Source organism: Candidatus Binataceae bacterium (assembly GCA_035650475.1).
GTDB lineage: Bacteria > Desulfobacterota > Binatia > Binatales > Binataceae > JAKAVN01.
Genome location: DASRHP010000012.1, coordinates 167,906 through 629,278, shown reverse-complemented (window position 1 = coordinate 629,278; position 461,373 = coordinate 167,906). Strand labels below are relative to the sequence as shown.

Below are 461,373 nucleotides of genomic sequence, written 5' to 3'. Positions count from 1 at the left end.
CCCCGAGGGAATCGCGGCGTTTCTGGAGAAGCGCGCGCCGAAGTTCCGCGGCTAATGATCGGCGCGCCGCGCGGAACTTGAAACGTGCGCGGGCCTCGGACGTTGTTGACGTCCGAGGCCCGCCTTTCTGATCAGTCGCTGTGTCTTGGCCGGGCTCGACTGATTTCAGTGGACTTTGACGAAGCGGACTACGTGGTTCGCAACCAGATCGTAAGTCGGATCAACGACGTGCGCCGGGCTGCGCGGCGCGGCGAGCAGCTTGTTGATGTCGATCACCGCCACGTAGGCGCGCGAGAATTCGCCGATTATGCCCATCGGCTTGCCTGTCGCGGGGCTGGTATATGCGGTCAGCCCGTGCGGATCCAGGGTCATCTCCCAGGGGTTGCCAGCCGGGTCGTTGGGCATCTGCGCCGACACCCAGTCTTTGACCGCCGGCGTGCCCGATCCCGAGGTTGCCGGCAGCCGGATTGCACCAAAGTCCGCACCCCCAAACTCGTCTTCGAGAATACCAACATGTCCGCTCGGCGCGATCGCCAGCCCGGTCGTCCCGGCCGAGGGGAAATTGAGCTCGGGCATGTTCTGAAGCTGCGCGGGCGCGGTCCATGAGCCGGGGCTGCCGGGAGTGAAGACCGCCTGCTTGAGGTCCGCGATGAACAGGTTGCCGGTGAATTCGTCGCTGGCAAGCGCGATATCCGTCGTGCAATCGATCGCGGAGCCATCGAGCTCGTCATTGGTGAAGATCTTGCTCCTGTCGGCGTAGCGGTAGACCACAGGCGAGCCGCTGCTGTAGTCAATTATCTGGTAATCGTTGAGTTCGGTGGCGGAAAGCAGCCAGTGCCTGTTCGGCTCGATTGCAGGCGACTCCGAGATGGTGCCGACACTGCTGGCATTCCCCGGCGCTTGCACGATTGGTCCGCCAGCTCCTGAGCCAAGGTCGAACGACTGAAAGCCCGCCCTGCTGCCGCTGCTCAGCGACATTCCGATGATGCCGATGTTCAGCACCGGATCGGCCATCGCGTTGCAATTGGTGCAGGAGCCGCCGGTGAAGCCAACCGATCCGCTCGCAGCGCTGGTGACTGCCCCCGTCAGGCTGGTGCCTTTGATGAAGTAAACGTCGTGGTTGTTGGCACTGCATACGATGGTGCCGGTCGCGCTATTGGCGGAACACGAATTGACGGCCTTGGGCGTGGCGATCGTTGCGCGCCCGACCCCGCCGCCTTCTATCGGCGTCAGGTAGATGCCGGTGGTCGAGCTGTCCCAGTTGCCCTTTGGAAAATAGATGCTGACATCGCCGGTCGTGCTGTTGACGTTGACCGCCATCGCGCCCGATGCGACACAGGCGGCGGCCACGGCTACCGGATTGGGCGGTGCCACGGTCAAAGGCGGCCTGCCCGAGCTACTGCTGTCGCCCCCGCATGCGCCGAGAAACAGCGCCATCCCCGCCAGCGTCGCAGCCAGGGTAAGGCCGCGTCGCAGCTCGCTGCTTTTGACAGACATCAGAGTTTCCCTCCCCCGCGCTCCGTGGAGCGCCTTCTTATTCACGCAAAAACAAGCAAATTGACGTTCTTAGCGGCTCAATTTCTATCGGTGTGCTCGCTTCAGGTTGGCAAAACGTGATTTCCTCCTTCCAAAGCGCTCAAAATTGCGCGCAAGCTACTGGCGTGCGCTAAGCGAAGCAAGCGTGGAGCCCCGCGACCACTGAATTTGACCCCGGCATCCCAAGTTTGCATTGATGGGGTTCGCAGGACCCGCCGTGCCCGCCTCGCGGGCGCGATGCTTCCGACCGCTGCTACCGGAGAGATTGCGCTATGGAATACGTCAAGCTTGGCAAGACGGGCCTCAGCGTCTCGCGCATCTGCCTTGGATGCATGAGTTACGGCGACAAGCGCTGGCGCGAATGGGTGATCACGGGCGACGAAGCACGCGAGCATTTCGCCGCCGCGCTCGAGGCCGGGGTCAACTTCTTTGACACCGCCGACGTTTACTCTGGCGGGGTGAGCGAGGAGATAACTGGGCGATGGCTGGGCGAGATGGCCGCGCGCGACGACGTCGTCATCGCGACCAAGGTCCACGGCCCGATGGGGCCGGGGCCGAACCGGCGCGGGCTAAGCCGCAAGCACATCCTTGAAGCCTGCGACGCCTCGCTGCGCCGCCTGCGCACCGATTTCATCGACCTCTACCAGATCCATCGATGGGACTGGCGGACACCGATAGAGGAGACGCTCGAGGCGCTCGATTCGCTGGTACGCGCGGGCAAGGTCCGCTACCTCGGCGCGAGCAGCATGGCGGCGTGGCAGTTCAGTAAGGCGCTCTATACAGCGCGCGAGCACGGATGGCATCGCTTCGTAGCGATGCAAAACCACTACAACCTGGTCTATCGTGAGGAAGAGCGTGAGATGATCCCGCTGTGCATCGACCAGGGCGTGGGCGTGATCCCGTGGAGCCCGCTGGCTCGCGGCTTCCTTGCCGGCAACCGCAAACCCGGCGGCACCGGCGACACCGTGCGCGCGCAGAGCGATCCGATGGCGCGCAGCATGTACTTCCGCGACTCGGACTTCGCGGTCGCCGACGCCGCCGTCCGCATCGCGCGCGAACGCGGCGTCACGCCCGCGCAGGTCGCCTGCGCCTGGATTCTCCGGGCGCCCGGCGTAACCGCCCCGATCGTCGGCGCGACCAAACTCAACCACGTCAAGGAGCTGATTGCCGCGGTCGATATCAAGTTGACGAAAGAGGAAACCGCGGCGCTCGAAGCACCCTACCAGCCTCATCCCGTGCTCGGCTTCGAGCCACCGACACCCGAACGGATGACGCATTAGCGGCTTGCGCGCCGGCGCCATCCGGGCACGATTCGGCGCGGCGTCGTTTTAGCTCCTCAGTGTCGCGGCGAGGCTTGCGCCCTCGCGCCGACGAAAGGCGACCGCCACCCGCAGCCGTTCGAGGTGTTGCTCGATTATTTTGGCGCCGATCCGCACCTTGTGCGCCTGGAAGAACGCGTGCACTTCAGCCTCGCGGTCGAGCAGCGCCACGATCGCCTCGCACATCCGCGGCAGCGCGGCGTCGGGATACTTGCGCAGCATCTCATCCCAGTGCGCGCGGACGAAATCCCACGCCTCGTAGCGGCAGACCGTGTTGAGCATCAGCGAATGCATCAGGTACGGCGCGTTCTGCGTGCGCACCTCGCCGCTCAGCGTCATCTCCATCGTGTCGCGCAAAAGCCCCGGGCGGCGGAAGCTCGCAAGCGAGAACAGATAGCGCTGCTCCTCCTGCGGCGTCTTCGCAGATTTAAAGTTTCGCTTGAAAGTCTCGAAGCGCGCCTCGTCGCCTGTGCACGCGAGGATATTGATCACCGGCGGCACCAAATCGCGATCGAGCGCGGCCGGGTCCTGAAGATAGCGCTCGTAGGCTTCGGCAGCGCGGCGCTGGACTTCTGTGTCCTCGCCCAGCGTGCCGAGCGCCCCCAACAGCACGCCGCGCAACTGGCGCTGCAATTCGTCCTCGCCCGCCCGCGGTTCCCATCCAAGGCGCCGGGCCGCGGGCCCCACGGTTGCGCGGACCAGGGCGGCGAGCGCGGGGCGCTCGGCCTCGCTCACGATCAGGTCGAGATAGTTGAAAGGCGCAAGGATCGCGCGCCACACGTTGAGGTCGGTCTCCTCGCGCATCAGCTTGAGCGTCGGCAGGAAGTCCACCAGCCGCGTCATCCCGGCCACCGTCGCCGCCCACGAGTCGCTGACCAGCGCGTAGCGCTCAACCGCGCTGAGCTCGCCAAGATTGCGCGTCAGCGCAGCCATCAGCTCGGGCGCGTAGCGCACGCGGTAGAACCCGTGCGCGCCCTCGTTGAGCAGCGCCCATTCGATCCGGCCGCCGAGCTCGATCCGTGCTTCGGGCCCGTCGAGCAGCAGCTTGCGCGTCACCATCCCCTGCTCGGTGCGGGCGCGGATCATCATCGGCACCTGCCAGAGCTGCTTGTGAGCCTCGTTGTTCGCACCCTCTGGCAGGTAGAAGAAGCGCCGCTGGCGCACGATGAGCGAGCGCCCGTCGCCATCCCGCGCCGCTTCGACAATTGGAAAGCCGGGCTGAAAAATCCACGAATCCATCAGCCGGCGCACCGGCTCGCCCGAGGCCTCCTCCAGCGCGTCCCACAAATCGCCGGTCTCGGCGTTGGCGTACTGATGCTTGCGGAGGTAGGCGGTGATGCCTTTGCGGAAGCGCTCGGCGCCGAGGTACTGTTCGAGCATCCGAAGCACCGAGGCGCCCTTCTCGTAGGTCAGGACGTCGAACATCGAGCGCGCGTCCTCGGGGCTCAGCACCGTGTATTCGATCGAGCGCGTGTTGGCGAGCGCGTCGATTCCCATCGCGGCCGAACGGGAGACCGAAAAACTCTCCCAGCGCTTCCACTGCGGCTTCCAGGCATCGACCGCGAGCATCTCCATGAAGGTGGCAAAGGCCTCATTGAGCCAGATCCCGTTCCACCACTTCATCGTGACGAGGTCGCCGAACCACATGTGCGCGTTCTCGTGCGACACCACGTCGGCAACCCGCTCCAGCTCGGCGCGTGAGGCGCTCTTTTCGTCAACCAGCAGCGCGGTTTCGCGAAACGTGATCGCGCCGAGGTTTTCCATCGCGCCCGCGGCAAAGTCGGGAATCGCGATCAGATCCAGCTTGTCGCCCGGGTAAGGCAGCCCGTAGTAGTCAGCGAAGAACCTGAGCGAGTAGGCGCCGATCTCGCGCGCCCACGCGGTCAGCGCGCGCTTGCCCGGCACGTACGCCACACGCAACGGCGTGCCGGCGTCCACCGGCTCGGTCACCTCGAACTCGCCCACGATAAAGGCGACCAGGTAGGTGGACATCTTGATCGTCTCTTTGAAAACGACCTCCTTCTTGCCGCCGCCCAGCCGCCGCTCGCTCTCCACCCCCGCATTGGAGAACGCCGCGAGCTCCTCGTCGATCACGAGGCGCACCTTGAAGCTCGCCTTAAGCGCCGGCTCGTCCCAGCAGGGGAAGGCGCGACGCGCGTCGGTCGCCTCGAACTGAGTGCTCGCGACCAGATGGGTATTGCCCCGAGCATCCTTGTAGGTGCTGCGATAGAAGCCGTGAAGCTTGTCGTTCAGGATGCCGCGAAAGACGATGCGCAGCGTCCATTCGCCGGGCTCCAGTGTGCGTTCGAAGGCAAGCCGCGCGCGCTCGCGCGCCGGCTCCAGCTCGGCCTTGCCGCCGACGGTCGCACCGCCGCGCTCGGCGCTGACTCGGTCAATCTCGAGCTCCAACGCGTTCAACACGATCTCCGCCGTGGGCGAAAGCACGCGCACGGCGACGCTCTCCTCACCGGCGAAGGTGAATGCTTTCAGATCGGGAGTCAGGCTTATCTCGTAGCGCTCCGGCACCACGTTGGTCGGCAGGCGGTATTCGGAAGCCCTGTCGGCCAGCGGTGCGCCTTCCTGGTCTCGCATCGCAGTATCCTTCCTGTGATTAGCGGCCCACCCGCGCGCGCGGATCGCCGCGCCGGCATGGCCGCCCCCGCTTAGAGTACCGCGCGGCGGTGCAAACGGCCAATCCGCGCGCTACGCGCGCGCCATCTCGGCGAAATTCGTCACCCGCGCCCCTGCCGTCTTCAGCGCCGCCCTCAGCGAGCTGCTGGTGAGAATCTCGACCTCGCGCTGCGCCTCGGCTGGCGGCGGCGTGCCGCCGATGTCGGCTGCCGGATGAAAATAAATCTCGGTCGAGCCCGCGCGCAGGCGGGCGATTATGCCGAGCACGTAGCGCTCGCTCAGGTTGCCGCTCTGATGAAGACCGAAAAGACGATCCGTGGATTTGATTCCGCGCGCCGTCATCCGCCGCCGCGCACGCGCCGCAAGCGCGCGGAAAATCACCGCCTCGACCAGCTTGCGCGCGGCGTGGTCGCGCGCGAGGCCGAGCGTGCTCAGCACCGGCTCGCGGGGAAGCCGCAGGCAGGGCACGCGAAATTCGGACGCGAGGTCGAGCAGGATATCGGCGAGCACGGGGTGGACGTGAAAGTTGAGATGGCCGTCGATATGATTGAGGTAGCCGACAAGCCGAAGATGCGTCTCGACCTGGGCGCGGCATTCGTCGGCGAGCAGCTTGCGCAGGCGCCGGTTGAAGAAGTAGCGCATCCCGGCCAGCACCGGGTTCTCAGCAAAGCGCCCCGCGGCATCGACCAGCCCGTCCAGACGCGCCGCCGGCAGGACGCTCAGTCCCTTGCACACCACCAGATGGAGGCCGACGTCAAGCCCTGCAAGCTCGCGCGCGGCCGCGACCGCCGCATCGCGCGCGGGCGCGGCGACCATCAGGCTCGCGCCGCCGAGCACGCCCTCGCGATGGGCGCGGATTACCCCGGCGTTGGCCTCGGGCGACGCGCCGAAGTCGTCGGCGGTGAAAATCACCGATTTCTCCGGCGCGCCCGGCGCGCGCGGCGTGCTCACCGGCGCGCGGCCCGCCGGCCGCAACGCACGGCGTGGATCTTGACGGCTTCGCTCACCGGCGCAATTTTGCTAGCTACTCCGGCGCCGCTCAAGCCGGCATCCGCGTGATCCTGATTTTCTACGCATTCGCGCGCGAGGTGCGCCCGTTCAAGCGCCGCCTCAAGGGGCGCTCCGCACTCGGCATTGCCGGGCTCAATGGTTTTCGCGCATGGCTCGGCTCGACCCAGGTCATCGGCGTCGCCACGGGGATCGGGATGCGCCGCGCGGCGGAAGTTGCCGGGCGCGCGCTTGATACGATCCCGGCGCCGGCGCTGATTATCGCCGTGGGAGTCGCCGGCGCGCTCCGTGAAACTCTGCGGGTCGGCGACATCGTCCTCGCCGACAAGCTGATCGTCGACCCGCCGCACGACGCCGCCATCATCGCACTGCCCAGCGCCGACCTCGCACGTTTCGCCGCGGTGCTCGCGCGCCAGGACGTAAAGTTCGCGACGGGGCCGATTCTCACCGTGCCCCAGGTGCTCGAAACCTCCGCGGCCAAGCGCAGCGCTGCCGCTGCGAGCGGCGCGCTCGCGGTGGACATGGAAAGCGCGGCGGTCGCCGCGGCCGCCCATCGCCGCGGCCTGCGCTTTGCCTGCGTGCGTGCGGTCTTCGACACCCTGGACGAGGAGGTCGTCGGCGCGGGATTGGCGGGGCCCGACGGGGAAGTGAAGCCCCTTGCCGCGGCCGGCTTCATTCTGCGTCATCCGGCGGCCATCCTGCAGTTGCCGGCGATGTTGCGGAGCATGAACCGCGCGGCGGCGGCGCTCGCACCGGCGCTGGAGGCACTGGCGAGCGCCTGGTGAGCGGAGCGCCGGCCGAACCTCAGGCGGCGCCGCGGCGCGCGGGAGGCGCTGATCCAACTTCGACCCCGCCTTTCCAAACGCCGAGCCCGCGCTCGTAAGGGAAGTCCGCAAGGTGGCGTTCGAGCGCGGCGGCGTCGCCCCAGCTCTCCACCCGGGTCACCACGTGCACGCCCAGCGCAACCATCGGCAGAAAAATGAACACGCTCGCCCATCCGATTTGGGCCGCACCGATCCTAAAGAGCATAACGAGCCCGAAACAGACGATTCCCGCGTACAGCGCCGGCCCCCACAGCGCGCGCGCGGGTGCCGCGGGCGCGGCCCCGAAGGGCTTGCGCCGGCCGCGATTGAGGGCGCGGTCAAGCCACTGGAAGATCGCGATTGTCACCGCGCCGACGAAATACCATCCCAGGTAGTTACTGATCGGCACTCCGAAATGCGGGCCGGGCGGGTCGTACCAGAAGATCCTGCCCAAGAACCAGCGCTCGCCCAGCACGCTCAGTGGATCGATCACCATGTCCACCATCACCATGAACAGCGCCGCCATCAGCCACACCCGCGGCGCCCGCCGGAGCTCCCAGGTGTCGAGCACCCGCAGGTCCCATCCGCGCCGGTACAGCGGCGCGCTCAGCAGCAACGCCACGGTGTAGCTGGTGAACGCGAGGAAGGTGAACGAAAGCGAATCCATGAATGGCACGCCAGCGATCCAAATCTCGCGACCGCGCGTCGCCTCAATGTAGTGGTAGAGTCCAAACGGGAAGCCGTTGTGCACCGAGCTGAACTCGCACGCCCAGGCGACGGCGTAAGTCAGCGCCGTAAACAGGACCGTGGTGCGCAGGCCGAAGTTGACGATCGCGATCGCGAGATAAAAGCCCAGGAACACGAATACGTAGGGCCGAAGCGCAATGGTCGAGAGCAGCAGATGCATCGCCGGACCCGCTCGCTTACGCTGAACGGCGGTGCGCTTCGGCGTCCGCCGACGCCCAAGGCGCAACGCCGCTTGCGCGGAAGAATTCGATCGCGCGCGCCAGCGCGGCGTCGATCGGCCGCGCAGTATAACCCAGCGCTGCGCGCGCCTTGGACGAATCGAAGAACATCCGCTTGCGCGCCATCCGCACCTCGGTCAGGCTCGCGCGCGGCGGCCGGCCGGTCACCGTGCGCGCGATCGCCTCGGCCCCGAGCGCGAACGTCCACGCCACCGCATAGGGCACGCGAACCTTGGGCGCCCGCAGTCCCGACCGCGCGGCCAACCGCCCAAGCAACTCCTGTAGCGTGAGATTCTCGCCGCCCAGTATATATCTCTCGCCGACCACGCCGCGCTCGGCGGCAAGCAGATGGCCCGCCGCTACGTCCTCGACGTCAACCAGGTTCAGCCCGGTGTCCATGAAGGCCGGCATCCGGCGGTTGAGGAAATCGACGATGATCCGGCCCGTGGGCGTGGGCTTGAAATCCAACGCGCCGACCGGCGTCGAAGGATTTACAATCACCACCGGCAGGCCTTCGCGCGCTGCGCGCAGAGCCTCCTGCTCGGCGAGAAACTTCGAGCGCTTGTAGTGGCCGACCATATCGGCAAGGGTAACCGGCGTGTCTTCGCGCCCAGGCCCGTCGGCCGGGATGCCGAGCGCGCCGACGGTGCTGGTATGGACGATTCGTCGCACCCCGGCGCGGCGCGCGGCCTCAAGCACGTTCTTGGTACCCTCGACGTTGGCCGCGTACATCGGTGCGGGATCGAGCAGCCACAGGCGGTAATCGGCGGCGACGTGATAGACCTCGTCGCATCCGCGCACCGCATCCTCGATTGCAGCGGCGTCGCGCAGATCGCCCCATCGCAGTTCGCAATCCACACCCTCCAGCGCGCGCAGGTCGGAGCCCTTGCGCACCAGCGCGCGGACCGCGTCGCCGCGCGCGCGCAGCGCGCGCACGACGTGACATCCGACAAAGCCGTTGGCGCCGGTAACCAGCGCGCTCTTCATCGCCATCGCCGGCCTCAATCCGACGCCGCGCCGGCGACGCGCGCGGCGACCGCGGCCGCCGCCGCATGTCCGGAAGCAACCGCGCTTTCGATCGTCGCCGGAAGCCGGGTCTGAATCCAGTCGCCCGCCAGAAAGAGATTACGAACGGGCGTGCTCACCCCCGGACGCAGCCGATCGTATGCCGGCGACGGCGCCATCGTGGCCTGTTTCTCCTTGAGCACCAGGGCTTTGACCACGCGCGCCTGGCGCGCCGCCGGGATCATCGCGTGCAGGTCGCCGATTATCACGTCGAGCAGCTCTTCGTTGCTCTGCTCAACCAGCCGCCGCGCGCCGCTGATGACGAAGCTCAGGTAGCCCGGCGCGCGCTCGCCGCGGCCGGCGAAGATGCGCCGCTTGTTGAACATCCACTGCGTAGCGGTGCCGACGAAGCCGGCGAAGGCGGCGCCGGTGATTTCGCGATCGAACCATGCGTGGACGCAGATTATCGGCGAGGAACCGATCTCGCCCAGATGAGCGAAGAACGGATCGGCGCCGGCGCCCTCGGGCAGCAGCCGCACCAGTTGCCCGGGCGGCACGGCGGCGATGAAATTGGCCGCGTTCAGCCGCTGCCCATCACGCAGGCGGACTCCTGCCACCGCGCCGTCGGCGTCGAATTCCAATCCTTCGACGATCGCGCGTGTGGCGATCACTCCCCCGCCGTACTCGACGAGCCTGGCGGCCGCGGCACAGTAGAGCTCGCTTAGCCCGACGCGCGCATAGACGAAGGCCGAATCGCTCCGGCGCCCGAAGAAGGCGCGCTTGAGCACCTCGGCGAGCAACGCGGCGGAGGCCCGTTCGGGCTCGTCATTGAGCGTCGCGATAGCCAGAGGGTACCAGAAACATCGCCGGGCCTGCTCGCTCTGCTTCAGCACGTCCATCGCGGCGCCGACGGTGGCCGCGCCCAACTGCGCGCGATCGTAGCGAAGCATCCTGAGCAGCCTCAGCCCGGCCACCATCGCGCTCATCCGTTCGCCGCGCGTGAGCAACTCGTAGCGCATGAGCGCGGCGCTCATGTGCAGCGGGCCGGGCAACCGTGCCGTGCGCAGCACGCCGCGGCGCCCGTCGCGCTCAATCATTTCGATCTCGAGGTCGGGATGGAACACGAGATGGCCGCGCGAGCCGATACGGTCGAGGAACTTGAGCGTTTCGGCGTAGCATCCCATCATCACGTGCTGGCCATTGTCCACCGCGTCGCCGCTGTCGGGATCGGCGAAGGAGTAGGCGCGTCCGCCGAGCGCGGGTTTGCCTTCCAGCACGGCGACGCGAAAGCCGCGTTCAGCCAGCGCCGCCGCCGCGCTCAGCCCGGCGAAACCGCCGCCGATGATCACCACGTCGCGCGGCTCGACCATCGCGTTCAGCTCCTTGCGCGCAGGCGGGCGCCGGCCCACGCGCGGCCCACCAGGTAAAGTTTGCGCGGAGTAGACAGGCGATGGCGCCGGCCGAGCACGCCGTAGTTTTTGCGCGCGATCCGCTCAAGCAGCGCACTGTAGATCGAACGCATCGCCTCCGCGCACAGCATCGCGGCGCGGTCCTCGGCCGCCAGCGCGCGCTGCGACTCGGCGTAAAAGCCACGAGCGCGCGCAGTCTCGAACTCCATCAGGCGGCGGAACTTGTAGCTGTCCACGCCGCGCAGGATGTCGTCTTCCGAGACGCCGAAGCGCCTGAGGTCCTCCAGGGGCAGATAAATGCGGCCGCGCGCGGCGTCCTCGCTCACGTCGCGGATGATGTTGGTGAGCTGGAACGCGACACCCAGGTTCTCGGCGTAATCGCGAGTGCGCGGATTGCGGTAGCCGAAGATCTCGATGCAGATGAGGCCGACCGCCGAGGCCACCCGGTAGCAGTACAGGCGCAGCTCCTCGAAGCGCTCGTAGCGCGTGCGCGCGAGATCCATCTCGACGCCGTCGATGATTTCCTCGAAGTAACGGCGCGGAATCGAGTAGCGGCGCACGTTGTGCGCGAGCGCCCGGGAGATCGGATGGGTCGGCGAGCCGTCGTACACGCGGCCCAGTTCGGCGCGCCAGCGTCCGAGCAGGGCGCCGGGGTCGCCGACCGCGACGTCGTCGGCGATATCGTCGATGAAGCGGCAGAAGGCATAGACCGCGTAGAGCGCGCGGCGGCGCTCGCCCGGCAGCAGCATGAATGCGTAGTAGAAGTTCGATGACGCGCGGCGCGTGATCGTCGCGCAGCGCGCGTAGTCCGCCTCCAGCGGCAAGGCCGCCGCCGCGGCGCCCGCCTCAGGCTTCAAGCCGCCCTCGCATCGCCCCCCACCCAAGGCGCAGATAGTCGAGTTTGCCGAGCCTGGGACGGCGGTGGAAAACGTCGTAGCCCACGCGCGCGAGCGCGCGCAGGATCGCAAGTCCGCCGCCGGCGAACATCAGGATGTCGCGCCTGAGCCGCCCATCGACCGTCTCGGCCAGCGCGGCTCCCTTGACCAGCAACCGGCGCGCGTAGTCGGCCTCATGGCGCATCAGGGCGATGAAGCCCTCGCCCGCCCGATGCGCACGGAGGTCGTCCACGCTTACGCCGAAGCGTGCGAGGTCGCGCCGCGGAAGATACACGCGCCCCTTGTCGAGGTCGAGCGCGACGTCCTGCCAGAAGTTCGCGAGTTGGAGCCCGCTGCACACCATGTCGGAAAGCGCCTGGCGTTCAGCGTCGCGGTAGCCGAACAGATAGAGCACAAGGTGGCCGACCGGGTTCGCCGAATAGCGTGCGTACTCCATCAAGTCGTCGATGGTCTCGAAGCCTTGAAAGTTGACGTCGGAGCGGAAGGCGCGGAGCAGGTCGGCGAACGGCTGGCGCGGGATCGCGAAACGGCGCGCGGTATCGGCCAGCGCGACGAACACCGGATGGCGCGGGGCGCCGGCGTAGGCAAGGTCCAGCTCGCGCTCCCACTCGTCGAGGCGGGCGAGGCTCTTCTCCTCGTCGGCGAAGTCGTCGGCAATGCGCGCGTAGGCGTAGATCGCGTGCATGTGCGGGCGCATCGCGCGCGGCATCAGCCACGACGCGATCGTGAAATTTTCGTAATGCGAGCGGGCCAGGCGTCCGCAAAATTCGTACGCCTCGGCGAGCGCGCGCTGCGTCGTCCGCTCTGATGAAGCGTCGGCGGCCGGTCCACCGTGCGCGCCGACTGAATGACCGCCGGCCAGGTTTGCGTCTTCCGCCTTCACGTCAGAGCGGCGCCGCTCGCGGCGCCCCGATAAGCTCGCGCGCCTGCGCCCGCGCCCATCCGTCAACCTCGTAGAGGTCTTCCAGCGTGCGCGCGGAACGGTTGTGATGACGCGCCATTACGGTTTCGACATGGCGCGGAATATCGACGAAGCGCACCCCCCCGGCGAGGAAGCCGGCGACCAGCTCCTCGTTGGCCGCATTGAGGCACGCCGCCATCGTGCCGCCCTCCCGCAACGCCTCATAGGCCAGGCGCAGGCACGGGAAGCGCGCCGGGTCGGGCGCCTCGAAGGTCAGGTGGCCAACCTCGGCGAGCGAAAGCGGCTTGAGATGATCGAGCGGCAGGCGCTCGGGAAATGCGAGCGCGTAAGCGACCGGAATCGCCATATCCGGCACCGCCATCTCGGCGATCACCGAGCCGTCGATGAACTCTACCATCGAATGCACGACGCTCTGCGGATGGATGACGACGGCGATACGCTCGGGCGGCAGGTCGAACAGCCAGTGCGCTTCGATCACCTCGAGCCCCTTGTTCATCAGCGTCGCCGAGTCGATGGTGATCTTGCTGCCCATCCGCCACGTCGGATGGTTGAGCGCCTCGGCGATGGTCACCGAGGCGAAGCGCTCCGGAGCAAGCCGCAGAAACGGGCCGCCCGAGGCGGTCAGGATGATGCGCTTGACGGAATCGCGCGCGCGGCCTTCGAGGCACTGGAAAATCGCGTTGTGCTCGCTGTCCACCGGCAGCAGACGCACGCCGCGCTCACCCACCGCGCGCGTCATCAGCTCGCCCGCGACGACCAGCACCTCCTTGTTGGCGAAGGCGATATCCTTGCCGGCCGCGATCGCGGCCAGCGTCGGGCCCAGGCCCAATGCCCCGACCAGCGCCGAGACCACGATATGCACTTCGGGATGGGTGGCAACGGCTACCGCGCCGTCGGTGCCGTGGGCTATCTCGGCCTTGCAGTCGCAACCGAGGCGCCGGCGCAGCTCGGCGGCCAGCTCGGCCGTGGCGACCGAGACCAGCTCGGGGCGGAAGCGCTCGACCTGCTCGACCAGCAGGTCGAGATTGCGGCCGGCGGCGAGCGCGGCGACCCGGAAGCGATCGCGAAAGCGCGCCACCACGTCGAGCGTGGTGACTCCGACCGAACCGGTAGAGCCGAGAATCGCGATCGTCTTCACGTGTGTCGAATCAGTCTGCGTTTTAACCCCGATGCGTCGCCCCAAAGCGGTTCAGCGCGCGGCAAGCTCGCCGAGCCGCTTGCGCAACCGTCCCAGCGCCATCAGTGGAAAATAATGCGCATACATGTGGTAGCGCAGATAAAAATGGTTCGGAAAGCCGGTGCCGGTGAACTCCGTGTCTTCCCAGTCGCCCGACTCGCGCTGACGCTCGACCAGCCATTGCACGCCCCGCATCACTGCCGGGCTCACTTCGTCCTCGCCGGCGAGCAGCCCGATGATCGCCCACGCGGTCTGCGACGCGGTGCTGTTGCCTCGTCCGCGCCACGCGGGGTCCTTGTCGCTCAGGCAGTTCTCACCCCATCCGCCGTCGGCGTTCTGCACCGATTTCAACCAGGCAACCGCGCGTTTGATCCACGGTTCGTTCACGTCAACGTCGATCGCGCGCAGGCCCGAGAGCGCCGAGAAGGTTCCGTAGATGTAATTGACACCCCAGCGGCCCCACCACGAGCCATCTGCTTCCTGCTCGCGTTTGAGCCACGCGATCGCGCGGCGCGCCACCGGGTGGTCGGCGCGGTATCCCACCGCGGCCATCATCTCGAGCACGCGCCCGGTCAGGTCGGGACAGGTCGGATCGGTCGCCGCTTCGGTGTCGGCGGCGAAGGTCGCATAGTTCAGCCAGGTGGCGTCGTTGTCGACGTCGAAGGCGGCAAAGCCGCCGTCCTTCGACTGCATCCCCATCACCCAGTTCGCGCCCAGGTTGATCGCGCGCTCGCGCGCCGCGGCGTCGTTGGCCGCGCTTCCTGCAAGCACCATCAGGATGACCGCGGAGTCGTCAACGTCGGGGTACCAATCATTGTAGAACTCGAAGGCCCATCCGCCGGGCTCGAGATTTGGCCGCTTCACCGACCAGTCGCCCTTCTTGAAGATCTGATGATCGAGGAGCCATTTGCCGGCGTCGCGCAGCGCGGGATGGTCGGGCGCCAGCCCGGAATCGATCAACGCCTTGGCGGCGAGCGCGGTGTCCCAGTTGGGCGACACGCAAGGCTGGTAGAGGATCGAGTCGCCGTAGTCCCAGATCAGCTCGTGGGTTGCCTCGAGCGCCTTTTTGATAACCGGATGATCGTTGCGGTAGCCGAGCCCCTTGAGCGCCATCGTGCTGAGCAGATAACACGGCTGAATGCCGCCCCACGAACCGTTGGCGTCCTGATGCTCGAGCAGCCACTGTTCGGCGCGCGAGATCGCCCTCGCGCGCAGCCGCTTCAGATGATGGCGGTCGTAGGCACCCAGCAGGCGGTCGGCAAGGTTGAAGAACTTGCGCGGCGACCACCAGGCGGCGCGCGGCAGCTCGAATTTGGTGAAGTGCGGCGGCTGGATGTAAAGCTCCAGCACCCCCTGGCGCCAGTCCACCTCCACCACCGGCTTGCCCGCGCGCAACAGCATCAGCGCGACCACCGTCGCGCGCGCCCACGACGACAGCTCGTAGAGATTGACCGGCAACCATAGCGGCGTGAGTATCCACTCCACCGGCAACGCGGTGGTGCAGTCCCACGGCACCTGATTCATCGCGGCGAGGTAGAAGCGGGCAAGCGTGCCCGCGCGCGCGATGCCGCCGCGCGCGAGGATCCAGCGCCGCGCCTGCATCATCTGCTCGTCGCCCGCACGCATACCGCTCAGCTTGAGCGCGAAGTAGGCCTCGATGGTGGTCGAGAGGTCGCCCTCGCCGCCCGGGAACAGGCTCCAGCTGCCGTCGGCCATCTGAGTGTCGAGCAGGTAGCGCTGGAGCCTGGCCTCCATCGCCGGATCGCTGACGCCCATGAAGCGGTTGAAGATGATGAACTCGGCGTTCATCTCCGCGTTGGCTTCGAGTGCCGCCTGCCAGTAGCCCTCGGGATGCTGGAGTTTGAGCAGGGCGCGCTGCGCACGGTCGATCGCGGAATGAATCTTCGCGGCGAACTCGTCGTGCGGCGAAGGCGCAATAACGGCCGACGCCGCGGCCCCGCCGATAGCGATGTCGAGAGCTTCACTCATAAGTCACAGGTTCCTGCGTGTTTTCGATGCGCCAGATCCCGCCACGCGCGCCAGACCCGCGCTCCCTCAGGGAACGATGGCGCACTTCAACACCTCGCCGCGTTCGAGCATGCCGAACACCCCGGCCAGTTCGGCCAGCGGGCGGCGCGCATTGATGATGCGCCGCAGACCGGGGATGCCCTCGGCGAGCATCTCGCATGCGCGGCGCACGTCGCGCGGGCGGAAATGAAAGGGCGCGATCAGCGTCAGATTGTCGTAATGCATTCGGCGCGTATCGAGCTCGATTTTGGTCCCGGCAGGGCATCCGCCGAAAAACACCACGCGGCCGCCGCGGCGCGCCCGCGCGAGCGCGTCGCTCCATCCGCCGACCTGCCCCGTGCATTCGATCACCAGGTCGGGACCGTATCCGTCGTTGAGCCGCGCCACTTCGGCGGCGGAATCCTGCGTGCCCGCGTCGATGACGCAATCGGCGCCCAGCTCGCCCGCCCATTGCAAGCGCTCGCGGCCGCGCCCGGCGACCGCGATCTCGCGCACGCCAGCCGCGCGCAGCGCCACCATGTGCAGCAGGCCGAAGGCGCCGGCACCGATGACCAGCGCGGTCTCGTGCGGCGCGGGCCTCGCCAGCGCATGCGCATGAACCACGCAGGAGAGCGGCTCGAGCAGCGCGGCTTCCTCGAAACTGAGCGCGGGCGGCTTGATGAACGTGTTGCGCGCGACCACGTGCGCGGGCAGCAGCAGAAAGTCCGCGTACGCGCCCATCACCATTTTTTCCATCGCCTGCGGGCAGAGATTTTCCTGTTCGCGACGGCAGTAAAAGCAAGTTCCGCAGGGCGCGGTCGGCGCCGCCATCACCGCATCGCCGGGCTTGAATTGCGCCACGCCGTCGCCCGCCTCGACGACCACGCCCGCGAACTCGTGCCCAAACGGCGTCGGCAGCCGCCACATCGGATGGCCCCTGCGGTAAGTCTTCAGATCGGTGCCACAGCTCAGCGCGCATTCAATTTTGAGCAGCAGCTCGCCCGGCCCCGGATGAGGCGGGGTAAACTCGCACAACCGCAGATCGCCCGGCGCAAAGAGTACGGCCCGGCGCGCATGCGCTGGGAGGCGCCCGGCGGAGGCGGCGTCCGAACCGGAACGTGCGACGGCGGGCTTCACAACTTGCGCTCCACGGCAAAGCTCGCGAGATGGCGCAGCGGGTCGGCACGATGGTCGAAGCCTGCGAGCGTCTGATGGGCGCGGCCTTCGAGCTCGCGGGCAAGCGAGCGCGAGCGCTCGAGTCCCAGCAATCCGGGATAGGTGTTTTTGCCGTGCGCGGCGTCCTTGCCGGTGCGTTTGCCGAGCTGCTCGGCCGAGGCCTCGACGTCGAGGATGTCGTCGATCACCTGGAAGGCGAGACCCAGCGCGCGTGCGTAACCTTCCAGCGCGAGCAACTGGGCATGGCCGGCTCCGCCCAATCGCGCACCGCCGCGTACCGCGGCGACAAACAACGCGCCGGTCTTGCGGCTGTGGAGATGCTCCAGCTCTTCGATACTCATCGCGCGCCCTTCGCCGAGAAGGTCGATTGTCTGCCCGGCCACCATCCCGGCCGAGCCCGCAGCCTGCGCCAGTTCACCGACAGTGGCGATCAGCGCGGCCTGCGGCGCGGAGGAGCGGGCAAGGACCGCAAAGGCGTCGGTCAGCAGCGCGTCGCCGGCCAGGATCGCGAGCGCCTCGCCGTAAACCTTGTGATTGGTCGGGCGGCCGCGGCGCAGATCATCGTCGTCCATGCATGGCAAGTCGTCATGGATGAGCGAGTAGGTATGAATCATCTCGACTGCGCAGGCGAAGGCCATCGCGACCTCGACCGCCCCACCTACCGCTTCGCACGCCGCGAGCGCGAGGATCGGGCGCAGGCGCTTGCCGCCGGCCAGCAGGCTGTAGCGCATCGCCTCGCGCAGCCGCGCCGCCGGGCCGCAGTCTTCGGCGACCGCGCGCGCCAGCTCCCGCTCAACCATCGCCGCCCGCTCGCTCAGATAACGCTCGATATCGAACGGCCCGACGATGGGCGCGCGCGCGGCGAGATGTCCGTTGCGGGCGCGAACAGCGGCGTGATTCACCGAAACCCGTTCAGGGTCGCGGCGCCGATGTCGCTCTTCGGATTTTGCGTCTGCCATCGGTTTATCGTCGTCTCACCACGCGGGCCCTTGCTGTGGACCCGGCTCCGCCCCCCGTCGTGGCGCGGCGCGCGCGCCGAGCGCTTCGCATGTGATTCTGGTCTGCGCCGCGCTCCCGGCCGGCGCAAAACCGAGGCTGGCCGAGGAGTTGGCCCGTGGCGCGATGGCGCGCGGCTGGCGCACCTGCGCGGTGCTGCCGGCCCATCAGGACATATAGTGGCGCACCATCCGCCACGAGTCCTTCAGATTCTGGCCAAATTGCAGCGCTACCGTGCCTTCGAAACCCGAATGCAGCTTGCAGTCACGGCAGCGGATGTCCTGCTTGGTGCGGTAAAACTCCCAGTCAGTCGCTTCGTGGAGCTGCCGGAAGCTCTTGTAGTGCCCGTTGGTGATCAGGTAGCAGGGGCCCTTCCAGCCCTGCGGATTGCGGGTAACGGTGGTCCATGGGCTGCACAGCAGGTCGCGCTCGCCGGTCAGGTAGTCGAGATAGATGGGCGTGTTGATGATCTTGTAATCGTCGGCCAGCTTGCGCACCCGCTTGAACTTGTATGGCATCTCCTCCTTGCGGAGATAGATCTCGTCATTAGTGAGCACCTGGTAATGGTAGCCGGGCGTCAGCAGCATCCCGTCCACGCGCAGGCTTGCGAGCATCTTTATCAACTCCTCGATTTCCTCGGCGCTGGTCTCGCGGAAGATGGTCGAGTTGGTCTGCACCCGATAGCCCTTTTCCTTGAGCAGCTTGATCATCCGGACACAGGTGTCGAAGACGCCATCGCGGTCCACCACTCGATCGTGGGTCTCGCGCATGCCGTCGATATGGATGTTGAAGCTTAGGTAAGAGCTGGGCTCGACCTGGCGGATAAAGCGCTCGAGCAGGATCGCGTTGGTGCAGATCTGGACGTGACGGCGCTGCTCGATAAGCCCCTTGGTCAGCGGCACGATATGCTTGTACATCAGCGGCTCGCCGCCACAGATCGAAACGATCGGCGCGCCGGCCTCCTCGGCGGCGCCCAGCGCCTCGTCGAGCGGCATCATGTCGCGGATGGTGTCCTTGTACTCGACGATTCGCCCGCAGCCGATGCAGGCGAGATTGCAGGCGTGCAACGGCTCCAGCATCAGCACCAGCGGAAAATACTTGTCACCCGCGCGGCGCTTCTGGCGCATGTAGCGGTTAAGGTCAAGCATCAATCTGAGCGGCATCCGCATTGCGATGTTACCTTCCGAGGAACGTGAAGAACCGGTTCCGGTTCAGGCAACGGCCTTGCCGCCTTCGGCAGGCCGCGTTTGCGCTTCGCCAAACAGCCAGTTGCCAATCATCGCCACCGTTCCATCGATTTCAGCCGACGAGCCTGGGCTGAACAGGAAGCCGATGAGCGAGCCGTTGAGCGCGGAGAGCATGAAGCGGGCGGCCGCCTCGGGCGCGATGTCGCGCGCGCACAAGCCTTTTTCCTGCGCGCGGCGGATTATATCGACCATCAACTCGCGATAGCCCTCGTAGAGCTTCATCACCTGCATGCTCAGCTCCTCGGGCACTTTCTCGCCGTGCAACAGCTGGCCGAGGAAAAAGCGCACCGAGGCAGCGTTATCGCGCACGAAGAGCAGATAAGACTGCACCAGCCTGCGCAGCTGCGACCGCTCATCCAGCGCACCCACTTCCTCGGCAAAATCAATAAAGTAAGGCTCGAGCAGCCGGTTGAGGACGGCCAGAAAAAGCTCTTCCTTGGTCTTGAAGTGCCAGAAAATCAGCGCCTTGCTCACTTGCGCCTCGCGCGCCACCTCGGACATCGAGGTCTCGTGGAAGCCGCGGCGTGCGAACAGGCGGATAGCCGCCTGAAGGATCTCATCCCGCGAATCCTGGGGTTTTTCCTGCGCCGGCGAACGTGACTCAGACGCCATACATTCCGGTGGCCGCATGCCGGCAAAGCCTCCAAACGCACGCGCGACTCGCCGCGCATGACCCGAAGGAAAAGCCTTGTCCGAGCCTCAAGATCTCGCCCGAGACGCCTCGCTAACCTACCGGTCAATGAGCACTCTAACGCCCTAATGTTCAAAGTCAATAGGAGCGCCGCCGTCGGAATCGACGCGAATTCACACGACTTTGGCAATTACGCCTCGGCGATGGGATTCGCGCGCGGCCAACGTCATGGCGAGCGCGGCTCGTGCCTCGGCAAGATTTTCTGCCAGCAGCGCCGAGCCAGCACCCCCGACGATAGCGCGTTCAAAATCTGACGCCACCCCTGCAAACCACGCCGAATGGTAGGAATCGTCGATTTCGTCGGCGATCGACAGATTCTCAGACGCACCGGACCGCGCGGTCAGCACGATACGATTGTCCTCGATCTCGAGCGCGCGCTCGCTCCCGTAGACAAGCGCGCGCGTGCGACGGACCGGTGACTGCCAGCTCAGATGCGCCGACCCCAGGCGCCCGTCAGGGAAAGACACGCGCAGGTCGGCGACGCCTTCAACGCCGCTATTGGGAGCCGCGTCGAGCCAGGCCGAAACGGATACCGGGTCGACCCCGCCCATCAGCCAGCGCATCAGGTAGAAAACGTGCCATCCGTGGTCGATGAGGATGCCGCCGCCTGATGCCGCCCCTGTCCGCCATCGCCCGCCCGTGCCCGCGCTCACACCCGCCGGAGCGGTCCGCAGGCGGTCGAGCGCGACGTAGCGAATCTCGCCCAGACGCCCGTCGCTGATCATCCGCTGCGCCAGACGATATGCCGCTGCATGCTTCCAGTTGTGGACGCACATCAGTACCCGCCCGCGGTTTACGGCGGCGGCGCGCAGTGCGTCGAACTCGACGACGTCCAGGCAAAGCGGCTTCTCGACCAGCACGTGCACCCCGGCTTCCAGCGCCATCCGCGCTGTGGCCGCGTGGAAAGCGGGCGGGCTTGCGACGTCGATGAAGTCGAGCCGTTCGCCGTCGAGCATCAGCTCCAGATCATCGTACGCGCGGACGTTGGGGATGAGGCGAATCGCGTGATGGCGCCGCTCGGCAATCGGATCGTGGATCGCTACGATGTTGACGTCGAGCCGCGTGCGCCATCCGGCCAGATGGGCTTGGGCGGCGACCTCGCCGAAGCCAGAGATTGCGCCGCGCAGGCTCATCGCCCCGTCCGGCGCCATTGCGCCAGGTGCGCGCGGAACGCGTCCGTCATCGCCGCCGCCATCTCAGACGATCCAGTCGCGGGCGAAGCCTTCCAGTTCATGCTGGTAGCGATCCGCATGCAGCGTTGCGTTCATCAGGACCAGGCGATGAGCTCCGGCTTCCTCGTAGCGCTTGAGCGCCTTGCGCGGATCGCCGCCCGCGACCGGGTTGTAGATCGTGATTTCGAGCGAGCCGAAGTCGCGCCCGGCCTCCTCGCACAGCCTGCGCAACCGCACCAGCGCGCTTGCGAGTTGATCCGGGCTGACCGCGATCGGACACCATCCGTCGCCGATCGCGACCGTGTTCTTAAGCGCGCGCTCGCCGCCCGCGCCGACGTGGATCGGCGGATGCGGCTTCTGGAGCGGCTTGGGATTAACGCGAATAGGCTTGAAGCTGACGAACTCGCCGTCGAAGCCGGCCTCGGGCTTTGTCCACAGTTCCTTCATCGCGCGGATGCATTCGCGCGTATGGGCCCATCGCCGGCGGAAATCGACGCCCATGATCTCGCTCTCTTCGCGCAGCCACCCGGCGCCGATGCCGAAGATGAAGCGGCCGCCGCAATAGCGGTCGAGCGTGGCGACCTCCTTGGCCAGGATTTTCGGGTCGCGCTCCGGCACCAGACAGATGCCGGTGCCGAGTTTGATCCGGCGCGTAGCGCCAGCCGCGAGCGCAAGCCCGATGAACGGGTCGGGCATGTGCGCGTAAACCTCGGGAATCTTGCCGTCGCCACGCGGCAGACGCGTGTGAACCTCGGCCGGGAAGATCGGATGCTCGGCGACAAAGAACGATTCGAAGCCAAGTTGTTCGCAGCGCGCGGCGACGGTGGCGAAGTCGGCGGTATGCTCCGCGCACCAGGCCAGGATTCCTATCTTCATCGCGCACCCCCTATATAAGGCTCGCAAGGCCGATTCGTCCCAATAGACTAGGGCACACGCCGCTGGGATCAAGGCGCATGAGCGATCCGCGGCGGTCGCCGCCGATCATAACTGTGAGCTCCGCGGCGAGAGCACACGGGCTCGCCAGGCGGCGGGCGGTTCTCCGACCTGCCGTTTGAAGGCCCGCTTGAAGGCCGCTTCCGAGTCGTAACCCACATGTGCGGCAACCGCGGCGAGGCCGTACACAGCAGCTCCTCGCACTGCAGAAACCCGCAGATGACGCGCGTCCGATGCGGCCCCCGGCCCACGACCAGGCTGTTCAGGCCCGCAGTCGGCTTCAGAACCTGCCTCATCGGAACGGCCGCAAGCGAAAGATCGCTGGCGAGCGTGTGCTCGCCGCCATAGGGCATCAGCACGATGTCTCCGCCGGCCAGCTCGAACGGCGGCGCGCCGTCAAGAGCGATCCAGCAGCGGCCGTGCGCAATGATATGGAACAGAAGGAGCTGTTTCGCCCCGGGCAGCATCAGGCGCGCGAGTTCCGCCGCAGACGCGGTCCGGACCGCCCATGGCGCGGCGAGATCCGCGCGAAAGAAAATCGCACCCGACAGATGAATCACCCGCAACACATCGGACAGCACATCGGCGCGACCCAGCGATTGCGGCCGGCGTTCCGGCGTCTCGGGCAAGGCTTTCGGCGTCGCGGTCATTGTCTCGTTTGCGTCGTGAGAGGAAGATGCGAAAGGAATCGAGAATACAGGCCGAAGATTATTCGGTCAGACGGCTCAAGGAAAACAATTGGCGGCACGGCGCAAGGTCGGCCCGGCTCTTGCCGGCGCGGCCGTCGAGGAGGCGCGCAGATGGCGACGACATGGAGCGCGAAGGGCGATTACTTTGAGACCTGCAACTGCCAGACGCTTTGCCCGTGCATTTTCCTGAGCCCGCCGACCGAGGGAAATTGCACCGTGCTGGTGGGATGGCATATCGAAGCGGGGAAATTCGGCGAGGTATCGCTGGACGGCCTGAATGTGGCGGCGTTGTTCCATTCGCCCGGCCCGATGCATCAGGGAAACTGGAGCGCGGGCTTGTACCTCGATTCGCGCGCTTCAAGTCAACAGAGCGACGCGCTGCTCAAGATTTTTACCGGACAGGCCGGCGGCGTACCCGCAGCGCTCCATCCGCTGATCAGCAAAGTGCTCGGAGTGAAAAACGCCGAAATCGCCTACCACGCAAACGGCCGGACGCGCCGCATGACCATCCGCGATATCGGCGAATCGGAAATCGAGGCTCTCGAAGGCGCCGGCGGCGCCGAGGTGACGATCAGCAACCATCCGCTCGCTATCGCACCCGGCCATCCGAGCGTCGTCTCCCGCTCGAAACGGCTGAAGTTCCGCGACCACGGCTTCGAACTCGACCTCGCGGGCAGGACCGGCCAGTTCTCCCCGTTCACCTATGAAGGCTGACGCAGCAACATCCTCGGCCGCCCGCTGAAGCAATCCAAGCCTGCCTGACGCAGTGCCGTGGTGCTTTTGTTCCTGGGCCGAGGTCAAGCCAGGGGCCGAGCGACTCCCCCGTAGTCTTTTCCCTCCGAGGGCCGGAAACCGCTCAGACGTAAATCTTCGCCAGCCGTTCGAGCTCGGATTGGTACTGCGAGGGGCCGAGCGCGCCGGCAACCAGCGCGATCACAAAGCGGCCCACGCCGAGCGCGGCGTACCTGCCCAGCTCGTCCTGAACCTTGGCGCGTTCGTTTCCCAGTGCGCCCATCACCGTGATGTCGAGCCTGGAGTAGTCGCGCCCGACTTTCTCGCATTCCTCGCGCAGCTCGGGGAGCGCCTTTTTCAGATCGTCAACCGTGACCCGGATCGGGCACCATCCGTCGCCCCATCGGGCGACCCGCTTGAGCGCGTTCTTGTCGCGGCTGCCTAGCAGGACCGGCGGACCGCCGGGCTGCGCCGGCTGCGGATAGCAGCGCACCGGCGGAAACTTGATGTATTTGCCCTCGAACGACGCCTCGCCCTTACTCCACAGCGCGCGCATCGCGCCGACGTACTCGGCGCTCTGTGTCCATCGGCGCGGAAAATCGGCGCCGAGCAGCTCGGCCTCCTCGCGCAGCCATCCGGCGCCGATGCCGAAGATGAAGCGCCCGCCGGAGAAATGATCGAGGCTGCCGATCTGCTTGGCCAGGATCAGCGGGTTGTGCTCCGGCACCAGGCAGATGCCGGTTGCGAGCTTGAGCTTTCGGGTCGCCGCCGCCGCCATCCCGAGCGCGACGAACTGATCGCCCATGTGCGAATAGACCGGCGGAATCGGCCCGCCCTGCGGAAATGGCGTCTTGGGGTTGGAAGGGAGCACCGGATGCTCCGGCACCCACATCGATTCGTAACCCAGATCCTCGGCGGCGCGGCAGAAGTCCGCCGGGTTGGCGGTGTCCTCGGTAAACGGCATCAGTAACCCGATCTTCATGCGGTCCACCTCCGGGATGGGCTGTGCGGATGCTCACTCGCCCAAGGCGAGTTGTCGCAAAAAGCGCCGATGATTTCCAGCCGCGCGAAAGGCGATAACACCCCCACGCCATCCCGGCCTTCGAAACGGTGAGGAAAAACGAGAGCCTACTTCCAGCCGAAGAATTCGCGCGCCCATACGAAGTGGCCGACGCCCGCTGCACGCCCCGCCTGCGCATCGATCTCCTGGTCGCCAACCATCGTCGAAGCCGCCATATCGACGCCGAAGGTCGCACCCAGCTCGGTCAGCATTCCGCCCTTGGGCTTGCGGCAGGCGCATCCAGCCGAATCGTCGTGCGGGCAGATCTGCCAGCCGCTCAGTATCCCGCCCAGCTTGTCGTCAAGCTCGGCGAGCGCGGCCTCGACCTGCTCCGCAGAGAGCCGGCCGCGCGCAATCCCGGCCTGATTGGTGACGACGAAGATCAGATGATCGCGAATTGGCGCGAGCTTCTCGGCCACCCCGGGCAGGAGCTCGACTACGATCCTGCCGTCGCGGCCGAGCGGGAGCTGGCGCGTCTCGTCCATCGCGACGAGCGTCCCCGCGAGGTCGCAAAACAGCGCACGGTTTCCGGCATCCTGCGCCATCGTGGAAACCCGTTACGGAGCAGAGCGCCAGTCCACATGGTCGCGGACGTGGGCGAAGACTTCGTCAAGGATTTCGGCGCCGGCTTCGGCCTGCTCGCGCGTGATCACCAGCGGCGGATTGATCCGCATGCGCGGGAAGTAGCCCATCACCAGAAGCCCGCGCCTGAGCGCTTCCTTGAAGATCATCTCGGTGACCGAGCGCCCGAGCATTTCTCTGGTCTTGCGGTCGCGGACCAGATCGATGCCGATCATCAGGCCCTTGCCGCGCACGTCACCGACGAATTCGTACTTCTCCTTGAGCCGCATCAAACGTTCGAGCAGGAAGGCCCCGACCGTGGCGGAGTTTTCGACCAGCCGCTCGTTTTGAATCGTGCGCAGCGTCTGGGCCACCGCCACCGCCGCCAGCGGATTGCCACCGTAGCTTGACGACGACGCGCTCGGTTTGCCGAACGGCTCGCTTTTGCCGAGTTCGTCGCTCAGCAGCACGCCCGCAACCGGAAAGCCCGAGCCCATCCCCTTGCCGATCGTCATGACGTCGGGCTGGACCCCGCTGTGCTCGACGCCCCACATCTTCCCGGTGCGGCCGAAGCCGGTGATCATTTCATCAGCGATCAGCAGCGCTCGATGCTCGCGCGCGAGCTCCTTGAGCGCGGGCAAGTAGTCGTCGGGGGGTATCACGTTGCCCGCCGTTCCTTGCATCGGCTCGGCTACCACCGCGGCGAGCGCGCCCGCCGAACTGCGCTTGAGCTGCTCGCGCGCGAAATCGACGCAGTACAGCCCGCAGCCCGGGTATTCCATCTTGAACGGGCATCGATAGCAGTCGGCGTACGGGACCAGGTATTGGCCCCCGGCGAGCGGACCGTAACCCTGCTTGGACTCGTCGCCGATAAGCCCCATCACGCCCGCGGTCTTGCCGTGAAAACCACCCCAGAAGCCGAGCACCTCGTGCCGCTTGGTGGCCGAGCGCGCAAGACGCAGCGCCGCTTCAACCGCCTCCGCGCCGCCGCTATAGAGATGCGCGCGCTTGAGTTTGCCGGGCGCGGCTTCGCCCAGCGCCCGGAACGCCTCGGCGCGCTCGGGCGTGGCGAACGTTCCGACGATCAGGCGCGAGGCTTGACGCGCGAGCGCGTCGGCGAGCGCGGGATGCGCATGGCCGAGGCTGGCGACCGCCACACCTGCGAAGAAGTCGAGGTAAACATTGCCATCGACGTCGGTCAGCGTGGCGCCTGCGCCGTGGTCGAAAGCGACACCCGCGAGCTGGGAGATACGCTGGCGGCCGGGCGCGATATGGCGCTGCTCGGTCTCGAATAATGCCCGCGAGCGCGCGCCCGGAATTTCGGTGACGATCTTCGGCAGCGCCGCGGCCAGCGTGCGTCCGTTGGACGCTTCTGCAGCCTGACGTCCGTCGGTCCGCCGGCCATTGGCGGCCGGGACTGCATCAGATGCGGCCGGGCTCTGGGATGCGGTGGTAATGGGCCTCGGCGTATGCGATGTGCTCATCCGCTGTTCTGCTTGAGCTCCCCTCGGGCAATGCGGCGCCAATCTGCGCGCCGCCCGTTCAGACGTCCTGGCGCGGCTGACGCGCCCGGCGCAAAAGCGCCACACATCGGCGCGCGATCGCGCGCGCGGCGGCCTGGCGCACCCTGCTGAAGCTGGGCCAGTCGTTGAAATCCACAATCATGATGCGCTCGCCGTCGATTATCGCGTCGCCACCCCACGCCTCCAGGCCGAGCGCGGCGGCGCCCGCGGCCGCGCTCTGCGCCAGCGCGAGGCTTGTCCGATCCGACAGCTCGCCGGTTTCGGGTAGGGCCGCGAAATACTCGCCGCCGCTTACGCCGTAAAACTTGACCACCCTGCCCTCGACCGCCTGCTGCACGTAGGCCAGCCCCACGCCGCGGCGCGCAAACCCGGCCAGCGCCGTGCGCAGCGCGCTCCGGCTTTCTACCCGTTGCACGTCGTCGGAGGCAAGCGCATGGAGGTCGCCGCGCTTGACGTACATCGGAGCATCAACATCAAGCACGCCGAGCGGCATCAGGTCGGGCGGGCGCGCGTCGGTGCGCACCAGAGCACCCGAGGGCGCCGGCACGCCGGCATGGCTCAATCCGGCATAGAGCAGGTCGCGGTAGCAGTTGCGGATGGCGAGCGCGGAATTGATCGCAAGCGCGCCCTGGCGTTCAAGGGCGGCCAGGCGGGCCAGCGCACGTTCACCCTGGCACATCGCAAGCACGACGTCGGCGGCTGGCGGGGTCCGTTCCACAAACTGCGCGGCGCTGATCGCGCCGACCTCGAAGCCGTTCTCGCGCAGCGCGCCGAGCGCGCTGTCGAGGATCGCCGCGTCGGCCTCGACCTTGCCCGGGGAAAATTCCGCCTCACGATAGATTCCCAGCGCACGCATCGTCATTCACGCTCCGCACCCGGCGCCGCACCAACCAGCGCGCGGGCCGCCGCGAGGTCGGCCGATTCATCAACGTCGATCGCGCCTGAAAGCTCGATCGCCGCCAATCGCATCCCGCTCTCCACCGCCATTCCCAAAAGCCGCCGCATCGCATCCAGGCCCGCCGCGCGCGCTCGCGGCGCGAGGTCGAAAATCGTACCCGGCAGCCAGTAAAACCCCGCCGTAACCATCGCGCTCTGGAACTCGCCGAGCGCAGTGATCGCGCCGTCCGAGCCGACCGCAGCAAATAGCGGACGCCGGTCGCCGCGCCATCGCACGACCGCCAGCGCTCCGTCGAACCGTCCCCCGCGCGGGGCACTGAGCTCGGCGGCCCGGTTTGTGAAAGATCTAAGTTCGCCCGGCGCCGCAACCGAGTCAACCGTGGCGAGCACGAAGTGCGAGGCGGCTTGCAGGTCGTCGCTGAGCGCAAACAACGATTCCATCGAACTCGCCGTGTCGCGCACGCGCAGCCGCAGCCAATCCGGCAATTGGAGCCGACGCGCCTCGAGCAGGCGCGCGGTCTCGGAATTGACCAGCGCCACTACGCTCGCTGCGCCCGCATGGCGCAACATCCGTGCCTGCCGCACGAGCATCGCCTCGCCACCCAGCTCGACCAGCGGCTTGGGAATGTCTCCCACCGCCGCGCGCAGGCGTTCGCCGCGGCCGGCGGCAATTATTGCGCCGCTGACTCCGCCGTCTCCCATTTGAGATCCTTCAAGTCTTCGAGCGAATCGATCGTCTGATGCGCGATCGCCGCGGCCTCGCGCTCGTGGGTGGCGCCCGCATGCGCAGTGCGGCCGGCTCGCAGCCAGATCGCGTGCATGCCCAGCTTGCGGGCCGGCGCACAATCCTTGTGCAGCGAATCTCCTACCACCGCGACGCGGTTGTGCGGCAGATCAAGTGCCTTGAGCGCGGCGACAAAAATCCGCTCGTCGGGTTTGAAAATCCCCAGATGCTTGGAATCGATCGCCACCTGGATAAGCTCGCGGATGCCGGCTTCGACCAGGATCACCTCGAGGTTGCCGTAGAAGTTCGATACAACCCCCAGCTTGAATTCGCGCGATAGCTCACGCATCAGGTCGCGGCTGCGCGCCAGCCCGTGCGCCGACTCTTCGGCGAAGTCGGCCGCAATGCGCTCGGCGACGCGATCGCTCCGCTGGTTGAGGCTGAGCAAGCGCTCGCGCACCTCGGCCGGACCTTGGCTGCGGAGATGGTCAAACTGATGGGCGACCAGAAAACGCAGTAGCTCGTGCAGGCCACGCCGGTGCAGAGGGGCGTCGGCGGCGTAGGCCGTGCGAGTGGCGTGCGCATAGGCCGCGTCGAGGTCGGCCCGACTCAGCTCGATCCCCGCCTGACGATAGTGGCGCAGGAATCGGTCCAGCCAGTGATGCGGATGGTCGAGCGTGCCGCCGAAGTCGAACAGCAAACCCCGGGTCGGACTGGTCACCCAGCAAGCTTAGCAGCCCATCCATCGCGCCTCTACAAATTTTCGCTTGAAGAATAAGCAGACGCTTCGGTTGCGCACAGGTTACCGGCGCAGGAATGTCGGATGTGACAAACCGCACGGTCAGCGCGTTGACTCGAGGCCGCGATTGTTCTAAAAACCTTTGTTCAATAAAGGTTTTCTTTGATTGAGACCGCACTAATCGACGTCCCCAGCCGGAGCGGGAATCTGATCTTCGGGCGACCCCTGCTCGAACGGCTGCTACTTATGTGTCAACGCGCCGGTGTGAAGCGATTCTTCATCGGCGCCCCCGAAGCCGAGCGTCCCTCGCTCCGCGACTCGTTAGGCTCATTTCGCGACAGCCCCGCAGTACGCTTCGTCGGCTCCTTCGCCCAAGTGCTCGAGGAGCTGCCGGCCGACGCGCCCTGTGTGGCAATGCGGGGGAACCTGGTAATGCCGGCCTCGCAGTTGCGGGCGGTCTTCGACCATCAGGCCGCCCGCCCCGGTCGGGTTGTCGCGCTGGCCAGCGCCGACGTGGGTCAGCGCGGAAGCGTCGCTGCCGGCCCGTTGGCGCAGCTTATCAGCGTCGGCACCGCCCCGGCCTCGCAGATACCCACCAGCAATCAACTGCCTTTCGCGCTGGACGGACGGCCGGAGGACCTGCACGAGGCCGAACTGCGGCTGGCGCGCGCTCTGCGCCATGAAACCGCGGCCAAGGACGCACCGATGGCGCGCTGGCTGGACCGCCGGCTCTCCTGGCGGATCAGCTATCGGCTGGCGCACACCGCAATCACACCCAACCAGGTGACGCTCGCCAATAGCATGCTCGGTCTGCTCAGCGCGTGGCTGTTCGCTGTAACCAGCTACGGGACCCACGTAGCCGCCGCAGTACTGTTCCTGATTTCGACGACCTTCGACGGGGTGGATGGCGAGCTGGCACGGCTTAAGATGGCAGAGACGCGCTTTGGCGCGTGGCTCGACATCGTGACCGACAACATCGTGCACGTCGCAGTGTTCAGTGGACTGGTCGCGGGATGCTATCGAGCCAGCGGCAGCCGGGCTTACCTGTATCTCCTGGTCATCCTGTTGCTGGGGTTTGCGCTGACAGCGGTCGCGGTATGGCGCGCCACACAGGTCAGCGGCGCCGAGGCTGAGCACTGGATCGCGCGGGTCGAGCAAATTACCGGGCGCGACTTCGCCTATTTGCTGGTCGTACTGGCTCTGTTCGACCGTCTGTATCTCTTCGTCTGGGGCGCCGCGTTCGGCACTTACGTCTTTACGTTCGTCCTGTGGCGGTTGACGACCCGCCGATGGGGACGAAGCGGGTTTGAGGGGAAGCCGGCCTGAACGGCGGCTACGGAGGAAGCGTGAAAAAACCGCGTATTCTGCTGATCCAGCCGACCACGATCCATCTCGACGGCACTCCGCACAAGACGCGCTGGCGGTTGATCATGGGGCTGATGATTCCGCTGATGGCGGGGCTGACGCCGCCCGATTTCGATGTAACCCTGTGCGACGAGCGGCTGGAGGACCTCGACTTCGACGCCGGATGGGACCTGGTAGGGATGACCACCACCATCGGCGCCTCGCTGCGCGCCTACCAGCTCGGCGACGAGTTTCGCAAACGCGGCGTCCCGGTCGTGATGGGCGGCTTCCATGCCACCCTCCAGACCGAGGAGGCGCTCAAACACGCCGACGCCGTAGTCCAAGGCGAAGCCGACCTGGTGTGGGAGCCGCTGTTGCGCGACTGGCAGGACGGCAAGCTCAAGCAGGTTTACAAGGCCGATAAGCTGCACGACCTCAAGGGGTTGCCGCGCCCGCGCCACGAGCTGCTCAAGCTCAACCGCTACCTGTTCAAGGCGGTGCCGGTGCAGGCGAGCCGCGGATGCCCTTATCGCTGCTCGTTTTGCGAGATTCCGGTCTTCTACAGCGGCAGCTACCGCACCCGCCCGGTCGGCGACATCGTCGAGGAGATCAAACAGGTCATCAATGTCACCGGCTTTCGCCGCTTCCAGTTCATCGACGACCAGATCACCGGCAAGCATAAGTTCGCGCGCGAGCTCTTCCGCGCGCTCATCCCGCTCAACATCCGCTTCTCCTGTCTGTGGACGATCAACTCCAACCACGACGAGGAGCTGCTCGAGCTGGCGGCCAAGGCGGGCGTGTTCCACGTCAACATCGGAGTCGAATCGATAAGCCAGGACAGCCTGCTCTCGATGAGCAAGATTCAGAACCACGTCAAGGAGTATAAGAAGCTGCTCAAGCGGCTCGAGCACTACGGCATTTACTACTCGCTCAACTTCCTCTTCGGCCTCGAGGAGGACCATCCGGGCATCTTCGACGACACCCTGCGTTTCCTCCACGAGGTCAAGGCGCCAGAGGCCTTCTTCAACACCGTCACTCCGCGCAAGGGCACCCCGATGCGCGAGAAGCTGGAACAGGAAGGCCGCGTCATCATCCCCGACGCCGACATGTACACCAACAACTTCCGTTGCATGTTCGTGCCCAACAAGCTCTCGCCGCAGCAGGTCGAGGAAGGGGTCTGGCGCTGCACCAAGGAGTTCTACTCGTTCAAGTCGATGTTCAAGCGGCTGCTGATGCCGCCGGGCAAGTTCACCTGGCAGGGGCTGACCGAGAACATGCTGTTCTGGTACGGCGCCAAGCGCCAGATCGACCCGGTGGACTACTACTGAGCCGCGCGCGGCGCGCGCCTGAAGGTCACGGCGCGACCTTCAGGCGCGCGCGTAGCCGGCGGCCGGCGGGAAGGCGCGGGACGCGAGCGGGCGAGTCGGCAGTTCGCGTTCCGCGTGTTTTTCTGCCTCGCTAGCGCCGCGCGGGCGGCTCGGTCAAACGCCGAGGCGCGTCTTTCGGGTTGAACGGCGCACATACGCCGCGCGTTTCGCTTGATCGCGAAACGCCTTCTCTGCTTTCAAAGGAAGTTGTCCGCTTTCGGTTGGGGGACCGGAAGGATGGCAGGAAATGGTTCAGCTTTGCAGGCTCGTTCTCGCCGCCGCGCTCTGCGCGTTGGTGGCCACGCCGGGCGCCTTCGCCGATGACCCGGCGATCGCGCCGGGCACCGTGATCACCACGCAAAACTGGCGCAGCTACGAGAAGTTCATGCCCGACAGCATGGCCGCGCTGTTCTCGGGCCAGTACTTCTGGAAGATCCCCGACGGCGCGCAGATGGTCGTCGGTCCGACCAACGACCATCCATTGCCCAAACCCTATCTCGAAGCGACCGAGAAGTACGCGGGACAGGTCAGGATGGTCCCGCTGCCCAACGGCAGCTTCAATCTCACAGGCTATGTAGCCGGCATTCCGTTTCCCCATCCCGCCGGCCCCAGCGCCGGATGGCAGGTGCTCGCGGACCTATGGTACCGCTACATGCCGCACCTGATCGTCTCGACGCCTGCCAACATGAGCTCGGACTGCGCGATGAACCAGTTCGGCAACATCTCGTGCAACCGCGAGATCTTCGTTGACCGCACGCTCAAGCATGTCGTCGATCCAGGCTACCCGATGGTCACGCCGGGCGCGGGCGACATGGACTACACCGCGTGGAACATGATCGAGGAGCCCGAGGAGGCCAAATACACCGCGGGCCTGACGATCATCTACAGCGACCTGACCCGCCTGCAGGACGTTTACGAATTCACGCCCGCGCTGCGCCGCGCGATCCAGGTCAGCTCCGCTGCGCGCTGCCTGCAGGGCAAGGGCGACGTGACCCGCGACGACTTCCGCTACGGCTTCAACGGCAACATCACCGAGTTCACCGCCAAGCTGCTCGGCCAGCGGCGCATCCTGGCGCTCAACAACATCAACGGCGACACCGGCAAGTTTCCCGAGCAGTACGAGATGCCGCTCGGATGGCCCAAGCCGTCGTGGGGCAAGTGGGAATTGCGCGACGTTTATGTGATCGACGTGCGCAAGGTGCCGTCGAGAGCCGGCGGCTACTGCTACGGCAAGCGCATCATCTACGTTGACAAGAACAGTTTCGTCCCTCTGTGGGAGGACCTCTACGACGCGCAGCGGAAGCTGTGGAAGGCGTTCGCGATCTTCCCAGTCGCGATGGAAGTGCCTGGGGTGGGCGTGCAGGACTTCGCCGGCACCCAGACCGACGTCTTCTGGGATCTCCAGCGCAACCATGCGACCTTCTTCTACAGCACCGACGCCGACGGTCACGGCGCCTACGTCAACCAGCAGGTCCCCAAGGAATACGACAACCTCAAGAAGTACTCGACCCCCGGCGGTCTCAACCAGATTTTCCGGTAGAGAGAAAAGAATGGCCCAGCTAAACGACAGCCAGATTGCGATCCGCGACATGACCCGCGAGTTCGTGCGTCGCGAGATCGCGCCGTTCGCCGCCCAATGGGATCGCACGGCGACCGTGCCGCTGGATACGGTCCGCAGAATCGGGGCGCTCGGGCTGTTCGGGGTATGTGTGCCTGCGCGATGGGGCGGCGCCGGCGCCGACTTCATCTCCTACGTCCTGGCGACCGAAGAGCTGGCCTATGGCGATGCCGGCATCTGCAACCTCGTTAACGCCACCAACTCGTTCTGCTTCAAGGTCCGCGACTTCGGCACCGACCAGCAGAAAGAGCGCTTCCTTCGTCCGGTCGCAAGCGGCCGGCAGATCGCGTGCATGCTCCTGACCGAACCGCAAGCCGGCTCCGACGCCGCCAACCTGCGCACTCGCGCGGCGCGCCGCGGCGATCGCTGGGTCCTCAACGGCGCTAAGTCGCTGATAACCGGCGGTCGCTCTGCCGACGTCGCGGTCGCGCTCGCGCTGAGCGATCCCGCCGCCGGCAAGCGCGGAATTTCGGCCTTCCTACTGCACACGGCGTCGCCGGGCTACCGCGTGGTGCGCGTCGAGCACAAGCTCGGCCATCGGACCAACGACACCTGCCAGATCGCGCTCGAGGAGCTCGAAGTCGACGCCGACGACATGTTAGGGCCGCCGGGCGCGGGGCTGAAGGTGGCGCTCGAAGCGCTCGACAGCGCACGCATCGGCGTCGCCGCCCAATCGGTGGGCGTGGCGCGCGCCGCCTTCGACGCCGCCCTGGCTTACGCGCGCGAGCGGGAAACCTTCGGCAAAAAGCTGACCGAGCACCAGGCGATCGCGTTCAGGCTCGCCGAGATGGCGACCGAGATCGAGGTCACGCGTCAGATGTATCTGCATGCGGCCGCGCTCAAGGAGCGGCGCGCGCGCTGTATCAAGGAAGCCTCGATGGCGAAGCTGTTCGGCGCGCAGATGTGCGAGCGGGTGTGCTCGGCGGCGATCCAGATCCACGGCGGCTACGGCTTCATCAACGACTACCCGGTCGAAAAACTCTACCGCGACGCCCGCGTCTTCCAGATCTACGACGGCACCAACGAGGTGCAAAAGATGCTGATTTCCCGCGAGCTCATCGCCGGCCACTGAGCCCGGTCGCGGCGCAGGCCGGGGCCTGTAACCCCTGCGCATATCGCTTCTTTGCCCCGTCCCTGTGCTAAAAGCGCTGTGTCGGCGGCATCGCGCCCTCGCGCGGCCCTCGCCGCGCGGCCCGCCCGCCGCCGACGCGGAGGTCTGCGATGGCCAAGCTCATCCGGGCGATCGAAACCAAGCTTATCCATGCGGGCGAGCCCGAGCCGCTGCTTGGCGGCGCAGTCGCGATGCCGATCTTCCAATCGGCGACCTTCGCCTACCGCGGCGAGCGCAGTTACCACGACCTGCGCTATATCAGGCTCAGCAACACCCCCAATCACGAAGCGCTCCATGAGAAGCTCGCCGCGCTGGAGAACGCCGAGGCGGCGCTGGTGACGGCGAGCGGGATGGCGGCGATCTCGGCCACGCTGCTCGCGCTGCTCGCAAGCGGCGACCGCCTGCTCGCGCAGGACTGCCTCTATGGCGGCACCCACGACCTCCTGACCGCCGACCTTCCCGCGCTCGGCATCGCAACCGACTTCATCGATCCCAACGATCCCGCCTCGTGGCGCGAGCGCCTTACCCCGCGCACGCGCGCGATTTACGTCGAGACGATCTCGAATCCGCTGATGGGCGTAGCGGACCTGCGCGCGGCGGTCGAGTTTGCGGCCGAGCATTCGCTGGTGTCGATCATCGACAACACTTTCGCAAGCCCGATCAATTTCCGGCCTGCCGAGCTTGGCTTCGACCTTTCAATCCACAGCGGCACCAAGTATCTCAACGGCCATTCCGACATCGTGGCCGGCGCGGTGATCGGACGCGCCGACCTCGTACGCTCGGTCACCCATCGCTTGAACCATCTGGGCGGCGTGCTCGACCCGCACGCCTGCTTCCTGCTCCATCGCGGGCTTAAGACACTGGCCGTGCGCGTGCGCTATCAGAACGAAAGCGCGCTCAAGATCGCGCGCTTCCTGGAATCCCATCCCAAGGTGCGCAGGGTCAATTATCCGGGGCTGGAAGGCAACCCCGACCATCTGCGCGCCTGCGAGCTGCTCGACGGCTTCGGCGGAATGCTGAGCTTCGAGCTGAGCGGCGGAGTCGCCGCCGCCGACCGTTTTATCGAGACGGTCACGCTGCCGATTTCGGCGCCCAGCCTGGGCGGGGTTGAAAGCCTAATCACGCGCCCGGCCACAACCTCGCACTCCGGAATGTCGCCGCAGGAACGGGCGCAGGCCGGCATCGCAGAGGGCCTTATCCGGCTCTCGGTCGGATTGGAAGCCACGGACGATCTGGTCGAGGACTTCGCGCGCGCCCTGGACGCCTGCTGAAGCGCGGGTCGGGCGCCAACCTTGGCGCCAAAAAAAAAGCGTCGCGCGTATTTGCGCAAATTGGTAGGATATAACGGTTTTTCGCCTAAGCTCTGAGACCCGTCGCTCGTCGCGCCAGCAGCACCATGGCCGTCAGCGCAACCGAACCTGCCGCCTCGACAGCCACAACCGAACCGTCGGCCACGACCGCGATGCGGCCGCCGCCGGCGGCGGAAGCTCGCGACTTTTCGGAAAGCGATTGGATTGTGCGGCTGCGCTTGATGCGCACGGCCTTCGTACTGTTCGTCTGCTTCGAGCTTATCTACTTCTTGGTTGACATCGGTCCGACGCCCGCCCTCGGGTTGCACTCGGTTACGCTGCTTATCGCCGCGCTCGTCCTCGCGGCCACGACTATGCGGTGGTTCGCGCGCCGCTGGCGCCCGATCGCGTTTGCAGCCCTGTCCCTGGCCTTCGCGCTGACAGCCGCGCTGACCCTGATGACCGGCAAAACCGAACCATTGCTGATCACTGTCGCGTTGGGCCTGGTTGGCACCGCGGCGACGATGCCATGGAGTACGATCTGCCAGGCAGCACTGACGATAACCGGTGCCGGGGCGATGGCGGTGCCGATGCTGGCGAGCCAGGTTCCGGCGGACCAAGCGGCCTATAGCTGGTTCGGGCTGCTGATCGCTGCCGCCCTCGGTCATTTCATCGTGGCCGCCGCCGAGCATCATCGCGCGGAGATTGCGCGCTGGGCGAAAAGCGTCCAAACGGGCCATGAGCAGCTTCGCCAGAGCGAATCGAAGCTGCGCAGGGTGCTCGAGGCCAGCGGCGACGCGATCTCGATCAACCGGCTGAGCGACGGCCGCTACCTCGACTTCAACCAGTGCTTCTGCGAGATCAGCGGCTACAAGCGGGAGGAAGCCCTCGGCCGCACCGCACTCGAGCTGGGCCTGTGGCTGGACCGCGATCAGCTCAGAACCTTTATGCGCCGCCTGCGTGCCGAGCGCCAGGTGCGCAACATGGAATGCATCTTTCACATGAAGGACGGCAGGGCCGTACCATACCTGCTCTCGGCTGCGCTGATGGAGCTGGACGGCGAGGAGTGCATCGTCGCTGCCGCGCGCAACATCAGCCAGCTCAAGCAGAGCGAGCAGGACCTGCGCAGCGCCTACCAAACGCTCGCGGCCCAGATCGAAACGCTCAACCATAGCCGCGAGCTGCTGCGCGCAGAAATCGCGCAGCGCGAAGCCGCTCAGCGCCGGATGGCCGAGAGCGAGGCCAGGTTCCGCCGCGTCTTCGAGAGCAGCCTCGACGCAATCTGCATCATCGACCTCGCCGGCTGGCGCATCCTTGACTGCAACAGCGACTTCTTCCGTATGGTCGAGCGCCGGCGCAAAGACGTCGTCGGCCACACGATAGCCGAGCTCGATGTCTGGATTTCGGAGCGCAGGCTGCGGGAAGTGACCGAGCTGGTGCTTTCGATGGGCGTCGTGCGCAACCTGGAAGTCGAGTTCCGCCGCCCCGGCGGCGGGACTACCCCCTGCCTGCTCTCGGCCGTGATTAGCGAGATCGACGGACGCCCGTGCCTGCTGGCCTTCTCACGCGACATCAGCCATCTCAAGCGCACCCAGCGCGAACTCATCGCCGCGCGCGAGGCCGCGCTGGCAGCCTCACAGGCCAAATCCGAGTTCCTCTCGAGCATGTCGCACGAGATCCGCACTCCGATGAATGCGATTCTGGGGATGGCGGACCTGCTGTGGGAAACCCCGCTCTCCGCCGAACAGCGCCGCTACCTGCACACGATGCGCGCCAACGGTGCGACCTTGCTCGCTCTGGTCGACGACGTTCTCGATCTCGCCAAGATCGAAAGCGGGCGGCTGGGCCTGGAGCGCTCGGAATTCAGCCTCGTCGAGCTCGCCGAGAGCGTGATGGAAACGCTCGGCATCCGCGCCCACGAAAAAGGGCTCGAGCTCGCACTGCACATTCGTCCCGGCGTTCCCACTGCGCTCGTCGGCGATCCACTGCGCCTGCGGCAGATCCTCGTCAACCTGGTGGGCAACGCGATCAAGTTCACCGAGCGCGGCGAAGTTGTCATCGCCATCGAAGTGGCCGCGCCGCCCGCAATAGCCGAGGCGACCGAGGCGGCCACCGTCGACGCGGACAACCGCGGCCCAAACGGTGCCGAGCCGGCCGCCAACCGCGTGCTCCTGCGCTTTGCGGTGCGCGACACCGGCATCGGAATACCCGCCGAGAAGCTGGAAACGATCTTCAGCAGCTTCACCCAGGGCGACTCGACGACCACCCGCAAGTACGGCGGCAGCGGCCTGGGCCTGGCGATCGTAAAGCGGCTGGTCGAGCTGAAGGGCGGACGGATAAGGGTCGAAAGTCGCCCTGGCGTCGGCAGCACCTTCAGCTTCATCGTGCCGTTCGACGTGCGGCCCGGGGCTCCCGCGGTTGAGCAGCTCGGCGCCGCGCACAGCCTCGCCGGTGCCCGTCTACTGATCGCGGACGGCACGCCGGCGGGCCGCGCAGTCGCCGCCGAGATGCTCGAGCTGGCGGGCGCCGCCGTCGATCAGGCGCCTGACGGCGCCGCGGCGATCGGGCAAATCGATCGGGCGCGCGCCGCCGGCCGCCCCTACGACGTCGTGCTGGCGGATTGCCGGATACCTGCCTCCGACGCGCTCGGCCATCACGTGCGCGCCGACGACGGCGAAGCACTGGTTGTGATGCTGACCGCCGATGATTTGCCGGCGCGGTTTGCGCGCCTGCGTGCCGCGGGATTCGGCGAAAGTCACCGCTGCCGGCACCTGTTCAAGCCGATCCGACGTGCCGAACTGCTGGCGGTGGTTGCCGCCGCCCGCGCGGGCGGACTATCCGAAGCGGCCTCACTCGGGTATCACGACGGCGGCGCCAACGGCGGCGGCGACTCATCCGAGGCACCGGCCCCGTCCGCGCCGCTGCCGGCGTCTGAAGGGGCTATGGCGCAAACCTGCGCGGTGCCGCTTCGGCGCCCGCGCCGGATTTTGCTGGCGGAGGATTCGTTCGACAACCGGCTTGTCATAGAGGGTTACCTGAGGAACACTCCCTATTCGCTGGATTACGCGGCCGACGGCAAGGCGGCGGTCCGCAAGGCAACCTCGGAGAGCTACGACGCGATCCTGATGGACCTCCAGATGCCGGTGATGGACGGGTACGCAGCGGTCTCCGAGATTCGCCGATGGGAGCGCGAGAATCATCGCTCGCCCACCCCGATCATCGCGCTGACCGCGTCGACCCATGAGGAGGCCGCGCGCAGGAGTCTGGAGATGGGATGCAACTCGCGTGTAACCAAGCCGGTCAAACGACCCACGCTGCTCAAAGCGCTCGACGATGCCCTCGAACCGCACGGCGCAGAGAAGGCCGCCACGCAGCCGGAAGCGCCCGCACAGCCCGGGCGCATCGCGCCCGGCTCGTCGTCGATCGGCGCGCCTTCATCCTTCGGCGGCGGCGACTGCGCCGACAGCGGCGAAATCCGGGGTCGGATCGTCGTACACGTCGACGACGACCTGCGCGACCTCGTCCCAGGTTTTCTCGCGCGCAAGCGCGATGACGCTGCGGCGGTGGTGGCCGCCGCCGAGCGCGGCGCGCGCGAAGCCGTCGCGCGCCTGGGGCACAAGCTCAAGGGCGAAGGCGGCGGCTTCGGACTCGAGGCAATAAGCGAAATCGGGCGCGGCCTCGAACGGGCCGCCGCCGGCGGCGACTTCGACGGCGCGCGCCGCCTGGCAGGTGAGCTTGTGGACTTCCTCGACCGCCTCCAAATCGTCTATCAGCCGATGGAGGAGTAGAGGCGGCGGCCCACTGCCCGCCGCGCCAGAACTCCCGCCGGGCCGCGCGCTCGGCGTCAGGCGGCGCTCAGAACTTCGCGTACCAGGGCGAGCGATGCGGGTTCTGAAGCTCGAAGTTTATCTGGAAGGCGCGCAACAACGTTCCCTCTTCGTGCTCGAGCGCGAGCTTGGCATCCTCGAGATCGACCTCGGCCTGGACCTGGTTGCCCTGCGCTGAGACCAGCTGTGACTGGAACTGCAAAAGGTCGTGTGTCGTCGCCATCCCGACTCGAAAACGCACTTCCTCGTCGTGCAGCGAGCGGGCGGCGAAGTAGGTTGCCGCGCGGGTGGCCCGCACGCGCTCGAGGTCGGCCTGCAGGTTGGCAAGCGCGGTCTGCACGGCGACCACGGCTTGCGAGATGTCGGCGCGGTATTGCATCCGGAGCTGCTCGTACTGCACGCGGGTCTGCGCCAGCACCGCGCGCGCGGCGGCGTTGTCCAGCGGGTACTCGAAATTCATCACTGCCGCGTAATTGTAGAAGCCGAAGCCGAACAGCCGGTTGAGCGCGTCGCCGTAGATTCCGCCGAAGGACAGCTTGTTGCCGGGCAGGCCCGAGGGCGAGATACAGTTGGTCTTGGCCGCGCCGCTGAAGCTCGTGATGCAATGGGCACTGCCGGCGGTTGAGTTGAGGCCGAACTGCGCGCCGAGGTTGAGCTGCGGCAGAGTCTGGTTCTCGGCAAACTTGACCTGCAAAAGCGCGCCGCGGATGGCCTCGCGCATCGCCTCCAGCGAGGGACGGTACTCGATCGCGGTTTCCAGCGCGACTTCCTGGTTAGGATTGAAATTGAGCGTGGTCGTCGGCTTGTCGATCGGCTCGATCTCCTGCGGTACGAAGGTCGCGGACGGATTCATCATCACGTCCTGGCGCAGAGTCGCACGTGCGGCGCGCAGCGCCGCCTGGGCGGTATAGACGTTGGCCTCGGCGGTCGCCTCGGCCGACTGCGCCTCCTGCAAATCGATCGGCGCCAGCGTCCCGACCTGGACCGAGATCCTGTTCTGGCGCACCAGGTCGCTGTTCAGACGCAGTCCGTACTCGGCAACCTGCAGGTTCTCCTCGGCTTGCACCACATTCCAGTAGTCGGTGCCGACCCGGAGCACGAAATCCTCCAGGCTCTGCGCCATCGTCCACTGCGATTGTTTCTGCGAGGACTCGGCGATGCGCACGTTGATGGTGGCGAATTTCCATCCGAAGTTGCGCAGCAGCGGCTGCGCCACCGACAGCGCCAGCTGCGGATTGTAGGATGGATTGACCGAGGCGAAGGTCGAATTGGAGTAGGTGCGGTTGTTATTGAAGGTGATGCTGAAGGTGCCGTTGGTGAGCGAGGAAACCTTGTCGAGGCCGAAATTCCAATCGTAGAACTTGCTGGTGAAGGCGCGGCTGCCGACCACCTGGAAGGGCGAGGTTACCGGCACTACGCTCTTGATGATGTCGCTCTCGGCTGTCAGCGCGGGGTCGAAGGCGCCATTGGCGACTGCGACCGCCTCCTGACTCCCCACCGGATTGAGCTCAAAGACTTTGACGTTGGGATTATTCTCCAGCGCAATGTAGATCGCCTGCTTGAGCGTCAGCCCGCGCACGGTGTCGTCGCGCGTGTGGAGATAAGACTGGCTGATGATACTCTCGGGCGGTATCAGCTCGGTGGGCGAGAGCTGGCGCGCGTAGACGTCGGGCAGCGAGAGCACCGAGGCGCCCTGTTCGAACGGCGCGGTCTGGCTGGCCGGCGCGTTGACGTTGGGCGCGGGCTGCGGCGGAACCGGAATCACCGCCTGATTGCGCGGAGTCGGGCTCGGCGGCAGCTTGGGCGCGCCGGCCGCCAGGCCGCTGGGCGGCACCGTCGGCGCCGCCGCGCCGAAGGTAGGAACTGCCGGCGGCGCGCTCTGCGCGCGCGCGGCGGCGACCGTCCCGGCCAGCATCGCCAGAATCCCTATCACGAGCACGACATAAGTCTTGCGCAGCATTTTGCTCCGGGACCTCCTTGACCACCCCGAGGGCTCGCACACAGGCGGAATCGAATTGTGATTGGCGCGCTTGGCAATTCGCGCGAACGTGTAGAGGGCACTTTGGCCCAAACGCGCCATGCTTGCAACGCGCGCCCGCCTCCTTGATCATAGCCGCGCGTAACTCGGCTTCGCCGGGCGCGCCCGCGCGAACCAGACGCCTCAGCCGCTGATGAAGGTTCCTCTGTTGATCGGGAAAATACGCCGCTTGCGCGCGCTGGTTGCGGCGCTCGTGGGGATCGGATCATTTACCTGGTGCGGACTGGTCCGCGCGCAGACCGCGCCGCCCCCGCCCGCACCCCCATCGCTGACTCGTCCGTCAGTGCCGCTTCTGCCAGGCGCGCCGCAACCGCTGGTGAGCGTGCCGTTCGCGCAGCCCACCCCGCTGGCCACGCCAGTGCCGATCCCAACGCCGCTGCCCGCTCCGGTAGCGCGCATCTTCAATTGCAGTTGCTTTACCACCGCGTCGGGCACGCAATGGGCGGGCACCGTGCAGGCGCCTGATTTCGCCACCGCTCGGCAGGCCGCCAGCGGCGCCTGCGTCGCCTACGTCACCTCGCGCACGCCTGCTTCGGAGCAGATCCAGCCGCCGCAGACCACACAGCCCGCGACCGGGGCGACCGGCGCACTGCTCGTGGGGCCGCTCGGTCAGGCGCAGCCCAAGCCGCCGCTGCAACAACTGGAGGCCCTGCCGGCGCTGACCGGTCAGACCATCTGCAACGTCTGCGCGTGCGATTGAGGCCCGAAGACGTCGCGCGCGGCGCCGCGGATGAACCGGCGTGCATCGACGGCCGCCTCATTCGTCGTACTGCGCCTGACCCTGCGACTGCTGCGAACTGGACCGCGCTTTGTTCTGACCGCTCTGGTTGGCGGGCTGTTCCGCCTTGTAGCCCTGGTAGGCGAGGCTTGGCACCGCAAGCCAGAAACACCCGCTGCACGCCGTCGTCGCAAACAGCGCCGCGGCCACGATTGCCGCAACGCCGATCGCACCGCTGACCCGCGCACGGCGCCGCCCTCTCTGTCCCACCGGCTGATCCTTCCTCATCGCCCGTCCTCCTCCGCCTCGATGCCAAGGCGCCTTTCGAGCGCGCGCAGCCGCCGCACCATCGCGGGCAACCGCGGCGTCGCCGCCGACACGCGCCGCCACGTGCGCACGTCAACCGCCGGCGTGCCACCCACCGTCGCATCGTCGGCGACGTCGTGCGGGATTCCCGATTGCGCCACCACCCGCACGCGGTCGCCGATCCGCGCGTGATCGGCGAAACCCGACTGGCCGCCGAACTGGCACCAGCGACCGACCTTCACCGAGCCCGCCAGGCCCACCTGCGCTGCCATCCGCGAGTACTCGCCGACCTCGCAGTTGTGGCCGATGTGCACGAGGTTGTCGAGCTTGGCGCCGCGCGCGATTCGGGTGGCGCCGATCGTGGCGCGATCGATTGTCACGTTGGCGCCGATTTCCACGTCGTCCTCGATTACCACCGTGCCGACCTGCGGAATCTTCACCAGGCCGCCGGCGTGCTCGACGAAGCCGAAGCCGTCGGCGCCAATCACGGCGCCGTTGAGAATCGTCACGCGCTCGCCGATCACCACGTTCTCGCGAATCGACACGCCGCTGTGGCATACGGTGTCGTCGCCAACGCGCGCACCGGGATAGATCGTCACATGGGGATGGAGAACCGCGCGCCGGCCGATCACCGCGCCGGCGCCGACTACGCAATATGCGCCAATCGACGCCTCGGCCCCGACGCTCGCGTCGGACGCGATGCGCGCGCTGGGGTCGATTCCCGGCGCGGGCCGGTACGGCGGGAAGAACAGCTCCAGCACCCGCGCAAAGTCGGCGTACGGGTTCGCGCTGATCAGCACGGGGCACGGCGCCTCGGCGGCAAACTCTGCGGGCACGATCGCGCACCCGGCGGTGGTCGTGCGCAAGGCGCCGAGATATTTGGCCGAGGCGACGAAGATGATCGTGCCGGGGGCGGCCGCCTCGAGCGGCGCGGGTGTGCTGATCTCCGCCTCGCCGCTGCCGCGCAGCTCAAGGCCCAGCCGGGCCGCGAGTTCCTTTACTTTCATGCATACGCTCCCATCGCAGCCGCGCAGGTCCTCCGCGGGTGTCTCACGTAATGGATTTCGGTTCGCCGCAGCGCGCGCATAACAGATTCCACAAACGGTTCAGGCAAAGGCGCCGAACTCCTCGAGCGCGGCTGCGACTTCCTCGGCGCCGATCCCGCGCAGGCAGTTGTAATGGCCAAAACGGCAGGTGCGTTCGAGGCAGGGGCTGCATTCCAGCGCGCGATAGATGACCCGCGTCCGCGGCCCCATCGGACCGGTCCGGGCCGGATTGGTCGAGCCGAAAACCGCCACCGTGGGCAGGCCGAGCGCACCCGCCAGATGCATGCATCCGGAGTCGTTGCCGGCAAAGCCCTGGCACAGCGCGAGCAGCGCGATGAGCTCGCCGACGCTGGTTTCTCCCGCCGCGACCAGCGCCGCGGTTCTGCACCGCGCCACGATTTCCATGCACCGCGCGCGGTCGCTCGCGGCTCCCACCAGGACGCATTCCGCGCCGTGGCGCGCGGCCAGGAGGTCGACGAGCGCCGCGTAACGCTCGGCGGGCCATTCCTTGGCCGGGCCGTAGGCCGCAGCCGGCGCGAGCGCGACCAGCGGCCGCCCCCCCCGTGTGCGGTGCGCGGAAAGCCAGGCGCGCATTTTGTCCCTGCTCTGCGCGTCAACGTCGAGGCGGTAATTATCGGCCGCGCCCTCGGCGCCGATCGTCTCGGCGACCATCACGAGCCAGTGATGGGCCTGGTGGACCTGCTCGACCTCGGTGCGCATCTCGGCCCGATGCGTGAGCATGAAGCCGCGGCGGTCGGCGACGTAGCCGGCGCGGCGTGGCACCCCGGCCAAGGTCGTCCACAGCGCCGACTGGAAGCTCTTGGGAAAGAGCACCGCGAGATCGAAATGGCGGGCGCGGATCGCGTTGACGATAAGCGCGCGGTCGAGCACGCCGGCCGCTCCCGCACGCAGCCGGTACGGGATGACCTCGTCGATCCAAAGCGCGCCATCGAAGAAGCCCGCCAGTTCGCGGCGTACCAGGACGCCGAGCTCGGCGTGCGGAAACGAATCGCGCACCGCGCGCAGCGCGGGCAGGCTCATCACGAGGTCGCCCAGCCAATTGACCGCCTTGACCAGGATGCGCGCGGGCGCAGGCGACGGCTTGCGCACCAGCCGCGGCAGCGGCATACCGACCGGCGCCCATTGCGCGCGCAGCGCGCCGGGCGGCGGCTCAGGCTCGCTAATGCGGACGAAGTGCGGCTCGCGCGGCGCCATCGCGGAAATCAGTAAATGCGAGGCGGATGCGGCGCGCAAGCCGCCATGGGCACCGGCTAGTTGCTGAGCGCGTCGACCAGCCTATCGATGATCGCGTCGGCCTTCGCGCGCATCTCGTCATCGGTCGCGTCCTGGATGGGATGGGGCACGAAGACGCGGCGCACCTCGGGCAGTCCGAGCGCGCGCGCCTGCGCCTCGGCCGCATCCACAAAGGTGGACGACGCCACCATCACCGCGGGCTTGCCGTTTACTTCAAACCATACGGAGTCGTGCACACTGCACGTCGTGCACGACCCTCAATCGGCGAGCGCCTCGATCACGAAGTCGCTCTCCCCGGCGATTTTGCGCAGGAGCTCGTCGGGCGCCGGCTTGGCGAAGGTCGGTTTGCGGTAGCGCCTGAGCGTCACGCCCGGCAGGCGCGCGCTCAGCCGCTGCTCGATGCGGCTGAGCAGGACGTCGCCGCGCGGCTTGGCGATGTCGAGCAGGGCGACCGTGCCGCTGAGACGGCCCGGGCGCGCCGCGAGCGCGCGCCTAAGCGGCTCGCGCTCGTCGGTGGGGTCAACGATTCGCATCATGCCACCTCCTCGATTTTGCGGCTCACGCTCAGCGAGCCCATCGGCCCGCTGAACCATCCGCCGAACACGCTGGAGAACTTTCCGGCCTCGCCGCCGGCAACCACGATATTGATATTCTCGGGCTTGCGGAACTTCGGGATACGCTGGGCGAGCTGCGCCGCGCTCGGATTGCTGAGCCCAAGCTGGCGCAGCGCCATCCCCTCGCCCGCCTCGTCGTCCGGCAGCAGCTCGCGGATCGGACGCGCGCTGGCGTCCTGGATTCGCTCGCGCACCCGCGCCTTGGTCCAGCCGTCGCGCGCGAAAGTGTCGGCGTGCTCGGGCGAGATCACCAGCAGCACCTCGCCGTAGTTGTGGAGCTTCGGATGCCAACAGGCCTCCAGCGCCATCCCGAGGCTGCCGGCGAGCGCGCGCCCCGTGCGCGAGAGCTGATCGACGATCAGGCGCGGGCCCGGCTCAAGGCCGAAGACAGTGACCACGTCGTCCTCGCGCTGAAAGCCGCGCTCAACGTGCAGCGGTTCCCACGGGCTGCGCTCCTCCCACTCGGGGAAGCACGCTGTGTACTTGGCCGGGCCGCCGAGCGCGGTGCGCTCGATCTCGCCCGGGCGCGCGCCGCCGACGTTGCGCAGCGCAAGCTTGACCGCGCGTCCGATCGTCGCGTTGGCGCGATTGCCCGACCCGAGCACGCCGATCTTCATGTTCATCCCCAGGCGATGACGGATCGGGCCGTTGACCACGATTATCGGTGTCGCGCCCGCCGTCGTCGCCATCACGCCGTGGATGTTGAACTCGTCGGTGCATACCGCTTCGAGCACTGCGGTCACTACCGGCAGGTACTCCGGCCTGCACCCGGCCATCACGGCGTTGGCCGCGACCTTTTCGATCGTAAGCGGCGCCATGTTCGGCGGCACGGTCGCGATCACTTCCTGCGGATCGCGCCGCGTTCCGGCGAGCATCCGCATCACGCGCTCGGGAGTGGGCGGAATCACCGGCAAGCCGTCGCTCAGCCCGCGTTCGAACATGAACTCGAAAGGATCCTCCGCCGCGCCGAGTTCGATCTGGCGCGCGCGCAGCGGCGAGCCTGACGCCTCGGCCGCGAGCCGCTCGGCGATTGCCGGCTCGACCGACTTCGAGCCGCATCCGGGGCGCGCGGCGGGGTAAGCGCCCCAGTCAATCCGCGGCGCGCCGCCGCCGGCCATCCGCGCGAGCCGGGCGCACAAGTTCTGCCAGTCAAACTTGTCGAAGCCCTCGAAGCGGAGCAACTCGGCCCCCGTGGCGTCGGCCAGCACTACTGTCGGGACGATCTCGATGTTGTAGGCGTACGAAACCCTGAGTGCCGAGTCGTCGAGCATCGGGAGGGTGAGTCCGTGCCGTTCGATCAGCGCTGCGTTGCCCTGCACGTCCTGGCCAATCGCGGCCACGTCGATCGCTTCGCCAAAGCTGCGCCATACCGCTTCGAGCAGCGGCATCGTCAGGTTGCAGGTCGGGCAATCCTCCTTGACGAAACAGAGCAACGCCGGATGTTTCACGGGAAACATGTGAACGCGGCGATGCTGATCGGAAAGCGAAAAGCCCGGCAGCGAATTCGCCATCCCGCTCCCTCCTTGTGCGCCCGCGCCTGCGCGTGTAGGACGCTCGCCGACTCTTACGTACGCCGCGCGCCGTGTCCTAGCGCTTGCCGACGACAAAGGCGCAGCTTGTGGTGCCGCTGCCCCCGATATTGAGCATCGCGAAGCGCTCGGCGCCCTCGACCTGGTACTCGTTGGCCTGCCCGGTAACCTGCTTGTAGCAATCGAGCATCTGGCGCACACCCGTCCCGCCCACGGGATGGCCAACGCCGATAAGCCCGCCGCTCGGATTGATCGGCGTCTTGCCGCCCATCTCGATCACGCCCTCCTCGATCGCCTTCCACGACTCCCCGGGTTTGGTCAGGCCGAAATGGTCGATCGCCATGTACTCGGAGGTCGTGAAGCAGTCGTGGGTCTCGATGCCGGAGACCTGCTCCACGCCCGCGATGCCGGCGCGGCGGAAGGCGTCGAGAATCGCCTGGCGCGTATGCGGCAGGACGTAGGGGTTGTCGCGGCTCTCGGCGATCTTCTTGTCGAACTCGAGCGGCGCGGTGTGATGACCCCAGCCGAGGATGCGCGGGAGGTCTGCGAGCTTGAGGTTGCGCCGCCGGGCGTACTCGGCCGCGTATTGTTCCGAGGCCAGAAAGATCACCGCGGCGCCGTCGGTGACCTGCGAGCAGTCGCGCACCTTGATCCGCCCAGCGATCGGCTGGTTGAACTTGGCCGCCTGCTGGGGGTCGGACTCGGTGCGTGGCCAGTTGCGGGTCTGGGCGAGCGGATTGCGCCGGGCGTTGGAGAAATTCACCGCCGAGATGTGCGCGAGATGCTCGTCCTTGAGCCCGTAGCGCTTGTCGTATTCGTCGCCGAGGCGGCCGAACAGCGCAGGGAACGGATACGGCACCCCCTTGCACTCGCGCTCGTACCATCCGGCGGTGCCCAGAAAGTCGCCGCCGGTCGCCGAATCGACCGTCTTCATCTGCTCCGTCCCGACCACGGCGGCGAGCCCGTAGCGGCCGGCCTCGATCTCGGCTGCCGCGGCGAGGATCGCAATCGAACCCGAGGCGCAGGCGGCCTCGTGGCGCGCGGTCGGGATTCCGGAAAACGCCGGGTCCACCTCGAGGAAAAAGGCGTTGAGCTGGCCCTGCTTGGCGTATAGCTCGGCGGCGAAGTTGCCGACGTGGGCGGTTTCGATCTCGCGCGGCTCGATCCGCGCCTGCTCCATCGCCATGCTCACCGTCTCGCGCAGCACGGCGGAGAAGTGCTTGCCCTCCTTCATCCAGTTGCGGGCGAAGTCGCTCTGCGCGCCGCCGAGAATATAGACCGGGCCTGGGTTAGCCATGATGCTCCTCCTCGAAAGACCGGGCGGGGAAGACCCGTTGCCTAGGTTAGCGCACCGTGCGCCGGATGCGCGAGGGCTGGGGCGCGTTTGCAATTGGGCGGCGTGATGCGATAATCCGCAAATCTGGGCCGCAGCATCTCGCACAGTCGCGGGAGGGACGCCATGAAACGGATAGCGCTGAAGGCAGTCGCGGGAATACTACTGGCGGGCGTGATCGGGACCGGCGGCTATGTACTCGCCAGCGGACGCGCGGATGTCCCGCAGTGTTGCCAGACCAAGCAGGCGTGCTGCCCGTCGCAGCCCTGCTGCTCGGGCGGCAGCCACAGCGCGCAGTGCCGGCTGATGCATCGTCGCGCGTAGGACGCGGCGCGCAATTCAGAGACAAGCTTCCTGCGGCGCCACTCGCCGCTTTACGGCGCGAACCATTCGCGGCCGTCTGCACGGATCAGATCGTCGGCCGCCTGCGGACCCCAGGTACCCGCCGGGTACGGGTAGAGCGGAACTGACGGGTCGTGCTCCCACTGGTCGAGGATCGCCTGCACAAACTCCCACGAGCGATGCACGAAGCGGCTGCTGAGGAACAGCGTATGGTCGCCCGCCATCACGTCGAGCAGCAGCCGCTCGTAGGCGTCGGGTGAGTCGCCTTCGAATTCGGTCGCGTAATGGAGGTCCATCCGCACCGGCTGGATCGTGATATCCAGACCGGGCCGCTTGGTCAGCACCTCCAGTGAGAAGCCCTCGTCGGGCTGGATCCGGATCGCCATCACGTCCGGCGGCAGCGTAACGCGCCGGTTAAACAGGATCGCCGGCACCCGCTTGAACTGCACGAAGATTGCGCTCGCCCGCCGCGGCATCCGTTTCCCCGTGCGCAGGTAGAACGGTACGCCCGCCCATCGCCAGTTGTCGACGTGGGTCCTCAGCGCGACGAAGGTTTCCGTGCGCGAGGACTCGCGGACGCCCTCCTCCTGGAGATAGCCGGGCGCGCGCTTGCCGTTCACGGCGCCCTGCGCGTATTGGCCGCGCACGACGAAATCGCTTACCGCGCCCGGCGGGATCGGCCTGAGGCAGCGCAGCACGTTGACCTTGGCCTCGCGCACGGCGTCGGCCGCCAGCGATACCGGCGGCTCCATCGCGGTCAGCGCGAGTACCTGCAAGATGTGGTTCTGCACCATGTCGCGCAGGGCGCCGGCGCCGTCGTAGTACATCGCGCGGGTGCCCAGCCCTTCCTCCTCGGCGACGGTTATCTGGACGTGATCGACGCGGCGGTTGTTCCAGAAGTCCTCGAAGATGCTGTTGGCGAAGCGCAGCACCATCATGTTCTGCAGGGTCTCTTTGCCGAGGTAGTGGTCGATGCGGAAGATCTGGGTCTCGTCGAAGAAGCGGCGCAAGGTGGCCGTGATCTCGAGCGCGCTGCGCAGATCGGTGCCGATCGGTTTCTCCACGACGACGCGGCTGAAATGCGGCGCCTCGGGCGGCGCGATGAGCCCCGCGCCGTACAGCCGCTCGACGCTTTCGCGGATCGCCTCGGGCGGCAGCGACAGGTAGAAGACGCGGTTGGGCGGCAGCCCGCGTTGCGCCTCGATCTCCTCCAGTCGCTGCTTGAGCCGGGCGAAGCCGTCGGGGCGATCCAGCCCCGAGAGGTAGTCGAGACTGTTCGCAAATCCCTGCCAGCATTGCTCGTCGAGCTCCAGGCGCGAGAATCGCTCGACCGCCTCGCGCGCGCGCCTCTGGAACGCCTCGACCGACATCGGGCGTCGCGCGAAGCCAAGGATCGCGCTTTTCTCGGGCACCAGCCCGTGTCCGCACCGGTGAAGATTGTAGAGCGCAGGGATGAGCTTGCGCGCGGCGAGATCGCCCGAGGCGCCGAGGATGACGATCGTGCACGGCGGCGCGGGATGCGCGCCGGCGATGGTCCACGCCCGATCCATAACGCTGGCCGTCCTTTCCGGGTGGCGCGCCTGCCCTGGTTTAACGCGTCGGCGCGGGTTTCGCGCCCCGTGCTACCCATGCTAGCGTCGATTTGTTATCCGGCAAACCGCGCGAAGAGCTGCGGCAGCACCGACGCCCGGCGCAAGCTGTCCGGTGGATGGTTCAGATGACGGGGAGCAGTGAATGAACGGCGCTGTGCTGGCCGGCGAATCGATCGAACGCACGATAGTCAAATGGCTGCCGGCCCTGGTCTGGGCGACGGTCATCTTCGTCCTATCGACCTCGTACTTTTCGGCCGCCGCGACCTCGCGGATAATCGACCCGATCCTGCGCTGGCTGATGCCCTCGGCGTCGGCCGCGACGGTCGCGCTCGGCCACGACCTGGTGCGCAAGAGCGCGCACTTCGCCAACTACGCGATCCTGTTCTGGCTCCTGATCCGCGGCCCGATGGCCGGGCGGCCGTATACCGCCTTCGTCCTCTGCGTGCTCTACGCGCTGCTCGACGAAGGCCATCAGGTGCTGGTGCCGGGCCGCACGCCATCGCTCTATGACGTCGCGCTGGACTCCACCGGCGCGCTGTTTAGCCGCTTCCTGCACGCCGCGACCTGCGAATTCGCCTGAGGGGTCGGGCAGCGGCGAGTCGAAAGCCGCGCGCCCAACTGTTCACGCACCGTCGCTTTCGAGCGCTGAGGAGATGCGGTCGATACGCGCGTAGAACTCGCGCAGCGCGGCAAACTCGTGCGGGATTTTCGACACCCCGCTCAGCGCCAGCAGATGGAGCTGGCCGTAGAGCGCGAAGTCGGCGAGCCCCGGCCGGCCGAGCAGAAAGGCGCCGTGCTCGAGCGCGTGCTCGAACGGCGCCAGGACCTCGCGCACGCGCGCGAAGTTAGCCTCGCGCTCGCGCTCCATCCGCTCGCAGAACCCCGCACCGTATTTCCGCTCGCGGATATAGCGGAACAGCGCCAGCCGGTCCGCGCCTTGGCGCGCGAAGCGCGCCGCCTCGTCGGGCACCGCGTAGCGGAACAGCGCGTCCTCGACCTCGGTATCGACGTAGCGCGCGAGCGCGACGTGCAGGCCGCGCCATCGCGGCGGCAGAATCGTGGGCTCCGGGCGCAGTTCCTCCAGGCGCATCGCGATCCGATCCGAATCGACCACCACCTCCGGCGCCTCTGCGCCGGCGACCTCCTCCAGGCGCAGCGCGGGAACCACGACGTGGCCCGAGACCGCAACCAGTTCCTTGCGCTCGACGTAATCGACCTCGACGACCTCGTAATCGACGCCCTTGTAGTCGAGAATCTTGCGCACCTTGGCGCAAAATGGACTGGTCGCGAACTGGTAGAGCGTGGCCCTCATCGCCGGTCCTCCAAGGCTCAGTGGCTCAGCATCTGCGCCATCGTCGCCGCGTTCATCACGCCGAAATTGCGATAGCAGTTATTGAAGATCACGCTGGCGCGGCGCACCCCTTCAAGCGCCTTCAGCCGTTCCGCCCACGGCGCCAGCTCGGCCTCTGAGTAGAGGTACTTGTAGCGCTCGGCCGGCCCGCCGGTGCGCTTGTACCAGTTCTCGCGGTTGCGCCCATGGAAACGCACGTAGGCCTCGGGTCCAGTGACCTCGAGGAACGACTCGACCGTGCCCGGCGGCGCATCCACCGAGACGAAAGTCAGCGCATGCTCGCGCAGGAAGCGCATCGTCTGGCGCCGCTGGGCGCCCTGAAGCCAGCTGTTGTGGCGAAACTCGATCGCGATCGCCGCACCCGGCATCCGCGCGCCCAACCCCGCGATATAGTCGAAGTTCTGCGTGCGCGCGGTAAAGTACGGCGGGAACTGGAAGAGCAGATGGCCGAGCTTGCCCGCCTCGCGCAGCGGATTGAGTGCGCCCCAGAACATCCCGAAGGCCGCTTCGAGCACCTGCGGCGGCGGATCGCGCAGGCGCGCCTGCGCGCGCTGCGCCGGCGTCAGCATCGACTTGATCGCGGCCGGCAGCCGCGCGGTGTCGACCGGATGCTGCGTGAGCATCGCAAACGCCTTGATATGAAAGACGAAGCCGGCCGGCGTGCGCGCGACCCACAACTCGGCGTTGCGCTCGGCGATGAGCGCGTAGTAGCTGGCATCCACCTCGACGGTGTTGAACTGGCTCGCGTAAAAGCGCAGCCGCTCCTCGGCCGTCTTCAGCGCGGCCGGGTAGAACTCGCCCGAGCGGATCAGCGTCGGGTCGGTCCACGAGGCGGTGCCGACCAGGAATTGCGGCGCCGAGCCCATCTCCACCGCAGCTTAGCGCACGGCGGCGGGCCGCGCGCCGCGCCGCATCACGCGCGCGCTCAGGCGAACATGTTGACCGGCTCCATCCCCTGCCCCAGCGTGGCCTTGAAGATCTCGAACAGGCGATCGATGTCCCATGGGCCTTCGCTGAAGATCGTCCGGTCAGCCTTCATATGGGTGTAGCGCGAAATCCGGTAGCCCGAGGCGCCGAAGCATTGCCCGGTGACCTCGGCCGCCTCGTCACTGGCCAGATAGATGATGATCGGAGCGACGTTGGCCGGATCGCGCGGCGTGCCTTCGGCGCTCTGGCTCGCCGCGATGCCGGTCGCGCCAGGCATGCGGCCCGCTGGGATCGAATCGGTCATGCGGGTCGCCGCGCCGGGCATGATCGCGTTGACCGTGATCCCGTATTTCTGGAGTGCGACGGCGCAGCTGTAGGTCAGGCCCAGGATTCCGGCCTTGGCCGCGGCGTAGTTGGGCTGGCCCGGACTGCCGAGCGCCGAGTTGGAGGAAAAGTTGATAATCCGTCCGGCCTTGCGCTCGCGCATATGCGCGCTGGCGGGCCGGATAGTGCAGTAATGCCCCTTGAGATGGACGCGGATTACGTCGTCCCACTCCTGCTCACTCATGTTGAAGATCATCCGGTCGCGCAGAATGCCCGCGATATTGACCAGGATGTCGAGCTTGCCGAATTCCTTGATCGCCTGGTTGATCAGCCCCTCGCCGCCAGCGACCGTCGCGATATCCAGATGGTTGGAAACCGCAGTGCCACCGGCCGCCTTGATCTCCTTGACTACGTCGTCGGCGGGCGAAACCGTCTCCTTCTGCCCAGCCAGCGTCACGCCGAGGTCGTTGACCACGACCGCCGCGCCCTGCGCAGCGAGCGCCTTGGACACCGCGCGGCCAATCCCGCGTCCGCCACCGGTGACGGCGGCAACCTTACCGTCGAGCTTGCCCATCGCTCTCGTACTCCTTCGCTTTGTCGGAAACTGTCCGCTTATAGCGCAAACTTTGCGCGCCGCAACAGTCCCGCGCGTCAGCGCGGAGCAGCCGATGAGATTTTGATTCGCGCCTCAGCGCGCGGAAGCGTTCTCCCCGCCCGAAGTCTCGATCTCGGTGAGCATCCCGGCCGGCGTGAAGCGCCCGATTTTGCCGCTCGGCTCGGTAAAGTAGAGATTGCCGTCGGCGCCGGCAGTGATAAAGGCGGGCGTGGCCGTCTGCGGCAGGAAGAAGGCGCGGACTGGCGCGCCCGGACGATAGCGGCACAACGCATGCGCCTTCGGCACCGTCATCCAGACCGCGCCGTCGGGGCCGGCTGCGATGTCGAGCGCGGGAGCGTTGACCGGCATCACCAGCTCCTCGATCCGGCCTTGCGGAGTGACCCGTCCGATGCGATTCGCGGCGAGTTCAGTGAAGTACACGCTGCCGTCGGCGGCGGCGGCGACGCCGTTGGGATGGCTGTCCGGAACGGGGAGCAGAAATTCGGCGATCCGCGGCTTCGCCGCGTCGGCGGGAAAGGTCAGCCTGCCAATCTTGTTGCTGGAATTTTCAGCGAACCACACGCTGTCACCCACGGCGACGATTCCCGCGGGTCCGCCGCCGTTGGGCAGGACGAACTCCTTAAAGCCGTGAGCGCCCGGCGCACGGCGGTCCGCGCCGGGCGGAACGAACATCCCGATGCGCTCGGCGGCGTGCTCGGTAAACCAGATCGCGCCGTCGTGCGCCGCGGCGATCCCGGCCGGTCCGGCCTCCGGCGTCGGCAGCGGATAATAGTCGGCGCGCTGTCCGCCGGAAAAGATACGCCCGATCCGGTTGCCGCGCGGATCGGTAAACCAGAGCGCGCCGTCGCGCGCGACCGTCAGCCGCTCGGGGAAGCCGTCGCGATCGAGCTCGACCAGCTTGACCGTTCCGTCCCGCGCCAGCTCGCCGATAGCCGCCACGCTGTACTCGGTGAACCAGACTCCGTCGGCGCCCGCGGCGATCGCGTAGGGCGAGCTGATAGTGCTTCGCACGACCGGCGGCGGCGGCTTCGGCCCCGGGATATGCTCGGTCGGATGGGTATCGCGCCCGGCGGCGACGCGGGCGCCGAGCTCGTTCACTTGGGCGCTTTGCGGCCCCGCCCCGCATCCGGCTGCAACGAGTGCGATCGTAAGAATCAGCCTGCGGACCAAATCAGGTTTAGCACCCAGCAGCGGCCTGCTGCCCGCTGGCGAGGATCGTACCTTGGACATCTCCACCGGCCCGACCACAATCTAACGTCGCCGAAGCGCAATCGACAGCCCCCGAGGAGGTTCAGTTTAGCGGCTGAATCTTATGACTTCCAGTTTGATGCCAAAACTGATAAAAACATGCGTTGAACGAAGCGGGCAAGCCCGGCTTACCTTGCTTTGAGCGACTACTGCCGAGGAGCAGGACGATGGCGGTCGGCGCAGCCAAATTCGCACGGCTAACGCTCGAGTCCCCAGCGGAGCGCGACGGCCGCTCGCCGGCCGCGGCCGAGGTCGAGCTGAGCGTCGTCATACCCTGCCTCAACGAGGCGGACACTCTGGCCGGCTGTATCGAGCGGGCGCAACGCGGCCTGCGAAAGGCGCGCGTCGACGGTGAGATCATCATCGCCGACAACGGCAGCACCGACGGCTCGGTCGAAATCGCACGCGCGATGGGTGTGCGGGTGGTTCCCGTCGCCGAGCGAGGATATGGCAACGCCCTGATGGGCGGTATCGCGGCGGCGCGCGGCAAGTTCATCGTGATGGGCGACGCCGACGGCAGCTACGACTTCGAGGAAATCCCCGCCTTTCTCGACAAGCTGCGCGAGGGCTACGAGCTGGTCCAGGGATGCCGGCTGCCGGCGGGCGGTGGCAAGGTGATGCCGGGGGCGATGCCTGTTCTGCATCGCTGGATTGGCAACCCGTTCTTTTCCGCGATCGCGCGCCGCTGGTTCAAGTCGACCATCCACGACATCTATTGCGGGATGCGCGGCTTTACCAAGGAACTCTACCTGCGGCTGGCGCAGCGCTGCACCGGGATGGAATTTGCGACCGAAATGATTATCAAGTCGTCGCTGCTCGGTGCGCGGGCCGCCGAGGTTCCAATCACGCTCCACAAGGACGGCCGCCAGGCGCATGCGCCCCATCTGAAGACGTTTCGTGATGGATGGCGCACGCTGCGCTTTTTCCTGGTCTCCAACCCTCGCCGGCTTTTTCTGCTTCCCGGTGCGGCCCTTATGGTTTTCGGTCTCATCGCCTATGGGCTGGCGATGCCCGGCATGGAGCTCCACGGCGTCAGGTTCGACGCTCACACGCTGCTGTTCGGCACGCTGGCGCTGCTGTGCGGCTATCAGTCGATTTTCTTCGGGGTCTTCGCCAAGGCCCTGGCGATCAAGGAAGGGATGCTGCCCGACGACCCGCGTCTGCGGCGTTTCCTGAGCCGGTTCAATGTGGAGTTGGGACTGGTAATCGCGGCCTGTGCGCTGGTTAGCGGCCTGGCGCTGCTCGCGATGGCAGTAAATCAGTGGCGGCTGGTTGACTTCGGCCTTCTCGATTACGCCCACACGATGCGCTTCGTCGTGCCCGGCGCGACGCTGACCGCGCTCGGCTTCCAGACCATCCTTTCCGCCTTCCTCGTCAGCTTCCTCGATTTCCCGACGCGCTAAGCCCGGTTTTTTGCGATCTTCGGTCCGGCGCGTTCGGCAAAAAAATGCTTAACCTGCCTTCAGACTCCTGGCTACCTGCGACCCTACGCGTCTGGCGTTGGCCATCAGCGTAAACGTCAGGCCTTTGGCGGGCAGACAGCGAAACGCCGCGCCGTCCGCGACATAAACCGAATTGGTGCCGTGGAGAAGGCCGGACCGATGGGTCGTCAGCGGCCGCGGCTGGTCGCTGAACGGCAGCGTGCTTGCGTAATGGGCGCTGGAGCCGTGAATCGCGTATGTCCGCCGCAGCGGCCAGCATCCCAAACGGCGCATCAGCCGCAGCATAACCGCTTCGTCCCTTCTCTGACGCCTCTGCTGGTCCTCGGGCAGCGCGAAGTTCACCTCCATCACGTCGCGTCCCTCGCCCCGCGGCCGCAGCCTGGCAAACTTGCCCGGGCTCTGGCCGTCCTCATGCTGAATCAGCCAGATGCCGAAGGCGGGCGCCAGCAGACGAAGTATGCGCAGCGACTCGCGGTGCGCGAGCGGCGACTCCTTCAGCAGGCGGTAGACGAGCAGCGAGCCGTAGGGATAGTACTGCGCCTGAACGAACCGCTGCGGCTCGCCGGCCGGGCCGTAGATCATCGTGAGCTGCGCCAGGCTGTGGCGCCGCCGGCTTGACCGGTGCCCCAGTCGTGCGGGTATCAGGCACGGCACGTAAACGTGACTGTTGCAGGTGAGCGGCACCGGTTTTTCGAACTCTGCCAGCGAACGCAAGACGATACGCGCGCTGCCCAGCGCGCCCGCCGCCAGGACCAGCGCCCGCGCGCGAAAAGTTGCCGGCTGGTTGTCCTCGACGAGCCCCGCGCGAACCTCGATCTCTCCAGAGGGCGTTTCGACAAAGCGTTCGACCAGCGCGCGCTCATAGCGGAAGTGCGGCTTCTCGCGCAGCTCGCGCACATCCAACTCCGGCCGGTACACACTGTCGCCCGGATTCGACCAGTACTCCATGTCGTGGTACGGATTCGGCTTTCGGTTGCCGAGCGACCGGCTCAGCACCGCGAGCAGCGAGCGTCCGACGCGCGCGCCGGCCCGGTGAAACTGCGCGCGCCGGCGCTCATAGCGGCGGAAGATCGCCTGCGCGTTGTCATCGAGATCGAGCGGCGGCTGCAAAGCCTTCAATCCTCCGCGCACCGGCGCGAGGTCGTCGTTCATGCAGCCGCTGATACCTATATGGGCGGCGACCGCTTCGTAGTGCGGACGCATCTCGGCGGCCGCCAATCCGCACTCCTGCAATTCGAAATCGGTGAAAGGGAAACTGACTGCCCCCCACGTCCCGGCCAGACCGCCCAGCGCGAGACTCTGGAGCGCGGCGAAGTTCGGCGAATCGACGCGCGCCCGCCCTTCGCGGTCGCGCAACACGTACTGGCGCGGCGCAGTTACCTGCGAGGTCGCCCCTACCGGCGCCAGGTCGACACCTTCGAACTCATCGCCGAGGAAGTAGCGATGCTGTCGCGGGTCCTCGCGGCGAATCCGCTCGAACGGCCACTCCGGGATCAGCCCGGCGTAGGTTTCGTCGCGATCGCCGACGTCGAGCATCAGCACGCTGCGCCCCGCCTCCACCAGCGCCCGCGCGGCGTGCACCGCGCTCGCGCCTGAGCCGACCACGACCGCGTCACTTACGGCCGCTCCCGTCATCGCCGGCGGATCACAAACAACAGCGGCATGCCCAGAGTCAACATGATTGCGCCGCGGGCCCCTTGCCACAAAAGCGCGAGCACCGCCGCGGCGCGGCCGTCAACCTCGGCGAGAAAGAAATCAGCGTATGCGGGGCTCGCCTCCAGCACGGCGGCTGCAAGCAGAATCTTTCGGCGCAGCAGCGAGCGGCGCGCGAGTACGCCTGCCGCCGCGTCGAGATACGGTAGCAGTCGCGGATGGCGCCGCACGGCCTCCCACTCCGGCGATGCCTCGCCGCCCAGCAGCTTGCGCTCCGCGGCGACGTACCGTTCGACCAGCTCGGGCGGCGGCTCAACATCCAGCAGGTAGCGGGCGATCAACCTGAAATCGTCGGCCGCGCTGCCGCTGGCGCCTCCGACGTGGTTTGTGCGCGCGTCCAGCACCAGTTCGAGCCCGCGCTCCAGCGGCAGGGGGTCGAAGCCGAAATCGCGCCGCGCGGGTTCAATGTCCAGCTCAACGTTCTGATTCGAGCCCAGGACGTTGCTGACGGTGATCGGGCATCCGGGCCAGATCGCCCTCATCGTCCGCGCAACCCACAACGAAAGCACGAACGGAATATGCACCTTGCGCCGGCGCACGCCGAGGGCGGCGCATATTCGATCGATCAGCTCGTCAAAGCTGATGATCTCGGGACCGCCGATCAGGTAAGTCTTGCCGATAGTGGCATCGTGCTCGATACAGGCGATGATCGCTCTGGAAACGTCGCCGACGTAAATCGGGGCGCTCAGCCAGCGTCCGTCGCCGAGAACCGGCACCATCGGCAGCCGCCGTACGAACTTGACGACGGTGCCGAACACCCCGCCTTGCTCTTCGCCGTAAACCAGGCTGGGACGCAGATTGGTTACCTGGAGTCCGGAACCAATGAAGACTCTCTCGGCGGCGAGTTTGGTCCGCGCATACAGACCCTTTCGCGCAATTCCCGCGGACTGCGTGCTGACATTGATGAGCCGTGCGCAGCCGCTGGCGCGGCAGGCCCGCACCAGGCGCTCCGCACCCCTGACGTTTACGTCCTCGCTGTCGGCCTCGTCGGCCTTGGCGGCCGCCAGATGGACCACCACCGCCGCTCCCTCGACCGCGCGCCGCAGCGACTCCTCGTCGCGCATGTCGGCGCGGACCACTTCGAGCCCGCCGACGCCTTGCAGCGCCGCGGCCCCGCCGCGCACCATCGCCCTCACCCGCCAGCCGGCCTCACCCAGCCTGCGCACGAGGTCCCTGCCGATGAACCCCCCGGCGCCGGTGACCAGCACATGCCGTCCTCCCTCGCTCATCGCACTCGCGTCCTTAGCCTGACATGCCAACCGCCTGCCGCACCGCACGCACCCCTGACTCTCCTCCGGTCACTCTTTGCCGCTCATAAAGCAACGCGCTCAGCTTTCTGCCGCGACCACGTTGAAAGCGTCCGAACTGCCCTACCTCCCGATAATTATTTTGAATCCAGCGCCACGTCTCCTTGGCATAATCAATGCCAAAATATGCATAGCCCAGCCGTCCCGTATACAAATTCGTGACGATAATGTAATCGGGTCTGCGCGATTTCAAGTCTCGAATATATTCCGACTCAGCTTTTGGCGACAGGTACCCAGGCAAAATCGTATACCACCGGCTTGGAGCCTCAGTTCTCGCCAATGCATACACCATGGGAAATTCCGGAAGCACAGTTACCTGCTTGCCACTTTTCTTTTGCGTTTGAACAAACTCCAATATCTCGCGCGCAACTGTCGCTTCCGGCGCCTTCAGGTGAAAGGTTCCCCAACTGGTCTCCAAGCTCGTCGTACGCCCATCTTTTCCGGGAAAAAGGACCACCATCATCACGAGCAATTCCATCGCAAGTGCTGCGCGCGCGGCGGCCCGTCCGTCGGACTTTCCAAGAGACGCAAACGTTGCATCTATCGATCTAGCGATAATCATCAAAAACATAAGCACAAGCGGGCCGTCGTAGAAAATGCTATAACCATACGGTAACACCTGCGCGAACACTCGACTCCCCGTCACTGTCGCGAATAGCGCAAATGAGGCGTCGAGCAACACGCTCGGCTGCCAAGTCTTGAACATTCGCGCGACACTGTAGGCGAACACCCCACAGCCTATAAACAACATACCGGGTGGAAAGGCCAGCAGCAGAACCAACAGCATTGGATATGGATGGCCGGGCGCCGAATAGATTCGCGCCGCTCCGGCAGCGATCGCTAGGGCCAGGCTCAGCATCAGAACACCGAAGGCGCCCAGTGTCCGACGAAGCCACATTGCCCCTCGCGCTATCCAAAGCCACGCCATCGCGCTGCCCACCGCGCTAATGATCAAAAAGATCACTTCTGCCCTATTCCAACGTAGCCCAATGCCGGCATATAATTCGGGCCCGCCCACATGTGCGAAGTAAGTCCCCGGAAGCCCTATCCAGTTATCTTGCAGCATGAAGCGTGGTGTCAGTGTCCAGAAGAACCACGCGTACACAGCCAACGCGGGAGCCAAGCCGAGCAAAGACGCACAAGCGCGTTTCGCGAAACCCAGATGTGAGCCTTCGGCCACCGACTCCGCGACCACGATGAATCCCAGCATCGCGTAGCAGGCTACGCCAAATTCCTGCTTGCAGAGCAGCGCAAGCGCCCCGAACATCGATGCAAGGCCGAGACTCCTGAGGTTCGGCGCGCGGACCTGGCGCAGAGCCAGCCATGCGCTCACTAGGCTCAGGGGCATTGCGAGGACACCCGCGTAGCTCCACGGGAATGGATAGTTGAAGACGGTCGGAGCGAAGCCCTGCATAAGCAAAGCACAACCAGCAGCGAACCCCACCGCTCGACCTTCAAGGATTGTTCCTATTTCCAGCAGCAGCAACGCGGAACTAATCGCACTTAACAGCCCGAAGCTATACAGCACGAACAGATGCCGCCCAAACACTTTAATCAGAAGGGCAGCAAAGTATGGTTCGAGCGGGCCGAAATCGTACCAAAAGTCCCGGTAGATCAATCTGCCACGCAGAATCTCCAGTGGAACGTAAAGTTCGCGACCGCAGTCTACTTGAAAGTCGCCCCAATGCCCCCACGTCCAGAGGGCAAGTACTAGAGCAAGGCCGACAAGCGCAAGGCGCGCTGGAGCATTCGACGAGCTGGAAAGCCACGGAACAAGTGTCAGCCCCTGACTCTCGCCGCGCTGATTCGAGAGGCCAGTAACCGGCTTGCGACCACAGAGTAGACCGACGAGCCCCCTACCCCGCATGAAACCGCCCGTGCCCGGTCGCGGCGACTACCCCGAGACATCGGCAGATCGCAGTGAAGCCCGTACTACGACCCCTAAAGGATTCCCGCTCGGAGTTTCACTCACCACCGGGATATCGGGGGAATGCTCGTGCGCGAGCGTTCTAGCTTCGCAGATGCCGTTGCTGGTCAAGCGTGTAACGACGTGAATCACCAACTCTGGCCGGATGCGCTGCATGCACACGTTTTCCCCACGGCACGGCGGCTGGTCCGCCTCGTACAAGCAGGGACTGCAAAATACCGGCATGTAAAGCGTTTCAACATTCGGCAGCTTCTGGCCGTAATGATCGGGGTCAGCCGGGCCGAACAAGCACACAGTCGGTCTGCCCAACGCGAACGCCATATGCATCGGGCCACTGTCGTTGGTAAGCACGCATGCCGCCCCATCGAGCAGCGCCAGCAGTTCTCCCAGCGTAAGCTTGCCGGCCGTGTTGGCCACGCCCAGCCGTGTCTCGGCGGGCAGCCGCTCAACCAGACCCTGCACGTAGGGCTGCTCGTCGCGCGCGCCGATCAAGACCACCCGCTGGTCTGAAGCAACCAGCCGCCTGATGGTTTCCACCACGTAATCCCCCGGCCAGCGCCGCTCCAGCAACAAATCTGAGGCGTTGGGGTTTATCACTATATACGGCCGACCCATCTGCCAGTGCGGCAACTGCGACAGGACGCGCTGCGCACCTGCGCGGTCCGCCTCATCGACTCGAATCGGGCCAATCGTATCCGGCTCGCCCGCCGGCAAGCCGGCCACCCTCCCGAGCTGCAAATACAGGCGGCGCACTGGCATCCGAGTGTTGAAAAACACCAGGTGCGTATAAATCCCGTTCTTGAAGGCCGTGCTGTGTCGATAGAACCCGATGCGGTTGCGCGTCGCCGCCCACAGCGCCAGTAGCGATGCGAAGGCCGAGTACACCTCGAGATCGAAGTACAGGTCCGCGCGCAGCCGAATCAGCCTTGCAACCGCCCTCAATGTCGTAATTGCCATCGCCAGGACGTTTCGGTCGTCGAGCGTCACCACTTCGTCCACCCACTCCAGACGTTTCACCAACTCCTGGTTCGATCGCATTGTGACAAATGTCAGCCGCGCATTCGGATAACGTCTTTTGAGCGCCCTCAGCAGCGGCGTCGCCTGCAGGATGCTCCCCATGCCGAGCAGCTTGGCTACAATAACCCGCCGAACGTTGTTCGCGGTCATCGAGTGGTCGCGACGCATCAGCGCGCCCAACGCCCGCGCCAGGCCGTTGAACATGAACGCCGCGGGCACCCCGAGTAGACGATCGGCCACAATCCGGTTCCTGTGCGTCATGGCCTTCCTCGGAAGCTTGCGCAAGCCGCCCTAATCGCTCGCGCGCCCCGCTGCCCCGGGGCGCCTTTGGTAAATCAGCGCCGCCAGAAAGCCGTTTCCGTTGCGCTCGAACTCTCCGAACTGCCCTGCGACCCGATAGTTCGCCGTAATCCACCGATAGATCCTGCGGTCGTAATCGATTCCGAAGTAATCCGCGCCAAACTCTCGAGTGTAGCGATTCGTGAGCATAATATATTCGGCGTTTGACCGTGCGAGCTCGCGAATGTACTCACTCTCATCGGAAAGTGCCACGACTCCGGGCATCAAACTATACCACCTTCCCGGAGCTTCGGTTCCCGTGACTGCGTAAATAAAGGGCAGCTCCGGCAGGAGCACCACTCGTCGACCTTGGCGCTTCTGATCCTTCACGAATTGCAGAATCTGCGCGGCAACCTTGGCCTGCGCCGGCTGCAGATATATCGCCCCCCATCCGGTCTCGAAACTCACTGTGCGATTGGCAGACGTCGGAAAGAGCGCGGTGGCGAGGAGCAGCGCCTCGGCTAATAACGCCGCCTCGGCCGCTCTCGCCGCCGAGCCCGGCAACAGTCCCTGGTTAGCCCTGCTCACGCAGCGCCTTATGCTAATCAAAAAAATGAGCAGCAGGGGCCCGTTGTAGAAAATGCCATAACCATAGGGAAAGACCTGCGCGAACACCCGTACGGCGGAGGCCAGCGCGAACAAGCCGAACGCGAGCTCCGCAAGTGAGAGACACTCTTGCCGGCCCTTGGAATACAATCGATGCAGCGCGGCCGCGCAGTAGCCCGCGCCGATCGCCGCCATGCCGACGGGAAATATCATTACTACCAAAAGAGAGTACATTGCAACCGGAGCGGCCCAGCGTAGCGCTACTACCGAGAGACACATCAAGACCAATGTCCCCGCAAACCACCGCCAGCTGATCAACACTCGTAGGCGTCCCACCGCCGTCCAGATGAACAGGGCGGCAAGGGCGTCGACCGCAAGACCGGGCAGGGTCAGCAGATTCAATTGTGTGCCGCCCAGCATGACATGCATCTTACTTCCGTACGTTGACATGAAGTAGGAGCCCGGTACGAACTGCCAGTTGTCAAAGAGAATGAAGTGGAATCCCAGGTGCCAGAAGAACCATCCATATATGACGCCACAGACAAGCACGCCCGGAAGACACGCGACAACTCCCCACATCAGTCTTCTTACCGAACGCTGACGCAGGCCCTCTGCGAGGACCACAAAGCCGAGCATCACATAGGAGGCGGCTCCGTATTCTTGCTTGGAGAGCATAGCCAGCCCAGCAGCCATGCCGGCAAGCAAAAGAGCGCTCCATCTTTGGCTGAGTACGTGTTGCACGAGGAGCCATGCGCACAGCAGGCTCAGAAAGAATCCGAGCATTGCCGCATAGGAGTACGGAAAGATGTAATTGAACATGGTCGGCCTGAATCCCTGAAGAATCAGCGCCAGACCGGCAATCATGCCGACGGTACGACTCTCCAGAGTCGCACCGATCTCGCCCAGCGTAAGAGCCGAGCCGATCGCGAGTGTCAAGCCAAACAAATAGAAAACGTAGAGATGCCTGCCGAACGTCCTCAGCAACCCAGCCGCCAGGTACGGCTCAAGCGGGCCGTAGTAGTAAGAGATTTCACGGTAGAGCAGCTTGCCGCGCAGGATTTCGCTCGGTACATATAGCTCGCGGCCGCAATCCATCTGAATATCACCCCACCGGCCCCACGTGTGCCACGCGAGGATGAGGGCGACCGCCACGATGAGGATCCGCGCGCCGGCGTCGGGCCACTGCAGGACGAGCGCAGCCAGCGCTGAACGCGGGTCCCTGCGCGGGTCAGCTATCGATTCCCGCACCTCTACAGTCCCCTGCGCGAAGTCGCCCACAGTTTTCTCTCAGCTCGGTTTGCCCTCACATCTCTCGATTTACGCTGACATAAAGGCCTGCGCCGATTCAAGGCGGGCTTTAGCGCGGCCTTTAGTGTCCATTCGTCTGACGAAAGCTTTCGACCATCCGCCGTCTTGCGCTACCGACCTGCGGTACCAAGTGGTTGTGCCGTGGGATTTTCCGCTGCCGCCGTTCGAAAGACGTCCGCCGCCTCTTCCAACTGGTCGCGCGTGAACTCAGCCAGCAGCCATCCCTTGGCCCGCGCAACGGCAAGCGGCCCTACGGTCGAGACCCTCGCCGGATGCGGAAAGTAAACTTCGTTGGTGATTCCGCGTACCTTCTCCAGCAGCGCGTCCGGACTCCATGCCAAAACTCCAATAGCAATGCGTCCGTCGCGGCCCTCGCCAAGATAGACGCCATAGGCATTGCGCGGGTCAGTTATCGCGTTAGGCACAGCCACGGCGCCGAGCTGGATAGGCGGCTGCGGGCCGATCAGTTCGCTCTCGGGCAGCAAACCCAGCTTTTCGGCCTCCAGCACCGAAAGCGACGCAGGGCTGTTTCCTTCGGCGAGATACTCTCGCGCCACCATCAGCAGTGCGGCAAAGCGTTGAAGATTGAACCGTGAACTCATCTCGGCCATCCTGCCCACTCTGTCACGGTCCAAGCCCCCCGATAGCCGATACAATTTCACGTCCATAACGCTCATTGGCTCGACGCCAAGCGCCGATAGGAGGCCGCGCCATTCGCTTAACCCCGCGTCGGGCACAACGATAGCTCTGACGTCATTGGCCCTCAAAAACGCACGCAGCTGTTTCACAGCATCGGGAATAAACCAACGATGAAGAAGCGCGTCCACGATAGGCCAGACCTTGTAGTCCTGCGGACGTCCAGCCCCATAGCCCTCGGCCATATTGAAATACATGCCGCTCTCGGCCTGCCACAACATGCAGTCCCCCGAATACCCATAAGGTAAGGTGATGATAATCTCGCCTTTGTGCAGGTATTGGGTATATGTGCCGCTGCGAAAGAACTCCGGAATGAATGCCGGCCTTGCCCAGGCCTTTGCCGATAAACCTGGCATGTTCAAAAGGACCACCGCAAGCGCCAGGCTGATTTTAGCCATTCGCGTGGTCCGCGTGCTCGCCAGCCACGTTGCCGCAATGATCGCGATCAGTAGAAATGCATAAAGGCTGAACCGAGACGGGAGTGCGTTGTCAAGCAATGGAAGGCGGCCAAGCAGAAGCCATGGCAGCCCGGCGGGCAACTCGAAGCCGGCGACATGCAGAACCGGCCCAAGGGCTAATACGCATACGATCAACAGGCTATACGCGCACGTTTTGGCTACGTGATCGTACCGCTCCGTTTTGAGCTGCAGCGCAGCCATCAGGATTAGCGCCGGACCAATATATCCTACACTTTCTGCCGACCATCCGCCCGCGAATCTATCCGACAGCCTTTCGAACAGTCCAACACAGCCGAGTTCGTTCAGACGAGTTGGCACCAGAAAATTGACGAGGTCGATGGAGAATTGCGATCCAGGGAAGATCGCTCCACGTTCGAAGTGAACAAAGAAATAGTAACAGTAAAGACTTGTCGCCAGCGCTGTCAAAGTATAAGAGAGCAAAATCGGCTTGAGCAATGCTAGTATATGTTGTCGCTTTTGAACAGGGTTGAGCCACCACCCGACTGCCAAGGTGATTGCCCCGAACATGGTCAGGGTCGCAAAGATTTCAGTAGACAACAGAAACTGCGCGAGGAGCAGACCGCTCAGGGAAGTGACAAATGCACGTTCGCCGATCTCGCCCAGGAGCCTCCGCGCGACGACATACGCAATCAACGGCACACAGACTGTCAGCAACAAGTGCAGATGCCCGAACCGTAACGCCGCGAGGGTAAAAGCGGAAAATCCGAAGACATATCCTCCGAAGAGCCCAGCCCACCGGTTGCCGCTCAGATAACGGCACAGAATGAAAGCGCCCCACGCGTCGAGCGCGGGGCCAAGCAAGCATAGAACATTGAACGCGACCACGGGGCCCGTGGTGAACGTCAGCGGGGCTGCCACGAGGCTCGCCAACGGGACGCTCGTCTGCCAGGCGAGGTTGAAGCCGGCCGGGGTCCACACCGCGTGAGTGATGAAAGGATTGAGGCCGTTGGCGATGGCGTGGGGCCACCACACGAGAAACCACATCATCAGCCCCGGGTCGGGGCCCACGCCCAGGTGCGCCTGAGAGAAATGGCCGACCAGCGAGCGACCAAAAAAAAGCACCGATAGGCCGAGATAAGTCGCGAATGCAGCGAGGCTGGGCAGGTCGCACACCCGTTGATCACGCTGCTCGCCGACCGCAGGCATGGCAGGCGCCCCCGCAACTGTCGTTGACGAATCCGGCCGCGCTCCCATCATCCGCGCAATCGCCATTCACCCACTCTCCCTACGGCCGACGGATGAATCCCCAATTACTCAGGCTCAGATAAAACCGAGCCTTCAGGCCGGCATAACGCATGAGGTTGAACGAAACCCCTGGCGCCTACCGCGACGTTCATGAATTGGCGGCCTGCACTTGCAGTTCTTCCAGCGTAGGCGTTGGTTCCGCGCGAGCCGCTGCGCTCACGGGCTGGTCAACCGCGAACCAGTAGAGCGAAAGATAGGCCAGCAGCGCGACTGGCGCCGCTCCCAGCCGCCAGATCACGCTCCCCTCGAACCAGCCGAAATTGCTGGGATGAGCGTCAATGATCACATAGTAGGGCCATGCCAGCAGAAAGACGGCACATCCGGAGTATAGCGCGCGTTTGCTAAGCGTTCCGGCGAGCACCGCCGCGCTCATCTCGACCATCGGGATCGCCAGCAGGACGAGATAGTAGAACCACGAGGTCGGGGAAAGCAGAATTGCCGTCATGATCCACAGCGAGAGCAGCCGCCAGTCGCGGTCGGCATCGTTTCGCCGATGCAGGGTGGCTTTGAGCGTGAAGCCGAGCACAGCGGCCTCAGCCGCGAGCGAGATAGCGTGCGCGAGCAATCTGGTCGCCGGAGTCAAATCATCGCCCAGGAGATACCAGCATGCCCGCCAGATGGTTGGCCCAAGGGCGATATTCCCGGGCAAACTCTGCCAACGACTTTGAGTAAGAAGATCGAGCGCAAAGAGAAAACTGAAGCTCCGGCCCACGCCCAGCAACGCCAGGGTCGCCACGCCTCCGACCGCCAGCCCGACCATCGTGTACCACACCACCCGCCAGCGCCCGAGCAGGACCAGATAGGCGACGAGCAGCAAAGGAAACGCGCGCAACAGGCTGCCCAGGGCCAGGATCAATCCGGCAGCGGCGTCCTTCCCCTGCTCCATCCAGCGCATCATCAGCACCAGCATCAGCAGGAGCAGCATCTTGTTCTGGCCCCACACCAGATGGTCAACCACGGGTGGAAAGAGCAGCACTATCCCCGCGACCACCCACGCATTGTCGCCATTGAGCGCCGGCGTCCAGCGCAGCAGGAGAACCAGGGCGAGCAGAAACGCCAGCGCATTGATCCCGGTCCAGATCCAGAAGCCGATGTGCGGGGAGAACAGGGTCAGCGGCTCGAAGCAGAGGACGAAGGTCGGTGGATCGGTAGCATGATTGATCTTGCCGAGGTCGAAACCGAGGCTGCGCGCGAGCGGAGTGAGGTCCTGCGTGTAGGCATTCATCCCCTGGCGCATCGCAAGCGCCGAGGTGTAGTAGATGGTGTAATCCCAGCGCGTGGCGCGTGCCGGCAGCGCCTTCGCGAGCATCAGCATCCACAGCCCGACAGCCGACCACAGGCCGATCAGCAAGAGCCGTCGCCGCATCGAGCGGCGCGGCACCGGCGGCTCGGCAGCGCTCGCATCGGCTGGCTTGACCATCAGAAAATCTCGGCTCGGCTGATTAGGGGCGTACGTTGCCTGCGAGAATGGGCTAAAGGCTCGTTCGAAGATCATTACGCGTCGCCGCCAAGAGGTGCAATAAGGTGGCCACGCATGGTCAAAGATGGTATGAGGCTGCTTATCTGCCTGAACCCGCGATCATTTGACGAAGCCGAGCTATACGCGGCGCAAACGTCGAAGTGCCCATCTCCTCCGCGGCCACCGGCATCCGCCACGACCAGTTCGACGGGCTGACCGTGCCGGGAAGGTTTATCCGATCGCGCCAGCCGAAGAGGTCCTGCATCGGCAGAATCACCAGCCGCGACGGCGCCGCGTAAAGCGCCGCGAGGATGGCGTCGTGGACGTCGGTGAACGGAACCGTCGCTGCACTCCCGCCGTCCACCCTCCGCCCGAGCATCCGCAGCATCTGCGCGCGTTCGTCGGCCGACGCGTCCTCCCACCAGACCGCGAGCGTCTCGGTGTCATGGGTACCCGTTGTCGCCAGCGATAACTCCGGGTATTCGGCGGGCGGGACGAACGCCTCCTCGGGCGTTGAGAGGCCGCTCTTTTCCCAGCGCATCACTTTGTAACCGGGCACGCCGAGCGCGGCCAGTGAGGCGCGCACGAAGGGCGGAATCACGCCGAGGTCCTCGGCGACCACAATCGCGCCGTCGGCCTCGTCGAGGACCGCGCGCATGATCGTCTCGCCCTGGGCGCGCTGCTCGGGCTCTTGCGCGGGCGAGAACCTCCCGTCGCCGCCGCCGTCAGCGTCGAAGGAAAACGTGCGGTACAGCCCGACGACGTGGTCGATACGAAGGAAATCGTAAAGCTCGCGCGCGTGGTGCACGCGCTCGCGCAGCAGGGCGAAGCCGCCCGCGCGCATGCGCTCCCACCGCGGCGCCGGCAGTCCCCATCGCTGGCCCTTGGGGTTGAAGGCGTCGGGCGGGGCGCCAACCGTGCGCTCGAGATCGAACAGCTCGGCGCGCGCCCACACCTCGGCGCTGTCGCGCGCGGGCGAGAAGGCAAGGTCGCCGCCGAGCATCACGCCGTGCCCATTGGCATACGCTCGCGCCTCGGCCCATTGGCGATGAGCGAGGTATTGCCAGTAGACAAACCTGGCGACCGGGCGCGCCATCGCGCGCCGCGCGGCATCGAGCGCTTGCGGTTCCCGCTCGCGCAGCTCGGCGGGCCATTCTTCCCAGGGGACGAAATTGAAGCGCTCCTTGAGCGCGCGGAACAGCGCGTAATCATCGAGCCATCGGCGGTTGCGCTCGGCAAATTCCTCGACCGCCGCGCGCTCGCGCGCTTCGCCCCGCTGCTCGAAGTGACGAAAGGCGGCCTCGACAAGCTCCAGCCGCGCGCCCCGGATCGACACGCGCTCGCTGAGCGGCACGCCGCTGAGCCTTGCGCGCACCTCGGCAACTCCTTCCGCGGCGACACCGGGCAGCCGCTCGATACCGATGTAGATCGGGTCGATCGCAAACAGGCTGAGCGCGCTGTACGGGCTCGCCATCCCGGGCGCGGTCTCGTCGAGCGGCAGCAGCAGGATCGCGCGGTTCCCCATCGCCACCGCCAGATCGACCATCGGGCCGAGCGCCGCGATATCGCCGATTCCCGCGTCGTTGCGGCTTCGGATTGAAAACAGCGGAATCAGAATCCCGGCTACACGTGGGATCGTCATCGGATCATCCGGCTGCGTAAGACTCGCCGCGCGCCCCATGTCGACGCCGGACGGTCCCTGGCGAGGGACGGCGACGGCGCGACCACCGGCAGCTCAGAGCTGCACGACGGCGTCGAGGCGATGCACCCGCGCGTTGGCGATCGACGCCTCCTCGTCTTTGACCAACTCCTCGCCCACCGGCGAGCGGTACGCGGCGCGCCAGGCCTCGACGCTGTCGAACACCAGCAGCGCAGCGCGCAGCCGGTCAGCCTTGCCGCCGGGCGCGCTCCGATCCACGAGCCGCCCGACCATGTAGTAGCGCAACCCGGGCAGGCGGCGCGCGACGCCGGTGTGATAGTCGAGATAGCGGTGCTCGGCAGCGGCAAGCTCCTCCCCCGGACGCCGGTTGAGGTCGAACTCGGCCGCGAACAGGAAGCATCGTTGCCCCGAGCGGCGGCCGTCGAAGCGGACGATCTCTTCGCCATCCATCGCCATCGGCCGCAGGTCGGCCAGATGCGCGGCGCCATGCGCGCGCATCCGCGCGCCGGCCTGCGACTCCAGCGCCGCCATCGACGCCGCAGCGCTGTCGAAGCCGAAGAAAGCCGCGCGATGGTGCGCGGGCACGCTGCCCTTGTTCGCGCGGTAAACACCGGTCAAATAGATATGCAGGCCGGGCAGCGCGCGCGCCAGCGCGACGTGCTCACCGAGATAGGCGCGCTCCTCGGCGGCGAGATCGGCACCGGGCTTGTAATTGAAGCTGGTGAAATTGATCCGCATCGCACTGTCCTCGGCGCTCGCGGCCGTTCAGATCACGTAGCCGCCGTTGGGGCTCAGCACCTGGCCGACCATGTAGGCGGAATCCTCGCAGGCCAGGAACAGGGCGGCATTGGCGATATCGCGTGGCTCGCCGAAGCGGCCCGCGGGCGTGCGCGCGATCGCCATCTGGCGCACCTCGGGCGGCAGCGGCGCGGTCATCGGCGTGTCGATAAACCCCGGCGCAATACAGTTGACCAGGATCCCCTCACCCACGACCTCGCGCGCAACGCACTTGGTGAAAGAAATTATCGCGCCCTTGGCCGCACCGTAATCGGAGGCCATCTCGATCCCTGTCAGCCCGACGATCGAGCCCAAATTGATGATCCGGCCGGAGCGCTTCGGCAGCATCACCTTGAGCGCCTCGCGCGTGCAGTAGAAGGTGGAATCGAGATGCGCGGCGAGCATCCGGTGCCACTCCTCGTCGGTCTTGTCCACGGTGCCGACGAACCCGCCGCCGCGCCGGGAGCTGGCGATACCGGCGTTGTTGACCAGCACATCGATTGTGCCGAAAGCGGCGAGGAATTCGGCAAACATTTTCTTGACCGCCGCGCTGTCGGAAACGTCGGCGACCAGGCGCACGGCACGCCCGCCTGCGCGTTCGACCTCGGTCACCACATTCGACGCGGCTTCCGGTCGTATGTCGTTGACGCCGACGCGCGCGCCTTCGCGCGTGAACGTCAACGCCATCTCGCGCCCCAAGCCCGAGCCCGCGCCGGTTATCAGAACGGCCCTGTCCTTGAGCTTCATCGTGGAAATGCCCTTTCATCGTTGAGCTGCCGCGCCGCGCCAAACGCGTCCGGCCGCAGCTCCTCGCATCGCTATTGCTTCGCGGTCTTACCCTCCTTGAGCTGGCGCTTCCAGTCGAGCCTGCGCGCCTCTGCGCCCGCCGCCTCCGCTTCCTTTATCATTCCCTTCTTCTGGTAGAACATGCTCAGGTTGGTGAAGGCGAGGATGTCCTCGGGCTCCTGTTCGATATGTTTACGGGTCAGCTCGATCGCGGCGTCGAGGTCGCCCTTGGCCTGGTAGCACATCACCATCCCGTGCAGCGCGTCGGTATAGCGCGGGTCGATTTCGAGCGCTCGCTTATAGGTTTCGATCGCCTCGTCGTATTTCTCATCGGCGAAAAGATCGACCGCCTCGTCGTAAAGTTCTTCCTTGTCGGGCATTGCGAACCTCCGTCTTCGGATTCGCGCGGCGCCGCCGGGCGCAGGCCGTATCCGGCCCGCGCGGCGGCGGCTGTTGCAGCCGCGGCGCCGCTTATATACTACAGGCGCGGGCGGCGGCACGGTAACCGCTACACCGCAGCGTCGACCCGCGGGTTTGTACGGATGGTCACCGAAGAGCAGGTTTACGAGGTTCTGCGCGAGTGCTACGACCCGGAAATTCCGGTCAACGTCGTTGACCTCGGCCTGGTCTATCGCGTCGCGGTGGACGGCGGCGCGGTGACGGTCGAGATGACGCTCACCGCGCCGGGATGCTCGATGGGCGCGATGATCGCGGCGCAGATCGAGGACAAGCTGCTGGGCATCCCCGAGTGCGAGCGGGCCAACATCGAGATCGTATGGGATCCGCCGTGGACGCCGCACATGATGAGCGCCGAAGCGCGCAAGACGCTCGGCATCAGCGACGAGTAAGACGGTCGCGCGGGCAAGGCCGGTGCGTCGGATGACGGGCATCGCGGAGGCCCGCCGCCCCACTGAGACATGACGAAACCGGTTACGCCGGCAGATAGCCCTCGCGCAGGAGCGACTTGGCGATAATCATGCGCTGGACCTCGCTGGTCCCCTCGCCGATCTCGGAGAGCTTGGCGTCGCGCATGTAGCGCTCGACCGGAAAGTCCGCCATATAGCCGTAGCCGCCGTGGATCTGGACCGCCTTGGTCGTCGTCCACATCGCGGTTTCCGAGGCATACAGCTTCGCCATCGCGGCCGCGCGCGCAAAGGGCCGGCCGGCGTCCCTGAGCGCGGCGGCGCGGCAGGTCAGCACCCACGAGGCGTCGATCCGCGTCGCCATGTCGGCCAGCATCCAGCGGATCGCTTGGAAGTCGGCAATTCGCTGGCCAAACTGGCGGCGCTCGCTCGCATAGGCGGTCGCCTCCTCGAAGGCGCCACGCGCGATGCCGGCGGCAAAGCCGGCGATCCCGATCCGTCCGCCCTCCAGCACTTTGAGCGTCTGACGATATCCTTCACCCGGCTCGCCGATAAGGTTGCGCGCGGGCACGGTGACGTTGTCGAAGATCACCTCGGCCGTGTCGGAGGCGCGCAGGCCAAGCTTCTCGATCCGCCGCCCATTTGAAAGCCCGGGCGTGCCGCGCTCGACGATAAAGGCCGAAACGCCCGCGCGCCCGCCCGCCGCGTCTGTCACCGCCATCACAACGTACACGTCGGCGACCGAGCCGTTGGTGATGAACATCTTCGAGCCGTTGAGCGTGAAGTTGTCGCCGCCGCGCTCCGCGCGCGTCTTCATCGCGGCGGCGTCCGAACCCGAGCCGGGTTCGGTGAGGCACCACGCGCCCAGCTTCTTCGCGGCGACCATGTCGGGCAGGTAGCGCGCGCGATGCTCTTCGGCGGCGAACAGGTTGATGTGGCCGCTGGAGAGCGACATGTGCGCGGCGCAGGTAAGCCCGACCGAGGCGTCGTAGCGCGAGAGCCCCTCGACCACCAGGACCTGGCTCAGCGTGTCTGCGCCGCCACCGCCGAAGCGTTCGGGAAAGGAGACGCCGATGAAGCCGAGCTCGCCGAGTTTGCGGATGACCTCGCGGGGGAAGATTTCCTGCCTGTCCCACTCGGCCGCGTGGGGCTTGATTTCCTTCTCGGCGAACTGGCGCAGCGTGTCGCGGATCGTGCGCTGCTCGTCGCTAAGCTCGAAGTTCATCGCGGACTCCGCACTCCGACCGGCGCGCGCCGGCGGCGCTATTGGCGCGGCTGGACGTTCTCGCGCACCCACTTGACGATGTCCTCGGTGGAGGCGCCGGGAGTGAAGATCTCGCGCACGCCGATCTCGCGCAACTTGCGCGCGTCTTCGTCCGGGATGATCCCGCCGCCGAAGACGGCGACGTCGGGCGCGCCGCGCTCCTTTAAAAGCCGCATCACCTCAGGAAAGAGCGTCATGTGCGCGCCGGACAGGATACTGAGCCCGACCGCGTCGACGTCCTCCTGCACCGCGGCCTCGGCGATCATCTCGGGGGTCTGATGCAGCCCGGTGTAGATCACCTCGAAGCCGCCGTCGCGCAGCGCGCGCGCGATAATCTTCGCGCCGCGGTCATGCCCGTCGAGGCCGGGCTTCGCCACCAGAATTCTGAGCCGTTTTTCCGCCATCGCTTGTCTTTAGATCCAGCCTGGGTCGGTATAGATCCCGAACTCGGCGCGGTAAACGTCGCAAATCTCGCCGACCGTGGCCTCGCGCCGCACCGCCTCGCAGACCGGCTCCATCAGATTCTCGCCCGAGCGGCAAGCCTCGGCGACGCGCGCCAGCGCCTCGCGCACGGCGGCTGAATTGCGCTCGCGCTTGAGCTTGCGCACGCGCTGGACCTGCATCTCTTCCAGCGCCGGGTCGATCTTAAGAACTTCGATCGGGATCTCCTCAGGGATCGAGTACTTGTTGACGCCGACCACGGTCTTGACCCCCTGCTCGAGCTGACGCTGGTAGTGGAAGGCGGCCTCGGCGATTTCGCGCTGCGGATAGCCGCGCTCGATCGCGTTGAGCATTCCGCCCATCTCGTCGATCTTGCGGATATACTCCATCGCCTCGCGTTCCATTCGGTCGGTCAGCGCCTCGATCGCGTAGCTGCCGCCGAGCGGATCGACCGTGTTGATGACGCCGGTCTCCTCAGCGATTATCTGCTGCGTGCGCAGCGCCACCATCACCGCCTGCTCGGTCGGCAGCGCCAGCGTTTCGTCCATCGAATTGGTATGCAGCGACTGCACGCCGCCGAGCACGCCGGCGAGCGCCTGAATCGCCACCCGCACGATGTTGTTCATCGGCTGCTGGGCGGTGAGCGACACTCCAGCCGTCTGCGCATGCGTGCGCAGCATCATCGAGCGCGGGTTCTTCGCGCCGAAGCGCTCCTTCATCAGCCGCGCCCACATCCGCCGCCCGGCGCGCAGCTTGGCGATCTCTTCGAGGAAGTCGCTATGGATGTCCCAGAAGAAGGACAGCCGGGGCGCGAAGTCGTCAACGTTGAGCCCGCGATCGACCGCGTCCTGCACGTAGCAAAGGCCGTCGGCGATGGTGAAGGCCAGCTCCTGGACCGCGGTCGAGCCGGCCTCGCGGATGTGGTAGCCGGAGATCGACACCGGATGCCAGCGCGGGGCCCGCCGGGCGCAGAACTCGATCATGTCGGTGACGATCCGCAGCGAGGGACGCGGCGGACAGATCCATTCCTTTTGCGCGATGAACTCCTTGAGCATGTCGTTCTGGATCGTTCCGCTGACCGCGCTCCAGGGCACGCCCTGGCGCTCGGCGACCACCAGGTACATCGCCAGCAGCACCGACGCCGAGCAGTTGATCGTCATCGAGGTGGACACCTTGTCGAGCGGGATCCCCTCGAACAGCCGCGCCATGTCGTGGATCGAAGTCACCGAGACGCCTTCGCGGCCGACCTCGCCCTTGGAGCGCTCGTGGTCGGCGTCGTAGCCCATCAGCGCCGGCATGTCGAAGGCAGTCGAGAGCCCGGTCTGCCCCTGCGAGAGCAGGAAACGGAAGCGCCGATTGGTGTCCTCGGCAAGCCCAAAGCCCGCGAATTGGCGCATCGTCCAGAGCTTGCCGCGGTACATCGACTCGTACACGCCGCGGGTGTATGGATACTCGCCCGGGTAGCCGAGCGCGCTCTGGTAGTCGCCCGCAACGTCTTCGGGGGTGTAGAGTGGCTCGACCTCCATGTCCGAGAGGGTGGAGAAGCGCGCCGGGCGCTCCTTGCCCTGCTTATAGGTCGTCTCCAGCCATTGCCGTTTGCTAGTGCTCACGCCGTCCTCATCGCTGTTCAAGCACGTGGTTTGAAATCACCAGCCGCTGGATTTCCGAGGTGCCCTCGTAAATCTCCGTGATCTTGGCGTCGCGAAAATAGCGCTCGACCTTGAACTCCTTGGTATAGCCGTAGCCGCCGTGAACCTGGACGGCCTCGGTCGCCGCTTTCATCGCGGCCTCGGCCGCAAACAGCTTTGCCATCGCCGATTGCGTCGTGCAAGGCTGGCCGGCGTCCTTGAGCGTCGCCGCGCGCAGGGTGAGCAGGCGCGCCGCATCGATCTCGACCGCCATATCGGCGAGCTTCCACTGGATCGCCTGGTTGGCCGCGATCGGGCGGCCGAAGGCCTGGCGCTCCTGCGCATAGCGCAGCGAGGCTTCCAGCGAGGCGCGCGCGATCCCGACCGCCTGCGCGGCAATTCCGATCCGTCCGCCGTCGAGCGTCTTCATCGCGACCTTGAAACCCTCGCCCTCGGCACCGATCAGATTGGTGCGCGGCACCCGCAGGTCGCTGAAGCCGAGCTGTGCGCTATGCGAGCCGCGGATGCCCATCTTCTCCTCGACCCGCACCACCTGCCATCCGGGCGCAGAAGTCTCGACGATAAAGGCGCTGATCCCGCGATGGCCCTGATTGGGGTCGGTCATCGCAAACACGATGGCGACCGAGGCTTGGGGGCCGTTGGTGATGAAGTTTTTGCTCCCGTTGAGGATATAGCTGTCGCCGTCGGGCACCGCGCGGGTGCGCTGGCCGGCAGCGTCGGAGCCGGCCTGCGGCTCGGTCAACGCGAAGCATCCGATCCACTCGCCTGCCGCCATCTTCGGAAGATAGCGCGCGCGCTGCTCGTCGCTGCCCAGGCCGAGGATCGGCCATGAGGCGAGCGACGAATGCGCGGAGACGATCACCGCGGTCGAGGCGCACTCGACGGCGAGTTCCTCGATCACGAGCGCGTAGCTGACGTGATCCAGGCCCGCGCCGCCGTATTGCTGCGGGATAAAGACGCCCATCATGCCGAGCCGTCCGAGCTCGGCGATCGCCTCGGCGGGGAAGCGATGGGTGCGATCGGTCTCGACGCTGGCCGTGCTGAGGCGCTCGCGGGCGAAGCGGCGCGCGGTCTCGCGCGCGGAGCGTTGGGTATCGTTGAGTTCCAGGTCCATCGCAATTACGTCGGCGCTCCGCAGGAACTGACGGATGCCCGCGTGCGGGCGCATCGCACCGGCGGTCCGCCGGCCGACGGCGAGGCGCGCCGCCGGTCGGCGACCTTTAATATCCTAACCGACCGGCGCGGTCGATAGAAACCCTTGCCGATCCGCGGCTTTCCGGCGCACCCGCGGTGCTTGCGCAAAGCTTGCCGCCCAGCGTGCGCTACTTATGCTGCCACTTGGGCTCGCGCTTCTGCACGAACGCGCGTGTGCCCTCGACCCGATCCGCGCTGGCGAAGACCAGTCCGAAGGCCTCCTGCTCGAAGCGCAGCCCGGCGTCCTCTTCCATCGTGAACGACGCGCGCAGCGCAGCCTTGGCCTGGCGCAGCGCCGCCCCCGACTTGGAGGCGAGCTTCTCGGCGAGCTTACGCGTCGCAGGCATCAGCTCCTCGGGCGCGACGACCTGGTTGACGAGGCCGAGCGCGAGCGCCGTTTTGGCGTCAAACATCTCGCCGGTCAGGACGTACTCGCGCGCGCGGGCGTGTCCGATCCGATGGGGCAGGCGTTGGGTGCCGCCGAAGCCGGGAATCAGAGCGAGATTGATCTCGGGTTGACCAAAGCGCGCCTTCTCACTCGCGATTATCAGGTCGCACGCCATCGCAAGCTCCAGACCGCCGCCGAGCGCAAACCCGTTGACCGCGGCGATCACGGGAATCGGCAGGTCCTCGAAAGACTGCATCACGCGATGCCCGAGGCGGGAAAACTCCAGCCCCTCGGTCGCCGACATCTCAGCCATCGCGGCGATATCGGCGCCGGCGACGAAAGCGCGGTCGCCCGCGCCGGTGACGATCAGCACGCGCACGCGGGGGTCGTGCCGGACCTCGCGCAGCACGCGCGCGATATCCTCGAGCACGGCGCGGTTGAGCGCGTTGAGGGCGGCGGGCCGGTTGACGGTCAGCGTCGCGATCGGCGCCTGGTCGAAAGTGATGTCCCTCAGTTCCACCGGTTTCCTCCCTAATCTGCGCGCGGCGCGGGCTAGCGGGGGGCCGGCGCGCCGAGCTTCTCGCGGACCATCCACAGCCGGTCGCCGCCCCAGAACAGCTCGCCGTCAACCACGAAGGTCGGCACGCCGAAGACGCCCGTCTCTTCGGCCTGGCGGCAAATGCGCTCGAGCTCGCGGCGTCCCTCGCCGTCAAGGAAGTCGTAGAAAGCGCTCACCGGCGCGCGGGCTTCTGAGAGCACGGCGCGGAGCGCGCCGCGGTCCTCGATATCCAGCTCGCGCTTCCAGAAACGCTCGAACGTGATGTCGTTATAGGCGCGAAAGACGTCGTGGCGCTGCGCGTAGAGCATCCCGATCGCGGCGAGCGAAGAGTCGAAAATCTTCTGCGGGCCGCGCACAACAAGCCCGCGCCGATTCGCCAGCCGGCGCGCGTCCATATAGCTGTAGCGGACGCGGCGCCATTGATGGGGGTTGCGGCCCTCGACGGTGCCGAGGAACTCGGGGATGTTGAGGATGTAAGGCAACCATTCGAGGCGGAGATCGAACTCGCGCTCCAACTCGTAGGCCGGGTCTTTGGCGAGATAAGCGTAGGGGCTCTTGTAATCGATGTAAACCGTGACCGTGCGCGGCGCCATGCGCCGAGCTTAGGGCCTGGCCGCCGGCCGCGCAATCGCCCCGGTTGCTGCCGCGGCGCGCGCGAGCCCCGCCGGCGTAAATTCCATCACCATCAGCGGCGCCTCGCCAAAGCCGCCTGCCGGCGGCGAGCCCAGCGTTTGCGGAAAGGGAAAGTAGATCGCGCTTGAATCGCGGCCGTAGCGGTCGATCAAGGGCTTCACCGCCTCGTACGCGCCCTGCACGCCCACCGCAATCCTGCCCTTATGCCATTGTCCCAGCGCCCACGCGACTTGAAAGGCGCGATTGGGGCTGAGCGCGGGAAAGGCAGGACCGCCAAACCAATCCACTGGTTCGAGCCGAAGCGCCCGCTCGGGTTGCGATTGAAGCCCGTCAAGGTCTCCGCCCGCCGCGAGGTATTCGTGCGCGGCGCGCAACAGCAACTCGAACCTGGCTCGGATGTAACGCCGCTGCATCTCGAGCGCAGTGACGCCGGCGTAGGGCGCGAGCACCGCGGGCGGTATCCGGTAAAGCTCGACGCCGCCAACTTCCAGCGGGCGCACTCCCAGCGCGTCCGACAGTAGACCGTCCAAACGCGACCTCTCCTGCGCGGTGAGTCGAGGATGAATCCAGGTCGCCGCAGTCCAGTCGCCGTTGACCCGGTCAACCATCCTGTACCTGGAAGGGCCAACGATGATGGCCGAGGTTTTTTGGTGCGCGAGCATCGCCTTCAACTGTTCGCCGGCATCGGGGATTCCCGCGGTGTCATAGAATGCAGCCATGATGGGCCAGCGCGCGTATTCCGGCGGCGCGAGCGGCGACAGCCCGATGTATCCGCCGGCGAGCCGAAAGTACATCCCACTGGCTACCTGCCACTGCATACCGTCTCCGTAAATCAAGGCAGGTACGACCATCACGTTTTCGCCCGGCTCGAGATATTGTCGATACGCACCACTCGAAAAGAACTCCGGAATCTCAAATGCCGAGCTCCAATATGAGGTGGACAGGTTCGGCATCATGAATGGCAACAACCCTATCGCTAAACTCGCCCTCAGCAGCGCACTTCGGCGAGTAGTGGAAAGCCACATTGCCGCGATTACCGCCAGTCCAAGGAACACATACATCATCAGTCGGACGGGCAATGCCTTCCGAAGCAGCGGCAGCCTGGTGAGCAAATACCACGGCGCACCGAAGGTCGGATGGCCGCCGATAACAAAGCGCGCGCCCATCGCCAGAACGCACGTCGCTATGATCGAGTAGATAAGGGCGCGCGCTGTCGGTTCAGCCCAGCGCTCTCTGCCAAACAACAACGCGATCACTACCAGCGGGAGCGGCAGATACGAACCGCTCTCAGTCAGCGTTGCGCGGTAAGTGCGCGAAATCGCCGCAAGCGCGCCAAGCTTCCCCAGCTCGTTGACGCCGGTGGGTACCAGCAGGTTAAGTAAATCAGCTCCATGATATTCGGGATTGAGCACGACGCCGCCGGGATGACCGAAAGCAAACATGAAGTAGAGGTAAGGCGATAGAAAAACAGCGGCGATTCCACAAGCCGCGGCAAGCGGCGCGGGCAGCCGCATCAGGCTGTGTCGCGTCGTCTCACTGCCCAGCGCATACACGACCGTGAAGAAAAGCGCACCTACCAATGCAGCCGTCGCAACGATCTCCGCGCAGAACATAAACTGCGCAAATATCAGCAGCGCGACCGTCGCCACCAAGCGCCGCCTATGTAGCTCGCCGGCCGCGTATCGCAGCGACAACCATACAATCAGCGGGATGGGGAATACTAAAAGCGTGTGGAGATGCGTGGTTATCGCGGATACGGTGTATGCAGAAAACCCAAACACCCACCCCGCCGCCAATGAAGACCAGTAGCCACGGCTGAGCCACCGGCACAGCACAAAGGCAGCCCATCCAGCCATTGTCGGCGCGATCAGACAGAGAGCGTTGTACGCAGCCACCGGGCCGAACCAGAGCGTGATCGGCACCGCCGTTAACGCCGCCAGCGGCGCCATCGTCGACCACGACAGGTTGGCCCCGGCGGGCGCGAATAGCAGTCTGGTGAAGAACGGGTTCAATCGATGGGTGAACGCATAGGCCCACCATGCGATGAACCAGATCGATTGCGGCGGATCCGGGCCGCGCCCGACGTAGGAGGTCGAAAAATGCCCCACCAGCCCGCGGCCGAAAAAGAAAAATGAAAGACCAAAATAGATGCCGAGCGCGGCCATCGCCGCTCGGTCAAACGGGGAGGGAGCCCGGGCGCCGTCAGCCATGCCACTGCCGCCCGGGCTTCATTCCGTGTTGGTGGCTGCCCGCGAGCGGCGCCATGCCCCAGCCGCACGGAACAGGCGCCGACATCCCGACCCGCGCGCGATCAGTATTCGGGCTTGAAGTCGAAGTGATGGAAGGCCTCGATGTAGCGCACGGTGCGGGTCTTCGAGCGCATCATCACGCTGTTGGTGTGCGCGCCGCCCGAGAAGAAGCGCACGCCGGCGAGGTAGTCGCCGGTGGTGACGCCGGTGGCAGCGAACATTACATTGTCCGCCGCCAGTTCCTCGAGCAGGTAGCGGCGCTTGAGGTCGAGGATACCGCAGCTTAAACAGGCCTCCGCCTCTTCCTGGTTGCGCGGCGCGAAGCGCGCCTGCATTTCGCCGCCAGCCGAGCGGATCGCCGCCGCCGCGAGCACGCCCTGATGTGCTCCGCCGGTGCCGATCAGCAGGTCGATCTCGCTCTCCGGACGAATCGTGGCGACCGCCGCCGCCAGGTCGCCGGCGGTGAGCAGCTTGATCCCGGCGCCCGCGCGGCGCAGCTCGCCGATCAGCTTTTCATGGCGGGGGCGGTCGAGCACCGCGACTCGCAGGTCCTCGACGTACACCTTCTTGGCTTCGGCCAGCGCCTTGAGATTATCGGTGGGCGAGCGGTCCAGATCGATCACGCCGCGGCCGGCCGGCCCGCAGGCGATCTTGTCCATATAAGTATCAGGGCAGCGCAGGATTTTACCGCGCTCGGCGAGCGCGATACACGACATCGCGTTGGGGCCGCCCGAGGCGCAGATGTGCGGGCCCTCGAGCGCGTCGAGCGCCAGGTCAACCTCCGGACCCACGCCGGTCCCGACGATCTCGCCGGCGTACAGAATGTCCGCCTCGCCCTGCTCGCCCTCGCCGATAATGATCTTGCCGTCGAAGGCGATCGAGTTGAGCGCCTTGCGCATCGCTTCAGCGGCGGCGTGGTCGGCGGCCCGTTCGTCGCCGCGGCCGATAAAGCGCGCCGCGGCGAGGGCCGCCGCCTCGGTGGCGCGAACGACTTCGAGCGCGAGATTTCGCTCCATCGGGCGGGCCTCCAACCCCAAGCGCCGCCGCTGCGGCGTCAGCCTGCCGCGAACAGCGACTCAATCAACCGATGACCGTCCTTGACGGAGACTCCCGTGCTTGCGGCCTCGGCCTCCGTGTAACGCCGCGCGGGCGCGCGGCCGGTCCTTGCGCCGCCGAGCATAGCAAAGGGCACCGGCTCGTTCGAGTGCGTCTTGAGTTTGCACGGGGTTGCATGATCGGGCATCAGCAGGATGCGGAAATCGCCCAGCGCCGGCAGCCCGCGCAGCATCGGGCCGACGATCAGCTCGTCGATACGTTCAATCGCATCGCGCTTGAGATCGGCGCGGCCCATATGGCCGGCCTCGTCGGGCGCTTCGATATGCAGGAGCAGGAAGTCGCGCCGCTTGAGCGATTCCAGGCCGTAGCGTCCCTTGGCGGCATAGTCGGTATCGAGAAAGCCGGTCGCACCGGGCACCTTGATTACCTCAAGGCCTGCGAGTCGCCCGAGCCCGTTGACCAGATCGACCGCCGAGATCACCGAACCCTCGACGCCGAAGCGCGTCTTGAGCGTCGGAACGGCCGGGCGTCTGCCCTGCCCCCAAAACCACACCGAGCTTGCCGCGGGCTTGCCCGCGCTGAGTCGAGCGCGGTTCACCGGATGCTCGCGAAGGATCGCCGCCGCGCCTTCCATGATCGCGCGCAAGCGCTCGGCGCCTTCGCCCGCGGGCAGATAGGGCGCGGCGGGCTTGCCCGTGATGTCGTGGGGCGGGGTCAGGCGCGTTGTGACCGGGCCGCCGTGCCACACCATCAGGTGGCGGTAGCTGACGCCGTTGTGGAATTCGACGCCGTCGCGGCCAAGTGCCGCCTGGAGGTCAGCCACGATCGCCGCCGCCTCCTCGCTGCTGATGTGGCCGGCGGTAAAGTCTTCCATCACCGGCGCGCCCTCGGCTCCGGGCTTGAGCGACACCAGGTTCATCCTGAAGACGGCGTCGTCGGGAGCGAGCTGGATGCCCTGGCTGGCGGCTTCGATCGGCGCGCGACCGGTATGATAGCGGGCGGCATCGTAGCCGAGCATCGTCATCGTGCCGACGTCGCTGCCCGGCGGCATCCCGGCCGGGATGGTCGCGACCAGGCCGAGCTCGCCGCGGCTGGCGATGAGGTCCATGTTGGGCTTGTTGGCGGCCTCAAGCGGCGTGCGTCCGTCCAACTCGTCGCACGGCCAGTCGGCCATCCCATCGCCGTGAATGATCACGTATTTCATCGATTTTCCGCTCTCGAGCCGTTGGCGCGCGGCAGCCGACGGCGCGCCGGCCCGTCATCCGCGCTGAAGAATCTTGAGCACTTTGTTCACGTCTGGCTCGACAACAATCGTATTGCTGAGATTCTTGAGCGCGGTGTCGGGGTCCTTCAAGCCATGGCCGGTGAGCGTGCATACGACCACCGAACCCGGCGGCAACCCGCGGCTCGACGCGTACTTAAGCGCACCCGCCACCGACGCCGCCGACGCCGGCTCGGCGAAAATTCCGAGGCTCGCGATCAGCCGGTAGGCGGCCAGAATCTCGGCGTCGCTGACCATGTCGATCACCCCGCCTGATTCGTCACGCGCGGCTTCAGCGCCCTTCCAACTCGCGGGGTTTCCGATCTTGATCGCGGTCGCCACCGTATGCGGATCGTCGATCGCATGCCCGAGCACGATCGGCGCCGCGCCCTCGGCCTGATAGCCCATCATCTTCGGCAACCGGCTCACCAGCCCTTCGGCCTTGTACTCCTTGTAGCCGGCCCAGTAGGCGGTGATATTGCCGGCGTTGCCGACCGGCAGGAACTGATGCGTCGGGGCGTCGCCGAGCTGGTCGCAGATCTCGAAGGCGGCGGTCTTCTGGCCCGCGATCCGGTCGGGGTTGACGCTGTTGACCAGCCGGATACTGACCGGATCGCTCTCGGCAACGTCGCGCACGACCTTCAGGCAGATGTCGAAGTTGCCGATGATCTCGATCACACCCGCGCCGTGCATCACACTCTGCGACAGCTTGCCCAGCGCGACCGCGCCCTTGGGAATCAGCACGAACGCGCGCATGCCAGCGCGCCCGGCGTAGGCCGCCGCCGAGGCCGCGGTGTTGCCGGTCGAGGCGCAGATCGCGATGCGTGCGCTCTCTCCGCGCGCTTTACTCATCGCGACGGTCATCCCGCGGTCCTTGAACGAGCCGGTCGGGTTGGCACCCTCAAACTTCAAGTAACACTTTACGTCGGGACCGAGCCGGCTCGCGATCTCCGGGCTGTCGATAAGCGGGGTATTGCCCTCGTTGAGCGTGACCACCGGCGTGCGTTCGTCGACCGGCAGGAAACGGCGGTAATGCTCGATCAGCCCCGGCCATCGTTCGAGGCGCCCTAACGGGCGCGCGGGCGCGCTATGTTTGTGGCGCGTCATCGCCGCTACAGGCGCTCCTCGATCCGGATGAAGGCGGGCGCGCCGCTGACCGTGTGGAGGCGGGCGATGCGGGCGAGCGCGCGCTTAAGGTTGCGCTCGCGCGCCTCGTGGGTGCGCATGATTACAGGCACCGTACTTTCCACCTTGCGGCCCTGCTGGATCACCGAGGCGATCGAAATTCCGTTGCGCCCGAGCACCGAGGCGATGGTGCCGAGCACACCGGGCTTATCGCGCGCCTGAAAGCGCAGATAGTACTCGCATAGCACGTCGTCCATCGGCTTGACACGGGCGCGCGTCACCGCGCCCATCGGGTAGCCCAGCGCGTGGCCGCGCGCGCCGGCGCCCGCGATTCGCGCGCGCGCAATCTCCAGCACGTCGGCCATCACCGCGGTCGCGGTTGGCATCTGCCCCGCCCCCAGCCCCACGTACATCGTCGGCCCGAGCGCCTCGCCGTGAATATAGATCGCGTTGAACGCGCCGCCGACGCTGGCCAGCAGGTGGCGCGTCGGAATCATCGTGGGATGCACACGCGCCTCGACCGCGCCGTTGTCGTCGCGCGCGATCGCGAGCAGCTTTATCGTGTATCCGAGTTCACGCGCATAAGCGATATCGGCCTGGGTGACCCGGCTGATGCCCTCGGTATAAACCTGCGCGGGTTTGAGCAGCGCGCCGAAGGCCAGGGTGACCAGCAGGCAAAGCTTGTGCGCGGCGTCATGGCCGTCGATATCGAGCGCCGGATTGGCCTCGGCCAAGCCCATCCGCTGCGCTTCGGCCAGCGCCTCGGAGAATTCCGTGCCGCGCTCGGTCATCGTGGTCAGGATCGAATTGCAGGTCCCATTGACGATTCCATAGACCGCGCGCTGGCGATCGCCGGCCAGCGCCTCGCGCAGCGTGCGGATGATCGGCACACCGCCGCCGACGCTCGCCTCGAAACCGACCGCCATCCCGGCCCGCGAGGCCGCGGCGAAGATCGGCTCGCCGTGCTCGGCGAGCAGCGCCTTGTTGGCGGTGACGACGTCCTTGCCCGCGGCAAGCGCGGTCAAGAGCAGCGAGCGCGCGGGCTCGATTCCGCCGAACAGCTCGACCACGATGTCGATGTCGGGACGAACGACCAGGGCGGCCGGATCGCGCGTAATCAGTTTTGCGGTGAGGCCAAGCGAGGGAATCGGCCTGAGACTGCGATCGGCAACGCCTGCCAGCTCCAGCGGCGCGCCGAGCTTGCGCGCGAGCATCGCGGCGTTGCGCCTGAGCAGGCGCACGACGCCCTCGCCGACCGTCCCGCAGCCGAGCAGGGCTATCCTCACCGGCTTCAGCCGAACACCGGGTTGCGCCATCGGGAGGATGGATCAGGAGCCCGCCGCCGCAACGCGCGGACGCGTCCCGCGCATCGCAAGGCGCAGCGCGTGGCGGATGCCGCGGAGCGCCTGGCGCGTGCGATGTTCGTTCTCGATCAGCGCGAAGCGCACGAAGCCGTCGCCGTCGGCGCCAAAGCCGACGCCCGGCGATACCGCGACCTTGGCTTCGGCAAGCAGGAACTTGGCGAAGTCGAGCGAGCCCATCTGACGCAGCGGCTCGGGAATCGGCGCCCATACGAACATCGTGGCGCGCGGCTTCTCAACCGGCCATCCGGCGCGGTTGAGCCCGTCCACCAGGACGTCGCGCCGCCGGCGGTAGGTGCTGGCGATCTCGCCGACACACTCCTGGGGCCCGTTGAGCGCGGCGATCGCCGCGACCTGCACCGGCGCGAACATCCCGTAGTCAAAATACGACTTCAGCCGCGCCAGCGCCGCGATCATCTCGCGATTGCCGACCGCGAAACCGACCCGCCATCCCGGCATGTTGTAGCTCTTGGAGAGCGTGAAGAACTCGACCCCGACCTCACGCGCCCCCGCCACCTGCATCATCGACGGCGCCCGGTAGCCGTCGAAGCACAGGTCAGCGTAGGCGAAGTCGTGCACCACCATGATCCCGTGCTCGCGCGCGAACTCGACCACCCGCTTCATGAAGGCGAGATCGACCGTCGCCGTGGTCGGGTTGTGCGGGAAGTTCATCACCAAAAGCTTGGGCCGCGGCCAGCAGCGGTTGAGCGTCTCGATCATGGCGTCGAAGAAATCGGCGCCCTGGCTTATCGGCACCCCCTGCACCTGGGCGCCCGCGATCACGCATCCGTACTGATGGATCGGATAGGTCGGCGTGGGCGCCAGCACGACGTCGCCCTGGTCGAGCACCGCGAGCATCAGGTGCGCGATTCCCTCCTTGGAGCCGATCGTCACAATCGCCTCGCTGTCGGGGTCGAGCTCGACGCCGTAGCGGCGGCGGTACCAGTCGGTGATCGCCAGGCGCAGCTTGTACACCCCGCGCGAGACCGAGTAGCGATGGTTGGGCGGCTTGGTCGCGGCCTCGACCAGCTTGGCGACGATGTGCGCCGGCGTGGGCTCGTCGGGGTTGCCCATGCCGAAGTCGATGATGTCCTCGCCGGCGCGCCGCGCCTTGAGGCAGAGCTCGCCGATCGCGTTGAACACGTAAGGGGGGAGCCGCTTTATCCTGGGGAAGTCCATCGTCCGCCGTGCGCGCCCGAGAGCGCGGCCCGTCCGCGCTCGTGAGCCTTAATTTCTAACCGACGGCGCGCCCCGCCGCTAGTGGCTGCCGAGCGCGAACGCGTTGACGCAGTTCTCCAACGGCTCGCCGGCGAGCAGGCGCCGGACGTTGGCCGCTACGCGCTCGGCAATCCCGCGATATGAAACGTCGGTGACCCCGGCGATATGGGCGGTCGCCACGACATCGGGCCGGCCGAGTAGCGGGGAATCAGAGGGCAGCGGCTCCTGCTCGAAGACGTCGAGCCCGGCGCCGACGAGCCGACCCCGATCTAGCGCCCGCAGCAGCGCGGCCTGGCTCATCAGGCCGCCGCGCGCGGCGTTGACGACACAGGCCTGCGGCGGCAGCAGCGCGAGCGCGGCCTCGTCGATCAGCGCGCGCGTCTCGTCGCGCAGCGGCACGCAGAGGAAGAGGTAATCGCTCAGCCGCAGCAGCTCGGGCAGCCGCTCCGGGCCGCCGATCCATTCCATCCCCAGCCGCTCGGCCAGTCCCTGCTCCGGGCAACGCTTTATCCCCACCATCCGCATCCCGAACGGCCTCAGCCGTGCCGCCAGCGCCCGTCCGATGCCGCCCATCCCCACGATCCCCGCCGTTCGCCCGAGCAGCGCACGGCCCATCGGCCCGCCCCATACCTTGCCCCCGCGAAGCGTCTGCTCGGCGACCGGGAGGCGGCGGCTGACCGCAATCGCGGCCATCACGCACCACTCGGCGACCGACTCGGCGTTGCCGGTGCCGGCGCTGGGCACGTTGGCGACAGCGATGCAGCGCGCGGTCGCGGCGGGGATATCCACCCCCTCCAGCCCCGCGCCCCACTGCTGGATCAGGCGCAGGCCGCCGATATGGTCCATCAGCTCGCCGTCGATGCGCGACATGGCCGGGATCAGGACGTCGGCCGCGGCGCCGTCGCGGCGCAGCGTTGCCACGTCGATCATGTCGAAGCGCACGCCAGGCAACGCTTCCAGCAGGTGCTGACGCACGGCGGTGAATCCGGTTCCGGCAACGACGACGGTGGCTGAGGGCATGGTGGCTGTCCGAGCTCGCGATGCGAGTTGCGGCCATTTGAGCAGCACTCACCACCGCCTGCAACGGCGCGACTTTACGATGCCGCTGGAACGATCGCGACACCCGCGCTTGCCCGGCGGACCGCCCAGTAGCACGGCGCCGCGGCGAGCAGGATGAGCGCGCCCAGCTTCCACGCCGCTGGAATTCCGTACGCGTCGGCAACCCGCCCGCCCACCAGCAGGCCGAGCGAGCCGCCGAGTGTGCCAAAGGTGCTGCTGAAGCTCAGCAGCGTAGCCCGCTCCTCGGAATCGATCTGCTCGTTGAACCAGGTCTGGCCAAGCGGCTGCATCGCCCCAGCGCACAGGTTCATCACCAGCAGGCTCACCAGTGCGAGGTTGGGCCGGCCGGCAAGCGCGCCGCCGCCAAAGAGCAGCGCGCCGGCAACCAGCGTCAAGCCGACCAGCCGTGCGCCGCGCTTGCTCGCCGTTACGCCGAAGCGCACCACCGCCTCCGCGCCGGCCATCCGCGCCAGCGTGAACAACGCGTACAGCCAGCCGACGATCCAAATACCCACCCCGTAGCGGTCGTTGAAGAGCTGCGGCCACTCCAACCAGTACGGCGCCCACGCGGCGAAGGTCAGCGCGCTCGCGCTGCTCAGCAGCAGCACCGGGCGGCTGCGGAAGCCGCGGCGCAATCCGAGCATCACGCGCAACGCCACCAGCCCGGGCAGCGCCCGCAGATTGACCCCAGCCGACCGTTCCCGCTCCCCGCGCATCAGGGACGCCGCCGCCATCCCCGCGAACAGGTAGCCCGCCGCACCGAGCAGCCACGGATAGGCGATGTCGATGTCGGCGACGTAGGCGCCGATTATCGCCGAGCCGACGAAGCCGAGATTGGTCAGTTGCGAGATGCGCGAGAACAGGCGGTCCTTGAGACCGACGAAGCCCGCGGCATCGAGCGCGTCAACCCCCCAGGCGTCGATTGCGCCGTTGCAGAAAGTCGTTCCCACGCCGTCGATCGATTCGGCCAGCAGGAAGGCGGCGTAGCGATGGGCGCAGAAGTACAGGAGGAAGGCGGCGACGCGCAACGCGCATCCGAGAACGAACGAGCGCCGCCGCCCCATCGCGTCGGCGAACGCGCCGGTCGGCACGTCGGTCAGGAACATCACGACGAAGTACACCGCCAACACGCTGTTGATCTGGAACTGGTCCAACCCGCGCGAGCGCAGGAAGAGCGGATAGACGCCGTAGAGGAAGCCGCCGGCGAACGAATAGCCCAGCCACATCGAGTAGTAGCGGCGCGTGACCTCGCCAAGGGTGCCGTTGGCAGGCGTGCGGGCGACGGGCGCGCCGCCCGCGGCGTTTCTCTGTCCCTCCAACATCCTTTAGACTCTCTTCGAGGCCCCGCGTCGCGGGCGACCCTGCCGCTGCGCGCAACCGGCGCGTGAACCCTTCATTGTACGCTCGCCCCATCCCAACACCTACAGCCGAGCCGCAACCGGCGAGCGCCGCGCCGGTGCGCGCGCTTCCTTCGCGTCGCATGGGTCGCCGCCCGCATCTATGCCGGCTACAAATCGATTGCGCTCTGGTCGCCGCGCCGACTGAACCGCCTTTACCGGCTCCGCGTGCTGGGTTAGCCTCATCGCTTCGCGCGGCGCGCCCGGGCGCGAAGATGCCGAAATCGAAGCGGGCGCGTGGATTTAGCGATGTCTCAACGGCAGACGGAACTGGTCGCCCTCGCGCGCGAGTTGGCCGCGGATTTTGCCACCCGCGCGGAGGAGCACGACCGCGCCAATAGCTTTCCGCTCGAAAACGTCCGGCGCATGAAGGAGACCGGCTACACCGCGCTGGTCGTGCCCGAACGCCACGGCGGCCTGGGCGCCGACCTCGTCGATTTCGTGCTGTGCCAGGAAGCGCTGGCCCAGGGATGCGCGCCGACCGCACTCGCCATCAACATGCACCTCTTCGGCATCGGCAGCATGGTCGAACGGCTGCGCGGCACGCCCGACGAGGCGGTGTTCCTCGAGATGCTCGGGCGCGGGCGCGCGATCCTGGGCGGCGGAATCAGCGAGCCCGAAACCGGCGGCGACTGGGGCTACTTCGCCACCCGCGCGCGCCACGACGCGGCGGGCTATGTGCTCAACGGGCGCAAGATTTTCACCAGCCTCGCGCCGGTGATCGACATGTTCATGGTGATGGCGACGGTCGAGGACAGCACGCCGCCGACCGCGGCCACTTTCGTGATCGCGCGAGGCACGCCCGGCGCCGAGATCGTCGAGACGTGGGACGCGCTGGGGATGCGCGCGACGTCGAGCCACGACCTTGTTCTCAAGGACGTGCGGGTGCCGGAGACCGCCAAGGCGGATGAGCGCCCGGTGGGGCCGATCGATGAAAACGGAATCTCGCTGTTCGCCTGGTTCAGCCTATCGATCGCGGCGATCTACACGGGGCTGGCAACAACGGCCTACAGGTGGACGCGCGAGTTCGCCGGCCGCTTCAAGCCGCTGGTCCTGCCGCGCCCCATAAAGTATCTCCCCGGCGTGCAGTTCGCCGCCGCCGAGGCCGAGGCGCTGCTCGCGCAGTCGCGCGCGCTGTACCTCGGCGTGGCGCGCGAGTACGCCGCCGACCGCGACGGGTTCAAGGGCGAGCGGGGGCTCGCGCGCGTGGTGCTGCCCAAGTATGTGGCAACCAACAACGCGATTCGCGTGGTTGACCAGTGCATGGAGATCGCCGGGGCGCATGGCTTCGTCAAGCGCAACCCGCTCGAACGCTACTTTCGCGACGTGCGCGCTGGCGTGAACCATCCGCTCTCCAACGCCCGCGCGCGCGAGTTGATCGGCAAGGTCGCGCTCGACATCGAGCTCGCCGAGATTCCGCGCTGGTGAGTGCTCGATGAGCCCGGCCGTTGTGGATTTCCGCCCCTGGCGCGCGCCGCGCGCGCTGGCTAAAGCGACTCGCCTCGCATAACTTCCGTGGCCGTGCAAAGCGAGATCGAGCACGTGGCGCTGGCCGCCGCGCGCGCCGCCGGCCGCGTCCATCTGCGCCGGCTCAGCCGCATCAGCGTCAGCCGCAAGAGCAGTTCGATCGACCTGGTCACCGAAGCCGACCGCGAGGCCGAGGCCGCCGTGATCGCCATCATCAGCCGCGCCTTCCCGGACCATGCGATCCTCGCCGAAGAAAGCGGTGCCAACGCGCAGCGGAGCGCCCAGCGCTGGATAATTGATCCGCTCGACGGCACCACCAACTTCGCCCACGGGTTCCCGCAGTTCTGCGTGTCGATCGCCTACGAGCGGCGCGGACGCGTCGAGCTCGGCGTGGTGTTCGACGCGCTCAAGCGCGAGCTGTTCGTCGCCGCCCGCGGACGCGGCGCGCGGCTCAATGGCAAGCGCATCCGGGTCAGCCGGACGCCGGCGCTCGAATTCGCCCTGCTCGCGACCGGCTTCCCCTACGACCGGCGCGAGCGGCGTCACTTCTACCTGACCTTCTGGGAGGCCTTCATGATGCGCACGCAGGGGGTGCGGCGCACCGGCTCCGCGGCGCTCGACCTGTGCTACGTCGCCTGCGGGCGGGTGGACGCCTTCTGGGAATTCGGGCTCCATCCGTGGGACGTCGCCGCCGGCGCGCTTGTCGTGACCGAGGCGGGCGGGCGCGTGACCAACGCGGACGGCTCGCGCCTGGATCTGGGCGGACGCCAGATCCTCGCGAGCAACGGCCGGCTGCATCGCGCGATGCGCGCGACGATCCTCAAGGCGTGGCCGGAAGCCGAGCGGCGTCTGGCTGAGGCTCGCCCCACTCCCTAATTGGTGCACTGCGGCGCCGTCAGGTTGACTGCCCGCCGGCCCTGGTCAGCGCCTGCGGTCCGCGAAGCTCAAGGCCCCACGGCGCGAGCAGCAGGCAGAGCGAGCCGATAATGGCCGGCGCCAGCGAGAACGCCGCGACTCCTGTGCGGTCCCACGCCGCGCCGCCGATCAGCGGCATCAGAAACGCCATCCCGTAACCGATCGTGAACATCCCGGCCGAGACCCGATGGACGTCGGCCGGGCGCTCGGCCAGCAGCGGCGGAAAGACCAGGTTGAGCACGAAGCACATGGCGGACGAAAAGCCGAGGAGCGCCGCCCCAGCGATGCGCGCCCAATCGTGCGGGATAAAGAACACGCCCAGCCCGGCCGCGGTGACCACCGCCATCGTTTGAATCGGCACCGTCCGTCCGACGAATCGCTCCGGAAACAGCGCCACGATAATCGAGGCGGGAAACTGCGCGCCGTTAAGCCAGACAAGCGACGACGCGATCAGATGGGTGGCCCCCACGCTGTGCAGGTAATCAGGAAAGAACGCGTTGGCGCCGTAGTAGATGACCGAGCTGCCGGCTTGGATGAAACCCAGCCGCCAGGTCAGGCCGTGCCTGAAGTCGGGCCACCATTGCGTCCGTTCGCCCTGCTCGTCCACCGCGCCCAACCGCGGCGTCAGCAGCCAGAGCATCGCCGCCACGATGATCGGAAACACTCCCCACACCGCCAGCGCGGCGCGCCAGTTCCCGGCAAGCGGCACGATTGCCTGCGTCGTCGCGCCCGCGCCGACCAGTTCGCCGACGAGCAATCCGTTGGTGTAAACCGCAGTGGCCAGTCCGACGTGGGCGGGTGTCCAATGGTAAACCAGCGCCGGCAGCGCAGGCTGCACCACCGCGATACTGGCGCCCATCAGCAGCGTCATCCCGAACAGCATCGCAAGCGACGGTCCCACGCCGCGCAGCGCCGAGCTCGCACCGACCAGCGCGGTGCCGACGATCACCGCGCGGCGCGCGTCGAAGCGCGAAATCAGCATCGAGCCCGCCGTCGCTGCGCTTGCGAGCAGCAGCACTGGCAGTCCGAGCAGTGCGGCAACCGCGGTTTCGTCGAGCGGGAGGTCGCGATGGATGAGCGGGAGGAGCGGCGGGATGGCGAGCAGCGTCAGGCGCAAGCTGATGCCCGAGAGCCAGAGCAGGAGCAGCTTGAGCCAGGGAATTCGCGTCATGGGCCGCGCGTCAGATGGGCATCGCCAAAGTGCGCAAGGATAGCCGAAAAGCCGCGCGCGCAAAACGCGCCGCGGCTTCACGCTCAGTTCGAACGCGCTTCTGCCGCCGCACCAGGCGCTGCTCTCGATGACGTCGGGGCCGGCGCTAGGTCAGCTACTGGCATCGCGGCCGCGTCGTCCTCGACATCGAGGACATGACCCGCCTGCGGACAGCAGTCTCGTGTTCGCCGCTTGCGCGATCAGAGGCTCCTGCCGCCGCGTAGGTGAGCTGTGCAAGCGGCTCGTTGATCGGGCTGCGATCGCCGCCGGGGACCTGGCCGTCGGGAGTGCCGGGATATGGCGGATGGTTGCGCGGCACGCATCCCCCGGGCGTTTGGAGTAATCCAACTTCATTCGCGAACCGTCAAGGCGCGAAGCAGACTCCCTTGGCGGGCGATCACCGGATTCCGGGGCGGCGTTACCGCTCGGCGCAAGCTTCGCACTATGATGAGGCCCGTTATGGGCAAGCTTCCACTGTCGCGCTTCAAGGTAATCGACCTCACCCGCGCGCGCGCCGGCCCGACCGCTGTGCGCCAGCTCGCCGACTGGGGTGCCGACGTGCTCAAGGTCGAACAGCCGGGAGACGACGCGACCGAAGTCGGCGCGCGCCACAGCCCCGACTTCCAGAACCTCCATCGCAACAAACGCAGCATGACGCTCGACCTCAAGCGCCCCGAGGGCCTGGAGATCCTCAGGCGGCTTGTCGCCCAGTCCGACGTGCTGGTCGAGAATTACCGCCCCGACGTAAAGCACCGCCTCGGCATCGACTACGAGAGCATGCGCGCGGTCAATCGGCGGCTGGTTTACGCCAGCGTCTCGGGCTTCGGCCAGGATGGCCCGTATCGCAGCCGTCCAGGGCTTGATCAGATCGCGCAGGGCATGGGCGGTTTGATGTCAATCACGGGGCTGCCCGGCCAGGGGCCGGTGCGAGTGGGAATCGCGATCGCCGACGTCAGCGCCGGCGTGTTCTGCGCGATGGGCGTGCTGATCGCGCTGCTTGAGCGCGAGCAATCCGGCGAGGGTCAGTGGGTACAGACATCGCTGCTGGCAGCGCAGATCGCAATGCTCGACTTCCAGGCCGCGCGCTGGCTCGTGGCAAAGGAAATTCCGGAGCAGGCTGGCAACAACCATCCGACCGCGATCCCGACCGGCGTGTTCAGAACCGCCGACGGGCACATCAATATTGCTGCCTCGGGCGGCGAGCTTTTCGGCCGGCTGTGCAAGGCGCTCGGCGCCGAGCATCTCGCCGCGGATCCGCGCTACTCCAGCGGCAGGGCCCGGCTTGGCAACCGCGACGAGCTAAACGCGGCAATCGAGGAAATCACGCGCACGCGGCCATCGGCGGAGTGGATCGAGATTCTCAATCGCGCGGGCGTCCCGTGCGGCCCAATTTACCGAATGGACGAGGTGTTTGCGGACCCGCAGGTGCGGCACATCGGCATCGCGCGCGCCGTCGAGCATCCCAGACGCGGACGCCAGGAACTGGTCGGCCAGGCGGTGGACATGAACCGCACGCCGTGGGCGCTGCGCTCAGCCGCGCCCGAAAAGGGTGAGCACACGGACGCCGTGCTCGCCGCGCTTGGCTACGATCCGGCGGCAATCGCCGATCTGCGCGCGCGCGGCGTGGTGTGAAAGGCTATGCGCTGAGCTGACAAAGCCGCTGGCGCTGCCGCTCGTTTGCGCCGCCGCCGCGCAGTGATTGGAGGAGGATGGGTATTAAATTCATGCTCCATATCGTCCCCACCGTGCCGGCTTCGCCGGAACGCGAGCGGCTCGCCGCGATCGCTCATCGCACTGGTTGAGCGACAAATAAGAGTGGGCCGGCACCGGGGCCCGCCACGCTGACATCAACGCACGTACAGGAAAATGCCTTCGTAGGTCAGCGCGGGCCGCTCCTGGCCGACCACGGCCACCTGGGTCTCCTGCGTGACTTGCGTCCCTTGCGGACGCTCTTCGACCGCAATCACGCGGCGGCGCGCGTGCACTTTCGATCCGGCCGGTACCGGCGAGATGAAGCGCAGCTTGTTGCCGCCGTAGTTCACCACGTTGCGATAGCCGACAACCTTCCATCCCTCGTCGATCTCGAAGGCCGGCAGCAGGCTGAGCGTCAGAAAGCCGTGCGCGACCGGCGCCTTGAATGGGCTCTCGCGCTTGGCACGCTCAACGTCGATGTGGATCCACTGATGGTCGCCGGTCACCTCGGCGAACTGGTTAATCTTCTCTTGGGTCACCTCGATCGGCTTGCTCCAGGGGCCGAACTGGTCGCTGATCTTCGAGCGCAGCTTTTCAATATCGTCGAATCGAATCGTCTCCATCAGGGGCCTCCCGTGTTCAGGCGCTCCGTGTCGGCGCGCCTGCCTGCGGCCAGCCTTCCACGGACGCCAACGTTAGTCCATCGCGGCACAGTGCCGACGCATGAGCGCAAACCGCAATCGACCCGGCGTATCGCGAGCGCGCGCCGCCAGACGGCCGCCGATTACCGTTCAGCTCAGGGACGCGAAAAACGCGATCGTGCGCACCTCGATGCTCTCGCGCGGCGCGGCGTCTGGCGGCGCGCTCGGATCGTCGAAGGCGCAATGCGCGGTCCAGCGCGCGCGCCCGTCGGTCGCCGAGTCGAAGCACTTGAGGAACAGCGCCTCGTCGGAGCGCATCCGCGGGAAGTAATACCACCGATGGGCCGGGCTGTAAGCGACCGAAAACACCTCGCCGGTGCGGTCGCGATACTTGAGATCGGTCGCGATGAAGTCGCTCACCTTGATGCTCTGCGCGTGGCATACGGCGAGCGGCGATTCCTCGACCGGCCCGCGGATCGGCCGCCATACGTTGATAAAGGCAAAGCGATGCTTGAGCAACTCCTCGGCCTCGGCGCCGAGCAGATCGCGCACGCGCTGCGGCGCCGACTTGGGCGTGTAGTCGTTGTGCGCGAAACGCACCGGCTCGCGCGCGGCGTTCAGTCCCTGCTTCGCCATCGGCGCGCAGCGCACGTTATGGTCGAACACCAAGACCCGCCAGGCGCCACTGACCTGCTTAACCAGCCGCTCGACCTCGGGGTAATAGACCGCCTTGACCTCGGCGTCGTCGTAGAAATTGGCGGTCGCGCTGCGATGGGGCACCAGCGCGAAGCCTGCGCCGTCGAGCGTCAGTTCGCCGGCGACCGCGCGGCCGTCCTCCACCCGCATCGTGTGGCGCTCAGGCTCCCAGTTGCGCAGCGGCGCGTCCGGCGTCGGCTTGTACAGCCAGGTTGCCGGCTTCTCCGCCATCGGCCTGACGTAGTTGAAACTGCCCTCGACGTAGCCGGGGTTCCGGATGGTTTCCGCGTCCATGGCTCTCCTTTTACAACGCCCCCGCCGCGCGCGCCAATCGCCGCGAACGCCGCTTCCGCAGACGCCGTCAGCGCTCGGTGCCGAGGCCTTACAATTCGCGTGCCGCGCAGGAGTGCGTCTAAAACCGGAATACTTTGCGAGCGGGCTGGAGAGCAAACCTTCGCATTTCGCCCTTTGCCACGGCTTGCGAGGGCGTACAAGCCGGCGCGCCCGCTCTCTGTCCTGGGGCGGCGCGGCATCTAGAACAGAAACCCCACCTGCGAATGGCCAGGACAAACCGGCAATCGAATCTGGTGCCGAGGAACGAGGGCTGGCACGGAGGCCCCCCTGGTACAAGATCACGGCAACGCTTTGCGTTACCGCGGTCGCCTGTCGTCGCAGTATCGCGCTAAGCGGCCGAACCTATCAGTTCGAGCGCGCGGCGCAGGCGGAGCACCGTGCGGGCGCGGCCGAGCACCGCGATCACTTCGTAGATTCCCGGGCTCACCGTGCCGCCCGTCAGCGCGACGCGCACCGGCTGCGCAAGCTGCCCGAGTTTCATCGCGAAGCGTCCGAGCACGCGCTCGAAGGCGGCCTGGATTGCCGCCTCGTTGAAGTCGCCCTCAAGCGTCTCCAGCTCGGAGGCCAGCGCGGCCAGCGGCTCGGCCATCTCGGGCTTGAGAAATTTCGCCGCCGCCTTGGGCTCGATCACAATCTCGTCGCTCAGGTAGAACTTCGCGAAATCGACCAGTTCGACCAGGGTCTTGGCGCGCTCGCGCAGGGTCGCGATCATTTTCTGAAGCCACGCCTCGTCGCCGGGAATCTTCGTATATCCGGCGCGCTCGATGAACGGTCGGACCTCGCGCGCAAGTTGCGCCAGCGGGCGCTGCTTGAGGTAGTGGAAATTCAGCCACAGCAGCTTCTCGGCGTTGAAAATCCCCGCTGACTTGCCGCAGGCGGCGAAGTCGAAATACTCGATCAGCTCCTGCTTCGAGAAGATTTCCTGGTCGCCGTGCGACCATCCCAGCCGCGCCAAATAGTTGAGCAGCGCCTCGGGAAAATAACCGAGGTCGCGGTAGGCGAAGACCGAGATCGCGCCATGGCGCTTGGAGAGCTTCTGCCCGTCCGGCCCCATCACCATCGGCAGATGCGCGTAGGCGGGCGGCGTCAGGCCGAGCGCATAGAAAATCTGCATCTGGCGCGGCGTGTTCGGCAGATGGTCGTCGCCGCGGACGACGTGCGTAATGCCGAAGTCGGCGTCGTCGAGGACGGTCGCAAAATTGTAGGTCGGCACGCCGTCCGAGCGAAAGATGATCAGATCATCCAGCTCCGCGTTGTCGAACACCGCGCGCCCCTTGATCAGGTCATCGACGACGGTCTCGCCGACCCGCGGCGCGCGAAAGCGGATGGTGTAGTTGCGGCCGGCGGTGCGGTCGGGCAATGCGAGGTCGGCGGCGAACGGCAGGTCGCGGCACTTGCCGTCGTAGCCGGGCTTGCGATGCTCGCGCTCGGCCTGCTTGCGCCTGGCCTCCAGCTCCTCGGCGGTGCAGTAGCACGGATAGGCCTTCTTCGCCCGCAGCAGTTCGAGCGCGCCCTGGCGGTAGCGCTCGAAGCGGTTGGACTGGAAGTATCTGGGATCGGGCGGCCCCTCGTCCCATTCGATTCCGAGCCAGCGCAGGCTTTCCAAAATCTCGTTTAGCGACTCCTGGGTGGAGCGCTCGCGGTCGGTATCGTCGATGCGCAGGATGAACTGGCCGCGGTTGTGGCGCGCGAAGAGGTAGGCGAACAGCCCCGAGCGCACGTTGCCGATGTGAAGCGCGCCGGTGGGGCTCGGCGCGTAGCGGCTGCGGACGGTCACGATGCGGCTACTCCCATTCGATGGTCGCGGGCGGCTTGGAGGTGATGTCGTATACGACGCGGTTGACCCCGCGCGCCTCGTTAGTGATCCGGCTGGAAAGCCGCGCCAGCAGTGCCGGGTCCAGCCGCGCCCAGTCGGCGGTCATCCCGTCGGACGACTCGACCGCACGGATCGCGATCACGCTCTCATAGCTGCGCCCATCGCCCATCACGCCGACCGTCTTGAGCGGCAGCAGCACGGCGAAGGCCTGCCATAGCTGCGTGCCCAGCCGCTGCGCTTCGATCTCCTCCATCACAATCCTGTCGGCGCGGCGCAGAAGCTCCAGCCGCTCGCGCGTGACCTCGCCGACGATGCGCACCGCCAGACCGGGGCCCGGGAACGGCTCGCGATCGACGACGTCGGCGCCCAGGCCGAGCTCGCGGCCGACCGCGCGGACTTCGTCCTTGAACAACTCGCGCAACGGCTCGATCAGCTCCAGGCGCATGCGCTCCGGCAGCCCGCCGACGTTGTGATGGGTCTTGATCGTGGCCGAGGGCCCCTTGAACGAGACCGACTCGATAACGTCGGGGTAGAGCGTTCCCTGGCCAAGAAACCGCGCGCCGCCCATCGCGCGCGCCTCGTTCTCGAATACCTCGATGAAAGTATGGCCGATAATCCGGCGCTTGTGCTCGGGGTCGAGCACGCCTTCGAGGCGTTTGATGAAAAGTTCGGACGCGTCGACCACGCGCAGCGCTATCCCGAGCCGGCCGCCGAATACGCTCTCCATCCGCTCGCGCTCGCCCGCGCGCAAAAGTCCCGTGTCCACGAACACGCATCGCAGGCGATCGCCGATCGCGCGATGGATCAGCACCGCAGCGACCGATGAATCGACGCCGCCTGACAGCCCCATGATCACGCGGTCGTCGGGCCCGACGCGCGCGCGGATCTCGCCGAGCTTGGTCTCGACGAAGGCGGCGGGCGTCCAGTCGCCCGGCTCGCCGCAAATCCCAAGCACGAAGTTGCGCAGGACCCGCGCCCCGCACGGAGTGTGCGCAACTTCCGGATGGAACTGGATGCCGCGCATCCTCCCGTCGCGCGTGCGCACGGCGGCGTAGGGCGAATTGTCGCTGTGCGCGATCGGCTCAAGCTCGGCGGGAATCGCCTCGACGCGGTCGCCGTGGCTCATCCAGACTCGCTGCTCGCGCTCGTCGATTCCCTCGAACAGCGGATCGCGCCGGTCGATAATCAGCGTGGCCGGGCCGTACTCGCGAGCGCGCGCGCCGGCGCTGCGGGCGCCCAGATGCTGCGCGATCACGTAAAGCCCGTAGCAGATGCCGAGCACGGGGCATCCGACGTGCAGCACCTCGGGCGAAATATCCGGCGCGCCGGTCTCGTAGAGGCTCGCCGGACCACCCGACAGAATGATCCCGCGCGGGCGCATCGCGCGGATCTTCTCGGGCGCGAGATTGTATGGATGAATCTCGCAATAGGCGCGCGCCTCGCGCACGCGGCGAGCGATGAGCTGCGTGTACTGGCTGCCGAAATCCAGAATCAGGATCACGAAATCGACCTTCGCTTAACTATACCGGCGCGCCGCCCGCGGCGCATCACGAGCCGCCCGGGCTTTTCCACAACACGCGCGCAGGTCGAATCTCCCGCACCGCCCGCCGCTTCGCTGCGCGCGCGGCTTTTAATTGCGGCCGTTGGCGGCCTCCTTGGGAGGCGCAAGGCCCGCCGCGCGCGCCTCGGCCCAAGTGCGTCCGGTGCGGCGGAACTCGAAGACCAGCGGCGTGCCGACCAGCCCGAGCGCCGCGCGGAAGCGGGTCTGAAGAAACCGCAGGTAGTGCGGCGGGATGCCGCTTGCGACGTTGGCAAAAAAGGCGAGCCGCGGCGGTGAATGGCCGACCTGCGTGACGTACATCAGCCTGAGCCGCCGCCGTCCGACCATCGGCGGGTCCATCGCCGCACTCGCCTCGGCAAGGACGCGGTTGAGCCGCGCGGTCTGGAACGTCGTGCGCCACGAATCGCCGGCCCTGAGCGCCGCCGGGATCAGCTTGTCCACGCCGTCGCCGGTCAGCGCCGAGGTGAACAGCATCTCGGCATAGGCCAGGAACGGCACTCGCGCCTGTGCTTCGCGCACGAAGGCCGGGATGCGCTGGCCGGCCCTGGCCGCAGCGTCCCATTTGTTGCACACGACGACGAGCGCGCGCCCCTCCTTCTCGACCAGCCGCGCCAGCCGCGCGTCCTGGTCGGTGATTCCCTCGGTGGCGTCCACGACCAGCGCCAGAACCTCGGCGCGCCGGATCGTCTGGATCGCACGGCCCACGGAGTAATGCTCGAGCTCGCCCTCGACCCGGGTCGGGCGGCGGATTCCCGCGGTGTCGATCAGCAGGACGTCGCGCCCGGCAGCGTGTATTCGCAAATCGACCGTGTCGCGCGTCGTGCCGGGCGTCGCATCAACGATCGCGCGCTCGAATCCCGCAAGCCGATTTAGCAGCGACGACTTGCCGACGTTGGGGCGGCCGATTAGCGCCAGGCGCAGATCGGGCGCCTTTTCCTCGCGTGCTTGCGCAGCCGGCAGACGCGCGACGACCTCGTCCAGCAGCTCGCCGACGCCGAGGCCGTGCGCGGCCGAGATCGTCATCAGCGGGCTGACGCCGAGCGCGTAGTACTCGGCCGCCGCCGGCTCCATCGCCGGCCGATCGATCTTGTTGACCACCGCCACCAGCGGGCGGCCGGTTGCGCGAATCAGCGCCAGCGCCTCGCGGTCGCCCGGGCCAAGCCCTGCGCGGCCGTCGAACATAAAGACGACGACGTCGGCCAAGGCCACCGCGCGCAGCGCCATTTCGACCACCCGCTCGCCGAGCCGCTCGCGCCCACCGAGCTCCAGACCGCCGGTATCGACGACGAAGAAGCGGCGCCCCAGATGCTCGGCCTCGCCGAAGTTGAGGTCGCGCGTGGTACCGGCGACGGGGCTGACGATCGCGCGCTGGCGGCGGGCGATGCGATTGAACAGGGTCGATTTGCCGGCGTTGGCGCGTCCGACCAGAACCACCACCGCCACGCCCTCGGGCAGCGCGGCGAGCGCGTCGCGGCGCGCCGCGCCGGCGCCGCTGTTGATGCGCCTGGCCACTACAGTCCGAGCTCCCCGATCTTGCGCGGGTTGCGCGTCCAGTCCTTTTCGAGCTTGACCAGCAGTTCGAGAAAGACGCGTGCGCCGAAGAGCTCCTCGAGTTCCAGCCGCGCGGCGGTCCCAATCTCCTTGAGCCTGCGCCCGCCCGCCCCGATCAGCATTCCCTTGTGCGACTCGCGCCCGACCACGATCAGCGCGGCAATCCGGATCAGTCGCCGCTGGGGCTCCTCGACGAAATTTTCCACCACCACCGCGGTTGAAAACGGGACCTCCTGGCGCATCGCGAGGAAAACCTTCTCGCGCACGATCTCCGCCGCCAGCACGCGCTCGCTCTGATCGGTGTACTCGTCCTCAGGCATCAGCGAAGGGCCCTCGGGCAGGATCGCCTTGATGACCTTGAGCAGCTCGCCGACGTTTTCGCCCTTGAGCGCGCTCACCGGCACGATCTCCGCCTCGGGCAGCTCGCGCGAGCATTGCTCCGCGCAGGCGATCAGATCGGCGCGCGACACCAGGTCAAGCTTGTTGATCGCTATGATGCGCGGCGCCTTTAGCTCGCGCAGCTCGGCCAGAAATTCGCGGTCGCCGGGGTCGAGCTGCCCGCGCGCCTCGACCACTCCCACCACAACCTCGCCCTCGCGCAGGCATCGGCGCGCGACCTCGACCATCCGCTGATCGAGCGCGGTGCGCGGGCGATGGAGCCCCGGCGTGTCGATGAAGATCAGCTGGGCGTCGGGGTCGGAGCGGATGCCGAGGATGCGCCGGCGGGTGGTTTGCGGGCGCGGCGTGACGATCGCGACCTTCTGCCCGACCAGGCAATTGAGCAGAGTGGACTTGCCGACATTGGGGCGGCCGCCCAGAGCAACGAAGCCCGCGCGATGGCTTTCAGTGCCGCCCATGGCGCTCGTGCCGCTCGCCGCCGATACGGTCCAGGGCCGCGCGCGCCGCGGCCTGCTCGCTCTGCTTCTTGCTCCCGCCTTCGCCGATGCCGAGCTCGCGCCCGGCGATGCGGATGCGAGTGGTGAACATCTTGGCATGGTCCGGCCCGCGCGAGCCGATCAGCTCGTACACCGGCTGGGTCCGGAAACGGCGATAGGCGATCTCCTGCAACTCGGTCTTATAGTCGCGCTCGGCGGCCGGACCGCCGATGTCGTCGGCGAACAGCGCTTCGATTACGCGCTGCGCGGCGGCCAGACCGCCGTCGGTATAAATCGCGCCAATCACCGCCTCGAACGACGCCGCCAGGATCGAAACCTTCTCGCGCCCGCCGCTTTTCTCCTCTCCCTTGCCCAGCCGCAGCGCGCGCCCGATTCCGATCGCCTGCGCCTTGGCTGCTAGGGTGCGGCCGTTGACGATCGAGGCGCGCTCCTTGGAAAGCACGCCTTCCTTGGCTTCCGGCAATTGGCGCATCAGCAGGTCGGCGATCGCGAGGTCAAGTACCGCGTCACCGAGAAACTCGAGCCGCTCGTAATGGGCATCGGCGCCGACAGCGGCGCTCGGATGGGTGAGCGCGATGCGCAGCAGCTCGGGGCGCGCAAAAGTATAGTTCAGCCGATGTTCGAGCTCGGCGCGCTCCTCGTCAGTGCGCAGGCGCGCCGGTCGTGGCCGTCGTCCCGCGCGCAACCACAGTGCCAGCGAGCGCAGCGCCCTCGACGCGCGATATCGCCACCTCGACTTCGTCGTTCGCAAGTGAGTCGGGGCCCTCCACCAGGACGCGGACGTAGTTGCGGCTATAACCCCCCAGCCGGCCGTCTCTTCCGCGCTCCTCAAGTAATACTTTAAGTGCGGTCCCGCAAAACCGCTGCGCAAAACGCCGCCGCTTCTCCTCGCCCAGCGCGCGCAGTATCGCCGCCCGGCGTGTGACCTCGGCCGCCGACACCCTGCCCGGCAGCTTGGCCGCCGTGGTTCCCGCCCTCACCGAGTACGGGAAGACGTGGAAGTAGGCAAGCGGCAGTTCTTCAACGAATCTAACGTAGTTCTCGAAGTCGCGCACGCTTTCGCCGGGGAAGCCGGCGATAAGGTCGGTCCCGACCGCGGCCGTGGGCATCGCATCGAGCACTCTTTCGACGCGCCCGCGAAAATGGGCAAGGTCGTAGCGCCGGCGCATCCGCCCCAGCGTTTCGTCGGTTCCGGCCTGCAGCGGCAGATGAAGATGCGGGCAGAACTTGTCGCTGCCGGCGAGGATTTCGATTGCGCGGTCGCTCAGCTCCTCGGGATCGAGCGAGCTGATACGGACGCGCCCCACCGGTGAGCGCTCGGCTATCATTTCGAGCAGCGCCTCCAGGCTGACCGGCGGTTCGAGGTCGCGCCCGTAGCCGCCCAGATGGACGCCGCTTAGAATCGCCTCGCGGAAACCGGCGGCGGCGAGGCCGTCAAGGGCGACGAAGATGCGTCGCGGCTCGACGCTGCGGGAGGTTCCACGCGAGGTCGGCACGATACAAAAGCTGCAGAACTGATCGCATCCCTCCTGCACCTTGAGAAAGGCGCGCGTATGGCCGGTGAGCGCCACCGCCCCCAGCTCAATCGGGGCGCGCTCCTTGCGCAGGTTGGATACCATCACGCGCGCGCCCGCTTCGCCCATCACCGCACGCTCCAGGTCGCCCGGCCGCCCGAGCCCGACCACCGCATCGACCTCCGGTGCGCCCGCGAGCGCCTCGGGGCTCGCCTGCGCGAGGCACCCGGTCATCACCACGCGCGCCCGCGGATTGAGCCGGCGCGCCCGGCGCGCAAGCCTGAGGCTCTCAGCGTCGGCGCGATCGGTCACGGTGCAGGTGTTGACGATATAGACGTCGGCAACCTCGTCGAACCCGCACTGCTCCATCCCGCGCGCGCCGAGCCGCGACTCAATCATCGCCGAGTCGTACTGGTTGACCTTGCATCCAAGCGTCGCCACCGCAAAGCGCATCGCACCGCCCCTCACAGCGCGCACTCGATAAAGCCGCCGCCCACGACTTCATCGCCGCGGTAAAAGACGCAGGCTTGTCCCGGCGTCACCGCCGGTCCGGTGGCTCCGGCAAATCGAACACGCGCGCGGTTGTCCGCCGCGGTCTCCAGATAGGCGGGCAGCGCGGGATGCCGGTAGCGAATCTGCGCTTGAATCTCCAAGACTGCGGCGCCGCTCACGGCATCGGGATCGACCAGCGACAGGTCGCGCGCGATCAGCCCCGCGGCGCCCAGCGACTCGCGCCGGCCAACCACGACCTCGCCGCGCGCGGCGCGGATCTCGCGCACGTAAAGTGGCGCCGGCGCACTCACGCCAAGACCGCGGCGCTGGCCGACGGTGAAACGGTGGACCCCGGCATGAGAGGCGAGCCGTCGGCCCTCATCGTCAACGATCGCACCCGGGCGCAGCTGCCGCGCGCCCGCCGCGCGCTCGACGAACCCGGCGTAGTCGCCGTCGGGCACGAAGCAAATCTCCTGGCTCTCCGGCTTGTCGGCGTTGGCGAGACCCAGCGCTCGCGCCCGCTCGCGAACCTCCACCTTGGTCATCGAACCCAGCGGAAACAGCGTGCGGGCGAGCTGCTGCTGGCCGAGCGCGAACAGGAAGTAGGACTGATCCTTGGCGCGGTCGGCGGCGCGCAGCAGATGGAAGCGGCCGCGCGAATCGCGCTCGATCCGCGCGTAGTGGCCGGTCGCGATGAACTCGGCGCCGATGGCCGCCGCCCGCTCCCAGAGCCGATCAAACTTGATCTCGCGGTTGCACATCACGCACGGATTGGGAGTGCGTCCGGCGAGGTATTCGGTGACGAAATTTCCGATCACGCGCGCGCCGAACTCGGCCCGCAGGTCAGCCACGTAGAACGGAAAATCCATCCGCTCCGCGACCCGGCGCGCGTCCTCGAAATCCTCATGCGAACAGCACGTCGCGCGCCGGCGCGCAGCCGGCGTCGGCGCCTCCGGCGCAAGCCGCATCGCGACGCCGACGACGTCGTAGCCGGCCTCGCGCAGCGATGCGGCCGCGACCGAGCTATCGACGCCCCCCGACATCGCGACCAGCACCCGCACACTCACGAACGCACCTCGCCGCCGCACGCGCGCTCCGGTTCGGCCGCCATCACCCGCCTCCACACGCGTGGGATAATCCCGGCGGCGCACGCGACCTCAGTCTCGCTCGTGTTCCATCCGAGACTCAGTCGAAGCGAGCTGCGCGCGGCGTCGCGGCCCAGGCCCATCGCGAGCAGCACATGCGAAGGCTCGACCGCGCCGGCCGCGCACGCAGAGCCCATCGAGACCTCGACGCCCTCCAGATCGAGCGCAATGAGCAGGCTCTCGCCGAGCACGCCGGGAAAGCTCAAATTGAGCGTGTTGGCGAGGCGGCGCGATGCGTCCGCAGGCCCGTTGAGGCGCAATCCGGAAATTGCGACGACTAGCCGCTCCAGGAGGCGCTCCGCTAAACCGGCGAGGCGCGTTGACTCTTCACCAAAATGTGCCTGCGCCGCCTCGGCGGCGGCGCCGAAGGCGACCGCGCCGAGCAGATTCGGCGTGCCCGCACGCAGCCCGGCCTCCTGCGGCCCGCCGAGCGTCGCCGGCGCAAACGCGACCCCTTGGCGCACATAGAGCGCGCCGATTCCGGCCGGCGCGCCGAGCTTATGGCCGCTGAGCGTAAGCAGGTCGCATCCAAGCTCCGCGACCCGCACCGCAATCCGACCGGCGGCCTGCGCGGCGTCAATATGGAACAGCGCGCCCGCGCGCTCGGCGGCGGGGGCGACCGCCGCCAAATCCTGGATCGTGCCGACCTCGGCGTTGGCAAGGCCGAGCGTCACCAGCGCCGTGTCGGCGCCCACGGCGGCGACGACGGCGGCGGTGTCGATGCGTCCCTCGCGGTCACAGCCGACCCGGACGACGTCGAAGCCGCGGCAGGCCAGGTATTCCAGCGGCGCCAGGATCGACGAATGCTCGATTGCCGAAGTAACGATCCGACGGCGCGCCGGCCTCGCCTCGATCGCGCCGCGAATCGCGAGGTTGTTCGACTCGGTACCGCCGCTGGTAAAAACAATCTCGCGCGGCGCCGCAGCGACGAGCGCGGCGACTTGGGCCCGCGCCTGCTCGAGCGCGCGCCGAGCGCGCTGGCCGCTCCGATGCACTGAGCCCGGGTTGCCTTCGTCCGCCTCGAGGAAGCGGCCGATTGCGGCGCGCACCTCGGGACGCAGCGGCGCGCCGGCATTATGGTCGAGGTAAATACGCATCCGGTTTGATAGCCCCGGGACGAAAGATTAACTTACCCTAGCGAAACGACCGGCAAAAGCCGCCGCGCGCGGGCGCTACGTCAAAAGGGAACCGCGCCGGGCGAACAACCATGGCGAACGAAGACGTAATTGTCGTAGGGGCGGGGGTGGTCGGATGTTCCCTCGCCTTTCATCTCGCCCGCGCCGGGGCCCGAGTCACCGTTCTCGACCAAGGCGCTGAGGTGTGCGCCGGGATGTCGGCGCGCTCCGGGGCGCTGGTGCGGATGCATTACACGTTCGCGCCCGAAGCCGAGCTGGCGTGGAAGAGTCTTGCCTATTTCGCCAACTGGGACCAGACGGTCGGGCGCGACCGCGAGGGGCGCGGATGCGGCTTCGTGCGCACCGGATTCGCGGTCGTGGTGGGTGCGCCGAATGCCGACGGACTGCGCGCCAACATCGCGATGCTGCGCGGGGTCGGCGTCGATACCTACGTGGTCGAACCAGCAGACCTGCGCGAGCTCGAGCCGGCGATAAACGTCGATGACGTCGTCCTGGCCGCCTACGAGCCGCAAAGCGGCTATGCCGACCCGGTTGCCACGACGCGTTCGCTGGCGCAAGCGGCCGAGCGCCGCGGCGCAAGGTTCATGCTCAATGCACCGGTGGCGTCGATCGATACCGCCGGCGGGCGCGCGCGCGGCGTGATCGAGTTGTCGGGCAAGCGCCACGCGGCGGACGCCGTATGCGTGGCGGCGGGACCGTGGACCGACCGCCTGCTCGCGCCGCTGGGCGCCGCGATCGGGATTCGCGCCGAGCGCGCACAGATCGCATTCTTCAAGCGAGCGCCCACGGTGCGCCATTGCGGATGTATCGACACGATTTCCGGCAGCTACTTTCGCCCGCAAGGCGCCGATCTGACGCTGATCGGCCTGGGCGACGTAAAGGCCGAGTACGAGCCCGACCCCGACGGCTTTCGCGAGGACAACGACGCCGACTTCGTCGCCGAGGTGGCCGAGCGCCTGGCCCATCGCGTGCCCGCGATGGCCGGCGCGAGCTACGCGCGGGGCCACGCCGGGATCTACGACGTGAGCCCCGACTCGCGCGCCGTGCTGGGCCCGATAGCCGGCACGGGCGGACTGTACGTTGCCGCCGGCTTCAGCGGCACCGGATTCAAGACCGCTCCGGCGGTGGGCGCTGCGATGGCGGAGCTTATCCTCGAAGGGCGCGCGCGCACCGTCGATCTGACGCCATTCGGCTTCGAACGTCTTCGCCAGCGGCGGCTGATCCGTGGTGAGCACGAATACGTGATGGGCGCAAATTTCGGCCATAAGCTCTGAGCGAGCGGCTTCGCGCAGACCGCGATGCGCGCAGCTTCGACCGCTCTGAATAGCTGCATCGGGATAACGGCTGATCCACATGACCTACTCAATTGTGGCGCGCGACCCCAACACTGGGGAGCTCGGCATCGGCGTCCAATCGCGCTTTTTTGCGGTCGGGCGGCTCGTTCCATGGATCGAAGGGGGCGTCGGCGCTATCGCCTCGCAGGCGTTCGTCAACCCCGCGTATGGCTACCAGGGGCTGAGCCTGCTGCGCGCTGGGGTTGCGCCCCAGGAGGCGCTCCAGAGGCTACTGAGCGCGGACTCCGGCGCCGCCATCCGCCAGGTCGCGATGATCGACGCACACGGAGGGACGGCCGTGCATACCGGCGCTTCCTGTCTGCCCACCGCGGGGCATGCGCTCGGCGCGTCCTGCGCGGCGCAGGCGAATCTGATGGCGCGGGAAACCGTGTGGCGCGCGATGGTGGACGCCTTCGAACGCGCCTCGGGCGATCTCGCCGAACGGCTGCTGGCTGCGATGGAGGCGGCCGAGCGTGAAGGCGGAGACCTGCGGGGCAAGCAGGCGGCGGCGCTGATCGTGGTTTCCGGGCAGCGCAGCGAAAATCCGCGGGCGAGAACCTTTGAGCTCCGCGTTGATGATCATCCCGACCCGGTGGGCGAGATAAAGCGCCTGCTGTCGTATGCCCGCGCCCATAACCGAGCCGCTCAGGCGGGCGAGCGAGCGTTCGCGGGCGATGTCGAAGGTGCGCTGGCAGATCTCGAAACATGCTGCACGGCCTATCCCGACGAGCCGGAATTTGTGGCGCGGATGGCGCTGACCCTCCTGGCGAGCGGGCGTACGGACGAAGCACGCGCTCGGTTTGGACAAATCCGCGCGATCGATCCCGGCTGGGCGGAGTTCCTGTTGCGCTTTGCGCGCAGCGGAGTCATTCCGATCGCGCCGCAGGCGGTGGAGTCGTGGGCAGCCGCTTTAGAGCGCGACCGGTGAGACCGCCGCTGCGCGCCCGCGGCGCTCGCCCGCGTTACGGTTCGACTCTGACGCGATGGTTGTACGCGTGCCTGCTTGCCGTGCTCGCCGCCGGGTGCGTGCCGGAAAATCCGCCGCCGCCTCCCCCACCTCCGGCGCAGCCTACGCTGCCGGCGGGGATGGTCGTTCAGCCTTCGTCGCTGGCCGAGGATGCTCAGGGAGACGTGTGGTTCACGCTGCTTGGAGTTCCGAAAATCGGCCGGCTCGATCGCAACGGCAAGCTCACCGAGTTCCCTCTACCGCCGGTCAGCTTCGGCGCCAATCTGGTCTGCGGCGCCGACGGCAACCTGTGGATGATCGGGATCATGGCGGCGGGCGCGCAGATCACCGCCAACATCATCAAGCGCACGCCCGAGGGCGCGGCGGTGATCTACGAGTTGCCCGGCGGCTTCGTGCCGGAAGGCCTGACGTTCGGTCCCGACGGCAACCTCTGGTTCACGGCATGGGAGCGCGCACAGCCCGAAGCAGCAGTGGCTATCGGGCGGATGACGCTGCAGGGCACGGTCACGATCTTTCCGCTGCCCGAACGCGGCAGCGGCCCAGTGTCGATCGTCAGCGGCCCCGAGAGCAACCTGTGGTTCACCGAAGCGCCGGTGGGAAGGATCGGACGGGTCGCGATGGACGGCAAGGTGACCGAATACCGGCTGCCGCGCAAAGGTGCGCTGCCCGCCCAAATCGCCGCCGGTCCCGACGGCAACCTCTGGTTCACCGAGAATTTCAGCGATCGTGTCGGCCGCTTCACACCTGCCGCGATGGTCAGCGAGTTCACCCTGCCGGTCAGCGGCCAGTACCAAGCGATCGTCGTCGGCCCTGACCACAATCTCTGGATCGCGATCAACCGCGGAGGCTCGGCGGGCAGCGTCGGCGCCGCAGGCGCTATCGTGCGATTGACGACGGCCGGCGTGGCGGCGGTCTTTCCGCTTCCCGGCGGCGCCCTTGTCACAAGCCTGCTTTCACGGCGCGACGGCACGCTGTGGTTCACCGAACGATGGAGCATCGGCGGGCCGACCAACATCGGCCGGATCACTACGGCAGGTCAGATCACCGAGATGCCGCTGAAGCTCGGTGAATGAGGCACACGCCGCAGGTGCGCCGTTACTGGCGGTTCTTGGTCAGATCGTGGTCGCCGACAGGCGCCGGCGCGGGGGCGTGCGGCACGACTTTGTCCTCGAGGCAGTCCTGGCGCTCTTCGAGCTCCTCGACTCGCACGTCGAGGCGGTTGAGCTTCTCCACCAGCGCTTGGATCGCGCGCGCCACCGGGTCAGGCAAGCGCGCATGGTCGAGTTCGGCGATGTCCTGACGTGCGCTCTCGCCCTCGATGATCTTGCCCGGGATGCCGACGATGGTCGAATAGGGGGGCGCCGAGGAGACCACTACGGCGCCGGCGCCGATGCGGCTGCCGCGTCCGATCCGCACCGGACCTATCACCGCCGCGCCCGCGCTGATCATCACGTGGTCCTCGATCGTCGGGTGGCGCTTTTCCTTCTTGAGGCTGGTGCCGCCCAGCGTGACCCCTTGATAGATAAGCACGTCATCGCCGATTGCGGTGGTCTCGCCGATCACCACGCCCATCCCGTGATCGATGAAAAGGCGGCGGCCGATGGTGGCGCCCGGATGGATCTCAATACCGGTCAGAAAGCGGGCGATCTCGCTGAGCAGGCGGCCGAGAAGCCTGAGATGATGCTCCCACAGCCAGTGCGCGATGCGGTACATCCAGATCGCATGCAGCCCGGGATAGGCCAGCACGACCTCCAGCGTCGTGCGCGCCGCCGGGTCACGCTCGAAGACCGCCTGGATGTCCTCGCGCATTCGACTGATTACGCCCATCGCACTTCTCCTTCGGCCCGGCGCGGCCGGCCCCCGCGCTGCTAGGTCGGCTCGAGCGCGCTGCCGTCGCCGCGACCGTTGCCCGGTGGATGCTTGACGGTGCGCGGACGGGCGGCGTCCTTGTGCAGCTTGAACTCGACTGAATCGACCAGCGCCTGCCAGCTCGCCTCGACCACGTTGCTCGACAACCCGACGGTGCCCCAGCGGCGTTTGCCATCGGTCGATTCGATCAGCACGCGCACGCGCGCGGCCGTTCCGGCGCCGTTGTCCAGCACACGCACCTTGTAATCGACCAGTTGCATCGCCTCCAGCGCCGGGTAATAGGGCACCAGCGCGCGGCGCAGCGCCGAGTCGAGCGCGTTGACCGGGCCGTTGCCGGTCGCCGAGTTGCGCGTGCGCACGCCGTCGGGTCCCTCGATCACCACCACCGCCTCGCTGAACGGCGTGTGATCCTCGTGCCACTTGTCATCGAAGACGCGGAAACTGACAAAGCGGAAATGATCGCGCGCGAGGCCCAGCGTGCGCAGCATCAGCAATTCGAACGAGGCGTCGGCGCCGTCGAACGTGTAGCCCAGCGCCTCCAGGCGCTTGAGTTCGTCGAGCAGCACGCCGATCTTCTCGTTGCTCGGTTCGATGTCGAGGCCGAATTCCTTGCTCTTGTACAGAATGTTGGCGCGGCCCGAGAGCTCGGAGAGCACCACGTGGCGGTCGTTGCCGACGATCGCGGGGTCGATGTGCTCGTAGGTATGCACGTCGCGCTGGATGCCCGAGACGTGGAGCCCCGCCTTGTGGGTGAAAGCGCTGTGGCCGACGTAGGGCTGGCGCAGCGGCGGCGTGATGTTGGCCAGCTCGTACACCAGCATCGCGGTTTCGCGCAGCGCCTTGAGCTTGTCGGGCGGTACGCACCGGTAGCCGAGCTTGAGCTGGAGGTCAGGGATGATCGAAACCAGGTTGGCGTTGCCGCAGCGCTCGCCGAACCCGTTGATCGTGCCCTGCACCTGCACCGCACCCGCGCGCACCGCCGCTATCGCGTTGGCCACCGCGACCTCGGAGTCGTTGTGCGGATGGATCCCGAGCGGGCAGCGCACGGCTTGCTGTGCCGCGCGTACGCCGGCTTCAATCTCGTGCGGCAGACGGCCGCCGTTGGTGTCGCACAGCGCGATCAGGTCGACGCCGGCGTCCTGGGCCGCGCTCAGACAGGCGAGCGCAAACTCGGGATTGGCGTCGTAGCCGTCGAAGAAATGCTCGGCGTCGAAGATCACTTCGTCCACGTGGCGCTTGAGGTAGGCGATCGTGTCGTGGAGGATTTCGAGATTGGCCTGGTTGGAGATGCGCAATGCTTCGCGCACGTGGAGATCCCAGGTTTTGCCAACCACGGTGGCGACCGGCGCCTCGGCGCGCAGGATCAGCGCCAGGTTGCGGTCGGCCGAGGCGCGCACGTTGGCGCGGCGGGTCGAGCCGAAAGCCGCGATTCTGGCATGGCGCAGCCGCAACTTCTTTACCTCGCGGAAAAACGCCGCGTCGCGCTCGTTGGAGCCCGGCCATCCGCCCTCGATATAGTCGATTCCAAGGTCGTCGAGGCGCTGGGCGATCTCAAGCTTGTCCCCGACCGTGAGCGACACGTCTTCGGACTGACATCCGTCACGCAGCGTGGTGTCGTAGATCTGGATCTTCGTTGCCCCGCCCTCGTCGCGCTCGCCGCTGTTGCGCCCGGCGCCGTTGACCGCGCCGATCGAGGCCGCGCTCCTGCGTGCGGCCGAGTTCCGCTCCCTGTGCGTCGTAGCCATTGGATTATACCGACTCCGGCGACCCCGCGCCGGAGCCTTCGCCGAGGAAGGCATCGTGCAAAGCGCGCATCGCGAGTTCCCCGTACTTGGCGTTGACCACCACCGAAATCTTGATCTCCGAGGTCCCGATCATCTCGATGTTAACGCCCTCGTCGGCGAGCACGCGGAACATCCGCGCCGCCACGCCCGCGTGGGTGCGCATTCCAAGCCCCACGATCGAGACCTTGGCGACCTGCTCCTCGTGGCGTACGCCGCCCGCGCCGATCTCGTTCGCCACCATCCGGCAAAGCTCCAGCGCACGGCGCAGATCGTCGCGGCCCACAGTGAAGGTTACGTCGGTGCGGCCGTCGGCGCTGGCATTCTGAATAATCATGTCAACGACGATCCCAGCCCCGGCGATGGGCCCGAAGATGCGCGCCGCAAGTCCTGGCCGGTCGGCAACGCCCGCGATCGTTATCTTGCTCTGGTTCTGGTCGAGCGTTACACCCGACACCATTACCTCTTCCATCGACCTGTCCTCCTGGCCGACCCAGGTGCCCTCGGCCTCGCTGAAGCTGGAGCGCACGACCAGCGGCACGTTGTAGCGCCGCGCCAGCTCAACCGAGCGCAATTGCAGCACCTTCGCTCCCAGTCCCGCCATCTCCAGCATCTCGTCGTAGGAGACGCGCCGCAGCCTGCGCGCGCGCGGGCAGATATTGGGATCGGCGGTGAATACGCCCTCGACGTCAGTGTAGATCTCGCAGGCGTCGGCTTTCAGCGCCGCCGCCAGCGCGACCGCCGTCAGGTCCGAGGCGCCGCGGCCAAGCGTGGTGATATCGCCCTTGGGATCCACCCCCTGATATCCCGCGACCACCGCAATACAGCCGTCTGCGAGCACCCGGGTCACGCGCTCGGCCTCGACCGAGCGAATCCTGGCGTTGCCGTGATGGGAGTCGGTGGTGAGGCGTAGCTGGTGGGCAAGGAACGACACGGTCGGATAGCCCAGCGCCTGGAGCCGAATCGCGAGCAAGGCCGCCGAGACCTGCTCGCCTGTGGCAACCAGAACGTCGGTTTCGCGCGTATTGGGAGCGTCGCTGAGTTGCGCAGCCAGCTTGAAGAGACGATTGGTTTCGCCCGCCATCGCGGAGACAACGACGACGAGCTGGTGGCCGCGCGCCCGTGCGCGTGTGACGCGTTCGGCTACCGCCTTGATGCGGTCGATCGAGCCGACCGAGGTTCCACCGTACTTTTGAACGATAAGCGCCACAGTGATTGCCGCCGCAGCTCAAGATGCGGCGTAAACGCCTATTATGCTTTCATTTTGCCGCGCGGGCCAGAGCCCGGGCCGGCTACAGGAAGCGCCGGCGGAGCTGGTCGATCAATCGGGCGTAGCGGCCTGAGCCGGCAAACTGAATTCGCCGCTCGTTGGCGCCGGAGTACGCCATACGGACGGACAGGGCCTCGAGCTCGTCGCCCTCGCGCAGTCGCTCGAACCATTCCACCGCGGCCACGCCGCTGGAAAACAAATATTCGCGCAGGCCGAGGTCGTCGAGGCCGGCTTCCTCGAGCCGATAAAGGTCGATATGGAAGAGCGGCAGGCGTCCGCGATGCTCCTGGATCATCGTGAAGGTGGGGCTGAGGATATTTTCCTCGCGCAGGTTGAGTCCGCGCGCCAGCCCCTTGATAAAGCAGGTCTTGCCCGCGCCCAGTTCGCCGATAAGCGCGAGCAGCTCGCCGCCTTCGAGCAGCGCGCCGAGCCGCCGCCCCCATAGCTTGGTCTCGTGCGCCGAGCGGCTGTCGATAACAAGGGTTACTCCGTGCTCCATAACCAAACCGGACCGTGAAATTAGTCGCGGACTCCACAGTCAGCCTGCGCCCGCACGAGAGCCGGTTCAAGCGGCGGCCAGCGCCGCCACAGCCGCGGGCAGCTCGTCGGCAAGCTCGCCGGCAAGATAGCCGACCGCTCCGATGCTTGCCGCGAGCCGGTCGGCGGCCCATCCGTGGACGAACGCGCCAAGGGCGAGCGCGGCCAGCGGCGTCATCCGCTGCCCCAGCAGCGCGCCGACAATCCCCGATAGCACGTCACCCATTCCCGGCGTCGCCATCCCGGGGTTCCCGCTTCCATTGACGTAAATCTCGCCGTCCGTCCCTGCGATAACGGTGCGCGCGCCCTTGAGCAGGACGCCCGCGCCCGTCAGCTCCGAGAGCCGGCGTGCGGCGCTAATCCGGTCGGCGTTGACCACGGCGGTGGAAGTGCCGAGCAGGCGCGCGGCCTCCCCCGGATGCGGCGTGATAACGACGGGGCCGCGCGCGCGCTTAACCGTCGCCGCGCCCCGCTGCGCCACGACGTTCAGCCCGTCGGCGTCGATCAGGATCGGGCGGTTCGGCGCGGCGCCCTCGGCAACGAGCCATTCCAGCAGCGCGCGCGTGTCGTCGCTCTGCCCGATTCCCGGGCCGACGATCAGCGCGTCCTTGCCCTCGATAAGATTGGCCAGGACACCCGGCGCGTGCGCGCCGTCGAAATGGCCGTCGCGCTCGGCGATCGGCTCGGTCATCATCTCGGCCTGCCCCCCAGCGACGATCGCGGCGATCGATTCTGGGATCGCGGCGGTGACCAGCCCGGCGCCCATCCTGAGTGCACCGCGGGCGGCGAGAATCGCCGCGCCCGACTTGCCGCGGCTGCCCGCGATCACCATCACGTGGCCGTAGTTTCCCTTGTGCGAGTCGGGCCGCCGCGGCGCCAGCCACACCCGCATCTCGGCCGCTTCGAGCAGCATCCCGCGCGGCGCGATCTCGCCAATCGCGGCGGGCGCAAAGCCGATTTCCACAATCTCGAGCTCGCCGCAGAAGCCGGCGCCCGGATAGGAGACATGCCCAAACTTGGCGAACCCGAAGGTCACGGTCAACGCCGCTCGCACCGCCGCGCCCATCACCGCGCCTGTATCCGAATTGATGCCCGACGCGATATCGACCGCGACGACGCGCGCACCGCCGTCCGCCGCGCGATTAATCGCTTCGATTGCAAGGCGCGGCAGACCACGCACTTCGGCATTGAGCCCGGTGCCGAAAATCGCGTCGACGATGACGCCGGCGGCCGTCGCTGCGCTGAGTTCCGCCGCATCGGCGGCTTCGGTCACACTGCCACCGGCCTTTACGAACTCCGAGTGCGCACGCGCCGCGTCGCCCTTGAGTTCCGAGGCCCTCGCGAGCAACACGGCCCGCACCGGCACACCCTCGGCGGCCAGGGCGCGCGCCGCGACCATCCCGTCGCCGCCGTTGTTCCCCTTGCCCGCGACGATCAACACACCGTCGCGGCGCGCCTGCGGCCATCGCCGCAGCACCGCCGCCGCAACGGCCTCGCCCGCGCGCGTCATCAGCGCGTACGAAGCAACGCCGTATTTTTCCTGGCTCAGCCGGTCGAGTTCGCGGCTCTGAGCGGCGCTGAGCAGCTTCACGCGCGCATCCCTTCAGCGCCGCGCCGACCCCGCGGCGCGCACGCGCGCGGCGGCCCGGGGCGCCCCGACGCGCCGCGGCTGTACCAGCACGAGCATCTCGCGCACCGCGCGGACCATCCCGACCGCGATCGCGCGCGCGACGATCGCATGGCCGATATGGAGCCATTGAATTCCGGGAATCGCGGCGATCGGGCTGACGTTACGATAGTTGAGCCCATGGCCCGCATTCGGTTTGAGGCCCGCGGCGCGCGCCGCCTTCACCGCCTCGCGGATCTTCCGCAACTCACTCGCAGCCGCCTCGTCCGGCTGGGGTTGTGGGCCGCCGCTCAGTGTGCGCGCGAGTTCGGCATCGGCATGGTTGGCGTAAGTGCCGGTGTGAATCTCGACGTACTCCGCGCCCAGCTCAGCGGCAGCCTCGATCTGGCGGCGCACCGGATCGATGAACAGCGACACCGCGATCCCTGCCTCCTTGAGCCGGCGAATCATCGGCCTAAGCCGCTCTGCAAGCCCGACGACGTCAAGGCCGCCCTCGGTGGTCACTTCGAGCCGACGCTCCGGCACCAGGCAGACCTCGTGCGGGCGCAGCCGCAGCGCGAGCTCGACCATCTCGTCCACCGGCGCGAGTTCCTGGTTCAGATGAGCGCGCACCGCCTGGCGTAGACGGAACAGGTCGTGATCCTGGATATGGCGGCGATCTTCGCGCAGATGGAACGTGATCGCGTCGGCGCCGGCGCGCTCGGCGGCGAGCGCCGCCTCGACCGGATCGGGATAGTCAACGCGGCGCGCCTCGCGCAGCGTCGCCACGTGATCGATATTCACTCCGAGTCTGGGCATTGCCTATGCCTCTGCCGTGTTGGCATGGCGTGCGATCGCGGCGCCGATTTCGCGCGCGAGCGCGCCTATCTCGGCCGGGTCCTCGCCCTCGATCATCACCCGCGCGAGCATCTCGGTGCCCGAGTAGCGCACCAGCAGCCGGCCGGCGCGACCCAGGCGGCGCTCGGCGTCCGCGATCAGGCGCTGGACGTCGGGCATCTCGCCGAACGGGACGCGGCGCGCGACCCGCACGTTCTCCATCACCTGCGGCACGCGGCGCATCGCGCGCAGGGCGCTGAGCGGCCTCTGCGTTTCGACCATCAGGGTCAGGATCATCAGGGCGGTAATGATGCCGTCGCCGGTGGTCGAGTGATCCATGAAAATCACGTGCCCGGACTGCTCACCGCCGAGGTTGTAGGCGCCCGCGCGCATCTCGCGCACCACCGCCGGGTCGCCGACCTCGGTGCGGATAAGGCGCACGCCTGTTTCCCTCAGCGCCAGCTCGAGCCCGAGATTGCTCATCACAGTGGCCACCAGCGCGCCGCCCTTAAGCCTCCCCTCCGACGCCATTCGCCGCCCCATCGCGGCCATCACGTCGTCGCCGTCGAACAGCGCGCCGGTCTCGTCGATAAACATCGCGCGGTCGCCGTCGCCGTCCAGCGCGATCCCCACGTGTGCGCGCTCGCGCAGCACCGCCTCGCGCAGGCGTTCGGGATGGAGCGCGCCGCAGCCGAGATTGATGTTCTTGCCGTCGGGATCGACGCCGAGCGCGACGACCTCGGCGCCCAGCTCGACCAGCGCGTCCGGCGCTACTTTGTAGGCGGCGCCGTTGGCGCAGTCGATCACGACCTTGAGCCCGTCGAAGGCCACCGTACGCGGCACGCAGCCCTTGAGAAAGACCAGGTAGCGGCCGATCGCGTCGTCGATGCGGGCGGCCTTGCCGATATCCTCGGCCCGCGCGCTCATCGCGGCGAGCGCATCATCGTTGCACACCAGCTCCTCGATCCAGCGCTCGGTTTCGTCGTCGAGCTTGAAGCCCTCGCGCGAAAAGAACTTGATCCCGTTGTCCTGGTAGGGATTGTGCGAGGCCGAAATCACCACGCCGGCGTCGGCGCGCATGCTGCGGGTGAGAAAGGCGATGCCGGGGGTCGGCAGCGGCCCGACCAGCCAGACGTCCGCGCCCATCGCGCAGATCCCCGAGGCCATCGCGGTTTCCAGCATGTAGCCGGACAGCCGGGTGTCCTTGCCAATCAGGATGCGGCGGTGACGCCCGGGCTGGCCCCTCAGAACCAGGGCAAGCGCGCGCCCCAGCTTGAGCGCGGTTTCGGAGGTTATCGGTTCGGCGTTGGCGACGCCGCGCACGCCGTCAGTGCCAAAGAGCCTGTTTGCCATTTTCATCCGCTCGTCGCGCGCCGGGCGCGATAGATCAGGACCTTGACGTTCTCGGGGCTGGCGCGCACCAGTTCGATTCCGTCGGGCAGCGCGACCTGCACCGCGAGCCGGTGCGCTCCGGGCTGCGCACCGTCGGCGGAGACGTACACCGCGCCGTGCAGATCGAGCTTCGAGAGCTGATTCAGCGGGCCGCGCACAGTCACGCTCACCCGCTGCGGATCGACCTTCACCTTGTGGTCAGTGTCGCGCACGCCAACCGTAAGGCCGTGGAATTCACGGTTGGCGATCACGGCGCCGATCGCGACCAGCGCTTCGATGGTGGTCGGCCCTTCGATTTTGACCCCTTCACGGGGCGCGCGCAGATCGACCATCTGCATGACGTCGCTCTTCGCATCGGTCAGGTCCACCGGCGCGCTTTGCACGCGATCGATCTGCGCCAGATAGCGGCTGGGGCCGCGCAGGGTGACCTCGGAAGGAATCGCCTTGACCGAAGTGATGCGGTAGCCGGCGGCGGGCTTGCCGCGCAGGTTGAGATGGATCGGGCTCTGGCGCTCGGCGATGCGGTCAATGTCGAGCACGATCTCGCTGGGCGAGACGCGGGTCACGTCGGTCTGGCGCGGAACGTTGAACATGTCGGGGCCGATCTTGAAGACCGCCTGTCCGACGCCGACTCCGGCGAGATCGAGCCGCAGCATCAGGCGATCGGGATCGAGCAGCGAAAGCAGCGTGCGCGGCCCGCGCACTTCGATCTGGACGAAGTCGGGATGTTGATTGACGATTACCATCCCCGCCGGCAGCAAACGATAGCCGACCGGGACCCGCAGCGTGACCAACGCCCCGCGCTGCCCGGCGTTGACGAAGGCCCACAATCCGATCGCGAGGAGCAAGGCGATCACGCGCAGGCCGAAATCGCGGCGCGCGCGCTGCACCAGCAGAGCGCTCAAGCGGCTGACGACCTGCCGCTCGCGCACGAACAGGCCGCGCATGTCCGTTGCGAGCGACCGGGGCGCGGCGGCTTCGGCTCGCTCCGGACGTGGCGCATCCTGAGCCGCCGCCCCGTGCGGCGGATGGTCGGGGCCGTCCTGCGGGCGCTGCGGGCTTTCGGCTGTCACGTCGTGTTCCGCGCTCTCCGCCATCGCCACACCTACGCCATCGTACCAAGAATCCCCAGGAGCTCGTCGGGGCTGAGCCCGCGCTGCAATTCGCCGTTGCGGGCGAGCGAGATCGTGCCGTCCTCCTCAGAGACGACGATTACCACCGCGTCGCTCTCCTCGGTCAGCCCGATCGCCGCGCGATGGCGCGTGCCGAGAGCGAGGCTGACGTTGGGGTTGGTTGACAGCGGCAGCAGGCAGGCCGCGGCGAGGACCTGGTCGCCCTTGATGACTGCCGCGCCGTCATGCAGCGGAGAGCCGCGCATGAAGATGGTCTCCAGCAGTTCGGGCGACAGCCGCGCCTCCACGATCCGCCCGGTTTCGACGTAGTCGTTGAGTCCGACCTCGCGCTCGAGCACGATGAGCGCGCCGATGCGCCGCGCGGCGAGCCAGGCCGCCGCGGTCGCCAACTCCTGGGCGACGCTCGCCACCGAACCACGCGCGGCGAAGAACGACGGCGTGCCGACCCGGGTAAGCGCGCGGCGGATGTCGGACTGGAAAATCACCACCAGGATGACGAACAGCGAGCCGAGGAAGTTATTCAGCAGCCAGTTGAGCGTGAACAGGCCGAGCAGTTGCGAGGCGACGAAGGCGCCCGCCACCACCAGCAGCCCGACCACCATCTGTACGGTGCGCGTGCCGCGGATGAGCTGCGCGATGCGGTAGATGACGTAGGCGACGATCAGGATGTCGAGCACATCCTGCCAGCGCAGCCTGGGTATCAACCCGAAGTAGTGCCCCATCGCGATTGACTAACCGCCACCGGCCTTAATCGCCGCCGCCATCCGCACCGCCGCGCTCGCCGCCGCCACGTCGTGCACGCGCACGATCGCCGCGCCGCCGAGCACCGCGATCGCGCTCGCCGCCGCGCTTGCGAATGCCACCGCCGCCGGCTCGGCGCCCGCGCTCAAGCGCACGAAACCCTTGCGCGAGGCGCCTATCAGTATGGGATAGCCGAGCGCGCACAGCCGCGGCAAGGCACCCATCAGGCGCAAGCTGTGGCGCGGCTGCTTGGAAAAACCGAGGCCGGGGTCGAGGATGATACGCGAGCGGGCAACTCCGGCGGCGCGCGCGGCCGCAGCGCGTGCCGCCAGATAGGCCGCCACTTCGTGCACGACATCGCGATAGCGGGCGAACTGCATGTGATTGGCAGGGCCGCCCCGCATATGCATCAGGACCACTGCGCATCCCCGCTCGGCGGCGAGCGGCGCCATCGCCGGGTCGGCCGTCAGCGCGCTCACGTCGTTGATTATCGCACCGCCCGCGTCGAGCGCGGCGCGCGCCACCGCGGCCTTGCGCGTGTCGATTGACAGCGGCGCCTTAAGCTTCCCCTTCAGGCGTTCGAGCACCGGAACGATTCGCGCCAGTTCCTCGTCGACTGGAACTTCACGCGCGCCCACCGGCCGGGTCGATTCACCGCCTAAGTCGATGATGTCGGCGCCCTGCGCCTGGAGCTCCAGTGCATGCTCCGCCGCGCGCCGGGGCTCGAGATAGAGCCCGCCGTCGGAGAATGAATCAGGGGTGACGTTGACCACGCCCATCACGGCGGGGAAGCGGATTACCCTCCCGTCGCGCAGCCGCAGCGAGCGGCGCCGGCGCTGTGCGCTGAGCTCCAAGCCCGTGCCCTCGCTATGAGGATACACGCGCGCAAGCGCCAACGGGACGGCCCGCGGCCCGAGAATGGCGCGCCGATGCCGGAATCAGCGGATCGCGGGCCTTCGGTCAGCGGTTGCCCGAGCCGGGGTCAGGCCAGAACTGGCTTGGGCGGGATTCCGGGAATCGCGGGGGCGCCTTCGTCGGCCGGCTTGGGCTTCTCGGAGGCGGTGCTGGCACCTGGCTTGGGTCCGTCGCCGGACGCGGCGGGCGCCTCGGTCGGGAACGGACGGCCGTCGCGATAGGCCTTGACCATCTCGGCCACCTCGCTGCCGTCCAGCACTTCCTTTTCGAGCAGCCGCTCGGAGACGGCGTGCAGCAGCGGGAGATTATCGCTCAGCAGCTTGCGCGCTCGCTGATAGGCGTCGTCCACGATTCGCCGCACCTCGCGGTCAATTTCGATCGCGGTGTGCTCGGAGTAGTCCTTGTGATGAGCGATGTCGCGGCCGAGGAAGACCTGCTCCTCGCGCCGACCGAACGTCATCGGCCCCAGCTCCTGGCTCATCCCCCACTGGCAAACCATCTTGCGCGCCAGCTCAGTCGCCTTTTCGATATCGTCGCCGGCGCCGGTGGTCATCTGGCCGAAGATCAGTTCCTCGGCGACCCTGCCGCCGAACATGGTCGCGAGTTGGGTCATCAGGTAGTCGCGGGAGTAGGTATAGCGGTCGTCGAGCGGGAGCTGCTGGGTGACGCCCAGCGCCATCCCGCGCGGAATAATCGTGACCTTGTGCACGGGGTCGGCGCCCGGCTGCAACATCGCGACCAGTGCGTGTCCAGACTCGTGGTAAGCCGTGTTGCGCCGTTCGGCCAGCGACATCACCATCGAGCGCCGTTCGGCGCCCATCAGAACCTTGTCCTTCGCGAGCTCGAAATCGACCATCTCGACACGCTCCTTGCTACGCCGGGCGGCGAGCAGAGCGGCCTCGTTGACAAGGTTTTCGAGGTCGGCGCCGGCGAAGCCGGGCGTCGAGCGCGCAATTTTTTGGATATCGACGTCGTCGGCGAGCGGCACCCTGCGGGTATGGACCTTAAGGATTCCCTCACGGCCCTTTACGTCGGGCCGCGGCACCACCACGCGCCGATCGAAACGTCCCGGACGCAGGAGGGCAGGATCGAGCACGTCGGGCCGGTTGGTCGCGGCCACCAGGATGACACCCTCGTTGGCCTCGAAGCCGTCCATCTCGACCAGCAACTGGTTGAGCGTCTGCTCACGCTCGTCGTGACCGCCGCCCAATCCGGCACCGCGATGGCGTCCGACGGCGTCGATCTCGTCGATGAAGATTATGCAGGGCGCATGTTTCTTGCCCTGGACGAACAGGTCGCGCACGCGCGAGGCGCCCACTCCGACGAACATCTCGACGAAGTCCGAGCCCGAGATCGAAAAGAACGGCACCCCGGCCTCGCCCGCGATCGCGCGCGCGAGCAGCGTCTTGCCGGTGCCTGGCGGCCCGACTAGGAGCACGCCCTTCGGGATGCGTCCGCCCAGCCGTGTGAAGCGCTTGGGATCCTTGAGGAACTGGATGATCTCTTCGAGCTCGTCCTTGGCCTCGTCGATTCCCGAGACGTCGGCAAAGGTGACCTTATGGGTATTCTCAGTGAGCAGTTTGGCGCGGCTCTTGCCGAACGACATCGCCTTGCCGCCGCCAATCTGCATCTGGCGCATGAAAAAGATCCACACCGCCACCAGCAGCAGCATCGGGAACCACTGCACCAGCATCACCATCCACCACGGATCGCCCTCCGAGGGCTTGGCCTCGATCCGGACGTCCTTGGCGCGCAGCATCTTGATCAGATCAGGATCCTGCGGCGCGTAGGTCTTGTAATGCTCGCCGTTGGCGATGACGTGGATGGTGTTGCCCTGGATCGTGACTTTGGAGACCTGCCCCTTTTCGACCTGGTTGAGGAAGTCAGAGAAGATCTCTTCGGGCTCCCTGACCTGCTGCCTGCTGAACATGTTGAACAGCAAGAGAAACATCAGGCCCAGCGCGAGCCAGAGCGCGATACTGCGGGAAAACTGGTTCATTCGCTCCCTGTGAAGCGTACCACGCGCCTTCCTAGACAAGCAACGTAGCTTCGGCCGCGGTCAGAAGCGGTCCTTATGCGCCTGCTTCAATATTCCGCGCGCGCACGCGCAAAACCTGGCGCGTTAACGGGCCGATTAGCGCAACGCGTCCGCGCGCCAGTCCCGGCAGCCACGCCACCTCGCCCGCGAGCGTGACGACCGGGTAATTGCGCCGGCGCGCGCGTGCCAGCTTGCGGTCAACGAAGACGTCCTGGAGCTTGCGCGTACCCGCGATCCCCAAGGGCGCGATCCGGTCGCCCGGGGTGAAAGCCCGCGCGACGAGTCCAGCCTCCGCGGCGTCGGCGTCAAAACAGGCCTCGAACAGATCAGTAGGCAACGGTGCGACGTCGGCTGGTGTTACCGTCGAATGGAACGTGAATCGCGCCGGCGCAACCTCGGTGATGCCTTCGCGCGCAAGCGGAACCGAAAAGCTTGACGGGCCTGGCCGCTCCCCGTTCGACGCACGCTCAATCGCAAGCGTTCGGTAGCGCCGCCCGGCGCGCCATCGGCCGGGCAGATCGATCGCCGCGCTCGGCGACTCGCCCAGGCAGAGCCGGCGCAAGGCCTCGAGGTGGCGGCGCGAGATTCCCCGCAGGTTTCCCATGTGGATCGCAAGATATGCGCGCAAGAGCGCGGCGGCGAGCGTCGGAGCGAGTCCGGCGAAGCCGTCCAGCAGCAGCACTCCGGCGCGCATCCGGCGCTCAAGTTCGGCCGCCGCCGTTTGCGCCACAAAGTCGTCGAGGTCGCGCATCTCATCCGCGAGCGCGGCGAGCCTGCCGCGCAGGCTGGGCGCGTAGTCGCGCTCCAAAGCGGGCAGCAGTTCGCCGCGCACGCGATTGCGCAGGAAGTCGGGATACTGGTTGCTACTGTCGCTGACGAAGCGCGCGCCGACGGATTCGAGGTAATGCTCGATCTCCTGCCGCTGGATTCGCAGCATCGGCCGGACGAGAGTCAGTGGGCGAGGCTCGCCATCTTCGATAAACCGCAGCGAATCGACCGGCGCCATCGCGCCCAATCCGCTCGCGCCTGCGCCGCGCAACAGGCGCAGCATCACGGTTTCGGCCTGATCGTCGGCATGATGCGCGGTCGCAACGTGCCCGGCGCCGAGCCGGCGCGCGGCGCGCACCAAAAACTCGTAGCGCAACCGGCGCGCGCGCTCCTCGAGATTCGAGGCCGCCGGGTCGAGGCCGCGCGCCCGCTCAACCACCAACTCGACGCCCATCTCCGCGCACAACTTGCGCACAAAGGCCTCGTCACGATCGGATTCGGCGCCGCGCAGGCGATGGTTAAGATGAGCGGCGGCGAGGCGGAAATCCAGCCGCGGCCGAAGCTCGCGCAGCGCGTGCAGCAGCGCCACGGAGTCGGGCCCACCCGACAGTGCGAGCAGGATCAGATCATCCGCGCGCAGCCCCGCCTGCTCCAATGCCTGCCCGATCTTGCGCAGTAGAGTCGATTTCGCCGCAGAGTCCATTCGACGACGCCGGCCCGATCGCCCCGGATACCGACGCCAACCATTATCGCAGAAGGCCGGCACTCCTGCGCGGAGGCCCCGGCGCTCGCGCACGTCACCAGACCACAGCTTCGCGCTCAGCCGCTCATCTGGTCGAGCAGGTTGAGGATGATCCCGATGCCCGGCAAGTTAACTTCGAGTTCGTCGGCGAGCGTGCGGATGAGGCGCGCGCGGCGGAGCGCCTCGCGGCCATAGAGTGACTCGCGCCGCCCGTCACGCTCGACGACACGGGCCGGAACGATCAGGTCTTCGTGCTCCCACAATGCCAGCTCGCGCGAGCTGACCCCGGTGAGCACGCAGAAGGCCTCGCGGCTGACCAGCGTCGCGCCGGCGGATGCGCGGCGCACGCTGCTGCTGCGACTGCTCTTCGCTCGTCGCACCATTGCACTACTCGCGCAGCAGTTCGGCCCGCGGATCGGGCAGGGCGCGCGCCCTGCGCCGCTCGGCGAAGTCCCGCATCAGCCGGCGCTCCTCGTCGGTGAGGTTGGTCGGTGCAAGCACCTTAATCTCGTAGAGCAGGTCGCCGGCCGGTTCGCCGCCGCGCCCGGGCAACCCGCGCCCGCGCAGGCGCATCACCCGTCCGCTCTGGCTCTCGGGCGGAATCTTGAGCGAGATCCTCCCGTCGAGCGTCGGCACGGTGACCTCGGCGCCCAGCGCCGCCTCGTAGTCCCACACTGGCAGCTCGCATCGGACGTCGCGGCCGCTGACGCTGAAGACGCGGTCGGGCTTGAGCCGCACGGTCAGATAGAGGTCGCCCGGACGCGGCCCCCTGCCGCCCTGCCCCCGCAGCCTTATCCGGGTGCCGTCCACGACACCAGGCGGAATCGTCACCTCGAGCGAGCGGCGCGTCGGAATCGTGCCGCGCCCGTCGCAAGCCGGGCACGGCTCGGCCGAGCGGATGATGCGGGTCTTGCCGCTGCGCTCCTCACGCGCGACCAACCCGCTGCCGCCGCATTGCGCACAGCCGTCCTCTGTGTCGAGCGTGATCCGCCTCCTGGTTCCGTGCGCGGCCTCGCGCAGCGTAACCTCGACCTCGGCCTCGGCGTCGTTGCCGCGCGGCGGGGTCTCAGTGAACTCGTAGCCTGCAAATCCGCGCCGAGCGCGCGCGCCGCCGAAGCCGCGACCGGCGCCGAATCCGCCGAAAAACTGCTCGAAGAAGTCGCTGAAGCCGCCGCCACGCGCCCCCGCACCGCGCCCGGCCCCCACGCCACCCGCCCATCCGTATTGCCGGCGCATCTCTTCTTCACTGATCCCGCGCTCCCAGTCAGCGCCTAGCTCGTCGTACTTCTTGCGCTTGGCCGGATCACCGAGCACCTGGTAGGCCTCGTTGATCTCCTTGAAGCGCTGCTCGGCCTCCTTGTTGCCGGGATTTAGGTCGGGATGGTACTTGCGGGCGAGCTTGCGGTAGGCGGACTTGATTTCGGCGTCAGAGGCGCTGCGTTCGACGCCCAGCGTCTTGTAGTAGTCGCGAAATTCCATCTAGGCCGCTTTCTTCGGTGCCGCAAGCGGCACGTCAACAAGATGCGCACGATCGCGCGGGGCGGCAAGCCGCCGCCGCGCGGTCAGCCGGCGGAGCGCGCCTGCCCGGAGGCCGGCACCGCGCCGGAGTGGACAGCGGTTTGAGTATCGACGCAGCGCTCAGCGGTTTCGCCGAGCGCGCGCAGGCGCGCCTCCATCGCACGCAACTCAGCCTCGAGCGCGGCCTGGCGGCGCCAGAGGAAGAGGACGTAGAGAAAGATCACCACGAAGATGATCGCGTAGGCGGCAGCGAGGTATCCGAGGTTTTCCATCGGGCCTTCAGGCTAATCCTGGGCGGCGGCTTCGGCCAGCGCCACGCGATAGGTCAGCTCGCTCAGCCGCGTACGCATCCTGAGCGTCATGAAGCGTAGGCAGAGAATCCATATAAAGAGCGCAGTGAAGGCGGCGAGTGAGACCAGTAGCGTCATCACCATCCGCGGGTCCTCCAGTCCGTGCCCGCCCTGGCGCGTGACCAGCACCGCGGGATGAATCGTGCGCCACAGACGCACCGAAACGATCACGATCGGCACGTCAAGCGCGGCGACGATTCCGACCACCGCGCCGAAACGCGCGCCGGCCGGCGCGTCGCCTGCCATCGCGCGCAGCATCAGATAACCGCCGTAGAGCAGCCACAGAATAAGCGTCGTGGTCAGACGCGAGTCCCACGTCCACCACGCGCCCCAGATCGGCTTGGCCCAGATCGAGCCGGTCACCAGCACCAGCGTGCAGAAGACCATCCCTATCTCGGCTGCCGCATAGCCGAGGTCATCCCATATCTGCTGACCCAGCCAGAGGTAGAACACACCGGCGATCGCAACCAGGCCGAAGGAGACGAAGGCGACCCACGCGCACGGCACGTGGAAGTAGAAAATTCGCTGGACGATCCCCTGCTCGGCTTCGGTCGGCACATAGACGAAGACCATGTAAAGCGCGGCGAGCATCAGCGCGAGCGCCGTCAGCCCCGGCCACAGCCTGAACGCGCGCCCCGTCATCGCAGCTCACTCCTGCGCGGCAACATACTCGAAGAGCATGCAGCCGGCAGCGATGAAGAGGACGTCGAACGCGCCAAGGAGCTTGAACCAGATCGCGGCCTGGGCAAGCGGCGCGCCACCGAGCACGAGCGCGCTCGCCTTGACGCCAGCGATCAGCGCCGGGACGAACATCGGCACCGCGAGCAGCGGCAGGACCAGGTCGCCCGCGCGCAGGCGCGAGGAAATTGCGGCCAGCAGCGTCGCCAGCGCGGCGAAGCCCAGCGCGCCGAGCAAGACCGCCGGAACCAGACGCGCCAGCCGCGCGTCAAATTCGAGATTAAAGAACAGCACCATCAGGATCACCGAGGCGGCTTCGGCCGCCGTCATGAAGATGAGGGCGGCGGCGAGTTTGGCCGCGTATAGCGCCGCGCGATCGAGCGGACTTATCAGCAACGCGCGCATACATCCGTTTTCGTGCTCGGCGGCCACCGCGCGTGTCGCGCCGAGCATTCCGGAAAACACCAGCGCCACCCACAGCGCACCGGCCGCAGCTGCGCTCCCCTGCTCGCCGCCGCCGGGGTCGAAGGCGAACACCAGCACGACCAGCACCAGCAGCGAGAGTGCGCCCAAGGCCACCGTGCTCTGGCCGCCGCGCACTTCGAGCAGCAAATCCTTGCGCAGGACGGCGGCGAACGAGCCCATCGTGGCGCTCCTCAACCCATCGCCACCGGCCGCGACACGGCCTGGGTCGGCGCGCGCGGCGCCTGCGGGCGGACCAGGCGCCCGCGCACGAGCGCGAGGCTTTCGAAGCCCAGTTCCTCCAGGGGGCGCGACTGATGCGCGCTGACCAGCACCGCGGCACCGCGCGCCATCGCCTCGCGCATGAACGCAAGCGCCAACGCCGCGCCGTCGGCGTCGAGTGCGCTCAGCGGCTCGTCGAGCAGCAGCACATCGGGTGCCGCGAGCATCGTGCGCGCAAGCGCCAGCCGCTGTTCCATCCCGCGCGAGAAGCCGCGCACGCGCCCGTCGCCCGCGCCGGCCAGCCCCACCCGCTCCAGCCATCGGTCGACCGCGCCGCGCCGGTCGTCGAGGCCGTAGAGGGTGGCGTAGAAATCGAGGTTCTCGCGCGCGGTGAGGTTGGGATAGAGGAAGCTCTGATGCGTCAGCAGGCCGATGCGCCGGCGCAACGCTGGCGCAAGCGAGCACGCAGGCTCGCCGAAAAGAAGCGCGCTGCCCGAGGTCGGCGCCGCGAGGCCGGCGAGGAGGCGAATCAGAGTGGATTTGCCCGCGCCGTTAGCGCCCGTGATCGCCACGCCGCGCCCGGCTTCGATCGCAAGGTTGATCCCGCGCAGGACCGGAGTGGGACCGAAGCTCCTAGCCAGCGCGCGCGCCTCGATAAGCGCGGCGCTCATCGCTGCGCCCACGCCGCGGCCTGCGGCGCGCTGGCGAGCGGCGCGCCGCATTCGCAGCAGAAATTTCCCGGCACGGCCTCGGCGCCACACCGGGCGCAGAAGCGCACCCGCGCCGGACGCGCCGACTCCGCCTGCGATGCGCCTGCGCGGCGCCCGAGCGCGGCGTCGCTGCCGTTGCACGGCGCGTGGGCAACAGCGCGCAGACGCGCGAGCGCGGCACTCGCCTCAAGCGCGCGCGCCATCAGGTTCTCATGCAGCGCGGCGTAGTCGGCCTCGCTCAACTTGCCCATCTCGCGGTCGAATTCGAGCTCGCGCAGCCCCTGCATCGCAAGCCCGCGCTCGTGCTTAAGCCGCTCGACCTCGGTCGCCGCGCCGGCGGCGCGTCTGCGCCCGAGCACGCCGTCGCCCAGAGGAGCAGCGACGAAAAGCGCCACGCCGGCGACGATAAGCATCGCGGCGAGATAAATCACGTCAAATCCGCTCCCGAAGCTCGCGCTCAAGCCGCTCGCGCAGCGCGGGCGAGAATTGCGACTGGTCCGGATTCGCCCCGGCCGGCGGTTCGGGCGAGGCCGGCGATGGCGCGCCGCGCCAGCGGCCCATCACCACCACCACGATCGCTCCGCCTACAAGCAGCGCGACGAAGGGCATCGTCCACGCCAGCAGGTTGAAGCCCTGGAGGGTCGGCGCGGAAAGAATCTTCTCGCCGTACCGGGTGCGGAAGTAGGCGATTATCTGGGCCCGGCCCATCCCGCGCCCGAGCATCTCTTCGATCTTCTGGCGGGTCGGCACCGAGAACTCGCAATTGGGATGGTTACAGTTGGCGACTGTCAAGCCGCATCCGCACTGGCAGGTCAGCGCCTCGGCGACCTCCTGCCCGGTGGCGGTGGAAGTGGCGGCGCGCGCCGCAGGCATGAAGGGCACCGCGGCACCGCCGAATAACAGGGCCAGGGCGAACGCACCGATCGCCAGGCTCGCGCGTGCCTTCAAGGAACCAACCCGCGATGTTGGTGCGTGCCGCGCCACGGCTTACTCGCCTCCTGGCACCGGCTCCGGTTCGGGCAGCGCCTCCTCACCGGCGAGCGCGGCCGCGAACGCCGCGCGCTCGCGCACGTTGGGCCACATCGCGATCACCGTGCCGATCGCCATCAGGAACCCGCCCGCCCACAGCCAGAAGACCAGCGGCGTCAGGAAGACCTCGAACGTCACCAGCCCGCTCTTGTCGTCCACGCCGGCGAGCACGATGTAAAGGTCGTTGAGCGGCGTCGAGCGAATCGCTACCCGCGTGGCGGGCTGCTGCTGGCGCTTGTAAAAGAGCTTTGCCGGCTCCATCGTGGCGATCTCGCGCCCGCCGCTGCGCACGCGTATGCGCGCGCGCAGGTCTTCCATGTGCGAATTCTCCAATCCCTTGAGTCCGAGATAGGTCAGTTCATAGGAGCCGACGTTGAAGCTCTGGCCTTCGCGTAGGCTGCGCTTGACCTCGGTGCGGAAGAACGAGGAGGCGACGATCCCGACGAAGGCGAGCACGACGCCGAGATGAATCACGTAGCCGCCGTAGCGGCGGTTGTTTTTGGCGATCAGGTTGACCAGCGCGCGGGCGGGTGTTTCGCGCACCAGATGGCGCCGTGCGCCGACCCCGCGGCGGAACTCAGCGATCACGGTGCCGACCACGAACGCCGCCAGCGACATCGCGGCCAGCACGTACCATTCGCGCAGCCCTTCGACGAAGACCGCGGCGCCCGCCGCCAAGCCCATCACGATCGGCCCCGCAAACATCCGCATCAGCGCCCGCGGCGTGGCCCGCCGCCACGCGATCAGCGGACCGACTCCCATCAGGAAGACGAGCGCCAGCGCGAGCGGCGCGTTGACCTTGTCGAAGAACGGCGGGCCGACCGTGATCTTAACCCCGCGCACCGCCTCCGAGAGCACCGGGAACACCGTGCCCCAGAAGACCGCGAACGCGATCCCGACCAGCACCAGGTTGTTGAACAGGAAAGCGGCCTCGCGCGAGAGGTAGGACTCGAATTCGGCCGGACTTCTCAGCTCCTTAACCCGGCTGACGAGCAGCGCCGAGTACGCGAATGCGACCACGATGAGGAAGCTTAAGAAATACGGCCCAAGCCCGGACTGGGTGAATGAGTGAACCGACGAGATCACGCCGCTGCGCGTGAGGAAGGTGCCGAACAGGGTGAGCAGGAAGGCCAGCCCGACCAGCGCAAGGTTCCACACCTTCAGCATGTCCTTGCGCTCCTGGATCATCACCGAGTGCAGGTAGGCGGTCATCACCAACCACGGCATGAAGGCCGCGTTCTCGACCGGGTCCCACGCCCAGTAACCACCCCATCCCAACACCTCGTAGGCCCATCGCGCCCCGAACAGATTGCCCAGCGTGAGAAAGAACCACGAGAAGATCGCCCAGCGGCGGGTCGTCCTGATCCAACCGTCGTCGAGCCGACACGCAAGCAGGGCGCCGCAGGCGAAGGCGAACGGGACCGCGGCGCTGACGTATCCTGTGTAAAGCGAGGGCGGATGGATCGCCATCCAGTAGTTCTGGAGCAGCGGGTTAAGGTCGGAACCGTCGGCGGGGACGCTCGCGAGCAGGTCGAACGGACGGGTGACGAAATTGAGCATCCCGAGAAAGAAGATCGCGACCCCGGCCAGCACGGCCAGCGCATAGGGCGTGATCTCTGGGTTGCGCCGGCGATTCTGGAAGGCGACGATCGCGGTAAAAATCGAGAGCAGCCACGTCCACAGCAACAGCGAGCCCTGCTGTCCGCCCCATAGGGCGGTCAGCTTATAGAAGGTCGGCAAAGTGAGGCTGGAGTAGGAGGCGACGTACTCCAGCGAGAAGTCGCTGCTTAAAAGCCCGTTCCACAGTGCGGCGATCGCGATCGTCACCATCGCGCACATCGCCCACAGCGCGTGCCGCGCACTCATCAGCAGCTCGGGCGAATCGCGCCGCGCGCCGAGCAAGTTGGCGCCGATCGAATAGATCGCCACCAGCAGCGCGAGCGCCAGCGCGATCTGGCCTATGAATGGCATCTCACTTGGCCCCGGCCTGCCTGGGCACGTACTTCGACGGGCACGAGGTCAGCACCTGGCGCGCCTGAAGGGTGCCGTCGCCCGCAAGGCGGCCCTCGACGATCACGTCGCGCCCGGCGGCGAACATGTCGGGCTTCGGTTCGCCGCGCGCGATCACGCGAAACTGGGGCGGATCGGCGGCAGCGACCGGAGTGACAGCCGAGCCGCCGGGATTGGGCGGCGCGACTATCGTGAAGGCGAGCGTCAGGCTGGCAGGATCCCAACTTATCGAGCCCGCCTTGACCCGCCCGGCCACGCGCAGCATCTGCCCCGTAAGCTCGGCTTTTTTGGCCGCGACCTCACCTACGGTCAGGTAGTACTCGGCGGTGTTGCGCACGGCCGCAGTTATCAGGTAGCCGACGGCGAGCACGATAACCCCCGCGCCGACCACGAAACGCCACCTCGAAGGCATAAACCGTTCTTATCTATCAGATGCGGCCACCGCAAGGCAGCCTTGTGCGCCGCGCTGCTCGGCAAGCGACCCGCAACCGCATGCAGCCGTGAAACCCCAATTTGGCCCGCGCGTCAATTGTTGCCAAGGGCCGCCGCTTCGAGCAAGTCAGAATAACGGTCGCCCGCGGGCGTCCGGATAGGGGCAAAGCGCATGACTGGCGCCGAGTGCACCGTACTGACGTTCAACATTTACCACAACCTGCCCGAGCATCGACACCTCGACCGCCGGCTCGAGCTCATCGCGCAGGGGATTGCGGAGCGCCGGCCGCACGTCGCTGCGCTCCAGGAGCTCCTGCGCGCGAGCGCGTGCGGTGATCTCGGCGCGCGTCTGCGCGACCGCGTCAACCAGCTGTGCGGCCGCGACCTCTACCGGCTCGACTACTGCCCCGCCGACGGCGCGGGCGACGGCGAGTTCGCCTTCGACGAAGGGGTCGGGATGCTGAGCCGGCTGGACGCCGACGGCGCGCCGGCGGCCTACAAGTACCGCGCGCAGGTTGACCTGTCGGCGATGGTCGGCGGGCAGTTGTATCGTTTGCCCGACGATCGCGTCGTCCTGCATCGGCGCTTCCGGTTCGACGGTGGCGCGCGGATGGAGGTTTTCGTCACCCATCTGACCGACCGGCCGGAGTCACGCGATGGCGTGGTGGTCCGCTCGGCGCAGGCGCGCGAACTCGTGCAACTGGTAGCCTCGCACAGCCATCCCGAAGCGACTGTGATCGTTGCCGGCGACTTCAACGACGTCCCCGAATCCGAGACGATGGCGGCACTGCTCGGCGGAAAAGGGTTTATCGATCTGCACGGCGCTTTCGGCAGCGGCTGCGGGTACACTAACGACCGCGACGACCTCGACCTTACGGCCGAGCACGGCACGCACAACCAGCGAATCGACTACCTGCTGATGCGGCCCGGGCGCGGGCGTACGCCCGAGGTGGTCGAGGTCGGTCTGTTCGCCGACCGCCCCCATCGCCAGCCCGACGGCACATGGCTCTGGCCGTCGGACCATGTTGGGGTGATCGCTACGCTGAGGCTGTAATGGCTGGTGGGAGGCCGCCTAATCGGCGTCGGCCTCCGATTCGCCGGCTGCGCGCGGGCCGAAGGCGACCCCGCGTTTTGACGCCCGGATGAACTCCACCATCTCGGCGACCTCGGGCATCATCGGACCCGCCGCGGCCAGCTCCTCCAGCGCGAGCTTGAGGTTACGCCGGGCGCCGAAGAGGGTCGCAAACGCATCGCGCAGCGCGCGGATCGCGCGCGCATCGAAGCCCGCGCGCCGGAGCCCGATTACGTTTATTCCGCGCAGCGTATGGGTGAGGTCGGCGATGCAGAAGGGCGGAATATCGCGGCTGGTCCGGCTCATCCCGCGCATCATCGCAAATCGCCCGATCCGGACGAACTGATGCACGACGCAGTTGCCGGACACCAGCGCGCGGTCGCCGACCTCGACCCATCCGGCGAGCAGCGCGCCGCCCGCGATGATGGCAGCATTGCCGACCCGGCAGTCGTGCGCAATGTGCGCGTTCTGCATCAGGAAGTTGTCGTCGCCGAGGATCGTGATTTCGCCGCGTTCGCTGCCGCGATGGACCGTCACGCCCTCGCGAAAGACGTTGCGATTACCGATCCGCACGCGACGCGGGCCGCCGCGATAGGCCAGGTCTTGCGGTTCGTCGCCGATAACCGCGGTGGGATGGAACACGTTGGCCTCGCCGATTTCGACTTCGCCGAGGATCGTGACGTGGCCGATTAGCCGGGTGCGCGCGCCGATTCGGATTCGCCCGTCGAGCAGGCAGAAGGGACCGATTTCAACGCCGGGCCCAAGTTCAACCTCGACGCCGACGACGGCGCTGGGATGGATGCGCGGCGGGGACGCGTCGGGTTCTGCCATCTCGCCGCGCCCGCGGGCTAGTGGAGGAGCTTCCTCTTGGGATGGAGGTCGTCGGGATGCTCGCGGTCCTCGACCGCGCCGCCGGGCACGCGATAGCCTTCGCCGGCCCAGGTCCCGAGATCGATAGAGCGGCAACGCTCCGAGCAGAACGGGCGGAACCGGTTGGCGGGCGACATATCGACCGGCCGTTTGCAGATCGGACAGTTCATCGCGGCTTGCCCAAGTCGAAAACTGCCAGATGCATGCGGCGCGCGCAAATCGCCTTAGGGGATCGGTGGCGGGGCGGAATCGCATCGCGTCGAGCCGCCGGCGATCTCGAAGGTGCCCGAGTCAGGCATATAGGCAAAGCGCTCGCGGTAGCAGAAGGTGCGTGCCCCGGAGCCGGCGTACCAGGCGCTGACTTGCGCCAGCAGCTTGGCGCGCCCGGCAAGAATATCGGGCGCGCTCTGCGGCGGGACGTGTAGATAGATATGATGCGGAACGTCGGGCGAGAGCACGCCGACACTGCGCGTCACGCCCTCGTCGGCGAGCTGCCTGCCGCCGAGGAACACCGCTGCCTGAAGGCGGACGTTATCGGCGGGCACGTGGCCGAAGTTGCGATAATCGACGTAGATTCGCGGTTCGTCGGGGTGGCTGCGGTCCAACGTCACGTCGCGCACGCCGAAGTAAGGGCGCTCCGAGCTCGTCAGCAGTTCGTAGGCGATGGTGGCGGTGCGCCAGGTGGCAAAGGCGCTGAAGCCGGTCGCCAGCACCATCAGCACCGCCATCAGATCGGCGAAGCCCAGGTAGCCAGCGATCTTGCGCAGCGCCGAGCGGCGCAGCTCCTGCTCGGCGCGGCGCTCCTCGCGCTCTTCCCGCCGTTCCTCGCGCTTGCGGCGTGCGCGTTCTTCGGCATTCTCCTCGCTCATCTTCCCCTCCCCTGCGCACCCGGACGCGTGGAGCCGGAGCCCGATTCCTCAGAAGATATCGGTATTTCTGCAGCGGTCGCTGCCGCCGGCGGGCCGGAAACCCGCCGAGCGGTAGTCGTACACCACGCGTTCGCTGTAGCAGAAGGGCTCTTCGGCGGCGCCCTTGTACTCGGCGCGGACATGCAGCATCAACTTCGACTTGCCCTCCACCACCGCCTTGTAAACCGCAACCGGCAGGTAGCGATAGAAAAAGTGTGGGACGCCCGGCGAGAGCACGCCGGCCGAGATCGATGACATTTCGTTGGGTAGGTCGGCAACGCGTTTGCCGTCGGTCATCGCCACCACCGTGACGATAGCGTCCACCGCCGGGATCTTGCCGAAGTTGCGGTAATCGATCACCACGCGGGGATTGGCCGTGTCGCCCTGTTCGAAGGTCACCCGCTCGACGCCGATGAACGGGCGTTCCTCGATCGCAAAGACGTGCGAGGTGACCTGAGCAGTGCGCCAGGTCGCGTAGGCGCTGAACGCCGTCGCCGCCACCATCAGCACCGCCATGAAGTCGGCAAACCGCAAGACCTCGGTCAAGCGGCGGATGAGCGAGGTCTCGCCGCGGGAGAGCCCTCCGCGACGAGACGGATGGCGTGGCTCGTCGGGGTCATGCTGACGTGCGCGGCCCTCGTGCTCGCTCATTGAAGGCATGATCGGCTAAAGGCTGGCGGCTGGCAACGCGCGTGCCGGATAGCGCGCTGCCCTTGGCGACTCAGCCAGGATTCCAGCGGCGCGGGTTATTTGACATAAGCGCTATTCGTTGCTACCAAAAGCAAGCAATAGCAATAAATCGAGTGTTTCTCGTCGCTGTTGGCGAGTTCAGTGGAACTCCGACGAGCGCAGCAATGTTTGTTGGCCAGAGTGCGACTCGCACTACATCGGAGGTTCAAACATGCGAGCTTCCATCCGGCTCGGAGCGATCGTTTTCGGATTCGCGCTCGCCGCGGCAGCCTTGACAACCGGCGCGGTCAGCGCCGCGACCCTGAGCTGCGTTACGGCAACGCTGCAAGGAGTCGCGCCCAGCGCAACCACGGTCGTCGCGGCAACCTCGGTGCCCGCAGGAACAGTACCGCTGCCCCATCCCGCCTTCTGCGATGTAGTGGGCTTCGTCACGACGACGAATCCGGGGCCCAACCAGGTCAACTTCGAGTTGGCCTTGCCCGACCCCCCCGCGTGGAACGGCAAGTTTCTCTTTTTCGGCAATGGTGGTTTCGCCGGCAGCATCCAGATTCCACCGGTCATCGGGACCGCGTTCGGCTTCGCGACCGCGGCGACCGACACCGGCCACCAAGGCTCCGACCTCGACGGCAGTTGGGCGCTCAACGATCCGGCCAAGCAGGCTGACTTCGGCTTCCGTGGCGTGCATGTCACCACGCTGGCCTCGGAAGCGCTAACCGCCGCCTACTATGAGACATCGATAATGCATCGCTACTTCAACGGATGCTCCGACGGCGGACGCGAGGCGATGGTCGAGGCCGAGGTCTATCCCGACGACTTCGACGGCATCGTCGCCGGCGATCCGGCGTTGGGCGATCTGATCGCGGGTTTCAACTGGAACGACAAGGCGCTGTTCAAGACTGCGAAGTCGTGGTTGCCGCCGAGCAAGCTGCCACTCATCGATCAGGCGGTGCTCAACGAGTGCGATTCGCTTGACGGCGTGAGCGACGGGCTGATCCAGGATCCGCGTCTGTGCACGTTCGACCCCGCCAGCCTCCAGTGCCCCGACAGCGAGAGCGCGGAAGAGGCGTTCAAGGATCCGAACTGTCTGAGCAAGCAGCAAGTCGTGGCAGTGCGCAAGATTTACCGCGGAGCCACAACCAACACGGGAGTCCAGATCTATCCGGGTTTTACCAGGAGCGACCCGGCGGGCGGGGCAACCCACGACGGATGGGACGCATGGATCAGTGGTTTCGTCACGCCTAAGCTTCCGGCGCCGGCCGATGGCGAGCCGTGGGGCGTTCCTCCGGGGTCGTTTGCGACCGCGCCGGCGCAGTGGACCTTCCAGGATCAATACATGAAATATTTTGTTTTCAGCGATCCGACCTACAATACGCTGACCTTCAACATCAATAATCCTGTGAAGCTCAAGGCGCTCCAGAGCTCGACCCACATGGGCGGCGGCAACGGGGTTAATCCTGACCTGTCGAGATTCCTGATTGACGACGGCGGCAAACTCATCATGTATCACGGCTGGAGCGATCCCGCGCTGACGCCGCTGGAGACCGTGCAGTACTACGGCAACATGGTGGGCGAAACTTTCGGCGGCGACCAGGGCACGGCGAAGGATTCTGCGCGACTGTTCATGGTGCCCGGGATGCATCATTGCGGCGGCGGGCCGGGCCCGCAGGTCAATTTCTTCCAGTGGATCTTCGAACTCGACGGCTGGGTAGCCTTCGGCGTGGCGCCCGACTCGATCGTCGGGACCAACCTGGCCGGCACGCGCACGATGCCGCTGTGCGCGTACCCGGAGACCGCGCACTTCAACGGCGGCAGCGTGAACGACGCGTCGAGCTGGTCGTGCCAATAGCCGTATAACGCGGACACCAATGGGCGAGTGCGAGGCTCGCCCGCGAGAATCACCGGCAGACCGGGGCGGGAGCGCGGATGCGCTCCCGCCCCGGCGCGTTTTTCGGCCCCCGCACGCGTCGTTTCAGCGGAACTCTTCGGAGCGGCCAGGTGTTTACCGGGTGCTCAATTTTCCGCACTGGGAGGTATTGGATGAAAACGCTACTGAAGTATGGATTGGCCGCGGCGATGGTTGTGGCCACCGCGATGCCCGCGATGGCGCGCAGCTGGGTGGTCTGCGTCGATACCGCCAAGGACGCGCGCTTTTCGAGCGAAACGGTTGCCCCCAGTTCGACGCCGCTCTTCTTCACGGCGGCGGCGCCCATCTATCCCGGCGGCACGGACGTCTCGGCCGCGATGAATTGTGCGTCCAGCGGGGCCGGCAGCGTAAATGCCACCCAGGTCGGCACGTTTTTCACTCTGGGCTCTTTCGTCAACGGCTTGCCTGGGTCCACGGCCGCTGATTTGATGGACCAATTCTTCGTACTCTGGCACTTCCGCATCGATGGTAAGGGGGCGTTCGATACCACCGGGCCGACGCGCAGTTCAGCCACTTATCCGCAGACCATCATCGGCTCGACCAACCCGGGCCTGGTGCCTACGCATGGCAAGGCCACAGTGACCAACCTCAGCAACGGCACCACCGGAACGACCAACACCCTGATTACCTTCAAGATCAGAACGCCAGAGGGGATGTAGTCGCTGAGCGGATTGCGCCGTCAATGACGGCGCAATCCGCTCAGCCTGCGCCGTGCGGCCCCCGGTCTAACCCGGCGCGCCTTTTCGGCGTGGACATCGGAACCGCCGGCGGTATCCCAGTCAGACCGCGTTGCCGAGCAATCCAGGTTTTAACAATCTTTGGATCGCAGCCTCTGGATCGCGGCCGGAGGCGTGCTCACCGTCGATCCGGACCACCACTGAGAGATGAGTTGCAGGCCGCTTGGGTTGTCGCGCGGCGTGTGCTGAACTCTGCGGGATGATTTCCCGCGCAACACTCGCGCAGCACAATCCATCACAGGCTCCGCCCGTGGCCGCCCGGCCGCGGGCGGAGCTTTGTGCAACAGAGGCGCGGGGCTGAGATGGCGCGCGTCGCAATCGTCGGCGCGGGACCGGCGGGCGCCGCCCTGGCCTACCTGCTCGCGCGCCGCGGTCTCGCGGTAACTCTGCTCGAGCGCCAGACTGACTTCGCGCGCGAGTTCCGCGGCGAGGGGCTGATGCCGAGCGGCGCCGAGGTCTTCCATCAGATGGGCCTCGGCGCGGCGCTCGACGCCCTGCCTCAGGCGCGGCTGGAACGCTTCGAGGTATTCCTGAACGCGCGCTCGGTGGGCGCTCTCGCGCTGGCGACGGACGGGCCGGGCGCGTTCAGCGCGCGCATCGTGTCGCAGCCCGCGATGCTCGAGATGCTGGTCGGCGAGGCGGCCCGCTTCCCCGGCTTTCGCCTGGAGCGGGGAGCGACCGTGCGCGACGTTGTCCGCGAGGGCGGCGACGGCGGCCGCGTCGCCGGCGTACTCGCCGACGGCGCGCACGGCACGCTCGAAGTTCGCGCCGACCTGGTAGTCGGATGCGACGGGCGCAATTCGGTGCTGCGCAGACGGACGGCACTCGAGGAATTACGCTACCCGCAGGCCTTCGACGTCATCTGGGCGAAGCTGCCAATGCCGGCGGCGCTAGCCGGAGTGCCCGCCGGACGGCTCTACGTCGGTCGCGGCCACTTCGCCCTGATGTTCCCGAGCTACGACGGGCGGCTGCAAATCGGATGGATTATCGACAAGGGGCTGTTCGGCGACCTGCGCAAGCGCGGAGTGGAGGCATGGCTGCTGGAGATGGCGGCCCATCTTTCGGCGGACCTGGCGGCGCATCTGTGCGCCCATCTGGAGAACGTCACCCATCCCTTCCTGCTTGACGTCGCGTGCGAGCGGATTATGCGATGGTCCGTACCGGGGATGCTGTTGCTAGGCGACGCGGCCCATACGATGTCGCCGGTGGGGGCGCAGGGAATTAACCTGGCGCTGCGCGACGCCGCGGTTGCCGCTAACCACCTGTGCGAGGCGGTTGAGGCCGGCGGTCAGGAGCCGGGAGCGCTCGCCGAGCGACTCGACACCGCTGGGCGCGCGATCGAGGCTGAACGAACCCCCGAGATCGTGACCATCCAGGAGATGCAGCAGCGGCCGCCGCGGGTGCTGCTGGGGCGCTCGATCTTCGGCCGGCTGTTGCTGACCCGGCTCGGTCTGCGAATCGTCGGCGGCGCGCTGGGACGCACAATGACGCGCCGTTTCGCTACCGGTGTAAGCCCGGTGCGCCTGCGCGTCTAGCCCGGCGCGCGGCCGCCCAACGCCAGCGTACTGACGAACTGGCGCGCAGCGGTATTGTAAAGCTCCGCCGTGTCGAGCACGAAGAACGGCACCGCCGCAGAACCCATCCCGAGCGCCGCGCCCGGCGAGTAGGAGGGCCGGTTATTGTAGCCGCCCGCGATAAAAACCTCGCCGTTGTGTAGCAGAACCGCACCCGCCGCCATCCGGTAGTCCAGCATATTGGCCGTCGCGTGGAAGGTGTTGGTATGCGGATCGAAAATCTCGGCCAGCGCGAGCACGCCCTGGTTGCTCGCCCCGCCGGCCAAAAGCACGCTGCCATCGGCCAGCAGGGTCGCCGTCTGCCGGTAGCGCGCATGTACCATCGGGCCCGCCGCGAGACCGAATTTGCCGGTCGTGGGGTCGTAGATCTCGCCGGTTGCGAGCGCCTGGTCGGAGGCGTCAGTGCCGCCGGCCATCAGGACCCGGCCGTCGCGCAGCTCGGTCGCGGTCTGAGATGCGCGCGCAACGGTCATATTGGCGGTGGGCGTAAACGAGTTGGTCTTTGGATCGTAGATCTCCGCGCTCGCGATCGGCTTTTGCTTGTCGCCGATTCCGCCCGCGATCAGCACCTTGCCGGCAAGCGGGCCAGCCGTGAACAGAGTCGCGGTATGCTCGCGGCGCGCCGTGATCATGCTCGCGCGCTGGAGGAACTTGCCGCTGTTAAGGTCAAAGACGCGCTCCATCTTGCCGGCGGGCGAGAACCTGCCGGTTGCCGGATCGTAAAGCTCGGCCGTGTCGAGCGAGACCTCCTCGTGCCGCTCCTGGCCCGCGCCCGCGTAGCCTTCGGGCGTTGACGAGCCGCCTGCGAGAAGCACACGCCCGTCGGGCAGCAGTGTGGCGGTAGCGTTGTAGCGACCATCGGCCATGCTGCCGGTGGGCGTCCATTCGCCGGACTTGGGGTCGAACAGTTCAGCGCTCTTGAGCGCGGAGCCCAGGCGGTTCATCCCGCCGGCGACGAGAACCCGGCCATCCTTAAGCGAGGTCGCAGTATGGTAGGTTCGGGGCGTGGACATTAGACCGCTGCCCGCGGGTTCGAAGCGGTCGGTGGAAGGATCGTAGATCTCGGCCAGGTTGGTCGCCGACGCATGCATGTCACCGCCGCCGGCGATCATCACGCGGCCGTCGGCGAGCAGGGTAACGGTCGCCGCGAAATGGCCGTCGATCATCTTGTACGGCGACGGCGTCGGCGTAGCTTGCGCGAAGGCCGACGCGGCCAATACGAAGCTCGCCGTTGCGGAGAGCAGGATTCTCCGGACGCGCCCCAAGGGTTGGATCATCGCGGACGTCCCCGGGCGGCGATGCGCCGCTTAAGAGGACACCTTAACGCATCGATGCGCGAGCGCCCAAGCGAACGCCCACAGTGAAGCGTTACTTGACCTGGACCCAGTCGCCATCGGGCCCGGCGTCGTCGCTGTCGGTGTGCCTGGCGTGACGGCGCCTCCTTGGCCGTGCGGCCTCGTCAGAATCGTCCTCACGAACCTCGACGGTCTGAGTCGGGCCGGAACTTCCGGCGCTTTCGGTACTGACCTTGAAGCCCACGTCGGGTGCGATTGAGGGCGCCGCGCCGGTCGATACCGCAGCGTTACCGACCGCTCCGCCGTACTCGCCCATCGCCTGCGCTGCGGCCTTCGGCACAAAGGCAAAGGCCATAATCGCAAAGGTGAACCCGGCGGTTGCCGCGAACTTCATTGTCGATCGAAGGTCGAGCATGGGCTTTCCCCCGAAGCCGAAATTTCGCCGCTAGTCGCGGTCTTGCTTGCACTGATACTAGCGCGCACGCAACAACAGGTATAGATGGGTCAGAACACGCCTTGGCGTTGCTGGATTAGTCGGACGCCCGCATGCCCGTTCTACTCAAAAGCGATCCCGAAGCGTCCAAACCTCAGTGGAATGGGCGTCCCTGCCTGCCGTACTGCGGAAGGCGGGGAAAATCAGGAATCGCGCAGCGGAAGACCATGTTCGCCGAGAGCGGCCAATGTCATGCCCGCGAAGGCGGGCTCTGCCGCCGCCATCGCGGCGAATGCAGCGTCGGCAGATTTCGGACAAACGTCGGCCGCCGCGCCCGAGAGCATCGACGCGCGCTCGAGCCGCTCTGCGAGTGCGCCGATTATTTCCAGCGCGGGCCGCGCCTGGCCCGGCGGGTCGAAGGCCCTTGTAAGGCGCTGCACCTGGCCCTTGAAGTTGGTGAAGCTGCCGTCGAGTTCAGGGTAGGCGGCGACTGGCAGCAGCAGGTTGGACATCTCGCCGGTTTCGTTGGCGTCGGTATCGAGCACGAGCAAATAGCCGAGCGCGCCAAAGTGGCGGACAAACTCGCCCTCGCCCATCGCGCGCACCAGATCGACGCGCATCGCGACAAGCATCTTCAACTTGCCCGCCGCAACCGCCTCGGCAAACCGCCCCGCCCCGTCCGCGCCGATTCCCATCGCGGCAAGGCCGCGCGTATTGGGATTGCGATTGGCGCGAATGAGTAGGTCGTCGTCGGCCGGCGCGTCGGGCGGCGACCAGCTCAGTCCGGCGAGGCGCTCCGAGCCCAGCGCCGCCATCAGGCGCTTGAGCGCGAAGGCCTCCTCGTTGGTCGAATGCGCGCCAATGATCGCGCCGATCGCATTCGCGCCGTGCGCGCGCCTGTATTCGGCGATCTTAGCCGCCGCTTCGTCCAGCGCCGCGTCCCATCCGACCGGCGCCATTCGCTCGCCTGCCGGTTTGAGCGGCACGCTGAGTCGGCGCTCGCCCTGGAGCGCGGGAAAGCTGTGCCGCCCCGCGTCGCACATCCAGTAGCCGTTGACCGCCGGGTTGTAGCGCGGCTTGAAGCGATAGATGCGCCCGCGATGGTGGTGAATGTCGATCGCGCAGCCGCGCTCGCACTCGCCGCATACCGAGGGCGTGCGATGCAGGTACCACACGCGCATCCTGAAACGGAAATCTTGCTCGGTCAGCGCGCCGACCGGACAGATATCTACCACGTTGAGCGCGTAGGCATTATCCACCTTGCGCCCGGGATAGGTGTCAATCACGTTATGGTCGCCGCGGCCGAAGATCGCGAGCTCGCTGGTATGCGTTACCTCGTCGAAAAAGCGCGTACAGCGCGCGCACAGGATGCAGCGTTCCTGGTCGAGCATCAGGCCGGCGCCGATGTCGATCGCCTTGCCCTTGTGGTTCTTGCGCCCCAGTTCGAAGCGCGAGGGCTGGCGATCGTAATCCATGTAGTAGTCCTGAAGCTTGCACTCGCCGGCCTGGTCGCATACGGGGCAGTCGATCGGATGGTTGATCAACAAGAACTCGAGCACCGCGCGCTGCGCCGCCTTGGTCCGCTCGCTCCTCGTGCGCACGACCATCCCGTCGGCAACGCGTGTGTTGCAGGCGATCTGAAGCTTGGGCGCCTTCTCGACCTCGACCAGGCACATCCGACAGTTGCCGACCACTGCGAGCGCCGGATGGTAGCAGTAGTGCGGAATCTCGATCCCGGCCAGGCGCGCGGCCTCGATCAGGTTGAGGCCGTCGGGGACTTCGATCTCGCGCTCGTCGATGGTCAGCTTGGGCATCGGTCGTCGGCTTTGCTTTCGTACGGCAGCGGGTTGGCTGAGCTAGTCGGCGACGCCCGCGTCACGCCGCTCGGCTGACGGCTCGTGCGCGCCGGCGCCGGCCGCGGCGCCGTCGGCAGCGGCCGTGAGGTTGAGCGGCGCGCCCTCGCTAAACGGGCACCGCCCCAGGCGCACGTGCTCTTCGAACTCGGCGCGGTACTTCGGGATGAAGCTCTTGACCGGCATCGAGAGGCTGTCAGCGAGCACGCAGATCGTGTTGCCTTCCATATTGGTGGCGACGCTGAGCAAGGTTTCGAGGTCCTGCATCCGGCCGCGTCCCGCCTCGATCTCGATGAGCAGCTTTTCGATCCAGCCGGTCCCCTCGCGGCACGGCGTGCACTGGCCGCACGACTCGTGATGGTAAAAGTGGGCGATGGTCTTGAGCACGTCCACCATGCAGGTGCCGTCGTGCATCACGATCACCCCCGCCGTACCCATCAGCGAGCCCGCCGCGCGCACCGAGTCAAAGTCCATGTTGACCCTCATCGCCTCCTCGGCGGTGAAGACCGGGAACGACGAACCACCGGGGATCACGCCCTTGAGCCGGCGGCCGTCGAGGATGCCACCGCCGATCTCGTAGATCAGATCGCGCAGCGCAAAGCCCATCGGCAGTTCGTACAGCCCCGGCTTGTTGACGTGACCTGAGAGGCAGAACAGCTTGTTGCCCGGGCTCTTCTCGGGGCCGATCGAGCGGTACCAGTCGGCGCCGCGCGCGATGATGTGCGGGATGTTGGAAAGCGTCTCGATATTGTTGACCACGGTCGGGCAGCCAAAGGCGCCCTGGATCGCCGGGAACGGCGGACGATTGCGCGGATAGGCGCGCTTGCCTTCCAGCGACTCCAGCAGCCCGGTCTCTTCGCCGCAGATGTAGGCGCCGGCGCCGCGATGGACGTAGATCTCAGCGCCAAAACCCGAACCCATCACGTCCGGCCCGACGTAGCCGCGGGCGCGCGCCTCGGCGAGCGCGGTCTCGAAGATCTGCTTCTGGTTGAAGAATTCTCCACGCATATACACGAAGCAGGTATGAGCGCCGACCGCACGGCAGGCGATCAGGATGCCCTCGATGATCGTATGCGGATCGTTCTCCAGCTCGTAGCGGTTGGCGAAGGTGCCCGGCTCGCTCTCGTCGGCGTTGCAGCAGACGTAGACCGGCTTCTTCGAATCCTTGGGGATGAAGCTCCACTTCATCCCGGTCGGAAACGCCGCGCCGCCGCGCCCGCGCAGGTTGGAGTTCTTGACCTCGTTGATGATCTGCTCCGGGGTCATCTCGAACAGCGCCTTGCGCAGGGCGCGGTAGCCGCCGTGCGCCTCGAAGACCTCGATGCGGCGCAGGTCAGGGATATCCAGCCAGCGGGTAAGGTAGCGTTCCATCACAGGGCCCTGGTGGGAAGAGCCGATACGGCAGCGTCAGGCCGCTTTGCCGTTGATCGGCGCGGCGCCGAGCTTCTGCTTCTGCCCCTGGATCTTGCGCTGCAGTGCCATCAGGGCGTCGAGCACGGCCTCCGGCCGCGGCGGGCATCCGGGCACGTAGACGTCAACCGGGACGATTCGATCGATCCCGGGCAGCGTCGCGTAATTGTCGTAAAAGCCGCCCGTCGAGGCGCAGGCGCCGAACGCCATCACCCACTTCGGCTCCGCCATCTGGTCATACACCCGGCGTAGAATCGGCGCCTGACGCATCGTGACCGTCCCGATAACCATCAGCAGGTCGGCCTGGCGCGGGGTGAAGCGCGGCAGGAGTGCGCCGAAGCGGTCGATGTCGTAGGGGGTCATCGACAGCGACATGTACTCCATCGCGCAGCAGGCGGTCGCGAACGGATAGGGGAAAATCGAAAACTTGCGCGCCCATGCGATCGCTTTGTCTACCCGGGTCAGGACCGCGGCGTCGCCGAGCGCATTGGCCTCTCCCTTATCAAGCTCGCTCTTGAGCGTGGGCATTCTTACCTCGAGGCGTCGAAAAAGCCGTGAATAATCATCGCAACGCTATCAGCCGTCTGACCAAGAGGTCAATGAAAGACGCCAAGCGGCGAAAGGCGCAAACCGCCCCGCGGGCCGGGACGCTCGCTCCACTAAAAGCGGTACGCCCGCAGCGCAAAACAAAAAGAGAGGCTCAGGTGGCGTGGAGCACGGCGGCGCCCTTGAGTTCGTCGTGCTTGAGCATGTTGAGCGCGCGGTTGGCCTCGCCCAGCGCCATCCCCAACGTATGCGTGCGCACGGGGATCTCGCCCGCGAGCCGGAGGAACTCCTCGGCGTCGGCGCGCGTGTTGGCAGTCACGCTGCGCAGCTCGCGCTCGTAAAACAGGTGGCGCTCGTAGTCGAGCGCCGGCACCGGGCTCAGATAAATTCCGGCGACCGCCAGCACGCCACCGCGATCGAGCGCCTCCAGCGCCGGCGGCACCAGCTCTCCGGCGGGAGCAAACAGGATCGCCGCCTCGAGCCGGGCCGGCGGGGCCGCGGCGGCCGGGCCGACCCAGTCGGCGCCGAGCGTTTCGGCTAGCTCCTGATGGCGGCCGCCGCGGCTCATCACAAACACGCGGCATTTCCAATGCTTGAGCACCTGGATCGCGATATGGGCCGAGCCGCCGAAGCCGTAGAGCCCGACAGTTGCGCCCGGACGGACGTCGGCGCGGCGGATCGCGCGATAGCCGATTATCCCGGCGCACATCAGCGGCGCCGCCGCCTCGTCGCCGAGCGCGTCGGGAATCGCGTAAGCGAAGTCCTCGCGGACGACGGCATACTCCGCGTAGCCGCCGTCGTGATCGTAGCCGGTGAAGCGCGCGTTGGGGCAGAGATTCTCGCGGCCGCGCCGGCAATATGCGCACGCGCCGCAGGTTTCGCGCAGCCAGGCCACCCCGACGCGCGCGCCCGGCGCGAAGCGCGTGCAGCCCTCGCCGCGTCGCGCGACCGTCCCGACGATCTCATGGCCGGGAATTATGCGTGGATGGCGCGGCGGCAGGTCGCCCTCGGCGACGTGCAGGTCGGTGCGACATACCCCGCAGGTGCGGATCCGCACGCAGATTTCACGCGGCCCGGGCTCGGGCTCGGCAATTTCGATCGCGCGCAGCGGGTTGGTCTCGATCGCCGCTGGCGCATACACCGCCATCGCTTTCATCGCGCGTCACCCCCGCGAGCTGGTGGATTTCATGACAGCCGCGGCCGGCCGTCGCCGACGCGGCGCGAACGTCGAGTTTCATTGAACGCTTCCGTCACCACGTCATCTACGTCACCATGGAAGGCATGGTGACCGCCGATGTTGGGCCCGGCGCCGCCGCGATTCATCTTTCCTTCAGGAGTACAGCATGGACCAAGCCAAGGATGCGAGCGGCGCTCACACGCGCGCCGCACGCCCGTTGCGGATCGCGCAAATCGCGCCGCTTTACGAACGGGTTCCACCCAAGCTCTACGGCGGAACTGAGCGCGTGGTGTCTTACATTACCGAGGAACTGGTGCGCCGGGGACACGACGTTACGCTGTTTGCCTCGGGCGATTCGATCACCAAGGCGCGCCTCGCGCCGGGGTGTCCGCAGGCGCTACGGCTGATGGGCAAACCCGAGCTCGGCGCTTTTCTCCAGCTCCCGATGCTGAGCGACGTGTACGAAGGCGCGGCCGAACGCTTCGACGTTATCCATTCGCATATCGACTACTGGACGTTCCCCTTCGCGCGGCTGACGCCGCAGGTGCCGACGGTGGCGACGATGCACGGGCGGCTCGATATCGAAGAGCTGCGTCCGGTCTACCAGCGTTACCGCACGATGCCGCTGGTCTCGATCAGCGACGCGCAGCGCGCGCCGCTGGCGTTCATGAACTGGGTGGCAACAGTTTACCACGGGCTGCCGCGCGAGCTCTTGCGCTTCAACCCGCGGCCCGGCAAGTACCTCGCCTTCCTCGGCCGCATCTCGCCGGAAAAGCGGCCCGACATCGCGATCGACGTCGCGCGACGCGCCGGGATCCCGTTCAAGATCGCGGCCAAGGTTGACGTGGTGGATCGCGAATACTTCGAGACTGTGATCAAGCCGCGCCTTGCGCCGCCGGAGATCGAGTATATCGGCGAGATCAGCGAAGGCGAGAAGAGCGAGTTCCTCGGCAATGCGCTCGCCCTGCTGTTCACCATCGATTGGCCCGAGCCGTTCGGGCTCGCGATGATCGAAGCGATGGCGTGCGGGACGCCGGTTATCGCGCGCCCCTGCGGTTCGGTGCCGGAAATCATCACGCCGGGGGTCACCGGGCTTATCGCCGGCGGCGCCGACGAACTGGTCGCAGCGATCAAGCGCGTGGACACGATCCCGCGCGAAGGATGCCGGCGCGAGTTTGAAAAGCGCTTCGCGGTGGAGGCGATGGTTGACCGCTACGAGCACGTCTATCGCCGATTGATCGAGCAGGCGCACACGGGAGTTAGGGCGCTGGCGATGGCTGCGCGCCAGTAGAACTCGCGGCCGCCGACGCGGACGGCTTAGCCGTTGGCTTCGCCCGCCGGTGCGTCGGCCGACGGGTGGTCGGCGCGACCGCAGGCGTCGCGTGCGGTGTCGGAGTACTCCCGGCTGTCGACCTCGCGGTCGGGCTACGGGTCGACTTTGGGGTCGGTGTCGGGCTTGACGTAGCGGTCGGGCGCGGCGTGGGAGTTGGGCTCGGCGTCGGAGTTGGTGTTGGTCTGACCCAGCGCACCGGCCATTGCACGTGGATGAGGGTGGCGGTATGGCCCTCGCGTGGCTGCGTCATGTCGCCGGTGGGAACGAAGCCGCGGACCGAAGGGTCGTACAGCTCGGCGCTGGCTTGGGGCCGGTAGTTCTGATTCCATCCGCCTGCGATCAGCACCCGACCGTCGGGCAGCAGAGTTGCGCTATGGCCGTAGCGTGCCGCGGTCATCCGCAGCGTCGCGACGAAGGCGTCCTCGGCGGGGTCGTAAAGCTCGGCTGAGGCGTCGGGATTGCCGCCGGCGATCAATACGCGGCCGTCCTTGAGCAACGTCGTGGTATGCCCGGCGCGCGGCTCGCTCATCCTGGGACCGGCGGTAAACAGGCCGGTGCGGGGATCGTAGATTTCCGTGGTGTCGAGCGCGGCGCTGCGCGAATACTGGCTGCCGCCAGCGATCAGAACGCGGCCGTCGGGCAGCAACGTGGCGCTATGGTAGATGCGGTTGTTCTCCATCTTGCCCGTCGCGTTGAATTGGCCGGTTGCCGGGTCGTAGATCTCGGCCTGCTCCGAACCGCCGCCGACTATCAGGACCTTGCCGTCACTCAGGCGGGTCGCGGTTTGTCCGTATCGGCCCCCGAGGACCAGCGCGCCAGTCGGGGCAAACTTGCCCGTTGCGGGAACGTAGAGTTCCGCCTCGCTTTCGCCGCCGCCGACGACCAGCACGTCGCCGTTGTTGAGCACCGTGGCAGTCGGCTCATCGCGGGCAGCCGCCATGTTGGCCGCGGCGGTGAAGCGGCCGTCCGACGGATCGAAGATTTCGGTCGAGCGCAGAATCCACGGCATCGCGGGGCCCGGAAACGATGCGAGCGGGACCAGCACCGTATCGACGCCGCCAACGATAAACACCCTGCCGTCGGGCAGCGCTGTCGCGCTGTGGCGGTCGCGTTGGGTCGTCATCGGCGAGATCGGCAGAAACTCACCGCCCACGGGGTCGTAAATCTCGGCCGTGTTGAGCACGGCGGGGCTTTCGCCGGTCGGCGCGACGTCGACGATTCCGGTTCCACCGGTGATCAGGACGACCGGCACCGGCGTCGGCGTGGGAGTCGGAGACCGAGTGGGCGACGGCGTCGGCGACGGGGTGGTGAGCCGGCCATGCCGGCGATGGTGCGACGCGTCATGGCGAGCCGCAGCGCTCGTGCTCCGCCCGGCCAGGGTCCCAAAGATGGCAAGCGCAACCAGCGCTGCCAGCCGAAGCCCACCCGTTGTCTTCGGCCTCTGCGCCATCTCTAGTCAGACGCTCCACGCTCAGCGGCGCGGTCGCTGTTGACCAGCCCGCCAGCCTGCGCGCCGGCCCACTCAGCTTCCTTGGCCGCGACCTCGAGCGGCAACCCGCGCGTCTCATCGATAAACAGGCCGAAGAGCGCGGCGCTGGGAAAGCCAAGGAGCGCGAAGTATCCGACCACGCGAGTCAGGCCTCCCAAGGGAGCGATCAGCGCCGCGATCAGGACCTGTGCAAACATGGAGAACACCGCTCCGGTAATCCCCTGCCATCCAATCATCGTCGTGCGCAATGTCGCCGGGAAAAGCTCCGTCGCGGCGGAATTCGCTCCGACCGTCATCACGCTCGATGCGAGTTTGAACCAGCAATAGGCGACCAGCAGCCATGTCAGCGGCCACGTCACCAGGTTTGGCGGGCCCCAATAGAAAGCCAATGCGCCGAGCCACGCCGCACCGCCCACGTAGGTGACGGTCGGCACGCGGCCGAAACGGTTGGAGGTCCATGCGCCCACCGGAAAGCCTGCCATCCCCACCAGCATCCCGACGACCACCAGGGTGCTGGCCTGCTGGGGCGAAAGACCAATTACCGAGACCGCCTCGAAATACAGCCAGCCATTGACCGCAGTCCCCGCCATCGAATCGAGCGCGGCACACCCGAGCAACGTCAGCGCCCTGCGCCGATAGAGGTGACCGAAAACGTCGTAGATATGGCTCGCGCCCGCCTGACGCGCGGCAGCCAGGCGCGCCCAGCGGCCGTCCACCGGCAGCATCCGCGCCACCGGAAGCACCAACGCCAACCCCGCCACACACGGCGCCAGCAGCCATCGCCACGAGTATCCCCACTGGAGCAGGAAAGGAATCACGATATAGCTGAGAACGCCTCCTAGCGCACTCGCGAAGGCGGCAAAAGCCTGGCCCGCCGCCCGGCGCTCGCCCGGCAGCTCCTCTGCCAGCAGGGCTATCGCCGAGGACACCGAACCCCCCAAGAGGGCGGAAATCAGGATCTCGAAGACGGCGAAGGGCTTGGGGCTGCGCGCCAGCGCTGCGCCCAGCGCAAACAGCGGAGTCAGGGCGAGACTTGCAAGGATGATTAGCCGCCGGCCCACGCGGTCTGCCAGGCGAGCAAGCCCAAGTGCGCCGAGCGCCGAAATCGAAATCCAGGCAAATAGTTCAGCGAGCTGCGCCTCGTTGAGCGAGAAGCTCTTGGCGATCCAAGGCGCTGCGACACCGACGATCGACAAGCTGTATCCTTGGTAGATGAGGAGCAGGACAATTGCAGCGATAATCGCCGTGCCCGAGGACGCGCCGCCCTCATCTCTGCCATTGGCGCTGGCGGCGCCCCGGTCTGCGCAGCCGCGCGCCCCGCGGGCGGTCGCGGATTCTCGGTTCGCCGATCGCCGAAGGGCGAGCGCCGGCGAGGCAGGCAAGGCAAGCATCCGTTTTCCGATATAGGTTAGGGGCTAGACGTTATCGTGCATTGCTCCGCGCGATCTGCATAACAAAAGCAACGAAGACGCGGATTGAACCGGTTCGACGTGAGGCATGCGGCTTGCGTCAGTCCCCGTCGCAGGCTCCCGCATAAACCATTCTGGCATTTCATCGCATGGATCCGGGGGGTTTGAGGTCTTCATGGACTCCAAGGCAGCTACCCATTCTTCACCCCTGATCCGTTTCTTGTCCTTCGTCAAACCCCATCTGCGGTTGGTGGTGGGTGCAGCGCTGATGGGGGTGGGCAAATTCACCTTGCCGTTGGCCTTTCCGCTCGCCTTCAAGTACGTCGTTGACGTCTTGCTTGCCGCCCCGCCGAAGCTGGACGGTATCAATCTCGCGATCGACCACGGATGCGCGGCGCTGGCAGCGATGGCAGGGCTCGGCGCCGGCGCCGAAGACAAGCTGGCCGCGCTCAGCATCGCGATGCTTGTTCTCTACGCGATCCAGTCGGTGGCAAGCTACTACCGCAACTACTGGGCGGGAGTGGCCGGCAACCGGCTCATCTACGAGCTCCAGTGTCGGCTGTTTGCGCATCTCCAGGCATTGCCGCATTCGTTTTTCGATCGCAACCCTTCCGGCGCGATCGTCTCGCGCGTCCTCAACGACGTCTCCCAAGCCCACGAGCTGGTCAATTCGGCGCTGATCGACGTCTGGATGGATGGGATCTCGCTCAGCCTGGTGGTGGGCGTGCTGTTTGCGCTTGACTGGCGCCTGGCAGTGGTGGCGCTCTGCATCGCCCCGGTCTGGGTGACCTTCATGCGCTACTTCTCGCCGCGGATCAAAGCGGTGAGTCATCGGATGCAGCAGGCGGCCGAGGTTATCTCGGGCGAGGTTCACGAGCGGGTCGCCGGAGCGGCCACGATCAAGGCGTTCTCGCGCGAGGAGTACGAAGTCGGCCAGTTTCGTGAGCGCAACCGCGAGCTCTTTGCGCGCACCATCGACAAGGTCAGACTCGCCGCGCGTCAGGAGATGCTCATCCAGCTGTTCACCCGCAGCATGCCTACGGTGGTGATTTGGGTGGGGGCGGTGATGGTGATGCACGGCACGATGACGCTGGGCACCATGATCGCCTTTTTCTCCTACCTCGGCTTCCTCTACCTGCCGCTGGAGCGCTTCGCGCAACTCTCGGTCGTGGTCTCCGCTTCGCTGGCCGCGATCGAGCGCATCTTCGGCTTCCTCGACCTCAAGCCCGAAATCACCGACCATCCGCTCAGCCGCCCGTTCGTGGTGCGCAAGGGCGCGGTGCGGTTCGAGCACGTATGCTTCGGCTACCCGGCGCGCAACGGCGAACCCGGGGACCAAGTGCTCAAAGCAATTAACCTCAATGTCGCGGGCGGATCGAAGGTCGCGCTGGTGGGGCGCTCGGGCGCGGGCAAGACCACGCTGGCCAACCTGATCCCGCGCTTTTACGACGTCAGTGCTGGCCGCGTGCTGATCGACGGCAAGGACGTGCGCCACTACACGGTTAAGGCGCTGCGCCAGAGCGTAAGCCTGGTCGCGCAGGACGCGCTGCTGTTCAGCGCCAGCGTGCGTGACAACCTGCTCTACGCGCGGCCCGATGCGACGGACGAGATGCTGTGGCAGGCGCTGGAGTCGGCCAACCTCAGCGACTTCGTCGAGCAACTGCCCGACGGGCTGGACACCGTGATTGGCGAGCGCGGCGTGAAGATCTCAGGCGGTCAGCGCCAGCGGCTCGCTCTGGCGCGCGCGTTCCTCAAGGACTCGAAGATCGTGATCCTCGACGAGCCGACCTCGGCGGTGGATTCCGAGTCGGAGAACTTGATCCACGAGGCGATGGAGCGCCTGATGGAGGGGCGGACGGTCTTTCTGATTGCCCATCGCCTGCGCAGCGCGATCAGCGCGGACATGATCGTGGTGGTGGACAAGGGTCGCGTAGTGGAAACCGGCACTCATGCCGATCTGCTGCGGCGCAACGGAACCTACGCGCAATTGTTCTACGAACAGGCCCGCGGGCTCGCGCTGGAGGGGGCGTCGCCCAGAAGAACCCTGCCCTCTAGTTCAGTGGAACGGGCGTCCCTGCGACCGTCGTGACGCGCGGGCGCTTCGCCCGCGCCTTCCTTTACAGCTCGAAGTCGGCTTCCTCGAGGATGCGCGCGACGCGGTAGAGGAAACGGTTGCCGAGCACGCCGTCGATCACGCGATGGTCGTACGATAGCGCGAGGTACATCATCGTGCGGATCGCGAGCGCGTCGGCGCCATCGGTCTCGACGACCACCGGCCGCTTCTTGACCTCGCCCATCCTGAGAATCCCGACCTGAGGCTGGTTGATAATCGCAAAGCCGAACAGGTTCCCCTCGCGCCCGGGATTGGAGAGCGTGAAGCTGCCGCCGGCAAGGTCGTCGGCGGTGATTTTGCGTTCGGCGACCTTGCGCCGCAGTCGCTCGATCTCGCGCGCCAGGCCGACCACCGACATCCCCTCCGCCGCCTTGATCACGGGCACCAGCAGCCCTTCCTCGGTGTCCATGGCGATGCCCAGATTGATCTGGCGGCGGACGATGAGCGAGTCGCCGACAACCGAAGCGTTCATCCGGGGAAATTCCTTGAGCGCGCGCACGGTAGCGGCGGCAGCCAGCGGCAGCAGCGTCAGCGCGAAGCCCTCGCGCTGCGCAAACGACGCCCTGTGCTGCTCGCGCAGCGCCATCGCGCGGGTCAGGTCAACCTCTGCGAGCGTGCCCACGTGCGGGGCGTGGGTCTTGGAGTAAACCATGTGCTCGGCGATGAGCTTGCGCCGGCGGGTAAACGGCTCGACCACGTCGCCTTCGCGCGGCTCATACACCGGGGGCCGGAAAGCCGGTCCCGCCGGAGCGGGCGCTGCCACGGGACGTGCGCCCGCCGCTGCCGGCGCCGACGCCGCCGCCGCGGCAGCGGGCCCGCCGGTTGCGGTTGCCGACCGCGCCCCCTCAGGCGCGGCCGGCGGCGCCTTGCCCGCCTGCAGCGCGTCGAGGTAGGCCAGCACGTCGCGCTTGCTGACGCGCCCGCCGATACCGGTGCCCAGCACGCGGCTCAGGTCGATTCCGTGCTCCTCGGCGATCCGCATCACAACCGGCGAATAGCGGCGCGGCGCGCCGGCCGGCGCCGCGGCCGGCCCTGCTGGAGGCGGCGGCGCAGGTGCGGCCTGAGCCGGCGCGGCCTGCGGCCGCGCCGGCTCGGGCCGCACCGCGCGCAGCCGGGGCGCCGCAGGTTCGGGCTTGGCCGCAGGTTCGGGCTTGGCCGCCGCCACCTGCTGGGGGGCGGGCGCAGCCTTCGGCTCCGCCCGCCCCCCAGCAGCGCCCTCGATCACCGCGATCAGCGCACCGACCGGCAGCGTCTGCCCCTCGGCGGCAACCAGCCTGGCAATCACTCCCGCGCCGGGCGACGGAATTTCCGTGTCAACCTTGTCGGTCGAGATCTCGCACAGCGGCTGGTCTTCTTCGACCCGGTCGCCCTCGTGCACCAGCCACTTGGTAACCGTGCCTTCGACCACGCTCTCGCCCATCTGGGGCATCGTCACTTCAAGCGCCATCGCAAACCCGTTCTTCGGCGATCCATGCTCGTGCTGCGCAAGCAGCGCGGATTAAACGGCCCGTCATCTGAGCTAAGCGAGTCCACGCGCGCCCAGTGACGACAGGTTGCGCTTCGCAAATCATTTGCCAGCGCGTCCTTAGTAGGCTGCCAACTCGCGGACCGCCTCGACGATCTTGTTGGTGTTGGGCAGGATGTACTCCTCCAGCGGCGGACTGAAGGCGGTATGCGCGTCCAGCGCGGCCACCCGCCGAATCGGCCCGTCGAGATATTCGAAAGCGTGCTCGGCGATGATCGCGGCGACCTCGCCGCCGATCCCTCCGGTCAGCCGGTCCTCGTGCGCGATCAGCACCTTGCCAGTCTTGCGCGCGGTAGCGATGATCGCGTCGCGGTCGAGCGGCAGCAGCGTCCGCAGATCGAGCACCTCGACCTTAAGCCCGTCTTCCTTCTCAACGATCCGCGCTGCGTCGAGCGCCTGATGGAGCGTCCCACCGTAGGTGATGATCGACAGGTCGCGCCCCTCCAGCCGCACCTCGGCCGGCCCGATCGGGACCAGGAAATCCGCCTCCGGCAGATCCTCCTTGATACTGCGGTACAACCGCTTGTGCTCGAAGTAGATAACCGGGTTGTCGTCGCGAATCGCGCTTTTGAGCAGGCCCTTGGCGTCGTAGGGCGTTGCCGGGGCGACTACCTTGAGTCCCGGCACGCGAGTGAACCACGCTTCGGGGTTCTGCGAATGGAAGAGCGCGCCGTGGACGCCCGCGCCCGACGGTGCCCGCACCACCATCGGGCAGGCGACCTTACCGCCGTGGCGATAGCGCAGGGTGGCGGCGGTATTGACGATCTGGTCGAAGGCGCACGAGATGAAATCAGCGAACTGCATCTCCAGCACCGGGCGCATCCCGAGGACCGCCGCGCCCACGCCAGCGCCGACGATCAACGCCTCCGAGATCGGCGTGTCGATCACGCGGTCCTCGCCGTAGGCTTCGAGCAGCCCCTCGGTGACCTTGAATGCGCCACCCAGCTCACCCACGTCCTCGCCCATCACGAAGACGTTCTCGTCGCGCCGCATCTCTTCGTGCAGCGCCTGGTTGATAGCCTTGAGGTAAGTCGTTTCCATCCTGGCTCGACGCCCAAGCTAAGGGGTTGTGGAACCGGGCGCGGACCTAGGAGCCGCGATGGTTGCCGCCGGCCATGTTTGTGGCGCCGGCGCCTGAGGGCGCGTAGAGGTCCTCGAGCGCCTCCTCGGGCTTGGGCAATGGACTCTGCTCAGCAAAATCAACCGCTTCCTGCACCACCCGCTGCACCCGCTCATCAATCTCCTCGCGGATCCGTTTGAGGTCGTGGCCCTTCTTCTGGAGGTAAAATTCGTACTGCGGAATCGGGTCGCGGCTCTCCCATTCGAGCAGCTCTTCCTTGTCGCGGTAGAGCGCGGGGTCATGCTCGCTATGTCCGCGGTAGCGGTAGGTCTTGCACTCGATCAGCGCCGGGCCCTCGCCCTCGCGCACCCGGTTCATGACGCGCTCGCTGAGCTCGACCACCGCGAGCAGGTCGTTGCCCGAGACCACATGACCCTTGAAGCCGTAGGCCGTCGCGCGTGCGGCGACGTCCTCGATCGCCATCTGCCGCTCGAGCGGCGTCGAATAGGCGTAGCGGTTATTTTCGCACACAAAGACCACCGGCAGCTTGCGCACGCCCGCAAAGTTCATCGCCTCGTGGACGTCGCCGCGCGAGCTCGCGCCCTCGCCGAAAAAGGCAACCGCAATGTGTTTTTCCTTCTTGATCTGAAACTTGAGCGCGGCGCCGACCGCCACCGGCAGCGACGATCCCAGCATCGAGGTGGAACCGAAAACCCCGTGCTCCATGTCGCCGCCGTGCAGAAACGAGTCTTTACCGCGCGACAGCCCGGTCTCCTTGCCCATCAGCTGCGCCATCAGCCGCCCCGGCTCGACTCCGCGCATCAGAAAGACGCCGAGGTCGCGATGGAGCGGCGCGACGAAGTCGCCCTCGCGCAGCGGTGCGCAAATCCCGGTGACAATTGCCTCCTGGCCCGCGCCCGAGTAAACCCCACCGAGGATTTTGTTCTGGCGATGAAGCCGCGAAACGCGCTCCTCGAAGGCGCGGATCAGCTTGACCCAGTAATACAGCTGGAGCTCGTACTCGACGCGCGCGGCGCCGTTGGGCAGGACGGCGCTTGCGCCTTCGACATCAGCCATCATGTACCTCGCACAGCCGGCGCAAGGCATGCCGCCAGCGTCGGGCGTCAAACAAACTCAACATTATCGCAGGCGCAGGCCAAGACAAAACCGCCCGGGCGCGCGGCAGGCGCGATTTGCCCTTTCCAACTTGATGGCCTATAAGGGGCGATGGCATGACGACGGCGCAGTCCTTATCCGTGCTGGAGCGCCCCCCGGCCCCGCAAATCCGCGAAATTCTGGATCGCGCCCTGGCCGGCGCGCGCCTGTCCGAAGGCGACGCGATCGCGCTCATCACCTGCCCCGACGCCGAGCTTCCCGCGATGCTGGCGGCGGCGGGCGAACTGCGCGAGCGCGCCAAGGGACGCGTCGTCACCTACTCGCGCAAGGTCTTCCTACCGGTCACCAATCTGTGCCGCGACCGCTGCACTTACTGCACGTTCCGCAGGGACCCGGGCGAGCCGGGGGCGTGGACGATGGCGCCGGCCGAGATCGCGCAATGGTCGCGCCGCGGGCGCCGGCTCGGATGCCGCGAGGCGCTGATGTGCTTGGGCGACAAGCCCGAGCTGGCCTTCAAGGAATACCGCGAAACGCTTGTACGGCTGGGCGCCCGCAGCACAATCGAATACGTTGCGCGCGCCTGCGAGATCGCGCTGGGCGAAGGGCTCCTGCCGCACACCAACGCCGGGATCATGACGCGCGAGGAGATGGCAATGCTGCGGCCGCTCAACGTCAGCATGGGCCTGATGCTCGAGAGCATCTCGCCCCGCCTGCGCGCGCGCGGCGGCGTCCATCAGTGGGCCCCCGACAAGGATCCCGCGCTGCGGATGCGCATGATCGCGGAGGCGGGCGAACTGCGCATCCCGTTCACCACCGGCATCCTGCTCGGCATCGGCGAGACCGCGGCTGAGCGCGCGCAGAGCTTGCTCGCGATCCGCGACCTTCACGAGCGCTTCGGCCATGTCCAGGAAGTGATCGTCCAGAACTTCCGTGCCAAGCCGGAGATCGCGATGGCCGAGGCGCCGGAGCCGGAAGCGATGGAGACGGCGCGGGCGATCGCGACCGCGCGCCTGGTGCTGGGCGCCGGAATGAACGTGCAGGCGCCGCCTAACCTGTCGCCCAACGAGATCGAACTGTTCCTCGCCGCTGGCATCAACGACTGGGGCGGGATTTCGCCGCTCAGCCGCGATTACGTCAACCCCGAGGCGCCTTGGCCGCATACCGAGCGGCTGGCCGAACGCTGCGCGCGCGCCGGCTTTGAGCTGCGCCAGCGGCTCGCAATTTACCCCGAATACGTCAATGATGACTGGGTCGATCCGAGGCTGCGCCCGGCGCTCGCGCGCCATCAGGCGGAGCTCGGCGGAGGTGCGTCGTGAACGAGAACCTGGACGAGCTGCGCAACTACATCGACGCGATCGAGGCGGCGCCGCTCGGCACGCTGATGGACAACGCTTCGCCCGACGTGCGGGCGGCGCTCAAGCGCGCGCTGACGCGCCGGGAACTGACGCCTGACGAAGCGCTCCTGCTGTACACCGCCGAGGGTGACGATCTCCGCGCGACGATCAAATGCGCGGACGTGGTGCGCGCCGAGGACGTCGGCGACGAGGTCACCTACGTCGTCAACCGCAATATCAACTTCACCAACATCTGTTTCGTCGGATGCCAGTTCTGCGGCTTCAAGCGCCAGCGCTGGGAGTCCGACGCCTACGACCACTCCGACGAGACCATCCTGGCCAAAGTCGCCGACGCGGTCGCGCGCGGGGCGACCGAGGTCTGCATGCAGGGCGGCATCAACCCCGACATGCCCGCGTTCAAGTACCGCGACTTGCTGGCCACTATCAAAAGCCGCTTCCCCGAGATCCACATCCACGCGTTTTCGCCGATGGAGATCATGTACGGCGCGCGGCGCGTGCGGATGGACTACCCGGAGTACATCGGGATGCTGCGCGACGCCGGGCTGGGCTCGATTCCCGGCACCGCGGCCGAAATCCTCGACGACAGCGTGCGCGAGATTCTCAGTCACAAGAAGGTGGACGTCGCGACCTGGGTCGAGATTATCACCACCGCCCACGCGCTCGGCGTGCCGACCACTTCGACCATCATGTACGGCCACGTCGAGAGCCCGCGCCAAGTGGTCAACCATCTCGCGCTAATCCGCGACATCCAGAAGCGCACTCACGGCTTCACCGAGTTCGTGCCCCTGCGCTTCATCCACGACAACACGGTGCTCTTCCGCAAGGGACTGGTCGGCGAGCCGCCGCCCAAGGGCAAGCGCGACTTCCAGATGTACGCGTGCTCGCGCCTGTTCCTGCGCGGGCAGATCGACAACCTGCAAACCTCCTGGGTCAAGCTCGGCGTCGAGCTCGCCGCACTGACCCTCAAGGGCGGATGCAACGATTTCTCGGGCACCCTGATGGAGGAGAGCATCACCGCCCAGGCCGGCGGCGACGCCGGCGAGTTCATCCCGGTTGACCTGATCGAGAACAAGGCGCGCGCAATGGGCCGGGTTGCGGTCGAGCGCTCGACCACCTACAAGAAGCTCTACGGCAAAAGAGCCCCCAATGGCGCGCGCCCGCTCAGTGAAGCTTCCGCCCCCGCCCCGCTCGATCACCACGCTTGCGGGGGGAGTGGGTGCGGCTAAGTTCCTGCGCGGGCTGGCGCGCGTCGCCGGCCAGCAGCGGCTCTGCGCGATCGTCAACACCGGCGACGACGAGCAGTTCTACGGGCTGCACGTCTCGCCGGACCTCGACACCGTAGTGTACACGCTTGGGGGTGTGGTCAATCCGGCCACCGGATGGGGACTGGCGGGCGAGAGCTTCAACGCGCTCGGCGCGCTCGAGCGCTTCTATGGACGCGCCTGGTTCAATCTTGGCGACCGCGACCTTGCCACTCATCTGTTCCGCAGCGAGCGGATGCGCGCGGGATGGCCGCTCAGCCGGATCACCGCCGAGATCGCGCGCCGGCTCGGCGTGCGCGCGCGCGTGATGCCGATGAGCAACGAGCGCGTGCGCACGTTTGTCAAGCTGCGCGGGCGGGCGGCGATACCATTCCAGGAATATTTCGTGCGCCGACGCTTTCGCGGCGTCGTCGAACGAATCGAGCTGCGCGGCGCCGCGCGCGCCCGCCCGCTCGGCGCGGCGCTGATGGCGATCCGCCGCTCAAGGGCGCTTATCATCGCGCCGTCCAACCCGTTCGTCTCGATCGGGCCGATTCTCGCCCTGCGCGGGATGCGCGCGGCGATGCGCCGGGCGCGCGCACGGGTCGCCGCGATAAGCCCGATCGTCGGAGGCAAGGCGATAAAGGGGCCGGCCGACCGAATGCTGCGATACCTCGGCCACCAGCCCTCCGCGCTCGGCGTGGCGCGGCTTTATCGCGATATCTGCGCGACCTTCGTGCTCGACAACGCGGACCGGCGGATGGCGGACGAAGTCGAGCGGCTCGGGATGCGCCCGGTGGTCACTGACACCGTCATGGCCGACGAGCGGCGCGCAGCGCGCCTTGCGGACGTGGTTCTGCGCGCGCTCGAAGTGTAGGCTGAATGCCCGATGCGCTCGGTCACCTTCACCGCGATCGAAGGGATTCCGCTGGTCGCCAGGGGCGACAGGCTGGGCGAGCTGATCTGCGCCGCCGCGATGAGCGGCGGGCTCCGATTCGAGTCCGGCGATATCCTCGTGGTGTGCCAGAAGGTAGTCTCGAAGTCCGAGGGCCGCACCGTCGATCTCAGGGAGATCGAGCCGTCGACGCTGGCGCTGGCTTTCGCCGCGCGCTGGGAGAAGGACCCGCGCGCGGTCGAGCTGGTGCTGCGCCAGACCAGCCGGATCGTGCGGATGGACCGCGGCGTGCTGATCGTGGAAACCGGCCCCGGATGGGTGTGCGCAAATGCCGGCATCGACGAGTCCAACAGCCTCGGCGACAACCGCGCGATTCTGCTCCCGGAGGACCCTGACCGCTCCGCCGCGCGCATCCGCCAGGAGGTCCGCGCGATCACCGGAGTCGAACTGGCGGTGCTGGTGACCGATACCTTCGGCCGCCCATGGCGCGACGGCCTGACCGAGGTATGCCTGGGAATCGCGGGGATGAACCCGATGCTCGACCTGCGCGGCACTGCCGACCTCGGCGGCCGCGAGCTCCATCACACGGTCGTCGCGATCGCCGACGAAATCGCGGCGGGCGCGGGGCTGCTGATGCCCAAGGCGGGCGCTATCCCGGCCGTGCTCGTGCGCGGCTATCCGTACGAGCCGTGCGAGGCGAGCGCGCGCGTCCTGATCCGTCCGGCCGAGGCTGACCTCTTCCGCTGATCCGATTGCGATGACCCGAAAGGCGTAAACCCTATCGTGAATCGTTCCAAAACCGCCGCCGCGCTGGAGGCGACCGCGCCGCACGGCGCGCCCTACCCCGCGCGCGCCGTCGAGGCCGACCTCTGCGCCGCCGAGGAGAAGCTCGGCCGTCTGCTCGACTCCAATGAGGCGCTGATCGCGGAGATCTGCCATTACCTGGTCGACGGCGCCGGCAAGCGGCTGCGCCCGGCCTTTGTCCTGCTCGTCCATCGCGCCTGCGGCGGCACCGACCGCACCGCGCCCGACGCGATCGACGCCGCAATCGCGATCGAGCTCATTCACTCGGCGACGCTCCTGCATGACGACATCATCGACGGCGGGATGCTACGGCGGGGCAAGCCGTCGGCGCTCGCGCGCTACGGCCCGGCGGCGACCCTGGTCGCCGGCGACTACCTCTTCTGCCGCGCCTTCGAGCTCTGCGGTCGCTTCGAGGAGCATCTCGTGCGCACGGCGGCGCAGGCCTGTATCCAGCTCACCGAGGGCGAGGTGATGGAGGGGCGGCTGCGCCATAACGCCGCCGCCAGCCTCGAGGAGTATCGCGCCGTGATCACGCGCAAGACCGCCTCGCTGTTCGCCGCCGGCGGCAAGGTCGCATCGGATTTGGCGGGCGCCGACGCGCGCGCGATCGACGCGATGGAACGGCTGGGCAAAGCGGTCGGACTCGCCTTCCAGATGATCGACGACCTGCTCGACATCCTCGGACCCGAGGAAAAGATCGGCAAGCCGGTGGGCTCGGATTTGCGCGCCGGGATTCCGTCGTTGCCGGTGGTGCTGGGCGCCGCCGCCAATCCACAAATCGCCGCGCTGTTTGCCAACGGCGCGATGCTCGACCGGGCAACGCTCGAGCGCGCGCTCAAGCTGCTTCGCGATCCGACGCTGGTCGCGCGGGCGCGCGCGATGGCGGCGGCGGAGGCGGAAGCGGCGATGGCCGCGCTCGGTGTGCTTGCGCCGTCGATCTATCGCGACAGCCTGGCCCGGCTAATCGACGAACAACTGCGCCGCGAAGTCTGAGACTCCGGCAGCTCGCGCCGCTGTCGCCGGCCGGCTCGCAGCCGGCGATTCATCGGTCGCCAACGATCTCGGCCGAGGCCGGCCGATCCCGCGAGGCCGCGGCTGCCGCTTGTGGATTCGCATCACGGCTGCGCAGCGGGCCTCGTTGACCCTGCGGTGTCCGCAATGCTACGCACACGAGTCTGCTCTGGCATTTCGGGGGAGGACCGGTTCGATGTCAGGGTGTGTTCCACAAACCGCCGTGGCCACGCGCGCCCGTGGCGTCCATCCGAGCCGCGTCCGGCAATGCGGCTTTTCGAGGAAATCGATGACTCGCAGGCTGCTCGAGATGCTCGCGGTGGTAATGGGCGGGCTCGCTCTTGGCAGCGGCGCGTTCGCCCAGGTCAGCGGCAAGGAGGCGGCCTCGCAGCTCAATCTGCCGCCGCCCACCGGGGTCAAGGTCGCCACGCTGCCCGCGATGAGCCCGCATTGGGTGTTCGTCGAAGACCCGATCAGCAACGTCACGATCAACAGCGTAAGCCTCATCGACGGCGACTCGCTGCGGACGCTGGGGATGATCTCGGGCGGGCTGGAGAGCGACTTCGCGCTGGCGCCCGACCGCAAGCGCGTTTTCATGGCCGACACCTACTGGTCGCGCGGCACCCGCGGCACGCGCACCGATGTCGTCACCATCTATGACGCGCGCACGCTCAATGTCACCGGCGAGATCGCGATCCCGCCGCGCCAGCTCTCTATCCCCGACCATACCCAGGCCGACGTCACGCCTGACGGCCGCTTTCTGCTGGTCACCAACATGACGCCGGCGACCTCGGTCACCGTGGTTGACCTCAGGAGCAACAAGTTCCTCGGCACCATCGCGACCCCCTCCTGCACCGAGATATTCGTCACCGCGCCGCGTCAGTTCTCGTCGATCTGCGGCGACGGCTCGATGCTGACCGTGACGATGGACGAGGCCGGCAAGGCCGCCAGCACCAAGCGCGCGGGGCCCTTCTTCGATCCGGAAAAGGACCCGGTGTTCGGCTACCCGGCGATGGTCGGCAAGGTCGGCTACTTCGTCAGCTACCACGGCGTGGTGCATCCGGTGGATCTCTCCGGGCCGCAGGCGCAGTTTCAGCCGACCTGGTCGTTGCTCGACGCCGCTGACAAGGCGCAGCACTGGCTGCCGGGCGGATGGCAGGTGTACTGGGCTTATCAGAAGCGCGGACTGCTCTATGTCCTGATGCATCAGGGCGGCGAGTGGTCGCATCGCCAGGTCGGAACCGAGGCCTGGGTCTTCGACGTCCACCAGAAGCGACGCGTCGATCGGATCGCCCTGGCCGAGCCCGCCGATTCAATGATAACCACCCAGGATGGCAACCCGCTGCTGTTCACGGTCACCACCCATACCGGCAGGCTCCAGGTCTATTCGGCGCTCAGCGGCCGCTATCGCGGCACTACCGATTTGCCCGCGCCGCTGCCCTGGACGATGTGGGTGCCGTAGCGGCGTGACTGCAATGAAACTCGCCGACACAATCGGCGTGAGAGGAAGAATCGAGATGGACGCGCTGGTTGAACGCTGGTCACGCAGGGTGGCGCAACGCACCTCGCGCCGCGGCTTCCTCGCCAGCCTCGGCCGGGTCTTGGTGGGCGGGATGGTGATTCCGTTGCTGCCGGTCGAACGCGTGATTCGCAGCGCGCAAGCGTTCAGCTTCGGCGACAATCTGCCGGCCAGCGACCCCGACAGCTGCAACTACTGGCGCCACTGCGCGCTGGACGGGATCCCGTGCGGGCAATGCGGCGGCAGCAACAGCGAATGCCCGCCGGGTACGATCATGTCGCCTACCTCGTGGGTCGGGACCTGCATGGATCCCGCCGACCACAAGGAATACATCATCGGCTACCGCGACTGCTGCGGCAAAGAAGGCTGCTACCGCACGCTCTGCTACAACAATAAGGAATCGCTCCCGACCTACCGCATCACCGCCGACAACGCCGTCTTCTGGTGCTTCGGCACGAACAGCGGATGGCAGGTCAACTGTACGACCTCGGTAAAGCTCGGGCTCAAGACCTGAAGCCGCGCTTGCCCTCGGCGGACGTCAGCGTGCACGGCGCGGCCGCTCGGCTGCAAAGCCACCGTCGCGGGCTGCGCTAGCCTGCCCAGCGCTCGACGTCGAAGCCTTCGGGCAACTGAATGAACGCGACCAGCGCGGGGCCTTCGAGCACGCGCGTCGTATGGCCCTTGCCACTCACGTCGTAGGGCATGAAGGCGGCGCCGGGACCCCATCGGCGGGCCTCGCCGTCGGTGGTACCAACCTCCAGCACTCCGGAAAGCACGAACACGATCTGGCGCGCCGGCGCGTTGTGCCAGCTCTGATCGAGACCGCGAGGGAGTTCGACGAAGCGCACGCCCGGCGAGGCGAAGGCGGCTGACTGGCGCAGCGTATTGCCGAAGCTGTCAACGCGCGGCTGGTCGATCGGAATCTCGATTTCCTGGAAGCGCGAACCGCCGTCGGCGGTGGCATGGAAGCGGATGATCTTCATGGACGCCATCAATACCACGGACGGGCGGCGAGCGGTTACGGCGACGACGCGTCGGATCGGGCCCGAAAAATATGGCCCGGCTGCGCGACGACATTGTGCCGACGTGCAGCCGGGCGCTTTAACGCACGCTCTCAGCGCGCGGAACCGATGTTGATAAGAAGCTAAAATAAACGAAATAGAAATGCAATAAAAATTTAATAACTTGTCTTAAACAAATTATGCCTCCATTCCGAGTTGACATATACGAAAAAAAAGCGAAAATCCGATCGTGGCCGTCGCACTTGCACCCTTCCTTGCCAACATCGCACGTCACTCCCAACCGGAGCGGCTCGCCCAACTTCCGCGGCATTCCCTCACCGCCAGCATGGAATGCCGCCGGCGCCTGAGCTCTGGTATTACCGCGCTCGACGCGATCATTGGCGGCGGAATCGCCCGCGGGCGCGTGAGCGAAATCGTCGGACGCTACGGCACCGGCCGGACCTCGCTCGCTGCGGCCTTTGTCGCGGCCGCCACGTGCGGCGGCGAAGCCACAGCCTGGATCGATTCGGCCAACGCCTTCGCTCCGCACAACCTTACCGCCGCTGGCGCCGATCTCTCGCGGATCCTGTGGGTCGGCGCCGAAGGCGTATCCAGTTCGCGCGATCACCGGAGCGCCGTCAACGCGTTCAAGGCCGCGGAGATGGTCTTGAGCGCTGGCGGTTTCGGCCTTGTCGTACTCGACCTTCCGCCGGAGACAGTCGGGCTGGAATGCCGGGTGCTGCGGTTGGCGCGCGCGGCCGAGCGCAGCGGCGCAGCGGTGCTCGTGACAGCGACGCGTCGGACGTGCGGAACGTTCGCCGCGCTTAGCCTTGTGCTTGGCCATGCGCAGCCCACGTTCAGCCGTACGGCGCCGGGGGCACCAATGCTGTTCGACGGAATCCGGGTCGAGGCGTATGTCGCGCGCAACAAGCTCGGCGGCTCGGGCCATCGGGCAGCGTGGCTGATACCGGTGGATCCGATGTGCGCTGCGGCACCCGTTCCTGCCGCGCAAAAGACTCGACGCGCGCGCAGCACCGGGCGCAAAGGCTTGGCGGTGAATGCCGCATGATTGAATGCCGTGATCGAGCATCGCATATCGCCGAAGCCGCTCGTCGGCTGGGCAACGCCTCCACGACCGATAGAAGGTCCTGCGGTGAAGCCGCGTGACCTAACCCCCGACCCCTTCCCTGAAGGGACGGGGGGAAAAGATTCTTCGGACGCCGGTTGGCAAAAACAGACTTCATCTGAGCGCGGCGCGGCGGCGCGTATCGCCTGTATCCTGGTGCCCGACTTTCCACTGGCCGCAGCCGTGCGGCAGAACCCCGAGCTGCGCGATCGGGCGCTGGTGCTGGTCGAATCCGCGGGACGGCGCGACCCGACGGGCGTCGCCAACCTGGAGTGCCGCTATGTATCGGCGCGCGCATACGCGATGGGTGTGAGAGCCGGGATGACGGTGGCCAAGGCGCGCGCGGCCGCTCCCGGACTGGCCGTGGTAAATCGCGCGCCGGCCGCCGAGGCGTCCGCCGCCGAGGCGCTTGCCGATCTCGCCTGCTCGCTCTCGCCGCTAGTCGAGGCGGGCGCCGGCGGCGAGGTCTATCTCGACCTCGGCGGGCTTAGATGGCTGTACAAGGAGCCTGACGCCGAAACGGCGCTTGCGCAGGAGGCGCTCGGGCGCGCGGCGCGGCTCGGGATGGACGCGGCGGTGGGAATCGCTTCGAGCAAGGAGGTCGCACGGCTGGCGGCGCGATGCGGCGGGGCACGGGTGATTGCAGTCGAGCACGAAGCGGAGTTCCTCAACTGGGTGCCGCTCGACCTGCTCGGGCTGGGCGCCTCCGACGCTACACGCGAGGAGGCCGAGCTGGCGCAGACGCTGGCGCGCCTGGGCATCCGGCGGCTTGGCGAGCTGGCGCGGCTCGACCTTCGCGCGGTCGGCAGCCGGCTCGGCCCGCGCGCAGTCGAGCTGGTCAGGATCGCGCGTGGCACCAGCCATGCGCCGCTCGTCGCGCGCCGGCCGGTCGAGAGCTTCACCGAGACGGTCGAGCTGGAATGGGGCGTGGACAATCTCGAAGCGCTGGGCTTCGCGATGCGCCCGATGTTCGAGCGGATGGCCGCGCGGCTCGGGATGCGCGGGATGGCAGCCGGCGAGCTTGCGCTTGTGCTCGAACTCGACGATCGCCGCCGCGACATCCGGCGTATCGTGCTGCCCGCGCCCACCGTCGAGGCGCGCACGCTGCTTGCGCTGGTGCTGCTCAACCTAGAGGCGTCGCCGCTGCCCGCCGCGATCGTCGCGCTCCATCTGAGCGTCACGCCGCGCCTGTCGCGCGCGATACAGGCCGACATGTTTGCTCCGCCCTGTCCTGCGCCCGAGCGATTGCACGTTGTGCTCGCGCGGCTGGCCGCGATGTGCGGTCCCGAGCGGGTCGGCACACTCGCACCGCGCAACTCGCATCTCCCGGACGCGATTCAGCTCGGGCCCTTCAATCCGGCGCCGGCCGCTGCGCGAAACGGCGGCGGCACGGCGCAATACGCGCAGCTTGCGATTCGGGCGATGCGGCCGCCCCGCGCGGCCGAGGTGCTGTGGGTGCGCGGCGCGCCGCAGTTCGTGCGCGGCGACGGCTTCGGCGGGCGCGTGGTGTCGTGCGCCGGGCCGTGGCGAATCATCGATGCGGCGGCATTCGACCGGACCGTCGGCATATCCGGCGGCGAGCGCAACGCGCCCGGCGGAGCGCGCGATTACTACGACGCCGCGCTCGAGGACGGCGGCGTGTACCGGCTGTTTTGCGACCTGAGCTCGGGCGAATGGTACGTCGATGGAATTTACGACTGATGTATTCAAGAGACGCCCGCCCCACTGAAGAAAACCGATGAGCTCCGACTACATCGAGTTGCGCGCGCGCAGCGCGTTCAGCTTCCTCGAAGGCTCGGCCTTGCCCGAAGACCTCGCCGAGCGCGCCGCTGAGCTCGGCTATCCGGCGCTCGCGATGGGCGATCGCGACGGGCTTTACGGCGCGCCGCGCTTCTACCATGGCGCCGCACGCGCCGGCATCCGCGCGATCGTCGGCGCCGAGCTGACGCTCGACCTCTCGGGCGCAACGGACGCCTCAGACGCCGCATCGCGCGACGAGCGACTCTATGTGCTGGCGCCGGATCGCGAGCGCTACCGCAATCTGTGCCGAATGATCACCGCATCCAAGCTGCGACCGCTTGCGGCTTCGCGTGATTCCACTTCTCCTTCGTCCACTCGCCATTCAGGCATAGCGCACGACCTAACCCCCGGCCCCTTTCCTGAAAGGACGGGGAGCAAGTCTGTTTTGAGAACGACCGAACTCGACGAAGGGCGTGCGCCGAAGTATCCGGCCAAGGGCCAGAGCCGGGTGACGCTGGAAGACCTCGAGCGCTATGGCGCGGGCCTGATCTGCCTTGCCGGCGGCGCGCGCAGCCCGCTTGCGCGCGCGCTGCTGGCGGGCGAGGACCCGCGCCCGCTGTGCGATCGGATGGGCGCGATCTTCGGCCGCGGCAATCTCTATCTCGACCTCGGACGCCATCTCGACCCCGCCGAGGAGCGGCTCAACCGCAGGCTCGTCGCGCTCGCCGAAGCGTGCCGGATCCCGCTGGTCGCGACCAACGACGTCTGCCATCTCGGCGAAGACCGCACGCTGCTCGACGTCCTCACCTGTATCCGGCTCGGGCTTACGCTGGAGGAGGCCGGACGCGCGCTATGGGCCAACGCCGAGCGCCGGCTCAAATCGCCGGCCGAGATGGCGGCGCTGTTCCGCGACCTCCCGCGCGCGCTCGGCGCGACGCGCGCGATCGCCGAGCGCTGCGTCTTCCAGTTGCGCGACCTCGGCTACCGCTTCCCGAGCTATCCGCTGCCGCCGGGCGAGACGCCCGACAGCTACCTGCGCCTGCTGGTCGAGGCCGGGGCGCGCGAGCGATGGGGCCCCACGCCGGAAGCCCGCGTGCGTCGCCAGCTCGAGCACGAGCTCGGCGTGATCGCACGGCTTAAGCTTGCCGGCTACTTTCTCATCGTATGGGACATCGTGCAGTTCTGCCGCGAGCGCCGGATCATGGTGCAGGGGCGCGGCTCGGCGGCCAACAGCGCGGTGTGCTACGCGCTCGGCATCACCGCAGTTGACGCGGTCCGGATGGAGCTTTTGTTCGAGCGCTTCCTCTCCGAGGAGCGCGGCGAGTGGCCGGATATCGATCTCGACCTGCCCAGCGGCGATCAGCGCGAGGAGGTTATCCAGTACGTCTATCGGCGCTACGGCGAGCGCGGCGCCGCGATGACCGCCAACGTGATTACCTACCGCACGCGCAGCGCCGTGCGCGAGGTCGGCAAAACGCTCGGCTTCACCCCGGACCAGATCGAGCGGCTGGCGCGGCTCAACTACGTCTATGAGTTCCGCGACAGCCACGACGACCTCGCCGTGCTGCTGCGCCGCGGCGGCGTGGACGTCGAGGCGCCGCGCCTTGCCCGGCTGGTCGCGTTGGTGCGGCGGATCCAGGACCTGCCGCGCCATCTCGGCCAGCATAGCGGCGGGATGGTGATCGGCGCGGGGCCGCTCGACGAGATCGTGCCGCTGGAGCCGGCGACGATGCCGGGCCGGGTCGTCATCCAGTGGGACAAGGAGGATTGCGCCGACCTCGGGATCATCAAAATCGACCTGCTCGGGCTGGGGATGCTGGCAGTGCTCGAACAGGCGATCCCGATGGTGCGCCGCAGCGAGGGCGTCGAGGTGGACCTGGCCCGTCTGCCGGCCGACGACCCCGCGGTTTACGCGATGCTCTCGCGGGCCGACACGATCGGCGTCTTCCAGGTCGAGAGCCGGGCGCAGATGGCGACGCTGCCGCGGATGAAGCCGCGCACGTTCTACGACCTGGTGGTCGAGGTCGCGATCATCCGGCCCGGACCGATCGTCGGCAAGATGGTCCATCCCTACCTCGACCGCCGCGCCGGCCGTGCCCCGGTGACGTACGACCATCCAGCGCTCGAGCCAATCCTGCGCCGCACGCTCGGCGTGCCGCTTTTCCAGGAGCAGCTGCTGCGGATGGCGATGGCGGTGGCGGGCTTCAGCGCCGGCGAGGCCGAGGAGCTGCGCCGCGCGATGGGGTTCAAGCGCTCGGCGGCGCGGATGGAAAAGATCGAGCGGCGGCTGCGCGAAGGGATGGCGCGCAACGGGATCGCCGGCGCGATCGCCGACCGCATCGTGCGCTCGATCACCTCGTTTGCGCTCTACGGCTTTCCCGAATCGCACGCCGCCAGCTTCGCGCTCATCGCCTACGCCTCGGCCTATCTGAAATGCCATCATCCGGCGGCGTTCTTCGCCGCGATGCTCAACTGCTATCCGTTGGGCTTCTACCATCCCTCGACCCTGGTCAAGGACGCGCAACGCCACGGCGTCGCGGTGCTGCCAATCGACGTCACCCGCGCGGATTGGCAATGCACGCTGGAAGTAATCGCGCCGCGCCGTCCTGCCGCGTCATCGCTCGTTGATGCAAAGCCTTCCTCGGAGGAGATGAGCGTCCCGCAATCACAGCAACCCTCCGGCGCACTCGCGCTGCGCCTCGGCCTTCGCTACGTCGCCGGGCTGCGCGCCGAGACCGGCGCGCGCGTCGAGCGCGCCCGCGCCGAGCGCCCGTTCGCCTCACTTGCCGACTTCACCGCGCGCGCCGCGCCCAATCGCCGCGAACTCGACGCGCTCGCCTACGCCGGCGCGTTCGCGGGCCTGGGAATGGGCCGGCGGGAGGCGCTATGGCAGGCGGCCGCGGTCGAGCGCGATCCGCAGGGGCTGTTCGCCGGCGTCGAGCCGGCGGCAAGCGCCACGGGGATCGAAGAGCTGGACGTGCTTGGCGAGACCCACGCCGATTACGCCGCAACCGGCCTCACCGCCGGACCGCATCTGATGGCACACATGCGCGAGCACCTGCGCGCGCGCGGCGTGCTCGCCGCCGCTGAGCTCGACGCCGCCGCCCACGGCGCGCTGGTTAAGACCGCGGGCGTCGTGATCGTGCGCCAGCGTCCGGGCACGGCCAAGGGCTTTTTCTTCCTCACGCTCGAGGACGAAACCGGAATTTCCAACGCGATCGTCGCACCCGACCTGTTCCAGGCCAATCGCGCGCTGCTGCACAACGCGGCACTGCTGATAGTCGAAGGCGCGCTCCAGAAGCAGGACGGGGTCGTCGCGATCCGCGCGCGGCGCTTCGTCAAACTGCATCCGCGCGCCGCCCTGCCCCCTTCCCACGACTTTCACTGAAGCGGGCCAATTTCTAACCGATATGCCGGTTGACTCGAGCCGCGACTTCACGCTATCTAACCGACATATCGGTTAGACAAACCCGCGGCGCCGCGCGCCGCCCCGCAAAGGAGAAATCAAACGATGGCTCGCACCGGTGGATGCGCGTGCGGAAGTATCCGCTATCAACTGACCGCCGATCCGCTTATCGTTCATGCCTGCCACTGCCGCGATTGCCAGCGCATCACGGGCAGCGCATTCGTGATTAACATCTGGATCGAGAAGAAATTCGTCGAGGCGAGCGGCGCCGCTCCGCGATCATTCATGCTCAAGGGCGGCAGCGGCAAAAATCACGAGGTTTTCTTCTGCGGCGGGTGCGGCACCTATCTCTGGAGCCATTACTACGGCGCGCCCGGCGAGGCCCTGTTCGTCCGCGCCGGCACCCTGGACGCGCCGGAGGCGGTGAAACCCGACGTGCACATTTTCACAAGGAGCAGGTTGCCGTGGTTAAAGCTTCCGGAGGATGCGCCCGCGTTCGAATCGTTCTATAAGATCGACGACGTCTGGTCTGTTCCGAGCAAGGAGCGCCTGCGCCTCCTGAAAGCCGGCCGGTAAAGAGGAGCGGCGATGGAACCGAACACTCAGCGGCAGAAAGCCGAAGCGCTGCGCGCGATGCACGACCGCTCGCGTATCCTGGTACTCGTCAACGTGTGGGACGCGATGAGCGCGCGCGCGACCGAAGAGGCCGGCGCGCGCGCAATCGCCACCAGCAGCGCCACGATGGCCAACGCGCTCGGCTATCCCGACGGCGAGGTCGCCCCGCGCGAGGAGATCGCCGCTGCGATCGCGCGGATCGCGCGCGTGGTCGAGGCGCCGGTCACGGCTGATATCGAGTCCGGCTTCGGACGCACGCCGGCCGACGTCGCGGACACGATCCGGATGGTAATCGAGGCGGGCGCCGTCGGAGTGAATCTCGAGGATTCGATCCAGGAACGCCGCGGCGAGTTGTACGAAGTGCCGCAGGCGCTCGAACGGCTGGCTGCCGCGCGCGAGGCCTCCACCAAAGCCGGCGTGCCGCTGGTGATCAACGCGCGCACCGACGTCTTCCTACTCGGCGTCGGCCCCAGAGAAAGCCGCCTCGACCATGCGGTAAGACGCGCCACCGCCTACCGCAAAGCGGGCGCCGATTGCCTGTTTGTGCCCGGCGTGCGTGACGCGCAGACGATCGCCGAGCTCGCCCGTCGTATCAACGGCCCGCTCAACGTCCTCGCCGGTCCGGGAACGCCGCCGGTCGCCGAACTGGAGCGGATGGGGGTGGCTCGCGTGAGCGTCGGCTCGTGGCCCGGACTTGCCGCGATGACAGTGGCGCGCAAGGCCGCGCAGGAGCTGCTCGGCGCTGGAACCTACGGGTTCATCGCGGCCGACACGATAACCTATCCGGAAGCCAACGCGATGATGAAGCGGCGCGGCGCCGCCGCGCGCGCTTAGAGGCATTGCAGTTGCGCACGACGCTCGACGCCGCTGCCGTCGCACAAGCCCCGGTTTCACGGCCGCGGCTGGCGCCAGCCGCCCTGCGGCGCGAGCTGACGCTCGACGTCGAACTGGCCGGCGTGCTCGACCCGGCGCCGTCGCTCGAGATGTTCCGCCGTTCCGGCGACGACCTGCTCGACCGCTGGGACGGCACGACGTTCCTGCGGACGGCCGCCGCGGGCGGCCGTCGCATCGCGTTCGCCACGACTTTCACTGGCACCCCGAATCGACCGATTCTGCGGATAACGGTCGAAGATGGCGAATATGCCGCGCCGGTTGCGGCGGCCGCGCGCGCGGCGTTCCTCGCACCACCGCGCGAGTTTGCAGCGCTGTGCCGCGCTGATCCCGTCGTCGCGCGTCTTGCCGCGCGTTACCCGGGACTTCGGCCCGTGCTGCAACTCGACCTGCTCGGCGCGCTCATCCGATGTATCAGCGCGCAGCAGGTTAACCTGCGATGGGCGGCCGAGACGCGCCGGCGCCTGGCCGAGCGCTTCGGCGACCGCCATACAGTAGCCGGCGTGGTAGTGTACAGTCTCAGCGCCGAGCGCCTCGCCGGCGCAAGCCTCGCCGAGATCCGCGCGCTCCAGTTCACCAACCGCAAGGCCGAATACATAATCGCGGCGGCGCAGGCGATCGCAACGGGGGCAATCGACCGCGAACGGCTCTCCGCGCTCGACGACGAGCGGGTGATCGCGGAGTTGGTTGCGCTGCGCGGAATCGGTGTCTGGACGGCCGAATGGATCCTGGCGCGCACGATGGGGCGGCCGCGCGTGGTGGCGGGCGATCTCGGCGTGCGCAAGGCGGTCGGAATCGCCTACCGGCGGCGCGCGATGCCTGCCGAGGACCAGGTTCGCCGCCTGACCGTGCACTGGGGACGCGCCGCCGCCCACGCCCAGGCGCTGCTGCTCCATGCGCTGGGCGAAAAACAGCTCGAAGCCGTCGTCGCGGGTATTCGCCGACGACCCGCCCCCCGGTCTCTTCGCTGAAGCGAGAGGTGTGCGGTTCTTTGCAGCAGGCGGCGCTCCTTGCAATGTTTCAACGCGCCCACACACACTAACCTCGCGCGCGCGGAATGCGCTACTGTGCGGAGCGGATTCGCGGACAACCGACGGGAGAAACAACCTCTATGGCGGCTGAGATCGACAGGGAAAAGGCCAAGCAGGTCGCGGTTCAGGTCGTGGCAGACGTGGCGACCGCGATGCACGGCGCGATGATTTTCATCGGCGACCGGCTCGGGCTGTTCAAGGCCATGAAGGACGCCGGTCCGCTGACCGTCGAACAGCTCGCGGCGCATACCGGACTCAGCCCACGCTACCTGCGCGAGTGGCTGAACTCGATGGCGGCCGCACGCTATCTCGAATACGACCCCGGCGCGCAGACCTACCTGCTCACGCCCGAGTACGCGGTCGCGCTGGCCGAGGAAGACTCGCCCTACTTCGTCGGCTCCTACTTCCAGATCGTGCAGGCCACGATGAGCGTGGCGCCCAAGGTCGCCGAAGCATTCCGTACCGGCAAGGGGCTGACCCAGGCCGAGTATCCGCCGTGGATGTTCGAGGCGACCGAGCGCAATTCGTTGCCGCGCTACAAGTTCAAGCTCGTGCGCAAGTGGATCCCGGCGATGCCGCAGGTGGTGGAGCGGCTCAACGCCGGCGGCGTCGCGGCGGACGTCGGATGTGGCGGCGGACGCGCGGCGATCCTGATGGCGAAGGCGTTTCCGCGCGCGCGAGTCTTCGGCTTTGACCTCCATGCGGATTCCATCGAGCGCGCACGGCGCAACGCGCAGGAGGCCGGAGTCGCCGAGCGGGTGACCTTCGAGGTCGCCAACGGCACCCAGCTGCCGCCCGGCAAATTCGACTTCGTCACCACCTTCGACGTCGTCCACGACTCGGTCGATCCGGTCGCCCTGATGAGCTCGATACGGCGCGCGCTCGCGCCCGGCGGCACCTACCTGGTGCAGGAGATCAACATCTCCGACAAGCCCGAGGACAACATCAAGCCGATGGGCAAGCTGGTGTACTCGGTCAGCACGCTGTATTGCATGACGACCTCGCTCGCGCACGGCGGCGCGGGAATCGGCGCGGCGATGGGCGAGCCCAAAGCGCGCGAGCTGGCAACAGCGGCCGGTTTCAGCCACTTCCGCCGACTGCCGATCGAAGACGACTTCGCGGTCCTGTACGAACTGATGGCGTAGCGACTTCGGAGGGCGAACGATGGCGCGCAAGGTGAAGTTCGGACTTACGCTTCCCAATCGCGGTGTTGTGATCGGCGCGACCACGGTCGCCGAAATGATCGAGATGGCCGAATGGGCCGACGGCGATGCGCGCTGGGACTCGGTGTGGGTGGGCGATTCGATCTTCGCCAAGCCGCGGCTTGACGCGATCGCGCTTTTGGGCGCGCTCGCCGCGCGCACCCGCCGCGTCCGGCTTGGGCCGGCGTGCTTCGCCAGCACCCCGCTGCGCAACGCGCTCGTGCTCGCCTACCAGTGGGCCAGCCTCGACCTGATGTCCAACGGGCGGATGATCTTCGTCGCCTGTCAGGGGCAGCCCGAGCCCGGCGGCGGCGCCTTCGACAAGGAATTCCAGGCGATGGGCGTCGAGCCGCAGAGCCGGATGCGTCGGATGGAAGAGGCGATCGAGATCATGCGCCTGACCTCGTCGCGCGAGAACGTCGACTACGAGGGCCAGTACTATCGCTTCCGCAACCTGACCGTGCTGCCGCGCCCGGTGCAGCAGCCGCTGCCAATCTGGGTGGTCTCGAACCCCAACTTGAGCAGGAGGCGCAACGTCGAGAGCGGCTTCCGCCGCGTCGCGCGCCTGGGCGACGGCTGGATGACGACCTTCTTCCAGCCGCCCGACGTGCGCCGCTCGCTCGAAATGATCCGCGGCTATGCGAAGGAGTTCGGGCGCACGCTCGGCGACGACTTCGAGGTATCCGTCTATTACAACATCAACGTCAACGAGAACCGCGAGGCCGCGCTCGGCGAATCCAAGCGCTTCCTCGACGCCTACTACAGCGTGGACTACCATCGCGACGCGCTGATGTCGTGGGTCGCGATGGGCTCGCCCAAGGAGTGCATCGAGGCGATCCGCGCCTACGCTGACGCGGGCGCGACCACGATCACGCTGCGCCTGGTCGGTTACGACCAGCGCGCGCAGTTCAAGCGCGTCAGCGAGGAAGTTCTGCCCGCCTTCGCGTAGGCAGCTTCTTCTTTGGTGCGGCGGGCACGCACGCGCGCCCCGCCGAAGAGAGAATCACCCGCCGTTTGCCCTCGTCCATTGCGAGCGGCAGACTGATCTTTCGAAGCGAAAGGAGACCCCCGTGAGCACCGGCAAGTATTCCAGCCGCTCAGCCGAGGTTCGCGCCAAGGTCGGCCATCCGATTGTCGATTCGGACGGCCACGTGGTCGAGTTCGAGCCCGCCCTGCTCGACTACATCCGCGACGCCGGCGGCAGCGCGATTCTCGAGCGCTACAAGAAGGCGCACGACACCGCCTTCTATTTTCCCTGGCATCACATGAGCCGCGCCGAGCGGCGCGAATTCCGCGTCCCGCGCCCGGTATGGTGGCCCTATCCGACGCGCAACACGCTCGACCGCGCGACCGCGGCACTGCCGCGCCTGCTGTACGAGCGGATGGAGGAGATGGGACTCGACTTCGCGGTGCTCAATCCCAGTCAGGGGCTGTTCGCGCCGCACATCGGCGACGACGAGTTGCGCCGCGTCATCTGCCGCGCGTTCAACAACTACCACGCCGACATTTTTCGCGAATTCGCCGACCGGATGACGCCCGCCGCGTGCATCCCGATGCATACGCCGGCCGAGGCGATCGACGAACTCGACCACGCTGTCGGGCGGCTCGGGTTCAAGGTCGTGATGATGGCGGCGTTCGTACGCCGGCCGATTCCAGGTCTCGCCAAGCAGGCGCCCCATCTCGCGCGCCATCTCACTTGGTTCGACAACCTCTGCCTCGACAGCGAGTACGACTACGATCCCGTATGGGCCAGGTGCGTCGAGCTCGGCGTCGCGCCGAGTTTCCATTCCTTCGGCCTGAGCTGGGGCAACCGCACGTCGATCTCGAACTTCATCTACAACCAGATTGGCCATTTCGCGGCCGCCGCCGAGGGAATCTGCAAAGCGCTCTTCCTGGGCGGCGTGACGCGCCGCTTCCCCACGCTGAAGTTCGCTTTCAAGGAAGGCGGCGTGGGATGGGGCTGCGCGCTTTACGCGAGCCTGGTCGAGCGCTGGCGCAAGCGCAACGTCAAAATGGTCGCCAACATCGACCCCGCCAACCTCGACCGCGCGCTCTTTCGCGAGCTGTGCCGCAAGTACGGCGGCACGATCGCCGAGGGCCGGCTCGACGCTGAGCCGTTCCAATCCGAACTCGAGGCCGGCGCGCCGATCGCGCCCGACGAACTCGACGAATGGGCCGCCTGCGGGATCGAACGTGCCTCAGACATCCGCGACCTCTTCGTTCCCCATTTCTATTTCGGATGCGAGGGCGACGACCGGATGAACGCGTGTGCGTTCGATGCCCGGCGCAATCCGTTCGGCGCGCGCCTGGGCGCGATCTACGGCTCAGACCTCGGCCATTATGATCTCGTCGATATGCGCGACGCCGCCCATGAAGCGTGGGAAAGCGTCGAGCGCGGGATGCTCACCGAGGAGGACTTCCGCGACTTCGTCTTTGCCAACCCGGTGCGTTTGCACGCCGGGATGAACCCGAACTTCTTCAAGGGGACTGTGCTCGAAGCCGCGGCGGCGAAAATCCTCGCCGCAGACGCCGCCCAGGCTGCAAGCGCGGCGGCCGACTGACGGTGCGGCGCTTGCGCCTGTTGCGCGCGCGATCGCGTCCGCCGCTCAAGCGGGCGCGATCGCGCCCATCCGGCCCGCCTGGTAGTCCTCAATTGCCGCGATGACCTCTTCCTTGGTGCTCATCACGAACGGGCCGTAGCGCGCGACCGGCTCGCGTAGCGGCACGCCGGCGATCAGCAGCGCTTCGAGCGGCGCCGACGCCGGCGCGGCGATCGACACCGCGTCGCCGTCGCCCGCGAAGATTACCATCTGCCGCTCGGTTGCCGCGCTCTCCTCGCGGCCGAACCGACCCTCGCCTCCGAAGACGTACGCGAAGGCGTTGTACTCGACCGGCATCGGCTGCACGACGCGCGCGGCGGGCTTGAGCGTCCAGTGCAGGTAGACGATCGGCGTGCGCGTCGCGATTACCGCCCGCTCTCCCATCGCCTCGCCCGCGATCACTCTGACCGCAACACCGCCGTCGGCGCTGGCGGCGGCCGGGATCTTCGCCGCGGGAAGCTCCTGGTAGTGCGGGCGGATCATCTTGTCGCGCCGCGGCAGGTTGACCCACAACTGAAAGCCATGCATACGGCCGCCGCGCCGCGCGAAGTCGGCCTCGGGCATCTCCGAATGCACGACGCCCGCACCCGCGGTCATCCATTGCACGTCGCCCGGCGTGAGCCGCCCCGCGTTGCCGTGGGAGTCACGATGCTCCATTTTGCCGGCAATCATGTAGGTAACGGTTTCGAAGCCGCGATGGGGATGGTCGGGCGCGCCCTTGGCCTCACCGGGCCCAAGCTCGACCGGCCCCATCTCGTCCAGCAGCAGGAAGGGGTCGAAGAGCGCGAGCGCGTTGGTCGGAAACGGGCGATTGACGACGAAGCCGGCGCCCTCCAGCGTGCGGGTCGCGGTGATAATCTTCGCAACCGAACGGACCGTGCCGTTTGTGTCTGACATCCCAGAGTCTCCTTGCCCATCAACATAACCATCGTGTCAAGCGCAAGAAAAAGGCTCCACGGGCAGAAGCCCTTTGCGCGATCATCATTCTCGCGCGTGGCTGGTCACAGACGCGGGCCTGGCGAACTCCGGCATGATCTTCGTCGCGAACAGGTCGAAGGAGCGGCGGGCCTGGGCGGCCGTCAGGTTGCCCCATGCAAACGCCAGCACCAGGTAGTCGCATCCCGAGCCTTCGACGAATTTCCCGATCTGCTCGCGTACCGTGCCAACCGATCCACAATACGCAGCGCCGACCTTGTGGAAAATGTCAAAGTCGGGCGGAAAGGCAGCGGCAGTCGTGCCGAAGTCGCGCCAGAGCTTCTGGATATTGTCGTAGAAAACTCTGTAGGCCCCGCGCCCGACTTCGAGCGCCTCGCGATCGCTCTCGGCGATGTAGATGTGACGGATCGCGCCGGTGACGGGACGAATCAAATGCGGGTTGACGTTGAGCGGGCTGCCGACAGCCTCAGCGTGGTGCTCACGGTAAGCGTCAACCACCCGGCGCACCATCTCCAGCGGCCCGAGCGAGACGATGTTCATCCCGCGCCGCGCAGCGTAGATCGCGGTGTCGGTCGAGATAACGCCGTACCAGAAGCCCGGATGCGGCTGCTGGAGCGGCCGCAGCTCCATCGCGACGTTGTCGTAGCGGAAGTGCGGCCCCTGATGGGTCAGGCGCTCGCTGGTGAACCCCTTGACCAGCACCGCGAGCGCATCCTCGTAGATGTTCCGTGACTCGTAGTAGGGAATGCGATGGGCGCCGAGCTCGAAGGGCGACACGCCGCGCCCGACGCCTATCTCGAGCCGCCCGTTCGACAGATGGTCGAGCATGCACAGCTCTTCGAGCAGCCGAAGCGGGCTGTAAAACGGCAGCAGGTATACCAGCGCGCCGAGCCGGAGGTGGCGGGTGCGCGGCGCGGCAGCGCTGAGGAAAAGGTTGGGCGACGGCGCCATCCCCAGCGGCGTCGCGTGATGTTGCGCGACGTGGTAGCCCCACATCCCCGCCTGGTCGTACGCCTCGACCAGCCGCAGCCGCTCCTCGTAGAGCCGATGGAGCGGCCCCTCGCCGGTGCTGCGTTCGACATGGTCGAAGACGCCGAAGTTGATGCGTTCCATAAGGCCTCCGTCGCAAACGGTCAGGCCGCACGCGCGGCGGCGGCGCCCAGCCGCGCCTCCTCGACACTCAACGGCAGGCAGGCGAGCGCCGCCGCCGCGCCGATGATGAAAATCGCGATGAACAGCTCGAAGGCCTTCGTGTAGCTGCCGGTGAGATCGAACATGCGTCCCGCAAGCAGCGGACCGAGCGCCGCACCCGCCGTCTGCGCGAGCCCGGTCAGTCCGCCGAGCGTCCCGAAGCGCTTAAGCCCCAGCGATTCCGCCATCACCAGCGGCAGCAGAGCGAGCGGCGCGCCGACTGCAAGCCCATACACGATCACGAAACCGATGAGCATGCCGACCCGCGCCGCGCCCAGCAGCATCACCATCCCCGCCGCGCCAATTACGAAGTCGGCGCCGAGCGCGATCCGCCCGCCGATCCGGTCGGCGAACAGGCCCATCACGATCTTCCCGATAAGCGCGCATCCGAACACCATGCTCATCGCGAACGCCGCGGAAGAAGCCGCGTAACCGATACCGATCAGGTAGGTTATGAAGTGGACGACGCCCCCAGCCGCGCTGAAGGCGAAGCAGAAGTTCGCCAGCGAGATCGTCCAGAATGAACGTGAGCGCAGCGCGGCGCCGACCTCCAGTCCGGGCAGGCGCGCCGCCGCCGCGGCGACACTGACGCCGGCCGCGCCGGCTGGACGGGTGCGCACGAGCAGCCAGATGAGCGGCGCCGCGATCAGCACCATCGGCCCAGCCAGCACCTCGTAGCCGGCGCGCCATCCGCCGCGCGCGATCGCTTGGCTGGCGACCAGCGTCATCAGCATCCCGCCCGCGGTCGTCCCACTCATCGTTATGCCCATCGCGATCCCGCGCCGTGCGCCGAACCAGTTCGCGATCACCATCGAGGCCGGTAACAGCGTCGCCGCCGACAGGCCCACGCCCAGCGCCAGGTACGCCGCGAGCATCGGCGGATACGAGTTGGCGCGGCTCGCGATCAGAAACGAGGCGGTCGAGATGATCGCCCCCGCCGCCATCACCACGCGCGTCTCGATGCGGTCGAGCAACCATCCGATGAGTGGCGCGCTGAACCCGGCCGATACCGCGAGCAATGCGGGCAGGCCCGAGACCTTCGCCCGGCTCCATCCGAAATACTTGATGAGCGGGGTGACGAAGACGCCGGAGGTGTTGTAGCCGGAGCCGAAGACCAGCAGCAGCGTGGCGAACAGACCGGCGACGATAATCCACCCTTGGCGTTCCTGCGCGGTCATGCGGCCTCCCAAAACCGACGCGCGCCAGGCGCGCCGGCGTAAATGCACGGGCGCCGGCGGTGAATGCGTTGCCGGAGTTACTCGAGGGCCGTGGTCGGGATGAAGCCCTCCAGCCCGCTGCGCATCCGGATTTTCATATAGTTGAGCGCGACGCCGACCACATGGACGGCGTGGGCCTGGTGCACCTCGGAGAGCTTCTTACCCCATCGGTTCGGCGCGTCAAGCACCGGCGCGTCATGAGTAAGCATGAAAATCTTGTCGGCCGGCGCGACCAGGTCGGCTGCGCTTGCCGTCACATAGCCCTCGCGTCCGTCCTTGAGCTTGATGCGCAGAAAATAGCGGGTGGTGCCGGTGACGACGATGTACTTGCCGCTCTGGCCTTCTGCGAGACGGCGGCTCTTGTTGCTCGGTTCGGCGTAGATGGGAGCGTTCTGCTTGAGCTTGAGCCGCGCCTTTGCCGGCTCAACCTCGACCTTCATCGACGCAGCCGCCTTGGCGACCTTGGTGGGTTTGGCGGCGATGCGGTGACGCGGCGCGGTCGTCGCGCTCTTGCGGCGCGGCGCGGGAGTCGGGGTCGCCTCGGGCGCCTCCGCCGGCGCGATCGAAGTCGCGGGCAATCCGCCCTCGGGCGAGCCGCTGAGCGGCGTCTCGGTCAGCTTGGACGGCGCGCCAGCCCCAGCCTGAGCCGACAGGGGCATTGGCTTGACCAGCCATAACCCGACCGCGGCCAACGCCGCAACGCCCGCCCGTGACAACGCGCGATCCGTTCGCGACCTCATCTTGCCTTTCTCCCCCTCCGCCACTGGCCACGCCTCAGCAGGCGCCGCACACGGTGCAGCGCGTGACGTCACACGGCTTGGTCTGATGTTCGTAATGCGCTTTCTTGCGTTCGGAAAGCAGGAACCACTTCTCAAGGTGATGGTCGATGAAATCCCACGGCAGGATTTCCTCGGGCGTGTAACGGCGCGTTACGAAAAAATCCGGATCGACGGCGCCGTCGGCGCCGAGGGCTGCCTCACGCTTTATCGCGCGCAGGCCGTGCCAGATCGCGCCCGGTTCCTCGCGATGCTCGTCGTTGAGCCGGCGCAGGATCGCGCCCACGCGGCGGTCGCCGCGCGACACCAAGGTCTGGAAGTACGCCTCGCGCGGCGACTCGGCGTCGAGCTCGACGCTGCCCTCCAGGCGCATCAAATGCTGGCGCAGCAAAGCGATCTTGCGCTTCAGTTCCGACGCTTTTTCCATCGCATCCCATTGGAAAGGCGTCCACGGCTTGGGCACGAACGGATTGAGCGAGACGCTCACGCGCCGAACACGCTGGCGCCGGCCGCTTGTGCGCTCGATGATTTTGCCCACGAGATCGGCGATCGCGACCACGTCGTCGTCGCGTTCCTCGGGCAGGCCGATCATGAAGTAGCACTTGAGATTCTCGACGCCCTCCCCCACCATCAGCTCGGCCGCGCGAAGGATCTCCGGCTCGCGCAGGTTCTTATTGATCACCTTGCGCATCCGCTCGCTGCCCGCCTCAGGCGCGATCGTCACGCTGTGATTGCCGTTGCGCCCCAGCGCCGCCGCTAGCGCGGGCGAGATACAATCGGCCTTTAGCGAAGACGGCGAGAGTCGGCCACCCCGCTCGGCGACCGCCTCCGCGACGCCTGCGACGCCCGGCACACTCGCCATTTCGGCGCCGACCAGCCCGATCACGCGGCGCTGTTCCAGTCCGCGCTCAGCTTCGGCGATGAGCCTCTCAGGGCGGCGATAGCGGATCGGGCGATACATGAAGCCCGCCGCGCAGAAACGGCATCCCCACTGGCATCCGCGGCTCGCCTCCACCAGGTACATGTCGCCGAAGACGGACTCTTCAGTGAGGATCAAAGAGGCGGTGGTGAAGCGGTTGAGGTCGCGGATAAGCCGGCGGCTTACGCGCGGGCGCCCCGGCCCGCTGTACTCAAGGCGCGCGATACGGCCGTCGGTGTCATGGACCGGCGTGAAATAGTCGGGAAGATAGGCGCCCTCGACGCGCGCGAGCTCGCGCAGGCGGTCGCCAGCCGCCATTCCCTCGCACTCGCGATAGCGCGAAAGGAACTCGGGCACCATCTCCTCGCCCTCGCCGATCAGAAAGAGGTCGATGAAGTCGGCGATCGGCTCGGGGTTGAGAAAGACAGCCGAGCCGCCTGCCATGATCAGCGGATAGTTGCGTCCGCAGCGTTCGGTGCGGCTGAGCGGAATCCCCGCCATCCGCAGGATGCTCAGGACGTTGAGATAATCGGTCTCGAAGGAGATCGAGAATGCGATCAGGTCGAAGTCGCCCAACGGCGTCCCGCGCTCGAACGAGAGCAGGTGCTCGCCGCTGGCGCGGATCTGTTCGCGCTCGTCGGGGTCGGGCAGAAAGGCGCGGTCGGCGGCGACGCGCGGGTCGGACTCGAAGATGTGATAGACGGCCTGGAAGCCCAGGTTTGCCATCCCCAAGCGATAGATGTTGGGATAGACGACGCAGAGCCGGATATCGCCGCCGCGATGGCGCTCGAAGAGCACCTTTTCGCGGGCGAGGCGGTCAAGCGCGCGCTTTCTAAGGAACATCGATAAGGCCCTGCGGCCTCATAGAGTTAACGCCTAAGCACCCACCGGCTCAAGGGGGCGTGAGGAACTCGGCATCCCGGCAGCCTCATTCGACAAGGACCGGCTTACCATCCTGCAACCTGATGTTTGGCAACCAAGAGGTCGAGAAACGTCTGCTGGGCGACGTCACGACGCGCGTGTGCCGCTTGTGCCGCTGCGACCTGCCATCGTGCTTCCGCCACCGGCCAGGATAGCGCGATCGCCGTTCGCATGCTTACGTTGTGACCCGCTCGGTGTCGCAGTACAGGTTGAAGCCGCCGGGGCGCAAGAAGCCGACCAGCGTTATCCCGACTTCCTCGGCCAGCTCGACCGCGAGCGACGACGGCGCCGAAACCGCCGCCAGAATCGGAATCCCGGCGGCGGCCGCCTTCTGCACGATCTCGAAGCTCAACCGCCCGCTGACCATCATCAGCCCGCGCCTCAGCGGCAGCATTCCGTTAAACAGCGCCCAGCCAACGACCTTGTCCACCGCATTGTGGCGGCCGACGTCCTCGCGCAATGCGGCCAGCTCGAAGCGGTTCACCGGACCGGACACGCCGCCTCTCAGCGGGACGAACAGCGCCGCGGCATGCAGACCGCCGGTGGCGGCAAAGACCTCCTGCGCCTGGCGCATCATCGGCGCGAGTTCCAGCAGCGCCGCAGGCGTAACCGTCAGATCGGACTCGATCGGCGCAATCCGGCGCTGGATTGCCTCGATGCTGGTCTTGCCGCACACGCCGCAGCTCGACGAAATCGTGAAGTTGCGCCGCAGCCGCTCGCGCAAGCTCGCCGCGGGAACGTTCAGGATCACGTCGAGCGCGTTGGGATCGGGCTCGCCCTTGCGGTCCCGCAGGCGACGGATTTCGGCGAGGTCCGAGCGCGATTCGACGAAGCCCTCGGCGAGCAGGAAACCGGCGACGAGCTCCTCGTCGTTGCCCGGCGTGCGCATCGTGAGCGTGAAGCGCTGGCCGGCGAGCCGAATTTCCAACGGCTCCTCGACCGCCAGCGCCTCGTTGACAGGGGCGCCGAGGCGTCCGTCGCGGAACTTGCGCGCGGGACGGCGCAGGACGCTCCCTGCGGACGGGGCGCGTTGCCGGTCGTCGGCCATCTGCGAGCGCGCCCCGGCGCTCAACCGGCGGCCTTCGCCCCGCCCTCGCTCTCGAGCATCCGAACTGCGTCGCGCGCGACCTCGCCCAGGCCTTCGCCGCCGGTCTTTGCGAGATGCGCGACGATCTCGCGGCGCATCCGCGGCTCCCAGAAGTTGCGCAGATGCTGCGCGGTCGCTTTCACCGCCTCGGTGCGATCCGGATTCGAGGTGCGAAAGAAATCGGCGATCTGATTCGCCATCGTGACCAGGTGATGGATGTCCATCCGGAGCGTTCCTCCGCGCGCTTCAGCGCCCGGCCGCAGCATGCGCGGCGGAATCCCCGGACGCGCGGCGCGGCGGGGCGAATTCGTCCGGCATCACCTGCACCGCGGTGACCTTGTATTCGGGGCAATTGGTCGCCCAGTCGGAGTTCTCGGTGGTCACGATATTGGTGCCGGAGACCGGATGATGGAACGTCGTGTAGACCACGCCCGGGGGCACGCGGTCGGTGATTTGCGCGCGCAGCGTGGTTTCTCCAGCGCGGCTGGTGAGGCGCACGTAAGCGCCGTCGCGGATGCCGCGCTGCTCGGCGTCGTGCGGATGGATCTCCAGCACGTCCTCGTGATGCCAGACGGTGTTGGCAGTGCGCCGGGTCTGGGTGCCGACGTTGTACTGGGTCAGGATGCGCCCGGTGGTAAGGATGAGCGGGAAGCGCGCGCTGGTCTTCTCCTCGGTCGGAATGTACTCGGTGATGAAGAACTTGCCCTTGCCGCGGACGAACTGCCCGACGTGCATCACCGGTGTGCCCTCGGGCGCCTTGTCATTGCACGGCCATTGCACCGAGCCCAGGCGGTCGAGCTTTTCATAGCTGACGCCGGCGAAGGTCGGGGTCAGGCGCGCTATCTCGTCCATGATCTCCGACGGATGCGAATATTTCATCGGGTAGCCGAGCGCGGCGGAAAGCTCGCACGTAACTTCCCAGTCGGCCTTGCCCGCCAGCGGTGGCAGCACCTTGCGCACGCGCGAGACGCGCCGCTCGGAGTTGGTGAATGTGCCGTCCTTCTCCAGGAACGACGAGCCGGGCAGAAGGACGTGAGCGTACCTGGCGGTCTCATTCAGGAAGATGTCGTGGACCACCACGCACTCCATCGCTGCCAGCGCGGCGGCCACATGACGGCTGTTGGGATCGGATTGCGCAATGTCCTCGCCCTGCACGTAAAGCCCCTTGAAGCTGCCATCGAGCGCGGCGTCGAACATGTTGGGGATGCGCAGGCCGGGCTCCGGATCGAGGGTGACGCCCCACGCGCGCTCGAAGCTCGCGCGCACCGCGTCGTCGGCGATGTGGCGGTAGCCGGTGAGCTCGTGCGGAAAGGAGCCCATGTCGCACGAGCCCTGGACGTTGTTCTGCCCGCGCAGCGGATTGAGGCCGACGCCCTCGCGCCCGAGGTTGCCCGTCGCCATCGCCAGGTTCGCCATCCCGATAACCATCGTGCTGCCCTGGCTATGCTCGGTGACACCCAATCCATAGTAGATGATGGCGTTGCGCGCGGTGGCGTACAGGCGCGCGGCGGCGCGAATCTTTTCGGCCGGCACCCCGGTGACTTCCGCCATCGCCTCGGGCGAGTTGCGTTCCTCGAGGATAAATTTCTTCCACAGCTCGTAGGCCGGCCATTCGCAGCGCTCGCGCACGAAGTCTTCCTTGGCGAGTCCTTCGCTGAGCACAACGTGGGCGATCGCGTTGATCAGCGCGACGTTGGTCCCCGGACGGAGCTGAAGATGGTAGGCCGCCTTGACATGCGGTGTGCGCACCAGATCGATCGTGCGCGGATCGGCGACGATCAGCTTGGCGCCCTGACGCAGACGGCGTTTCATCATCGAGCCGAATACCGGATGGCCGTCGGTCGGGTTGCAGCCGATCACCATGATCACGTCGGCATGCATCACCGAAGCGAAGTCTTGCGTGCCGGCTGAGGTGCCGAGCGTGCTCTTGAGCCCGTAGCCGGTCGGCGAATGGCACACGCGGGCGCAGGTGTCGATGTTGTTGTTGCCGAACGCCGCACGGACCATCTTCTGCACCAGGTAGGTTTCCTCGTTGGTGCAGCGCGACGAGGTTATCGCGCCGACTGCGCCGCGCCCGTACTTGTGCTGGATCTGTCTGAAGCGTGCCGCCGCGTAGCCGATCGCCTCCTCCCATGAGACCTCGCGCCACGGGTCGCTGGTCTTCTCGCGCAGCATGGGCTTTAGCACGCGGTCGGGATGGGTCGCGTAGTCCCAGGCGAAACGCCCCTTGACGCAGGCGTGTCCCTGGTTCGGCATCCCGTCCTTGTTCGGCACCATCCGCACGACCTCGTCGCCCCTGACTTCGGCTTTGAACGAGCAGCCGACGCCGCAATAGCCGCAAGTGGTGACGACCGAGCGTTCGGCGACGCCCTTTTCCAGCAGGGACTTTTCAACCAGCGCGTCGGTTGGACAAGCCATCACGCACGCGCCGCACGAAACGCACTCGGATTCCAAGAACGGCTGATGCTGGCTGGGCGAGACCACCGAATCGAACCCGCGGCCATCGATGGTCAGGGCGAAGGTGCCCTGGACCTCCTCGCACGCGCGCACGCATCGCGAGCACACGATGCAGCGCGCCGGATCGAAACGGAAATACGGGTTAGACTCGTCGCGCACGGCATCGAGATGGTTCCTGCCTTCGAAACCGTAGCGCACCTCGCCGAGCTCCAGCTCATCGGCCAGCGCGTGGAGCTCGCACGTCCCGTCGCCGGCGCAACTCGCGCGGCCCGCCGGATGGTCCGACATGTAGAGCTCCATTACGCCGTGGCGCAGGCGCTTGAGCATCTCGGACTTCGTGCGCACGTTCATCCCGGGTTCGACCGGTGTGGTGCAGGAGGCGGGATAGCCGTTGCGGCCTTCGATCTCGACCAGGCACATGCGGCAGGAGCCAAACGGTTCGAGCGCGTCGGTCGCGCACAGCTTGGGAATTGCGATATCGGCGAGCGCCGCCGCACGCAAGATCGACGTTCCCTCAGGCACCGTGACCCGGCGGCCGTCGACTTCGAGCGTGATCTGATTTTGCGAGGCTCGCGGCGGAGTTCCGTAATTCCTGTCGGTTTTCGATAACACGGCTCTATCTCCTGCGCTGCTTCACCGCTCACGCCGTCCAGGCGACGTCGGCCCGCGTAAGGCCGAAATCTTCGGGAAAATGGCGCAGCGCGCTCAGCACCGGCAGCGGCGTGAGCCCGCCAAGCGCACACAGCGATCCATAGGTCATCGTATCGCACAAGTCGCGCAGCAAGCCGAGCGCGGCGGTGCGGTCGCGGCCGCGGATAATTCGCTCGATCACCTCGGCGCCGCGGATCGAGCCAATCCGGCACGGCGTGCACTTGCCGCACGACTCGATGGAGCAAAACTCAAACGCCCAGCGCGCTTGGCGCGCCAGATCCACAGTGTCGTCGAAGACCACGATTCCGCCGTGGCCGACGATGCCCTTCTTCGCCGCCAGCGCCTCATAATCTATCGGCAACTCGAGCATGCTCTCGGGAAAGTACGCGCCCAGCGGGCCGCCGACCTGCACAGCACGTAACCGACGGCCGCTCGCGGTGCCACCACCGTAGTCGTAAACCAGCTCGCGCAGGGTGACGCCAAACGCTTTCTCGACCAACCCCGGATGCTTTACGTTGCCCGCAAGCTGAACCGGCATCGTGCCGCGCGAGCGGCCCATCCCGTAGTCTTTGTAGAAAGCGCCGCCGCGCTCGAGGATTATCGGCACCGTGGCCAGCGACACGACGTTGTTGACCACCGTCGGCCGGCCGAACAGCCCCGAGACCGCCGGCACCGGCGGCTTGTAACGTACCATCCCGCGCTTGCCCTCGAGGCTCTCCAGCATCGCGGTTTCCTCGCCGCAGACGTAGGCGCCCGCGCCGAGCCGCACCTCGAGGTTGAAGGTGTGCGGGCTGCCGAGGATCTTTTCGCCCAGGTAGCCGTGTCGGCGCGCCGTCTCGATCGCCGCGTTTAACGTGCGCAGCGCGTGTGGATACTCCGAACGCAGGTAGATATAACCCTCGGTTGCGCCGACGCACACCGCTGCGATCGTCATCCCCTCGATCAGAACGAAGGGGTCGCCCTCCATGATCATGCGGTCGGAGAAGGTGCCCGAGTCGCCCTCGTCGGCGTTGCACACGACGTACTTCTGCGGCGCCGGCGTCTGGAGCGTGGTGCGCCATTTGATGCCGGCGGGGAAGCCCGCGCCGCCGCGTCCGCGCAGCCCGGACTCTATCACTTCGTCAACGACTTTCGCCGCCGGCATCTCGAGCGCGCGCCCAAGCCCGCGGTAGCCGCCGTGTGCGAGGTAGTCGTCGAGCGAGAGCGGATCGATTACCCCGAGCCGCGCGAAGGTCAGACGTTCCTGGCGCTTGAGATACGGGATCTCATCGGTCGAGCCGAGGCTGAGGCGATGCTGCCCGCCATCAAGGAAGCCCGCATCGAAGAGCGACGCGACGTCGGCGGGCGTAACCGGCCCGTAAGCCAGGCGTCCGCGCACGGTTTCCACTTCGACCAACGGCTCGAGCCAGAACATCCCGCGCGAGCCGTTGCGCACGACGCGGAGATCGACCGCGCGCCGGCGCGCTTCGCCGGCAACCGCCTCGGCAACCTGCTCTGCGCCGAGCGAAAGCGCGGCGGAATCGCGCGGGACGTATACCGTCGCGCTCATCGCAGGCTCTCCCTGAGCGCGGCGAGTATCTCGTCGAAGCGCGCCGCGTTGACCCGCCCGTGGGGATCGTGATTTACCATCATCGCCGGCGAGCATCCGCAGTTGCCCAGGCAATAGACCGCCTCGAGCGTGAAAGCGCCGTCGGGCGTGGTTTCGCCAAAGTCAACGCCCAGGCGATCGCGCACGTGATCAGCGAGCGCCGCCGCGCCCATCGCCTGGCACGACTCAGCGCGGCAGAGCCGAATCACGTTGCGGCCCGGCGGCTGACGGCGGAAATCGTGGTAGAAGGAGGCGACGCCGTGGGTCTCGGCGCGCGTGATATTGAGCGCGCGCGCGATTATCGGAATGCTGTCGTGCGGGATATAGCCGAAACGATCCTGCACCTCGTGCAGAATGAGCATCAACGCACCGGGGCGCTGCCGCAGGCGCGAAACGATTGCCTCAACCGTCGCGGGATCGAAAGCCTCGTAGTGCCGGTCCATAAATCAACTCCGCCCCGCCGAGCAGGCATCCCCCGGCCCCCACGTTTAGCGTCCACCCTAAGCGCCGCCCTCGTCAAGGGCTGGCCTGAAGGTTCCTGGGGAAAGAGTCTGGCCCGCCGCGCGCCGCTCCTTCTTGCACCCGACGGTGCTATGATTCGGAGCGGAGGGAAGGCTCCGCGATGATGCGCCGGTTCAAGTTCGAGGACGAGATCTATACGACGCTGGCGTGCGTGCCGATGGCGGTGCGCCGCAAGCTGGACCGGGTCGGCATCAAGATCGCGCTGGAGCAATGGCAGGCGCTCGGCCGCGGCGAGCGGCTGGCCGTGTGCCATCTGCCTGACACGTCCGCCGAGGAGCGCGAAGCGCTGCGGCTGTTCATCAGCGAGGCAGTTCGCCGCGCCAGGGGCGAGGAGCCGCGGGAGCTCAGTGAAGCGCAGCGCGCGGTTGCTGATCCGCCGCGCGAACTGCCGTCGCAACTCGCCGAACGCGCACGCATGGCAGGCGTCAAGCTCGACCAGGCGGTTTGGGAGCGGTTCGACGCCGATGAGCGCTATGCGCTGGTCAAGCTTGGCACCGGCAACGAGCCGAGCCACAACCTCGCCGCCGCGCTGGCGGAATTCCTGGCGCGCTGAACTTCGAGCGGATGGCGGCCTCGATTGTGCGCTACCTGTCGGGCGCCTATCTGCGTACAAAGTGGTCGAGCAGGGGGCGGGCGCTGGCGCCGAGCTTGAAGCTCGCGCGCAGCGCCGCGCTCACGTACTGCTTGGCACCGCGCACCGCCTCGGCCAACTCCATCCCGAGCGCCAGGTAGGCGGCGATCGCCGCCGACAGCGCGCATCCCAGACCGTGCGCCCCGCCGCCCGCGATCCGTTCCGCGCGCAGGACCGTAAATCCACGCCCGTCGTAGAGCAGGTCGGTTGCCTCGGAGGGTGAATTGAGATGCCCGCCCTTGATCAGCACCGCGCGCGCGCCCGCGGCGCGCAGCACGCGCGCCATCTCGCGGATCGCGGCGGCGTTGGATTCGCGGATGCCGCACAGCGCCTGCGCCTCGGCGAGGTTCGGAGTAACAATCCGCGCCAGCGGAAAGACCCGCTCGCGCAGGACGCGTTCGCCGGCGCGATCGAGCAGGCGAGCCCCGCTGGTCGAGATCAGCACCGGATCGACGACCGGAGCGGCAAGCTGCAGGCGGGCAAGCGTGTCGGCGACGGCCTCGACGATCGCTGCGGTGCCCAGCGCGCCGGTCTTGATCGCGTCCGGCGGGCGCTCGGCGGCCAACGTCTCGACCTGTGCCGCCACCATCGCGGGATCGACCGGGAGGCAGCGGCTGACCGTCGCGCTGTTCTGCGCGATGACCGCGGTAATTGTCGAGTAGCCATAAACGCCGAGCGCGGCGAAGGTCTTGAGGTCGGCCTGGAAGCCGGCGCCGCCGCCAGGGTCGCTGCCCGCGATCGTGAGCGCGACCTTTCTCTCCACCGTGCGCTTCACGCCGCTTTGCGGACCCCCTTCGCCGTTTCCTGAATGAAATCAGTTTAACACGACGACGCACCGACGCGGTAGAAGCCGATTTGCGCAGGCTTGCTGGCCCGCGCGCGGCGCGCATGGTACTCAAGGAAGGGAGCGTTAGTCAGGCGCCCGAGCGCACGCATTCTGTTCAATGTCGGCGACGCGAGAGAAGGAGTTTCTCAGCCTCCCCTTCAAGGAGAAGCTCGAATTCCTGTACGGGCTGCCTGCGCGCCAGAAGCGCGACCTCATCCTGTCGGCGCCCGAGGCCGAGCGGCTGGTGCAATCGTTCTCGCCCGAGACGCTTTTCTACACGCTCAAGGAAATCGGCAGCGCGGACTCGGGCGACCTGCTGAGCCTGGCGATTCCCGAACAGGTCAAGGGCCTGTTCGACCTCGACTGCTGGACGCGCGACCGGCCCAATCTGGAGCGGATGCGCGAGTGGATCGAGGCGCTGGCCGAAGCCGGGCGCAAGCGGATGGCGGACGCGCTGATGGCGCTCGACCGCGAAATGATGGCGCTGTTGCTGCGCCAGTACTTCCGCGTCCACCGGCTCGACGACCCGGCCTCCGCCGCTGACGTCCCTTCTGACCGTTTCGTCCAGTTCGACGAGCACTATCTCATCGAGTTCCAGCGCCACGATTCGATCCTTCAGCTGCTGGTCGATTTCCTCGAGGAGGTCTTCGAGCGCGACTACACCTACTTCACCGCGCTGATGGAGGAAATTTACTGGGGAGTGCAGGCCGAGCTGGAGGAGCAGGCCTACCAGTTCCGGCGCGCGCGGCTAAGCGATCGTGGCTTTCCCGACTACTTCGAAGCGCAGGACGTCTTCGCCTATCTCGACCCGCGCAACTTCGTCAACATCCGCGCCACTTACACAACGCCCAGCCGCGCCGACCTCCTGCGCGACGACGAACTGGTACCCCACGCGATGGCGCCGGTCGCGCTCGGCGCCGACCAGTCGCTGTTCAACACCGCGCTTACGGCCGGTTTCGCCGCCCAGGGCCAGCGCCAATTGCGCGCCGAGATGGCGCTGGTCAGCAACCAGGTTTTGGTCGCGCTGGCGGTCGATTTCGGCGATCTCGAGGCCGTGCGCGCGGCGGTCGAAATGACCCACAACTACCTCAACCTCGCGCTGGAGAATCTCGCCGGCGGCGACCTTCAAACCGCGATCGAGCATCTGCGCGACACCCATCTCAAGCTGCTCCTGCGGCTTGGCGTCAGCCTGACGGTCGACCTGCGCAAGCGCGCCGAGCGCACGATGGCGGCGCTTGGCCTCGACCCTGCGCGCACGCGCGAAGTCCCCTACCTCGATTCGCCCTATCGCGAGGCGCTGGCCGGCTTTGTACGCCACCGTCCCCAGTTTTACGGCGGACTCGACGGCCAGGGCGCGGTTGCAATGCGCGAGTTTCGGGCGATGCGCGACCTCCATCTGGCCCACTCTGTGCTGGAAGAAATCGAAACCATGCGCGAGCTGTTCCGCGCACTGCTCGGAATCGACATCGCAACGCCCGCCTTCCGCGCCGAAACCGCCGGCCGCGAAATCCGGCTCGGCCAGATTCTGATAACCGCCTTCGCGCGCCACGCCCTGGAGCACAGGCTCGTGCCCGCGCCGATAGAGGCGAGCCGGCTGGGCGAGGCGTACGCCGCGATGATGACGGCCGGCGGACGTCCGGCCCGACTCAAGGAAAGCTTCCGCGAGCAGATCGAAGCCGAGATGGCAGCGCGGATGGACGAGACAATGCGCCGGCGGAGCGGAGCCTTCGTCGGCTCCTGCCTCAACATGCTCGAAGACGACCTCGCCGAGCTCGACCCGCGCGCGATCGACCCGCGTTTTATCCGTAGCCTGCTCGTCCGCCGCGGCTAACGGCCGGAACGCGCAATTTTCTCGCGCGCGATCCGGATCAGATGGGTGCGGCCGGCGCGCAGCACGCTGAGCGTGACCGACGCAGAGCCCTTGACCGCGGCGAACGCCGCGATGAAATCGGTCGGCGAGCGCACCGCGTGCCCCTCGACCGCGGTCACGATATCGCCCCGCTTAAGCCCGGCGCGCGCGCCCGGGCCCGAAACCTCGGCCACCAGCACGCCGCTTTGCGGAGCAACGCCGAAGTAGCCCGCAATCGGCGCGCTCAGCTCCTGCACCGAGATACCTTCGGCCGCGAAGGTCGGCGGCAGGCTCGCGCGCGCGGGTCCACGCCGCCCCAACGCGGCGGCGGGCTGAAAGAGATGATCGTTCACGAAGATCGGCGCGCCCAGTCCCATCGCTAGCGCGATCGCGTCGCTCGGCCGGCTGTCCACCCGCAACCGCCCGTGATCAAGAACGATGTCGGCGTAGTAGACCTGATCGTGCAGGCCGGTGATCACCACCCGATCGACATGGTTGCCGGTACGCTCGATGACGTTGCGCAGGAGATCGTGGGTGAGCGGGCGCTCAGGCTTGATCCCGCGCATCTCGCGCATGATCGCGCGCGCTTCTTCGTCGCCGATCAGGATTTGCAGGCCCCGCTTGCCGGACAGATCCTCGAGCAGCACATAATGCGCCCCGCTCTGATCGTCGAAGCCGACGTTGGCAACCTCGACCCGCACCTGGTCGGGCGCCGGGCCGACGTCGTGCCTTCCGGCGCACGCGGCAAAGAGCACCGACCCGAGCGCGGCGGCCAGCAGGGCGACGAACCGCGGCGCTGTTCGCCGATGCATCATGCCCTAACCTATCCCTCCGTTTCGGGATTTTCCAAGACCCCCGCCAAGCCGCGGACGCCAGCGCTTTTGACGCGGCGACCGGCCGCGCCGGGACGAAATCCGCGTGCGATTACATACAATTCAGACGAGCCGGGGCGGCTTGCGCGCGGGCGGGTGAGCTCGACGCGCTCAAAGTCGCGCTCAAACCCGCGCACGACGCTTTGAAAGTCGCCGCCCATGAACAGCTTGACCACCATCGCGCCGCCCGGCCTGAGCAGCCTGCGTGCGCATGCAAGCGCCGCCTCTGCCAACTCGGCCATCCGGGCCTGGTCGCGCTCGGCGATGCCGCTGAGCTTTGGCGCAAGGTCGCTGGTCACCAGATCGGCGCCGCCGCCCAGCGCCGCGCCGACCGCCTTGACCGTGGCGGCTTCGCGGATGTCGCCGACCAGGGTGGCGACATTGGGAACCGGCGGCGGGCACGCGGAGAGATCGACGCCGACCACCTTGCCCTCGGGTCCGGCCGCTTCGGCGAGCAGCGTGAGCCATCCGCCCGGCGCACATCCGAGATCGACAATGCGCGCGCCCGCGCGCACAAGACGAAAGCGCGCGAGCAGCTCCTCGATCTTGAACGCCGCGCGCGAGGGCAATCCACGCTCGCGCGCCTTGCGATAGAACGTGTCATGCGGCTGATACCTGGCCATCGCCTCATCCGGCGGTGCGCCGCGCGGCACCAATCCGCGTGCCGGCGCGCCGCTGCTGTGCGCTCAGTGCGATCGGATCCTATCAGAGAGGCGCGCGCGATTCGTGAATTGTCCACAGCATCGCGTGCCGACGTTCGCCCTGCCGGTTTTCTGCGCCGCCCGAAGTGGTTATCTTCTTCGGGCGGGCTTGCGCGCATCGTCGTGCCGTGCCGCCGTTCCGTCAAACATGATTAACCTCGACGATCTCAATCCGGCCCAGCGCGACGCCGTGCTCGCGCCGGACGGCCCGATCCTGATCCTCGCCGGCGCCGGCTCGGGCAAGACCCGCGTGCTGACCCACCGCATCGCCTATCTGATTGCCGAAGGCCGCGCAGCACCCGCGCACACGCTGGCGGTGACCTTCACCAACAAGGCGGCGGCCGAGATGCGCGAGCGGATCGCGGCGCTGCTCGGCGGCGCTGCGGGATGGCCGTGGGTGAGCACTTTTCACTCGGCCTGCGCGCGCATCCTGCGCCATGAAGCCGGCGCGCTCGGCTACCGGCCGAACTTCTCGATCCTCGACGAGGGCGATGCGATGGCGGTGCTCCGGCGCGTGATCGAGGAGGCCGCAATCGCCGGAGCTCCAACCGCCGAGGCCGCGCGCGCACGCATCGAGCAGCTCAAGAACGAAGGCTGCGCGCCCCAGGCGTTCACCGCCGAGGCCGGCGGCGACGGGCGCGACGCCGCGCTGGCCGCGATCTACCGGCTGTACCAGGAGCGGCTGCGCGCGATGAATGCGATGGACTTCAGCGACCTGCTGCTTGGTGTCCATCAACTCTTCGAGCGCGATCCGGCGGCGCTGCTCAGATGGCAAGGGCGCGCGGAGCATCTGCTGGTTGACGAATACCAGGACACCAACCGCGTGCAGTACCTGCTGGTGCGCGCGCTCTCCGCGCGCACCGGAAATCTGTGCGTGGTCGGCGACGAAGACCAGTCGATCTACCGATGGCGCGGCGCTGACATCCGCAACATCCTCGACTTCGAGCGCGACTTTCCGCACGCCCGGATCTTCAAGCTCGAACAGAACTACCGCTCGACCAAGACGATCCTGGCCGCCGCCGATGCGGTCATCCGCAACAACCGCGAGCGCAAAGCCAAGCGGCTGTGGACCGAAAACGAAGCGGGCGAACCGGTCACCTACCTGACCGCCGTCACCGAGCGCGACGAGGCCGAATTCATCGCACGCGAAATAGGCCGCCTGTGCGCCGAGGGCGGTGTCAGCCCCTCGGACATCGTGGTCTTCTACCGCGTCAACGCGCAGGCGCGCGTGCTCGAAGAGGCGCTGGTGCGCCGGCGGGTCCCCTATTACGTCGTCGGCGGATTGCGCTTTTACGAGCATCGCGAGGTCAAGGATTTGCTCGCCTATCTGCGCGCGCTGGCCAATCCGGCCGACGCAATAAGCGTCGAGCGGATGGTGGGGGCACCGCCGCGCGGCGTGGGCGCCAAGACCCTGGAGGCCGCCGCGGAAACCGCCGCGCAAGACGCCATCACGCTGTTCGAGGCGCTAGGGCGGCTGGAAACCAACTCGCGCGTCGCGCTGCGCGCGGCCAAGCAGGCCGGCGAGCTCTACGGCTGGATGCATGAGCTGGCGGTCCGCGCGCCGACGATGAAGGTGCGGGCGATCCTCGACGAAGTGATCACGCGCGCGGGCTTCGCCGCCTACCTCGACGGGATGCAGGACGCGGCGACGCGCCGGCAGAACGTCGCCGAGATGCTGTCGGCGGCCGACGCATTCGACGCCGAGGAGCACAACGGCGGGCTCGCCGACTTTCTCGAACGCGTGGCCTTGGTCAGCGACGCCGACCAGGTCGGGGAGCGCGGCGGGCGCGTCGCCCTGATGACGCTGCATACGTCCAAGGGGCTGGAGTACCCGGTCGTGTTCATCGCCGGGATGGAGGAAGGGCTGTTCCCGCATTTTCGGTCGCAGGACGAAACTGGCGAGGTCGAGGAGGAGCGCCGACTGTGCTACGTCGGGATGACCCGGGCACGCCGGCTCTTGTACCTGACCAACACGCTGAGCCGCGAGTTGTACGGCCAGCGCAGCGAGTCGCGCCCCTCGCGCTTCCTCGGCGAGATCGACCCTGCGCTTGTCAACCGAATTGCGCCCGAACGTGCGGGCGCGCCACTGCGCCGTCCGGGCGTGGGCACTTATATCGACTACAGCACAAGTCAGCTAGGAGAGGACGAGGAAACTGCGGCCGACGGAACCGACGGCTTTCCGATCGGCGCCCGTGTCGTCCATCAGACCTTCGGGCGCGGCGTGGTGCGCCGGCGCGAAGGACGTGGCGCGGCGGCCAAGGCGTGGGTGCATTTCGAACGCAGCGGGACGAAGCTGCTGGTGCTTAAGTTCGCCAATTTGAGGCCGGTTGCCGAGTGATCGGCCTTGCCATATCATTTTTGGGCAGCCGCACGACGCGGGCTGGGGGAGTGACGGCGGGCCGGGGCGGAGCAATCCATGCATCAGGCAGTAGCACGGTTTCTGGGGTGGAGTGCGGCGCTGGGCTTGGTTGCCGCCCTCGTTGCGGCGCCGCAAATCGCGCGCGGCTGGAGCGAAGATGATTTCGCACGCCGGCCAGTAGTCGCCTACCCGATTCCGACCGGGCGCGACGAAATGATCGGCGCGCTCCAGAGCTACACGATTCGCAAGGGCGACACGCTGCTCGACATCGGGCGTTGGTTCGGCGTCAGCGCGCGTGAGATCTCCGACGCCAACGACCATATCGACTGGTGGACGCCACCCGCCGGCAAAACCATCGTCCTGCCGACCGAGCACATCCTGCCCAGCGGGCCGCGGGCCGGAATCGTGATCAACGTGCCTGAGCTGCGGCTATACTACTACTACCCGCCGGCAGTGGCGCATTCGCGCGGCCGGGCCAAACTGACGCGCGCAAAGCTCGAGGGCGCTCGCAGCAAACACGCGCATGCCAAAAATCATGTGCTGAACGCGAGCTACAGCGGCGCTCGCGTGGTCTATACCTTCCCGGTGGGCCTGGGACGCTACGACTGGCGGACACCGGTCGGAAAGAGCTTCCGCGTAACCGCAAAGGAGCACGACCCGCCATGGATCGTGCCGCAGGACATCTACGAGGAACACCTCGAACGCGACGGCTACGCCGAGCACATGATTCCGGGCGGCGACCCTGACAACCCCGAAGGCCATTGGCGGCTCGACCTCAACCTGCCCGAGTACGCGATTCACGGCACCAACAATCCGTGGGGCGTCGGGATGGAGGTCAGCCATGGATGCATCCGGCTGTCGCCCGAAGCGATCGACCGCCTGTGGCACATGGTGCCGGTGGGGACGACCGGCCGCATCGTCTACCAGCCGGTCAAGTTCGGATGGCACGGTGGGGTGTTGTACGTCGAGGTCCACGAAGATCTCTACGGGATGTATCCCGGGCTGTGGCGCTACGCAGTCAGCGAAGCGCGCCGTCAGAACCTGCTCGGCTACATCGACACGCTCAAGCTGGAGAAGGCGATCGAAGAAAAAACGGGCGTCCCGACCTACGTGATGCCCGGTCCGGAACCTCCGATAGCTCCGGTACCGGCAACGGTCGCCAGTTCAATCCCGCTGCCGCCGCCGGGCAGCGTAGCCAGTGCGCCTGACGCGGATTCTGGCGTGGACGCGGGCGAATCGGGCACGGCAGCCGATACGGCGAGCGACGGCGCCAGGCCTGACGAAAATGTACCGGCCAAAAGCACGGCGCGTGCGGCCGCGGCATCGAGTGCGAGCGGGGCAGTCGTTGCGCCCAAGGCTGAGCACGCCGTGATTCCGCCTACGTCGATTGCGCCTGCGCACGAAGCCGCCGCGGCTGACAGCGGAAGGGTCGCGCGCTTCGGCGACGTTGACGCCGACGGTGCTGACGCCCAGCCCGGTAACGGGTTCGGCCGTGCGATCGGCAACGCCCCCGACGTGAACCCGCCCGCACCGTCAGCCGCTAAGCCGCCCGCCGAGGACGAAACTCGCGGATGGGTCCAGGTACCCTCAGGCGCGCTGCCAATCGAGTAGCGCCCGCGCGCCGCTTCGTCCCGACAGACATCAGTGTGACGGCGCCTTCGCGGCCGTGCTGTCCGAACCCGTATGCGACGTTCGCAGGCGCAGCACGTAGAGTGGGCGCGCGCCGAAACCCAACGAGCCCGGCCACGAAAGGCGGCGGACGATCTCGGTGCCGGCGCCCGGCACGGCGGCTATCGTGTACGGCGAGAGCTTCGTCGTGGTGACCATCGGGATACCGCGCTCGTCGGCGAGCGTGTCGGGCCTGTCGCGCGGGTAGCGATAGAGATCCTGGCCGTTTAGCGAGTAGCCGGCGTCAATCCCGGCGCGCGGGACTCCGCTTGCGAGCAGCGCGTCGCGCGCTGCGAGCACAGCCTGCGCGCCGCGCTGATAGGCGTATAGGCCGCCGAGCGACAGCAGACCCATCATTGCGGTCATGATCGCCGCCGTTGCGACGGGAGAACGCCCGCGCGGCAGCGGCGCCAACGCGAGCAGCACACATCCCGCGGGCACCATCACGAGATAGTAGCGATCGGCGAAGAACCACAGCGGCAGCGTGGCCAGCCAATACACCGCGGCGGTCAGCATGAGCGCCGCCGCGCCGCGACTCATCCGCGGTATCGCTTCGGCGGCGCTGACGCACAGCCCCGACGCGCCAAGGCTCGCCAGCACGGCGACGGTCCATCCGGCGCCGGTGCCGAAATCATCCCAACGCAGCCGCCGCGGCATCCCGTGCAGCGTCAGCGCCCCCGGCCATCCCCCAAAGCATCGGCAATCCGGCGTGCTCCACACGAAATGGTCCTCGAACGCCGTTATCACGATGGCCGCGGCGAGCACCGCCGAAGCGATCACGAGCGCGCGCCGCCAGCGCAGCGCTGCCTGCACCAGCGCGAGCGGCGCCAGCACGAGCCCGAGGTAGAGCAGCGGCCACAACAGCCACAACTTGAGGTAACGCGGCGCCGGTACGAGGAAAAACGCGTTCAGCGAGCGCGCCTCACTGTCGGCCAAGTTCCACGGGCGCATCGCGTGGACGAGACCAATCCAGAACGCTGCGCAGGCGATCGACGCAAACGCGAACGGCGCCAACCGCCTGACAAGGCGCGGCAGCGCGCGGTGCGCCCGGCGCCACAGCTCGCGCTCGTAGAGCACGAGCGCGGCCGCGCATCCTATCAGAGCCGCGCCGCCGAATGGCCGAACGGCGAAGGCCACGATGGCGAGCGTCGCGGCCAGCCACAGCCATCGCTGCTCGTGTCGACTTCCCTCGGCGCAGGCGAACGCAAGATGGCATCCGAGCAGCGGCGCCAGAAACGGCACCTCGGTCATGAACGAAAAGCTGAGAAACAGGTAGCAGGGATTGCAGATCAGAAGGCCGGTTGCGAGCAGCGCGGTCTCCGGCCGAGCGCCGCAGCGCCGCGCAAGCACGTAAAGCATCAGCGCGCCGGCGATCCCGAGAAGCGCGACCGACAGATCCAGCGACGGTGCGCTTGGGCCGAACAGCCTGCTCCACGCCAGGCCGTAAAGCGTCTGCCCGACTGGCATCGCCTGCGTGTATCCGCCAAAGCGCAGGCGTCCGGTTTCCGCAAGTGCGCGGACCGCATGCTGGTAAATCCAACTATCGACCACCGGCGCGTCGCTCAGCGGACGCGCTACCATCCAAACGAAGGCGTACCATCCCGCGACCAGCGCCACTGCCGCGCACACACCCCGCCGCCGATCGCCAAAGTCCATCAGCTTGCCGCGCTCGGAAACGATTCTATATACTGCGCCCGAAACGCGCTCGCCATGATCGCTCTTCAGTCCCGCGACTTTCCGCTGCATGGCCCGCGCGCCGCCGTGGCGGCCGCGATGGGGCGGCGCGAATGAGCCAGCCGGTGCGCCAAGTGCCCTTTCATCGCCCTTCGATCGGCGAGGCCGAGGAGCGCGAGGTGCTCGACGCGTTGCGCTCGGGATGGATCACCACCGGGCCCAAAGCCAAGCGCTTCGAGCGCGAGTTCGCGGCCTACGTTGGCGCGCGCCACGCGCTGGCCGTCGCCCATTGCACCGGCGCGCTGCACCTTGCGCTGTTCGCGCTCGGCATCGGTCCCGGCGACGAGGTCATCACGACGCCCTTTACCTTCACCGCGACCGCCGAGGTGATCGGCTATCTGGGAGCGCGGCCGGTGTTCGTCGATATCGACCCCGGCACTTTCAACATCAGCCCGGCGCGCATCGAAGAGGCGCTGGAAAGCGGGCGTTACGGCCGCGTGCGCGCGATCCTGCCGGTACATTTCGCCGGCCAGGCCTGCGAGATGGACCGCCTGCTTGCGATCGCGCGCCGCCACGGCCTCAAGATCGTCGAGGACGCGGCGCACGCGGTGGGCTCGGCGCGCCATCTCGAGGGCCGCGGGATGGCGCGGATCGGAACCATCGGCGAGCTGACCTGCTTCAGCTTCTACGCGACCAAGAACATCACCAGCGCCGAGGGCGGGATGATCACGACCGAGGACGACGCCCTCGCCGAGCGAATCGCGGTCGCCAGCCTGCACGGGATGAACCGCGACGCGTGGAAGCGCTACGACCGCAGCGGCTCGTGGTACTACGAAATTCACGACACCGGCTTCAAGTACAATCTTTCCGACGTGCACGCCGCGATAGGGCTTGCTCAGCTCGCCCGCGCCGATGAATTCATGCGCCGGCGCGCCGCGATAGCGCGCGCCTACAGCGAGGCGTTCCGCGCCGAGCCCGCGCTCCAGACACCTTACGCGGAGCCGGGAATCCAGCACGCGTGGCATCTCTACGTGCTGCGCCTGCGCCCCGAGCAGCTCAAGGTCGGGCGAGCGCAGTTTGTCGAGATGCTGCGCGAGCGCGGCATCGGCACTTCGGTCCACTGCATCCCGCTCAACACGATGCACTTCTACCAGCAGCGCTATGGCTACCGGACCGGCGATTTCCCGATCGCCGAGGACGTGTACAGCCGATGCCTGTCGCTGCCGATTTTTCCCGCAATGAGCGACGAGGACGTCGCTTACGTGATCGAAAGCGTACTCGCGCTGGCGCGCGAGAACCGTCGCTAGGCGGGCTGCACCTTAACCCAAGGCGGCGAAGGCCGCCTTCCGCGGGTGCGCCTAATCCCTGTAAAATCTCCATCCAAGGAGAACCAACGTGCGAGCACTGGTGACGGGCGGCGCGGGATTTCTGGGATCGCATCTGTGCGAGCGGCTGCTGCGCGACGGGCACGAGGTCATCTGCCTGGACAATCTTTTCAGCGGCAAACGCGCCAACATCCAGCATCTCAAGAGCAACCCCGCCTTCGAGGTCATCCGCCACGACGTGGTCGAGCCGATCCTGCTCGAGGTCGATCGCATCTTCCACCTTGCCTGCCCCGCCTCGCCGGTCCATTACCAGTACAATCCGGTCAAGACGCTGAAGACCAGCGTGATGGGCACGATCAACATGCTGGGGCTGGCCAAGCGCGTGCGCGCGCGTATCCTGCTGACCTCGACCAGCGAGGTTTACGGCGATCCCGAGCAGCATCCGCAGACCGAGAGCTACTGGGGCCACGTCAATCCGATCGGCGTGCGCTCGTGCTACGACGAAGGCAAGCGCGCGGCCGAGTGCCTGATGATGGACTACCATCGCCAGAACAACGTCGACATCCGCATCGTGCGCATCTTCAACACCTACGGGCCGCGGATGGCGGTCAATGACGGGCGGGTGGTGTCGAACCTGTGCGTGGCGGCCCTGCGCGGCGAGGACCTGCCGATCTACGGCGACGGCAAACAGACGCGCTCGTTCGCCTACGTCGATGACATCATCGAGGCGATTGTGCGGATGATGGACACCGAGGGCTTTATCGGCCCGGTCAATATCGGCAACCCCGACGAGTTCACGATCCTTGAACTCGCCTCGCTGGTTATCGAACTGGCGCGCAGCCGCTCGCGCCTGACGTTCCATCCCGCGCCACCCGACGATCCCACCCGCCGCCGTCCGGACATCTCGCTGGCCAAGGCGCGCCTTGGATGGGCTCCCGAGACGCCGCTGCGCGAGGGGCTGCGGCTGACCATCGAACACTTTCGCAAGGAACTCGGCCTCGCTTCAGCCTAGACTCGGGCTCGCCGCAGCCCCAAAGTCGCGGGCGCGGCCCGGCGGCTCGACAGCGCAACGCGCGCGCAATACTATCGCGCCGGGGAGCGTCATTTCAGGGGAGACGGAGGGAAGACGTTGCCAACCGCGCTCGTTACCGGAGCCTCGAGCGGCCTCGGCGAGCAATTCGCCTACGCGCTCGGCCGCGAGCATTACGACCTGGTGCTGGTGGCGCGGCGCGAGGATCGCCTGGCGGCGGTCGCCGGCCACGCGCGCAGCCTCGGCGCCGGCTCCGTGCATACGGTCCGCGCGGATCTTGCCGAGCGCCAGGCGCCGGGCGCGATTCACGGGCGCCTCAAAAGCGACGGCGTGCAGGTCGATTACCTGGTTAACAACGCCGGCTTCGGCACCACCGGCAGATTCCATCGCCTCGACTTCACGCGCGAGCTCGAGGAGATCGACCTCAACGTGACCGCCGTGGTCGCGATGACGCGGCTGTTCGTGCCCGCGATGGTCGAACGGCGGCGCGGCACGATTATCAACGTCGCCTCGACCGCGGCTTTCCAGGCGACGCCGTACATGGCGACCTACGGAGCAACCAAGGCCTTCGTGCTCAGCTTCAGCGAGGCGCTGGCGGCGGAGCTGGCCGGAACCGGCGTGACCGTGATGGCGCTCTGCCCGGGGCCAGTGCGCACGGAGTTCCAAAAGGTGGCCAACAACGAGCGCGCGCGCTTCCCGTCTTTTCTGTGGACCGATGCCAGACGGGTGGTGGAGCAGGCGATCGCGGCCGCGGCCGGCGGGCAGTCGATATGCGTCGCGGGAGCGTTCAACAGCGCGCTTGCGATCGCGAGCAAGCTCGCGCCGCGCGGCCTGTCGGCGCGGATCGGCCGCGCGCTGCTGCGGCCGGCAGCCGCCGACGGCGACTGAGATCGCTGCCGCACGAACGGCCGGCGCTCGGCGCTACTCCTTGAGCAGATGGCGCGAGATCACCACGCGCTGGATCTGCGAGGTGCCCTCGTAGATTTGCAGCAGCTTGGCGTCGCGCATCAGCTTCTGCACCGGGTATTCGTTCATGTAGCCGTAGCCGCCGAAGAGCTGCACCGCGTCGGTGGTAACCTTCATGCAGGCGTCGGCGCTGAACAGCTTGGCGTAGCTCGAAACCACGTTGGGGCTCTCCCCGCGATCGACCAGCCACGCGGCCTTGTAAGTCAGCAGCCGCATCGCTTCGACCGCCACCGCCATGTCGGCCATCATGAACTGGATCGCCTGGAACTTCGCGATCGGCTGGCCGAACGCCTGGCGCTGCTGCGAGTACCTGACGCACTCGTCGAGCGCGCGCTGAGCGATGCCGGTCGCGATCGCGCCGATCTCGGGTCGGCTGCGATCGAAAGTCGCCATCGCGTACTTGAAGCCCTCCCCCTCTCGGCCGACCAGCGCACTGGCCGGGATGCGCACCTCGTCATAGACGATCTCGCCGGTGTCGGCGGCGCGCTGGCCGAGCTTGCCGTGCATCCGCCGCCGCGTGATCCCGGGCAAATCGGCGGGAAACACGAAGCACGAAATGCCCTTGTGGCGTAGCCGTTTGTCCGAGGTCGCGAACGTCACGTACCAGTCCGCCACCGAGCCGTTTGAGATGAAGTGCTTGGTGCCGTTGAGCACGAAGGCGTCGCCCTCGCGGCGATACGTCGTGCTCATCGAGGCCACGTCGGAGCCCGCACCGGGCTCGGTAATCGCGAACGCGCAGAAGGTCAGTTCCTTGACCAGACGGCCGAGGTAGGTCTGCTTCTGTTCGGTGTTGGCGGCAACGACCAGTGGCAGCGTCGCCAGTTCGTTGGCGCCGACCGCGTTGGCCATCCCGGCGCATCCGTAGTTGAGCTCTTCGATGATGACGCAGCCGTCGAGGATCCCGAGGCCGGGGCCGCCGTTCTCGCGCGGCACCGCGAGGTTCATCAGGCCGGCCCTAAAGGCGGCCTCGCATACGTCGTGCGGAAAGATTTCCTTTTCGTCGTACTCGCGAGCGCGCGGGATCATTTCGCGCTCGGCGAATTGGCGCGCCAGCCGGCGCAGGTCGCGCTGCTCGTCGGTAAGCTCGAACCCGATCATCGTCGTTGGCTCCGCCGGCCAAGCGAAGCCGGCCATCCGATTTTGCGCGAAGCCGCGGCCGAGCGCAAAGTGCTTGGCGCTCGGCGCAGCGCCGCTTCGGCTTGAAAAAGCGTCGGTCCCCAACTATGACGGGCATGGAGCGGTTCCCGGCGTGCCGAGCGCTGTTTCGCCGCGAGTGCGTCGCTTTATTCTCGAATCAAGGAGAAAACGATGTCGGTTTCACTGATTGCCAAGATCAAGGCCAAAGCCGGATGCGAAGGCGAACTCGAAGCGGCCTTCCGCGACATGATCAAGAAGGTGCGCGCGGCGGAGCCGGGATGCCAGGCCTATATCTTGCACAGGTCCAACCAGGACCCAACCATGTTCGTGTGGTTCGAGACCTACGCCGACCAAGCCGCCTTCGACGCCCATCGCAAAACCGATCACATGAAGGAGATGGGCGCGCGGATCGCCAACCTGCTCGACGGGCGTCCGCAGATCGAGTTGCTGACTGAGATCGATCGCAAATAGAAGCCGCCGCCTTGATTCGTGAGCGCGTGATCCGTCGCTAACCCACTCCTTGGACAAGGGGAGGGAACTGCTTCGGTCCAGAGAGGAGCCCGAGGCGATGCCGAGAACCATCCTGATGGGCGACCCGACCTTTTTCTCGGTCCTCGGCGGCGCTAACCCTCATACGCGCAATGCGCTTGGTCTGAAAAAGTCGGTCAACCCTGACCTGGCACGCCGGCAATGGCACGGCTTGGCTCGCGCGCTAATCGGACGCGGAACCGAAGTCTGCGTGATCGAGCCGCACGAGGGGCTGAGCGGCCTCGTCTATCCCGCTAACGCGGGCTTTCTCTATCCGCTGAGCGGCGCACCGTCCGAGGCCAAGACGTTCCATCTCGCCCACCTCCTGCCGACGCGGGCGCGCGAGCGCGAGGTCTATCGCCGGTTCCTTGAGCGGATGGGCTATCGATGCGCCAACGTGGCGGCGCGCTTCGAAGGCGAAGCCGACTTTTTCCCTGCTGGCCGCTTCATGCTCTTCACCTACGGGCGGATCGAGCGCCAGCGCTTCGTCCCGCGCATCGGCATCCCGCCCTGGCGGCGCATCTACGGCTTCCGTTCCGAATACGCCGCGCTGGACGAGCTCAGCCAGATCGCGGGCGAACGGCCGATACTCGCGCTGGAGCTATGTCGCGAGGCGCATTACCACGGCGATACCGTGCTGTGCTCGTTCGGCCCTCAGCGCGAGTTCCTGCTCGCCTACATAGAGGGGCTCGCGCCAGCGTCGCGGGAGCGGCTGCGCGCCGAATTCAGCGCCAACCTGATCGAGCTGTCGCAGCGCGATGCTGAACTATACGCGGCCAACTCCTTCCAGGTCGACTACGAGGGCAGGCTGTACCTGTTCATGCCGCAAGGGGTGAGCGAGGCGCTGGCCGCGCGCGTAAGGGAACGCGGCGTCGAGCCAATCATGGTTGACGTAAGCGAGTTCCTGGCCAAGGGCGGCGGCTCAGTCAAATGCATGATTCTCGACCTCGGGCCGAGCGAGGAGCAGCCGAACGACCCGGCCGCGGTCGAGTTCCGCTCCGAGCGTTCCTACGAGCGGCTGTTTGCTGATTGACGGGCGGGCGCATTCAGCGCTCGATCACGCCGTCGCGCGAGATATCGAGGCGCAACACCGCGAGACGGGCGAGCGCCTGGGGACAAGCGTCGAAATAGGCGGCGACGGCGGTGCCGGCGAGCTCGTCGAGCATGTCACTCGACGCCGTTCGCTCGAAGCCGAACCGCAGCAGGTAACTGACGGCGTTGTGGCCAGCGACGGCGTAGAGGCGGCGCGCGCCCCGCGTATGAGCGGCCTTGCGCGCGGCGCCGACCAGCGCCGCGCCTATTGCCCGCCCGCGCATCGTCTCGACCACCGCGAGCGAATGAAGCACCGCCGCATCGACCATCGTTTCTATTCCGGCCACGCCCACCATCCGCGCGTCCAGCCACGCGCCTAACCAACACATCCCGGGCCCATCGCAGCCGTTGGCGATAATCTCGCCACGCTCGCCGACGGCGGAGACCAAGGCGGCCACTGATTCGAGGTCCTCGGTCTGCGCGACGTAAAGCTCGCCGGGAGCGCGGCGGCGGCGCGCACCTACTTTTTTGGCGGCGGGAATAGCTGCGTCCCCGTTTCTTCGTCGACCACGGTTATCGCCTTGGCCGGGCACCCACGGGCCGCCGCCACGATCACACCGTCGGACGCGCCGGTCTGGTTGTAAACCTCGGATTTGCCCTCTTCATCGAGGCGGAAGACGCCGGGCGCGGTCTCGACGCAGTCGCCGCTCGCGATACATCGCGACTTGTTCACGCTGGTTTTGAGTTTCGCCATCGAGGCTTTTCTCCTGGAAACACGAAAGCTGCCTGACAATAGAACCGCGCGTTCAGGCGCCGCAAGCTGCCGAGGAGTGCTCGCAAATCCCGCCATTTTGCGCTCTTATCGAGTCGTCGCTGCTAAAGCGCGCTCCGCGCTGCCACTTCTCTTGCGCGCGAGGAGGGTCCCCGATGAAGTCGCGGGTATCGCCGGCCTCCGTGCGCGCCGCCCTCGCGGCGCTTGTGCTGACCATGATCGTCGGATCGTCCCAGCCCCCCTGGGCCGCCAACTCAGGCTGGCAAGGCGTCGGCGACTCGCTCGTCTCGGACTTCAAATACGTCGCCAACAACCTTGAGGCCGATGGCGAAGACATTGTGACCGCGCCGCTCGATCTCGACGCCGCCGCTGCGCTGCTTGCCAATCCGCGCTTCTACCTGGTGCTCGGCGGCGCTGGCGCAGCCTTCGGGGGCTCGTTTGCGCTGGACCAGACGATGCGCCGCCATCTGCACAACATGTCGTCGAGCACCGCCAGCACGCTGGAAAATATCAGCTACGGCTCGGTCGGCGCGGCAACCGCCCTGCTCTACGGCTACGGGCTTTACGCCGGCGAAGCGCGGGCGCGCCAGTACGCGCTGACCGCGGGCGAAGGCGCGGGCATCGCTGTCCTGCTCGACATCGGAATCAAGGCCGCCTTCGGCCGTCTGCGCCCCTCGCAGGACCATCACGACCACGACGCCTTCTTCCATGGAGGACAGACGTTCGTCTCGGGCGACGTTGCCCCGCTGTTTGCGCTGGCGTGCGGAGTCAGCGAGTACTACGACAATCGCTGGTACGTTGCCCTACCCGCCTACTCACTCGCGCTGCTAGACGGCTTCGGCCGGATGGGCCACGACGCACACTGGTTCTCCGACGTCGTCGGCGCGGCGCTGCTCGGCGTCGGCACAACCGAGCTGTTTCTCCATCTCCATCGCCGGCACGAGGAGCATCCGTGGCGCTTTCGAATCTTCCCGATGCCGCAGCCGGCTGTACCCGCCGCCAAGGGTGTGTTTCCCGTGACGGCCGCAGGCGCGCGGCGTGCGCGCCGCGACCCAATGCCTGCCGGCTTGGTAGTCGCCTTTTGGTGGTGAGCCGCCGTGCGCTTTTGCGCTGCGCGCTTTTAGGCTATCCACTTAGGGCGGTGACTCCCATGGCCGAAGTGCTCGAAACAATCAAGCTCTATTACGATTTCAAAAGCCCGTTCACGTACCTCGCGATGGAGCCCACGTACGGGCTCGAACAGACCCATCGCGTGCGCCTGCGTTTCATCCCGCACGAGCTCGCGGTGCAGGACGCCTACGGCGGCGAACTTGACCGGCGCAAGCAGCGCGACTGGAACAAGGTGCGTTATCTCTACGCCGACGTCCGCCGCTTCGCCAACGAGCGCGGAATGATCATCCGCGGCCCGCAGAAGATCTTCGACTCCCGGCTCGCGCTCCAAAGCGGCCTCTACGCCGACCGTCACGGGCGCTTCCGCCCATATGCCGAGCGCGTGTTCGAGCGCTTCTTCAAGCGCGAGCTCGACATCGAAAACCTCGACGCGCTGTGCGCGGTCGCCGCCGAGGCGGGGCTCGACCCCGCGGGGCTTCGCGGTTACGTCGCTGGCGAGGGTCCCGCCGAGCTCAAGGCCGCGGCGGACGAAGCCGAGCGCGACGGCGTCTTCGGCGTGCCGACCTTCGTCGTCGCAAGCGAGCTGTTCTGGGGCAACGATCGCGTGGAATGGGTGATAAAAAAGCTCGACGCGATGAAGCTTCGGCGCACGCGCGCCGCCTAACATACGGGAGTCCGCAATGCGAGCGATTCCGGTGGGAACCAAGGGCAGTTACACGATGACCGTAAGCCGCAAGGACCTGGCGGGCACGATGGAACCGTCGCTGCCGCCAGTGCTCGCGACCTGCATGATGAGCCTGATGATGGAGCTGGCCGCGATGGACGCGATGCGCCCGTACATGGAGCCGGGTGAAATGTCGGTCGGCATCGTGGTCAACGTCCAGCACCTTGCCGCCACTCCCGACGGGCACAAGGTCACCGCGTACGCCGAGGTCACCAGATGCGACGGGCGGCGCGTCGAGTTCAACGTCCGCGCGGTGGACGAGATGGACGAAATCGGCACCGGCACCCACAGCCGCGCGGTGGTCGAACGGGCCAAGTTCGATGAGCGGCTTAAGAGGAAGATCAAACAGGCTTGAGCCGCAGTCAGATCCGGAGTGCATCGTGATGGAGACGCCGAGCGTATTCGAAAGCGATGAGATTTACGTTGGCCGCGACTTCGGCGGCGCCGAATATGAGATCACGCCCGACCTGGTCGAGCGCTATATCGCGGGCACCGGCGACGACAATCCGTGGTACCGCGGGCGCTCGCCGCTCGGCGGACCGGTCGCGCCGGCGCTGATCCTGCATTCGGCTGTTTTCCGCACTCACGACTGGTACCTGCCCAACATCTACGGCAACCTGCACGCGCGCCAGGAGTGCGACCTACTGGCGCCGGTGATGGTCGGCGAGCGGCTGCATACGCGCTCGGTAATCGTCGATCGCTACGTAAAGCGCGACCGCGAGTACGTGGTCAACGAAACGATGATCTTTAACGCCGCGGGCCGGCTCGTCACCCGCAGCCGCACCCATCAGAGCTTCCTGCTGCCCGAGCGCGCGGCCCACAGCGCGCTGGCGGTTGACAAGTCGCGCGAGCGCGATCCCGCGCGCAGCTTCAGAGTCGGTGAGCGTGGCGGCGAGCCGATCGAGTCGCCGATGATCCACGTGAGCGAGGCGATGTGCATGGCGTTCTCGGGGCCGGCGCTCAACTACCACACCGACCGCGAGGCGGCGCGCAAGCTCGGCTTTCCGGAGATCGTCGTGCAGGGGATGCTGTCCGTGTGCCTGGTCGGGGCGATGATGACCCAGCGCTTCGGGATGGGCTTCTTGTGCGGCGGACGCTGCGATCTGCGGCTCGTCAACGTACTGTGGGCCAACGAGACGACCGCTGCCCGCGGCCGGATTCTCGAAGGCCGTCCGGAAGGCAAGCGCACGCGCGCCGAGGTCGAGGCGTGGTGCGAAAAGTCCGACGGCACCAAGACCGTGGTCGGCATTGCCAGCGCGCTGGAGCTGTAGAGGCGACGTCCCCCTTTCGTACGGGGGGAAACAAAGGCTGGCCGCTCGCGATCCGGGCGAGCTCCCTCGACTCATCTTGGCGACGCAGCCCGCGCGCGCCAATCGGCGCGCGCGCCGTTTGTGCAAGCGGCGGTGGGATTGCTATTGCAGGGGTGAGCGGAGGTATACGCACGATGCCATCCAAATACGATCGGATTCGCAAGCTTCGCTACCCGGGCGCGGTCGACGCCGACGGACACATCCTCGAGGCGCCCGACCTCTGGGAAACCTACCTCGAAGAAAAGTACAAGCCGCGCGCGCTGCGTATCGGGCGCGACGAGCGCGGCACCCAGTACCTCGAAATCGGCGGGCGGCCGTCGAAGGTGACGCGCGGGCCGATCCTGGCGCGGATGTGTTCGATGGGCACGCCGCGCGACAAGCACGGCGAGATCGAGGCGCTCGGCTATGGACAGGACGCGCCGCTCGGCGCACTCGACCCGCGCGACCGGATCACCCGGCTCGACCTCGAAGGGCTGAGGGCTGCGTTCATCTATCCCACCCTCGCGCTTTGCTGGGAGACCGAATGCGACGACATCGAACTGGCGCAGGCCTATACGCGCGCCTACAACCGATGGATCGTCGATTTCTGCGCCGACAGCGGTGGCCGCCTGATCCCGATCGCACACCTGTCGCTCGGCGACCCCGAGGCCGCGGCCCAGGAACTCGAGCGCGCAGTGCGCGCGGGATGCAAGGGGGCGTGGGTCGCGCAGTTTACGATGACGCGCAAGCCGCACGCTCATCCCGATCACGACGTCGTCTTCGCCAAAGCGCAGGAGCTCGGCGTCCCGTTCGGGCTCCATCCCACGCTCGAGCCGGTATGGGCGCTGCCCGGCCGCTACGACTTCAAGTACGTCCGCGACGGGCTGATGTTCCTCAACGTCACCGCCTCCGACGCGATCCGCCACGCGCTGACGAGCTTCTTCCAGTTCGGCACCTTCGACAAGTTCCCGCGCCTCAAGCTGGTGATCCTCGAAGTCGGCGGCGGATGGGTAAGTTACTGGCTCGACCGGCTCGACGCGGTTTACGCCACACTGGTCGGCCGCGACGTGCCGCTGCGCGAGAAGCCGAGCTTCTACTTCCAGCGCCAGTGCTGGATCTCGGCCGACCCCGATGAGCATTCGCTGCCCGCGATGGTCGAGTTGTGCGGCGAGGATAAGTTCTTCTGGGCCTCCGACTTCCCGCATCCCGACCATACCGGCGATTACATCGAGGAGCTGGAGAAGATGGCGGGCAGGCTCGGAGAGCGGGCGCGCGCCAAGGTGCTGGGCGACAACGTGATGCGCGTGTACGGCTGCGCCGCGTAGCGCGTGTGCACAGCCGCGTGGCGCCTCGCCCGACTCTCGGCTGGGACCGCCTCGGGCGAATCCAGCGAAAACAAAAAGGCCCGGAGCCGTGAGGCGCCCGGGCCTTCGATTTGGCGATTTGCGCCCGCTCAGTTGACCGTCCAGGTATCGCCCGCGCGCAGCAGCTTCTGCGGATCGCCCGCGCCGAGCTTGGCGCGCTGCTCTTCGAGCTGCTTGTTCATCGCGGCGTCGTAGGTCGGGCGCGCGACGCTGTAGAACACGCCGATCGGCGTGGGCATCGGAGGCTCGAAATTGCCCAGCATGAAGGCCAGCGCGAGGTTGCTCTCGTCGTGCACGACGAGGTCCTTCTCGGTGATCCCGTTGCCGAGCATGACCACCTCGGGCCGCATCCCGTTCATCCGGATCCCCTTGTCGCGGTTCTTGCCGAAGATAAGCGGCTTGCCGTGCTCGAGGACCAGCTGATGCTCGGCCTTGATCGTCTTGTCGCTGACTTCCTTGAAGGCGTCGTCGTTGAAGATGTTGCAGTTCTGGAGGATTTCGAGGAACGACGCGCCGCGGTGCTCGTGCGCGCGCTTGAGCATCTCGCCCAGATGTTTCTGCTCGACGTCGATCGAGCGCGCAACGAAAGTGGCGTGCGCGCCGAGCGCGACCGTGATCGGGTTGAACGGAAAGTCCACCGAGCCGGCGGGCGTGGACTTGGTCACCTTGCCGACTTCGGAGGTCGGCGAGTACTGCCCCTTGGTCAGGCCGTAGATGCGGTTGTTGAAGAGCAGGATCTTCAAATCGACGTTGCGCCGCAGCACGTGGATGAGATGGTTGCCGCCGATCGACAGCCCGTCGCCGTCGCCGGTGACTACCCATACGTCAAGCTCGGGCCGGGTGACCTTGAGCCCGGTCGCGATTGCGGGCGCGCGCCCGTGGATCGTATGGAAGCCGTAGGTGTTCATGTAATAGGGGAAGCGGCTGGAGCAGCCGATGCCCGAGATGAACACCGTGTTCTCGCGCGGCACGCCGAGCTCGGGCATTACCTTCTGCACCTGGGCCAGGATCGCATAGTCGCCGCATCCTGGGCACCAGCGCACCTCCTGGTCGGAGATGAAATCCTTGCGGGTCAAAGCAGTAGCCATGATTTCTCCTCAGTCTTCCAGCGCGCGGACGATGCGGTTGGTCAGCTCATTGACCTTGAACGGCCGCCCCTGCACCTTGTTGCAGCCGATGGCGTCGATCAGGTAGTCGGCGCGCACGATCTTGAGCAACTGCCCCATGTTCATCTCGGCGACCATCACCTTGCGGAACATCCGCAGCTTGTCTTCGAGATCGCTGGGCAGCGGATTGAGATAGCGCAGATGGATGTGCGAGACGCTGCGCCCTTTGGCGCGCATCTGCTTGACCGCCTCCCGGATCGGCCCGTAGGTCGAGCCCCATCCGAGCACCACCAGCTCGCCGCCCTTCGCGTCGCCGAAGATCTCGACGGGCGGAATCTCGCGCGCGATCCCCGCAATCTTGCGCGCGCGTGTGCGCACCATCAGCTCGTTGTTGGCCGGCGAGTAGCTGACGTTGCCGGTCAGATCCTCGCTCGAAAGCCCGCCGATACGATGCTCCAGGCCGGGCGTTCCCGGAATCGCCCACGGCCGCGCCAGCGTCTCAGGATCGCGGATATATGGCATGAAACCATTGGGCTCGGTGCGAAACTCGACCTTTATCTCGGGCAGCTTGTTGACGTCGGGCACCAGCCACGGCTCGGCGCCATTGGCAAGCTGGCCGTCGGTGAGCAGGATGACCGGGGTCATGTACTTGACCGCGATTCGCACCGCCTCGTAGGCGGTGTCGAAGCAGTCGCTCGGTGTGGCCGCGGCAATGATCGGGATCGGCGATTCGCCATGCCGCCCGTACATCGCCATCAGCAGGTCGGCCTGCTCGGGCTTGGTCGGCATCCCGGTGGACGGCCCGGCGCGCTGGATGTCGGTGATCACCAGCGGCAGCTCGACCTTGACCGCGAGCCCGATCGCCTCGGCCTTGAGGTTCATCCCCGGGCCGGAGGTGGTGGTGATGCCGATCGCGCCGCCGAAGGCCGCGCCGATCGCCGAGGCCACGCCGGCGATTTCGTCCTCGGCCTGGAAAGTGTAAACTGAAAAATTTTTGTAGCTGGCCAGATCGTGCAACACGTCGCTGGCGGGCGTGATCGGATAGGAGCCGAGGAACAGCGGACGCCCGGCGCGGTGGGCCGCCACCACGAAGCCGAGCGCCGTCGCGGCGTTGCCGGTGATGTTGCGGTAGAAGCCGGGAGCGATGCGCGCCGGCTCGACCACATAGGAGCTGGCGAACATCTCGGTCGATTCGCCGTAGTTGTAGCCGGCCCTGAGTGCCTTGACGTTGGCGTCGAGTAGCTCGGGCGATTTGCGGAAGCGTCCCTCCAGCCATCGCACCGTGCTATCGATCGGCCGCTGGTACAGCCACGACACCATCCCAAGCACGAACAGGTTGCGGCAGCGCATCACGGCCCGGTTGTTCAGCCCCGAGTCGTGCAGCGCCGCGGTCGTCAGCTTGGTCACGTCGACCTGGAAGACCTGGTACTTGTCGAGCGAGTGGTCGCTGAGCGGATTGGAGGTGAAGCCGGCACGCTTGAGGTTGGCCTCGGAGAAGGCCTCTTTATCGACGATGATCACGCCGTTAGGCGGGACGTCATCGAGGTTGGCCTTGAGCGCGGCCGGATTCATCGCGACCAGCACGGTGGGCTCGTCGCCGGCAGTGAAGACCTCGCTGCTCGAGAAGTTGACCTGGAAGCCGCTGACGCCGGCCAGGGTGCCCGCAGGGGCGCGGATCTCGGCCGGGAAGTCTGGCAGGGTCGCGATATCGTTGCCGGCCAGGGCCGACTCGGTCGTGAACTGCATGCCCGCAAGCTGCATCCCGTCGCCGGAGTCGCCCGCAAAGCGGATAACGACGTGGTCGACTTTCTCGCGCCGCTTGTGCGCCGCGCCGCCGCCGGCGAGGCTATGCGACTCCGCAGCTTGTCCGGCTGCCTCGGGTGGTAGGGCCATTTTCGCTTAACGCTCCTTGCGCGCTAAAGGGCCCGCGGCGCGCACCATCGCTGGCTGCGTCCGGGGCCACCATCCTTATGCTGTCCAGAACTATAGCTAATAACAGAAAACTGTGAAAGGGTCCCGAACTTAACGCCAACGGCTTAGCGGATGGTGAAGCCGGCACTTTCTCCATGCGGCTGCGACCACTGCTCCTCGACGCTCTCGACACGCGCCAGCCGCGGCCCCTGATGGGCCCAGGCGGCAAGGATTTTCAGCTCGCGCCGCGGCCCCTCCGCCACAATTTCGACATCACCGTCGGGGAGGTTGCGCACCCACCCCGCAAGCCCCAGCGCGTGCGCCTGCTCGGCCGTCGAATGCCGGAAAAACACGCCCTGGACGCGCCCGTGAACGAGCATCCTGAGCCGCGCAAGGTCCGGCTGCGCCATCAGCGCCCGTCCTCGCCGCCGACGAGGGCGAAAAATTCGCGCTCGTCGAGCGTCTTGACCCCGAGCTCGCGGGCCTTGCGCAGCTTGGAACCTGCATCGGCACCGACCACCACGAAGTCGGTCTTGCGGCTGACCGAGGAGCTGACCCGCCCGCCGGCGGCGCGGATCTTCTGCTCCGCTTCTTCGCGCGTCAGCTTCTCCAGCGTGCCGGTCAGCACGAAGGTCTTGTCGCGCAGGGCGCCGCGGCCGTCGCCGCGCGGCACTTCGAGCGGGGCCAGCTCGAGCTCCTTGAGCAGCCGTTGGACGACCTTGCGGTTGCGCGGCTCGTCGAAGTACTCGCGGATGCTGCGGGCGACCTCAGGGCCGATGTCGCGCACGGCGCGCAGCTCGTTCTCGTCGGCCTTCATCAGTTCGCTCATCGACCGAAAGCGAAGCGCAAGCGCGCGCGCCGTGCTCTCGCCGACGTGGCGGATGCCGAGCGCGTTGATGAAGCGGTCGAGCGTGCGGCGGCGCGAGCGATTGATCGCATCGAGCACGTTCTGCGCGCTCTTGTCGGCCATCCGCTCGAGCCCAGCGAGCTGCTCCTTCGTGAGGCGGTAAAGGTCGTCGAGTTCCTTGACCAGGCCCTTTTCGACGAGCTGAGCCACCAACTTGTCGCCCAGCCCATCGATATCCATCGCGTTCTTCGAGGCGAAATGGCGGATCGACTCGCGCATCCGCGCCGGGCAGTTGGCGTTGACGCAGAAGTAGGCGACCTCGCCCTGTTCATGCACGATCGCGCCGCCGCACTCGGGGCAACGCGCCGGCATGTGAAACTCTTTCTTTCGCGGCCTGCCCTTCGCGGTCACACGCACGACGTAGGGGATCACATCGCCCGCGCGCTCGATCAGCACGGTGTCGCCCTCGCGCACGTCTTTGCGCCGGATCTCGTCGAGGTTGTGGAGCGAGGCGTTGGAGATCGTCACTCCGGCGAGCTGCACCGGCTCGAGCTGGGCGACCGGGGTGAGCGACCCGGTGCGCCCGACGTACACCGCGATCCTGTTGACCCGGGTTTCGGCCTGCTGGGCCTTGAACTTGTACGCGACCGCCCATCGCGGCGACCGCGAGACCTCACCGAGCTGCTCCTGGAGCGCGAACGAGTTGACCTTGGCGACCACGCCGTCGGCTTCGTAGTCGAGAGTGTGGCGCCGCTCGGCCATCTCGGCGTGATATTCGAGTACCTGCTGCACGCCACGGCAGACTTTCGACAGCGGATTGACCTTGAGCCCGAACGCCTTGATTCCCTGGAGAAACTCCCACTGGCTCTGGAAGCGGACTCCCTCGATCACGCCCGGCGTATGGCAGAAGATATCGAGCGGGCGCGAGGCGGTGATGCGGGGATCGAGCTGGCGCAGCGAGCCCGCCGCGGCATTGCGCGGATTGGCGAAGATCGGCTCGCCGCGGGCCATGCGCTCGTTGTTGAGCCGCTCGAAGGCGCGCCGCGGCAGGATCACCTCGCCGCGCACCTCAAGCAGGCGCGGGACGCGCCCGTGGGCGGGACGGAGCAGGCGCAGCGGCACGCTCTTGATCGTACGCAGGTTGGCCGTCACGTCCTCGCCGTTGATGCCGTCGCCGCGCGTCGAGCCGACGCTGAACCGCCCCTCCTCGTACACCAGCTCGACCGCGAGCCCGTCGAGCTTGACCTCGGCCACGTACTCGACGTCGGCCTCGCTGTGGAGGAAGCGCTTGATGCGGCGGTCGAACTCGAGCATCTCCTCGGCATTCATCGCGTTGCTCAGCGACATCATCATCCGGCGATGGCGGACCACCGCGAATTTCTCGCTGGGCGCGGCGCCGACGCGCTGGGTGGGCGAGTCGGGAGTGACGAGTTCGGGATGCTCGCGCTCGAGCTCCTCGAGCCGGCGCATCAGGGCGTCGTACTCGGCGTCGGTTATCTCAGGCGCGTCGAGGACATAGTAGAGGTAGTTGTGGCGATTGATCTGCTCGCGCAGCTTTTCGACTTCTGCGCGCACCTGATGGAGGTCGGTGGCCATTGCGCATTCAGCTCGAGGAAAAAAGCTCAGCGCCGGCTGTAGCCCATCGCGTCGAGGAAGTCGTCGAGCGTCGGAAAGCGCATGTACATGTTGGTGCGCTTCTGCGCGCCGATGGTCGTGCTCGGCTCGGAAGAGTACGCGTGCCCCGGATAGACTACCGTGCTGTCAGGCAGGTTGCGCAGCGTGCGATTGAGGCTGTAGTACATCGCTTCCGGGTCGGAACCCGGCAGGTCGACCCGCCCGCACGAATTGACGAACAGCGTGTCGCCCGAAACCAGGCTGCCCTCGACCAGGAAGCACTGCGAGCCCGGCGTATGCCCAGGCGTGTGCAGAAAGGTCACCGTCAGCTCGCCGACCTTGAGGGTGTCGCCGGCGTCCGCCTTGACTAGGTCGGAGTCGCCCAGCCCCGCGACCTTGCGCGTGCCCTCGGCCTCGGCCTTGTTGACGTAAACCTTGGCCTTGATTCGCTCGAGCATTCGCGCCGCCCCCTCGATCGTCATCCCCATCATCGAGCCGCCCAGATGGTCGGGATGGTAGTGCGTGATGAGGATGTGCTCGACCGTGAAGTCCTTGCGCTCAGCCCACTTCAGAATCGCGTCGACGTCCCATGCGGGATCGACCACCGCCGCCTTGCGTGTCACGGGGTCGCCGATCAGATAGACGTAGTTGGCCATCGGACCAACCTGGGCCTGATGGAGGACGACCCGCTGGGATTCCGCCATGTCTGCTTCTCCACGGCACTCAGGCCGCAAGATCAATCTAACGCTTGCCGCGCCCGGACGCATCCTTGGCCGCACCGCCGGCGCGCCGCGCGCCGCCCTGCCCCGCCGATGCGCGCCTGCCATTGCCAGAAGGAGCGGCGTTCGCGGCGTCGGCCGTGCGCGGCTCCATCCTGAGCGCGCGGTCCCACAGAAACTCCGGCTCCTTGAGACGTCTGGCGACCCATCGCGACTGCACGAACAGATGGTCGCTCAGGCGATTGATATAGATTAGGAGCTGGTCGTTGATCGGCTCGACGCGCCGCAGCGACCAGCACACGCGCTCGGCCCGCCGACAAACCGTGCGCGCCTGATGGAGAAAGGCGTTGAGCACGCCGCCGCCGGGCAGCGTGAAGGAGTTCAGCGGCTTGAGCTCCTTCTGCATCCGGTCCATCTCTTCTTCGAGCTTGGCGACCTCGGCCGCTCCCATGTGATGCATCCCGGCGTACTCCGCGGGCGGCGGCGTGGCCAACTCGGAGCCCACGTCGAAGAGCTCGTTCTGGATGCGCCGGAGGCATTCGGCGTACCAGTTGTAGTCCTTGCCGAAGCGGCGTTTATAGGCGGGCAGGTAGGTCCGCACGATGCCGACGACCGCGTTGAGTTCGTCCACCGTGCCATAGGCCTCCAAGCGCGCGCCCTCCTTGGGCACGCGGCTGCCACCGACCAGCGAGGTCAGCCCCTGGTCGCCGCTGCGGGTGTAGATGCGGGTCAGCCGTATCGCCATTGCCGGCGCGTCCGCTACAGCCCCGCCTTGCGGCGCAGGGCCTGAAACGAGTTGTCGCCGACCTCGGAGGAGACCGGCAATCCCGCGTCGCGCCATCCTGTGACCACGACCTGGCCCGCGGCGTCGCGCGCGCCGCCGAAGCCGCCGCGCACGTTGGTCAAATCGGTATAACCGGCGGCCTCCAGCAGCTCGCAGGCGCGTTGCGAGCGTCCCCCCGCGAGGCATCCGACAACCAGCTTCTTGTCGCGCGGCAGCGTTTTGGTCACCACCGGCAGAAATTCCTCGTTCAACTCCATCTGACCCGGTCCCTTGATGAAGACGACGGGCACGTTAAGCGCGCCCGCGGGATGGCCCTGGGCGAATTCCGCTTCGGTGCGGACGTCGAGGTAGATGGCGTCGGGGTTGGCCCTCAGTATGTCATGAGCCTGCGGCGGCTCGACCTGCTTGATAGCCATGATCGTACAAACGACCTCCTTCGGGAGAATCGGCGAAACCTTGCAGACGCCGCGGCGGGCTTGGCGGATGCGCCCGAGTTCCGTCAACCACGCCGCAGGCGCCGGCTAATCCTAGCAGAGCGGCACGGCAGTTGTAGCGTCAGGCCGTATGGCGGCCCCAGCGCTCGTAGTGAACCACCTCGGCGCGCGGCTTGAGTGCCTTGGCCTGCGGCGGATTCGCCGCGCTCGGATAGCCGAACGGCAGCACGGTGAAGATCGGCCATTCCTCGGGGATGCCGAGCAGAGCGGCAAGCTTGTCCCCATCGAAGTTGCCCACCCAGCAGGTGCCCAGGCCCATCGCCCACCCCGCATTCGCCATGTTCTGCACCGCATGCGCGCAATCGACGTCGGCCCATCGCGTATTGCCGCGATCCTTCAGCACAACGATCGCCGCCGGGGCGTCGGCGACATAGCGGCCGGTGCTGCACAGCGCGCCCATCTCGCGAAGCGTCGCGCGTTCGCGCACGACGATGAACTGCCAGGGCTGGAGATTTCGTGCGCTCATCGCATGGCGGCCGGCGTCGATGATGCGCGCAAGTTGCTCGAGTCCGACGGGCTGGTCGGAATAAGCGCGGGCTACCCGCCGAGTGAGAAGCGCTTCCAGGGCGTCCATCGTGGGGTTACTCCTTCCGCAGGCCCTTTACGCGAATCCCGCGTGCGGGCCTGGCGCGCGCGAAGAATCCCGGCGCAGGGACAGAGGATAGGAAGTCCTGGTGCGGCAGCCACGCTCGGAGTGACGCCGCGCCCAAGCCGCCTGTCTTCGGCGCAGCCGCGGCGGTCCGCTCCACTGCGCGGGTCAGCCCTCTAGCTGCGGCGATAGACGGCGAACTCCTCCTCGAAGCGCGCGGCGCGCTCCTGGGCGGAGCTCAGGCGTTGGGTGCGCAGGAAAAATTGCACCAGTTCCTCGTGACTGACTTGTCCGGCCGGGCTGGCCACTTCAACCAGCTCTTCGATAAGGCTCGGAAACTTCTCGCTCGGGATGTAGTAGTGGGCCCAGCCGAAGTTGCAGTGGCGATGCAGGATCCTGGCGATCGCCTTTTCCAAAAGCTCGCGGTTGCTCATGCACACGACATCGTCGGGGCCCGTCGGCGACGAGCCCTGCCGCTCCCTTTCCACGCGCCGGGTGCGCGCTGGGCTGCATACTTATCGCAAACCCGGACCGCTACGCACAAGCCTGCGCGGGCGGTCACCCCCAGCCTCCCTCCTATAACGCGGTCTTGGCCAGTTTGCCCGGTTCCTCGGGCTCGTCGTCGGCGGCCCAGATGATCTGGCGGTAATCGAAACGGCGGCCGGCGATCAGGTTGAACTTGACGATCTCGAAGTACGGCGAGAGATCGAAGTCGCGCGGCGTAACCAGCGTGGGCGACGTCATGTGGAACAGCCCCAGCGGCCGGCGCACCGAGCGCGCGACCAGCCGGCCGAAGCCGCGCCGCGGCACGGGCACGAATGGATAGTCGGGCGGCAGCGGCTCGATCCGCGGCACGACCGGAAAGCGCACCTTGCGGAAGCACTCGGCGATCATGCTTGAACAGATCGCGCGGGTCGGATCGCCGCTGCCAAACTGCAAGGCGTGGCGGCGCAGGCGGGCGGGCACCAGGCTGACCGGCAAGAAATAGCGCGCCAGGTCGACAATGTTTTTCAGATCATATTGGCGCCCGACGCTCGCCAGCGCCTCATCGATTACAACCTTGAGATCGGACTCCGAGAGCCGGAACGGGCGACAGATGCGAATATTGAAATCGCGGTACTTGGCCAGCGGGGCAAGGATTACGCCGCTCTGCACCAGCGCCTCGACCAGCATGAAGTTGGCTTCTTCGCCGTACTGCTGGGCCAGCTCCAAACGCAGCTCGGGATCGCGCTTGATCGGCTCGTCGCCGACGTAGAGCGCCGAGTGCGACCACGAACTCTGGGTCAGGTACTTGATAACCTCGCTGACGCGCTCGTTGCCTTCGACCAGGACGACGTCACCCTTGCGGATCTGGCGCTTCAGCTCGGCGAGATCGTTAGGATAGGTGAGGGTGTAGCGCTTGAGCGGCTTGGTGAGCAGCCCTACCGCAAAGCGCACGCAGGCTTCGCGCAGGCGGCGAAATGGCGCAAGCAGTATCGACCCGCCCATCGGGCTTTGCCCGGCCCGGCGTCCGTCAGGACGCATCGTGGCCCTCGATAACGAGTATAAGTGCCCCGGCGGGACTGGAACAAGCGCGCCTTAGCGACGGCGCGCCGATCGCGCGGCCGCTGGAAATATCGCGCAAGCTCAGCCTTTGAACGCCCCGACGATTCCGTAATAAGGGACGGTCAGCGTGGTCTGCTGCGGGTCGTCGGTCTTGATCGTCAGCACGCCGCGGATCTGGCCGTCGGGCGTGTTAGGACGCAGCGCCAGGGTCACTTTGTACAGCTTGCCCGGCGTGACCGGGTCGATCCGCGCCTCGACGCTCTGGCTGGTGCTCTCGACGCCGAGCACGTTGATCGCGCGCTCGCTCGAATTGGTCAGCCGGACGATCCGGGTCGCGCCCTGGTGATGGGGCAGAATACCGAAGGAAACCTGCGCCGGCTCGACCGTCAGGTCACCGACCACCACGCCCAGGACGGCGACGCGCAGCGGCGCGCGGCTGGTATCGACCTCGATCGTGTCGGTGATCGGCCCGGGCGGCATCGCCGGCGACAGCGCCACGTGCAGCACCGCTCCAGGCTTGCCGTCGGCGCGCGCGGCGCTGGTTACCCTGATGTACGAGCTCGAATTCCGGACCGACTTTAGCGCGAATCCGCCGCCGCCCATCATATCGCTCAACACGACGTCGCGCGCGGCGGCGGTGCCGTGATGCACCTTGCCGAAGTCGAGGGCGGCCGGCACCGCCGTGACCTGCGCCTTGATCACGCCTTCGATTTTAAGCTGGAGCGCCCGCTTGCGCGGATCGTTGGTCGCCACAGTCACGACGGAGAGGCTGTGGCCGTGCTCGTAGCGGGTATCGACCTCCGCGGCGATCGTCGCGATCTCGCCCGGCGCGAGCACATTCTGGCTCGGCTTGGCCGCAGTGCATCCGCACGAGGTCACGACGCTCCTGATTTCGAGCGGCGCCTGGCCGGCGTTGCGAATCGTGAAGGTATGCCTGACCGGCGGCCCGCTGAGCGCGGTGCCGAAGTTGTAAACCGGATCGACGGCCTCGGCCAGCGGCGCCGGCGCGCCGGAGACCGCGCCTGTGCCGAGCAGCTCGGAGCCGGCCGTCGGCAGGTCAGCCGCCCATGCGCGCGGAACGCTCAGGCCAGAGCCCGCGCACAGACCCAGCGCAATCAGCGCGGCCACAACCGAGACCCGCGCGGCAAACCTGCTCATCCGGACGAACCCAGCAACTCAGCGCGCGGCGGCGCGCACGGCCTCTGCGAAGCGGCCCTCGGTCTCGTAACGCTGGAGAAAGCCGGTATCGAAGTGGCCGCGCTGGAAGTCCTGCTCTTCGAGGATGCGCAGATGGAGCGGGATGTTGGTCTTGATCCCGTCCACCAGGTACTCGCGCAGGGCGGCGCGCGCGCGCATGATCGCGCTCTGGCGATCAGTCGCATGCACGATCAGCTTGGCGATCAGCGGATCGTAATGCACCGGCACGCGGTAGCCGTCGTACAGCGCCGATTCCACCCGCACACCGAGCCCGCCGGGAGGATGGTGGTTGGAAACCACGCCCGGCGACGGCAGATGGTTGTCGGGATCTTCAGCGTAAACCCGGCATTCGATCGCCGCGCCCTTCATCACTAGCTCGCGCTGACGCATCCGCGCGCGCTCGCCCGCGGCCAGGAGCAGGCTGGCGCGCACCAGGTCCACCCCGGTCACCATCTCGGTCACCCCGTGCTCGACCTGGATGCGGGTGTTCATCTCGATGAAGTAGAAATTGCCGTCGGGTGCGAGCAGGAACTCGACCGTGCCGACGTTGGAGTAGCCGACGACCTCTGCCGCGCGCACCGCCGCCCGCCCCATCTTCTCGCGCAGCCGCGCAGTCATCACCGGACACGGCGTCTCCTCGAGCAGCTTCTGATGGCGGCGCTGGATCGAGCAGTCGCGCTCGCCGAGATGGATGACGTTGCGATACTGGTCGGCGAGGATCTGGAATTCGACGTGGCGCGCGTGCTCCAGGTACTTCTCGAGGTACATCGTGCCCGAACCGAAGGCGGCCGCGGCCTCGGCGCGGGCGAGCGCGAACAGCCGCGCAAGCTCCTTCTCGTTGTGCGCAATGCGCATCCCCTTGCCGCCGCCGCCGGCCGCCGCCTTGATCAGCACCGGGTAGCCCAGGCGGCGGGCGTCGGCCTGCGCCTCGCGCAGGTCCTTGACCCCCTTGCCCTCGCTGCCGGGCAGCACCGGGACGCCGGCGCGGACCATGATGCGGCGCGCGCGCGGCTTATCGCCCATCAGGCGGATATGGCGCGCGCGCGGGCCGACGAAGCGCAGGCCCGAACGGCTGCACGCTTCGGCGAAGTCGCCGTTCTCAGAAAGGAAGCCGTAGCCCGGATGGACGGCGTCGGCGCCGTAGGTGAGCGCGGCGCTGATGATGGCGGGGATGTTGAGGTAGCTCTCCTCGGCGGCGGGCGGGCCGATACACACCGCCTCGTCGGCCATCCGCACGTGCAGTGCGTCCTTGTCGGCGGTCGAGTAGACCGCCAGGGTCGGAATCCCCAGCTCGCGGCAGGCGCGGATGATGCGGATCGCGATGGTGCCGCGGTTTGCGACCAGCAGTTTCTTGAACATGGCGCTGTGCGCCCGGCGCGCCTGCGGCGCTAGCCGGCCTCGATTACCATCAGCGGCTGCCCGTACTCGACGGGCTGGCCGTTATCGCAAAGGATACTGATTATCTTACCAGCCATTTCGGCTTCGATCTCGTTCATCATCTTCATCGCTTCGATGATGCACAACGGCTGGCCCTTGCGCACGACGTCGCCCTCCTCGACGAAGGGCGGGCCCTGCGGCGAGGGCGCGCGATAGAACGTCCCGACCATCGGGCTCTGCACCAGCCGCTGGCCGGGAGCGAGTTCCGGCGCCGACGAAGCTTGCGCTGGTGCGGCGCCTGCGGCTCGGCCGGAGCGCGCGACCGGCGTGGAGCCGGCCACCTTCGCGACGGGCGTGGGCGCCGGCGCCGCCGCCTGGGCGGGCGCGGAATTTCCCTCCGCGCCCGCGCCGCGCACCAGGCGCACTTTGCCCTTCTTGTCTTCGATCTCGAGCTCGCTCAGCCCGAACTCCCTCATCAGGGCGAGCAGCGTCTTTAGTTCCCGCAATTCCATCGATTCTCCAGAGCTCCGCGACGACACCCGCCCTGCCCTGCGCCGCGCCATCGCGCTCGCTCAGGCCGCGGAACCGGTCGCCTGCGCCCCATCGAGCAGCCGCCTGAGCGCGCGCAGCCCGAGCAGATAGCTGTCGGCGCCGAAGCCCATGATACGTCCGGCGACGATGTCGGCGATGGTTGAGTGATGGCGAAACGGCTCGCGGCGGTACACGTTCGAGAGATGAACTTCGACCGTAGGCAGGCCGGCGGCGGCGATCGCGTCGCGGATCGCAACGCTGGTGTGCGTGTAAGCCGCAGGATTGATCAGCAAGGCGCTGGCGCGTCCGCGCGCACGCTGGATACGGTCAACGATCGCGCCTTCACTGTTGGACTGGAAGGTTTCCACCTCAAGTCCGAGCTCGCGGCCCAACTCCTGAAGCGCGCGGTCGATATCGTCCAGCCGCGTACGCCCGTAGATTTCCGGCTCGCGTTCACCAAGCAGGTTCAGGTTGGGCCCGTGAATCACCAGGACCATGGCCGCCGCGCGCTGGGGCCCGGCTTGGGCAGGCTTTTGCGCACCCGCTTTGCCCCTCGTCGCCATCCCTCGCCGGCATTGAATCCTACCCACCCCATGGTTTCAAGCGACCCTTGCGCCGCAGGCGCGACGGCAATCAACAGCGCCATCCGGTCCTTTTTCATTCCTCGGGCTCGCCAACCTCGGGCTCGCTCGCGCGGCGCGCTCTGAGCGCCTCCTGATAGACCTCGCGTCGGCCGCGTCCACTGAGCCGCGCCATCACCGCGCTCGCCTGCTTGAGCGAAAGCCCGGCCTCGCACAGGACCTCGACGCTCAACGCCGGCGCCGCGCCGTGCTCTGCGGCACATGAAGCGGCGCTCTCGGCGGGCGCGCCTGCGACAACGAGCGTTATCTCGCCGCGCGCGGGCTGGGCGTCGAAGCGCGCGGCGAGTTCGCCCAACGTGCTGCGGACCACTTCTTCGTAGGTCTTGCCGAGCTCGCGCGCGACAGCAGCCTCGCGCGTGGCGCCGAAGACCGATACCATCTCCGCCAGCAGCGGACCGAGCCTGCGCGCGGCCTCATAGAAGACCATCGTGCGCGGCTCGTACCGAAGACGTTCGAGCGCCTTGCGCAGCGCGACCGGCCGCGCCGGCAGAAATCCTTCGAAGGTGAAACGGTCGGTCGGAAGCCCGGCGACCGAAAGCGCCGCAACCGCCGCTGACGGACCGGGCACCGCGCCGACCCTGATTCCGGCGGCATGCGCCGCGCGCACCAGCCTGAAGCCCGGATCGGAGATCGCGGGAGTTCCGGCATCGGTCGTAAGCGCGACGCGTTCGCCGCGGCGCATCCGCTCGATCAGCTCCGGCGTGCGGCGCTCCTCGTTATGCTCGAAGTAGCTGAGCGTGGGAGTGCGGATCGCATGCGCGGCCAGCATTGGCGCGATACGCCGTGTGTCCTCGCAGGCGATCACATCGACTTCGGCAAGCGTGGCCAGCGCGCGCGGGCTGAGGTCGGCGGGATTGCCTATCGGCATCGCGACGACCAGCAGCAGTCCCACGCCAGGGCGTTCGCTGCGCTGTCCACTCATCGGCAAGATACCCCGCCCAAGAGCATCCGCCCGCGCGGAGTGCAATTTCAACGGCTGGAGAGACGATAGGTTAGATTCGGCCGGCGCAAGGAGCGCGGCCGTCCCCAAGTGAGGGTCAACTCACCGACGGAGAGTTGCGGCTCAATCGGTGCGCCGAGCGCGTTCAAGCGCACGCTCGCGGGTGCGCCGCCCCGCAGCGACCGTCATATGCATCAGTCCCAGCACGCCCAGCACCAGCACCGATTCGAAGGCCGCTGAACCACCGAAGCCGGCGATACCGGCGAGCACGCCGAAGACGAGGGTGAAGCCTATTGAGCTCACTGCAAGCTCCTTTGCCGCGCCGCTTCCCCCGCAGCGTCGCGAACCTGCACGGCTTTTCGCCGAAGCGTCATGTCACTGATTTCACTTTAGCGCCCGCGCGCAATCGAAACCACGAGCGCCGCATTCATCGGGCAAAAATCGCAAAGACGGCTGTGTCTGATGGGCTTCGGACGCGTTTACGAGAGTCTTATCATTCGATGACCTGCGCTGTAGCCGCCATCGACGACTACTGCCTGTCCGGTGATGAATGACGCGTCCTGCGAGCACAGGAACAACGCCACGCTGGCGATCTCCTCGGGCCGGCCGGTGCGTCCGAGCAGGTGCATCGCGGCGACCATCCGGCGCGCCCGCTCGCGCCGCTCCTCGGAAAGGTTCTCGTAGGCGGTGTCGCTGAGCGGCGTCTCGATCGTCCCTGGACACACGCAGTTAACGCGGACGCCGTATTCGGCGTAGTCCATCGCGAGCGACTTGGTCAACATGATGACGCCGGCCTTGGCCGCACAGTACGCAGCCATCTGGCGGATACCCTCAAGCCCCGCAACCGACGCGGTGCTCAGGATCACGCCGCCCTGCTTCATAAGTTCTGGCAGCCCGTACTTGCAACCCAGAAACACACCCTTGAGATCGATGTCGATCGTGCGGTCCCATTCTTCTTCGGTGAGCAGATGGGTACGCCGGGCGAAGCCGATGCCGGCGTTGTTGAACAGGACGTCGAGGCGGCCGAAGCGGCGCACTGTCTCCGCGACCATCCGCTCGGCGTCGGCTGCCCTCGAGACGTCGGCACGCAGCGCGATTGCCTCGCCGCCGCGCGCCGCGATCTCCGCGGCCACCGCGCGCGCGCGGTCCTCGGCCCAGTCCACGACCGAGACCTTCGCGCCCTCGGCGGCGAACAGAAGTGCGCTGGCGCGGCCGATGCCCGAGCCGCTTCCGGTGATCAGTGCGATTTTTCCGTCCAGCTTGCCCATTGCGATTGAACTCCCCCGCGAATTCGTCCGCACACCCGCCCGTCCGGCGCCTAAGCAGCTATCGCATCCGGGCGGTACGGCGCAAATCGACGCGAGCGTAGAGAGCGCGGTACAACGGGATGTCTCCTTTGCCTTCGACGTTGCGCTGCGATAGCGGCGAATAATCAAGATCACGTTCTGCAACGCCGTGGTGCGTCTGCTCGCGACGCTCGCGATCGACGTCGAGGACGACTACAGCGCTACCTCGCCGAGTTCCCCTTGCCGGCAAAATACGCTGTCGGATTCATTAGAATTGCTAATATAAATCGCTTGATTTATTGATGGGCGCGGAGTAGTGAGCGGTATATCGGTTTGGTTGGAGGCAGCTCTCAGGGCTGGGCGGACACTCGGAGGCTCGCCATGAAATCGACGAAACTGCTGCTTTCCGGATCGGCAATGGTGCTCGCGCTGCTGCTCGCAAGTGCGCTTGCGCTGGCCGCGGGTGATGCGGGCATTCCGCCAGGCACCAAGATCACGACGGCGAACTGGCAGGAATTCAAACAGTACATGTCCGAGGGCCTCGTCGCGCTGTTCGGAGGCCAGTACTTCTTCAAGATGCCGTCGGACGTCGAGATAGACGTCGGCCCGCCAGTGCATATCGTGGCGCCGACCACCTTCCGCAATGCCACCGAGAAATACAGCGGGCAGGTGCGGGTGGTGCACCTTCCCAACGGCAACAACGACGTCGCCAATTACGTCGCCGGCGAGCCCTTTCCCGACCCGCGCGGTCCGGATAAGGGCTACGAGATCCTGGCCGACATGTGGTACGCCTACGGCCCCCACCTGGGCGTGGGGATGCCGGGCTACGGGTTGTGGAACCTGTGGCTAATTGACCGCTTCGGCAGTCACAGCAGCGCGCAGTGGGATTTCGTCTACCGCCAGCTCGCCTTCAACACCGATCCCGGCGTGCCGCGCGTCGATCCCAAGGCTGCCGGCGCTTTCGCCTCGCAGTGGATAATGGTCAACGAGCCGGAACAGGCCAAATACACCGCCGACCTCGACATCCTGCCGCAGAACAATCAGGCGGAAGAACAGAACTACGTCTTCATTCCGGCGCTGCGGCGCTCGCTCAGGCTGTCGACGAGTTCTCGATGCGCGCCGCTGCTCGGCACCGACTGGACTCACGACGACCAGAAACCCGGCTTCAACGGCGGCCTGGCGATCTTCAGCGCCGACTATTTGCGTGACCAGAAGGTGCTCACGCTGGTCGACATGACCGCGGCCGAGGCGTCGTTCCCCGACAACTACGACATGCCGTTGGCGTTTGCGCGGCCGTCCTGGGGACCGTGGAGCCTGCGCGACACCTGGGTCATCAACGTTCATCGGGTACCCGCACAGGCGCCCGGCTACTGCTACGGCAAGCGCATCATCAACGTGGACAAGGAAACCGCGCGCGGGCTGTGGGACGACGAGTACGATACCAACGGCAAGCTGTGGAAGATCACGATGACCGGCTACCACAAGCGCAAGGTTCCCGGCGCCGATGGCGAGACCATCTACGGCCGCTTCTATGCCTCCACCTGGGACGTGCAGAACAGCCACATCAGCCTCGGCTACAACACCGACAAGAGCGGCCGCTACGTCATGTTCAACACCGAAGTGCCCAGGCAGTTTGACGACGTGGCGAAGTACTCGACGCCCGGCGGGCTGATGCAGATCATGCGCTAGCCGGCCGGCGGCGCTCGCGTCCGCGGCCGTGGGCTTCCGGTCACCCACGGCTTGGCGTAAGCGGCGTGCGCGATGCCGGAGCTGGCGCGGGCGCCGTCGATGAGGCCGTGTGGCGCCGCCGGGCTGCGGCGCCACGCTCGAGCGGCCAGGCGATCGCCTCAGCCGGGGCCGGCCGCAGCTACGACTGACCGAGGAAGAAGTGCATCGAGCGGTCGGCGAACGCGATGATCGGCGTCCAGTACAGCCCAAGCACGATCGTCGCGCACGCGAGTACGCCCATCATGCTGTAGTTCCAAGGCTCGATCGCAACCGGCGTCTCGTCGCCGCGCGGCATCTCCAGGAACATCATCCGCACCGGCACCATGTAGTAGTAGAGCGAGACCACAGAATTGAGGATGCCGATCACGGCCAGCACGTAGAACTGCGAGCGGATCACGGCCGCGAAGATGTAGAACTTGCCGATGAAGCCGACGGTCGCCGGGATCCCGGTGAGCGAGAGCAGGAAGATGGCGAGCGCGATCGCGGGCACCGCGCCGCCGCGCCACGCAAGCCCGCGGTAGGCCTCGATATCCTCGCGCCCGGTCGCGTTGGCGATGATCATCACGACGAGAAACGCGCCCGCGTCCATCACATAGTACGCGAACAGGTAGAAGAGCATCGCCCGGATCCCGTCGTCGGACAGGATTACCACCCCCATCAGCGCGTATCCTGCCTGCGCGATCGACGAGTACGCGAGCAGCCGCTTCATGTTGGTCTGATGGAGCGCGGCGAGATTGCCCAGCGTCATCGTGAGCACGCACACCACAAGCAATAGCTCCGGCCACTCGACGCCGCTCAGCGCCTGCCAGCTGCCGCCCGCTCCAAGGCGCGAAATCGCCGGGAAGAAGAAGCGCGTGAGCAGCGCGAAGCCGGCCGCCTTGGAGCCAACCGCAAGGAACGTCGTGATAGGAATCGGCGCGCCGGTGTAAACGTCGGGCGCCCACATGTGGAACGGCACCGAAGCCACCTTGTAGCCCAGGCCGGCAAGGATCAGGACCAGCGCGATGAACACGGCGAGCACCGGCAAATGGCCCTGCGTGGTGAGCGCGCGGTTGATCGCGGCGAAGTCGAGCGAACCGGTGAGCCCGTAGATCCAGCTCATTCCGTACACCATCGTGCCCGAGGCGACGCCGCCGTAGATGAGATACTTGAGCGCGGCCTCCTGCGCGCGGCGGTTGTGGCGCAGAATGCCGGTCAGGACGTAGGAGGTCAGGCTGACCAGTTCGAGCGCGAGGTAGGCCATCAGCAGATTGCTCGCCTCGGCCATCAGGAACATCCCGAGCGCGCTCGCGAGCAGGATCGCGTAGTACTCGCCCTGGTCGCAGCGGCGCACCTCCTCCGAGCCGATCGACATCCAGACCGCGACCAGCGTGGCGAGCGCAATCAGGGTACGGAAGAACAGGCCGAAGGCGTCGAACACGAGCATCCGATGGAACAGCCAGGCACCGCGATGGCCCGGCTCCAGCGCGATCAGGAGCAGCGCGCCCGCCGCGATCACCAGTGCGAGGTCGCCGAGCGCGGCCTTGTTGCGCAGGATCAGATCGATCACCACCAGCGCCACGACGCCGGCGGTGAGCAGCAGTTCCGGCAGCAGGTAGCCGAGGCTTGCGACGTTGCCGAGGTCCATCGTGGTCCCGCTGCGCGCCGGCCGCGCCTCAACGCGCCAGCGCGATGGCCGGCGCGTGCGCCATCAGCACGACCTGGTTGAGATGGTTGAGCGAGGTGCCGAGCAGCCCGAGCACGGCGTGCGGATAGACACCCAGGATGAGCACGATAATGCCAAGCGGCACCAGCGTGAAGGCTTCGCGCAGACTCAGATCGCTCAGGCTGCGGTATTTTTCGTTGAGCGGGCCGAGATAGACACGCTGGAAGGTCCACAGCATGTAGCCGGCGGTGAGGATTGCGGTGCCCGCGCCGAGCATCGTCAGCACCGGGTACTTCTGCCACGCGCCGATCAGCACCAGGACCTCCGAGATGAAGGCCGACAGCCCCGGCAGGCCCATCGCGGCGAAGAACGCGAGCCCGGTTATCCCCGCGTACACCGGCATCTGGCCCGCAAGCCCGCCGAAGCCGGCGATCTCGCGATGGTGCGCGCGGTCGTAGATCACGCCGACCAGGATGAAGAGCATCGCGGTGATCGTCCCGTGATTGAACATCTGGAGCACGGCGCCGTTGATCCCGGCCGCGGTGAACGTCGCCATCCCCAGCATCACGTAACCCATGTGGCTGATCGACGAATAGGCGATCAGCTTCTTGTAGTCGGTCTGCGCCATCGCGCACAGCGCGCCGTACACGATATTGAGCGTACCGAGCGCGCCGAGCAGCCAGTAAGCGAACTCGTGGCTGGCCGCGGGCAGGATCGCGTAGTTGATTCGCAGGATGCCGTAGGTGCCCATCTTGAGCAGCACGCCGGCGAGGATGACGCTGATCGCGGTCGGCGCCTCGACGTGCGCATCGGGCAGCCAGGTGTGGAACGGGAAAGCCGGAATCTTGATCGCGAAGCCGATAAAGAGTGCGATCCAGGCTACGCGCTGGAAGGTCATCGAGTAGTGGCTCGCATTGCCGGCGAGTTGGAGCATGTCGAAGGTCGGCGTCGCGCCGTAGTAGTACAGCCCCAGCATCGCGAGCAGGATCAGCACCGAGCCGAGCAGCGTGTAGAGAAAAAACTTGATCGCCGCGTACTCCCGCCGCGGCCCGCCCCAGATCCCGATCAGGAAATACATCGGGAGCAGCATCACTTCCCAGAAAATGTAGAACAGGAAGAAGTCGAGCGCGACGAACACGCCCATCATCCCGGTGTCGAGCAGCAGCAGCAGCGCGTAGTAGCCCTTCTCGCCGCGGTCGATGCTGAAGCTGGCGAAGACCGAGATGAAACAGATGATCGCCGTCAGCAGCACCATCGAGATGCTGATGCCGTCGATGCCGAGGAAGTAGAAGATGTGGTAGGCGGGAATCCACGCGTAGCGCTCGCTGAACTGGATCGCCGTGGTCGAGGTGTCGAAGTTGGCGTACAGCCATCCGGCGATCACGAGCTGCGGAAAAACGAACGCGGCCGCGATCCATCGGTACAGCCAGCCCAGCTTGGGCGGGCAGGCCAGGATGAGCACCATCCCGATCAGCGGGATGAAGGTGATGAGCGTCAGCGGATGATCCATCGTCGGTTGCGCTTTCCGGCTTCTGCCTCGCCGCCTCCCCCGCGTGCGTGCCTACACCCGCAGCACCGCCCGGACGATGAGGATCAGCGTGACCCCCGCCAGGATTCCGTAGAGATAGCCGTTGATCGAGCCGGTTTGCAGGCGGCGCATCCGCCCGCCCACCTCCAGCGTCGCATTGGAAGCCAGGTTGACCAGCCCGTCAACCACGTAGCGGTCGAACAGTCCCGAGAGCCACGAGCCGAACACGGTCAGCGTGGCGGCGAAGTTCACCATCCAGTCGATAATGTGGAGGTCGAACCAGGCCGCCACCCGCGAGCTCGCAAGCGTCGCCGCCATCGGTCCCGCCTCGTAGGCTTCGTCCACGTAGTATTTGTTGAGCACCGTGCGGTAAAGCGCGCCGTTGCACAACTCGCCGACCCACGCGAAGCGCGTTGAGCCCTGGCGGTAGATGAGGTCGGCGAGCAGCCATCCCCCCGCCACCATCAGCAGCGACACCAGACCCATCGTGGCCTCGAGCCCGCGGTTCTCGATCACTGACTCGGCCGCGTGGCGCGTCGCCGGCGAGTCAAACACCGGCGCGAGGAACTGTCCAAACGGATCGAAGCGGCCCAGGAATCCCGGCAGCGCGACGAAGCCGCCGACCACCGAGAGCGCGCCGAGCACGACCAGCGCGAGCGCCATCGCGGGCGGCGATTCGTGCAGATGGTGCTCGCGCTCGTGGCCGCCGTGGAACTCGCCGAAGAAGGTCATGTACACCTGGCGAAACATGTAGAAGGCGGTGATACCGGCGCCGCTCCACAGCAGCGCCCACAGCGTCGGATGGCCGTGGGCGAAGCTGTCCCAGATGATCGCGTCCTTGGACATGAAGCCGGCGAACGGCGGCACGCCGCAGAGCGCCAGCGTCGCTGCGAGGAAGGTCCAGAACGTGACCGGCAGCCTGCGGCGCAGGCCGCCCATCAGCCGCATGTCCTGCACCCCGCCCATCGCGTGGATCACGGAGCCCGCGCCGAGGAACAGGCAGGCCTTGAAAAAGGCGTGGGTCATCAGATGGAAGACGCCGTCGACGTAGGCGCCCACCCCGACCGCGGCCATCATGTAGCCGAGCTGGCTGACCGTCGAGTAGGCGAGCACCTTCTTGATGTCGTCCTGGGTGGTGCCGATGGTGGCGGCGAAGAAGGCGGTCAACGTTCCGATTGTCGCGATCACCAGCATCGTCGCCGGCGCCATCGAGAACAGGAAATTGAGCCGCGCGATCATGTACACGCCCGCCGTCACCATCGTCGCCGCATGGATAAGCGCGCTGACCGGCGTCGGCCCGGCCATCGCGTCCGGCAGCCATACGTGCAGCGGAATCTGCGCCGACTTGCCGGTAGCCCCGGCGAACAGCAGCAGCGTGACGAACGTCACCAGCGACATCCCCAGATAGCCCGGCATTCCGGCCAGCGCAGGCGCCCAGTGCGCGACGTCGCGGATGACGAGCGTGGGATGGCCGACCGCGCCGAGCCCCGCGAACAGCGCGTAGAGCGCGACCACGAAGGCCCAGTCGCCGACGCGGTTGACGATAAAGGCCTTGTTGCCGGCGACCGTGTTGGGCAGCTCCCTGTACCAGAACCCTATGAGCGCGAACGAGCACAGCCCCACGCCCTCCCACCCCACGAACACCAGGAACAGGTTGTCGGCCAGCACCAGCACCAGCATCGCGAACGTGAACAGGTTGAGCCAGGCGAAAAACCGCCAGTACGACTCGTCCTCGTGCATGTAGCCGGTCGAGTAGATGTGGATAAGCCCGCCGACGCCCGTGATGATCAGCACCATCACCATCGACAGCGGATCGAGCCACAGCGCAATATCGAGCCTGAGCGGCCCGACGTCGATCCACCGCCAAAGCTCGTCGAGCATGAAGCGGCCCGCCGGCGGCGCCGCCAACATCACCGCGAACGCGCGCACGGCGAGCGCAAAGGCGGCGACGACCACCGCGCATCCGACAAGGCTTATCACGCGCTTACCGAAGCGGCGCTGGAGCCATGCGCCGGCGAGAAAGTTCACCGCCGCCCCCAACAGCGGCAGCAGCACGATCCAGCGCACGAACTCGACCGTAACCGGATGCTCCACGCGGCTACACCCTCACCTCGCCTCTGCCGACGATCGCGTCGATATAAGCAGAACGCGGCATCAAAACAAGAAAGACTGCCGGGTGGGCCTGAGCGGCGCGCCGGCGCGGCCTGCCGCCGCCGCGGCTAACCGCTGAGCGTCTCGGTCGCATCAACGTCGATCGTCCGCAGGTTCTGGTAGATCGCGAGCACCACCGCCAGCCCTATCACGGCTTCGGCCGCGGCCAGCATGATGACGAAGATCGCGAAGACCTGGCCGTCGTAGCGGGTGCCGCCGAAGAAGCCGAAAGCGAGGTAGTTGATATTGGCCGCGTTGAGGATGAGCTCGATGCCCATCAGGATACCGATCGCGTTGCGCCGCGTCAGCACGCAATAGGAGCCGAGCAAAAACAGGATCAGTCCGAGAACCAGGAAATGATCGAGCGTGATTCCGCCCCCCATCGCGCCTACCTCCTGCCCTGCCCGGCCGCCGCGCGCGGAGCCGCCTCTGCGGTTGCCTCGGCACCCGGCCGGACCGTTTCATCCTGCGCGCCGGCAACGTCCTGGCGCGAGATCACGACGGCGCCGATCAGCGCGGCGAGCAAGACCACCGAGGCGAGCTCGAAGGGCAACACGTATTCGCCGAGGAACGCGTTGCCGACGCCGTAGGTCGTTGCCGACACGCTGGGCTTGGGTGCCAGATGCCACGGCGTTTTGAGCGTCGCATACAGCATCACCGCCCCCGCTGCGATGCTGAGCAGCAGTGCCGTGAGGCGGCCGACGGCGCGGTTGGAAACGGCAACGTCGCCGATGCCCTGCGTCAGCATCACGGCGAAGATCGTGAGCACCACGATCCCGCCGACGTACAGCAGCACCTGGACCATCGCGACAAAGTCGGCGGCGAGCAGAATGTAGATTCCGGCAACACCCATCAGCGCGCCGACCAGCGCGAAGGCCGAGTACACGATATTGCGCGAAAACGCGACCAGCCCGGCGAAGCCGACGGTGACCGCGGCGATCACGTAGAAGATTATCTGCGCTGCCAGCGTATCGAGCATGTGGCCGGTCGGGTTTACGCTTGGGCGCCGTGGCTCAGGCGGGCTTGTCCTTGGCGGCGGGCGGGTCGGCGGCCAGCGCGTCGGCGGCAGGCTTCGCCGCCGCCGGAGCTGCGGGGTGCGAGTTGGCTGCGGCGCCCGCGCCGGCGGTCACAGCCGCCGGCGCGGACGCCGCAATATCGGGCGCGGCTGCGTCCGCCGCCGAAGCGGCGGGCGCGCCCGCGCCGGTAGGTGCCGCAGCGGGGGCTGCGGCCGGCTTCGCCGCCGCAGCTCCCGCTGCGGCCGAGCCGGTCGGCGCCGGCCTGGCCGGCGCCGCAGGTGGCGCGGCAGGCCTGGCCGCGGTCGGCGCGCCCGTCGGCTTCGCCGCCGGCGCTCCGCTCGCGGCGGCGGGCTTGTCGCTCCCCGGCTGCGCCCACTGCTCGACGTAGCGCATCCCGCGCTCGAGCATCTTGCCCAAATGCGCGTCGGGCTCCGGCCCCTTCTTGGGCTTGTAGGCCACCACGGGATCGGTGATGAAGCGCCGGATGAGGCTCTCGAGGGAGAAGTCGGCACCCTCGAACTCGGTGGTGTGATGGATCGAGCCGGTGGGGCACGGCTCGCTGCACAGTCCACAGTACATGCACTTGGCGACGTCGATATCGAACTGCGAGATTGTCAGCTCGCGCGTCTGCGCGTTCTTCTCGCAGACGATCGTGATGCAGTCGATTGGGCAGGCGCGCTCGCACGCCAGGCATCCGGTGCAGATCTCCATGTCGACGTCGAGGATGCCGCGGTAGCGGAACGGCAGGGTGTCCTGCACGCGCACCGGCGTGCGGTCGGGGTACTGGATGGTGTAGGGCTTGCGGATCAGATGCGACGCGCTGACCGCCATCCCGTCGAAGATGGTCAGTACCGCGTCCTTGATGTTGCGAAAGTATTCCGCCGCCGCTCCCATGCGCACCCCGCGCCGCGCTCCCGGCTTAGATCGTCGGATGGAGGTACAGCTCCATCCGCGAGCGCCTCACATAGTATATAACGCGCCGGATGAACAGCGCCGCGATTACCAGGCCCAGCGCGAACATCACGTAGCCCGCCGCCGGGTTGCCCTCGGGCCAGACCGCGACCCATATCGCAGTGCCGACCATGTTGACGAACGCGATCGGCACGAAATACTTCCAGCATAGCGACATCATCTGGTCGATCCGCACCCGCGGCAGTGTCCCGCGCACCCACATCGAGCTGAACACCAGGAACAACACCTTGACGTTGAAGCTCACCAGCTCAAGCACGTTCGTCACAATCGGGTCGGAGCTGATACGCGGCGCCTGCCAGCCGCCGAGGAACAGCGTCGTGATCAGCGCGCCCGCCAGAAACATGTTGCCCCACTCGGCGAAAAAGAACAGCAGGTAGCGCATCCCGCTGTACTCGGTGGCAAAGCCCGCAACCAGCTCCGACTCCGCCTCCGGCAGGTCGAAGGGCGTGCGGTTGCCCTCGGCCAGCGAGGAGACGTACAGGATGATCGCTGCAATGAAGCAAAACGGGTTGGCGAACAGGAACCAGTGATACGGCTCCCAGGCTTGGGCGGCGATTATCCCCTGCATCGAGAGCGTGCCCGTTATCAGCACCACCGGAAAGATCGAAAGCCCGGCCGGAATTTCGTAGCTGATGATCTGTGCCGCCGAGCGGATGCCGCCGATCAGCGACCACTTGTCGTTCGACGCCCATCCCGCCATCAACACGCCGACCACGGTGAGCGCGGTGACCGCGGTGAAATAGAGGATGCCGACGTTGAGGTCAGCGAGGATGAGCGCGGAGGAGAACGGCATCACCGCCCACGGCAGCACGAACGCCAGCACCACCAGGTAGGGGGCGAGCTTGAACAGCCGAGCGTCGGCCTCCTGCGGGACGATGTCCTCCTTAAGCACGTGCTTGGCACCGTCGGCGAGCCATTGCAGGAAACCGTTGGGGCCGACCCGGTTGGGCCCCACACGCGACTGGATCCGCGCCCACACCCGGCGCTCGACCCAGGTCACAACCGAGGCGAAGGGAAACGCGACGCCGAGGAAAACGATCGCGCTGAAGACGAAGATGAAGGCGGCGTAAATCAGGTCGCGCGGCGGATTATTACCGAAGGCGCCGGCCGCGATGAGGCTGTCGATCCACTGCTGCATCGACGGCTTACCGGTCGATTTCCGGCGCGATCACGTCGAGGCTCGCGATCAGCACCACCAAATCCGCGATCATCAGTCCGCGGCTGAGCTTCTGGATAATCCCCATCGCGGCGAACGAGCCGGTGCGCACGCGCACCCGCCACGGATAGCCGCTGCCGTCGCTGACCACGTACCATCCCTGGTCGCCGCGCGCGCTCTCCACGCGCACCTGGCACTCGCCGGCGGGCGGGCGGAAGTTGCGCACGACCTTGGCCAGCACGGGTCCCTCGGGAATCCGGGTCAGCGCCTGGCGCAGGATCTTGGCCGACTCGCGCATCTCGTAGATCCGCATCATGTAGCGGTCCATCGCGTCGCCCACGGTGCCCCACTCGCCGCGCCCGATCGGGATGTCGAAGTCGAACTCGGGATAGACCGAGTACGGGATGTCGCGGCGCACGTCCCACTTGACGCCGCTTGCGCGCAAATTCGGCCCGACCAGGTTGTAGTTGATCGCCTCGTCCGCACTGATCACAGCGACGTTGGCCAGGCGCTCGATGCAAATCTTGTTGTAGGAAAAGAGCGCGTTGAATTCGTCAAGGATTGGTTCGAGATGGTCGAGGTAGGCGAGCGCCTTCTCGCGCCATCCCGGCGGCAGGTCCCATGCGACCCCGCCGATCCGCATGTAGTTGAAGGTCAGGCGCGCGCCGCATAGCTCCTCGATCAGGTCGTTGATCATTTCGCGCTCGCGCAGCGCATGCAGAAACGGCGTCATCGCCCCGATGTCCATTCCCATCAGGCCGACGGTCAGCAGATGGGAGGCGATCCGGTTGAACTCGGCGGCGATCACGCGACAGTACTCGCCGCGGCGCGGGACCTCGATCCCCGCGAGCTTCTCGCAGGCCATCCCCCAGCCCTGGTTGGTGAACATCGCGCAGACGTAATCGACGCGGTCGGTGTAGGGCATGAAGCCATGGTAGCCGACCTTCTCGGCGATCTTCTCGATCGAGCGATGAAGGTAGCCCACGTCGGGCATCGCCTCGCGCATCACCTCTCCGTCGGCACGGATCACGAAGCGCAGCACCCCGTGGGTCGAGGGATGCTGCGGACCCATGTTGAGGGTCATCTCCTCGGTGCGCAGGGTCTCGTCGCTCATTTGTGCTTGGCCTGGTCGAGGCGGACGATCGGGCTCTCGCGCACGGTCGAGATGCCGTGGTATTCGAGCGGCTCGACAAAATCCTTCCGCAGCGGATGGCCCGGCCAGTCCTCGGGCATCAGGATTCGCCGCAGGTCAGAGTGGCCCTCGAAGGTGACCCCGAGCAGATCGTAAATCTCGCGCTCCATCCAGTTGGCCGACTTCCAGATGTGCTCGACGGTGGCGACGCGTGGCTCGGCGCGCGGCAGGCGCACCTTGAGCACCGCGCCGTGGCGATGGCGGTACGAGAAAACGTGATAGACGACCTCGATATGCTCCTTGCGATCGACGCCGGTCTCGTTGGACAGGCAGTCCATCGCGAGCTCGGGATCGTCGTACAGATAGCGGCAGATTTCGCTCAGCGCGGCGGGATCGACCACGATGAATGGGTCGGGCTTTTTATCCACCGTCTCGAGCACACGCTCACCGAAGCGCTGCCTTAGCCGTTCGTATATCTGGAGCGGCTCCATCGACAGCGGATTTACACCGCCTGCCCGTTGCCGGCCGACTCACGCGCGAGCCAGCGCTCGCTCATGATCTTTTCCTGCAACTTGAGCAGGCCCTCGGTGAGCGCCTCGGGCCGCGGCGGGCATCCGGGCACATAAACGTCAACCGGCAGAATCTTGTCCACCCCGTCGCAGACCGAGTAGGCGAGCTGAAACAGACCGCCGCAGTTCGAGCAGCTGCCCATCGAGATCACGTACTTCGGATCCGGCATCTGGTCGTACAGCAACCGCGTGCGCAGCGCCATCTTGAGCGTCAGCGTGCCCGCGATAATCATCAGGTCCGACTGGCGAGCCGAAGCGCGCGGAGTGGCGCCGAAGCGCTCGATGTCCGAGCGCGGCCCGCCCGTATGCATCAATTCGATCGCGCAGCAGGCCAGGCCGAACAGCATGTACCAGATGCTCGACTTGCGCATCCAGTTGATCAGCTCGTCGGTTTTGGTGGTCAGAACATAATCCGGCAGGCTGTTGAGCAGCGGCATCTTCGATCCTCGGGCTCCTATTCTACGCTCCTAGTCGGGGACTTTCTTGACCCATTCGAGGTCGTGCTTGACCCATACGTAGGCCAGCCCCACAAACAGGATCAGCAGAAAGATAAGGATTTCGCTGAGCGCGAACAGCCGCTGTCCATGGCGCACCCAGTCGCTGAACACGGCGGCGACCGGATAAATAAAGGCTACCTCGACCTCGAAAATTACGAAGACCAGCGCGATCAGATAAAACCGCACGTTGAAGTTAATCCAGGCGCGCCCGGTCGGCGGTTCGCCGCATTCGTACGGCATCAGCTTGCGCGGATGCGGATTGCGCGGCGCGAGCAGCTTCTGTAATCCGACGAGCAGGGCCGAAACGCCCAGGGCCAAGATCGTCAGCGCCAGCACGACACCGAACTGGAAGTACATGCGACTCCTCCAGCCCTGATGTAGTTGGCGAGGATCACGCTGTCAACACGGGCTTATCTTCGCCGCAAGCATGACTTAAGCGGCGCTTGCGGCACCAGTGAGCAGGCCCGCGCCGCTATGCAGCGCCGAAGCGGCCGCGAAAGACAAAGGATTCCACCGGTTTGCGCGCGCGCGGAGCAAGCTCGCGCTGGCGAAGCGAATCGGGCAGCGTCGCCGGGTCTCCGGCGTAGCCCACCGCGATCGCGGCGACCGGCTCGTAACCCTCGGGCACGTCGTAGAGCTCACGCACCTTGTCGGGATCGAAGCCGGCCATCGGATGAGCGAACAGGCCCATTGCGGTCGCCTGGACAATCAGCTGCGCGGTGGCGAGGCCAACGTCATGGGTCGCATGGCGGTTCGGCTTGCCACTCTGTGCAAAAGCAAGCCGCGCCACGGAAACCATCAGCACCGGCGCGCGCGCGGCCCACACGCGGTTGCCCTCAACCAGACAGCTCAGCAGCCGTGAGAAGCCAGCCTCGTCGTCACGGGTCGCGACGATGAAGTGCCACGGCTGCTCGTTGTAACAGGAGGCCGACCAGCGCGCGGCCTCGAACAGGCTGAGCAGCTTGTGCGCCTCGACCGGACGCTCGTCGAACGCGCGCGGACTCCATCGCCGGCGCAGCGGCTCTTCGATCGGATGGGCAGTATCGGCGGGCTTTTCCACGGCGCAGCTCGCTCAGATCACGGCGGTGTCGGCCGGCTCGTCGATCACGCGGTTTTCGATATAGCCGATGCGCTCGATCTCGATCCGTACCGCGTCGCCGCTTTTGAGCCAGCGCGGCGGTTTCATCGCACCCGCAACGCCCGCCGGCGTGCCGGTCGAAATTATCAGCCCGGGCATCAGCGTGCACACGGTCGAAAGCGTCTCAACCAGCGAGAAGCAGTCGAAGATCAGGTGGCGCGTGTTGGAATGCTGGCGCTCCTCGCCGTTGACGAGGGTGCGCAGTTCGAGCGTGTGCGGGTCACCCAGCTCGTCGGGGGTGACGATCCACGGCCCGGTGGGGCCGTGGGTGTCGAACGATTTGCCTAGCGTCATGGTCGGCGAGCGGCGCTGCCAGTCGCGCACGCTCACGTCGTTGACGATCATGTAGCCCGCGATCACCTCGCGCGCGCGCTCGCGCGGGACGTGCCGGCAGCGCCGGCCGATAACGAAGCCCAGCTCGCCCTCGTAGTCGAGCCAGGTCGAGGCGCGCGGCAGATGAATCGGGTCGTAGGGGCCGGTGACGCAGGTGACCTGCTTGTTGAAGAAGATCGGAAATGTGGGGCGCTCGCGGCCGGTCTCGCCGATATGGTCGGCGTAGTTCAGCCCGATGGCGAGGAACTCCGGCGGATGCATCACCGGCGCCTCCAGCTTCACCATCGAAAGCGCGATCATGTGCTTGCCGGCGGCGGCCGCCGCCCGCACCCGCTCCATCGCGGCACTGCCGGCGCCGAGCAGGCCGCACATCTCGCGCGGCAGCTCGGGCGCCGCCTGGGCCAGGTCGACGATCGAGGTTTCGACGACGACGCCGACCCGGGTGACGCCCTGATGCGTGAATGTTGCGAGCTTCATCGCGTTCTCCCCATGTCGCAAGCGCCCGCGCGCTCGAGCCATCTATCGACCCGGCGCCCGCGCGGCGATGTGCGTTGGAACTACGCTGTCGGCAAGGGTCAGACCGGCCCCGGACGGTTAAGCCCGGGAGATGCGACCATCACTTTAGCCGCTTGAAGATCTCCTCCAGCATCGCGGCGGTCACCCATGCCCCGTGCTTATCGGCGCATGTCATCATCGCGATGCCGGCGCGCGTGGCGGCCGCCAGCGGCTTCTTGCATTGCGGGCACAGCGCCGCCTCGCCCTTCTTGCGCAATTTCTCGATAAGTTCGCGGTCACGCTCATGGGCCCACTGCTCTTCGCGCGCCCGCTCGACGTCACGCATCTTGTCGCCGAAGCGATCCTTTTCGTCCATCGTTCAACTCTCCGCGGCTGACAGCGCCGCCCGGTGCAGCTCGGCGCTCGGCGCCGGACCCTACGGCCAGCCCTCTAGAGCATGTCCTTGATCAGCTTGCCGCTGCGCGCATTCTCAACGGTCTCCTCGAACTTCGAGCCCAGATCGACGCCCATCTCCTTGGCCCGCTTCTTGGCCCACAGCCCGACGTTGCGCGAGTCGCGATAGAAGGACTCGTCGCGCGGGCGCGAGGTGTCGAAACTGTCCAGCCGCGACGCCTCGCTCGCGACTACCGCGAACGACGACATCACGCGCTTAAGCCGGGTCGCGCCGCAGGCCGGGCAAACCAGCCGCGGGCGGCGCCGCGCGCCCATCACGACGTGCGAGCTAACCCTCGCACAGGCCCCGCATTCATACTCGTAGATCGGCATCCACAACGAGAATAACCCGCCCCAATTGAGCGGGCAAACCGACCGCCGAGCCCGCGCGTTGCTATCCTGTCAAGCCGGTTGCTAGCATTCGGCGGCAAGCCCCAAGGAGAGACAGCGATGAAGATTTACGACAGCAGCGTAGCCCCCAATCCGCGCCGAGTCCGCATCTTCCTGGCCGAAAAGGGCATCCAAGTCCCCTATGAGCAGGTCGACCTCGCCAAGGCGCAGAACCGCTCGCCCGAGTTCCTCAAGATCAACCCGATGGGCGGCGTGCCTGTGCTTGAGCTCGACGACGGCACGCATATCGCCGAGTCGGTCGCGATCTGCCGCTACTTCGAAGAAACCCAGCCCGAACCGCGCCTGATGGGCACGGATGCGCGCGACAGGGCACTGGTCGAAATGTGGCAGCGGCGGATGGAGCTGAATCTGCTCGGGATGGTGGCTGGATGCTTTCGCAACACGTCGGACTTCTTCAAGGGGCGCATTCCGCAGGTACCGGAATACGGCGAGGTCTGCCGCCAGGCGGCCGAGAAGATGTGCACCTTTCTCGACGGCGCGCTGGCTGACCGGCCTTTCGTCGCCGGCCAGCGCTACACGATCGCCGATATCACGGCGCTCGTGGCGATCGACTTTGCCAAGCTCATCAAGCTGCGTATCGCGGCCGAGCAGAAGAATCTCGGGCGATGGTACGAGACGGTCAGCTCGCGGCCCAGCGCGCGCGCCTGATCGCCGCGGCGCGGTAGAAAATCCGTCGACATCGCAGGGCCCGCCCGGGGGCCCTGCGCTTTTTTTGCGTTCACGGCCGAGGCGCTGCTTGTCTCGCGCTAGCGGCTGCCGGGCCGACGCCTGAATTCGGATGCGAGGCTGCGCTGACGAGCTCGTACAGCGCGGGCGGGCCGCCGCCGCCCACCAACCGCGACTGCATCACGAGCTTCAGGCGCTGGCGCACGGCCGGCGCGATGCGTAAGAGTTCGCGCGGCCGCGCGACGACGTAGGCGCGCGCGCGCGACTCGAGCGCGGCGGGTCCGGCCAGCTCGAGACCCCAAACCGCGCGGCCATAGTAGAAGGAAAGCTCGTAATTGCGGCCCCATGCGGCGTACAACGGCGCGCCGCCGATCCGCCCATGCACCTCGCGCACGAACGTCTTCATCGAGCGCGCGCGCGCCACCGCCGGCCTGAGCGCGCCGGTAAAAAGCATCGAGCCGCCAAGCGCGATCAATGCGAGCCCCGCACCGGTCCACAGCGAACGGCGGTGATGGAGCCCGGCGAACACCGTCAGTGCGCCGATTAGCGAGGCTGCTGCGAAAAGGATGAAGGCGGCGGCGCCAGCGCGGATGCCGCCCAGAAAAATCGAGAGGAAGACCGCGTCGCTCGATTGCATCCGCGAAAGCAGCGCGCCCGTCAGCCGCGGCGCACGGACGAGGACGAACGCGCCGGCGAGGGCCGCGCAAAAGGCGATCGCGATAGCGCCGGTTGTGATGTCACGTACGCGCGCTGAGAGCGAAGCTTCGCGCGCCGACGCGATCGCCGCCCCGCTGAACAGCGCGGCGAACAGAATCGCCAGACCCGGCATCGCCGGCAGGATATAGTCATCGCGCTTGGCGCTGGCCGCGGAAAAGAAGATCAGAACCGCAAGCACCAGGCTTAGCTGGAAGAGCAACGGCCGCCGCGCGCGCGCCTCGCCGTCCCTGCGCCACAACGCGAGCGCCAACGCGACGACGAGCAGGCTCATCGGTAGCGCGCCGCCGAACATCCGCGCCGCGATATACCACAACGGACGCGCCGCCTCGCCGGTCCCGCCCAATGTCGCGGGCAGGAAGTGGCCGAAGTTTTCGCTGACAAAGATACCCGTCACCCGCGGCCCTCCGGCCAGCGCCGCCGGCACATACCAGCAAGCGGAGATCACCAGCGCCAGCGCGAGCATCAGCCACGGCCATCCGCTTCCGAGCACTCGCCAGGGCAAGCACCTCGCCAAAACCAGATGGATAAAGCCGGCAAGTCCGATCAGCACGATTGCAACCGGCCCCTTGGTCAGCACCGCAAGCCCGAGCAGGACTCCGCCCACGACCGCGTCGCCTATCGAGGCGCCGAAGCCGGGAGAGCTTGCGCCTTCGGCAGGGTCGGGTGGCTCCAGCAGCCGGTAAATCCGGCACCACGCTGCAAACAGGAGCAGGCTCAGGAGCATGTCCGTCAGATCCACGGTCGCCCGCGAGGCGAAGCCGTAGGTGCCGAGCACGAAGGCCAGCGCAAGCCATCCGGTCGATTCGCCGACATACGCCGCGCTCCACGACGCGACCGCGGCGGCGAGCAGGACGCCGGCGACCATCGAAACCAGGCGCGCGTTGACTTCGTTGACCGCGCCGCCGTCGGCCTTAACCGCGAACGCGGCGAGCCAGTAGTACAGCGGCGGCTTGCGGTCGATCCCGCCGTAATCGTCGGTCGGCAGGAGCCACTGCCCGCGCTCTGTCACGCCCTGGATCCACTGGGCCGATTGGGTTTCCTGATCCTTCTCGAAGGGCGCCGAGATCCCGACGCTGAGCACGACCGCTGCGACGGCGGCCGCGACGACAGCGATGGCCCGGCGGCGAACGCCGCCGGTGAACGCCGTCAACGCGCCAATGCGGGCGCCGGATGCGCCCAGCAGGATCGGTTGGTCCGCCGCTGCACGGGACAGCTTCGCCATCGATGCTAATCTTGCGCGGCGCCGGAGGCCGCGGCGAGCGGCTCGGCCCATCGATATTCGATCCCGCCGGCCGCGTCGAACATCGCGACGTCCATCACTTCGGCGTTGTGGGCGAAGCCGAGCCGGCCGCGGCAGTCAACCAACACCACTCCGGCCTGGCCGCCGGTCAGCGCGGCGAGGTCGGCTATCGCGCGGCGCGCGGCGGCGTACGGCTCCCGGTGTCGAAGCAGCATCACCGCTTCGCGGCAGAGCCCCGCCTTCATGATCGCCTCACCCTGGCCGGTTGCCGACGCCGCGCCCGGCGCGTCGGCAAAGGCGCCCGCCCCGATTATCGCGGAGTCGCCCACGCGTCCGGGCAGCTTGCCGCCGACCCCGCCGGTCGAAGTCGCCGCCGCAAGCATCCCGCGCGCGTCAAGGGCCACGGCGCCGACGGTTCCGAAGCCTCCGGGGCCGCCGCTGCCCTCCTCCTTCCCGCCTCGTGCGCCGCCGGCGGCGGCCGCGCGATTCTCGATCGCCGCGCGCCAGCGCTCGCGCGCACGCTGAGTTATCAGATCTTCGGGACGGCACAGCTCCAGCCCGGCGCGACGCGCCAGGCGCTCGGCGCCCGCGCCAGCCATCAACACGTGCGGCGTATGCTCCATCACGGCGCGCGCGAGCAGAATCGGATTGCGCACGCGCGTGACCGCGGCCACTCCGCCGGCGCCGAGCCTGACGGCGAAGCGCATGCCGCGCGCGCGGCGGCGCAACGCAACCGTGCGCTGAGGCTCGGCCACCATCACCGCCGCGTCCATCTCCACCGTCCCCTCAACGGTCAGCAATGAGCCGGTGCCGGCGTTGAACAGCGGATGGTCTTCGAGGGCACGCACGGCGGTGACGACGGCGTCAAGCGCGTTGCCGCCGCTACGCAGGACGTCGGCGCCGGCGCGTACGGCGGCCAGCATCCCGCGCCTGCGCTCGGGTCGCTCGATCGCAGGACCGTGGCCGCCTGCTCCGCCATGAGCGATGAGGGCCGGTGGGATGGCGGGATGCTCCATGTCAAGGCTCCGGGCGGCGCGCCCAGATAAAGAGGCGCCGGAAGTTGAAGATGAGCGGGCCGCGCGTGCCGTACGCGCGCTCCAAGCGTGCCGTCAGCGCCGTGATGAACGGCTCGCGCGCCGGGACTTCGAGCGCGTCGAGGAACGGGCGGAGCGCGGTTGCGCGGATCCATTCGACGACCTCGCCGGGCGAAACCATCGGATGGCGAAACGTATGGTAGTGGCAGTTGACGTCGGCGAACCCGATCTCGCCTAACATCGCGGCGTAATTCTCGGGCGCGGCCACTGTACGCGAAGGCGGCGCGAGGCCCGAGAGACGCGCGCGCCACGGCTCCTCAAGCGCCATCGCGGAGATCGTCGCCTGCGCGGTCTCCCCGTCGTTGGCCGGCATCTGGACTACCAGACGCCCGCCAGGAACCAGCGCGCGATAGCAACGGACGAACACGTCGCGATGGTCGGCGAGCCACTGGATGGCCGCATTGGAGAACACCAGCGAATATTCAACTGTCGCTTTAAGTTCACGGATGTCGCGGCGCTCGAAACTCAGTCGATCGCGTAGCTCCGGCTCGAGGCTATCGCGCAGCTTGAGCGCGCTTTCGATCATCGCCGGCGACGAGTCGATCCCCAGCACGACGCTGTCCGCCGCGCGGCGCGCCAGTTCGGCCGTGTTCTCACCGCTGCCGCATCCGAGATCGATTACCCGTTCCGCCCGATTCAGCCGCAGGCGCTCGAGAATCATTTCGAACGGCTCGGCGCGATAGCGGCGAAAGCGGTTGTAGAGTTCGGGATCCCAGTCAACCATCTTTCGCGTGCCGCCGCACAGGCAGCATAAAAGCCACCGCCAACTGGGACAAGCGCGTGCGACGGGGCGCGCTCAGTAGCCGAGCGCCGGATCGATACGGTTGAGCAGCGGCTGATTGGCGATGAAGCGGCGCAGGTTCTCCGCGAACAGCTCGCAAGCCGCCGCGACGTAGCCCTTGAACGATCCCGACATGTGCGGGGTCAGGATGGTGTTCTCCATCTCCCACAGCGGGCTTTCGCGCTCCAGCGGCTCGCGCTCGAAGACGTCGAGCCCGGCGCCGCCGAGCCGTCCACTGCGCAACGCCTCCACCAGCGCTCCCTGATCGATCACCTCGCCGCGCCCGACGTTGACCAGGTAGGCATGCGGGCGCATCGCCGCCAGCTCGCTCGGGCCGATAAAGCTGCGCGTCGCCTCGGTCAGCGGCAGCGTGACGGTTACGTAATCGCACTCGGCCAGCATCTCGCGCCGTTCGCCCGGGCCGTAGAAGCGCTCCGGGATGTGACCATCGGGATCGCCCAGCCCGGCGGGCATCCACCCCGGATCTGCGCGCGCCGCTGGATCGCGCTTGAGCGCGAGCACCCGCATCCCCAGCGCCTGGGCGATCCGCGCCGTCTCGCGCCCGATCGAACCGTAGCCGACCGCGCCCAGCGTCCGCCCGCGCATTGTATCGACCGTAGACATGAACTCGCCCGAGCGGCGCCACTCGCGGTTCATCTGCGCCCGGATGAGCGTGTGCAGCTTGTGTGCGAAGGCGAGCATCGAGGCGATCGTGTACTCGGCCATCGTCGCCGCATGGATTCCGCTCGCGGTCGTGACCGCGACCTTGTGTCCGAGCTCGGCCCTCGGCAGATGATCGGCGCCCGCGCTCAAAAGTTGCACCCAGCGAAGCTGCGGCGCCAGCCCGATCGCCTGTGGCGGCACCCGGAAAGTAAACATCACCTCGCATCCGCCCGTCTCGCGCACCAGATCGACGATCTCATCATTTCCGCGGCATTGACGATCGACGATCGACGCGCCGGGCGCCGCGCGCTCGACTATCGCGCGCAACTGAGGTCCGAGACTGACTGTCGAAACAATTTTCATTGGCTTCAAAGACCGCGTCGAGACCGGCCCGACGCCACTATGACACGCCCGATTGTTGTATTTCAAGTGCAGCACGCAAGTAATGCCTTATTCCATTTAGATATTCCCTATCATGATCAGACTGCTCCCTATTGCTTCTAGACTAACGCCATATTGGCATATTCTATCTAGGTCTGTCGACTATTATGCTTCGAACTGAATATCATTTTTTGATTTGCGTGAATGTTGAATCTGACTAATTATTCAGACCATCGGCTCGATACAGACAGTTGCAAAGTACTCTTTTGGCCAACCGGACTTTTCGGAGGGGGTAAGCTCATGAAGGCTGGGAAGCTGGCGTTTGTCGTGATGGTACTGTGCCTGACCACGATTGCGGTCCTGTCAGCGTCGCGCTCTGCGAGCACACGCAGCCCGATCCGGGCGGCCGCAATACCAAACACAATGTCCGCCTCCAGCGCGTTCTCGGCTGCAGTCGCGACAACTCTCGGCGGGCCGCAGAGAACGATCGCCGAAGTGGACCTGCTCGGCGATTGGGACGGCACCGAGGACGAGGTCGCGGACCATGCCGGCAAGGTCGACGACCTGTCAAGCTCGGTGCTTGCGGATCTGCCGGGCGACACTTTGACTCGGGTGGCGATCTCGGAACACACTATCGCCAACGGCTTCGCGGAGGACCTCTTTTACTATGGCGATTCCCTGGGCAACGTGGTGGTGGCCTACAATAGCAGCGGCGGGACCTTGACCGCTCCCGCAACCGATGAGTTTCGTATAAACCTGCCCACGGTGCTCAATGCATTCGGCAATCTCAACAGCAACGACCAGATAGCGATCACCGGCCTGGCCGTTTCTCCAGTGGCCGATCTTTCCTCTTTCGCCAACGTCAACGGCGCGTTTGCGCTCTTCGCCGGAAGGATCGGCGAGATTCTCTACGTCAGTTTCACCGACAATGGCGGCGGTTTTCGCCTGACTTCAAACGGCACCATAGTGCGGAGCGGGCTGCTGGCCTTCCCGATCGGAGACTTTACTTCGGCTGCGGCCAGCCCGCCTGGCATTCTGAGCCCGAGTGGGTTTCCAGTAACCGTAGGAGGTTCGTTCGGGGTGATCTTTTCCGTGTTCGCGAACCCAGGCGGGATTGCCGTTGACGACAACGGCGCCGTCTATTTCCACCAAGCCGACCTGGTTCAGCTGACCGGGAGCAACGTGGTCGAGATTGCGCCGGTCGGCAGCAATCAGACCCGCTCGCTGGCGGTCAGCGGGATTGCCACCCTCACGACCCTTGACCCCAGCGGCGGATCCTATGGAACGACCAGCGGGCCCTCAAGCCAGGTGAACCGGGTCACCAATTATTCGGGGACCTCGAAGTTCTTTGGCAACATCGCCGCGCTTGCGGCCGGTCCCGGCAACGTACTGTATGCGGCGGTCGCGCGTTCGTTCGTGGCGACTGATTCTGCGCGGGCGCAGCATAGCGAGGGTCTGTTCACGAACCCCGCCGCGTTGGGATCAACGCCGTCAATGGTCATAACGATGGCCGACAACAGCGGTGCACTTGATCCCTGTTCGGATCGGATACCCGTGGCCGACGGATTCGCGGACGTGGTGGTCAGCGGTCAACCCTTGCGCCCCGGCATTAACAACTTCCGCACCTTCGTGATGGGCGCGGGGCCGGACCGGCGCGACGGCGGCGCGGTCTTCGGAAGCACAACCAACACGCAGAAAATCGACCTCAAGATCGACGACACCATCTATTCGGGCATCGCCGTGGATGAGGAGGCCAAGGTTTACGTGATCTCGGGCGGCACGCCGGCAAACGTCGGCACTAATCCATCGCCGCAGCGCAGCGAGATCCTCGCCTTGCCCGACGACCGACCCTACGATAGGCGGGCTGACTACCTCGACCTGCGCGGCGACACTCCGCCCAACAGCGGAATCAGCGGAGGAAACCAGGGCAACGGTGTTGCCAACCGTTTCGACTACATCTACTGGCAGGCGCCGCTCGACCCCGCCACCAACACCCCGATTGGAGTGGCCGGCCTGGCACGCGGATTCCTGCTTTACCTCAACCGCACCCGCACCGACGACCATACCCCGAACCTGCCCAATGGGGTTACCCAGGCCGCCGACAGCACCAGCGGGCCGGAATTCTTCGAGAACCTCGATCCGGGCCACCAGGTGGCCGGCGGCGACGACCAGTTGTTCCCCTTCAAGGGCGACGACGACGACGACACCTCCGGACCCAACAATCCGGCGGTGACCGACCCGCTGGCGGGCGGCTTCGAGATGATCTTCGGCGGCATCCAGAGCGCCGTGTGCTCATCGCCGTGGAACACTCTGTTCGTCAACTCCAACGGCAGCATCAGCTTCGGCTCCGGAAACACCAGCGCCTCGCCCTCGACGGCATCTTTTCTGTCCGGCCCGCCGATGGTTGCACCGGCGTGGACTGCTTTGAACACCGCCAGCCGGGAGAGTTTCCAGAACACCTTCCCGGTGCAGGCGCTGGGCTTTGCAAACATTAACGATTTCGTCGTGCGCTGGATCAACGTCCCGCAGACGGGCAACGAAGCCTGCGGCTCAAGCAACACGTTTGAGGTTCAGCTGATGGACGATGGAACCGGGGATGACGAAAACGCCGACCAGACGCTCAACGCGGCGAATCCGATCGGCAACAATGCGGTGCCCTTTGATCTGAAGGAAGGCCCGACCAACTTGCGCTTCAAGGTCGTCGGTGGCGTGCTCAAGGGCAAGCCCGCCCGGCCCGACGGCAGCGCCTACTTCACCTTCCGCTACGGCGCGACGGACCTGCTGGGCAGCGCGGCCAACCCGGTCATGGTGGGCTACTCGGTGGGCGATCAGCCTTCAGCACCTTCCGGCTTGTGCACGACCGCCAACCTGAGCACGTTCCCCAACGGCAACCTGATCGGTGACAATTCGCAGGCCACAATCTTCCAGCTCTTCGATACCGGAACGGCTACCAACCCGGCTTTCGACCTCCGCTTCGAAGGCGGCAACCGCGAAAACTCGACGCCAGTCGGGCAACACGACAAGAATCGCGGGCTGGTCCGATTCTTCGGCGTCGATTGCGAGTCGGCGCTCGTGTTCTCGTGTCCGAGCTCGAAGGCGCCATGGTAGCAAGCGTGGGTTTTCATCAGGTTTCCTAACGTGGGACTTGGAGGCGCTGCGCGAGCGGCGCCCCCAAGCGCCGTTCGCCAGCCAACAGTCGGCCCTTGAGCCGGCGATTCCCGCTCCCCTATGATCCATTCGTGCGAAGCTGCGGATGGAAACGGGTCGCAGCCGTCTGCGTGCTCGGGGCTGCACTTTGCCTGCACTCGGCTGCGATCGAATGTGCCGCCGCGGACAGCGACACCGCTTCGGCTGGGCGGACCGAAACCGCCGCGATGACGGTCGGCGCGAGCGAGTCGAAGCCCGCCTCCCGACAGGCGGCGTCTGCAAGCAGCATCCCCGCTGGCGGCGATCAGACGCTGGTCATCCCGCCAGCGGCGAATCCAGAGCAACAGCCTGCCCCCGGTGAACAGCAGGAGCCCGCGCCAGAGGAACCGAGCGCGCCGCAGCCGGACATCGGCTCGGACAACTCTCCTTTGCCGGCCGACCTGCCGCCGGAACCCCGTCGCGGACCGCTGCCCTATCTGGGCGTGGGCGTGATGTACACGGTCTCGTCTGCCGACGGACAGCAGGTAAACGCGTTGAAGGTGATCAGCGTCGACCCCGGCAGTCCGGCGGCGCGCGCCGGGCTTAACATCGGCACGCCCGCGTCCACCATCGGCGCGAGCACACAGACTGCGGGCCAGCTGCTGGGGCCGTTGGACGCGGCGCTGCGGCCGCTGCTCGCGAAATCCGGTCAGCTCGGCACCGACGGCGATCTGATCGTCGCGATCGACGACCATCGCATCACCGCCGCCACCGACCTGCGCGACCGGCTCGCCCAGCTCCATCCGGGCGACGTCATCTACCTCACCGTGCTGCGCCAGCAGCGCGACGGTTCCTACAAAACGGTCAAGCTGCCGGCGACGCTCGGCTTCCCACCCAACGTGGGCAAGGCCGCCGCGGCGCGCTAGCGCGCATCCGATCGCGCGCGGAATTACGGCCGCGTCTGCTATCATCGATCCGATTTATCCGCGGCCGATTCGCCTGCGGATCGTTCGAAGAGCGATTTGGAACGCAGTCTGAAAGAGGCGGCGAGCGAGCTCAAAGCCCGCCTGGAGGCCGGCTCGGCGCGGCGCTTTCCGTTGATGGGGCTGAAGGGGGCGGCGGGCGCCTTGATGCTTCGCGAGGCGGCGCTCGATCTGGGCCGGCCGCTGCTGGTGGTGACCGCGCTCGCGCGCGAGGCCGAGGCGTTGGCGGGCGAGCTCGCATTCTTCCTCGACGAGGCGCCAGGCGCCGACCCGGCGGCACGCCGGGTCCATCTGCTGCCTGGCTGGGAGATGCGGCCGTTTGCGCATCTGTCGCCGCCGCCCGACACCCAGGCGGCGCAGCTCGCGGCGCTGTATGCGATGCTGCGCGCCAGGGCGCCGGTCGTGGTCGCACCCGCCGAGGCGTTGATGATGCGCACGGTGCCGCGCGCCGCCTTCGAGTCCTCGGTGCTCAAAATCAGCGTCGCCGACCGGCTCGACCTCGACGCGCTCATCGATGCGCTGGGCGCGCTCGGCTACCAGCGCGTGCCGCAGACCGAGGAGCCGGGCGACTTCAGCGTGCGCGGCGGCATCATCGACATCTACTCGCCGCTCTACCATGACCCCGTGCGCATCGAGCTCGAAGAGGACATCGTCACCTCGCTGCGCCATTTCGATCCGGGCTCGCAGCGCTCGGCGGACGAATGCGCCGAGGCGGTGGTGATACGCGCGCGCCATGTCCCGCCGGTCGCGCTCAAGGACGAGAAGCTGCGCGAGCGCGTCGCGCTGCGCGCGAGCGAAATCGGGCTGGTGCGCAAGGAGTTGGCCGAGCTCAGCGACTCGCTGGTAAACGGGCTGCTGTTCCCCGGCGCCGAGCTGCTTACGCCGATGCTTTTCGGACGGCCGCTCGACCGCGTCTTCGACTACCTCGCGCCCGAGACGCTCGGATGGATAATCGAGCCCGGCCGTGTGCTTGCCGAGGCGCTCAGAATAGCCGAGCAGGTCGGGCTCGAAGCCGCCGCGGCGCAAGCCAAGCCGTCGTTCTATCCGCCCCCGCAGTCGCTCTACCTCGGGGCCGAGGAGTTCGAGCGCGCACTGGGAGCGTTGACCGCGGTCGAGGTCGGCTCGCTGGTCACGGTATCAGCGCCGCGCGAGGGATGGGCGCCAGCGATCGAGATCAAATGCCAGCCCAGCCTCAAGCTCGGCGCGAGCACACTCACCGGTCAGCGCACGCCGCCGAGCTTCGAGCCGCTCGCCAAGGAGCTCAAGGAAGTCCAGCGCGGGCAGGGACGCGCGTTGATGGTGGTCGAGGGCGCGAGCCAGGCCGCGCGTCTGCGCAGGCATCTGGAAGCCTACGACATCGAACTCAACACCGAATGCAAGAGCTTCGGCGCACTGATGGGATGGCCGGACTTCCGCCCCGCGATCATGGAAGGCGAAATCTCCGCCGGTGCCGTACTCCAGGCCGACGGAATTTACCTCTACAGCGAAGAAGACGTCTTCGGCGAACCGCGCGCGCGGCGGCGCCCGCGCCGGGTCTCCAAGGGGGCGCTGCTCAACCTCGACGAGCTCAAGCCCGACGATCTGGTGGTCCATATCGACCACGGGATCGGACGCTACCGCGGCCTGCGCCACATGAAGGTCGCCGGCGTCGAGGGCGACTTCCTCAACCTCGAATACGCGGGCGGCGACGCGATGTACGTCCCCGTGGAGCGCATCAATCTGGTCCAGCGCTATGTCGGCGGTGACGGCGCCGAGCCCAAGCTGGACAAGCTCGGCAGCGGCTCGTGGGACCGGGTCAAGCGCCGGACCAAGGAGGCGGTGCTGGCGATGGCCTCCGAGCTGCTCGACATATACGCCGCGCGCGAAGTGATGGAGGGCCACGCCTTTGCGCATCCGGGAGCCGACTACGAGGAGTTCGCCGAGCGCTTCGAGTTCGAGGAGACGCCCGACCAGCTCGCGGCGATCGACGAAGTGGTCCGCGACATGTGCCGTCCCAAGCCAATGGACCGGCTGATCTGCGGCGACGCCGGTTTCGGTAAAACCGAGGTGGCGGTGCGCGCGACGTTCGTCGCCGTGATGGGCGGGCGGCAGGTCGCGGTGCTGGTGCCGACCACGGTGCTCGCGGAGCAGCATTGGAACACGCTGCGCAAGCGCTTCGCCGATTACCCGGTGCGAATCGAGATGGTCTCGCGTTTCCGTAGCGCGCGAGAGAACAAGGCGGTCATCGAGGACGTTCGCCGCGGCAAGGTCGATATCGTCGTCGGCACTCATCGCCTGCTTCAGGCCGACGTCGAGTTTCCCAAGCTCGGCCTGCTGATTATCGACGAGGAGCATCGCTTCGGCGTCGCCGACAAGGAGCGGATCAAGCGCCTGCGCAAGCTGGTTGACGTGCTGACCCTGACCGCGACGCCGATCCCGCGCACGCTGCACATGGCGATGCTGGGAATCCGCGACCTCAGCGTGATCGAGACGCCGCCGCCCGACCGCCAGTCGATCCGTACCTTCGTCGCCCACTTCGACGACGGGTTGCTGCGCGAAGTGATCATGCGCGAGCTCAACCGCGGCGGCCAGGTCTTCTTCGTCCACAACCGGGTCGAGAACATCGATTACGTCGCACGCCACCTGCGCGCGATTGTGCCCGAGGCGAAGATCGCGGTGGCCCACGGCCAGATGAAGGAGCGCCAGCTCGAGGACGTGATGCGCGAGTTCATCGAGAACCACGTCAACCTGCTGGTGTGCTCGGCGATCATCGAGTCCGGACTCGACATCCCCAACGCCAACACGATGATTATCAACCGCGCCGACCGCTTCGGCCTCGCCCAGCTCTACCAGCTGCGCGGCCGCGTCGGCCGCTCGCGCCAGAAGGCCTACGCTTACCTGCTCATCCCCGGCGAGCACATCATCACGCGCGACGCCAAGAAGCGGATCGAGGCGTTGCGCGAGCTGGTGGAGGCTGAAAGCGGCAGCGGCTTCAAACTGGCGATCCGCGACCTCGAACATCGCGGCGCCGGCAACCTGCTCGGACGCGAGCAGTCGGGCCAGATCGCTGCCGTCGGCTTCGAGCTGTACACCGACATGATGGAGCAGGCGATCGCCGAGCTGCGCGGCCAGCCGATGCGTCCGGACTTCGAGCCCGAGCTGCGGCTCGGCATCCCGGCCTACATCCCCGACGCCTTCGTGCCCGACGAGGGCGAGCGGCTGGTGCTGTACCGGCGGATGGCGCGGGCGGAATCGAAAGCCGACCTCGACACGCTGCGCGAGGAGATGCGCGACCGCTTTGGCCCGCCGCCGACGCTAGTGGACAATTTGCTGGCCGCGATGGACCTGCGCCGGCGGCTCAAGCAGATGCTGATCCTCAGCGCCATCCTCAAGGGCGACCAGCTCGAGGTCAAATTTCATCCCGACGCTCCGCTCGAGGCCGCCAAACTGGTGGCGCTGGCCGACGCCAACCGCCGCCGGATGCGGCTTACGCCCTCGTTCCAGGTAATCGTGCGGCTCGATACGGAGGGCGCCGCGGCCGGCAACTATGGGCTGCTGTTCGAGCAGCTCGACGGCGTCTTGCAGGTGTTGGCGGGCTGTGAAAAGTTGGACGGCGAAGTGAGCCGCCCCGCCGGGCGGCTCGCCAGTTAGAATCATGAAGCAGGTTCTATCAAGCGCGTGGGAAGGCCTCAGCGCGTTGGCGGGAGCCGCGATATTGATCGGCGCGCTCGCCGCGCCGCCGCGTGCCCGTGCGCAGCAGACCGTCGATCGGGTGGTCGCCAGCGTTGACGGCGAGCCGATAACCACCCGCGACATCGCGGCATTTGCCGCCGCCAACCGGGTTACGCTGGCCAGTCCTGACGACACCGATGCGCCGACCACCCGCGAAGTGCTCAAGGGACTGATCTCGGAGCGGCTGCTGGAAAGCGAGGTCAAGAAGTACTCGGGCCAGGTCGATGAGAATCAGATCAAGTCCTACATGAAGGACTTCGAGCACAACGCCGGACTTACGGACGACCAGCTGCGCGCGCAGCTCCAAGCCCAGGGCGTCACCTACGAGCAATTCCGCGAGCACGCGCGGATGGAAATCGAAAAGATGTTGATGATCGACAAGGAAGTGCGCCAGAAAGTCAACATCTCGCCCGATGAGGTCAAGGCCTATTACGACGCCCATCCGGGCGAGTTCACCGTGAAAAAGGAGCGCTTCAAGCTCGCCCAGATCCTGATCGCGTTGCCGCCCAATCCGACCCCTGCTCAGGTCGAGGAGGCGCGCAATAAGGCCGAGGACATCCGCAAGCAGGCGGTCAGCGGCGGCGACTTCGCGGCCCTCGCGCGCCAGTACTCCGACGACGATTCAAAGGGCCAGGGCGGCGAGCTGGGCGACTTCTCGCGCGGCGAGGTGCTCGACCCGATCCAGAGCGCGCTCGACCAGATGAAGCCCGGCGACATCTCCGAGCCGATCCGCACCGAGCACGGCTTCCACATCGTCAAGCTCGAAGAGCACGACGCGCCCGGGGTCAAGCCGCTCGCCGAAGTCTCGGCCAAAATCCGCGACAAGCTGATGACCGACAAGGCCAAGAACCAATTCGCCAAGTGGGTTGAAACCGATCTCGTCAAGCAGCATTACGTCGAAACTCTCTACTGATACGCTTGCGCGGGCGGCGCGCGCTCGGCGCGCGCTTGTGGCGCTCAGCATGGGCGATCCGGCCGGGATCGGCCCTGAGGTCATCCTCAAGGCGGCGGCCGCGACGGCGGACCGGCGCGACGCTCCGGCGCTGGTTGTAATTGGCGATCTGGGCGCGATGCGCGCGGCCGCGCGGAGGCTTCGAGGCGTGCCGGAGCCTTACGAATGGCATCCGGACGATGCTGCGTCGCACCACAGAGATTGTCTGATCCCGGGGCGCAACGGGCTGGCGGTGCGGAACGTCGGCAGGCTGAGCGCGCGCGCGCTGCGTCCGGGGCGGCCGACTGTCGAGGGTGCTGACGCGGCTTACCGCTATATCGTCGAGGGCGCGCGGATGGCGATGAGGAACGAGGCCGACGCGCTGGTGACGGCGCCGATCAGCAAGGAGTGGCTCAACCGCGCCGGCCATCACTTTCCCGGGCATTCCGAGCTGCTGGCGCGGCTGGGGCGGGCGCCGTCGTGGCGGATGATGTTCGCGGGCGGCGAGCTGTGCCTGGCGTTGGTGACCGTTCATATGGGGCTTGCCCGGGTGCCGCGCGCGCTCAACGCCAAGGGCGTCTTTGACACGATTCGCCTGCTGGCGCAGCATCTGCGGCAGCGGATGGGAGTCCGCCGTCCGCGGATCGGTGTGCTCGGCTTCAATCCGCATGCGGGCGAGAACGGGCTATTCGGCGACGAGGAGATTCGCGCCATCGAACCGGCCATCCGGCGCGCGCGCCGCGGCGGTATCGATGCCTACGGGCCGCTTGCGCCGGACACCGCGTTTATCCGCCGCGGCGGCGAGTTCGGGTTCGACGCGGCGGTCGCGATGTATCACGATCAGGGGCTGATCGCGCTCAAGACGCTGGAGTTCGAGCGCGCGGTCAACGTGACGCTGGGGCTGCCGTTCGTGCGCACCTCGCCTGATCACGGCACTGCTTATGATATAGCGGGAAGCGGCACGGCGAATGCGGCGAGCATGATTGGGGCGATCGAATATGCGGCGCGCGCCGCAGCGGCCGATGGCACACTGCGCCGGCCGCGGGTCCCCAACGCGCGGCGCGGCCGCTGACGCGGAAAGTTTGCATCGATGGCGGACCGGATAATCATCAAGGGTGCGCGCGAGCACAACCTCAAGAACATCGACCTCGAGATCCCGCGCGACCGCCTGGTCGTAATTACCGGGCTCTCGGGCTCGGGCAAGTCCTCGCTCGCCTTCGACACCATCTACGCCGAAGGCCAACGCCGCTACGTCGAATCGCTGTCGGCCTACGCCCGGCAATTCCTCGAACAGATGGAGAAGCCCGACGTGGACTCGATCGAGGGGCTGTCGCCGGCGATCTCGATCGAGCAGAAGACGACCTCGCGCAACCCGCGCTCGACCGTCGCCACCATCACCGAGATCTACGACTACCTGCGGCTGTTGTTTGCGCGCGTCGGCCACGCGTTTTGCCACAACTGCGGGCGCGAGATCACCCAGCAGAGCGTGCAGCAGATCGTTGACCGGATCATGGCATGGCCCGAAGGTACGCGCATCCACGTGCTGGCGCCGATCGTGCGCGACCGCAAGGGCGAGTACCGCAAGGAGTTGAGCGACCTGCGGCGCGCGGGTTTCGTGCGGGTCAAGGTGGACGGCGCAATGCGCGAGCTGAGCGAGGAGATCGCGCTCAACAAGAACCTCCGCCACAGCATCGACGTCGTGGTCGACCGCCTCGCGATCCGCCGCGGGATCGAGAAGCGGCTCGGCGATTCGCTCGAGGTCGCCTTCCGCCACGGCCACGACCTGCTCAAGATCGAGCGGCTCGACGGCAAGGACGCCGGCGAAGTGTACTTCAGCCAGCGCTTCGCCTGCGTCGAATGCGGCATCTCCTACCCGGAGATCACGCCGCGGATGTTCTCGTTCAACAGCCCGCACGGGGCGTGCGCGGCGTGCTCGGGGATCGGCTCGATCATGTACTTTGATCCCGAGCTGGTGGTGCAGAACGAGGACCTGAGCATCGCCGACGGCGCAATCGCGCCGTGGGCGTCGATGAACCACATGCAGCCGGTGCTTGAGGCGCTGGCCGCGCATTACAAGTTCAGCCTCGACCAGCCGTGGAAGGCGATCCCGCTCAAGGTCCGGCGCGCGCTCCTCAACGGCTCGGGCGACGAGGAGATCGAGTTCACCTACCAGCGCGGCGATCATCGCCACGGCTACGCGCGCCCGTTCGAGGGCGTGCTCGCATGGCTCGACCGCCGCTACAAGGAGACCGACTCTGAGAGCATCCGCGAGATGCTCGAAGCGTACATGAACATGCGCCCGTGCCCCGAATGCGGCGGCGCGCGGCTCAAGAAGGAAAGCCTCTACGTCCGCTTCAACGGCAAGTCAATCGCGGAAGTGGTCGCGATGTCGGTCAAGCAGGCGATCGCGTTTCTCGCCGCGCCCCGGCTGAGCCGCCAGGAGGAGGAGATCGCGCGGCTCATCCTCAAGGAGATTCGCGAGCGGCTGGGCTTTCTGGCCGACGTCGGGCTGGACTACCTGACGCTGGACCGCGTCTCGGCGAGCCTCTCGGGCGGCGAGGGCCAGCGCATCCGGCTGGCGACGCAGATCGGCTCCAGCCTGGTCGGCGTGCTCTACATCCTCGACGAGCCGTCGATCGGGTTGCATCAGCGCGACAACCAGCGCCTGCTGGCGACGCTCAAGCGGCTGCGCGACCTCGGCAACACCGTGCTGGTGGTCGAGCACGACCGCGAGACGATGCTAGAGGCGGATCACGTCATCGACATGGGCCCCGGCGCAGGCATCCACGGCGGCCACGTCGTCGCCGAGGGTACGCCGGAAGAGGTGATGCGTAATCCGGCCTCGCTCACCGGGCGTTATCTCAAGGGCGAGCTGGATATTCCGATCCCGCCCCGGCGACGTCCGCTGAGCGGGCGCTGGCTCACCCTGCGCGGCGCGCGCGAGAACAACCTGCGCGATCTGACCGTGGCGTTCCCGCTCGGCGTTTTTATCTGCATCACCGGCGTGTCGGGTTCGGGCAAGTCGTCGCTGGTGCTCGACACGCTCTACCGCGCACTGGCGCAGAAGCTCAACCGCTCGCGAGAGCGGGCCGGCGCCTACAAGAGCCTCGACGGTATCGAGCATCTCGACAAGGTCATCCACGTTGACCAGAGCCCGATCGGGCGCACGCCGCGCTCCAACCCGGCGACTTACACGGGCCTGTTCACCCATATCCGCGAACTGTTCGCGCAGTTGCCGGAAGCGCGGATGCGCGGTTACGGGCCCGGGCGCTTCTCGTTCAACGTCAAGGGCGGGCGCTGCGAGGCTTGCCAGGGCGACGGCATCATCCGCATCGAGATGCATTTCCTGCCCGACGTTTACGTCACCTGCGAGGTCTGCGGCGGCAAGCGCTACAACCGCGACACACTCGAGATTCAGTACAAAGGCAAAAGCATCGCCGAGGTCCTCGACATGACTGTGCTCGACGCGGTCGAATTCATGGGCTCGGTGCCGCCGATCCGCCAAAAGCTCGAGACTCTGCGCGACGTGGGGCTGGACTACATCCATCTCGGCCAGTCGGCGACCACGCTCTCGGGCGGCGAGGCGCAACGCATCAAGCTTGCCAAAGAACTCTCACGCCGCGCCACCGGGCGCACGCTCTACATCCTTGACGAGCCCACCACCGGCCTCCATTTCGACGACATCAAGCGCCTGCTCGAGGTGCTGGGCCGGCTCGCCGACGCCGGCAACACTATCATCGTGATCGAACACAACCTCGACGTGATCAAGACTGCCGACTATGTCATCGATCTCGGTCCCGAAGGCGGGGATCGCGGCGGCGAGATCGTGGCCAAGGGGTCGCCGGAAGAAATTGCGGCCGCGCCCAACTCCCACACCGGAAGATTCCTTCGCCAGGTGCTGGGCCAGCGCGCCGCCGCCTGAGGTCGACCGGCTTCGACCTCGGCGGCGGGCTCAACGATGAGGGTCGCCCGGGCAGTGATACTTGCGTTCGCGCTGTGCGCGACGATTGGATGCGCGCGCGGGCCTGATGCGCGGCGGCTCGAAGCGCAACTGCGGCGCGACCTTCCGGTGGGGACACCGTCGGCTCGCATCGATGCCTATCTGGCCGCGCATGGCTGGATGCACGATTATCTGCCGCAGGAGCGCTCGTGGCTGGCGGGAGTGCGCAACGTCGGCTCGCGCTTCAGCCTGACCCGCGAGGACCTCGCGATCAAAATCGACCTCGACGGCAACAAGCGGCTGAAATCAATCCACGTGACTCCGCTATTCACCTACCACGGACGATAGCGGCCAGAGATTTAAAGCATCGCTTGGCGATGGCGCCGGGGCTAAATCACGCCGTCGCGCCTGAGCTGTTCGAGTTCGGCAGGACTCAGCGCGAGCAGTTCGCCGTAGATCCTGGCGTTGTCGTGGCCGAGCCTGACCGAGCCGCGCCAGATCTTGCCCGGCGTTCGGGAAAAGCGCGGCGCAAAGCCGATTCCCTTCACCGGTCCGACTTGTTCGTCTTCCCACTCGACGTGCAGCCCGCGCGCGCGGTAATGCGGGTTCTCCGCCATCTCGCGGCTCGACATGATGACGCCACACGGCACCTTGGCCTCGGCGCTCAGCCGCTGCACGACTTCGTCGGCGCTGCGCTCGGCGATCCAGCGGCGCAGGTAGCGATCGAACTCGACACCCTCGGGCGAGTCGAGCTCGACGTGCGCCTTCTTCCAGCGTCGGTCGGCAGGGTCGAGGCCGATCGCCTTGAGCAGCCGCTCGTAGGCGCCGCCCGCCGCCGCCAGCATCACCCAGCCGTCGCGCGCCCTGAAGGTATCGAGCGGCTGCACCTCGACGCCCTTGTTGCCGCTGCGCTCGCGCACAATCCCGCGCTGGAAATAATCGATCATCGTGCCGCCGAGCGTAAGATGGAGTGCCTCGAACAGCGCCAGGTCGATCGCCTGTCCCTCGCCGGTCGCACGCGCGTGGAGGAGCGCAGCCAGCGACGACCACAGCACCATGTAGGCCGAGGTGTAGTCGCCGAGATAGGGCTGCGCGCGCGTCGGCGGCATCGGGTCGGCGAACCCGGTCTGGTACATCGTGCCGCCGAAAGCTTGGGCGATCGAATCGTACGACGCGCGCCCGATCCAATCCGGGTCGCCGTAATGGCCGTAGCCGGAGACATGGGTGATCACCAGGCGGCGATTGAGCTTCCAGAAGGCTTCGTCATCGAGGCCCCATCGTTGCCACGTCCCGGGCTTCGAACTTTCCATCAGGAGGTCGGCGTCGCGCGCGAGCCCAAGCAGCATGTCGCGGCCGCGCGTGCTGGAGATGTCGAGCGAGACCGAGAACATGTTGCGCCGCTCCTGGATCCAGTTGGTGCCCACCGGCGCGCCGCCGTCGCGCGCGGGCAGCTTGTTGCCGAAGCTGCGCCAGGTTGCGTCGCCGGTGCCGGGCGCCTCGATGTGGATCACTTCGGCCCCCATCTCGGCGGCGAGCTGGGCTGCGAACGGCTCGGCGATAAAATTGCCGGCGGAGATCACCCGCACGTCGCTGAGCGGTCCGAAGTCTTCCGGAACAAGCCTCTTACGCGCCATCGCGCCACCTCTCAGTGCTCCTCGCCCATCGATTTTGATGCCCAATCTACGCCGCATCGCGCGCCGCGCGCCAGCGATTACGGCGCCGATCAAATGATCAAGCTCTGCGGTGGCGGTTTGAAACGGCTGTGGTATATAGCGACCGTGACGCAGGCCCGCGCGCGCCTGCCGCGGCGGCCGGCGGACTCGTCGCGCAATTCGGAGGAAGGCACGGAAATGGAACAAACGCGTCCCGGCAGACCGGCGCTGGCCGAGCCGGATAACTACGACTGGAATCAGATCGTCGATGAGCTCAATCGCCTGCTCAGGCTGCGCACCACGCCGATCGGGATGAAGCTCTTCACCTCGGTCGAAGAGATGGAAAAGATCCCCAAGCTGCGCCGGCCCAAGTCGATTCACACCACCGACCAGATCGTCGCACAGGCGGCGCGCCTGGGATGGACCGTGGGCATCACCGCCAAGGACCTAGTCGGCGCGCAGTGCGCGGTCGTCATCGGCCTACAGCCTGCTGACGAAGATTGGCTGTCGGGCGCGCGGATGAAGGGCGTGTGGTATTCGACGCTGGAGGACTCCGCCGCCCATCAGCGCGCGATGGACGTCGTGCCGCACGGCAGTTACGCCGCGATGGCGGTCTCGCCGCTCACCTCGGGACGGCTCAACCCGCCCGACATTTGTCTCATCTACGGCACCCCCGGCCAGATGATCATCTTCATCAACGGCCTCCAGTGGGCGGGGTACCGCAAGTTTCAGTGGGGGTGCGTCGGCGAGTCGGCCTGCGCCGATTCGTGGGGGCGCGCGCTCAAGACTGGAGAGCCGAGCCTGTCGATCCCTTGCTTTGCCGAGCGCCGTTACGGCGGCGTGCTCGACGACGAGTTGCTGATGGCGATTCCGCCGCGCTATTTGCCCAAGACAATCGAGGGACTGAAGAGACTAGCCGCCAACGGCCTGCGCTATCCGATTCCGCAATATGGGATCCAGCAGGACGCACGCGCCGGCCTCGCGGTCAGCTACGGTTCCAAAGAATAAGCGCGTTGGCCGGCATCACTGAGGCACCCCGCCAGCCAGCCACTGCCGGGCGCCGCTCGGCGCCGCCGCGCCAGCCGGACCATACCCGTGGCGAGGAGGACAGATGAGATGAGAACGCTGCGCTTGATTGCGATGCTCGCGACCGTCGCCGCCGGGGCCGCGCCCGCCGTATGGGCGGGGCAGGACCCCACGGCCCCGATTCCGCCGGGTACGACGATCACGATGCAGAACTGGCAGCAGTATCAGCAGTACATGCCGGATGGGATGGTCGCCCTGTTCCAGGGCAGGTATTTCTGGAAGATGCCCGAGGACGTCTCGATTGAGGTTGGGCCGACGCTCATCCATCCTCTGCCAAAGGGCTACCGCCAGGCGACCGAACAGCACAGCGCACAGACCACACTCGTCAAGCGGCCCGACGGCCAGACCGCGATCGCCGGCTACCAGGGCGGCCGGCCGTTTCCCAATCCGTCCGGGGCCGACAAGGGATGGAAAATTCTGGCCAATATGTGGTTTCGCTACATGCCGCACTTGATAGTTGATACGTACGGCTTGGGATGTCTGCAAAACAGCTACGGCAGCGTCAGTTGCAGCGCGGACACGATCGTCTTGCGCCAGCTCAGCTACAACACCGACCCCGGAGTTTCGGCGACCATCGCGGGTGCGAGCGACAAGTATTTTACCGAGTGGGTAATGACGGTGGCGCCGGAGAACAAGAAGTACAACGCGAGCCTCACCATTTCCTACTCCGACATCACCAAGCAGCAGGACACCTACGTCTTCATCCCCAGCCTGCGCCGTTATCAGCCGGTGTCGGCGGCGGCGCGATGCAGCCAGTCGGAAGGCTACGACGTCACTTCGGATGATTACCGCTTCGGGTTCAACGGCGTGATCGGCCAGTTCCAGGCGACCTTCCTCGGCAAGCGCAAGATCCTGGCGCTAACCGACTACGAGATGCCGAAGACCACGTTCCCCGAAGGCTTCGACATGCCGCTCGGATGGCCCGAGCCGGCCTGGGGCAAATGGCAGGTGCGCGATGTCGACGTAATCGACGTCCGCAAGATTCCCTCGATGTCGTCCGGGTACTGCTACGGCAAGCGCATCATCTACGTCGATGAACAGTCGAGCACGCCGCTGTGGGAAGAACTGTACGATTCCCACATGCAACTATGGAAAATCGTGGGCATCTTCGCGCGCGTGATGGAGGTGCCTCAGATTGGACCAGTCAATGCCAGCGGATCCGAATACGAGGCCTTCTGGGACATCAAGAACAACCACGCGACCTACTTTATCGATCCCTCGGAGGGCAATCCTTTCTACTTCAACGACGCGGCGCCCAAACAGTACCAGGATGTCCCCAAGTACACGACGCCCGGCGGCCTGGGCCAGATCATGCGCTAGGAACAAGCGAATGGATATACAACTTCGTCTGACCACAGCCCTGGCGCTCGCAGCCTTGCTGTACGCCGTGAGGGTCGGCGCGGCAGCAGGTGACCCAGCGGTTGCGCCCGCACTTCCCGCTATCGCCCCCGGCACCACGATCACGATGCAGAACTGGCGTGACTATCAACAGTACATGCCGGACGGGATGATTTCGCTGTTCGAAGGCAAGTACTTCTGGAAGATGCCGCGGGACGTACTAATCAACGTTGGCCCGACGGTCATCCATCCGCTGCCAAAGGGCTATCTCGATGCGACCGAGAAATATGCCTCGCAGGTCCAGCTCGGAATGCTTCCAGACGGCGGCTTCATGGTTGCTAACTACCGGGGCGGCGAACCCTTTCCCAATCCAGCGACGCCGCATCGCGGATGGAAAATCCTCGCGGATTTCTGGTATCGCTACATTCCCCACCTGGTAGTCAATTCACAGGACAATCTGGGCTTTTTCTGCACCGAGGATTCCTATCGCTCGATCAGCTGCATCAAGAGCCTGTGGGTTTATCGCCAGCTTTCCTTCAATACGGATCCCGGCATCCCGGCGACGATTGCCGGCGGCGAAGGCAAGTTCTTCACGATGTGGGCGATGGTTTACGAGCCGGAGCAGGAAAAGTACAGCGCAACGCTGACCATCGGCTTTACCGATCCGGCACGGCCGCAGGAGATCTACGCCTTTCGCCCCGCGCTCCGGCGCTACGAGCCGGTGGCCTCGGCGGCGCGATGCGCCAGCAACGGCTCCGACGCCACCCCGGACGACGGACGCTTCGGGTTCAACGGCAACATCACCCTCTTCCAGGCCAAACTGCTCGGCGAGCGCAAGGTGCTGACGCTGGAGGACTTCGGCACCGCCGGCGGCGATTTCCCCGGCAATTACTATATGCCGCTCGGATGGCCGAAGCCGTCGTGGGGAAAATGGGAAGTGCGGGATGCGTGGGTGATAGATGTGCGCCGACTGCCCGCGCACAGGCGGGGCTACTGCTACGGCAAACGCATCATGTACATCGACAAGCAGTTCTACGGGCTGCTGTGGGAGGATTTATATGACGTCCGGATGCGGCCGTGGAAGTTTGTTTTCGATCAGCCGATCGTGATCGACGTTCCCGGCGCCGGACCGCAGAACTCCAGCGGCGCACATATCTCGCACATCTGGGACGTCCAGAACAAACACGCAACCTTCTCCGGCCCCGCCGACGGCCACGGCTATGACGTCCTCATCAATAGCGAGGTGCCGCAGCAATGGCGCAGCATCTCTAAATACACCACGCCCGGAGGGCTGGGCTCGATCATGCGCTAACCATAGGCGGGAGCGCCTACGACGGCGGCAGCGCGCCGCCGCGGCCGCGGCCGAAGCCCCCGAGCCGATAGCGTGCGAGCATCCGGTACAGCGTCGAGCGCGAGACGCCGAGCAAGCTGGCTGCGCGCTGGCGATTGCCCTCGGTTTGGCGCAGCGAGCGCAACAATGTGCGCTTGATTACCTCGTCGAGCGCGAGCGGATACGGTCCTTCGGCCTCGCCGGCGCACTGATGATGATCCGGCGAGTGCGCAGCCTCCCCTACGGATGCAACGGGTGGCGCGGGGCGGGCGGGCAATCGTCTCGCGGCGGCGTCCGGCGGCGCGAGCAGATAATCGGGCAGCGACGCGACGTCGAGCCCCTCACCTTCGCACTGCAATACGCTTCGTTGGATCGCCTGGGCCAGCTCGCGAACGTTTCCCGGCCAGTCGTAGGCTTCGAGCCGCCGCAGGGCGTCGCGCGAAATCAGATTTACGCGGCGTCCGAAGGCGCTGTTGGCCCGCGCTATGAAGTGGCCGCTCAGTGCGCCGATCGCTTCGCGCTGTTCGCGCAGCGGCGGAACTGAAATAGCGGCGGCGTTGAGCCGATAGTAGAGGTCGTCGCGAAATCGCCCCGCCCGCGCCATCGCGCGCAAGTCGAGGCTCGTCCCCGCGATCAAGCGCAACTCGACGTGCTCCGGATGCATGCCGCCGACCGGCCAGACCTCGTGCGTCTCGACCACGCGCAGCAGTTTCGCTTGCAACGAGGGCGGCAGTTCGCCGACCTCGTCGAGGAACAGCACCCCGTCGTTGGCCCTGCGCAGGCATCCCGCCGCATCCTCGACCGCGCCCGGCAAGGCCCCCTTGAGATGACCGAAGAGCTGGGCAGCGGCAAGCGATTCCTCGGCGTTGAAGCAGTTAAAGATCACGAAAGGGCCGCGCGGTTCCGGTCGGAGCGTATGGAGCATGCGCGCGATCAGCTCCTTGCCGGTGCCCGACTCGCCTTCGATCAGGACCGGCGAGTTGTCCGCAGCGAGCAGCGCGACCGTGTACATCACGCGTCGCATCGGCCCCGACGCGACCAGCATCCCGCCGATCTGCTCGGAGCCGAGCGTGAGCCGTTCGATTGCGAGCCACCGGTCTGGCTCATCAGCGGGCGCTAGCCCCTTCGGCGCGGTCCCGCCGGCCGGCCGCGCGTCGTAGGCATCGGAAGAGTTGTCCCGAATCCGCTGATTTCCTCCATGTGCGGCATCTGGCGCGCGAACGGGAGGAATAAGCCGGCGCGAGTTCATACCAAGCCGCCGATGCAAAGTGCGGACCAGCGCGGCTGCACAGCACAGGTCCACGGCAAGCGCGGCGCCCACGCGGCCCGCCCGCGCAGCGCTAGATGCCGAGCACGTCAGCCAGTACACGCGCGGCGTGGTCGCGCGGATCGACCTGGCCGTAGATTCGCTCGACGCGCCCGTCGGCGCCGATCAGAAAGCTCATCCGCTCGGGATAGCGCGCCTTGAGATCGTCACAGGCGCCATAGGCGGCGGCGGCCTCGCGCCTCGAGTCGCTCAGGAGCTTGAAGCCGAAGCCGTATTTGGCCGCAAAGGCGGCGTTCTCGGCCGGGGTGTTGAAGCTCGCGCCGAGGATTACGATGCCGTTGTCGTCGAAGTACTGCTGATGGTCGCGGAACCCGCGCCCTTCAAGCGCTCAGCCCGGGGTGTCGGCCTCGGGAAAAAACCATAACAGCACTCTGCGCCCGCGCAGGCCGCCGAGCGTGAGCGTCGTGCTGTCGTGAGCCGGCAGGCTGAATTCAGGAGCCGGATCGCCAATCTTGAGCATCGTGTGCCTCCCTGGGGTGGCGCTGGCGATGGTAGCGCGTCAGTTGAGCGTCGCTTTGAGTCGGGAAAGGAAGGCTTCGCAGAGGGGCTCGCCGGGCTGGATTTCGAGCGCTTGTTCGAATTCCCGGATGGCTTGCATCACCATCCCCTTCGCCGCGTACAGCCGGCCCAGGTTCATATATGGGAAATGGCGCGGCTCGTAGCGAGCCGCCCGCTTGGCCCGCTCCAGCCACGGGATCGCCTCGTCGAACTCGCCCTTGGCGATGAGGTAGGCGCCGATGTCGTTGTAGGGGTTGCCGAAGTCGGGATCCACTTCGATCGCCTTGCGGCATTCGCCGATCGCCTCATCGACGCGGCCCAAAAAATTGTAAGCCCATCCGCGAAAAGTGTAGGCCTCGGCCGTTGGCCAGGCGTCGATTGAACGCGTATACAGCGCGATCGCGCGTTCAAAGTCGCCCCGCATGTGATGGCGCACGCCCTCGTTCCACAACTCGAGGGCGCGCTGTTTTTCGACCGCGTTGCCCATAGATCCTTGGATATTGCCATGAGCCGGCGGCGTCAAGGGCAGGTACGACGAGCCGCGCGGCTACGAGCTCAGCGTGCGCATCGTCTGCACTATCGCGGGGCCGACGATGATCAGCAGCATCGCGGGCAAAATCATCAGGACGAGCGGGAAAAGAATCTTGATCGTCGTGCGCTGGGCCGCCTCCTCGGCGCGCATCCGGCGCCGGATACGGATCGCATCGGAGATCGAGCGCAAGGCGGGACCGATCGCCGCGCCCAGCTGCTCGCTCTGGATGAGCGTGGCGGCGAGCGGCTTGATATCGCTCACGGCGGTGCGCTCGGCCAGCGCGCGCAGCGCCTGCCCAAGCGAGGCGCCCGCGTTGACCTCGCCCGAAACCATCGAGAGTTCATGCCCGATGGCGAGGTTCTGCGCCTGGGTTTCGCGCCCAACAACCTTGATCGCCTCGAGCAGGCCGAGCCCCGCTTCGACGCACACCACCAGCAAGTCGAGCGCATCGGAGAGTTGGCGCGCGATCTCGGCCTGGCGTTTGGCAGCGCGCTTGGAGAGATAGTACGTCGGCAGCCACGCGCCGGCCGCAGCGCCCAGGATCGCATAGAGCACAAGGTCAACGCCGCTCCTGTCCAGTATGAGCGCGGTCAGTGCGCCGGCGAGCACGCCTCCCGCCGTCGTCGAGGTTTTTACGACCTGGAAGGCGGCGGGCGCAGATGCGCCGGTGAATCCGGCGCGTAACAGTAGCTGCGCCGTCTTCGCGGCGGCCGGCGAGGCGGGCGTTTTCGGAATCCTGCCCACCGCCCACTGGAGCAGCATCCGGGTCACCCGCCGATCCGCGGGCGACAGGCCGGCCATGACGGCGGCGCTGGTGCGCGCACGCAGGGCGACCTCAGCCATCCGCGCCTGCGTCATCCGCCGCTCGGCCGAGGCCGCCATGTAGATCGCGGCCGCCGCACCGCTCAACAACACGAAAATGACCAGGCTGGCCGCCAACGGAGTCACGGTTCAAACCTCGCCATACAGCGCATCCCTCGTCGCTGCTCAGTAGTTGACGTTGAGGATGCGGCGGATGATCAGGAAAGCGCCGATATCCAGTCCCAGGGCGAGTTTGAGAATCTGCCGGCCGGTCGGATCGAACAGCAGCATTTCCGTATGGCCGGGCTGGATGATGCTGAACATTGCGAGCACCACCACCGGCAGCAGCCCGACCACCATCCCGCTCAACCGCGACTGCGCGGTGAGCGCCTCGATTTGCGAGTGCAGATGCTGGCGCGTACGCACGATCTCCGCCAGACGCGCGACGATCTGCGCGAGCGAGCTGCCGACCTCGCTCTGCACCTTAACCGCGACCACGAACAGCCGCAGATCGTCGAGCGGCACGCGCTGGAGCATGTCGGCCAACGCCTGATTGAGTGCCAGCCCGAGGCGCGTTTGTTCGACCACGGTGCGAAACTCGCCGCCGAGAGGATCGGTGAACTCCTCCCCGACCACTTGCAGGCCGCGCTGCAGAGTGTGCCCGGCCTCCAGCGAGGATTTGATCAGATCCAACGCGTACGGGTACTGGCCGAGGAAGGCGTTGAGCCGACGTTTGCGGCGGATCCGAATGTAGAACAGCGGGAACAGCGCCAACGCAAAGCCGGTGCCGAAGGCGATCAGCGCATCCTCCGCCACCAGCATCGCAGCCGCGGTCCCCAGCGCGAACAGTGCCGCAATCAGCAGCACCAACGTCGAGGCGCTCTCGTATATCCCGGCCTGCCACATCGTCTGCTCCAGCCGCCGCAGGGCGGGCAGGCGTGGCAGCGCTGGGCCGCGGGTGCGCGTGCGGCGCACCGAGCGCAGCAGCGACTCGTCCGCGGCCGGTACGCCGCGGGTAATCTGCTCCAAGCGCTGCGCAGCCTCGGCGCTCTCGAGGCTGCGCCGGACCAGGTGCACGCCGACCGCGGTCAGTAGGAAGAAGACAGAAAGCGCCGCCAGCAGCGGGATCAATCGCTCCCCGTCGGCCGCAGCTCGAGCTTGTAGCCGGCCAGCTCGATGCGCTGCGCGTAAGTCGAACGGATGCCAGTGCTGCGGTATTCGCCTAGCACCTTGCCCGAGGCGTCGATGCCCGAGCGCACAAACTCGAACAGATCCTGCATCATGATCGCGTCGCCCTCCATCCCCGTGACCTCGGAGATCTTCATCACTTTGCGCGAGCCGTCGGACAGGCGCGCGATGTGGACGATCACATTGACGGCCGAGGCGATCTGCTGACGCATCGCGCGCTGCGGAATCGCAAAACCCGACAGCAGCATCATCATCTCCAGCCGGCCCAGGCACTCGCGCGAGCTGTTGGCGTGGATGGTACTCAGCGAGCCGTCGTGGCCGGTAGACATCGCCTGCAACATGTCGAAGACCTCGCCGCCGCGCACCTCGCCGACTATGATCCGGTCCGGGCGCATCCGCAGCGAATTGCGCACCAGGTCGCGCGCCGTCACCTCGCCCTTGCCCTCGAGGTTGGGCGGCCGGCTCTCCAGCCGCACGACGTGCGGCTGCTGGAGCGAGATCTCGGCCGAGTCCTCGATCGTGACGATACGCTCGTCCTCGGGCACGAAGCTCGAAAGGCAATTGAGCAGCGTGGTCTTTCCCGAGCCGGTGCCACCGCTGACCAGTAGGTTGAGCCGCGCGCGGATCATCGCCTTGAGCAGCTCGACCATCTGCGCCGAGATGCTCTCGCGGGCGAGCAGGTCGCCGATCGAGAAGCGTTTGCGGCCGAACCGCCGGATCGAGAGTGCCGGGCCGTCGAGCGCCAGCGGCGGAATGATCGCGTTGACGCGCGAGCCGTCGGGCAACCGCGCATCCACCATCGGTGACGCCTCGTCGATCCGTCGTCCCACCTGGGCCACGATGCGGTCGATGATCAGCATCAGGTGCTGATCGTCGTGGAAGCTGATCTCGGTGTGGCGCAGCTTGCCGCGCTTTTCGACGTAAACCTGCGAATGGCCGTTGACCAGGATGTCGGTCACCTCATCGTCGCGCAGCAGCGGCTCCAGCGGTCCCAGGCCGAGCAGCTCGTCCTTGATTTCGTCGATCAGGCGCGCGCGGTCGGCCTCGGTGAGCAGCCTGCCCTCCTCGTCGAGAGTTTCCTGGATGGCGGCGACGACCTTGGCCGTGATCAGCGCCGGCTCGAGCGCCTCCAGACGCGAGATGTCGAGCGTTTCGAACAGCCGGTTGTGGACCTTGATCTTGAGCTCGCGCGAAGCGTCGGGGCCCTCCTCCCTGCGATGGCGCGCAACGCTTATGAGCGACCCCGGATGCTCCGGCATCGCCTCCTTGTTGATCTTTGAAATTCGCTCGCTCAGTTTCATAAACATGCCCTCAGGCGCGGGCTCCAAGCGCGCTCAGCAGCCGGGCAATGACACCCGCGGGATGAGCGGTGTGGGGCTCATCCTTCGGTTGCTCCGCGCCGCTCAGGCGCTGCGCCAGTTTCTCGTAAGCGCGTACCAACGCCGAGCGCGGCGCAATTTGCCAGGGCGTCCTGCCCAGCACCGCGGCCTGCTCCAACAGCCGGTCGTCGCGCGGGATGCGCGCATAGATCGGACGGCGCACCACCGCCGCCAATCGCGCTTCGGTGAGCGGACTGCGCGGGTCGTAGCAGTTGAGCACCAGGCGCGGTTCGCGCCGGATACGCAGGCGGCCGAGCAAATCCATAAAGCGCAGCGCGCCGCGCGCCGCGCCCTCCGATTGCCGCAGCACGTAAAGCACCTCGCGCGAACGTTCCAGGGCAACGGCGGTATTGCCGTCGACGTGGCGGCCGCAATCAACCACCACGTAGTCGAAAAGCCGTTCCATCAGCTCGAGCACGGCCTCAACCGTGGTGTCCGAGACCTGCTCGCTCTCCTCTATCCGGCCGGGCGCGGCCAGCAGGTACAGCCCCGTCGGATGGCGTGTGAGCGCCGCCTCCAGGGCGCCCGGATCCAGTTTGTCGACGGCGACGGCGGCCAGCGGCAGGATCGTTCGTTCGGGCTTAACCCCGAGCGCCACGCTCAAACCGCCCTGCTGCAGGTCGAGATCGACGATCCCGATCCGCCCGCCCGTGGTGCGCAGAAGCGCCAGGCCCAAGTTGGCGCTCAGCGTGGTCAGGCCGACCCCACCGGTCACACTCGCCAACGAAACAATCGCGCCCCGTCCCTTGCTTTGAGCGGCGCGCCGCTCGTCAACCTTCAGCAGCGCGCGCATCCAGGCCTGCGGCTGGGGCGGCTCAAAGAGCAAAACCTCGTCGGCGCCCGCGTTGAGCGTCCGGCGAATCAGCGGCTCGGACGGCTCGCTCAGCAGAGCGAACACGGCCGGACGCGGACGGCGCCGGGCGTGCGCCTCCAAGCGGGCAAGCGCCGCCTCCTTGTTTTCGCCCACGATGACCATCGCGACGTCGGCCTCAACGTCGCCCTCCACACCCTCCTCCACTACCGCCAGCAGCGGCTCCTCGAGCGCGAGCAGGGTGGCGCGGACCTTGCTGCGCTGCGACGCGTCGTCACCCGCCACCAGGACGGTCAACGCCTGCCGACCTTCGCCGTCGCGCGCCATGCTTTCACGTCGGCGCTCCTGCGCTGCCGCACCACTTAGGCCGCGAGCAACGCGCTGTTGATCTTGCTCACCATCGAGCCGATGTCCTGACCCATCACCTGATAAGTGATGTAGGCAACGATCGCGACGGCGGCCAGAATCAGCGCATACTCGGTCATCGTCTGCCCCAGCGAGCCGCGAACTATCCACCTGCGCAACGCACCGCTGCTCTTCATTGTCGCCCTCCTGTCTCCGTCGGCGCCCGACCGGCACACACTCAGGCAGCCAGCAGCGCGCTATTGATCTTGCTCACCATCGAGCCGATGTCCTGGCCCATCACCTTGTAGGTGACGTAGGCGACGATCGCGACGGCGGCGAGAATGAGCGCATACTCGGTCATGGTCTGACCGTCGCGCCTTCGAGTAATCCACCCGATCATCCTGATACTCACTTGCATTGCCTTTTCTCCTCTCATTCCAATTGATCCGGCTCTGGCCGGCTATGCTCCGTAGATCACTCAACCAGCACTGCCTTGTAGGCACCGAAGTTCATCGCATTTGAGTCTGGTATGCTGTGTGGGGCCACCTCGCTGATGAAGTAAGTCTGGATGTCGTTCTTGCTGTTGACGCCAACCAGCCACAGCGCCGCAAACCCCTTAACCGGCACCTCGTCACGCCCATTGATGCTGCTGAAGTCCACCATCGGAACGATCAGCACGCGTGGGTCGTTGCGCGTGTGGTTGGAGAAGGTGCCGCCAGGGTCCATGCTGCGCCCGCGGTCGATCAGGTATTGGAAGGCTTCCCCTACGGGCCCCGCCTTGATTCCTGGTTCAGTCGCGAGCCAGTCGTTGACCGCAACCGATCCCTGATATCCGTATTCAACATTCGTGAGAAAATTGGCCGCGCCGCTGCCGCCGAGTCCGAGCGGGCTCCAGTTGCCCGGCCCGACTCGTCCTTCGAGCAGAGTAACCACCTGGCCTGCGGTGTAGCGGGTTCGATAATCAATGCCGATGGGCGTGACGCCTCGCGCGGCACCGACCGTTTTTAGGCGCGCGGTCGCGCGCGCGGTCACGCGCCCCCCGAACAGTCCGAGCAGGACGCCGAAGCGGTACGGAACGCTACGCGTTAACCTCACGGTCAATGACTGGTTATCGGATGCGATGCTAATTGAGACGATCTCGTCCCTGGCCACGCCGTTGCGCTGCGCGTAGGCAGTAGCATTCGAGACCGCCAGGGCCGGGTATCCCGGCAAGTAGCTCGCGCCGGCGAGCGCGGCGGAGTCGGCGGCGCTCTGGAGCAGGTGCCAGTTGTAATAGAGCACTGCGATATCAGTACCCAGCGCCAGGGCGCCGAGCAGAGCAGGCAGCGCCAATGCCAGTACCACGATGATCTGACTGCCGCGCGGGCGCGGCGAGTATGCGTGGGCAGCTTCCATTCCGGTGCGCGTGATGGCGCGCTCACCGGATGTTCAGCACTTCCGATGCCACGGACGGCTGCAGATGAAATCCTTTCAGTTCTGCGGACAACAGCTGAGGCGTGCTGAACACTGTTCCGGACCTGAGACGCTCGGCCGGCGACGAGTGTTCGCCCGGCGGTTGCTACCGTATGCAAATTGGGACACCGCCAGGAGCTTGCAGCCGCTACGTCTGGCGGTGGCGACGGTGCGCCAGTCCCCGCGTCCGCGCTCAGTATCTATTGACCCTTACGCTCGGATTGCCGGAGGCGTTGGTTGCGAAGCCACCGAGAAAGCCCGGGTAGCTATTGTTGAAGTCGGAGGCGAGTCCGTCGTGATCGCCCATATCGTCGGCCGCAACCAGGAGGTCCTGTCCGATGAGCACCGGGAAGCTTTTCGAAGTGATGCGGGTGTTAGTCCAGGGGCCGTTGAACTGTGATGCCGCGCAGTAGCGATCGATGAGGAAGTTCTTCGGGTCATTCCTGCGGTCGTAAAAGCATACCGCGACCCGGCCGTCGGCGGCGGTCGCCAGCGCAGGTTCGAACTGGTCGGTTAACGACGCCCCGTTAGCTTCGGGATTGTTGTTCACCCGTTTGGGTGTTGACCATGTGGCGCCGCCATCGGCCGACCGGATGATCATGATGTCGGTATAATGGTAGAACCCCGAGGGGCTTAACGAGTCAGCCACTGCCTTGTTGCCATCGTTCCATGCGAGGTAGATTTTCGTCTGATTATAAGGCCCTTTACCAATTGCAAGACTAGGATACTCATTACTGCGGAAGAGCCCCTGCCAGTTGGTACAGTCACCCGCGCAATTGACCGTAGTCGCCGACAGCGGGGCTGAAAAAGTGGCGCCGTGATCGAGCGAGCGGGCAAAATGGATGGCACGGCCGAGATCGGTGGAATTGAGGACCGCAGACGTCTCGCCGCGCGGGTTGCTGTTGACGCCGAAGGCCTCCCATGCCACGTAAACCTCGCCTTTCCGCCCCACCGCGACCTGGGCGCCGTTGACGAAGGCAAAGCTGTGCTCGGCGTCGGCGCATACCTCGCCCACCACGACCGGCGGTGCGCTCCATGTCACCCCGCCGTCGGACGAGCTGACCAGTTCAATCGCGTAGCGCGGAATCGGCGTATCATCGAGGATTCCGCATAGGGAGCCGGTAAAGTCCAGGTCCGTGTAAACCACGTAGAGGCGGTTGCGCGCGTTTGGATCGACCGCGATCCAGGGCCGATCGGTGAGATGGGTGGTTAGGGGCGCGCCTGCGATCACACCCGGCGCCGCAAAACTGCGGCCGCCGTCAACTGAACGCGACAGACTTACTCCTGAGATTGCGTTGGTGCCATCGAGCCAGGTCGAAACCAGGAAGAAATTATCGCGGCTCGTGCACGCCACCGCCGGCTCGCCCGCCATGAATGTGTTGGGATCGTTCGGCGTCGCCGGAGATCCCATGTAAGTGAAAGAAGTTCCGTGGTCGCCTGACACCGCGTAGCCGTCGGCGCTGATGCCGCGTCCGGATGACATCGTCGCCACCTCGGCGCCGGTGTCATTGAATGCGATCACCGCGCTGCGCCCGCACCATGCGGTGGAAGTTCCGCTCTGGGTGAAACCGGAGTATTTGGAGTGGGCCAGGTTGGCCGGAAACTTCGCCGGTTGCTCCGCCGTCGTCAGCGACTTGCCACGCAGTGCGTGCCATCGCTGGGCAATGTTGACCAGGTTGCGACCCGCCGACGAGAGCATTCCGGGATCGAAGCCAGGATGACTGACGGTGCGCGTAAGTTGCGCCATTGCAGCGTCGATTCCCTGACGGCTGTCCGCGGTTTGGCCGTAACCATTGCGCGCAGCCGCAGACAAGATCAGCCCGAGCGGCACGGCGAATATCCATATGAGACGCCAGAGCGCGGCGCTCTGATTCAATCTTGCAATTGGCATAGCCGTGTGGCATCGCGGGTCGGGAACGCCGCCACGGTGCCGAATCACGAGATTCGGCAATAGCGATGCCATCCCATTCAGCGGTCGGGAAGAAAGACTAAGCTGATGCGGACGGAAGATATGTCAGCGTAGCGAGGTCTCGAGTGCGGCGCGGTGTCTCGCGCTCGTACCTGGATTATCAAGTGCGGGACGCGCGCTTCCGCCTTCGCGGAGGGTCGAGTTCTATACAGCCGCCAGAAATCGACGAGGTGGTGAACGCCGACCGGGCCTGTCGGCGGCCGGTATTCCACGATGGATGAGTATTCGGGTCAGACGACGCGTCGCCGGCGCGACAGCACGTCCGGAGTGCGTGTCTTGCAGGCGCTGCGTGCGCTACTGCCAGCTATCAGAGTATTCGTATTCCTGAAGCTCGCGATCGACCGAGCGACGCGGAGTATCAATCATGTATGGCGACGGGCGCAACCATCGCAGCGCGGCCATCAGCCGCGAGCCGCGCGCGCGCAGACCCGCAGCCCGGTTCATATCTATATCCGGCTCGGAGACCGAGGCATTGACTATGCGTTGTGCGTCCACGAACCACCTCCCCGAAGTCGCCATCTCTGGGCTTGAGCGCGGACTCATTGCGCACCTTAAACAGCAAGCTCCATGCCCGATGTCGCACTGAACTTTATTGAGGCAGCATTTATCAGCCTCTCCTCACGTTGAGCGAGGTGCGCGGGAGCCCCACATAAGGCGTGATCAGATGCAACAGCGGCAGAGTGGAGCGCAACTATGCCGGGCCGAGACTGGCCGTCGCATTAGAGCGCTACCGTGGTCAGCGTGACGCGGCGGACGGCTGCGGCAGGATGGTCTATTTGCGTGCGAATGGTCGATCGCGCTCGCTCAGGGCGGCCTTCAGGCCGCGCTCGCGGCTGGCCTTCATCCAGTTCTTCACCGCGTCGGTCTGATGGGCGATGCAGTCGAGGTCGGCGGCCGATTGCTCGGCGGCGCGGATCCCCACCACCTCGTAGTAGCGGTTGACCGCCGCCTTGTGCAGCGCGAGCAGCTCGACCGGCACCATCGCAACCCGCCGCGCGTAGGCCAGCGTCTCCTCCTCCAGGCGCTCGCGCGCAAAGACCCGGTTGATCAGATGCCATTGCAGCGCTTCGCGCGCCGACATCAGATCGCCGGTAAAGAAATACTCCTTGGTCTTGCGCGGACCCATCAGCACCGGCCACATCGAAAGGGTCGGCAGGATGCCGAGCGAGCGGCCGGCCGGATGGCCGAACTGGGCGTCCTCGCTGGCGAAGACGATGTCGCAATGGCCGATGAGTTCGGTGCCGCCGGCCAGGCAATAGCCGTGGACCTGCGCGATGGTCGGTTTGCCCAACGTCCACAGCCTCTGCCATCGCTCGATCGTGCGATGCAACGAGATGCGATCGCTGGAGACCGTGAAGGTCGAGCCCGGATGCTGGGTGGCAGCGAGATCGTAGCCGGCGCAGAAGGCGCGGCCGGCGCCGCGGATGATCAGCACGCTCGCCGCGGCCTCGGCCTCGAAAGCGTCCATCGCGGCCTCGAACTCGCGCAGCAGCTTCTGCGACAGCGCGTTGAGCTTCTCGGGACGATTGAGCGTAAGCCGAAAGATCCGCTCCTCGACCTTTTCGTAGATCAGCGTCTCGTATTCGGCCATCGCGCGGCCCTCCGGTCTAATGTGCCGCCGAGAGAAACTTGACCGCCGCCTCGGCGCTCTGCTCCGGCTGCTCCCAGAAGAAGACATGACCGGCGCCGGCAATCTTGTGCAGGCGCGCGCCCGGGATCCGCTCGGCAATGATCTCCGAATTGCGATCCGGCACCAGAAGATCGGCGGTGCCGGTAACCACCAGCGTGGGCGCCTTGATCTGACCCAGGCGCTCGTAAGTGTCGAAGCCGCCGATCGCCTGCCATTGCAACGCGAACGTATGCAGCGGCGTCATCGGGTAGTTCATGATTTCGGCAAGCCGCGCCCTGAGCACCTCCTGGCCGCGCGCCGAGGCCAGAAAGGATTTGGCGCAGCAGGCGGCGAGCAGCTTTTCGATCTGCTGCTCGAGCGGCTGCTCGGGCTTGACCTGGAGCGCGGCCAGCGTTTCCGGATCCCCCGCCACCCCGTGGGCGAAGCCGCACAACGTGCATCCGAGAACCAGACCGCGCAGGCGCTGCGGATGGCGCAGTGCGAACTCCTGCGCGATCATCCCACCCATCGAGATCCCCATCAGGTGCGTGCGCTCGACCGCCGCGTGGTCGAGCACCGCGCCGACGTCGTCGGCCATGTCGGCAATGGTGAACGGGCGCTCGGGCTTGTCGCTCTCGCCGGTGCCGCGGTTGTCGATCACCAGCAGCTTGAAGCGCGCCTCGAGCAGCCTGAGAAATGGCTCGCCCCATCCGCGGCCCGAGCCGCTGTAACCGAAGACCAGCGCGAGCGGCTCGCCCTGGCCGCGAACCTCGTAGCGCAGCTTGACCCCGTCCTTGCTCTGAGCGAATGCGCGTGTAGCCACCGGATTCTCCGTCGAAGGAATTTGCGCGGCGCGGCGCCGCTGCCGCTCACGCGCGAGCATGCGGGCCGTGAACGAGCGGGCGCGGCTCAATCGCGCGCAGCCGATATTATCCCGCCGGCGCCGCCGCGCAAAGCGCGGCGGCGCCGGCGGCCAGCCAAAAAACCTTTTGCACCTGAAGGCGGCGCGGACGCCTGCCGCACCACCGACATCGTCAGCCGAGATGCGCCTCGACGAACCAGAGATACTTGTCCACGCCGCGCGAAACCTCTGTGAAGAGGTCGGCGGTGTCCTTGTCGTGCAGCTCGTCGGCCTGGTCGATAGCCTGGCGCACGCTCTTGCCGTACGCCGCCAGCGCCGCGGCCATCGCCTCGACGTGCTCGCGCTCGGCGCTGATGTCGAGCGGGTATTCCTTGAGGGTCGAGCGCTTGGCCGCGATACGCACGCTGCCCTCGGCGACGCCGCCGAGCTGCACCACCCGCTCGGCCATCAGGTCCATCCACTCCTCGGCCTCATCGACGATCTCGTCGAAGAGCTTGTGCAGGGCAATGAAGCTGGGGCCCTTGACGTTCCAGTGCGCCTGCTTGGCCTGATGCATCAGGTCAACGCTGTCAGCGAGCCGGGCGTTGAGCAGCGCGGCCACCTCGTGGCGGGTTTTCTCCGGAAGATCGTTCCTGGTCTTGTGCATGACGATTAAACCTCCCGCACAATTAACTGTTGATCGATGCCCGCTCAAAGAAAAGGGCGGCCCGCGCGCTCAGGCGCGAGCCGCCACAGAACCGGACGCGGATGCGCTGGGCGGCGAAGCGCGCCGCCGGCGCGAAAACGCGCTACTCCAGCCGCCAGAGCGTGCGCGCGGTGCTGGCGCTCTGTTCGATCAGCTTGCGGCCGATGCTCTGCTGGGCCTCGATGAGCGGGTAGAGCGGGGTTTCTTTGGCCCACTCAGTCGCCTTGGCCTGGAAATCCAGGGCCTGAGTCGCGAGCTTCTCGCTGGTATCGATGTACCAGGCAGCGGCCTTCTTGGCGCCCTCGGGGCTGAGGCAGGCCTCGGCCAGACGCGAGACGCCCTCGTAGATTCCGCGATGTTCGCGATGTTCCTTCTCTGCCATTAATTTCCTCCGCTGTGCTTGCGGGAGTGGAACTCCCGTTTATTTTTATTTAACCACGAAGCCCGGAGGCGGGCGGCGCGCTTTGTCGCGTACGCGACAGTTTCGCCGCTTCGTCACGCTAGCGCGCCGTCGGCCCCGCTTTCCGCCCTCAGTTCGAACGCTCCTTGAGCCACGCGCCGATCTGAGGCCACAGCCCCTTATGCGCGGCCCCACTGACGATCGCGCCGACGTGGCCAGTCGAAAAAGTCAGGTTGCGCGCATCGCGGCTGCTCACCTTTTCAGCCAACGGCAAACTGGAACGCGGATGGACGACATCGTCGAATTCGGCGACCACGTTGAGGAACGAGCACTCGACGCGCGCAGCGTCAACCGTACGCCCGCCGATCTCGAATTCGCCGCGGGCCAGCTGATTGCGCTTGAAAATTCCACCCGCGGTCTCCTTGAAAATGCGCCCGGCCAGCGCCACATCGCTGTTCATCCAGCGCTCGAAGAGATCGAACGACTCGGCGTAGCCCTCGCGCTCGGCGTTGCGGTACAGCCCGACGTACTTGTCGATCGCGTGATGCGCCGGCGCCATCGCGGTGAAGAACGTCTGCACCATCCACGCCGGGCAGTTGCCGTAAATCCGCGTGACGAGCTCGATCGACTCGTCGCTCATGCGCTCGACCACGTTGTAGATCGGCAGCTCGTCGCTGCTCAGATCGAAGGGCGTGGTCAGCGTGACCAGGTTGCGCACGCCCTCGGGATTGAGCGCGGTGTAGGCCAGGCTCAGCATCCCGCCGAAGCAGTAGCCCAGCACCGTCACCTGCTCGCGCCGCGTGAACGCGCGTATCGCGCGCACGGCCGCGTGCAGGTCGCCGTTGACGTAGGCGTCGAAGCCGCGCCAGCTGTCGGCCGCGGTCGGCGGCTGCCAGTCGGTGACGAAAACGTCGAAGCCCGCGCGCGTCAAATACTCGATCACGCTGCGGCCCTTCTGGATGTCGAGGATGAAGGGGCGCTTGATAAGCGCGTAAACGAATAGGATCGGCGTGCGATGCGGCTTGCCGGCGGCCGCGTAGTGGCGCAGGCGCAGCTTGCCGCTCTCGAACACCACGCGGTGGTGCGTGACCGGCGGCGGATCGCTGACCGTCGAGGCCAGGCCGTGGCGCAGCCCCTCTAGCGCGCGGAGCGCGCCGTCGAACCAATAACCGCCGAGCGCGTTAATTGGCCGAAGCATCGCCGCCCTCCCTGCCGTTGACGTATGGAGCCTGCGCAATCCATCCGTTCCACATCGCGGCCAGCGACTCGTTGGTCGGATGCTCGCCGGCGGCCGGAGGGAGCACTGGCTGTGCCGCCCGCGCCTCCGCGGCCTCCAGCCGCGCGGCTGCCGCTTCGTCGCGCAGCGCGCGCAGCTCGGCGCGCAGCTCAGTCATCTCGGCCGCTGTGGGCAGCCCGATCGCTGGCCACAGCGCACCGAAGAATGCGCCCGCCGCGGCAGAGGACAGCCGCTGCCATTTAAGTCCGCTTTCAATCCAACGCCCGGCCGCCGCGCCGAAAGCCTCGCTATCGTAGAGCGCGTCGGTGGCCGCGCTGATCGCGCGCACCCAGGTGTCGTAGGCCTTCCATCCTGCCTCTTGGGCTTTGCGCTCGCCGTCGGCATCGGCGAAGCGGCGCATCGCGGCGAGCGGCAGCTCAACGACCGCCTCGCCCAGCCTCGTCAGCTCCTGAAAAAGTTTTGCGCTCACCACTTCTGCCTCCTCAGGCCAAACTGAAATTTCATTGATGGCAGCCTGACGCCATCGTTTGATTTGCGTTCGCGACTCGCTCCACGTCAGCTTGCAGGGCGCGCGGTAAAATCTGGATAGCCAGCGTTGTCGCCGGGTTGCCAAGAGGTAGCAATTGGATGAATCCGGGTTGGAGCGGTCGCCCAAAAGTTTCCATCGGCTCCGATGGAGAAAAGATAAATTCATGTCCGAGTTCAGACAACATCAACTCGTCTAATGAATGTCGCTCGCGCGACCAATTCTTTACGCCCGCCGTGAGTGGCGTCTCGTTTCGTCGCCTTAGTGACATAACTGTGCTCTGTGCTAACCAGTCATGTTGTGGAAGGCGCCGCCGCAAATGATCCCAGGCTACTGCGCCGGCTTCGCACGTTGAGCTGGTTGCCGGCGGAGAGGCTGGAGCGCCTTGCTCACGCGACCACCACTCGCCGCGTACACCGGCGCGAGACGATTTTCTTCGAAGGCGAGGACTCGGCGGCCGTCTATCTGCTGCTCTCGGGCGTCGCCAAGCTGACCTTCCTCAACGCCAGCGAGCGGGTCCTTGTCTCGTTAGTCGGCCCGGGCGAGATCTTTGGTGTGTCTTCGCTCCTGCCTACGGCCAAGCGCCCTTTCCGATGCGACGCTTTCAGCGACTGCGTGGTCGGCGTGACTTCGCCCGAGACGTTCGTTGACGCCGCGCTCGGCGTGCCGCTTTACGAGCTGAGTCGGATGCTCGACGTCACGGTGGGGCGATGGTGGGCGATGCTGCTGCGCTACACCAATTTTCTGGGGCTCGCCCTGCGCGAGCGCCTGGCCGGTGCGTTGCTCGAACTGGGCGCGAAATTTGGCGCCGACGACGCGCGCGGCCGCCTCCTCACGCTCAAGCTCACCCACGCGGATCTGGCTGAGCTGGTCGGCGCCTCGCGCCAGCGGATCACCGAACAGCTCAGCGAGTTCGAACGTACCGGCGTGATCATCCGCGACGGGCGGCGGTTGATAATCTCGCCTGAGCGGCTGCTTTATTTGGTCCAGGGGGCGCGGCCGCCCGGCGCAACGGGCGGCGGCCCGACCGGCGGCGCCGACTGAGCCGGCGGTGAGGCGCTTGAAATCGCGCGCGGATTACCCGAAAGTCTCGTAGGTTCGATTCAGCCGAAACTTCGTATCGCGCCGGCGCGTGCGCGTCGCGGGGAGCTTTGTGAAGATGCCCGAGGACAAGTTTCAAAACGCAGGCGGCGTGCGGCTGCATTATCTCGACTTTGGCGGCGCGGGAAAGCCCGCACTGGTCTGTATCCATGGCCTGACCGGCAACGCGCACAACTTCGACCTCCTGGCATCTCATCTTGCGCCGCGCTACCGCGTGCTCGCGCTCGACGTGCGCGGCCGCGGCGACAGCGAATGGGGCCCGCCGCTGGAGTACAACCCGCAGACTTACGTCAACGATCTGAGGGAGTTCCTCGACGGCGTCGGCATCGCACGCACAACGCTGATCGGAACCTCGATGGGCGGAATCGTCTCGATGATGTTCGCGGGCGGCTATCCCGAGCGCGTCGAGCGCCTCGTGCTCAACGACATCGGGCCTGAGATCGCTCCCGCCGGCCTCCAGCGTATCCTCGCCTACGTCTGCGAGGCGCCGGAACGCTTCGCCGACCTCGCCGCCGTCGCCGCCTACTATCGCGAGACCTACCCGCCCGCGGCCAAGCTTTCCGAAGCCGAACTGACGGAGTGGGTGCGATGGAGCGTCAAGCCGGCCGAGGGCGGCGGGCTTACGTGGAAGATGGACCCGGCGGTGCGCAAGCCGCCGCGCGGCGGCTCGGCGGCGCGTCCGCTTGATCTGTGGCTGCACTATACGCGGGTGCTGGCGCCGATCCTCATCGTGCGCGGCGCCCAAAGCGACGTGCTGGCGCCCGAGACGGTGGCGCGGATGCTCAAGGTGCAGCGCATCGCGCGCGCGGTCGAGGTTCCCGGGGTCGGCCACGCGCCGTCGCTGGTCGAGCCCCACGCGCTGGCCGCACTCAGCGACTTCCTCGGGCTCGAATCGTAGCGCGCCCAGGCGGCGAAACTTCTCCGACGCGGCGGCGCGCGCAGCTCAGACTCCCTTGCCGGCGATCGTGACGGTCGCCGAGGCCGGCGCGCTCGGCGCCTCGACGGTTATCGTCAGCGAAGTGACGACCTTGCCCGTCGCAGAGGGAGAGAAGCGTACGCGGAGCGTTCTCTTCTGTCCGGGTTGAAGCGTAAAGTCGCCTGCGCCGAGCGTCACCGTGAACGGGGCGTCGAGCGTGCCCACCTTGCCGCGCAACAATCCCTTGGCGCTGTTGGTGATCGTAAAGCTCTTTGCGAGAGCCGAGCCCGCTGCGACTGCGCCGAAGGCAAGCGTCGGCGGCGACGGCAGATCGATCCGCAGATGGCCGGCGACGCCGGTGCCGCTGATTGCAATGTCGGTGCTCGGACGGAGGGGATCGTCGCTACTGATCTTCAGGGTCGAAGCGGCCGGGCCCACGCTCTGCGGCGCGAAGCCGACTCGCACTCTCCAGGCCGCCTGAGGCAGCAGGTTGAAAGGCCCCGCGCCTTCGACCACGCTGAACGGTGCGCTCAGGGTGCCGACCGAACCGTTGAGCCTGCCGATACCTGCGTTAGTGATTTTGAAGCCTAGGATGCGGGGCGCTACGCCGATTCCAACTTTGCCGAAGAACAATGTCGTAGTCGGCAGCGAGAGCTGACCCGACCGCCCATTGCCGGACAGCTTGACGTTGGCCGACGGATGCCTGACGTCACCGCTGCGGATCGTGAACGTCTGCGAGACCGGGCCGAAGGCCGTCGGCGTGAAGCGAATCTTCACCCCAAGCATGCCAAGCGGCGCAATCTGGAACGGACCCGGCGCGGAGAGCAGCGCGAAGGGCGCACTCACCGTCCCCAGCATCACGGTCAGCTTCCGCGCCGGGCCGAGATTGCTGATCTTGAGCGTCCTGGTCTTGGGCGCGACACCCACTCCAACTTTGCCGAAGAGCAGCTGCGAGGGAACTGAAAGCACACCGCCGGGCGGAAGCGGCGTCGGCGTTGGAGTCGGGGTTGGCGTCGCCGTCGGCGTGGGCGTCAGAGTGGGTGTGGGTGTAGAAGTCGCAGTGGGCGTCGCGCTCGAAGTCGGTGTCGCGCTGGGCGTGGGCGACGGAGTCCCCGTCGGCGTCGGTGACGGAGACGGCGTCGCGGTCGGCGTGGGCGAAGGGCTTGCAGTCGGCGTGGGCGAGAGCGTGGCAGTTGGCGTCGGCGAAGGAGCGCCCACCAGCGGCTCGTTGTACTCGAGCACACGATTGTTACCGGAATCGGCTATGTAGAGGTTGTCGGCGCCGTCCACTGCGAGCCCGTTGGGTGCGCACAGCGTCTCGGCGCTGACCGCGACCGCGCCCATGTCGCATTCGACAGCGGTGAAGCCGTCCTGGCCGAAGACGCGATCGGCGGCAAACGTCCGGGCTGCGTCGGGCTCGAGTGGTGCGTTGTATTCGAGCACGCGGTTGTCGCCGCTGTCGGCGAGGTAAAGGTTGCGCTTGGAGTCGAGCGCCACGGCGCTGGGATTGCACAGGCTGTCGGGGCCGAGGCCCGCCGCGCCGTGGTTGCATCCGCGCGTCGTGAAGCTGCCGTTCTGGCCGAAGACGAAGCCGGCAACCGCGCTGTCCAGCGGCAGGACGTATTCGAGCACGCGGCTGTTCTCGTAGTCCGCGACGTAGAGCCTGTGCTTGGCCTCCAACGCCAGGCCGGCGGGCCTGCACAGGCTGTCCGGCCCGACGCCGTCCACGTCGCCGGGGGCCGTGCCGTCGTTGCACTCCACGCGTGTGAAACTCCCGTCCTGCCCGACGACCGCGTCGGCGGTGGTATCGCCCGCCGCGCCGGGCGTGCCCGGCGTGCCACCTCCAGGCCCGCGCGGGGTGAGATATTCGAGCACGCGGTTGTTTTCGGTATCGGCGACGAAGAGGTTGCCGTCGGGATCGAGCGCCACCGCTCGCGGATCGTTGAGGCCGGCGGGGCCGGCGCCGGCGGCGGTCGCGGTGAAGCTGCCGCCCTGTCCGAAAACCGTCGCGGCGCTCTGGCCTGCGTTCGTGTCGCTGGCGAACGGCGGCGCATACATCAGCACGCGATTATCCGCGCTGTCGGCGACGTAGAGGCTGGCGTCGGTATCGACCGCAACCCCGGAGGGCTCGCACAGGCTGTCGGGGCCGACACCTTCGACGTCACCGGCCGCGCGTCCGTCGTCGCATCCGTAGCTGAAGAAGTCTGGCTGGCCGATCACCAGCGCGGCCGGCTCGCCGTCGGCGAATGCCGCCGCGCTCGCCCATCCGAGCACCCTGTTGTTGGCGGTGTCGGCGGCGTAGAGATGGCCGGCGGTGTCGATCGCGAGATGGGCGGCCGGGCCGCCGGTCTGCGCCGGATTTGCAAGCGTCAGCGCACGCGCGCCGCCGAAGTTGTCCATGTTGTGATCGAGATCGCTCTGGCCGAGCTCGCGGTCGGCGGTGGTGTCTCCCGCGCCCGGCTCTCCGCTCTGTCCGTTGAGCGGTGTATCGAAGACGAGCATCCGACGGTTGCCCGAGTCGAGCGCGTAGAGGTTGCCCACTGCGTCGAGCGCGACGTCGGCGGGTGTGCAGAGCGTCGCGGCGCCGACCACCGCGCCGAAGCCGGCGAGCATCCCGCCGTCGTTGCCGTCACACTGCGCTTCGGTGAAGACGCCGCTCTGCCCGAAGACGTGCGCCGCCGTGGTGCTCGCCGGATTGAATTGCAAAATACGGTTGTTGCCGCGGTCGGCGACGTAGAGATTGCCAGCCATGTCGAGCACGAGCCCACGGGGGTTGAGCAAACTGTCGGCACCGAGCCCGGCCGCGCCGCCATTGGGCACCGCGCTGGTGAAGCTGCCGTTCTGGCCGAAGACTGTGTCGGCGATCGTGTCGCCGGCTCCGCCGAGCCCGCCGCCCGGGCTAAGCGGCGTGTGATACTCGAGGATGCGGCTGTTGTTGGAGTCGCTTACGAAGAGGCTGCCCGCGGTGTCGAGCGCGAGCGCGGCCGGCCCGCACAGGCTGTCCGGCCCGATCCCGTTGACATCACCCGCCATCTGCCCGTTGTTGCAGGCTCTGGTGGTGAAGCTGAGGTTCTGCCCGAACACCAGCTCGGCCAGCGTGTCGCCGGCGCCGCTCTCGCCGCTGGTGGAGTTGAGCGGCGTGTTGTATTCCAGCACGCGATTGTTGCCGGTGTCGGCGACGAAGAGGTTGGCGGCCGCGTCGAGCGCAACCGCGCGCGGGTCGCACAGGCTGTCGCGGCCGAGGCCGGCAGCGTCGCCCGCGACCTGCCCGCCGTTGCATACGCGGGCTGTGAAGCTGCCGTTCTGGCCAAAGACGATCGAGGCCGGTTGACCGTGGCTGGAGCCGCTGGTGAACGGATGGACATACACGAGCACGCGGTTGTCGATCGCGTCGGCGATATACAGGTTGCCTGTGCCGTCCACCGCGACGCCGCGCGGTCCGCATAGACTGTCCGCACCCACGCCGTTCACGTCGCCCGGCGCCGTGCCGTCGTCGCATCGGTAACTGTAAAAGTCGGGCTGGCCGATCACGAGGTCGGCCGGCGCGCCGTCCGCAAACGCACTCGCGCTGATCCACCCGAGCACCCGGTTGTTGCTCGAATCCGCGATATAGAGATGGTCCGAGTTGTCAATCGCGATGCCGGAGGGGTTGGAGAGCGCCGCCGCGCCGCCGAAGTTCAGCATATTGTGCGCGAGGTCGGCTTGCCCGAGCTCGCGGTCGGCGCTGGTGTCGCCCGCACCGGGGCTGTCGGACGGAGTCGGCCACGCCAGCGTCAGCAGGGCGATCGAGGCGAGCGCCAGACAAAGGGCAGCCACCGGAAATTTGGCACTGACAAAAAGCCGCCGCCGAAGCTTGAAGCTCCGCCCCCCGGGTGGCGTACGCGCGCCCATCGCGGGCCGCATCTCGCAAGAAACGCTCCGCGCGGCGCGAGCGCGGCTTTTCGGCCGCACAGCGTCTGGCTTATTTCAAGACTGCCGGATAGCCGAATTCTGTGCCGGCGCGCGCTTTAGTCAAGAAACATGCCGGTGGGGTGCATGGGAACCAGCAGCCGAGACTGCGGGGGAGCCCTCGGACTCCTTCGCGGTCCACGCACGCGCATTGATGCGGAAGCAGAGGCGGGCGGAGAGGCCGGTCCGCTTCCGGACACTATTATGGGAATTCGACGATCACCTTGGCGCGATTGCCCGGCTTGCGCAGCGCCTCAAACATCTCCGGCACCTGCTCGACGCCGATCACATCGGTCACCATGGGGCGCGGATCGATCGCGCCCGCGGCCAGCGCGTCGATCGTCTCCTGAAAGTCGGCGTCGTTGTAGCCGAGCACGAAGTCGAGGCTGAGCTCCTTGAAAATGCACGAAACGGGCGTGATCTGGTCGGGCTCCATGCATACGCCGAGCACGACGACTCTCCCCAGCGTCGAGACCATGTGGATCGCCGCCTCCAGGGTCGAGCGCACGCCGATACACTCGAAGACTAGGTCGGGCGCGCGCCCCGTGAGCTCGCGCATCCGCTCGGCCGGATCCTTGGCTGTCGGATTGACGACCTCGGTCGCGCCCAGGCGCCGGGCCAGCTCGGCGCGTCCCGCCGCCAGCTCGGAGACCAGAATTGTCGAGGCGCCGCGCGCCTTGCACCAGACAAGCGTGGCGAGCCCGATCGGCCCTGCGCCCATCACCACGCACGAGGCGCCGCGTCCCAGTCCGGCGCGCTTGACCCCGTGCAATCCGACCGACAGCGGCTCGACCATCGCGCCCAGCCGCGAATCGACGCCGGCGGGCAGCTTGAAGAGGCTGCGCGCGCCGCACATCACGTACTCGGCGTAGGCGCCCGGAAGCTGGCCCAGGCCGAGACCGCGGATATTCTCGCAGTGGATCCCCTGCCCCTTGCGGCAGAACTCGCAGGTTCCGCAACCGATGTACGGCAGCGAAGTCACACGCTCGCCCTCGGCATAGCCGCTGACGCCCGGACCGAGCTCGACGATTTCGCCGCAGAACTCATGGCCCATCACCGATCCCGGCCGCAGCCCGAAGCCGTGCTGCACGGCATGGAGATCGGAGCCGCAGATGCCGCAGGCATGAACCTTGAGCACGACCTCGCCGGCGCCGGCCTTGGGCCGCGGCAGGTCAACGACTTCGAGTTCGTTCGGGCGCTGGTAGACGACCGCCTTCATTGATTTCTCCGTTACGTGCGCTCGATCAATTCAATCTTGTAGCCGTTGGGATCCTCGATGAACGCGATCGGGCCGCCGCCGAACTTCATCGGGCCCGGCTCACGCGTGATCTTGACCCCTTTGCGGCGCAGTTCCTCGCAGGTCTTGTAGATGTCGGCGACGCCGATCGCGAGATGGCCAAACGCGTTGCCCTGCTCGTAGCTGTTGATGTCCCAGTTGTGGGTCAGCTCGATGACCGTGCTGTCATCCTCGCCGCCGTAACCGACGAAGGCGAGTGTGAAGCGGCCTTCGGGATAGTCCTTGCGGCGCAAGAGCTTCATCCCCAGCGCGTCGCAGTAGAATTTCAGCGTCTCGTCAAGGTTGTTGACCCGGATCATCGTGTGCAGAAGCCGCATCGCAATTCTCCCTTCGCCGGCGGCCGCGCCGCGCGCGGCGAGCGCGCGGCCGAGCGCGCCGCGGATTTCGTCGAAGACCTTCTCGGTGGGGCTGATTCCTGCCGCCTCCATCCGCTCGACCAGCTCCCAGCGCTGCAGCCCCAACATCCGCGCCGCTTCGTGCTCGTGCAGGCGATGCATGCCGACCAGCTCGAGGATCGCGCGTTCGCGCACGCGGGCGGCGAAGGCGTCTTCGGGAAAGTCGGCGTCGAAGACGTCGGCGGGCAGATCGAGCGTGATTTTCACGGCCGTACGTGGCTGTTTTCCGCGAACGGCGCGGAGTTGTCAATCGCGCCCCGAAGCGTAGCAACGGTGCGCACAGTCCGGCCGCTGGCCAGCGCTTTGCAAACGGCGCCTGATATGCATCCTTAGGGTTGCCGGCACGCATTGACGGCCGGACGCCGCCGCGGGGAGAGACAGCGTCAACGATGGACTTCAACTACAGTGCCGGGGACGAGGCCTTCCGCTCCGAGTTCCGCGCCTGGCTGGAGCGCAACGCGCCCAAAGACGCCCGCTTCGCGCTCGAGATGCTGGCGACCGAAGACGACCAGGATTGGCCCCAGAAGATCGCCTGGTGCAAGAAGCTCGCCGCGGGCGGATGGCTCGGCATCGACTGGCCCAAGGAGTATGGCGGACGCGGCGCGAGCGTCCTGCAAACCATCATCTATCACGAGGAGCTCCAGCGCGTCGGCGCGCCGCTGCCGTTTATCGGCTCGGGACTCAGCCTTATCGGGCCGACCCTGATGCACTGGGGCACCGAGGAGCAGAAGCGCCGTTTCATTCCAAAGATTCTCAGCGTCGAGGAGATCTGGTGCCAGGGCTACTCCGAGCCCAACGCCGGCAGCGACCTCGCCTCGCTTCAGACCCGCGCGGTCGAGGACGGCGACGACTTCGTGGTCAACGGGCAGAAGGTATGGACCTCGGGCGCGCAACACTCGGACTGGTGCTTTTTGCTGGTGCGCACCGACCCCGACGCGCCCAAGCATCGCGGAATAAGCTACCTGCTGGTCGATATGCGCAGCCCCGGCATCACCGTGCGCCCGCTGGTCCAGATGACCGGCGCACGCGGCTTCAACGAGGTCTTCTTCGAGGACGTACGGGTCCCCAGAAAGAATATCGTCGGCGAGAAGAACCAGGGATGGCAGGTCGCGATCACGACGCTGATGTTCGAGCGCAACCTAAGCCGCAACACCGAGGTTCAGTTGCGCGAGCTGGCAAGCCTCGCGCGGCGGATTGAACGCGACGGGCGCAGCGCATGGGAGGACAGCAGCGTGCGGCAGAAGATCGCGGCGATGGAGTGCGAGGCGCAGGCGATCAAATACACCTGGTACCGCCAGCTCACGCGCCGGCTGCGGGGCCTGCCGCCGGGGCCCGAGGGCTCGATCCTCAAGCTGTGCAGCACCGAGCTCAACATGCGCCTGCAGCTCTTCGCGGCCGAGCTGCTCGGCCCCTACAGCCAGTTCGAGTACGGCGCGCCGTTCGCACTCGATAACGGATGCTGGTCGTTCCGGCTGCTCTCGGCGCGCTCGGGCACGATCGCCGCCGGCACCAACCAGATCCAGCACAACATCATCGGCGAGCGCATCCTGGGCCTGCCCAAGGGCTAGACGGCGCGCGCGCGACGGTCGAAAATCATGTTCCAGAGGGCGAAGCGCTGATGGATTTCAACTACAGTCCCGAGGACGAGGCGTTCCGCGCGGAATTCCGCGCCTGGCTGGAGAACAACAAGCAGTACGCCATCCCGCTGCGCGAGCCGCTGGCCGACGAGGCCGAAGGCCAATGGGAGGCCAACGTGCGCTGGCACCGCAGGCTCAACGAGGGCGGCTGGATCGGAATCAGCTGGCCCAGGGAGTACGGCGGACGCGGCGCAAGCCTGCTCCAGACGATCATCTACGAGCAGGAGCTCGAACGCATCGGATCGGCGGCGCCCTACACTGGCTTCGGCATCCCGCTGCTCGGCCCCACGCTCATCCACTGGGGCAGCGAGGAACAGAAGAGGCGCTTTTTGCCGAAGATCCTCACCGCCGAGGAGATCTGGTGCCAGGGCTACTCGGAGCCCAACTCGGGCTCGGACCTCGCCTCGCTTCAGACCCGCGCGGTCGAGGACGGCGACTACTTCGTCGTCAACGGCTCGAAGATCTGGACCTCCTCGGCGCATCACGCCGACTGGATCTTCTTACTTACCCGCACCGACCCCGAGGCGCCCAAGCACAGGGGCATCAGCTACCTGCTGGTGGACATGAAGACGCCCGGGATCACAGTACGCCCGCTGGTCCAGATGACGGGCGCGCGCGGTTTCAATCAGGTCTTCTTCGAGGACGTGCGGGTGCCGCGCGCCAACATCGTCGGGCAGAAGAACCAGGGATGGCAGGTTGCGATTACGACGCTGATGTTTGAACGCTCGGGCGGCCATGACCGCGGGCTGCGCAAGCAAGTGCGCGAGCTGACCGAGCTTGCGCGGCGCGTCCGGCGCAACGGGCGCAGCGCATGGGAGGAAAGCAGCGTGCGCCAGAAAATCGCGCAGTTCGCGATGGAGACCGAGGCGATCAAGTACACCGGCTTCCGCCAGCTCACGCGCCAGCTCAAGGGGCTGCCGCCGGGGCCCGAGGGTTCGATGATGAAGCTGTGCGCGACCGAGCTCGGGCTGCGGATCGCGATGTTCGCGATGGAACTGCTGGGGCCGTACAGCCAGCTCGAGCATCACGCCGACTTCGCGCTCGACCAGGGTGTCTGGTCGCAGCGGATGCTGGCGGCGCGCGGGCCAACGATCTACGCCGGCACCAACCAGATCCAGCACAACATCATCGGCGAGCGCGTGCTCGGCCTACCCAAGGGTTAGGAGCGCCTGCGGCGCAAGCGCGCAGCAGACCGGGATCCTGAGGGCGGAAAGCAAGCGGGGCGCGGCGGATGGCCGCGCCCCGCTTGCATTGTCAGCTTGAAAAGCCTGCGTCTAGCGCATCAGCTGCATCAGACCGCCCGGAGTCGAGTACTTGGGGATGTTGTCGTACTGCTTGGGAATCTCGTAATCGACTTTGAACGAGTCGCCGTTGGCGCCCATGCTGGTGACGTAGCTGACGTGCTCGTTCTGCACGTCCCAGTACGTCTCCCAAATCGCCGACGCGCCCATCTGTGGCCCGCCCTCGCCGTGGTCGATCGGTTTGGCGGTCAGCGCGATCACCACGACCTTCCACAGCTTGTGATTGGCGTCGTAGAGGTCTTCGGCCTGGGTCTGGTAGTACTGCCTGTCGATATACATCACGCGCCGACCGTAGCAGTAGCCTGGGGAGAGCGACGGGATGCGCCCGACGTCGATCTTCCATACCTGGCGCACCTCCCAATCGCCCCACGACGGCTTGGGCCATCCCAGCATCCCGTCGTACTCGTCGGGGAACCTGCCCGCCGCCTTGGTCATGTCTTGCAAGGTCAACAGCGGCTGCGAACCGAGCAGCTTGGCCTGAAACATGCCGACTCCGCCGTTCCATCCGATTCGCTGATCGTCGTGCGTCATATCGCTGCCGAACAGTGGCGCGCAGCGCGCCGACACTGACAGCCGCAGCGAGCGGCGCAGCGCCGGGATGAATACGTAGTTTTCCTCCTCGCGCAGATTGTCCTGGAAGAAGATCGTCAGGTCGGCGGTGTACTTCGACTGCTCAGGGACCTCGACCATCAGCCATTCGGTGTACCATGCGCCGGCGGCCTGCGGGTTGATGCGCGGCTTGCCCGGCTCCCAGTTGTAGGCGAGCTGACGATAAAGCGCATCAACCTTCGTTGCCGCCCAGTGGCCGAAGCGATCCTTGACGAAGAAGCCGCCGGGCAACTGGCCGTCCGGGTAGAGGTCGGCAAAGACGGCGAACATCTCGCCTTGCAGCCGATACGTCACGTTGGCCGCGATTTCAGTTCCGATGTCGGGCCCGCTGGGGTTGGGAAACGGGAATCCCGCCACGTAGTTCTCCAGCTTGAAGCGGCCGTCGGGCATCTTGACCAGCCGCGTTTGCCCGCCGTACTTCTCGTTGGCTTCGACGAACGGCGGCGGCAGGGTGAAATGATGCGGCTGGCCGACATGAATTTCGACGTCGTCCGGCATTTTCCAGAATCCCTGTCCCTCCCAGAAATATTTCTCGCCGTCCGAGAAGAATTGCTGGTACTGGCGCCAGTTCTGCTTCGTGATCACCGTGCCCGGCGGGATCGTCTGCGCCTCCCCGCCTTGCGCCAGCGCGGTTGCCGACGGCGCCACCGCTCCCACGCAGAGAGCGATGAGCAAGGTTCCCAGGCTGCGTGACATACGCATAAACCTCGGTCCTCCTTTCCGTCCAGTTCCCCCAACTCGTCCGCGGTTAATCGGTCGCCATGAGGCTCGCGGGCGCACTGCGTTGCTTCGGACGCACGCCGGCTAGGCCATGACAAGCCGGAAGTCCTTCTCCGGCGATTTCCCAGCTTTAGCCGACCTAATTTGTCTCCCAAGCTGGGCTAATCCGTATGCCGCGTGCGGAGTTAAGTCAATTGAGCTTTCCCGCATCGGAGGCCAACAGAAGTGATCGGGCCGGTGGCGGGTAATTGGGCGCCGACGCAACCGCCTAGCGGCCGCGCGGCTGCGAGGCGCCGCGATTTGCGACGGCGTGTCGTTGTAGAGCGCGCATGCTGATTCCGAGCTTGCGGGCGGCGGCCGCGCGGTCGCCCTTGCACGCGGCCAGCGCCTGGCGCGCCATCTCGCAGCGGGTCCGAAACGGACTGGCCTTCCAGATCGAGGCCGGCGTGTTGGCCGCGACGAGCTGCGCGCGCACCTCGGAAGCATGGATCACGCGGCTGGCGGCCTCGCGCGGCAGGATCGCCAGGCGGGTCACCAGATTGTGCAGCTCGCGCACGTTGCCCGGAAACGGATAGGCGGTCAGCGCCTTGAGTGCGCCCGCAGTGAAGCTCAAGTCGGCGGCGGCCGTGCGCAGGAAATACGCCCCGAGCAGCAAAATATCGGGCGGACGTTCACGCAGTGGCGGCAGCGCGATCGTCAGTACGCCCAATCGATCGTAGAGCTCGCGGCGGAATTCGCCGGCGGCGACCAGCGGCTCGAGCGCGCGGTTGGTTGCCGAGATAAGACGCGCGCCCCCACGCACCGTCGGCCCCGCCGCCTGGTCCGCCGCGCGCATGATCGCGTGCAGCACCCAGGTCTGCGAGACGTGCGTAAGCTCCGCGACCTGGTCGAGGAAGAGTGTGGTGTCGGGGGCCGCAAACAGCGCGTCAACGCCGATCATGCCGTCGCCCGCGACATCCTCCGCCAGGCTGGCCGCGTGCTCGCCCAGGCTGTCGTTGAGCGCCGCGCAATTGACCGAGAACATCCCGCCCGCGCGCCCGCTCGCCGCGTGGATCAAACGCACCAGCAGCTCCTTGCCAGTACCGGTTTCGCCGGTGAGCACGATCGGCGAATCGGTGCGCGCAGTACGGACGGCGGCGCGCAGGACGGCGAACATACCCTCGTCGGCGGTGAGCAACGGCGAGGGCAGGTTGAGCGCGTGGGAAAGGATCGCGCTGGCGGCGGCGCAGGCGTTGGGGACGTCGAACTCAAGCGCATCGCCCACGTCCGCACGATACAGGCGTAGGCGGTGGGCAGCGTTGGCGCCGCGGATAAACTCTGCGCGCAAGGTGGCGCCCTGGCCTTCGGCCGCGCTCGTCAGCTCGACGCCGAGCGCCGAAAGCAGCGGAGCCACTCGTTGGGAAACTCCCTCTTCCAGGAAGACTCGCGCGTTATCGGCCACCGCGATACTCGCCATCGCGAATCCCAAACCGCACCGCCCGGCCCCGTCCGCCATCCCGACCGCTCACCCGCCCGTCCTGCGCGCGCCGGCGGCCTTGCCACCCGCGGCCCTCGGCGCTCGCGACGCTCGCCGTCGCGTGCCGGCGCTCGCCCGCCGCTCCGATATGAAGGCGTGCAAGGCAGATACCAAGGCCGGGGCGGAAGGCAAAATCTAAGCGAGGGAAGCGAAGCCCACCAATGCGAAGCGGGCGACCGAAAATCAACGGTAGCCACGACGGCATTTAATGAGCATCCGCAGACCAGGCCCATCGCGCGATCGCAGCGATCACGGGCGGGCGCGATCTCTGCCTGCTCGCCCAACGGCCCCAGTGGTCCCACGGCCGCGGTAGAGCGACAATCGCGGCGCTGGCTTTTGCGCCTCGCAGTGTTCTACACACTCGATCGACGAACGATTTATGAGCGCCCGCGCGGTACGCGCGGCGGGGAGCATCGACGATGGCGAATGCGCGGCAGCAAAGTGAACCGACCTACAAGGTGACCGTCGAAAAAGATCTGGCGATGCGCACGCGCGACGGCGTGCAGCTGCGCGCCGACATCTATCGCCCCGACGCGCCCGGCCGCTTCCCCGTGTTGGTCGTGCGCACGCCCTACGACAAGGGCGCCGGAATGGCGCTGACGGAGAAGGACTACTTTCCGCCACGTGGCTACGTCGTCGTGGTGCAGGACACCCGCGGCCGCCACAGTTCCGAGGGCGACTTCTATCCCTTCGTCCACGAGGCATGCGACGGCTACGACACCGTGCAGTGGGCGGCCGCGCTGCCGTGGGCCGACGGCAAGGTCGGGATGGTCGGGCAGTCGTACCTGGGACTGGTGCAGTACTATGCGGCGAGCCTGCGACCGCCCAATCTGCTCGCCGCCGCGCCGGTTTCGGGGCCGGTCACCTACTTCGAGAACTTCGCCTATCGGCGCGGGCTACTCGAACTGGGGTGGATGCTGGCGTACTTCATGTTCATGGCGCGCGACACGTTGGCGCGCAAGGGAATTTACGAGGCGCATCGCGCGCGCCTGGACAGCTACGTCTCGCGCCCGGACATCCCGATGGCGCCGCTCAAGCGCGAAGCCTACCACCATCTGCCGCTGCGCGACTGGGGTGAGCGGCTCAAAGAGGGCGCGCCGTATCTGGCCGACTATCTGCGCAACTGGACCGACGGCCCGTACTGGGCGCAGACCGATCTGCGCACACGCTTTGGCGAATTCGACACCCCGATGCTGCACGTCGGCTCGTGGTACGACGTCTTTCAGTACGACACGCTGGCGATGTACCTCGGGATGCGCGATCGCGCGCGCAGCGAGCGCGCGCGCCGCGCGCAGAAGCTGCTGATGGGTCCGTGGGCGCATCTGCTGCCCTACTCTATCCCGACCTCGCGCGGCACCGGCGACATCGATTTCGGCGCCGAGGCGGTAATCGAACTGCACGCCTTTCAGCTCCGATGGTTCGATCATTTTCTCAAGGGGATGGACAACGGTGTGCTCGACGAGCCGCCGGTGCGGCTGTTCGTGATGGGCGAGAACCGCTGGCGCGACGAGAACGAATGGCCGCTTGCGCGCACGCGCTACACCGAGATGTTCCTGCACAGCGGCGGACGCGCCAATACTCTCGCCGGCGACGGCCGGCTGGCCTTCGAGCGTCCGGCCGAGGAGCCGGTCGACCGTTACGTCTATGATCCCAACGACCCGGTGCCTACGCGCGGCGGGACCACGCTGGGGCTGAAAGCCGGCGTTTTCGATCAGACTGAAGTCGAGCGGCGCGGCGACGTGCTCGTTTACACCGCCGACGTGCTCGAGCGCGATCTCGAGCTGACCGGGCCGGTAATGATGGTGCTGTACGCGGCGTCATCCGCGCCGGATACCGACTTCACGGCCAAGCTGTGCGACGTTCGGCCCGACGGCTACGCGCAAAATATCGTCGAAGGCGCCGTGCGCGCGCGGTTTCGCGATTCGCTCAGCGCGCCGGCGCCCATCACACCCGATCGCGTTTACGAGTACCGCATCGACCTGTGGGCAACGAGCCACCTCTTTCGCGCGGGCCATCGCCTGCGCCTGGAGGTCTCCTCGAGCAACTTCCCGCGCTACGATCGCAACCCCAACACCGGGCATGACCTCTTCGCCGATAGCGAACTGCGAACCGCCCGTCAGAGCGTCTTCCACGACAGCCGCTATCCGTCACGTTTGGTGCTGCCGGTGATCCCGCGCTAGCCGAAGCGCGGGCTCTCCGCCGAGCGCCGGTGCCCGGCTTCTGCTATCCTTGATGAGATTGGGGCGGCGCGGCCAGCGACGCCGGCCGGTCGCCGCGCCGAGTCTCGGAGCCGCCAAGGCGCGGGTGGGAATTGCGAGGTCTGGACCGGAGTTGGCTTTGGAAACCTTCCTCAACAAGGTGCGCCCGTGCGCGCGCTCAAGCGCCGCGCTCGCGGCCGTCCTCGCGCTGGCAGCGCTGCTCGGCGCCGGCTGCTCGAAGTCCAAGCCGGCGCCGGAGATGGGGTTTATGCACGGGCCGGTGCCGGTCACCGTCGCCCAGGTCGTCAGCAAGACCGTCCCCATCCAGCTCCAGGCGATCGGCACGGTTCAGGCCTACTCGACCGTCTCGCTCAAGTCGCAGATCGACGGCCGAATCGCCACGGTTTACTTTCGCGAGGGCCAGACCGTAAAGAAGGGCGACCTGCTGGTCCAGATCGACCCGCGCCCATTCGAGGCCGCGCTCCATCAGGCCGAGGCCGACCTCGCGCGCGACCGCGCGCAGCTCTTCCAAGCCGACACCGACGAGAAGCGCTACACCTACCTGCTCCAGCAAGGCGTAGGTTCGCAGCAGCAGTACGATCAGGCGCACGCCAACGCGGCCGCGCTGCGCGCGACCGTGCTCGCCGACGAGGCCGCCGTACAGACCGCGAAGATCAACCTCGGCTATACCGAGATCCGCTCACCGATCGACGGCCGCACCGGCGCCCTGCTGCTTCACCCGGGCAACCTGGTCAAGGCCAACGACGCCGGCAGCGTGATCGTGATCATCAACCAGATCAAACCAATCTACGTGGACTTCAGCATGCCCGAACGCGAGCTCGCCCGGGTGCGCCGGTTCATGAACGGGCGCCAGCTCGCGGTTGCCGCGCGCCCCAAGGGCGATTCGGCGGGCCGGCCCGAGCTTGGCACGCTGAGCTTCATCGACAACGCGGTGAACATCAGTACCGGCACCTTCGCCGCCAAGGGGATATTCGCCAACGAGGACCAGCGCCTGTGGCCAGGCCAATTCGCCGATGTCACTTTGACTCTGAGCGAAGAGCCGGACACAATCGTGGTGCCCTCGCAGGCGGTCCAGACCGGACAGGACGGGTCGTTCGTCTTCGTAGTCGGCCGCGATCTGTCGGCAAGCCCGCGGCCGGTAGTGGTGGGCGATTCGCTCGACGGCGAAACCGTCGTCAAGAGCGGGCTTAAGGCCGGCGAGACGGTGGTGACGGACGGTCAGTTGCGGCTGTTCCCCGGCGCCAGGGTCAGAATCAAGAATGCCCCCGCGCAGCCGGCGCAGCAGGTAGCCTCGTGAACCTGGCCGAACCCTTCATCCGCCGCCCGGTGATGACGACGCTGCTGTCGCTGGCGGTCGTCATCTTCGGCCTGGTGGCTTATCGCACGCTGCCGGTCAGCGACCTGCCCAACGTCGATTTCCCGACCATCCTGGTCACCGCCACCTTGCCCGGCGCGAGCCCCGAGACGATGGCGTCGTCGGTGGCAACGCCGCTCGAGCGCCAGTTCTCGACCATCGCCGGGCTTGACCAGATGACCTCGACCAGCATCCAGGGCATCACCAACATCACGCTCCAGTTCAACCTCGACCGCAGCATCGACGCCGCCGCCCAGGACGTCCAGGCCGCGATCGCTGCCGCCCAGGCGCTGCTGCCGCAGGGGATGCCGAGCCCGCCCTCCTATCAGAAGGTCAATCCGGCCGACAAGCCGATTCTCTACCTCGGGCTGAGCTCGCCCACGCTGCCGCTCTCCCAGGTTGACGAGTACGCCGAAACCTACCTCGCCGAGCGCATCTCGATGGTGAGCGGGGTGGCGCAGGTTCAGGTGTATGGCTCGCAGAAGTACGCCGTGCGGGTGCAGGTCGATCCCCAAGCGCTGGCCTACCGCGGGATCGGCATCGACGAGGTGGCCAAGGCGATCCAGAACTCCAACGTCAACCTGCCCACCGGCACCCTTTACGGCTCCCATCAGGCCTTTACCGTGCAGGCCACCGGTCAGCTCACCAGCGCCGCCGCCTACCGCCCGCTGATCGTCGCCTATCGCAACGGCGCGCCCGTGCGACTGGAGCAGCTCGGGCGGGTAGTCGACAGCGTGCAGAACGACAAGGTGGCCGGATGGGTGGACAACGAGCGCGCGGTGGTGCTTGCGATCCAGCGCCAGCCGGGCGCCAACACGGTCGAAGTGGTTGACGCGATCAACAGGATCCTGCCGACCTTCCGCTCGGAGCTGCCGGCCTCGGTCAAGATCACGCGCCTGTACGACCGCTCGGAGTCGATCCGCGCCTCGGTGAACGACGTCCAGTTCACCCTGCTGCTGACCGTGTTCCTGGTCGTGATGGTGATCTTCCTGTTCCTGCGCAACCTCTCGGCGACCATCATCCCGAGCCTCGCGCTGCCGCTGTCGATCATCGGCACGTTCGCGGTGATGTACGCGCTCGATTACACCCTGGACAATTTGTCACTGCTGGCGATCACGCTTTCGGTCGGCTTCGTGGTGGACGACGCGATCGTGATGCTCGAGAACATCGTGCGCCATATGGAGCTCGGCAAGGGGGTGTGGGAGGCCGCGCTCGACGGCTCGCAGGAGATCGCGTTCACCATCCTGTCAATGACCTTCTCGCTGGCCGCGGTGTTCATCCCGGTGCTCTTCCTCGGCGGGATCATCGGCCGCCTCCTGCACGAGTTCGCGGTCACCATCGCTGCCGCCATCCTGGTCTCGGGCTTCGTCTCGCTGAGCCTGACTCCGATGCTGTGCAGCCGCTTCCTGCGGCCGCCGCAAAGCGAACGCCACGGCCGGCTCTACCAGGTGACCGAACGATGGTTCGACGAGATGCTCGCCGGCTACCGGACGAGTCTCGGCTGGGTGATGCGGCATCGGCCCGCCACGCTCGTGTTCGCGCTGGGACTGCTGGCCGGCACGGTCTATCTCTACGAGGTCGCGCCCAAGGGCTTCCTGCCCAGCGAGGACCTGAGCGAGGTGCTGATCTTCACCAAGGCGGCACAGGGGATTTCGTTCGACGCGATGGTGAAGCATCAGCAGGCACTCGCCGACGCCCTGCGCAGCGACCCCAACGTGACGACCTTCTTCTCCAGCGTCGGCGCGGCGGGCCCCAACGGCGCGCCCAATTCGGGCATCCTCTTTGCGCACTTGAAGCCACGTCCCGAGCGCAAGCTGACGGTGGACCAGGTGATGAACGAGCTGCGGCCCAAGCTCGCCGCGGTCCCCGGCATCATCGCCTTTCTCCAGAACCCGCCGCCGATCCAGATCGGCGCCAAGTTCACCGAGGCGACCTACCAGATCACCTTGCAGAGCCCCAACACCGAAGAGCTTTACAGGTATGCCCAGCTCTTCGAGCGCAGGTTGCGCGCCTCGCGCGAGCTCCAGGACGTGACCAGCGACCTCCAGATCGCCAACCCGCAGGTCAACGTGGTAATCGACCGTGACAAGGCGCACGCGCTCGGAATTTCCGCGCAGTCGATCGAGGACGCGCTCGACAGCGCCTACGGCGAACGTCAGGTCTCGACCATCTACGCGCCCAACGACGAGTACTGGGTGATACTTGAAGTCGAGCCGCGCTACCAGGCGAATCCCGACACGCTCAAGCTGCTCTACGTCCGCTCAGACAACGGCCACCTCGTTCCACTAGACACCATCGCACATCTGAAGCGCACGCTCGGTCCGCTCGCGATCAACCACTCGGGCCAGCTTACGTCGGTGACGATCTCGTTCAACATCGCGCCCGGTGTCTCGCTCGGCAAGGCGCTCGACCACGTGCGCGCGCTTGCCGACGACCTCATCCCGGCCAGCATCAGCGTCAATTTCACCGGCACCGCCCAGGAGTTCGAGTCCTCGCTGCGCAACCTCGGCATCCTGCTTCTGATGGCGATCCTGGTGATCTACATGGTGCTCGGCATCCTGTACGAAAGCTTCATCCATCCGGTGACGATTCTCTCCGGCCTGCCGGCGGCCGGCTTCGGCGCGCTGCTCACGCTGATGATCTTCCACCTCGAGCTCGACCTGCTCGCCTTCGTCGGCATCATCATGCTCATCGGCCTGGTCAAGAAAAACGCGATCATGATGATCGACTTCGCGCTCGATGCCCAGCGCACCGAAGGCAAGAGCCCGGCCGAAGCGATCTTCGAGGGCTGCATGATTCGCTTCCGGCCGATCATGATGACCACGATGGCGGCGCTGATGGGCACGCTGCCAATCGCGATCGGCGCCGGGGCGGGCGCCGACGCGCGCCGTCCACTGGGGGTGGCGGTGGTCGGCGGTCTGCTCTTCTCGCAGTTCCTCACGCTCTACATCACGCCCGTGATCTACACCTACATGGAGTCGTTCCACGCCTGGCTCCGAGCGTTGCGCGGACGTCCGGCGCCGGCCGCGCACGAGGCCGGCCCGCACGTGGTCGAGCGCGGCAAACGCGCCGCGGGCGAGGCGCCGCGCCGGCGCGCCGCCTCGTAGTGGTGGAGTGGGGCGGGCCTCCGTGCTTCTCTGCCCCGACTGTCGTCCGGCGGGTTCAACGGAAGCCCCCGCCACCCAGCGCAATGAGCCGCTCACTCTTTCCCGCGCGGCCGGACTGCGCGAAGATTGGAGCGAGACCGCCGAATCCGTCTTCGGCCGGCGCATCCGCGCATGGGAGGCCCTGCGATGGCGACTCCGCTCTATCGGCTGTTCATCGACGGCCAAGCAATCGACACCGCCGAGCATTACGATCTGCACTACCCCTATAACGGCGAAGTCGTCGGCACCGTCGCGCGCGCCGGCGAGCAGGAAGCCGACGCGGCGATCGCGGCCGCCGCGCGCGCCTTCGCCCAAACGCGCAAGCTGACGCGCGCACGGCGCGCCGAGATACTGACCGCGATGGGCCGCGGTGTCGCCGAGCGGCGCACCGAGTTCGAGCGCGCGATCACGCTGGGCACCGGCAAGCCCATCGACTACGCGCGCGCCGAGGTCGGCCGCACGATCGGCGTGCTGGGACTCGCCGCCGAGGAGGTCAAACGCTTCGGCGCAAGCTACGAACCGATCGACTTCGAGCCCGCGCTGGCCGGCGCGGTAGGCCTCGTCGAACGCTTTCCACTCGGCCCGATCGGCGCGATCGGCCCCTTCAACTTCCCGCTCAACCTGATCACGCACAAAGTCGCGCCCGCGATCGCCACCGGCAATACGATCGTCGTCAAGCCGCCCCCGCAATGCCCGGGGCCGGCATTGATGCTGGCCGAGCTTGCGACCGCGGCCGGCCTGCCCGCAGGCGGCTTCAACGTCATCTCGGCCGACCCGCCGGTCGCCGAGCGGCTCGCCACCGACGAGCGCATCCGGATGCTCAGCTTTACGGGCAGCGCCAAGGTCGGATGGGCGCTCAAGGCTAAGGCCGGGACCAAGCGCGTGTCGCTGGAGCTGGGCGGCAACGGCCCCCTGGTGATCGACGAGGGCACCGACCTCGATTACGCGGCAGCGCGCACCGCGCGCGGCGCCTTCATCCACGCCGGGCAGGTCTGCATCTCGGTCCAGCGCATCTTCGTTCATCGCCGCGTGTACCAAGGCTTTCTCAAGCGGCTGGTGGAGGCGACCGAGCGCCTGGGCGTGGGCGATCCGATGGACGAGCGCACGATTGTCGGGCCGATGATCAGCAGGGAGGCTGCCGATCGCGTGATGGAATGGATCGGCGAAGCGAGCGCGGCCGGCGCCGGTATCCTGACCGGCAACCGGCGCGAGGGCAACGTCGTGGCCCCCACCCTGGTCGAGCTCGGCGAGCCCGGACTGCATCGCCTGCGCGTGTGGTGCGAGGAAGTCTTTGGCCCGGTCGCGACGGTCGAGCCGATCGAGAACTTCGCCGCCGGCGTCGCCGCTGCCAACGACTCGCCCTACGGCTTGCAAGCCGGCGTCTTCACCAACAACCTCGAGCACGCCTTCATGGCGTTTCGCGAGATCGAGGCGGGGGCCGTGATCGTCGGCGACACCGGCGTCTTCCGCGTCGATACCTACCCCTTCGGCGGGGTGAAGGGCTCCGGGCTGGGCCGCGAGGGCGTCCGCTGGGCGATGGAGGCGATGACCGAGCCGCGGATGATGGTGATGAACCTGCGCGGCCGCGCCTGACCCCCCCAAGCATCTCACACGCGCGCTGCTCTTGCCGGGGCCTCCCCCACTTGGTTTCGGGATGGGTACGCTGTGGGGTCGAACGACGCGGCGCCAAGTTTCCTCGGCGCCGCATCATGCCGGAGGATTTTGCGCGGGCGGGCGCAACTGTGCGAAAATTTCTTCGCTGCCGCGGGCACGCGCGCCGCGCGCCAATCAGGCCCAACGCGAGGAGCGATGGATTTCAAGTTCAGCCCCGAGGACGAAGCCTTTCGCGCCGAGCTCAGAGCCTGGCTGGAGGCCAACCTGCCGCGCCGCGAGCGGAACGAAGCGGCCGAGGATTCCTTCGCCGACGAGGGCGCGAGCCACTGGCAGCGGCGCCTGGCCTGGCACAAGAAGATGCACGCGGGCGGATGGGTCGGAATCAGCTGGCCCAGGGAGTACGGCGGACGCGGCGCCACGCTCACCCAGCAGGTCATCTACGACGAGGAGCTGGCCCACGCGCACGCTCCCGCGCTGGTCAACCAGCTCGGCACGATGCTGGTCGGGCCGACGCTCATCCAGTGGGGCACCGAGGAACAGAAGAAGCGCTATATCCCGAAGATCCTCTCGGCCGACGAAATCTGGTGCCAGGGCTACTCCGAGCCCAACGCCGGCAGCGACGTCGCCGCGCTCCAGACCCGTGCGGTCGAGGACGGCGACTACTTCATCGTCAACGGCCAGAAAGTCTGGACGTCGGACGCCCATCACGCCGACATGTGCATCCTGCTCACGCGCACCGATCCCGACGCGCCCAAGCATCGCGGCATCAGCTACCTCCTCGTTGACATGCACAGCCCGGGCGTAACCGTCCGCCCGCTGATCCAAATCACCGGCGAGCGCGGCTTCAACGAGGTCTTCTTCGAAGACGTCCGCGTGCCGAAAGAGAACCTCGTCGGCGAGAAGAACAAAGGATGGCAGGTCGCGATCACCACGCTGATGTTCGAGCGCAGCGGCGTCGGCGACCCCAACATGAACACCAACCAGGTGCTCGAACTGGCGCGCCTGGCGCAAACCATCCCGCGCGACGGCGCTACTGCATGGGACGACAGCGCCGTCCGCCAGCGTATCGCCCAGTTCGCCCTCGAGGCGGCCGCGCTCAAGTACACCGCCTACCGCCAGCTCACGCGCCGGCTGAAGGGGCTGCCGCCGGGGCCCGAGGGCTCGGTGATGAAGCTCGGCGCGAGCGAGCTGCATGTGCGAATGACGAAGTTTGCGATGGAGCTGCTCGGGCCGTACAGCCAGCTCGAACACAAGGTGCCGTGGGCGCTCGCGCGCGGCGTGTGGAGCTACCGGATGCTGCGCGCGCGGGCATTCACGATCGCCGGCGGCACCAGCGAAATCCAGCACAACATCATCGGCGAACGCGTGCTCGGCCTGCCCAAGGGCTGACCGCGCAGGCGCCGCTGCCTGCAACCTGAACCGCCGCGCGGCGGCCCCACGCGGCGCATCGAGTGAGGGGAGCGCAGATGGATTTCAAGCTGAGCGAGCAGGACGAGGCCTTTCGCCGCGAGTTCCGCGCCTGGCTCGACGCCAACCTGCCGCCGAGCGAGCGGCGCCATCGCTTCATGCTCGAGTTCATGCACAGCGAAGAGGGCGACGAGTGGGAGCGGCGGCTGGCCTGGCACAAGAAGATGCGCGCCGCCGGATGGGTCGCCGTGCACTGGCCGGAAAAATACGGCGGCCGCGGCGCCACCCTCACCCAGCAGATGATCTACCAGGAGGAACTGGAGCGGGCGCGCGCGCCGATGCTCGTCAACGGGCAGGGCATCGGGCTCGTCGGCCCCACGCTGATGATCTGGGGCACCGAGGAACAGCGCCAACGCTACATGCCGCCGATGCTCGCGGCAACCGAGATCTGGTGCCAGGGCTACTCCGAGCCCGGCTCCGGCTCCGACCTCGCCTCGCTCCAGACCCGCGCGCTTGAAGACGGCGACGACTTCATTGTCAACGGCCAGAAGGTCTGGACCTCCGACGCGCATCACGCCGACATGTGCTTCCTGCTCGTGCGCACCGACCCTGACGCGCCCAAGCACAAGGGCATCAGCTACCTGCTGGTCGATATGCACAGTCCCGGAATCACGGTGCGCCCGTTGGTCCAGATGACCGGCGACCGCGGCTTCAATGAGGTCTTCTTCGAAGACGTGCGGGTGCCGAAGAAAAACGTCGTCGGCGAGAAAAACAACGGGTGGCTGGTTGCGCTGACCTCGCTGATGTACGAGCGGCGCTATCGCGGGCTCGACAACAACGTCGGTGAGCTGATCCAACTCGCCAAAAGCGTGCGCCGCAACGGCCGTAGCGCATGGGAGGACGACGACGTCCGCCAGCAGGTCGCGCAGTTCTACTGCGAGGCGCAGGCGCTCAGGCTGCTCAACTTCCGCCAGCTCACCCGTCAGCTCAAAGGGCTGCCGCCGGGGCCGGAGAGTTCGATCGTCAAGGTCGTGACGACCGAGATAAACCTGCGGATGAACAGGCTCGCGATGGAGCTGCTCGGGGCCTACGGGCAGATCGAGCTCGACGCGCCGTTCGCGATCGACGAGGGGCGCTGGCTGTACCGGATGCTCGCGTCGCGCGGGCTGACCATCGCCGCCGGCTCGAGCGAGATCCAGCGCAACATCATCGGCGAACGCGTGCTCGGCCTGCCCAAGGGATAGCGAAGTTTATCTGGCGTCTCGATGCTGCCTGTGCGGCGCTCCGCATCGCGCCGCAGATGCGGCCGAGGCCTGCTGCCGGCCTGCGAGCTCGCCAAAATGTAACGGCCGCGGCGCCCCAGGCGCCGCGGCCGTCGTTTCGCTCGTCGCAGCACCGACGCCTCAGGCGTTGAGAAACTCCGTCACCACTTTGACGAACTCGGCCGGCTGCTCGTACATCACCATGTGTCCGGCCTCCTTGATGGTCGCCAGCCGGCAGTTGCGAATGCTGCCAAGGAACTCGCGCGCGTAGGCGGGCGGGATCGTCCGGTCTGACTCGCCCCACACCAGCAGCGTCGGCGCCGCGATCCGGTACGCGCGCTTCTTCAGGCCGCGGTCGGGAATCGGCCACAGGAACTTGCTCGCGGTCGAGAAGCGCTTGGTGCGCTCGATGAACATCGCGGTCAGCGCCTCCTGGTCGTCCCACGGCAGCGCGACCATCATCTGCGCCAGCGGCGACTTGGGATCGTGAAAGAGCAGCGCGGGCAGCTCATCGAGGTCGGCCGCGAACAGGTCGGGAATCGGATGCTCGTCAAGCCAGAAGCCGGCGGGACCGACCAGCACGAGCTTCTTCGCCCGCCGGGTGTCGAGCGCGGCGACCTCGGCCGCCAGCATCCCGCCCATCGAATGGCCGACAATGTTGGCGCTCGCAATCCCGAGGTCGTCCATCAGCTCATGGTAGAACAGCGCCGCGTCGATCACGTCGTCGATAAGCTCGCCGCCGGTCGACTCGCCGTAGCCCGGCAGATGCGGCGCATAAACCTTGAAGCTGCGGCCCAGGTCTTCGAGGAAGGGATCGACGCCGAGCAGGCCGCCGGCGCCGTGGATGAACAGCAGGGGCTCGCCACTACCGGTGACTTCCATTTCGACGGACCACTTGCCGTCGCGCAGTTTGTGATGGGTCTTCATTACTTCGCTGAACTCCTCGCCTCGGCGGCGGCCGCCTTGCGCCCTTTACCGTTGGTCTTGCCGTTGCGCTTGCCGCTGTCGACTTCGAGCTTGAACGACACCGGCGCCGGCATCGCGAGCTCGCTCTCGGGCAGCCGCTTGGGCGACCAGCGGTCCTCGAACTCGCTCCACAGGTCGCGCAGATGCGGCATCACCTCGCGGGCGAACAACTCGGTGTTCTTGCGCGTTAATTCGGGCGGCATCGAGCCGATCTGCAGCAGCAGCATCAGATGGCCGCACCTGAGGCTCTTGATCGCCTCGCGCAGGCGCTCGCGCACGGTCTTGGGCGAGCCCGCGATCACGTAGCCCTGATCGACGAAGTCCTTCCACTTCATCGCGGCGCGTACGAGCGCCGCGTCGCGCGTGATCTGGCCCAGCAGGCCGGCCTTGATCGTGCTCGGCGTGCGGTAGCCCGGCGCGTCGGCGTAGCCGAGGTAGACGTGCAGGCAGCGGTTGAAGAAGTAGTCCATGTGCTGGGCGTAGTCGCGCTCGGCCTGCTCGTCGGTTTCCGCGACCGCGATGATCTGGGCGAAGCCGAGGCTGTAGGGGTTGAGCTCTTTGCCCTTCTTCGCCATCACGTTCCAGTAGCCGTCGGCGACCTTCTTGCCCGCGATATATCCGAAGTAGGAAAGGAATGAGTATTGGTAGTCGTGGTCGGCGACGAAGTCCCAGGTCTCGACCGAACCGCCGCCCGGGATCCAGATCGGCGGATGCGGCTGCTGGAGCGGCTTGGGCCACAGATTGACGTAGCGCAGCTTGGTGAACTTGCCGTTGAAGGCGAACGGCGCGCGCGCCTTCCACGCCTTGACGATGAGCTCGTGGGCCTCGAGGTACTTCGCGCGGATCGTCGCCGGCACTTCGCCATAGCAGAAGTTGACGTCCATCGAGGTGCCGACCGGAAAGCCCGCGACCAGGCGTCCGCCGCTCAACACGTCGAGCATCGCGAACTCCTCGGCCACCCGCACCGGCGGATTGTACAGCGCGATCGAGTTGCCCAGCACGACCAGGTTGGCGTTGCGCGTGCGGCGCGCGATCGCCGCCGCCATGATATTCGGCGAGGGCATCAGGCCGTAGCCGTTCTGATGATGCTCGTTGACGCCCAGCCCGTCGTAGCCCATGCGGTCGGCGAATTCGAGCTGATCGAGGTAGTCGTTGTATAGCCGATGGCCTATCTTCGGGTCGTAGAGGTCGCGCGGGATATCGACCCATACGCTGCGGTACTTCTGCTTGAAGTCATCGGGCAGGTAGCGATAGGGCATGAGGTGAAACCACGTGAATTTCATAATCAGATCTCCTCCGGAGAAGCTGTTCTCAGGCTGTTTGCCGTTTCGATTCGACTAGCCATTCGCGGCCGGCGCCGCTTTGCGCCGCCTCCGCGGCGAGGGGCGCGCGGCACCCTTGCCGTTGCCGCCGTGTCCGTTCGCCGTCCGGTTGCCGTTCTCCGGATGCATCCCGTTTCGCCGCGTCGAGGCCGCCGCAGCTTCGGCCGCCGCGAGCTGAAATTCGAAGGTCTCTTCGGGCAGTCCCGCCGCCTCAAGCCCGGTCACATCGCGAAAGATCGCCTCGTCGCCGGTGAGCAGGAAAGCGCCGTTGAGCGCGGCCCAGATAACGGTCGCCGCGCGTGTGGCCGCGGCGTTCGCCTCGCCTGCGCCGCCGAGCAGCCGCCCGACCGCGTCGCGCCACAAGTTGAAGCACTCGCGGCCGAGCCGGCGCACCTGTTCGTAGCGCTCCAGCTCCTCGGGCCGCGACAGGCGCAGCGGGAGCTTGCCAAAATCGACCGCGAGCTGCGCGAGGAACAGCCCGCGCGACTCCCTGAGGTAATCGAGGTAGGCCGCGCCGATCGCGCGCACCTCGTCGGCGGGCGCGAGACCGCGCGCGCGGATTTCGAGATAGCGGGCGCGCAGGCGGCCGATGCGCTCGGCCATCAGACTGAGGAAAACGTCGTCGCGCGAACAGAAATAGAGGTAGATGGTGCCGACGGCGACCTCGGCCTCGCGCGCGACCATCTCGACGGTGGCGCCTTCGAGCCGGTGGGCGGCAAAGACCTTGGCGGCGGCGGCGAGGATGGCCTCGCGCCGGGCCCGGCGCTCGCGCGCTTTGCGCTCGCGCACGCTCATGCGGCAGTGATCCGATGAAGCACGGTTCAGTTTCTGAAGCTGGCTTCTAGCGCGAAACGAGCAGAGAGTCAAACGAGGATCAGGTTGAGCAGCCGAAGGGACGATTGCGTTTCGTCCTTCCTATTGGGCTCATTGGAGAAACAGAAAAAAAGATTCGCATGCATCTCCTTTACCGCACGGGAACGTGAGGTATCACGGTCAAACCGCGGCGGGTCACCCGGAAAATCGTTGTGCGTGGTCTTCACTCCGACGGCCTTGGTTCAGCGATCTTTTCTTTCCATCCCGGGCGACAGCGCAAGATCGGCACGAAGCAAGGAGATTTTCTTTCCCACAATCGCCGACCGAGGCTTACCGATTTGACTAATTGACTCGCTTAGATGCACCCACCAGCATCCACCCGGATACCCGAATCGGCTTTGGAAACCTGCCGGCGGAATTCCGGCTGGAAGAGGCTTTGCCATGGGAAAGCGGAGGTTGGTTTGCCTGGCGGTAGTCCTGATGTGTGCCGGGACGGCCTTGGCCGACCCGGCGGCCACGGTCAAGGCGCACTCGGAGGCCTTCGCCAAGGCTTTCCAAGAATGCGACGTTCCTGCGGTGCTCGCGCTCTACGAAGATAACGCGACTTTGATCTGGCCCGGCGAGGGCGAGGTCGCAACCGGCAAGGCCGCGATAGAAAAGGTGATCAAGGAGCAATGCGCGAGCGCCGGCAAATCGACGCTCAAGTCAATAAGCTCCGATTCGAAGGCGATCGGCAAGGCCTACATCGTCAACGTCGGAATGTGGGACGACACGATGAACGGGCCCGACGGCAAGCCGGTCACGATGCGCGTGCGCACCACCGAGCTTTTGCACCAGTCGGCAGGCAGATGGCGCTACGTGATCGACCATGCGTCGATCGGGCTGCCGCCGGCGCCCGCCGCCAGGCAGTGACCTACGAGATCGCGGGGATCAGCGCGGGGCGAAGGCCCCCAGCGCGCGCTCGTCGGGCAGGCCGCTTGAATCACACCGCAGCGGCATCAGACAAACGTGATTGGCGCCGGCCGCGAGCAGAGCCTCGATGCGGGCAGCGATTTTGTCCTCGCTGCCCCACGCGATCATCGTGTCGATCAGGCGATCGCTGCATCCGTTTTCGAAGTCAGCCGCGGTGAACCCCTGCGACATCAGGATGCGGCGGTAGTTCTGCTGGTTGGCGTAGAAGCTGAGGTGCTCACGGGCGCGGGCGCGCGCCGTGGCCGCGTCGCGCTCGAGGATCACGACCAGGCTCGCGCAAACCCACTTGTCCGGGCCCATGATCGCCCGCGCCTTGGCGGTATGCTGCGGACCGCACATGTAGGTATGCGTTCCCTGCGCCTCGCGCGCAGCGAGCGCGAGCATCTTGGGGTGCAGCGCGGCGATGACCAGCGGAGGCTCGGCCTTGGGCGCTGCCGCCTTGTACAGCGCCTGCTTCATCCGCGGAATGTACTCGCTCATGTAACTGAAGGGTTTGACGTACTGATGCCCGCGCAATTCCTCGACGAGCGAGCGATGGCTGACACCGATGCCGAGAATGAAGCGACCTTCGGCGGCTTCCGCCAGCGTTCTTGCCGCCGACGCCATCGACATCGGATCGCGCACCCAGATGTTCGCGATGCCGGTGGCATAGATTAGGCGGTCGGTCCGCGCCAGCAGGTAACCGCCGTGCGAGAAGGGCTCGCGGCCCCACGCTTCGGGCGTCCACAGGACCTTGTAGCCCATGCGCTCGACGCGCCGGCAGAACGCGACGCTCTCCGGCGTCGTCATCGCGTCGAGAAAGCAGAACGCTCCGACCTTGCCGATGTCCATCGTTGCCATCCCCGCGAATGGATTTCGCCCGAAGCCCGGCGCGGCGCCACTATAGATTTTCCCCACACGGGCTTCAAACCTCGGAGCGCCGCCGCTCCCCGAATTGACTCCCATTAGCAAGAGGGTCAGCATGGCGCAGCGAATCGGCACCGGCGCTTAGCTGCCGGAAACTACGCCCGGAGGACGATCCGATGGCCGGGGAGCAGATGACCGAGGAGCAGCGGGAAACCTGGCGCAAGGTGCTGACCGAGGGCCACCCCAGCATCACCATCCTCCATCGCCTGTTTCGCTATCTTCCCGGTCCGCCACGATGCAAGGTCTGCCACAATCCGTTTGGCGGGATCGGCGGCAAGATCGTCGGGCTGCTGGGTTTCCGGCCGTCGCGCAAGAATCCGTTGGTGTGCGCCTTCTGATGTGAAGCCCTTCCGCCCGGCGGCGCGGAAGTTGACATCGCGATCCTGTTCGCCGATATCCGCGGCTCGACGATGCTGGGGGAACGGCTGGGGCCGGCCGAGTATGCCTCGGCGCTCAATCGTTTCTATGCCGCCGCGACCGAGGTGCTGATCCGGCGCGACGCGCTCGTCGACAAGCTCATCGGCGACGAGGTGATGGCGCTGTTCATCCCGGGGATATGCGGCCCGGACTACCGGCGCAAGGCGGCGGAGGCCGCGCTCGCCCTGATGGGCGCCGTCGGCTACGGGCGCGGGCGCGAGCCGTGGATGCCGATCGGCGTCGCGGTCAACTCGGGCATGACCTACGTGGGCAACGTGGGCTCCGAAGGGGTGGTGGATTTCACCGCGCTGGGCGACGCCGTCAACACCGCCTCGCGGCTGGCTGCGAGCGCGGCCGCCGGCGAGATTCTGCTCGGCGCCGACGTCTATGAGGCGCTGGCGGGGAAGTATTCCGGGGCTGAGGAGCGCACGCTGAATCTGCGCGGCAAGGAAGTGCCGTTTCCGGTCCACGTCCTGCGCGCGGGACAGTAGTCTGCGCTTTCGCGCGCGCGTCCGGCACGCGCGCGGGACGCCACCGGAGCGACAGACGCCTCCGGCGGCGCGACCTCTACTTCGTCGCCAGGATCAGCGGCGAGACGTGCGGAGCTTCGATCGTCGCGACCTTGCGGAAGCCGGCCTGCTTGAGCCACTCGCGATACTCGCGCATCGTGTAAACGTCGCCGTCCTGCGTGTTGATCAGCATGTTGAGTCCGAACAGCAGCGCGAGCTCCGGGCCCGTGCGTTCGTCGTTGGGCACGAACTCCCCGATGAGCAGCATCCCGCCCGGATTCAGCGCCGCGGCGCATCGGCGCAGCAGCCCGCGCGCCCATTCGGTGGCGCCGCCGTGCAGGATATGGCCCAGGATCGCGAGGTCGAAGCCCGCGCCGAATTCGACCCGGTTGAAGTCGCCTTCGAGATAATCGTAGCGGTCGCCAACACCCCATCGCTCGGCATATTCGCGCGTGACGCGGGCGACCGCCGGATAGTCAACCACGGTGACCCGCGTCTTGCGCAGCGCGCGCGCAAACGGAATCGACCATGCGGCGGCGCCCGCGCCGATATCGAGGATGCGCTTAATCCCGGCTTTTTCCTTCGGCGTCAGGCGCGCGACGGCGGCGCTCGCGGCGTTGAAGTTGTTGGCGAAGAGCGCCGGGACCAGTCTGGCGAAAAACTCCTGCGCGTCCTGCGGCGAGGCCTGCTGGTTGAGCGGGCGGCCGCTGCGCACGACCTCGGGCAGCATCGACCACGTGCCCGCCAGCATCTTGCCCAGCGTCGCACTCTCGCCCATGTAGAGCGGTTTGCCGCGCACGAGGTATTCCGCCGCGCCCGAGGTGAGCCGGTATTGCTGACTGCTGCGCTTGAGGTAGCCGAGGCCAACAAGCGCGTCGAGCAGCCGGCGAGTCGCGTCCTCGGCGGTGCCGGCGGCAGCCGCGATCATCTCTGCCGTAAGGTTGCCGTCAGCGATTCGGCTGAAGAGGTCGAGCTCGACCGCGGCTGCCAGCGCGAGTCCCCTCCATGCGAAAGTCATCAGGTCGAGCCATATCCGAAGCGACGGCGGGTCGAGGTTCTTCTGCGTCTGCGGCATCGTATGGCTCCTTGTGCTGCTGATCGGCCCGGAGCATCGCTCGCGAACCGAGAATCGCGTCGGGCATTGACCATGCCGATTCAACCTGATCGCCGGGGAATGTTCATCTTTTCGGTCATATCACCTGACGCGCGCAATGTCGCCGGACGTCGTCAAGGTTCGCTGATCGACCGCCAACGGGCCCGCTTTCGGGAGCGCCGGCGAGATCGTAAATTAAGGCGCGGCCGCGCCGCAATCAACATAAATGCAGCCAGGCCCGGCGCGAGCGCTGATCTGGAGAAAAGCGCGTGAAACAGAAATTCCAGGAAGACCTCAAGGCGGCGATGAAGGCCGGCGACAAGGTGCGCACCATGACCCTGCGCGGCGTGCTCGCCGAGATCACCCGCGTGGAGAAGGACGTCCGGCGCGAAGCGAGCGAGGCCGAGATCGTGGCGGTGCTCAAGCGCGAGCGCGCGCGACGCGAGGAGATGCTGGAGTTTGCGCGCAAGGCCAACCGTGCCGACCTCGTCGCGCAGAACGAAGAGGAAGCGCGCATCCTGGAAGGCTACATCCCGGCGGCGGTCGGCGAGGACGAGCTGCGCACGGCGATCGCCGAGCAAATCGCCTCCGGCGTGCGCCAGATGGGCCCGCTGATGAAGGCGCTCAAGGACCGCTTCGGCGCACAGCTCGACGGACGGGTGGCGAGCCAGCTGGTCAAGGAGGCGCTGGCCGCGAAATGAAGGCGGGCCGTCTCTGAAATGACCTGACTCCCGACCCCCTTCCGCTTCAGAGAAAGGGGAGTGAGGATTTATCAATGGTGAATGCGAAGCCGCACCCGTTCACGATCAATATCCCCGACGCGGTGCTCGACGACCTCCGCGCGCGGCTCGAGCGCACGCGCCTGCCCGACGAGATTCCCGGCTCCGAGTGGGATTACGGAACCAACCTCGCCTACCTGCGCGGCCTGATCGACTACTGGCGGACGCGATACGACTGGCGCACACATGAGCGCGAGCTCAACCGCTTCGCGCATTTCCGCGCTGAAGTTGACGGCCTCGGCATCCACTTCATCCACGAGCAGGGCCGCGGTCCCAATCCCAGGCCGCTGCTGCTGCTCCACGGATGGCCGGGCTCAGTGTACGAGTTCATGCGGATCATCCCGATGCTGACTGATCCGGCGGCGCACGGCGGCGACGCGCGCGACGCGTTTACAGTGATCGCGCCATCGCTGCCGGGCTACGGCTTCTCCGACCATCCGCGCACGCGCGCGATGAATATCCAGGCGATCGCCGACCTCATGTTCAAGCTGATGACGGAGGTGCTCGGCTACCGGCGTTTCGGCGCGCAGGGCGGCGACTGGGGCGCGGCGATAGCCTCGCGCCTGGGCGAGCTCTACCAGCCCCACCTCTACGGCATCCATATCAACATGATCGCGGTCGGGGCGGCCGAGGGGCGCCGCCCGACGGAGCTCAGCCAGGAGGAGAAAATCTTTCTCGGCGACCTCGAGCGCTTCCGCCAGCAGGAAACCGGTTACCAGTGGATCCAAGGCACCAAGCCGCAGACGCTGGCCTACGGACTCAACGATTCGCCGGCCGGGCTGGCGGCATGGATCATCGAGAAGTTTCGCACTTGGAGCGATTGCCGCGGCGAGGTCGAACGGCGCTTCAGCAAGGATCAGCTCCTCACCAACGTGACGATCTACTGGGTGACCGGCACGATCAATTCATCCATGCGGCTGTACTACGAAGCGCGCCACCATCCCTGGCGGCTGAGGCCCAATACGCGGATCGAGACGCCCACCGGCGTCGCAGTTTTCCCGGGCGAGTTGATGCGCCCGCCACGGAGCTGGGCCGAGCGCGCCTACAACGTCGTGCACTGGACCGTAATGCCGTCGGGCGGGCATTTCGCCGCGATGGAGGAGCCGGCGCTGCTCGCCGAGGACGTACGTGCTTTTTTCCGCGAGCTGAGCTGAGAGTCCTGTACTCGCTTATGGGAAGGTGAAGCCGCCACCGTAGCCGTAGTACGGAGTTCCGTAAGGAGATGCGTAGGGTGACCCGTACGGCGTCATCGGGTAGGGGCTGTAGGGCGCGCCAAAGGGCGAGAAGGGCGAGCCGTAGGTCGGCGGATAACCGCCGTAGCCCATTCCGAAGCTGCTGTTACCCATGCTCAGCAATCCCATCATCCCGATCAGCGGGACCAGCGCGGCAAGCCCGTTCTGATTCTGCAGGTACTGCTGGCTCTGCGCCTGCTGGGTCTGATTCTCGTAGCTTTGCAGGCTGCCGACTCCACCCGGACTGTACGAGCCGCTCGGCGGCGTCGAGGGAGCTGACGACGGCGCGCCGGAGCCGTTAGAGGCGAGCAGCTCGGGCCGTACCGCGATGCGGTTGACCACGGCGACGTCGGGAGCGTGCAGATAGCGGCGCGCCTTGTCAACGGCGTCCTGCTTGCCGAAATCGGTGGCGACGAAGCCGTAGAGGATGACCTCACGATTGCCGGAGCCGTTCGTCAAAACCTGTGCACCGACCAGCGGTAGGCGATTCTTCTGAAGGTAGCTGGTCAACGCGCTGCTTTGCGCGCTGTCGTTGGAGTATCCGGGCGGAACCGCCCCGGCCGAGTCGGGATCGCCAGTCGATGAAGAACTCGCCGAGGCGTAAGTGCCAGAGCTTGAAGACGCGCTGCCCGTCGTGGACGAAGAAGTTCCGAACAGCGATCCGCTCGACGCGGATCCGCTGGAGGAGTTGCGCTCGAAGGAATAGCTCCCCGCGGGCGACGTGCCGGCGAAGCCGCTCGGGCTGGACACCGCCATGCACGACGACGTCGCCAGCAGCCCCAAGCTGCTGAACACAACAGCCGTAATGCTCATCCATCGGGGCATCGTCTTAATCCTATGCCTGCGTTGGGGGCGCGGAAAGGGGGTCGTCAGGCTGGCGCCACTCGCACGACGCCCGCGCAATCTGGCCGCGGAAAGCATGGCGTGATAGCCTTGCCCGCAACGGGAGTTGTCCGATGAATGTTCGTCGTTTGGCGCGCACGCATCGGCGAGGCGCCGCGTCCACCGCCGCCGCCCTGCTGCTCGCCTTTGCGACTGGCGCGGCCGGTTGCTGGAGCCAGCGTCCGACGCAGGTGATGGTTTCGCAGGTGTCGCCGGAGATGCATGCGGCCAAGCCGCCCGACTGCAACATGCCGGTCCTGACCTCGGAACCCACTGTCGCTTACAAGCAGGTCGCGATCATCGACGTGTGGGCCGACATCTCGAAGAACGAGTCCGGCGTGCTGCCCGAGCTCAAGCGCAGGGCGTGCGCCACCGGCGCGCAGGCGCTGCTGATCCTCAACGCCAAATCGCAGGACGTAAAAACGCTGCTTTATGGCCCGACGCCCAACGAAACCGAAACCCAGGTCACTTCGGCCAACAACACCGCCAACCAGGCCGGCCAGTATATCAAGATGATGGAGCATACGCGGCGTATCGGCGAGCCTGGTCATAGCGGGTTCTATGTCGACGCGGTGGCTATCGACTGGGCGCCGGACAAAACCGCGGACTCCAACCGCCAGCAACCCAATCCCTAGTCCGGCCAAGTCGGCTCCCTCGCCCTGCCCCGTGTGCAGCATCTTGATGCGGCGGCCCAAGGCCGGGAGCTCTACCGATCTTCGCTAGTGCGCAGCGCGCTGGAGCGGCGTGACGCGGTAGCGGATAAGTTCGACGCGCTCCATCTCGGGCCCCTTGGCTCCGCCCTCAAGCGCAACCGTCTTTATCAACCCGACGTTCGGCGCGTACCAGTCGACATAAGCGAGCTTGAGATGCTCGCCGTGCTGGGCATAGGCGCCACCTTCGTATTGGGCGTCGGTTTCAATCCGGATGCATCCGGCGAAATGGCCGGCCGGGACGTCGATCTCGTGCGTCTCGGCAAATGTGCGATGGGTCTGGCTAATATCGAAGGCGCCGGCGAGATGGCCGTAGGGAAAGATAGTGTTCTTCCAAGTCAGGTTAGGCGCCAGATGAAGCGGCAGAAACTCGGCCTCCTCGGAGCGGCCCCACGAAGGTCCTTGGATCGCCTTCTGGTCATAATCGAGCGCAGAGAGCCGCGAGATGTATCCGTCCTTGGAAAAATAGACCAGCGGACGCGTGCCGCCGCGCGACAGGCTGTACGATTCGTTGACCACAGAACCGGTCACCTTGAGCGAGGGAACGTATTTCACGCCCAGCACGCGATCAGTGATTTGATACTGGGTACGCTGGCTCTTGCTGACGATCTGGTAGGTCCAGGTCGAGTTGGGGGTCAACGGAAAGTAATCGCCCCCGGCGGTCGCATTGCTCCCCGAGTTGCAGCCCGCTAGCGGCGCGATCATCAGCGCCGCGGCTAGTGCCAAGCCCACCCTACGGCCCATCGTAAGCCCGTACCTCCTGGGAAATGGTGGCCATGCGAACTGACGTCCGGCTAAACATAGATGCCGGCGGGGCAATCTTATTCGAGCCGGCCGACGCGCTCTCCCCTGGGCGCGTTGCACAGCGGTACCCAAGCGTACATGGGTAGTTGGCTGGCTGGCAAGCCGGTTTCGCGCTGCCGGGCACGCCCGCTGGCCAGGAGGAAAAAAGCCGCGGCGGAGCTTGCGCCCCGCCGCGGCTCTACGAGCAAGCAGAAAGCCGGCAGGTCGCCTACAGGGCGCTGAAGTTGTACTGACCGGTAACGGTTATCAGGTTCTCGCCCTTGAAGAGGCCGACACCCAGCGTCTGGCGGTCCGAACCCAGCACGTAGATCACGCCGATCTTGGCGAAGTACTTGTTAGTCCACGGCGGATTGAGTTGGATCGAGGGGAAGAGCGCGAAGCTCTCTCCCTTGGGCTGATAAATCATCGTCCAGGTTGGCGCAAAGGCATTCCACCAGTAGGACGTCCCGATGTTAAACAGCATCTGCACGTCGTTTTTCGTGATCGGCTCCGGAACCGTGTTGCCGTTGGGGCCGGTAGCCATGTTGTGCGCCGTGTCCATCACAATCGGGTCGAGTATCTCGAAGTTTGCCGACAGGTTGCCGGTCGTCGTCAGCCACGGCGCGTAGGCCTGGTCGAGGTCGAATGCCAGCATCCACGTGAGGATGTCCGAATAACGGAAGTCCTGCATGCTGGTGTAGTTGAACGAGATGAACGGCGCGTGGTTCTGATAGACCGCCTCTGCGCGGAACACCAGCGGGAAGTACTCGGCCAGGCTCGGCGGCATCGGTACCGGCCGGTCAACCGTCATTCCCGCGTACTGCACCGGCTCGTAGATGAAAGGGAAGGTCTGGGTGTACGGCTGCCAGGCCACAATCGGGTCACGCTGGAAGGAGTTATAGTATAGTGCCGTAATTTCGTTACTCCCGATCAGGGTGTGGAAGCGCAATCCTTCCTGCATGTTGCCCAGCGTCATCGCCGGCACGTGCCACGGCGCCAGCACCACGCCCTTGCTCAGATCGCAGGGCCGGATCAGGCTCGCCGGTGTCGGATTCTTGCCGTTGTGGAAGATGGGCAGGAACAGCGCCTGAAACTGTGTGCACTGGAAGACGAAGCGATTGATTGGGGGCGGGATCAGGTTCTGCGCTCCGGGCTCGACGACCAGGTCAGGCGGCGTTCCCACCGGCAGCGTGTTGATGGTCGCGCCCGGCACTGGATAGGGGTAGTGCACGTCGAACCGTGCGCTCGGCCCGTGCATTGCTGCCGGGAAGCCCGCGTCGACACGGCCCGCCGTTCCTTGGAAACCGTCGAAGCGCTTGTCCGGATATTGCCATGAATTCCACACCGGCTGGAAACCGGGAATCAGTACCCCCTCGATGAAGTTCGAGTTGAGCGGCCCCATGTCGGGCAGGTTGAAGATCGGATGGATCATCCACTGCGGCAAACGCGACTGTTCGAGGTTGGCAAATCCGAAGTTCCAAGTCGTGTCCTGCGGATTGATCACGTCGCCCACACGGAAGGCGAGCGACTGGCCCCACACCACGATCTGGTTGCCGGTGTACAGCGTCAGCGGCCCGGCGGTCAGCTTCCACCACGCGTCGCGCACGTTGTACTGGTTGTAGAAGTCGTTGAGGCGATACATCGGCGCGCCGCCGGTGTTGCCGCAACCCGCGGGCCCCAGAAGGTCTGGCCTACATGCATAGGCGTGGTTGTTGGCGCTGTTGAACGAGTACGGTGGCTCGTAGATGAACCACTCACGCATGAAAAACTGGTTGTTGGCGTCAAGCCGGTAGTTCTCGTCCGCCTGTAGCCAGGTGCGTGCCGTGGCCAGATTATTGCGGCTCGGCGTGAAATCTTTCAGCGTGGTGGGATTGGTCCACATCCCGGCGGTCTCATTGAGGAACCCCGAGAGGTGAAAGTCCTTGAACCAGGCCTCGGTGGGCTGGCCCAGCGTATTGGTTTGCGCGAGCACGCTGCCGGCCGGCGAGGCGGCAGAGGTCTGGTCGGGTGGTGCAGCCTGGGCTGAAAGGTCGCCCGCATGCGTATCGGACACATACAAGCCGGACGCGGCCATAACGAGGGCGAGGGCGGCCGCCAGTCTTACAAGTTCCCCCGAGAAACTTCGCCTGCGCGTTCCAGTCCCCATATCTTCCTCCCTTCAAACCGAAGAGATTCGGTCATGAAAACCCCGTTCCGGTATGTCAGTCCGCAGCCCTACTTAAGTCGCGTTCACCTCCTTTCCTACCCTGATACAGGCGGGTGCCGCGGCGAGCAGAGGCCCGCCGCGGCACGCTCTCAGTTGCTCTTTTATGGGTTCTCCCCGTTCGGTCTCTTTACAACAAGCTCTCCCTGTTGTGCAACGCCTCGCCTACATGGCACTGAAGTTGTACTGGCCCGAAACCGTAATCATGTTCTCGCCCTTGAATAGCGCCGGGCTCACGTAGTTCCGGTCGCCGCCCAGCACGTAGATCACGCCCAGCTTGGCGAAATACTTATTGGTCCACGGCGGGTTGAGCTGGATCGACGGGAACAGCGCGAAGGTCGTGCCCTTCGGCTCATAGATCATCGTCCAGGTCGGCGCGAACGCGTTCCACCAGTAAGAGGTGCCGACGTTGAACAACATGCTGATGTCGTTCTTCAACGCGTTGTTATTGAGGTCACCACCGTTGGGACCGTCGAGCAGGTTGTTGACGCCATCCATGGCAATCATGTCGAGGAACTCGAAGTTCGCCGACAGGTTGCCGGTCGTGGTCAGCCATGGCGCGTAGGCCTGGTCAAGGTCGACCGCCAGCATGTAGGTCATGAGGTCGGAAAACCGGATGGCGTTAGGCTGGGTCATGTTGAAGTTCACGAATGGCGCGTGGTTCTGATAAACCGCCTCCGCGCGCGCCACCAAGGGGAAGTATTCAGCCAGACTGGGCGGCATCGGCACCGGCCGGTCGATCGTCGCTCCCATGTACTGCACCGGCTCAAATACGGCCGGGAAATTGCCGGTGTAGGGCACCCACGAGATGACCGGATAGTATTGGAAAGTGTTGAAGTACAGGGCCGTGATTTCGTTGCTCCCGATCAGAGTATGGAAGCGCACCCCCTCTTCCATGTTCTTCCACTGCACCGCCGGCACGTGCCACGCGCCCACGTTGACCAGCCCGTTGGCAAAGTTGCAGTTGCGCCGCAGGCTCATCGGCGCCGGGTTCTTCTGTCCGGTCAAGGCCAGTAACCCGGTCAGCGAGGGAACGGGGAAGCCGGCTGGCGCGTTGTTGCACATGTAGAAGACGCGGCTGAAAGGCGAGGCAATCAGATTCGTCGCACCGGGCTCGACCGGATAGTCGCCGCCCAAGGTGACGGTGCGTCCCGGATAGGCAAAGTCGGGATAGTGCACGTCAAACCGTGCGCTCGGCGCGTGGTTGGCCGCCGGAAAGCCGTTGTTCACACGCCCCGCGATGTCGTATTCCCCGCTGTAACGGCCGTCGGGATGGTCCACGCTGTTCCACAGCGGCTCCACGCCGGGGATGAATACGCCCTCGATGAAGTTCGAGTTGAATGCTCCCCAGTCGGGCAGGTTGAGGATCGGATGGATCATCCACTGCGGCATGCGCGACTGCTCGAGGTTGGCGAAGCCGAAGTTCCAGTTCGTGTCCTGCGGGTTGATCACGTCGCCCACGCGGAAGGCGAGCGACTGGCCCCACACCACGATCTGGTTGCCGGTGTACAGCGTCAGCGGCCCGGCCGTCAGCTTCCACCACGCGTCGCGCACGTTGTACTGGTTGTAGAAGTCGTTGAGCGCCTGCATGTGGGCGCCGAACTTGTTGTTGGCGCTGTTGAACGAATACGGCGGCTCGTACACGAACCACTCGCGCATGAAGAACTGGTTGTTGGCGTTGAGCCGGTAGTTCTCGTCTACCTGTAGCCAGGTGCGGGAAGTCGCCAGATTGTTGCGGCTCTGGGTATAGTCCTTCAGATTGGTCGGATTGATCCACATTCCCGCGGTCTGGTTGAGAAACCCCGAAACATGGAAGTCCTTGAACCAGCTTTCGGCAGGCTGGCTCATGGTATTGGTCTGGGCCAAAACGTTGCTGGCCACGGACGTTCCATCCTGGGTGCCGGCCGGCGCCTGCGCCGACGCATCACCCGCCCAAGAGGAGGCAACACACAAGCCAAGCCCCGCGAGCAAGAACGCAGAAGCTGCTGCTAGTCTGAGCGCACCCCTCCGCCATCGACGAACTTCCAAACCAGTCCGCATACACGCCTCCGTAAAGCTAGATGAAGCAACCGTCTCAGGTAGAAGTCGCAGGACACGATCCGGAGGCCTCGATCCCTCAGACCACGATCACGCAGACGCAGACTACGCTCAGGCAGACCACTATCTTGCAGACCACGATCCCACAGGCCACGATCCCTCAGACCACGATCCATCGGACTCTCTACCGCTACTTCCACAGCTCGAGCCCTTTTCCTGCCACGGGTTCAGGACGCAGCGGCAGCGCCCTTGAGCCCGTTTTCAGGCTTTGCCGCCTGCGCGCCGCCGAAGACGAACCTCGGCCGCGCGATCTGGATGTAACAGGGCAGCACCAGCACACCGGCCACCATGTTGCAGGCCATCAGGAAGATGAGCAGCGTGCTCATCTCGTTGTGGAACAGCAGGGGAGAAAAGATCCAGGGAAAAATGCCGCCGATCATGACCATGAAGGTGCTGAACACAGCCAGACCGGTGGTCTTCAGCGCGAGGACGATTGCCTCCTCCACCGCCATTCCGCCCATCACCTCGTCCCGGATACGCGATACGGTGTAGATCCCGTAATCGACACCCAAGCCGATACCAAGCGAGATGACCGGTATGGTGTCGATCGTCAGGCCGATACCGCGTATTCCCATGTATATAAAGGCCCCAAAGTTGGCCAGAACGCAAGAGAACAGGAACATCAGACCCGCCACAAACGAGCGGAACGAAATCACACAGAAGATGAAGACCACTCCGAGGACGAAGGTGATATTGAGAAAATCGAGTTCATATAGAACATCATTGGCAGCCTGGTAGAGACCCGCCAACCCGGCCAGATACCATACGTGCACCTTGTTCAGGCCCGGATCGGGGCTCACTCGCTCTTCGACAAACCGCTTTATCCGGTCGCGGATGCCATTGAGGGTGTCGTAGGTATGGTCGGCCAGGAAGACGCGGATGCAGGTGTCATCGTTGGAGCGGTTGGATATGTACTGCTCGAGCTCGCCGGGCGCCGAGCCGTTGAGGTAGAGGAACCACAGGTTGCCCGACAGCTGCATGGTATCGGGGTCGGCGAGGAATTTCGGATACCCGTAATGGAACATCTGGTTGAACGGGTACGAAATCGTCGATGAGAACGACACCACCTGGCGCACGCGCGGGTCTTCCATCAGGAAGGCGCGCATGTCGTCCACCATCCGCAGCACTCGCGGCGCCAGCACCGACTGCTCGGCGCCCGCTGCCGACGCGGTTCCCGCCATCCCGCCCGACGGCGTAGTCAGGATGACCCAGCCCTCTTCGAGCGGGAACTTCTTGCCGATCGCGACGATATCCCTGTTGACCTTGGCGTCGGGCCGATAAAGCGGTGTGCCGGGCGTCTTGTAGCCGATGTCCTGACGGATGCTGGCTATGATACCGGCGGCGAGGAAACACAACGCAAAGACAATCAGTCCCGTGCGCGCGGGGCCCGGCGTGACCGGGATATGGACCAGCCAGTTGACGAAGTCCTTGGCCGCCCTCAGCCATCCCGGCTCCGCCCCCGCCCGCTTCTTCTTCTCCTTGATCTTGGGCGCTGGCAGGTAGCTGACGAAGATCGGCTGGAAGATAAACACCATCGTCAGGCTGCCGGCGAGCCATACCGAGCCCGCCAGCGCGATGTGCTGAAGCACCGGGATGCCGCCGAAGGAGATGAAGATGATGCCGGCGATATCGGCGAGGATCGACAGCAGACCAGGCGGCAGCATGAAGTCGGTGGTCGCCTCGCACGCTGCGTACTTGTCGCCCAGGCGGTCAAGCTCGTCGTGGAAACGCCCCTGCCACTGAATGCCGTGGCTCATGTCGCGCGCGGTCAGGATGAAGGGGATGACCAGCATCACGGGGTCGAAGTTGTATTGCATCAGACCGACGAACCCGAGGCCCCAGATCGCCGACAGCGTGCCGGTTACGATCGGCGCCCACCAGCGCGTGCGCTGGCCGAGCGTGACGTAGAGAATCACGATCATGGTGGCCACGGCGAGCAGGAAGAGCAGATCGATGAGGTGCTCGTAGTAATAGCCGTAGCCGCGCACGACCGGCTCGCCGGCGACGAAGATCTCGTTGTTGGCGTCCTGGTATTTCTTGACGATGTTTTGGACGTCGTCGAACAGCTCGCGGTAATCCAGCCCGCGCTCGTTGAAGGAGGCCGTCACCAGTGCGCTCTTGTTGTCGGCACTGATGAGCTGCGAGATGCGCGCCCGGTTGGAAAAGACATGGCGCTTGAGCTCTTCGATCCCCGCCTGCTCCTTGGGCACGTCGGGGAACATGAACGGTTTGATGGTCAGCGAGCCGGGCGCAGCCTCGGCGTAGCTCACCCGGTAGGAGGCGAGCGAGAACACTTCGTTATGGTCAACGCCTGGCAGCTTGTCGACGTCGCGCTGGATGCCCTGGATTTTGGAGAGGGTGTTGAAGTTGAAGATGTCGCCGTTCTTGACCTGGACCATCACGACCAGGCGCTGGGCGCCGCCGTATTTCTTCCATTTCTCGTAGAGCTGGACGTTCTGATGATAGCGGGGGAAGAATTCGTCGAAGTCGGTCGCGATCTTGACCCGGGTACATTGGTACCCCATGAAGGCGCTGAAAAGCAGCAGGAGAATGCCGATCGGCGCGCGAAACCGCAGGACGAATACGCCGATCGGGCCGACCGCCTGCCCTTCCTTTACTTTACCACCTGCCATTGCTCACCCGCGTCGTCTGTCCGGAGTATGGTGCCGTTTAGACCCACCGCAAATCCCATCTTGCCCGCGAAGGCAAGGTCGGTGATATCGTTGAAGGTGGGCCGATGAACCACCCACTTGCCGGTCGCGTCTTTGCCGACCAGCCGCCCGCCCTCGCCGCCCAGCCAGATCTGGCCGTCGGCCTGCGCCGCCGCGTAGGTCGCCACCGTTTCCGGCAGCTTCTCGGGGCTCCAGGTTTTGCCGCCGTCGTTGGTGACCACGATCTCGCCGTTGAGGCCACTGACTATCGCATGCTCGGGATCGGTAAACGCGATTGAGAAGTACGGGCCCACCGTATAGTCGCCGGTGTTCCCGCCATGGCTGAGGTTCCAGGTCTTGCCGCCGTCGGTGCTGTGCAGGATGCTCTCGAATTCACCGACCGCCCATCCGTTGTCTGGGGCCAGAAACTTGACGTCGAAGAAGGTGATGGGGTCCTTGTACTTGTAGACACTCCAGTGCGCGCCGGCGTCGTCGGTGCTCAGCAATACGCCGTCAGCGCCGCAGGCGTAGGCGTGCTGCGCATCCACCACCGACAGATTGAACAGGTTGCTCCTGGTGCCGGTCTGCTGGCTCTTCCAGCTCTCGCCGCCGTCGTCCGAGTGCAGCGCGATTCCCATCTCGCCGACAACCCATCCGCTCTTGCCGTCGGGGCTGAACTTGATCGCGTACAGATCGCGATCCTGGAACAGCAAGTTGCCCGCACGTTCGTGGAGAACCTGCGAGGTCCAGCTCTTGCCCTCGTCGGTGGAGACCATCAGCAGCCCCTTGGAGCCGACGACGTAGATGCTGCGGTCGGGGCGGATAGCCAAGCCGTAGAGTGACAGCCACGTCGGCGCGCCGCTGACGCGTTTGCCCGTGACCGCGCCGCGCGAGACCGCGGCGGTGGCGGTGAAGACTGCCGCCAGCATCGCTGCCAGCACCCAAGTCCAACTTCGTGGCAAACCCATTTGGACAGTCCTACCTCGGATCCGCATCTGGCGAGCGGATGCGGACTATGTTCGGAAGTTGATGCTCGGTCCGATCCTTCCCCTAGAGTAAGGCGGAATCTTTTGTCAATATCCGCCCGGCCTCGGGCGAAGCGATTGCTGCCTCGCTATCCTCGCCGACGCACCTGATGGTCCGTTCCACTTCCGGCCATCACTGCGCCATTTCGGCCAACGGCAATCGCTCCCCAACCGAATGCCGCATCCGCAGACCGGCAAATTCCTTGTCCGGCGCCGCTTTGGAACCCCTACCCTTGAAGTTCTGCCACCGCTTACAACAAGCTTTGCTTAACTGTCAAGTAAAGGTTGCATAACGTTTTGTGCGCATGCCGGACGTTGCCGCAAGCTGCTTGCAGCGGCACGCGTGAATGCAAGTTTCCATCAGGCGGTGCGTGCGCCGCGCGGCCGCGCCACTTGCGCGCACTCCGCGCCAAACGTACCCGGCGGTCGGCGCCGGCTCGCCGGCAGGCGCGCCTGTCTGCTGGACACCGCAAAGGTTCCGGCGCTACAAATCGCTCGAACACCGCGTGCGATCCGGCCGCGGCGCGGGCGGCCGCAGTCGAGGAGGAATCGGCCATGGCGAAGAAAGTCAATGTGTGCCTGACCTTCGACTTCGACGCGATCTCGGTTTGGATCGGCAACTTCCACGCGACTTCGCCCAGCGCGATCTCGCGCGGCGAATTCGGCGTGGTCGGTGCGCGCCGCCTGCTCGAGATGCTGCGCGGATGGAAGATCCCCTCGACCTGGTTCGTGCCCGGCCATACCGCCGACACCTATCCCGACGTGGTCGCCAAAATCGCCGCCGAGGGTCACGAGATCGCCCATCACGGCTATCGCCACGAGCGGCTCGCCACGCCCGAAGAGGAAATCCGCGACTTCGACATGGCGATCGCCGCCCTGCGCCGGGTCACCGGCCACAATCCGGTTGGCTATCGCTCGCCCGCCGCAGGGCTTACGCCGCGTACGCTCGAGCTCATTGTGGACCACGGGATGCTCTACGACAGCAGCATGATGGGCGACGATTTCACGCCCTACTTCTGCCGCGTCGGCGACCAGGCGCCCAAGGACAGCGCATACATTTTCGGGCGCGAAACCGAGGTGGTCGAACTCCCATTCACCTGGGGGCTGGACGACTTCATCGCCTTCGAGCACGTCTGGACCCGCAACGGTATCAATCCCGGCAACGCCTCGCCGTCGCGCATCTACGAGATCTGGGCCGGCGACTTCGACTATCTCCACGACCGCCTCGGCGAAGGCAATTACATCCTGACGATGCATCCGCAGTGCATCGGCCGTGGCCATCGCCTGCTGATGCTCGAGCGGCTGGTCGAGCACATCCGCAGCCGCAAGGACGTGGAGTTCAAGACGATGCGGCAGGTCGCCGAGGAGTTCAGGACGTCGCACAAGCCAAGGCGCTCGGCGCGCTAGGGCAATGCGCAGCACGGCAAGGGCCTGGCGATTCGGCACGGCGGCGCAGGCGATCGTCCGGTGAACAGGTGGAGCGCGCTGGCCATCGCGAGCGCCGGCCTGCTGCTGGTCTCGCTCGATTCCGCGCTCAATATCGCGTTCCCCGCAATTAGCAGCTACTTCGGAGTCAGCGTCGCCACTATCCAGTGGCTGGTCATCTCCTACGTACTTACTAATGCCAGCCTGCTGCTCGGATGCGGCCGGATGGCGGACCTGCTCGGCCACAAGCGCGTCTTCGTCGGCGGGCTCGCGCTGAGCACGCTCGCTCTGGCGCTGTGCGGTCTGGCCCCGAGCTACGGCCTGCTGCTGGCCTCCCGCGTGTTGCAGGGGACGGGAGCCGCGATGGTGTTCGCGAGCGCGCCGGCGATCGTGACAGTCAGCTTCGGACCCGGCGAGGCGGGCCGCGCCCTGGGTCTGTTCAACATGAGCGGCTACGTGGGCTCGACCAGCGGACCGATAATCGGCGGATGGCTGGTCGATCGCTTCGGCTGGCGCGCGGTTTACCTTTTCCGCGTCCCGATCGCGATCGCGACCGCGCTTGCGGCCGCCCCGCTGCTCGTCGGGGCCGCCGGGCGCGGACGTCGCGAACGCTTCGACCTGGTCGGGATGGGCACGTTGGCGACCGCCATCGTCGCGCTGCTGCTCGCGATCAACCGCGGGCGCGAGGTGGGATGGGCGGCGGGCGGCGTGCTCGCGCTGTGGACCGCCAGTGCGCTCGGCTTTGCCGCCTTCGTCGCCACCGAGCGCCGCGTCGCCCATCCGATCGTCGATTGGCGGCTGTTCACGCCCGGCGTCAGCCTGGCTAATTTCGCCAATTTGCTCGCCAACCTCGCAATGTTCGCTGTCTGGCTGCTGGTGCCCTACTACATCGTCAACGTCCTCGGTTACCGCGCGGCCTCGGGCGGCACGCTGCTTGCGCCCTGCCCGCTCGGAATGGCGCTGGCGGCGCCGCTCTCTGGCCTGCTCTCCGACCGCTTCGGCACCCGCCGCTTGCAAGTGCCCGGGCTGTTGATCGAGGCGGCGGGGCTGTATCTCGCTACCCGGTTTGGTGCCCAATCGTCCTACGCCACAGTTGCGGCGGCGCTGATCCTGATCGGCCTCGGACTCGGCGCCTTTGCGGTCGCCAACATGAGCTTCGTGATGGCGGCGATACCGCGCGCGCAACAGGGCGTAGCGGGCGGCGCCGTGATGATGATGCGGACGCTGGGGGTGGTGATGGGCGTGACCACCGCGGCCGAGGTCTTCAGCGTGCGCCGCGCGGCCCATCATGCGCAGCTGCTGGCCGGCGCCCATCTGAGCGCTGCGGCACTCGACCGCCGCAGTTTCGTCGGCGGCTTCCACGACGCGTTTTCGGTCTCGACCGCAGTGTGCCTGCTCGCAGCGCTGCTGGTCGCGCTGCCGATACGCAGGCGGGCCGCGCTCAGTGACACGCAGGCGCCGCCTGTCGTCGGCGTAGCCTCCGGCGGCGAGTAGAAAGCGAACTCTTGCCCGCGCCGGGCGATGGCGAGGTGAGGGCCGGGCGGCCTCTTTCCGCTCCGGCGCGGCGCTTGCTCCGAAAGAGGGCCAACGCGGGCAGATCCCCGTTTAGTTTGCCCTTGCCCCTCTCGGTGCGCGGAGGCGCCCGGCCCAAGCCCTCTTGCGAATCGATAACACGCGCCCGGCGCTGCAAGTTCCGCGCTCGCTCCGAACGACGAGCGAAGAGCGAGCGCCATCGACGCCGCCGCGGTTTGGCTCTATAAATACGCCCCGATGGATCTCACGCACGCCGCTCCCGCCGCCGTCGCGCTGCTGGGCCTCGGGCTCGGGATGCGCCATGCGACCGACGCCGACCACGTCATCGCCGTCAGCGCCATCGTCACTCGCGAGCGCCGGCTCGGCGTCGCCGCACGGATCGGGCTCTGCTGGGGCGTCGGCCATACGCTGACCATCCTGATAGTCGGGATGCTGATTATCGTGTTCAAGGTCAGTATCCCGCCGCGCATCGGGCGCGCGATGGAATTCGCCGTCGCCGTCGCGCTGATCCTGCTGGGCATCCCGGCGGTGATGACGCTTGCGCGGCGCGCGCTGGCGCGGCTTTTCAGATGGGAGAGCGTGACCGCGCCGACGATCATCGTGCACAGCCATCCGCACTCGCACGGCGCCGCGCATGCCCATCGCCATCCGCACGTCCACGTCGTGGGAGGCGTCGAGGTTGGCGCGCGTGACTCCGCGCTACCGTTCTCTTCAGGAGACGGGCCGAAACGTGAGTCGCCCGCTGCTGGCGGTCCGCACGTCGAACATCGCGACCACCGCCTGCCGCCGCAGGCGATGCCGGCGCTCGCGCAAGCGGGCACGCGCTTTCCGCAGGCCAAGGCGTTCGGTGTCGGCCTCGTGCACGGACTCGCAGGGAGCGCCGCGATCGCGCTGCTGGTGCTGAGCGCGATTCCCAATCCCCTGTGGGGAGTGCTCTACCTGGTGGTCTTCGGCCTCGGAACGATCATCGGAATGATTATCGTCACCACGGCGATCGGGATGCCGCTGATGGTCGCGGCGGAGCGCGCGGCGGGGCTCAATCGCGCGCTCGCGCTGGGCTCGGGCCTGCTGAGCTTCGGCTTTGGCGCATTTTTAGCCTGGCAGATTGGCTGCGGTTGACGGCTTGCTCAGCGGCGCCCAGCTTCGGATTTTCGCACTGAGCCGTGCCCAAAGGCTGCGCCGGCGCATTCTTCACTGGCCATTTTCCGCCGGTGCCCAGCCGCGTTCGTAAGGCGCCCACAGGCGGCTCTCGCCGCGCAGGCTCTTAATCAGCCATCCGCCGCCGAGCTTGACATACTCGTCGTGATAGACCGCCGCCATCCAGTAGGCCCGCTCGCCGCCCTGGCGGCGCAGCGTGCAGGGCGAAAGCAGGTACCACGTTCCCCGCGCGCGCTCGCCGTCGATCTCGATTATCGGATTTATCACCTGATGGATCGCAAAGGCCATCCGGCGAGGCACCGTGCGGAAGAACTCGCGGATGGCGGCTCGCCCTTCGAAGCGGCCGAAGCCCGCGCCGTCCCACACGCCGTCTTCGGTGAATAAGGCGGCGATCGCGTCGGCATCGTAGTTGTCGTCGCACGCCGCGCAGTAGCGCGCCTTGAGCTGGCGGATCGCTTCGAGGTCCTCGAGTTCGGTGACGCGCCTTTCGATTGCATCGAGGTCCATTTCGCGCTCCTTTATCGGCCCGTTCCGCAGCGGGCCCTGCGAGGCCGTCGCGTTCGGCCGCTCAGATGCGGTAGAACTCGCGTGCGTTGGTCGACAGGATTCTGTCAACCGAGGCCTGGGGCAGCGCGGCGAGCTGCTTGCGCGCCTTCTCCACCGGGCGCACGAAGCCCTCGGCGTGCGGATAATCGGAGCCGATGAAGAAGCGCTCGTCGCCGGCAAACTGCACGATGTAGGGGAACATCCGTTCCTCGGGATCGGCGCTCACCCAGATGTTGCGATGGAAGTACTCCTCGGCCGTCCGCTTCATCTGCGAGGTGTGGCCCATGTACCTGTAGCGGTAGTCGAGCCGCTCGATCCATTCGCCCACCCATCCGACCATCGCCTCGATCGTGGCCACCCGCAGCTTTGGAAAGCGCTCGAACACCCCGTCCACTACCATCGTGGTCAGCGCCATCCGCGGGTCCTGGATGATGTTCATCGTGAAGTACATCAGGCCCGGCTTCGGGTCGCGGTACCACGCGCTGCCAGTGTAGTGCCGATGGGAAACGAGGTGGATGCCGACCGAGAGGTCCATCGCCTCGGCCGCGGCCCAGATCGGATCGAACTCGGGATGGCCGAAACTGTGGCCGCGCACCGGCGCGGAGGAGACGAAGATCGTGCGCGCGCCGAGCCCGGCGACCCGCTCCATCTCGCGCACCGCGAGCGCGGCATCGCGGATCGAGATGTGGGCGGCGGGGAACAGGCGGTCCTTGTGCGCGGCGACCAGCTCGAAGGCCCATGTGTTGTACGCGCGGCAGAGCGCGTCGGCCAGCGCCGGGTCTTCGATCTCGCCCTCCCAGATGATCCCGAGACTGGGATAGAGCACCTGCTTCTCGAAGCCCTCCTCGTCGAGGAAGCGCACGCGCGCCTGCATGTCCTGCCACTGCTCGCTGTAGCCGCGGTAGCGGTCGAAGTTGCCGATGTTGAGTCCCTGCTCCTTCTCGCCGTAGCCGGTCAGGATGCCCATCACCTGGTCCACGTCGCGCAGCTTGAGCACCTTGCCGTCGCCGATCATCGCAGCCTTGCCGGTCTCGGGCTCGCGCACCAGCCTCACCGTGCGTTCGCGGAAGGCGGGATCGATGTAGCGCTCGAAGAGATCGAGCGGCTCCATGAAATGGCTGTCACCGTCGATGGCCTTGATCATCGTGGGACCTCCGCGTGCGGGCTTTACGGCCCTCTCCTAGCAAAGTTTGCCACGTCCGCACAGTCGCGCGGCTTTCCCGCCCGCGGCTTGTGGGGTCTATAATCGCGCCGCGCGCGCGAGAGCGCGACGCTTTCGACGGTAAGGAGAGACATCATGCGCGGACTCAGCGGCAAGGTCGCGTTCGTCACCGGCGCCGCGCGCGGGATCGGCAGGGCGATCGCCGAGCGCCTGGCGGAGGAAGGATGCAAGGTCGCGCTGGCCGACCTCGACCCGGGCGGCGCCGCCGCCGCGGCGGCCGAGATCGGCCGGGGCGCGATCGCCGTCGCGATCGACGTCGCCAAGCTCGCCAGCGTGCGCGCGGCGGTCGCCGAGGCGGAGCGCCGCCTTGGGCCGATCGACATCCTGGTCAACAACGCCGGATGGGACAAGGCCGAACCGTTCGTCCAGAACAGCGAGGAGACCTGGGACAAGATAATCGCGATCGATTACCGCGGGCCGCTCAACTGCTGTCGCGCGGTGCTCGACTCGATGATCGCACGCGGGCGCGGCCGGATCGTATCGATCAGCTCGGATGCCGGGCGCGTGGGCTCGACCGGCGAGGCGGTGTACTCGGGCGCCAAGGGCGGCGTGATCGCGTTCAGCAAGACGCTCGCGCGCGAGATGGCGCGCAACAACATCACGGTCAACTGCGTATGCCCGGGCCCGACCAACACGCCGATGCTCCAGGAGCTGGCCGCGCTCAATCCCAAGCTGCACGAGGCGCTCAAGCGTGCGGTGCCGCTGCGGCGGATCGCCGAGCCCGCCGACATCGCCGCCGCGGTCGCCTTCCTCGCCTCCGACGACGCTTCCTACATAACCGGCCAGGCGCTGTCGGTCAGCGGCGGCTTGACAATGATCTAGAGGCGCGCGCGGCGGCGGCCGCGCGCTCACGACCGAGAAGCAATCAGGAGGAAGTGAAGTGATGTACGAGACGCTGCAATACGAATGCGCAGACGGGATCGCGACGGTGCGGCTCAACCGTCCGAACAAGCTCAACGCGATCAGCCCCGAGATGATCGCCGATTTGCGCAAGCTGGTCGCCGCGGTGCGCGCCGACGCCGCCGTGCGAATAGTGATTTTCACCGGCAACGGCCGCGCGTTCTGCGCTGGCGCCGATATCGCCGCGATGTCCAAGATCGCCGGCCCGGTGGACTTCATGAGCTTCATCGAGGGCGTGCAGACCACCTTTAATGCGATCGAGGACCTCGACCGCACCACCATCGCCGCGATCAACGGCATCGCCTACGGCGGCGGATGCGAGATCTCGCTGTGCTGCGACCTGCGCGTGATAGCCGAAGACGCGACGATCGGCGTGCCCGAGATCAAGATCGGGCTCCTACCGGGCGCGGGCGGCACCCAGCGGCTGCCGCGGATGCTGCCGGCGGCCATCGCCAAGCAGATGATCTACACCGGCGATCCGCTGACGGCCGAACAGGCGCTACGCTACGGCCTGGTCAACGAGGTTGCGCCGGCGGGACAGGCGCTGGAGGTCGCAACCCAGTGGGCGCGCCGGCTGCTCAAGCAGCCGCCGACCAGCCTGCGTTGCGCCAAGCTGCTGGTCGATATCGCGCAGAACGGCAGCCTCAAGACCGGAATCGAGGCCGAGCGACAGGCGATGGCGCTGCTCTATGCGACCGAGGATCGCAAAGAGGGGCTGGGCGCTTTTCTCGAAAGGCGCGAGGCGAAATTCACCGGCCGCTAGCCGAATGGCATTCGCTCTCCGTGGGGCCGGCGTCCCGCCCAAGTGGAAGGCGAGCGCCGCGTTTGCGACGCGCGGTTAGCGCTCGCGGAACTTTATTTGGTAGCAAACGCGGGGTGTTTGCCTCGGAGGACGCGAAACTTGTATTTCGACTCTTGACACTCGCGGGCAACGGATCTTATAAAAGCAAGCGAGCGTTTGTTTTAAGGATCGGAATGCCGCCGCGCACCCGTATCCGGAAGGAGCGAGACGATGGCCGAGATGTATAGCCCCACCCGCCACACCATCACGAGCCTCACCGAAACCGTCTACGAGCGCGACTACGACGTTCACGCGCCTGACATGCGCAGGCTGTATGAGAACGCCAAGCGCGACCAGTGGAACGTCTCCCGCGACATCCCGTGGGACATGCAGGTCGATCTCGAGCGCGGCGTCTTCCACGATGGCCTGATTGATGCCTACGGCAGCTCCTACTGGGACAAGCTCGATGTGCGCCGGCGCAACGAACTCAACATCGAATTCTCCGCGTGGCGGCTCTCGCAGCTGCTGCACGGCGAAGCCGGCGCGGCGCTCGCGTGCAGCCAGCTCGTGCAGATGGTGCCGACGACCGACTCGAAATTTTTCATGGCCACCCAGGTGGTTGACGAGGCGCGCCACAGCGAGGTCCTCTCGCGCTACCTCAAGGAGAAGCTCGGCGACCGCATCTATCCGATGACCGCCAATCTCAAGGAGCTCTTCGACCAGCTCATCGGATGTGGCAAGTGGTACATCAAGACCATTGGCCTCCAGCTCGTCGCCGAGACGCTCGCCGTTTCGCTCTTCCGCATGCTCGCTGAGAGCTCGCAGGACCCGCTGCTGCGCGAGGTCTGCCGCCGCATCCTGTCCGACGAGTCGCGCCACATGGGCTTCGGCGTGCTCAGCCTGCCCGAGCAGATCGCTCAGCTCACCGAGGCCGAGCGCAACGAGGTCGAGGACTTCTCCAAGGAAGCGCTCAAGCTCGTGCTCACCGGCCAGTTCCCCACCGAGGTCTACGAGAAGGTGGGGTTCAGCCCCTCCGAGATCGAGGGGATCAAGCGTTACCGAGTCGAGGCGGCCAAGGGCACGGAGCAGGCCTTATTCCGCCAGCTCTTCCGCCGCGAGATGCATCAGCAAGTCGTCGGCAACATGGCCAAGGTCGGTCTGTTAAGCGAACGCATCAAATCGCACCTTGCCTCGCTGGGATTCGACCCCAATGCCGACGGCCGCACCTACGGCCAGGCCGCCGCGGCCGCTTCAGCCTGAGCGCGGCTATGGGAAAGGGCGCGGGCATCGGGTAAGTTTGTCCCCAGGACCGATGGCCGCTCCCAGTTCCCCCAACGCCGCCCAGCGCGCACCTCGCCAGGACAATCGCCGCCAGCAGCTGCTCGACGCGGCAGCGCGGCTCTTCCGCGAGCGCGGCTATCACGCGACCTCAATGCGCGACATTGCGCGCGAGGTGCGGATGCTGTCGGGCTCGATCTATTACCACTTTCCGTCGAAGGACGAGATGCTCCTGGCGGTGTACGAGCAGGGGCTGCGTCATATAGCGGCGCGGGTCGAGGCCGCGGTCGTGAGCGCCAGCGATCCGTGGACGCGGTTGGAGGCCGGATGCGCCGCACACTTGGAGGCGCTGCTCGAACTCAGCGATTACACGCAGGTGATGATTCGCGTGCTGCCGCAGGAGGCGCCGGCCGTGGCCGATCGCCTGCTCGCCCTGCGCGATCGTTACGAGTCGCGTTTCCGCGCTCTCATCGAGGCGCTGCCGCTACCCGCCGGCGCCGACCGCCGCTATTTGCGTCTGCTGCTGTTCGGCGGGCTTAACTGGTCACACGTCTGGTATCGTCCAGGCGGCGATCCACCCAAAGTCATCGCGCAGCGGATGATCGAGTTGCTGCGCCGCCAGCTCGACCAAAATCCGTAGATTAACGGCGAGCGCCGGCGTCCGCGCCGCCCCCGATCACGCCGGCTTTTTCTCGGGCATCTCGACCGGACCGCCGGCATCCTTCCATGCGCGAAAGCCGCCGCGGATGTGGCAGACCGGCTCCAGGCCCATCCGCTGCACCGTCTGCGTCGCCAACGCCGAGCGGAGTCCGCCCGCGCAGAAAAAGATGAAACGCTTGCCCGAACCGAAGATTTCCTTGTAGTAGGGGCTCTCCGGATCAACCCAGAACTCCAGCATCCCGCGCGGCGCGTGGAAGGCGCCGGGCACGCGGCCGTCGCGCTGCAACTCACGGATGTCGCGAAGGTCCACCAGCACTACATTGGGATTGTCCCTGAGCTTGAGCGCCTGCTGCGCGTCGATTGTCTGAATTTCCGTTTCAGCTTCGGCCACCAGTTCGTTGACCGTCTTTTTCAGCCTGCGCGGCATCGTCGTTCCTCCGGCGGATCATCGATCGAGCCATTGTAGGCCGCGACGTATCGGCGGCAACAGGCGCGCCGCTTGCACGCGCGGCGATGGGCCACGGTGTTCAAATCTGCGCGAAATTGCGGCTATTCGAATCGATCTGTGCAAGCTACAAAGCCCCTTGCTGCCTGCAAGCAGTAACCGAATGAATTGCGGCTAAAAAAACGCTTCATTGAAACGGCGGCCACGGCTAATCTGAAAAAGTCGTCATTCATGTTCAGAAACCGAAGCTTGAATCCGTATGGCAGACCTGCGTTTGGGCAGCAGCGAACATCGGGATCTGATGTGTCAGCAGTTCGTCGACACCTTTCGAAGCTATGAGGCGCGCGACGTGCGATGGCCGGAACTCGAAGCCGACGACCTCGCGCGGGTGCGCGCGATGCCGTTCTGGAACGAGGCGCTCACCACCGAGCGCATCGCCACCCGGCGCATCCGTCTGATGGTCGAGGCCGAGCGCGACGCCACAGTCCGCGAGGCGATCGCGATCCAGGCCTACGAGGAGGAGCGCCATGCCGCGCTCTTCGAGTGCCTGATGGAGCATTACGGAATCGAGGTGCCCGAGCCGGCGCCGTACGCGCCGCGTGATCCTGAATGGGGCTTCATGCGGATGGGCTATGGTGAAGTGTTCGACATCTTCTTCGCCTTCGGTCTGTTCAAGCTCGCCGCCGACGCGCGTTTCTTTCCGCCTTCGCTGATCGAGATCTTCGAGGGCCTGATCGCCGAGGAGGCGCGCCACATCTTCTTTTTCCACAACTGGGCCGCCTACACCGGGCGCAGACTGCCCGCCTACGTGCGGCCGTGGTTCATGATGCGCCGGGCGGCGGCGGTAGCGATACAGGCGTTGGGCCGTATGCATACGGCGATCCGGATGGTGGCGGGCGGCGTGCAGGACAAGGCCGACGACTTCGTGATCCAGGCGCCGGCACGGATTTGCGGCAGCGATCTGAGCTTCGCGCGATTTGCCGAGGTGTGTCTGGCCGAGAACGAGCGCTGGATGGCGGCGTTCGATCCACGCCTGCCGCGGCCGGATTTTATCCCGGCAATGATGCGGCTTGCGCTGCGCGCGGCGCGCCGCGCCAACCATCGCGACGGCGACGGCGCGCCCCACTCGGGCTAGCGATTCATCGCCGCCCGCGCGGCCGCGATAAGCGTGCGCCGCGGTGCTCAGTCGTCGTCGTCATCCCAGCGGCCCCATCCACCGCCGCCCCATCCACCGCCGCCCCAGTAGCCGCGGTTGCGCATCTCCATCTGATTGCCGATCAGATAGCCGCTGCCCGCACCGAGCAATCCGCCGACGACCGCCCCTTCGGCTGGCGCGCCCATCGCAGAGCCGACCAGTGCGCCGCCGCCCAACCCGGCTGCGCCGCCGATAAGCGTACCCTTCTCGCGCGCGCTCAGCGGCGGCCCGTAGCACCCGGCGAGCGAAAGCGCGGTCGCCAAGGCCAGGACTGCCGCGCCGTACCATCGCATCCTCGGCCTCTTCGCCTCGACCGAATGCCCGTCCGCGAAGTTTCGCCCAACGTTTCCTGCGTCCATAGGGGTCTCTCCACTTTTCAAAGACGCAGGGAAAACTTCGCGGTTACAACGCGCGACGAGCCTTGAAGTATCAGCCTTTTCCCTCGCTCTCCTTCCAGCGCTCCATCAGAGTGTTCGAAGGGTGGCTTTCGTCACACAGTTTTTCAACCGTCTCGTGACCGGCGACGGGCAGCCCTTTGGGATCGAGGAGGCCGAGTTGGACCAGCGCGGTCGCCTGGTCCCAGTGGATATGCTCGTGAACGAGCTTGTCGCCGCGAAACTGCACGATCGCGACGGTCGGGATCTCGACGTACTTGCCGGTGGGCGCGACACCGGGGAGGAGAAAATCGACCTCGGTGTCGTGGGTGAAGCACAGCAGGATCTCGTCCACCAGCCGATCGGGACCCACGGTGCGCGAGATCGGAACAATCCTGGTGTCCTTGGGAAGCCTGGAAATGAAGTGGTGCTTGTAGAAGCGATGGAGTTCCTGGCGGCCAATGCCGCCGGTCATCGTCGGCACGTGATTCACGTACGGCCGCTCCACCATCGTCGCCATCGTCGCGTCGGCATCGCGGTACTTGAATTCCAGATCCGCATGCCGCTCCCACAGCGCGCTCAAATCGAAGCGCGGGCCGATCGCGCGCCGCAGCACTCCCAGCGTGCGCGAATGCGCGAGCGAGGCGGCGAAGCGGTCGTAGTTGGGGCGCACCGGATTGTTGAAGCCGTGGCCGGCACCCGTGTAGGTGTAGATCTCGGTTTCGTCGCGCTCGGAAAATGCCTCGGCGACCGCCGCGCGCGCGGCGGCCGGCACGTACTCGTCGGCCTCGCCGAAATGCATCACTAGCGGGCAGCGCACGGCGCGCGCCTCGCCCAGACGTTTTTCGATTCCCACGCCGTAGTAGCTCACCGCCGCCTCGACGTTGCATCGCGCCGCCGTTAGATAGGCGAGCATGCCACCCAGGCAAAAGCCCAGTACCGCCGCCTTGCCGTTGCACTCGGACAGCGAGCGCAGCGCGGCGAGCGTGTCAGCGATGTCCTTCACCGCCTGATCGGCGTCGAAACGCGCGTAGAGATCGAAGGCGCGCTTGAGCTCGGCCTCCGTATAGCCCAGATCGACGCCGGGCTCGATCCGCCAGAACAGGTCCGGCGCGATCGTGACGTAGCCCTCCTCGGCGTAGCGACAGGCGAGCTCGCGGATATGGCGGTTGACGCCCAGAATTTCCTGGAGCAGGACCAGCCCCGGCCCGCCGCCGCTTTCCGGCAAAGCCAGGTAAGCTGCGAACTTGCCGCCGTCGGCGGTGGTGACGGTTACGGTCTTCGTCGAGACAGCCATCGGTTCCCTCCTGGGCGGAATCCAACGTGCGCTGCTCCGCGCGTCGGACAAGGGCTGGCTTTCGAGCTATGGCACACTAATGAAGAATGCCAAAGCGCCGGAATACGACGCGGGCGCGCGAGCGGCTGCGATAGCCACTCGCGCGCGCCGGCTCTGGGCGCTATTGAAGGAAAGCGGGCGACGCGCGCTCCACCCTTTGGGCGCGTGGGCGGAGCGCGTCAGGACCGTCGGCGCCTGGGCGCCGAAAGCGCTCCCCCTAGGCGCGCGCCTTACGCAGCCTGGCCCGGCGTCCCGCGGCCGGCGTCTCGCGCTTGCGCTGCACCGGGCGGCCCACCACCGGCTTGGCAGCGGCGGCGACAGGCTTGGGTGCCATCACCGGTGCGGGCTCTGGCGTCGCCTGCTCGGCGAGCGCAGCGGCGGCGGCCGCCTCGGCGCGCGCGATGCGCGCGCGCTCGATGGCCACGAGCCTGCGCTCCTTCCACTGGCGTAAGCCGCGGCGCATGTACTCAGGATTGATATCGAGCATCTCGCAGACGTTGTCGAAGGAGAAGACCCACTTCTTGTCTTCGAGGTTGATCCACTCCTCGGCGTCGCGGAACAGGCGCTGGCCCTTGTTGGTGGACGAGTCGATGCACTTCATGAAGCACTCAATCGCATCCTCGAGGACACTCAGCACCAGGCGCTTCTCGCCCTCGAGCAGATGCTTGCGGCGCATCGCCTCGAAGTACTGGATCGGCAAGAGGGTGTCGGGCTCGAACAGCCCGGGCAGCTTCTCGTCGAGGGTTTCCTTTTCCTGCATTTTGATGTTTTCTTCCTGTCGCACCAGATCTTGCGCTCCCACCCCGCTTCCCTCCTTTTCAGCAGACGCCATGGTATGACGCCTTATTCAGCGGATTCGTTACAGCAGCTATTCGTCTTCGTTGTTTTCCTCGTAAATTTCGTTCCAGGCCATTTGGATCGCCTCCAGTTTGGCCTCATTCGAAGCGCCCGGGTCGTCGTCAAATTCATCCAAATCTACAACCCACTGTCGCAAATCCGTAAAACGGACCTGAAGTGGGTTAATCCCCGGATGGTTTTCGCTCAGGACTTCAGCGATGTCCTCGGCCTGATCCCACTTGAGCCCCATGCGCTCCCTCCCCTTCGCAAAATGCGTCAAAAGCCCGCAAATCCGCGCTTTGCGAGGCTAAGACACCTCCTCCACCGATTTCTTCTCGAGCGCTTCACGGATCGCATGATCCATGATTCGCTCGGCAAACGGCGTCGTCAGCCGGTTGAGCTCGTCAACCAGGCCAACCAGTAAAGCACGATCCGTGCCATCTACGGCCGCCTCCAGCCGAACCGCCGTCTCCTCCACGCTCGCCCGCTCCTGGGCCTCGATCAGAAAGCCGTACTCGCTGAGCTGCTTGCGCAGCGCGGTCAGCAACTGACGGGCATCGTTGCGCGCCGCGATCAGCATCCGGCGCTCCAAGTCCTGCTCTCCAAGGTCGATGGACTCCTCGAGCATCCGCTCGATCTCCTCGTCGGTCAGCCCGTAGCTCGGCTTTACGTCAACCGAGTGCTCGCGCCCAGTGCGCTGGTCGCGCGCGGTGACGTTGAGGATCCCGTTAGCGTCGATGAGGAAGCTGACCTCGATGCGCGGGACACCGGCTGGCTGCGGTGCGATCGGGCCGAGCTTGAAGCGCGCCAGCGAACGGCAGTCCTGCGCCAGCTCGCGCTCGCCCTGGAGCACGTGGATATCGACGTGTGTCTGATCGTCCACCGCGGTGGTGAACATTTCGGTGACGCTGGTCGGGATGGTGGTGTTGCGATGGATGAGCCGCTCCATTACGCCCCCCATCGTCTCGATCCCCAGCGAGAGCGGCACCACGTCGAGCAGCAGCATGTCGCCGCGCGCGCCCATCAGCACGCCCGCCTGCACCGCCGCGCCCATCGCCACCACCAGTTCGGGGTCAAGCGAGCACAGCGGCTCGCACCCGAACAGCTCCGCCACTTGCCGGCGCACCATCGGCGCGCGCGTCGCGCCGCCGACCAGCACCACGGCGTCGATCTCAGCGGGCCGCAGCTTGGCGTCGTCGAGCGCCATCCGGCAGCGCTCAAGCGTGCGCTCCACCAGACCCGTCGCCATCCGCTCGAATTCGGCACGGCTCAGCGATTTGCGGATTTCACGACCGGGCAGTCGCAGCATGATCTCGATGCGCTGCTCGTCGCTTAGCCGGCGCTTGGCCGCCTCGGCTGCGAGCCGCGCACTGTTCCACACGTGGCGGTCGGTCCGCATCTCGGCCGGCAGCTCTTCGAGCAGCAGCTCCAGCAGGATGCGGTCGAAGTCGTCGCCGCCCAGATGGGTGTCGCCATTGGTCGCGAGCACTTCGAAGATGCCGCCCTTGATGTTGAGAATCGAAATGTCGAAAGTGCCGCCGCCGAGGTCGTAAACCGCGACCTTGCCCTCGGCCTTCGCCTGGAGCCCGTAGGCCAGCGAGGCGGCGGTGGGTTCGTTGACCAGGCGCACGACCTCCAGTCCGGCGAGCCGCCCGGCGTCCTTGGTGGCCTGGCGCTGGCCGTCGTTAAAGTAGGCGGGGACCGTGATCACGACGCGCTCGACCGTCTCGCCGAGCGCGGCCTCGGCGCGCGCCTTGAGCGCGCGCAGGATCTCCGCCGAAATCTGCGAGGGCGTGAAGGTGCGCGCGCCGACGCGGAAGCGCACCACAGGTCCGGAGAAGTCGGCGAAGCTGTAGCGATGGCGGTCCTCGGCGGCCACCTCGTCGCCGCCCAGCCCCATGTAGCGCTTGACCGAACGGATCACCGCGCCGGCTCCGCCGGCGCCGAAGCCGACGGCGTGGATCCGGCCATCGCGCTCTTCGCCGAGGTGCGCCTCCATCTCGATCGCGCGTTCGCCCACGAAGACCTCGCCCGTGGGGGCCAGCGCGACCACCGACGGGAGCAGCGGGTTGCCCGATTGCGGGTCGGCGATAATCCGCGGGCGCTCAGCCTCCATAACCGCGATGAGGCTGTTGGTGGTTCCGAGGTCGATACCGAAAATGCGGGACATTGTTCCGCTCTGTGCGCTTTGTGCCGCCGCCGACGGCGGCATATCGGGTGCTCTGTTGGGGTGACTCAGTGGGCGGCCGGCGCGGCGCTTTCCAGCGCGCGGTCGACGTCGCGGGTAAGTGTTGTCAGATAAGCGATCCTCGACAGAATGTCCTTAAGCTCCCGGACCAAGTCCCCCCGCTCTCCCTCTCCTCCATCCCAGCGCGCGAAGTTGCGCTCCAGCTCCGCCCGCGCCCTTCGCAGCGATTCCCCCAGTTCGGCGCGCCGTTCCCTGACCGAAACGGCGACTCGCGCGCCGACACCGTTGGTTTTCTCGCGCAGCTCACCGAGCTGCTCCTGTACTTCGAACACCAGTTCGGCCAAATCCAACGGCACCTGCTTGTTGTTCTCCGCCAACTTCTCGCCCATCAGCTCCAGCCAATAGCGCCCGCGCGCGACCGGATCGCGTAGCGTGCGATAGCTGCGCGTGAGCAGCGCCGTGCTGTTGAGGCTCGCCCGGCGCAGTGCCGGTGGCGCGGCGGCGAAGCGGTCGGGATGAATCTGCCGACCCGCCTCGTGATAGATCCGTTCGAGCGCGTGCGGATCGAGGGTGAGCTTGCGCGGCAGGCCGAGCGCGGCGAAGCAGTCGAGCTCAACGCCGAGCGGGGCCCCGCAAGCGGGGCAGGTCAAGCGCGGCTCGCATCGCCGCGCGCATGACGGGCACTGCACCATTACTGCGCCTTGACTCCCACCCGGGCTCGCTCATACGACGAACGACTCGCCACATCCGCACGTCCGCTTGGCGTTGGGGTTAACCACCCGGAAGCCCGAAGACATCAGCTCCTCGGCGTAATCGAGTTCGGAGCCGTTGAGGTACAAGAAGCTCTTTTTGTCCACGATCAACTGCGCGCCGTCGCGCTCGAAAACCTTGTCGCGCTCCTTGGCCCCGTCCAGCTCCATCCGGTACTGCAACCCCGAGCATCCGCCGCCCACCACCTTGACCCGCAGCCCCATCCCGGGCTTGTCGGCAACGAGTTGCTTGATCTTGGCGACCGCGTTTTCCGAGAGCGAGATCATCGCACGCGCAAACCCCGTCCGCTCCCCCGCCTCAACCCTCGACGCTCTTGGCCGGCACCGCCGGCTCCGCGCCCTTGCGCTTGCGCCAGTCGGAGATCGCGGCCTTTATAGCATCCTCGGCCAGCACCGAACAGTGAATCTTCACCGGCGGCAGGTTGAGCTCCTTGACGATGGCGGTGTTCTTGATCGCCATCGCTTCCTCGATGCGCTTGCCCTTGACCAGCTCGGTGACGTAGCTGGAGCTGGCGATCGCGCTGCCGCAGCCGAAGGTCTTGAAGCGGGCGTCCTCGATCACGCCCTCCTCGCTGATCTTCAGTTGGAGCTTCATCACGTCGCCGCACTCGGGAGCGCCGACGATGCCGGTGCCGACGTTGGGCTCGTCCTTGGCGAAGCTCCCGACATTGCGCGGGTTGTTGTAGTGGTCGAGAACCTTGTTCGAATAAGCCATGGCTTGCTCCTGCGCCCGAGCTATTGTGCCCGCCAGTTGACGGATTTCAGGTCGATTCCCTCGCGCGCCATCTCGTACAGCGGCGACATCTCGCGCAGCCGCTTGACCTCGCGCGCGACCCGCTCGGTGGCGTAGTCGATCTCCTCTTCCGTGTTGAAGCGGCCCAACCCGAAACGGATCGAGCTGTGCGCCAGCTCTTCGTTGATTCCTAGCGCGCGGATCACGTACGACGGCTCCAGCGTCGCCGAGGTGCAGGCCGAACCCGAGCTGACCGCGACGTCGTTGACTCCCATCAGCAGCGACTCGCCCTCGACGTAGGCGAAGCTGACGTTGAGATTGCCCGGCAGACGCTCGGTGGGATGGCCGTTGAGGTAAATCTCGTCGAGCCGCTCGAACAGCCCCGCCTGGAGCTTGTCGCGCAGCTCGCCCACGCGCACAGCCTCCTCCGCCATCTCGGCGCCGGCAATTTCGCACGCCGCGCCCAGGCCGACGATCCCCGGCACGTTGAGCGTGCCCGAGCGCATCCCGCGCTCGTGCCCGCCGCCGTCGATTATCGGGGTAAGCCTCACGCGCGGCCCCTTGGAGCGCACGTAGAGCGCGCCGACGCCTTTGGGTCCGTAGATCTTGTGCGCGGAGATCGACAGCAGATCGATGCCATCGCGCTCGACATCGACCGGGATCTTGCCCACCGCCTGGACCGCGTCACAGTGGAAGATGATGCCCCGCTCCTTGGCGATACGGCCGATCTCGGCGACCGGATGGATCGTGCCGATCTCGTTATTGGCGTACATGACCGTGATCAGCACGGTCTTGTCGGTGATCGCTCTGCGCACCGCGTCGGGATCGACCATCCCGTACTTGTCCACCGGCAGATAGGTGACCGTGGCCTTGCCCGCGCGCTCCAGTGCGCGGCAGCTGTCGAGCACCGCCTTGTGCTCCGTAACGCAGGTGATTACGTGGGAGCCCTTGTCCTTGTAGAACTCGACGACGCCCTTGATCGCCTCGTTGTCTGACTCGGTGGCGCCGCTGGTGAAGATGATCTCCTTGGGCTTGGCATTGATCAGGGCCGCAACCTGGCCGCGCGCCTTGTCCACCGCTTCTTCGGCCTCCCAGCCGAAGCTGTGGTTGCGGCTGGCGGCGTTGCCGAACTTCTCGCGAAAATACGGCAGCATCGCGTCGAGCACCCGCGGATCGACCGGGGTGGTCGCGTGATTGTCCATGTATATCGGCAGCTTGACCATCGCTCCCAAACCTTCGCGCTCGTGGTGCAAATTACTCCCGTCTCCCAACGGGAAACCAGATTGTGGACTTACAGGGTCGAGTATAGGTCCTAAGTTCCTGACTGTCAAACCTGGTATAAGCTCGGCCGCACGCCTCTGCGCGCCGATATAAGCGCAGGACGCCGGCTCGCTCACAAACTTACCGACAGGTTAGGCCGCCCTGCAAATGCCCCGCCGCGGGGCCCTATCGCGAACGCGGCTTGAGCTCGATTCGCCGCTCGTGTTGCCAGTCCTCGTAGCCGAGCTTGTACCACGCCGATGAGCCGAGCCAGTTGCGATGGAGCACGGTCAGGGTGACCACGGTGACCTCCTTGGAGAGGAACCAGTCGTACGCCGCCTCCAGCATCGGCTTCATCAGCCCCCTGCCGCGCCAGTTCTCATCGAGGTAGGCGTGGTTGACGTAGCCGCGCACGCGCGGGAGGTAGCCCTGATGATCGCGATTCAGTCGCACCCACAGATAGCCGACCAGCCGGCCGTCGCCGATGTCGGCGACCCAGATCGCATGATGGTCGCGGGCAAGCACAGTCTTAAGCCACGCCGGAGCCTGGCGGATCTCCTCCCAGTCGAAGCGCGCCCGGGGATCGATCGACTCATGATAAGCCGCGATCGCCGCGACCAGCCGGGCAATCTCCGGGATATCCGACTCGCGTGCGGGCCTCGTCTCAATCGCCATCGTCACGCCCTCCTTCCGATCGGCTGAACGGCCCCGGATGCTCGCGGTCGAAGCGCACGACGAGCGGGCGGCGCTCGGTGCGGATCGATTTGAGCGCGGCCTCGCGCACCTGTTCGAATTCGCGCGCGAACCAAGGCCCGAGGCTGCGGAGCAACGTCTCGCTGTCCGCCGGCTCGTCTGCGCGCGCCAACCCCTCGGCTATTTCACACACGAAGCCGACGCGCTCCAGGCCGTCGGCGCGTTCGTAGGCCAGCATCAGCGTGGTTTGCTCGCCGTCGCGCTTGGGCGCCGCGGCAAGCGTCAGGCGGCAGCGGCCGCGCGCGGTATTGAACTCGATGCTCACGAAACGCCGGCGAGCATTGGCGGGCGAGGCGAAGGCCCGGGGATGAATTTCACGCGGCGCGCGTGATTGCGCCCTTGCCTTTGGCGCTGCCCTTGCCCTCCCAGAACAGCACCACCGGGCCCGCGATGTAGATCGACGAATAGGTGCCGGTGATGAAGCCGACGAGCAGGGTGAAGGCGGGCGGACGCAGGATCGGCCCGCCCAGGGCGAGCAGCGCGATCAGCACCGCGATCGCGGTGCCCGAGGTCAGAATGGTGCGCGAGAGCGTTTCATTGATCGCGCGGTTCATGATCTCGGCGATCGGCTCGCGCCGGCGCTTGGCCGCGTCTTCGCGGATGCGGTCGGAGACGATGATGGTGTCGTGAACCGAATAGCCGATGACCGTGAGCAGCGCGGCCAGCGTGGTGAGGTCGAATTCCAGGCGCGAGATGACCAGCGCGCCGGTCACCACCAGCACGTCATGGATCAGCGCGATAACCGCGCCCGCGCCGAAGCTCCAGCTCACGTTGCGGAACTGGATTGCGATGAAGATGCCCATGAAGATGGTGGCGAAGACCACCGCCATGAAGCCGTCGCGGCGCAAGTCCCTCCCAACCTTGGCGCCGACCGTCTCCACCCGCAGCACCTGCGCCTCGCCCGTGCCGTAGGCCTTGTCGAGCTGGGCTTCGAGCGCCTTGCCGAGGTTGCCGATGTTTTTGACCTTCTCGAAGCGCACAAGGTACTGATGGCGCGAGGCGGCGCCGAAGTCCTGCACGGTGACCTCGCCCAGGCCGAGCGGGCGCAGCGCGTCGCGGATCTTGCTGCCGTCGGTGGCCTGCTTGAATTGCAGCTGCACCACGCTGCCGCCGACGAAGTCAACTCCGTAGTTGAGGCCGACCGTGAATAACAGCACGATGGCGGCGATGTTGATCGCGGTCGAGAGCGCGACGAAGAAATAGCGCTTGCCGACGAAATCGACGTTGACGTCGGGAGGTATCAGCTGAAAGGACATCGGTCCCCTATGGCTCCTGCGGCGGCCGCTCCGCCTCCGCTCGCGCCGGTCCGCAGCCGCGGTGGCCGGCGGTTGCGCGAGCGCCCCGCATCGGCGCCGCGCCGTTCGGGCACGACATTTAGCGGTTTGATCCGCTTAATAAAAGCACAGCCGCCCCCGCCGCGCCATCACGCCCCGCCAGTGCGAGGCGCTCTTCCGTTATGCAGCGGCCATAGGGCACGCGCTCAGGCGGCGGCGCTGCGCGCTTTGCCGCACTTGGCGCAAAGATTGTTCTGATTGTTGGGATCTTCGAGCAGGCCGTCGTCGAGGGAGTGGCAGACCTTCAGGCATTTGAAGCAAATGAAGTAGATGCCGTCGATGGTCTTGTTGATGCGCTCGCGGTTGAGGATCCGCCCCTTGAGCTTCTCGATCCGGATGCCGAGCAATTCCTGGTACTGGCGCTTGATCTTACGCCGGCCGGCTTCGTCCTTGGGAAGATCCGCATCCTCCTCGGCCTCGTCGGTGGAGTCGGCGAAGCTCGGGTAGAGGTCGCGCTTGGTGGTCTTGCTCTTGCGGGTCCTCGCCATCGTTCCCCCCTTGGCTAGCGCGTGCGCGCGATATAGCCGCAGTTCTTCTCGCACACCAGGAAGAATCCGCGCCGCCCGTAGCCCGCGAACATCGTCACCTTGCTCTCTGCGCCGCAACTCGGGCAGGTGTGTTTGAAGGCGACCGCGTCGCGGCCCTTCTCCGCCGTCTTCGCTTTCTTCTCAGCCATGGCCGATGACTCTCTTTAGGGTTGTCTGGATTTCGAGAAAAGCGCGCCGCCGCGCTATGCGGTGCGGATGGAATCGGATATGCGCCTGGCGCCCGGCTTGCCCACTGTGCCCCGCCCAGCGCACGCTGCGCGCCGGGCCCGGCTATTAACGTAAACGTCGCCGGAGCGCACAGTCAATACGCGCCGGCCGCCGTCGCCGCCGTCGGGCGGCGGTTGCGCCGGACGCGCCGAGCGTTTAAGCGTTGATCGCTTGGAATCCCGGCTTAAAGAAAACGACCCTGTCATCTTCATCGATCGCAAGGGGCGGCGCTATCTCAAACTGTTGCGCCCCGGCTCGCGGATCACCATCCGCGGCGAACTCGCCGCCGACGCCCTGATCGGACAGGACGAAGGCTCGCGGGTGAAGTTCAGCTCCGGCGAGACCTTCCTCGTGCTGCGCCCGACCTACGCCGACCTCATCCCGCACCTGCCGCGCCGCGCCCAGGTAATCTACCCCAAAGACACCGGACCGCTCCTGGTGTGGGGCGACGTTTTCCCGGGCGCAACGGTGATCGAGGGCGGCGTCGGCGCGGGCGCGCTCACGATCGCGCTTTTGCGCGCGGTCGGCCCCGCGGGGCGCGTGATCTCCTACGAGCTGCGCGAGGACTTCGCCGCCGCCGCGCGGCGCAACGTCGCGACGTTCTATGGCGAGGCGCCCACCTGGACGCTTAAACTGCGCGATCTCTACGCCGGCTTCGACGAAACCGGCGTCGATCGGCTCTTCCTCGATCTCGCCGAGCCGCGCCGCGCGCTCGGCGTGGCGGCGCGCGCGCTGCGCGCGGGCGGCGTGCTGGTGTGCTACGTGCCGACCGCGATCCAGCTCCACGACACGGTCGAGGCGCTCAACGCCGACGGCGGCTTCAGCGAGGTCGAGTCGTTCGAGACCCTGCTGCGCAACTGGCACGTCAAGGGGATGAGCGTGCGGCCGGTGCATCGGATGGTCGCGCACTCGGGCTTCATCATCGTCGCCCGCCGGCTCGCCGCGCTTTCGCGCGCGGCGAGCGCGCCGCTCCCGGCACCGACGGCGTCGGTGCCGGCGCATGAGGCTGAGACCGAGCATTTGGGCAGCGATGAAGATGACTTCGAGGCCGAAGACGACGCAGCCGATTCGGACGACGTCTAGCGCAGCGGAACCGCGCCGCCGCGCGCGCGGTTTGAATATAAGCGAACGGCGGCGCCGCCAAGCCGAGCGTTCGCGAGCGCGCGCCCGCTACTGCTGGGGCGCTCGCGCAATGAGGTGCGCATACAATGAATCGCCGGAAATTCGTCAAACTGGCGGGCGCCGCTATCGCGCTCGGCGGAGCGCCCGCCGCCGCGCGCGCGCTTGCCGCCGCCGAGGCGCCCAAGCCGCCGGCTGGCGGATGGGGCGGGCTTACGCCCAACGCGGACTTTTACGTGACCTCGTACGGGGCCACGCCGCGCGTGGATCCGAACCGATGGCGGCTGAAGATTCACGGCCTCGCCGCCAATCCGCTGGAGCTCGACCTGGCAACGGTCAAGTCGCTGCCGCCGATAAGCGAGACGCTGACGCTGGAGTGTATCGGCAACCCGCCCAACGGCACCGCGATCGGCAATGCGTTGTGGGTCGGGCCCAAGCTCAGGCCGTTGCTCGAGCGCGCGCGCCCCTCGCGCAAGGCAGGATACGCGGCGCTGCGCGGCGCCGACGGTTACGCCACCGGCATACCGCTCGACGAACTGATGCGCGAGGAGAATTTCCTGCCCCACCTGATGAACGGCGAGGCGCTGCCGCCAGACCACGGCTTTCCCCTGCGCATCTTCATCCCGGGCAAGTACGGAATGAAGCAGCCCAAATGGTTGACCGAGATCGAATTCGTCGATCGCGAGTTCGTCGGCTATTGGGAGGCGCGCGGATGGAGTAACAGCGCGTGGCGCAAGATCAACTCGGGCTTCTTCTATCCGCAGGTCAGCTACAGCTTGCTCAACCTGGTCGCGCCCGCCGCCAGGGTGACGGCGCCGGTGGAGATGGTGGGATGGGCGCTGGCGGGGCCGTCGGGAGTCCATCGGGTCGACGTTTCGACCGACGACGGCGCGACGTGGGACACCGCTGAAATTACGCCGAGCCGCTCAGCTTACATCTGGAGCGTGTGGAAGTACCGCTTCGCGCCGCGCCGCGCTGGAAATTACAAGGTGCGCGTGCGCGCCGTCGACGGCGATGGACGCGCGCAGCCGCCCAGCGATCCCGACACCAGCGCCGGCCAGAGCGCCCAGGCGCGGCTCAGCCTCGACGTCACCGCGGCGGCGTGAGGCCGTCTCGTCAAAAATCGCTGCGCGTCTATCCTTCGACTCCGCTCGCGGACTCGCTCCGCTCAGGACGGCGTCAAAACAAGGCGCTTATGCCGCCGCAATCTGAGGGTCCTCTACCTGTCGTTCTACGCGAAGCGATTCGGTGGCCGCCCGACCGGCGCCGCGCTCAGTGGCCGAAGAGCGAACCGAAGAAATTCCCGATCGAACCTAACAAACCGTTGGTCGCAGGCGTCGGCGCGGCTCCGGGCGCCCCTGCCATCCCCGCGGCGCCCGGCGGCGCCGCCGCGCCCGGACCCGCAACCAGCGTCGGCGCGGGCGCGACCCCGCCGTGCAGCGGGCACATCTGGGTCGGCGCGGTACCGCTCAGAAACGGCAGTGCGACCGCGCGCGGACAGTTCGCCGTCGCCAGCCCGCCGCTTTGCGGATCGATCGTCGCCATCGTGATCCCCGCCGGCGGCCTGAACTGCGCAGCGGTGCGCGGCGTGACCGCGCTCATGAAGCTGACCCACGCGGGCAGCGCTGCCGCCGCGCCGGTCATCCCGATGCTCTGCGGGCGATCGAACCCGACCCACGCGCCGCACACGACGCGCGGCGTGTAGCCGACGAAGTAGGCGTCGCGATAGTCGTCGGTGGTGCCGGTCTTGCCCGCCGCGGGAAAGTCCAGCCCCATCCGCGCCGCGCCCGCGCCCGTGCCCCATCGCAGCACCTGTTCGAGCGCGCCGGTTATCAGGTAGGCGACCGGCGGATCGATGAGTCTAAGCGCGTGCGCCTTGTGCTCGTAGATCAGATGATCGTGCGCATCGTACACCGCCTCCAGCGCGTAGGGCGGGCGCGAAACGCCGCCGCTTGCGAAAATCTGGTAGGCGCCGGTCAGCTCGATGAGGGTGGTTTCGGCGGCGCCGATCGAGATCGGCAGCACGGCGGGGAGGTCCTCGTTGATGCCCATCTCGTGCGCCGTGCGCACGATCGTCGGCGGGTGCAGCAGGCTGCCAAGGTAGGCGGTCGGCACGTTGAGCGACTCGGCGAGCGCCTCGACTACCGTGACCGTGCCCTGAAAGTTGCGCTCGTAGTTGGCCGGCGCCCATCCGCCGAACGACATCGGACGGTCGGGCAGCAGCGAGGCCAGCGTCACCGGCTGCCCCAGCGGCGAGCGCAAAGGATCGAGCGCGCTCAGATAGACGATCGGCTTGAAGGCCGAGCCGGGCTGGCGCTCGGCCTGCACCGCGCGGTTGAACTGGCTCGACGCATAGTCGCGCCCGCCGACCATCGCCAGGATCGCGCCCGTGCGCACGTCGAGCGCGAGCAGCGAGCCTTGCAGCCGCTCGGCGCGCCGCGTGCGGCGCAGCCGCGGATGCGCGCGCTCCAGGCGCGCCAGGTTGGCTTCGACCGCCGCCTGCGCCTCCTGCTCCATCTCGGGGTCGAGCGTCGTGTACACTTTGAGCCCGGCCAGGTTGCCGCCGAAGCCGGGGATGCGTTCGACCTCGGAGATTACGTAGTCGGTGAAGTAGGGCGCGCGGCGCAAACCGGGTGAGCTGGCGAGCTGGATCGGCGCGCCGCTGGCCGCGGCGTACTGCGCGGCGTCGATGGCACCGGCGCGGCGCATGATCGCGAGCACGACGTCGCGGCGCGCGCGGGCGGCATCGGGATGGCGGCGGGGATCGTAGAGCGTCGGCGCCTGGATCATCCCGATCAGCGTCGCGGCCTCCGCCGGCGTTACCTCGTGCAAGTCTTTGTTGAAGAAGTAGCGCGCCGCCAGCGGCATCCCGGTGATCGGCGTGCCGTCGTACTCGCCCATCGGGACGTCGTTGATGTACCGCTCGAGGATCTGATCCTTGCTGAGGCGCATCTCGATCACGAGCGCGACCGCCAGTTCGCGCAGCTTGCGCGCGAAGGTGCGCTCGTGGCGATCGATGAAGGTGCGGGCGAGCTGCTGGGTGATCGTGCTCGCGCCCTGGCGCAGGCGATGCGAGCGCAGGTCCGCGACCGCCGCCTCCACCATCCGAATCGGGTCGAAGCCGGGATGGTAGTAGAAGTAGCGGTCTTCGGTCGCGAGCAGACCGCGCGTCAGGTAGGGCGGCAGCTCGCCCAGATGCACCTCGACGCGCTCGGCGGGCGCCCCCGGCAGCAGCCTGCCGATCACCTCGGGTTCGAGCGCCGCGGCGTCAAGCGCGGTCCCGAAGGGGTCGGCCACGCGCTCGACCACGGTGCCATCGAGGCTCAGATGAATCAGTTCGTCGGGGTACTCGCGCAGTCCCTCGCGAAAGCTGCGCAGGTAAATCGTGATCCGCCCTGGGGTCAGCGCGTACTCGCCCGGGCGGGCCGGATTGGCGACGCGGGTGTAGCTCAGATGGTCGAGGCGGTCGAGCAGATGGAGCTTGGCGACGTCGTCGCCGCGCTCGATCACCAGCGGCGCGGAGTAGATCGCCGAGGTCAGCGCGGCCTCGCGTTGTCGAATAAGCGCCGAGATTTCGCTGTAGAGCTGGGCGAGATAGAAACCCGTGGCGAAGGCGCACAGCAGGAGCCCGCCGAGCGCGATGCGCCGCGGCCCCAGCCGCCTAAGCGTGCGGCGCAGCCATCCACCCGCCGCGCCTGCCCGGCCCCGCCTGCGTGCGCTGCTCATCACGCGTCATTTGCGCGCCGGTCCCGACCCAGACCAGCTGCGCGGCTTAAACTATATCCCGCGGGCCCGCGGCAAAGCGACATGGCGGCGCGGGGAACCCGCGGCCTAATGCTTGTAGCCGAAGCGGCGCAGCAGCGCCCGCCGCTCCTCCTGCTCGCGCTCGCCCTCGACGCCCTTGGGCGCGCTGCCGTCGATCACACCGAGCACACCGCGCGCGCCGCCCTCGTCGGCGACGATCACGCGGAGCTCGTTGGCGGTGGCGCAAAAGATCGTGCACACCTCGCCGACCGCCTTGACCTGGTTGAGCACGTTTATCGGGAACGCGTTGCCAAGCATGATCACGAAAACGTGCCCGGCACCGATCGCTTCGGCCGCGCGCACCGCCGCGTCCTCCAGCTCGGCGTCGGTGCCGGTGTGGCGGACGAGGCAGGGCCCAGAGGCCTCGCAGAAGGCGACGCCGAACTTCACCCCGGGCACCGCGGCGACGACCGCCTCGTAGAGATCCTCGGCGGTCTTGATGAAATGGGCCTGGCCGATGATGACGTTGGCGTCGGCCGGCTTGGCGACTGGGATCGCGCTCAGTTCCATAGGCTTGCGTTCTCCTGCGATGCGTTCTTGTATGGCGGTTGATCGATGATAGGAGAGCCGAAGCGCCCATTGAAGGAGCCGGCCGCGCGCCGCGCGCAGGCCGAGCTGCCGGCCTGGTTTTACCGGCTCTCGCCCCGCGCCCAACAGGTTTACCTGCGCAGCGACGCGATCGACCGCTTCGAGCTTGCGCCCAGCCCCAGCGCGCTCGCACTGGCCGACGCCCTGCTGGCGGCGCTCGAAGCTGGCCAGCTCGCGGCGACCGAGCGCGCGGCGCAGAACCTCGCCACCGAGCTATGCCGCCTGCTGCACGTGCGCAGCGTGCCGCTGCAGGTCAAAGGCGTGCGCCCGCGCAACGCGCGCGGCGAGCTCCACGGCATCTTCTTCTCCCGTCCGCCGCGGATCGTGCTCTGGATGCGCACGGCGCAGCGCCACGACGTGGTCAAGCCCAAGACCTTCCTGCGCACGCTGATGCACGAGCTTGGCCATTACCTGGACTATGCGCTGCTCCGGCTGGGCGACTCGTACCATACTCGTGGTTTCTTCAAGCGCGAGTCGTTCCTGGTGCGCGCGCTGTGGCCCGCCGAAACCGGCGGCGATTAAGGCCGACGGATGCGCCGCGGGCGCGGGCCGTGTATTATCGTCCCTCGGCGAAAGAGGACGCCTGATGCGGATGGGAATCCTGGATCGAATCCGCTCCGCGCTATCACCCGAAGAAAAACTGCTGGGGGAACTCGCCGAGCTTGCCGGACGCCATCGCGAGCTCGCCGAGCGCCTCGCGCGCGACGCCGCGCTCTGCGGCTACCCTGCGATGGCGGACGCGCTGCGCGCGATCGCCGAACAGGAGCTGCGGCACGCGCGTGCGCTGGACCTGATGCTTGGGGAGCGGCACGCGTGGGCGAAGCCGGCGCGTCGGCCTGGCGCCGCAGGCTCGAACAACTGGCAGCGGCTGTCGGCCGACCTCGCGCTCCTGCTTGAATTACTGGGCGACATGAACCAGTTGGTGTTCCGATGGGAGCGCGTCGATCCCGCCTTCGCCGCGCGCCTGCGCGCAATCGAGCTGGAAGACGACCGCAACCTCGGCGGCTTGCGCGAGCTCGTTCTGCGCTGCGATCCGCAGGCGCTCGACTGAAAGCGCGGATCGCGCTAGCGCCACTCTCAGAGCGGCCTGGCGTCGATCAGGATCGCCGCCAGCAGGGCCGGCTCCGTCCCCCGATTGACCCATCCGTGGTTGGTCCCGCGCTGGATCACGACGTCGAACGGCTCGAGATCGACCTCGCCCTTGTCGAGCAGCAGCGTCACCCGCCCTGAGAGCAGGATGATGTAATCGACGGTGCGTGTGGTGTGCATGCTCGGATGGCGCGAAGTATCGACCCGGCAATGCGAGGCGCCCATCGCGGCAAAGCGCGCCGCCGCGATCGCCTCCTGCGCCTCGGCCGAGAGCGCCCTGTTCTCGGGCGCGACCATGAAGAAGCGGAACACGCTGCCGCCGGCGGGCGGTTCGAGCCGCGCCGGGCGCGTGGCGGGGTCACCCGCCGCCCGGTTATCGGCGGGCGTGGCGTCGGTCACCCACAGCTCGGCGGCGCCGCCCGCGCCGTGCTCGCGGAGGTTGGGCGACGGCCCGTCACTTGCCACGTACGATTTTCCGTCGGCGTCGATGGCGGTTACGATTCGCCGCCTCTCTTTGAGCATCGTACTCACCTCGCCGCCGGCCCGCTGATCGCCGTGCCGGGCCGCGCGCGGCGATCCTAGCCGATCGCGCGTGCCGCCGTACAAGGTCACGCCTACAGGTAGCGCTGCAGGCCGCGGCGGGCGAGTTCGTCTACGACGCGGCGCAGTTCCTGCGAGCTTTGGCGGCCGGCGATCAGGATCGCGTCGCCGGTATCGACCGCCACCAGGTCCCTCACCCCGAGCAGCACCATCAGGCGCCGGTCGGCACGCGCCAGCACGCCCTCGGAGTCGAGCGCGAGCACCTCGCCCTTGAGCACGTTGGAGGCGCGCCCGCGCACCGCCTGCCACAGTCCCTCCCAGCTCCCGACATCGTGCCATCCAAAGCGCGCCTTGACCGTGAGCACGTTGCGGCTCTTCTCGGCGACCACGCGGTCGAAGGCGTCGAAGTGAAGCCGTCGGTAGATGCGCGCGACGGCCGCCGGCCGGGCGCCGCCCAGCTCGCGCATCGCGCCGGCAAGCGCGGGGGCGTGCTCGTCGAGTTCCGCCTCCAGCGCCCGTGTGTCCATCACGAAAATCCCGGCGTTCCACAGGAACCTGCCCGACGCGACCATCCGGCGCGCCTGCGCCAGCGGCGGCTTCTCGACGAAGCGTTCGACTTCGAAGCCACGCCCGACGCGCCGGCCGATCTGCTGGTAGCCGTAGCCGGGCTCGGCCCGCGTCGGCGCGACGCCGATCACCACCACCGCGCGGCGCGCGGCGGCAAGTCCGATCGCGTCGGCCAGCGTGCGCCGAAAGCCGGCGGCGGGGGCGATGTAATGGTCGGCCGGCATCACCGCGACAACGCCGGCACCGCAGCGATTGGCGATCACGGCGCATCCGTAAGCGATCGCTACCGCGGTGCCGCGCCCCTCGGGCTCGACGATCAGATTGGCCGGCGGCAGGAGTCCGCGCAGCGCGCTGCGGAAGAGCGCGCGCTGGTCCACGGGGACCAGCACGAAAATTTGGCGCCGCTCGATCAGCGGCTTGAGCCGCGCGATAGTCTCGCCGAGCAGCGTTGCGCGGCCGTCGATCGAGAACAGCGGCTTGGGCCGCCGCGCGCGGCTCTCGGGCCAGAAGCGCGTGCCGCGCCCGCCCGCGATGATCAGCGCCGCTGCGCGCCGCGCGCTCACATCGCGCCCAGTTCTTTGAGCTTGCTCTCGAACAGCGCGCGGATCTCGCCGAGTGTCTTCTCGTCGCGCGCTTCGAAACGCATCACCAGCGCCGGCTGGGTGTTGGAGGCGCGCACCAGGCCCCATCCGCCGGGGAAGTTGACGCGCGCGCCGTCGATATCAATCACGTCGTAGCGGCCGCGGAAGTACTCGGCGGCCTTGCGCACGATCTCGAACTTGCGGTCGTCCGGGCAATCGAGCCGGATTTCCGGCGTGAAGTGGCTCTTGGGCAGGTCGGCGAGCAGCTCCGCGAGCCCGCGCCCCTCGCGGCTGACGATCTCGAGCAGGCGGAAGGAGGCGTAAATTGCGTCGTCGAAGCCGTAGTAGCGGTCGGCGAAGAACATGTGCCCGCTCATCTCGCCTGCGAGCGCGGCGTGCTCCTCCTTGAGCTTGCTCTTGATGAGCGAGTGGCCGGTCTTCCACATGATCGGGCGGCCGCCGTGGCGCGCGATGTCGTCGTACATGCGATTGGAACATTTGACGTCGCCGATGAAGGCGGCGCCCGGCCGCTCGCGCAGGATCGCGCGCGAGAACACCACCATCAGCTCGTCGCCCCACACGATTCGCCCCTGCTCGTTCACCGCGCCGACCCGGTCGGCGTCGCCGTCGTAGGCGATACCCAGCCGCGCGCCGGAGCTTTTGACCGCCGCGATCAGGTCGCGCATGTTCTCCTCGACGGTCGGGTCGGGATGATGGTTGGGGAAGCGCCCGTCCATCTCGATATACAGCTCGACCGTCTCGACCCCCAGCTCGCGCATCAGCGGCGCCGCGACCGCGCCGCCGCATCCGTTGCCGCCGTCCACTGCGACCTTGAGCCCGGGGCGCAGCGTGATGTTGCGCTTGATGAAGTCGCAGTACTCGGGAATCACCGCGCGCGAGCTGAGCGCGCCGCGCGCGCCGGCGGCGGGGAAATCGCGCCGCTCGATTATCCGCCGGACTTCCTGGATCTCGTCGCCGAAGATCGTCGACGGCCCCACGCCGAGCTTGAAGCCGTTGTACTCGGCGGCGTTGTGGCTGCCGGTGATCATCGCGCCGCCGTCCATCCCCCAGTGCGCCACCGAGAAATATAAAAGCGGCGTCGGCACCACGCCGATATCCACCACGTTGATTCCGCTTTTCAGCAGTCCCTCGCTGAACAGCGCGAACAGCCGGTCCGACGAGAGCCGACAGTCGCGGCCCACAGTCACCGTGCTCTTGCCCGCGCGTTTGAGCAGGGTGGCGTAGGCGCGGCCGAGATCGGTCACGAAGGCGTCGTCGAAGTCGCGCTCGACCACGCCCCGGATATCGTATTCGCGAAAGACCTGTGGATTCATCGCTGCGTCCTGCCTCTCCTGCCGCGTGCCTCCGCAATCGTGGGCGGTTCCCCGTGCTTTGGATCAGTTTGTGGAACCAGCCTCGATGGTGCAAGCTGCGGATGCGCAAGCGTGCGGGTTTAACCGTGATCGGGTCGCCCTTTACGCAAACGATCGCGGCACCCCACACGAGATTGCCAAACCCGGATGGCGGTTGAGGAGCATCCACAGCGGATCGCGATTGTGACCGGTGCCGGCCGCGGAATCGGCCGTGCGGTCGCGGTTGCGCTCGCGCGCGAGGGCTTTGCGCTGTGCATTGCCGCGCGCTCGCGCGACGAACTGGAGGAGACCCGCCGCCTGACCGGACTTGCTCCCGCGCGCTCGCTTATCGTGCTGATTGACCTCGCCGAGGAGCACGCCCCGCAGACCCTGTTCGACACGGCGATCGAACATTTCGGACGGCTCGACGTGCTGGTTAACAACGCGGGATGGGCGCCGCCGCGCACGACGCTGAGCAAAATTTCGAGCGCGGCGCAGGATCGGATGCTCGCGGTCAACCTGCGCGCGCCGATCGCGCTTGCGCGCCTTGCCGCCGGACAGATGGCCCGGGCGGGCGGCGGCGCAATCGTCAATATCGCCTCGGATGCGGCGCTGCGCGCGCCGGCGGGCGAGGCGATCTATGCGGCGGCAAAGGCCGGCCTGATCGCATTCAGCCGCGCGGCCTTCGCGGAGCTACGTTCCAGCGACATCAAGGTCGCGGTGATAATCCCCGGCCTGGTGGACACCGCTCTCATCCCGCACAGCAAGCATCTCGACCGCGCGCTGATGCTCCGCCCGGAGGACGTGGCGGAGGCGATGATGGCGGTCGTGCGCGCGCCCGCGCGCGCCTGCCCGACCGAAATCGTGCTCGAGCCGCAGCGTCCTCCCGAACGCGCGCGCTAACCGAACCTTGCGTCTGCGAATTCGCCGCGTGCAGGGGCTGGATGCGCGGCAAGACCCCTATTCCTGAGACAGTGAACCGGGATTCCCGATGATGAACCGGGCGCGGGAGACGGCCGGCAGCCGCGGCAGACCCGACGATACTCAGCGCGTCGGCGGACGCCCCTCGGCCGCCGCCATCGGATCGTACCCCGGACGGCGGAACAACGCGTGCAATTGGCGGCGCCGCACGCCCATGTTGCCGCCGTCATACAGCGGGAACGCCAGCACGTCCTGCATCAGCCCGGCGAGCGGCTGCATGTCGGTGTAGCTGTCGATCCCGACCAGCCGCATCGCGTCGTACACCACCTGCACCGCGAGCTCCGAACAATAGACCTTGGTGATGATCGGAAGCTCCTCGCCGGCGCCGCCGGTGCTGTCGAAGTAATGGCACGCCTTCCAGGTGAGATAGCGCGCCGCCTCTATTCTCATCTTCAGGTCGGCCAGCATGTAGCCCACGTTCTGATACTCGATCACCGGCACCGGCCCCGAGCGCTTGTCGGCTCGCGCAAAGCCGAGCGCGCACTCGAACGCCGCGCGCATCACGCCCGTGCACGCCGCGCCGATCAGCGCCGCGGTCCACGCAAACGAGCGCGAGATAATCGCGGCGCCGTCGCCGGGCCGGCCGAGGATATTCGCCGCCGGCACGCGCACCTCGTCGAAGCGGATACGCGGCGAGCTGACCGCGCGATGGCCGAGCGTGTCGATCATCCCCTCGATGCGGATGCCCTCGCTGTTGCCGGGCACCGCGATAACCGCGAGCGAATCCTGCGGCGGCTTGCCGAGGTCGGTGCGGCAGATCACGGTGTAAAGATGCGCGCCCTTGCCGTCCCATCCGGTGCCGTTGGTGGTGTAGTGCTTGTGCCCGCTGATTACCCACTGATCGCCGTCGCGCCGGGCAAAGGTGCGCACGCCGGATGAAGGGTCGGGCGAGTCGTAATTGGCGCCGCCAGTGACTTCGGTAAAGGCGAACGCCGCCAGCCGGTCCTCGCCGTTTTCGACAAAGTCGGGCAAAAAGCGCCGGCGCTGCTCCTCGTTGCCGTAGCGCAGCACCGGTTGCAGCCCGAGCCCGGTCGCGAGCAGAGTCGTCGGAACGTTGACGTCAACCGCGGCCAGCTCCTCGGCGGCGAGCGCAAGGTCCAGCGTGGAAAGCCCGCTCCCGCCGTACTCGGCCGGGATGAGCGATTTGGCGAAGCCGGCGCGCGCCATCTCGCGGTAAAACGGCCGCGTCGCGTAGAAACGCTCGCCCGGATCGCCGATCTTCGCGATCGCGCTTCTCACCCCGCCGAGCACGGAGCGCGCGAAGGCGCGCGCCTGCGCCTGGAGCTCGCGCTGCTGGTCGCTCAAAGTGAAATCGATAGCCATCGTCTCCGTCTCCCCTGTGGCTGGCGGCGCGTTTGCGGCCGCGCGCCTCAGACGTGTGCGCCCTGGCCGCCGCCGACGTCGATCGAAGCGCCGGTAATGAAGCTGGCGCGGTCGGAGGCCAGGAACGCGATCAACCCGGAGACCTCGTGCGGCTCGCCGAAGCGCTTAAGCGGCACGATCTGCGCCGCCTGCGCCATGAACTTCTCCAGCGGCACGTCGGGCGCGCGCCGCGCGTGCGCGCGCTCGATCTGGTTGGTGTGGACCAGCCCGATATTGACCGAGTTGACCAGGATCTTCTTCTCCGCCAGCTCCCAGGCGAGCGCCTTGCTCAGCGCGTAGCAGGAGGCGCGATGAGTGGTGGTGGCGAACAGGCCCGGAATCACCACGCGGCCTGCAATCGCGTTGACGTTGATCACCCGCGGCGCCGCGCTCTTCGCGAGCAGTGGCAGCGCCGCCCGCGTGCATCGGATCTGGCCGAGAATCTTCAGCTCGTAGTCGGCAAGCAGCTGCTCGTCGGTGAGCGAGGCGAAAGTTCCATGAGTCGCGGCGCCCGCGTTGTTGACCAGGATATCGAGGCGGCCGAACGTGCGCCCGATCTCGTCGACCAGCGCGGCGATCTCGGCGGGCTGGCGGATGTCGCACTTCACGGCGATACATCGCACGCCCCGGGCCACGGCCCGCTCGCGCACCGGCGCGAGCTGCTCCGGATGGCGCGAGCAGAGCGCCAGGTCGCAGCCCTCGCCTGCCAACTCGTACGCGGTCGCTTCGCCGATTCCCATGCTCGCGCCCGTTATCAGCGCAACTCTGCCCTTGAGTCCGAGTTCCATCGCGCGACCCTCCGCCATGGCTGTGGAAGCCGCCTCATAATCACCGCTTGCGCCGCGCGCTTGCAACCGATATCGCTTCGGGGACGCTGCGCCGCTTTCGGCGGCGCACGCGCAGCCGACGATGCCGTTCACGCTGAGATTAGCCGTCGCGTTCGTGATCGCGGCCGCGCTGGCCGTCGCGATCGCGCCCTTCGCCGCGCTCGCGGTGGGCGCCGCCGGCTTCCGATTCCCGTTTCCGCGAATCTTCGACCGCACGGTAATGGTGACGGTTGCGCTGATGCTGTGGTGGTGGGCGCGCGAGCTGCGGCTGGGTGCGCTGCTTGGGCGCGGCTTCGCCCGCCCGCTCGGCCATGTGGGCCAGGTGCTGCGCGGAATTGCAGTCGCCGCCGTGGTAATCGCGATCCTGCTCGGGCTCGGCGCGGCGTTCGGTGCGCGCACCGCCCCGGACGCGGCGGCGGAGCTGGCGCGCACGCCGAAGTACGTCGCGGGCGCGATCGCGATCGCAATTATCGAGGAAGGCTTCTTTCGCGCCGTGCTGCTGGGCGGAATGTGCGACGATTTCGGCCGCGCCGGCGCGCTGGTCGTGAGCTCCGCGATTTACGCGCTGGCGCATCTGGTGCGCGCACCCGGTCATTTCTACCTCGAGCGTCTCGACGCCGCCGCCGGCGTGCACAACCTGGCCGCAAGCTTCGCCCACCTGCTCCATCCGGCCGCCGCGTTTCCGGCGCTGGCAGGGCTTTTCCTGCTCGGCCTGGTCCTGGGCGAGGCGTTCCTGCTCACCGGCACGGTTTACCTCTCGATGGGCTTGCACGCGGGGCTGGTGATTGGCGCCAAGCTATGGCCGTACAGCGGGGCGCCGGCGGTCGCGCCGCCGCACTGGATAATCGGCTACGGGCATCCGGCCCTGATAAGCGGCGCCGCGGCGTGGGTGATGGCGCTCGCGATCCTCGCCCTGCTCCCGCGCCTGGCCGGCAAGCGCTCCTAGAGTCGCCGTCGGCCGTCTGCAGCGACGAGCAGGGGATGCTAAAGTCTCCGGTCGCAGCCTTTACCTATGGCCGCTCGACGCATCCGCTCGCACCTGCTCATCGCGCTGGCGGCGTTCGCGATTACTGCGGCCCGCATCCCGGTTGCTGACGCGCAGGGCGAGCGCACAGCCGCCGCAGTGGGCGTGACCGTGGTGGCCGCGCCGACTCCCAAGGGCCCCCCACCGCCGAGCGTGCGCTCAGGCTGCGCGTCCCGATAAACCCGCGCGACCATTCGTTGCATCAGGTCGCTGCCGCGCTCGGCGAGGCCGCGCGCGCCAACTCCGCGGCCGGCGGCCTGTTCCAGTTTGACGCCGAGCTTGGCGACTATGCCGCCGAACCGCGTACCCAACGTGAAATCCGCGACTATGTGGCGAATGCACGCTTCGCGCTGCCGGACAATTACCGCAGGTATGTGGATGCGCAGTGGATGCTTCCGAATCTCTCCCCGGGCGCTCCGCCCGATCGCGGAGCACGGATATGCGAGGACGCCTTCGCCTTTTCGCCTCCATCGTCGCCGAAGGCGCCCCCGACGCGGCTCGCTCCGAGCCCGCCCGGATGCATCCGGGGGTGTGCGGATGGAAAATCGACCGCGAAGAGATCCGCCGCGCGGTCGCCGCGCGGCCGGAGCTTTTCGGCGAAGGGCTCGCGTCGGTGAGCGTGACCAGCGCGATCCGCACGCGAACGCCGGGGAAGGTTTTCGGCCTGACCGGCGCCGGCAAATCCGCGGCCTTAAACGCGCTATCCGACGATCACGCCGTAGTCGCGATCGTCGGCGTTTCTCACCCGTGCGACATTATCCATCCGGGCCAGTATTGGTCCGGCTACCTGTGCGACAACTATCTGATCACCGACGGCACGGACGGACGCGAGTTGGCGGCCGGCGTGTACCACGAGTTTCACCAGGAGGATTAGGCGCGCAGCGCCCGGCGCGAAGCATCGCAGGCAACAGGCGCGGGCGGGCGGCGAAGGCGAGTTCGTAGCGCGGGCCGAGCGCCCCTTCCTCGGCGCGAATCCGCCGCATCAGCAGCGCGGCGTTGCCCGCCGAAAAGACGGCCGCCGTCAGCCAGCATCCGTGAATCATCGGCACGCAGGCGATTTCGACGATCACGGCAAGGTAGTTGGGATGGCGGACGAGGCGGTAGGGCCCGCCGCTCACCGGCGCCGCCGCCGGCCATACGATTATCCGCGTGTTCCAGCGCGGGCCGAGCGTCGCCACGCACCAATAGCGCAGCGCCTGCGCCGCCAGGGCGAGCGCCAACGCAACCCATCCGAATAGGCCGAGGAACGGCCGGTCGAACAGGATTGCCTCTGCCGCCGCCGAAAGGATGAAGAGCGCATGGAATGCGGCCATCGCCGCGTAATGCTCGCCTCCGGCCTCGACCGCGCCTGCGGCGAAGGCGCGCCGCGCATTGCGCGCGGAGAGCCATAACTCGAACAGCCGCTCGAGGGCGAGCGCGCCCAGGATCAGAAGGAAGGCTCCGCGCGAAATCACCACCGCAGCAGCGCCAGCTCGGCGCAGAACCCGGGCCCCATCGCGAGCATCACGCCCCACTCGCCCGCGCGCGCCTCGCCCGACCCCATCAGATCGCGCAGCACAAACAGCACCGAGGCCGACGACACGTTGCCGGTCGCCGCGAGCAGCCGCCACGAGCGCGCAAGCGCGCACGGGCCGAGCCCGAGCGCCGCGCCGACCGCCTCGAGCACGCGATTGCCGCCGGTATGCGCGATCCAATGGCGGATTGCGCCGCGCTCAAGGCCGTGCGCGGCGAGCAGTGCGTCGACGTCGCGCCCCAGATGCGCGCGCACCAGCGCGGGAATCTCCGGCGAGAGCACGATTCTGAGCCCGCCGTCCACGACGTCCCATCCCATCATCCGCTCGCTGTCAGGATAGAAAACTGCGCGCGTTCCAACCACCCGCGGCAAGCCGTCCTGCCCTCGCCCGCCGCGCGACGCGCCGCCCACCACCACTGCCGCCGCGCCGTCGCCGAACAGCGCCGAGGCGATTACGTTGGCGACCGTGGCGTCGTCGCGTTGCAGGGTGAGCGAGCACAGTTCGATCGAAACAACCAGCGCGACATCGTCGCGCAAGCCGCGCAGAAGCTCGGCGGCGCGCGCGACGCCCGCGACTCCGCCCGCGCATCCGAGGCCGAAGATCGGGGTGCGCCGCACGTCGGCGCGCATCCCAAGGCGGTTGACGATCCGCGCGTCGATACTCGGCGTGGCAATTCCGGTGCCGGTGACCAAGAAGAGGTGATCGACGTCGCGCGCGGTCAGGCCGGCCGCGTCGAGGGCGCTCGACGCGGCCGCCGCGCCCAGTGGCGGTGCCACGCGCGCCCACGCCGTGTTGGTCTTGGCGAAGGAGTCGAGCGCGGGATATTCGCCGATTGGCAGCGCAAGGTAGCGGCGGTCGATCCGCACCGAGCGCTGGATCTGGTCGAAGGTCGAGCGCCATCGGCGCGGTTCCCCGTATTGCGCGCTCCAGAGCCCGCGGAGCAGCTCTGCGAGTTCGCGCTGATCGACGGGATTGGGCGGAAGCGCGGTCGCCGCGGCCAGGATCACCGGCGCCTCGGCGGCCGGCGCCGAGGCCGGGCGCGCTGCGCCAGCGTTGTGCGGGAGGCGCGCGACGCCGGTCGCGGAAACCAGCGGCGCGGGCGTCGCGGCCGCCCGCGGAAGTGCGGTTGATTCGAAGCTCATCGATTACCCCCCGGCATCATGGAAACCGCGGGCGATGCCGGAGAGTTCCGCACACAAGAGCGGCCCGACCCAAGCGGGTCAATCAGATTGCGGCGCGCGCGAGCGGCGGTGGCGGCGCGGCTGGTCGTACACCGGCGCCATCCCGCGCGGGCGCGTGCGGTAGCGCCGATGCGTCCACAGGAACTGCTCCGGGTAGCGACGCACCATCGCCTCGATCGCGCCCACGAAGCGCCGCGTGTTCTCCTCGACGTCGGCCTCGGCGTCGCCGCTTTCGGCGAGCGGGATCAGGTCCTGAATAACGATGCGATGGCTGCGGCCGCCGGGCTGGCGCACGATGAAGACCGGCGCCACCAGTGCACCCGATGTCCGCACCACCCGCGCCAGCGTGCGCGAGGTTGCCGCAGGCTCGCCAAAGAACGGCACGAAGATCGCCTCGCCGCGCTTGGCGTTCTGGTCGAAAGGCACGCCGACCAGCCGCCCGTCGCCGAGCGTCTTGAGCACGGCGCGCGCGGCCGAATGCTTGCGCACGATCTCGACCCCGGCCCGCTCGCGCACCCAGGTCATCAGCGCGTCGCCGGCAAGGAAGCGCTGGGTGTGATGAACCAGGGTTATCTGATGGCCGAGGATGGCGTGGGCGGAGGGCAACAGCTCGAAATTACCGAAATGGGCGGTCAGGACGACAATGCCGCGGCCGGGATAGCGGCGCGCGACCTCATCCCAGTAATCCAGACGGTCGTAGGTCACGCGCCGGGCGAGGCGACGGTAGAAGAAGCCGCCGAGGCGGACGTACTCGGCCGCGCTGCGGCCGAGATTGATGTAGGAGGCGCGCAGGATGCGCCGGCGCTCAAGCTCGTCGCGCTCGGGAAAAGCTATCGCCAGATTGGCCATCCCGACCCGTACGTGGCGGCGGTCCAGGAGGTAACCCAGCCATCCGCCGGCCACCCCCAGCGGATACAGGATGAAGTCCGGCAACAGGCTGAGCGCGTGCATCGCCGCACGCATCAGATGAAAGAGCGCGCGGCTTTTGAAGTCGAGCTTGAGTCCCGCTAGCGGCGGACGCGCGCCCGGCGTGGAGCGCGCCGTCTTTAGCGCGCCGCTTTCGCGGGCGGCGCGATCGCCCGGCGCGCTGGCTTCGCCGGTGCGCGCGGTTGCATCGGCGGAGCCGGCCACAGTTGAAACCTCGCTGGCCATCGGAGCGCGCACCAGTCGGCTCACAGGCCCTGTCGCTCGCGCTTGGGGCCCTTGGGGATCACGACCAAGCCCGAGTCGGTCACGTGGAAACGCTCGCGGTCGCGGGCGAGGTCGTAGCCGATCTGGTCGCCCTCGGGGATATAAACGTTCTTGTCGATAATCGCGCGGCGGACGCGCGCGCCGCGGCCCACCTCGACCCAGTCCATCAGCACCGAATCTTCAACCGCCGCCCATGAGTGGACGAACACTGAGCGGCCGAGGATCGAATTGCGCACTGTCCCGCCTGAAACGATGGAGCCTTCGGAGACGACCGAGTGCAGGGCTTGGCCGCGGCGGCCGTTCTCGTCGAAGACAAACTTCGCCGGCGGCTGGTCGTAGTACGCCGTGCGCAGCGGCCAGCGCGGGTTATAGAGGTTGAGGTGGGGCCGCGCGTCGCGCAAATCGAGGTTGGCCTCGTAGTAGGCGTCGATCGTGCCGACGTCGCGCCAGTAGCTCAGGTTGACCTCGGAGTCACCATGGATGCGGTTGGTCATGAAGTTGTAGGCGAAAACGGGCACTCGTTCGATCAGGCGCGGGATGAGGTCGTGGCCGAAGTCGTGATGGCTCGACGCCATCGCGGCGTCCTCGGCAAGCGCCCGGCGCAACACGTCGGGCTCGAACAGGTAATTGCCCATCGAGGCGAGACATCGGCCGGGAGCGCCGGGGAGCTGGCGCGGGCGCATCGGCTTCTCCTCGAAGCTGCGCACGCGCATCCCGGAGTCCACCTCGAGGATGCCGAACTGGTGGGCCTCCCCGACCGGCACTGGGATGGTAGCGACGCTGACCGCGGCCTTGCGCTCGACGTGGAACTCGATCATCTGCTGGATGTCCATCCGGTAGATGTGGTCGGCGCCAAACACGGCCACGAGATCGGGACGGAAATCGTCCAGCAGATTGAGATTCTGAAAGATCGCGTCGGCGGTTCCCTGGTACCAGCTCTCCCCCATCCGCATCTGCGCAGGAACCGGAGTGACGAACTGGTCGGTTATCAGTCCGCCGAACTGCCATCCGTCTTTGAGATGCTCGATAAGCGACTGCGAGCGCCACTGGACGAGGACATAAATCGCGTAAATTCGCGAATTGACGAGATTGGACAGAACAAAATCGATGATTCGGTATTTCCCGCCGAAGGGAACCGCCGGCTTGGCCCTGTCACGGGTCAGCGGATGCAGCCTGCTCCCCAAGCCCCCCGCCATCACCATCGCAAGCGTCCTCATCGCGCCTCGCCCTTGGTTAGCGCGCCGGCAACGGCAAAATCACGGCGCGATCGTCAAATCCTAATATAAGTGACGTGGAAAAGCCGTAAAGTTGCGACGATGGAGCCCGCTGCAGATCGCAGCCTGCTCAGATTGATTGGCAGGTGTGCCGACAGGATGTTGCAAAAAATTCCACACTATGGGGAAACATCACCCCAAGCCGTCACTTAGCGAAAGTAGGGCAAATGCTCGATTTAGCTCAAATTTCGCCAATTTGCGCTCGCAATCGACCGTCGAACCCCGCCCCGGCATATCGCTTGCTTGAAACCTCGCCCAAGAATTTACGTCTAATCGAACGCATGGCCGAGGACAGCCCTTGAAAAGCCAGGCCAGGAGGTGGCGCGATGCAAACCGAACTGAACCGAGAACCCAACACCAGCGAACGGCCGGGTATTGTGTATCGCACTGTTTGCCAGAACCCCGGATGCGGGTCCACGTTTGACCTGCGAATCACCCCAGATAACGCCTCGCTCCTTAGCGGCACTATCGCCTGTCCGCGCTGCCGGCGCCACGGCGGGATGTTGAAGCCACAAGGACGCCTGGGCAACAAGCTCTTTGCCGCCAAGCTGGTCTTCCGAACGGCCAACGTGGCCTACAGCCGCGCCGACGAGGAGGAAGCCGCGGCCGAGACCGAAGCCCGCTACTAATGCGGCAGACAATCGAGTAGATTAAGGCTACCGCCTCGGCATTCGTAACCCGAAAGCAGGCGCGCCGCCCGATGGGCGGCGCGCTTGCGCATTTTCAGGCGTCTTCGCGGCCTAGACTCCGGCCAGCGGTTGAATCGTGACGCCTTGGAGGCTCTGGACGCTCGGCCGCTCCATCAGACGCTTGAGCCACGCGTCCAGATTCGGACGGTTGGCGCTCGCGTCGAGCCCGAGCTGCGTTACCACCAGCATCCGCGGTGCGAAGCCGATGTCGGCGATCGAGAACTCGCCCGCCAGAAACTGCTGTCCGTTAAGCTCGTAGTTGAGGTAGTCGAACACCCGCTCGATCGAGCGATGCAGGCGTTGGAGACGCGCCTGATCGCGCTCGGCCTCGGGCCGCGCCATCTCGGCCATCAGCTGCCCCATCTGCGGCGTGAACGAGGTGTCGGCGAAGTCCTCGAACATACGCGCACGCGCGCGCAGTGCGCTGGAGCCGATCGCCGGCAGCATCGGCGGTTCCGGATATTCGTCGTCGAGGTACTCGATGATTATGGTCGAGTCGTAGACCGTGGTGTCTTCGTCAACCAGCACCGGGACCCGGCCGAACGGGTTGAGGCGCAAAAACTCCGGGCGCCGCTGTTCGCCCTGGGCGAGGTCCACCTGGACCAGCTCGTAGCTGAGGGCCTTTTCCGCCAGCACGATCCGGACCTTCTGGCCGAAGGGACAAGGCAGGAAGTCGTAGAGTTTCATCATTCCCCGGACAGGTTTATTGGGCCGCCGCCACCGTCAGTTTCAGGCCGGCTTCGACCTCCGCATCGAGCCTCACCACTACTGTTACCTCGCCGAGCTGTTTGATCGGCTCCGGCAGCACTATCTTGCGCCGCTCGATATCGAAGCCGCGCTCGCGCAGGGCGCGTTCGATGTCGATATTGGTGACCGAGCCGAAGAGCTTGCCCTCCTCGCCGGCGTTGGCGCTGATGGTCAGGCTGAGCGCTTCGAGGCGCTCTTTGAGCTTGAGCGCGTCGGTCCTTTTGGCCTCGCGCCGCAGCATCGCCAGGCGCTTCTGATGCTCGAAGGCGCGCAGGTTCTTGGGATTGGCCTCGACGGCCAGGCGGCGCGGCAGCAGAAAATTGCGCGCGTAGCCGGCGCGCACTTTGACCACGTCGCCGGTGCGCCCCAGGTTGGGCACGTCCTCGTTGAGAATCACTTGCACGTTCATAAGTTTATACGCTGGCGCTACTGCGGGCGCTTAGAAAAAATCGCCGAAGCTGCCGGCCTCGCGGCGCGGCGGCCGCAGCCGCCGAAAGTCGATCCACAAGTCGAAGATGCCGCCCGCGCAGACCAGCGCCGCCAGCACCGGCTGCACGATTATAACAAAGTAGATCAGCCCCCTGACCCACGGCGGTATCGTGAGCGCCTTGAAATAGAAGGCCACGATCGCCAGCCCCTGGCAGAAGTACACTGCCGCTACGCAGGCGAAAGCGTCGAGCGCCACCACCGCTAGCGCCGGCATCGGCACGAACATCGCGAAGCCGGTCGCCAGCAGCACCCAGATGAGCCACTCGGGCGCCGACCAACGCGCGAGGTCGCCGAAGAGCGAGTAGCTCAACCGCCGCTGGCCTCCCAACCGCCAGAACGCGCCCAGGTTGAGCAGCGCGCCGAAGCCCGCAACTAGCGCGACCAGCGCCGGCGTCAACCGCATCGTCGCCTCGACCATCGAGGCTTCGGCCTCGCGCCCCAGCCCGGTTTCCATCCCAAGCACCTTGTAGAAATCGCGCCCGCGCGCGATTCCGTTGGCCAGCGCGCTGTGCACGTTGGCCGCCAACCCCTCCACCGAGCCCGCAATCGCAAACGCAGTGATCACGCCGGCCGCCAGCGTAAGCGCGGCGGTGACCAGTACGATCCTCTCAAAGGGCTTGCGCCGCTCGAGCATGTCGCACATCACGGCCGTCGCCAGCCCGAAGCTCACGACGTAGCCGAGCGCGGCGGCCCATCCGCCGAGCGCGCCCGCCGCGACCGCGGCGACAACGATCGCCACTCCCGCGCGCCAGCGCGCGCCGTCCGTCCCCACCGCGTAGAGCAAGATCGGCGCGGGCGCAAAGAGCGCCGCGATCGCGCCAGCCACGGGTATCAGCGCGGCGGCGAGATAAAGCGCGGCCGCCAGAAAGGCGGCGCGCACCGTCGCGACCACCAGCCTTGCGATTTCAACCCCGCGGATCACTTCCGCCTTCAGACTCCCAGCGTGGAGAACGGCAGCAGCGCGATCACACGCGCGCGCTTGATCGCCACCGCGAGCTGCCGCTGATGGCGCGCACAGTTGCCCGAGGTGCGGCTGGGCACGATCTTGCCGCCCTCGGTAATAAAGTTCTGGAGCGTGCGGACGTCCTTGTAGTCCACCTTCAGCCCCTTGTCGGCGCAGAAGCGGCATACCTTGCGCCGGCCGCCCGGACGCCGGCGCGCGCCCCCACGCCCTTCGCTGGGACGCTCGCCCTCAGCGCGTCCGCCCTGGCGCGGTCCGCGCGCGTGCTCATGGCCGCCGTGCTGCTCGGCAGCCTGGTTTACCTTTTCTTCATCGGCCATCTTCGACCCTGCCGTATCGCTTCCAGTTTTTCGAATGCGCCGCCTAGGCGGCGCCGACCTCGGCTATCCCGCTGGCGACGACCTCGACGCCGACCGCCCAGCGCGCCGCCCCCGCATGAGCGCGCGTCTCACGCAACGCGCCGGTAATCCTCACCAGCGAGCCCGTGCGCAGGCGCGCGCCTAGCTCGCGCGCTTGCGCCCCCGCCATCACCACTGCCAGCCGCAGCCGCTCACGTCCGTCACCGCACTCCACTTCGAATCTCATCACCGGCATCCCGCTTGGGGCGGTCCGTAGCTCGGGCGCCGAAGCCACCCTGCCGGTCAGCTCAATCCTGTTTTGGCCCACCCGAGGAACTCGCCTCGGCCGCGGCAGCGCCGCCGTCCTCTGCGGCCGGCTCCTCCGATTCCGCCGTGGCCGCCGCCTCGCCCTTCTCAGCGCCTTGGCCTGCGGCTGCATGTTCGGCCGCCGCAGCGTGCGAAGCGGCGGCTGCGGCTGCGCGGGCTTCGGCCGCGGCCTTGGCCTCGGCAGCGCGATGGCGGCGGGCTTCGATGTCGGCGCGCACCTTGGCCGTATCGACCTCGGGATCGACCAGCACCGAGAGATAGCGCAGCACGGCGTCCGAGAGCTTGAGGTTGCGCTCGAGCTCGTTCATCACGTTGCCGTCGCCAGCATAATCGAGGCGCACGTAATAGCCGCGCCGCTCATTGCGGATTCGGTAGGCGAGCTCGCGAAAGCCCCACTCGTCGGTCTCGAGCAGTTCGCCGCCGCCGCTGGCAACGATGCCCTCGAAACGTTTGATGCTGTCCTTGGACTGCGCTTCGCCCAAGTCCGGGCGCAGAATAAAAATGGTCTCGTAGCGCCGCACGCGGCCGCCTCCTTATGGACTACCAGCCCCCGCAGGGGAGCAAGGAGTTTGAAGGTCCTAGCCTAACATCGGCTAATCCCGCCCTTCAAGCCGCCGGCGGGAAATAATCGGGCCGACAGCCATCGCCGGCGGGCCAGGGATTCGCGCCGCCTTCGGGTCCGGGGGCTGCTCATATTGAGACCCCAGAGTCCCGCCCGGCGCAATCACGCATCGCCCTGCCCTTGTAGTAACCTGCCCGCCAGCCAGGAGGGCGCCTGATGACGAAACTCGGTCGGCAAGGCTCTGAGCATCGGTTCGAGGTCGTGGTCGAGCGCGACGTGATGGTCGCGATGCGGGACGGTACGCGGCTGGCGACCGACATCTACCGCCCAGCGCTCGAAGGCGCGCCCGCACCCGGACGCTTCCCGGTCCTGATCGAGCGCACGCCCTACGACAAGGCAACGCCGCGCTTCGTCGTCCATTCCCGCTTCTTCGCTGAGCACGGCTACGTCGTGTTGATCCAGGACGTGCGCGGGCGCGGTGGCTCGGAGGGCGATTGGTATCCCTTCGCGCGCGAGGCGCCCGACGGCTACGACACGATCGAGTGGGCGGCTGCCGAGCCGTGGTGCACCGGCAAGGTTGGCACGATGGGAACTTCGTACATGGGCGCGGTGCAGAGCGCCGCGGCGACGCTCAACCCGCCGCATCTGGCCGCGATGTTCGTCACCGAGGGGCCGTCGAACTACTACGCTTGTTCGATGCGCCATAACGGCGCGCTCGAACAGCGCTTCCTCATCTACGCCTTCCACATGGCGGTCACCAGCCCCGAGGCGCGCGCCAATCCGGCGCTGCGCCAGGCGCTGCTCGAAGCGCGGCTCAATCTGGGGCAGTGGCTCCGCCGCCTGCCGCTCAAGCGCGGAGCGTCGCCGCTGCGCTTGCTGCCGACTTACGAGCAGTGGGTGATTGACCTCCAGACGCGCGCCGCCTACGACGAGTACTGGCGCCAGCGCGGCTACGCGATCGACCAGTACTACGCCGAGCACGCCGACGTCCCGACGGTCTATTTCGGCGCCTGGTACGACTCCTACGCGCGCGCCACGGTCGAGAACTTTGCCGCCCTCAGCAGGCTCAAGCGCTCGCCGCAACGGCTCGTGATGGGGCCATGGACGCACGGCGTGCGCGCCGACGAGGACTTCGCCGGCGAGGCGAGCTTTGGCCCCGCCGCGCTCGAACATTACAACGGGATGCGTCTGCGATGGTTCGACCAGTGGCTCAAGGGACTCGACACGGGCGTCGCCGACCAGCCGGCGGTGCGGATTTTCGTGATGGGCGGCGGCAGCGGGCGCAAGCTTTACGACGTCCTGGGGCTGAGCGGACGAATCGACCACGGTGGGCGATGGCGCTTGGAGTCGCAATGGCCGCCGGCGGGCGTGCGCGAGACCCCGTGGTATCTCCATCGGGGCGGCGCGCTGGCGCCGCGGACACCTGAGGAAGACGGCGGCGCGAGCACGTTTCGCTATGACCCGCGTGATCCGGTGCCGACGGTCGGCGGATGTATCTCGGTGGGCTTCGAGTTCATGCCGCCCGGCGGCTTCGACCAGCGCGCGCGTTTTCCGCTTGCGGCAGGCGAGTCGCTGCCGCTGGCCGCGCGGCCGGACGTCATGGTCTTCGTCTCGGAGCCGCTGGCCGAGTCGCTGGAGGTCACCGGCTCGCCGCTGGTCAAGCTGTGGGTGTCGTCGTCGGCGCGCGACACTGACTTTACCGCCAAGTTGATCGATCTGTATCCGCCGAGTGCCGACTATCCCGATGGCTACGCGCTCAACCTGACCGATTCGATCATCCGGATGCGTTTTCGCAACTCGTGGACCGACCCGCAGCCGATGACGCCGGGCGAAATTTACGAGGTCAGCATCCCCTTCTATCCGATAAGCAACCTGTTCGCCCGCGGGCATCGGATCCGGCTCGACATCTCGTCGTCGAACTTTCCGCGCTTCGACGTAAACCCCAACACCGGCGGCGCGCTGGGCGAGCCGGGCGCGATGGTGGTCGCCGACAACACGGTCCATCATGCGGCGGCACACCCCTCGCATATCGTCCTGCCGGTGATGACAAGATAGGCTGAGGCGAGCGACGAAAAGTCGAAGCGGAGCGGGCGTCAGCCGGCGCTTCAGCGCAAAATTGCCGGATAAGCCGTGTTCGGACGGGCCGCCTTTACCTGCTGCGCACCCTCTGTTAGAGTCCTCGGTTAACTAAAAGGAAAAGGGAAAGTAAGAGCTCCTGATGCCTCTCGCAGCCGTTCGCAAGCGGGAAATAGTCCAGACTCACGCTCGGTCCAACTCCGACAGCGGTTCGCCTGAAGTTCAGGTCGCCCTGTTCAGCGCGCGGATCGATCAGCTCACCGACCATCTGAAGACTCACGCGAAAGACCATCATTCGCGCCGGGGACTTTTGCGCCTGGTCGGCAAGCGCCGTCGGCTTCTGGACTACCTGCGCTCGCGCGACCTCGCGCGCTACAAGGCGCTGATCGAGCGGCTCGGCATCCGGAGGTAGGCCGCCAGCTTGGCCGCGCCGCGCAGGCGGTGCGGCGGGCGCGGGCCGGCGGGGGCCGGCCCCGACAAGGCGCCCATCAGCGCCGGCGTGGCGCAAGCGGATCGGCCCTCCTTCCTCCCTCAGGTGTGAAGAACCCGATGTATCGAAAACTCGAGATTGAATTTTCCGGCCGCCGGCTGTCGCTGGAGACCGGACGCGTCGCCAAGCAGGCGCACGGCGCGGTCCTGGCGCAATACGGCGAGACCGTGGTGCTGGCGACGGTGGTTTCGGCGCATGAGAGCCGGCCCAACATTGACTTCCTTCCGCTGACCGTCGATTACCAGGAGCGGACCTTCGCCGCGGGCAAGATTCCTGGCGGCTTCTTCAAGCGCGAGGGGCGCCCCTCGGAGAAGGAGATCCTGACCTCGCGCCTGATCGACCGCGCGATGCGCCCGTTGTTTCCCAAGGGTTACGACAAGGAAACCCAGATCATCGTCACGGTGCTCTCCGCCGACCGCGACAACGACCCCGACATGCTCTCGCTGATCGCGACCTCGGCCGCGCTGGAGGTTTCCGACATCCCGCACAACGGGCCGGTGGCGGCGGTGCGGATGGGCCGGATCGACGGCAAGCTGGTTGCCAACCCGACGCTCAGCGATCTGGAGCGCAGCGACGTTTCGATGGTGGTCGCGGCCAAGCCCGACTCGATCGTGATGCTCGAAGGCGGCGCGCAGATCGTTGACGAAGAGTCGGTGCTCGAAGCGCTGTTCACCGCGCACGAGGCGCTCAATCCTATCTTCGAGCTCCAGAGCGAGCTGCGCCGACTGGCGGGCAAGCCCAAGCGCCCGTTCACCCCCAAGACGATCGACGCCGCGCTGCTCGAGGCGGTGCGCCAGCGGATGGCGCCCGAGCTCGAGGCCGCGCTCAGCGCCGGCAGCAAGAAGGAGCGCAGCAGCGCGCTGCGCGCACTCGCCGACAAGGTTGTCGCCGAGCTTGGCGAACGCTTTCCCGAGCGCGCGGGCGAGCTGACTGAGGCCTGCGACAAGGTGATCCGCGACCGCGTGCGCAAGGCGATTATCGAGCAGGACAGACGCGTCGACGACCGCAGTTCGACCGAGATCCGCCCGCTGGCGGCGCAGGTCCAGATGCTGCCGCGCACCCATGGCTCGGCGATGTTCACCCGCGGCGAGACCCAGGTGCTGGCGACGGTCACCCTCGGCACCAGCGCCGACGAGCAGAAGATCGATGCGCTGATGGGCGAGCGCTACAAGAAGTTCATGCTCCATTACAACTTCCCGCCCTTCAGCACCGGCGAGGTCAAGTTCCTGCGCGGCCCCTCGCGCCGCGAGATCGGCCACGGCGCGCTCGCCGAGCGCGCGCTGCTGCCGGTGCTGCCGCCCGAGGAGGAGTTCCCCTACACCATCCGCGTGGTCTCCGAAGTGCTGGAGTCCAACGGCAGCTCGTCGATGGCGACGGTGTGCGGCGGCAGTCTGGCACTGATGGACGCCGGGGTGCCGGTGCGCGCGGCGGTGGCGGGAATCGCGATGGGCCTGGTCAAGGAGGGCGAGCAGGTCCGCGTGCTGACCGACATCCTTGGCGACGAGGACCACCTGGGCGACATGGACTTCAAGGTCGCCGGCACCGCCACCGGGGTCACCGCCATCCAGATGGACAACAAGGTCGGCGGGATCACGCGCGAGGTGATGCGCCAGGCGCTCCATCAGGCGCGCGACGCGCGGCTGTTCGTGCTTGGGGTGATGGAGAAGGCGCTGCAATCGCCGCGCACCGAAGTCTCGATGTACGCCCCACGCATCGTCACCATCCACATCAAGCCCGACAAGATCCGCGACGTCATCGGCCCCGGCGGCAAGGTGATCCGCGCGCTGGTCGAGGAGACCGGCTGCAAGATCGACATCGAGGACGACGGCACCGTGGTCATCGCCTCGGCCGACGGCACCGCGATCGAGAAGGCGATCGCGTCGATCCAGGCGCTCACCTCCGAGCCCGAGGTCGGCCGCATTTACAAGGGCAAGGTGCGCAAGATCGTCGAGTTCGGTGCCTTCGTCGAAATCCTCCCCGGCACCGACGGCCTGCTCCATATCTCGCAGCTCTCCAACCAGCGCGTGCGCAAGGTGGAAGACGTGATCCACGAGGGCGACGAGATCATGGTCAAGGTGCTCGAGGTCGGACGCGACGGCAAGATCCGGCTCTCGCTGCGCGAGGCGCAGGAGGAGCTGGCGCAGAAGGCCCAATAGGCCCGCCGCCGCGTGCGATGATTCGCAAAAGCGTCCTGCCCAACGGCCTGCGCGTGCTGAGCGAGCCGATGCCCTCGGTGGTCTCGACCACCCTCGGCATCTGGGTCGAGAACGGCTCGCGCTACGAAGTCGCGGCCGAGAACGGGGTCTCCCACTTCATCGAACACCTGCTCTTCAAGGGCACGCGCACGCGCACCGCGGCACAGATCGCCGAGGAAATCGACGCGGTCGGCGGCGTGCTCAACGCGTTCACCGGCAAGGAGTACACCTGCTACTACGCCAAGGTGCTCGGCGAGGACCTCGCGATGGCAACCGAGCTGCTCGCCGACCTCTTCCTCGACTCGGTCTTCGACCCCGCCGAAATCGACCGCGAGCGCCAGGTCGTGCTCCAGGAGATCTCGCAGGCCGAGGACACGCCCGACGACTTCATCCACGACCTCTTCAACCTCAAGTTCTGGGAGGGCCATCCGCTGGCACTGCCGATCTTCGGTTCGGTCGCCACTGTCAACGCGATCAACCGCGAGCTGCTGTTGTCGTTCATGGCCGAGCGCTATCGCGCCGGGCGCGTGTTTATCGCGGCGGCGGGGATGGTCGATCACGAACGGCTGGTCGAGCAATGCGCGCGCCTGTTCGGCGGGATCACCGGCGACGGCCGTCCCGAGCCGACCAGCCCGCCGGCCGAGCGGATGGTGGTCATCAACCACCACAAGGACCTCGAGCAAACCCATCTCTGCATCGGCGGACCCGGCATCAGCCAGGCCTCGCCGCTGCGCTACGCGAGCTACGTGCTCAACACCGCGCTCGGCGGCGGGATGTCCTCGCGCCTGTTCCAGGAGGTGCGCGAACGGCGCGGCCGCGTTTACAGCATCTACTCCTTCATGTCGTCGTACCTCGACTGCGGCTACTTCGCGATCTACGCCGGCACCAACCCGGAATGGATCGACGAGGTCATCGAGGTCACCCTCAGCGAGATCGGCAAGCTCGTGCGCGACGGCCTGAGCCGCGCCGAACTCGAGCGCGCCAAGAGCCAGCTCAAGGGCAACATGCTGCTCGGGATGGAATCGACGGAAAGTCGGATGAATCGGCTGGCGCGCAACGAGATCTACTTCGGGCGCGAGGTTCCGATCGAGGAGCTCGCGCGCGGCATCGACCAGGTCACCAACGACCAGCTCGTCGAGTTGGCGGCGCGCTCGTTCGAGCCCGGGCGGATGGCGATGGTGCTGCTGGGCGATCTCAAGGGGCGCCAATTCGGCGCCGACGTCTTCTCCGCGCTGAAGTAATCAGCTTCGAGCGGCGCGCGGCGATCTTCATAGCCTTGCTCGGCCGGGCCCTTGCTCACGTGCGCGTGAACGAGCCGAGATCGAGCGGCAATCCGAGGGTCGGCACCGGAGCGGGCTTCGTCACGACCCCGTTGGGAACGACATCGCCGAAACCGCCGTCACCGACTCGGCCGATGAGCCGGTCGGCTGAGCAGGCGGACGGGGTTGTGCGGACGCGCACACATCGCTAACTCATCCTCTCAGCGCGATGGAACGCACGGCCCGCGAAAACACTCTGCAATGTTCTCCCATGCGCGAGAGCTCGGGCAACAGCAAATTGACGTTGCGGCCACAAACTCGATGCGCTGGAACGCCGCGACGCGAAATAGCCGTCAGCTTGCGCGCGGGCTCCCGATTTCCCTAGCCTCTTGGCTCCGGAGCGCCGCGCGATGCCGCCCGTGCCTGACCGCCGCCCGCCCACCATCCTCGGCCTCAACGCATCGGACTGGTCGATCGTCGCGATGGTGCTGATCGTGAAGGCGGCGGTGCTCGCCTTCGGCGCACTCTCCTTTGAGATAACCAACGACGAGCCCCTGGGGTCGCTCGCCCACTGGCTGTCGCTCTGGAACCGGTGGGACGCGCCGCAATACGTGCTGATCGCCGAACACGGATACGGCGCGGCCGGCGACGCGCGTCTGGCGCTGGTGTTCTTTCCGCTCTACCCGATGTTGATCCGTGCACTGGCGTCGGTAGTGCATGACGCGGTGCTATGCGCGCTGCTGATTTCGACGGTGGCCTCGGTGGCCACGGGCGTTGTGCTCGGGCGGCTTTTCGCGCTGGATTATCCGCCGCGACTTGCGCGCCGCGCGGTCTGGTTTCTCTTCATCTTTCCGACTTCCTATTTTCTGCACGTCGGCTACAGCGAAAGCCTTTTTATCGCGCTGGTCGCGGGCGCCTTTCTCGCCGCGCGGCGCGCGCGATGGGTCGAGGCCGGCGGGCTGGGCGCGCTGGCCGCGATGGCGCGTCCCAACGGCATCCTCCTGATGCCGGCGCTGGGCGTCGAAGCGCTCGCCGAGTTGTGGGGCACGCGGCGTTTGGAGTGGCGCTGGCTATGGACCGGTGCGGTGGTCTTCGGCCTCGGCGTGCACATGCTGGTCAACTATCGCGTGACCGGCGACCCGCTTGCCTTCCTGCATTTGGAGTATGCGCACTGGTCCAACCGGATGATCGCGCCGTGGCAGGGAGTCGCAGTCAATCTCGGGGTCGCGCACACTTACAATCCGCACGACGCCGCGATGATTGGGACGCAGATACTGTTCTACCTCGCGGTCGGACTCGCGGGCACGATCGCGGCGGCGGCCCTGCTGCGGCCATCGTATGCGGCGTGGATGGGGCTCAACTGGCTGGTGTTCGCGAGTCAGGCGTGGGATATCAGCGCGCCGCGCTATCTGCTGGTGATGTTCCCGCTGTTTATCCTGATCGCGATCCTCGCGCGCAACCGCCATTGGCACACCGCGATCACCGTATGGTCGCTGCTCTGGCTGGGGATGTTTACGAGCGAGTTCGTCCGCGGCCACTGGGCGTTCTGAGGGCGTCGCGACCGCACGATTGTTCATTTGATTCCGGTCCCTTGCAGATAGACGCTCTGCGGGCTGTTGCGGGCGTCGTCGCGGATGCGGATTTCGCCGGTGAGCACACCGAGGCGGGTCGGGTCGAAGGCCACGCTAACCGTGCACTGCGCGCCCGCGTCGAGTATTCCGGTGCATCCGTCGGCGACCTTGGCAAACTGATCGAGCGCCACGGCCGAAGTAGTGAACACGGTCACCTTGCTTATATCCAACGCGGCCTTGTTTGGATTGGTCAGTACAAGGTCCTTGCTTTGGCTCACCTCTCCTCTGCCGACCTTGCCGAAGTAGATAGCGGTAGTGGAGAGTCGCAGGCTGCCGCGCACACCGTAGCCGCGCAGGTAGAAAATCTGCGGATCGTTGCCCGCGTTGTCGAAAACTTTGAGATTGGCGCGCCGCAGCCCCAAAGCGCCCGGCCGGAAGGTGAGGCTAAGTGAACATTGAAGGCCCGGGCTCAGCACCGCGGGACAATCCGTCCCCGCAAGCGCAAAGTCGCCCGGATTGGCCCCGCCGAAGACCGTGCCCTCCAGCGTAATCGGGAAGGTCGGTGCGGTCGCAGGATCCTTCAGATACACATGCAGCGGTACGCTGGTGGCGCCGGTCACGCCGAAGACCGTGTTGGGAAACCATAGCGGAGTCGGACCGAAGTGCAGCCACTTGGGCACCCGCGTAGGCGTCGGGCTGGGCGTCGGCGCCGGCGTGGGTGTCGGGTCGGGAGTGGGCGTCGGCGTTGGGGTGGGAGTGGGCGTCGGCGCCAGTGGCTGGTCGTACTCCAGCACCCGGTTGTTGGCACTGTCGGCGATATAAAGATGGCCTTGCGCGTCGGCGGCGGCGCTCGCAGCGAAGCACAGGCTGGCCGCGCTTGCCGCCACACCGGCCTCGCCGGCGTTACATCCGGAAGTGCTCAGATTGCGCTGTCCGAATACGCGATTGGCAACGACGTTGGATGCCGGCTCTCCGGGCTGGTCGTATTCAAGCACGCGGCTGTTGTTGAGGTCGGCGATGTACACGTTGCCCGCCTCGTCGATCGCAACTCCCGAGGGCAGGCACAGGCTCGATGCGTCGGCGCCGCAGACATTCGAGGTGAAGTTCGCTCCGCTGGCACCCTGGCCGAAGACGAGGCTTGCGGCCGGATTGCTGCCGAAGTTCCCCGGCGTCGCGGCGGTGAACTCGAGCACGCGGTTGTTGTAGGAATCGGCGACGTAGAGATTGCCCAGTGGGTCGGCGGCCACACCGAGGCTCGGCGTACTCTCGTTGCCGCACAGATTGCCCGGCCCGGGCGTCGGCCGGGGCGTGGGGCTGGCGACTGCGCCGTCGGCACAGGTCCGGGTCACATAAGAACCGGCCTGGCCGATGACCGCGGTCGGCATCGGCGTGGGGCCGAACGAACCGTTTGCGTCGGGCGCGAATTCAAGTACGCGGCTGTTGCCGGCGTCGGCGACGTAGAGATTGCCCGCGAGGTCGAGCGCGACGCCGGTCGGCGCACATAAACCGCCCTTGGACGGGGAAGCGGGGCTCGCGCTGAGATTGCACAGGGCGCTGGTGAAGCTGCCGGCCTGTCCGAATACGCTCGAGGCGCTGAAATCGCTCTGTCGCCCGCTGGTCGCAAGGGTCGTAAAAGGCGACGGGAATTCGACCACCCGGTTGTTGCCCGTGTCGGCGACGAACAGGTCGCCCGCACTGTCCACTGCGATTCCGCCTGCGCCGCCCGACGTGCCCGCAAGGCAGAGCGTCTGTGCGCCTGGCGCGCCGCCGCCGCTGGTCTGCGCCTGGTTGCATCCGGAGCCGAAGAAGTCCGGCTGCCCGACGACGAGGTCGGCCGGCTGATTGGCAACCAGTTCGCTTAGCGCCTTCCATCCGAGCACCCGGTTGTTCACTACGTCGAGCACGTAAACATGATTCGGATCGACCCCGGTGCTGGCGTCGATAGCGACCGCCGCCGGCTGCGCGAGCCCTTGCGCGTCAACGAAGTTGACTGCCGTGCTGCCGAAGTTGATTTGTCCGAGCATCTGGTCGGGTACGGCATCGCCTGCAAAGCCGGGCGGTTCGGGCGCGCCGTTGCCGGGCGAGTAGTACTCCAAAACGCGATGGTTGTCGGCGTCGGCGACGTAGAGGTTGCCTGCGCTGTCGGCAGCAAGGCCGAGGATCTGACTCAGCCCGGCGGAATTGGCGATGCTCAACTGCGGGCCAATCTTCGCGTTGGCGCTGGTGTTGGTGGGCGGATTGTTGAACTCCTTGAATTGCGAGACGACCCCGTTGGAAGCCGCATACAGGCTGTTGAGCGGATCGACCGCTACTCCGGCAAGCGAGAAGGCCGCGAACGAGTTGAAGACGAGCGAAGCTGGCGGATCGTCGGCGAAGCCGCCGCCGGCGTCGAACGGCCCGTTATACTCGACCACGCGCCCGTTGCCGGTATCCGCGGCGTAGAGATTGCCGTGGCTGTCAACCGCGACGCCGACCCCGAAGCCGTGTGCGACGCATACGGTCTGCGCGCCGACGCCGCCGCCTTGGTTGCAAAGCGCGCCGCTCATGTCGGGCTGGCCGAAGACCAAGTCGGCCGTCACGTCGCCCGTGCCGTCGGAGTTGGCCGCGCCGAGCGGATCGAAGTACTCGACGAAACGGTTGTTGCCGGTGTCGGCGACGAACAGGTTGCCGGCGGCATCCACCGCCACGCCCTCGGGTGCGGCCAGCGCGGTCGCCCCGACGGCGGCGGCGTTGGTTGTGAATTGCGACCCTGCGGCGCCCTGACCGAACACGATTGCCGCATCGAAATTCGAGTTCTGTCCGGGCAGCGACGCGAACGGATTGCTGAATACCAACGTCCGATTGTTGCCAGTGTCGCCGACGTAGAGGTTGCGCGCGCCGTCAACCGCGACGCCCTGCGGTGTGCACAGCGTGTTTTGCGCGGGCGCGGCGGCCAGACCGTTGTTCCACAGCACGCCGGCCGTCCGGTTGCAGTAATAGGAACTGAAGTCGGCCTGGCCGATCACGAGATCGGCGGGCTGGTTGTTCGCGAACTCGGCCACGCCCTTCCATCCCAGCACCCGGTTGTTGCCGGTGTCAGCGACGTAAACCTCGCCGCCGACCGGATCGATTGCGACCGCCGTTGGCGAATTGAGGCCGCGTGCGTCGGCAAAATTGGCTGCGCTGTTGACGAAGTTGGTCTGGCCAAACTCATGGTCGGCGGCGGTACCGCCGGCGGCGCGCAGCACGGCGGCAATTGCGATCGCGGCCAGCGCGGCTACGGTCGCGATGCTTGCCGCGCGGCGTGTGCGCGAGCGAATCGCCATTGCGAACTCCGGCGATCCCGACGGGGCGAGCGCCGTCGGGCAGCATGCCGACGGCGGGATCGCCGATCTGTTTAACGCTAACGCGCGTCGGCCGCCGGGGCGACGTAAGGATTCACCGCAACGCACGCGCATTTGGGCCGGAGTTTCGGGCCCAACTGGGCGGGATTCGCTGACGACGGTCAGCCGCTGGCGCCTGCGGACAAATTCGCGGCCGTCGCAGCATCAGTCTCCCGTGCCTTGCAAGCGCCTGTGAATGATTCGAGCGGCTTGCGTTGCAACTCGGCTACGGATGCGGCTTAAGTGATGGCGTCAAATTCGTGCCGATGAACCTCCGACTCAAGGTCCAGCGGCTGCGGCCCGGCTCAGCCGCGCTGCCGCGCTACCATAGTGCGCACGCCGCAGGGATGGACCTTGTTGCCGACCTGGACGCCCCACTTACCCTTGCGCCGCGTGCGCGGGCGGCGGTGCCGACCGGGATCGCGCTGGAAATCCCGCCCGGCTTCGAGGGACAGGTGCGCGCGCGCAGCGGACGGGCGCTCGCCGAGGGCCTTGCGCTGGTCAATTCACCCGGCACGATCGACGCCGACTATCGGGGTGAAATTAAAGTGATACTTGTAAATCTCGGCGAGGCCCCAGTCGTCGTCCGCCCCGGCGACCGGATCGCCCAGCTCGTCATCGCGCCGGTCGCTCGTGCCGAAATAGTCGAAGTCACCGAGCTCGAACCAAGTTCGCGCGGCAACGGCGGCTTCGGGCATACTGGAAGATAGATGCAGCGCGTTCCGCACAGAGGGACGTGCCCGATTCGCGGATGAGCATGAAGGAAAGCGAAAGCGACGCCGCGCTGACCGCGGTCACGCCGATCGACGGCCGCTACCGCGCGCGCACGCGCACGCTCAGCACCTACTTCAGCGAGTTTGCGCTGATTCGTTACCGGGTGCGGGTCGAGATCGAGTGGCTGATCGAGCTGGCTGCGATTCCTGAGCTTGGATTTGCGCTCCACGCCGATACGGCAGGCCGTCTGCGCGCGCTCTACGAGGACTTCACGCTTGAGGGAGCACGCCGGGTCAAGGAGCTCGAGCGCACGACCAACCACGACGTCAAGGCGGTCGAGTATTTTCTCAACGAACGCTTCGCCGCCGCCGGGCTCATGGTGCCGCCCGGGATGGTGCATTTCGCCTGCACCTCGGAGGACATCAACAACCTCGCCTACGCGCTGATGCTCAAGGAGTTCTGCGAGCGCGAGCTGGCGCCCGCGCTGGAGGCGACGATTGCGACGATCGCGGCGATGGCGCGGCGATGGCGCGCCGTGGCGATGATCGCGCGCACTCACGGCCAGCCGGCGACGCCGACCACGATGGGCAAGGAGCTGGCGGTCTTCGCCGCGCGGCTCGAACGCCAGCTGCGCCTTCTCCGCCGCCAGGAGTACCTGGGCAAGTTCAACGGCGCTGTCGGCAGCTTCGGCGCCCATCGCGCTGCCTGCCCGGAGGTGGACTGGCTCGAGGTCTCGCGCCGGTTCGTCGAGTCGATGGGGCTGGTGTGGAACCCGCTGACGACCCAGATCGAAAGCCACGACTTCGTCGCCGAGCTGTTCGACACGGCGGTGCGCATCGACACGATCCTGCTCGACTTCGCCCGCGACATGTGGGGCTATATCGCCCTCGGCTACTTCGACCAGCGCGCGGTCAAGGGCGAGGTCGGCTCGTCGGTGATGCCGCACAAGGTCAACCCGATCGACTTCGAGAACTGCGAGGGCAACGTTGGCCTCGCGAGCGCGCTCTTCCAGCATCTGGCGGCCAAGCTGCCGGTCTCGCGATGGCAGCGAGATCTGAGCGACAGTACCGCGATGCGCGCCTTCGGCACTGCCTTCGGGCACCTGATGATCGCGCTCGACTCGCTGCGCCGCGGCCTGGAGCGGGTCGAACTCAACCAAGCGCGGATTGCCGCCGACCTGGAGGCCGATGGCGCATGGGAGGTGCTGGCAGAAGCGGTCCAGACTGTGATGCGCCGCCACGGGCTGCCCGACCCCTACGAGCGGCTCAAGGAGCTGACCCGCGGGCGCGCGATCGATCGCGAAACGATGCGCCGCTTTATCGCCGGACTCGACCTGCCTCCCGACGCGCGGGCGCGGCTTGAGCGGCTGACCCCGGCAAGTTACCTTGGATTGGCGTCCGAACTGGTTGACCGTTTCGTCCCCGGCGACAAATCCAAGGGCTAGACACGCGCTGTTGTGTATAAGCGCGTGGTCCTGTGAAAAAAGGGCAGCGCGCAAGGTTTGTGGCCGGCGCGCACGTCGGCTAGTTCAATGGTTATAATTCACTAACGGAGGCCCCATCGTGGACGACGCGCTGCAGAAGCTCGAGATGTTCTATGAGGGCAAGGCGAAGAAGCTGTACGCCACCGCCGACCCCGGTCTGGTGATCGCCTACTTCAAAGACGACGCCACCGCCTTCAATGCCAAGAAGCGCGGCACGATCGAGGACAAGGGCGTGGTCAACAACGCCATGTCGGAGTTGTTCTTCACCCTGCTCGAGCGCAACGGCGTCCCCACCCACTTCGTGCGCCGGATAAACGAGCGCGAGATGCTGTGTCGGCGGCTCCAGATAATCCCGGTCGAGACCGTCGTGCGCAACATCGTCGCCGGCTCGATGGCCAAGCGGTTGGGACGCGAAGAGGGCGAGGTCCTACGACACCCGATCGTCGAGTACTACTACAAGTCCGATGCGCTCGACGACCCGCTGATCTACGCCGAACACGCGGTGCTTTTCGGATGGGCGACCGAGGCCGAGATCGAGACCATTCGCACGATGGCGCTTAAGGTCAACGACGTGCTCAGCCGCTTCCTCGACGAGCGCGGCGTCATCCTGGTCGATTTCAAGCTGGAGTTCGGCCGCCATCGGGGCAGGATCCTGCTGGGCGACGAGATCTGTCCCGACACCTGTCGCTTCTGGGACAAAAAGACCCGCGAAAAGCTGGACAAAGACCGCTTTCGGCGCGACCTCGGCGGCGTCGAGGACGCCTACCAGGAGATGCTGCGCCGGGTGTCGCATTGAGCCGAACGGTGGGCCAACACGCGGCTTTTAGGCGGGTACGGTGTCCCATTAGCAATTTGCTCCGCCGCAGCGTCCGTCAGCCTGGTCGAAGCAGGCCTGCGAGCGGAGCCGGCGCGGCATCTTTGCACCGCGTGATTTTTTCGCCTTCCCTGGAAACCCGTCGCCGCGGCCGCAAAGAGTGCGGCCGCGGGGTTCTTCGCTTCGCGCGGAATGACGGCCGGAACTTTGCGAAGTTGCATCAGAAACATCTCACGCCGCGCGCAGGTTAACTCAGTTGCTGGTCAAGGTCTTCGTGACGCCGCGCAAGGGGATCCTCGATCCCCAGGGGCGCGCCGTCGAACAGTCGCTCCGCAGCCTCGGCTTCAGCGGTGTCGGCGCGGTGCGCGTCGGCCGCTATATCACGCTCGAACTCGACGCGGCCGACGCCGAGCAGGCGCGCGCGACCGCGCGCCGGATGTGCGAGCAACTGCTCGCCAATCCGCTCATCGAGGACTTCACCTTCGAGGTCGAGTCGTGACCGCTGCTGCCGAGCACGGATCCCAGAGGCAAATCGACGGCATCGCCGGCCGGCTGAGGACGGAGGAAATGCTGGGAAAATGAGGTGGGGAGTCGTCCGTTTTCCAGGCTCGCTTGACGACGCCGACGCGCTGTGGGCGTTGGGCGCCGTGATGGGCCAGGAGGCGCGCGCGCTCTGGCACAAAGACACCTCGCTGGACGGCGTGGATTGCGTGGTCCTGCCCGGCGGGTTCAGCTACGGCGACTACCTGCGCTGCGGCGCACTTGCGCGCTTCGCGCCGATTATGCGGAGCGTCGTGCGCTTCGCCGAGGACGGCGGCCTGGTGCTGGGAATCTGCAACGGCTTCCAGATCCTTTGCGAGGCGCATCTGCTGCCCGGCGCGCTCACCCGCAACCGCTCGCTCTCGTTCATCTGCGAGCGCGTCCACGTCCGCGTCGAGAACGCGGCCACACCGTTTACGCGCGCCGCGCGCCAAGGCGAGGTCCTGTGCCTGCCGATAAAGCATGGCGAGGGGCTGTACGTCGCGCCCGGCGAAGAACTGCGCGCGATGGAAGAGCGTGGACAGGTGCTCCTGCGCTATACCGACGCCGCGGGCCGCGAGAGCGAGGCGGCCAATCCCAACGGCTCGATCCACGCGATCGCCGGCGTCGCCAATGAGCGCTTTAACGTCTTCGGCCTGATGCCGCATCCCGAGCATGCGGTCGAGGCCGAGCTCGGCGGCGAAGACGGACTCAAAATTTTTCGCTCGATCGTCGAGAGCGTCCAATGAGCCCGGTGGGGACGAGCGCCGCGAGACCGCTATGAGCGCAGCAGGCCGCACCGAAACGCCGGTCGCGCTGCCCGGCGAGCCCGCCGTCGGGCTCGAACAGGCGCGCGCGCACGGCCTCAGCGACGACGAGTACCGCGCGATCGAGCGGCGACTGGGCCGCACGCCGACCTTCACCGAGCTTGGCGTGTTCTCGGTGATGTGGTCGGAGCATTGCTCGTACAAATCCTCGCGCCGCCATCTGGCGATGCTGCCGCGGGCGGGCGAGCGAGTGGTCGGCGGCCCGGGCGAGAACGCCGGCGCGCTCGACATAGGCGAGGGTTGGGTCGCCGTCTTCAAGATCGAAAGCCACAACCATCCTTCCTTCGTCGAGCCGCACCAGGGTGCGGCGACCGGCGTCGGCGGAATCCTGCGCGACATCTTCACGATGGGCGCGCGGCCGGTGGCGAGCATGGATTCGCTGAAGTTCGGCGCCCTCGACCATCCGCGCACGCGCTATCTTCTGGGCGGCGTAGTCGGCGGTATCGGCGGCTACGGCAACTGCGTCGGCGTTCCGACCGTCGCCGGCGAGGTGATGTTCGACAAGGCTTACAACGCCAATATCCTGGTCAACGCCTTCTGCCTGGGGCTTGCGCGGCGCGGCGAGTTGCAGAGCGCGCGGGCGCGCGGGGTCGGCAATCCCGTGATCTATGTCGGCTCGGCGACCGGGCGCGACGGGATCCACGGCGCAAGCCTGCTCGCCTCCGCCGAGTTCGACGCCAGCAGCGACTCCAAGCGACCGACGGTCCAGGTCGGCGACCCGTTCACCGAGAAGCTGCTCATCGAGGCGTGCCTGGAGGCCATGCGCACCGGCGCGATCGTCGCGATCCAGGACATGGGAGCGGCCGGGCTTACCTCGTCGTCGAGCGAGATGGCGGCGCGCGGCGGCGTGGGGATCGAGCTAGAGCTCGAGCGCGTGCCCCTGCGCGAGGCGGGCCTGACGCCGTACGAGATCCTGCTCTCGGAGTCGCAGGAGCGGATGCTGCTGGTGGCCGCGGCGGGGCGCGAGGCCGAGCTGATGGAGGTCTTCGCACGCTGGGACCTGCATGCGGTGGTGGTCGGGAGGATAACCGGCGACCGGCGCTGGCGCGCGCGCTGGCGCGGCGTACTGGTAGCCGATATTCCGGTCGGTGCGCTGGCCGACGAGGCGCCGATGTACGACCGTCCCGCTTCACCGCCGGCAAAATCGGAGTTTAAAGCATCCGTTCAGGTTACGGTGACGCCCCCCGCGCCCGCCGAGGCACTGCGCCGCCTGCTCGACAGCCCCAACGTGGGCTCGAAGCGATGGGTCTATCGGCAATACGACTCGCTGGTGCAGAGCAACACGATGGTGGGGCCGGGGAGCGACGCGGCCGTGCTGCGGATCAAGAGCACGCGGCGCGCGCTCGCGCTCAAGGTCGATTCCAACCCGCGCGCCTGCGCGCTCGACCCCTACGCCGGCGCGGCGGCGACTGTGGTCGAGGCGGCACGCAACGTGGCCTGCGCCGGCGCACGACCGATCGGACTCACCAACTGTCTCAATTACGGCAATCCCGAACGGCCCGAGATCATGTGGCAGTTCGTCCGCGGAGTCGAGGGAATCCGCGACGCGGCAATCGCGCTCGGGACGCCAGTCGTCAGCGGCAACGTTAGCTTCTACAATGAGACTGAAGGGCGCGCGATTCCGCCAACGCCGACGATCGCGATGCTGGGGCTCCTTGAGGACGCCTCACGTCGGTTAAAGCAATTCTTCAGATTTCCAGGCGACGCGATAATCGTGGTGCAGACCGCGCAGCCGAGGCTCGCTGCCAGCGAATATGCCTACCTGTTCGGCGTTGGCCGCGCCGAGGACGCCTGCGTGCTGGCGCCGCTCAATCTAGCCCGCGAGCGGGCGCTTATCGACGCCTTGGTTGCCGCCGCAGAAGCCGGGTTGATAAGATCGGCGCACGACATTGCGGAGGGCGGGCTGGCGGTCGCGCTGGCGGAATGCTGCTTCAATCCCGACGGCGTCGTGGGCGCGGAAATTGACCGGATGCCGGACGGTGATGAGGCGGCGGTGTTTTTTGGCGAAGGTTGCTCGACCGTAGTGCTGTCCGCCGCGATGGGCGACGTGGAGAAGCTGCGCGCGATATTCAAGGGTGCAGGAATCGGCGTGACCGAGATCGGCCGGGTATCCGAGAAGCCACGGCTGGTGATCCGGAATTTCGCGACGGTGCTCGACGAAGAAGTGCACGCCTTGAAGCGGATCCACGAGCTGGCGATCGAGCGGAGGCTGGCCGCCAATGGATGAAGAGCTCTCGGTAGAGATCGCGCGCGAGGAGTCCAGGCTCGACGCCTTCCACGAAGAGTGCGGCGTCTTCGGCGTCTTCGGCCACCCCGAAGCCGCCAATCTGGCCTACCTGGGCCTCTACGCGCTCCAGCATCGCGGGCAGGAATCCGCCGGCATCGTCTCCTCCAACGGCAAGGCCCTCATCTCGCATCGCGGGATGGGCCTGGTCGCCGACATCTTCAGCGGCGAAGTGATCAGTCGTCTCGAAGGCACCTCCGCGATCGGCCATAACCGCTATTCGACCACCGGCTCGACCACGCTGAAGAACTGCCAGCCGCTGGTTGTCGAGTACGCCGACGGCGGGCTTGCACTGGCGCACAACGGTAACCTGGTCAACTTCGCCCAGCTGCGCGAGCAGCTGGAAGCCGGCGGCTCGCTCTTCCAGTCCTCCTCCGATAGCGAAGTGATCATGCATCTGATCGCCGGCTCGCGCGCGCCGACGCTGGCCGAGCGGGTGGCGGCGGCGCTGGTCCAGGTGCGCGGCGCCTACTCGCTGCTCGTGCTGTCGCAGCACCAGATGGTTGCCGTGCGCGACCCCTTCGGCTTCCGCCCGCTGGTGCTGGGTTCGCTCAACGACGCGACGATCGTGGCCTCCGAGACCTGCGCGCTGGATCTGGTGCGCGCCGATTACGTCCGCGAGATCGAGCCCGGCGAAATGGTCATCATCGACGAGGACGGCGTGCGTTCGACGCGTCCGTTCGCCGTCGCGCCGACCCGCCGCTGCATCTTCGAGTATGTCTATTTCGCGCGCCCCGACAGCCTGCTCTTCGGGCGCAACGTTTACCAGGTGCGCAAGATGCAGGGGCGCGCGCTCGCCCGCGAAGCGCCCGCCGACGCCGACATCGTGGTGCCGGTGCCCGACTCGGGCAACGCCGCCGCGCTCGGTTACGCCGAGGAGTCGGGGCTGCCGTTCGAGATGGGCCTGGTGCGCAGCCATTACGTCGGCCGCACCTTCATCGAGCCGCGCCAGTCGATCCGCCACTTCGGGGTCAAGATCAAGTTCAACCCGGTGACCGAGCTTCTGCGCGGCAAGCGCGTGGTGCTGGTCGAGGACTCGCTGGTGCGCGGGACCACCTTGCGCAAAGTGATCCCGATGCTACGGCAGGCGGGCGCACGCGAGGTGCATATGCGGATCGCGGCGCCGCCCACCACGCATTCCTGCTTCTACGGGATCGACACCCCGACCAGCGAGGAGCTGCTTGCCTCCAGCCATTCGGTCGAAGAAATCCGCAACTTCATCACGGCCGACTCGCTCGCCTATCTGAGCTGGGACGGGCTGTACTCGTTCCTCAGCAACGGCGCGCGCGAAGGCTTTTGCGACGCCTGCTTCACCGGACGCTATCCGGTAGAGATCCCGGCCAACCGCGGGCCACATCAACTGCGCCTGTTCGAGGCCGCCGACGGCCCCCCGGCGCACTAGGGCGCTGAGAACGCCCGTGCCGGCGATAACCAGGCGGACCGTCGCGGGTGAGAATCAGCCCTGCGGTGCCGGACGCACGGCGTCCGCGGTCATGACGATGCGGTCATCGATGGCTTCGTGGCCGCGCACCGGCGCGGCAAACAGACGTGCGGCGGCAGAGTCCGCGCGCGCATAAAGCCTCGCGACGTTGTCCCGGTAGATCAGCTTCCAGTCAGGCCTCGCGTCCATCAGCTTGCGCGAGAGCGAGCGCGGAGAGATAAGCACGAATTGCGTTGGGAACTTCGTCAACACGAAGTCGCCGCCGGGCTGATCAAAGTTGAAGCGGATATAGTCACGGATCAGCTCGAACGGATAGAGGGTGTCGTAGCGGCCGTCGATAAAAACTCTCGATTGCGGCTCCTGCCAGATCAGAAATTGTCCCCACGCGAAGTCGTTCAGGATGTTGCCCTTCAGATCGTGCTCGTCCATGAAGGCGCAGGCGCCGAAGGGCAGCGGATTGGCCGACTCCAGCCGGCTCGTGAACAGCCCGCTGTGGACGAACAGTAAGACCGAAAGCGCGGCCAGCACACCCTGATTCAGCCACCAGGCCCATCCGGGCGCCTCCTTGCGCTCAGCGGCTTTGCCGCGCCAACGACGGAGCGCCGCTTCCAGATGGCGCGCGAACGGCGCCGCCACCGCGATCCCGGCGATCGGCAAGTTACGAACCGAGAGGACGGCCGAGATGCTCATCAGGGCCGCCACCGCGGCCAGCGCAAGGTCGTCGGGTTCGATCGTCAGGCTCCAGAAAATCACCGTGCCGGCCATCAGCAGCGCCGCGATTTCATAATTCGAGACGAAGCCGCCGTGCGCCCAGTGCGCAAGCATCGCCGGCCCAAGCGGCAGCCAGTCCTGGATAACCAGCCGCGTGTATGGGTTGCGTAGGGCGTGGATCACCGTGTACCAGGTGTCAATTCCGTACGGGGTCGCCAGCGTGGCAAGCGTGGCGGCGGCCGTCAGCGCCGCAAGCTTCATCCCCCGCGCGGCGCCGCGGCCGGCAAAGAAGTCCTGCGCTCCCGAAACTGCGCCGTACACCCCGAGCGACGCGATTCCCATGATGAATCCGCCATGCAGGTTCGCCCACAGCGCCATGATTGGAATCGCAAGCCAGAGCCCGCCCCTTCGCCGATAGGTGTCGCGCGCGAGCAAGAAGACAAGAACCGCGAGCAGCGCGAAGGTGAACGACTGCGGACGATATTGAATCTGCGGCTTGAGTAGCACCGCGGCGGCGATCAGGGTTGCGAACTGGACGCGCGTGGACGCACCTGTTTGCGCGAGCGCCGCGGCGACGAAGATGATCGCCACCGCTGCGCACGCAAGCTTCATCAGGTCCAGCCCGAACACTCCCCAATGGTTGTAGAGCGCCGCCAGGATCACCTCGGTGAGCCATTCGTGGCTGAGCCAGAGATGGCCGGGCACCGAATAGGAATACGGATCATAAAGGACAAGCTGGCGCAGGCGAAGAACGGCCTGGCCGTAGCGGATGTGGCCCCACATATCCGGGTCCGCCACGCGCATCGAGTTGGCGATGGCAATGACGACCAGGACCAGGGCGGGCGAATAGCGGAACAGGGAGATGCGGCTCCACTTCGCCCTTGAGGTTTCGAGACCTACCTGCTCTGCCGCAGTCATAAGATGATCAAGTTTGTCAAGACGCGCCTTGACTCCCGTAGAGATTAACACTCGAAGCGACCGTCATAAAGCACCCAGTCCGTGCTTGACCGCGTGGCGCAATCACCAGCCTGGGTCTGTGGTCCGGTTTCTCTTCAGCCCGCGGCCTGGCGCAGGTTGAGGTGCGGAGCGCGGCGAACAAGATTAGCGCGATGATTACCACCGCCGCCGCCACCGGCTGCGCCGCGCTCAGCCCGTAGCCCTCAAAGCGGTCGTAGATCAGCACCGGCGCGGTCATCGGATAGCAGGCGAGCACCACCATCGCGCCGAACTCGGAAAGCGCCCGCGCCCACATCGTCACCGCTCCTGAGACCAGCGCCCCGCGCGCAAGCGGGAGCGTCACGCCGAAGAACGCCGCCCACGGTCCGCGTCCGAGCGTGCGCGCGACGCTTTCCAGGCGCGGGTCCACGGCGCGGAAGCCGTCGCGCGCGGCGTTGATCAGAAACGGCGCGCTGACGAACAACATCGCGATCACGATCCCCAGCACCGCACCGCCGAAGTGGACACCGAACAGTTCGAAGGCGCGGCCGACGAAGAAGCGCCGGCCGAAGACGAATAGCAGGGCGACCCCCGCGATTCGATGGGGCGCGACAACCGGCAGATCGGTCAGTGCCTCGACGATCGTCCTGCCCGAGAAGTCCCGCCGCGCGAGCAAAAAGCCCAGCGGTGTGCCGACGATCGTACCAGCACGGTTGCCCACGTCGCTGCCATCACGCTGAGCCCGATTGCGTCGAGGACCGTGCGGTCGCCGAACGCGCGCCAGCGCGTGAGGGTCCGCGCCCAGGACGAGCTTGAGCAGCGGGCCAACCAGGAACATCAGGGCCAGGCCCGCGGCGATCGAGAACAGCGCGGTGCGCGAGCCCGCCCTCGGCACCCCCGCCATCGCGCGCGCTTACTTTCTGAGCGTGAACGCCCGCGCCATCGAAATGTCCCGCTCGAATTGCTCCATCGGCTCCCTCGCCGTCAGCACGCAGATGAAGCGCCCCTCGCGCGAGATCGTCAGGCAGAGACTGTAGCCCTTGTAGCTGTAGAAGCGATGGCCGTGATGTTCAGCGACGGCGCCGGGCGGGAAGCTGAAATTGTTCGCCTTGTAGCGGGTGCACAGAAGGTCGCCCTTCGGACCGCGGTACAGCGTGTAGGTCACTGGACTTCCGTCGGGCAGGCGATCGAGCCGTCCGCCGGCGAGCGAGTAGCCGGCTTGTGTAAGGTCCCACATCTGGTCGGGCATCTCGGCTGCGCCGTAGGCGGCGGCGACCGCGGCGAGCGAAGAGGACGGCACGTTGGGACGAAAGCCGCCCTGGAAGCCGTCGAAGGCGCCCACCGCCTGGTCAAACGCCGCACTCGCCACCATCGAGCTGACCCCGCTGAGCGCGGGGGCGCTCATTTGACGCACCCCGGGCAAGCTGCCGATGAACAGCGCGACGAGGATCGCGGCCGCCGCGGCCAGTGGCACCCAAACCCACGGCCGGCGCAGCTCGCGCACGACTGCGCCGCCGCGCGCACCCCCGTCGGAGCGCCGCGCCCCGGCTTCGCGATCGAGACCGTCGAGCGCGGCGCTCAGCCGAGCGCGCAGCTCCTCGGGCGCTTGGGCCGCGCCGTGGCGGCGGATCAGCGCCTTAAGCAGGCGCTCCTCGGCAAGGCGCGTGCGGCACGCGGCGCATCCGTCGTCGACCCCGTGGCCGAGATGGTCGGCAACCGCACGCTCCTCCTCGGGCGTCAGCTCGCCATCGGCGTGGGCTGAGAGGCAGTTAGCAATGTACTCCTCGCAGTTCACGGCTTTCACCAAGCCTTATACACGCAACACGGCCCCGACTGCATCCGGCTCACCGGGTGATCCCGCGCTTGCGGGCGAATGCCGCCAGCGCATTGCGCATCATCTGGCGCCCGCGCGAAACCCGCGACTTGACGGTGCCGATCGGGCATCCGAGCACCTGCGCGGCCTCCTGGTAGTTGAGCTCCTGGACGTCGACCAGGATCAGGACCGTGCGAAAGTCGGCGGGCAGCGCGTCGAGCGCGGCCGCCACCTCATGGTCGAGGATCTGCTCGGCGAGCAGCGCCTCGGGATTGTCGGCGGCTCGGTCAGCGCGCATGCTGGCTCCCTCCAGCTCGCGCTCGAAGTCCTCCGGGGTTGCCGCGAGCATCTCGCGCGAGCCGCCGCGGTAGCCGTTGCGGAAGTTGTTGTACAGGATGGTGAGCAGCCACGCGCGGCAGTTGGTGCCCGGGGTGTACTGATGGAAGAAGCGGTAGGCGCGCAGCACGGTCTCCTGCAACAGGTCGCGGGCGTCGTCGGGATTGCGCGCAAGGCGCAGCGCCGCCGAGTACAGGGCGTCGACGTGAGCCAACGCCTCGCGCTCGAAGAGCGCGCGCTTTTCTCTTCCGGTGCCCCCTTTTTCCCCCATATCCAACGGAGCACCAACATATAGCATCGGCCGCTGAGTAAATCGCCTATGCGGCGGAAAAGTTCCCCCAACCTCACGAGCGCGCGCCGATTTCTGCGACCGCAAGCGGCTGCAGGCTGTCGCGCAACACAGGCGGGAGAGGCTGCGTGTTATTGACACCCGGTCCATCGGCAGGCCTATGCTTTGCCTGTCAGGGGGAGCGGAGCGCGCCGGTCAGGCGGCAAGGAACGCTCGCCATATCTCAGGGTGTTCAACGCGTACGAGGCCGGCCTCGGTTCCACACGCCGAGCCTTTGGATTGGTCAAAGCAGCGGGCGCGGCGGGAACCGCAGCGACGCGGACCCGCGGCAGAACAGAAGAGGAGACCACGGATGAACGGCAAGACACTCACCGGCGCGGTGTTGGCGGCGGCGGTCGGCGCGATGTTCCTAGCTAATCCGACATTCGCCGAGAACGGGTCTAGCAGCGGGTCGAGCGCGAGCCAGGTCAAGTGTATCGGTGGCAACAGCTGCAAGGGGCAGAGCTCGTGCGCGAGCGCGACCAACTCCTGCATGGGACAAAACTCGTGCAAAGGCAAGGGATGGGTAACGACGGCGTCGGTCAAGGAGTGCACTGACAAGGGCGGCCATCCCGCGCCGCCTGAGAAGAAGTCGTGAGCTTGCGCGGGGCGCGCGGCGGCGATGTTGTGCGCGGCGCGCCGCCTCGCGGAGTCTGGCGATGAAGCGCTCCGCGTTCGCACCGCTGGGCTTCGGTGTCGGCCTGCGCCGGCCCCACTATGCGCAAGTGCTCGACCCGGACGCATCGCAGCCTCACCCGCCGATCGACTGGTTCGAGGTCATCTCGGAGAACTTCATGGTCAAGGGCGGGCGCGCGCTGGAGGTGCTCGAAGGCGTGCGCGCGCGCTACCCGATCGTGATGCATGGCGTGAGTTTGTCGATCGGCTCGACCGACCCGCTCAACCGTGCCTACCTCGAGGCGTTGCGCGATACGGCGCGGCGGTTTGCGCCGGCCTGGATTTCCGACCATCTGTGCTGGACCGGCACCGGTGGACGCAATTTGCACGACCTCGTGCCGCTGCCCTATACCTACGAAGTCGTGCGCCACGTCGCCGCGCGCCTGCGCCAGGTGCAGGAAATCCTGGAGCAGACGATCCTGATTGAGAACGTCTCGAGCTACCTGGGGTTTCGTGCTTCGACGATGGCCGAGTGGGAATTCCTCGGCGCGGTCGCCGAAGAGGCTGATTGCGCTATCCTACTCGACATCAACAACATCTTCGTGAATGCCTTTAACCATCGCTTCGACCCGCGCCGCTACGTCGACGCGATCGATCCCGCCCGCGTCGTGCAGTTCCATCTTGCCGGCCACAGCGATCACGGCGCCTATCTGCTCGACACCCACGATCATCCGATCCGCCCCGAGGTCTGGCAGCTTTACGAGTACGCGGTCTGCCGCTTCGGCCATGTACCGACGCTTATCGAATGGGACGACCATATCCCGCCCTTCGCCGAGCTTGCTGCTGTGGCGGACGAGGCACGCCGGCGATGCGACGCCGTGCTGGGCGAAACCCATCACGCTGGAGAACCGTCGCGGCCGGTGTAGCCCGCTCGTGCGGGCGTCGCACAATTTCGAACTTACGACCGGCCCGGCGGTGGGTTTGGGGGATTTCACGCCACACACCGGGCCGGTTCCGGGAGAAGCGAGCCAGGGCACCGATGCGCTTCGGCGCAAACCGCCGCCATGCTGGCCGCACATCGGCCTGGCATCTTGCATAACCGTGCGCACCGTCCGTGGGGTTCCCGCCCGGCGCGCTCGGCGCACGCCCGAGCCGCTCAACAGGAGCGCGGTATGTGGAGCGCGCTCAGGCAAATGCTAGTCTTTGGGATTAAGCAACCGCGACGGCGCCGGCCCTAGTGCGCCGCGCCGGTCCGTCGATGACGTTGAGCGCCGCCGCCAGCATACGCGTCGAGGCGATAAGCAGCCCGCAGGACTTCGAAGAGTTTGCCCGCCTGCCGTTTGCGGTCTATGCCGAGCGCGAGGCGTGGTGGCCGCCCGATATCCGCAACGAGGTTGACTTGCTCGCCGGGCGCACGCGCACCGCGCCCTTTCTCGATCTTCAGCCGTTTTGCGCATGGCGCGAGGGCCGGCTGGTCGCGCGCGTCAGCGCAGTCGTCAACCGCCGCTATATCGAGCACTGGGGCGAGCAGCTTGGCCAGCTCATCCACTTCGAGGCGATCGCCGGCGAGGACGAGGCGGTGGCGGAAATGCTGACGCGGGCGCTGGAGTGGCTGGCGCGGCGCGGGATGCGGTTTGCGCGCAGCGGCTTCGCCGCCTTTCTCGACTATCCCTACGCGATCGACAACTACGGCGACCTGCCATCCTTCCTCCTGCGCGGCAATCCCGACTACTACCATCGCTACCTCAAGGACGCCGGTTTCGAGACCGAGAAGGGGCATATCGATTACACCGCCGCGCTGACGCCCGAGACCCTGGCGCGCTATACATCGATGGTCGAAGCGATACGGTCCGCCGGGATCACGGTGCTGAGCTGGCGCGAGTACGGATTCCTCGCCGCCGCCGACGCCTGGACCGATGTCACCAACGCGGCATTCGCCCGCCATTGGGGATGGAATCCGATAACGCGCACTGAGGTGAGGCCGATGATGGCGCCGCTGCACGGCTCGCTGGTCAGCGACCTTTCGATGGTGGCGGTGGCCGGGCGCGAGCCGGTTGGCGTGGTCTTCTCGGTACCGGACCTGAGCCCGGTGCTCGCGCAGCTCCGACCCGGCGTCAAGCTTCATCCCGAACGCGGCGGCGGCACACGCGGCGCGCTCATCAATATCGGCGTGGTCGAGGCGGCGCGCGGACGGGGCACGGCCCTGGCGATGGCGGCGCGGTCGTTTCTGACGATGGCGCGCCACGGGATGCGGTACACGGGCTACACGCTGGTGCTCGATGACAACTGGCCCTCGCGGCGCACCGCGATGGCGTTGGGCGCCCACGTCAGCGGCAACTTCGTCACCTATCGGCGCGCGCTTTAGAAGCTCCGTCATGTGTCTGTCGCGATTGCCTCATTCCGGGGTCTTCTGTAAGGGCGATTCGCGAACGGCGCGCTTTTTTCAACCAGCAGCCGCGAACTGAAGGCCGGCGGCATCTCTTGTCCCCGGCGCCTGCAAGGGAATACAAGCCCCTATCATGCTCAGCCTGCGCCTGCTGGCCCTCTTCATCCACGTGACCGCGGTGATTGTTGCGCTCGGCGGTTCGCTGTTCAGCACTTTCGCGCTGACGCCGGTGCTCGCCGAAGAGCTGGAGCCGCCGGCGCGGGTGCGCGTCGCGCGCCGAATCGTGCGCCGGCTGGGCGCGATCGTGCTGAGCGCGCTCGCCGTTCTGGTCGTCACCGGCATTTTCAACGTGCTCTTTCTCGGCACGATGAGCGCGCTGCTCGCGGTGAAACTGGTCCTCGTAGCGCTCGTGATAATCCTCGCGCTTTACCAGTACGGCACGCTCGGCGCGCGGATCTGGCAGATTTCGGCCGACGGGCCCGACCCTCAACTGCCCGCCTTGCAGGCGCGCTTTCGCCGCGTCGGCCTGCGAGTCGGGATCCTCGTGCTCGTGATCGTTTATCTATCGTTAGGGCTGACTCGGATCGGGCCGGCGCCGGCAATGCTGGCGGTGCGCTGAGTGGGCGCTGACGATGCCGAATGCGGTAATTCGCCGACTTCTGCGCTACCTCCTCGGCGCCTCGTTCGCGGTGGGGGTCGTTTCGACGTTGAGCTATGCGACCACGCTCCATTACGAGCTGCGCATGACGGCGCCCGCCTTCGGCGCGTGGTGGAACCGATACGAGTTCTACTTTATGGAGGGCGCGGCCACCGCACTCGGCCTGCTGATCGCGCTGCGCGTCGGGATGTTCTTTTCCGAGACAGGCTCCGGACGCCGGGCCGCGCTTCTGACACTTGCGCTCGACGCTGTACTGTTGGTGCCGCTGACCCGTCTTTGCGCTGCAGCTGGTCGCGTCGGCGCCGACGCGACCAGCGCAATCGCGCCTGAGCGAATCGCCTCCCTGGCGGGCTACGCCGCCGCCAAGCTCCTTGACAAAATTCTGATCGCGGGCGTTTATTTTGTGAAGACCGTCGGCTTCGCTTTCCTGTTCGGCCTTGGACTGTTCGGAGCCGTCGTGGTTGGCGCAAGCCTGAGCGCGTGCAGCGGCGGTACGCTGAAGGCTGCTCAACCCTCGCCAGCCGACCCGCGATGAAGACCAAGCGCCCTAACCTTCCACCCCGCGCTCATCCGGCAGAAACCGGCGATCACGCAGACGGTCCGAATACGCCACCGCACGCGGACAATTCGGGTCAGCCCCGATCGGATGCGCCCGGCGGGCGCGCACTCAGCCGGCGCGCGTTTATCAAGGGCGCGGGCGTGGCGGCTGCAATCGCCGGACTCGGCGGCACCCGGCTGGCGGACGCCGATGAGAAAGCCGCGACGGCGCCGGTGGAGCCCGGCGTCGTCGAGCGGCTAGGCCCGGGCGCGCAAGCGATCGAGCTTCTCGTCAACGGCAACAAGGTGCGGGTCGCGGTCGAGCCGCGCGTCACGCTGGTCGATGCGCTGCGCAACCATCTCGGGCTCACCGGCACCAAGCTGGTATGCGATCGCGGCGCCTGCGGCGCCTGCACGGTCCACCTCGACGGCCGTCCAGTAACCGCGTGCATGATCTTTGCCTTCGAAGCGCGCGGCCACACGATCACCACCGTCGAAGGACTCGGATCGGCCGACCGGATGCATCCGGTGCAGAGCGCCTTCGTCGCCAACGACGCGCTCCAGTGCGGATTTTGCACGCCCGGGATGGTGATGTCTGTGGCGGCGGAGATCAGCCGCAATCCCGCCGCGACCCTCGACGACATCAAACGCGCGGTCGCCGGCAATATCTGCCGCTGCGGCACCTATCCGCACGTCTTCAGGGCGGCGCTGGCGGCGGCCGGTTACAAACCAGGCAAGCCTGCGAGAGGCGGCGTCTGATGGCGCGGCGCGAGACACTGAGGCTCGGCTTCGACGGCGAGGTCCGCGAGGTCGCGGTCGTAATCCCCGACGACGAGCCGACGCCATGGCAATGGGGCGAGCGTTTCAGTGTGCTGCGGCGGGAGACGCCGCGTCTCGACGGCGCGCTCAAGGCGACCGGCAACGCCCGCTACAGCTACGATATCCGGCTGCCGGGGATGCTCTACGGCGCGATCCTGCGCAGCCCGCATCCCCATGCCACGGTGCGCAACGCGGACCTCTCGGCAGCGCGGCGGATGGAGGGCGTGCGCGCCGCGCTGCGGGTGGACGAAGGCGAGATTCGCTTCGCCGGCCAGGAGGTGGCCGCGGTCGCCGCACTGCGCCCCGAAATCGCCGAAGAGGCGCTCGGGCTTATCAAGGTCGAATACCAGCCGCTGCCGTTCGTAGTGGACGTGGAAAGCGCAATGGCCGACGGCGCGCCGCGCGTGTTCAGCGGACGCAGCAATGTCAGCGCGCCGCGCATCAGCGTCCGCGGTGAGGTCGAGCGCGGCTTCGCCCAGGCCGCCGCGATTCACGAGGCGGTTTACACGACGCCCGTGCAGACGCATGTCTCGCTTGAGACGCACGGCGCGGTAGCGAGCTGGCGGGGCAACAAACTCACCGTCTGGTGCTCCACCCAGGGCATCTTCACCGTCCGCGACGACCTCGCCGTGCTGTTCGACCTGCCGCCCGAAAACGTGCGCGTGATTACCGAATACCTCGGCGGCGGCTTCGGCTCGAAGTTCGGCGCGGGGGCGGAGGTCGTGATCGCGGCGCGCCTTGCGCGCGCGGCCGACGCCCCAGTGAAGCTGATGCTGCCGCGGGCAGCCGAGCACGTCGCCACCGGCAACCGGCCCAGTTCGTGGCAGCGGGTCAAGCTGGGCGCGCGCGCCGACGGCGCGCTCGTCGCGCTCGAGCTCGAAGAGCACGGCAGCGGCGGAATCGGGGCCGGCGCCGGAAGCTCGGGCCCCTATTTCGCCGTCTATTCATGCCCTGACGTGCGCACTTCCGAACGCGACGTCTATATCAACGCGGGGCCGTCGTCGCCGATGCGCGCGCCGGGATGGCCGCAGGGGCTGTTCGCGCTGGAGCTTGCGATCGACGAGCTTGCGCGCAAGCTCAAGCTCGACCGCCTCGAGTTTCGCCGGCGCAACAACCGCGATCCGGTGCGCGCGGCCGAGTTCGAACTGGGAGCGGCGCGCTTCGGATGGAACGAAAAAAACCGGGCGCGCCGAATCAGCGCCGGGGCGCTGAGGCGCGGGATCGGAGTTTCCGCCGGCGCATGGCATGGCCTGGGCCGCTCGGGGCCCGAGGCGATCGTGGTCGCGCGGCGCGACGGGCGCTTCGAGATGCGGATCGGCGCGCAGGATATCGGCACCGGCACGCGCACGGTGCTCGCGATGGTTGCGGCGGAGGAGCTGGGCGTGCCGCTGGAGTGGGTCGCCGCGCAGATCGGCGATTCGCGCTTTCCGTTCTCGGTGCCCTCGGGCGGCAGCAGCACCTCGCCCTCCGACTCGCCCGCCGTCCGCCAGGCCGCGGCCCATCTCAAGCACAAGCTCTTGCGGATCGCGGCGCCGATGCTGAGCGCCGAGCCGACCGATCTGGAAGCGCGCGACGGCGCGATCCGCGTGCGCTTCCAACCCGAGCGCGCGATCTCGATCCGTGACGTCTGCCGGCGCATTCCGGGCGATTCGATCTCCGCTACTGGCGAGCGCGTGCCCAACTATGAAGGCTACCGCTACGACCAGGCTGGATGTCAGTTCATCGAGGTCGAGGTTGACGTCGAAACCGGCGTCGTGCGCGTACTCAACGTGGTCGCGGTGCACGACGCGGGATTAATCATCGATCCGCTCACCGCGCGCAGCCAGGTCAACGGCGGCGTGATCATGGGCGTCGGCCTTGCCTTGTTCGAGGACCGCCGCCTCGACCCTCAGACCGGGCTGATGGTCAATCCGACGATGGACGACTACAAGCTGCCGGGGCCCCTCGACACCCCGGAGATCGACGTGAGCTTTGTCGAGGTTGCCAACGGCGTAACCAACACCGGCGTGCTCGGGCTCGGCGAGGCGGTGCACGTCAGCACGACGGCGGCAATTGGATGCGCCGTAGCCGATGCTATCGGCGTGCCGGTGCGCGATCTGCCGATCACGCCGGATCGCGTGCTGGCGGCGCTCGGCAAGGTCTGACCTGGGAATTGCGCGGGCGTTTGACGAACCGCGCTGATGGAAAGCGATGAAGCGCTTCGAGGTTGTAACGCCCGCCGATTTGTCAAGCGCCGTCCGCCTGCTCGCGCAGCCCGGGCATGCGGCGCTCGCCGGCGGCGTCGATCTCGCCGATCTGCTCAAGCAGCGGCTCGTCGCGCCGGACACACTGGTCGATCTGAAGGGGCTGAAGGAACTGCGGGGAATCGGTCCGACGCCAGACGGCGGGTTGCGAGTGGGCACGCTCGCCCGTCTGAGCGAGGTCGCCGAAAATCCGCTCGTGCGCGAGCGTTTCGCCGCGCTGGCCGCGGCGGCGGGCGAGGCGGCGACGCCGCAGATTCGCAATCTTGGCACAGTGGGCGGCAACCTGTTGCAGCGCCCGCGATGCTGGTACTTCCGCAACCCCGACGTCGCCTGCCTCAAGAAAGGCGGGCGCACCTGCTACGCGCTGGGCGGGCTCAACCGCTACCACGCGGTGCTTGGCGGCGGCCCGTCGTTCATCGTGCATCCGTCCAACCTCGCGCCGGCGCTGATCGCGCTCGGCGCAAGCGCGCGCCTCGTCGGCCCCGGCGGCGAGCGCGCGGTTGTGCTCGACCAGTTCTTCACGCTGCCGAGCGTGGATCCGACGCGCGAGAACGTGATGCGGCCGGGCGAAATCCTCCTCGAAGTTATCGTGCCGCGACCGGCGCCGGCCGCGCGCAGCGCCTACCTCGAAGTACGCGAGAAGCAGAGCTTCGATTGGCCGCTGGTGAGCGTCGCCGCGATGCTCGAAATCGATCCGCGCTCGAAGGCGGTCCACGACTCACGTGTAGTGCTCGGCGCGGTGGCGCCGATTCCGTGGCGCTCGCGCGAGGCGGAACAGGCGCTGGGCGCGGGAGCGCTGACGCGCGCGCGGGCAATGGAAGCGGCGGAGGCGGCGCTCAAGCAGGCGCGTCCCCTGCCGCATAACGCCTACAAGGTTGCGATCGCCCGGGCGCTCATCCGGCGCACGATTCTGCGCGCCGGCCAGATGGAGGACGTTTGAGATGGCTGGCGCGGCGCGCCGCTTCTGCTTTTATCTGAGGACCAAGAACGGCTACTTCCGGTCGCCCGCGGGCGAGCGCCTGATCGATCCGGACAGCTCGACCGCGTGCTACAACTGCCTGCTTACCCAGCGCCCCGTGGGCCCCGACGGGCAGCCGTGCTCGGCGCGCGACTGCGGCCCCGAGCGCACCTGCTATCGCGAAGACCGCTAGTTCGCACTGTCTGAGCGAGCCTGGCTGTTCCGGCCGCAATGAATTGCGCCTCCGCGCCTGCCCCCAAACGATGGTCGGCATTGGACGGGCGTGCGCGGACGCCCCGCTGAACTCAGCACGCATAAGCCGCAACCTGGGCCATTGCCGATTCGACGGCAGTACCTTTGAAAAATCCGCGTTCAGCGCGGTGCACATGCAAATCCGCTCGGCGCCAAGCTAAAGCCGGTCGGCCAACTCGTCGGCCGCTTCGGCCGGCGCATTTATCGCGATTACCGCCGCGCGGGGGAGTGAGGCGATAGCCTCCGCGTCGCAGCAGTTGGGCCCACATCCCAACTTTCGTTCGGCGATGAATGCGGGGGGGGAAGTCCTTAAAGATCAGCACCCCTTGTAGTTGGGCTTGCGCTTTTCCATAAACGCGCGCGGGCCCTCGCGCGCGTCCTCGGTGCGGGCGATGAAACGCTGGACCTCGTTCTCGATCTTGAACCCCTCCTCGAACGGCACTCCGGAGCAACGTTCGACCGCCTCCTTTATCTTGCGCACCGCGAGCGGGCCGTTATCGGCGATGGTGCGCGCCAGCTCCTCCGCCTTTGCCATCACCTGCTCTTGCCCGACGACGTAGTTGATAAGGCCGAGCCGCCACGCCTCGTCGGCCGCGATCCGATTGCCGGTCAGCAGAATCTCCATCGCCTTGCAGTACGGGATCTGGCGCGGCAGGCGGACCAGCGAGCCGCCGGCCGGGATGATCGCCCACTTCACTTCCTGTAACCCAAAGCTCGCCGACGCCGTCGCGACCCGCAGGTCGGTCGCTTCCATCAGCTCCAGCCCGCCCGCGATGCAGAACCCGTTGACCGCCGCGATCACCGGCTTGTAGAGGCTCCATCCGCGCATCAGCGCGATCGCGCCCAGCTTGGGATTGTCCTTAAGCTTGTAATCCCATTCGTCCTCGGGCTGACGCGCGCCGGTGAACAGCGGGATCAGGCGGCCCAAATCGGCGCCGGCGGAGAACGCCTTGTTGCCGGCGCCGGTGATGATCGCCGCGCGCACGTGGTCGTCCTCGGCGACGCGCTGCCAGGCTTCGGCCAGGCGCACGATGACCTCGGGGTTCATCGCGTTGTGTACCTTGGGACGGTTGATCGTCAGATAGGCGATATGGTCGCGGACTTCGTACAACAGCGCGGGCATCGACGCCTCCGTTTTGTTGCGGACTTCAGGGTTTCGTATTATCGGCAAGCATACCGCACTGACAAGCGAAGCTGGGGAAGCAATTCGCGATGAAGCTTCGACGTTGGACCCTGAGCCGCGCCGCCGCCGCGCACCTGTGCGTCGCGGCAGCCGCGCTGGCGATCGCAGCCGCCGCGGCCGGATGTTCGAGCGGAGATGAGGATGTGGGCCGACTGGCCGAGTTGCTTGCGGTCAGGCCTGGGTCGGTAGTGGCGGACGTAGGCGCGGGACGCGGCGCGATGACGCTGGTGATGGCCGGGCTGGTCGGTCCCAGGGGGCGCGTCTATTCGACCGAGATCGATCCGGCTGCGCTGGCGCAAATCCGCAGCGCGGCCCGCGCGGCGGGACTCGCCAACGTAGTGGTAGTCAAGGCGACCGCGAGCGACACCGGCCTGCCCGCGCGATGTTGCGACGCGATTTTCCTGAGCCGCGTTTACCATCATCTGACCGACCCCGCCGACTACAATGCGAGCCTGCTGCGCGCGCTGCGCCCGGGCGGCCGACTGGCCGTGCTCGACTTTCGTCCTACCATCCTGCTCTGGCTATGGCGGCCAAAGGGCCTGCCGGCAAATCGCGAAGGGCACGGCGTGGATCCGATTATCGTGTCGAGCGAAATGACGCACGCGGGCTTCGAGTACATCCGGATGATCGATCCGTGGCCCGGCAGCTGGTTCATCTCGAGCTACTGTTTGTTGTTCGAACGGCCGCCGCAGGGACCAGCCACCGCCTCGCCCGCCGCTCCCCCTGCGCCCGCGTCGGCGAGCGGCAACGCGGGCGCAGGTGCGGGCACGTCGGCTCAATAGGCGATGTCGCAGCGGCGCGTCGGGACGCGCTAATTCACGTTGACCGCAAGGCTGCCGGTCAGCGGCGACTTCAGCGTCAGGTTCTGGTTGGTCAGCGGCGACAACTCGTTCTGAGTAGCCGACCACTGGCCGGTAATCGCTTGCTGCCCCGCGCCGAACGCCGCGCTGACAGTGACCTGGAGCGCGCAGTTTTGACCAGGCATCATCGTGAAGCCGGCGGCCTTGGGACTGTTGGAGCCGTTCGCGTTCCATTGGACCTGGCCGTTGTGCTTGATGACCGCGTCGCCGCACCCGGGAGTTAGCGTGGGATTGCCTATCGAAACGCCCTTGCCAGCGACGAACGAGCCGGAGACATTCTCGCTGACGGTCAGACCGGTCAGGTTCGTGAGCGCGATCGTGACCAGGTAGCTGTTGGTGCTGCCCGGCGCTACGGAAGCCTCCTGAGTGCCGCTCGGACAGGCGCCGCCTGCGATCGACTCGAGCGTACAGTTATAGACGCTCGCATCGCCGTTCACCGTGTAGGAGAACTGGCTTATCGGTGAAATCACATTGAGCGCCGCACACGGGCTGGTCGCATCGGGTACGAGCGTATTGCCGCTTTTGAAGACCGCGTTGTAGGCGACCGCGCCCACTGGCAGCGGGCCCTCGGCCGCGACTCCCGCGCTCCCGCTCGACTCCGCCGATTCCGTCATCGCGCCGCCGTTGAGGTTGACAATTTCGCTCGCCGCCGGAGTAGGCGAACAATCATTGCCGGAGAAGGCGTTGAGAGTGAGACTGCTTCGGCTCGGAATTGGATCAACGGTGGTCGTAACCGTCGCTTTTTCGTGCACGAACGCGCCCATCGTAACGCGCGACCCGGCTGACGTATCATACGGGTCGTCAGCCAGGCCGTAGTCGATCTGATTCGTGACCGCCGAGATCGCTTGCGGCTGCGCCTCGAAGGCCCCGATATCGCACGCCAGGCCTTGGGGCCGGGACACCCCGCGCTGGTCAGTGGTTACAGGATTGCCGGTGACGTCTGTACAATCCGTCGCTTTATCAATCGCTGCGCTGCCGGGCACCAGGGCAAACGTCTCGGTGCTCCCGGGCGGATTGAGCGCTAGCGAAGTCAAGCCGAGCTCGGTCGAGGCGACCTGGGCGAAATTGGCGCAGCTCGCGTCGGTGTCGAGATTTGCGCCGAGCGCGGTCAGCGTACCGGAGCAATCGGAGTTGTTGTCGCCGACTATCGAATTCTTGACCGTCGCGACGCCGCCGTTGTCGATTCCGCCCCCGCTCGCACTGGCCGTGTTGTCGGCGATCGTGCTGCTGCTGATCGCGAGCGTGTCGAAATTCTCGACGCCGCCGCCCAGCGTGGCGGAATTGCCCGAGAACGTACTGTTGAGGACCGTCACCGACCCCGAAGCGTTGGCCAGGCCGCCGCCGTCGTTGGTCGCCAGGTTGTCGGAGAGCGTGCTGCGGTTGATGGTGAGCGTGCCGAAAGAAGTGTTCAGAACGCCGCCGCCAAACGAAGCGGCCGTGTTGCCGGAGACCGTGCAGTCGCTGATCGCGACCACGCCGCCGAAGTTGACCAACCCGCCGCCGTTGGCGCCGGAGGTGTTGCCCGAGACGACGCAGTTCTTAAGCGTGAGCGCATCCCAGTTGATGATCCCGCCGCCGTCGGCGCCGTTCAGTCCGTTCCGCACCGTCAGGTTCTGAATCGTCACCGTGCCACTATTGATCGTGAACACGGGGCCGGCGTTGCCGCCGTCTATGACCGTGCTGATCGGGTCCTTGCCCTGGATAGTGAGCGTTAGACCGCCGTCAATCGTGAGGTTCGCCTCGTTATGAACGGCATCGAGAATGTTGATGGTTTCACCCGAGACCGCGCTCGCCAGGGCTCCCGCGATGGTCGTATAGTTACAGCCGCTGGCGCAGACCGTGACGCTCTGAGCATCCGCCGCCGAGGACTGCGCAAGAGCCGAGGCGGCCAAGGCCAGAATCACTGCCGCAAACATCGCGGCCTTTGAGCGAGGCGAGCGCAGAGTCCGCATAATCTCCTCCCCTTCAGATAGAAATGGGACTCGTAGACCGAGATTGAGGTTTGGAAGCGAGGTTTCATCTCTATACACTGTGTTTCATAACAATACGGCATAAATCAAGACAATAAGCTTTAATGCATCTTAATTAATCTCATTAACTATCTATCACTAATTTATTTAGACAATAATTGCTTTTAAGGGCTATTACTCTCAATTACGCCCAATGTTTCGTCCTCCGTCCCTCAAACTCTTGGCGCGCGCTCGTTGCGCTGGCGTAGCGGTGCTGGTTTTTGCTTATTCTGGCGCTAACAGGATGGGCGGTTGACGGCCGGGATAACTGCGGAGAACACACGTGGGCGGCGCGGCGCTGGAAGGTCTGAAAGTCGTCGAATTTGCCGAGATGGTGTCGGGGCCGATGTGCGGCAAGCTGTTCGCCGACATGGGCGCCGAAGTCATCAAAATCGAGCCGCCGGGCGCCGGCGACGAAGCACGCCGCCATCCGCCCTTCCCCGGCGACGTCCCCCATCCCGAGAAGAGCGGCCTTTTCCTCTACCTCAACACCAGCAAGAAGAGCGTGACGCTGGATCCTGCCACACCCAGCGGCGCGGCGTTATTCAAACGCCTGGTCGCCGACGCCGATCTTCTGATCGAAAACCATCCACCGGGCTACCTCGCAAGCATCGGGCTCGCCTACGACGTGCTTCACGCGCTTAACCCGCGGCTGGTCGTCACTTCAGTCACGCCGTTCGGGCAGCACGGGCCGTATGCCGGATGGAAAGGCACGGACCTCATCGCGTGGGCGATGAGCCTGACCGGCTACAACACGCCGACGCTGATCACGGACTCCGAAAAGGAAAATCCGCTACGCGCGCCCGGCCGTCAGGCTGACATGATGGGTGCGACGACGGCGGCGGCGGCCTCGATGCTGGCGCTGTTGCAACGTGAGGCGAGCGGCGAGGGCCAGTGGGTGGACGCCGCGTGCTGGCAGTCGGTGGTCAACACCGCGAAGGTCGAGATGGCCGTTTACGGCTACGCCGGGATGCCGTACAGCCGGCTGCGTGCCAAGGCCAAGGCGGGGCTGGAGCCTTCGCCCTGCCGCGACGGCTACGTGTACGTCCTGTGGGTGGTCGACTCGCACTTCGAAGCGCTCAAGGAACTGCTCGGTCATCCCGAAGCGCTAGAGGCCGATCTGTTCAAGAACACCGCGCAGCGCGCCGAGTACGACGACGTCGTGCGCCCGCTGATCCAGCGAGAGCTGCTCAAGCACGGCCAGGAATGGCTGGTGCGCGAGGGGCAGAAGCTGGGATTGCCGATTGGCCCGGTCCTGACCGTCGCCCAGGCCGCCGAGCATCCCCATCTCAAGCACCGCGGCGCCTTCGTTGAAATCGACCATCCGGTCGCAGGGCACTTGCGCTATCCGGGACCGCTGGTCCGCCTGACCGCGACTCCACCGGCGCCGCGCCGCGCACCGCTCCTCGGCGAGCACAACGAGGAAATTCTGTGCGGGCGGCTCGGGCTCCCGCCGGCTGAGCTCAGCGGACTGCGCGCCGCGGGCGTTATCTGACTGCGTGCGAGGGAGAAAATCGATGGCACCGCTGCCGCTCGAGGGAATCCGGGTGACCGACTTCAGCTGGATCATCAACGGCCCGCAGATTGGGCTGTGGCTGGCGACGATGGGCGCCGAGGTGATCAAGGTCGAGTCGCGCATGTATCTCGACTTCTCGCGGCTCAATCCAGCCTTCATGGCCGATGGTCGCCAGCATCCCGACAACAACGGCTGTTACCACGCGCTCAACTACGGCAAGAAGTCGGTCAACCTCAATCTCAAAACCGCGCGCGGCAAGGAGCTCGCTTACGAGCTGATCAGGCGCAGCGACTTCGTGCTGGAATGCTATCCGGCGCCGCTCGCGCGCCGGCTGGGCCTGAGCTACGACGACGTGCGCGCGGTCAAGCGCGACATCATCCTGATTTCGGTCTCGCTGCTCGGCAAGGTCGGCCTCGAGCCCGCGGAGTGGGTCGGATGGGGCCCGATGGCGTGCTCGTTTGTTGGCACCTTCGACGCCCAAGGCTATCCGGGCGGCGCGCCGCGCCACACCGGCGGCACCTGGCCCGACTACGCGATCGGCAGCGCGGTCGTCTTCCACGTGCTCGCCGCGCTGCGCCATCGTAATCGCACCGGCGAGGGCCAATGGATTGACGCCAGCATGGGCGAGACCGTCATCGGCGAGACGCCCGAATGGTACATGGACTATTTCATGAACGGGCGCGACCGCCGGCAATGGGCGAATCGCGACGATGTGATGGCGCCGCACAACACCTATCCGTGCGCGGGCGAGGACAAGTGGATCGCAATTGCGGTCGGCAACCAGGCCGAGTGGCGCGCGCTATGCCATGTGATGGGCGAGCCGGCGTGGACGCGCGATCCGAAGTTCGCCGACCAGTTCGGCCGCTGGAAGAATTCCGACGAACTAGACGCGCGGCTTGCCGAATGGACGCGCCGGCACGAGCATGTCGCTCTCGCCGAGCAGCTCCAGCGCGCTGGAGTTCCCGCCGGCCCTGTGCTCGACAGCGTCGAAATCCATCAGGACCGTCATCTGTGGGAATGGGGCTACTGGTGGGAAATTAACCATCATCAGTCCGGCAAGCGTATTCTGCCCGGGATGCCCGCCAAACTGAGTAATGCACCGCAGCTCAATTTCAGTCCGCCGCCCGACCTCGGCCAGCACAATTTTGAGGTGTTGAACGGAATCCTCGGACTGTCCAGGGAAGAGATCGCGCGACTGACTGAAGAGAAAATAGTCTACTGACCAGCCTCGCAGATTTGCAAATCGGCTCCTTGGTCCGCGGGGCCGTTGCGAAACACTTCAGGTCCCTCCCCTTGTTCAAGGAGAGGGGTAACGCGCCGACGAGGGCGCGCTTCGCGGATGAAAAAATCGGTACCGGCTTCGCTCGCGCGAAGCTGTCCGAGATCCTTCGACTTCGTTCGCGTTGCCCACTATTCGCAGGATGCCGTCCCGCTGAAGCGGCACGATCAACAGGCAGCGCGAGGTCGGCGCTTGGAGCATTGCAAATCCGTTCGGAAAGGAGCACACGGCCGCTTCATGGGCGGCCGTGCGCTGCCACATCGCCGAGTTGGAAAGGCGGGCCGAACTTATTATCGCATAACTTGCATCATGCCTGCCGGCGTGCTGAAGCGCACCAGGTTCTGGTACTGCTTCGGCGTATCCGAGTTGAAGTAGGGATCGATTCCCTTCGGATTGGCGCTGCTCCAATAGCTGGCGTGTTCGTTCTGCAGGTCGTAGGTTGCGGCGCCGACCGAGTTGGTAATCACGTCTCCGTCGCCGGGCACTGGTCGGACTCGCGGCGCCCACCATTGCACCTTCCACAACCTCAGGTTGGAGTCATAGAGGTCGTTCCATACCGTGTAAAAGACTTCTTTGTCCACGTACATGATGCGGCTGCCGTAGCAGTAGCCGGAACGCTCGCTGGGCACGCGCCGCACATCGAGCACGTACACGTTGCGCACCTGCCATTTGCCCCATGACGGCTTGTAGAATCCGATCGGCATCAGCCAGTTGCCGGGGAAGGTGCCGTAGTCCTCGTTGTAGTGCATCAGCCCGATAACCGGGCGCTCGGCCAGAACCTTGGCGTCGAACAGCGCGATGCCGCCGTTGAACCCGATCGTCTTGGCGTCGTCGTTGGTCCAGTCCGAGCCGAACACCGGCGCGCAGCGCGCGGTGGTGGCCAGGCGCAGCGAGCGGCGCAGCGCGGGAACGAAGACGTACAGGTCCAGCGTCTTCTGCTGGTCCATGTAGAACAGTTCGAGCGACTGCGTATATTTCGCCTGCTCCGGCGTCTCTTGCATCAGCCATTCCGTGTACCAGGTGCCGCCGGCCGGCTCGGTGCGCTGAGTGCCGGGATCGGTGTTATACCCGGTCTGGCGATAGACTACGTCAACGTCGGATTCGGTGAAGCTGCGGAAGCGATCCTGGAACCAGAGCTGGCCGTCGTTGTCCGGCGTATTGCAGTAGATATGCGGCACATAGGCAAGCCAGTTATTGACAAGGATCTCGTAGCCCTTGTCGGGCCCCTGCGGGCTGGGGAACGGAATTCCGGCAACGTAGTTCGCGATGTCCATGTGGCCGTTGGGCAGATGAACGACGCGGGTCTGCGCCCCGTACTTCTCACCCGCCTCCACGTAGTTCTTGGGCAACAGGCCGCGTTCGGTCGGGCCGATATCGATCTCGGCACCCGGAGGCATCTTCCAGAAGTACTTGCCCTCGAACAGCACATCGAGGCCGAGCGGCATATACTGCTGATACTGGCGCCAGTTGTCCAGCGTGATCTTGGTACCGGGCGGCAACCCTCCTTCGGTCGCCTTCAAAGCAAGCCACTTCTGCATCTCGGAGAAATCCTGCGTCTGGGCGAACACCCCAAGCGGAGCGAGCAGGATCAGTAACAGAGCCGCAAGAAAACCGATGGTTCGCATAGCGGGCTCCTTCGAAAAGATTTGCTTGTCAGACGGGGAACCGAAGCGAACGCTAGACCAAAAGCGCGTCGTATCGCAAGACCGATGGTGTATCGCCGGTTGGGCTGCTTTAGGCGATGCCACTAACCGGCGGGTTAGCAGCATCGTTGTGGCGCTTCCCCGGTCGGCCCATTGCGGGAATTGGCTACTTGGATTTCAAAGGCTTGCTTCTATTAGCAGTTCGGCGACCTCCTTCGGCATGTCCACCATTGCGTCGTGGCCGCATGGCAGGCTTACCACGCGCCAGGCGCTGTCCTTTTTGAACCTCTCCGCCAGGGGCACGAACGGCGACTCATCGCCCATCTCGGCCGGCGGCGCCCATCCGGCGGCCAGCACGTACGTGCGCTTCTTGACCTGCGCTACGGCACCGCTCAGCGAAATCTTCTGCTCGAATCAGGCCAGCGGATGCTTGACGCACATCCGATCCACCCACGCCGCATCTCTCGAATTGACGTTGAAGACTGCCGCCGGTATCGGCGTCATCAGGTAGCCCTCGCCGTTTCGTTTCGCGTCGTCGCGGAAGGCGGCCCGGCTCCCGGCTGTCATCAGGTCGAACATCGATTCGCCGCTGCCGGGCACAAACGCATCGAGATAGACGAGCGAGCGGATTCTCTCCGGCGCCCGGTCGGCCACGCCCGTGATCACCATCCCGCCGTACGAATGGCCGCACAGCACGACCTCGCTGAGTTCCTCCCAGCGCAACACGCCGAGAATGTCCTGGATGTGGGTTTCGAGGTTGACCGCGCGACTCATCAGATGTGCGCGCTCGCCATCACCGGTCATCGTCGGCGTATAGACTTCATGGCCGGCGGCACGCAGATGGGCCGCGACCCGCTTGTAGCACCACCCGCCGTGCCATGCCCCATGCACAAGGACGAACGTCGCCATCGTGATCCTCCCAGCCGCGCCGGCTCTCACGCCGCGCGACTCGCTGCTTTGGATATAACACTCACGCGCCCAATCATGGTAAGGAGATCGGCGGCGTGCGTAAGGCGACTCGACGTCGATTCGCTCCGCCCTAAGCGACGCCGCGGCGACGGAACCACGGCGCGAGTGTGGGTGAACCTGGATGGAATCACTTAAGGACAAGGCATGCATCGTCGGCGTGGGTGAGAGCGCGTTCACCCGCGGCTCGGGCAAGACCGAACTGCAACTGATGCTCGAAGCGTCGGCAAGGGCGCTCGACGACGCCGGACTTCGGCCGCACGACATCGACGGCATCGTCGGCCCGCCGCTCGGCGCCAGCGCCGAGCACTTCGCGGCCAACCTGGGGATCGAGGATCTGCGCTACTCGACCTACGTCCAGATGGGCGGCGCGAGCCCGGTGGTCGCACTGCAAAGCGCGGCGATGGCGATCGCGTTTGGCGTCGCCAACTGCGTGCTGGTGCCGTGCGGATGGAACGGGTACTCGGTGATGCGGGTGAGCGCGGGCGGCGGGGGCGGCCGCAGCTCGGCGCCGCCGGGTCCGCTGGCGGGAACGATCGGCGCCTACTACCTGCCGTATGGCGCGATGGCGCCGGTGCAATGGTACGCCTGGCTCGCCACCCGCCACATGAAAACGTACGGCACGCCGTTCGAGGCGATGGGCACGATCGCGCTGACCTCGCGCAAGCATGCTCAGCTCAATCCGCAGGCCCTCATGCGCGGGCGGCCGCTGACCATGGACGACTATCTCAAGGCGCGATGGGTCTCCTATCCGTTCCGCCTGTACGACTGCTGCCTGGAAACCGACGCCGCCGGCGCCGTGATCGTCACCTCGCCCGAACGCGCGCGCGACCTCAAATGTCCGCCGGTGTACATCTCGGGCGTCGCCGAGGGCCATCCCTACCCCGCCGACGACATCCCCGCGCGTCCCGACCCGTTCGTCATCGGGCTCAGCTTCGCCGCACCCAAGGCGTTCAAGATGGCCGGCGTGACACCGCAGGACCTCGACTTCGCCGAAATCTACGACTGCTTCACCTACGTGGTGATGCTCCAGATGGAAGCGCTCGGCCTGTGCAAACGCGGCGAGGTCAAGGACTTCGTCACGATGGAGCGGATCGGGCTCGGCGGTGAGCTGCCGCTCAACACCCACGGCGGGCTTCATTCTGAGGCCCACGTCTGGGGCATCAACCACATCGTCGAGGCCACGCGCCAGTTGCGCCACCAATGCGGCGAGCGCCAGGTCAAGGACGCCGAGGTCGGGCTGGTCACTGGATGGGGCGACTTCGGCGACGGCGGACTGGCGATCCTGAGGAGGTAGCGCGATGGCCGAGACGCAGAGCGAATACAAGCTGCCGCTGCCGCGGATGCGCGGGCCGGCCGAGGATTTCTACAAGTACTGCCATGCGCATGAACTGCGCTTCCAGCGATGCGCCGATTGCGGCGCGTGGCGGCATATCCCGCGCGACATGTGCGCGAGGTGCGGCTCGTTCAAGTTCGAATGGGCGCGCTCGTCGGGCAAAGGCAAGATTTTTTCGTGGACCGTCGCGGCGCAGCCCTTCCTGCCGCAGTTCGCGCCGATGGTGCCATACCCGGTAGTGGTGGTCGAGCTCGAGGAGGGCGTGCGGATGGTGGCGTGGGTGACTGACATCAAGCCCGACGAGTTGGCGCTCGGGATGCCGGTCGAGGTTGTCTTCGACGACGTCACGCCCCAGGTGACGCTGCCCAAATTCCGCCGCGCCCGTTGACGGCTACTCGTCGAAGCGCGCGGGGAATAGCCCGTCGGGATCGTACTTGCGGCGCAGCGCCTGCAGGCGTTCCCAGTTGGCCCGGGCGTAGGAGCGTTGCGCGCGGCGTGGGTCGCCGATGATGTCCGATTCGCCAACGTAGTGGCCAATGGCGTAGGGATCGAGGGCCGCAACCGTCGTGCGATGCCACGCCGCGTTGGCGGCGTCATCCTCGACGCGCTCCCATACCGCATAACACAGCAGCAGCGCGTCGCCCGTCATCGAATAGGCGCCGTCCGGCAGCGGCGAGCGCGGCCCGGTCGCCGGCACGAAGACCCCATGCGACTTCGGCGACGGCGCTCGCATGAAGTTATCGCGCAAAGTCGCCAGCACCGCGCCCGGCGGCGAGTTCGTCCACAACGTGTCGGCAAGATAACGATGGCCCTCCGGCCACGCCATCGCGCCCACGTCGTGCAGGGTGTCGATCGGCGTGGGCAGGTTCGGCTCCTTGAGCAGGCCGGCGACCTGGCAACTGTCGAGGATGGCCAGCGTGGAAGCCGCTTCGTTCGGGCTATCGACGAACGCGGTCGCGCTCACGAGGCAGGCAAAGCCGCGGCTGGAAGCGCATCGGCCCGCGATCGCGGGCGGCGCGGCCGCGGTCAAAATCGTCATCTCGACGTGCTTCGGTAGCTGGCGCGCAATCTTACCGGCCCACGCGCCGACCTCTTCCGCCCGCTCGAGCGGATAGTAGTAATTGCTGGTCGTGATCGCCGCCGGCGCGGGATAAAGCCGCAGTGAGTATTCGGTGATCACGCCGAAGAACCCCGGCCCCGCGCCGCGGATCGCCCACAATAGATCCGAGTTCTCTCTCTCGCTCGCGATGACCTGGCGGCCGTCCGCGGTCACCACCCTCGCCGCGGTGATACTGAAGCAGCCCGGCCCCCAGGCGTTGAAGTTCCAGCCAAGCCCGCCGTTGAGCAGAAACCCGCTCATCGCGACGGTCGGGCAATGGCCGACCGGAAACGCCAGGCCTTGCGCGGCCAGCATCCGGTTGAATTCGCGACCGCGCACGGCGGGACCAATCGTCGCGCTGCGCCGCGCACGGTCGATCGCTACGTTGTTCAGCCGGCCCAGATCGATCAACAGGCTGTCGTCGCGCAGCGCGAAGCCGACCCAGCTATGCCCGGCGCCGCGGATCGCCACCTTGAACCCGTTGGAGCGTGCAAAGCGAACCGCCTCGACCACGTCGGCTTCGCTGGCGGCTTCGACGATTGCGCGCGGCCGGCGCTGCGGCACCAGCCGATTCCACACCATCGCGCGGCGCAGGGCCTCGTAACCGCCGTCGTCCGTAGAGGTCACGTTGCCGCGGATTCGTCTGCGCAATTCTGTCAGTTCCATGGATTCCCCCGGACGGGCGCGGCGGGCCGCCGTTCCTGCCTTATCCGCTATCGCCGATTCGGCGTCAACGGTGACCGCGCAAAGGTCGGGCGTCGCGCCGCTCGCTTCCCCAACGACGCGACAAGAGAGTAGACTCGGCCCGCCCTCGGACGGCCCGGGGGCGCAGAACAAAACCAAATCGCCCGGAGGGCGCCCGGAGATGGCTGGCAAAGGCTCGATCGTCTGCGGCTTCATCGCTCCGCATCCGCCACATCTGGTTTACGGCGAGAATCCTCCGCAGAACATCCCGCGTTCGAGCGGCGGATGGGAGGTCCTGCGCTGGGCGTACGACAACTGCCGCGCGAAGATCAAACAGCTCAAACCCGATGTGATCGTCGTCCACACGCCGCATTGGATGACGCTGGTCGGCCATCACGTCAGCCGCGTGCCGCGCCTTAAAGGGCTCTCGGTCGATCCGATCTTCCCGCATCTGTTCCGCTACAGGTTCGACACCGCGATCGACGTCGAGCTGGCCGACGCGGTATACGACGAGGCGCGCGCCGAGGGGTTGATCGCGCGCAAGATGACCAACCCCAACTTTCGCCTCGACTACGGAACGATCGTCACCTCGCACATGCTCAATCCCGACTGGGACATCCCGATCCTGAGCCTCAGCGCGAACAATTCGCCCTACTACTTCTCGCTCAACGTCGGGATCGAAGAAATGTACAAGCTCGGCCGCGCCACGCGCCGCGCGATCGAGAAGACCGGCCGGCGCGCCGTGCTCGCCGCGAGCAATACGCTCTCGCACTTGCACTTCGATCGCGAGCCCGACCCCAACCTGCCCGAGGACATGAGCAAGGAGCACGTCTTCAGCCACGCCAACTACCTGTGGGACATGCGCGTGCTCGGGCTGATGCGCTCGGGCAGGATGGACGAGCTGCTGGCGGTGCTGCCCGAGTTTATCGAAAGGACCGGCGCCGAGGTGAAGTCGGGCGGGCTGTTCTGGATGCTCGCGGCGATGGGATTTCCGAAGGTCCCGGCGCGCGTGCACGGCTACTGGAGCGTGATCGCTACCGGCAACGCGGTGGTCGAATGGGACCTCTCGGCGGCGGGCGGCGACGGAGCCAACGCCGATGCCTGAGGGGCGAATCGTCCGCGGCTACCTGATGCCGGGCATGCCGCACGTGATGCTGCCGCGCGACGCGGCGAGCCGCCAGGAGCTGCGCCGGGCGTGCCGGACGGCGGGCGCCAACGCGCTCGAGGCGCGGCCCGACGTGCTGGTGATCTTCAGCACGCAGTGGATTTCCGTGCTCGGGCATCTGGTGCAGGCGCGCGCAAACCCGTGCGGCCTGCACGTTGACGAAAACTGGTACGACCTCGGCGATCTGCCGTACGACTTCCGCACCGACGTCGAACTGGCGCGCAAGACGATCGAACTCGGAACCGCCGCGGGCCTCCAGGTACGCGCAGTCGATTACGAAGGCTTCCCGGTGGACACCGGCACCCTGGTCGCCCTCGACTTTCTAAACCCGAAAAACGAAATCCCGGTCGTCTGCATGTCGTGCAACATTTATGCGGGACGCGAGGAGGAGCTCGCGCTGGGCCGCGCCGCCGCTGACGCGGTCCGCGCGCTCGGCAGGCGCGCCGTTGCGGTCTTGTCCAGCGGCCTGTCGGGCCATTACTTCACGCGCGAGATAAGCGACGCTGAGGACCATATCGCAAGCCCCGAGGATGACGCGCACAACCGCGCGATGCTCGACCTGATGGCCGCGGGCAAATGCAGGGAGGCGATGGACCGCGTGCCGGATTACGCGGCGAAGACCGGCGCCGACATGCAGTTCAAGGGCTACTACTGGCTGATGGGCGCGATGGAAGCCGGGCGCATCACCGGCAAGCTCCTGGGCTACGGCTCGATCTGGGGCAGCGGTGCGGCGGTGGTCGAGTTCAGCGCGTGAGCGTGGCGCGCCGGATGCCGGCTTCGTGGGCCGGCCGCAGGGCGGCGAATCGAGCGGGGAGAAAGCGATGGCGGCTGACTATTCGATCTGGGTGCTCTGCTATGCGCGCACGATGGTGTCGGGCGACTTTATGGGCGGTTCGCCCATCGCCAGCAACACCGGGACGTTCGAAATCCCGATGCTCTACACGCTGCTGGTCTCCGCGCCGGCGAGCGCGCAACGGCGCGTAATCGCGATCGACACCGGATTCGGCGAAAGCGGCTTCGCCTCGGCCGAAGAAAAGCTGTCCGGCGTGTTCACCCACATCGAATGGCCCGCGGCGGTGCTGGGCAAGATCGGCTTCCGGCCGGAGGAGGTCGATACCGTAATCCTGACCCACATGCACGCCGACCACGCCGGCAATGTCGGCGCGTTTCCCAACGCGCGCGTATATGTCCAGCGCGCGGAGTACGAAGGCTGGACGCGCCTGCGCCGCGGCGAACTGATCAGGACTGCCGGTTCGGGTTCGTGGGCGCTGTCCTCGATCAACTGGGAGAACTTCGACCGCTTCGACGAGGCGCTCCGCGCCGGGCGCGTGACCTTGCTCGATGGCGACCGCGAGGTCGCGCCCGGTGTCACCTGCAGGCTCGCCGCCGAATCGCACACCTTCGGCTCGCAGTGGGTGGAGATCGAAACCTCGGCGGGTCCGCATATCGCCGCCGGCGACTGCCTGTACTGGTACGCGAACCTCGAGAAGATGTGGCCGCCGGGCTATATCCAGGGCAATCCGTGGAACGTGATGAAGGTGTTCGAGCGGATGGCCGGGATAATCGGCGACAAGCTGCCGCGCGTGGTTCCCGGCCATGACATGGAGGTCTTCCGGCGCAACCTCCATTGGACTTCCGGTTTGAACCCGGTCGCCGAGCTGCATCTTGCGCCGGGCGAAAAGTCGCGCCGGCCGACCTAGCTGCCGCACGAAGGGCTGTTTCTGTCCCGGGGAACCGTGCGGCCTTCGATCCCGTTTGCCAGCCGCGGGAGGATCCGGCGATGAGGACGCTCTTTTCCTTGGCACTCGCACTAATCCTCGGGCTTGGGGTTGCGGCGTGCGCGGCACCTAATCCGTACAGCTATTCTTCGAGCTACTCGTCGGAACCCGCGCCGGCGCCCGCGGCGACCGCGACCCCAGGCGGCTACTAGGCGGTCGGGCTCCGTCCGCTCTTGCCGCCCGGGCGCGATTTCGTATATCACTGGATGCATTATAATGCATCCACGGACACATGTTGGGGAACGCAACGGACGCCCATCGCCGCGCACCGCGCGCCGCGCCGCTCCGCATCCGGACGGCGATCGCGGCGGCGGCCCTGCGCAATTCCTGAAGCTGCTCGGCGCGCGCGTGCGCGACGCGCGCGCACGCCACGGAATGACGCGCCGGATGCTGGCCCACGACTCGGGAGTTTCGGAGCGCTATCTTGCCCAGCTCGAAGCCGGATGCGGCAATTTCTCGATCACGCTGCTCAGACGCGTCGCTGCCGCAATTGACGTCCCGCTCGCCGAGCTGGTCGGCGAAGAGGTGCCGCCAGTGGAATACGCACTGCTGGCCGAGCGCCTGCGTCGGCTCTCGCCCGCCGAACTGGCCGAGGCTGCCGCGCTGCTCGCGCGGCGCTTCGGCGAACGACCGGCACGGCTCGAGCGAATCGCGCTAATCGGACTGCGCGGCGCCGGCAAGAGCACGCTTGGCGCGGCGCTTGCGAAACGGCTCGGCTGGCGCTTCGTGGAGCTCAGCCGCGAAATCGAGCGCGCCGCGGGGATGAGCGTCGGCGAGATATTCGACCTCCTCGGCCAGGCCGCCTACCGGCGCTACGAGCGGCGCGCGGTCGAGAGTCTGCTGCGCGCGCACGCGCAAGTCGTGATTGCGGCGGGCGGCGGCCTCGTTTCCGAACTGTCCACTTTCGAGCGCCTGCTCGAGTCCTGCTACACGGTCTGGTTGCAGGCTTCGCCCCGCGAGTACTGGGAGCGCGTGCGGCGCCAGGGCGACTACCGGATGAGCGCCGGGGTCAGCGCGACGCAGGCGATGGCCGACATGCGGCGGATCCTCGCCCAGCGCGAGCCGCTGTACGCCAAGGCCGACGCCCGGCTCGACACCGCGGGCAGAACTCCCGCACAGTCGCTGCGCGACTTGCTGGCAACGATCCGCCGCGCACGCATCGCGGCCGCGCAGCTCCCGCGACGCTTCCACATGCATAATGATGCTTGACATCAGATGCATTATATCGCATAGAGTGCCCTTGGGGCCGAACCGTCGCCAGGAACCATGGAAGAGCCGATCCGTTTCGAGACCGAGCCGTGCCGCTACCGTCATTGGAAGCTCGAGGCCGAGCGCGACCGCGCCCGCCTGCTGATAAAGGTGGACGAAAACGGCGGCCTGCGCCCCGGCTACGCGCTCAAGCTCAACTCCTACGACCTCGGCGTTGATATCGAGCTCGCCGACGCCGTCATGCGCCTGCGCTTCGAGCATCCGGGCGTCAGCGTGGTCACGCTGAGCAGCGCGACCGAGGGGATGTTCTGCGCCGGCGCCAACATTTTCATGCTCGCTCGCTCCGAGCACGGTTTCAAGGTCAATTTCTGCAAGTTCACCAACGAGACCCGGCTTGCAATCGAGGACGCCAGCCGGCACAGCGGCCAGCGCTATCTGGCGGCGCTCAACGGCACGTGCAGCGGCGGCGGCTACGAACTGGCACTGGCCTGCGACGAGCTCATCCTGGTGGACGACCGCCGTTCCGCGGTGAGCCTGCCCGAGATCCCCTACCTAGGGGTGCTGCCGGGCACGGGCGGGCTGATTCGGCTGGTGGACAAGCGCAAGGTGCGGCGCGACCTCGCCGACCTCTTCGTCACGCTCGCCGAGGGCGTGCGCGGCGAGCGGGCGGTGAAATGGGGATTGGTGGATGCGATCGCGCCGCGCTCGCGCTTTGACGCGGCAGTCGAGGCGCGCGTCGAGGCGCTCGTCGATCCGGCGCGCGCCGGGCGCGCGGGCATCACGCTCGACGCGCTCTCGCCCGCGGAGAGCGACGAGCAGATCCGCTACCGCCATCTGACGCTGCGGCTCGAGCGCAGCCGGCGCCTCGCCGAAATGATCGTTGAAGGGCCGGCGGGCGTGCCCGCGATTCCCGCCGAGCCCGCGGCGCTGGGGGCCGACTTCTATCCACTCAGGCTGTTCCGTGAAATCGACGACGCGCTGCTTCGCCTGCGCTGCAACTATCCAGAGATCGGGTTGGTACTGATCAGGTCCCAGGGCGAGCTCGAGCGCGTGCTCGAATTGGAGCGCCGGATGTGGGAGCGGCGCGCCGACTGGTTCATCAACGAAACGATTCTGCTGATGAAACGCGTGCTCAAGCGGCTCGACCTCACCGCCAAGAGCTTCTTCGCGCTCGTCGAACCCGGCGCGTGCTTCGGCGGCGGGCTGCTCGAGCTCGCGCTCGCCGCCGACCGGATATACATGAAGAGCGGCGCCGGCGCGCGAATCGCGACTGGTCCGCTCAATGCGGGCGCGCTGCCGATGAGCAACGGGCTAAGCCGCCTGCAAACCCGCTTCGTGGCCGACCCCGCACACGCCGTCGCGCTTGCCTCCGCACGGGTCTTCGACGCCGACGAGGCGCTGGAAGCGGGGCTCGCCACCGTCGCGCCCGACGAGCTTGACTGGGAAGAGGAGCTGCGGCTTGCGATAAGCGAGCGGCTGTCGCTCTCGCCCGACGCCCTGACCGCGATGGAGGCGAGCATCCGCTTCGCCGGGCCGGAGACGATGGAGACGCGGATTTTCGGGCGGCTCTCGGCGTGGCAGAACTGGATTTTCCAGCGCCCCAACGCGGTCGGCGAGCACGGGGCGCTCAGGCTTTACGGCCAGCCGCAAAGTCCGCAGTTCGATTTCCGGCGCACCTGAACCGCGCACAGCCGCGATTCGGAGTTATCCATGCACGGTGAAATTCCCAACAACGTTGAGCTCGACAGCGACCCGCAGCTGCGGCGCGCGCTCGCGACCTGGCATCCGCGCTTTCTTCAATGGTGGAACGAGGTCGGTCCCGACGGCTTTGACACTTCGCAGGTCTATCTGCGCACGGCCATCGGTGCCTCGGCCGACGGCTGGGCGCATTACGCCTACGTGCGGATGCCCGAGTACCAATGGGGGATTTTTCTGGCCCCGCCCGAGCGACGCAGGATTGGCTTCGGCGACCATGCCGATCTCGACCCGTGGCAGCAGGTGCCGGGTGAGCTGCGCAAGGAACTGCGCCGCATCATTGTGACCCAGGGCGACACCGAGCCGGCCTCGGTCGAGCAGCAGCGCCATCTGGGCAAGACGGCGCCGTCGCTCTACGACCTGCGCAACCTGTTCCAGGTCAACGTCGAGGAAGCGCGCCATCTGTGGGCGATGGTTTACCTGCTCCATCGCTACTTCGGCCGCGACGGACGCGAGGAGGCCGAAGAGCTGCTCGTCCGGCGCAGCGGCCATCGCGACCATCCACGTATCCTGAACGCCTTCAACGCGCCGATCCGCGACTGGCTGGACTTCTTCTGTTTCGCGATGTTCACCGACCGCGACGGCAAATATCAGCTCGAGTCGCTCTCCGAAGGCGGCTTCGATCCGCTCTCGCGCACCACCCGCTTCATGCTCACCGAGGAAGCACATCACATGTTCGTCGGCGAGACCGGCGTGCAGCGCGTCGTGCAGCGCAGCGCCGATCTGATGAAGGATTCAGGGCGCGCGGACCTCTACGCGCTCGGCGCGATCCCCCTCGGCGTGATCCAGAAGTATATCAACTTGTGGTTCTCGGAGAGCCTTGACCTCTTCGGCGCGGAAGATTCGAGCAACGCCGCGACCTACTTTGCCGCCGGGCTTAAGGGACGCTTTCGAGAGCACACTTCCGGAGTGTACGGGGACCATCGCGCGCTCGAGGGCTACTACGAACTGCGGATGCCAGGCGGAGAAATGCAGCGTATCCCGCTGCGCCGGGCGATGAACGCGATCCTGCGTGACGCCTACGTCCAGGACTGCGAGCGCGGGCTGGCGCGATGGAACCGCGAGCTTGCCGCGCGCGGCCTTGGCGAGCGCCTGACGCTTCCGCATCCCGCTTTCAACCGCAAGGTCGGCGCATTCGCCACGGCCTGCTACGATCCACAGGGCAACCGGCTGTCGGCCGAGGAGTTCGCGGCGCGCCGCGGCGCATGGCTGCCGACCGAGGAAGATCGCACGCGCAACGCCGAGCTGATGCGAGCAGTGTACCAACCGGGCAAGGTGGCCGGATGGATCGCGCCGCCCGCCAAGGGCATCAACGGCCAGCCACTGGACTTCGAGTACGTCCGGCTGGGTTAGGCGGGGTCTGGTCACTCTACAAATTATTCTTTGGTCAGCACTGACAGGCGTGCTAGCGTAGCATCACGCTGTTCGTCACTCGCTACGGAGAGTTTGCTCCAGTCAGCAGGACTGTGAGCAACCAATCGCCTGGTTGTTGGCCGAATAGGCGAGGCCGCGATCGAAGCGCCGGCGTAAGACAGTGCCGGCATCTGGCTGCGGAGGACGGCCATGTCTGCGAGGTTCTTCGCCACCCTAACCGCGCTAGCCGCGGCCGCAGTCATCGGCAGCGGACTCGTGGCACGAGCCACCGTCCCCGCACCCAAGGCGGGACGGTCGGCTGAGCCGAAGAGCGTCAACCAACCTGGATTCCCCGATCAACTCTACAAATGGGTCGTACCGGCAGACAATCCGCAGTCGGCGGCTAAGGTCGCCCTGGGCAAAAAGCTGTTCTTCGACCCGCGCCTTTCGGTGGACAACACGGTTTCCTGCGCGAGCTGTCACGATCCCGACAAGGGCTTTACCGATCAGTTGCCGACCTCGATGGGCGTGCACGGCAAGTTCGGCAAGCGCAACGCCCCAACCGTGCTCAACGCCCTGTTCAACATCGAACAGTTCTGGGACGGACGCGCGCCGACGCTCGAGGATCAGGCCAAGCAGCCGATCCTGAACCCGGTGGAGATGGGGATGCCGAATGAGCAGGCGGTGGTGGAGAAGGTCCGCGCGCTGGCCGAGTATCAGCCCCTGTTCAAGCAGGCTTTCAAGCAGGCGCCCACCTACCAGAACATCGTCGGCGCGATCGCGGTGTACGAACGCACGCAGATCTCCTTCGACTCGCCCTTCGACCGCTACATGGCGGGCGAAAGCAAGGCGCTCACCGAGCAGCAGCTGCGTGGATGGGCGACCTTCAACGGCCAGGGACGCTGCATGTCGTGCCACGGATGGAATCCGACGCGCCCGCTGTTCACCGACGACCGCTTCCACAACATTGGCGTCTCCGCGCATGCGGCGAGTTTCGTTCCCCATGCGCGCCAGGCGCTCGCGCTGCTCGCCAAAGGCGGCGGCGAGCGCCAGATCGACGAACTCGCGATCTCGACCGACCTCAGTGAACTCGGCCGCTTCCTGGTCACGCGCCAGCCGCACGACATTGGCGCGTTCAGAACGATGGGATTGCGCGACCTTTATCTCACCGAGCCTTATTTCCACGACGGCTCACAGGCGACGATCTGGGACACGCTCGACCACTATAACAAGGGCGGGGTCCAGAACCCGTTCCTTGACGGCGGAATCGTGCCGCTCGGCCTGAGCGAGCAGCAGGAGGACGATCTCGCGGCCTTTTTGCTTTCGCTCACCAGCGAGCCCTACATGAAACAGGCGCGCGCCGAGTACGAGCGCCAGTTCAAGCTTTCGCGCACGACGCGTCCGCAACGCGACACCGAAGCCGCGATGGGGCGCAAGGGACGCAAGGGCCCCGGCTTCGGCGGCCCCTTTGGCGATATCGGACCGGGCCAGGCGGCGATGCGCGAAGACCCGGCGTTGCTGGGCGGATATTGAAGGGCGCCTCTGCGCCCGGACGTATCGTTGCGGAGGATCGGTTATGGCCGCGCGCCACAAAAGCGTCGAGACCAAATATTACGAAGCGCGCGGCCGCGTGCTCACAGCGCTGCGCAATTGCGACCGACGCACGTTTCTCAAGCTGTCGGCGGCCACGCTCGCCGCGGCGATGGGCAAGGGGCTGACGCCACCCCATACCTTCCAGCTCGTGGAGGTGGCCGACGCCGCGGTGGACAAGGGATGGGCGAAGACGGGTGCGCAGGGCGGCGCGCCATTCCGCTTCGCCTATATCTCGGACGCCCATCTCTACGAGCGCACGCTCAACCAGCGCTTCGTCCGCGCGATCGTCAAGGCGGTCGACGACGTCAACGCGCTCGATCCGCAACCTGACTTTGTGCTCTATGGCGGCGATCTGGCCCAGCTCGGCAGCCCCGCGCAGCTCGAACTGGGACGCCAGATCCTGAGCACGCTCAAAGCGCCGGTGAAGATGATGGTCGGGGAGCACGACTGGTTTCTTGACCTGGGCGAGAAATGGCAGGAGCTGTTCGGACCGCCGACCTATTCCTTCGACTGGAAAGGCGTGCACGTCGTGGTCTTGCAGAGCGTGTACGAAAAGGACTTCTGGACCGCGCGCAAGATGACGCCCGAGCAGCGGATGCAAACTGTCGCCGGGCTCGACAACGCGCTCCAGTCGCGCTTCGAGGTCGGCGAAGCCCAGCGCGAATGGCTCACAAAGGACCTGGCGAAGTATCCGCCCGCCACGCCGATCCTCGTCTTCTCCCATTCGCCGCTCTACAAGTACTACCGCCCGTGGAATTTCTGGACCGAGGACGCCGGCGAGGTGCAGGCGATTCTGCGCCCCTACCGCAAGGTCACTGTCATCCACGGACACACGCATCAGATGCTCTTTAACCAGATCGGGAATATCAGCTTTTACGGGATGCTCTCGACAGCGTGGCCGTGGCCATATGCGCCCGAGGGGCTGCCCAAGCTGACGGTGCAGATGAATCGCGCCGACCCGTTCGATCAATTCGACGGCTGCGGCGACGGCGAGTTCACCGTCCGCGCCGACAGCCTCGTTGATACGATCTACAACCTTTGGGACCGCAACCCGGTGACGGTCAAGGCGAACTACCTGGTCTCCGACGGCAAAGTCGATAAGCCTCCCGCGCCGCAGTTCGCCAGCTACTGAGACCGCCGCGCACCGTCTCAAGCGCGCAGCGGAGCACTGAACCGGCCGATGGAAAAGAACATGCAGCTTCGCAGCAGAATAGCCGCCATCGCGATCATCATCGGCGCAGCTGGCGCAGCCGCCTACGCTGGATTCGGCCGCCGCCCCGCACGCGCCGACGCCAACCCCGTCACCACGCATCGCGTGCCACTGGCCACGAACGGCGGAGCCGTAATTCAGCTCTGCGACGGGGTCACCAGCACCGAGGTCAAGGGCCTCAAGCCCGGGCACCAGATGAGCCGCGCCCAAGCGCTCGAAGTCACGCGCCGTCTGATGGCCGGATGGCAGCGCAAGCATCCCGACCAGCACTGGGTGATGGCGCAGGCCGGCGGTGAGGCCGGGCCAGGGTCGGCGAAGGAGCAGCCCTCAGCCGCCAGTAGCGGACCCGCCGCGGGTCAGCCGAGTATAGCCGGCCCCGGCGTTGCCGCGCCGGCCAAGTCACAGCAGGGCGACACGTACGCAAGTTTCCATGAGCGCGACTACAAGATCTGGAAAGCGCAAACCGACGCCTTCGTGGAGTACGGCAACCAGGTCTTTCATTCGGCCAAGTTGCTCGGCAGCACGATCGGCGTGAGCTGCGACATGTGCCATCCCAACGCCGCCAACACCCATCCGGAGACCTATCCCAAGTACCAAGTGCAGCTCCAGCGCGTCGCCCTGCTGCGCGACATGATCGACTGGTGCATCGAGAATCCGGTCAGGGGCGCAACATTGGCTCCCAACGATCCCAAGATGCGTGCGCTCGAAGCCTATATTCTGGCCCAGCGCAGGGGAGTCCCGCTCGACTACGGCAAGCACTGAAAGGCGCGCGCGCCTTGCTCTCCGCTCAGTGCGCGATGAAGCGGCCCATCGCGCCCAGCGTGGAGTCACCCAACGCGTGGGTGACGAAGGTATAGCGTCCGGCCTGATACAGCGTCAGCTCGAGCACCGCGCCGCCCCCCGGAGGCACGTTAACGGTCTGCCGGCCAACCGTCACGTTGCGCGGGTTGCCATCTTCTAGGACCCGCTGGAAGATTGAACCGATCACGTGGAACGCCGAGATGTGATTGGGTCCGGCGTTGATAAGGAAGATGCGCACGGGCTCGTCGGTCTTCACCGAGAGCGGAGCGTCGATATAGCGGTTGGCCCTGCCGTTGAAGGTCACCACGTCGGCGACACCATGCATCATCTTCGTCAGGTCGCCCTGGAGTAGATCGGGATGAGCCGGCACTGGCTCGGTGTAGAACTCGCTCTGGACGAGGACGAAGTTCTGGCCGGAGCCCCATCCACCCTTGGGATCGACGATGATCGCGCCGTACATGCCGTTAGCGATATGCAGCAGCACCGGCTCTGTCCCGCAATGGTAGAGAAACGCGCCCGGATAGTAGGCGACGAAGGTGAAGTGGAGCGTCTGGCCGGGTTCAATCGTCTGGTATCCGACTTCGTTAGGCACCAAGCCCGCGTGGAAATCGATCGAATGGCCCATCGTGGCGGTATTGGTGAGCTCGACGTCGACGGTATCGCCGACGCGCGCGTGCAGCACCGGCCCGGGCACCGTGCCGTTGAAGGTCCACGCCTGGTACTTGCGCCCGCCGCCAATGTCAACGGTCTCGTTCATCAGCGCGAGCTTGATATGCACGACCTTGGCCGCGGGCAACGGCGGCAGCTGCTCCGGGATGACCGTCGGATTGGCCGGCCTGTAGCCCGGCGGTGTCTTGCTCACCGTGGCGCTCACCGGTGCCGGGTGAATCGCGCCTTCGGCGCACAAGGCCGGGCTGCGCAAGCCCAGCGCGAGCACGATGGCGGCTGAGGTGGCGGCGGTCAGGGCGTGCTTCGTCATCGCTTTAATCCCTCCATTGTCGCACCGCGCCGTCGCGGCGGCGCGGTCCAAGGTCAATAACCAGGCGCACCAGCGCGCAAGCAGAGTCGGAAGATGCGCTCGGGCGTGAGCGGCAGTTCGGCCGGCTCGACGCCGAGTGGCGCAAGCGCGTCTGCGATCGCGTTGGCAATCGCGGCTGGCGCGCCGATCGTTCCCGACTCGCCAACGCCGCGGAAACCGCCCAGCGTGGTCGGCGACTCGGCAGCCAGATGGTGCGCTTCGACCGCGGGCACTTCCGACGCCGACGGCGCGATATAATCCATCAGGGTACCGCTGACCAGCTGACCGGCGTCGTCGTAGACCATCTCTTCAAGCAGCGCCGCGCCGAGCCCCTGCGCGACGCCGCCCTGCACCTGGCCGTCCACGATCAGCGGATTGATCACGCGCCCGCAATCCTCGGCAACGACATAGCGCAGGACCTTCACCGCGCACGTCTCGCGCTCGATCTCCAGCATCACGGCATGCGTCGCCGCGGTCGCAGTGCCGTAGTATGGGTCGTAGAAAATCGTCGTTTCCAGCCCGGGCTCCATCCCGCGTGGCAGGCGTTTGGCGCCGGCGTACGCGGCCTGCGCGATATCGCGCAGGCTTACCCGCCGTCGGATCGCGCCGCGCGCCCAAAGCTCCCCGCCGCCGGCGTCGAGTTCGGCAGGATCGGTCTCGAGTAAATGCGCCGCGATGCGGCGCGCCTTGTCACGGATCGCGCGCGCGGCGAGAGTGGCGGCGCCGCCGCCCAGCACCGCACCGCGGCTGGCGTAGCTGCCGGTGCCGTAGGGGGCAGAGGCGGTATCGCCGAAGCGCGCGCACACGTTTTCAAGCGGCACTTCAAGTTCGTCCGCGACTATCTGCGCGAGCGCCGTCTCCAGCCCCTGCCCGTGCGAGGCGACGCCGAAAATCGCGGTGACCGTCCCCGACGGATCGACTCGGATGGTCGCCGCTTCGGTCCCCGCCGGCACAGGCATCCCGGGCGCGGCCGGAGTCGCCGAACCGATCCCGGTGAGCTCAACGTAGGAGGCAAATCCGATCCCGATCAGCCGGCCGCCCGCGCGCGCGCGCTGCTGCTCGGCGCGCGCCGCCGCGTAGCCGAGCATCGCACACGCCTTCGCCATGCACTCGGCGAATCCGGCGCGGTCCCAGACGATGCCGGTGGGTGTCCTGTAGGGAAATTCCTCGGCACGCACATAGTTGCGCATGCGCAGCTCGACGGGATCGATTCCGAGCCGGCGGGCGGCGCGTTCGACCAGCGCCTCCATTGCGAAGACCGCTGGCGGTCGCCCCACGCCGCGATACGGCCCGGTCGGCGCCTTGTTTGTTGCGACCGCGCGCGCACGCGCATAGTAGTTCGGCACCCGGTACGGCCCGGGCAGGAAGCTTACGACCTGAATCGGTTCGATCACGGCGGTCCACGGATAGACCGAATAAGCGCCGACGTCGCCCACAACCTCCGCGCGCAAGCCGACGATGGTGCCGTCAGATTTGAGCTGCAGTTCAGCGTCAACAATCTCGTCCCATCCCTGCGACGTGGTCAGCAGATCCTCACGCCGATCACTTATCCATCGCACCGGCCGCCCGAGCATCCGCGCCAGCGCCGCGACCGCGACCTCCTCGGGATATACCGAGGACTTCGCGCCGAAGCCGCCGCCGACGTCGCGCGCAACGACGCGCACCAGATGCTCGGGGATGTCGAGATGGAGCGCGAGCGCGCTGCGCAGGATTCCAGGGCACTGGGTGGCCGAATGCAGCGTGAGTTCGCCTGAACCCGGATTGTACTCGGCAACGCATCCGCGCGGCTCGATCGCGATCGCCGCCGCGCGGTGAAATCTAAAGCGTTCCTTTACGATAAGATCGGCGCCGGACGGCAGCTCGAACGAGCCGCGCGCGAACTCGCGAGCGACCAGCACGTTGGTGCCCGCCTGTTCGTGGACCAGCGGCGAGCCCGAGTCGGCCGCAGCTTCGGCATCGCTGACGACTTCAAGCGGTTCATACTCGACGCTGACGCGCTCGGCCGCATCCTCGGCGAGGTAGCGGCTGTGGGCGACGACGGCCGCGACCGCCTCGCCGACGTATCGCACGACGTCCACCGCGAGCGCCGGGATCGGCGTTAGTTTGTAGCCGGGCATCGTCGACGCCGCCACCATCGGCCGCGCTTGCTGCGCGATCTCGGCGCCAGCGACGACCGCGACGACGCCGGCGCTTGCGCGCGCCGCCGCTGTGTCGATCGCGACGATTCTCGCGTGCGCGTACTCAGAGCGCACGAAAGCGACGTGCAGCGTGCCGGACGGCAGATAGTCGGCAACGTAGGCAGCGCGTCCGGTCAGGAAGCGGCGGTCCTCGACGCGCCGCACGCGCGCTCCCACCAGCTTGCCGCCGCCGGTTCCCATCGAGGTGTCGCGCTCCCTGCCCTCTCCGCCGCTCCTCGGTCGCTCCGGCGTGGCCGTCATCCGCGATCGCGCAGCACGCGGCGCAGGATCTTGCCGTTGGGGCTTTTGGGGAGCTCGGCCATGAATTCGACCTGATGGGGCACCTTGTAGGGCGCGATTACGCTGCGCGCGTGGGCGCGGATCTGTTCCGCGAGGGTCTCCGACGGTGCGTATCCCTCGCGCAGGGTTACGAAGCCCTTGACCCGTGCGCCGATCTGGGGGTGCGAAATCCCTACTACTGCCGCTTCGAGCACCGCTGGATGCTCGAGCAGCGCGGATTCAACTTCCTTGGGCGAGATCAGATAGGCACGGCTCTTAATCAAATCGTCAGAGCGTGAGACGTACCAGAAGTAGCCGTCGCCATCGACGTAGGCGACGTCCTGGGTGTAGTACCACGAGCCGCGGTTGACCTCGGCCCAGCGCTCGGCCGCTTTGCGGTAGCCTACGGTCAGCCCCGGATGGTCGTTGCGCAGCACCAGGTGGCCAGGCTCGCCGGGCTTTTGCGGACGACCAGCATCGTCGAGGATCGCGACCTCGTAGCCCGGCAGCGGCCGGCCCATCGAGCCCGGCTTGACCTCCATCCCGATCCGGTTGCCGACGAAGATATGGGTTTCGGTCTGGCCGATGCCGTCGTGGATCGTGACGCCGAAGCGGCGGCGGAATTCATTGAACGTGTCGGCGGGCAGCGACTCGCCGGCGCTGACGGCGGCGCGCAGCGAATCGAGCCGCCATCGCCGCTCGGCGTCCGGCACCGTGAGCAGCATCCGGTAGATGGTCGGCACGGCAGCGAGCACGGTCACGCGATGGCGCTCGATCGTCTCGAACGTCGGCTCCGATGCGAAGCGGCCGTACGGCACAACGATCGCGGCGCCCTCGATCAGCGGATACAGGCATCCCGACCCGAGCGCATAGATGAACGACCAGTCTTGCGGCTGGTAACAGACGTCCGCAGGGCGCATCTTCACCATCGCGCGGTTGTACGGATCGCCGGTGCCAAGCAGCCAGCGATGGGCCTGCTGGACGCCCTTGGGCTCGCCCGTGGTACCGGAGGTGTAGATTACGAAGGCAACGTCGTCGCACGCGGTTGGCGCCGGGGTGAATTCGTCCGACGCGTCGGCCATCAGGCGCTCCCACGAAAACGTGCGCTGGCTATCGATCGCGCCGCTCTCCGCGCCGACCAGGATCAGCCGGCGCAGCGCCGGCGTGCGCGCGCACACGGCCTCGATCGGGCCGAGCAGCTCGGGCGTCGAGACCGCGAGGACCGCGTCGCTGTTGCGCAGGATTTTTTCGACCTCGTGCTCGCGGAACAGGAAACTGGTCGGGATCGCAATCGCACCGAGCTTCATCACGCCGACCAGCGCGATCAGCGTCTCCAGCCGGGTACCCATCCGCAGCATCACGCATTCGCCGCGGCGCACGCCGAGCGCGCGCAACGCGTTGGCGAAGCGATTTGTCTGCTCGCGCAGTTCGGCGAAGGTCCAGCCGCGGCCCTCCGCCCACGCGGCCACACGCCCGCCGCGCCCTTCCTCGACGTGGCGATCGATGACGTACGCCCCGACGTTCAAGCGCTCGGGAATTTCCAGATAACCGCGTTCGCGAGCCGCCGTGGTCATCGTCGCATGCTGCGCGCCCTTCTACCGGACCGCGCGCATCCGCTCCGCAGCCGCCTTGACCGCACGCACTATCCCCAGGTAACCGGTGCATCGGCAAAGCACGGCCGAGAGCGCCTCGCGGATTTCCTGCTCGCTGGGATCGGGATTGACGCGCAGGAAATCGTACGCCGCCATCAGCATCCCGGGCGTGCAGAAGCCGCACTGCAGTCCGTGATGCTCCCAGAAGGCTTCCTGGAGCGGATGGAGCCGGCCGTCATGCGCCAGCCCCTCGACCGTCATCAGCTCGGCGCCGTCGGCCTGCACCGCAAACATCAGGCACGCGCGCGCGGCCTCGCCGTTGAACAGCACGGTGCAGGCGCCGCAGATCCCGTGCTCGCATCCGATATGCGTGCCGGTCAGGCCCAGCTCCTCGCGCAGAAAGTCCGCTAGCAGGCGCCGCGGCTCGGCCCATCCTTCGCGCACCTGGCCGTTGACGGTCATCTGGATCTTTCTCGGCTCCGCCATCGCTAGCTTCCCTTGACGGCGCACGCCCTTTCGATCGCACGCTTAAGCGCGCGGCGCGTCAGCACGCGCGTCAGATGGCGCCGATATTCGACGGATGCGTGCAGGTCGGCGCCGGGATCGACCAGCTGGGCCGCGCGCGCCGCCGCTTCGTCCACCACGCGCTCGCCCAGCCCCCCGCGTTCGACGATTTCTTCGGCGCCGCGCAGGCGGACCGGGATCGGGCCGGCGCCGCACGCGGACAGCCGCGCCTGGCGGCATCGCTCGCCCTCCACAACCACCATCGCGGCGATACCGACTATCGCGAAATCGCCATGGCGGCGGCTGAATTCCTCGAAGGCACATCCCGAGTTCGGCGGCGCGACCGGCAGCCGCACCTCGGAGAGCATTTCGCCCGGCGCAAGCGCGGTCGTCATCAGGCCCCGGAAGAACTCCGCCGGGTGCACGACCCGCTCGGCGCCGCCGGCGCTGCGAATCACCAGTTCGGCGTCGAGCGCGGAAGCGACCGCGGGATACTCGGCGGCCGGATCGGCATGCGCGATCGAGCCGCCGATCGTGCCGCGGGTGCGCGTCGGCAGATGGCCGACCCAGCGCGTCGCTTCGGAAAGCAGCGGCAGGCGGGCTTTGATCAGCGGCGAGAATTCGATCGTGCGCTGGCGCGTCATCGCGCCGATTCGCACACGCCCGGTATCCTCCTTGATGTAGGCAAGCTCGGCAGTGCGGTTAAGATCGACAATCACTGCCGGCGCGCTCAAGCGGAAATTCAGGAGCGGAACGAGGCTCTGGCCGCCGGCGAGCAGGCGCGCGTCGGCGCCGTGACGCGCCAGCAGGTCGAGCGCTTCGGCGGCGCTGGCAGGCGCATGGTACTCGAACGGCGGCGGCTTCATTGCGCCCTCCGGCCCGCGCCGTCGAGCAGATGCCACAGGCGCTCGGGCGTGATCGGCAGCTCGGTGATGCGGACGCCGAGCGGAGCGAGCGCGTCGCTCACCGCGTTGGCGACCACCGCGGGCGCGGTCATCGAGCTCGCCTCGCCCAGCCCTTTTGCTCCCAGCGTTGTGAACGGCGAGGGAGTGGCGATGTGCGCGACCTCAATCCGCGGCGCCTGGCTCGCCGACGGCACCAGGTAGTCCATGAAGGTGCCGGAGAGAAACTGCCCCTCGCAATCATAGGCGAGCTCCTCCCATAGCGCGCCGCCGAGCCCGTGGAGCGCGCCGCCGACAATCTGGCCCTCCGCGATGAGCGGATTGATTATCACGCCGGCATCGTGGACCGTGACGTAGCGCAGGATTTTGATCTCGGCGGTTTCGCGATCGATTTCGACCGCCATCACTTCGGCGATAAAGCCGTAGGTGTTCGATGAATTAACGCGGTCGTGCGCGTCAGGCGAGTCGGCGAGCGGAAAGCCGAACACCGCCGTCGCCTCGAGCCCCGGCTCCATCCCGCGCGGCAGCGATTCGGTGTTCCAGTGCGCGCGCCCGGCCAGCTCCTTGAGCGTCAGCGCGCGCCCGCCGCCCGCGCGCGCCACCACGCGCCCGTCGGCGAAGATGAGATTCTCGGCCGGGGTCTCGGTCAGGGCCGAGGCGAGACGAATCAATTTGTCCTTGAGCTTGCGCGCAGCGAGCGCGGCGGCACTGGTGCCGACCGAGCCGAAGCGGCTTGAATAGGTGCCTGAGGAAATGCCCCACACGCGGGTGAAGGTGTCCATCTCGTCAACCACCGTGACGTCGGCGGGTGCCACGCCGAGCTCGTCGGCGATAATCTGGGCGACGATCGTCTGATGACCCTGGCCCTGGGGCGCCGAGCCGAGGATAGCCGTCACCCGGCCAAGCGGATCGATCTTGACGGTCGCGCTTTCGATCGCGCCCGACTTGGGCAGGTATTCCGGACGCGCGCGCACCTCGGGATCGAGCGCGACGGTGACGTAGCCCATGTTGGAAACCGACGGATCGACCGCGACCGCGAGCCCCACACCGTAGAGTTGGCCGGCGGCGCGCGCGCGCCGCTGCTCCTCGCGAAGCGCAGGGTAGCCGGCGGCCTCGAGCGCACGCTCGAAGGCTGCGGGATAATTGCCCGAATCGTAGAGCCCGCCGGTCGGCGTGCGATAGGGAAATTGGGCGGGGCGGATGAAGTTGCGCCGGCGCACCTCGGCCGGATCCATCGCGAGCCGCTCGGCCAACAGATCGACCATCCGCTCGATCTCGAAGTACAGATGGCCGCAGGCGTAGCCGCGGTTCGGCCCGGTCAGGCTCTTGTTGGTCATCACGACGTGGGCGTCGGCTTCGAGGTTCGTGAAGCTGTACGGCCCGACCCAGTTGCCGATCGGGCGAAATGTGCATCCCGGCTCCGGACTGCGCACGTAGCCGCCAACGTTGTCGTACCATCGCGAGCGCATCGCCAGGATCGTGCCGTCGCTGCGCGCGGCCAGTTCGCGGTAGGCGACACGGTCCACGCCGCTGGAGGAGGCCAGCAGATGCTCGCGGCGATCTTCGATCCAGCGCACGGTGACGCCGATGCGCATCGCAGCAAGCCCGATCAGCGCGAGGTAGGGAAAGATGCTGGTCTTGATGCCGAAGCTGCCGCCGATGTCGGGCGGGACCACGAAGCGCAGTCGGTTCTCCGCCAGTCCCAGAGCGCGGGCGACCAGCGCGTGCAAGATGAACGGCCCCATGAAGTTCGACGTGATCGTGAGCACTCCGGTCGTCGGATCCCACGTCCCGATCACGCCGTAAGTCTCCAGCGGGGTCGAGGAATATTTCGGGTAGCGGAAACGCTCGCGGATCACGATGTCCGCTTCGGCGAAGGCGCGTTCGACGTCGCCGTAAACGATGTGACGATGGCACGCCTCGTTGGAGCCGACGGCCTCGTGGAGCAGCGGCGCTCCGGGCTTGAGCGCGCGCTCCGGATCGATCACCGCCGGCAGCGGTTCGTAATCAACCTGGACGAGTTCGAGCGCATCCTCGGCCAGATAACGGTCGCGCGCGACGACCACGGCCACCGGCTCGCCGACGAAGCGGGCCTTGTCGGTCGCCATGCAGTAGTACCTGACCGGCGCCTGCACGCCGACCGAAAACGGCTGCGTGTATTTGAGCGCGTCGGCGCCGGTGATCACGCCGGCGACGCCGGGTGCGCGCAGCGCCGCCGAGGCGTCGATCGCGCGGATGCGCGCGTGGGCGTGCGGGCTGCGCAGGATCGCCGCGGCGTACGGCTCTTTGAGCGGCAGGTCGGCGACGAAGGCGCCGCGTCCGGTCAGCAGGCGCGGATCTTCGGCGCGCTTGAGCGGCTGTCCGACCCACTTCGCCATCGCCACCTCTCGGGCTCGGATTCGGTTCAATGCGTGAGGTGGGCGGCGGCGAATTCGGCGCCGGGCACGGAGAGATCGACTTGCGCCGGCAGCTCGACCGGCAGCTCGTGGCGCTCCGGAAAACGCAGCCCGCATTGCGCCATCACTGGCCGAATCGAATCGAGGTAGGCGGCCGCGACGTCGCCGCTGTCGCGCGTCTTGAGGCCGACCTCGATGCAATAGCGGTTGCCGGCCGTTTCCGGGCGTCCGAAAATCCGTATCGCGGCAACGAACCATTTCCTGAAACGGCGCTGGATTTCGGCGCGCGTCGCCGCGTCGCGGCACATCTCCACCAGGCACGTTTCACCGAAGTTCTTGTGTCCCTCCTCGTCCTTGAGGATCGACTGGTTGGCGCGGGCGAGCGGCAGGTAGCTGCCCTTGGTGTACTCGGTGAGCTGAAAGGTCGCCGCGCGGTCGATCATGAAATTGAACAGCGTCGCGTCGATCCAGTCCTCGATTCGGACGTCGGCCTCGTCGCCGGTGAAGCGCGCGCCGGCTTTGCGGCGCTCGCGCACGTAGGCCTCGATATCGACGCCCAGCTCGGCCATTAGCCTGGCGATCAGTTTGAAGTGCTTGAGCTCCTCGTTCTGGTAGCGCGTGATGCGGATCTTGTCGTCCACGCCGGGCGCGTGGATCACGCATTGGCCAAAGACCTCGGCGGTGGCGATCTCGCGTCCCGCCTGGCGGTCCATCAGCGTCAGCACCATCCTGCGGTAATTGTCGTCGGGAATCTCGTCGTGGCTCTTGACGATGTGCATCCGACCCCTCGCGCCGCCCTTTTTTGTCCGCCGGGCGACCAGGTGTCGCCGCAGGCGCCGATGAGCCGAGGCGGCCGGCGTCTCCCCTCGGCCCGCCGCCTACGTTATGTTGACAGCTTGATTTTCGTCAACGGAAGCGCGCGAACGCCCTTCGCGCTCGCGCGGCCGGGTTCGGGCGAAGTTAGCCGATGATACGCAGGGCAGCAGGCATAGCGGCGCTGATTCTCTTCGGCGTGGTCGGCGCGCTGCTGATCGCCGAGGCCGGGGTGCGCATCGCCAACCACTGGTTCCCTTATTTCTATTGCTACGACGCCGCGCGCGGATGGGGGCTGCGGCCGAACACCGCCGGCTACTATCGGCGCGAGGGCGGCGCCTGGGTGAGCATCAACGCACACGGCTTCCGCGGCCCCGACTTTTCGCGTCGCAAGCCGCCCGGGACGATTCGCATCGCGGTGCTCGGCGACTCTTATACCCAGGCGATGCAGGTCCCCTACGAGGACACCTTCGCCTCGGTGGCGGCGGACGCGCTAGCGCAATGCCCGCTGTTTCGCGGCAAACGCGTCGAAGCGCTCAACTTCGGCGTTGACGGCTACGGCACCGCGCAGGAGCTGGTGACGCTGCGCGAGAAGGTCTGGCCCTACCATCCCGACATCGTGGTGCTCGCGGTCTTTCTCGGCAACGACGTCCGCAACAACTCAGTATCGCTCGAAGGCGACGAATGCCGGCCGTTCTTTGTCGAGCGCGATGGCAAGCTCGAACCGGCGGGGCCGTTCAGGAGCTCGGCCTCGTTTCGGCTGTGGTGCATGACGCGCTTCGATTATCGCAAGGCGGGACTGCTCACGATGCTGCGCAATGGATGGACGATAATCCGCGAACACAGCCGCGGGCCGACCGCGCAATCCCCGGTCGAAGCGGCGATCAACTACAACATCTACAAGCCGCCCGCCGACAAGGCGTGGAGCGACGCCTGGCAAGTCACCGAGGCGCTTATCAGCGAGATGCATCGCGAGGTCGCGGCGCACGGCGCGGCCTTCCTGGTCACGACGCTCGACACCAGCATCCAGGTCTGGCCCGATCAACAGGTGCGCGCCAACTTCATGAAGCGGATCGGCGTGAGCGACCTCTTCTATCCCGACCGCCGCATCGCCGCGCTCGGCGAACGCGAGGGCTTCGAGGTGCTGGCACTGGCCGAGCCGCTGCTCCGCTACGCCGAGCAGCATCACGTCTATCTCCACGGCTTCGCCAACACGCGCGAGGGCTTCGGCCATTGGAACAAGGTCGGGCATCGGGTGGCCGGCGAGCTAATCGGCAGGCGTCTGTGCGCGATGGCCGAGGCGGGCAAATGCCCCAGCTGCACGGCGGCTGGCGCCCCACGCTAGCCGCGGCGTCCTAGCCTAGCCGCTGGTCGAATTGCAGGATTATACCGTCGGGATCCTCGAACAGGCAGGTCAGGACCTTTTTCCCCGGCGGCTCGCCGTAGGCGATCGAGTCGGACTCGTACGGACCGATCAGGATTTTGACCCCCGCCGCCTTAAGTTTCTCGACCCGCTCGCGCAGGTCGCTCACCCAGAATGAGAAGTGGTGGATGCCAACCTGGTCGAGCTTGATCGGCCGCCCCGAGGGTTCGCCGGGCTTTTGCGAGAGCACGATAAACCCCGCCTCCGGCCCGCCGTTCCATTTGAGATAAACCGCCCGGCGGCGGTTCTGCACGGGGTCGGCGAACAGCCGCTCGGAGCCCCGCACCGGCTCCTCCTTGTCAAGGGTGACGCGCAGGCCGAGCAGGTCGCGATAGAAGCGCAGTGAGCGCTCGAGGTCAGCGACGCCGATCGCCACGTGCGAGATTCCGTGCATTGCCTTTTGCCTCCGCGCTCTGGTCGAATGGTTCGCAATCGTGACGAGCCCACTTGTACTGTCGCGGTCTCGCCTGCGTCAAACCCGCGGGCATAGTGCGCGCGCGGGGGTGATCGGCGTGACCGCGGCGCTCCTGGCGGCGCTGAGCCTGGGCATCCGCTGTACCTTCGCTCACGCGCAGGCAGCCACCGCGCAGCTCTCGGGCGGCGATCGCAGCACGGAGGCGGCCGGCGCGGCGCTGGAGCGGATGGCGCGCGACAACTTTGGCGCGTTGAGCGAGGCCGAGCTCAAGCTGGTGCACGCGGCGCCGCGGCGCGCGCTGCTCTGGGTCGGTCCCACCAACGACATCAACAGTCCGGCCAACGATCCCGCGCACGCCGCCGAATGGCATCCCGGGCGCACGATCCGCGCCGCGCTCATCCGATGGCTCGCCGCCGACCCCGCCGCGCGCCCCTACGTCCATCCGAGCGGAGTCGGTGTCGGCGGCGCCAAGATCGATGGAGAGCTCGACCTCTCCTACCTGACGCTCGCCTCGCCGGTGACCATCCTCAGCTCGGCCATCCCCGAGGGCGTCGATTTCTCCTTCGCGCGCATCCCCGGGCTCGACCTTTCGCGCAGCACGACCGGCCCGATCGTCGGCGACCGTGCGGTAATCGGCGGCGATCTCATCCTGACCGCCGGCAACTTCGGCCCCACCAGTCTCTTTCGCACCGAGATCGACGGCAGCCTCGATTGCAGCGGCGCGGCGTTCGTGCGCGGCGACGACCCGCTCTCACTGGTCGAGGCGACGATTAAGGGCGACGCGTCGTTCCATGCCGGCTTTACCACGAGCGGCGTCGTCGATTTGCGGCTTGCCGAGGTCGAGCGCGGCCTCAGTTTCAATCACGCGCGCTTCGTGGGCGCGGGCGACAACGGGCTCAACGCCGAGCGCGCCAAAATCGACGGCACGCTTTACTGGGTCGATATCACGCGCACCCCGCGCACCGAACTCGACCTCGCCAACGCGCGCGCGGCAGCGCTATGGGACGATGCGGCGAGCTGGCCCGCGCCCGGCCGGCTCTTCCTCGAAGGTTTCGCGTACGGCGACCTCAGCGGCGGTCCCGCCGATGCGCCGAGCAGGCTGAAGTGGCTTGCGCTCCAGCCGCCCGGCTACCGCCCGCAGCCTTATGGACAGCTCGCCCGCGTGCTGCGCGAGCGCGGCTCGGACATCGGGGCGGTAAGCGTGCTCATCGCTAAGGAGGATGCGCGCCGCCGCCAGCGCGAGTTGGGAGTGGGCGAGCGCCTGTGGGGCCTGCTGCTCGACGCGACCATCGGCTACGGCTACCGGCCGATCCGCGCGCTATGGTGGATCTTCGGCTTCGTCGCGCTGGGTGCGATGCTCTTTCGCTTTGGCTACCACGAGCGCGCGATCACGCCAACCGAACCCGCAGCCTACCAATGCTTCGTCCGTGACGGCGAGCCGCCGCCGCACTATCCGCCCTTCAACGCCGTGATCTACTCGCTGGAGAATTTCCTGCCCGTCGTCGATCTCCATCAGGGACTCTACTGGCGCCCGAACCCGCGCCACGGTTCGGGCGGCCGGATGCGCATGCTCTCGGGCACGGTGCTGCGATGGTACCTGTGGCTGCATATCCTGGCCGGATGGGTGATCACACCACTGTTCGCGGCCGGGCTTAGCGGCCTGGTCCGGCCGGATTGAGCGCAGCGCCTGCGCGAGACCGGCAAACGGCCTCTGTCGCAGGGCGGAGGCAGGCTCGGCGCTGAATCTGTTATTTGGTGCTGGTCGCAGCGAATGTGCTAGACAGGAATCGGCCCGGCGCGGCGGCTTAGGCGTCGCGCCGGTCGAACTTCAATTCGCGCCCGCGCAGCCACGCGGGCATGCCAGGAGGTGGATACGGTGGCATCGATCGAATTCGGCGTCGCGCTAACCTCGGTAAAGGGAATCGGCGAGGCGGCGCGGCGCGCCGAGCAGCTCGGCTTCGACTACGTGGCCAGCGGCGAGCACGTGATGTTTCACGGGCCGGTGTCGAACTCGCTCATCGGGCTTTCGGTTGCGGCAGGCGCGACCGAGCGGATCAAGCTGATGAGCACGATCGTGCTGCTCCCGCTTTATCAACCTGTGATGCTGGCCAAGCAGACCGCCGTCCTCGACGTCGCCTCGGGCGGCCGCTACCACATGGGCGTCGGAATTGGCGGCGAGTTCCCCAAGGAGTTCGAGGCCTGCGGCGTCCCGGTCAAGCAGCGCGGCTCGCGCTCCAACGAGGCGCTCGCCGTGATCCGAAAGCTGTGGGCCGAGAAGAATGTCAGTTTCGAGGGGCGCTATACCCGCTTTAGCGGCATCACTCTTGAGCCCGCGCCGACGCAAAAGCCGGGACCGCCGATCTGGGTCGCCGGACGCAAGGAGCCCGCGATGCGCCGCGCCGCGACCTTCGGCGACGGATGGCTGCCGTATATGTATACGCCGGAGATGCTGCGCGACAGCGTGGCCAAAATCCAGGCGTTCGGGCGCGAGGCCGGGCGCGACCTGAGCGGGTTTCGCCTCGGGCTCTTCATCTTCGCTTCGGTCTATCCCGACCGCAAGGAAGCCGAGGAAGTTGCGGCGCGCGCGCTGGGCAAGAACTACGCGCAGGATTTCTCGAAGATCGCCGGCCGCTACGTCCTTTACGGCAGCCCCGAGGACTGCCGCAAGCGGCTGCGCGAATACGTCGACGCCGGCGCGCGCACCGTGATTTTCTCGTGGGCCTGCCGCCACGACGATATCGACCGCAACATGGAGACGATCGCCAAGGAAGTTGTTCCCGCTTTCCGCTGATCGGCGGGCGCCCGAGCACATCGGCGGGGAAGAGCGATATGGCAGGACCGCTCAGCGGAGTTCGCGTCATCGACCTGACCCAGAATCTGTCGGGCCCGATGGGCACGATGATCCTCGGCGACCAGGGCGCCGACGTGATCAAGGTCGAGCCGCCGACCGGCGATTTTACCCGCGCGATGGGCGGGACGCGGCGCGGCGTCGCGCCCACCTTCGCGATGATCAACCGCAACAAGCGCTCGGTCGTGCTCAACCTTCACGATCCACGTGGGCTTGAAATGCTCAGGCGGCTGGTAAAGGGCGCGGACCTCTTCGTGCAGAATTTCCGCCCCGGCGTGGCCGAGCGGATGGGTATCGGTGAGGCCGCGATGCGCGCGGTCAGGCCCGACCTCGTCTATGTCTCGATCAGCGGCTTCGGCGAGCGCGGCCCCTACGCCGACCAGCGCGTTTACGACCCCGTGATCCAGGCCCTCTCCGGACTCGCCGACATCCAGGCCGACGTCGCCACCGGCCATCCGCACATGATCCGCCTCATCATCCCAGACAAGGTCACCGCGCTGACCGGCGCGCAGGCGATGACGGCCGCGCTGTTCGCGCGCCAGCGCAGCGGCGAGGGCCAGCACGTGCGGCTGGCGATGCTCGACGCGGTGATCGCCTTCCTGTGGCCGGAGGGGATGGCGGCTTACACCTTCGTCGGCGAGAATCGCAGCTCGCTTCGCGCGGCGCGGGCACGCGAGCTTATCTTCGAAACCGCCGACGGCTTTATCACCGCCGCCGCCAACACCGACTCCGAATGGAGGGGGCTCTGCCAGGCGCTCGAACGGCCTGAATGGCTCGCCGACGAGCGTTTCAAGACGCCGGTTCTGCGCATCCGCAACGCCGACGTGCGGCTGGAGATGACCGCCGAGGTGCTCAAGACCAGGAGCTCGGCCGAGTGGCTGCGCCGCCTGCGCGACAACGACGTCCCCTGCGCACCGGTGCTCAGGCGCGAGGAAGTAATCCGCAACGCCCAGGTTGTCGCCAACGAACTCGTCGTCGAATCGACCCATCCACACGCAGGACCGATACGCCAGCCGCGGCCGGCCGCGCGCTTCGGGCGCACGCCGGCCGAACTGCGCCGCTTCGCCCCGATGCTCGGCGAGCATACTGACGAGGTGCTGCTGGAGGCGGGTGTGGCGCGCGACGAACTAGCCGCGCTGCGCGCGCAGGGAGTCATCGCATAGCGCTCCGCACCGCCGCATGCGCGCAGGGCGAAGTTGATTGATTTAAGCTCGCCGCTGGAGATCAATCGTCGATAACAATCCGCCGCCGGGGGATGGACTGATGGACTTCGGAATATCGGAAGAACACCGCATGATGGTCGCCAGCGTGCGCCAGTTCCGCGAGAAGGAGCTGATGCCGCTGGAGAAGGACTTCCTGCTCAAGGGCAAACTCGACATCGAGGTGCGCCACGGCCTGGAGCGCAAAGGGCGCGAGGCCGGCTTCTGGGCGCTCGAAGTGCCCGCCGAGTACGGCGGCAATGACGTCGGCCAGCAGGCGATGTGCATGATTAACGAAGAACTGTTCAAGCATCCCGCGATGTTCGAGTTCGGCGGCAGTCCCGAGCCGGCGCTGTACCTGTGCAACGACGAGCAGAAGCAGCGCTTCTTCTACCCGATCATCGCGGGCGACAAGCATAGCTGCTACGCGTTCACCGAGCCCGACGCCGGCTCCGACTTCGCGCGGATCCGCACCACCGCCGTGCGCGACGGCGACCGCTGGATCGTCAACGGCACCAAGACCTTCATCTCCTACGTCGAGGGCGCCGACTTCGTCATCCTGTTCACCACGACCGACCCCAAGGCCGGCCCACGCGGCATCACCTGCTTTCTGGTCGAAATGGGCACGCCCGGCTTCACCGTCGCGCGCCAGATTCCGACGATGGGCGACAACTGGGATCCGCACGAGCTTCAGTTCACCGATTGCGCGGTGCCCGATGCCAATCGCCTGGGCGAGGTCAACGGCGGCTTCGCCGTCGCCGACTATCAGCTAACGCACGGACGGCTCAAGATCGCGGCCTTCCAGCTCGGTATCGCCGCGCGCTCGATCGAGCTCGCGCTCGAGTGGGCCAAGCAGCGGACCACGTGGGGCAAGCCGATCGCCAGCCGCCAGGCGATCCAGTGGATGCTCGCCGACTCCGAGGTCGAGCTGGAGGCGGCACGGCTGCTGGTCTATCGCGCGGGCTGGATGGCCGACGCCAAGCAGAAAATCCGCAACGAGGCCTTCATCGCCAAGCTCTACGCGACCGAGATGGCGCAGCGCGTCACCGACCGCTGCATCCAGATCTTCGGCGGCCTCGGGTATACGCGCGAGCTTCCGATCCAGAGCTTCTTCCGCCAGGTCCGCGTATGGCGCATCGGCCACGGCACCTCGGAGATCCATCGATGGATGATCGCGCGCAACATGCTCGGCCAGTCGTCGCGCGACTGACGGCTTCCCCCACGAGAGGCACATGAACATTTCGTTTCCCAAGCTGCACCAGGAACTCCAGCGCTACGTGGGCAGAAGCGAGCGCGTCGATCTGGGCGTGATGCGCGCGTCTGACTTCGCGCGCTTCGCGATCGCCTCCGATAATCTCAGCCCTGTCTTCCTCGACGACGCGGCGGCCAGGGCCGCCGGCTATCCAGGGGTAATCGCGCCGCCGCTTCTGTTGAGCGCGGTCAGGAACTGGCAGGCCGGACCGCCCAACGATGCGCTCAAACCCGATGGCACCACCAGCCATGAGTTCGGCTTCCTGCCGCTGGAGGGAACGCGGATCATGGGCGGCGGCCAGGACCTGGACTTCCACGCCCCGGTAACCGACGGGATGCGGGTCTCGATGGAGATGCGGCTGGACGGGGTCGAGCTCAAGCAGGGACGTTCGGGCGAGCTGCTGCTGATCCGGGTGACGCAGATCTATCGCGACGCGGCCGAGCGCCCGCTGGTAACCTGCCGCGAAACCTTTATCGCGCGCTGAACCGGGAGCACGGACCGTGGCCAATCAACTGTACTTCGAAGACGTCAAGGTCGGCGCCGCGCTCACGCCGCTGGTCAAACATCCCACCACCGCCCAGCTCTTCCGCTTCAGCGCCGTCACCTGGAACGCCCACCGCATCCACTACGACAAGCCGTACGCGCTGAGTGAGGGCTATCCCGACGTCCTGGTCCAGGCACATCTGCACGGATCGTTTCTCCTCCAGATGGTGGCGGATTGGGCGGGGCCGCGCGCGCGGGTGACCAACTTCCGCTGGCAGAACCGCGGCATCGCGATCCCCGGCGACACCCTGACCTGCCGCGGCAAGGTGACCAGCGCCGAGGCCGGCGTGGTCGAGTGCGAGCTCGAAGAGCGCAATCAGAAGGACGAGCTGTGCGCCGCCGGCTGGGCCCGCGTCCAGCTCCCCCGCCGCGGGTGAAGCTGATAAGCGCGGAGCTCTGTGGCCATTTGAGTAAGGCGCTGAGATTCGCGTGGCACGGGCTTCAGCTCGCGACTTTTTCCTTCGCTCACGACCGTTAGGGTCCGCATAGCGAGTTGCGCTAAATCGTCGAAAGCGCCGGCGCGCGGAGCGTCGGCTACGCCAATCCTGAGCGTACGGAGGAACGACGATGGCCGCAGCCGACGACATCCTCGCCCTTGACGCGGTCGGGCTGGCCGCCCGGCTCAAGGCCCGCGAACTCTCGCCGGTCGAAGTCGCCGAGGCCTACCTCGACCGTATTGCGGCCACCGAAAAGCGCCTGTGCGCCTACGTCACCGTAACCGCCGAGCTAGCGCGCGAAAGCGCGCGGCGCGCCGAGCGCGAGATCGCGGCGGGCGGATGGCGCGGCACGTTCCACGGTGTGCCGGTCGCGCTCAAGGACCTCTGCTGCACCGCCGGAATCCTCACCACCAGCGCCTCACGGGTGCTCGCCGACTACGTCCCCGATCGCGACGCGACCGTATGGGCGCGGCTGGCGGCGCAGGGCGCGGTGCTGCTCGGCAAGCTCAACATGCACGAGTTCGCCTGCGGCGGCACCGCCAAGACCGCGTGGGGCACCACGCTGAATCCGTATGATCCCGAGCGCCTGCCGGGCGGCTCGAGTTCCGGCTCGGCGGCGGCGATCGTCGCGCGCAGCGCGGCCGCGACGATCGGCAGCGACACCGGCGGCTCGATTCGTATCCCGGCCGCGTTCTGCGGATGCGTCGGGCTCAAGCAGACCTACAGCCGGGTCAGCCGTTACGGCGTGTTGCCGCTTAGCGATTCGCTCGACCATGTCGGCCCGATCACGCGCAGCGTGCGCGACGCGGCCGCGATGCTCGCGGTGATCGCCGGCCACGACCCCGACGATCCGACCTCCAGCCGTGAGCCCGTACCCGACTATTCGGCGGCACTCGGCCACGACCTCAAGGGCGTCCGCGTGGGCGTTATCCGCGAGCTCAACCAGGGCGTGACCGCCGAGGTCGCGCAATCATTCCAGGCCGCGATGTGCACGTTGGAGGGGCTCGGCGCGGCAGTGGATGAAGTCTCGATCCCGTCGATCGACGAGGCCGGCGCGGCTGCGATGAATATCATGTACGCCGAGGCGCTCGAGTATCATGAGCGCTGGTTCGTCGCACGCGCGCAGGACTACGGGCGCGGCGTGCGCAGGATGCTGGAGGCGGCAACGGCGCTGCCGGCCGCCACCTACGTGCGCGCTGCCCGCGCCCGCGCGCGGATAATCGCCGACGCGCTCAGCGCGATGGAAGGGCGCGACGTGCTCGCCACGCCCGCGTGCGCAATGGCGCCGATGACGATCGCCGAGGCGCGCACATCCAGGATCGGACTCGCCCAGCTCATCCGGCATACGGCGCCGTTCAACGTTACCGGCCAGCCGGCGCTCGCGATTCCGACCGGCGTGAGCCAGGGCGGGGCGCCGCTCGCGATGCAGATCGTGGGGCGGCCGTTTGACGAGGCGGCCGTGATCCGCGTCGGCGACGCCTACGAGCGGGCGCGCGGCCCGCTGCCGCCTCCCAAGTTCGCCTGAGCGTGCGGGCCTAGCGGAACGCTGGGATCACGAACTCCGCGAAATCGCGGAAGACCTCGCGCTGGAAATCCGCCGGGGGCAGGATGAAAGTCTCCTTGATCCCCGCCGCTTCCATCGCGCGAATCTGCGCGACGAGTTCGTCCGGCTCGCCGACCAGGCAGGTGCCGCGAATCGCCTCGGGCGTCACGAAGCGCCGCTCCTCGGGCTGCATGAAGGTGCCGTGGCCCTCGTGGACCTGGCGAAAGCGCGCGGTTTCGGGAAGGCTGAAGCCGCGCACGCGCTTGAGATAAGCGTCCCATACGTTGCGGAAGAACGGCGGGATCGCGTCGTCCGGCTCGCCGCGCGCTTTCCAGTTCTCGTAAGCGAAGTGGAGCGCGCTGGTGACCTGCGCGCCGGTCTGGTTGACGACGCGCTCCGAGTCGAGCCGCTCGCCCGGGCGCAACACGCACGCGCTGCTCAGCGAAACGGTATGGAACGTCGATGGCAGCGTGCGGCCCGCGCGCTCGGCGCCGGCGCGGATCCGCGCCAGCCGGCCGCCGACCCGCGCGTTGATTCCGCCGGCGGTGATCCAGCCGTCGCCAAACTCGCCCGCCAGCTCGCAGGCCTTGGGACCGTTGGCGGCGACGTAGATCGGAATCGGATCGTCGAGGTTGATGAAGTGGCGGTCGCGATGGAGGAACTGGATCTCGCGCGTGCGTCCGCGCCAGGTGTAGTCCACCGCCTCGCCATGCAGGAGCGCGCGCACCACGCGCAGGTATTCGCGGAACTCGCCGAGCGGCAGCGGGTTCTGCCCCATCACGCGCATCGCGGTGTGCCCGGTGCCGATGCCGAGGAAAGTGCGGCCGGGCGCGATACGGTTGATGGTCGCGATTGAGTGCGCGGTGACCGGCGCGATGCGGGTGCCGGCGATCGCAACCCCGGTACCGAGCTTAATCCGCCGGGTGTTGGCCGCCGCCAGCGCCAGGGTCGCGTAACAGTCCGACCAGATCATCTGGGAATCAGGCACCCAGGCGCGGTCGTAGCCGAGTTCCTCGCAGTAGCGGATGACGTCCCACTTGTCGATGTGCGTATCGATGCCGATTCCGAATTCCATCGCGCGCTCTCCGAAGGCCTCAGACCGTCGCCTTGCTTGGATGGCCCTCAGCCCTTTAGCACAGCGCCGATATGGGCGTGAAAGCCACACGCCGATAGGCCGCGGTTTGAAATGGGCTTGGGCGAGCTTAGGGAAGATAGCCGAGTGCATCCGAGCGCAGGAAATCGCTGCCAAAATTTGTGTGCGTGCGCGGATATTTGACATCTATAAGCAAATAATAGTGACTATACACAGGTTATGGAGCGCAATTTGAGCTATTTCTCGCCTTGGACCTCCGCCGTTATTGAACTAAACTAGCGAAGCAATGACGCCAATTTTCACTGAATATCGTCAGGGAGTGCGCAGATGAATTTCTTGGTCCGACTTTACGTGCGTACCCGCGAGGCTTTGGCCACCGAGCGCGGGCAGACGATGGCCGAATACGCGCTCATCCTGACCTGCATCGCGATTGTCGTAGCCACCGGCTACGAGCTCATCGGACAGAGCGTCTCCTCGAGCGTAAACGGTATTACGAACTCACTCACCAACGCGTGATGTGGCCGGGCGTCGAATCGTCCCGCCCAATTCCTCAGGCAGCCCCGAACAGCTAGCCTTCCGTACTCGCCGCTGTCGCTGAGCCGTCCTGGCGACCGCTTTGGCTCTCCCCGTGCCGACGCGCTATGAATGAGCGGCGGGGAGCTATCGCTCATGCGAGCCATCGACGGCGACAGCCATGTCATCGAGCCACTGGACCTCTTCGAGCGTTATATCGACCCGGCCTTTCGTGAACGCGCCGTGCGCGTCGAAGCCGACACCACCGGGCGGATCACGCGGCTGTTGGTCGATAACCGGCCGATGCGCATGGCTGATATCGACGACCTGATGAGCGCGTGTGCCGGCTACGGACAAAAGGAAGAAGGGCGCGCGCTCAGCGACTTCGACCGCTACCGGATCGCAAGCGAACACTGGCAGGACATGGACTTGCGCATCCGCTACCTCGACGAGGAGGGCTTCGCCGCGCAGGTGCTGTACCCGACGATGGGTCTCTTATGGGAAAGCTCGGTCGAGGACCCGCATCTCGCAGACGCGCTGTGCCGCGCATACAACACGTGGGCGTTCGAGCTGGTCGCGGGCCATCGCGACCGCCTGTTCCCGGCCGCGCACATCTCGATGCGCGACGCCGGGCTTGCCGTGCGTGAAATGCGGCGCGTGGCGGCGATGGGCTGCCGCGCGGTCTTCGTCGGCGCGGCGCCGATCGGCGGGCGCAGCTTCGGTCATCCCGACTTCGACCCGCTGTGGGCGGCGGCGCAGGAGCTGAGCCTCGCGGTGGGAATCCATCTCGTCGGCCATCCCAATTACACCGGCAGCCAGTGGTATCGTACGGGCAATCCGGGCTTCATGTACATCACGATGATGAATGTGCAGGATCCGCGGATGGCGCTGACCTCGATGATGTACGACGGCGTGTTCGAGCGCTTTCCGCGGCTTAAAGTGGCGACGATCGAATCGATGGCGGGATGGGTCGGCGAGTGGCTGGAACGAATCGATTACCGCTACAAGTACATCGGCTATACCTCACGGATGAAGCGCTCGGCCAGCGAATACTTCGCGCGCAATATCTGGGTCAGCGCCAACCCCGAAGAACGGATGTTCCCGTTGATGGTCGGATTCGCGGGCGACGAGCGCTTCTTCATCGGCTCCGACTATCCGCACGCCGAAGGCTTCGTCCATCCGATCCGGACCACGCGCGAGCGGCTCTGCGGCCTGCCCGAGCGCTCGGTCGAAAAGATCCTGTGCGACAATCCGGCCGCGTTCTATGGCATCTGAGCAGCGGCCGATCGGAGCGGCAGGCGGCAAGGCGTAGGAGAAGCACATGGGCAGCGCGATGGAGCTGTACGCCGGCTTTGCCTTGCTGGTGATCGTTATCGTCGCGCTCATCGTGCTGCTGGCCGTCATTGCAAACCTTTGGCATGCGGCCCGCCGCCTGCTCGCGCGCCCGCGGCATCAACGCGATAGCGAATCAGCTGCGGACGGCGGGCGGCCGACGGACTGGCGCTGAGCAGCGCGCTCAGGCCTTGGCGCGCAGCTCGCGCCACAGGCCAAGCTTCTCGTGCACTGGCCGATCGGAGAAGCTGAAGAGAACAGCCTCCTCAGCGGCGTCGTGGCGGTAGGGGCGCCAGCTCGGCGCAACGAAGATGTCATGCGGGCCCCAATCGAACGTCTCGCCGTCGATCACCGTGCGCCCGCGCCCCTCCACCACGACGAACACCGTGCTGTCAGTCGAGCGATAGGGCATCGCGCTGAAACCGCGCGGCAAAAGCTGCATCGCCGCCCCGATCGTCGGCATCGCCCACTCGCCCGTCACCGGGTTGACGTAGCGCATCCTGTAGCCGTGGCAGGCATCGATGTCGCCGCCGCGGCTCATCCGCGCAAGCGCCTCACGCGTGCGCTCGTAGGTGTAGTTCAGGATCGGGCTGCTCAGGGCGCGGCGCTCGCAGACCGCCGGCAAAAGCCCGCTGCCGTAGCGCGCGATTGAATCGCCCTCGGGACGTGTGAGCGGAAACTGGTCCTCGCCGTAGGGCTCGAAGAAGACCGCGTTGAGCAAATCGACAATGGGGATATCGAGGCCATCGAGCCAGACCATCGGCCCATCGGTTTCATTGCCGTGGTCGTGCCAGGTCCAGTAGGGAGTGATCACGAAATCGCCCGGGCGCATCGTGGTCTTTTCGCCATCGACTGCGGTGTACGCGCCCGCTCCCTCGATGATGAAACGCAGGGCGCTTTGGGTGTGGCGATGGCTGGGAGCGATTTCGCCGGGCAAAATAAGCTGGAGGCCCGCGAACAGCGAATGGGTCACCCGGGGCGGGAATTGTCCGCGCAACGCGGGGTTCTCGAGGATGAGCACGCGGCGGTCGGCCTCGCGTGCGCTGATAAGGCCGCCCGCCTCCATCAGCATCGGGCGTACTTCCTCGTAGCGCCACAGCACAGGCGCTTCGGGCGGGCGCGGCTCACGGCTCTGGATCCCCTTGAGCACCTCCCACAGCGGCGCAAGGCTGCGCTGGGCGATCTTTGTGTAGAAGGCTTCACGCTCGGGCGTGCGTCGCGGCTGGGCTGCCATCGTGCTCCACCTCCCGGGGTCGTGGCAGACGGCGCCCGGTCAAGCGCGCGCCCGCCCGCGCCGATTATGCGAAGCCGGCGCGCTGCGGCGCAATCAGCTCAATAGGCCCGACGCACCAGCCAGTGCCCCTTCTCCATCACGCCTGCTCCCTGCAGGCAGAGGTATGCGCCGCCGAGACGGTCGCCCACCGGCACACCGTTGAAGATGCAATCCATCCCGTCGTCCATCATCACCCGCATCGAGAGCAGCCCGTCTCCCATCGTCGCCGCCACCACCCTGCCGCGGTCGTCCTCGTTAAAGCACGGTTGATTGCCATAGCGACACGTGTAAAAGCCGCTGACGTCGGACTTGTCTTGTATCAGGGTGAAACCGATCTTCTGCCGTGCCATGCAGCGCCCGGCCTGGTAGAAAAAAGTGCTGCAGCCGGCAACGGAATCGCCGGCCCATACTCCAGTGACGTCGGCTGACGGTCGCCCGCGAAAGTGCGCCGCCGCAGAACATCCTTGCCCAGCGAACGCCGCGGCCAGCGAGAGTATCGGGAGAAGCCTTATTAACATTAGCTAACTCCGGTCGCAGCGGGCGGGCGAGAATCTCCGGTCTGCTCGAGTTGCTTCAGTCAACGGGCATGGCCACGCGCTGGACGCACGAGTCGGTTTGAAAACTGCGTGCGCGATCGCGTGCGAAGAGCGTCGAGCGCCTGCGGGATTGGCGCGCAGCGTACGGCGGCGGCCGCGCTGTCGGCGACCTGCGGTTGCCGCGCGGCATCAGAATGGCGCTCGCGGAGTGACGAGCGCGCGTGCGCTGGGCCATTCTTGAATCGAACGCGGCGTGCCGCCGAGCGTTGTGCGGCAAGGACATTTATGAGTCGGTCGCCGAGGCTTGAGCGAAACTACTTCTCGCGCGGACCGGTCTGTATTTCGCGATCACAAGTTCAATGCCAAGTGGCCGGGTGGCGGCCGTCGGACGACATCGCGCATGTAGGCGCCCGAAGTCTGACAACAGACGAGTCCATCGCGTCGCTTGCACAGAATGCGACTGTAGCTCAGCAATTGCAGCAGAATATTTGTCAGAACGTCCTTCAATTAGCGGCTGCGTATATTTGGGTAAGCTGCTGATCGGCAAAATCGCGCGACAATTATTTGCGCCCGCTGACGGCTTGGGGGCAAACTTAGCCGGAGTGTATAACCTGCCTGAAAAGACTTTCGCCCCTGCCGCCGACGTGATCCAGGGGCGACGAAGTTTGTGGCTGTCTCCTTTGGAGCCATCCCGGCGCTGCCATCGACTACATCGCAGCGACCGCTTGCTTTATGCGGAGCCTGGCCGCGAGCCACAAAATCAAAGGCGTTTGCCTGCCCCAGATGGGTTGGCAACGTTACAAATAATGTATATGGTTGGTGCCCCGGTGCATCTTGTTAAACCCGAATTGCGGGATCTCTCGGGCGAAACTTTGATCGATCACCCGTTCGTCCGATGGCATTGCGCTTGCTGTCCGATTGCTATCAGACACGTCAGCTCACTGGACAGGCTGCGAGATTGGGGCGCGAGGCGGACCGTCTGGGGGGAGGTCCGCCGGCGCCGAATTTGCAACCCAGTGCAGAGCGCGCTCAGCGCGAAGATTCCGAGGTCGGGGCCGTGAAAGCGGATTCTTCAAGCGGCAACAAAGAGCATAAGGCGCAGCCCGAGCGCCAGTCGGCCGCGGCCGAGCTGTGCGACGTCAAGCGCGCGTCGTCGCGCGTGCTGGTGATCGACGACGAGCCCGACGCCCGCACCCTGCTCAGGCTGATCCTCGAGCCCGAGTACGAGGTTATCACCGCGGCTTCGGCCGCAGAGGTACGCCGTCTGCTGGAGGATCGCTCGAAGCCGATGGATCTGGTCTTGATGGACCTCAGGCTGGAGGGCGAAGAAGACGGCGTGGCGCTCACCCGCGAGTTGCGCGCCGAGGAGCGCTGGAAGGACGTGCCCATCGTTGCGATGACGGCATACGCCAATACCGAAGACGTGCAGAACGCGCTCGCGGCCGGATGCAACGAGTACGTCCCAAAGCCTTTCTACCGCAAACAGCTTCTCGCGCTGATCCAGCGGCTGATCGGCTGACCGCCGACTGCCCAGCGCGCCGCCGGGATGCGAAGCGCGAGCCCCCCGCAAACGGCCGCGACGCGCGTTGCGACACCGGTCGCCGGCTGGCGCGGTGTCTGCGCCTTCCCGTAACGATGAGGCCGGAAAATGCGCGGCGCTGAGCTGCTGCACGATCCCCGTCTGAACAAGTCAACCGCCTTCAATGCGGCCGAGCGCGAGGCGCTGGGGCTCCTCGGGCTGCTGCCCGAAGGTATCGAAAGCGCCGAGCGCCAGGTCGAGCGCGTGTTCCAACAACTGTCGGGTAAGCACAGCGATTTAGAGCGCTACCTTCATCTCGCCGCCCTGCGCGAGGAGAACGAAACGCTCTTCTTCCGGGTTTTGGCATCCGACCCCGCGCGGCTTCTGCCGCTGGTCTATACGCCGACGGTCGCAGAAGCGTGCCTGAGATACGGCGAGGTCATGGGGCGTCCGCGCGGCCTGTACGTTTCGATCAATCGCAAGGGGCGCGTGCGCGAACTGTTGCGCAACTGGCCCGAGCGCGACGTGCGTTTCATTGTGGTCACCAGCGGGCAGCGCATCCTCGGACTCGGCGACCTCGGCGCCAACGGCATGGGGATTCCCATCGGCAAACTCGCGCTGTACACCGCGTGCGCGGGCGTGCCGCCGGCGGTCACGATGCCGGTGATGCTGGATTGCGGAACCGATAACAAGGAGTTGCTGCGCGATCGTTTCTACCTGGGACTGCGCCAGCGCCGGCCGCCGGCCGCCGAACTTGACGAATTTGTCGAGGAATTTGTGGCCGCGGTGCAACAGGAATTTCCCGATTGTTGCATCCAGTTCGAGGACTGGGGACGCGCCGACGCCTTCCGGCTGCTCGCGCGCTACCGCGAGCGCGTCTGCTGCTTCAACGACGACATCCAAGGCTCCGGCGCGGCGGCGCTCGCCGGCTTGCAGAGCGCCATGCGCATCACGGGCGGTCGGCTCGCCGAACAAACGCTGCTGTTTCTCGGCGCCGGATCCGCAGGGGTCGGAATCGCCGAAGTACTGGTCTGCGCGATGGCCGCCGAGGGTCTGTCGCGCGAGGCCGCCCGCGGGCGGATCTGGATGTTCAACCGCAACGGGCTCATCCAATCGGCGCGCGGCGACCTGGCCGATTTCCAACGGCCTTATGCGCACCCGCACGCGCCGGTGGCCGACTTTGCCGCCGCGATCGAGGACCTGCGGCCGAGCGTGATCGTCGGCGTCAGCACGGCGGCGGGCGCTTTCGACCGGCGCGTGATCGAGACGATGGCGCGCATCAACCGCCGGCCGATCATCTTCGCACTTTCCAATCCGACCTCACGCGCCGAGTGCACGGCGCGCGACGCCTATCAATGGTCCGAGGGCCGAGCGATCTTCGCCAGCGGCAGCCCGTTGCCGCCCGTCAGCATCGCCGGCCGAACTCTAGTCCCAGGCCAGTGCAACAACATGTACGTCTTCCCGGCGATGGGACTGGCGGTGTACGCGACCCGCGCGCGGCGGATCACCGACGAGATGTTTGTCGCCGCGGCGCAAGCTGTCGCGGAGCGGGTGACGGCTCGCGAACTCGACGCCGGCCTCATCTATCCGCCGCATTCGGCGATGCTCGAAACCGAGACCCACGCGGCGCGGCGAATCGCCGAGGTTGTCTTCGCACGGGGTCTCGCGAGAGTCGCGCAGCCGAGCGACCTCGGCGCCTTTATCGAATCGCAGATGTACAGGCCGGCGTACGCGAGCCTGGTCTGATTCGCGCTGACGGCTAACAGGCAAAGGCGAACGCCCACAATCCGGCGCCGCCGCCGACAAAGGCGGCGACGACCGCCAACGCGACCCGCCATCCCATCTGCCGGCTGCCCAACGCCAGTGCGATCAGCGGCTTGATCAGCGTGTTAACTGCCGCCGCGATAAGCGTCGCGGCCGCCGCGGCGTCGAGCGCCAGATGTCCCTGGCTCCCCATCGCGGCGCACGACAGGCTCATCGCGTCGACGTCCGCGAGTCCGGCGATCGCCGCGAGGAGGTAGAGGCCCTGGCTGCCCATCCAGGCGTCCGCCCCGCGCGCCAGCAACATGACCAACGCCAGCAGCGCCCCAAACTGAAGCGCAATCTTCAGGTCGAGCGGATTGCTAAGCTCACGCTCGCCGCCGCCACCGTGCTTCTCGGAATCCGCGTGGCGCGAGAACCAGGCCGCCACCGCAAACGTCAAAACCGACGCGAGCAGCAGCGGCCAGGCGAGCGCGGTCGCAAGCGGCAGCCAGACAAACCCGATAATCAAGAGCATTCGCGGAAACATCATCGCGCTTGCGGCGGCGATGCCCGCGGTCAGCAGCCCCGGCGCGGGCGGCTCGTCATGCGCGTGGCGCGCGAGGCTGACAGTGACCGCGGTCGAGGAGACCAGCCCTCCGAACAGCCCGGTGAACAGCACGCCGCGCCGCTCGCCAAGCGTCTTGATCGCGAAGTACCCGATGTAAGAAATCAGCGCGACCAGCACGACCATCCACCAGATCCGGTACGGATTGATCGCCTGCCACGGCCCGAATCCCCTGTCGGGCAGCACCGGCAGCAGTACAACCGAGATCAGCAGCAGACGCAGGGTCGCGAGCAACTCGGAGCGCTCGATGCGGCGGATGATTTCGTGCAGCTCCGGCTTGAACCCCAAAAGCAGCGTCACCACCACCGCCGTCGAGGACGCCGCCGTGAGCTCGCCCTCTCCCGCTAGTGCGCCGAGACAGAAGGTGAGCAGCGCCGCGACCAGGCCAGTGATGCTCACGTCCTGCTCGCGCCAGCGCTCGCGCCAATAGCCCAGCGCGACGAACAGGCTCACCGCGACGGCGAGCACCGCGGGCAGCCATGCGGTGCCGCCGCCAACTACCGCGGCCACGCCGCCGAGAAGCCCGATAATGCCGAAGGTGCGAAAGCCGGCGGCGCGCTGTCCTTCAGGAAGCTCGCGCCGCTCCCATCCGCGCTCCAGCCCGATCAGCAACCCGATCGCAAGCGCCACCGCCAGACGCACCAGGAGGTGAAGGTTGTTATTTGCGCCCACGCGTCCGCTCCCGCGTCTTATCCTACCGCGCCCACCGCCGCGCGGCAGATTTTGAATTTGTGTCAAGCCACAGCAGCCAGGCGGGGGTTGGCCGCCGGAGCCGAGGAGGCCGTCGGCGCCCACGGCTCCGGTCAGCGACGCTCGAGGGAGAAACGTCGCTCAACGTTGCGAGGATATCAGGAAGGCCGCCGCGCCCTGTCCGAGTCGGAAAACAGCGGTGGCCCGTTGTACGTTCGGCGCTGACGGAGCGCGCCGCGAAGATAGCCGGGTTCGATATCGAGCACCTTGCACACGTGCTCAAAAGAGAAAAACGAGCGCTCTCCCTTTCGGTTGATCCAGTCCTCGGCATCGCGGAAAAGCGCCGCGCGACGCGCGTCGGAATCGGCGCCTCCCAAGTAGCGGTTCAGCGCGCCCTTGAGCACTCTGAAGGCGAGCAGGCGCTCGCCCGCGAGCGCGTCACAGCGATGCAACAGCTCCAGCATCTGCACCGCGAGAAACGACTGAGGGGAGAGGCTTTCGCGCGAAGCATTTGCCGAAGCTGCCATCTTCTCACCCGATCCGTGTTGCCTACTCGGTCTTTTCCTGAGTCCTATCCAGGCTCGGTTCAGCAATAGGTGTGCCGCGCGAAAACTGGAGCGTTTCCCCTGGGATCTCACGCGCAAGCCGGCCAGGCGCCGACGGAGGCAATAGGCCAGCTCGCGAAAGTGTGGAGTTCGGCATCCCCATCGGGGCATCGGCGCCCCGATGTTGACGGCGCATCCGGACGCAGCTTTGGAAGTGCGAACTAGCTGTCCGCGGCGGGATAACCGATCGGCATCAACGCGACCGGCCGCCAATCGCGTCCGATGTCCTTGCGGAAGATTTGGCGCACCGCGTCCTCGTCGAACGCGCCGACCCAACACGCGCCAAGGCCCGCGCCGACCGCCTGAATCCATGCGAAACTCGCCGCGATCGTCGCGTCCTGGAGCGCGAAAAGTCCCCTGCCCCGCTCACCGTATTTGGCTGCTGAGCGCTCTTCGACCGCCCAGAACACGAGGACGACCGGCGCCTCGGCGATGAATCCCTGGCCTATCGCTGCATGGACGAGCCGCGCTTTTGTTTCTTCATCGGTGACGACTGAGACCTCGCGCGCCTTGAGTCCGCCCGCCGAAGGTGCGCAATCGGCGGCGTCGAGGATTTCGCACAACTGCTCGACGCCGAGCTTTCGCCTCTGGAAATTTCTTATCGAACGCCGGCGAGCCAAAACATCGAGCATCGCGATCTCTCGCGCCAGGCACCGCAGCAGGAATAGCGCGACACCAAACTGCGCCTACGCGCGCGCCAACGCGCCCGTTGTCAGTTCAGGGCGTCCTCCCGCACCAGTGAGATTTTGTCGGCGGCGTCGTTGAAGAAGTAACCCGAGCCGCCCTGGCTCGCGATCGTCAGCAGCAGCGCCGGATCGCGAACCTGGATTCCGCCGAGCACATTGACGCCGCTTTCGAAAAAGGGCGGCGCCCACAAAGGCGCGGTCGGGCCCGCCATCACGCGCCGGCGCGCGAGCAGCGAACTTTCCAGGATAAAGTCGATTCCACCCTCGACCAGCGCGGCGCCCGAGATAATCACCACACTCGCGTGGCGAAGGGTATCGGCGGTTTCCTCGCGCGAAACCCAGAACTGCCGTTCATCGGGCTTGAGCGCGTTGGGATGGCTGTCGATTATGCGCAGCGTGGCGACTTTGCCCTTGAGCGCCTTAATGAACGGCGCAAACGCCCCCACCATCGCAACCCGATCGTCCGCCGCAATTCCCGCCGCCTGCAACGCGTCGCGCCCGGGCTGCGCCTTTCCGCCGGGCACGCCGTAACGTTCGAAGGCAAGCGCCGATAGCGCGTTGAGCGTGGCGACCCCGATCGCGCGACGCAGCGGCGACTCGGCGAGCGCAAACTCGGCCAACTCCCATGCGCGCCGCCCCAGCATCCGTCCCGCCGGCGGTGCCGAGGCCGCCGTGCTGGGACAGCATACGGTGTCGTTCACTCCGCGCGGCGTGAAGGCCACGCCAGCGTGCCCGCTGGAGACCTGCGCACCGCTGTAAAAGACGCCGACCCGTACGTCGTGGACGAAGAGCTCCTGATCATTCAGGAGCTGCCGCAAATTTGAAATCCACTTTTCAACCAGCATGATGTGTCTGACCGAGACTACTGATCCCTCCGAAGGCCCCGATGCGTCCGCGTGCATCAGACTTCCGCCGCGCAGGACGCCACTGGCCGAATCAAACTGCATGGACCGTGCCGGAATCACCCCGCTGCGCACTTTCCTATTCTATAATGGAACGGAATATGCTCGATGCTCGTCGCGAATGGCAAACGATTCGCAAATCGCCCCGTCACCTGCCGCGCTGAGGCTCGTGTTCGTCGGCGACGTGATGCTCGGCAGGATGGTCAACGACTTGCTGCGGCGGGTCGCGCCGGAGTACCCGTGGGGCGACGCGATGGCGCTGCTGCACAACGCCGACTTGCGGATTTGCAACCTGGAATGCGTAATCGCCGACCACGGACGGCCGTGGTCGCGAACTCCCAAGGCCTTTCACTTCCGCTCCGACGCGAAGAACGTCGCCGTGCTGACCGCCGCCGGGATCGACGCGGTATCCATTGCCAACAATCACGTGCTCGACTTCGAGTACGACGCGATGCGCGAGATGCTGGAGCTGCTCGACCACGCCGGAATCCAGCGCGCCGGCGCGGGTGCGTGCCTTGACGAAGCCAGGCGCCCGGCAATTTGTACGGTGAAGGGCGCAACCGTCGCGCTATTTGCCCTCACCGACAACGAGCCGCAGTGGGAGGCCGGGCCGCACAGCCCGGGCGTCCTCTGGATGCCGATCGACGTGAACGACGAGCGGGCGGCGCGGCTCTTTGCGGCAGTGCGCGAAACGCGCCCGCAGACCGACCTGGTCGTTGTCTCGGCGCATTGGGGGCCGAACTGGGGCTACGAGCCGCTCGCGGCGCACGTGCGCTTCGGCCACGCGCTCATCGATGCGGGCGCCGACATCGTCTTCGGCCATTCCGGCCATGTCTTTCAGGGCGTCGAGCTCTACAAGGGGCGCCCGATAATGTACTGCACGGGCGACTTCATCGACGACTACGCGGTCGATGAGGTCGAGCGCAACGACGAATCATTTGTCTTTACGCTCGAGATGGAGGGTGCGCGGATGAGGCGGATGAGCCTGCGCCCGACGGTGATCATCGATTGTCAGGCGCGGCTCGCACGCGGCGACCGGGCGCGGGCCATCGCGTCCAGGATGGCGCGGCTATGCGAGCGGCTGGGTACCCCGGCGCACTGGCTTGCAGCTCAGGCGATCCTGGAAATCCCCGGCGCCTGACGGGTTTGTTGCACATCCGCTCCTAGAGCCGGCGCGATGCCTGTGCGCGGGCCGCGCCCAGCCATACCTTTTTCAAATCCTTGGGCAGCTGGCTGAAGATGTCCCAGGCCTCGCCCTCCTGCCCGGTAGGGCTCTTGAGCAGAGTTTGGAGCGCGCCGAACACAACCCGCACCGCGCGGGCGGCGTCGCTCTCCGCGATTTCTGCGCGCTCGGAGACCCGCCTGACGAATTCAGCCTTGTGGATGCGGCTGACTTCGCGGCCGGGCGATTCGAAGGAGGCCCACAGGCTCTTCAAGCGCCCGGGCAACTGCGCGCCGGCGTCCGCCGCCTCCTTGGGCGTCAGACGATCGTGCAGTTCATGAAGCACTGCCGAGATGATCTTGAACGCCGCCTCGTGATCGACGCCCAATTGGTCGGCGACGGTGCGGATGAATCTTTCCTCTTCCATGGCTCACCTGCGTCCTATTTGTAAGTTTGGCCGCGCTTGGCGGGCGGCTTCGGCGCGAATTCCGTCTCGCCCGCCTCGGGTGCGAACGGAATCGGCGCGAGCGCATGGGGACGCGGCTGAGAAACCGCGCCGAGAATTTCCGCGACCTCGGTACTGCGGATTGCGCGGCCCCCGCCCGCCCGCCGCTCGCGCTCAGCCTCCAGGGCGATATCGCTGAGCGAGATCATACCGACGAGCTTGCCGTCGCTGTCGCACACCGGAAGCCTGCGCACCTTGTTGTCGCGCATCAGCTTTTCCGCCGTGACCAGGTCGTCTTCGGGCGCGCACGACACCACCGGCCGCGCCATCACGTCCTGCACCTGGATCAAATGCAGCGTGCGTCCTTGGGTGTAGGCGCCCATGCAAATGTCACGGTCGGTGATGATCCCGACCACGCGGCCGTTGCGATCGACCACCGGCACGCATCCGCAATCCCGCTCCCACATGATTCGCGCCGCCGCGTTGAGCGAATCGCTAGGCGCGCACGACGCCACTTCACGCTTCATCAGTTCCCACACTTTCATGTCCGCAATGGCGAGCACGAATTATGCCGCCGGCGCGGCCTGCCAACGCGAGTTACACGCCGTCCGCGCGAGCTTCCTCCGCAGGCTACGGCGCTGCGCTTGCCCCTAATCGGGCCACCTGTGTCAAAACTGCCCACACGGGAACGGATACCCCGTCAGTCCTTTGGCGGTCGCCCGCACTTGGCGCGCCGCTTGCTGGCCAGGATACGTCGATGGACCCGATCATCTTTGCCGGTTCGGCCAACCTTCCGATGGCGGCGGCGGTCGCCGAGCATCTCGGGCTCACCCTGGGCAGCCGCGCGCTCGCTCGTTTCCCCGACAGCGAGTTTCGCGTCGAACTGAACGAGAGCGTGCGCGGGCGCGACGTTTACCTGATCGAGCCGAGCAGCCCGCCGGTGGAGGAGCGGCTGTTCGTGCTGATGATGCTGGCCGACGCCTGCCGGCGGGCCGGTGCCGCGCGCCTGACCGCCGTAATCCCCTACCTCGGTTACGCGCGCCAGGACCGACGGGCCAACGGCCGCGACCCGGTGGGTGCGCGGCTGGTGGCCGATCTGCTGCGCGCCGCCGCGATCGAGCGCGTGGTCGCCGTCGACCTGCATACGGCTGCGCTCGAAGGCGTCTTTGCGATGCCGCTCGAGCATCTGAGCGCCGTGCCGATGCTGGCCGAGGCGGCAGCGGCTGCGGGGGTTCCCGCGAATTCGGTGGTCGTGACACCCGATCTAGGCGCGGTAAAGCTGGCGCAGCGATGCGCCCGGCTGCTGAAGATGCCGCTTGCGATCGTCAGCAAGATGCGGGTCAGCGGCGAAGAAGTGGAGGCGCGCGGCGTGGTCGGTGACGTCCGCGGCCGCCCAACCCTCGTGATCGACGACATGATCACCACCGGCGCAACGATCGCGGCGGCGATTAACGCGCTGCGCGCGGCCGGTGCCGACTCCGAGGTGACGGTCGCCGCGACGCACGGGCTTTTCGTGGGCCCCGCCCGCGCCCGGCTGAGCGCTTTCGGCGTCAGACGCTTCATCGTTACCGACAGCGTCACACGGCCGCCGGACCTCGGGCTGCCGCTTGAGGTGGTAAGCGTCGCTCCGTTGCTCGCGGAAGCGATTAAACGGCTGCACACGGATCGCTCGCTTAGCGAGCTGATAACGCACGCCTGATGTGCGCCCGCAAGACGCCATGAACAGACAGACAACGGACCAAACCAAGGTCGTCATCCCGTCGGACTCGGTGCGCCTGGAGGGCGAGCTGACGGTCCCGCCGGATGCGCGGGTGATCGTGCTGTTCGCCCATGGCAGCGGCAGCAGCAGGCTCAGCCCGCGCAACCAGTTCGTCGCCCGCGCGCTCGAGCAGGCCGGGGTCGGCACCCTGCTCTTCGACCTGCTCACCGAGGAGGAGGCGGCCGATCGCGAAAACGTCTTCGACGTCGACTTTCTTGCCCATCGGCTCGGCGATGCGACGAGATGGCTCAGGGCAAGGCCGGAGGCCGCAGCATGCGCGCTGGGGTATTTCGGCGCCAGTACCGGGGCCGCCGCCGCGCTGATTGCTGCGGCACAGGATCCCGCGATCTGCGCCGTTGTTTCGCGCGGCGGCCGTCCCGACCTTGCGCTGCGCCATCTGGCCGCCGTCACCGCCCCCACCCTGCTCATCGTGGGCGGCAACGACTACGGCGTGATCGAGCTGAACGAGAAGGCCTATCGCCTGCTCCGATGCGAGAAGGCGCTCAAGATCGTGCCCGGCGCGACCCATCTGTTCGAGGAGCCGGGGACACTGGAGCAGGTCGCGCGACTCGCAAGCGAGTGGTTCGTACGCCACGCCAGCGCGAAACCCGCGCGCGGCCATGCGCCGCTGCGCGAGCCGGTGATGTTCGCCGACCGCGAGGAGGCCGGGCGGCTGCTCGCGGCGGAGCTTGCTTCTTTTAAGGGCGCCGACACTGTCGTGTTAGCGATCCCGCGCGGGGGACTGCCGGTGGCGCGCCAGGTGGCAGACGCGCTCGGCGCCCCGCTCGATATCGTGGTGGTGCGCAAGCTGGGTGCTCCGGGCGAGCCCGAGCTCGGCATCGGCGCGGTGGTCGACGGCGACCATCCGCGCGCGATCTTCAATCAGGCGGTGATCGAGCATCTCGGCGTCCGCGACAGCTACATCCAGGCCGAGATCGAGCGCCAACTGAAGGAAATCAAGCGGCGCGAAACCGCCTATCGCGGCGGACGCGCGCCGGTCGCGCTCACCGGCAGAACGGTGATCGTTATCGACGACGGCATCGCAACCGGCTCCTCCGTGCGCGCGGCGCTGCGCGGCGTGCGCCGGCTCAAGCCCGCGCGGCTGGTGCTCGCGGTGCCGGTCGCGCCGGCCGAAACGATCGAGGCGCTGCGCGGCGATGCCGACGAGATCATATGCCTTGCGACGCCGCCCGACTTCTTCGCCGTCGGCCAGTTCTACCGCGATTTCCATCAGATCGACGACGATGAGGTCGCGCGTATCCTCGCCGCCCGCCCCCGCGCGCACTCTCAACCCGCGCGCTGAAGCGGGGTGCAGCGCTCGCGCCGTCACGCATGGCGCGTTAGGCGTAAACCTGCGAACCCGGCCGCTCCCAAATACGGCCGGCGCATGCGTCAGCGGACGTGTAAGCGGCCAGCCGCTAGTCGAACTCTTCGCCTTCGCTCTCGGCGATGATCACCGTGCTGGCGCCTTCACCGGCCTCCTGCTCTTCTGCTTGCGCCTCTTCCGTTCCCTCGGCCAAGAGATCACGGATCTCACGAAGGATCTCGCGCATGTCGGCGGAGATTGTGATCAATTGCGCGAGCCCGCCGGCGAGTTCGTCCCGGCTTGCCGCGGCTTGTGCAGCGGCCCTGTCGGCTGAGTCGGGCCGCGGCCTCGTCGCCCGCTTCACGACGCGCGGCTTGGCAATCTTCGATGGTTTGCGGCTGGCCAGCTTGATTTTCTTCTTCATTGTTTCCTCGGCTTTTGAAGCAATCCCGGCGAATATTCGTTACAGGCGCAAACGACGTGCCGAGCGAGCGAACGATAAACAGCCCACGAAATGGGAACCTGTATCCATCGGAGCCAGAATTTTAGAAATCGTGCGTCCGTCGGAGGCAGACGGTATGCCACAATGTTGGCACGTTGAGTGCTGCCCCTGGCATAGCTCGCCTGACCGTGGAGGCAGTATGGCTGACAACCTGTTTCACAAGATTCTCTGCCCGGTTGACTTCGACGAAAATTCGATGGCGGCACTCGAACTTGCCGTAAAGGTTGCGGCCCAGAACGACGCCCCGCTGTGTCTGATGCACGTCGTGCCGTTTCCGCTGGCGGCGAGCGAAATTGGACCGCTGCCCACTGAATCGCAGCCCGTATGGGAGCGCGGTGCGCAGGCGCGGCTGGAGGAGATCGCGCGCGAGAAGGTTCCTGCCACGTTGCGATGCGAGGTCGTCGTCCGCAGCGGGCAACCGGTGGAGGTGATCGTCGGCGCGGAGACTGAGCTGGGCGTCGATCTCGTCGTGATGGCAACGCACGGGCGCAGCCGTTCGGCGGTCGGGCATTTTTTCCTCGGCAGCGTGGCTGAGCGCGTGGTGCGCGAGTCGCTTTGTCCGGTACTGGTGGTACCGCCGCGCTAACGCTTCGCAAAGGAACGCTAATCCTATGAAACCGCTTCCCCATATCTATGAAGTCAAGCTGGCAGGCGGACCCAAAGGCTACGCCGCCGTCGCGGCGGCCGGCCTCGGCGAGCTGCGCACCGCCCCGCCGCCCGAATTCGACGGCCCGGGCGACGCATGGAGTCCTGAGCAACTCCTGATCGCCGCGGTCGAAAGCTGTTTCCTGTTCACGCTGCGCGCGGTCGCCGCGGCGTCAAAGGTGGAGTTCACGGCGCTCGAGCTTGTCGGTCAGGGCAAACTCGAGCGCAAGGAGGGGGTGACGCGCTTCACCGAAATCGTGCTGCGTCCGCTGCTGACGCTGCCCGCGGGCGCGGACGCCGCGGCGGCTGAGCGCGCGCTCGACAAGGCGAAGCGGGCGTGTTTCGTTACTGCATCGCTCACCGCCACCGTGCGGATGGAGCCGGAAATCATGGTTGCGGACGGCGGTGTCGCAAGCTGAGCTTAGCGTTCCCGCCGCGCGAATCCGACACAAGGAGTCCTGGACGAGGCTACTGACATGCAAGCAAAAGCCACACGGCCGGCGCCGGTCAAAACCACCAAGAAGGCCCGCGGGCTGATCCGCAGCCTCAACCGCAGTTTCGTGCGCGACGACAAGAGCCCGCGCGTCGTGCGCAAGAGCGCGCAGCCCGAGGAATACACGGTG

At 66.7% G+C, this 461,373-nt stretch carries 414 protein-coding genes and 1 pseudogene (2 of these 415 only partly in view); 155 read left to right on the top strand and 260 right to left on the bottom strand.

Going from position 1 to position 461,373, the window contains the following annotated elements; genetic code table 11:
* A protein-coding gene (locus VFB33_14400) for an enoyl-CoA hydratase-related protein (GenBank protein HZO82884.1) crosses the window boundary here: on the top strand, positions 1-55 show its 3' end. Its footprint begins 743 nt before the window's first position; 55 of the gene's 798 nt are visible here — the last part of the coding sequence; its start codon lies beyond the left edge, outside the window; its stop codon occupies positions 53-55.
* A 110-nt stretch (positions 56-165) separates the two neighbouring features.
* Here the strand turns inward: VFB33_14400 and VFB33_14395 are convergent, their stop codons facing one another.
* Positions 166-1,497 carry a hypothetical protein gene (locus VFB33_14395; protein ID HZO82883.1) on the bottom strand — a complete coding sequence of 444 codons (1,332 nt, stop codon included), beginning with the start codon at positions 1,495-1,497 and terminating at the stop codon, positions 166-168.
* 311 nt (positions 1,498-1,808) lie between these two features.
* Here VFB33_14395 and VFB33_14390 point away from each other — a divergent pair, with 311 nt between their 5' ends.
* Positions 1,809-2,816 (top strand): aldo/keto reductase, encoded by a 1,008-nt coding sequence (locus VFB33_14390; protein HZO82882.1) that lies wholly within the window; start codon positions 1,809-1,811, stop codon positions 2,814-2,816.
* A gap of 48 nt (positions 2,817-2,864) precedes the next feature.
* Here the strand turns inward: VFB33_14390 and VFB33_14385 are convergent, their stop codons facing one another.
* The gene (locus tag VFB33_14385; GenBank protein ID HZO82881.1) at positions 2,865-5,447 is read right to left on the bottom strand and encodes a M1 family metallopeptidase; all 2,583 of its coding nucleotides are present in this window, start codon (positions 5,445-5,447) and stop codon (positions 2,865-2,867) included.
* Between the two features lie 111 nt (positions 5,448-5,558).
* Positions 5,559-6,437 (bottom strand): hopanoid biosynthesis-associated protein HpnK, encoded by an 879-nt coding sequence (gene hpnK, locus VFB33_14380; GenBank protein HZO82880.1) that lies wholly within the window; start codon positions 6,435-6,437, stop codon positions 5,559-5,561.
* A gap of 32 nt (positions 6,438-6,469) precedes the next feature.
* On the opposite strand from hpnK, the gene VFB33_14375 reads away from it, so the two are divergent.
* Positions 6,470-7,279 (top strand): hypothetical protein, encoded by an 810-nt coding sequence (locus VFB33_14375; protein HZO82879.1) that lies wholly within the window; start codon positions 6,470-6,472, stop codon positions 7,277-7,279.
* 19 nt (positions 7,280-7,298) lie between these two features.
* Here VFB33_14375 and VFB33_14370 read toward each other — a convergent pair whose 3' ends face one another.
* The 14 genes from VFB33_14370 to VFB33_14305 all read right to left on the bottom strand — a co-directional run bounded on the left by VFB33_14370 (position 7,299) and on the right by VFB33_14305 (position 22,543).
* Entirely contained in the window at positions 7,299-8,204 is a 906-nt protein-coding gene (locus tag VFB33_14370) for a carotenoid biosynthesis protein (GenBank protein HZO82878.1), read from the bottom strand.
* Positions 8,205-8,220: 16 nt separating this feature from the next.
* Complete coding sequence (hpnA, locus tag VFB33_14365; protein HZO82877.1) at positions 8,221-9,255, bottom strand: hopanoid-associated sugar epimerase; 1,035 nt, start codon at positions 9,253-9,255, stop codon at positions 8,221-8,223.
* Positions 9,256-9,263: 8 nt separating this feature from the next.
* The gene (gene hpnE, locus VFB33_14360) at positions 9,264-10,637 is read right to left on the bottom strand and encodes a hydroxysqualene dehydroxylase HpnE (protein HZO82876.1); all 1,374 of its coding nucleotides are present in this window, start codon (positions 10,635-10,637) and stop codon (positions 9,264-9,266) included.
* A 5-nt stretch (positions 10,638-10,642) separates the two neighbouring features.
* Positions 10,643-11,533: a presqualene diphosphate synthase HpnD gene (gene hpnD / locus VFB33_14355; GenBank protein HZO82875.1), complete on the bottom strand. Its 891-nt coding sequence runs from the start codon at positions 11,531-11,533 to the stop codon at positions 10,643-10,645.
* The gene (gene hpnC, locus VFB33_14350) at positions 11,523-12,455 is read right to left on the bottom strand and encodes a squalene synthase HpnC (GenBank protein HZO82874.1); all 933 of its coding nucleotides are present in this window, start codon (positions 12,453-12,455) and stop codon (positions 11,523-11,525) included. The genes hpnD and hpnC overlap by 11 nt, the downstream gene beginning before the upstream one ends.
* 1 nt (position 12,456) lies before the next feature.
* Entirely contained in the window at positions 12,457-13,632 is a 1,176-nt protein-coding gene (locus tag VFB33_14345) for a 1-deoxy-D-xylulose-5-phosphate reductoisomerase (GenBank protein ID HZO82873.1), read from the bottom strand.
* A gap of 51 nt (positions 13,633-13,683) precedes the next feature.
* Positions 13,684-15,660 carry a squalene--hopene cyclase gene (shc, locus tag VFB33_14340; protein ID HZO82872.1) on the bottom strand — a complete coding sequence of 659 codons (1,977 nt, stop codon included), beginning with the start codon at positions 15,658-15,660 and terminating at the stop codon, positions 13,684-13,686.
* 66 nt (positions 15,661-15,726) lie between these two features.
* Positions 15,727-16,713 (bottom strand): alcohol dehydrogenase catalytic domain-containing protein, encoded by a 987-nt coding sequence (locus VFB33_14335; protein HZO82871.1) that lies wholly within the window; start codon positions 16,711-16,713, stop codon positions 15,727-15,729.
* 98 nt (positions 16,714-16,811) lie between these two features.
* On the bottom strand, positions 16,812-17,813 hold the full coding sequence (locus tag VFB33_14330; GenBank protein HZO82870.1) for a farnesyl diphosphate synthase: 1,002 nt from the start codon (positions 17,811-17,813) through the stop codon (positions 16,812-16,814).
* Positions 17,814-18,017: 204 nt separating this feature from the next.
* On the bottom strand, positions 18,018-19,013 hold the full coding sequence (hpnH, locus tag VFB33_14325; GenBank protein HZO82869.1) for an adenosyl-hopene transferase HpnH: 996 nt from the start codon (positions 19,011-19,013) through the stop codon (positions 18,018-18,020).
* Positions 19,014-19,061: 48 nt separating this feature from the next.
* On the bottom strand, positions 19,062-19,709 hold the full coding sequence (locus tag VFB33_14320) for a TetR/AcrR family transcriptional regulator (protein HZO82868.1): 648 nt from the start codon (positions 19,707-19,709) through the stop codon (positions 19,062-19,064).
* A 192-nt stretch (positions 19,710-19,901) separates the two neighbouring features.
* A complete protein-coding gene (locus tag VFB33_14315) occupies positions 19,902-20,939 on the bottom strand; it encodes a Gfo/Idh/MocA family oxidoreductase (GenBank protein ID HZO82867.1) in 1,038 nt (345 codons plus the stop codon).
* Between the two features lie 45 nt (positions 20,940-20,984).
* Positions 20,985-21,836 carry an LLM class F420-dependent oxidoreductase gene (locus VFB33_14310; protein ID HZO82866.1) on the bottom strand — a complete coding sequence of 284 codons (852 nt, stop codon included), beginning with the start codon at positions 21,834-21,836 and terminating at the stop codon, positions 20,985-20,987.
* A 68-nt stretch (positions 21,837-21,904) separates the two neighbouring features.
* Positions 21,905-22,543 carry a cupin domain-containing protein gene (locus VFB33_14305; protein HZO82865.1) on the bottom strand — a complete coding sequence of 213 codons (639 nt, stop codon included), beginning with the start codon at positions 22,541-22,543 and terminating at the stop codon, positions 21,905-21,907.
* Positions 22,544-22,693: 150 nt separating this feature from the next.
* Here VFB33_14305 and VFB33_14300 point away from each other — a divergent pair, with 150 nt between their 5' ends.
* Entirely contained in the window at positions 22,694-23,296 is a 603-nt protein-coding gene (locus VFB33_14300; GenBank protein HZO82864.1) for a DUF1326 domain-containing protein, read from the top strand.
* Positions 23,297-23,438: 142 nt separating this feature from the next.
* On the opposite strand, the gene VFB33_14295 is transcribed toward VFB33_14300, so the two are convergent.
* The 6 genes from VFB33_14295 to VFB33_14270 form a co-directional block, all read right to left on the bottom strand.
* Positions 23,439-24,296 (bottom strand): LLM class F420-dependent oxidoreductase, encoded by an 858-nt coding sequence (locus VFB33_14295; GenBank protein HZO82863.1) that lies wholly within the window; start codon positions 24,294-24,296, stop codon positions 23,439-23,441.
* Positions 24,297-24,442: 146 nt separating this feature from the next.
* The gene (locus tag VFB33_14290) at positions 24,443-24,919 is read right to left on the bottom strand and encodes an HAD-IIIA family hydrolase (GenBank protein ID HZO82862.1); all 477 of its coding nucleotides are present in this window, start codon (positions 24,917-24,919) and stop codon (positions 24,443-24,445) included.
* Between the two features lie 12 nt (positions 24,920-24,931).
* Positions 24,932-26,419: an aspartate aminotransferase family protein gene (locus tag VFB33_14285; GenBank protein ID HZO82861.1), complete on the bottom strand. Its 1,488-nt coding sequence runs from the start codon at positions 26,417-26,419 to the stop codon at positions 24,932-24,934.
* Between the two features lie 58 nt (positions 26,420-26,477).
* The gene (locus VFB33_14280) at positions 26,478-27,320 is read right to left on the bottom strand and encodes a hypothetical protein (protein HZO82860.1); all 843 of its coding nucleotides are present in this window, start codon (positions 27,318-27,320) and stop codon (positions 26,478-26,480) included.
* Positions 27,317-28,057, bottom strand: a complete 741-nt coding sequence (locus tag VFB33_14275; GenBank protein ID HZO82859.1) for an NTP transferase domain-containing protein — start codon at positions 28,055-28,057, stop codon at positions 27,317-27,319. The genes VFB33_14280 and VFB33_14275 overlap by 4 nt, the downstream gene beginning before the upstream one ends.
* Positions 28,027-28,800 (bottom strand): HAD family hydrolase, encoded by a 774-nt coding sequence (locus VFB33_14270; protein HZO82858.1) that lies wholly within the window; start codon positions 28,798-28,800, stop codon positions 28,027-28,029. Before VFB33_14270 ends, VFB33_14275 begins: the two co-directional genes overlap by 31 nt.
* Positions 28,801-29,082: 282 nt before the next feature.
* On the opposite strand from VFB33_14270, the gene VFB33_14265 reads away from it, so the two are divergent.
* From VFB33_14265 to VFB33_14240, 6 genes are all read left to right on the top strand, one after another.
* Positions 29,083-30,144 (top strand): CDP-alcohol phosphatidyltransferase family protein, encoded by a 1,062-nt coding sequence (locus tag VFB33_14265; GenBank protein ID HZO82857.1) that lies wholly within the window; start codon positions 29,083-29,085, stop codon positions 30,142-30,144.
* 20 nt (positions 30,145-30,164) lie between these two features.
* Positions 30,165-31,490: a radical SAM protein gene (locus VFB33_14260; protein HZO82856.1), complete on the top strand. Its 1,326-nt coding sequence runs from the start codon at positions 30,165-30,167 to the stop codon at positions 31,488-31,490.
* 286 nt (positions 31,491-31,776) lie between these two features.
* Entirely contained in the window at positions 31,777-33,069 is a 1,293-nt protein-coding gene (locus VFB33_14255; GenBank protein HZO82855.1) for a DUF1329 domain-containing protein, read from the top strand.
* A 10-nt stretch (positions 33,070-33,079) separates the two neighbouring features.
* Positions 33,080-34,219 carry an acyl-CoA dehydrogenase family protein gene (locus VFB33_14250; protein HZO82854.1) on the top strand — a complete coding sequence of 380 codons (1,140 nt, stop codon included), beginning with the start codon at positions 33,080-33,082 and terminating at the stop codon, positions 34,217-34,219.
* 149 nt (positions 34,220-34,368) lie between these two features.
* The gene (locus VFB33_14245) at positions 34,369-35,529 is read left to right on the top strand and encodes an aminotransferase class I/II-fold pyridoxal phosphate-dependent enzyme (GenBank protein HZO82853.1); all 1,161 of its coding nucleotides are present in this window, start codon (positions 34,369-34,371) and stop codon (positions 35,527-35,529) included.
* A gap of 260 nt (positions 35,530-35,789) precedes the next feature.
* Positions 35,790-39,335 (top strand): PAS domain S-box protein, encoded by a 3,546-nt coding sequence (locus VFB33_14240; GenBank protein ID HZO82852.1) that lies wholly within the window; start codon positions 35,790-35,792, stop codon positions 39,333-39,335.
* A 67-nt stretch (positions 39,336-39,402) separates the two neighbouring features.
* Here the strand turns inward: VFB33_14240 and VFB33_14235 are convergent, their stop codons facing one another.
* On the bottom strand, positions 39,403-41,334 hold the full coding sequence (locus tag VFB33_14235) for a TolC family protein (protein HZO82851.1): 1,932 nt from the start codon (positions 41,332-41,334) through the stop codon (positions 39,403-39,405).
* A 226-nt stretch (positions 41,335-41,560) separates the two neighbouring features.
* Between VFB33_14235 and VFB33_14230 the strand changes: the two genes are divergently transcribed.
* Complete coding sequence (locus tag VFB33_14230) at positions 41,561-42,112, top strand: hypothetical protein (protein HZO82850.1); 552 nt, start codon at positions 41,561-41,563, stop codon at positions 42,110-42,112.
* Between the two features lie 57 nt (positions 42,113-42,169).
* Here VFB33_14230 and VFB33_14225 read toward each other — a convergent pair whose 3' ends face one another.
* The 6 genes from VFB33_14225 to VFB33_14200 all read right to left on the bottom strand — a co-directional run bounded on the left by VFB33_14225 (position 42,170) and on the right by VFB33_14200 (position 48,176).
* Positions 42,170-42,418 carry a hypothetical protein gene (locus tag VFB33_14225; protein HZO82849.1) on the bottom strand — a complete coding sequence of 83 codons (249 nt, stop codon included), beginning with the start codon at positions 42,416-42,418 and terminating at the stop codon, positions 42,170-42,172.
* Entirely contained in the window at positions 42,415-43,443 is a 1,029-nt protein-coding gene (gene lpxD / locus VFB33_14220; GenBank protein HZO82848.1) for a UDP-3-O-(3-hydroxymyristoyl)glucosamine N-acyltransferase, read from the bottom strand. Before lpxD ends, VFB33_14225 begins: the two co-directional genes overlap by 4 nt.
* Before the next feature lie 99 nt (positions 43,444-43,542).
* The gene (gene waaF, locus VFB33_14215; protein ID HZO82847.1) at positions 43,543-44,697 is read right to left on the bottom strand and encodes a lipopolysaccharide heptosyltransferase II; all 1,155 of its coding nucleotides are present in this window, start codon (positions 44,695-44,697) and stop codon (positions 43,543-43,545) included.
* Positions 44,698-44,753: 56 nt separating this feature from the next.
* Complete coding sequence (locus VFB33_14210; protein HZO82846.1) at positions 44,754-45,272, bottom strand: UGSC family (seleno)protein; 519 nt, start codon at positions 45,270-45,272, stop codon at positions 44,754-44,756.
* Complete coding sequence (locus VFB33_14205) at positions 45,269-46,861, bottom strand: redoxin domain-containing protein (GenBank protein HZO82845.1); 1,593 nt, start codon at positions 46,859-46,861, stop codon at positions 45,269-45,271. The genes VFB33_14210 and VFB33_14205 overlap by 4 nt, the downstream gene beginning before the upstream one ends.
* A 76-nt stretch (positions 46,862-46,937) precedes the next feature.
* The gene (locus VFB33_14200) at positions 46,938-48,176 is read right to left on the bottom strand and encodes an acetyl-CoA acetyltransferase (GenBank protein ID HZO82844.1); all 1,239 of its coding nucleotides are present in this window, start codon (positions 48,174-48,176) and stop codon (positions 46,938-46,940) included.
* A 162-nt stretch (positions 48,177-48,338) separates the two neighbouring features.
* Here VFB33_14200 and VFB33_14195 point away from each other — a divergent pair, with 162 nt between their 5' ends.
* Positions 48,339-48,536 (top strand): hypothetical protein, encoded by a 198-nt coding sequence (locus VFB33_14195; GenBank protein ID HZO82843.1) that lies wholly within the window; start codon positions 48,339-48,341, stop codon positions 48,534-48,536.
* A 50-nt stretch (positions 48,537-48,586) separates the two neighbouring features.
* On the opposite strand, the gene zwf is transcribed toward VFB33_14195, so the two are convergent.
* Positions 48,587-50,104: a glucose-6-phosphate dehydrogenase gene (zwf, locus tag VFB33_14190; protein ID HZO82842.1), complete on the bottom strand. Its 1,518-nt coding sequence runs from the start codon at positions 50,102-50,104 to the stop codon at positions 48,587-48,589.
* Between the two features lie 184 nt (positions 50,105-50,288).
* Between zwf and VFB33_14185 the strand changes: the two genes are divergently transcribed.
* Complete coding sequence (locus VFB33_14185) at positions 50,289-50,726, top strand: VanZ family protein (protein HZO82841.1); 438 nt, start codon at positions 50,289-50,291, stop codon at positions 50,724-50,726.
* Positions 50,727-50,768: 42 nt separating this feature from the next.
* Here the strand turns inward: VFB33_14185 and VFB33_14180 are convergent, their stop codons facing one another.
* The 4 genes from VFB33_14180 to VFB33_14165 form a co-directional block, all read right to left on the bottom strand.
* The gene (locus VFB33_14180; protein HZO82840.1) at positions 50,769-51,458 is read right to left on the bottom strand and encodes a glutathione S-transferase family protein; all 690 of its coding nucleotides are present in this window, start codon (positions 51,456-51,458) and stop codon (positions 50,769-50,771) included.
* Between the two features lie 17 nt (positions 51,459-51,475).
* Positions 51,476-52,363 (bottom strand): DUF72 domain-containing protein, encoded by an 888-nt coding sequence (locus tag VFB33_14175; GenBank protein HZO82839.1) that lies wholly within the window; start codon positions 52,361-52,363, stop codon positions 51,476-51,478.
* Positions 52,364-52,422: 59 nt separating this feature from the next.
* Positions 52,423-53,322 (bottom strand): SDR family NAD(P)-dependent oxidoreductase, encoded by a 900-nt coding sequence (locus VFB33_14170; GenBank protein HZO82838.1) that lies wholly within the window; start codon positions 53,320-53,322, stop codon positions 52,423-52,425.
* A 114-nt stretch (positions 53,323-53,436) separates the two neighbouring features.
* Positions 53,437-54,462: a hypothetical protein gene (locus VFB33_14165; GenBank protein HZO82837.1), complete on the bottom strand. Its 1,026-nt coding sequence runs from the start codon at positions 54,460-54,462 to the stop codon at positions 53,437-53,439.
* A 317-nt stretch (positions 54,463-54,779) separates the two neighbouring features.
* Here VFB33_14165 and VFB33_14160 point away from each other — a divergent pair, with 317 nt between their 5' ends.
* Complete coding sequence (locus VFB33_14160) at positions 54,780-56,015, top strand: glycosyltransferase family 2 protein (protein ID HZO82836.1); 1,236 nt, start codon at positions 54,780-54,782, stop codon at positions 56,013-56,015.
* Between the two features lie 48 nt (positions 56,016-56,063).
* Here VFB33_14160 and VFB33_14155 read toward each other — a convergent pair whose 3' ends face one another.
* The 11 genes from VFB33_14155 to VFB33_14105 all read right to left on the bottom strand — a co-directional run bounded on the left by VFB33_14155 (position 56,064) and on the right by VFB33_14105 (position 71,693).
* Positions 56,064-57,689, bottom strand: coding sequence for a hypothetical protein (locus VFB33_14155; GenBank protein HZO82835.1), 1,626 nt, complete (start codon positions 57,687-57,689; stop codon positions 56,064-56,066).
* Positions 57,686-58,996 carry an NAD-dependent epimerase/dehydratase family protein gene (locus tag VFB33_14150; protein ID HZO82834.1) on the bottom strand — a complete coding sequence of 437 codons (1,311 nt, stop codon included), beginning with the start codon at positions 58,994-58,996 and terminating at the stop codon, positions 57,686-57,688. The genes VFB33_14155 and VFB33_14150 overlap by 4 nt, the downstream gene beginning before the upstream one ends.
* Positions 58,997-59,009: 13 nt before the next feature.
* Positions 59,010-60,692 carry a hypothetical protein gene (locus VFB33_14145; protein HZO82833.1) on the bottom strand — a complete coding sequence of 561 codons (1,683 nt, stop codon included), beginning with the start codon at positions 60,690-60,692 and terminating at the stop codon, positions 59,010-59,012.
* 276 nt (positions 60,693-60,968) lie between these two features.
* Positions 60,969-62,279, bottom strand: a complete 1,311-nt coding sequence (locus VFB33_14140; protein ID HZO82832.1) for a glycosyltransferase family 9 protein — start codon at positions 62,277-62,279, stop codon at positions 60,969-60,971.
* Positions 62,280-62,309: 30 nt separating this feature from the next.
* A complete protein-coding gene (locus tag VFB33_14135; protein ID HZO82831.1) occupies positions 62,310-64,181 on the bottom strand; it encodes a hypothetical protein in 1,872 nt (623 codons plus the stop codon).
* A 140-nt stretch (positions 64,182-64,321) separates the two neighbouring features.
* Positions 64,322-66,598 (bottom strand): hypothetical protein, encoded by a 2,277-nt coding sequence (locus tag VFB33_14130; GenBank protein ID HZO82830.1) that lies wholly within the window; start codon positions 66,596-66,598, stop codon positions 64,322-64,324.
* A gap of 121 nt (positions 66,599-66,719) precedes the next feature.
* Positions 66,720-68,051: a glycosyltransferase family 87 protein gene (locus VFB33_14125; protein HZO82829.1), complete on the bottom strand. Its 1,332-nt coding sequence runs from the start codon at positions 68,049-68,051 to the stop codon at positions 66,720-66,722.
* A 139-nt stretch (positions 68,052-68,190) separates the two neighbouring features.
* Positions 68,191-69,732, bottom strand: coding sequence for a 4-alpha-glucanotransferase (gene malQ / locus VFB33_14120; GenBank protein HZO82828.1), 1,542 nt, complete (start codon positions 69,730-69,732; stop codon positions 68,191-68,193).
* Positions 69,733-69,825: 93 nt separating this feature from the next.
* Positions 69,826-70,488 carry an EthD family reductase gene (locus VFB33_14115; GenBank protein ID HZO82827.1) on the bottom strand — a complete coding sequence of 221 codons (663 nt, stop codon included), beginning with the start codon at positions 70,486-70,488 and terminating at the stop codon, positions 69,826-69,828.
* A 27-nt stretch (positions 70,489-70,515) separates the two neighbouring features.
* Positions 70,516-71,274: an SDR family NAD(P)-dependent oxidoreductase gene (locus tag VFB33_14110; protein HZO82826.1), complete on the bottom strand. Its 759-nt coding sequence runs from the start codon at positions 71,272-71,274 to the stop codon at positions 70,516-70,518.
* Positions 71,275-71,345: 71 nt separating this feature from the next.
* On the bottom strand, positions 71,346-71,693 hold the full coding sequence (locus VFB33_14105; GenBank protein ID HZO82825.1) for a tetratricopeptide repeat protein: 348 nt from the start codon (positions 71,691-71,693) through the stop codon (positions 71,346-71,348).
* A gap of 162 nt (positions 71,694-71,855) precedes the next feature.
* Here VFB33_14105 and VFB33_14100 point away from each other — a divergent pair, with 162 nt between their 5' ends.
* A complete protein-coding gene (locus tag VFB33_14100; GenBank protein HZO82824.1) occupies positions 71,856-72,161 on the top strand; it encodes an iron-sulfur cluster assembly protein in 306 nt (101 codons plus the stop codon).
* Between the two features lie 82 nt (positions 72,162-72,243).
* On the opposite strand, the gene VFB33_14095 is transcribed toward VFB33_14100, so the two are convergent.
* The 14 genes from VFB33_14095 to VFB33_14030 all read right to left on the bottom strand — a co-directional run bounded on the left by VFB33_14095 (position 72,244) and on the right by VFB33_14030 (position 88,955).
* Positions 72,244-73,401 carry an acyl-CoA dehydrogenase family protein gene (locus tag VFB33_14095; GenBank protein HZO82823.1) on the bottom strand — a complete coding sequence of 386 codons (1,158 nt, stop codon included), beginning with the start codon at positions 73,399-73,401 and terminating at the stop codon, positions 72,244-72,246.
* Positions 73,402-73,439: 38 nt separating this feature from the next.
* The gene (locus VFB33_14090; protein HZO82822.1) at positions 73,440-73,844 is read right to left on the bottom strand and encodes a cobalamin B12-binding domain-containing protein; all 405 of its coding nucleotides are present in this window, start codon (positions 73,842-73,844) and stop codon (positions 73,440-73,442) included.
* 9 nt (positions 73,845-73,853) lie between these two features.
* Positions 73,854-75,491, bottom strand: coding sequence for a methylmalonyl-CoA mutase family protein (locus VFB33_14085; protein HZO82821.1), 1,638 nt, complete (start codon positions 75,489-75,491; stop codon positions 73,854-73,856).
* 7 nt (positions 75,492-75,498) lie between these two features.
* Entirely contained in the window at positions 75,499-76,698 is a 1,200-nt protein-coding gene (locus tag VFB33_14080; GenBank protein ID HZO82820.1) for an acyl-CoA dehydrogenase family protein, read from the bottom strand.
* A 154-nt stretch (positions 76,699-76,852) separates the two neighbouring features.
* A complete protein-coding gene (locus VFB33_14075) occupies positions 76,853-77,632 on the bottom strand; it encodes an enoyl-CoA hydratase-related protein (GenBank protein ID HZO82819.1) in 780 nt (259 codons plus the stop codon).
* 32 nt (positions 77,633-77,664) lie between these two features.
* On the bottom strand, positions 77,665-78,264 hold the full coding sequence (locus VFB33_14070; protein ID HZO82818.1) for a DsbA family protein: 600 nt from the start codon (positions 78,262-78,264) through the stop codon (positions 77,665-77,667).
* Positions 78,265-78,273: 9 nt separating this feature from the next.
* Positions 78,274-80,469 carry a hypothetical protein gene (locus tag VFB33_14065; GenBank protein HZO82817.1) on the bottom strand — a complete coding sequence of 732 codons (2,196 nt, stop codon included), beginning with the start codon at positions 80,467-80,469 and terminating at the stop codon, positions 78,274-78,276.
* A gap of 146 nt (positions 80,470-80,615) precedes the next feature.
* The gene (gene glpX / locus VFB33_14060) at positions 80,616-81,569 is read right to left on the bottom strand and encodes a class II fructose-bisphosphatase (GenBank protein ID HZO82816.1); all 954 of its coding nucleotides are present in this window, start codon (positions 81,567-81,569) and stop codon (positions 80,616-80,618) included.
* A 38-nt stretch (positions 81,570-81,607) separates the two neighbouring features.
* Positions 81,608-82,813 carry a cofactor-independent phosphoglycerate mutase gene (locus VFB33_14055; GenBank protein HZO82815.1) on the bottom strand — a complete coding sequence of 402 codons (1,206 nt, stop codon included), beginning with the start codon at positions 82,811-82,813 and terminating at the stop codon, positions 81,608-81,610.
* Between the two features lie 54 nt (positions 82,814-82,867).
* The gene (gene thrC / locus VFB33_14050; GenBank protein ID HZO82814.1) at positions 82,868-83,977 is read right to left on the bottom strand and encodes a threonine synthase; all 1,110 of its coding nucleotides are present in this window, start codon (positions 83,975-83,977) and stop codon (positions 82,868-82,870) included.
* A gap of 5 nt (positions 83,978-83,982) precedes the next feature.
* Entirely contained in the window at positions 83,983-85,281 is a 1,299-nt protein-coding gene (locus VFB33_14045) for a homoserine dehydrogenase (GenBank protein ID HZO82813.1), read from the bottom strand.
* A gap of 42 nt (positions 85,282-85,323) precedes the next feature.
* The gene (gene alaC, locus VFB33_14040; protein HZO82812.1) at positions 85,324-86,535 is read right to left on the bottom strand and encodes an alanine transaminase; all 1,212 of its coding nucleotides are present in this window, start codon (positions 86,533-86,535) and stop codon (positions 85,324-85,326) included.
* Positions 86,536-86,613: 78 nt separating this feature from the next.
* Positions 86,614-87,594 (bottom strand): 2-hydroxyacid dehydrogenase, encoded by a 981-nt coding sequence (locus VFB33_14035; GenBank protein HZO82811.1) that lies wholly within the window; start codon positions 87,592-87,594, stop codon positions 86,614-86,616.
* Between the two features lie 74 nt (positions 87,595-87,668).
* Positions 87,669-88,955 (bottom strand): MFS transporter, encoded by a 1,287-nt coding sequence (locus tag VFB33_14030; GenBank protein HZO82810.1) that lies wholly within the window; start codon positions 88,953-88,955, stop codon positions 87,669-87,671.
* 324 nt (positions 88,956-89,279) lie between these two features.
* Between VFB33_14030 and VFB33_14025 the strand changes: the two genes are divergently transcribed.
* Positions 89,280-90,458, top strand: a complete 1,179-nt coding sequence (locus VFB33_14025; GenBank protein ID HZO82809.1) for an acyl-CoA dehydrogenase family protein — start codon at positions 89,280-89,282, stop codon at positions 90,456-90,458.
* Between the two features lie 87 nt (positions 90,459-90,545).
* Positions 90,546-91,373: an inositol monophosphatase family protein gene (locus tag VFB33_14020; GenBank protein ID HZO82808.1), complete on the top strand. Its 828-nt coding sequence runs from the start codon at positions 90,546-90,548 to the stop codon at positions 91,371-91,373.
* Between the two features lie 19 nt (positions 91,374-91,392).
* Here the strand turns inward: VFB33_14020 and VFB33_14015 are convergent, their stop codons facing one another.
* Positions 91,393-92,583 (bottom strand): MFS transporter, encoded by a 1,191-nt coding sequence (locus VFB33_14015; protein HZO82807.1) that lies wholly within the window; start codon positions 92,581-92,583, stop codon positions 91,393-91,395.
* Between the two features lie 498 nt (positions 92,584-93,081).
* Between VFB33_14015 and VFB33_14010 the strand changes: the two genes are divergently transcribed.
* Complete coding sequence (locus VFB33_14010) at positions 93,082-94,254, top strand: CoA transferase (protein ID HZO82806.1); 1,173 nt, start codon at positions 93,082-93,084, stop codon at positions 94,252-94,254.
* Positions 94,255-94,469: 215 nt separating this feature from the next.
* Here the strand turns inward: VFB33_14010 and VFB33_14005 are convergent, their stop codons facing one another.
* The 10 genes from VFB33_14005 to VFB33_13960 all read right to left on the bottom strand — a co-directional run bounded on the left by VFB33_14005 (position 94,470) and on the right by VFB33_13960 (position 106,077).
* Positions 94,470-94,937 (bottom strand): MaoC family dehydratase, encoded by a 468-nt coding sequence (locus VFB33_14005; GenBank protein HZO82805.1) that lies wholly within the window; start codon positions 94,935-94,937, stop codon positions 94,470-94,472.
* Between the two features lie 168 nt (positions 94,938-95,105).
* Positions 95,106-95,945 (bottom strand): CmcJ/NvfI family oxidoreductase, encoded by an 840-nt coding sequence (locus tag VFB33_14000; protein HZO82804.1) that lies wholly within the window; start codon positions 95,943-95,945, stop codon positions 95,106-95,108.
* Positions 95,946-96,333: 388 nt separating this feature from the next.
* Positions 96,334-97,782 (bottom strand): glutamate--tRNA ligase, encoded by a 1,449-nt coding sequence (gltX, locus tag VFB33_13995; GenBank protein ID HZO82803.1) that lies wholly within the window; start codon positions 97,780-97,782, stop codon positions 96,334-96,336.
* Positions 97,783-97,789: 7 nt separating this feature from the next.
* Positions 97,790-99,322, bottom strand: a complete 1,533-nt coding sequence (gene guaA / locus VFB33_13990) for a glutamine-hydrolyzing GMP synthase (protein ID HZO82802.1) — start codon at positions 99,320-99,322, stop codon at positions 97,790-97,792.
* 129 nt (positions 99,323-99,451) lie between these two features.
* Positions 99,452-100,894, bottom strand: coding sequence for a ribosome biogenesis GTPase Der (gene der, locus VFB33_13985; GenBank protein ID HZO82801.1), 1,443 nt, complete (start codon positions 100,892-100,894; stop codon positions 99,452-99,454).
* A complete protein-coding gene (gene era / locus VFB33_13980; protein ID HZO82800.1) occupies positions 100,894-101,790 on the bottom strand; it encodes a GTPase Era in 897 nt (298 codons plus the stop codon). Before era ends, der begins: the two co-directional genes overlap by 1 nt.
* Entirely contained in the window at positions 101,777-102,514 is a 738-nt protein-coding gene (gene rnc, locus VFB33_13975; protein HZO82799.1) for a ribonuclease III, read from the bottom strand. The genes era and rnc overlap by 14 nt, the downstream gene beginning before the upstream one ends.
* A complete protein-coding gene (gene mtaB, locus VFB33_13970; GenBank protein HZO82798.1) occupies positions 102,471-103,796 on the bottom strand; it encodes a tRNA (N(6)-L-threonylcarbamoyladenosine(37)-C(2))-methylthiotransferase MtaB in 1,326 nt (441 codons plus the stop codon). The genes rnc and mtaB overlap by 44 nt, the downstream gene beginning before the upstream one ends.
* 11 nt (positions 103,797-103,807) lie before the next feature.
* On the bottom strand, positions 103,808-104,902 hold the full coding sequence (gene mnmA, locus VFB33_13965) for a tRNA 2-thiouridine(34) synthase MnmA (protein ID HZO82797.1): 1,095 nt from the start codon (positions 104,900-104,902) through the stop codon (positions 103,808-103,810).
* Entirely contained in the window at positions 104,899-106,077 is a 1,179-nt protein-coding gene (locus VFB33_13960) for a cysteine desulfurase family protein (GenBank protein ID HZO82796.1), read from the bottom strand. Before VFB33_13960 ends, mnmA begins: the two co-directional genes overlap by 4 nt.
* Before the next feature lie 110 nt (positions 106,078-106,187).
* Here VFB33_13960 and VFB33_13955 point away from each other — a divergent pair, with 110 nt between their 5' ends.
* The 3 genes from VFB33_13955 (at position 106,188) to VFB33_13945 (ending at position 109,490) form a co-directional block, all read left to right on the top strand.
* The gene (locus tag VFB33_13955; GenBank protein ID HZO82795.1) at positions 106,188-107,390 is read left to right on the top strand and encodes an FAD-binding oxidoreductase; all 1,203 of its coding nucleotides are present in this window, start codon (positions 106,188-106,190) and stop codon (positions 107,388-107,390) included.
* A gap of 79 nt (positions 107,391-107,469) precedes the next feature.
* Positions 107,470-108,378: a DUF1028 domain-containing protein gene (locus VFB33_13950; GenBank protein ID HZO82794.1), complete on the top strand. Its 909-nt coding sequence runs from the start codon at positions 107,470-107,472 to the stop codon at positions 108,376-108,378.
* The gene (locus tag VFB33_13945) at positions 108,375-109,490 is read left to right on the top strand and encodes a hypothetical protein (GenBank protein ID HZO82793.1); all 1,116 of its coding nucleotides are present in this window, start codon (positions 108,375-108,377) and stop codon (positions 109,488-109,490) included. Before VFB33_13950 ends, VFB33_13945 begins: the two co-directional genes overlap by 4 nt.
* Before the next feature lie 22 nt (positions 109,491-109,512).
* Here VFB33_13945 and epsC read toward each other — a convergent pair whose 3' ends face one another.
* The 22 genes from epsC to VFB33_13835 form a co-directional block, all read right to left on the bottom strand.
* Positions 109,513-110,244: a serine O-acetyltransferase EpsC gene (epsC, locus tag VFB33_13940; protein HZO82792.1), complete on the bottom strand. Its 732-nt coding sequence runs from the start codon at positions 110,242-110,244 to the stop codon at positions 109,513-109,515.
* Positions 110,245-110,285: 41 nt separating this feature from the next.
* Positions 110,286-112,031 carry a citramalate synthase gene (gene cimA, locus VFB33_13935; protein HZO82791.1) on the bottom strand — a complete coding sequence of 582 codons (1,746 nt, stop codon included), beginning with the start codon at positions 112,029-112,031 and terminating at the stop codon, positions 110,286-110,288.
* A gap of 4 nt (positions 112,032-112,035) precedes the next feature.
* Positions 112,036-113,277: an aspartate kinase gene (locus VFB33_13930; protein ID HZO82790.1), complete on the bottom strand. Its 1,242-nt coding sequence runs from the start codon at positions 113,275-113,277 to the stop codon at positions 112,036-112,038.
* 82 nt (positions 113,278-113,359) lie between these two features.
* Positions 113,360-113,836, bottom strand: a complete 477-nt coding sequence (gene tsaE, locus VFB33_13925; protein ID HZO82789.1) for a tRNA (adenosine(37)-N6)-threonylcarbamoyltransferase complex ATPase subunit type 1 TsaE — start codon at positions 113,834-113,836, stop codon at positions 113,360-113,362.
* Positions 113,837-113,902: 66 nt separating this feature from the next.
* Positions 113,903-115,465 carry an NAD(P)H-hydrate dehydratase gene (locus tag VFB33_13920; GenBank protein HZO82788.1) on the bottom strand — a complete coding sequence of 521 codons (1,563 nt, stop codon included), beginning with the start codon at positions 115,463-115,465 and terminating at the stop codon, positions 113,903-113,905.
* 12 nt (positions 115,466-115,477) lie between these two features.
* Entirely contained in the window at positions 115,478-116,299 is an 822-nt protein-coding gene (locus VFB33_13915; GenBank protein HZO82787.1) for a pyridoxine 5'-phosphate synthase, read from the bottom strand.
* A 3-nt stretch (positions 116,300-116,302) separates the two neighbouring features.
* Positions 116,303-117,670, bottom strand: a complete 1,368-nt coding sequence (glmM, locus tag VFB33_13910; protein HZO82786.1) for a phosphoglucosamine mutase — start codon at positions 117,668-117,670, stop codon at positions 116,303-116,305.
* Between the two features lie 2 nt (positions 117,671-117,672).
* Complete coding sequence (locus tag VFB33_13905) at positions 117,673-118,806, bottom strand: CdaR family protein (GenBank protein ID HZO82785.1); 1,134 nt, start codon at positions 118,804-118,806, stop codon at positions 117,673-117,675.
* Between the two features lie 8 nt (positions 118,807-118,814).
* The gene (gene cdaA / locus VFB33_13900) at positions 118,815-119,564 is read right to left on the bottom strand and encodes a diadenylate cyclase CdaA (GenBank protein ID HZO82784.1); all 750 of its coding nucleotides are present in this window, start codon (positions 119,562-119,564) and stop codon (positions 118,815-118,817) included.
* Positions 119,565-119,573: 9 nt separating this feature from the next.
* A complete protein-coding gene (gene folP / locus VFB33_13895; protein ID HZO82783.1) occupies positions 119,574-120,437 on the bottom strand; it encodes a dihydropteroate synthase in 864 nt (287 codons plus the stop codon).
* Positions 120,438-120,565: 128 nt separating this feature from the next.
* Positions 120,566-122,497 (bottom strand): ATP-dependent zinc metalloprotease FtsH, encoded by a 1,932-nt coding sequence (gene ftsH / locus VFB33_13890; GenBank protein HZO82782.1) that lies wholly within the window; start codon positions 122,495-122,497, stop codon positions 120,566-120,568.
* Positions 122,498-122,570: 73 nt separating this feature from the next.
* A complete protein-coding gene (gene tilS, locus VFB33_13885; protein HZO82781.1) occupies positions 122,571-124,007 on the bottom strand; it encodes a tRNA lysidine(34) synthetase TilS in 1,437 nt (478 codons plus the stop codon).
* Positions 124,008-124,123: 116 nt separating this feature from the next.
* Positions 124,124-124,393: a chaperone modulator CbpM gene (locus VFB33_13880; GenBank protein HZO82780.1), complete on the bottom strand. Its 270-nt coding sequence runs from the start codon at positions 124,391-124,393 to the stop codon at positions 124,124-124,126.
* A 40-nt stretch (positions 124,394-124,433) separates the two neighbouring features.
* The gene (locus VFB33_13875; GenBank protein HZO82779.1) at positions 124,434-125,525 is read right to left on the bottom strand and encodes a J domain-containing protein; all 1,092 of its coding nucleotides are present in this window, start codon (positions 125,523-125,525) and stop codon (positions 124,434-124,436) included.
* Positions 125,526-125,608: 83 nt separating this feature from the next.
* Positions 125,609-125,836: a CcmD family protein gene (locus VFB33_13870; protein ID HZO82778.1), complete on the bottom strand. Its 228-nt coding sequence runs from the start codon at positions 125,834-125,836 to the stop codon at positions 125,609-125,611.
* Between the two features lie 12 nt (positions 125,837-125,848).
* Entirely contained in the window at positions 125,849-126,556 is a 708-nt protein-coding gene (gene ccsA, locus VFB33_13865; GenBank protein ID HZO82777.1) for a cytochrome c biogenesis protein CcsA, read from the bottom strand.
* 6 nt (positions 126,557-126,562) lie between these two features.
* On the bottom strand, positions 126,563-127,237 hold the full coding sequence (locus tag VFB33_13860) for a heme exporter protein CcmB (GenBank protein ID HZO82776.1): 675 nt from the start codon (positions 127,235-127,237) through the stop codon (positions 126,563-126,565).
* Between the two features lie 11 nt (positions 127,238-127,248).
* A complete protein-coding gene (gene ccmA / locus VFB33_13855) occupies positions 127,249-127,947 on the bottom strand; it encodes a heme ABC exporter ATP-binding protein CcmA (GenBank protein ID HZO82775.1) in 699 nt (232 codons plus the stop codon).
* Entirely contained in the window at positions 127,944-128,417 is a 474-nt protein-coding gene (locus VFB33_13850) for a hypothetical protein (protein ID HZO82774.1), read from the bottom strand. The genes ccmA and VFB33_13850 overlap by 4 nt, the downstream gene beginning before the upstream one ends.
* Before the next feature lies 1 nt (position 128,418).
* Positions 128,419-128,934 carry a cytochrome c-type biogenesis protein CcmH gene (locus VFB33_13845; GenBank protein HZO82773.1) on the bottom strand — a complete coding sequence of 172 codons (516 nt, stop codon included), beginning with the start codon at positions 128,932-128,934 and terminating at the stop codon, positions 128,419-128,421.
* Between the two features lie 39 nt (positions 128,935-128,973).
* The gene (locus VFB33_13840) at positions 128,974-130,986 is read right to left on the bottom strand and encodes a heme lyase CcmF/NrfE family subunit (protein ID HZO82772.1); all 2,013 of its coding nucleotides are present in this window, start codon (positions 130,984-130,986) and stop codon (positions 128,974-128,976) included.
* Between the two features lies 1 nt (position 130,987).
* A complete protein-coding gene (locus VFB33_13835; GenBank protein HZO82771.1) occupies positions 130,988-131,437 on the bottom strand; it encodes a cytochrome c maturation protein CcmE in 450 nt (149 codons plus the stop codon).
* Positions 131,438-131,629: 192 nt separating this feature from the next.
* Between VFB33_13835 and VFB33_13830 the strand changes: the two genes are divergently transcribed.
* A complete protein-coding gene (locus VFB33_13830; protein ID HZO82770.1) occupies positions 131,630-132,511 on the top strand; it encodes an endonuclease/exonuclease/phosphatase family protein in 882 nt (293 codons plus the stop codon).
* A gap of 18 nt (positions 132,512-132,529) precedes the next feature.
* Here VFB33_13830 and lpxA read toward each other — a convergent pair whose 3' ends face one another.
* From lpxA to VFB33_13810, 4 genes are read right to left on the bottom strand one after another with little or no spacing between them, the layout of a single operon-like run.
* Positions 132,530-133,360, bottom strand: coding sequence for an acyl-ACP--UDP-N-acetylglucosamine O-acyltransferase (gene lpxA, locus VFB33_13825; GenBank protein ID HZO82769.1), 831 nt, complete (start codon positions 133,358-133,360; stop codon positions 132,530-132,532).
* A 17-nt stretch (positions 133,361-133,377) separates the two neighbouring features.
* Positions 133,378-133,569, bottom strand: a complete 192-nt coding sequence (locus tag VFB33_13820; protein HZO82768.1) for a DNA gyrase inhibitor YacG — start codon at positions 133,567-133,569, stop codon at positions 133,378-133,380.
* 54 nt (positions 133,570-133,623) lie between these two features.
* Positions 133,624-134,268 (bottom strand): hypothetical protein, encoded by a 645-nt coding sequence (locus VFB33_13815; protein HZO82767.1) that lies wholly within the window; start codon positions 134,266-134,268, stop codon positions 133,624-133,626.
* Positions 134,269-134,316: 48 nt separating this feature from the next.
* Positions 134,317-134,958, bottom strand: coding sequence for a hypothetical protein (locus VFB33_13810; GenBank protein ID HZO82766.1), 642 nt, complete (start codon positions 134,956-134,958; stop codon positions 134,317-134,319).
* Positions 134,959-135,208: 250 nt separating this feature from the next.
* Here VFB33_13810 and VFB33_13805 point away from each other — a divergent pair, with 250 nt between their 5' ends.
* The 3 genes from VFB33_13805 (at position 135,209) to VFB33_13795 (ending at position 139,193) form a co-directional block, all read left to right on the top strand.
* Positions 135,209-136,843 (top strand): tannase/feruloyl esterase family alpha/beta hydrolase, encoded by a 1,635-nt coding sequence (locus VFB33_13805; GenBank protein ID HZO82765.1) that lies wholly within the window; start codon positions 135,209-135,211, stop codon positions 136,841-136,843.
* Between the two features lie 191 nt (positions 136,844-137,034).
* Positions 137,035-137,580: a hypothetical protein gene (locus tag VFB33_13800; GenBank protein ID HZO82764.1), complete on the top strand. Its 546-nt coding sequence runs from the start codon at positions 137,035-137,037 to the stop codon at positions 137,578-137,580.
* A gap of 380 nt (positions 137,581-137,960) precedes the next feature.
* Positions 137,961-139,193 (top strand): FAD-dependent oxidoreductase, encoded by a 1,233-nt coding sequence (locus VFB33_13795; protein ID HZO82763.1) that lies wholly within the window; start codon positions 137,961-137,963, stop codon positions 139,191-139,193.
* Here VFB33_13795 and VFB33_13790 read toward each other — a convergent pair.
* From VFB33_13790 to VFB33_13765, 6 genes are all read right to left on the bottom strand, one after another.
* Positions 139,190-140,509 carry a kelch repeat-containing protein gene (locus VFB33_13790; GenBank protein ID HZO82762.1) on the bottom strand — a complete coding sequence of 440 codons (1,320 nt, stop codon included), beginning with the start codon at positions 140,507-140,509 and terminating at the stop codon, positions 139,190-139,192. The genes VFB33_13795 and VFB33_13790 overlap by 4 nt on opposite strands.
* 91 nt (positions 140,510-140,600) lie before the next feature.
* Positions 140,601-140,942 carry a hypothetical protein gene (locus tag VFB33_13785; protein ID HZO82761.1) on the bottom strand — a complete coding sequence of 114 codons (342 nt, stop codon included), beginning with the start codon at positions 140,940-140,942 and terminating at the stop codon, positions 140,601-140,603.
* A gap of 221 nt (positions 140,943-141,163) precedes the next feature.
* Entirely contained in the window at positions 141,164-142,774 is a 1,611-nt protein-coding gene (locus VFB33_13780; GenBank protein ID HZO82760.1) for a molybdopterin-dependent oxidoreductase, read from the bottom strand.
* A gap of 42 nt (positions 142,775-142,816) precedes the next feature.
* Positions 142,817-144,184, bottom strand: coding sequence for an NADH-quinone oxidoreductase subunit NuoF (gene nuoF / locus VFB33_13775; protein ID HZO82759.1), 1,368 nt, complete (start codon positions 144,182-144,184; stop codon positions 142,817-142,819).
* A 36-nt stretch (positions 144,185-144,220) separates the two neighbouring features.
* The gene (nuoB, locus tag VFB33_13770) at positions 144,221-144,751 is read right to left on the bottom strand and encodes an NADH-quinone oxidoreductase subunit NuoB (protein ID HZO82758.1); all 531 of its coding nucleotides are present in this window, start codon (positions 144,749-144,751) and stop codon (positions 144,221-144,223) included.
* Positions 144,752-144,923: 172 nt separating this feature from the next.
* Positions 144,924-145,925, bottom strand: a complete 1,002-nt coding sequence (locus tag VFB33_13765) for a zinc-dependent alcohol dehydrogenase family protein (protein HZO82757.1) — start codon at positions 145,923-145,925, stop codon at positions 144,924-144,926.
* Between the two features lie 187 nt (positions 145,926-146,112).
* Here VFB33_13765 and VFB33_13760 point away from each other — a divergent pair, with 187 nt between their 5' ends.
* On the top strand, positions 146,113-147,237 hold the full coding sequence (locus VFB33_13760) for a glycosyltransferase family 4 protein (protein ID HZO82756.1): 1,125 nt from the start codon (positions 146,113-146,115) through the stop codon (positions 147,235-147,237).
* On the opposite strand, the gene VFB33_13755 is transcribed toward VFB33_13760, so the two are convergent.
* Both VFB33_13755 and VFB33_13750 read right to left on the bottom strand, forming a co-directional pair.
* Positions 147,206-148,531 (bottom strand): kelch repeat-containing protein, encoded by a 1,326-nt coding sequence (locus VFB33_13755; protein ID HZO82755.1) that lies wholly within the window; start codon positions 148,529-148,531, stop codon positions 147,206-147,208. The two genes, VFB33_13760 and VFB33_13755, sit on opposite strands and share 32 nt — an antisense overlap.
* A gap of 200 nt (positions 148,532-148,731) precedes the next feature.
* Positions 148,732-150,159 (bottom strand): MFS transporter, encoded by a 1,428-nt coding sequence (locus VFB33_13750; protein HZO82754.1) that lies wholly within the window; start codon positions 150,157-150,159, stop codon positions 148,732-148,734.
* A gap of 193 nt (positions 150,160-150,352) precedes the next feature.
* On the opposite strand from VFB33_13750, the gene VFB33_13745 reads away from it, so the two are divergent.
* Positions 150,353-152,266 carry an ABC transporter ATP-binding protein gene (locus tag VFB33_13745; protein ID HZO82753.1) on the top strand — a complete coding sequence of 638 codons (1,914 nt, stop codon included), beginning with the start codon at positions 150,353-150,355 and terminating at the stop codon, positions 152,264-152,266.
* A gap of 28 nt (positions 152,267-152,294) precedes the next feature.
* On the opposite strand, the gene VFB33_13740 is transcribed toward VFB33_13745, so the two are convergent.
* The 3 genes from VFB33_13740 to VFB33_13730 form a co-directional block, all read right to left on the bottom strand.
* Positions 152,295-153,737 (bottom strand): dihydrolipoamide acetyltransferase family protein, encoded by a 1,443-nt coding sequence (locus VFB33_13740; GenBank protein HZO82752.1) that lies wholly within the window; start codon positions 153,735-153,737, stop codon positions 152,295-152,297.
* Between the two features lie 138 nt (positions 153,738-153,875).
* On the bottom strand, positions 153,876-154,856 hold the full coding sequence (locus VFB33_13735) for an alpha-ketoacid dehydrogenase subunit beta (GenBank protein ID HZO82751.1): 981 nt from the start codon (positions 154,854-154,856) through the stop codon (positions 153,876-153,878).
* Positions 154,857-154,902: 46 nt separating this feature from the next.
* Positions 154,903-155,952, bottom strand: coding sequence for a thiamine pyrophosphate-dependent dehydrogenase E1 component subunit alpha (locus VFB33_13730; GenBank protein HZO82750.1), 1,050 nt, complete (start codon positions 155,950-155,952; stop codon positions 154,903-154,905).
* A gap of 155 nt (positions 155,953-156,107) precedes the next feature.
* On the opposite strand from VFB33_13730, the gene cofG reads away from it, so the two are divergent.
* The 7 genes from cofG to VFB33_13695 all read left to right on the top strand — a co-directional run bounded on the left by cofG (position 156,108) and on the right by VFB33_13695 (position 163,330).
* Complete coding sequence (gene cofG / locus VFB33_13725; GenBank protein ID HZO82749.1) at positions 156,108-157,307, top strand: 7,8-didemethyl-8-hydroxy-5-deazariboflavin synthase CofG; 1,200 nt, start codon at positions 156,108-156,110, stop codon at positions 157,305-157,307.
* Positions 157,304-158,572 carry a 5-amino-6-(D-ribitylamino)uracil--L-tyrosine 4-hydroxyphenyl transferase CofH gene (cofH, locus tag VFB33_13720; protein ID HZO82748.1) on the top strand — a complete coding sequence of 423 codons (1,269 nt, stop codon included), beginning with the start codon at positions 157,304-157,306 and terminating at the stop codon, positions 158,570-158,572. The genes cofG and cofH overlap by 4 nt, the downstream gene beginning before the upstream one ends.
* Positions 158,559-159,464, top strand: a complete 906-nt coding sequence (cofD, locus tag VFB33_13715; protein HZO82747.1) for a 2-phospho-L-lactate transferase — start codon at positions 158,559-158,561, stop codon at positions 159,462-159,464. Before cofH ends, cofD begins: the two co-directional genes overlap by 14 nt.
* A gap of 12 nt (positions 159,465-159,476) precedes the next feature.
* Positions 159,477-160,229: a coenzyme F420-0:L-glutamate ligase gene (cofE, locus tag VFB33_13710; GenBank protein ID HZO82746.1), complete on the top strand. Its 753-nt coding sequence runs from the start codon at positions 159,477-159,479 to the stop codon at positions 160,227-160,229.
* A 36-nt stretch (positions 160,230-160,265) separates the two neighbouring features.
* Positions 160,266-161,279 carry a polyprenyl synthetase family protein gene (locus VFB33_13705; protein ID HZO82745.1) on the top strand — a complete coding sequence of 338 codons (1,014 nt, stop codon included), beginning with the start codon at positions 160,266-160,268 and terminating at the stop codon, positions 161,277-161,279.
* Positions 161,280-161,586: 307 nt separating this feature from the next.
* The gene (locus VFB33_13700; GenBank protein HZO82744.1) at positions 161,587-162,759 is read left to right on the top strand and encodes an amine dehydrogenase large subunit; all 1,173 of its coding nucleotides are present in this window, start codon (positions 161,587-161,589) and stop codon (positions 162,757-162,759) included.
* 13 nt (positions 162,760-162,772) lie between these two features.
* Entirely contained in the window at positions 162,773-163,330 is a 558-nt protein-coding gene (locus tag VFB33_13695) for a methylamine dehydrogenase light chain (GenBank protein HZO82743.1), read from the top strand.
* A gap of 76 nt (positions 163,331-163,406) precedes the next feature.
* On the opposite strand, the gene VFB33_13690 is transcribed toward VFB33_13695, so the two are convergent.
* Positions 163,407-163,808 carry a hypothetical protein gene (locus VFB33_13690; GenBank protein HZO82742.1) on the bottom strand — a complete coding sequence of 134 codons (402 nt, stop codon included), beginning with the start codon at positions 163,806-163,808 and terminating at the stop codon, positions 163,407-163,409.
* Between the two features lie 259 nt (positions 163,809-164,067).
* Here VFB33_13690 and VFB33_13685 point away from each other — a divergent pair, with 259 nt between their 5' ends.
* The 9 genes from VFB33_13685 to VFB33_13645 all read left to right on the top strand — a co-directional run bounded on the left by VFB33_13685 (position 164,068) and on the right by VFB33_13645 (position 176,389).
* Positions 164,068-164,886 (top strand): ATPase domain-containing protein, encoded by an 819-nt coding sequence (locus VFB33_13685; GenBank protein ID HZO82741.1) that lies wholly within the window; start codon positions 164,068-164,070, stop codon positions 164,884-164,886.
* A gap of 213 nt (positions 164,887-165,099) precedes the next feature.
* Positions 165,100-166,644 carry a DNA polymerase Y family protein gene (locus VFB33_13680; protein ID HZO82740.1) on the top strand — a complete coding sequence of 515 codons (1,545 nt, stop codon included), beginning with the start codon at positions 165,100-165,102 and terminating at the stop codon, positions 166,642-166,644.
* A 37-nt stretch (positions 166,645-166,681) separates the two neighbouring features.
* Positions 166,682-170,071 (top strand): error-prone DNA polymerase, encoded by a 3,390-nt coding sequence (locus VFB33_13675; protein HZO82739.1) that lies wholly within the window; start codon positions 166,682-166,684, stop codon positions 170,069-170,071.
* A 123-nt stretch (positions 170,072-170,194) separates the two neighbouring features.
* A complete protein-coding gene (locus VFB33_13670) occupies positions 170,195-170,665 on the top strand; it encodes a GFA family protein (GenBank protein HZO82738.1) in 471 nt (156 codons plus the stop codon).
* Positions 170,666-170,677: 12 nt separating this feature from the next.
* The gene (locus VFB33_13665; protein HZO82737.1) at positions 170,678-171,538 is read left to right on the top strand and encodes an isocitrate lyase/phosphoenolpyruvate mutase family protein; all 861 of its coding nucleotides are present in this window, start codon (positions 170,678-170,680) and stop codon (positions 171,536-171,538) included.
* 11 nt (positions 171,539-171,549) lie between these two features.
* Positions 171,550-172,566, top strand: coding sequence for a hypothetical protein (locus VFB33_13660; GenBank protein HZO82736.1), 1,017 nt, complete (start codon positions 171,550-171,552; stop codon positions 172,564-172,566).
* Positions 172,567-172,706: 140 nt separating this feature from the next.
* Positions 172,707-173,771 carry a methyltransferase domain-containing protein gene (locus VFB33_13655; GenBank protein ID HZO82735.1) on the top strand — a complete coding sequence of 355 codons (1,065 nt, stop codon included), beginning with the start codon at positions 172,707-172,709 and terminating at the stop codon, positions 173,769-173,771.
* A 19-nt stretch (positions 173,772-173,790) separates the two neighbouring features.
* A complete protein-coding gene (locus VFB33_13650; GenBank protein HZO82734.1) occupies positions 173,791-174,777 on the top strand; it encodes an LLM class flavin-dependent oxidoreductase in 987 nt (328 codons plus the stop codon).
* 121 nt (positions 174,778-174,898) lie between these two features.
* Positions 174,899-176,389 (top strand): amidohydrolase family protein, encoded by a 1,491-nt coding sequence (locus tag VFB33_13645; GenBank protein HZO82733.1) that lies wholly within the window; start codon positions 174,899-174,901, stop codon positions 176,387-176,389.
* A 45-nt stretch (positions 176,390-176,434) separates the two neighbouring features.
* On the opposite strand, the gene VFB33_13640 is transcribed toward VFB33_13645, so the two are convergent.
* The 10 genes from VFB33_13640 to VFB33_13595 form a co-directional block, all read right to left on the bottom strand.
* Positions 176,435-177,325, bottom strand: a complete 891-nt coding sequence (locus VFB33_13640) for a pirin family protein (protein HZO82732.1) — start codon at positions 177,323-177,325, stop codon at positions 176,435-176,437.
* An 84-nt stretch (positions 177,326-177,409) separates the two neighbouring features.
* Positions 177,410-178,477, bottom strand: coding sequence for an LLM class flavin-dependent oxidoreductase (locus tag VFB33_13635; protein ID HZO82731.1), 1,068 nt, complete (start codon positions 178,475-178,477; stop codon positions 177,410-177,412).
* 20 nt (positions 178,478-178,497) lie between these two features.
* Positions 178,498-179,733 (bottom strand): MFS transporter, encoded by a 1,236-nt coding sequence (locus VFB33_13630; protein ID HZO82730.1) that lies wholly within the window; start codon positions 179,731-179,733, stop codon positions 178,498-178,500.
* A gap of 77 nt (positions 179,734-179,810) precedes the next feature.
* Positions 179,811-180,512 carry a hypothetical protein gene (locus tag VFB33_13625; protein HZO82729.1) on the bottom strand — a complete coding sequence of 234 codons (702 nt, stop codon included), beginning with the start codon at positions 180,510-180,512 and terminating at the stop codon, positions 179,811-179,813.
* 34 nt (positions 180,513-180,546) lie between these two features.
* Positions 180,547-182,310 (bottom strand): radical SAM protein, encoded by a 1,764-nt coding sequence (locus tag VFB33_13620; protein HZO82728.1) that lies wholly within the window; start codon positions 182,308-182,310, stop codon positions 180,547-180,549.
* Positions 182,311-182,563: 253 nt separating this feature from the next.
* The gene (gene fdhD / locus VFB33_13615) at positions 182,564-183,436 is read right to left on the bottom strand and encodes a formate dehydrogenase accessory sulfurtransferase FdhD (protein HZO82727.1); all 873 of its coding nucleotides are present in this window, start codon (positions 183,434-183,436) and stop codon (positions 182,564-182,566) included.
* A 20-nt stretch (positions 183,437-183,456) separates the two neighbouring features.
* Positions 183,457-183,699: a formate dehydrogenase subunit delta gene (locus tag VFB33_13610; protein ID HZO82726.1), complete on the bottom strand. Its 243-nt coding sequence runs from the start codon at positions 183,697-183,699 to the stop codon at positions 183,457-183,459.
* A gap of 22 nt (positions 183,700-183,721) precedes the next feature.
* Positions 183,722-186,544 carry a formate dehydrogenase subunit alpha gene (gene fdhF / locus VFB33_13605; protein HZO82725.1) on the bottom strand — a complete coding sequence of 941 codons (2,823 nt, stop codon included), beginning with the start codon at positions 186,542-186,544 and terminating at the stop codon, positions 183,722-183,724.
* A gap of 28 nt (positions 186,545-186,572) precedes the next feature.
* Complete coding sequence (locus tag VFB33_13600) at positions 186,573-188,132, bottom strand: NADH-quinone oxidoreductase subunit NuoF (protein HZO82724.1); 1,560 nt, start codon at positions 188,130-188,132, stop codon at positions 186,573-186,575.
* Positions 188,129-188,614 (bottom strand): formate dehydrogenase subunit gamma, encoded by a 486-nt coding sequence (locus VFB33_13595; protein HZO82723.1) that lies wholly within the window; start codon positions 188,612-188,614, stop codon positions 188,129-188,131. Before VFB33_13595 ends, VFB33_13600 begins: the two co-directional genes overlap by 4 nt.
* A 179-nt stretch (positions 188,615-188,793) precedes the next feature.
* On the opposite strand from VFB33_13595, the gene VFB33_13590 reads away from it, so the two are divergent.
* The gene (locus VFB33_13590; protein ID HZO82722.1) at positions 188,794-189,246 is read left to right on the top strand and encodes a nitrate reductase associated protein; all 453 of its coding nucleotides are present in this window, start codon (positions 188,794-188,796) and stop codon (positions 189,244-189,246) included.
* 46 nt (positions 189,247-189,292) lie between these two features.
* Here VFB33_13590 and thiD read toward each other — a convergent pair whose 3' ends face one another.
* Positions 189,293-190,087 carry a bifunctional hydroxymethylpyrimidine kinase/phosphomethylpyrimidine kinase gene (gene thiD, locus VFB33_13585; GenBank protein HZO82721.1) on the bottom strand — a complete coding sequence of 265 codons (795 nt, stop codon included), beginning with the start codon at positions 190,085-190,087 and terminating at the stop codon, positions 189,293-189,295.
* 181 nt (positions 190,088-190,268) lie between these two features.
* Between thiD and VFB33_13580 the strand changes: the two genes are divergently transcribed.
* Positions 190,269-191,981 (top strand): DUF6178 family protein, encoded by a 1,713-nt coding sequence (locus VFB33_13580; GenBank protein ID HZO82720.1) that lies wholly within the window; start codon positions 190,269-190,271, stop codon positions 191,979-191,981.
* Here VFB33_13580 and VFB33_13575 read toward each other — a convergent pair.
* Together VFB33_13575 and VFB33_13570 are read right to left on the bottom strand one after the other, a co-directional pair.
* Positions 191,978-192,811, bottom strand: coding sequence for a bifunctional nuclease domain-containing protein (locus tag VFB33_13575; protein HZO82719.1), 834 nt, complete (start codon positions 192,809-192,811; stop codon positions 191,978-191,980). The two genes, VFB33_13580 and VFB33_13575, sit on opposite strands and share 4 nt — an antisense overlap.
* Before the next feature lie 11 nt (positions 192,812-192,822).
* Entirely contained in the window at positions 192,823-193,494 is a 672-nt protein-coding gene (locus VFB33_13570; GenBank protein ID HZO82718.1) for an RlmE family RNA methyltransferase, read from the bottom strand.
* A gap of 226 nt (positions 193,495-193,720) precedes the next feature.
* Here VFB33_13570 and VFB33_13565 point away from each other — a divergent pair, with 226 nt between their 5' ends.
* Both VFB33_13565 and VFB33_13560 read left to right on the top strand, forming a co-directional pair.
* Positions 193,721-195,910, top strand: coding sequence for a UvrD-helicase domain-containing protein (locus VFB33_13565; GenBank protein HZO82717.1), 2,190 nt, complete (start codon positions 193,721-193,723; stop codon positions 195,908-195,910).
* A gap of 78 nt (positions 195,911-195,988) precedes the next feature.
* Positions 195,989-197,542 carry a L,D-transpeptidase family protein gene (locus VFB33_13560; GenBank protein HZO82716.1) on the top strand — a complete coding sequence of 518 codons (1,554 nt, stop codon included), beginning with the start codon at positions 195,989-195,991 and terminating at the stop codon, positions 197,540-197,542.
* A gap of 30 nt (positions 197,543-197,572) precedes the next feature.
* On the opposite strand, the gene VFB33_13555 is transcribed toward VFB33_13560, so the two are convergent.
* On the bottom strand, positions 197,573-199,345 hold the full coding sequence (locus tag VFB33_13555; GenBank protein ID HZO82715.1) for a hypothetical protein: 1,773 nt from the start codon (positions 199,343-199,345) through the stop codon (positions 197,573-197,575).
* A 41-nt stretch (positions 199,346-199,386) separates the two neighbouring features.
* Between VFB33_13555 and VFB33_13550 the strand changes: the two genes are divergently transcribed.
* The 3 genes from VFB33_13550 to VFB33_13540 all read left to right on the top strand — a co-directional run bounded on the left by VFB33_13550 (position 199,387) and on the right by VFB33_13540 (position 202,516).
* Complete coding sequence (locus VFB33_13550) at positions 199,387-200,580, top strand: DegT/DnrJ/EryC1/StrS aminotransferase family protein (protein HZO82714.1); 1,194 nt, start codon at positions 199,387-199,389, stop codon at positions 200,578-200,580.
* An 88-nt stretch (positions 200,581-200,668) separates the two neighbouring features.
* On the top strand, positions 200,669-201,610 hold the full coding sequence (locus VFB33_13545) for a UDP-glucuronic acid decarboxylase family protein (protein HZO82713.1): 942 nt from the start codon (positions 200,669-200,671) through the stop codon (positions 201,608-201,610).
* A 117-nt stretch (positions 201,611-201,727) separates the two neighbouring features.
* Positions 201,728-202,516, top strand: coding sequence for an SDR family oxidoreductase (locus VFB33_13540; GenBank protein ID HZO82712.1), 789 nt, complete (start codon positions 201,728-201,730; stop codon positions 202,514-202,516).
* Positions 202,517-202,549: 33 nt separating this feature from the next.
* On the opposite strand, the gene VFB33_13535 is transcribed toward VFB33_13540, so the two are convergent.
* Positions 202,550-203,692 (bottom strand): acyl-CoA dehydrogenase family protein, encoded by a 1,143-nt coding sequence (locus VFB33_13535; GenBank protein HZO82711.1) that lies wholly within the window; start codon positions 203,690-203,692, stop codon positions 202,550-202,552.
* Between the two features lie 210 nt (positions 203,693-203,902).
* Here VFB33_13535 and VFB33_13530 point away from each other — a divergent pair, with 210 nt between their 5' ends.
* Both VFB33_13530 and VFB33_13525 read left to right on the top strand, forming a co-directional pair.
* Positions 203,903-204,202: a putative quinol monooxygenase gene (locus tag VFB33_13530; protein HZO82710.1), complete on the top strand. Its 300-nt coding sequence runs from the start codon at positions 203,903-203,905 to the stop codon at positions 204,200-204,202.
* Positions 204,203-204,299: 97 nt separating this feature from the next.
* Entirely contained in the window at positions 204,300-205,292 is a 993-nt protein-coding gene (locus tag VFB33_13525; protein ID HZO82709.1) for an arginine deiminase-related protein, read from the top strand.
* 13 nt (positions 205,293-205,305) lie between these two features.
* Here the strand turns inward: VFB33_13525 and VFB33_13520 are convergent, their stop codons facing one another.
* Both VFB33_13520 and VFB33_13515 read right to left on the bottom strand, forming a co-directional pair.
* Positions 205,306-205,749, bottom strand: coding sequence for a GNAT family N-acetyltransferase (locus VFB33_13520; protein HZO82708.1), 444 nt, complete (start codon positions 205,747-205,749; stop codon positions 205,306-205,308).
* A 62-nt stretch (positions 205,750-205,811) separates the two neighbouring features.
* Positions 205,812-206,045 carry a ferredoxin gene (locus VFB33_13515; GenBank protein ID HZO82707.1) on the bottom strand — a complete coding sequence of 78 codons (234 nt, stop codon included), beginning with the start codon at positions 206,043-206,045 and terminating at the stop codon, positions 205,812-205,814.
* A 173-nt stretch (positions 206,046-206,218) separates the two neighbouring features.
* Between VFB33_13515 and VFB33_13510 the strand changes: the two genes are divergently transcribed.
* From VFB33_13510 to VFB33_13490, 5 genes are all read left to right on the top strand, one after another.
* Positions 206,219-207,154, top strand: coding sequence for a phosphatase PAP2 family protein (locus tag VFB33_13510; protein ID HZO82706.1), 936 nt, complete (start codon positions 206,219-206,221; stop codon positions 207,152-207,154).
* Between the two features lie 59 nt (positions 207,155-207,213).
* Positions 207,214-207,837, top strand: coding sequence for a DsbA family protein (locus tag VFB33_13505; protein ID HZO82705.1), 624 nt, complete (start codon positions 207,214-207,216; stop codon positions 207,835-207,837).
* Between the two features lie 16 nt (positions 207,838-207,853).
* Positions 207,854-208,252 carry a thioesterase family protein gene (locus VFB33_13500; protein HZO82704.1) on the top strand — a complete coding sequence of 133 codons (399 nt, stop codon included), beginning with the start codon at positions 207,854-207,856 and terminating at the stop codon, positions 208,250-208,252.
* A gap of 28 nt (positions 208,253-208,280) precedes the next feature.
* Positions 208,281-209,168 (top strand): MaoC family dehydratase, encoded by an 888-nt coding sequence (locus VFB33_13495; GenBank protein HZO82703.1) that lies wholly within the window; start codon positions 208,281-208,283, stop codon positions 209,166-209,168.
* A gap of 173 nt (positions 209,169-209,341) precedes the next feature.
* On the top strand, positions 209,342-210,511 hold the full coding sequence (locus VFB33_13490) for an amidohydrolase family protein (protein ID HZO82702.1): 1,170 nt from the start codon (positions 209,342-209,344) through the stop codon (positions 210,509-210,511).
* A 128-nt stretch (positions 210,512-210,639) separates the two neighbouring features.
* On the opposite strand, the gene VFB33_13485 is transcribed toward VFB33_13490, so the two are convergent.
* From VFB33_13485 to VFB33_13405, 17 genes are all read right to left on the bottom strand, one after another.
* Entirely contained in the window at positions 210,640-211,638 is a 999-nt protein-coding gene (locus VFB33_13485) for a 2-oxoacid:ferredoxin oxidoreductase subunit beta (protein ID HZO82701.1), read from the bottom strand.
* 9 nt (positions 211,639-211,647) lie between these two features.
* Positions 211,648-213,549, bottom strand: a complete 1,902-nt coding sequence (locus VFB33_13480; GenBank protein ID HZO82700.1) for a 2-oxoacid:acceptor oxidoreductase subunit alpha — start codon at positions 213,547-213,549, stop codon at positions 211,648-211,650.
* 143 nt (positions 213,550-213,692) lie between these two features.
* A complete protein-coding gene (locus VFB33_13475) occupies positions 213,693-213,977 on the bottom strand; it encodes an acylphosphatase (GenBank protein HZO82699.1) in 285 nt (94 codons plus the stop codon).
* Positions 213,977-216,010, bottom strand: a complete 2,034-nt coding sequence (gene ligA, locus VFB33_13470) for an NAD-dependent DNA ligase LigA (GenBank protein HZO82698.1) — start codon at positions 216,008-216,010, stop codon at positions 213,977-213,979. Before ligA ends, VFB33_13475 begins: the two co-directional genes overlap by 1 nt.
* A 26-nt stretch (positions 216,011-216,036) precedes the next feature.
* On the bottom strand, positions 216,037-216,732 hold the full coding sequence (locus VFB33_13465) for an MBL fold metallo-hydrolase (protein HZO82697.1): 696 nt from the start codon (positions 216,730-216,732) through the stop codon (positions 216,037-216,039).
* 37 nt (positions 216,733-216,769) lie between these two features.
* Positions 216,770-217,492 (bottom strand): cob(I)yrinic acid a,c-diamide adenosyltransferase, encoded by a 723-nt coding sequence (locus VFB33_13460; GenBank protein ID HZO82696.1) that lies wholly within the window; start codon positions 217,490-217,492, stop codon positions 216,770-216,772.
* Positions 217,493-217,506: 14 nt separating this feature from the next.
* Positions 217,507-217,947: a rhodanese-like domain-containing protein gene (locus tag VFB33_13455; GenBank protein ID HZO82695.1), complete on the bottom strand. Its 441-nt coding sequence runs from the start codon at positions 217,945-217,947 to the stop codon at positions 217,507-217,509.
* A gap of 139 nt (positions 217,948-218,086) precedes the next feature.
* A complete protein-coding gene (locus tag VFB33_13450) occupies positions 218,087-218,599 on the bottom strand; it encodes a nitroreductase family protein (protein HZO82694.1) in 513 nt (170 codons plus the stop codon).
* Between the two features lie 191 nt (positions 218,600-218,790).
* On the bottom strand, positions 218,791-219,048 hold the full coding sequence (locus VFB33_13445) for a hypothetical protein (GenBank protein HZO82693.1): 258 nt from the start codon (positions 219,046-219,048) through the stop codon (positions 218,791-218,793).
* Between the two features lie 142 nt (positions 219,049-219,190).
* Positions 219,191-220,102 carry a YiiX/YebB-like N1pC/P60 family cysteine hydrolase gene (locus tag VFB33_13440; GenBank protein ID HZO82692.1) on the bottom strand — a complete coding sequence of 304 codons (912 nt, stop codon included), beginning with the start codon at positions 220,100-220,102 and terminating at the stop codon, positions 219,191-219,193.
* A gap of 138 nt (positions 220,103-220,240) precedes the next feature.
* On the bottom strand, positions 220,241-221,317 hold the full coding sequence (locus VFB33_13435) for a DUF1573 domain-containing protein (protein ID HZO82691.1): 1,077 nt from the start codon (positions 221,315-221,317) through the stop codon (positions 220,241-220,243).
* 18 nt (positions 221,318-221,335) lie between these two features.
* Complete coding sequence (gene accC, locus VFB33_13430; GenBank protein ID HZO82690.1) at positions 221,336-222,715, bottom strand: acetyl-CoA carboxylase biotin carboxylase subunit; 1,380 nt, start codon at positions 222,713-222,715, stop codon at positions 221,336-221,338.
* A gap of 29 nt (positions 222,716-222,744) precedes the next feature.
* On the bottom strand, positions 222,745-223,245 hold the full coding sequence (accB, locus tag VFB33_13425) for an acetyl-CoA carboxylase biotin carboxyl carrier protein (protein ID HZO82689.1): 501 nt from the start codon (positions 223,243-223,245) through the stop codon (positions 222,745-222,747).
* 60 nt (positions 223,246-223,305) lie between these two features.
* A complete protein-coding gene (aroQ, locus tag VFB33_13420) occupies positions 223,306-223,761 on the bottom strand; it encodes a type II 3-dehydroquinate dehydratase (protein ID HZO82688.1) in 456 nt (151 codons plus the stop codon).
* 160 nt (positions 223,762-223,921) lie between these two features.
* A complete protein-coding gene (gene rsmI / locus VFB33_13415) occupies positions 223,922-224,827 on the bottom strand; it encodes a 16S rRNA (cytidine(1402)-2'-O)-methyltransferase (GenBank protein ID HZO82687.1) in 906 nt (301 codons plus the stop codon).
* Between the two features lie 141 nt (positions 224,828-224,968).
* Complete coding sequence (locus tag VFB33_13410) at positions 224,969-225,148, bottom strand: hypothetical protein (GenBank protein ID HZO82686.1); 180 nt, start codon at positions 225,146-225,148, stop codon at positions 224,969-224,971.
* A 176-nt stretch (positions 225,149-225,324) separates the two neighbouring features.
* Positions 225,325-226,113: a glucose 1-dehydrogenase gene (locus tag VFB33_13405; protein ID HZO82685.1), complete on the bottom strand. Its 789-nt coding sequence runs from the start codon at positions 226,111-226,113 to the stop codon at positions 225,325-225,327.
* Positions 226,114-226,512: 399 nt separating this feature from the next.
* Here VFB33_13405 and VFB33_13400 point away from each other — a divergent pair, with 399 nt between their 5' ends.
* Positions 226,513-227,820, top strand: coding sequence for a DUF1329 domain-containing protein (locus tag VFB33_13400; GenBank protein ID HZO82684.1), 1,308 nt, complete (start codon positions 226,513-226,515; stop codon positions 227,818-227,820).
* A 178-nt stretch (positions 227,821-227,998) separates the two neighbouring features.
* Here the strand turns inward: VFB33_13400 and VFB33_13395 are convergent, their stop codons facing one another.
* From VFB33_13395 to VFB33_13325, 15 genes are all read right to left on the bottom strand, one after another.
* On the bottom strand, positions 227,999-229,486 hold the full coding sequence (locus VFB33_13395; protein HZO82683.1) for an NADH-quinone oxidoreductase subunit N: 1,488 nt from the start codon (positions 229,484-229,486) through the stop codon (positions 227,999-228,001).
* A 28-nt stretch (positions 229,487-229,514) separates the two neighbouring features.
* A complete protein-coding gene (locus tag VFB33_13390; protein HZO82682.1) occupies positions 229,515-231,014 on the bottom strand; it encodes an NADH-quinone oxidoreductase subunit M in 1,500 nt (499 codons plus the stop codon).
* Positions 231,015-231,065: 51 nt separating this feature from the next.
* Positions 231,066-233,126 carry an NADH-quinone oxidoreductase subunit L gene (gene nuoL, locus VFB33_13385; protein ID HZO82681.1) on the bottom strand — a complete coding sequence of 687 codons (2,061 nt, stop codon included), beginning with the start codon at positions 233,124-233,126 and terminating at the stop codon, positions 231,066-231,068.
* Positions 233,127-233,251: 125 nt separating this feature from the next.
* Positions 233,252-233,566, bottom strand: coding sequence for an NADH-quinone oxidoreductase subunit NuoK (nuoK, locus tag VFB33_13380; GenBank protein HZO82680.1), 315 nt, complete (start codon positions 233,564-233,566; stop codon positions 233,252-233,254).
* A 5-nt stretch (positions 233,567-233,571) separates the two neighbouring features.
* On the bottom strand, positions 233,572-234,162 hold the full coding sequence (locus VFB33_13375; protein ID HZO82679.1) for an NADH-quinone oxidoreductase subunit J: 591 nt from the start codon (positions 234,160-234,162) through the stop codon (positions 233,572-233,574).
* A 34-nt stretch (positions 234,163-234,196) separates the two neighbouring features.
* Positions 234,197-235,093, bottom strand: a complete 897-nt coding sequence (locus VFB33_13370; GenBank protein ID HZO82678.1) for a 4Fe-4S binding protein — start codon at positions 235,091-235,093, stop codon at positions 234,197-234,199.
* 25 nt (positions 235,094-235,118) lie between these two features.
* Entirely contained in the window at positions 235,119-236,309 is a 1,191-nt protein-coding gene (gene nuoH, locus VFB33_13365) for an NADH-quinone oxidoreductase subunit NuoH (GenBank protein HZO82677.1), read from the bottom strand.
* A gap of 7 nt (positions 236,310-236,316) precedes the next feature.
* Positions 236,317-237,441 carry an NADPH-quinone oxidoreductase gene (locus tag VFB33_13360; protein ID HZO82676.1) on the bottom strand — a complete coding sequence of 375 codons (1,125 nt, stop codon included), beginning with the start codon at positions 237,439-237,441 and terminating at the stop codon, positions 236,317-236,319.
* Positions 237,438-237,950, bottom strand: a complete 513-nt coding sequence (locus VFB33_13355) for an NADH-quinone oxidoreductase subunit C (GenBank protein ID HZO82675.1) — start codon at positions 237,948-237,950, stop codon at positions 237,438-237,440. Before VFB33_13355 ends, VFB33_13360 begins: the two co-directional genes overlap by 4 nt.
* An 11-nt stretch (positions 237,951-237,961) precedes the next feature.
* Entirely contained in the window at positions 237,962-238,465 is a 504-nt protein-coding gene (gene nuoB / locus VFB33_13350) for an NADH-quinone oxidoreductase subunit NuoB (protein ID HZO82674.1), read from the bottom strand.
* Positions 238,466-238,495: 30 nt separating this feature from the next.
* Complete coding sequence (locus tag VFB33_13345; GenBank protein ID HZO82673.1) at positions 238,496-238,882, bottom strand: NADH-quinone oxidoreductase subunit A; 387 nt, start codon at positions 238,880-238,882, stop codon at positions 238,496-238,498.
* Positions 238,883-238,997: 115 nt separating this feature from the next.
* The gene (locus VFB33_13340; GenBank protein HZO82672.1) at positions 238,998-239,585 is read right to left on the bottom strand and encodes a nitroreductase family protein; all 588 of its coding nucleotides are present in this window, start codon (positions 239,583-239,585) and stop codon (positions 238,998-239,000) included.
* A 12-nt stretch (positions 239,586-239,597) separates the two neighbouring features.
* Positions 239,598-240,473 (bottom strand): fumarylacetoacetate hydrolase family protein, encoded by an 876-nt coding sequence (locus VFB33_13335; protein HZO82671.1) that lies wholly within the window; start codon positions 240,471-240,473, stop codon positions 239,598-239,600.
* Between the two features lie 139 nt (positions 240,474-240,612).
* Complete coding sequence (locus VFB33_13330) at positions 240,613-240,867, bottom strand: zf-TFIIB domain-containing protein (protein ID HZO82670.1); 255 nt, start codon at positions 240,865-240,867, stop codon at positions 240,613-240,615.
* Positions 240,868-240,941: 74 nt separating this feature from the next.
* A complete protein-coding gene (locus tag VFB33_13325) occupies positions 240,942-241,277 on the bottom strand; it encodes a zinc ribbon domain-containing protein (GenBank protein HZO82669.1) in 336 nt (111 codons plus the stop codon).
* Between the two features lie 117 nt (positions 241,278-241,394).
* On the opposite strand from VFB33_13325, the gene VFB33_13320 reads away from it, so the two are divergent.
* Complete coding sequence (locus VFB33_13320) at positions 241,395-242,003, top strand: glutathione S-transferase family protein (GenBank protein HZO82668.1); 609 nt, start codon at positions 241,395-241,397, stop codon at positions 242,001-242,003.
* Between the two features lie 70 nt (positions 242,004-242,073).
* On the opposite strand, the gene VFB33_13315 is transcribed toward VFB33_13320, so the two are convergent.
* The 4 genes from VFB33_13315 to VFB33_13300 form a co-directional block, all read right to left on the bottom strand.
* On the bottom strand, positions 242,074-243,960 hold the full coding sequence (locus VFB33_13315) for a glycosyltransferase family 39 protein (protein ID HZO82667.1): 1,887 nt from the start codon (positions 243,958-243,960) through the stop codon (positions 242,074-242,076).
* A 5-nt stretch (positions 243,961-243,965) separates the two neighbouring features.
* Positions 243,966-244,994, bottom strand: coding sequence for an isoaspartyl peptidase/L-asparaginase (locus VFB33_13310; protein HZO82666.1), 1,029 nt, complete (start codon positions 244,992-244,994; stop codon positions 243,966-243,968).
* A 1-nt stretch (position 244,995) separates the two neighbouring features.
* Complete coding sequence (locus tag VFB33_13305; protein HZO82665.1) at positions 244,996-245,796, bottom strand: methyltransferase domain-containing protein; 801 nt, start codon at positions 245,794-245,796, stop codon at positions 244,996-244,998.
* A 72-nt stretch (positions 245,797-245,868) separates the two neighbouring features.
* Entirely contained in the window at positions 245,869-246,879 is a 1,011-nt protein-coding gene (locus VFB33_13300) for a D-2-hydroxyacid dehydrogenase (GenBank protein HZO82664.1), read from the bottom strand.
* Positions 246,880-247,197: 318 nt separating this feature from the next.
* On the opposite strand from VFB33_13300, the gene VFB33_13295 reads away from it, so the two are divergent.
* The 7 genes from VFB33_13295 (at position 247,198) to VFB33_13265 (ending at position 259,936) form a co-directional block, all read left to right on the top strand.
* Positions 247,198-250,005, top strand: coding sequence for a hypothetical protein (locus tag VFB33_13295; GenBank protein ID HZO82663.1), 2,808 nt, complete (start codon positions 247,198-247,200; stop codon positions 250,003-250,005).
* 266 nt (positions 250,006-250,271) lie between these two features.
* Positions 250,272-250,949 carry a PDZ domain-containing protein gene (locus VFB33_13290; GenBank protein ID HZO82662.1) on the top strand — a complete coding sequence of 226 codons (678 nt, stop codon included), beginning with the start codon at positions 250,272-250,274 and terminating at the stop codon, positions 250,947-250,949.
* A gap of 96 nt (positions 250,950-251,045) precedes the next feature.
* On the top strand, positions 251,046-254,636 hold the full coding sequence (gene mfd, locus VFB33_13285) for a transcription-repair coupling factor (GenBank protein ID HZO82661.1): 3,591 nt from the start codon (positions 251,046-251,048) through the stop codon (positions 254,634-254,636).
* 4 nt (positions 254,637-254,640) lie between these two features.
* Complete coding sequence (locus VFB33_13280; protein HZO82660.1) at positions 254,641-255,630, top strand: peptidylprolyl isomerase; 990 nt, start codon at positions 254,641-254,643, stop codon at positions 255,628-255,630.
* A 37-nt stretch (positions 255,631-255,667) separates the two neighbouring features.
* Positions 255,668-256,720 (top strand): 4-hydroxythreonine-4-phosphate dehydrogenase PdxA, encoded by a 1,053-nt coding sequence (gene pdxA, locus VFB33_13275; protein HZO82659.1) that lies wholly within the window; start codon positions 255,668-255,670, stop codon positions 256,718-256,720.
* A gap of 18 nt (positions 256,721-256,738) precedes the next feature.
* Entirely contained in the window at positions 256,739-259,570 is a 2,832-nt protein-coding gene (gene uvrA, locus VFB33_13270) for an excinuclease ABC subunit UvrA (GenBank protein ID HZO82658.1), read from the top strand.
* 36 nt (positions 259,571-259,606) lie between these two features.
* Complete coding sequence (locus tag VFB33_13265) at positions 259,607-259,936, top strand: hypothetical protein (GenBank protein ID HZO82657.1); 330 nt, start codon at positions 259,607-259,609, stop codon at positions 259,934-259,936.
* Between the two features lie 41 nt (positions 259,937-259,977).
* Here VFB33_13265 and VFB33_13260 read toward each other — a convergent pair whose 3' ends face one another.
* A complete protein-coding gene (locus VFB33_13260) occupies positions 259,978-261,222 on the bottom strand; it encodes a CoA transferase (GenBank protein ID HZO82656.1) in 1,245 nt (414 codons plus the stop codon).
* A gap of 216 nt (positions 261,223-261,438) precedes the next feature.
* Here VFB33_13260 and VFB33_13255 point away from each other — a divergent pair, with 216 nt between their 5' ends.
* The 3 genes from VFB33_13255 to VFB33_13245 all read left to right on the top strand — a co-directional run bounded on the left by VFB33_13255 (position 261,439) and on the right by VFB33_13245 (position 264,976).
* Entirely contained in the window at positions 261,439-262,248 is an 810-nt protein-coding gene (locus VFB33_13255; protein HZO82655.1) for a DUF169 domain-containing protein, read from the top strand.
* Positions 262,249-262,356: 108 nt separating this feature from the next.
* On the top strand, positions 262,357-263,646 hold the full coding sequence (locus tag VFB33_13250; GenBank protein HZO82654.1) for a DUF1329 domain-containing protein: 1,290 nt from the start codon (positions 262,357-262,359) through the stop codon (positions 263,644-263,646).
* A 10-nt stretch (positions 263,647-263,656) separates the two neighbouring features.
* Entirely contained in the window at positions 263,657-264,976 is a 1,320-nt protein-coding gene (locus VFB33_13245) for a DUF1329 domain-containing protein (GenBank protein HZO82653.1), read from the top strand.
* A gap of 16 nt (positions 264,977-264,992) precedes the next feature.
* On the opposite strand, the gene VFB33_13240 is transcribed toward VFB33_13245, so the two are convergent.
* From VFB33_13240 to VFB33_13155, 18 genes are all read right to left on the bottom strand, one after another.
* On the bottom strand, positions 264,993-266,039 hold the full coding sequence (locus VFB33_13240) for a sigma 54-interacting transcriptional regulator (protein HZO82652.1): 1,047 nt from the start codon (positions 266,037-266,039) through the stop codon (positions 264,993-264,995).
* Positions 266,040-266,334: 295 nt separating this feature from the next.
* Positions 266,335-266,781, bottom strand: a complete 447-nt coding sequence (locus tag VFB33_13235; GenBank protein HZO82651.1) for a peroxiredoxin — start codon at positions 266,779-266,781, stop codon at positions 266,335-266,337.
* 39 nt (positions 266,782-266,820) lie between these two features.
* On the bottom strand, positions 266,821-267,306 hold the full coding sequence (locus tag VFB33_13230) for a tetratricopeptide repeat protein (GenBank protein HZO82650.1): 486 nt from the start codon (positions 267,304-267,306) through the stop codon (positions 266,821-266,823).
* Between the two features lie 60 nt (positions 267,307-267,366).
* Positions 267,367-268,299 (bottom strand): type II secretion system F family protein, encoded by a 933-nt coding sequence (locus tag VFB33_13225; protein ID HZO82649.1) that lies wholly within the window; start codon positions 268,297-268,299, stop codon positions 267,367-267,369.
* A gap of 39 nt (positions 268,300-268,338) precedes the next feature.
* Complete coding sequence (locus VFB33_13220) at positions 268,339-269,283, bottom strand: type II secretion system F family protein (GenBank protein HZO82648.1); 945 nt, start codon at positions 269,281-269,283, stop codon at positions 268,339-268,341.
* Entirely contained in the window at positions 269,280-270,641 is a 1,362-nt protein-coding gene (locus VFB33_13215; GenBank protein ID HZO82647.1) for a CpaF family protein, read from the bottom strand. Before VFB33_13215 ends, VFB33_13220 begins: the two co-directional genes overlap by 4 nt.
* 10 nt (positions 270,642-270,651) lie before the next feature.
* Positions 270,652-271,857 carry an AAA family ATPase gene (locus tag VFB33_13210; protein ID HZO82646.1) on the bottom strand — a complete coding sequence of 402 codons (1,206 nt, stop codon included), beginning with the start codon at positions 271,855-271,857 and terminating at the stop codon, positions 270,652-270,654.
* 35 nt (positions 271,858-271,892) lie between these two features.
* Positions 271,893-272,072 (bottom strand): hypothetical protein, encoded by a 180-nt coding sequence (locus tag VFB33_13205; GenBank protein ID HZO82645.1) that lies wholly within the window; start codon positions 272,070-272,072, stop codon positions 271,893-271,895.
* A 41-nt stretch (positions 272,073-272,113) separates the two neighbouring features.
* Positions 272,114-272,293, bottom strand: coding sequence for a hypothetical protein (locus tag VFB33_13200; protein HZO82644.1), 180 nt, complete (start codon positions 272,291-272,293; stop codon positions 272,114-272,116).
* Positions 272,294-272,349: 56 nt separating this feature from the next.
* Complete coding sequence (locus tag VFB33_13195) at positions 272,350-273,270, bottom strand: pilus assembly protein TadG-related protein (protein HZO82643.1); 921 nt, start codon at positions 273,268-273,270, stop codon at positions 272,350-272,352.
* 250 nt (positions 273,271-273,520) lie between these two features.
* Positions 273,521-275,074, bottom strand: coding sequence for a sialidase family protein (locus tag VFB33_13190; protein ID HZO82642.1), 1,554 nt, complete (start codon positions 275,072-275,074; stop codon positions 273,521-273,523).
* Between the two features lie 516 nt (positions 275,075-275,590).
* Positions 275,591-275,740 carry a hypothetical protein gene (locus tag VFB33_13185; GenBank protein HZO82641.1) on the bottom strand — a complete coding sequence of 50 codons (150 nt, stop codon included), beginning with the start codon at positions 275,738-275,740 and terminating at the stop codon, positions 275,591-275,593.
* A 328-nt stretch (positions 275,741-276,068) separates the two neighbouring features.
* Positions 276,069-276,887 carry an enoyl-CoA hydratase-related protein gene (locus tag VFB33_13180; GenBank protein ID HZO82640.1) on the bottom strand — a complete coding sequence of 273 codons (819 nt, stop codon included), beginning with the start codon at positions 276,885-276,887 and terminating at the stop codon, positions 276,069-276,071.
* Positions 276,888-276,903: 16 nt separating this feature from the next.
* A complete protein-coding gene (locus VFB33_13175) occupies positions 276,904-277,728 on the bottom strand; it encodes an alpha/beta fold hydrolase (protein HZO82639.1) in 825 nt (274 codons plus the stop codon).
* A 211-nt stretch (positions 277,729-277,939) separates the two neighbouring features.
* Entirely contained in the window at positions 277,940-278,413 is a 474-nt protein-coding gene (dps, locus tag VFB33_13170) for a DNA starvation/stationary phase protection protein Dps (protein HZO82638.1), read from the bottom strand.
* Between the two features lie 142 nt (positions 278,414-278,555).
* On the bottom strand, positions 278,556-278,834 hold the full coding sequence (locus VFB33_13165; protein ID HZO82637.1) for a hypothetical protein: 279 nt from the start codon (positions 278,832-278,834) through the stop codon (positions 278,556-278,558).
* Positions 278,835-278,982: 148 nt separating this feature from the next.
* Positions 278,983-280,050, bottom strand: a complete 1,068-nt coding sequence (locus VFB33_13160) for an alpha/beta fold hydrolase (GenBank protein HZO82636.1) — start codon at positions 280,048-280,050, stop codon at positions 278,983-278,985.
* Positions 280,034-280,558: a hypothetical protein gene (locus tag VFB33_13155; protein ID HZO82635.1), complete on the bottom strand. Its 525-nt coding sequence runs from the start codon at positions 280,556-280,558 to the stop codon at positions 280,034-280,036. Before VFB33_13155 ends, VFB33_13160 begins: the two co-directional genes overlap by 17 nt.
* A 417-nt stretch (positions 280,559-280,975) precedes the next feature.
* On the opposite strand from VFB33_13155, the gene VFB33_13150 reads away from it, so the two are divergent.
* Positions 280,976-281,659, top strand: a complete 684-nt coding sequence (locus VFB33_13150; protein ID HZO82634.1) for a Crp/Fnr family transcriptional regulator — start codon at positions 280,976-280,978, stop codon at positions 281,657-281,659.
* A gap of 115 nt (positions 281,660-281,774) precedes the next feature.
* The gene (locus VFB33_13145; protein ID HZO82633.1) at positions 281,775-282,614 is read left to right on the top strand and encodes an alpha/beta hydrolase; all 840 of its coding nucleotides are present in this window, start codon (positions 281,775-281,777) and stop codon (positions 282,612-282,614) included.
* A gap of 45 nt (positions 282,615-282,659) precedes the next feature.
* Here VFB33_13145 and VFB33_13140 read toward each other — a convergent pair whose 3' ends face one another.
* The 3 genes from VFB33_13140 to gloA all read right to left on the bottom strand — a co-directional run bounded on the left by VFB33_13140 (position 282,660) and on the right by gloA (position 288,479).
* The gene (locus VFB33_13140) at positions 282,660-286,448 is read right to left on the bottom strand and encodes a choice-of-anchor D domain-containing protein (protein HZO82632.1); all 3,789 of its coding nucleotides are present in this window, start codon (positions 286,446-286,448) and stop codon (positions 282,660-282,662) included.
* A gap of 334 nt (positions 286,449-286,782) precedes the next feature.
* A complete protein-coding gene (locus VFB33_13135) occupies positions 286,783-287,799 on the bottom strand; it encodes an alcohol dehydrogenase catalytic domain-containing protein (protein ID HZO82631.1) in 1,017 nt (338 codons plus the stop codon).
* Positions 287,800-287,810: 11 nt separating this feature from the next.
* The gene (gene gloA, locus VFB33_13130) at positions 287,811-288,479 is read right to left on the bottom strand and encodes a lactoylglutathione lyase (protein HZO82630.1); all 669 of its coding nucleotides are present in this window, start codon (positions 288,477-288,479) and stop codon (positions 287,811-287,813) included.
* 182 nt (positions 288,480-288,661) lie between these two features.
* On the opposite strand from gloA, the gene VFB33_13125 reads away from it, so the two are divergent.
* Together VFB33_13125 and VFB33_13120 are read left to right on the top strand one after the other, a co-directional pair.
* Entirely contained in the window at positions 288,662-289,840 is a 1,179-nt protein-coding gene (locus tag VFB33_13125; GenBank protein HZO82629.1) for an acyl-CoA dehydrogenase family protein, read from the top strand.
* A gap of 50 nt (positions 289,841-289,890) precedes the next feature.
* Positions 289,891-291,072 carry an acyl-CoA dehydrogenase family protein gene (locus VFB33_13120; protein ID HZO82628.1) on the top strand — a complete coding sequence of 394 codons (1,182 nt, stop codon included), beginning with the start codon at positions 289,891-289,893 and terminating at the stop codon, positions 291,070-291,072.
* Positions 291,073-291,183: 111 nt separating this feature from the next.
* Here VFB33_13120 and VFB33_13115 read toward each other — a convergent pair whose 3' ends face one another.
* Together VFB33_13115 and VFB33_13110 are read right to left on the bottom strand one after the other, a co-directional pair.
* Positions 291,184-292,515 (bottom strand): DUF1329 domain-containing protein, encoded by a 1,332-nt coding sequence (locus tag VFB33_13115; GenBank protein HZO82627.1) that lies wholly within the window; start codon positions 292,513-292,515, stop codon positions 291,184-291,186.
* A 292-nt stretch (positions 292,516-292,807) separates the two neighbouring features.
* Positions 292,808-293,995, bottom strand: a complete 1,188-nt coding sequence (locus VFB33_13110) for a sigma 54-interacting transcriptional regulator (protein HZO82626.1) — start codon at positions 293,993-293,995, stop codon at positions 292,808-292,810.
* A gap of 479 nt (positions 293,996-294,474) precedes the next feature.
* Between VFB33_13110 and VFB33_13105 the strand changes: the two genes are divergently transcribed.
* The 6 genes from VFB33_13105 to VFB33_13080 all read left to right on the top strand — a co-directional run bounded on the left by VFB33_13105 (position 294,475) and on the right by VFB33_13080 (position 305,039).
* On the top strand, positions 294,475-296,235 hold the full coding sequence (locus tag VFB33_13105) for a CocE/NonD family hydrolase (protein ID HZO82625.1): 1,761 nt from the start codon (positions 294,475-294,477) through the stop codon (positions 296,233-296,235).
* A gap of 151 nt (positions 296,236-296,386) precedes the next feature.
* Positions 296,387-297,571 carry an efflux RND transporter periplasmic adaptor subunit gene (locus VFB33_13100; GenBank protein HZO82624.1) on the top strand — a complete coding sequence of 395 codons (1,185 nt, stop codon included), beginning with the start codon at positions 296,387-296,389 and terminating at the stop codon, positions 297,569-297,571.
* Positions 297,568-300,735, top strand: coding sequence for an efflux RND transporter permease subunit (locus VFB33_13095; GenBank protein ID HZO82623.1), 3,168 nt, complete (start codon positions 297,568-297,570; stop codon positions 300,733-300,735). Before VFB33_13100 ends, VFB33_13095 begins: the two co-directional genes overlap by 4 nt.
* A 186-nt stretch (positions 300,736-300,921) precedes the next feature.
* Positions 300,922-302,367 (top strand): aldehyde dehydrogenase family protein, encoded by a 1,446-nt coding sequence (locus VFB33_13090; GenBank protein ID HZO82622.1) that lies wholly within the window; start codon positions 300,922-300,924, stop codon positions 302,365-302,367.
* Between the two features lie 216 nt (positions 302,368-302,583).
* Complete coding sequence (locus tag VFB33_13085; GenBank protein ID HZO82621.1) at positions 302,584-303,777, top strand: acyl-CoA dehydrogenase; 1,194 nt, start codon at positions 302,584-302,586, stop codon at positions 303,775-303,777.
* A 77-nt stretch (positions 303,778-303,854) separates the two neighbouring features.
* Positions 303,855-305,039 carry an acyl-CoA dehydrogenase family protein gene (locus tag VFB33_13080; GenBank protein HZO82620.1) on the top strand — a complete coding sequence of 395 codons (1,185 nt, stop codon included), beginning with the start codon at positions 303,855-303,857 and terminating at the stop codon, positions 305,037-305,039.
* A gap of 159 nt (positions 305,040-305,198) precedes the next feature.
* On the opposite strand, the gene VFB33_13075 is transcribed toward VFB33_13080, so the two are convergent.
* The 3 genes from VFB33_13075 to VFB33_13065 are packed head-to-tail and all read right to left on the bottom strand — an operon-like array spanning position 305,199 to position 308,140.
* Positions 305,199-305,984 (bottom strand): alpha/beta fold hydrolase, encoded by a 786-nt coding sequence (locus VFB33_13075; GenBank protein ID HZO82619.1) that lies wholly within the window; start codon positions 305,982-305,984, stop codon positions 305,199-305,201.
* On the bottom strand, positions 305,984-307,306 hold the full coding sequence (locus VFB33_13070) for an LLM class flavin-dependent oxidoreductase (protein HZO82618.1): 1,323 nt from the start codon (positions 307,304-307,306) through the stop codon (positions 305,984-305,986). The genes VFB33_13075 and VFB33_13070 overlap by 1 nt, the downstream gene beginning before the upstream one ends.
* A gap of 54 nt (positions 307,307-307,360) precedes the next feature.
* Positions 307,361-308,140, bottom strand: coding sequence for a TetR/AcrR family transcriptional regulator (locus VFB33_13065; GenBank protein ID HZO82617.1), 780 nt, complete (start codon positions 308,138-308,140; stop codon positions 307,361-307,363).
* A 459-nt stretch (positions 308,141-308,599) separates the two neighbouring features.
* On the opposite strand from VFB33_13065, the gene VFB33_13060 reads away from it, so the two are divergent.
* Entirely contained in the window at positions 308,600-309,070 is a 471-nt protein-coding gene (locus VFB33_13060; protein ID HZO82616.1) for a nuclear transport factor 2 family protein, read from the top strand.
* An 18-nt stretch (positions 309,071-309,088) separates the two neighbouring features.
* Here the strand turns inward: VFB33_13060 and VFB33_13055 are convergent, their stop codons facing one another.
* Entirely contained in the window at positions 309,089-309,961 is an 873-nt protein-coding gene (locus VFB33_13055; protein ID HZO82615.1) for a TIGR03620 family F420-dependent LLM class oxidoreductase, read from the bottom strand.
* 191 nt (positions 309,962-310,152) lie between these two features.
* On the opposite strand from VFB33_13055, the gene VFB33_13050 reads away from it, so the two are divergent.
* Entirely contained in the window at positions 310,153-310,374 is a 222-nt protein-coding gene (locus VFB33_13050) for a hypothetical protein (GenBank protein ID HZO82614.1), read from the top strand.
* A gap of 36 nt (positions 310,375-310,410) precedes the next feature.
* On the top strand, positions 310,411-310,944 hold the full coding sequence (locus tag VFB33_13045) for an adenylate/guanylate cyclase domain-containing protein (GenBank protein ID HZO82613.1): 534 nt from the start codon (positions 310,411-310,413) through the stop codon (positions 310,942-310,944).
* A 76-nt stretch (positions 310,945-311,020) separates the two neighbouring features.
* Here the strand turns inward: VFB33_13045 and VFB33_13040 are convergent, their stop codons facing one another.
* A complete protein-coding gene (locus tag VFB33_13040; GenBank protein ID HZO82612.1) occupies positions 311,021-312,037 on the bottom strand; it encodes a methyltransferase in 1,017 nt (338 codons plus the stop codon).
* Positions 312,038-312,324: 287 nt separating this feature from the next.
* Here VFB33_13040 and VFB33_13035 point away from each other — a divergent pair, with 287 nt between their 5' ends.
* Complete coding sequence (locus tag VFB33_13035) at positions 312,325-312,756, top strand: GatB/YqeY domain-containing protein (GenBank protein ID HZO82611.1); 432 nt, start codon at positions 312,325-312,327, stop codon at positions 312,754-312,756.
* 74 nt (positions 312,757-312,830) lie between these two features.
* Positions 312,831-313,988, top strand: a complete 1,158-nt coding sequence (locus tag VFB33_13030; GenBank protein HZO82610.1) for an epoxide hydrolase — start codon at positions 312,831-312,833, stop codon at positions 313,986-313,988.
* 15 nt (positions 313,989-314,003) lie between these two features.
* On the opposite strand, the gene VFB33_13025 is transcribed toward VFB33_13030, so the two are convergent.
* The gene (locus VFB33_13025; GenBank protein HZO82609.1) at positions 314,004-314,576 is read right to left on the bottom strand and encodes a BON domain-containing protein; all 573 of its coding nucleotides are present in this window, start codon (positions 314,574-314,576) and stop codon (positions 314,004-314,006) included.
* Between the two features lie 446 nt (positions 314,577-315,022).
* On the opposite strand from VFB33_13025, the gene VFB33_13020 reads away from it, so the two are divergent.
* Entirely contained in the window at positions 315,023-315,583 is a 561-nt protein-coding gene (locus VFB33_13020; protein HZO82608.1) for a hypothetical protein, read from the top strand.
* A gap of 84 nt (positions 315,584-315,667) precedes the next feature.
* Here VFB33_13020 and VFB33_13015 read toward each other — a convergent pair whose 3' ends face one another.
* The 5 genes from VFB33_13015 to VFB33_12995 all read right to left on the bottom strand — a co-directional run bounded on the left by VFB33_13015 (position 315,668) and on the right by VFB33_12995 (position 324,360).
* Positions 315,668-316,402, bottom strand: coding sequence for a hypothetical protein (locus VFB33_13015; GenBank protein HZO82607.1), 735 nt, complete (start codon positions 316,400-316,402; stop codon positions 315,668-315,670).
* A 268-nt stretch (positions 316,403-316,670) separates the two neighbouring features.
* Positions 316,671-318,494, bottom strand: coding sequence for a DUF1302 family protein (locus tag VFB33_13010; protein HZO82606.1), 1,824 nt, complete (start codon positions 318,492-318,494; stop codon positions 316,671-316,673).
* A 315-nt stretch (positions 318,495-318,809) separates the two neighbouring features.
* Positions 318,810-320,525 (bottom strand): hypothetical protein, encoded by a 1,716-nt coding sequence (locus VFB33_13005; GenBank protein ID HZO82605.1) that lies wholly within the window; start codon positions 320,523-320,525, stop codon positions 318,810-318,812.
* A 383-nt stretch (positions 320,526-320,908) separates the two neighbouring features.
* Positions 320,909-323,374, bottom strand: a complete 2,466-nt coding sequence (locus VFB33_13000) for an MMPL family transporter (protein ID HZO82604.1) — start codon at positions 323,372-323,374, stop codon at positions 320,909-320,911.
* Positions 323,356-324,360, bottom strand: a complete 1,005-nt coding sequence (locus tag VFB33_12995; protein ID HZO82603.1) for a YCF48-related protein — start codon at positions 324,358-324,360, stop codon at positions 323,356-323,358. Before VFB33_12995 ends, VFB33_13000 begins: the two co-directional genes overlap by 19 nt.
* A 612-nt stretch (positions 324,361-324,972) precedes the next feature.
* On the opposite strand from VFB33_12995, the gene VFB33_12990 reads away from it, so the two are divergent.
* From VFB33_12990 to VFB33_12980, 3 genes are all read left to right on the top strand, one after another.
* The gene (locus VFB33_12990; GenBank protein ID HZO82602.1) at positions 324,973-325,824 is read left to right on the top strand and encodes a polysaccharide deacetylase; all 852 of its coding nucleotides are present in this window, start codon (positions 324,973-324,975) and stop codon (positions 325,822-325,824) included.
* A gap of 60 nt (positions 325,825-325,884) precedes the next feature.
* Complete coding sequence (locus VFB33_12985; GenBank protein HZO82601.1) at positions 325,885-327,336, top strand: DHA2 family efflux MFS transporter permease subunit; 1,452 nt, start codon at positions 325,885-325,887, stop codon at positions 327,334-327,336.
* Positions 327,337-327,612: 276 nt separating this feature from the next.
* Positions 327,613-328,494, top strand: a complete 882-nt coding sequence (locus VFB33_12980; GenBank protein ID HZO82600.1) for a hypothetical protein — start codon at positions 327,613-327,615, stop codon at positions 328,492-328,494.
* 72 nt (positions 328,495-328,566) lie between these two features.
* On the opposite strand, the gene VFB33_12975 is transcribed toward VFB33_12980, so the two are convergent.
* Positions 328,567-329,040, bottom strand: coding sequence for a nuclear transport factor 2 family protein (locus VFB33_12975; GenBank protein ID HZO82599.1), 474 nt, complete (start codon positions 329,038-329,040; stop codon positions 328,567-328,569).
* 61 nt (positions 329,041-329,101) lie between these two features.
* Positions 329,102-330,223, bottom strand: coding sequence for an amidohydrolase family protein (locus tag VFB33_12970; protein ID HZO82598.1), 1,122 nt, complete (start codon positions 330,221-330,223; stop codon positions 329,102-329,104).
* Between the two features lie 153 nt (positions 330,224-330,376).
* Here VFB33_12970 and VFB33_12965 point away from each other — a divergent pair, with 153 nt between their 5' ends.
* The 4 genes from VFB33_12965 to VFB33_12950 all read left to right on the top strand — a co-directional run bounded on the left by VFB33_12965 (position 330,377) and on the right by VFB33_12950 (position 333,900).
* Positions 330,377-331,123 carry a 3-oxoacyl-ACP reductase family protein gene (locus VFB33_12965; GenBank protein ID HZO82597.1) on the top strand — a complete coding sequence of 249 codons (747 nt, stop codon included), beginning with the start codon at positions 330,377-330,379 and terminating at the stop codon, positions 331,121-331,123.
* Positions 331,124-331,184: 61 nt separating this feature from the next.
* Entirely contained in the window at positions 331,185-331,964 is a 780-nt protein-coding gene (locus VFB33_12960) for an enoyl-CoA hydratase/isomerase family protein (GenBank protein ID HZO82596.1), read from the top strand.
* A gap of 249 nt (positions 331,965-332,213) precedes the next feature.
* Positions 332,214-333,242 carry a ferritin-like domain-containing protein gene (locus VFB33_12955; protein HZO82595.1) on the top strand — a complete coding sequence of 343 codons (1,029 nt, stop codon included), beginning with the start codon at positions 332,214-332,216 and terminating at the stop codon, positions 333,240-333,242.
* A 52-nt stretch (positions 333,243-333,294) separates the two neighbouring features.
* Complete coding sequence (locus VFB33_12950; protein HZO82594.1) at positions 333,295-333,900, top strand: TetR/AcrR family transcriptional regulator; 606 nt, start codon at positions 333,295-333,297, stop codon at positions 333,898-333,900.
* Between the two features lie 36 nt (positions 333,901-333,936).
* Here the strand turns inward: VFB33_12950 and VFB33_12945 are convergent, their stop codons facing one another.
* Positions 333,937-334,347, bottom strand: a complete 411-nt coding sequence (locus VFB33_12945; GenBank protein HZO82593.1) for a rhodanese-like domain-containing protein — start codon at positions 334,345-334,347, stop codon at positions 333,937-333,939.
* Positions 334,348-334,624: 277 nt separating this feature from the next.
* On the opposite strand from VFB33_12945, the gene VFB33_12940 reads away from it, so the two are divergent.
* Positions 334,625-335,500 (top strand): hypothetical protein, encoded by an 876-nt coding sequence (locus VFB33_12940; protein HZO82592.1) that lies wholly within the window; start codon positions 334,625-334,627, stop codon positions 335,498-335,500.
* 47 nt (positions 335,501-335,547) lie between these two features.
* Here VFB33_12940 and VFB33_12935 read toward each other — a convergent pair whose 3' ends face one another.
* The 14 genes from VFB33_12935 to VFB33_12870 form a co-directional block, all read right to left on the bottom strand.
* Positions 335,548-335,853, bottom strand: coding sequence for a glycine zipper domain-containing protein (locus tag VFB33_12935; protein HZO82591.1), 306 nt, complete (start codon positions 335,851-335,853; stop codon positions 335,548-335,550).
* Positions 335,854-335,989: 136 nt separating this feature from the next.
* Positions 335,990-337,231, bottom strand: coding sequence for a dienelactone hydrolase family protein (locus tag VFB33_12930; protein ID HZO82590.1), 1,242 nt, complete (start codon positions 337,229-337,231; stop codon positions 335,990-335,992).
* 256 nt (positions 337,232-337,487) lie between these two features.
* Positions 337,488-338,072 (bottom strand): hypothetical protein, encoded by a 585-nt coding sequence (locus tag VFB33_12925; GenBank protein ID HZO82589.1) that lies wholly within the window; start codon positions 338,070-338,072, stop codon positions 337,488-337,490.
* A 66-nt stretch (positions 338,073-338,138) separates the two neighbouring features.
* The gene (gene iscX, locus VFB33_12920) at positions 338,139-338,357 is read right to left on the bottom strand and encodes a Fe-S cluster assembly protein IscX (protein ID HZO82588.1); all 219 of its coding nucleotides are present in this window, start codon (positions 338,355-338,357) and stop codon (positions 338,139-338,141) included.
* 57 nt (positions 338,358-338,414) lie between these two features.
* Positions 338,415-340,319, bottom strand: coding sequence for a Fe-S protein assembly chaperone HscA (gene hscA / locus VFB33_12915; GenBank protein HZO82587.1), 1,905 nt, complete (start codon positions 340,317-340,319; stop codon positions 338,415-338,417).
* A gap of 23 nt (positions 340,320-340,342) precedes the next feature.
* Positions 340,343-340,945 carry a hypothetical protein gene (locus VFB33_12910; protein HZO82586.1) on the bottom strand — a complete coding sequence of 201 codons (603 nt, stop codon included), beginning with the start codon at positions 340,943-340,945 and terminating at the stop codon, positions 340,343-340,345.
* A gap of 72 nt (positions 340,946-341,017) precedes the next feature.
* The gene (locus VFB33_12905; protein ID HZO82585.1) at positions 341,018-341,332 is read right to left on the bottom strand and encodes an iron-sulfur cluster assembly accessory protein; all 315 of its coding nucleotides are present in this window, start codon (positions 341,330-341,332) and stop codon (positions 341,018-341,020) included.
* A gap of 31 nt (positions 341,333-341,363) precedes the next feature.
* Complete coding sequence (iscU, locus tag VFB33_12900; protein ID HZO82584.1) at positions 341,364-341,780, bottom strand: Fe-S cluster assembly scaffold IscU; 417 nt, start codon at positions 341,778-341,780, stop codon at positions 341,364-341,366.
* 20 nt (positions 341,781-341,800) lie between these two features.
* On the bottom strand, positions 341,801-343,021 hold the full coding sequence (locus VFB33_12895) for an IscS subfamily cysteine desulfurase (GenBank protein ID HZO82583.1): 1,221 nt from the start codon (positions 343,019-343,021) through the stop codon (positions 341,801-341,803).
* 223 nt (positions 343,022-343,244) lie between these two features.
* Complete coding sequence (locus tag VFB33_12890) at positions 343,245-343,733, bottom strand: GNAT family N-acetyltransferase (protein HZO82582.1); 489 nt, start codon at positions 343,731-343,733, stop codon at positions 343,245-343,247.
* A complete protein-coding gene (locus tag VFB33_12885) occupies positions 343,723-344,076 on the bottom strand; it encodes a hypothetical protein (protein ID HZO82581.1) in 354 nt (117 codons plus the stop codon). Before VFB33_12885 ends, VFB33_12890 begins: the two co-directional genes overlap by 11 nt.
* A 49-nt stretch (positions 344,077-344,125) precedes the next feature.
* Positions 344,126-345,067 (bottom strand): protein translocase subunit SecF, encoded by a 942-nt coding sequence (gene secF / locus VFB33_12880; GenBank protein HZO82580.1) that lies wholly within the window; start codon positions 345,065-345,067, stop codon positions 344,126-344,128.
* 224 nt (positions 345,068-345,291) lie between these two features.
* Complete coding sequence (locus VFB33_12875) at positions 345,292-345,633, bottom strand: hypothetical protein (GenBank protein HZO82579.1); 342 nt, start codon at positions 345,631-345,633, stop codon at positions 345,292-345,294.
* A gap of 14 nt (positions 345,634-345,647) precedes the next feature.
* Positions 345,648-345,821, bottom strand: a complete 174-nt coding sequence (locus VFB33_12870) for a hypothetical protein (GenBank protein HZO82578.1) — start codon at positions 345,819-345,821, stop codon at positions 345,648-345,650.
* Between the two features lie 250 nt (positions 345,822-346,071).
* Here VFB33_12870 and VFB33_12865 point away from each other — a divergent pair, with 250 nt between their 5' ends.
* Positions 346,072-346,983: a tRNA (adenine-N1)-methyltransferase gene (locus VFB33_12865; protein HZO82577.1), complete on the top strand. Its 912-nt coding sequence runs from the start codon at positions 346,072-346,074 to the stop codon at positions 346,981-346,983.
* A gap of 125 nt (positions 346,984-347,108) precedes the next feature.
* On the top strand, positions 347,109-348,125 hold the full coding sequence (locus VFB33_12860; GenBank protein HZO82576.1) for a molybdopterin-dependent oxidoreductase: 1,017 nt from the start codon (positions 347,109-347,111) through the stop codon (positions 348,123-348,125).
* A gap of 166 nt (positions 348,126-348,291) precedes the next feature.
* Here the strand turns inward: VFB33_12860 and VFB33_12855 are convergent, their stop codons facing one another.
* Positions 348,292-350,745, bottom strand: a complete 2,454-nt coding sequence (locus VFB33_12855; GenBank protein ID HZO82575.1) for a transglycosylase domain-containing protein — start codon at positions 350,743-350,745, stop codon at positions 348,292-348,294.
* 105 nt (positions 350,746-350,850) lie between these two features.
* Positions 350,851-351,333: an adenosine-specific kinase gene (locus tag VFB33_12850; protein HZO82574.1), complete on the bottom strand. Its 483-nt coding sequence runs from the start codon at positions 351,331-351,333 to the stop codon at positions 350,851-350,853.
* A gap of 45 nt (positions 351,334-351,378) precedes the next feature.
* Here VFB33_12850 and VFB33_12845 point away from each other — a divergent pair, with 45 nt between their 5' ends.
* Both VFB33_12845 and VFB33_12840 read left to right on the top strand, forming a co-directional pair.
* A complete protein-coding gene (locus tag VFB33_12845) occupies positions 351,379-351,933 on the top strand; it encodes a hypothetical protein (protein HZO82573.1) in 555 nt (184 codons plus the stop codon).
* Positions 351,934-351,997: 64 nt separating this feature from the next.
* The gene (locus tag VFB33_12840; protein ID HZO82572.1) at positions 351,998-352,462 is read left to right on the top strand and encodes a hypothetical protein; all 465 of its coding nucleotides are present in this window, start codon (positions 351,998-352,000) and stop codon (positions 352,460-352,462) included.
* Positions 352,463-352,488: 26 nt separating this feature from the next.
* Here VFB33_12840 and VFB33_12835 read toward each other — a convergent pair whose 3' ends face one another.
* From VFB33_12835 to VFB33_12825, 3 genes are all read right to left on the bottom strand, one after another.
* Positions 352,489-353,022: a cupin domain-containing protein gene (locus VFB33_12835; protein HZO82571.1), complete on the bottom strand. Its 534-nt coding sequence runs from the start codon at positions 353,020-353,022 to the stop codon at positions 352,489-352,491.
* 92 nt (positions 353,023-353,114) lie between these two features.
* Positions 353,115-354,170 (bottom strand): sugar phosphate nucleotidyltransferase, encoded by a 1,056-nt coding sequence (locus tag VFB33_12830; protein ID HZO82570.1) that lies wholly within the window; start codon positions 354,168-354,170, stop codon positions 353,115-353,117.
* Positions 354,167-355,522: a phosphomannomutase/phosphoglucomutase gene (locus VFB33_12825; GenBank protein HZO82569.1), complete on the bottom strand. Its 1,356-nt coding sequence runs from the start codon at positions 355,520-355,522 to the stop codon at positions 354,167-354,169. The genes VFB33_12830 and VFB33_12825 overlap by 4 nt, the downstream gene beginning before the upstream one ends.
* Positions 355,523-355,708: 186 nt before the next feature.
* Here VFB33_12825 and VFB33_12820 point away from each other — a divergent pair, with 186 nt between their 5' ends.
* Positions 355,709-356,443 (top strand): SDR family oxidoreductase, encoded by a 735-nt coding sequence (locus VFB33_12820; protein HZO82568.1) that lies wholly within the window; start codon positions 355,709-355,711, stop codon positions 356,441-356,443.
* 141 nt (positions 356,444-356,584) lie between these two features.
* Here VFB33_12820 and VFB33_12815 read toward each other — a convergent pair whose 3' ends face one another.
* The gene (locus VFB33_12815; GenBank protein ID HZO82567.1) at positions 356,585-357,844 is read right to left on the bottom strand and encodes an acyl-CoA dehydrogenase family protein; all 1,260 of its coding nucleotides are present in this window, start codon (positions 357,842-357,844) and stop codon (positions 356,585-356,587) included.
* Positions 357,845-357,891: 47 nt separating this feature from the next.
* A complete protein-coding gene (locus tag VFB33_12810; GenBank protein ID HZO82566.1) occupies positions 357,892-358,671 on the bottom strand; it encodes an SDR family oxidoreductase in 780 nt (259 codons plus the stop codon).
* 121 nt (positions 358,672-358,792) lie between these two features.
* Between VFB33_12810 and VFB33_12805 the strand changes: the two genes are divergently transcribed.
* Positions 358,793-359,656, top strand: coding sequence for a CPBP family glutamic-type intramembrane protease (locus VFB33_12805; GenBank protein HZO82565.1), 864 nt, complete (start codon positions 358,793-358,795; stop codon positions 359,654-359,656).
* A gap of 517 nt (positions 359,657-360,173) precedes the next feature.
* On the top strand, positions 360,174-360,608 hold the full coding sequence (locus VFB33_12800; GenBank protein ID HZO82564.1) for a hypothetical protein: 435 nt from the start codon (positions 360,174-360,176) through the stop codon (positions 360,606-360,608).
* On the opposite strand, the gene VFB33_12795 is transcribed toward VFB33_12800, so the two are convergent.
* The 4 genes from VFB33_12795 to glgC all read right to left on the bottom strand — a co-directional run bounded on the left by VFB33_12795 (position 360,541) and on the right by glgC (position 364,837).
* Positions 360,541-361,188, bottom strand: coding sequence for an isoprenylcysteine carboxylmethyltransferase family protein (locus VFB33_12795; protein HZO82563.1), 648 nt, complete (start codon positions 361,186-361,188; stop codon positions 360,541-360,543). The two genes, VFB33_12800 and VFB33_12795, sit on opposite strands and share 68 nt — an antisense overlap.
* A complete protein-coding gene (locus VFB33_12790) occupies positions 361,185-362,390 on the bottom strand; it encodes a 3-oxoacyl-[acyl-carrier-protein] synthase III C-terminal domain-containing protein (protein ID HZO82562.1) in 1,206 nt (401 codons plus the stop codon). Before VFB33_12790 ends, VFB33_12795 begins: the two co-directional genes overlap by 4 nt.
* Positions 362,391-362,468: 78 nt before the next feature.
* Positions 362,469-363,581 (bottom strand): lysophospholipid acyltransferase family protein, encoded by a 1,113-nt coding sequence (locus tag VFB33_12785; protein HZO82561.1) that lies wholly within the window; start codon positions 363,579-363,581, stop codon positions 362,469-362,471.
* 20 nt (positions 363,582-363,601) lie between these two features.
* Positions 363,602-364,837, bottom strand: a complete 1,236-nt coding sequence (gene glgC, locus VFB33_12780; GenBank protein ID HZO82560.1) for a glucose-1-phosphate adenylyltransferase — start codon at positions 364,835-364,837, stop codon at positions 363,602-363,604.
* Positions 364,838-365,220: 383 nt separating this feature from the next.
* Here glgC and VFB33_12775 point away from each other — a divergent pair, with 383 nt between their 5' ends.
* Positions 365,221-365,523: a hypothetical protein gene (locus VFB33_12775; GenBank protein HZO82559.1), complete on the top strand. Its 303-nt coding sequence runs from the start codon at positions 365,221-365,223 to the stop codon at positions 365,521-365,523.
* Positions 365,524-365,634: 111 nt separating this feature from the next.
* On the opposite strand, the gene VFB33_12770 is transcribed toward VFB33_12775, so the two are convergent.
* The 6 genes and pseudogenes from VFB33_12770 to rpsF form a co-directional block, all read right to left on the bottom strand.
* A complete protein-coding gene (locus VFB33_12770; protein ID HZO82558.1) occupies positions 365,635-366,270 on the bottom strand; it encodes a glutathione S-transferase family protein in 636 nt (211 codons plus the stop codon).
* Positions 366,271-366,286: 16 nt separating this feature from the next.
* The gene (rplI, locus tag VFB33_12765; protein ID HZO82557.1) at positions 366,287-366,739 is read right to left on the bottom strand and encodes a 50S ribosomal protein L9; all 453 of its coding nucleotides are present in this window, start codon (positions 366,737-366,739) and stop codon (positions 366,287-366,289) included.
* Between the two features lie 30 nt (positions 366,740-366,769).
* Complete coding sequence (locus VFB33_12760) at positions 366,770-367,741, bottom strand: DUF2232 domain-containing protein (protein HZO82556.1); 972 nt, start codon at positions 367,739-367,741, stop codon at positions 366,770-366,772.
* Positions 367,742-367,749: 8 nt separating this feature from the next.
* Positions 367,750-367,959, bottom strand: a pseudogene (rpsR, locus tag VFB33_12755) (30S ribosomal protein S18).
* A 184-nt stretch (positions 367,960-368,143) separates the two neighbouring features.
* Positions 368,144-368,413, bottom strand: a complete 270-nt coding sequence (locus VFB33_12750; protein HZO82555.1) for a single-stranded DNA-binding protein — start codon at positions 368,411-368,413, stop codon at positions 368,144-368,146.
* Positions 368,414-368,426: 13 nt separating this feature from the next.
* Positions 368,427-368,966: a 30S ribosomal protein S6 gene (gene rpsF, locus VFB33_12745; protein ID HZO82554.1), complete on the bottom strand. Its 540-nt coding sequence runs from the start codon at positions 368,964-368,966 to the stop codon at positions 368,427-368,429.
* A gap of 257 nt (positions 368,967-369,223) precedes the next feature.
* On the opposite strand from rpsF, the gene VFB33_12740 reads away from it, so the two are divergent.
* From VFB33_12740 to VFB33_12720, 5 genes are all read left to right on the top strand, one after another.
* The gene (locus tag VFB33_12740) at positions 369,224-371,062 is read left to right on the top strand and encodes a CocE/NonD family hydrolase (protein HZO82553.1); all 1,839 of its coding nucleotides are present in this window, start codon (positions 369,224-369,226) and stop codon (positions 371,060-371,062) included.
* Between the two features lie 163 nt (positions 371,063-371,225).
* The gene (gene rpsO / locus VFB33_12735) at positions 371,226-371,495 is read left to right on the top strand and encodes a 30S ribosomal protein S15 (GenBank protein HZO82552.1); all 270 of its coding nucleotides are present in this window, start codon (positions 371,226-371,228) and stop codon (positions 371,493-371,495) included.
* A gap of 137 nt (positions 371,496-371,632) precedes the next feature.
* Entirely contained in the window at positions 371,633-373,729 is a 2,097-nt protein-coding gene (locus tag VFB33_12730; GenBank protein HZO82551.1) for a polyribonucleotide nucleotidyltransferase, read from the top strand.
* 17 nt (positions 373,730-373,746) lie between these two features.
* Positions 373,747-375,009: a pitrilysin family protein gene (locus VFB33_12725; protein ID HZO82550.1), complete on the top strand. Its 1,263-nt coding sequence runs from the start codon at positions 373,747-373,749 to the stop codon at positions 375,007-375,009.
* Between the two features lie 428 nt (positions 375,010-375,437).
* Complete coding sequence (locus tag VFB33_12720; protein ID HZO82549.1) at positions 375,438-376,577, top strand: mannosyltransferase family protein; 1,140 nt, start codon at positions 375,438-375,440, stop codon at positions 376,575-376,577.
* A 23-nt stretch (positions 376,578-376,600) separates the two neighbouring features.
* On the opposite strand, the gene VFB33_12715 is transcribed toward VFB33_12720, so the two are convergent.
* The gene (locus tag VFB33_12715; protein HZO82548.1) at positions 376,601-379,903 is read right to left on the bottom strand and encodes a choice-of-anchor D domain-containing protein; all 3,303 of its coding nucleotides are present in this window, start codon (positions 379,901-379,903) and stop codon (positions 376,601-376,603) included.
* A gap of 323 nt (positions 379,904-380,226) precedes the next feature.
* Here VFB33_12715 and dut point away from each other — a divergent pair, with 323 nt between their 5' ends.
* The 7 genes from dut to purF all read left to right on the top strand — a co-directional run bounded on the left by dut (position 380,227) and on the right by purF (position 388,003).
* Positions 380,227-380,670: a dUTP diphosphatase gene (dut, locus tag VFB33_12710; protein HZO82547.1), complete on the top strand. Its 444-nt coding sequence runs from the start codon at positions 380,227-380,229 to the stop codon at positions 380,668-380,670.
* A gap of 47 nt (positions 380,671-380,717) precedes the next feature.
* Complete coding sequence (gene purB, locus VFB33_12705; protein ID HZO82546.1) at positions 380,718-382,118, top strand: adenylosuccinate lyase; 1,401 nt, start codon at positions 380,718-380,720, stop codon at positions 382,116-382,118.
* 118 nt (positions 382,119-382,236) lie between these two features.
* The gene (gene purC / locus VFB33_12700) at positions 382,237-382,953 is read left to right on the top strand and encodes a phosphoribosylaminoimidazolesuccinocarboxamide synthase (protein ID HZO82545.1); all 717 of its coding nucleotides are present in this window, start codon (positions 382,237-382,239) and stop codon (positions 382,951-382,953) included.
* A gap of 274 nt (positions 382,954-383,227) precedes the next feature.
* On the top strand, positions 383,228-383,470 hold the full coding sequence (gene purS, locus VFB33_12695) for a phosphoribosylformylglycinamidine synthase subunit PurS (protein HZO82544.1): 243 nt from the start codon (positions 383,228-383,230) through the stop codon (positions 383,468-383,470).
* Between the two features lie 79 nt (positions 383,471-383,549).
* The gene (purQ, locus tag VFB33_12690; protein HZO82543.1) at positions 383,550-384,239 is read left to right on the top strand and encodes a phosphoribosylformylglycinamidine synthase subunit PurQ; all 690 of its coding nucleotides are present in this window, start codon (positions 383,550-383,552) and stop codon (positions 384,237-384,239) included.
* Positions 384,240-384,270: 31 nt separating this feature from the next.
* Positions 384,271-386,544: a phosphoribosylformylglycinamidine synthase subunit PurL gene (gene purL, locus VFB33_12685; GenBank protein ID HZO82542.1), complete on the top strand. Its 2,274-nt coding sequence runs from the start codon at positions 384,271-384,273 to the stop codon at positions 386,542-386,544.
* On the top strand, positions 386,537-388,003 hold the full coding sequence (purF, locus tag VFB33_12680; protein ID HZO82541.1) for an amidophosphoribosyltransferase: 1,467 nt from the start codon (positions 386,537-386,539) through the stop codon (positions 388,001-388,003). The genes purL and purF overlap by 8 nt, the downstream gene beginning before the upstream one ends.
* 54 nt (positions 388,004-388,057) lie before the next feature.
* Here purF and VFB33_12675 read toward each other — a convergent pair whose 3' ends face one another.
* Genes VFB33_12675 through VFB33_12660 form a run of 4 tightly spaced genes read right to left on the bottom strand, consistent with a single transcriptional unit; the run spans position 388,058 to position 392,109 of the window.
* A complete protein-coding gene (locus tag VFB33_12675; GenBank protein HZO82540.1) occupies positions 388,058-389,671 on the bottom strand; it encodes a hypothetical protein in 1,614 nt (537 codons plus the stop codon).
* A 16-nt stretch (positions 389,672-389,687) separates the two neighbouring features.
* Positions 389,688-390,593, bottom strand: a complete 906-nt coding sequence (locus VFB33_12670; protein ID HZO82539.1) for an ABC transporter permease — start codon at positions 390,591-390,593, stop codon at positions 389,688-389,690.
* A 9-nt stretch (positions 390,594-390,602) separates the two neighbouring features.
* Complete coding sequence (locus VFB33_12665) at positions 390,603-391,493, bottom strand: hypothetical protein (GenBank protein HZO82538.1); 891 nt, start codon at positions 391,491-391,493, stop codon at positions 390,603-390,605.
* A gap of 40 nt (positions 391,494-391,533) precedes the next feature.
* Positions 391,534-392,109, bottom strand: coding sequence for a sigma-70 family RNA polymerase sigma factor (locus VFB33_12660; protein ID HZO82537.1), 576 nt, complete (start codon positions 392,107-392,109; stop codon positions 391,534-391,536).
* 370 nt (positions 392,110-392,479) lie between these two features.
* On the opposite strand from VFB33_12660, the gene VFB33_12655 reads away from it, so the two are divergent.
* The 9 genes from VFB33_12655 (at position 392,480) to VFB33_12615 (ending at position 400,575) form a co-directional block, all read left to right on the top strand.
* Positions 392,480-392,764: a hypothetical protein gene (locus tag VFB33_12655; GenBank protein HZO82536.1), complete on the top strand. Its 285-nt coding sequence runs from the start codon at positions 392,480-392,482 to the stop codon at positions 392,762-392,764.
* A gap of 61 nt (positions 392,765-392,825) precedes the next feature.
* On the top strand, positions 392,826-393,707 hold the full coding sequence (locus tag VFB33_12650; GenBank protein ID HZO82535.1) for a DUF692 domain-containing protein: 882 nt from the start codon (positions 392,826-392,828) through the stop codon (positions 393,705-393,707).
* 332 nt (positions 393,708-394,039) lie between these two features.
* Positions 394,040-395,146: a hypothetical protein gene (locus tag VFB33_12645; GenBank protein ID HZO82534.1), complete on the top strand. Its 1,107-nt coding sequence runs from the start codon at positions 394,040-394,042 to the stop codon at positions 395,144-395,146.
* Between the two features lie 154 nt (positions 395,147-395,300).
* Positions 395,301-395,786: a DUF4149 domain-containing protein gene (locus VFB33_12640; GenBank protein HZO82533.1), complete on the top strand. Its 486-nt coding sequence runs from the start codon at positions 395,301-395,303 to the stop codon at positions 395,784-395,786.
* A 13-nt stretch (positions 395,787-395,799) separates the two neighbouring features.
* The gene (locus VFB33_12635) at positions 395,800-396,360 is read left to right on the top strand and encodes a hypothetical protein (GenBank protein HZO82532.1); all 561 of its coding nucleotides are present in this window, start codon (positions 395,800-395,802) and stop codon (positions 396,358-396,360) included.
* Positions 396,357-397,121: a (2Fe-2S)-binding protein gene (locus VFB33_12630; GenBank protein HZO82531.1), complete on the top strand. Its 765-nt coding sequence runs from the start codon at positions 396,357-396,359 to the stop codon at positions 397,119-397,121. Before VFB33_12635 ends, VFB33_12630 begins: the two co-directional genes overlap by 4 nt.
* A complete protein-coding gene (locus tag VFB33_12625) occupies positions 397,121-399,325 on the top strand; it encodes a xanthine dehydrogenase family protein molybdopterin-binding subunit (GenBank protein HZO82530.1) in 2,205 nt (734 codons plus the stop codon). The genes VFB33_12630 and VFB33_12625 overlap by 1 nt, the downstream gene beginning before the upstream one ends.
* Before the next feature lie 46 nt (positions 399,326-399,371).
* Entirely contained in the window at positions 399,372-400,364 is a 993-nt protein-coding gene (locus tag VFB33_12620) for an FAD binding domain-containing protein (protein HZO82529.1), read from the top strand.
* Position 400,365: 1 nt separating this feature from the next.
* Positions 400,366-400,575, top strand: coding sequence for a hypothetical protein (locus VFB33_12615; protein HZO82528.1), 210 nt, complete (start codon positions 400,366-400,368; stop codon positions 400,573-400,575).
* A gap of 375 nt (positions 400,576-400,950) precedes the next feature.
* Here VFB33_12615 and VFB33_12610 read toward each other — a convergent pair whose 3' ends face one another.
* Positions 400,951-401,757 carry an enoyl-CoA hydratase-related protein gene (locus VFB33_12610; GenBank protein ID HZO82527.1) on the bottom strand — a complete coding sequence of 269 codons (807 nt, stop codon included), beginning with the start codon at positions 401,755-401,757 and terminating at the stop codon, positions 400,951-400,953.
* 89 nt (positions 401,758-401,846) lie between these two features.
* Here VFB33_12610 and VFB33_12605 point away from each other — a divergent pair, with 89 nt between their 5' ends.
* Complete coding sequence (locus VFB33_12605; GenBank protein ID HZO82526.1) at positions 401,847-402,599, top strand: methyltransferase domain-containing protein; 753 nt, start codon at positions 401,847-401,849, stop codon at positions 402,597-402,599.
* A gap of 29 nt (positions 402,600-402,628) precedes the next feature.
* Here the strand turns inward: VFB33_12605 and VFB33_12600 are convergent, their stop codons facing one another.
* The gene (locus VFB33_12600; GenBank protein ID HZO82525.1) at positions 402,629-404,593 is read right to left on the bottom strand and encodes a right-handed parallel beta-helix repeat-containing protein; all 1,965 of its coding nucleotides are present in this window, start codon (positions 404,591-404,593) and stop codon (positions 402,629-402,631) included.
* Between the two features lie 376 nt (positions 404,594-404,969).
* Here VFB33_12600 and VFB33_12595 point away from each other — a divergent pair, with 376 nt between their 5' ends.
* Together VFB33_12595 and VFB33_12590 are read left to right on the top strand one after the other, a co-directional pair.
* Positions 404,970-406,181 (top strand): CaiB/BaiF CoA-transferase family protein, encoded by a 1,212-nt coding sequence (locus VFB33_12595; GenBank protein ID HZO82524.1) that lies wholly within the window; start codon positions 404,970-404,972, stop codon positions 406,179-406,181.
* 22 nt (positions 406,182-406,203) lie between these two features.
* Positions 406,204-407,424, top strand: coding sequence for a CoA transferase (locus VFB33_12590; protein HZO82523.1), 1,221 nt, complete (start codon positions 406,204-406,206; stop codon positions 407,422-407,424).
* Positions 407,425-407,771: 347 nt separating this feature from the next.
* Here the strand turns inward: VFB33_12590 and VFB33_12585 are convergent, their stop codons facing one another.
* The 3 genes from VFB33_12585 to VFB33_12575 form a co-directional block, all read right to left on the bottom strand.
* Positions 407,772-409,106: a DUF1329 domain-containing protein gene (locus tag VFB33_12585; GenBank protein ID HZO82522.1), complete on the bottom strand. Its 1,335-nt coding sequence runs from the start codon at positions 409,104-409,106 to the stop codon at positions 407,772-407,774.
* A gap of 195 nt (positions 409,107-409,301) precedes the next feature.
* A complete protein-coding gene (locus tag VFB33_12580) occupies positions 409,302-409,481 on the bottom strand; it encodes a hypothetical protein (GenBank protein HZO82521.1) in 180 nt (59 codons plus the stop codon).
* Between the two features lie 57 nt (positions 409,482-409,538).
* Positions 409,539-410,033 (bottom strand): alpha/beta fold hydrolase, encoded by a 495-nt coding sequence (locus VFB33_12575; protein ID HZO82520.1) that lies wholly within the window; start codon positions 410,031-410,033, stop codon positions 409,539-409,541.
* A gap of 181 nt (positions 410,034-410,214) precedes the next feature.
* Between VFB33_12575 and VFB33_12570 the strand changes: the two genes are divergently transcribed.
* Together VFB33_12570 and VFB33_12565 are read left to right on the top strand one after the other, a co-directional pair.
* Positions 410,215-411,387, top strand: a complete 1,173-nt coding sequence (locus VFB33_12570) for a hypothetical protein (GenBank protein ID HZO82519.1) — start codon at positions 410,215-410,217, stop codon at positions 411,385-411,387.
* 4 nt (positions 411,388-411,391) lie between these two features.
* A complete protein-coding gene (locus VFB33_12565) occupies positions 411,392-411,814 on the top strand; it encodes an OB-fold domain-containing protein (GenBank protein HZO82518.1) in 423 nt (140 codons plus the stop codon).
* Positions 411,815-411,817: 3 nt separating this feature from the next.
* Here VFB33_12565 and VFB33_12560 read toward each other — a convergent pair whose 3' ends face one another.
* Positions 411,818-413,191 carry an FAD-binding oxidoreductase gene (locus VFB33_12560; protein HZO82517.1) on the bottom strand — a complete coding sequence of 458 codons (1,374 nt, stop codon included), beginning with the start codon at positions 413,189-413,191 and terminating at the stop codon, positions 411,818-411,820.
* A gap of 199 nt (positions 413,192-413,390) precedes the next feature.
* Here VFB33_12560 and VFB33_12555 point away from each other — a divergent pair, with 199 nt between their 5' ends.
* The 9 genes from VFB33_12555 to VFB33_12515 all read left to right on the top strand — a co-directional run bounded on the left by VFB33_12555 (position 413,391) and on the right by VFB33_12515 (position 424,034).
* On the top strand, positions 413,391-414,314 hold the full coding sequence (locus VFB33_12555; protein ID HZO82516.1) for a hypothetical protein: 924 nt from the start codon (positions 413,391-413,393) through the stop codon (positions 414,312-414,314).
* Entirely contained in the window at positions 414,307-415,128 is an 822-nt protein-coding gene (locus VFB33_12550; protein ID HZO82515.1) for a hypothetical protein, read from the top strand. The genes VFB33_12555 and VFB33_12550 overlap by 8 nt, the downstream gene beginning before the upstream one ends.
* Before the next feature lie 67 nt (positions 415,129-415,195).
* The gene (locus VFB33_12545) at positions 415,196-416,074 is read left to right on the top strand and encodes an N-acyl homoserine lactonase family protein (protein HZO82514.1); all 879 of its coding nucleotides are present in this window, start codon (positions 415,196-415,198) and stop codon (positions 416,072-416,074) included.
* Between the two features lie 294 nt (positions 416,075-416,368).
* Positions 416,369-417,361, top strand: coding sequence for a helix-turn-helix transcriptional regulator (locus VFB33_12540; GenBank protein ID HZO82513.1), 993 nt, complete (start codon positions 416,369-416,371; stop codon positions 417,359-417,361).
* Between the two features lie 57 nt (positions 417,362-417,418).
* Positions 417,419-419,041, top strand: a complete 1,623-nt coding sequence (gene boxC / locus VFB33_12535; GenBank protein HZO82512.1) for a 2,3-epoxybenzoyl-CoA dihydrolase — start codon at positions 417,419-417,421, stop codon at positions 419,039-419,041.
* Positions 419,042-419,071: 30 nt separating this feature from the next.
* Complete coding sequence (boxB, locus tag VFB33_12530) at positions 419,072-420,469, top strand: benzoyl-CoA 2,3-epoxidase subunit BoxB (GenBank protein HZO82511.1); 1,398 nt, start codon at positions 419,072-419,074, stop codon at positions 420,467-420,469.
* 210 nt (positions 420,470-420,679) lie between these two features.
* Positions 420,680-422,002, top strand: a complete 1,323-nt coding sequence (locus tag VFB33_12525) for a cytochrome c peroxidase (protein ID HZO82510.1) — start codon at positions 420,680-420,682, stop codon at positions 422,000-422,002.
* A gap of 43 nt (positions 422,003-422,045) precedes the next feature.
* Positions 422,046-423,194 carry a metallophosphoesterase gene (locus VFB33_12520; protein ID HZO82509.1) on the top strand — a complete coding sequence of 383 codons (1,149 nt, stop codon included), beginning with the start codon at positions 422,046-422,048 and terminating at the stop codon, positions 423,192-423,194.
* A 48-nt stretch (positions 423,195-423,242) separates the two neighbouring features.
* On the top strand, positions 423,243-424,034 hold the full coding sequence (locus VFB33_12515; GenBank protein ID HZO82508.1) for a hypothetical protein: 792 nt from the start codon (positions 423,243-423,245) through the stop codon (positions 424,032-424,034).
* A 25-nt stretch (positions 424,035-424,059) separates the two neighbouring features.
* Here the strand turns inward: VFB33_12515 and VFB33_12510 are convergent, their stop codons facing one another.
* Genes VFB33_12510 through VFB33_12480 form a run of 7 tightly spaced genes read right to left on the bottom strand, consistent with a single transcriptional unit; the run spans position 424,060 to position 433,720 of the window.
* On the bottom strand, positions 424,060-425,052 hold the full coding sequence (locus tag VFB33_12510; GenBank protein ID HZO82507.1) for a multicopper oxidase domain-containing protein: 993 nt from the start codon (positions 425,050-425,052) through the stop codon (positions 424,060-424,062).
* Between the two features lie 53 nt (positions 425,053-425,105).
* A complete protein-coding gene (locus tag VFB33_12505) occupies positions 425,106-427,529 on the bottom strand; it encodes a xanthine dehydrogenase family protein molybdopterin-binding subunit (protein ID HZO82506.1) in 2,424 nt (807 codons plus the stop codon).
* Positions 427,526-429,121 (bottom strand): acyl-CoA synthetase, encoded by a 1,596-nt coding sequence (locus VFB33_12500; GenBank protein ID HZO82505.1) that lies wholly within the window; start codon positions 429,119-429,121, stop codon positions 427,526-427,528. The genes VFB33_12505 and VFB33_12500 overlap by 4 nt, the downstream gene beginning before the upstream one ends.
* A gap of 21 nt (positions 429,122-429,142) precedes the next feature.
* Positions 429,143-429,625, bottom strand: coding sequence for a (2Fe-2S)-binding protein (locus VFB33_12495; GenBank protein ID HZO82504.1), 483 nt, complete (start codon positions 429,623-429,625; stop codon positions 429,143-429,145).
* A gap of 2 nt (positions 429,626-429,627) precedes the next feature.
* Positions 429,628-430,509, bottom strand: a complete 882-nt coding sequence (locus VFB33_12490; GenBank protein HZO82503.1) for a xanthine dehydrogenase family protein subunit M — start codon at positions 430,507-430,509, stop codon at positions 429,628-429,630.
* Positions 430,506-432,923, bottom strand: coding sequence for a xanthine dehydrogenase family protein molybdopterin-binding subunit (locus VFB33_12485; protein ID HZO82502.1), 2,418 nt, complete (start codon positions 432,921-432,923; stop codon positions 430,506-430,508). Before VFB33_12485 ends, VFB33_12490 begins: the two co-directional genes overlap by 4 nt.
* Before the next feature lie 26 nt (positions 432,924-432,949).
* Entirely contained in the window at positions 432,950-433,720 is a 771-nt protein-coding gene (locus VFB33_12480; protein HZO82501.1) for a ferritin-like fold-containing protein, read from the bottom strand.
* 188 nt (positions 433,721-433,908) lie between these two features.
* On the opposite strand from VFB33_12480, the gene VFB33_12475 reads away from it, so the two are divergent.
* On the top strand, positions 433,909-435,099 hold the full coding sequence (locus VFB33_12475) for an SGNH/GDSL hydrolase family protein (protein HZO82500.1): 1,191 nt from the start codon (positions 433,909-433,911) through the stop codon (positions 435,097-435,099).
* Positions 435,100-435,109: 10 nt separating this feature from the next.
* Here VFB33_12475 and VFB33_12470 read toward each other — a convergent pair whose 3' ends face one another.
* Positions 435,110-435,571: a VOC family protein gene (locus VFB33_12470; protein ID HZO82499.1), complete on the bottom strand. Its 462-nt coding sequence runs from the start codon at positions 435,569-435,571 to the stop codon at positions 435,110-435,112.
* A 118-nt stretch (positions 435,572-435,689) separates the two neighbouring features.
* Between VFB33_12470 and VFB33_12465 the strand changes: the two genes are divergently transcribed.
* From VFB33_12465 to VFB33_12435, 7 genes are all read left to right on the top strand, one after another.
* A complete protein-coding gene (locus VFB33_12465; protein ID HZO82498.1) occupies positions 435,690-437,270 on the top strand; it encodes a hypothetical protein in 1,581 nt (526 codons plus the stop codon).
* A 198-nt stretch (positions 437,271-437,468) separates the two neighbouring features.
* On the top strand, positions 437,469-438,383 hold the full coding sequence (locus VFB33_12460) for an LLM class flavin-dependent oxidoreductase (protein HZO82497.1): 915 nt from the start codon (positions 437,469-437,471) through the stop codon (positions 438,381-438,383).
* Positions 438,384-438,421: 38 nt separating this feature from the next.
* A complete protein-coding gene (locus VFB33_12455) occupies positions 438,422-439,603 on the top strand; it encodes a CoA transferase (protein ID HZO82496.1) in 1,182 nt (393 codons plus the stop codon).
* 100 nt (positions 439,604-439,703) lie between these two features.
* Entirely contained in the window at positions 439,704-440,849 is a 1,146-nt protein-coding gene (locus VFB33_12450; protein HZO82495.1) for an acyl-CoA dehydrogenase family protein, read from the top strand.
* Between the two features lie 22 nt (positions 440,850-440,871).
* On the top strand, positions 440,872-441,375 hold the full coding sequence (locus VFB33_12445; GenBank protein HZO82494.1) for a MaoC family dehydratase N-terminal domain-containing protein: 504 nt from the start codon (positions 440,872-440,874) through the stop codon (positions 441,373-441,375).
* A 16-nt stretch (positions 441,376-441,391) separates the two neighbouring features.
* Positions 441,392-441,811 (top strand): hypothetical protein, encoded by a 420-nt coding sequence (locus VFB33_12440; GenBank protein HZO82493.1) that lies wholly within the window; start codon positions 441,392-441,394, stop codon positions 441,809-441,811.
* A gap of 190 nt (positions 441,812-442,001) precedes the next feature.
* Complete coding sequence (locus VFB33_12435) at positions 442,002-443,396, top strand: amidase (protein ID HZO82492.1); 1,395 nt, start codon at positions 442,002-442,004, stop codon at positions 443,394-443,396.
* A gap of 10 nt (positions 443,397-443,406) precedes the next feature.
* Here VFB33_12435 and VFB33_12430 read toward each other — a convergent pair whose 3' ends face one another.
* On the bottom strand, positions 443,407-444,489 hold the full coding sequence (locus tag VFB33_12430; protein ID HZO82491.1) for an LLM class flavin-dependent oxidoreductase: 1,083 nt from the start codon (positions 444,487-444,489) through the stop codon (positions 443,407-443,409).
* A gap of 345 nt (positions 444,490-444,834) precedes the next feature.
* Here VFB33_12430 and VFB33_12425 point away from each other — a divergent pair, with 345 nt between their 5' ends.
* The 3 genes from VFB33_12425 (at position 444,835) to VFB33_12415 (ending at position 446,527) form a co-directional block, all read left to right on the top strand.
* Complete coding sequence (locus VFB33_12425; protein ID HZO82490.1) at positions 444,835-445,023, top strand: hypothetical protein; 189 nt, start codon at positions 444,835-444,837, stop codon at positions 445,021-445,023.
* Positions 445,024-445,176: 153 nt separating this feature from the next.
* Positions 445,177-446,295 (top strand): amidohydrolase family protein, encoded by a 1,119-nt coding sequence (locus VFB33_12420; protein ID HZO82489.1) that lies wholly within the window; start codon positions 445,177-445,179, stop codon positions 446,293-446,295.
* A gap of 46 nt (positions 446,296-446,341) precedes the next feature.
* Complete coding sequence (locus VFB33_12415) at positions 446,342-446,527, top strand: hypothetical protein (GenBank protein ID HZO82488.1); 186 nt, start codon at positions 446,342-446,344, stop codon at positions 446,525-446,527.
* A gap of 9 nt (positions 446,528-446,536) precedes the next feature.
* Here the strand turns inward: VFB33_12415 and gtdA are convergent, their stop codons facing one another.
* Positions 446,537-447,586, bottom strand: a complete 1,050-nt coding sequence (gene gtdA, locus VFB33_12410) for a gentisate 1,2-dioxygenase (protein ID HZO82487.1) — start codon at positions 447,584-447,586, stop codon at positions 446,537-446,539.
* A 98-nt stretch (positions 447,587-447,684) separates the two neighbouring features.
* Positions 447,685-447,975 (bottom strand): hypothetical protein, encoded by a 291-nt coding sequence (locus tag VFB33_12405; GenBank protein ID HZO82486.1) that lies wholly within the window; start codon positions 447,973-447,975, stop codon positions 447,685-447,687.
* A gap of 1,243 nt (positions 447,976-449,218) precedes the next feature.
* Here VFB33_12405 and VFB33_12400 point away from each other — a divergent pair.
* Both VFB33_12400 and VFB33_12395 read left to right on the top strand, forming a co-directional pair.
* Positions 449,219-449,680: a response regulator gene (locus VFB33_12400; protein ID HZO82485.1), complete on the top strand. Its 462-nt coding sequence runs from the start codon at positions 449,219-449,221 to the stop codon at positions 449,678-449,680.
* A 129-nt stretch (positions 449,681-449,809) separates the two neighbouring features.
* Complete coding sequence (locus VFB33_12395) at positions 449,810-451,426, top strand: NAD-dependent malic enzyme (protein HZO82484.1); 1,617 nt, start codon at positions 449,810-449,812, stop codon at positions 451,424-451,426.
* A gap of 13 nt (positions 451,427-451,439) precedes the next feature.
* Here VFB33_12395 and VFB33_12390 read toward each other — a convergent pair whose 3' ends face one another.
* The 4 genes from VFB33_12390 to VFB33_12375 form a co-directional block, all read right to left on the bottom strand.
* Positions 451,440-452,720, bottom strand: a complete 1,281-nt coding sequence (locus tag VFB33_12390) for a DUF4010 domain-containing protein (protein ID HZO82483.1) — start codon at positions 452,718-452,720, stop codon at positions 451,440-451,442.
* A gap of 176 nt (positions 452,721-452,896) precedes the next feature.
* The gene (locus VFB33_12385) at positions 452,897-453,331 is read right to left on the bottom strand and encodes a hypothetical protein (GenBank protein ID HZO82482.1); all 435 of its coding nucleotides are present in this window, start codon (positions 453,329-453,331) and stop codon (positions 452,897-452,899) included.
* A 173-nt stretch (positions 453,332-453,504) separates the two neighbouring features.
* Positions 453,505-453,975, bottom strand: coding sequence for a nitroreductase family protein (locus tag VFB33_12380; GenBank protein HZO82481.1), 471 nt, complete (start codon positions 453,973-453,975; stop codon positions 453,505-453,507).
* A gap of 80 nt (positions 453,976-454,055) precedes the next feature.
* Positions 454,056-454,847 carry a DUF364 domain-containing protein gene (locus VFB33_12375; GenBank protein ID HZO82480.1) on the bottom strand — a complete coding sequence of 264 codons (792 nt, stop codon included), beginning with the start codon at positions 454,845-454,847 and terminating at the stop codon, positions 454,056-454,058.
* Between the two features lie 205 nt (positions 454,848-455,052).
* Here VFB33_12375 and VFB33_12370 point away from each other — a divergent pair, with 205 nt between their 5' ends.
* Entirely contained in the window at positions 455,053-456,072 is a 1,020-nt protein-coding gene (locus tag VFB33_12370; protein HZO82479.1) for a CapA family protein, read from the top strand.
* Positions 456,073-456,094: 22 nt separating this feature from the next.
* On the opposite strand, the gene VFB33_12365 is transcribed toward VFB33_12370, so the two are convergent.
* Both VFB33_12365 and VFB33_12360 read right to left on the bottom strand, forming a co-directional pair.
* Positions 456,095-456,520 carry a DUF2267 domain-containing protein gene (locus VFB33_12365; protein ID HZO82478.1) on the bottom strand — a complete coding sequence of 142 codons (426 nt, stop codon included), beginning with the start codon at positions 456,518-456,520 and terminating at the stop codon, positions 456,095-456,097.
* Positions 456,521-456,534: 14 nt separating this feature from the next.
* A complete protein-coding gene (locus tag VFB33_12360) occupies positions 456,535-457,065 on the bottom strand; it encodes a CBS domain-containing protein (GenBank protein HZO82477.1) in 531 nt (176 codons plus the stop codon).
* 230 nt (positions 457,066-457,295) lie between these two features.
* Here VFB33_12360 and VFB33_12355 point away from each other — a divergent pair, with 230 nt between their 5' ends.
* Together VFB33_12355 and VFB33_12350 are read left to right on the top strand one after the other, a co-directional pair.
* Positions 457,296-458,237 (top strand): ribose-phosphate pyrophosphokinase, encoded by a 942-nt coding sequence (locus VFB33_12355; GenBank protein ID HZO82476.1) that lies wholly within the window; start codon positions 457,296-457,298, stop codon positions 458,235-458,237.
* A gap of 19 nt (positions 458,238-458,256) precedes the next feature.
* The gene (locus VFB33_12350; protein HZO82475.1) at positions 458,257-459,600 is read left to right on the top strand and encodes a phosphoribosyltransferase family protein; all 1,344 of its coding nucleotides are present in this window, start codon (positions 458,257-458,259) and stop codon (positions 459,598-459,600) included.
* Between the two features lie 115 nt (positions 459,601-459,715).
* Here VFB33_12350 and VFB33_12345 read toward each other — a convergent pair whose 3' ends face one another.
* Positions 459,716-460,027 (bottom strand): hypothetical protein, encoded by a 312-nt coding sequence (locus tag VFB33_12345; GenBank protein ID HZO82474.1) that lies wholly within the window; start codon positions 460,025-460,027, stop codon positions 459,716-459,718.
* Between the two features lie 217 nt (positions 460,028-460,244).
* Between VFB33_12345 and VFB33_12340 the strand changes: the two genes are divergently transcribed.
* The 3 genes in view from VFB33_12340 to VFB33_12330 are tightly spaced (at most 57 nt apart) and all read left to right on the top strand, a layout consistent with a single transcriptional unit that may run on beyond the window.
* Positions 460,245-460,691, top strand: coding sequence for a universal stress protein (locus VFB33_12340; protein ID HZO82473.1), 447 nt, complete (start codon positions 460,245-460,247; stop codon positions 460,689-460,691).
* A gap of 25 nt (positions 460,692-460,716) precedes the next feature.
* Positions 460,717-461,169, top strand: coding sequence for an OsmC family protein (locus VFB33_12335; protein ID HZO82472.1), 453 nt, complete (start codon positions 460,717-460,719; stop codon positions 461,167-461,169).
* Positions 461,170-461,226: 57 nt separating this feature from the next.
* On the top strand, positions 461,227-461,373 hold the start of the coding sequence (locus tag VFB33_12330; protein HZO82471.1) for a hypothetical protein. It continues 456 nt past the right edge of the window; 147 of the gene's 603 nt are visible here — the first part of the coding sequence; it begins with the start codon at positions 461,227-461,229; its stop codon lies off the right edge, out of view.

What these genes read in the sequence shown, in the direction of transcription:
- VFB33_14395 (HZO82883.1), bottom strand. Translation starts at nt 1,497, where the DNA reads ATGTCTGTCAAAAGCAGCGAGCTGCGACGCGGCCTTACCCTGGCTGCG.
- VFB33_14390 (HZO82882.1), top strand. Translation starts at nt 1,809, where the DNA reads ATGGAATACGTCAAGCTTGGCAAGACGGGCCTCAGCGTCTCGCGCATC.
- VFB33_14385 (HZO82881.1), bottom strand. Translation starts at nt 5,447, where the DNA reads ATGCGAGACCAGGAAGGCGCACCGCTGGCCGACAGGGCTTCCGAATAC.
- VFB33_14370 (HZO82878.1), bottom strand. Translation starts at nt 8,204, where the DNA reads ATGCATCTGCTGCTCTCGACCATTGCGCTTCGGCCCTACGTATTCGTG.
- hpnA (HZO82877.1), bottom strand. Translation starts at nt 9,255, where the DNA reads ATGGCGATGAAGAGCGCGCTGGTTACCGGCGCCAACGGCTTTGTCGGA.
- hpnE (HZO82876.1), bottom strand. Translation starts at nt 10,637, where the DNA reads ATGGTCGAGCCGCGCGACGTGGTGATCATCGGCGGCGGTTTCGCCGGG.
- shc (HZO82872.1), bottom strand. Translation starts at nt 15,660, where the DNA reads ATGAGTGAAGCTCTCGACATCGCTATCGGCGGGGCCGCGGCGTCGGCC.
- VFB33_14330 (HZO82870.1), bottom strand. Translation starts at nt 17,813, where the DNA reads ATGGCAGACGCAAAATCCGAAGAGCGACATCGGCGCCGCGACCCTGAA.
- hpnH (HZO82869.1), bottom strand. Translation starts at nt 19,013, where the DNA reads ATGCCGCTCAGATTGATGCTTGACCTTAACCGCTACATGCGCCAGAAG.
- VFB33_14320 (HZO82868.1), bottom strand. Translation starts at nt 19,709, where the DNA reads ATGGCGTCTGAGTCACGTTCGCCGGCGCAGGAAAAACCCCAGGATTCG.
- VFB33_14315 (HZO82867.1), bottom strand. Translation starts at nt 20,939, where the DNA reads ATGGCGCCGGACGGGGCGATGAGCCTGCGCGGCGCAATCTCTGGCTTC.
- VFB33_14310 (HZO82866.1), bottom strand. Translation starts at nt 21,836, where the DNA reads ATGAAGATAGGAATCCTGGCCTGGTGCGCGGAGCATACCGCCGACTTC.
- VFB33_14305 (HZO82865.1), bottom strand. Translation starts at nt 22,543, where the DNA reads ATGACCGCGACGCCGAAAGCCTTGCCCGAGACGCCGGAACGCCGGCCG.
- VFB33_14300 (HZO82864.1), top strand. Translation starts at nt 22,694, where the DNA reads ATGGCGACGACATGGAGCGCGAAGGGCGATTACTTTGAGACCTGCAAC.
- VFB33_14295 (HZO82863.1), bottom strand. Translation starts at nt 24,296, where the DNA reads ATGAAGATCGGGTTACTGATGCCGTTTACCGAGGACACCGCCAACCCG.
- VFB33_14290 (HZO82862.1), bottom strand. Translation starts at nt 24,919, where the DNA reads ATGGCGCAGGATGCCGGAAACCGTGCGCTGTTTTGCGACCTCGCGGGG.
- VFB33_14285 (HZO82861.1), bottom strand. Translation starts at nt 26,419, where the DNA reads ATGAGCACATCGCATACGCCGAGGCCCATTACCACCGCATCCCAGAGC.
- VFB33_14280 (HZO82860.1), bottom strand. Translation starts at nt 27,320, where the DNA reads ATGACGATGCGTGCGCTGGGAATCTATCGTGAGGCGGAATTTTCCCCG.
- VFB33_14275 (HZO82859.1), bottom strand. Translation starts at nt 28,057, where the DNA reads ATGGGAGACGGCGGAGTCAGCGGCGCAATAATTGCCGCCGGCCGCGGC.
- VFB33_14255 (HZO82855.1), top strand. Translation starts at nt 31,777, where the DNA reads ATGGTTCAGCTTTGCAGGCTCGTTCTCGCCGCCGCGCTCTGCGCGTTG.
- VFB33_14250 (HZO82854.1), top strand. Translation starts at nt 33,080, where the DNA reads ATGGCCCAGCTAAACGACAGCCAGATTGCGATCCGCGACATGACCCGC.
- VFB33_14245 (HZO82853.1), top strand. Translation starts at nt 34,369, where the DNA reads ATGGCCAAGCTCATCCGGGCGATCGAAACCAAGCTTATCCATGCGGGC.
- VFB33_14240 (HZO82852.1), top strand. Translation starts at nt 35,790, where the DNA reads ATGCGCACGGCCTTCGTACTGTTCGTCTGCTTCGAGCTTATCTACTTC.
- VFB33_14235 (HZO82851.1), bottom strand. Translation starts at nt 41,334, where the DNA reads ATGCTGCGCAAGACTTATGTCGTGCTCGTGATAGGGATTCTGGCGATG.
- VFB33_14225 (HZO82849.1), bottom strand. Translation starts at nt 42,418, where the DNA reads ATGAGGAAGGATCAGCCGGTGGGACAGAGAGGGCGGCGCCGTGCGCGG.
- lpxD (HZO82848.1), bottom strand. Translation starts at nt 43,443, where the DNA reads ATGAAAGTAAAGGAACTCGCGGCCCGGCTGGGCCTTGAGCTGCGCGGC.
- waaF (HZO82847.1), bottom strand. Translation starts at nt 44,697, where the DNA reads ATGGCGCCGCGCGAGCCGCACTTCGTCCGCATTAGCGAGCCTGAGCCG.
- VFB33_14205 (HZO82845.1), bottom strand. Translation starts at nt 46,861, where the DNA reads ATGGCGAATTCGCTGCCGGGCTTTTCGCTTTCCGATCAGCATCGCCGC.
- VFB33_14200 (HZO82844.1), bottom strand. Translation starts at nt 48,176, where the DNA reads ATGGCTAACCCAGGCCCGGTCTATATTCTCGGCGGCGCGCAGAGCGAC.
- VFB33_14195 (HZO82843.1), top strand. Translation starts at nt 48,339, where the DNA reads ATGAAACGGATAGCGCTGAAGGCAGTCGCGGGAATACTACTGGCGGGC.
- zwf (HZO82842.1), bottom strand. Translation starts at nt 50,104, where the DNA reads ATGGATCGGGCGTGGACCATCGCCGGCGCGCATCCCGCGCCGCCGTGC.
- VFB33_14185 (HZO82841.1), top strand. Translation starts at nt 50,289, where the DNA reads ATGAACGGCGCTGTGCTGGCCGGCGAATCGATCGAACGCACGATAGTC.
- VFB33_14180 (HZO82840.1), bottom strand. Translation starts at nt 51,458, where the DNA reads ATGAGGGCCACGCTCTACCAGTTCGCGACCAGTCCATTTTGCGCCAAG.
- VFB33_14175 (HZO82839.1), bottom strand. Translation starts at nt 52,363, where the DNA reads ATGGGCTCGGCGCCGCAATTCCTGGTCGGCACCGCCTCGTGGACCGAC.
- VFB33_14170 (HZO82838.1), bottom strand. Translation starts at nt 53,322, where the DNA reads ATGGGCAAGCTCGACGGTAAGGTTGCCGCCGTCACCGGTGGCGGACGC.
- VFB33_14160 (HZO82836.1), top strand. Translation starts at nt 54,780, where the DNA reads ATGGCGGTCGGCGCAGCCAAATTCGCACGGCTAACGCTCGAGTCCCCA.
- VFB33_14155 (HZO82835.1), bottom strand. Translation starts at nt 57,689, where the DNA reads ATGACGGGAGCGGCCGTAAGTGACGCGGTCGTGGTCGGCTCAGGCGCG.
- VFB33_14150 (HZO82834.1), bottom strand. Translation starts at nt 58,996, where the DNA reads ATGAGCGAGGGAGGACGGCATGTGCTGGTCACCGGCGCCGGGGGGTTC.
- VFB33_14140 (HZO82832.1), bottom strand. Translation starts at nt 62,279, where the DNA reads ATGACGCACAGGAACCGGATTGTGGCCGATCGTCTACTCGGGGTGCCC.
- VFB33_14130 (HZO82830.1), bottom strand. Translation starts at nt 66,598, where the DNA reads ATGGCGATTGCGCGGATGATGGGAGCGCGGCCGGATTCGTCAACGACA.
- VFB33_14125 (HZO82829.1), bottom strand. Translation starts at nt 68,051, where the DNA reads ATGGTCAAGCCAGCCGATGCGAGCGCTGCCGAGCCGCCGGTGCCGCGC.
- malQ (HZO82828.1), bottom strand. Translation starts at nt 69,732, where the DNA reads ATGACGATCCCACGTGTAGCCGGGATTCTGATTCCGCTGTTTTCAATC.
- VFB33_14115 (HZO82827.1), bottom strand. Translation starts at nt 70,488, where the DNA reads ATGCGGATCAATTTCACCAGCTTCAATTACAAGCCCGGTGCCGATCTC.
- VFB33_14110 (HZO82826.1), bottom strand. Translation starts at nt 71,274, where the DNA reads ATGAAGCTCAAGGACAGGGCCGTTCTGATAACCGGCGCGGGCTCGGGC.
- VFB33_14105 (HZO82825.1), bottom strand. Translation starts at nt 71,693, where the DNA reads ATGCCCGACAAGGAAGAACTTTACGACGAGGCGGTCGATCTTTTCGCC.
- VFB33_14100 (HZO82824.1), top strand. Translation starts at nt 71,856, where the DNA reads ATGGTCACCGAAGAGCAGGTTTACGAGGTTCTGCGCGAGTGCTACGAC.
- VFB33_14095 (HZO82823.1), bottom strand. Translation starts at nt 73,401, where the DNA reads ATGAACTTCGAGCTTAGCGACGAGCAGCGCACGATCCGCGACACGCTG.
- VFB33_14090 (HZO82822.1), bottom strand. Translation starts at nt 73,844, where the DNA reads ATGGCGGAAAAACGGCTCAGAATTCTGGTGGCGAAGCCCGGCCTCGAC.
- VFB33_14080 (HZO82820.1), bottom strand. Translation starts at nt 76,698, where the DNA reads ATGCGCCCGCACGCGGGCATCCGTCAGTTCCTGCGGAGCGCCGACGTA.
- VFB33_14070 (HZO82818.1), bottom strand. Translation starts at nt 78,264, where the DNA reads ATGGCGCCGCGCACGGTCACGGTTTACATCGATTACAAGAGCCCCTAC.
- VFB33_14065 (HZO82817.1), bottom strand. Translation starts at nt 80,469, where the DNA reads ATGGCCGCGCTCGGCATCTATTTTGGTCTTTCATTTTTCTTTTTCGGC.
- glpX (HZO82816.1), bottom strand. Translation starts at nt 81,569, where the DNA reads ATGGAGCGAAATCTCGCGCTCGAAGTCGTTCGCGCCACCGAGGCGGCG.
- VFB33_14055 (HZO82815.1), bottom strand. Translation starts at nt 82,813, where the DNA reads ATGAAATACGTGATCATTCACGGCGATGGGATGGCCGACTGGCCGTGC.
- thrC (HZO82814.1), bottom strand. Translation starts at nt 83,977, where the DNA reads ATGACGCGCCACAAACATAGCGCGCCCGCGCGCCCGTTAGGGCGCCTC.
- alaC (HZO82812.1), bottom strand. Translation starts at nt 86,535, where the DNA reads ATGGACTTCCCCAGGATAAAGCGGCTCCCCCCTTACGTGTTCAACGCG.
- VFB33_14035 (HZO82811.1), bottom strand. Translation starts at nt 87,594, where the DNA reads ATGCCCTCAGCCACCGTCGTCGTTGCCGGAACCGGATTCACCGCCGTG.
- VFB33_14030 (HZO82810.1), bottom strand. Translation starts at nt 88,955, where the DNA reads ATGTTGGAGGGACAGAGAAACGCCGCGGGCGGCGCGCCCGTCGCCCGC.
- VFB33_14025 (HZO82809.1), top strand. Translation starts at nt 89,280, where the DNA reads ATGTCTCAACGGCAGACGGAACTGGTCGCCCTCGCGCGCGAGTTGGCC.
- VFB33_14015 (HZO82807.1), bottom strand. Translation starts at nt 92,583, where the DNA reads ATGACGCGAATTCCCTGGCTCAAGCTGCTCCTGCTCTGGCTCTCGGGC.
- VFB33_14010 (HZO82806.1), top strand. Translation starts at nt 93,082, where the DNA reads ATGGGCAAGCTTCCACTGTCGCGCTTCAAGGTAATCGACCTCACCCGC.
- VFB33_14005 (HZO82805.1), bottom strand. Translation starts at nt 94,937, where the DNA reads ATGGAGACGATTCGATTCGACGATATTGAAAAGCTGCGCTCGAAGATC.
- VFB33_14000 (HZO82804.1), bottom strand. Translation starts at nt 95,945, where the DNA reads ATGGACGCGGAAACCATCCGGAACCCCGGCTACGTCGAGGGCAGTTTC.
- era (HZO82800.1), bottom strand. Translation starts at nt 101,790, where the DNA reads ATGGGCGGCACTGAAAGCCATCGCGCGGGCTTCGTTGCTCTGGGCGGC.
- mtaB (HZO82798.1), bottom strand. Translation starts at nt 103,796, where the DNA reads ATGCGCTTTGCGGTGGCGACGCTTGGATGCAAGGTCAACCAGTACGAC.
- VFB33_13960 (HZO82796.1), bottom strand. Translation starts at nt 106,077, where the DNA reads ATGCGTATTTACCTCGACCATAATGCCGGCGCGCCGCTGCGTCCCGAG.
- VFB33_13955 (HZO82795.1), top strand. Translation starts at nt 106,188, where the DNA reads ATGGCGAACGAAGACGTAATTGTCGTAGGGGCGGGGGTGGTCGGATGT.
- VFB33_13950 (HZO82794.1), top strand. Translation starts at nt 107,470, where the DNA reads ATGACCTACTCAATTGTGGCGCGCGACCCCAACACTGGGGAGCTCGGC.
- epsC (HZO82792.1), bottom strand. Translation starts at nt 110,244, where the DNA reads ATGGGCGTAATCAGTCGAATGCGCGAGGACATCCAGGCGGTCTTCGAG.
- cimA (HZO82791.1), bottom strand. Translation starts at nt 112,031, where the DNA reads ATGGCTACGACGCACAGGGAGCGGAACTCGGCCGCACGCAGGAGCGCG.
- tsaE (HZO82789.1), bottom strand. Translation starts at nt 113,836, where the DNA reads ATGGAGCACGGAGTAACCCTTGTTATCGACAGCCGCTCGGCGCACGAG.
- VFB33_13915 (HZO82787.1), bottom strand. Translation starts at nt 116,299, where the DNA reads ATGCCCAGACTCGGAGTGAATATCGATCACGTGGCGACGCTGCGCGAG.
- glmM (HZO82786.1), bottom strand. Translation starts at nt 117,670, where the DNA reads ATGGCAAACAGGCTCTTTGGCACTGACGGCGTGCGCGGCGTCGCCAAC.
- VFB33_13905 (HZO82785.1), bottom strand. Translation starts at nt 118,806, where the DNA reads ATGGCGGAGAGCGCGGAACACGACGTGACAGCCGAAAGCCCGCAGCGC.
- cdaA (HZO82784.1), bottom strand. Translation starts at nt 119,564, where the DNA reads ATGGGGCACTACTTCGGGTTGATACCCAGGCTGCGCTGGCAGGATGTG.
- ftsH (HZO82782.1), bottom strand. Translation starts at nt 122,497, where the DNA reads ATGAACCAGTTTTCCCGCAGTATCGCGCTCTGGCTCGCGCTGGGCCTG.
- tilS (HZO82781.1), bottom strand. Translation starts at nt 124,007, where the DNA reads ATGGACTCTGCGGCGAAATCGACTCTACTGCGCAAGATCGGGCAGGCA.
- VFB33_13875 (HZO82779.1), bottom strand. Translation starts at nt 125,525, where the DNA reads ATGGAATTTCGCGACTACTACAAGACGCTGGGCGTCGAACGCAGCGCC.
- VFB33_13870 (HZO82778.1), bottom strand. Translation starts at nt 125,836, where the DNA reads ATGGAAAACCTCGGATACCTCGCTGCCGCCTACGCGATCATCTTCGTG.
- ccsA (HZO82777.1), bottom strand. Translation starts at nt 126,556, where the DNA reads ATGACGGGGCGCGCGTTCAGGCTGTGGCCGGGGCTGACGGCGCTCGCG.
- VFB33_13860 (HZO82776.1), bottom strand. Translation starts at nt 127,237, where the DNA reads ATGGGCTCGTTCGCCGCCGTCCTGCGCAAGGATTTGCTGCTCGAAGTG.
- ccmA (HZO82775.1), bottom strand. Translation starts at nt 127,947, where the DNA reads ATGAGCGCCGCGCTTATCGAGGCGCGCGCGCTGGCTAGGAGCTTCGGT.
- VFB33_13840 (HZO82772.1), bottom strand. Translation starts at nt 130,986, where the DNA reads ATGCCATTCATAGGCCAGATCGCGCTGGCGCTCGCGCTGCTGGTGGCG.
- VFB33_13835 (HZO82771.1), bottom strand. Translation starts at nt 131,437, where the DNA reads ATGCCTTCGAGGTGGCGTTTCGTGGTCGGCGCGGGGGTTATCGTGCTC.
- VFB33_13830 (HZO82770.1), top strand. Translation starts at nt 131,630, where the DNA reads ATGACTGGCGCCGAGTGCACCGTACTGACGTTCAACATTTACCACAAC.
- lpxA (HZO82769.1), bottom strand. Translation starts at nt 133,360, where the DNA reads ATGGCAGAACCCGACGCGTCCCCGCCGCGCATCCATCCCAGCGCCGTC.
- VFB33_13820 (HZO82768.1), bottom strand. Translation starts at nt 133,569, where the DNA reads ATGAACTGTCCGATCTGCAAACGGCCGGTCGATATGTCGCCCGCCAAC.
- VFB33_13815 (HZO82767.1), bottom strand. Translation starts at nt 134,268, where the DNA reads ATGAGCGAGGAGAATGCCGAAGAACGCGCACGCCGCAAGCGCGAGGAA.
- VFB33_13810 (HZO82766.1), bottom strand. Translation starts at nt 134,958, where the DNA reads ATGAGCGAGCACGAGGGCCGCGCACGTCAGCATGACCCCGACGAGCCA.
- VFB33_13805 (HZO82765.1), top strand. Translation starts at nt 135,209, where the DNA reads ATGCGAGCTTCCATCCGGCTCGGAGCGATCGTTTTCGGATTCGCGCTC.
- VFB33_13800 (HZO82764.1), top strand. Translation starts at nt 137,035, where the DNA reads ATGAAAACGCTACTGAAGTATGGATTGGCCGCGGCGATGGTTGTGGCC.
- VFB33_13795 (HZO82763.1), top strand. Translation starts at nt 137,961, where the DNA reads ATGGCGCGCGTCGCAATCGTCGGCGCGGGACCGGCGGGCGCCGCCCTG.
- VFB33_13790 (HZO82762.1), bottom strand. Translation starts at nt 140,509, where the DNA reads ATGATCCAACCCTTGGGGCGCGTCCGGAGAATCCTGCTCTCCGCAACG.
- VFB33_13785 (HZO82761.1), bottom strand. Translation starts at nt 140,942, where the DNA reads ATGCTCGACCTTCGATCGACAATGAAGTTCGCGGCAACCGCCGGGTTC.
- VFB33_13780 (HZO82760.1), bottom strand. Translation starts at nt 142,774, where the DNA reads ATGCCCAAGCTGACCATCGACGAGCGCGAGATCGAAGTCCCCGACGGC.
- nuoF (HZO82759.1), bottom strand. Translation starts at nt 144,184, where the DNA reads ATGGAACGCTACCTTACCCGCTGGCTGGATATCCCTGACCTGCGCCGC.
- nuoB (HZO82758.1), bottom strand. Translation starts at nt 144,751, where the DNA reads ATGCCCACGCTCAAGAGCGAGCTTGATAAGGGAGAGGCCAATGCGCTC.
- VFB33_13765 (HZO82757.1), bottom strand. Translation starts at nt 145,925, where the DNA reads ATGAAAGCGATGGCGGTGTATGCGCCAGCGGCGATCGAGACCAACCCG.
- VFB33_13760 (HZO82756.1), top strand. Translation starts at nt 146,113, where the DNA reads ATGGACCAAGCCAAGGATGCGAGCGGCGCTCACACGCGCGCCGCACGC.
- VFB33_13750 (HZO82754.1), bottom strand. Translation starts at nt 150,159, where the DNA reads ATGCTTGCCTTGCCTGCCTCGCCGGCGCTCGCCCTTCGGCGATCGGCG.
- VFB33_13745 (HZO82753.1), top strand. Translation starts at nt 150,353, where the DNA reads ATGGACTCCAAGGCAGCTACCCATTCTTCACCCCTGATCCGTTTCTTG.
- VFB33_13740 (HZO82752.1), bottom strand. Translation starts at nt 153,737, where the DNA reads ATGGCGCTTGAAGTGACGATGCCCCAGATGGGCGAGAGCGTGGTCGAA.
- VFB33_13735 (HZO82751.1), bottom strand. Translation starts at nt 154,856, where the DNA reads ATGGAAACGACTTACCTCAAGGCTATCAACCAGGCGCTGCACGAAGAG.
- VFB33_13730 (HZO82750.1), bottom strand. Translation starts at nt 155,952, where the DNA reads ATGGCTGATGTCGAAGGCGCAAGCGCCGTCCTGCCCAACGGCGCCGCG.
- cofG (HZO82749.1), top strand. Translation starts at nt 156,108, where the DNA reads ATGACGACGGCGCAGTCCTTATCCGTGCTGGAGCGCCCCCCGGCCCCG.
- cofE (HZO82746.1), top strand. Translation starts at nt 159,477, where the DNA reads ATGCGCTCGGTCACCTTCACCGCGATCGAAGGGATTCCGCTGGTCGCC.
- VFB33_13700 (HZO82744.1), top strand. Translation starts at nt 161,587, where the DNA reads ATGACTCGCAGGCTGCTCGAGATGCTCGCGGTGGTAATGGGCGGGCTC.
- VFB33_13695 (HZO82743.1), top strand. Translation starts at nt 162,773, where the DNA reads ATGAAACTCGCCGACACAATCGGCGTGAGAGGAAGAATCGAGATGGAC.
- VFB33_13690 (HZO82742.1), bottom strand. Translation starts at nt 163,808, where the DNA reads ATGGCGTCCATGAAGATCATCCGCTTCCATGCCACCGCCGACGGCGGT.
- VFB33_13675 (HZO82739.1), top strand. Translation starts at nt 166,682, where the DNA reads ATGAGCTCCGACTACATCGAGTTGCGCGCGCGCAGCGCGTTCAGCTTC.
- VFB33_13670 (HZO82738.1), top strand. Translation starts at nt 170,195, where the DNA reads ATGGCTCGCACCGGTGGATGCGCGTGCGGAAGTATCCGCTATCAACTG.
- VFB33_13665 (HZO82737.1), top strand. Translation starts at nt 170,678, where the DNA reads ATGGAACCGAACACTCAGCGGCAGAAAGCCGAAGCGCTGCGCGCGATG.
- VFB33_13655 (HZO82735.1), top strand. Translation starts at nt 172,707, where the DNA reads ATGGCGGCTGAGATCGACAGGGAAAAGGCCAAGCAGGTCGCGGTTCAG.
- VFB33_13650 (HZO82734.1), top strand. Translation starts at nt 173,791, where the DNA reads ATGGCGCGCAAGGTGAAGTTCGGACTTACGCTTCCCAATCGCGGTGTT.
- VFB33_13640 (HZO82732.1), bottom strand. Translation starts at nt 177,325, where the DNA reads ATGTCAGACACAAACGGCACGGTCCGTTCGGTTGCGAAGATTATCACC.
- VFB33_13635 (HZO82731.1), bottom strand. Translation starts at nt 178,477, where the DNA reads ATGGAACGCATCAACTTCGGCGTCTTCGACCATGTCGAACGCAGCACC.
- VFB33_13630 (HZO82730.1), bottom strand. Translation starts at nt 179,733, where the DNA reads ATGACCGCGCAGGAACGCCAAGGGTGGATTATCGTCGCCGGTCTGTTC.
- VFB33_13625 (HZO82729.1), bottom strand. Translation starts at nt 180,512, where the DNA reads ATGAGGTCGCGAACGGATCGCGCGTTGTCACGGGCGGGCGTTGCGGCG.
- VFB33_13620 (HZO82728.1), bottom strand. Translation starts at nt 182,310, where the DNA reads ATGTTCCTTAGAAAGCGCGCGCTTGACCGCCTCGCCCGCGAAAAGGTG.
- fdhD (HZO82727.1), bottom strand. Translation starts at nt 183,436, where the DNA reads ATGGCCGACGACCGGCAACGCGCCCCGTCCGCAGGGAGCGTCCTGCGC.
- VFB33_13610 (HZO82726.1), bottom strand. Translation starts at nt 183,699, where the DNA reads ATGGACATCCATCACCTGGTCACGATGGCGAATCAGATCGCCGATTTC.
- VFB33_13600 (HZO82724.1), bottom strand. Translation starts at nt 188,132, where the DNA reads ATGAGCGCGACGGTATACGTCCCGCGCGATTCCGCCGCGCTTTCGCTC.
- VFB33_13595 (HZO82723.1), bottom strand. Translation starts at nt 188,614, where the DNA reads ATGGACCGGCACTACGAGGCTTTCGATCCCGCGACGGTTGAGGCAATC.
- VFB33_13590 (HZO82722.1), top strand. Translation starts at nt 188,794, where the DNA reads ATGATGCGCCGGTTCAAGTTCGAGGACGAGATCTATACGACGCTGGCG.
- VFB33_13580 (HZO82720.1), top strand. Translation starts at nt 190,269, where the DNA reads ATGTCGGCGACGCGAGAGAAGGAGTTTCTCAGCCTCCCCTTCAAGGAG.
- VFB33_13575 (HZO82719.1), bottom strand. Translation starts at nt 192,811, where the DNA reads ATGCATCGGCGAACAGCGCCGCGGTTCGTCGCCCTGCTGGCCGCCGCG.
- VFB33_13570 (HZO82718.1), bottom strand. Translation starts at nt 193,494, where the DNA reads ATGGCCAGGTATCAGCCGCATGACACGTTCTATCGCAAGGCGCGCGAG.
- VFB33_13565 (HZO82717.1), top strand. Translation starts at nt 193,721, where the DNA reads ATGATTAACCTCGACGATCTCAATCCGGCCCAGCGCGACGCCGTGCTC.
- VFB33_13560 (HZO82716.1), top strand. Translation starts at nt 195,989, where the DNA reads ATGCATCAGGCAGTAGCACGGTTTCTGGGGTGGAGTGCGGCGCTGGGC.
- VFB33_13555 (HZO82715.1), bottom strand. Translation starts at nt 199,345, where the DNA reads ATGCAGCGGAAAGTCGCGGGACTGAAGAGCGATCATGGCGAGCGCGTT.
- VFB33_13550 (HZO82714.1), top strand. Translation starts at nt 199,387, where the DNA reads ATGAGCCAGCCGGTGCGCCAAGTGCCCTTTCATCGCCCTTCGATCGGC.
- VFB33_13535 (HZO82711.1), bottom strand. Translation starts at nt 203,692, where the DNA reads ATGATCGGGTTCGAGCTTACCGACGAGCAGCGCGACCTGCGCCGGCTG.
- VFB33_13530 (HZO82710.1), top strand. Translation starts at nt 203,903, where the DNA reads ATGTCGGTTTCACTGATTGCCAAGATCAAGGCCAAAGCCGGATGCGAA.
- VFB33_13525 (HZO82709.1), top strand. Translation starts at nt 204,300, where the DNA reads ATGCCGAGAACCATCCTGATGGGCGACCCGACCTTTTTCTCGGTCCTC.
- VFB33_13515 (HZO82707.1), bottom strand. Translation starts at nt 206,045, where the DNA reads ATGGCGAAACTCAAAACCAGCGTGAACAAGTCGCGATGTATCGCGAGC.
- VFB33_13510 (HZO82706.1), top strand. Translation starts at nt 206,219, where the DNA reads ATGAAGTCGCGGGTATCGCCGGCCTCCGTGCGCGCCGCCCTCGCGGCG.
- VFB33_13505 (HZO82705.1), top strand. Translation starts at nt 207,214, where the DNA reads ATGGCCGAAGTGCTCGAAACAATCAAGCTCTATTACGATTTCAAAAGC.
- VFB33_13500 (HZO82704.1), top strand. Translation starts at nt 207,854, where the DNA reads ATGCGAGCGATTCCGGTGGGAACCAAGGGCAGTTACACGATGACCGTA.
- VFB33_13495 (HZO82703.1), top strand. Translation starts at nt 208,281, where the DNA reads ATGGAGACGCCGAGCGTATTCGAAAGCGATGAGATTTACGTTGGCCGC.
- VFB33_13490 (HZO82702.1), top strand. Translation starts at nt 209,342, where the DNA reads ATGCCATCCAAATACGATCGGATTCGCAAGCTTCGCTACCCGGGCGCG.
- VFB33_13485 (HZO82701.1), bottom strand. Translation starts at nt 211,638, where the DNA reads ATGGCTACTGCTTTGACCCGCAAGGATTTCATCTCCGACCAGGAGGTG.
- VFB33_13480 (HZO82700.1), bottom strand. Translation starts at nt 213,549, where the DNA reads ATGGCCCTACCACCCGAGGCAGCCGGACAAGCTGCGGAGTCGCATAGC.
- VFB33_13475 (HZO82699.1), bottom strand. Translation starts at nt 213,977, where the DNA reads ATGGCGCAGCCGGACCTTGCGCGGCTCAGGATGCTCGTTCACGGGCGC.
- ligA (HZO82698.1), bottom strand. Translation starts at nt 216,010, where the DNA reads ATGGCCACCGACCTCCATCAGGTGCGCGCAGAAGTCGAAAAGCTGCGC.
- VFB33_13465 (HZO82697.1), bottom strand. Translation starts at nt 216,732, where the DNA reads ATGGCGGAATCCCAGCGGGTCGTCCTCCATCAGGCCCAGGTTGGTCCG.
- VFB33_13460 (HZO82696.1), bottom strand. Translation starts at nt 217,492, where the DNA reads ATGGCGATACGGCTGACCCGCATCTACACCCGCAGCGGCGACCAGGGG.
- VFB33_13455 (HZO82695.1), bottom strand. Translation starts at nt 217,947, where the DNA reads ATGGCTATCAAGCAGGTCGAGCCGCCGCAGGCTCATGACATACTGAGG.
- VFB33_13450 (HZO82694.1), bottom strand. Translation starts at nt 218,599, where the DNA reads ATGGACGCCCTGGAAGCGCTTCTCACTCGGCGGGTAGCCCGCGCTTAT.
- VFB33_13445 (HZO82693.1), bottom strand. Translation starts at nt 219,048, where the DNA reads ATGAGCAACCGCGAGCTTTTGGAAAAGGCGATCGCCAGGATCCTGCAT.
- VFB33_13440 (HZO82692.1), bottom strand. Translation starts at nt 220,102, where the DNA reads ATGGGCGGGTCGATACTGCTTGCGCCATTTCGCCGCCTGCGCGAAGCC.
- VFB33_13435 (HZO82691.1), bottom strand. Translation starts at nt 221,317, where the DNA reads ATGAGCAGGTTTGCCGCGCGGGTCTCGGTTGTGGCCGCGCTGATTGCG.
- accC (HZO82690.1), bottom strand. Translation starts at nt 222,715, where the DNA reads ATGTTCAAGAAACTGCTGGTCGCAAACCGCGGCACCATCGCGATCCGC.
- accB (HZO82689.1), bottom strand. Translation starts at nt 223,245, where the DNA reads ATGGAATTGCGGGAACTAAAGACGCTGCTCGCCCTGATGAGGGAGTTC.
- aroQ (HZO82688.1), bottom strand. Translation starts at nt 223,761, where the DNA reads ATGGTCCTGGTGATTCACGGGCCCAACCTGAACCTGCTTGGTGAACGC.
- rsmI (HZO82687.1), bottom strand. Translation starts at nt 224,827, where the DNA reads ATGAGTGGACAGCGCAGCGAACGCCCTGGCGTGGGACTGCTGCTGGTC.
- VFB33_13405 (HZO82685.1), bottom strand. Translation starts at nt 226,113, where the DNA reads ATGGGCAAGCTGGACGGAAAAATCGCACTGATCACCGGAAGCGGCTCG.
- VFB33_13400 (HZO82684.1), top strand. Translation starts at nt 226,513, where the DNA reads ATGAAATCGACGAAACTGCTGCTTTCCGGATCGGCAATGGTGCTCGCG.
- VFB33_13395 (HZO82683.1), bottom strand. Translation starts at nt 229,486, where the DNA reads ATGGACCTCGGCAACGTCGCAAGCCTCGGCTACCTGCTGCCGGAACTG.
- VFB33_13390 (HZO82682.1), bottom strand. Translation starts at nt 231,014, where the DNA reads ATGGATCATCCGCTGACGCTCATCACCTTCATCCCGCTGATCGGGATG.
- nuoK (HZO82680.1), bottom strand. Translation starts at nt 233,566, where the DNA reads ATGGGGGGCGGAATCACGCTCGATCATTTCCTGGTTCTCGGACTGATC.
- VFB33_13375 (HZO82679.1), bottom strand. Translation starts at nt 234,162, where the DNA reads ATGCTCGATACGCTGGCAGCGCAGATAATCTTCTACGTGATCGCCGCG.
- VFB33_13370 (HZO82678.1), bottom strand. Translation starts at nt 235,093, where the DNA reads ATGGGAGCGGCGGCGGAATACTTTCGCAACATCAAGGACGCGGTACTG.
- nuoH (HZO82677.1), bottom strand. Translation starts at nt 236,309, where the DNA reads ATGCAGCAGTGGATCGACAGCCTCATCGCGGCCGGCGCCTTCGGTAAT.
- VFB33_13360 (HZO82676.1), bottom strand. Translation starts at nt 237,441, where the DNA reads ATGAGCGACGAGACCCTGCGCACCGAGGAGATGACCCTCAACATGGGT.
- VFB33_13355 (HZO82675.1), bottom strand. Translation starts at nt 237,950, where the DNA reads ATGGAGCCGCTCCAGATATACGAACGGCTAAGGCAGCGCTTCGGTGAG.
- nuoB (HZO82674.1), bottom strand. Translation starts at nt 238,465, where the DNA reads ATGCCGCTGCTCAACAGCCTGCCGGATTATGTTCTGACCACCAAAACC.
- VFB33_13345 (HZO82673.1), bottom strand. Translation starts at nt 238,882, where the DNA reads ATGTACTTCCAGTTCGGTGTCGTGCTGGCGCTGACGATCTTGGCCCTG.
- VFB33_13335 (HZO82671.1), bottom strand. Translation starts at nt 240,473, where the DNA reads ATGAAGCTCGCAACATTCACGCATCAGGGCGTCACCCGGGTCGGCGTC.
- VFB33_13330 (HZO82670.1), bottom strand. Translation starts at nt 240,867, where the DNA reads ATGGACGAAAAGGATCGCTTCGGCGACAAGATGCGTGACGTCGAGCGG.
- VFB33_13325 (HZO82669.1), bottom strand. Translation starts at nt 241,277, where the DNA reads ATGCCGATCTACGAGTATGAATGCGGGGCCTGTGCGAGGGTTAGCTCG.
- VFB33_13320 (HZO82668.1), top strand. Translation starts at nt 241,395, where the DNA reads ATGAAGATTTACGACAGCAGCGTAGCCCCCAATCCGCGCCGAGTCCGC.
- VFB33_13315 (HZO82667.1), bottom strand. Translation starts at nt 243,960, where the DNA reads ATGGCGAAGCTGTCCCGTGCAGCGGCGGACCAACCGATCCTGCTGGGC.
- VFB33_13310 (HZO82666.1), bottom strand. Translation starts at nt 244,994, where the DNA reads ATGGAGCATCCCGCCATCCCACCGGCCCTCATCGCTCATGGCGGAGCA.
- VFB33_13305 (HZO82665.1), bottom strand. Translation starts at nt 245,796, where the DNA reads ATGGTTGACTGGGATCCCGAACTCTACAACCGCTTTCGCCGCTATCGC.
- VFB33_13300 (HZO82664.1), bottom strand. Translation starts at nt 246,879, where the DNA reads ATGAAAATTGTTTCGACAGTCAGTCTCGGACCTCAGTTGCGCGCGATA.
- VFB33_13295 (HZO82663.1), top strand. Translation starts at nt 247,198, where the DNA reads ATGAAGGCTGGGAAGCTGGCGTTTGTCGTGATGGTACTGTGCCTGACC.
- VFB33_13290 (HZO82662.1), top strand. Translation starts at nt 250,272, where the DNA reads ATGACGGTCGGCGCGAGCGAGTCGAAGCCCGCCTCCCGACAGGCGGCG.
- VFB33_13280 (HZO82660.1), top strand. Translation starts at nt 254,641, where the DNA reads ATGAAGCAGGTTCTATCAAGCGCGTGGGAAGGCCTCAGCGCGTTGGCG.
- uvrA (HZO82658.1), top strand. Translation starts at nt 256,739, where the DNA reads ATGGCGGACCGGATAATCATCAAGGGTGCGCGCGAGCACAACCTCAAG.
- VFB33_13265 (HZO82657.1), top strand. Translation starts at nt 259,607, where the DNA reads ATGAGGGTCGCCCGGGCAGTGATACTTGCGTTCGCGCTGTGCGCGACG.
- VFB33_13260 (HZO82656.1), bottom strand. Translation starts at nt 261,222, where the DNA reads ATGGCGCGTAAGAGGCTTGTTCCGGAAGACTTCGGACCGCTCAGCGAC.
- VFB33_13255 (HZO82655.1), top strand. Translation starts at nt 261,439, where the DNA reads ATGGAACAAACGCGTCCCGGCAGACCGGCGCTGGCCGAGCCGGATAAC.
- VFB33_13250 (HZO82654.1), top strand. Translation starts at nt 262,357, where the DNA reads ATGAGAACGCTGCGCTTGATTGCGATGCTCGCGACCGTCGCCGCCGGG.
- VFB33_13245 (HZO82653.1), top strand. Translation starts at nt 263,657, where the DNA reads ATGGATATACAACTTCGTCTGACCACAGCCCTGGCGCTCGCAGCCTTG.
- VFB33_13240 (HZO82652.1), bottom strand. Translation starts at nt 266,039, where the DNA reads ATGCTGGTCGCGTCGGGGCCGATGCGACGCGTGATGTACACGGTCGCG.
- VFB33_13230 (HZO82650.1), bottom strand. Translation starts at nt 267,306, where the DNA reads ATGGGCAACGCGGTCGAAAAACAGCGCGCCCTCGAGTTGTGGAACGAG.
- VFB33_13215 (HZO82647.1), bottom strand. Translation starts at nt 270,641, where the DNA reads ATGAAACTGAGCGAGCGAATTTCAAAGATCAACAAGGAGGCGATGCCG.
- VFB33_13210 (HZO82646.1), bottom strand. Translation starts at nt 271,857, where the DNA reads ATGGCGCGCGACGGCGAAGGTCGGCAGGCGTTGACCGTCCTGGTGGCG.
- VFB33_13205 (HZO82645.1), bottom strand. Translation starts at nt 272,072, where the DNA reads ATGAAGAGCAGCGGTGCGTTGCGCAGGTGGATAGTTCGCGGCTCGCTG.
- VFB33_13200 (HZO82644.1), bottom strand. Translation starts at nt 272,293, where the DNA reads ATGCAAGTGAGTATCAGGATGATCGGGTGGATTACTCGAAGGCGCGAC.
- VFB33_13195 (HZO82643.1), bottom strand. Translation starts at nt 273,270, where the DNA reads ATGGAAGCTGCCCACGCATACTCGCCGCGCCCGCGCGGCAGTCAGATC.
- VFB33_13190 (HZO82642.1), bottom strand. Translation starts at nt 275,074, where the DNA reads ATGGCGCAACTTACGCGCACCGTCAGTCATCCTGGCTTCGATCCCGGA.
- VFB33_13185 (HZO82641.1), bottom strand. Translation starts at nt 275,740, where the DNA reads ATGAACCGGGCTGCGGGTCTGCGCGCGCGCGGCTCGCGGCTGATGGCC.
- VFB33_13180 (HZO82640.1), bottom strand. Translation starts at nt 276,887, where the DNA reads ATGGCCGAATACGAGACGCTGATCTACGAAAAGGTCGAGGAGCGGATC.
- dps (HZO82638.1), bottom strand. Translation starts at nt 278,413, where the DNA reads ATGCACAAGACCAGGAACGATCTTCCGGAGAAAACCCGCCACGAGGTG.
- VFB33_13165 (HZO82637.1), bottom strand. Translation starts at nt 278,834, where the DNA reads ATGGCAGAGAAGGAACATCGCGAACATCGCGGAATCTACGAGGGCGTC.
- VFB33_13160 (HZO82636.1), bottom strand. Translation starts at nt 280,050, where the DNA reads ATGCTTCGGCCAATTAACGCGCTCGGCGGTTATTGGTTCGACGGCGCG.
- VFB33_13145 (HZO82633.1), top strand. Translation starts at nt 281,775, where the DNA reads ATGCCCGAGGACAAGTTTCAAAACGCAGGCGGCGTGCGGCTGCATTAT.
- VFB33_13135 (HZO82631.1), bottom strand. Translation starts at nt 287,799, where the DNA reads ATGAAGGCGGTCGTCTACCAGCGCCCGAACGAACTCGAAGTCGTTGAC.
- VFB33_13125 (HZO82629.1), top strand. Translation starts at nt 288,662, where the DNA reads ATGGACTTCAACTACAGTGCCGGGGACGAGGCCTTCCGCTCCGAGTTC.
- VFB33_13120 (HZO82628.1), top strand. Translation starts at nt 289,891, where the DNA reads ATGGATTTCAACTACAGTCCCGAGGACGAGGCGTTCCGCGCGGAATTC.
- VFB33_13115 (HZO82627.1), bottom strand. Translation starts at nt 292,515, where the DNA reads ATGTCACGCAGCCTGGGAACCTTGCTCATCGCTCTCTGCGTGGGAGCG.
- VFB33_13110 (HZO82626.1), bottom strand. Translation starts at nt 293,995, where the DNA reads ATGGCGAGTATCGCGGTGGCCGATAACGCGCGAGTCTTCCTGGAAGAG.
- VFB33_13105 (HZO82625.1), top strand. Translation starts at nt 294,475, where the DNA reads ATGGCGAATGCGCGGCAGCAAAGTGAACCGACCTACAAGGTGACCGTC.
- VFB33_13090 (HZO82622.1), top strand. Translation starts at nt 300,922, where the DNA reads ATGGCGACTCCGCTCTATCGGCTGTTCATCGACGGCCAAGCAATCGAC.
- VFB33_13085 (HZO82621.1), top strand. Translation starts at nt 302,584, where the DNA reads ATGGATTTCAAGTTCAGCCCCGAGGACGAAGCCTTTCGCGCCGAGCTC.
- VFB33_13080 (HZO82620.1), top strand. Translation starts at nt 303,855, where the DNA reads ATGGATTTCAAGCTGAGCGAGCAGGACGAGGCCTTTCGCCGCGAGTTC.
- VFB33_13075 (HZO82619.1), bottom strand. Translation starts at nt 305,984, where the DNA reads ATGAAGACCCATCACAAACTGCGCGACGGCAAGTGGTCCGTCGAAATG.
- VFB33_13070 (HZO82618.1), bottom strand. Translation starts at nt 307,306, where the DNA reads ATGAAATTCACGTGGTTTCACCTCATGCCCTATCGCTACCTGCCCGAT.
- VFB33_13065 (HZO82617.1), bottom strand. Translation starts at nt 308,140, where the DNA reads ATGAGCGTGCGCGAGCGCAAAGCGCGCGAGCGCCGGGCCCGGCGCGAG.
- VFB33_13060 (HZO82616.1), top strand. Translation starts at nt 308,600, where the DNA reads ATGGGAAAGCGGAGGTTGGTTTGCCTGGCGGTAGTCCTGATGTGTGCC.
- VFB33_13055 (HZO82615.1), bottom strand. Translation starts at nt 309,961, where the DNA reads ATGGACATCGGCAAGGTCGGAGCGTTCTGCTTTCTCGACGCGATGACG.
- VFB33_13050 (HZO82614.1), top strand. Translation starts at nt 310,153, where the DNA reads ATGGCCGGGGAGCAGATGACCGAGGAGCAGCGGGAAACCTGGCGCAAG.
- VFB33_13040 (HZO82612.1), bottom strand. Translation starts at nt 312,037, where the DNA reads ATGCCGCAGACGCAGAAGAACCTCGACCCGCCGTCGCTTCGGATATGG.
- VFB33_13030 (HZO82610.1), top strand. Translation starts at nt 312,831, where the DNA reads ATGGTGAATGCGAAGCCGCACCCGTTCACGATCAATATCCCCGACGCG.
- VFB33_13020 (HZO82608.1), top strand. Translation starts at nt 315,023, where the DNA reads ATGAATGTTCGTCGTTTGGCGCGCACGCATCGGCGAGGCGCCGCGTCC.
- VFB33_13015 (HZO82607.1), bottom strand. Translation starts at nt 316,402, where the DNA reads ATGGGCCGTAGGGTGGGCTTGGCACTAGCCGCGGCGCTGATGATCGCG.
- VFB33_13000 (HZO82604.1), bottom strand. Translation starts at nt 323,374, where the DNA reads ATGGCAGGTGGTAAAGTAAAGGAAGGGCAGGCGGTCGGCCCGATCGGC.
- VFB33_12995 (HZO82603.1), bottom strand. Translation starts at nt 324,360, where the DNA reads ATGGGTTTGCCACGAAGTTGGACTTGGGTGCTGGCAGCGATGCTGGCG.
- VFB33_12990 (HZO82602.1), top strand. Translation starts at nt 324,973, where the DNA reads ATGGCGAAGAAAGTCAATGTGTGCCTGACCTTCGACTTCGACGCGATC.
- VFB33_12980 (HZO82600.1), top strand. Translation starts at nt 327,613, where the DNA reads ATGGATCTCACGCACGCCGCTCCCGCCGCCGTCGCGCTGCTGGGCCTC.
- VFB33_12975 (HZO82599.1), bottom strand. Translation starts at nt 329,040, where the DNA reads ATGGACCTCGATGCAATCGAAAGGCGCGTCACCGAACTCGAGGACCTC.
- VFB33_12970 (HZO82598.1), bottom strand. Translation starts at nt 330,223, where the DNA reads ATGATCAAGGCCATCGACGGTGACAGCCATTTCATGGAGCCGCTCGAT.
- VFB33_12965 (HZO82597.1), top strand. Translation starts at nt 330,377, where the DNA reads ATGCGCGGACTCAGCGGCAAGGTCGCGTTCGTCACCGGCGCCGCGCGC.
- VFB33_12960 (HZO82596.1), top strand. Translation starts at nt 331,185, where the DNA reads ATGTACGAGACGCTGCAATACGAATGCGCAGACGGGATCGCGACGGTG.
- VFB33_12955 (HZO82595.1), top strand. Translation starts at nt 332,214, where the DNA reads ATGGCCGAGATGTATAGCCCCACCCGCCACACCATCACGAGCCTCACC.
- VFB33_12950 (HZO82594.1), top strand. Translation starts at nt 333,295, where the DNA reads ATGGCCGCTCCCAGTTCCCCCAACGCCGCCCAGCGCGCACCTCGCCAG.
- VFB33_12945 (HZO82593.1), bottom strand. Translation starts at nt 334,347, where the DNA reads ATGCCGCGCAGGCTGAAAAAGACGGTCAACGAACTGGTGGCCGAAGCT.
- VFB33_12940 (HZO82592.1), top strand. Translation starts at nt 334,625, where the DNA reads ATGGCAGACCTGCGTTTGGGCAGCAGCGAACATCGGGATCTGATGTGT.
- VFB33_12935 (HZO82591.1), bottom strand. Translation starts at nt 335,853, where the DNA reads ATGCGATGGTACGGCGCGGCAGTCCTGGCCTTGGCGACCGCGCTTTCG.
- VFB33_12930 (HZO82590.1), bottom strand. Translation starts at nt 337,231, where the DNA reads ATGGCTGTCTCGACGAAGACCGTAACCGTCACCACCGCCGACGGCGGC.
- iscX (HZO82588.1), bottom strand. Translation starts at nt 338,357, where the DNA reads ATGGGGCTCAAGTGGGATCAGGCCGAGGACATCGCTGAAGTCCTGAGC.
- hscA (HZO82587.1), bottom strand. Translation starts at nt 340,319, where the DNA reads ATGCCGCCGTCGGCGGCGGCACAAAGCGCACAGAGCGGAACAATGTCC.
- VFB33_12905 (HZO82585.1), bottom strand. Translation starts at nt 341,332, where the DNA reads ATGATCTCGCTCTCGGAAAACGCGGTCGCCAAGATCAAGCAACTCGTT.
- iscU (HZO82584.1), bottom strand. Translation starts at nt 341,780, where the DNA reads ATGGCTTATTCGAACAAGGTTCTCGACCACTACAACAACCCGCGCAAT.
- VFB33_12895 (HZO82583.1), bottom strand. Translation starts at nt 343,021, where the DNA reads ATGGTCAAGCTGCCGATATACATGGACAATCACGCGACCACCCCGGTC.
- VFB33_12890 (HZO82582.1), bottom strand. Translation starts at nt 343,733, where the DNA reads ATGGCGATTGAGACGAGGCCCGCACGCGAGTCGGATATCCCGGAGATT.
- secF (HZO82580.1), bottom strand. Translation starts at nt 345,067, where the DNA reads ATGTCCTTTCAGCTGATACCTCCCGACGTCAACGTCGATTTCGTCGGC.
- VFB33_12875 (HZO82579.1), bottom strand. Translation starts at nt 345,633, where the DNA reads ATGGCGAGGACCCGCAAGAGCAAGACCACCAAGCGCGACCTCTACCCG.
- VFB33_12870 (HZO82578.1), bottom strand. Translation starts at nt 345,821, where the DNA reads ATGGCTGAGAAGAAAGCGAAGACGGCGGAGAAGGGCCGCGACGCGGTC.
- VFB33_12860 (HZO82576.1), top strand. Translation starts at nt 347,109, where the DNA reads ATGAATCGCCGGAAATTCGTCAAACTGGCGGGCGCCGCTATCGCGCTC.
- VFB33_12855 (HZO82575.1), bottom strand. Translation starts at nt 350,745, where the DNA reads ATGAGCAGCGCACGCAGGCGGGGCCGGGCAGGCGCGGCGGGTGGATGG.
- VFB33_12850 (HZO82574.1), bottom strand. Translation starts at nt 351,333, where the DNA reads ATGGAACTGAGCGCGATCCCAGTCGCCAAGCCGGCCGACGCCAACGTC.
- VFB33_12845 (HZO82573.1), top strand. Translation starts at nt 351,379, where the DNA reads ATGATAGGAGAGCCGAAGCGCCCATTGAAGGAGCCGGCCGCGCGCCGC.
- VFB33_12840 (HZO82572.1), top strand. Translation starts at nt 351,998, where the DNA reads ATGCGGATGGGAATCCTGGATCGAATCCGCTCCGCGCTATCACCCGAA.
- VFB33_12835 (HZO82571.1), bottom strand. Translation starts at nt 353,022, where the DNA reads ATGCTCAAAGAGAGGCGGCGAATCGTAACCGCCATCGACGCCGACGGA.
- VFB33_12825 (HZO82569.1), bottom strand. Translation starts at nt 355,522, where the DNA reads ATGAATCCACAGGTCTTTCGCGAATACGATATCCGGGGCGTGGTCGAG.
- VFB33_12820 (HZO82568.1), top strand. Translation starts at nt 355,709, where the DNA reads ATGGCGGTTGAGGAGCATCCACAGCGGATCGCGATTGTGACCGGTGCC.
- VFB33_12815 (HZO82567.1), bottom strand. Translation starts at nt 357,844, where the DNA reads ATGGCTATCGATTTCACTTTGAGCGACCAGCAGCGCGAGCTCCAGGCG.
- VFB33_12810 (HZO82566.1), bottom strand. Translation starts at nt 358,671, where the DNA reads ATGGAACTCGGACTCAAGGGCAGAGTTGCGCTGATAACGGGCGCGAGC.
- VFB33_12805 (HZO82565.1), top strand. Translation starts at nt 358,793, where the DNA reads ATGCCGTTCACGCTGAGATTAGCCGTCGCGTTCGTGATCGCGGCCGCG.
- VFB33_12800 (HZO82564.1), top strand. Translation starts at nt 360,174, where the DNA reads ATGCGAGGACGCCTTCGCCTTTTCGCCTCCATCGTCGCCGAAGGCGCC.
- VFB33_12790 (HZO82562.1), bottom strand. Translation starts at nt 362,390, where the DNA reads ATGAGCTTCGAATCAACCGCACTTCCGCGGGCGGCCGCGACGCCCGCG.
- VFB33_12785 (HZO82561.1), bottom strand. Translation starts at nt 363,581, where the DNA reads ATGGCCAGCGAGGTTTCAACTGTGGCCGGCTCCGCCGATGCAACCGCG.
- glgC (HZO82560.1), bottom strand. Translation starts at nt 364,837, where the DNA reads ATGAGGACGCTTGCGATGGTGATGGCGGGGGGCTTGGGGAGCAGGCTG.
- VFB33_12775 (HZO82559.1), top strand. Translation starts at nt 365,221, where the DNA reads ATGCAAACCGAACTGAACCGAGAACCCAACACCAGCGAACGGCCGGGT.
- VFB33_12770 (HZO82558.1), bottom strand. Translation starts at nt 366,270, where the DNA reads ATGAAACTCTACGACTTCCTGCCTTGTCCCTTCGGCCAGAAGGTCCGG.
- rplI (HZO82557.1), bottom strand. Translation starts at nt 366,739, where the DNA reads ATGAACGTGCAAGTGATTCTCAACGAGGACGTGCCCAACCTGGGGCGC.
- VFB33_12740 (HZO82553.1), top strand. Translation starts at nt 369,224, where the DNA reads ATGACGAAACTCGGTCGGCAAGGCTCTGAGCATCGGTTCGAGGTCGTG.
- rpsO (HZO82552.1), top strand. Translation starts at nt 371,226, where the DNA reads ATGCCTCTCGCAGCCGTTCGCAAGCGGGAAATAGTCCAGACTCACGCT.
- VFB33_12730 (HZO82551.1), top strand. Translation starts at nt 371,633, where the DNA reads ATGTATCGAAAACTCGAGATTGAATTTTCCGGCCGCCGGCTGTCGCTG.
- VFB33_12725 (HZO82550.1), top strand. Translation starts at nt 373,747, where the DNA reads ATGATTCGCAAAAGCGTCCTGCCCAACGGCCTGCGCGTGCTGAGCGAG.
- VFB33_12720 (HZO82549.1), top strand. Translation starts at nt 375,438, where the DNA reads ATGCCGCCCGTGCCTGACCGCCGCCCGCCCACCATCCTCGGCCTCAAC.
- VFB33_12715 (HZO82548.1), bottom strand. Translation starts at nt 379,903, where the DNA reads ATGGCGATTCGCTCGCGCACACGCCGCGCGGCAAGCATCGCGACCGTA.
- dut (HZO82547.1), top strand. Translation starts at nt 380,227, where the DNA reads ATGAACCTCCGACTCAAGGTCCAGCGGCTGCGGCCCGGCTCAGCCGCG.
- purB (HZO82546.1), top strand. Translation starts at nt 380,718, where the DNA reads ATGAAGGAAAGCGAAAGCGACGCCGCGCTGACCGCGGTCACGCCGATC.
- purQ (HZO82543.1), top strand. Translation starts at nt 383,550, where the DNA reads ATGAGGTGGGGAGTCGTCCGTTTTCCAGGCTCGCTTGACGACGCCGAC.
- purL (HZO82542.1), top strand. Translation starts at nt 384,271, where the DNA reads ATGAGCGCAGCAGGCCGCACCGAAACGCCGGTCGCGCTGCCCGGCGAG.
- purF (HZO82541.1), top strand. Translation starts at nt 386,537, where the DNA reads ATGGATGAAGAGCTCTCGGTAGAGATCGCGCGCGAGGAGTCCAGGCTC.
- VFB33_12675 (HZO82540.1), bottom strand. Translation starts at nt 389,671, where the DNA reads ATGACTGCGGCAGAGCAGGTAGGTCTCGAAACCTCAAGGGCGAAGTGG.
- VFB33_12670 (HZO82539.1), bottom strand. Translation starts at nt 390,593, where the DNA reads ATGGCGGGGGTGCCGAGGGCGGGCTCGCGCACCGCGCTGTTCTCGATC.
- VFB33_12660 (HZO82537.1), bottom strand. Translation starts at nt 392,109, where the DNA reads ATGGGGGAAAAAGGGGGCACCGGAAGAGAAAAGCGCGCGCTCTTCGAG.
- VFB33_12655 (HZO82536.1), top strand. Translation starts at nt 392,480, where the DNA reads ATGAACGGCAAGACACTCACCGGCGCGGTGTTGGCGGCGGCGGTCGGC.
- VFB33_12650 (HZO82535.1), top strand. Translation starts at nt 392,826, where the DNA reads ATGAAGCGCTCCGCGTTCGCACCGCTGGGCTTCGGTGTCGGCCTGCGC.
- VFB33_12645 (HZO82534.1), top strand. Translation starts at nt 394,040, where the DNA reads ATGACGTTGAGCGCCGCCGCCAGCATACGCGTCGAGGCGATAAGCAGC.
- VFB33_12640 (HZO82533.1), top strand. Translation starts at nt 395,301, where the DNA reads ATGCTCAGCCTGCGCCTGCTGGCCCTCTTCATCCACGTGACCGCGGTG.
- VFB33_12635 (HZO82532.1), top strand. Translation starts at nt 395,800, where the DNA reads ATGCCGAATGCGGTAATTCGCCGACTTCTGCGCTACCTCCTCGGCGCC.
- VFB33_12630 (HZO82531.1), top strand. Translation starts at nt 396,357, where the DNA reads ATGAAGACCAAGCGCCCTAACCTTCCACCCCGCGCTCATCCGGCAGAA.
- VFB33_12625 (HZO82530.1), top strand. Translation starts at nt 397,121, where the DNA reads ATGGCGCGGCGCGAGACACTGAGGCTCGGCTTCGACGGCGAGGTCCGC.
- VFB33_12620 (HZO82529.1), top strand. Translation starts at nt 399,372, where the DNA reads ATGAAGCGCTTCGAGGTTGTAACGCCCGCCGATTTGTCAAGCGCCGTC.
- VFB33_12615 (HZO82528.1), top strand. Translation starts at nt 400,366, where the DNA reads ATGGCTGGCGCGGCGCGCCGCTTCTGCTTTTATCTGAGGACCAAGAAC.
- VFB33_12610 (HZO82527.1), bottom strand. Translation starts at nt 401,757, where the DNA reads ATGCCCGCGCTGTTGTACGAAGTCCGCGACCATATCGCCTATCTGACG.
- VFB33_12605 (HZO82526.1), top strand. Translation starts at nt 401,847, where the DNA reads ATGAAGCTTCGACGTTGGACCCTGAGCCGCGCCGCCGCCGCGCACCTG.
- VFB33_12600 (HZO82525.1), bottom strand. Translation starts at nt 404,593, where the DNA reads ATGTTTGCGGCAGTGATTCTGGCCTTGGCCGCCTCGGCTCTTGCGCAG.
- VFB33_12590 (HZO82523.1), top strand. Translation starts at nt 406,204, where the DNA reads ATGGCACCGCTGCCGCTCGAGGGAATCCGGGTGACCGACTTCAGCTGG.
- VFB33_12585 (HZO82522.1), bottom strand. Translation starts at nt 409,106, where the DNA reads ATGCGAACCATCGGTTTTCTTGCGGCTCTGTTACTGATCCTGCTCGCT.
- VFB33_12575 (HZO82520.1), bottom strand. Translation starts at nt 410,033, where the DNA reads ATGGCGACGTTCGTCCTTGTGCATGGGGCATGGCACGGCGGGTGGTGC.
- VFB33_12570 (HZO82519.1), top strand. Translation starts at nt 410,215, where the DNA reads ATGGAATCACTTAAGGACAAGGCATGCATCGTCGGCGTGGGTGAGAGC.
- VFB33_12565 (HZO82518.1), top strand. Translation starts at nt 411,392, where the DNA reads ATGGCCGAGACGCAGAGCGAATACAAGCTGCCGCTGCCGCGGATGCGC.
- VFB33_12560 (HZO82517.1), bottom strand. Translation starts at nt 413,191, where the DNA reads ATGGAACTGACAGAATTGCGCAGACGAATCCGCGGCAACGTGACCTCT.
- VFB33_12555 (HZO82516.1), top strand. Translation starts at nt 413,391, where the DNA reads ATGGCTGGCAAAGGCTCGATCGTCTGCGGCTTCATCGCTCCGCATCCG.
- VFB33_12550 (HZO82515.1), top strand. Translation starts at nt 414,307, where the DNA reads ATGCCTGAGGGGCGAATCGTCCGCGGCTACCTGATGCCGGGCATGCCG.
- VFB33_12545 (HZO82514.1), top strand. Translation starts at nt 415,196, where the DNA reads ATGGCGGCTGACTATTCGATCTGGGTGCTCTGCTATGCGCGCACGATG.
- VFB33_12540 (HZO82513.1), top strand. Translation starts at nt 416,369, where the DNA reads ATGCATCCACGGACACATGTTGGGGAACGCAACGGACGCCCATCGCCG.
- boxC (HZO82512.1), top strand. Translation starts at nt 417,419, where the DNA reads ATGGAAGAGCCGATCCGTTTCGAGACCGAGCCGTGCCGCTACCGTCAT.
- boxB (HZO82511.1), top strand. Translation starts at nt 419,072, where the DNA reads ATGCACGGTGAAATTCCCAACAACGTTGAGCTCGACAGCGACCCGCAG.
- VFB33_12525 (HZO82510.1), top strand. Translation starts at nt 420,680, where the DNA reads ATGTCTGCGAGGTTCTTCGCCACCCTAACCGCGCTAGCCGCGGCCGCA.
- VFB33_12520 (HZO82509.1), top strand. Translation starts at nt 422,046, where the DNA reads ATGGCCGCGCGCCACAAAAGCGTCGAGACCAAATATTACGAAGCGCGC.
- VFB33_12515 (HZO82508.1), top strand. Translation starts at nt 423,243, where the DNA reads ATGGAAAAGAACATGCAGCTTCGCAGCAGAATAGCCGCCATCGCGATC.
- VFB33_12510 (HZO82507.1), bottom strand. Translation starts at nt 425,052, where the DNA reads ATGACGAAGCACGCCCTGACCGCCGCCACCTCAGCCGCCATCGTGCTC.
- VFB33_12505 (HZO82506.1), bottom strand. Translation starts at nt 427,529, where the DNA reads ATGACGGCCACGCCGGAGCGACCGAGGAGCGGCGGAGAGGGCAGGGAG.
- VFB33_12500 (HZO82505.1), bottom strand. Translation starts at nt 429,121, where the DNA reads ATGACCACGGCGGCTCGCGAACGCGGTTATCTGGAAATTCCCGAGCGC.
- VFB33_12495 (HZO82504.1), bottom strand. Translation starts at nt 429,625, where the DNA reads ATGGCGGAGCCGAGAAAGATCCAGATGACCGTCAACGGCCAGGTGCGC.
- VFB33_12490 (HZO82503.1), bottom strand. Translation starts at nt 430,509, where the DNA reads ATGAAGCCGCCGCCGTTCGAGTACCATGCGCCTGCCAGCGCCGCCGAA.
- VFB33_12485 (HZO82502.1), bottom strand. Translation starts at nt 432,923, where the DNA reads ATGGCGAAGTGGGTCGGACAGCCGCTCAAGCGCGCCGAAGATCCGCGC.
- VFB33_12480 (HZO82501.1), bottom strand. Translation starts at nt 433,720, where the DNA reads ATGCACATCGTCAAGAGCCACGACGAGATTCCCGACGACAATTACCGC.
- VFB33_12475 (HZO82500.1), top strand. Translation starts at nt 433,909, where the DNA reads ATGATACGCAGGGCAGCAGGCATAGCGGCGCTGATTCTCTTCGGCGTG.
- VFB33_12470 (HZO82499.1), bottom strand. Translation starts at nt 435,571, where the DNA reads ATGCACGGAATCTCGCACGTGGCGATCGGCGTCGCTGACCTCGAGCGC.
- VFB33_12455 (HZO82496.1), top strand. Translation starts at nt 438,422, where the DNA reads ATGGCAGGACCGCTCAGCGGAGTTCGCGTCATCGACCTGACCCAGAAT.
- VFB33_12450 (HZO82495.1), top strand. Translation starts at nt 439,704, where the DNA reads ATGGACTTCGGAATATCGGAAGAACACCGCATGATGGTCGCCAGCGTG.
- VFB33_12445 (HZO82494.1), top strand. Translation starts at nt 440,872, where the DNA reads ATGAACATTTCGTTTCCCAAGCTGCACCAGGAACTCCAGCGCTACGTG.
- VFB33_12435 (HZO82492.1), top strand. Translation starts at nt 442,002, where the DNA reads ATGGCCGCAGCCGACGACATCCTCGCCCTTGACGCGGTCGGGCTGGCC.
- VFB33_12430 (HZO82491.1), bottom strand. Translation starts at nt 444,489, where the DNA reads ATGGAATTCGGAATCGGCATCGATACGCACATCGACAAGTGGGACGTC.
- VFB33_12425 (HZO82490.1), top strand. Translation starts at nt 444,835, where the DNA reads ATGAATTTCTTGGTCCGACTTTACGTGCGTACCCGCGAGGCTTTGGCC.
- VFB33_12420 (HZO82489.1), top strand. Translation starts at nt 445,177, where the DNA reads ATGCGAGCCATCGACGGCGACAGCCATGTCATCGAGCCACTGGACCTC.
- VFB33_12415 (HZO82488.1), top strand. Translation starts at nt 446,342, where the DNA reads ATGGGCAGCGCGATGGAGCTGTACGCCGGCTTTGCCTTGCTGGTGATC.
- gtdA (HZO82487.1), bottom strand. Translation starts at nt 447,586, where the DNA reads ATGGCAGCCCAGCCGCGACGCACGCCCGAGCGTGAAGCCTTCTACACA.
- VFB33_12405 (HZO82486.1), bottom strand. Translation starts at nt 447,975, where the DNA reads ATGGCACGGCAGAAGATCGGTTTCACCCTGATACAAGACAAGTCCGAC.
- VFB33_12395 (HZO82484.1), top strand. Translation starts at nt 449,810, where the DNA reads ATGCGCGGCGCTGAGCTGCTGCACGATCCCCGTCTGAACAAGTCAACC.
- VFB33_12380 (HZO82481.1), bottom strand. Translation starts at nt 453,975, where the DNA reads ATGCTCGATGTTTTGGCTCGCCGGCGTTCGATAAGAAATTTCCAGAGG.
- VFB33_12370 (HZO82479.1), top strand. Translation starts at nt 455,053, where the DNA reads ATGGCAAACGATTCGCAAATCGCCCCGTCACCTGCCGCGCTGAGGCTC.
- VFB33_12365 (HZO82478.1), bottom strand. Translation starts at nt 456,520, where the DNA reads ATGGAAGAGGAAAGATTCATCCGCACCGTCGCCGACCAATTGGGCGTC.
- VFB33_12360 (HZO82477.1), bottom strand. Translation starts at nt 457,065, where the DNA reads ATGAAGCGTGAAGTGGCGTCGTGCGCGCCTAGCGATTCGCTCAACGCG.
- VFB33_12355 (HZO82476.1), top strand. Translation starts at nt 457,296, where the DNA reads ATGGACCCGATCATCTTTGCCGGTTCGGCCAACCTTCCGATGGCGGCG.
- VFB33_12350 (HZO82475.1), top strand. Translation starts at nt 458,257, where the DNA reads ATGAACAGACAGACAACGGACCAAACCAAGGTCGTCATCCCGTCGGAC.
- VFB33_12345 (HZO82474.1), bottom strand. Translation starts at nt 460,027, where the DNA reads ATGAAGAAGAAAATCAAGCTGGCCAGCCGCAAACCATCGAAGATTGCC.
- VFB33_12340 (HZO82473.1), top strand. Translation starts at nt 460,245, where the DNA reads ATGGCTGACAACCTGTTTCACAAGATTCTCTGCCCGGTTGACTTCGAC.
- VFB33_12335 (HZO82472.1), top strand. Translation starts at nt 460,717, where the DNA reads ATGAAACCGCTTCCCCATATCTATGAAGTCAAGCTGGCAGGCGGACCC.